This is a genomic window from Shinella sp. 838, from assembly GCF_029623935.1.
Classification (GTDB): domain Bacteria; phylum Pseudomonadota; class Alphaproteobacteria; order Rhizobiales; family Rhizobiaceae; genus Shinella.
The window spans coordinates 112399-558335 of sequence record NZ_JARSBQ010000002.1; the positions used below are offsets into that span (position 1 = coordinate 112399).

Annotated in this window: 445 protein-coding genes, 3 tRNA genes, 2 pseudogenes and 2 riboswitches (1 of these 452 running past the window's edge); of the genes and pseudogenes, 235 read left to right on the top strand and 215 right to left on the bottom strand. The window is 65.5% G+C overall.

Annotated features, from left to right (window positions below; translation table 11 throughout):
* Nucleotides 1-22: the 5' portion of a PA0069 family radical SAM protein gene (locus tag P9A16_RS08110; RefSeq protein ID WP_037405793.1), read on the bottom strand. 1136 nt of this gene lie to the left of the window's left edge; the window shows 22 of its 1158 coding nt (coding positions 1-22); its start codon is at nt 20-22; the stop codon falls past the left edge of the window.
* Nucleotides 23-193: 171 nt separating this feature from the next.
* Here P9A16_RS08110 and P9A16_RS08115 point away from each other — a divergent pair, with 171 nt between their 5' ends.
* A complete protein-coding gene (locus P9A16_RS08115) occupies nt 194-724 on the top strand; it encodes a glycosyl transferase (RefSeq protein WP_037405789.1) in 531 nt (176 codons plus the stop codon).
* A gap of 36 nt (nt 725-760) precedes the next feature.
* On the opposite strand, the gene P9A16_RS08120 is transcribed toward P9A16_RS08115, so the two are convergent.
* From P9A16_RS08120 to P9A16_RS08140, 5 genes are all read right to left on the bottom strand, one after another.
* On the bottom strand, nt 761-1753 hold the full coding sequence (locus P9A16_RS08120) for a calcium-binding protein (RefSeq protein WP_023515117.1): 993 nt from the start codon (nt 1751-1753) through the stop codon (nt 761-763).
* Nucleotides 1754-1830: 77 nt separating this feature from the next.
* Nucleotides 1831-2379 (bottom strand): molybdenum cofactor biosynthesis protein B, encoded by a 549-nt coding sequence (gene moaB, locus P9A16_RS08125; RefSeq protein ID WP_023515118.1) that lies wholly within the window; start codon nt 2377-2379, stop codon nt 1831-1833.
* A complete protein-coding gene (locus P9A16_RS08130; RefSeq protein ID WP_023515119.1) occupies nt 2366-3277 on the bottom strand; it encodes a 4-(cytidine 5'-diphospho)-2-C-methyl-D-erythritol kinase in 912 nt (303 codons plus the stop codon). The genes moaB and P9A16_RS08130 overlap by 14 nt, the downstream gene beginning before the upstream one ends.
* Before the next feature lie 6 nt (nt 3278-3283).
* Nucleotides 3284-5125, bottom strand: a complete 1842-nt coding sequence (locus tag P9A16_RS08135) for a tetratricopeptide repeat protein (RefSeq protein ID WP_023515120.1) — start codon at nt 5123-5125, stop codon at nt 3284-3286.
* A gap of 311 nt (nt 5126-5436) precedes the next feature.
* Nucleotides 5437-6453, bottom strand: coding sequence for a polyprenyl synthetase family protein (locus tag P9A16_RS08140; RefSeq protein WP_023515121.1), 1017 nt, complete (start codon nt 6451-6453; stop codon nt 5437-5439).
* A 108-nt stretch (nt 6454-6561) separates the two neighbouring features.
* Here P9A16_RS08140 and P9A16_RS08145 point away from each other — a divergent pair, with 108 nt between their 5' ends.
* The 6 genes from P9A16_RS08145 (at nt 6562) to P9A16_RS08170 (ending at nt 11153) form a co-directional block, all read left to right on the top strand.
* Entirely contained in the window at nt 6562-6783 is a 222-nt protein-coding gene (locus tag P9A16_RS08145; protein ID WP_037405787.1) for a putative signal transducing protein, read from the top strand.
* Nucleotides 6780-7586 (top strand): tRNA1(Val) (adenine(37)-N6)-methyltransferase, encoded by an 807-nt coding sequence (locus tag P9A16_RS08150; protein WP_023515123.1) that lies wholly within the window; start codon nt 6780-6782, stop codon nt 7584-7586. Before P9A16_RS08145 ends, P9A16_RS08150 begins: the two co-directional genes overlap by 4 nt.
* Before the next feature lie 78 nt (nt 7587-7664).
* Complete coding sequence (locus P9A16_RS08155) at nt 7665-8540, top strand: S49 family peptidase (RefSeq protein ID WP_023515124.1); 876 nt, start codon at nt 7665-7667, stop codon at nt 8538-8540.
* A 27-nt stretch (nt 8541-8567) separates the two neighbouring features.
* Nucleotides 8568-8759: a hypothetical protein gene (locus P9A16_RS08160; RefSeq protein WP_023515125.1), complete on the top strand. Its 192-nt coding sequence runs from the start codon at nt 8568-8570 to the stop codon at nt 8757-8759.
* Between the two features lie 268 nt (nt 8760-9027).
* The gene (locus P9A16_RS08165; protein ID WP_023515126.1) at nt 9028-10098 is read left to right on the top strand and encodes a dTDP-glucose 4,6-dehydratase; all 1071 of its coding nucleotides are present in this window, start codon (nt 9028-9030) and stop codon (nt 10096-10098) included.
* 92 nt (nt 10099-10190) lie between these two features.
* Nucleotides 10191-11153, top strand: a complete 963-nt coding sequence (locus P9A16_RS08170) for a glycine--tRNA ligase subunit alpha (protein ID WP_037405784.1) — start codon at nt 10191-10193, stop codon at nt 11151-11153.
* A gap of 27 nt (nt 11154-11180) precedes the next feature.
* Here the strand turns inward: P9A16_RS08170 and gcvA are convergent, their stop codons facing one another.
* Entirely contained in the window at nt 11181-12095 is a 915-nt protein-coding gene (gcvA, locus tag P9A16_RS08175) for a transcriptional regulator GcvA (RefSeq protein WP_023515128.1), read from the bottom strand.
* A gap of 128 nt (nt 12096-12223) precedes the next feature.
* Between gcvA and P9A16_RS08180 the strand changes: the two genes are divergently transcribed.
* Nucleotides 12224-12928 carry an SDR family oxidoreductase gene (locus tag P9A16_RS08180; protein WP_023515129.1) on the top strand — a complete coding sequence of 235 codons (705 nt, stop codon included), beginning with the start codon at nt 12224-12226 and terminating at the stop codon, nt 12926-12928.
* A 57-nt stretch (nt 12929-12985) separates the two neighbouring features.
* On the opposite strand, the gene P9A16_RS08185 is transcribed toward P9A16_RS08180, so the two are convergent.
* On the bottom strand, nt 12986-13183 hold the full coding sequence (locus P9A16_RS08185) for a hypothetical protein (protein ID WP_023515130.1): 198 nt from the start codon (nt 13181-13183) through the stop codon (nt 12986-12988).
* A 202-nt stretch (nt 13184-13385) separates the two neighbouring features.
* Between P9A16_RS08185 and P9A16_RS08190 the strand changes: the two genes are divergently transcribed.
* The 6 genes from P9A16_RS08190 to P9A16_RS08215 all read left to right on the top strand — a co-directional run bounded on the left by P9A16_RS08190 (nt 13386) and on the right by P9A16_RS08215 (nt 19649).
* Entirely contained in the window at nt 13386-13934 is a 549-nt protein-coding gene (locus P9A16_RS08190; protein WP_023515131.1) for a LemA family protein, read from the top strand.
* 14 nt (nt 13935-13948) lie between these two features.
* The gene (locus P9A16_RS08195; RefSeq protein WP_278025640.1) at nt 13949-15892 is read left to right on the top strand and encodes a DUF2207 domain-containing protein; all 1944 of its coding nucleotides are present in this window, start codon (nt 13949-13951) and stop codon (nt 15890-15892) included.
* A 52-nt stretch (nt 15893-15944) separates the two neighbouring features.
* Nucleotides 15945-16367, top strand: a complete 423-nt coding sequence (locus tag P9A16_RS08200; protein WP_278025641.1) for an ArsR/SmtB family transcription factor — start codon at nt 15945-15947, stop codon at nt 16365-16367.
* Nucleotides 16364-16843 carry an SRPBCC domain-containing protein gene (locus tag P9A16_RS08205; protein WP_023516160.1) on the top strand — a complete coding sequence of 160 codons (480 nt, stop codon included), beginning with the start codon at nt 16364-16366 and terminating at the stop codon, nt 16841-16843. Before P9A16_RS08200 ends, P9A16_RS08205 begins: the two co-directional genes overlap by 4 nt.
* Nucleotides 16844-17026: 183 nt before the next feature.
* On the top strand, nt 17027-19141 hold the full coding sequence (glyS, locus tag P9A16_RS08210; RefSeq protein ID WP_023516159.1) for a glycine--tRNA ligase subunit beta: 2115 nt from the start codon (nt 17027-17029) through the stop codon (nt 19139-19141).
* A 13-nt stretch (nt 19142-19154) separates the two neighbouring features.
* A complete protein-coding gene (locus P9A16_RS08215) occupies nt 19155-19649 on the top strand; it encodes a DUF523 domain-containing protein (protein ID WP_023516158.1) in 495 nt (164 codons plus the stop codon).
* Between the two features lie 102 nt (nt 19650-19751).
* On the opposite strand, the gene P9A16_RS08220 is transcribed toward P9A16_RS08215, so the two are convergent.
* The 3 genes from P9A16_RS08220 to P9A16_RS08230 all read right to left on the bottom strand — a co-directional run bounded on the left by P9A16_RS08220 (nt 19752) and on the right by P9A16_RS08230 (nt 21992).
* The gene (locus tag P9A16_RS08220; protein WP_023516157.1) at nt 19752-20228 is read right to left on the bottom strand and encodes a plant virulence effector HPE1-like domain-containing protein; all 477 of its coding nucleotides are present in this window, start codon (nt 20226-20228) and stop codon (nt 19752-19754) included.
* Nucleotides 20229-20333: 105 nt separating this feature from the next.
* Nucleotides 20334-21605 (bottom strand): phosphoribosylamine--glycine ligase, encoded by a 1272-nt coding sequence (purD, locus tag P9A16_RS08225; protein ID WP_278025642.1) that lies wholly within the window; start codon nt 21603-21605, stop codon nt 20334-20336.
* Nucleotides 21606-21752: 147 nt separating this feature from the next.
* Nucleotides 21753-21992 (bottom strand): hypothetical protein, encoded by a 240-nt coding sequence (locus tag P9A16_RS08230; RefSeq protein WP_023515262.1) that lies wholly within the window; start codon nt 21990-21992, stop codon nt 21753-21755.
* 192 nt (nt 21993-22184) lie between these two features.
* Between P9A16_RS08230 and P9A16_RS08235 the strand changes: the two genes are divergently transcribed.
* Entirely contained in the window at nt 22185-22970 is a 786-nt protein-coding gene (locus tag P9A16_RS08235) for a MipA/OmpV family protein (RefSeq protein ID WP_023515263.1), read from the top strand.
* A 76-nt stretch (nt 22971-23046) separates the two neighbouring features.
* A complete protein-coding gene (ubiA, locus tag P9A16_RS08240; RefSeq protein WP_023515264.1) occupies nt 23047-24000 on the top strand; it encodes a 4-hydroxybenzoate octaprenyltransferase in 954 nt (317 codons plus the stop codon).
* Here ubiA and P9A16_RS08245 read toward each other — a convergent pair whose 3' ends face one another.
* Together P9A16_RS08245 and P9A16_RS08250 are read right to left on the bottom strand one after the other, a co-directional pair.
* Nucleotides 24001-24171 (bottom strand): hypothetical protein, encoded by a 171-nt coding sequence (locus P9A16_RS08245; RefSeq protein ID WP_024271035.1) that lies wholly within the window; start codon nt 24169-24171, stop codon nt 24001-24003.
* A 169-nt stretch (nt 24172-24340) separates the two neighbouring features.
* Entirely contained in the window at nt 24341-24904 is a 564-nt protein-coding gene (locus P9A16_RS08250) for a DUF6101 family protein (RefSeq protein WP_023515266.1), read from the bottom strand.
* 262 nt (nt 24905-25166) lie between these two features.
* On the opposite strand from P9A16_RS08250, the gene P9A16_RS08255 reads away from it, so the two are divergent.
* Complete coding sequence (locus tag P9A16_RS08255; protein WP_278025643.1) at nt 25167-27488, top strand: DUF1217 domain-containing protein; 2322 nt, start codon at nt 25167-25169, stop codon at nt 27486-27488.
* A gap of 105 nt (nt 27489-27593) precedes the next feature.
* Here P9A16_RS08255 and P9A16_RS08260 read toward each other — a convergent pair whose 3' ends face one another.
* Together P9A16_RS08260 and P9A16_RS08265 are read right to left on the bottom strand one after the other, a co-directional pair.
* Entirely contained in the window at nt 27594-29024 is a 1431-nt protein-coding gene (locus P9A16_RS08260; protein ID WP_023515268.1) for an FAD-binding oxidoreductase, read from the bottom strand.
* Nucleotides 29025-29086: 62 nt separating this feature from the next.
* On the bottom strand, nt 29087-30061 hold the full coding sequence (locus P9A16_RS08265; RefSeq protein ID WP_023515269.1) for an L-threonylcarbamoyladenylate synthase: 975 nt from the start codon (nt 30059-30061) through the stop codon (nt 29087-29089).
* Nucleotides 30062-30212: 151 nt separating this feature from the next.
* Between P9A16_RS08265 and P9A16_RS08270 the strand changes: the two genes are divergently transcribed.
* Nucleotides 30213-31286: a diguanylate cyclase domain-containing protein gene (locus tag P9A16_RS08270; protein WP_023515270.1), complete on the top strand. Its 1074-nt coding sequence runs from the start codon at nt 30213-30215 to the stop codon at nt 31284-31286.
* A gap of 16 nt (nt 31287-31302) precedes the next feature.
* Here P9A16_RS08270 and P9A16_RS08275 read toward each other — a convergent pair whose 3' ends face one another.
* Complete coding sequence (locus tag P9A16_RS08275; RefSeq protein ID WP_023515271.1) at nt 31303-31908, bottom strand: DUF6656 family protein; 606 nt, start codon at nt 31906-31908, stop codon at nt 31303-31305.
* Nucleotides 31909-32206: 298 nt separating this feature from the next.
* Nucleotides 32207-32402, top strand: a riboswitch (cobalamin riboswitch).
* Nucleotides 32403-32505: 103 nt separating this feature from the next.
* On the opposite strand from P9A16_RS08275, the gene P9A16_RS08280 reads away from it, so the two are divergent.
* Together P9A16_RS08280 and P9A16_RS08285 are read left to right on the top strand one after the other, a co-directional pair.
* Nucleotides 32506-33750 (top strand): aromatic ring-hydroxylating oxygenase subunit alpha, encoded by a 1245-nt coding sequence (locus P9A16_RS08280; protein WP_278025644.1) that lies wholly within the window; start codon nt 32506-32508, stop codon nt 33748-33750.
* A 1-nt stretch (nt 33751) separates the two neighbouring features.
* Entirely contained in the window at nt 33752-34855 is a 1104-nt protein-coding gene (locus P9A16_RS08285) for a hybrid-cluster NAD(P)-dependent oxidoreductase (RefSeq protein WP_023515273.1), read from the top strand.
* Between the two features lie 28 nt (nt 34856-34883).
* Here the strand turns inward: P9A16_RS08285 and P9A16_RS08290 are convergent, their stop codons facing one another.
* On the bottom strand, nt 34884-35978 hold the full coding sequence (locus tag P9A16_RS08290; RefSeq protein ID WP_023515274.1) for a glycoside hydrolase family 25 protein: 1095 nt from the start codon (nt 35976-35978) through the stop codon (nt 34884-34886).
* A gap of 206 nt (nt 35979-36184) precedes the next feature.
* On the opposite strand from P9A16_RS08290, the gene P9A16_RS08295 reads away from it, so the two are divergent.
* The 5 genes from P9A16_RS08295 to P9A16_RS08315 all read left to right on the top strand — a co-directional run bounded on the left by P9A16_RS08295 (nt 36185) and on the right by P9A16_RS08315 (nt 42887).
* Nucleotides 36185-36784 (top strand): BA14K family protein, encoded by a 600-nt coding sequence (locus P9A16_RS08295; RefSeq protein WP_023515275.1) that lies wholly within the window; start codon nt 36185-36187, stop codon nt 36782-36784.
* A gap of 185 nt (nt 36785-36969) precedes the next feature.
* Nucleotides 36970-38766, top strand: coding sequence for an acyl-CoA dehydrogenase (locus tag P9A16_RS08300; RefSeq protein WP_023515276.1), 1797 nt, complete (start codon nt 36970-36972; stop codon nt 38764-38766).
* Nucleotides 38767-38847: 81 nt separating this feature from the next.
* Nucleotides 38848-39603 (top strand): crotonase/enoyl-CoA hydratase family protein, encoded by a 756-nt coding sequence (locus tag P9A16_RS08305; protein WP_024271034.1) that lies wholly within the window; start codon nt 38848-38850, stop codon nt 39601-39603.
* 300 nt (nt 39604-39903) lie between these two features.
* The gene (mcpU, locus tag P9A16_RS08310; protein ID WP_024271033.1) at nt 39904-41997 is read left to right on the top strand and encodes a methyl-accepting chemotaxis protein McpU; all 2094 of its coding nucleotides are present in this window, start codon (nt 39904-39906) and stop codon (nt 41995-41997) included.
* Nucleotides 41998-42128: 131 nt separating this feature from the next.
* The gene (locus tag P9A16_RS08315) at nt 42129-42887 is read left to right on the top strand and encodes an SDR family oxidoreductase (RefSeq protein ID WP_023514305.1); all 759 of its coding nucleotides are present in this window, start codon (nt 42129-42131) and stop codon (nt 42885-42887) included.
* A gap of 7 nt (nt 42888-42894) precedes the next feature.
* Here the strand turns inward: P9A16_RS08315 and P9A16_RS08320 are convergent, their stop codons facing one another.
* Together P9A16_RS08320 and P9A16_RS08325 are read right to left on the bottom strand one after the other, a co-directional pair.
* The gene (locus tag P9A16_RS08320; protein WP_023514304.1) at nt 42895-44145 is read right to left on the bottom strand and encodes a class I SAM-dependent RNA methyltransferase; all 1251 of its coding nucleotides are present in this window, start codon (nt 44143-44145) and stop codon (nt 42895-42897) included.
* A complete protein-coding gene (locus P9A16_RS08325; RefSeq protein ID WP_278025645.1) occupies nt 44142-44894 on the bottom strand; it encodes a TlyA family RNA methyltransferase in 753 nt (250 codons plus the stop codon). Before P9A16_RS08325 ends, P9A16_RS08320 begins: the two co-directional genes overlap by 4 nt.
* 252 nt (nt 44895-45146) lie before the next feature.
* Between P9A16_RS08325 and P9A16_RS08330 the strand changes: the two genes are divergently transcribed.
* From P9A16_RS08330 to P9A16_RS08340, 3 genes are all read left to right on the top strand, one after another.
* Entirely contained in the window at nt 45147-47321 is a 2175-nt protein-coding gene (locus P9A16_RS08330) for a methyl-accepting chemotaxis protein (protein WP_023514302.1), read from the top strand.
* A gap of 255 nt (nt 47322-47576) precedes the next feature.
* The gene (locus tag P9A16_RS08335) at nt 47577-47798 is read left to right on the top strand and encodes a hypothetical protein (protein ID WP_023514301.1); all 222 of its coding nucleotides are present in this window, start codon (nt 47577-47579) and stop codon (nt 47796-47798) included.
* 8 nt (nt 47799-47806) lie between these two features.
* Complete coding sequence (locus P9A16_RS08340) at nt 47807-48313, top strand: Clp protease N-terminal domain-containing protein (RefSeq protein WP_023514300.1); 507 nt, start codon at nt 47807-47809, stop codon at nt 48311-48313.
* Between the two features lie 102 nt (nt 48314-48415).
* Here P9A16_RS08340 and dxs read toward each other — a convergent pair whose 3' ends face one another.
* The 10 genes from dxs to P9A16_RS08390 all read right to left on the bottom strand — a co-directional run bounded on the left by dxs (nt 48416) and on the right by P9A16_RS08390 (nt 55848).
* Nucleotides 48416-50335, bottom strand: a complete 1920-nt coding sequence (dxs, locus tag P9A16_RS08345) for a 1-deoxy-D-xylulose-5-phosphate synthase (RefSeq protein ID WP_037408303.1) — start codon at nt 50333-50335, stop codon at nt 48416-48418.
* Between the two features lie 245 nt (nt 50336-50580).
* Nucleotides 50581-50994, bottom strand: coding sequence for a DUF1801 domain-containing protein (locus P9A16_RS08350; protein ID WP_023514298.1), 414 nt, complete (start codon nt 50992-50994; stop codon nt 50581-50583).
* A gap of 17 nt (nt 50995-51011) precedes the next feature.
* The gene (locus P9A16_RS08355) at nt 51012-51422 is read right to left on the bottom strand and encodes a DUF1801 domain-containing protein (protein ID WP_023514297.1); all 411 of its coding nucleotides are present in this window, start codon (nt 51420-51422) and stop codon (nt 51012-51014) included.
* Complete coding sequence (locus P9A16_RS08360; RefSeq protein ID WP_023514296.1) at nt 51419-51637, bottom strand: hypothetical protein; 219 nt, start codon at nt 51635-51637, stop codon at nt 51419-51421. The genes P9A16_RS08355 and P9A16_RS08360 overlap by 4 nt, the downstream gene beginning before the upstream one ends.
* A gap of 38 nt (nt 51638-51675) precedes the next feature.
* Nucleotides 51676-52074: an SRPBCC family protein gene (locus P9A16_RS08365; protein WP_023514295.1), complete on the bottom strand. Its 399-nt coding sequence runs from the start codon at nt 52072-52074 to the stop codon at nt 51676-51678.
* A complete protein-coding gene (locus tag P9A16_RS08370) occupies nt 52071-52394 on the bottom strand; it encodes an ArsR/SmtB family transcription factor (RefSeq protein WP_023514294.1) in 324 nt (107 codons plus the stop codon). Before P9A16_RS08370 ends, P9A16_RS08365 begins: the two co-directional genes overlap by 4 nt.
* A 126-nt stretch (nt 52395-52520) precedes the next feature.
* Entirely contained in the window at nt 52521-53444 is a 924-nt protein-coding gene (locus tag P9A16_RS08375; protein ID WP_023514293.1) for a pirin family protein, read from the bottom strand.
* A gap of 202 nt (nt 53445-53646) precedes the next feature.
* Nucleotides 53647-53898, bottom strand: a complete 252-nt coding sequence (locus P9A16_RS08380) for an exodeoxyribonuclease VII small subunit (RefSeq protein WP_024271032.1) — start codon at nt 53896-53898, stop codon at nt 53647-53649.
* A gap of 2 nt (nt 53899-53900) precedes the next feature.
* Nucleotides 53901-54827, bottom strand: a complete 927-nt coding sequence (locus tag P9A16_RS08385) for a histone deacetylase family protein (RefSeq protein WP_023517337.1) — start codon at nt 54825-54827, stop codon at nt 53901-53903.
* A 70-nt stretch (nt 54828-54897) separates the two neighbouring features.
* On the bottom strand, nt 54898-55848 hold the full coding sequence (locus P9A16_RS08390; RefSeq protein ID WP_023517338.1) for a zinc-dependent alcohol dehydrogenase family protein: 951 nt from the start codon (nt 55846-55848) through the stop codon (nt 54898-54900).
* A gap of 20 nt (nt 55849-55868) precedes the next feature.
* Between P9A16_RS08390 and P9A16_RS08395 the strand changes: the two genes are divergently transcribed.
* The gene (locus P9A16_RS08395) at nt 55869-56270 is read left to right on the top strand and encodes an acyl-CoA thioesterase (protein WP_023517339.1); all 402 of its coding nucleotides are present in this window, start codon (nt 55869-55871) and stop codon (nt 56268-56270) included.
* Here the strand turns inward: P9A16_RS08395 and P9A16_RS08400 are convergent.
* Genes P9A16_RS08400 through P9A16_RS08425 form a run of 6 tightly spaced genes read right to left on the bottom strand, consistent with a single transcriptional unit; the run spans nt 56256 to nt 61184 of the window.
* Nucleotides 56256-56651, bottom strand: a complete 396-nt coding sequence (locus P9A16_RS08400) for a GFA family protein (protein WP_023517340.1) — start codon at nt 56649-56651, stop codon at nt 56256-56258. The genes P9A16_RS08395 and P9A16_RS08400 overlap by 15 nt on opposite strands.
* A gap of 8 nt (nt 56652-56659) precedes the next feature.
* Nucleotides 56660-57835 (bottom strand): thiolase family protein, encoded by a 1176-nt coding sequence (locus P9A16_RS08405; protein WP_278025646.1) that lies wholly within the window; start codon nt 57833-57835, stop codon nt 56660-56662.
* The gene (locus P9A16_RS08410; protein WP_023517391.1) at nt 57813-59300 is read right to left on the bottom strand and encodes a class I adenylate-forming enzyme family protein; all 1488 of its coding nucleotides are present in this window, start codon (nt 59298-59300) and stop codon (nt 57813-57815) included. Before P9A16_RS08410 ends, P9A16_RS08405 begins: the two co-directional genes overlap by 23 nt.
* A 4-nt stretch (nt 59301-59304) precedes the next feature.
* Nucleotides 59305-59868: a biotin transporter BioY gene (locus P9A16_RS08415; protein WP_023514775.1), complete on the bottom strand. Its 564-nt coding sequence runs from the start codon at nt 59866-59868 to the stop codon at nt 59305-59307.
* 36 nt (nt 59869-59904) lie between these two features.
* Entirely contained in the window at nt 59905-60510 is a 606-nt protein-coding gene (locus P9A16_RS08420; protein WP_023514774.1) for an energy-coupling factor transporter transmembrane component T family protein, read from the bottom strand.
* Nucleotides 60504-61184 (bottom strand): energy-coupling factor ABC transporter ATP-binding protein, encoded by a 681-nt coding sequence (locus tag P9A16_RS08425; RefSeq protein ID WP_023514773.1) that lies wholly within the window; start codon nt 61182-61184, stop codon nt 60504-60506. Before P9A16_RS08425 ends, P9A16_RS08420 begins: the two co-directional genes overlap by 7 nt.
* A gap of 181 nt (nt 61185-61365) precedes the next feature.
* On the opposite strand from P9A16_RS08425, the gene P9A16_RS08430 reads away from it, so the two are divergent.
* Entirely contained in the window at nt 61366-62565 is a 1200-nt protein-coding gene (locus tag P9A16_RS08430; protein ID WP_023514772.1) for a winged helix-turn-helix domain-containing protein, read from the top strand.
* Here P9A16_RS08430 and P9A16_RS08435 read toward each other — a convergent pair.
* The 4 genes from P9A16_RS08435 to P9A16_RS08450 all read right to left on the bottom strand — a co-directional run bounded on the left by P9A16_RS08435 (nt 62562) and on the right by P9A16_RS08450 (nt 69649).
* Complete coding sequence (locus P9A16_RS08435) at nt 62562-63521, bottom strand: hypothetical protein (protein WP_023514771.1); 960 nt, start codon at nt 63519-63521, stop codon at nt 62562-62564. The genes P9A16_RS08430 and P9A16_RS08435 overlap by 4 nt on opposite strands.
* An 83-nt stretch (nt 63522-63604) precedes the next feature.
* The gene (gene ribB / locus P9A16_RS08440) at nt 63605-64705 is read right to left on the bottom strand and encodes a 3,4-dihydroxy-2-butanone-4-phosphate synthase (RefSeq protein WP_023514770.1); all 1101 of its coding nucleotides are present in this window, start codon (nt 64703-64705) and stop codon (nt 63605-63607) included.
* A gap of 21 nt (nt 64706-64726) precedes the next feature.
* Nucleotides 64727-65824, bottom strand: coding sequence for a chorismate synthase (gene aroC, locus P9A16_RS08445; protein ID WP_037406046.1), 1098 nt, complete (start codon nt 65822-65824; stop codon nt 64727-64729).
* Between the two features lie 270 nt (nt 65825-66094).
* Complete coding sequence (locus tag P9A16_RS08450) at nt 66095-69649, bottom strand: bifunctional diguanylate cyclase/phosphodiesterase (protein ID WP_023511841.1); 3555 nt, start codon at nt 69647-69649, stop codon at nt 66095-66097.
* A 300-nt stretch (nt 69650-69949) separates the two neighbouring features.
* Here P9A16_RS08450 and P9A16_RS08455 point away from each other — a divergent pair, with 300 nt between their 5' ends.
* Nucleotides 69950-70210 carry a DUF1344 domain-containing protein gene (locus P9A16_RS08455; RefSeq protein ID WP_023511842.1) on the top strand — a complete coding sequence of 87 codons (261 nt, stop codon included), beginning with the start codon at nt 69950-69952 and terminating at the stop codon, nt 70208-70210.
* A gap of 57 nt (nt 70211-70267) precedes the next feature.
* On the opposite strand, the gene P9A16_RS08460 is transcribed toward P9A16_RS08455, so the two are convergent.
* The 4 genes from P9A16_RS08460 to P9A16_RS08475 all read right to left on the bottom strand — a co-directional run bounded on the left by P9A16_RS08460 (nt 70268) and on the right by P9A16_RS08475 (nt 73435).
* Entirely contained in the window at nt 70268-70849 is a 582-nt protein-coding gene (locus tag P9A16_RS08460) for a histidine phosphatase family protein (RefSeq protein WP_037408577.1), read from the bottom strand.
* A gap of 28 nt (nt 70850-70877) precedes the next feature.
* On the bottom strand, nt 70878-71696 hold the full coding sequence (gene fabI / locus P9A16_RS08465; protein ID WP_023511844.1) for an enoyl-ACP reductase FabI: 819 nt from the start codon (nt 71694-71696) through the stop codon (nt 70878-70880).
* Nucleotides 71697-71828: 132 nt separating this feature from the next.
* Nucleotides 71829-72890, bottom strand: a complete 1062-nt coding sequence (locus P9A16_RS08470; protein WP_024271148.1) for a DnaJ domain-containing protein — start codon at nt 72888-72890, stop codon at nt 71829-71831.
* A 98-nt stretch (nt 72891-72988) separates the two neighbouring features.
* Complete coding sequence (locus P9A16_RS08475; RefSeq protein ID WP_023512260.1) at nt 72989-73435, bottom strand: RT0821/Lpp0805 family surface protein; 447 nt, start codon at nt 73433-73435, stop codon at nt 72989-72991.
* A gap of 44 nt (nt 73436-73479) precedes the next feature.
* Between P9A16_RS08475 and pdxH the strand changes: the two genes are divergently transcribed.
* Nucleotides 73480-74100 (top strand): pyridoxamine 5'-phosphate oxidase, encoded by a 621-nt coding sequence (pdxH, locus tag P9A16_RS08480; protein ID WP_023512261.1) that lies wholly within the window; start codon nt 73480-73482, stop codon nt 74098-74100.
* 4 nt (nt 74101-74104) lie between these two features.
* Here pdxH and P9A16_RS08485 read toward each other — a convergent pair whose 3' ends face one another.
* Genes P9A16_RS08485 through P9A16_RS08500 form a run of 4 tightly spaced genes read right to left on the bottom strand, consistent with a single transcriptional unit; the run spans nt 74105 to nt 75857 of the window.
* Nucleotides 74105-74374, bottom strand: a complete 270-nt coding sequence (locus tag P9A16_RS08485; protein WP_023512262.1) for a type II toxin-antitoxin system RelE family toxin — start codon at nt 74372-74374, stop codon at nt 74105-74107.
* Nucleotides 74358-74582 carry a type II toxin-antitoxin system RelB family antitoxin gene (gene relB, locus P9A16_RS08490; RefSeq protein WP_023512263.1) on the bottom strand — a complete coding sequence of 75 codons (225 nt, stop codon included), beginning with the start codon at nt 74580-74582 and terminating at the stop codon, nt 74358-74360. The genes P9A16_RS08485 and relB overlap by 17 nt, the downstream gene beginning before the upstream one ends.
* Before the next feature lie 54 nt (nt 74583-74636).
* Nucleotides 74637-75692 (bottom strand): polysaccharide deacetylase family protein, encoded by a 1056-nt coding sequence (locus P9A16_RS08495; protein ID WP_037408578.1) that lies wholly within the window; start codon nt 75690-75692, stop codon nt 74637-74639.
* A gap of 36 nt (nt 75693-75728) precedes the next feature.
* Nucleotides 75729-75857 carry a hypothetical protein gene (locus tag P9A16_RS08500; RefSeq protein WP_023512265.1) on the bottom strand — a complete coding sequence of 43 codons (129 nt, stop codon included), beginning with the start codon at nt 75855-75857 and terminating at the stop codon, nt 75729-75731.
* Between the two features lie 99 nt (nt 75858-75956).
* Here P9A16_RS08500 and P9A16_RS08505 point away from each other — a divergent pair, with 99 nt between their 5' ends.
* Nucleotides 75957-76853 (top strand): LysR substrate-binding domain-containing protein, encoded by an 897-nt coding sequence (locus P9A16_RS08505; protein ID WP_278025647.1) that lies wholly within the window; start codon nt 75957-75959, stop codon nt 76851-76853.
* Nucleotides 76854-76882: 29 nt separating this feature from the next.
* On the opposite strand, the gene tldD is transcribed toward P9A16_RS08505, so the two are convergent.
* Both tldD and P9A16_RS08515 read right to left on the bottom strand, forming a co-directional pair.
* Entirely contained in the window at nt 76883-78298 is a 1416-nt protein-coding gene (gene tldD, locus P9A16_RS08510; RefSeq protein ID WP_023512267.1) for a metalloprotease TldD, read from the bottom strand.
* An 80-nt stretch (nt 78299-78378) separates the two neighbouring features.
* A complete protein-coding gene (locus tag P9A16_RS08515) occupies nt 78379-78909 on the bottom strand; it encodes an invasion associated locus B family protein (RefSeq protein WP_023512268.1) in 531 nt (176 codons plus the stop codon).
* A 405-nt stretch (nt 78910-79314) separates the two neighbouring features.
* On the opposite strand from P9A16_RS08515, the gene coxB reads away from it, so the two are divergent.
* The 11 genes from coxB to rnhA all read left to right on the top strand — a co-directional run bounded on the left by coxB (nt 79315) and on the right by rnhA (nt 88678).
* Entirely contained in the window at nt 79315-80199 is an 885-nt protein-coding gene (gene coxB, locus P9A16_RS08520; protein ID WP_023512269.1) for a cytochrome c oxidase subunit II, read from the top strand.
* Between the two features lie 18 nt (nt 80200-80217).
* A complete protein-coding gene (gene ctaD / locus P9A16_RS08525) occupies nt 80218-81885 on the top strand; it encodes a cytochrome c oxidase subunit I (RefSeq protein ID WP_023512270.1) in 1668 nt (555 codons plus the stop codon).
* 84 nt (nt 81886-81969) lie between these two features.
* A complete protein-coding gene (locus tag P9A16_RS08530; RefSeq protein ID WP_023512271.1) occupies nt 81970-82914 on the top strand; it encodes a heme o synthase in 945 nt (314 codons plus the stop codon).
* Entirely contained in the window at nt 82914-83054 is a 141-nt protein-coding gene (locus tag P9A16_RS08535) for a hypothetical protein (protein ID WP_023512272.1), read from the top strand. Before P9A16_RS08530 ends, P9A16_RS08535 begins: the two co-directional genes overlap by 1 nt.
* A 2-nt stretch (nt 83055-83056) precedes the next feature.
* Nucleotides 83057-83662 (top strand): cytochrome c oxidase assembly protein, encoded by a 606-nt coding sequence (locus P9A16_RS08540; RefSeq protein ID WP_023512273.1) that lies wholly within the window; start codon nt 83057-83059, stop codon nt 83660-83662.
* 58 nt (nt 83663-83720) lie between these two features.
* Entirely contained in the window at nt 83721-84599 is an 879-nt protein-coding gene (locus tag P9A16_RS08545; protein WP_024271149.1) for a cytochrome c oxidase subunit 3, read from the top strand.
* 239 nt (nt 84600-84838) lie between these two features.
* Entirely contained in the window at nt 84839-85222 is a 384-nt protein-coding gene (locus tag P9A16_RS08550; protein ID WP_023514562.1) for a DUF983 domain-containing protein, read from the top strand.
* Complete coding sequence (locus tag P9A16_RS08555; RefSeq protein ID WP_023514563.1) at nt 85215-85979, top strand: SURF1 family protein; 765 nt, start codon at nt 85215-85217, stop codon at nt 85977-85979. The genes P9A16_RS08550 and P9A16_RS08555 overlap by 8 nt, the downstream gene beginning before the upstream one ends.
* A 93-nt stretch (nt 85980-86072) precedes the next feature.
* On the top strand, nt 86073-87074 hold the full coding sequence (gene ispH / locus P9A16_RS08560; RefSeq protein WP_023514564.1) for a 4-hydroxy-3-methylbut-2-enyl diphosphate reductase: 1002 nt from the start codon (nt 86073-86075) through the stop codon (nt 87072-87074).
* Nucleotides 87075-87275: 201 nt separating this feature from the next.
* Nucleotides 87276-88241 carry a homoserine kinase gene (locus P9A16_RS08565; RefSeq protein ID WP_023512605.1) on the top strand — a complete coding sequence of 322 codons (966 nt, stop codon included), beginning with the start codon at nt 87276-87278 and terminating at the stop codon, nt 88239-88241.
* Nucleotides 88238-88678 carry a ribonuclease HI gene (gene rnhA, locus P9A16_RS08570; RefSeq protein WP_023512604.1) on the top strand — a complete coding sequence of 147 codons (441 nt, stop codon included), beginning with the start codon at nt 88238-88240 and terminating at the stop codon, nt 88676-88678. The genes P9A16_RS08565 and rnhA overlap by 4 nt, the downstream gene beginning before the upstream one ends.
* A gap of 102 nt (nt 88679-88780) precedes the next feature.
* On the opposite strand, the gene P9A16_RS08575 is transcribed toward rnhA, so the two are convergent.
* Complete coding sequence (locus P9A16_RS08575; protein ID WP_023512603.1) at nt 88781-89266, bottom strand: peroxiredoxin; 486 nt, start codon at nt 89264-89266, stop codon at nt 88781-88783.
* 113 nt (nt 89267-89379) lie between these two features.
* The gene (locus P9A16_RS08580) at nt 89380-90168 is read right to left on the bottom strand and encodes a protein-disulfide reductase DsbD domain-containing protein (RefSeq protein WP_023512602.1); all 789 of its coding nucleotides are present in this window, start codon (nt 90166-90168) and stop codon (nt 89380-89382) included.
* A gap of 172 nt (nt 90169-90340) precedes the next feature.
* Here P9A16_RS08580 and P9A16_RS08585 point away from each other — a divergent pair, with 172 nt between their 5' ends.
* The 3 genes from P9A16_RS08585 (at nt 90341) to P9A16_RS08595 (ending at nt 92410) form a co-directional block, all read left to right on the top strand.
* Entirely contained in the window at nt 90341-90946 is a 606-nt protein-coding gene (locus P9A16_RS08585) for a YqgE/AlgH family protein (protein WP_023512601.1), read from the top strand.
* 99 nt (nt 90947-91045) lie between these two features.
* Entirely contained in the window at nt 91046-91237 is a 192-nt protein-coding gene (locus P9A16_RS08590) for a CsbD family protein (protein WP_037408677.1), read from the top strand.
* 117 nt (nt 91238-91354) lie between these two features.
* On the top strand, nt 91355-92410 hold the full coding sequence (locus tag P9A16_RS08595) for a zinc-binding metallopeptidase family protein (protein ID WP_023512599.1): 1056 nt from the start codon (nt 91355-91357) through the stop codon (nt 92408-92410).
* A gap of 7 nt (nt 92411-92417) precedes the next feature.
* Here P9A16_RS08595 and P9A16_RS08600 read toward each other — a convergent pair whose 3' ends face one another.
* From P9A16_RS08600 to thrC, 8 genes are all read right to left on the bottom strand, one after another.
* Nucleotides 92418-95261, bottom strand: a complete 2844-nt coding sequence (locus P9A16_RS08600; protein WP_371260047.1) for an EAL domain-containing protein — start codon at nt 95259-95261, stop codon at nt 92418-92420.
* Nucleotides 95262-95383: 122 nt separating this feature from the next.
* Nucleotides 95384-95977: a GNAT family N-acetyltransferase gene (locus tag P9A16_RS08605; RefSeq protein WP_023512597.1), complete on the bottom strand. Its 594-nt coding sequence runs from the start codon at nt 95975-95977 to the stop codon at nt 95384-95386.
* Between the two features lie 263 nt (nt 95978-96240).
* Nucleotides 96241-96390, bottom strand: coding sequence for a DUF1127 domain-containing protein (locus P9A16_RS08610; protein ID WP_023512596.1), 150 nt, complete (start codon nt 96388-96390; stop codon nt 96241-96243).
* Nucleotides 96391-96498: 108 nt separating this feature from the next.
* Nucleotides 96499-96852 carry a cupin domain-containing protein gene (locus P9A16_RS08615; RefSeq protein ID WP_023512595.1) on the bottom strand — a complete coding sequence of 118 codons (354 nt, stop codon included), beginning with the start codon at nt 96850-96852 and terminating at the stop codon, nt 96499-96501.
* Nucleotides 96853-96873: 21 nt separating this feature from the next.
* Nucleotides 96874-97170 carry a putative quinol monooxygenase gene (locus P9A16_RS08620; RefSeq protein ID WP_023512594.1) on the bottom strand — a complete coding sequence of 99 codons (297 nt, stop codon included), beginning with the start codon at nt 97168-97170 and terminating at the stop codon, nt 96874-96876.
* Nucleotides 97171-97202: 32 nt separating this feature from the next.
* Nucleotides 97203-97841 carry a glutathione S-transferase family protein gene (locus P9A16_RS08625; RefSeq protein WP_023512593.1) on the bottom strand — a complete coding sequence of 213 codons (639 nt, stop codon included), beginning with the start codon at nt 97839-97841 and terminating at the stop codon, nt 97203-97205.
* Between the two features lie 99 nt (nt 97842-97940).
* Nucleotides 97941-99236 carry a M16 family metallopeptidase gene (locus P9A16_RS08630; protein WP_023512592.1) on the bottom strand — a complete coding sequence of 432 codons (1296 nt, stop codon included), beginning with the start codon at nt 99234-99236 and terminating at the stop codon, nt 97941-97943.
* A 20-nt stretch (nt 99237-99256) separates the two neighbouring features.
* Nucleotides 99257-100660 carry a threonine synthase gene (gene thrC / locus P9A16_RS08635; RefSeq protein WP_197032944.1) on the bottom strand — a complete coding sequence of 468 codons (1404 nt, stop codon included), beginning with the start codon at nt 100658-100660 and terminating at the stop codon, nt 99257-99259.
* Nucleotides 100661-100987: 327 nt separating this feature from the next.
* Between thrC and P9A16_RS08640 the strand changes: the two genes are divergently transcribed.
* Nucleotides 100988-101545, top strand: coding sequence for a hypothetical protein (locus tag P9A16_RS08640; RefSeq protein WP_371260045.1), 558 nt, complete (start codon nt 100988-100990; stop codon nt 101543-101545).
* Nucleotides 101546-101621: 76 nt separating this feature from the next.
* On the opposite strand, the gene P9A16_RS08645 is transcribed toward P9A16_RS08640, so the two are convergent.
* Together P9A16_RS08645 and P9A16_RS08650 are read right to left on the bottom strand one after the other, a co-directional pair.
* Nucleotides 101622-102311, bottom strand: coding sequence for an HAD family hydrolase (locus P9A16_RS08645; protein ID WP_023512589.1), 690 nt, complete (start codon nt 102309-102311; stop codon nt 101622-101624).
* A gap of 167 nt (nt 102312-102478) precedes the next feature.
* Nucleotides 102479-103159 carry an ArsR/SmtB family transcription factor gene (locus P9A16_RS08650; RefSeq protein ID WP_037408675.1) on the bottom strand — a complete coding sequence of 227 codons (681 nt, stop codon included), beginning with the start codon at nt 103157-103159 and terminating at the stop codon, nt 102479-102481.
* Nucleotides 103160-103284: 125 nt separating this feature from the next.
* Here P9A16_RS08650 and P9A16_RS08655 point away from each other — a divergent pair, with 125 nt between their 5' ends.
* On the top strand, nt 103285-103614 hold the full coding sequence (locus P9A16_RS08655) for an NIPSNAP family protein (protein ID WP_023512587.1): 330 nt from the start codon (nt 103285-103287) through the stop codon (nt 103612-103614).
* Nucleotides 103611-103958 carry an antibiotic biosynthesis monooxygenase family protein gene (locus P9A16_RS08660; protein ID WP_023512586.1) on the top strand — a complete coding sequence of 116 codons (348 nt, stop codon included), beginning with the start codon at nt 103611-103613 and terminating at the stop codon, nt 103956-103958. Before P9A16_RS08655 ends, P9A16_RS08660 begins: the two co-directional genes overlap by 4 nt.
* A gap of 89 nt (nt 103959-104047) precedes the next feature.
* On the opposite strand, the gene P9A16_RS08665 is transcribed toward P9A16_RS08660, so the two are convergent.
* Nucleotides 104048-105718: a vWA domain-containing protein gene (locus P9A16_RS08665; RefSeq protein ID WP_023512585.1), complete on the bottom strand. Its 1671-nt coding sequence runs from the start codon at nt 105716-105718 to the stop codon at nt 104048-104050.
* Between the two features lie 234 nt (nt 105719-105952).
* Here P9A16_RS08665 and P9A16_RS08670 point away from each other — a divergent pair, with 234 nt between their 5' ends.
* On the top strand, nt 105953-107083 hold the full coding sequence (locus P9A16_RS08670) for a site-specific DNA-methyltransferase (RefSeq protein WP_023512584.1): 1131 nt from the start codon (nt 105953-105955) through the stop codon (nt 107081-107083).
* Between the two features lie 325 nt (nt 107084-107408).
* Here the strand turns inward: P9A16_RS08670 and P9A16_RS08675 are convergent, their stop codons facing one another.
* Both P9A16_RS08675 and mutY read right to left on the bottom strand, forming a co-directional pair.
* The gene (locus P9A16_RS08675) at nt 107409-108026 is read right to left on the bottom strand and encodes an HAD family hydrolase (RefSeq protein ID WP_023516538.1); all 618 of its coding nucleotides are present in this window, start codon (nt 108024-108026) and stop codon (nt 107409-107411) included.
* Nucleotides 108023-109120 carry an A/G-specific adenine glycosylase gene (gene mutY, locus P9A16_RS08680; protein WP_023516537.1) on the bottom strand — a complete coding sequence of 366 codons (1098 nt, stop codon included), beginning with the start codon at nt 109118-109120 and terminating at the stop codon, nt 108023-108025. The genes P9A16_RS08675 and mutY overlap by 4 nt, the downstream gene beginning before the upstream one ends.
* Before the next feature lie 166 nt (nt 109121-109286).
* On the opposite strand from mutY, the gene P9A16_RS08685 reads away from it, so the two are divergent.
* The 5 genes from P9A16_RS08685 to ppdK all read left to right on the top strand — a co-directional run bounded on the left by P9A16_RS08685 (nt 109287) and on the right by ppdK (nt 117698).
* Entirely contained in the window at nt 109287-109808 is a 522-nt protein-coding gene (locus P9A16_RS08685; protein ID WP_023516536.1) for a DUF721 domain-containing protein, read from the top strand.
* 193 nt (nt 109809-110001) lie between these two features.
* Nucleotides 110002-110832 (top strand): DsbA family protein, encoded by an 831-nt coding sequence (locus tag P9A16_RS08690; protein WP_023516535.1) that lies wholly within the window; start codon nt 110002-110004, stop codon nt 110830-110832.
* A 216-nt stretch (nt 110833-111048) separates the two neighbouring features.
* Entirely contained in the window at nt 111049-114513 is a 3465-nt protein-coding gene (locus P9A16_RS08695; protein ID WP_024271222.1) for a chromosome segregation SMC family protein, read from the top strand.
* Nucleotides 114514-114616: 103 nt separating this feature from the next.
* A complete protein-coding gene (locus P9A16_RS08700; protein ID WP_037408656.1) occupies nt 114617-114763 on the top strand; it encodes a hypothetical protein in 147 nt (48 codons plus the stop codon).
* Between the two features lie 268 nt (nt 114764-115031).
* The gene (gene ppdK / locus P9A16_RS08705) at nt 115032-117698 is read left to right on the top strand and encodes a pyruvate, phosphate dikinase (protein WP_023516955.1); all 2667 of its coding nucleotides are present in this window, start codon (nt 115032-115034) and stop codon (nt 117696-117698) included.
* Between the two features lie 38 nt (nt 117699-117736).
* Here ppdK and P9A16_RS08710 read toward each other — a convergent pair whose 3' ends face one another.
* On the bottom strand, nt 117737-117994 hold the full coding sequence (locus P9A16_RS08710) for a hypothetical protein (protein ID WP_443021637.1): 258 nt from the start codon (nt 117992-117994) through the stop codon (nt 117737-117739).
* Nucleotides 117995-118196: 202 nt separating this feature from the next.
* On the bottom strand, nt 118197-118580 hold the full coding sequence (locus P9A16_RS08715; RefSeq protein WP_088016479.1) for a hypothetical protein: 384 nt from the start codon (nt 118578-118580) through the stop codon (nt 118197-118199).
* 258 nt (nt 118581-118838) lie between these two features.
* Between P9A16_RS08715 and P9A16_RS08720 the strand changes: the two genes are divergently transcribed.
* A complete protein-coding gene (locus P9A16_RS08720) occupies nt 118839-119744 on the top strand; it encodes a DUF1499 domain-containing protein (protein ID WP_037408671.1) in 906 nt (301 codons plus the stop codon).
* A gap of 31 nt (nt 119745-119775) precedes the next feature.
* Here the strand turns inward: P9A16_RS08720 and P9A16_RS08725 are convergent, their stop codons facing one another.
* Nucleotides 119776-120720 carry an MBL fold metallo-hydrolase gene (locus P9A16_RS08725; protein WP_023517388.1) on the bottom strand — a complete coding sequence of 315 codons (945 nt, stop codon included), beginning with the start codon at nt 120718-120720 and terminating at the stop codon, nt 119776-119778.
* A complete protein-coding gene (locus tag P9A16_RS08730; protein ID WP_023517389.1) occupies nt 120717-121013 on the bottom strand; it encodes a cupin domain-containing protein in 297 nt (98 codons plus the stop codon). The genes P9A16_RS08725 and P9A16_RS08730 overlap by 4 nt, the downstream gene beginning before the upstream one ends.
* A gap of 227 nt (nt 121014-121240) precedes the next feature.
* Between P9A16_RS08730 and P9A16_RS08735 the strand changes: the two genes are divergently transcribed.
* Nucleotides 121241-121315 (top strand) — tRNA-Gln (locus tag P9A16_RS08735).
* Nucleotides 121316-121480: 165 nt separating this feature from the next.
* The gene (locus tag P9A16_RS08740; RefSeq protein WP_024271220.1) at nt 121481-121921 is read left to right on the top strand and encodes a DUF3597 domain-containing protein; all 441 of its coding nucleotides are present in this window, start codon (nt 121481-121483) and stop codon (nt 121919-121921) included.
* A gap of 186 nt (nt 121922-122107) precedes the next feature.
* On the opposite strand, the gene P9A16_RS08745 is transcribed toward P9A16_RS08740, so the two are convergent.
* The 5 genes from P9A16_RS08745 to P9A16_RS08765 form a co-directional block, all read right to left on the bottom strand.
* Nucleotides 122108-122854: a class I SAM-dependent methyltransferase gene (locus P9A16_RS08745; RefSeq protein ID WP_278025648.1), complete on the bottom strand. Its 747-nt coding sequence runs from the start codon at nt 122852-122854 to the stop codon at nt 122108-122110.
* Nucleotides 122855-122918: 64 nt separating this feature from the next.
* A complete protein-coding gene (locus P9A16_RS08750; RefSeq protein ID WP_023514764.1) occupies nt 122919-123254 on the bottom strand; it encodes a hypothetical protein in 336 nt (111 codons plus the stop codon).
* A 218-nt stretch (nt 123255-123472) separates the two neighbouring features.
* Nucleotides 123473-124849, bottom strand: a complete 1377-nt coding sequence (locus P9A16_RS08755) for a M10 family metallopeptidase (protein WP_023514765.1) — start codon at nt 124847-124849, stop codon at nt 123473-123475.
* Between the two features lie 284 nt (nt 124850-125133).
* Complete coding sequence (locus P9A16_RS08760) at nt 125134-125397, bottom strand: hypothetical protein (RefSeq protein WP_023514766.1); 264 nt, start codon at nt 125395-125397, stop codon at nt 125134-125136.
* A gap of 172 nt (nt 125398-125569) precedes the next feature.
* Nucleotides 125570-125646: transfer RNA gene (locus P9A16_RS08765), tRNA-Pro, on the bottom strand.
* A 157-nt stretch (nt 125647-125803) separates the two neighbouring features.
* On the opposite strand from P9A16_RS08765, the gene P9A16_RS08770 reads away from it, so the two are divergent.
* The 4 genes from P9A16_RS08770 (at nt 125804) to P9A16_RS08785 (ending at nt 130653) form a co-directional block, all read left to right on the top strand.
* Nucleotides 125804-126307 carry an MgtC/SapB family protein gene (locus tag P9A16_RS08770; RefSeq protein ID WP_037408655.1) on the top strand — a complete coding sequence of 168 codons (504 nt, stop codon included), beginning with the start codon at nt 125804-125806 and terminating at the stop codon, nt 126305-126307.
* Between the two features lie 214 nt (nt 126308-126521).
* Nucleotides 126522-128252, top strand: coding sequence for a type I secretion system permease/ATPase (locus P9A16_RS08775; RefSeq protein ID WP_023517089.1), 1731 nt, complete (start codon nt 126522-126524; stop codon nt 128250-128252).
* A 13-nt stretch (nt 128253-128265) separates the two neighbouring features.
* Nucleotides 128266-129582, top strand: coding sequence for an HlyD family type I secretion periplasmic adaptor subunit (locus P9A16_RS08780; RefSeq protein ID WP_023517090.1), 1317 nt, complete (start codon nt 128266-128268; stop codon nt 129580-129582).
* Nucleotides 129583-129690: 108 nt separating this feature from the next.
* The gene (locus tag P9A16_RS08785) at nt 129691-130653 is read left to right on the top strand and encodes a bile acid:sodium symporter family protein (RefSeq protein ID WP_024271218.1); all 963 of its coding nucleotides are present in this window, start codon (nt 129691-129693) and stop codon (nt 130651-130653) included.
* A 395-nt stretch (nt 130654-131048) separates the two neighbouring features.
* Here P9A16_RS08785 and cysN read toward each other — a convergent pair whose 3' ends face one another.
* The 3 genes from cysN to P9A16_RS08800 are packed head-to-tail and all read right to left on the bottom strand — an operon-like array spanning nt 131049 to nt 134294.
* Entirely contained in the window at nt 131049-132542 is a 1494-nt protein-coding gene (gene cysN, locus P9A16_RS08790) for a sulfate adenylyltransferase subunit CysN (RefSeq protein WP_023514417.1), read from the bottom strand.
* Nucleotide 132543: 1 nt separating this feature from the next.
* Nucleotides 132544-133497, bottom strand: a complete 954-nt coding sequence (gene cysD / locus P9A16_RS08795; RefSeq protein ID WP_023514418.1) for a sulfate adenylyltransferase subunit CysD — start codon at nt 133495-133497, stop codon at nt 132544-132546.
* 47 nt (nt 133498-133544) lie between these two features.
* Nucleotides 133545-134294, bottom strand: coding sequence for a phosphoadenylyl-sulfate reductase (locus P9A16_RS08800; RefSeq protein ID WP_023514419.1), 750 nt, complete (start codon nt 134292-134294; stop codon nt 133545-133547).
* Nucleotides 134295-134545: 251 nt separating this feature from the next.
* Here P9A16_RS08800 and P9A16_RS08805 point away from each other — a divergent pair, with 251 nt between their 5' ends.
* From P9A16_RS08805 to P9A16_RS08815, 3 genes are all read left to right on the top strand, one after another.
* Complete coding sequence (locus P9A16_RS08805) at nt 134546-135466, top strand: calcium-binding protein (protein ID WP_023514420.1); 921 nt, start codon at nt 134546-134548, stop codon at nt 135464-135466.
* 165 nt (nt 135467-135631) lie between these two features.
* The gene (locus P9A16_RS08810) at nt 135632-135994 is read left to right on the top strand and encodes a DUF6152 family protein (protein WP_081870711.1); all 363 of its coding nucleotides are present in this window, start codon (nt 135632-135634) and stop codon (nt 135992-135994) included.
* 10 nt (nt 135995-136004) lie between these two features.
* Nucleotides 136005-136475, top strand: a complete 471-nt coding sequence (locus tag P9A16_RS08815; protein ID WP_023514422.1) for a DUF6644 family protein — start codon at nt 136005-136007, stop codon at nt 136473-136475.
* On the opposite strand, the gene P9A16_RS08820 is transcribed toward P9A16_RS08815, so the two are convergent.
* The 5 genes from P9A16_RS08820 to betI form a co-directional block, all read right to left on the bottom strand.
* The gene (locus P9A16_RS08820; RefSeq protein ID WP_023514423.1) at nt 136468-136746 is read right to left on the bottom strand and encodes a hypothetical protein; all 279 of its coding nucleotides are present in this window, start codon (nt 136744-136746) and stop codon (nt 136468-136470) included. The genes P9A16_RS08815 and P9A16_RS08820 overlap by 8 nt on opposite strands.
* A 63-nt stretch (nt 136747-136809) precedes the next feature.
* On the bottom strand, nt 136810-138462 hold the full coding sequence (gene betA, locus P9A16_RS08825; protein WP_023514424.1) for a choline dehydrogenase: 1653 nt from the start codon (nt 138460-138462) through the stop codon (nt 136810-136812).
* Nucleotides 138463-138628: 166 nt separating this feature from the next.
* On the bottom strand, nt 138629-140092 hold the full coding sequence (betB, locus tag P9A16_RS08830) for a betaine-aldehyde dehydrogenase (RefSeq protein WP_023514425.1): 1464 nt from the start codon (nt 140090-140092) through the stop codon (nt 138629-138631).
* A gap of 1 nt (nt 140093) precedes the next feature.
* The gene (betC, locus tag P9A16_RS08835) at nt 140094-141623 is read right to left on the bottom strand and encodes a choline-sulfatase (RefSeq protein ID WP_023514426.1); all 1530 of its coding nucleotides are present in this window, start codon (nt 141621-141623) and stop codon (nt 140094-140096) included.
* A 38-nt stretch (nt 141624-141661) separates the two neighbouring features.
* On the bottom strand, nt 141662-142315 hold the full coding sequence (betI, locus tag P9A16_RS08840) for a transcriptional regulator BetI (protein WP_023514427.1): 654 nt from the start codon (nt 142313-142315) through the stop codon (nt 141662-141664).
* Nucleotides 142316-142466: 151 nt separating this feature from the next.
* Here betI and P9A16_RS08845 point away from each other — a divergent pair, with 151 nt between their 5' ends.
* The 4 genes from P9A16_RS08845 (at nt 142467) to P9A16_RS08860 (ending at nt 146022) form a co-directional block, all read left to right on the top strand.
* Complete coding sequence (locus tag P9A16_RS08845) at nt 142467-143015, top strand: HdeD family acid-resistance protein (protein ID WP_023514428.1); 549 nt, start codon at nt 142467-142469, stop codon at nt 143013-143015.
* A 75-nt stretch (nt 143016-143090) separates the two neighbouring features.
* A riboswitch (Fluoride riboswitch) is annotated at nt 143091-143155 on the top strand.
* A 103-nt stretch (nt 143156-143258) separates the two neighbouring features.
* Nucleotides 143259-143648, top strand: a complete 390-nt coding sequence (gene crcB, locus P9A16_RS08850) for a fluoride efflux transporter CrcB (RefSeq protein WP_023514429.1) — start codon at nt 143259-143261, stop codon at nt 143646-143648.
* Nucleotides 143645-144082, top strand: a complete 438-nt coding sequence (locus P9A16_RS08855) for an EamA family transporter (RefSeq protein ID WP_023514430.1) — start codon at nt 143645-143647, stop codon at nt 144080-144082. Before crcB ends, P9A16_RS08855 begins: the two co-directional genes overlap by 4 nt.
* A 122-nt stretch (nt 144083-144204) precedes the next feature.
* Nucleotides 144205-146022, top strand: a complete 1818-nt coding sequence (locus P9A16_RS08860; protein ID WP_023514431.1) for a GGDEF domain-containing protein — start codon at nt 144205-144207, stop codon at nt 146020-146022.
* 39 nt (nt 146023-146061) lie between these two features.
* On the opposite strand, the gene P9A16_RS08865 is transcribed toward P9A16_RS08860, so the two are convergent.
* The gene (locus P9A16_RS08865) at nt 146062-146319 is read right to left on the bottom strand and encodes a DUF1344 domain-containing protein (RefSeq protein WP_023514432.1); all 258 of its coding nucleotides are present in this window, start codon (nt 146317-146319) and stop codon (nt 146062-146064) included.
* 324 nt (nt 146320-146643) lie between these two features.
* Here P9A16_RS08865 and P9A16_RS08870 point away from each other — a divergent pair, with 324 nt between their 5' ends.
* Nucleotides 146644-147645: an NAD(P)H-quinone oxidoreductase gene (locus P9A16_RS08870; protein ID WP_023514433.1), complete on the top strand. Its 1002-nt coding sequence runs from the start codon at nt 146644-146646 to the stop codon at nt 147643-147645.
* A 42-nt stretch (nt 147646-147687) separates the two neighbouring features.
* Here P9A16_RS08870 and P9A16_RS08875 read toward each other — a convergent pair whose 3' ends face one another.
* The 4 genes from P9A16_RS08875 to P9A16_RS08890 all read right to left on the bottom strand — a co-directional run bounded on the left by P9A16_RS08875 (nt 147688) and on the right by P9A16_RS08890 (nt 151281).
* Nucleotides 147688-148620: a sensor domain-containing diguanylate cyclase gene (locus P9A16_RS08875; RefSeq protein WP_050743492.1), complete on the bottom strand. Its 933-nt coding sequence runs from the start codon at nt 148618-148620 to the stop codon at nt 147688-147690.
* Between the two features lie 157 nt (nt 148621-148777).
* Nucleotides 148778-150214 carry an MFS transporter gene (locus P9A16_RS08880; protein ID WP_278025649.1) on the bottom strand — a complete coding sequence of 479 codons (1437 nt, stop codon included), beginning with the start codon at nt 150212-150214 and terminating at the stop codon, nt 148778-148780.
* A gap of 145 nt (nt 150215-150359) precedes the next feature.
* On the bottom strand, nt 150360-150686 hold the full coding sequence (locus P9A16_RS08885; RefSeq protein WP_023515726.1) for a hypothetical protein: 327 nt from the start codon (nt 150684-150686) through the stop codon (nt 150360-150362).
* Between the two features lie 136 nt (nt 150687-150822).
* Nucleotides 150823-151281, bottom strand: a complete 459-nt coding sequence (locus P9A16_RS08890) for a carboxymuconolactone decarboxylase family protein (protein ID WP_023515725.1) — start codon at nt 151279-151281, stop codon at nt 150823-150825.
* 108 nt (nt 151282-151389) lie between these two features.
* On the opposite strand from P9A16_RS08890, the gene P9A16_RS08895 reads away from it, so the two are divergent.
* Entirely contained in the window at nt 151390-152256 is an 867-nt protein-coding gene (locus tag P9A16_RS08895) for a sigma-70 family RNA polymerase sigma factor (RefSeq protein ID WP_024271216.1), read from the top strand.
* A 23-nt stretch (nt 152257-152279) separates the two neighbouring features.
* On the opposite strand, the gene P9A16_RS08900 is transcribed toward P9A16_RS08895, so the two are convergent.
* Nucleotides 152280-153017, bottom strand: a complete 738-nt coding sequence (locus tag P9A16_RS08900) for a DUF3750 domain-containing protein (protein ID WP_023514997.1) — start codon at nt 153015-153017, stop codon at nt 152280-152282.
* 83 nt (nt 153018-153100) lie between these two features.
* On the opposite strand from P9A16_RS08900, the gene P9A16_RS08905 reads away from it, so the two are divergent.
* Nucleotides 153101-154108, top strand: coding sequence for an asparaginase (locus tag P9A16_RS08905; RefSeq protein WP_024271215.1), 1008 nt, complete (start codon nt 153101-153103; stop codon nt 154106-154108).
* Here the strand turns inward: P9A16_RS08905 and P9A16_RS08910 are convergent, their stop codons facing one another.
* Complete coding sequence (locus tag P9A16_RS08910) at nt 154109-154864, bottom strand: DeoR/GlpR family DNA-binding transcription regulator (protein WP_023514999.1); 756 nt, start codon at nt 154862-154864, stop codon at nt 154109-154111.
* Nucleotides 154865-154963: 99 nt separating this feature from the next.
* Between P9A16_RS08910 and P9A16_RS08915 the strand changes: the two genes are divergently transcribed.
* A complete protein-coding gene (locus P9A16_RS08915) occupies nt 154964-155329 on the top strand; it encodes a hypothetical protein (protein ID WP_023515000.1) in 366 nt (121 codons plus the stop codon).
* A gap of 107 nt (nt 155330-155436) precedes the next feature.
* The gene (locus P9A16_RS08920; protein ID WP_023515001.1) at nt 155437-155832 is read left to right on the top strand and encodes a VOC family protein; all 396 of its coding nucleotides are present in this window, start codon (nt 155437-155439) and stop codon (nt 155830-155832) included.
* A 237-nt stretch (nt 155833-156069) separates the two neighbouring features.
* Here P9A16_RS08920 and P9A16_RS08925 read toward each other — a convergent pair whose 3' ends face one another.
* Nucleotides 156070-156417: an MmcQ/YjbR family DNA-binding protein gene (locus P9A16_RS08925; RefSeq protein ID WP_023515002.1), complete on the bottom strand. Its 348-nt coding sequence runs from the start codon at nt 156415-156417 to the stop codon at nt 156070-156072.
* A 55-nt stretch (nt 156418-156472) separates the two neighbouring features.
* The gene (locus P9A16_RS08930) at nt 156473-156667 is read right to left on the bottom strand and encodes a hypothetical protein (protein WP_023515003.1); all 195 of its coding nucleotides are present in this window, start codon (nt 156665-156667) and stop codon (nt 156473-156475) included.
* A 103-nt stretch (nt 156668-156770) separates the two neighbouring features.
* On the opposite strand from P9A16_RS08930, the gene P9A16_RS08935 reads away from it, so the two are divergent.
* Nucleotides 156771-157712: a LysR substrate-binding domain-containing protein gene (locus tag P9A16_RS08935; protein ID WP_024271214.1), complete on the top strand. Its 942-nt coding sequence runs from the start codon at nt 156771-156773 to the stop codon at nt 157710-157712.
* Here the strand turns inward: P9A16_RS08935 and P9A16_RS08940 are convergent.
* On the bottom strand, nt 157672-158331 hold the full coding sequence (locus P9A16_RS08940; protein ID WP_023511891.1) for a glutathione S-transferase family protein: 660 nt from the start codon (nt 158329-158331) through the stop codon (nt 157672-157674). The genes P9A16_RS08935 and P9A16_RS08940 overlap by 41 nt on opposite strands.
* 270 nt (nt 158332-158601) lie before the next feature.
* Between P9A16_RS08940 and P9A16_RS08945 the strand changes: the two genes are divergently transcribed.
* The 4 genes from P9A16_RS08945 (at nt 158602) to P9A16_RS08960 (ending at nt 161203) form a co-directional block, all read left to right on the top strand.
* Nucleotides 158602-158973 (top strand): hypothetical protein, encoded by a 372-nt coding sequence (locus P9A16_RS08945; RefSeq protein WP_051758763.1) that lies wholly within the window; start codon nt 158602-158604, stop codon nt 158971-158973.
* A 72-nt stretch (nt 158974-159045) separates the two neighbouring features.
* A complete protein-coding gene (locus tag P9A16_RS08950) occupies nt 159046-160425 on the top strand; it encodes a PepSY-associated TM helix domain-containing protein (RefSeq protein WP_037408663.1) in 1380 nt (459 codons plus the stop codon).
* A 26-nt stretch (nt 160426-160451) separates the two neighbouring features.
* The gene (locus P9A16_RS08955; protein WP_023511888.1) at nt 160452-160949 is read left to right on the top strand and encodes a copper chaperone PCu(A)C; all 498 of its coding nucleotides are present in this window, start codon (nt 160452-160454) and stop codon (nt 160947-160949) included.
* Complete coding sequence (locus P9A16_RS08960; protein ID WP_023515331.1) at nt 160949-161203, top strand: hypothetical protein; 255 nt, start codon at nt 160949-160951, stop codon at nt 161201-161203. The genes P9A16_RS08955 and P9A16_RS08960 overlap by 1 nt, the downstream gene beginning before the upstream one ends.
* A gap of 110 nt (nt 161204-161313) precedes the next feature.
* On the opposite strand, the gene P9A16_RS08965 is transcribed toward P9A16_RS08960, so the two are convergent.
* Nucleotides 161314-162681, bottom strand: coding sequence for a TIGR03808 family TAT-translocated repetitive protein (locus P9A16_RS08965; RefSeq protein ID WP_023515330.1), 1368 nt, complete (start codon nt 162679-162681; stop codon nt 161314-161316).
* A 234-nt stretch (nt 162682-162915) separates the two neighbouring features.
* Here P9A16_RS08965 and P9A16_RS08970 point away from each other — a divergent pair, with 234 nt between their 5' ends.
* Nucleotides 162916-165216, top strand: a complete 2301-nt coding sequence (locus P9A16_RS08970; protein ID WP_278025650.1) for an EAL domain-containing protein — start codon at nt 162916-162918, stop codon at nt 165214-165216.
* 105 nt (nt 165217-165321) lie between these two features.
* Here the strand turns inward: P9A16_RS08970 and P9A16_RS08975 are convergent, their stop codons facing one another.
* Entirely contained in the window at nt 165322-166419 is a 1098-nt protein-coding gene (locus tag P9A16_RS08975) for a GGDEF domain-containing protein (RefSeq protein ID WP_024271213.1), read from the bottom strand.
* 158 nt (nt 166420-166577) lie between these two features.
* On the opposite strand from P9A16_RS08975, the gene P9A16_RS08980 reads away from it, so the two are divergent.
* The 3 genes from P9A16_RS08980 (at nt 166578) to P9A16_RS08990 (ending at nt 169790) form a co-directional block, all read left to right on the top strand.
* Nucleotides 166578-167024: a MarR family winged helix-turn-helix transcriptional regulator gene (locus P9A16_RS08980; RefSeq protein ID WP_024271212.1), complete on the top strand. Its 447-nt coding sequence runs from the start codon at nt 166578-166580 to the stop codon at nt 167022-167024.
* A gap of 89 nt (nt 167025-167113) precedes the next feature.
* A complete protein-coding gene (locus tag P9A16_RS08985) occupies nt 167114-168124 on the top strand; it encodes a ligase-associated DNA damage response exonuclease (protein WP_037407979.1) in 1011 nt (336 codons plus the stop codon).
* 40 nt (nt 168125-168164) lie between these two features.
* Entirely contained in the window at nt 168165-169790 is a 1626-nt protein-coding gene (locus P9A16_RS08990; RefSeq protein WP_023515074.1) for a cisplatin damage response ATP-dependent DNA ligase, read from the top strand.
* Here P9A16_RS08990 and P9A16_RS08995 read toward each other — a convergent pair.
* Nucleotides 169787-170746, bottom strand: coding sequence for a glutathione S-transferase family protein (locus P9A16_RS08995; protein WP_023515073.1), 960 nt, complete (start codon nt 170744-170746; stop codon nt 169787-169789). The two genes, P9A16_RS08990 and P9A16_RS08995, sit on opposite strands and share 4 nt — an antisense overlap.
* A gap of 270 nt (nt 170747-171016) precedes the next feature.
* Between P9A16_RS08995 and P9A16_RS09000 the strand changes: the two genes are divergently transcribed.
* The gene (locus P9A16_RS09000; RefSeq protein WP_023515072.1) at nt 171017-171793 is read left to right on the top strand and encodes a L,D-transpeptidase; all 777 of its coding nucleotides are present in this window, start codon (nt 171017-171019) and stop codon (nt 171791-171793) included.
* Nucleotides 171794-171958: 165 nt separating this feature from the next.
* Here the strand turns inward: P9A16_RS09000 and purN are convergent, their stop codons facing one another.
* Nucleotides 171959-172624, bottom strand: coding sequence for a phosphoribosylglycinamide formyltransferase (gene purN / locus P9A16_RS09005; protein WP_023515071.1), 666 nt, complete (start codon nt 172622-172624; stop codon nt 171959-171961).
* Complete coding sequence (gene purM, locus P9A16_RS09010) at nt 172621-173694, bottom strand: phosphoribosylformylglycinamidine cyclo-ligase (RefSeq protein ID WP_024270863.1); 1074 nt, start codon at nt 173692-173694, stop codon at nt 172621-172623. The genes purN and purM overlap by 4 nt, the downstream gene beginning before the upstream one ends.
* A 378-nt stretch (nt 173695-174072) precedes the next feature.
* Between purM and P9A16_RS09015 the strand changes: the two genes are divergently transcribed.
* The 5 genes from P9A16_RS09015 to P9A16_RS09035 all read left to right on the top strand — a co-directional run bounded on the left by P9A16_RS09015 (nt 174073) and on the right by P9A16_RS09035 (nt 180447).
* Nucleotides 174073-175191 carry an AI-2E family transporter gene (locus P9A16_RS09015; RefSeq protein ID WP_023515515.1) on the top strand — a complete coding sequence of 373 codons (1119 nt, stop codon included), beginning with the start codon at nt 174073-174075 and terminating at the stop codon, nt 175189-175191.
* Between the two features lie 78 nt (nt 175192-175269).
* On the top strand, nt 175270-175965 hold the full coding sequence (gene hdaA, locus P9A16_RS09020; protein ID WP_037407974.1) for a DnaA regulatory inactivator HdaA: 696 nt from the start codon (nt 175270-175272) through the stop codon (nt 175963-175965).
* Between the two features lie 140 nt (nt 175966-176105).
* Nucleotides 176106-178322: an RNA degradosome polyphosphate kinase gene (locus P9A16_RS09025; protein ID WP_024270861.1), complete on the top strand. Its 2217-nt coding sequence runs from the start codon at nt 176106-176108 to the stop codon at nt 178320-178322.
* An 11-nt stretch (nt 178323-178333) separates the two neighbouring features.
* Entirely contained in the window at nt 178334-179854 is a 1521-nt protein-coding gene (locus P9A16_RS09030; protein WP_023515251.1) for a Ppx/GppA family phosphatase, read from the top strand.
* Nucleotides 179855-179862: 8 nt separating this feature from the next.
* A complete protein-coding gene (locus P9A16_RS09035) occupies nt 179863-180447 on the top strand; it encodes a DUF922 domain-containing Zn-dependent protease (RefSeq protein ID WP_023515250.1) in 585 nt (194 codons plus the stop codon).
* A 44-nt stretch (nt 180448-180491) separates the two neighbouring features.
* Here the strand turns inward: P9A16_RS09035 and P9A16_RS09040 are convergent, their stop codons facing one another.
* Together P9A16_RS09040 and P9A16_RS09045 are read right to left on the bottom strand one after the other, a co-directional pair.
* Nucleotides 180492-181850: an esterase-like activity of phytase family protein gene (locus P9A16_RS09040; RefSeq protein ID WP_023515249.1), complete on the bottom strand. Its 1359-nt coding sequence runs from the start codon at nt 181848-181850 to the stop codon at nt 180492-180494.
* A gap of 107 nt (nt 181851-181957) precedes the next feature.
* Complete coding sequence (locus P9A16_RS09045) at nt 181958-182848, bottom strand: AraC family transcriptional regulator (protein WP_081870646.1); 891 nt, start codon at nt 182846-182848, stop codon at nt 181958-181960.
* Here P9A16_RS09045 and P9A16_RS09050 point away from each other — a divergent pair.
* Nucleotides 182847-183254 carry a DUF2000 family protein gene (locus tag P9A16_RS09050; protein WP_023515247.1) on the top strand — a complete coding sequence of 136 codons (408 nt, stop codon included), beginning with the start codon at nt 182847-182849 and terminating at the stop codon, nt 183252-183254. The genes P9A16_RS09045 and P9A16_RS09050 overlap by 2 nt on opposite strands.
* Nucleotides 183255-183357: 103 nt before the next feature.
* Here P9A16_RS09050 and rnd read toward each other — a convergent pair whose 3' ends face one another.
* The 6 genes from rnd to P9A16_RS09080 all read right to left on the bottom strand — a co-directional run bounded on the left by rnd (nt 183358) and on the right by P9A16_RS09080 (nt 190294).
* Complete coding sequence (gene rnd / locus P9A16_RS09055; protein ID WP_037407995.1) at nt 183358-184503, bottom strand: ribonuclease D; 1146 nt, start codon at nt 184501-184503, stop codon at nt 183358-183360.
* 96 nt (nt 184504-184599) lie between these two features.
* Nucleotides 184600-185985, bottom strand: coding sequence for a multicopper oxidase family protein (locus P9A16_RS09060; protein ID WP_023515245.1), 1386 nt, complete (start codon nt 185983-185985; stop codon nt 184600-184602).
* A gap of 84 nt (nt 185986-186069) precedes the next feature.
* Nucleotides 186070-187305 (bottom strand): MFS transporter, encoded by a 1236-nt coding sequence (locus tag P9A16_RS09065; RefSeq protein WP_023515244.1) that lies wholly within the window; start codon nt 187303-187305, stop codon nt 186070-186072.
* A gap of 97 nt (nt 187306-187402) precedes the next feature.
* Nucleotides 187403-187780: a response regulator gene (locus P9A16_RS09070; RefSeq protein ID WP_023515243.1), complete on the bottom strand. Its 378-nt coding sequence runs from the start codon at nt 187778-187780 to the stop codon at nt 187403-187405.
* A gap of 2 nt (nt 187781-187782) precedes the next feature.
* Nucleotides 187783-189702: a sensor histidine kinase gene (locus P9A16_RS09075; protein ID WP_197032922.1), complete on the bottom strand. Its 1920-nt coding sequence runs from the start codon at nt 189700-189702 to the stop codon at nt 187783-187785.
* A gap of 100 nt (nt 189703-189802) precedes the next feature.
* On the bottom strand, nt 189803-190294 hold the full coding sequence (locus P9A16_RS09080) for a MarR family winged helix-turn-helix transcriptional regulator (RefSeq protein ID WP_023515241.1): 492 nt from the start codon (nt 190292-190294) through the stop codon (nt 189803-189805).
* A gap of 114 nt (nt 190295-190408) precedes the next feature.
* Here P9A16_RS09080 and P9A16_RS09085 point away from each other — a divergent pair, with 114 nt between their 5' ends.
* Nucleotides 190409-190831 (top strand): organic hydroperoxide resistance protein, encoded by a 423-nt coding sequence (locus tag P9A16_RS09085; RefSeq protein ID WP_024270860.1) that lies wholly within the window; start codon nt 190409-190411, stop codon nt 190829-190831.
* A 73-nt stretch (nt 190832-190904) separates the two neighbouring features.
* On the opposite strand, the gene P9A16_RS09090 is transcribed toward P9A16_RS09085, so the two are convergent.
* Nucleotides 190905-192779, bottom strand: coding sequence for a methyl-accepting chemotaxis protein (locus P9A16_RS09090; RefSeq protein ID WP_023517003.1), 1875 nt, complete (start codon nt 192777-192779; stop codon nt 190905-190907).
* Nucleotides 192780-193020: 241 nt separating this feature from the next.
* Here P9A16_RS09090 and P9A16_RS09095 point away from each other — a divergent pair, with 241 nt between their 5' ends.
* The 3 genes from P9A16_RS09095 (at nt 193021) to P9A16_RS09105 (ending at nt 194431) form a co-directional block, all read left to right on the top strand.
* Entirely contained in the window at nt 193021-193197 is a 177-nt protein-coding gene (locus P9A16_RS09095) for a hypothetical protein (RefSeq protein WP_023517002.1), read from the top strand.
* A 138-nt stretch (nt 193198-193335) separates the two neighbouring features.
* A complete protein-coding gene (locus tag P9A16_RS09100) occupies nt 193336-193713 on the top strand; it encodes an MbcA/ParS/Xre antitoxin family protein (protein ID WP_023517001.1) in 378 nt (125 codons plus the stop codon).
* A complete protein-coding gene (locus P9A16_RS09105; RefSeq protein ID WP_023517000.1) occupies nt 193673-194431 on the top strand; it encodes an RES family NAD+ phosphorylase in 759 nt (252 codons plus the stop codon). Before P9A16_RS09100 ends, P9A16_RS09105 begins: the two co-directional genes overlap by 41 nt.
* Here P9A16_RS09105 and P9A16_RS09110 read toward each other — a convergent pair.
* Both P9A16_RS09110 and P9A16_RS09115 read right to left on the bottom strand, forming a co-directional pair.
* On the bottom strand, nt 194420-195946 hold the full coding sequence (locus tag P9A16_RS09110; RefSeq protein WP_024270859.1) for an ABC-F family ATP-binding cassette domain-containing protein: 1527 nt from the start codon (nt 195944-195946) through the stop codon (nt 194420-194422). The two genes, P9A16_RS09105 and P9A16_RS09110, sit on opposite strands and share 12 nt — an antisense overlap.
* A gap of 464 nt (nt 195947-196410) precedes the next feature.
* Nucleotides 196411-197976 carry a helicase HerA-like C-terminal domain-containing protein gene (locus P9A16_RS09115; protein ID WP_037407989.1) on the bottom strand — a complete coding sequence of 522 codons (1566 nt, stop codon included), beginning with the start codon at nt 197974-197976 and terminating at the stop codon, nt 196411-196413.
* A gap of 247 nt (nt 197977-198223) precedes the next feature.
* Here P9A16_RS09115 and P9A16_RS09120 point away from each other — a divergent pair, with 247 nt between their 5' ends.
* Nucleotides 198224-198616 (top strand): hypothetical protein, encoded by a 393-nt coding sequence (locus P9A16_RS09120; RefSeq protein WP_023515240.1) that lies wholly within the window; start codon nt 198224-198226, stop codon nt 198614-198616.
* Between the two features lie 42 nt (nt 198617-198658).
* On the opposite strand, the gene P9A16_RS09125 is transcribed toward P9A16_RS09120, so the two are convergent.
* The 4 genes from P9A16_RS09125 to P9A16_RS09140 all read right to left on the bottom strand — a co-directional run bounded on the left by P9A16_RS09125 (nt 198659) and on the right by P9A16_RS09140 (nt 201879).
* The gene (locus P9A16_RS09125; protein ID WP_023515239.1) at nt 198659-199171 is read right to left on the bottom strand and encodes a ClbS/DfsB family four-helix bundle protein; all 513 of its coding nucleotides are present in this window, start codon (nt 199169-199171) and stop codon (nt 198659-198661) included.
* A gap of 88 nt (nt 199172-199259) precedes the next feature.
* Nucleotides 199260-200414, bottom strand: coding sequence for an MFS transporter (locus tag P9A16_RS09130; RefSeq protein ID WP_023515238.1), 1155 nt, complete (start codon nt 200412-200414; stop codon nt 199260-199262).
* Between the two features lie 72 nt (nt 200415-200486).
* Nucleotides 200487-201374, bottom strand: a complete 888-nt coding sequence (locus P9A16_RS09135; protein ID WP_023515237.1) for a serine hydrolase domain-containing protein — start codon at nt 201372-201374, stop codon at nt 200487-200489.
* A 112-nt stretch (nt 201375-201486) separates the two neighbouring features.
* Nucleotides 201487-201879 (bottom strand): hypothetical protein, encoded by a 393-nt coding sequence (locus P9A16_RS09140; RefSeq protein WP_023515236.1) that lies wholly within the window; start codon nt 201877-201879, stop codon nt 201487-201489.
* Between the two features lie 208 nt (nt 201880-202087).
* On the opposite strand from P9A16_RS09140, the gene P9A16_RS09145 reads away from it, so the two are divergent.
* From P9A16_RS09145 to P9A16_RS09155, 3 genes are all read left to right on the top strand, one after another.
* Nucleotides 202088-202690, top strand: coding sequence for a superoxide dismutase (locus P9A16_RS09145; RefSeq protein WP_024270857.1), 603 nt, complete (start codon nt 202088-202090; stop codon nt 202688-202690).
* A gap of 119 nt (nt 202691-202809) precedes the next feature.
* Nucleotides 202810-203067 carry a CopG family ribbon-helix-helix protein gene (locus P9A16_RS09150; protein ID WP_023514994.1) on the top strand — a complete coding sequence of 86 codons (258 nt, stop codon included), beginning with the start codon at nt 202810-202812 and terminating at the stop codon, nt 203065-203067.
* On the top strand, nt 203064-203372 hold the full coding sequence (locus tag P9A16_RS09155; protein ID WP_023514993.1) for a type II toxin-antitoxin system RelE/ParE family toxin: 309 nt from the start codon (nt 203064-203066) through the stop codon (nt 203370-203372). Before P9A16_RS09150 ends, P9A16_RS09155 begins: the two co-directional genes overlap by 4 nt.
* A 3-nt stretch (nt 203373-203375) precedes the next feature.
* Here P9A16_RS09155 and P9A16_RS09160 read toward each other — a convergent pair whose 3' ends face one another.
* On the bottom strand, nt 203376-204077 hold the full coding sequence (locus tag P9A16_RS09160; protein WP_024270856.1) for a helix-turn-helix transcriptional regulator: 702 nt from the start codon (nt 204075-204077) through the stop codon (nt 203376-203378).
* Between the two features lie 121 nt (nt 204078-204198).
* Here P9A16_RS09160 and P9A16_RS09165 point away from each other — a divergent pair, with 121 nt between their 5' ends.
* From P9A16_RS09165 to P9A16_RS09175, 3 genes are all read left to right on the top strand, one after another.
* Entirely contained in the window at nt 204199-204834 is a 636-nt protein-coding gene (locus P9A16_RS09165) for a LysE family translocator (RefSeq protein ID WP_023516103.1), read from the top strand.
* A gap of 131 nt (nt 204835-204965) precedes the next feature.
* Nucleotides 204966-205412 (top strand): c-type cytochrome, encoded by a 447-nt coding sequence (locus P9A16_RS09170; RefSeq protein ID WP_023516104.1) that lies wholly within the window; start codon nt 204966-204968, stop codon nt 205410-205412.
* Between the two features lie 161 nt (nt 205413-205573).
* Complete coding sequence (locus tag P9A16_RS09175; protein WP_023516105.1) at nt 205574-206482, top strand: cytochrome c; 909 nt, start codon at nt 205574-205576, stop codon at nt 206480-206482.
* 210 nt (nt 206483-206692) lie between these two features.
* Here the strand turns inward: P9A16_RS09175 and P9A16_RS09180 are convergent, their stop codons facing one another.
* From P9A16_RS09180 to P9A16_RS09205, 6 genes are all read right to left on the bottom strand, one after another.
* Nucleotides 206693-207277: a DJ-1/PfpI family protein gene (locus P9A16_RS09180; protein WP_023516106.1), complete on the bottom strand. Its 585-nt coding sequence runs from the start codon at nt 207275-207277 to the stop codon at nt 206693-206695.
* Between the two features lie 25 nt (nt 207278-207302).
* Nucleotides 207303-207803, bottom strand: coding sequence for a GNAT family N-acetyltransferase (locus P9A16_RS09185; RefSeq protein WP_023516107.1), 501 nt, complete (start codon nt 207801-207803; stop codon nt 207303-207305).
* 223 nt (nt 207804-208026) lie between these two features.
* Complete coding sequence (locus P9A16_RS09190; RefSeq protein WP_023516108.1) at nt 208027-208476, bottom strand: hypothetical protein; 450 nt, start codon at nt 208474-208476, stop codon at nt 208027-208029.
* A 69-nt stretch (nt 208477-208545) separates the two neighbouring features.
* Nucleotides 208546-210222 (bottom strand): ABC transporter ATP-binding protein, encoded by a 1677-nt coding sequence (locus P9A16_RS09195; protein ID WP_023516109.1) that lies wholly within the window; start codon nt 210220-210222, stop codon nt 208546-208548.
* 95 nt (nt 210223-210317) lie between these two features.
* Complete coding sequence (locus tag P9A16_RS09200) at nt 210318-212651, bottom strand: glucose/quinate/shikimate family membrane-bound PQQ-dependent dehydrogenase (RefSeq protein ID WP_278025651.1); 2334 nt, start codon at nt 212649-212651, stop codon at nt 210318-210320.
* Between the two features lie 372 nt (nt 212652-213023).
* Nucleotides 213024-214535 (bottom strand): protein adenylyltransferase SelO, encoded by a 1512-nt coding sequence (locus P9A16_RS09205; protein WP_024270265.1) that lies wholly within the window; start codon nt 214533-214535, stop codon nt 213024-213026.
* Nucleotides 214536-214694: 159 nt separating this feature from the next.
* Here P9A16_RS09205 and P9A16_RS09210 point away from each other — a divergent pair, with 159 nt between their 5' ends.
* Together P9A16_RS09210 and P9A16_RS09215 are read left to right on the top strand one after the other, a co-directional pair.
* Nucleotides 214695-215174 carry a hypothetical protein gene (locus P9A16_RS09210; protein ID WP_037406075.1) on the top strand — a complete coding sequence of 160 codons (480 nt, stop codon included), beginning with the start codon at nt 214695-214697 and terminating at the stop codon, nt 215172-215174.
* Between the two features lie 147 nt (nt 215175-215321).
* Nucleotides 215322-217391: a caspase family protein gene (locus P9A16_RS09215; protein WP_023516330.1), complete on the top strand. Its 2070-nt coding sequence runs from the start codon at nt 215322-215324 to the stop codon at nt 217389-217391.
* Between the two features lie 201 nt (nt 217392-217592).
* Here P9A16_RS09215 and P9A16_RS09220 read toward each other — a convergent pair whose 3' ends face one another.
* The 5 genes from P9A16_RS09220 to P9A16_RS09240 form a co-directional block, all read right to left on the bottom strand.
* A complete protein-coding gene (locus tag P9A16_RS09220) occupies nt 217593-219686 on the bottom strand; it encodes a S9 family peptidase (RefSeq protein WP_023516331.1) in 2094 nt (697 codons plus the stop codon).
* Between the two features lie 68 nt (nt 219687-219754).
* On the bottom strand, nt 219755-220189 hold the full coding sequence (locus tag P9A16_RS09225; RefSeq protein ID WP_024270264.1) for a DUF6691 family protein: 435 nt from the start codon (nt 220187-220189) through the stop codon (nt 219755-219757).
* Nucleotides 220186-220596 (bottom strand): YeeE/YedE family protein, encoded by a 411-nt coding sequence (locus tag P9A16_RS09230; protein ID WP_024270263.1) that lies wholly within the window; start codon nt 220594-220596, stop codon nt 220186-220188. Before P9A16_RS09230 ends, P9A16_RS09225 begins: the two co-directional genes overlap by 4 nt.
* Nucleotides 220593-220901, bottom strand: a complete 309-nt coding sequence (bigR, locus tag P9A16_RS09235; protein ID WP_051758608.1) for a sulfite-sensing transcriptional repressor BigR — start codon at nt 220899-220901, stop codon at nt 220593-220595. The genes P9A16_RS09230 and bigR overlap by 4 nt, the downstream gene beginning before the upstream one ends.
* 133 nt (nt 220902-221034) lie before the next feature.
* Nucleotides 221035-222162 carry an AI-2E family transporter gene (locus tag P9A16_RS09240; RefSeq protein ID WP_023516335.1) on the bottom strand — a complete coding sequence of 376 codons (1128 nt, stop codon included), beginning with the start codon at nt 222160-222162 and terminating at the stop codon, nt 221035-221037.
* Nucleotides 222163-222325: 163 nt separating this feature from the next.
* On the opposite strand from P9A16_RS09240, the gene P9A16_RS09245 reads away from it, so the two are divergent.
* On the top strand, nt 222326-222736 hold the full coding sequence (locus P9A16_RS09245) for a DUF930 domain-containing protein (protein WP_023516334.1): 411 nt from the start codon (nt 222326-222328) through the stop codon (nt 222734-222736).
* 95 nt (nt 222737-222831) lie between these two features.
* Here P9A16_RS09245 and P9A16_RS09250 read toward each other — a convergent pair whose 3' ends face one another.
* The gene (locus tag P9A16_RS09250; RefSeq protein ID WP_278025693.1) at nt 222832-223692 is read right to left on the bottom strand and encodes a VOC family protein; all 861 of its coding nucleotides are present in this window, start codon (nt 223690-223692) and stop codon (nt 222832-222834) included.
* Between the two features lie 304 nt (nt 223693-223996).
* Between P9A16_RS09250 and P9A16_RS09255 the strand changes: the two genes are divergently transcribed.
* Nucleotides 223997-224320 (top strand): TraR/DksA family transcriptional regulator, encoded by a 324-nt coding sequence (locus P9A16_RS09255; RefSeq protein ID WP_023516332.1) that lies wholly within the window; start codon nt 223997-223999, stop codon nt 224318-224320.
* A gap of 134 nt (nt 224321-224454) precedes the next feature.
* Nucleotides 224455-225114: a PAQR family membrane homeostasis protein TrhA gene (gene trhA, locus P9A16_RS09260; RefSeq protein WP_024270262.1), complete on the top strand. Its 660-nt coding sequence runs from the start codon at nt 224455-224457 to the stop codon at nt 225112-225114.
* A 15-nt stretch (nt 225115-225129) separates the two neighbouring features.
* On the opposite strand, the gene P9A16_RS09265 is transcribed toward trhA, so the two are convergent.
* Nucleotides 225130-225630 (bottom strand): hypothetical protein, encoded by a 501-nt coding sequence (locus P9A16_RS09265; RefSeq protein ID WP_050743535.1) that lies wholly within the window; start codon nt 225628-225630, stop codon nt 225130-225132.
* Nucleotides 225631-225860: 230 nt separating this feature from the next.
* Between P9A16_RS09265 and P9A16_RS09270 the strand changes: the two genes are divergently transcribed.
* Nucleotides 225861-226364, top strand: a complete 504-nt coding sequence (locus P9A16_RS09270) for a GNAT family N-acetyltransferase (RefSeq protein WP_023512958.1) — start codon at nt 225861-225863, stop codon at nt 226362-226364.
* 30 nt (nt 226365-226394) lie between these two features.
* Here the strand turns inward: P9A16_RS09270 and msrB are convergent, their stop codons facing one another.
* Nucleotides 226395-226802, bottom strand: a complete 408-nt coding sequence (gene msrB, locus P9A16_RS09275; RefSeq protein ID WP_023512957.1) for a peptide-methionine (R)-S-oxide reductase MsrB — start codon at nt 226800-226802, stop codon at nt 226395-226397.
* Nucleotides 226803-226942: 140 nt separating this feature from the next.
* Here msrB and P9A16_RS09280 point away from each other — a divergent pair, with 140 nt between their 5' ends.
* The 12 genes from P9A16_RS09280 (at nt 226943) to P9A16_RS09335 (ending at nt 235889) form a co-directional block, all read left to right on the top strand.
* On the top strand, nt 226943-227176 hold the full coding sequence (locus P9A16_RS09280; protein WP_023512956.1) for an AbrB/MazE/SpoVT family DNA-binding domain-containing protein: 234 nt from the start codon (nt 226943-226945) through the stop codon (nt 227174-227176).
* A 2-nt stretch (nt 227177-227178) separates the two neighbouring features.
* A complete protein-coding gene (locus P9A16_RS09285) occupies nt 227179-227595 on the top strand; it encodes a type II toxin-antitoxin system VapC family toxin (RefSeq protein ID WP_023512955.1) in 417 nt (138 codons plus the stop codon).
* A gap of 110 nt (nt 227596-227705) precedes the next feature.
* Complete coding sequence (locus tag P9A16_RS09290) at nt 227706-230045, top strand: putative monovalent cation/H+ antiporter subunit A (protein ID WP_024270261.1); 2340 nt, start codon at nt 227706-227708, stop codon at nt 230043-230045.
* Nucleotides 230042-230458 carry a Na(+)/H(+) antiporter subunit B gene (locus P9A16_RS09295; RefSeq protein ID WP_023516525.1) on the top strand — a complete coding sequence of 139 codons (417 nt, stop codon included), beginning with the start codon at nt 230042-230044 and terminating at the stop codon, nt 230456-230458. Before P9A16_RS09290 ends, P9A16_RS09295 begins: the two co-directional genes overlap by 4 nt.
* A complete protein-coding gene (locus tag P9A16_RS09300) occupies nt 230458-230835 on the top strand; it encodes a Na+/H+ antiporter subunit C (protein ID WP_023516526.1) in 378 nt (125 codons plus the stop codon). Before P9A16_RS09295 ends, P9A16_RS09300 begins: the two co-directional genes overlap by 1 nt.
* A 17-nt stretch (nt 230836-230852) precedes the next feature.
* The gene (locus P9A16_RS09305) at nt 230853-232394 is read left to right on the top strand and encodes a Na+/H+ antiporter subunit D (protein WP_023516527.1); all 1542 of its coding nucleotides are present in this window, start codon (nt 230853-230855) and stop codon (nt 232392-232394) included.
* Between the two features lies 1 nt (nt 232395).
* Nucleotides 232396-232869, top strand: a complete 474-nt coding sequence (locus P9A16_RS09310; protein ID WP_023516528.1) for a Na+/H+ antiporter subunit E — start codon at nt 232396-232398, stop codon at nt 232867-232869.
* Nucleotides 232869-233234, top strand: a complete 366-nt coding sequence (locus P9A16_RS09315; RefSeq protein ID WP_023516529.1) for a cation:proton antiporter — start codon at nt 232869-232871, stop codon at nt 233232-233234. The genes P9A16_RS09310 and P9A16_RS09315 overlap by 1 nt, the downstream gene beginning before the upstream one ends.
* Nucleotides 233234-233590, top strand: coding sequence for a monovalent cation/H(+) antiporter subunit G (gene mnhG / locus P9A16_RS09320; protein ID WP_023516530.1), 357 nt, complete (start codon nt 233234-233236; stop codon nt 233588-233590). Before P9A16_RS09315 ends, mnhG begins: the two co-directional genes overlap by 1 nt.
* A gap of 413 nt (nt 233591-234003) precedes the next feature.
* Nucleotides 234004-234438 carry a MucR family transcriptional regulator gene (locus P9A16_RS09325; protein WP_024270260.1) on the top strand — a complete coding sequence of 145 codons (435 nt, stop codon included), beginning with the start codon at nt 234004-234006 and terminating at the stop codon, nt 234436-234438.
* A 235-nt stretch (nt 234439-234673) separates the two neighbouring features.
* On the top strand, nt 234674-235102 hold the full coding sequence (locus P9A16_RS09330; protein ID WP_024270259.1) for a helix-turn-helix domain-containing protein: 429 nt from the start codon (nt 234674-234676) through the stop codon (nt 235100-235102).
* Entirely contained in the window at nt 235095-235889 is a 795-nt protein-coding gene (locus P9A16_RS09335; RefSeq protein WP_024270258.1) for a DUF6456 domain-containing protein, read from the top strand. The genes P9A16_RS09330 and P9A16_RS09335 overlap by 8 nt, the downstream gene beginning before the upstream one ends.
* A gap of 133 nt (nt 235890-236022) precedes the next feature.
* Here the strand turns inward: P9A16_RS09335 and P9A16_RS09340 are convergent, their stop codons facing one another.
* Both P9A16_RS09340 and P9A16_RS09345 read right to left on the bottom strand, forming a co-directional pair.
* A complete protein-coding gene (locus P9A16_RS09340) occupies nt 236023-236442 on the bottom strand; it encodes a SufE family protein (RefSeq protein ID WP_023516683.1) in 420 nt (139 codons plus the stop codon).
* 208 nt (nt 236443-236650) lie between these two features.
* Nucleotides 236651-237076, bottom strand: a complete 426-nt coding sequence (locus tag P9A16_RS09345; protein WP_024270257.1) for a DUF5330 domain-containing protein — start codon at nt 237074-237076, stop codon at nt 236651-236653.
* A 512-nt stretch (nt 237077-237588) separates the two neighbouring features.
* Here P9A16_RS09345 and P9A16_RS09350 point away from each other — a divergent pair.
* The 6 genes and pseudogenes from P9A16_RS09350 to P9A16_RS09375 all read left to right on the top strand — a co-directional run bounded on the left by P9A16_RS09350 (nt 237589) and on the right by P9A16_RS09375 (nt 243917).
* On the top strand, nt 237589-239118 hold the full coding sequence (locus tag P9A16_RS09350; protein WP_023515333.1) for a sensor histidine kinase: 1530 nt from the start codon (nt 237589-237591) through the stop codon (nt 239116-239118).
* On the top strand, nt 239090-239815 hold the full coding sequence (locus tag P9A16_RS09355; RefSeq protein WP_023515332.1) for a peptidoglycan-binding domain-containing protein: 726 nt from the start codon (nt 239090-239092) through the stop codon (nt 239813-239815). The genes P9A16_RS09350 and P9A16_RS09355 overlap by 29 nt, the downstream gene beginning before the upstream one ends.
* Nucleotides 239816-239937: 122 nt before the next feature.
* Nucleotides 239938-241388: pseudogene (locus P9A16_RS09360) on the top strand (methyl-accepting chemotaxis protein).
* Between the two features lie 85 nt (nt 241389-241473).
* Nucleotides 241474-241845, top strand: a complete 372-nt coding sequence (locus P9A16_RS09365; RefSeq protein ID WP_037406084.1) for a DUF1491 family protein — start codon at nt 241474-241476, stop codon at nt 241843-241845.
* A gap of 193 nt (nt 241846-242038) precedes the next feature.
* On the top strand, nt 242039-243691 hold the full coding sequence (locus P9A16_RS09370; protein ID WP_050743545.1) for a hypothetical protein: 1653 nt from the start codon (nt 242039-242041) through the stop codon (nt 243689-243691).
* A gap of 94 nt (nt 243692-243785) precedes the next feature.
* Nucleotides 243786-243917: a hypothetical protein gene (locus P9A16_RS09375; protein WP_023514001.1), complete on the top strand. Its 132-nt coding sequence runs from the start codon at nt 243786-243788 to the stop codon at nt 243915-243917.
* Between the two features lie 9 nt (nt 243918-243926).
* On the opposite strand, the gene P9A16_RS09380 is transcribed toward P9A16_RS09375, so the two are convergent.
* The gene (locus tag P9A16_RS09380) at nt 243927-244904 is read right to left on the bottom strand and encodes a DUF2336 domain-containing protein (protein WP_050743546.1); all 978 of its coding nucleotides are present in this window, start codon (nt 244902-244904) and stop codon (nt 243927-243929) included.
* A 594-nt stretch (nt 244905-245498) separates the two neighbouring features.
* On the opposite strand from P9A16_RS09380, the gene P9A16_RS09385 reads away from it, so the two are divergent.
* Nucleotides 245499-245687: a hypothetical protein gene (locus tag P9A16_RS09385; protein WP_023514003.1), complete on the top strand. Its 189-nt coding sequence runs from the start codon at nt 245499-245501 to the stop codon at nt 245685-245687.
* 131 nt (nt 245688-245818) lie between these two features.
* Here P9A16_RS09385 and P9A16_RS09390 read toward each other — a convergent pair whose 3' ends face one another.
* From P9A16_RS09390 to P9A16_RS09400, 3 genes are read right to left on the bottom strand one after another with little or no spacing between them, the layout of a single operon-like run.
* The gene (locus P9A16_RS09390) at nt 245819-246370 is read right to left on the bottom strand and encodes a DUF1254 domain-containing protein (RefSeq protein ID WP_023514004.1); all 552 of its coding nucleotides are present in this window, start codon (nt 246368-246370) and stop codon (nt 245819-245821) included.
* A complete protein-coding gene (locus P9A16_RS09395; RefSeq protein WP_023514005.1) occupies nt 246363-246956 on the bottom strand; it encodes a DUF1214 domain-containing protein in 594 nt (197 codons plus the stop codon). The genes P9A16_RS09390 and P9A16_RS09395 overlap by 8 nt, the downstream gene beginning before the upstream one ends.
* Before the next feature lie 29 nt (nt 246957-246985).
* On the bottom strand, nt 246986-249169 hold the full coding sequence (locus P9A16_RS09400; RefSeq protein ID WP_024270253.1) for a transglycosylase domain-containing protein: 2184 nt from the start codon (nt 249167-249169) through the stop codon (nt 246986-246988).
* A 322-nt stretch (nt 249170-249491) separates the two neighbouring features.
* Here P9A16_RS09400 and P9A16_RS09405 point away from each other — a divergent pair, with 322 nt between their 5' ends.
* Nucleotides 249492-249977, top strand: coding sequence for a YcgN family cysteine cluster protein (locus P9A16_RS09405; RefSeq protein ID WP_023514007.1), 486 nt, complete (start codon nt 249492-249494; stop codon nt 249975-249977).
* Between the two features lie 7 nt (nt 249978-249984).
* On the opposite strand, the gene P9A16_RS09410 is transcribed toward P9A16_RS09405, so the two are convergent.
* Nucleotides 249985-250317, bottom strand: coding sequence for an MmcQ/YjbR family DNA-binding protein (locus P9A16_RS09410; protein WP_023514008.1), 333 nt, complete (start codon nt 250315-250317; stop codon nt 249985-249987).
* Between the two features lie 260 nt (nt 250318-250577).
* On the opposite strand from P9A16_RS09410, the gene P9A16_RS09415 reads away from it, so the two are divergent.
* The 31 genes from P9A16_RS09415 (at nt 250578) to P9A16_RS09565 (ending at nt 280831) form a co-directional block, all read left to right on the top strand.
* Nucleotides 250578-251141, top strand: a complete 564-nt coding sequence (locus tag P9A16_RS09415; protein ID WP_024270252.1) for a hypothetical protein — start codon at nt 250578-250580, stop codon at nt 251139-251141.
* Nucleotides 251142-251496: 355 nt separating this feature from the next.
* Nucleotides 251497-252747, top strand: a complete 1251-nt coding sequence (locus P9A16_RS09420; RefSeq protein WP_081870689.1) for a terminase large subunit domain-containing protein — start codon at nt 251497-251499, stop codon at nt 252745-252747.
* Between the two features lies 1 nt (nt 252748).
* Entirely contained in the window at nt 252749-253360 is a 612-nt protein-coding gene (locus P9A16_RS09425; RefSeq protein WP_024271088.1) for a chitinase, read from the top strand.
* A 208-nt stretch (nt 253361-253568) separates the two neighbouring features.
* The gene (locus P9A16_RS09430; protein WP_037408480.1) at nt 253569-254702 is read left to right on the top strand and encodes a phage portal protein; all 1134 of its coding nucleotides are present in this window, start codon (nt 253569-253571) and stop codon (nt 254700-254702) included.
* 388 nt (nt 254703-255090) lie between these two features.
* Nucleotides 255091-255399 carry a DUF6107 family protein gene (locus P9A16_RS09435; RefSeq protein WP_023517457.1) on the top strand — a complete coding sequence of 103 codons (309 nt, stop codon included), beginning with the start codon at nt 255091-255093 and terminating at the stop codon, nt 255397-255399.
* A gap of 125 nt (nt 255400-255524) precedes the next feature.
* Nucleotides 255525-256082, top strand: a complete 558-nt coding sequence (locus tag P9A16_RS09440) for an HK97 family phage prohead protease (protein WP_023517458.1) — start codon at nt 255525-255527, stop codon at nt 256080-256082.
* Between the two features lie 77 nt (nt 256083-256159).
* Nucleotides 256160-257401, top strand: coding sequence for a phage major capsid protein (locus P9A16_RS09445; RefSeq protein ID WP_024270095.1), 1242 nt, complete (start codon nt 256160-256162; stop codon nt 257399-257401).
* Between the two features lie 243 nt (nt 257402-257644).
* The gene (locus P9A16_RS09450) at nt 257645-258214 is read left to right on the top strand and encodes a head-tail connector protein (RefSeq protein WP_024270722.1); all 570 of its coding nucleotides are present in this window, start codon (nt 257645-257647) and stop codon (nt 258212-258214) included.
* Nucleotides 258214-258552 carry a phage head closure protein gene (locus P9A16_RS09455; protein WP_024270723.1) on the top strand — a complete coding sequence of 113 codons (339 nt, stop codon included), beginning with the start codon at nt 258214-258216 and terminating at the stop codon, nt 258550-258552. The genes P9A16_RS09450 and P9A16_RS09455 overlap by 1 nt, the downstream gene beginning before the upstream one ends.
* Nucleotides 258549-258956, top strand: coding sequence for a DUF3168 domain-containing protein (locus P9A16_RS09460; RefSeq protein ID WP_023517495.1), 408 nt, complete (start codon nt 258549-258551; stop codon nt 258954-258956). Before P9A16_RS09455 ends, P9A16_RS09460 begins: the two co-directional genes overlap by 4 nt.
* A gap of 27 nt (nt 258957-258983) precedes the next feature.
* Entirely contained in the window at nt 258984-259391 is a 408-nt protein-coding gene (locus P9A16_RS09465) for a phage major tail protein, TP901-1 family (RefSeq protein WP_023517496.1), read from the top strand.
* Nucleotides 259391-259753, top strand: a complete 363-nt coding sequence (locus tag P9A16_RS09470; RefSeq protein WP_024270724.1) for a gene transfer agent family protein — start codon at nt 259391-259393, stop codon at nt 259751-259753. The genes P9A16_RS09465 and P9A16_RS09470 overlap by 1 nt, the downstream gene beginning before the upstream one ends.
* Complete coding sequence (locus tag P9A16_RS09475; protein WP_037407745.1) at nt 259750-259953, top strand: rcc01693 family protein; 204 nt, start codon at nt 259750-259752, stop codon at nt 259951-259953. The genes P9A16_RS09470 and P9A16_RS09475 overlap by 4 nt, the downstream gene beginning before the upstream one ends.
* A gap of 3 nt (nt 259954-259956) precedes the next feature.
* Entirely contained in the window at nt 259957-260490 is a 534-nt protein-coding gene (locus tag P9A16_RS09480) for a phage tail tape measure protein (protein WP_023517234.1), read from the top strand.
* Nucleotides 260491-260524: 34 nt separating this feature from the next.
* The gene (locus tag P9A16_RS09485) at nt 260525-261160 is read left to right on the top strand and encodes a DUF2460 domain-containing protein (RefSeq protein ID WP_023517235.1); all 636 of its coding nucleotides are present in this window, start codon (nt 260525-260527) and stop codon (nt 261158-261160) included.
* Nucleotides 261157-262047 (top strand): DUF2163 domain-containing protein, encoded by an 891-nt coding sequence (locus P9A16_RS09490; RefSeq protein ID WP_023517236.1) that lies wholly within the window; start codon nt 261157-261159, stop codon nt 262045-262047. The genes P9A16_RS09485 and P9A16_RS09490 overlap by 4 nt, the downstream gene beginning before the upstream one ends.
* Before the next feature lies 1 nt (nt 262048).
* Nucleotides 262049-262501: an NlpC/P60 family protein gene (locus P9A16_RS09495; RefSeq protein WP_037407746.1), complete on the top strand. Its 453-nt coding sequence runs from the start codon at nt 262049-262051 to the stop codon at nt 262499-262501.
* A gap of 3 nt (nt 262502-262504) precedes the next feature.
* Nucleotides 262505-266350, top strand: a complete 3846-nt coding sequence (locus tag P9A16_RS09500; RefSeq protein ID WP_024270726.1) for a baseplate multidomain protein megatron — start codon at nt 262505-262507, stop codon at nt 266348-266350.
* A gap of 15 nt (nt 266351-266365) precedes the next feature.
* Nucleotides 266366-266575 (top strand): hypothetical protein, encoded by a 210-nt coding sequence (locus P9A16_RS09505; protein WP_023514098.1) that lies wholly within the window; start codon nt 266366-266368, stop codon nt 266573-266575.
* Between the two features lie 92 nt (nt 266576-266667).
* Entirely contained in the window at nt 266668-266919 is a 252-nt protein-coding gene (locus P9A16_RS09510; protein WP_023514097.1) for a hypothetical protein, read from the top strand.
* Nucleotides 266920-266966: 47 nt separating this feature from the next.
* Entirely contained in the window at nt 266967-267638 is a 672-nt protein-coding gene (locus P9A16_RS09515; protein WP_023514096.1) for a response regulator transcription factor, read from the top strand.
* Nucleotides 267628-269046, top strand: coding sequence for an ATP-binding protein (locus tag P9A16_RS09520; RefSeq protein WP_023514095.1), 1419 nt, complete (start codon nt 267628-267630; stop codon nt 269044-269046). Before P9A16_RS09515 ends, P9A16_RS09520 begins: the two co-directional genes overlap by 11 nt.
* A gap of 205 nt (nt 269047-269251) precedes the next feature.
* Nucleotides 269252-269683, top strand: a complete 432-nt coding sequence (locus P9A16_RS09525; RefSeq protein WP_023514094.1) for a putative outer-membrane lipoprotein — start codon at nt 269252-269254, stop codon at nt 269681-269683.
* Nucleotides 269684-269871: 188 nt separating this feature from the next.
* Nucleotides 269872-271011: a c-type cytochrome biogenesis protein CcmI gene (gene ccmI, locus P9A16_RS09530; RefSeq protein ID WP_278025652.1), complete on the top strand. Its 1140-nt coding sequence runs from the start codon at nt 269872-269874 to the stop codon at nt 271009-271011.
* Nucleotides 271008-271457, top strand: a complete 450-nt coding sequence (gene ccmE, locus P9A16_RS09535; RefSeq protein ID WP_023514092.1) for a cytochrome c maturation protein CcmE — start codon at nt 271008-271010, stop codon at nt 271455-271457. The genes ccmI and ccmE overlap by 4 nt, the downstream gene beginning before the upstream one ends.
* Nucleotides 271454-273439, top strand: coding sequence for a heme lyase CcmF/NrfE family subunit (locus P9A16_RS09540; RefSeq protein ID WP_023514091.1), 1986 nt, complete (start codon nt 271454-271456; stop codon nt 273437-273439). The genes ccmE and P9A16_RS09540 overlap by 4 nt, the downstream gene beginning before the upstream one ends.
* Nucleotides 273436-273894: a cytochrome c-type biogenesis protein gene (locus P9A16_RS09545; protein ID WP_023514090.1), complete on the top strand. Its 459-nt coding sequence runs from the start codon at nt 273436-273438 to the stop codon at nt 273892-273894. The genes P9A16_RS09540 and P9A16_RS09545 overlap by 4 nt, the downstream gene beginning before the upstream one ends.
* 132 nt (nt 273895-274026) lie before the next feature.
* Nucleotides 274027-275601 (top strand): Do family serine endopeptidase, encoded by a 1575-nt coding sequence (locus P9A16_RS09550; protein WP_023514089.1) that lies wholly within the window; start codon nt 274027-274029, stop codon nt 275599-275601.
* A gap of 116 nt (nt 275602-275717) precedes the next feature.
* Nucleotides 275718-276401 (top strand): response regulator transcription factor, encoded by a 684-nt coding sequence (locus P9A16_RS09555; RefSeq protein ID WP_023514088.1) that lies wholly within the window; start codon nt 275718-275720, stop codon nt 276399-276401.
* Between the two features lie 4 nt (nt 276402-276405).
* Nucleotides 276406-277830: an ATP-binding protein gene (locus tag P9A16_RS09560; RefSeq protein WP_023514087.1), complete on the top strand. Its 1425-nt coding sequence runs from the start codon at nt 276406-276408 to the stop codon at nt 277828-277830.
* A gap of 49 nt (nt 277831-277879) precedes the next feature.
* Nucleotides 277880-280831, top strand: coding sequence for a bifunctional [glutamine synthetase] adenylyltransferase/[glutamine synthetase]-adenylyl-L-tyrosine phosphorylase (locus P9A16_RS09565; protein WP_023514086.1), 2952 nt, complete (start codon nt 277880-277882; stop codon nt 280829-280831).
* Between the two features lie 19 nt (nt 280832-280850).
* Here the strand turns inward: P9A16_RS09565 and P9A16_RS09570 are convergent, their stop codons facing one another.
* Both P9A16_RS09570 and pepN read right to left on the bottom strand, forming a co-directional pair.
* On the bottom strand, nt 280851-283199 hold the full coding sequence (locus P9A16_RS09570) for a PAS domain-containing sensor histidine kinase (protein WP_023514085.1): 2349 nt from the start codon (nt 283197-283199) through the stop codon (nt 280851-280853).
* A 213-nt stretch (nt 283200-283412) separates the two neighbouring features.
* On the bottom strand, nt 283413-286061 hold the full coding sequence (gene pepN / locus P9A16_RS09575; protein WP_024270727.1) for an aminopeptidase N: 2649 nt from the start codon (nt 286059-286061) through the stop codon (nt 283413-283415).
* A gap of 322 nt (nt 286062-286383) precedes the next feature.
* On the opposite strand from pepN, the gene P9A16_RS09580 reads away from it, so the two are divergent.
* Complete coding sequence (locus P9A16_RS09580; protein WP_024270728.1) at nt 286384-287322, top strand: DMT family transporter; 939 nt, start codon at nt 286384-286386, stop codon at nt 287320-287322.
* Nucleotides 287323-287387: 65 nt separating this feature from the next.
* Here the strand turns inward: P9A16_RS09580 and P9A16_RS09585 are convergent, their stop codons facing one another.
* The 7 genes from P9A16_RS09585 to P9A16_RS09615 all read right to left on the bottom strand — a co-directional run bounded on the left by P9A16_RS09585 (nt 287388) and on the right by P9A16_RS09615 (nt 294358).
* Nucleotides 287388-288668, bottom strand: a complete 1281-nt coding sequence (locus P9A16_RS09585; RefSeq protein WP_023517157.1) for an MFS transporter — start codon at nt 288666-288668, stop codon at nt 287388-287390.
* A 376-nt stretch (nt 288669-289044) separates the two neighbouring features.
* Entirely contained in the window at nt 289045-289188 is a 144-nt protein-coding gene (locus tag P9A16_RS09590; RefSeq protein WP_023517455.1) for a hypothetical protein, read from the bottom strand.
* Between the two features lie 58 nt (nt 289189-289246).
* Nucleotides 289247-289423 carry a hypothetical protein gene (locus P9A16_RS09595; RefSeq protein ID WP_023517454.1) on the bottom strand — a complete coding sequence of 59 codons (177 nt, stop codon included), beginning with the start codon at nt 289421-289423 and terminating at the stop codon, nt 289247-289249.
* A gap of 213 nt (nt 289424-289636) precedes the next feature.
* Nucleotides 289637-290509: a uracil-DNA glycosylase gene (locus P9A16_RS09600; protein WP_024270729.1), complete on the bottom strand. Its 873-nt coding sequence runs from the start codon at nt 290507-290509 to the stop codon at nt 289637-289639.
* 50 nt (nt 290510-290559) lie between these two features.
* Nucleotides 290560-291852 carry an Hsp70 family protein gene (locus P9A16_RS09605; protein ID WP_023513476.1) on the bottom strand — a complete coding sequence of 431 codons (1293 nt, stop codon included), beginning with the start codon at nt 291850-291852 and terminating at the stop codon, nt 290560-290562.
* A 290-nt stretch (nt 291853-292142) separates the two neighbouring features.
* Nucleotides 292143-292931: an SDR family oxidoreductase gene (locus tag P9A16_RS09610; RefSeq protein WP_023513477.1), complete on the bottom strand. Its 789-nt coding sequence runs from the start codon at nt 292929-292931 to the stop codon at nt 292143-292145.
* 11 nt (nt 292932-292942) lie between these two features.
* Entirely contained in the window at nt 292943-294358 is a 1416-nt protein-coding gene (locus tag P9A16_RS09615) for an FAD-binding oxidoreductase (protein ID WP_023513478.1), read from the bottom strand.
* 263 nt (nt 294359-294621) lie between these two features.
* Between P9A16_RS09615 and P9A16_RS09620 the strand changes: the two genes are divergently transcribed.
* The 4 genes from P9A16_RS09620 to P9A16_RS09635 all read left to right on the top strand — a co-directional run bounded on the left by P9A16_RS09620 (nt 294622) and on the right by P9A16_RS09635 (nt 299573).
* Nucleotides 294622-296286 carry an electron transfer flavoprotein-ubiquinone oxidoreductase gene (locus P9A16_RS09620; protein WP_024270730.1) on the top strand — a complete coding sequence of 555 codons (1665 nt, stop codon included), beginning with the start codon at nt 294622-294624 and terminating at the stop codon, nt 296284-296286.
* 239 nt (nt 296287-296525) lie between these two features.
* Nucleotides 296526-297155: a L,D-transpeptidase gene (locus P9A16_RS09625; RefSeq protein ID WP_023512015.1), complete on the top strand. Its 630-nt coding sequence runs from the start codon at nt 296526-296528 to the stop codon at nt 297153-297155.
* 374 nt (nt 297156-297529) lie between these two features.
* Nucleotides 297530-298528 carry an ABC transporter substrate-binding protein gene (locus P9A16_RS09630; RefSeq protein WP_023512014.1) on the top strand — a complete coding sequence of 333 codons (999 nt, stop codon included), beginning with the start codon at nt 297530-297532 and terminating at the stop codon, nt 298526-298528.
* A gap of 157 nt (nt 298529-298685) precedes the next feature.
* Entirely contained in the window at nt 298686-299573 is an 888-nt protein-coding gene (locus P9A16_RS09635) for an ABC transporter permease (protein ID WP_024270731.1), read from the top strand.
* Between the two features lie 63 nt (nt 299574-299636).
* Here P9A16_RS09635 and P9A16_RS09640 read toward each other — a convergent pair whose 3' ends face one another.
* Nucleotides 299637-300545, bottom strand: coding sequence for a DMT family transporter (locus P9A16_RS09640; protein ID WP_023517248.1), 909 nt, complete (start codon nt 300543-300545; stop codon nt 299637-299639).
* A 140-nt stretch (nt 300546-300685) separates the two neighbouring features.
* Here P9A16_RS09640 and P9A16_RS09645 point away from each other — a divergent pair, with 140 nt between their 5' ends.
* A complete protein-coding gene (locus P9A16_RS09645; RefSeq protein WP_023517247.1) occupies nt 300686-301156 on the top strand; it encodes an Lrp/AsnC family transcriptional regulator in 471 nt (156 codons plus the stop codon).
* Between the two features lie 108 nt (nt 301157-301264).
* On the opposite strand, the gene P9A16_RS09650 is transcribed toward P9A16_RS09645, so the two are convergent.
* Nucleotides 301265-301681: a DoxX family protein gene (locus tag P9A16_RS09650; protein WP_023511898.1), complete on the bottom strand. Its 417-nt coding sequence runs from the start codon at nt 301679-301681 to the stop codon at nt 301265-301267.
* A 194-nt stretch (nt 301682-301875) separates the two neighbouring features.
* Complete coding sequence (locus P9A16_RS09655; RefSeq protein WP_023511897.1) at nt 301876-302889, bottom strand: zinc-binding alcohol dehydrogenase family protein; 1014 nt, start codon at nt 302887-302889, stop codon at nt 301876-301878.
* Between the two features lie 101 nt (nt 302890-302990).
* On the opposite strand from P9A16_RS09655, the gene P9A16_RS09660 reads away from it, so the two are divergent.
* On the top strand, nt 302991-303395 hold the full coding sequence (locus P9A16_RS09660; RefSeq protein WP_023511896.1) for a winged helix-turn-helix transcriptional regulator: 405 nt from the start codon (nt 302991-302993) through the stop codon (nt 303393-303395).
* 20 nt (nt 303396-303415) lie between these two features.
* Here the strand turns inward: P9A16_RS09660 and P9A16_RS09665 are convergent, their stop codons facing one another.
* Nucleotides 303416-304654: an MFS transporter gene (locus P9A16_RS09665; RefSeq protein ID WP_023511895.1), complete on the bottom strand. Its 1239-nt coding sequence runs from the start codon at nt 304652-304654 to the stop codon at nt 303416-303418.
* Nucleotides 304655-305007: 353 nt separating this feature from the next.
* On the opposite strand from P9A16_RS09665, the gene P9A16_RS09670 reads away from it, so the two are divergent.
* On the top strand, nt 305008-305946 hold the full coding sequence (locus P9A16_RS09670) for a diacylglycerol/lipid kinase family protein (protein WP_023511894.1): 939 nt from the start codon (nt 305008-305010) through the stop codon (nt 305944-305946).
* 165 nt (nt 305947-306111) lie between these two features.
* Here P9A16_RS09670 and P9A16_RS09675 read toward each other — a convergent pair whose 3' ends face one another.
* The gene (locus tag P9A16_RS09675) at nt 306112-307470 is read right to left on the bottom strand and encodes a glutamine synthetase family protein (protein WP_023511893.1); all 1359 of its coding nucleotides are present in this window, start codon (nt 307468-307470) and stop codon (nt 306112-306114) included.
* Nucleotides 307471-307619: 149 nt separating this feature from the next.
* Between P9A16_RS09675 and P9A16_RS09680 the strand changes: the two genes are divergently transcribed.
* Nucleotides 307620-308993: an aspartate aminotransferase family protein gene (locus tag P9A16_RS09680; protein ID WP_023511892.1), complete on the top strand. Its 1374-nt coding sequence runs from the start codon at nt 307620-307622 to the stop codon at nt 308991-308993.
* 9 nt (nt 308994-309002) lie between these two features.
* Here P9A16_RS09680 and vapC read toward each other — a convergent pair whose 3' ends face one another.
* The 7 genes from vapC to P9A16_RS09715 all read right to left on the bottom strand — a co-directional run bounded on the left by vapC (nt 309003) and on the right by P9A16_RS09715 (nt 312818).
* Nucleotides 309003-309392: a type II toxin-antitoxin system VapC family toxin gene (vapC, locus tag P9A16_RS09685; RefSeq protein ID WP_024270732.1), complete on the bottom strand. Its 390-nt coding sequence runs from the start codon at nt 309390-309392 to the stop codon at nt 309003-309005.
* Nucleotides 309389-309619: a type II toxin-antitoxin system VapB family antitoxin gene (locus tag P9A16_RS09690; RefSeq protein WP_024270733.1), complete on the bottom strand. Its 231-nt coding sequence runs from the start codon at nt 309617-309619 to the stop codon at nt 309389-309391. Before P9A16_RS09690 ends, vapC begins: the two co-directional genes overlap by 4 nt.
* 62 nt (nt 309620-309681) lie before the next feature.
* Nucleotides 309682-311184 (bottom strand): AMP nucleosidase, encoded by a 1503-nt coding sequence (locus P9A16_RS09695; RefSeq protein ID WP_023516597.1) that lies wholly within the window; start codon nt 311182-311184, stop codon nt 309682-309684.
* A 125-nt stretch (nt 311185-311309) separates the two neighbouring features.
* A complete protein-coding gene (locus P9A16_RS09700) occupies nt 311310-311630 on the bottom strand; it encodes a YnfA family protein (RefSeq protein ID WP_023516588.1) in 321 nt (106 codons plus the stop codon).
* A gap of 116 nt (nt 311631-311746) precedes the next feature.
* Nucleotides 311747-311923 (bottom strand): hypothetical protein, encoded by a 177-nt coding sequence (locus P9A16_RS09705; protein ID WP_023516589.1) that lies wholly within the window; start codon nt 311921-311923, stop codon nt 311747-311749.
* A 31-nt stretch (nt 311924-311954) separates the two neighbouring features.
* The gene (locus P9A16_RS09710; RefSeq protein WP_023516590.1) at nt 311955-312119 is read right to left on the bottom strand and encodes a hypothetical protein; all 165 of its coding nucleotides are present in this window, start codon (nt 312117-312119) and stop codon (nt 311955-311957) included.
* A 360-nt stretch (nt 312120-312479) separates the two neighbouring features.
* Complete coding sequence (locus P9A16_RS09715; protein WP_023516591.1) at nt 312480-312818, bottom strand: DUF2147 domain-containing protein; 339 nt, start codon at nt 312816-312818, stop codon at nt 312480-312482.
* A 466-nt stretch (nt 312819-313284) separates the two neighbouring features.
* Between P9A16_RS09715 and P9A16_RS09720 the strand changes: the two genes are divergently transcribed.
* Nucleotides 313285-313554: an SEL1-like repeat protein gene (locus tag P9A16_RS09720; protein ID WP_024270734.1), complete on the top strand. Its 270-nt coding sequence runs from the start codon at nt 313285-313287 to the stop codon at nt 313552-313554.
* A gap of 75 nt (nt 313555-313629) precedes the next feature.
* On the opposite strand, the gene P9A16_RS09725 is transcribed toward P9A16_RS09720, so the two are convergent.
* From P9A16_RS09725 to P9A16_RS09740, 4 genes are all read right to left on the bottom strand, one after another.
* Nucleotides 313630-314751: a pyridoxal phosphate-dependent aminotransferase gene (locus P9A16_RS09725; RefSeq protein WP_023512393.1), complete on the bottom strand. Its 1122-nt coding sequence runs from the start codon at nt 314749-314751 to the stop codon at nt 313630-313632.
* Nucleotides 314752-314872: 121 nt separating this feature from the next.
* Nucleotides 314873-315304 (bottom strand): PilZ domain-containing protein, encoded by a 432-nt coding sequence (locus P9A16_RS09730; protein ID WP_023512392.1) that lies wholly within the window; start codon nt 315302-315304, stop codon nt 314873-314875.
* A 127-nt stretch (nt 315305-315431) separates the two neighbouring features.
* Complete coding sequence (locus P9A16_RS09735) at nt 315432-315788, bottom strand: hypothetical protein (RefSeq protein ID WP_024270735.1); 357 nt, start codon at nt 315786-315788, stop codon at nt 315432-315434.
* 118 nt (nt 315789-315906) lie between these two features.
* Complete coding sequence (locus tag P9A16_RS09740) at nt 315907-317130, bottom strand: acyl-CoA dehydrogenase (RefSeq protein WP_023513777.1); 1224 nt, start codon at nt 317128-317130, stop codon at nt 315907-315909.
* 229 nt (nt 317131-317359) lie between these two features.
* On the opposite strand from P9A16_RS09740, the gene P9A16_RS09745 reads away from it, so the two are divergent.
* A complete protein-coding gene (locus tag P9A16_RS09745) occupies nt 317360-318388 on the top strand; it encodes an extracellular catalytic domain type 1 short-chain-length polyhydroxyalkanoate depolymerase (protein ID WP_023513776.1) in 1029 nt (342 codons plus the stop codon).
* 7 nt (nt 318389-318395) lie between these two features.
* Here P9A16_RS09745 and iolB read toward each other — a convergent pair whose 3' ends face one another.
* The 5 genes from iolB to P9A16_RS09770 all read right to left on the bottom strand — a co-directional run bounded on the left by iolB (nt 318396) and on the right by P9A16_RS09770 (nt 325104).
* Nucleotides 318396-319190 carry a 5-deoxy-glucuronate isomerase gene (gene iolB / locus P9A16_RS09750; protein ID WP_023513775.1) on the bottom strand — a complete coding sequence of 265 codons (795 nt, stop codon included), beginning with the start codon at nt 319188-319190 and terminating at the stop codon, nt 318396-318398.
* Between the two features lie 35 nt (nt 319191-319225).
* Nucleotides 319226-320143 (bottom strand): myo-inosose-2 dehydratase, encoded by a 918-nt coding sequence (gene iolE / locus P9A16_RS09755; protein ID WP_023513774.1) that lies wholly within the window; start codon nt 320141-320143, stop codon nt 319226-319228.
* 116 nt (nt 320144-320259) lie between these two features.
* Nucleotides 320260-322110, bottom strand: a complete 1851-nt coding sequence (iolD, locus tag P9A16_RS09760; protein ID WP_023513773.1) for a 3D-(3,5/4)-trihydroxycyclohexane-1,2-dione acylhydrolase (decyclizing) — start codon at nt 322108-322110, stop codon at nt 320260-320262.
* A gap of 80 nt (nt 322111-322190) precedes the next feature.
* Nucleotides 322191-324125 carry a bifunctional 5-dehydro-2-deoxygluconokinase/5-dehydro-2-deoxyphosphogluconate aldolase gene (locus tag P9A16_RS09765; RefSeq protein ID WP_023513772.1) on the bottom strand — a complete coding sequence of 645 codons (1935 nt, stop codon included), beginning with the start codon at nt 324123-324125 and terminating at the stop codon, nt 322191-322193.
* Between the two features lie 121 nt (nt 324126-324246).
* Nucleotides 324247-325104 (bottom strand): MurR/RpiR family transcriptional regulator, encoded by an 858-nt coding sequence (locus P9A16_RS09770; RefSeq protein ID WP_023513771.1) that lies wholly within the window; start codon nt 325102-325104, stop codon nt 324247-324249.
* Between the two features lie 212 nt (nt 325105-325316).
* Between P9A16_RS09770 and P9A16_RS09775 the strand changes: the two genes are divergently transcribed.
* From P9A16_RS09775 to P9A16_RS09785, 3 genes are all read left to right on the top strand, one after another.
* Nucleotides 325317-326438, top strand: coding sequence for a Gfo/Idh/MocA family protein (locus P9A16_RS09775; protein WP_278025653.1), 1122 nt, complete (start codon nt 325317-325319; stop codon nt 326436-326438).
* A gap of 97 nt (nt 326439-326535) precedes the next feature.
* On the top strand, nt 326536-329883 hold the full coding sequence (locus tag P9A16_RS09780; protein ID WP_023514735.1) for a caspase family protein: 3348 nt from the start codon (nt 326536-326538) through the stop codon (nt 329881-329883).
* A gap of 136 nt (nt 329884-330019) precedes the next feature.
* Nucleotides 330020-330955 (top strand): MerR family transcriptional regulator, encoded by a 936-nt coding sequence (locus P9A16_RS09785; protein WP_023515467.1) that lies wholly within the window; start codon nt 330020-330022, stop codon nt 330953-330955.
* Between the two features lie 76 nt (nt 330956-331031).
* Here P9A16_RS09785 and P9A16_RS09790 read toward each other — a convergent pair whose 3' ends face one another.
* Complete coding sequence (locus tag P9A16_RS09790) at nt 331032-332144, bottom strand: calcium-binding protein (RefSeq protein WP_023515466.1); 1113 nt, start codon at nt 332142-332144, stop codon at nt 331032-331034.
* Between the two features lie 311 nt (nt 332145-332455).
* Nucleotides 332456-332545 (bottom strand) — tRNA-Ser (locus tag P9A16_RS09795).
* 781 nt (nt 332546-333326) lie between these two features.
* On the opposite strand from P9A16_RS09795, the gene P9A16_RS09800 reads away from it, so the two are divergent.
* Nucleotides 333327-334382 carry a porin gene (locus P9A16_RS09800; protein ID WP_024269985.1) on the top strand — a complete coding sequence of 352 codons (1056 nt, stop codon included), beginning with the start codon at nt 333327-333329 and terminating at the stop codon, nt 334380-334382.
* Between the two features lie 139 nt (nt 334383-334521).
* Here the strand turns inward: P9A16_RS09800 and P9A16_RS09805 are convergent, their stop codons facing one another.
* Complete coding sequence (locus tag P9A16_RS09805; RefSeq protein ID WP_023515709.1) at nt 334522-335397, bottom strand: alpha/beta fold hydrolase; 876 nt, start codon at nt 335395-335397, stop codon at nt 334522-334524.
* A gap of 375 nt (nt 335398-335772) precedes the next feature.
* Nucleotides 335773-337842: a lytic transglycosylase domain-containing protein gene (locus P9A16_RS09810; RefSeq protein WP_024269986.1), complete on the bottom strand. Its 2070-nt coding sequence runs from the start codon at nt 337840-337842 to the stop codon at nt 335773-335775.
* A 324-nt stretch (nt 337843-338166) separates the two neighbouring features.
* Here P9A16_RS09810 and dapA point away from each other — a divergent pair, with 324 nt between their 5' ends.
* Both dapA and smpB read left to right on the top strand, forming a co-directional pair.
* On the top strand, nt 338167-339051 hold the full coding sequence (gene dapA / locus P9A16_RS09815) for a 4-hydroxy-tetrahydrodipicolinate synthase (protein WP_023515411.1): 885 nt from the start codon (nt 338167-338169) through the stop codon (nt 339049-339051).
* 1 nt (nt 339052) lies between these two features.
* A complete protein-coding gene (gene smpB, locus P9A16_RS09820) occupies nt 339053-339532 on the top strand; it encodes an SsrA-binding protein SmpB (RefSeq protein ID WP_023515412.1) in 480 nt (159 codons plus the stop codon).
* Nucleotides 339533-339561: 29 nt separating this feature from the next.
* On the opposite strand, the gene P9A16_RS09825 is transcribed toward smpB, so the two are convergent.
* Together P9A16_RS09825 and P9A16_RS09830 are read right to left on the bottom strand one after the other, a co-directional pair.
* Nucleotides 339562-340038: a hypothetical protein gene (locus P9A16_RS09825; RefSeq protein WP_023515413.1), complete on the bottom strand. Its 477-nt coding sequence runs from the start codon at nt 340036-340038 to the stop codon at nt 339562-339564.
* Between the two features lie 255 nt (nt 340039-340293).
* The gene (locus tag P9A16_RS09830) at nt 340294-340869 is read right to left on the bottom strand and encodes a LabA-like NYN domain-containing protein (RefSeq protein WP_024269987.1); all 576 of its coding nucleotides are present in this window, start codon (nt 340867-340869) and stop codon (nt 340294-340296) included.
* Nucleotides 340870-341280: 411 nt separating this feature from the next.
* On the opposite strand from P9A16_RS09830, the gene rpoZ reads away from it, so the two are divergent.
* The 8 genes from rpoZ to era all read left to right on the top strand — a co-directional run bounded on the left by rpoZ (nt 341281) and on the right by era (nt 347961).
* Nucleotides 341281-341685, top strand: coding sequence for a DNA-directed RNA polymerase subunit omega (rpoZ, locus tag P9A16_RS09835; protein ID WP_024269988.1), 405 nt, complete (start codon nt 341281-341283; stop codon nt 341683-341685).
* Between the two features lie 110 nt (nt 341686-341795).
* On the top strand, nt 341796-344024 hold the full coding sequence (locus P9A16_RS09840) for a RelA/SpoT family protein (protein WP_023514974.1): 2229 nt from the start codon (nt 341796-341798) through the stop codon (nt 344022-344024).
* A gap of 170 nt (nt 344025-344194) precedes the next feature.
* Complete coding sequence (locus P9A16_RS09845) at nt 344195-344347, top strand: DUF3563 family protein (RefSeq protein ID WP_023513882.1); 153 nt, start codon at nt 344195-344197, stop codon at nt 344345-344347.
* 106 nt (nt 344348-344453) lie between these two features.
* On the top strand, nt 344454-345047 hold the full coding sequence (locus tag P9A16_RS09850) for a DUF2062 domain-containing protein (RefSeq protein ID WP_023513881.1): 594 nt from the start codon (nt 344454-344456) through the stop codon (nt 345045-345047).
* Entirely contained in the window at nt 345044-345454 is a 411-nt protein-coding gene (gene acpS, locus P9A16_RS09855; RefSeq protein ID WP_023513880.1) for a holo-ACP synthase, read from the top strand. The genes P9A16_RS09850 and acpS overlap by 4 nt, the downstream gene beginning before the upstream one ends.
* 67 nt (nt 345455-345521) lie before the next feature.
* On the top strand, nt 345522-346292 hold the full coding sequence (lepB, locus tag P9A16_RS09860) for a signal peptidase I (RefSeq protein WP_023513879.1): 771 nt from the start codon (nt 345522-345524) through the stop codon (nt 346290-346292).
* Nucleotides 346289-347008: a ribonuclease III gene (rnc, locus tag P9A16_RS09865; RefSeq protein WP_023513878.1), complete on the top strand. Its 720-nt coding sequence runs from the start codon at nt 346289-346291 to the stop codon at nt 347006-347008. Before lepB ends, rnc begins: the two co-directional genes overlap by 4 nt.
* 8 nt (nt 347009-347016) lie before the next feature.
* Nucleotides 347017-347961 carry a GTPase Era gene (gene era, locus P9A16_RS09870; RefSeq protein WP_023513877.1) on the top strand — a complete coding sequence of 315 codons (945 nt, stop codon included), beginning with the start codon at nt 347017-347019 and terminating at the stop codon, nt 347959-347961.
* Nucleotides 347962-347965: 4 nt separating this feature from the next.
* Here era and P9A16_RS09875 read toward each other — a convergent pair whose 3' ends face one another.
* From P9A16_RS09875 to P9A16_RS09885, 3 genes are all read right to left on the bottom strand, one after another.
* Nucleotides 347966-348931, bottom strand: a complete 966-nt coding sequence (locus tag P9A16_RS09875) for a glycerophosphodiester phosphodiesterase family protein (protein WP_023513876.1) — start codon at nt 348929-348931, stop codon at nt 347966-347968.
* Between the two features lie 69 nt (nt 348932-349000).
* Complete coding sequence (locus tag P9A16_RS09880; RefSeq protein ID WP_023513875.1) at nt 349001-351364, bottom strand: putative bifunctional diguanylate cyclase/phosphodiesterase; 2364 nt, start codon at nt 351362-351364, stop codon at nt 349001-349003.
* Complete coding sequence (locus P9A16_RS09885) at nt 351351-352400, bottom strand: polyamine ABC transporter substrate-binding protein (protein WP_023513874.1); 1050 nt, start codon at nt 352398-352400, stop codon at nt 351351-351353. Before P9A16_RS09885 ends, P9A16_RS09880 begins: the two co-directional genes overlap by 14 nt.
* 231 nt (nt 352401-352631) lie before the next feature.
* Between P9A16_RS09885 and P9A16_RS09890 the strand changes: the two genes are divergently transcribed.
* Together P9A16_RS09890 and bla are read left to right on the top strand one after the other, a co-directional pair.
* Entirely contained in the window at nt 352632-354941 is a 2310-nt protein-coding gene (locus P9A16_RS09890; protein ID WP_023512986.1) for a Tex family protein, read from the top strand.
* A 147-nt stretch (nt 354942-355088) separates the two neighbouring features.
* Nucleotides 355089-355982 carry a BKC/GPC family carbapenem-hydrolyzing class A beta-lactamase gene (gene bla / locus P9A16_RS09895; protein WP_023512987.1) on the top strand — a complete coding sequence of 298 codons (894 nt, stop codon included), beginning with the start codon at nt 355089-355091 and terminating at the stop codon, nt 355980-355982.
* 43 nt (nt 355983-356025) lie between these two features.
* On the opposite strand, the gene P9A16_RS09900 is transcribed toward bla, so the two are convergent.
* Nucleotides 356026-356349, bottom strand: coding sequence for an ArsR/SmtB family transcription factor (locus P9A16_RS09900; RefSeq protein ID WP_023512988.1), 324 nt, complete (start codon nt 356347-356349; stop codon nt 356026-356028).
* Nucleotides 356350-356422: 73 nt separating this feature from the next.
* Here P9A16_RS09900 and P9A16_RS09905 point away from each other — a divergent pair, with 73 nt between their 5' ends.
* Both P9A16_RS09905 and P9A16_RS09910 read left to right on the top strand, forming a co-directional pair.
* Nucleotides 356423-356911 carry an SRPBCC domain-containing protein gene (locus P9A16_RS09905; RefSeq protein ID WP_023512989.1) on the top strand — a complete coding sequence of 163 codons (489 nt, stop codon included), beginning with the start codon at nt 356423-356425 and terminating at the stop codon, nt 356909-356911.
* A gap of 15 nt (nt 356912-356926) precedes the next feature.
* Nucleotides 356927-357289, top strand: a complete 363-nt coding sequence (locus tag P9A16_RS09910; RefSeq protein ID WP_278025654.1) for a hypothetical protein — start codon at nt 356927-356929, stop codon at nt 357287-357289.
* 45 nt (nt 357290-357334) lie between these two features.
* On the opposite strand, the gene P9A16_RS09915 is transcribed toward P9A16_RS09910, so the two are convergent.
* A complete protein-coding gene (locus P9A16_RS09915) occupies nt 357335-358045 on the bottom strand; it encodes a L,D-transpeptidase (RefSeq protein ID WP_023512991.1) in 711 nt (236 codons plus the stop codon).
* A gap of 204 nt (nt 358046-358249) precedes the next feature.
* On the opposite strand from P9A16_RS09915, the gene recO reads away from it, so the two are divergent.
* Together recO and P9A16_RS09925 are read left to right on the top strand one after the other, a co-directional pair.
* Nucleotides 358250-359014, top strand: coding sequence for a DNA repair protein RecO (gene recO, locus P9A16_RS09920; RefSeq protein WP_023512992.1), 765 nt, complete (start codon nt 358250-358252; stop codon nt 359012-359014).
* Nucleotides 359011-359520: a PaaI family thioesterase gene (locus P9A16_RS09925; protein ID WP_023512993.1), complete on the top strand. Its 510-nt coding sequence runs from the start codon at nt 359011-359013 to the stop codon at nt 359518-359520. The genes recO and P9A16_RS09925 overlap by 4 nt, the downstream gene beginning before the upstream one ends.
* A gap of 121 nt (nt 359521-359641) precedes the next feature.
* On the opposite strand, the gene P9A16_RS09930 is transcribed toward P9A16_RS09925, so the two are convergent.
* Nucleotides 359642-360580: a PhoX family protein gene (locus P9A16_RS09930; RefSeq protein WP_197032863.1), complete on the bottom strand. Its 939-nt coding sequence runs from the start codon at nt 360578-360580 to the stop codon at nt 359642-359644.
* A gap of 161 nt (nt 360581-360741) precedes the next feature.
* Here P9A16_RS09930 and P9A16_RS09935 point away from each other — a divergent pair, with 161 nt between their 5' ends.
* The 3 genes from P9A16_RS09935 (at nt 360742) to P9A16_RS09945 (ending at nt 365216) form a co-directional block, all read left to right on the top strand.
* Complete coding sequence (locus P9A16_RS09935; protein ID WP_023512995.1) at nt 360742-363603, top strand: DUF2339 domain-containing protein; 2862 nt, start codon at nt 360742-360744, stop codon at nt 363601-363603.
* A gap of 34 nt (nt 363604-363637) precedes the next feature.
* Entirely contained in the window at nt 363638-364291 is a 654-nt protein-coding gene (locus tag P9A16_RS09940; RefSeq protein WP_023512996.1) for an HD domain-containing protein, read from the top strand.
* Nucleotides 364292-364370: 79 nt separating this feature from the next.
* Entirely contained in the window at nt 364371-365216 is an 846-nt protein-coding gene (locus P9A16_RS09945) for an MOSC domain-containing protein (protein ID WP_023512997.1), read from the top strand.
* A gap of 2 nt (nt 365217-365218) precedes the next feature.
* Here P9A16_RS09945 and P9A16_RS09950 read toward each other — a convergent pair whose 3' ends face one another.
* Nucleotides 365219-365980, bottom strand: coding sequence for a Stf0 family sulfotransferase (locus P9A16_RS09950; protein ID WP_023512998.1), 762 nt, complete (start codon nt 365978-365980; stop codon nt 365219-365221).
* Nucleotides 365981-366043: 63 nt separating this feature from the next.
* The gene (locus P9A16_RS09955; RefSeq protein WP_023512999.1) at nt 366044-367036 is read right to left on the bottom strand and encodes a magnesium transporter CorA family protein; all 993 of its coding nucleotides are present in this window, start codon (nt 367034-367036) and stop codon (nt 366044-366046) included.
* 304 nt (nt 367037-367340) lie between these two features.
* On the opposite strand from P9A16_RS09955, the gene P9A16_RS09960 reads away from it, so the two are divergent.
* The 7 genes from P9A16_RS09960 to P9A16_RS09990 all read left to right on the top strand — a co-directional run bounded on the left by P9A16_RS09960 (nt 367341) and on the right by P9A16_RS09990 (nt 373767).
* Nucleotides 367341-368576, top strand: coding sequence for an MFS transporter (locus P9A16_RS09960; protein ID WP_023513000.1), 1236 nt, complete (start codon nt 367341-367343; stop codon nt 368574-368576).
* 171 nt (nt 368577-368747) lie between these two features.
* On the top strand, nt 368748-369827 hold the full coding sequence (gene nadA / locus P9A16_RS09965) for a quinolinate synthase NadA (RefSeq protein WP_130514910.1): 1080 nt from the start codon (nt 368748-368750) through the stop codon (nt 369825-369827).
* Nucleotides 369828-369994: 167 nt separating this feature from the next.
* Nucleotides 369995-371593, top strand: a complete 1599-nt coding sequence (locus P9A16_RS09970) for an L-aspartate oxidase (RefSeq protein ID WP_024271433.1) — start codon at nt 369995-369997, stop codon at nt 371591-371593.
* Between the two features lie 60 nt (nt 371594-371653).
* Nucleotides 371654-371911, top strand: coding sequence for a type II toxin-antitoxin system ParD family antitoxin (locus tag P9A16_RS09975; RefSeq protein WP_023512278.1), 258 nt, complete (start codon nt 371654-371656; stop codon nt 371909-371911).
* Complete coding sequence (locus P9A16_RS09980; RefSeq protein WP_023512279.1) at nt 371908-372279, top strand: type II toxin-antitoxin system RelE/ParE family toxin; 372 nt, start codon at nt 371908-371910, stop codon at nt 372277-372279. Before P9A16_RS09975 ends, P9A16_RS09980 begins: the two co-directional genes overlap by 4 nt.
* On the top strand, nt 372276-373181 hold the full coding sequence (gene nadC, locus P9A16_RS09985; RefSeq protein WP_023512280.1) for a carboxylating nicotinate-nucleotide diphosphorylase: 906 nt from the start codon (nt 372276-372278) through the stop codon (nt 373179-373181). The genes P9A16_RS09980 and nadC overlap by 4 nt, the downstream gene beginning before the upstream one ends.
* Before the next feature lie 70 nt (nt 373182-373251).
* A complete protein-coding gene (locus tag P9A16_RS09990; RefSeq protein ID WP_023512281.1) occupies nt 373252-373767 on the top strand; it encodes a superoxide dismutase family protein in 516 nt (171 codons plus the stop codon).
* Nucleotides 373768-373769: 2 nt separating this feature from the next.
* Here the strand turns inward: P9A16_RS09990 and P9A16_RS09995 are convergent, their stop codons facing one another.
* The 5 genes from P9A16_RS09995 to ygfZ all read right to left on the bottom strand — a co-directional run bounded on the left by P9A16_RS09995 (nt 373770) and on the right by ygfZ (nt 377701).
* Nucleotides 373770-374600, bottom strand: a complete 831-nt coding sequence (locus P9A16_RS09995) for a mechanosensitive ion channel family protein (RefSeq protein ID WP_023512282.1) — start codon at nt 374598-374600, stop codon at nt 373770-373772.
* A 122-nt stretch (nt 374601-374722) separates the two neighbouring features.
* Nucleotides 374723-375697 carry an NUDIX hydrolase gene (locus tag P9A16_RS10000; protein ID WP_024271434.1) on the bottom strand — a complete coding sequence of 325 codons (975 nt, stop codon included), beginning with the start codon at nt 375695-375697 and terminating at the stop codon, nt 374723-374725.
* The gene (locus tag P9A16_RS10005) at nt 375694-376227 is read right to left on the bottom strand and encodes a tyrosine phosphatase family protein (protein WP_023517447.1); all 534 of its coding nucleotides are present in this window, start codon (nt 376225-376227) and stop codon (nt 375694-375696) included. The genes P9A16_RS10000 and P9A16_RS10005 overlap by 4 nt, the downstream gene beginning before the upstream one ends.
* A gap of 2 nt (nt 376228-376229) precedes the next feature.
* Nucleotides 376230-376859 (bottom strand): YfbR-like 5'-deoxynucleotidase, encoded by a 630-nt coding sequence (locus P9A16_RS10010; RefSeq protein WP_024271435.1) that lies wholly within the window; start codon nt 376857-376859, stop codon nt 376230-376232.
* Nucleotides 376856-377701: a CAF17-like 4Fe-4S cluster assembly/insertion protein YgfZ gene (gene ygfZ, locus P9A16_RS10015; protein WP_023517137.1), complete on the bottom strand. Its 846-nt coding sequence runs from the start codon at nt 377699-377701 to the stop codon at nt 376856-376858. The genes P9A16_RS10010 and ygfZ overlap by 4 nt, the downstream gene beginning before the upstream one ends.
* 167 nt (nt 377702-377868) lie before the next feature.
* Between ygfZ and P9A16_RS10020 the strand changes: the two genes are divergently transcribed.
* A complete protein-coding gene (locus tag P9A16_RS10020; RefSeq protein ID WP_292067527.1) occupies nt 377869-378477 on the top strand; it encodes a nucleotidyltransferase domain-containing protein in 609 nt (202 codons plus the stop codon).
* 3 nt (nt 378478-378480) lie between these two features.
* Here the strand turns inward: P9A16_RS10020 and P9A16_RS10025 are convergent, their stop codons facing one another.
* The 4 genes from P9A16_RS10025 to P9A16_RS10040 all read right to left on the bottom strand — a co-directional run bounded on the left by P9A16_RS10025 (nt 378481) and on the right by P9A16_RS10040 (nt 380495).
* Nucleotides 378481-379263: a hypothetical protein gene (locus P9A16_RS10025; RefSeq protein WP_023517134.1), complete on the bottom strand. Its 783-nt coding sequence runs from the start codon at nt 379261-379263 to the stop codon at nt 378481-378483.
* A 16-nt stretch (nt 379264-379279) separates the two neighbouring features.
* Nucleotides 379280-379549, bottom strand: coding sequence for a hypothetical protein (locus P9A16_RS10030; protein ID WP_037409294.1), 270 nt, complete (start codon nt 379547-379549; stop codon nt 379280-379282).
* 92 nt (nt 379550-379641) lie between these two features.
* Nucleotides 379642-380064 carry a TIGR02301 family protein gene (locus P9A16_RS10035; protein WP_023513234.1) on the bottom strand — a complete coding sequence of 141 codons (423 nt, stop codon included), beginning with the start codon at nt 380062-380064 and terminating at the stop codon, nt 379642-379644.
* Nucleotides 380061-380495 (bottom strand): NUDIX hydrolase, encoded by a 435-nt coding sequence (locus tag P9A16_RS10040; protein ID WP_023513235.1) that lies wholly within the window; start codon nt 380493-380495, stop codon nt 380061-380063. Before P9A16_RS10040 ends, P9A16_RS10035 begins: the two co-directional genes overlap by 4 nt.
* Nucleotides 380496-380555: 60 nt before the next feature.
* On the opposite strand from P9A16_RS10040, the gene P9A16_RS10045 reads away from it, so the two are divergent.
* Nucleotides 380556-381335, top strand: a complete 780-nt coding sequence (locus P9A16_RS10045; protein ID WP_023513236.1) for an SOS response-associated peptidase — start codon at nt 380556-380558, stop codon at nt 381333-381335.
* Between the two features lie 31 nt (nt 381336-381366).
* Here the strand turns inward: P9A16_RS10045 and P9A16_RS10050 are convergent, their stop codons facing one another.
* Together P9A16_RS10050 and P9A16_RS10055 are read right to left on the bottom strand one after the other, a co-directional pair.
* Complete coding sequence (locus tag P9A16_RS10050) at nt 381367-381549, bottom strand: hypothetical protein (protein ID WP_023513237.1); 183 nt, start codon at nt 381547-381549, stop codon at nt 381367-381369.
* 175 nt (nt 381550-381724) lie between these two features.
* Nucleotides 381725-381850, bottom strand: coding sequence for a hypothetical protein (locus P9A16_RS10055; RefSeq protein WP_023513238.1), 126 nt, complete (start codon nt 381848-381850; stop codon nt 381725-381727).
* A gap of 304 nt (nt 381851-382154) precedes the next feature.
* On the opposite strand from P9A16_RS10055, the gene cysS reads away from it, so the two are divergent.
* The 8 genes from cysS to P9A16_RS10095 all read left to right on the top strand — a co-directional run bounded on the left by cysS (nt 382155) and on the right by P9A16_RS10095 (nt 389501).
* On the top strand, nt 382155-383588 hold the full coding sequence (gene cysS, locus P9A16_RS10060; protein ID WP_023513239.1) for a cysteine--tRNA ligase: 1434 nt from the start codon (nt 382155-382157) through the stop codon (nt 383586-383588).
* Nucleotides 383570-384067, top strand: a complete 498-nt coding sequence (locus P9A16_RS10065; protein ID WP_037409296.1) for a GFA family protein — start codon at nt 383570-383572, stop codon at nt 384065-384067. The genes cysS and P9A16_RS10065 overlap by 19 nt, the downstream gene beginning before the upstream one ends.
* Nucleotides 384064-384561 (top strand): GFA family protein, encoded by a 498-nt coding sequence (locus P9A16_RS10070; RefSeq protein WP_023513241.1) that lies wholly within the window; start codon nt 384064-384066, stop codon nt 384559-384561. The genes P9A16_RS10065 and P9A16_RS10070 overlap by 4 nt, the downstream gene beginning before the upstream one ends.
* A 126-nt stretch (nt 384562-384687) precedes the next feature.
* Nucleotides 384688-385170: a GFA family protein gene (locus P9A16_RS10075; protein WP_023513243.1), complete on the top strand. Its 483-nt coding sequence runs from the start codon at nt 384688-384690 to the stop codon at nt 385168-385170.
* A complete protein-coding gene (pip, locus tag P9A16_RS10080; protein WP_023513244.1) occupies nt 385167-386126 on the top strand; it encodes a prolyl aminopeptidase in 960 nt (319 codons plus the stop codon). The genes P9A16_RS10075 and pip overlap by 4 nt, the downstream gene beginning before the upstream one ends.
* A gap of 181 nt (nt 386127-386307) precedes the next feature.
* Complete coding sequence (gene cimA / locus P9A16_RS10085) at nt 386308-387924, top strand: citramalate synthase (protein ID WP_278025655.1); 1617 nt, start codon at nt 386308-386310, stop codon at nt 387922-387924.
* A 110-nt stretch (nt 387925-388034) separates the two neighbouring features.
* Nucleotides 388035-388979, top strand: coding sequence for an EamA family transporter RarD (gene rarD / locus P9A16_RS10090; RefSeq protein ID WP_023513246.1), 945 nt, complete (start codon nt 388035-388037; stop codon nt 388977-388979).
* Nucleotides 388980-388982: 3 nt separating this feature from the next.
* Nucleotides 388983-389501: a GNAT family N-acetyltransferase gene (locus tag P9A16_RS10095; protein ID WP_023513247.1), complete on the top strand. Its 519-nt coding sequence runs from the start codon at nt 388983-388985 to the stop codon at nt 389499-389501.
* A 27-nt stretch (nt 389502-389528) separates the two neighbouring features.
* Here P9A16_RS10095 and P9A16_RS10100 read toward each other — a convergent pair whose 3' ends face one another.
* Complete coding sequence (locus P9A16_RS10100; protein ID WP_037409306.1) at nt 389529-390149, bottom strand: TIGR00730 family Rossman fold protein; 621 nt, start codon at nt 390147-390149, stop codon at nt 389529-389531.
* Between the two features lie 159 nt (nt 390150-390308).
* Between P9A16_RS10100 and P9A16_RS35775 the strand changes: the two are divergent.
* A pseudogene (locus P9A16_RS35775) lies at nt 390309-391478 on the top strand (peptidoglycan-binding protein LysM); the annotation flags it as partial.
* A gap of 1383 nt (nt 391479-392861) precedes the next feature.
* Entirely contained in the window at nt 392862-394757 is a 1896-nt protein-coding gene (locus P9A16_RS10110) for an ABCB family ABC transporter ATP-binding protein/permease (protein WP_037409308.1), read from the top strand.
* On the opposite strand, the gene P9A16_RS10115 is transcribed toward P9A16_RS10110, so the two are convergent.
* Nucleotides 394758-395405, bottom strand: coding sequence for a VOC family protein (locus P9A16_RS10115; protein ID WP_023512607.1), 648 nt, complete (start codon nt 395403-395405; stop codon nt 394758-394760).
* Nucleotides 395406-395680: 275 nt separating this feature from the next.
* Between P9A16_RS10115 and P9A16_RS10120 the strand changes: the two genes are divergently transcribed.
* The 5 genes from P9A16_RS10120 to P9A16_RS10140 all read left to right on the top strand — a co-directional run bounded on the left by P9A16_RS10120 (nt 395681) and on the right by P9A16_RS10140 (nt 400639).
* The gene (locus P9A16_RS10120) at nt 395681-396379 is read left to right on the top strand and encodes a phosphatidylserine decarboxylase (protein ID WP_023512608.1); all 699 of its coding nucleotides are present in this window, start codon (nt 395681-395683) and stop codon (nt 396377-396379) included.
* Nucleotides 396380-396473: 94 nt separating this feature from the next.
* Nucleotides 396474-397325, top strand: a complete 852-nt coding sequence (pssA, locus tag P9A16_RS10125) for a CDP-diacylglycerol--serine O-phosphatidyltransferase (protein WP_023512609.1) — start codon at nt 396474-396476, stop codon at nt 397323-397325.
* A 133-nt stretch (nt 397326-397458) separates the two neighbouring features.
* A complete protein-coding gene (locus tag P9A16_RS10130) occupies nt 397459-397914 on the top strand; it encodes a MarR family winged helix-turn-helix transcriptional regulator (RefSeq protein WP_023512610.1) in 456 nt (151 codons plus the stop codon).
* Nucleotides 397915-398021: 107 nt separating this feature from the next.
* Nucleotides 398022-399596: an MFS transporter gene (locus P9A16_RS10135; RefSeq protein ID WP_037409299.1), complete on the top strand. Its 1575-nt coding sequence runs from the start codon at nt 398022-398024 to the stop codon at nt 399594-399596.
* Nucleotides 399597-399601: 5 nt separating this feature from the next.
* Nucleotides 399602-400639: an HlyD family secretion protein gene (locus P9A16_RS10140; RefSeq protein WP_023512612.1), complete on the top strand. Its 1038-nt coding sequence runs from the start codon at nt 399602-399604 to the stop codon at nt 400637-400639.
* 69 nt (nt 400640-400708) lie between these two features.
* Here P9A16_RS10140 and P9A16_RS10145 read toward each other — a convergent pair whose 3' ends face one another.
* The 5 genes from P9A16_RS10145 to alr all read right to left on the bottom strand — a co-directional run bounded on the left by P9A16_RS10145 (nt 400709) and on the right by alr (nt 406539).
* Nucleotides 400709-401449, bottom strand: coding sequence for an SDR family NAD(P)-dependent oxidoreductase (locus P9A16_RS10145; protein ID WP_023516730.1), 741 nt, complete (start codon nt 401447-401449; stop codon nt 400709-400711).
* A gap of 11 nt (nt 401450-401460) precedes the next feature.
* Nucleotides 401461-402954, bottom strand: coding sequence for an amidophosphoribosyltransferase (gene purF / locus P9A16_RS10150; RefSeq protein ID WP_023516731.1), 1494 nt, complete (start codon nt 402952-402954; stop codon nt 401461-401463).
* Nucleotides 402955-403146: 192 nt separating this feature from the next.
* On the bottom strand, nt 403147-403764 hold the full coding sequence (locus P9A16_RS10155; protein WP_023516732.1) for a CvpA family protein: 618 nt from the start codon (nt 403762-403764) through the stop codon (nt 403147-403149).
* A 144-nt stretch (nt 403765-403908) separates the two neighbouring features.
* The gene (gene radA / locus P9A16_RS10160) at nt 403909-405312 is read right to left on the bottom strand and encodes a DNA repair protein RadA (protein ID WP_023516733.1); all 1404 of its coding nucleotides are present in this window, start codon (nt 405310-405312) and stop codon (nt 403909-403911) included.
* Between the two features lie 57 nt (nt 405313-405369).
* On the bottom strand, nt 405370-406539 hold the full coding sequence (alr, locus tag P9A16_RS10165) for an alanine racemase (protein ID WP_050743152.1): 1170 nt from the start codon (nt 406537-406539) through the stop codon (nt 405370-405372).
* Between the two features lie 115 nt (nt 406540-406654).
* On the opposite strand from alr, the gene P9A16_RS10170 reads away from it, so the two are divergent.
* Nucleotides 406655-407242 carry a hypothetical protein gene (locus tag P9A16_RS10170; protein ID WP_272789104.1) on the top strand — a complete coding sequence of 196 codons (588 nt, stop codon included), beginning with the start codon at nt 406655-406657 and terminating at the stop codon, nt 407240-407242.
* Nucleotides 407243-407409: 167 nt separating this feature from the next.
* Here the strand turns inward: P9A16_RS10170 and P9A16_RS10175 are convergent, their stop codons facing one another.
* The 6 genes from P9A16_RS10175 to rpsF form a co-directional block, all read right to left on the bottom strand.
* Nucleotides 407410-408909, bottom strand: coding sequence for a replicative DNA helicase (locus tag P9A16_RS10175; RefSeq protein WP_023515061.1), 1500 nt, complete (start codon nt 408907-408909; stop codon nt 407410-407412).
* 187 nt (nt 408910-409096) lie between these two features.
* Complete coding sequence (locus P9A16_RS10180; protein WP_024271294.1) at nt 409097-410383, bottom strand: SAM-dependent methyltransferase; 1287 nt, start codon at nt 410381-410383, stop codon at nt 409097-409099.
* Nucleotides 410384-410603: 220 nt separating this feature from the next.
* Nucleotides 410604-411182 carry a 50S ribosomal protein L9 gene (gene rplI / locus P9A16_RS10185; protein ID WP_023515799.1) on the bottom strand — a complete coding sequence of 193 codons (579 nt, stop codon included), beginning with the start codon at nt 411180-411182 and terminating at the stop codon, nt 410604-410606.
* Nucleotides 411183-411203: 21 nt separating this feature from the next.
* Nucleotides 411204-412178 carry a DUF2232 domain-containing protein gene (locus P9A16_RS10190; RefSeq protein WP_023515800.1) on the bottom strand — a complete coding sequence of 325 codons (975 nt, stop codon included), beginning with the start codon at nt 412176-412178 and terminating at the stop codon, nt 411204-411206.
* Nucleotides 412179-412443: 265 nt separating this feature from the next.
* Nucleotides 412444-412692, bottom strand: a complete 249-nt coding sequence (gene rpsR / locus P9A16_RS10195) for a 30S ribosomal protein S18 (RefSeq protein ID WP_023515801.1) — start codon at nt 412690-412692, stop codon at nt 412444-412446.
* A 24-nt stretch (nt 412693-412716) separates the two neighbouring features.
* Nucleotides 412717-413169, bottom strand: a complete 453-nt coding sequence (gene rpsF, locus P9A16_RS10200; RefSeq protein WP_023515802.1) for a 30S ribosomal protein S6 — start codon at nt 413167-413169, stop codon at nt 412717-412719.
* A gap of 348 nt (nt 413170-413517) precedes the next feature.
* Between rpsF and P9A16_RS10205 the strand changes: the two genes are divergently transcribed.
* Both P9A16_RS10205 and P9A16_RS10210 read left to right on the top strand, forming a co-directional pair.
* A complete protein-coding gene (locus P9A16_RS10205; protein WP_023515803.1) occupies nt 413518-413883 on the top strand; it encodes a hypothetical protein in 366 nt (121 codons plus the stop codon).
* A 164-nt stretch (nt 413884-414047) separates the two neighbouring features.
* On the top strand, nt 414048-414521 hold the full coding sequence (locus tag P9A16_RS10210; RefSeq protein ID WP_023515804.1) for a VOC family protein: 474 nt from the start codon (nt 414048-414050) through the stop codon (nt 414519-414521).
* Nucleotides 414522-414577: 56 nt separating this feature from the next.
* Here the strand turns inward: P9A16_RS10210 and P9A16_RS10215 are convergent, their stop codons facing one another.
* Nucleotides 414578-415621, bottom strand: coding sequence for an aldo/keto reductase (locus tag P9A16_RS10215; protein ID WP_023513141.1), 1044 nt, complete (start codon nt 415619-415621; stop codon nt 414578-414580).
* Between the two features lie 193 nt (nt 415622-415814).
* Between P9A16_RS10215 and fabD the strand changes: the two genes are divergently transcribed.
* The 7 genes from fabD (at nt 415815) to gmk (ending at nt 422494) form a co-directional block, all read left to right on the top strand.
* Nucleotides 415815-416759 (top strand): ACP S-malonyltransferase, encoded by a 945-nt coding sequence (gene fabD, locus P9A16_RS10220; RefSeq protein WP_023513140.1) that lies wholly within the window; start codon nt 415815-415817, stop codon nt 416757-416759.
* Between the two features lie 23 nt (nt 416760-416782).
* Nucleotides 416783-417520, top strand: a complete 738-nt coding sequence (gene fabG, locus P9A16_RS10225) for a 3-oxoacyl-[acyl-carrier-protein] reductase (protein ID WP_023513139.1) — start codon at nt 416783-416785, stop codon at nt 417518-417520.
* Between the two features lie 283 nt (nt 417521-417803).
* Nucleotides 417804-418040 (top strand): acyl carrier protein, encoded by a 237-nt coding sequence (locus P9A16_RS10230; protein WP_018327362.1) that lies wholly within the window; start codon nt 417804-417806, stop codon nt 418038-418040.
* Nucleotides 418041-418146: 106 nt separating this feature from the next.
* Nucleotides 418147-419406, top strand: a complete 1260-nt coding sequence (fabF, locus tag P9A16_RS10235) for a beta-ketoacyl-ACP synthase II (RefSeq protein ID WP_023513998.1) — start codon at nt 418147-418149, stop codon at nt 419404-419406.
* Between the two features lie 118 nt (nt 419407-419524).
* Nucleotides 419525-420706, top strand: a complete 1182-nt coding sequence (gene mltG, locus P9A16_RS10240) for an endolytic transglycosylase MltG (protein ID WP_023513997.1) — start codon at nt 419525-419527, stop codon at nt 420704-420706.
* 237 nt (nt 420707-420943) lie between these two features.
* Nucleotides 420944-421831: a YicC/YloC family endoribonuclease gene (locus P9A16_RS10245; RefSeq protein ID WP_023513996.1), complete on the top strand. Its 888-nt coding sequence runs from the start codon at nt 420944-420946 to the stop codon at nt 421829-421831.
* A 3-nt stretch (nt 421832-421834) separates the two neighbouring features.
* Complete coding sequence (gene gmk, locus P9A16_RS10250) at nt 421835-422494, top strand: guanylate kinase (protein ID WP_023513995.1); 660 nt, start codon at nt 421835-421837, stop codon at nt 422492-422494.
* Between the two features lie 180 nt (nt 422495-422674).
* Here the strand turns inward: gmk and rsmA are convergent, their stop codons facing one another.
* From rsmA to lptF, 6 genes are all read right to left on the bottom strand, one after another.
* Complete coding sequence (gene rsmA, locus P9A16_RS10255) at nt 422675-423502, bottom strand: 16S rRNA (adenine(1518)-N(6)/adenine(1519)-N(6))-dimethyltransferase RsmA (RefSeq protein ID WP_023513994.1); 828 nt, start codon at nt 423500-423502, stop codon at nt 422675-422677.
* Nucleotides 423502-424536, bottom strand: coding sequence for a 4-hydroxythreonine-4-phosphate dehydrogenase PdxA (pdxA, locus tag P9A16_RS10260; protein WP_023513993.1), 1035 nt, complete (start codon nt 424534-424536; stop codon nt 423502-423504). The genes rsmA and pdxA overlap by 1 nt, the downstream gene beginning before the upstream one ends.
* A gap of 83 nt (nt 424537-424619) precedes the next feature.
* On the bottom strand, nt 424620-425558 hold the full coding sequence (locus P9A16_RS10265; RefSeq protein WP_023513992.1) for a SurA N-terminal domain-containing protein: 939 nt from the start codon (nt 425556-425558) through the stop codon (nt 424620-424622).
* A gap of 145 nt (nt 425559-425703) precedes the next feature.
* Nucleotides 425704-428034 (bottom strand): LPS-assembly protein LptD, encoded by a 2331-nt coding sequence (locus P9A16_RS10270; protein ID WP_023513991.1) that lies wholly within the window; start codon nt 428032-428034, stop codon nt 425704-425706.
* The gene (lptG, locus tag P9A16_RS10275; RefSeq protein ID WP_024271293.1) at nt 428034-429116 is read right to left on the bottom strand and encodes an LPS export ABC transporter permease LptG; all 1083 of its coding nucleotides are present in this window, start codon (nt 429114-429116) and stop codon (nt 428034-428036) included. The genes P9A16_RS10270 and lptG overlap by 1 nt, the downstream gene beginning before the upstream one ends.
* Nucleotides 429113-430297, bottom strand: a complete 1185-nt coding sequence (gene lptF / locus P9A16_RS10280) for an LPS export ABC transporter permease LptF (protein ID WP_023512335.1) — start codon at nt 430295-430297, stop codon at nt 429113-429115. The genes lptG and lptF overlap by 4 nt, the downstream gene beginning before the upstream one ends.
* Before the next feature lie 267 nt (nt 430298-430564).
* Here lptF and P9A16_RS10285 point away from each other — a divergent pair, with 267 nt between their 5' ends.
* The 4 genes from P9A16_RS10285 to P9A16_RS10300 all read left to right on the top strand — a co-directional run bounded on the left by P9A16_RS10285 (nt 430565) and on the right by P9A16_RS10300 (nt 434352).
* Complete coding sequence (locus P9A16_RS10285) at nt 430565-432055, top strand: leucyl aminopeptidase (RefSeq protein ID WP_023512334.1); 1491 nt, start codon at nt 430565-430567, stop codon at nt 432053-432055.
* Between the two features lie 7 nt (nt 432056-432062).
* A complete protein-coding gene (locus P9A16_RS10290; protein ID WP_023512333.1) occupies nt 432063-432512 on the top strand; it encodes a DNA polymerase III subunit chi in 450 nt (149 codons plus the stop codon).
* 53 nt (nt 432513-432565) lie between these two features.
* Complete coding sequence (locus P9A16_RS10295) at nt 432566-432967, top strand: MarR family winged helix-turn-helix transcriptional regulator (RefSeq protein WP_023512332.1); 402 nt, start codon at nt 432566-432568, stop codon at nt 432965-432967.
* 89 nt (nt 432968-433056) lie between these two features.
* Nucleotides 433057-434352 carry an MFS transporter gene (locus tag P9A16_RS10300; protein WP_023512331.1) on the top strand — a complete coding sequence of 432 codons (1296 nt, stop codon included), beginning with the start codon at nt 433057-433059 and terminating at the stop codon, nt 434350-434352.
* A 51-nt stretch (nt 434353-434403) separates the two neighbouring features.
* Here P9A16_RS10300 and P9A16_RS10305 read toward each other — a convergent pair whose 3' ends face one another.
* Nucleotides 434404-435330 (bottom strand): Gfo/Idh/MocA family protein, encoded by a 927-nt coding sequence (locus P9A16_RS10305; protein ID WP_023512330.1) that lies wholly within the window; start codon nt 435328-435330, stop codon nt 434404-434406.
* A gap of 247 nt (nt 435331-435577) precedes the next feature.
* On the opposite strand from P9A16_RS10305, the gene P9A16_RS10310 reads away from it, so the two are divergent.
* The 3 genes from P9A16_RS10310 to P9A16_RS10320 all read left to right on the top strand — a co-directional run bounded on the left by P9A16_RS10310 (nt 435578) and on the right by P9A16_RS10320 (nt 438424).
* The gene (locus P9A16_RS10310; protein WP_024271291.1) at nt 435578-436153 is read left to right on the top strand and encodes a TRAP transporter small permease subunit; all 576 of its coding nucleotides are present in this window, start codon (nt 435578-435580) and stop codon (nt 436151-436153) included.
* Entirely contained in the window at nt 436150-437943 is a 1794-nt protein-coding gene (locus P9A16_RS10315; protein WP_023516230.1) for a TRAP transporter large permease, read from the top strand. The genes P9A16_RS10310 and P9A16_RS10315 overlap by 4 nt, the downstream gene beginning before the upstream one ends.
* A 106-nt stretch (nt 437944-438049) precedes the next feature.
* The gene (locus tag P9A16_RS10320; protein ID WP_023516231.1) at nt 438050-438424 is read left to right on the top strand and encodes a VOC family protein; all 375 of its coding nucleotides are present in this window, start codon (nt 438050-438052) and stop codon (nt 438422-438424) included.
* Between the two features lie 81 nt (nt 438425-438505).
* Here the strand turns inward: P9A16_RS10320 and P9A16_RS10325 are convergent, their stop codons facing one another.
* Nucleotides 438506-439612, bottom strand: coding sequence for a TRAP transporter substrate-binding protein (locus tag P9A16_RS10325; RefSeq protein WP_023516232.1), 1107 nt, complete (start codon nt 439610-439612; stop codon nt 438506-438508).
* A gap of 249 nt (nt 439613-439861) precedes the next feature.
* On the opposite strand from P9A16_RS10325, the gene P9A16_RS10330 reads away from it, so the two are divergent.
* Nucleotides 439862-440704 carry a GNAT family N-acetyltransferase gene (locus P9A16_RS10330; protein WP_023516342.1) on the top strand — a complete coding sequence of 281 codons (843 nt, stop codon included), beginning with the start codon at nt 439862-439864 and terminating at the stop codon, nt 440702-440704.
* Between the two features lie 6 nt (nt 440705-440710).
* Here P9A16_RS10330 and P9A16_RS10335 read toward each other — a convergent pair whose 3' ends face one another.
* The 5 genes from P9A16_RS10335 to P9A16_RS10355 all read right to left on the bottom strand — a co-directional run bounded on the left by P9A16_RS10335 (nt 440711) and on the right by P9A16_RS10355 (nt 445883).
* Nucleotides 440711-441538: a polysaccharide deacetylase family protein gene (locus P9A16_RS10335; RefSeq protein WP_023516343.1), complete on the bottom strand. Its 828-nt coding sequence runs from the start codon at nt 441536-441538 to the stop codon at nt 440711-440713.
* 86 nt (nt 441539-441624) lie between these two features.
* Nucleotides 441625-443511, bottom strand: coding sequence for an ABC-F family ATP-binding cassette domain-containing protein (locus P9A16_RS10340; RefSeq protein ID WP_278025656.1), 1887 nt, complete (start codon nt 443509-443511; stop codon nt 441625-441627).
* A gap of 106 nt (nt 443512-443617) precedes the next feature.
* Complete coding sequence (locus P9A16_RS10345; protein ID WP_023516345.1) at nt 443618-444697, bottom strand: GGDEF domain-containing protein; 1080 nt, start codon at nt 444695-444697, stop codon at nt 443618-443620.
* Nucleotides 444698-444890: 193 nt separating this feature from the next.
* A complete protein-coding gene (locus P9A16_RS10350) occupies nt 444891-445175 on the bottom strand; it encodes a hypothetical protein (RefSeq protein WP_023515476.1) in 285 nt (94 codons plus the stop codon).
* 198 nt (nt 445176-445373) lie between these two features.
* Nucleotides 445374-445883, bottom strand: a complete 510-nt coding sequence (locus P9A16_RS10355; protein WP_023515477.1) for a DinB family protein — start codon at nt 445881-445883, stop codon at nt 445374-445376.
* Nucleotides 445884-445937 lie beyond the last annotated feature (54 nt).

Sequence of the window (445937 nt, forward strand, 5' to 3'; positions counted from 1 at the left end):
TGAGGCTGGCCAGATCGTTCATGGGTGTCTCCGCCGGGGACAGGCCCCGATTCAATGACTATATTCCTATCGCGCGAATGAGAACAATGCAAGAACAAATTTCAGGGTGCCGCTAACCATGCTGCCTAACCATGCAGGAAACATCACGGAAGCCTGCGGTGGAAATCGATGCTGCAATGCGGTATGGGAGGACATGCTGACCATCATCATGGAATGCCGGGACAATGAGGCCGAGCTTGCGCAGACGCTGTCGGCGCTGGTTTCCGGCGCCGTCGAGGGGGTCGTTCGCGACGTGATCGTGCTCGATCACGGCTCGCGCGACGGTTCCTCTGAGGTGGCGGACGCCGCGGGTTGCCGCTTCCTGACAAGCTGGGACATGAAGGACGTGGTGGGCTCGGCCCGTGGCGACTGGCTGCTGCTGCTGGAGCCGGGTGCCCGGCCGATGTCGGGCTGGGTGGACGCCGTCGTCGACCATGTGGCGATCAACCGCAATCCGGCGCAGTTCCTGGGCTCGCGCAGCCATCGCCGGCCGTTCTTCCAGCGCCTTGCGCGCCGCCGCGCGCCGCTGGAGCAGGGGTATCTCGTCAGCAAGCGCCAGGCCTCGGCCGCCGTGCGCACCGGCATGACGCTCGCCGACATCGCCACGGGCGCCGGCGTTCGCCGCCTCGCCGTGGAACTGGTGCCGGCCTGGGTCGCAAAGGCCATGCGGGCGGAGATCGGTTGAGCAACCCCGGCTGACGGCGGCCGTGCCGTGCCTTTCTCAGAGCAGGAAATCACCGCGGAAGACGCTGCCGACGCCGGAAAGCTCGATTTCGAAATCGGCCGCGCCGTCGCCATTGGTGTCGCCGGCAACGATCCCGCCGGAAAAGCGCAGCTCTCCGGCCGTTCCGGAAAAGCTGTTCCCCCCGATGAAATCGAAGGCCTGGTTGCCGCCGCGGCCGGCATCGGCATCGATGTCGCGCAGGTCGATGCGGTCGCCTTCGCCGCTGTTGAAATCGAGGATGACGTCGCGTCGCGCGCCGGACGCCGTATCGAGCACGCCGTTGAAGTCGAACCGGTCGGCACCGCTGTCGCCTTGCAGCAGGTCCCGGCCTCGGCCGCCGACGAGCACGTCGTTGCCGCCGCGCCCGGCAATCTCGTCGTCGCCACCAAGCCCCCTCAGGACGTTTCCGACGCTGGAGCCGGCGATGGCGTCGGCGACGCCCGTGCCGGCGGCATTCTCGATGCTGATGAGGCGTTCGAAGCGATTGGCGCCGGTCTGCGCCAGGCCTGCGCCGAGATCGATGGCGACGCCGGAACCGCCGAGCACGGTGTCGTCGTCGCGCGCGATGTAGCTGATCGAATCGGTGCCCGAGCCGCCGTGGAAGGTGTTCTGCTGGCCGACGGAGAAGAAACTGTCCTTGCCGCTCTCGCCGAAATAGCTGCTCTTGAAGGTGCTGACGACGATCTTGTCGTTGCCGGAGCCGCCCTTGACGATATCGGCACGCTCGTTGACGAAGGAGCCGAAGCCGGTGCCCACATAGGTGTCGTTGCCGGCGCCGAGCAGGATGACGTTGCCGTCTTCCTTCATGTTGACGACGCTGTCGTTGCCCTTGCCGGCATCGACCTGGTTGCGGCCGCCGAAATCGTCGGTGCGGTTGAGGATGATGGTGTCCGCGCCGCCGCGGGCGAAGATCGTCAGTTCGGTGTTGTTGATGTTGCCGCCCTGGACGATGCGGTCTGCGCCGTTGGTTCCGGTGATCGTGCGTGCCATTTGTCTCTCCTCAGCTCCGTGATGCCGGGAAAGTCATAGGGGTGCGGCGGGAGGCGCGCAGTCCCCCGGGGAACAGGTCAGCCGGCCGTGCGCTTCAGGTGCTCGTCGAGCCGCGGCATGATTTCCACGAAGTTGCAGGGCATGTGGCGATAGTCGAGCTGCGCCTTCAGGATGCCGTCCCAGGCGTCCTTGCAGGCGCCGGGCGAGCCCGGCAGCGCGAAGATGAAGGTGGCGTTGAGAACGCCGCCGGTCGCGCGCGACTGGATCGTCGAGGTGCCGATCTTGTCGTAGGAGATACGGTGGAAGACTTCGGAAAATCCGTCCATGCGCTTTTCGAACAACGGTTCCAGTGCCTCCGGCGTCACGTCGCGGCCGGTAAAGCCCGTGCCGCCCGTGGTGATGACCACGTCCACCGCGTCGTCGCGCGTCCAGGCTTCCACCTTGGCGCGGATCGCGGCCACGTCGTCCGTCACGATGGCGCGGTCGGCAAGGCGGTGCCCGGCCTCGGTGATGCGTGCGACCAGCGTGTCGCCGGAACGGTCCGTGTCGAGCGTGCGCGTGTCGGAGACGGTGAGCACGGCGATGCCGACGGGAATGAAGGGTCTCGTCTCGTCAACATGCGCCATCGTCGGCTCCTTTGCCTTTCGCTTCAAGCGTGCGCGTGGCGGTGAAAAACCAGTGCGGATGCCGGCGCGCGAGTGCCGCTGCTGCGCCTCTTGCGGCCGTGTCCGTATCGTATAGCGCAAAGCAGGTCGCGCCGGAACCGGACATGCGCACCAGGCCGGGACCTGTTGTCGCAAGGCTTTCGGAGAGCGCGACGATCTCCGGGCAGAGCGTGCGGGCAGGGGGCTCCAGGTCGTTGCGCAGGCCCGCAAGCGCCTCCGCCCAGCCAGCGGCGCCCGCAAGGGCAAGTGGCGGGTTGTTCCGCGAGGCGAGTGCCTTGAAGACGGCAGGCGTCGAAACGCCGACGAGCGGATTGGCCAGCACCATGGGAAGGGCCGGCAGGGCGACGGGGGTGATTGCCTCGCCGATGCCGCGCGCGAGCAGCGGACGGCTGGCAAGGCACATCGGCACGTCGGCGCCAAGGCCGAGGGCAAGCGCCTCCAGCGTGTCGCCAGGCAGAACCGCCCGCCACAGCGAGAGGAGGCCGCGCAGCGTCGCGGCCGCGTCCGCCGAGCCGCCGCCGATGCCCGACGCGATGGGCAGGTTCTTCTCGAGATGAATGTGCACGGGCGGGGTCGCCTGGCCTATCGGGGCGAGAGCTGCACGCAGCCGGTCGCGGGCGCGGGTCACGAGGTTGTCGGCGTCGGCCGAAAGCGCTTCGCCAAAACGGCCGGACAGGGTGAAGCGGTCCTCGGCGGCAGGCGCAAGGCCGATGCGGTCGCCGAAGGCGGTGAAGGTCACGAGACTGTCGAGGAGGTGGTAGCCATCCTCGCGCCGGCCGGTGACGGCAAGCGCGAGGTTGATCTTGGCCGGGGCCGGCTCGACCACCGCAAACCCCGACAAGGCGTCGGCGTCAGCCATAGGGCGTCAGGACTTGCGGTCGGCCGCCGTGCCCTCGGGCGAGGGGTTCTGCACCGGCTTTTCGTCCTTGGCTTCGGCGGAGGCCGGCTCGGTCTTCTTCAGCTCCGGCAGGCCGTTCTCGATCTTCAGCTTGATCTTCGGGATTTCCGCCTCTTCCGGCTTCAGGCCGAGTGCGCGGTTCCACTGGAAGGTGGCTTCCAGCTTGCGGCCGACGCGCCAGTAGGCGTCACCCAGATGGTCGTTGATCGTCGGGTCGCCGGCCTTCAGTTCCGCCGCCCGCTCCAGCTCCGCCACGGCGTCGGAGAAGCGGTCGAGGCGGTAGTAGGCCCAACCGAGCGAATCGACGATATAGCCGTCATCCGGCTTGATGCTGACGGCCCGTCGGATCATGTCCAGGCCTTCGTCGAGGTTCATGTTCATGTCGACCCAGGAATAGCCGAGATAGTTCAGCACCTGCGGCTGCTCCGGGTTCAGCTCCAGCGCCTTGCGGAAGCTCGGCTCGGCCTTCTCCCATTCCTTCAGGCGCTCATAGGCGATGCCGCGCTGGAAGAAGATGCTCCAGTGGTTGCGCGTCGGAACGGGGCCGATGGCGGCGACAGCGCGATCGTAAAGCGCGGCCATGTCCTTGTAGTCCTTGGCATCCGACAGCACGCTGCCGAGCGCGAGGTAGGAACGAAGGTCCGACGGATCGGCCTCGATCAGTGCCTGAAGGTGCTTCTTCGCCTCGGGAACCTTGCCGGTATCGGCGAGGTTGAGGCCGAGCTGCAGCTCGGAAATGCGCCGCATCGGCGATTTTTCCGGCACGGCGCGGTAATACTCGATCGCCCGCTCCGGCTTCTTCTGGTTCTCGGCCAGCCCGCCGAGCAGCACCAGCATGTCGTCGCTGTCGGGGTCGAGCGCGCGGGCGGCCTGGAGATAGAGCGAAACGATGTCTTCCGCGCCGTCGCGGTTGAGCGCGCCGCCGATGGAGAAGAGCACGGCGGCAGCGCCCTGTGCAGCGTTGCGGACCTGCTGTTCCTGCTTTTCGCCGGCTTCGATGCTCTGGCGCAGCGCCTTCAGCGGCGCATAACTGGTGATGAAGTTGTCGCCGACCGAGATGGCATCGAGCGCCTTCTGCTTGTTGCCCTCATGAGCCTCGAGACGGGCAAGCGCCATCACGGCGCGGATGAAGGTGTCCGGCGCGGCGCTGGCGCCGTTGCGGTCGAGAATGGCGTCGTTGAGGCGCGCACGCGCCGTCGCCTTGTCGCCGGCCGCGGCGGCCAGCGCCCCGGCATGGTAGTTCTTGAAGATGGCCAGCCAGTCCGGTCCCTCCATGCCGCCGATCAGCTTGATTGCTTCCTTCGACTTGCCGTCGCCGAACTTGGCCCAGGCGAGCAGGAGGTCGTTCATCATGCGGTCGAGGTCGTTCGGTCCCTTGTAGACGAGGATCTTTTCGGCGCTCTTGTATTCGCGCTTGCGGATCGCCTCCATGCCGCGCACCACGGCGGTGATGCGCTCGACGGCCGGGTCGTTGCGCAGCGCGTCGGCCAGCTTGACGCCCTCTTCGAACTCGCCGTTCATCAGCTGCGTCACCATCAGGCGCTGCTTGACGTCCTTGTTGGTGGGGTCGAACTGCAGGGCGATCTTGTAGAGCGCGACGGCGGTTTCGTATTCCTTGTCATAGTCGGCCGTGCGGGCGGCAAGGAAGGCGCCGGAGAACGTATTGACGCTCAAGGGGTCGAACGGCGTTTCCTCTGCGGCCGCGGCTGCGGGCTTTTCCTCCGCGTATGCCGCCAGAGGACCGGTGAACGCTATGCTGGCCGCAAGCGCCACGCCGGAGAAAAGCCGAAGGAAAAGGGAATGCCGCATCAAAATGCCTTTCGCCAGAATCTATGGAGTCCGCCCCGTACGGCATCCTCGCAAGGACGCCGCAACCCTCATATAGGACCTGCCGCGGCAAATTCAGCCACGATGGCGCCCAAATCAGTCACGGACTCATGACGGTAGAGAATGGCTTTTTTGGCGCGGTGCGGCAAGAAAATCCTGCTGGATCGTTTTCGTCTTGCGCGAGATGGAACGGCGCGCTTCGGGCACCGACGTTGCCACTATGAAAGCGTCACAAGAGGGCGGCCGTTCCGCCACGGCCGCCTCTGATGGCAACAGGCCTGGGTGGCCGCCGATCAGCTCACGCGGGCGATGGAGAAGTCGATGACTTCGAGCAGGGCGTTCTTCCACGGCGAGGCCGGCAGAGGCGCCAGCGCATCGCGGGCGATCATGCCGTAGTGCTGCGCACGGGCGATGGTGTCCGTCAGCCCGCCATAACGGGTGATGAGGCCGAAGGCGCGCTCGAGGTTCGCCTCGTCGCTCTTTCCGCCCTCGATGGCCTCGCGCCAGAAGGCGCGGTCTTCCGCCGTGCCACGCCGCCAGGCGAGGATGACCGGCAGGGTGATCTTGCCCTCGCGGAAATCGTCGCCGGTGTTCTTGCCAAGATCGGCTGCCTTGCCGCCGTAGTCGAGCGCATCGTCGACGAGCTGGAAGGCAAGGCCGAGATTCATGCCGTAGGATTTCAGCGCATTGCGCTCGGCCCGGCTGGTATTGGCGATGATGGGGCCCACTTCCGCGGCCGCGGCGAAGAGCGCCGCCGTCTTGGCGCGGATGACCTGGAGGTAGTCGTCCTCGGTCGTCTCCATGTTCTTGGCGACGGAGAGCTGCAGCACCTCGCCTTCCGCAATCACGGTGGCGGCTGTGGAGAGCACATCGAGCGCCTCCAGCGAACCCACTTCCACCATCATCTTGAAGGCCTGGCCGAGCAGGAAGTCGCCGACGAGCACGCTCGCCTGGTTGCCCCAGATCATGCGGGCGGTAGATTTGCCGCGGCGCATGTCGCTCTCGTCCACCACGTCGTCATGCAGCAGCGTCGCCGTGTGCATGAACTCGACGCTGGTCGCGAGTTTGATATGCTGGTCGCCGTCGTAGCCGAACATTGCGGCGGAGGCGAGGGTCAGCATCGGGCGCAGACGCTTGCCGCCGGACGAAATCAGGTGATTGGCGACCTCCGGGATCATCGCGACGTCGGAGCCGGCTTTCGACAGGATGAGCTGGTTCACCCGCTCCATGTCGGCCTTTGTCAGATCGACGAGCGGCTTCACCGATGCCTGTTTGTTTTTGCCTTCTTCAAGCGGTATCACGACGCCCAAATGCCCGGACTCCTGTTCATTTTTGTTGAAAGACAATAGAAAGCGGGGCTTCCTGCGGCAAGAGGCGAATTGTCCCGCCTCCCCAATTATGGCTGGAAAACGACCGGAATGATCGAATTGATCCGCACCAACGACGCCGTTCTGCTCTCCTTTGCGGAAAGCCTGATGAAGGAGGCCGGAATCCATTGCCTGATCGCCGATCAGGCGATGAGCATCCTCGAAGGTTCGCTCGGGATGTTGCCGCGCCGCTTCCTGGTCGAAAGCGACCGGGAGGACGAGGCCCGGCAGATCCTGACGGATGCGGGTCTGGTGGCGGAGCTGCGGGCGTGAGCGAAGCCGACCCGGCGCCGGAAAAACCGGTCACCGAGACCATCGACGCCTTCCATCGTGGCCGCTTCCACGTCGTCCAGCCGAAGGGTATCGGCCATCGCTCCGGCATGGATGCCATGCTGCTCGCCGCGCTGGTGGACGGCGAGGGGCCGACGCGTGTCGCCGATCTCGGTGCGGGGGCGGGGGCTGCCGGCCTTGCCGTTGCCGCCTGCAACGAAAAGGCGGAGGTGCTGCTTGTCGAGCGCTCGCCGCTGATGGCAGGTTTTGCCCGCAAGTCGATAGCGCTTGCGGCAAACGCCGCGTTTTCCGCCCGTGTCGGCGTGCTGGAGGCCGATGTCGGGCTCGCGGGCACGGCGCGTGTCGCGGCGGGCCTTGCCGACGAGGCCTTCGATCAGGTCATCATGAACCCGCCCTTCAACGACCGCATCGGCAGCCGCACGCCGGATGCGCTGAAGGCCGAGGCCCATGCCATGGAGCAGAACCTCTTCGAACGCTGGATCCGGACGGCGGGCGCGATCCTGAAGCCGGGCGGCCAGCTTTCCCTCATCGCCCGGCCGGAATCGATCGCCGATATTGTCGCCGCCTGTGGCCGTCGCTTCGGCGGCATCGAGATCACGGCGCTCCATCCCCGCCCCGGCGAGCCGGCCCTGCGCATCCTCGTCACCGCCATCAAGGGCTCGCGCGCCAGACTGACGCTGCGCATGCCGTTCGTCATGCACGAGCCCGGTCGGCACGCCTTCACCCCCTTCATCGACGATCTCAACAACGGTCGAACAAGCTATCCACGCCTGTCGAAGCCCTGAATATTCCGTGATTGTCTTGCGTTTTCGCTCGTCGTGCATACATCAGCCGGGCAAACGAACAGGAGACAGGATCGCGCGATGGCCGGATTTTTGAAGACGCTGGTGCCGAAGAGGTTCCGCAAGGAGGGTGTCGCGATCCCGGTCGTCCGGTTGCACGGGGCGATCATGGCGTCGGGCAGCCAGTTCCGGCCGCCGCTCAATCTGGCCACCGCCGCGCCGGCGCTCGAAAAGGCCTTCGCCTACAAGGACGCGCCCGCCGTCGCGATCTCCATCAATTCGCCGGGCGGTTCGCCCGTGCAGTCGCGACTGATCTTCCAGCGCATCCGCGAGCTCGCGGCGGAGAAGAACAAGCGTGTGCTCGTCTTCGTCGAGGACGTGGCGGCCTCCGGCGGCTACATGATCGCGCTCGCTGGCGACGAGATCTATGCCGACCCGACCTCCATCGTTGGTTCGATCGGCGTCGTCTCGGGTGGTTTCGGCTTTCCGGAAATGCTGAAGAAGATCGGCGTCGAGCGCCGCGTCTATACGGCCGGCACGAACAAGGCGATCCTCGATCCGTTCCAGCCCGAGCGTGAAAACGAGATCGAATATCTCAAATCCCTGCAGCTTGAGATCCATCAGGTGTTCATCGACATGGTGAAGGAGCGCCGCGGTGCGAAACTCGCCGACGATCCCGATCTCTTCTCCGGCCTGTTCTGGACCGGTGGCCGCGGCGTGACGCTCGGCCTCGTCGACGGCCTTGCCGACATGCGTTCGGAATTGAAGAAGCGGTATGGCGACAAGACGCGGCTGGAGCTGGTCTCCGCGCCCAAGGGGCTGTTTGGTCGCAAGGCGCCGGGCATCGGGGGGCTTTCATCGGATGTGGCGGAGCGTATAGGCTCTGCGGGCGTGGCCGCCGTGGCGGGCCTCGCGGAAGAAAAGGCGCTGTGGGGCCGCTTCGGCCTTTCCGGATAAGGTGCCGGGAAAACGAGGGGAGGGGCGATGGCCCAGATCATCTTTCTGCTGCTGGTCGTCGGCCTTGCCTGGTTCGGCTATCGCAAGTTCGTGGCCGATGCCGAGCGCCTCAGCAAGGCACGCAAGCGTTCCGAGGAGGAGCGCCGCACCGGCGCCAACGGCACGCTCGTCAAGGATCCGGAAACCGGCGAATACCGCCTGCGCCGTGACGACGACTAGGGCTGTGTCAGCCCGGCTTGCAAGCATTTTACACCTTCGGTACGCGGGCACGTTGAAAAAACCGGTCGTCGCGATACGACTGTGTGCCAGCGCGGGACTGGAGGAGAAGGCCTGCCGTGCGGCCCCGGCACATTAACCACGCTCCGTAAGGTTAACGCGGGATTTATGCTTTTGCGTCTGCCGGCCGGCGTTGCCCCCGCGCGCAGGAAGGCCGATCTAGCGGTCAGGGCCGCCATGAGGGAGGCCCGGCAGTGAACGGAGAATGCGCATGGCCTCGCTCGACCTCGATTGGATTCGCACCATCGTTGTAACGGGCGGTGCCGGCTTCGTCGGCTCGCACATCGTTGATGATCTGCTCGCCCATTGCCCGAATGCGCGCATCCGCGTGCTCGATGCCTTTACCTATGCCGCCGACATGTCGCATCTCGATGCCGCCTTCCGCACCGGCCGCGTGACGCTGCAGGATGGCGATGTCGGCAATCTCGATCTCGTCACCGAAATGCTGAAGGATGCCGACCTCGTCGTGCATGCGGCGGGCGAAAGCCATGTCGAGCGCGCCTTCTCGGTGCCGGAGCGGTTCACGCTGGCCAATGCGCTCGGCACGCAGGTGCTGGTCGAGGCGATGGGGCGCCGCCGCGTGCCGCTGATGATCCATGTCAGCTCCGCCGAGGTCTACGGCGCCGGCAATGGCCAGCCGATGGGCGAGCTTGCGCCGCTCCTGCCGGACAACCCGCACGGCGCCTCCAAGGCCGCCGCCGAAATGCTGATCGCCGGCCTGCGCCGCTCGTTCGATCTCGATATCCGCGTGCTGCGCCCCGTCAACATCGTCGGCACGCGCCAGAACACGGAAAAACTGCTGCCGCGCTTCCTCGAGCTTGCCGCCGTCGGCCGTCCGCTTCCGGTGCATGGCGACGGCCTGCAGACGCGCGGCTTCGTCACCATGGCGGATTTCTGTTCGGCGCTGCGGGCAGTGGTGACGCGCGGGGCGGAGAACGCCACCTACAATGTCGCCGGCGACGATTTCCTCGACATTCTTGCAATCACCCGCCTTGTCCTCGATGCCGTGCAGGACCCCGTTTCCGGCGTCAGCTTCACGGCTGGCCGGCCGGACAATGTCAGCCGTCCGCCGCTCGACACGCGGGCGCTGAAGGCGCTCGGCTGGCAGGCGAAGGGCACGCTGCGCCGCGAGCTGCCCATGCTTGCCGCCTGGTATGGCGCACGCATCCCGGTCGGCCTGCGCCGTCAGGTGCGGCATGTGCCGGATCTCGCCCCGCAGCGCGTGCAGGCCGTCACCCAGGCGGCCGGCTCCGGGCTCTTCCGTTCGCTAGAACGGCATTGATGCATGCGGGGGCGGGGGCCGAAACCCTTGACCCCCAAGGCGCATCGTGGCACCAGTCCGGCACCTTTTTCCAGAATGCCCGGACGAAACCGATGACCCCTGCCGCCCTGCCTGACCACATGAACCCGACGCGCTCCTTCCAGGGGCTGATCCTGACGCTGCACAACTACTGGGCGGACAAGGGCTGTGCGGTGCTTCAGCCCTATGACATGGAAGTGGGCGCCGGCACGTTCCACCCGGCAACGACGCTGCGTGCGCTCGGTCCGCGCCCGTGGCGCGCCGCCTATGTGCAGCCCTCGCGCCGCCCGTCCGACGGCCGTTACGGCGAGAATCCGAACCGCCTGCAGCACTATTACCAGTACCAGGTCATCCTGAAGCCGAACCCGTCGAACCTGCAGGAGCTCTATCTCGGCTCGCTGGCCGCCATCGGCCTCGATCCGCTGCTGCACGATGTGCGCTTCGTCGAGGACGACTGGGAAAGCCCGACGCTCGGCGCCTGGGGCCTCGGCTGGGAATGCTGGTGCGACGGCATGGAAGTCTCGCAGTTCACCTATTTCCAGCAGGTCTGCGGCATCGAGTGCTCCCCCGTTGCGGGCGAACTGACCTACGGTCTCGAGCGCCTCGCCATGTATGTTCAGGGCGTCGACAATGTCTACGACCTCAATTTCAACGGCCGCGAGGGCGCTGAAAAGATCACCTATGGCGACGTCTTCCTGCAGGCCGAGCAGGAATATTCCCGCCACAATTTCGAATTCGCCGATACGGCCATGCTGCACCGCCATTTCATCGATGCGGAGAAGGAATGCCAGGCGCTGCTCGCGGCCGGCGCGCCGGGCGATGCGGAAAACCAGCGCCTGCACAAATGCGTGCTGCCGGCCTATGACCAGTGCATCAAGGCCAGCCACGTCTTTAACCTGCTCGATGCGCGCGGCGTGATCTCCGTCACCGAACGCCAGAGCTATATCCTGCGCGTGCGCACGCTGGCAAAGGCCTGCGGCGAGGCCTTCCTGCTGACGGATGCCGGCGGCGTGAACTGGACGAAGGACGCGGCCTGAGCCTGTTTTTCCGCGCGTTTCCGTCTTTCAGCGGAAACGCGGGCTCCGAAAGGCTTGGCCGCCGGTGGTGGCCAGCCAGGCGCGAACCGCTGCGACGGATGCGGCGTGGCGCGGCTTGCGGGGCGAGACGGCATAGAAGTCCGCCCCCGCACGCATGTCGCCTGCAAACAGGCGAACCAGCCGCCCGGTGCGGATATCCTCCTCGACGAAGAACTGGCTCGCCAGCACCATGCCCTGGCCGGCGATCGCGGCCTCGATGGCATGGGCGGTCTGGTTGAAGCGGATGTTCTTCGCTGCCGCGGGCGTGCCATCCGGAAAGACCGTTTCGAGATATTGCGGCCAGAAGTCATGCGCATCGTGCAGCAGCGCGTAGCGGGCGAAGGTCTCCGGGTGTGTCGGGTTCCCCAGCTTCTCGATGAGCAGCGGGCTGGCGACGGCCACCAGCACCTGCTCGAACAGGAGGTCCACATCGAGCCCCGGGCCGAAGGGCGGGCGGCCGTAACGCACGGCGAGATCCACCGCATCCGTCTGGAAATTGGAGATCCGGTCCGTCGCCAGGATGCGCAGGTCGATGTCCGGATGGGCTGCGGTGAATTCGGGCAGGCGCGGGATCAGCCATTTCGAGGCGAAGGTCGGCGTCACGCTGATCGTCAGGTGCTGCGGCTCCGGTCGCAGGGCCTCCGTCGCCTCGGCGATCAGCTCGAAGGCGCGGCGGACGTTGGCGACATAGCTGCGCCCGGCCTCGGTGAGCGCGAGCATGCGCGGCTGGCGGTCGAACAGTTTTAGCCCCAGTTCGGCCTCCAGCCCGCGGATCTGCTGGGCCACCGCGCCCTGGGTGACGCCGAGCTCCTCCGCAGCCAGCCGGAAATTGAGATGCCGTGTCACCACCTCGAAAACACGCAGGCCGTTGAGTGGGGGGAGGCGTCGTATGGCGTCTGTCATGGAGTAGATTTTCTACTGGATGATGAGAGTGGAACTGGCTCGCACTCCTGCTGGAGCAATGATATCACTTGGCGGAAAATGAAGAAAGGCGGCTTGCCCGCAACTGGTTCTCAAGAGGGAGACAAGCGATGGCAGTAGAAAAAGTGGCAATCATCACGGCTGGCGGCAGCGGCATGGGTGCGGCGGCGGCAAAGCGGCTGGCGGCGGATGGCTTCAAGATCGCAGTCCTCTCCTCCTCCGGCAAGGGCGAGGCGCTGGCCGCCGAGACCGGTGGCTTCGGCGTCACCGGCTCGAACCAGTCGACTGACGACCTGAAGCGGCTCGTCGATGGGGCGCTGGAACGCTGGGGCCGTATCGACGTCCTCGTCAACAGCGCCGGCCACGGCCCGCGCAAGCCGATCCTCGATCTGACGGACGAGGACTGGCACGCTGGCATCGACGTCTATTTCCTCAACGCCGTGCGCCCGACGCGCCTCGTCACCCCGGTCATGCAGAAGCAGAAGTCCGGCGTGATCATCAACATCTCCACCGCCTGGGCCTTCGAGCCGAGCGCGATGTTCCCGACATCGGCCGTCGCCCGCGCGGGTCTTGCCTCCTTCACCAAGATCTTCGCCGATACCTATGCGGCCGACAACATCCGCATGAACAACGTGCTGCCCGGCTGGATCGACAGCCTGCCGGCGACCGAGGAGCGGCGCGCCGGTGTGCCGATGAAGCGTTACGGCACGAGCGAGGAGATCGCCGCGACGGTGGCCTTCCTCGCCTCCGATGGCGCCGCCTACATCACCGGCCAGAACATCCGCGTCGATGGCGGCATCACGCGCGCGATCTGAGGCGGAAAGCGGGATGCCTTGTTGTGCCTCTCCGGTCCGGCCGGGGAGGCATTTTCTTCAGGCGAGGGTCGAAACCTTCACGCCGAGTTCCCAGACGGGCTTCAGCGTCGGCATTGCGCCGGTGGGAAGCTGGCCGGCATAGGTCTGGAGCGCCCGGCGTACACCCTTCGGACGGTCGACCGCAGCGCCCATCGTGTAGGCGAGGAAGAGGGCGGTGAAACCGAGAACGTTGATGGTGAGGACGAGGGCTTTCATGGCGGTTGCTTCAGGGTTCGTGTGGTTGGTGAAGCGACTATCGGCCAAAGCGCGCCGTGGCGCGGTTCCCGGGGTGACAGGGTTTGCGGGCGCTCGCCTGCTTTGAGGAAGAGGAGACGGCGCCAGGCCCCTTGGGGGGGCTTTTCTGCGGCGATGCGGATGCTAAGGTCGTGCCCGAGACAAAGAACGAGCGGAGACTTTCATGATCGGTCTGGCAATCGCGGCGGTGGTCGTCCTCTACGCCATCATTCTCTACAACGGCCTCGTCAAAGCCCGTCAGGTGAAGGAGGAGGCCTGGTCCGGCATCGACGTGCAGCTGAAGCGCCGCGCCGACCTCATCCCCAACCTGATCGAAACCGTGAAAGGCTACGCCGCGCACGAGAAGGACACGCTGGAAAAGGTGGTGGAGCTGCGCAACCGGGCGCAGGCCGTGCCGGCCGGGGACGTCGCGGGCAGGGCGCAGGCGGAAGGCCTGCTCAGCCAGGCGCTGGGCCGCATCTTCGCGCTGGCCGAAGCCTATCCGGACCTCAAGGCCAACCAGAACTTCGCCGAGCTGCAGGAGACGCTGGAGACACTGGAAAACGAGATCCAGATGTCCCGCCGCTACTACAACGGCGCCGCCCGCGATCTCAACGTCAAGGTCGAAAGCTTTCCCTCGAACCTCGTCGCCAGCCTCTTCAAATTCCTGAAGGCGCCCTATTTCGAGATCGAGAACCCGGCCGACCGGGCCGTGCCGACCGTCAAGTTCTAATACCGGAGCCCTTCATGATGCGGATTGCCGTTGTCCTGACGCTGTGGCTCTGCCTTCTGGCTGGCAACGCGGCGCGGGCGGAGGAGTATTTCGACCGCTATCATTCCGACATCGCTGTCGCGAAAAACGGCACCTTGACCGTGACGGAAACGATCCGCGTCTACGCCGAGGGCAACCAGATCCGCCGCGGCATCTATCGCGATTTTCCGCTGACCTTCGTCGACGCCGGCGGGCGGGAGCGGGAGGTGGGCTTCAAGATCCTCAGCGTCGAGCGGGACGGCCGGCCGGAGCCCTATCGCACGGAAACCATCCGCCGCGGCATCCGCATCTATTTCGGCTCGGCCGACGTGCTCCTCGATCCCGGCTTCCACCAGTATCGCCTGACCTACGAGACGACGCGGCAGATCCGTTTCTTCGACACGCATGACGAACTCTTCTGGAACGTCACCGGCACCGAATGGGCCTTTCCGATAGACAAGGCCACGGCGACGGTGACCCTGCCCGAGGGGGTGCGGGCGGAGGAACTGACCGTCTTCACCGGACCGCTCGGTGCCACGGGCAAGGACGCGCGCGGCGAAAACCAGGGCAACCGGGCAACGTTCGAGACCACGCGCGAACTCGGCCCGAACGAGGGGCTGACGATCGGTGTGAAAATGCCGGCCGGCAGCATCGACCGCCCGACGGCGGCGGAAGAGCGGACCCTGTTCCTCAAGGACAACCGCAACCTTTTCCTCGCCTTCGGCGGGCTCGTGCTGGTCGTCGGCTATTACCTTTGGGCCTGGCTTTCCGTGGGCCGCGATCCGGCGCGTGGCGTCATCGTGCCGCGCTGGGATGCGCCGGAGGGCCTGTCGCCGGCGCTCGTCAACTATATCGACGAGAAAGGCTTCGGCGGGCAGGGCTGGACGGCGATTTCCGCCGCCTTCCTCAACCTTGCGGTCAAGGGGCTCGTCGAACTGAAGGACCTGAAGACCTCGATCACCGTCACCCGGACGGAAAAGCCGGTCGAAGGCGCGCTGCCGACCGGCGAGGCGACCCTGCTGAAGACCGTCGGCTCGGCGGGCAGCACCTTCATCATCGACAAGTCGAACGGCAAGCGGGTGCAGACGCTCGGCCTGGACTTCAGCGAGGCGATGGAGAAGGAGCACCGCTACAAATATTACCTTGCCAACTGGCCGCAGGTGATCTGCGGCATTCTCCTGTCGCTCGTCTGCCTTGCGGCTCTCCTCATCTTCGGCTCGCTGCCGGAGGAGGGCATCGCGCTCGTCATCCTGCCGGTCTTCGCCTCGGTCTTCATCTCCATCTTCGCGCTGGCGCTCGGGCAGAATTTCCGGCGGGCGAAGTCGCTCGGCGCGCGCATCCTCGCCGTCGTTATGATCGCCTTCGTCGGCTTCGTCTTCCTCACGGTCTTCGGCAGCATCATCCTCGCGCTGTTCGTCACCAGCGCCGCCGCCGGCCAGATGCCGCTCTTTGCCGCCGTCGGCGGCATCGTCGTCACCAATCTCGTCTTCTTCTTCCTGATGGGCGCGCCGACGCCGCTCGGCCGCAGGATGATGGACGGCATCGAGGGCCTGCGCCAGTATCTGACGCTTGCCGAGAAGGACCGCATGAACATGGCCGGCGCGCCGGACATGTCGCCGCGCCACTACGAGACCCTCTTGCCCTATGCCGTGGCGCTGGGCGTCGAGAAACCCTGGTCTGAAACCTTCGACCGCTGGCTCGTCGCCGCCGCGGCAGCCGGTGCCGCCGCTGCCGCCTACCAGCCCGTCTGGTACCGCGGCGACGGCTTTTCCTCCGGCCGGTTTTCCGATCGCATGGGCGGCTTTGCCGGCTCCATGGCGAGCACCATGACCTCCTCCCTGCCGGATCCGCCGAAAAGCTCCTCTTCCGGCTTCTCCTCGGGTGGCGGTGGCGGCTCGTCCGGGGGCGGCGGCGGTGGCGGTGGCGGCGGCGGCTGGTAGCCGGCCGGCTCAGGCAGAATCATTTGCAGCTGGCTTGCTCCGTCGATGGCACATGCCGCAGGAGCGCGTTTCTCAAACACTTAAGTCGCGGCTGAAGTTTTTTGTTGACAGGGAGGGTTGCCTTCCAATACTTAAGCGTATGCCTAACTATCCAGACCCGATAGACATCCTGCTCAACGCCCTTTCCGAGCCCGTGCGCCGACGTATCGTCGAGCGGCTGGCCAAGGGGCCGTGCTCCGTCAGCGGCCTTACGCAGGTCGCGCCGATCTCGCTGCCCGCGGTGATGCAGCATCTCGGCGTGCTCGAAGAGGCGAAGCTGATCGTGTCGGAAAAGGTCGGCCGCGTGCGGACCGTGTCGTTGAAGCCGGGGGCCTTGAAGGATCTGGAACGCTGGGCTGCCGCGCAAAGCCGGCTGTGGGAGCGCAAGCTCGACCATCTCGATGCCTATCTGAAAGAAACCAAGGAAGAGAAATGAACATGACCGATCCGAAGATCATTCACGGCAGCTTCACGCTCGACCGTCTCTACGATGCGCCCGTGGCAAAGGTCTTTGCCGCCTATGTGGAAGCCGAGGCGCGTTACCGCTGGCTCATCAGCTCTGACGGCTGGACGGTGCACGAATATCGGCCCGCCGGGAGCGTCACTGCCGGCGCGCAGGAATTCAGCAAGTTCAGCCCGCCCGGCGCGGATGTCGTGCTGACCAACGAGACGACCTTCCTGGAGGTGCGCGAGGGGGAATGCGTCATCCTCGCCTATGCGATGACGCTGAACGGGGCACCGCTCTCCGCCTCGCTGCTGACGGCCGAGTTTCAGGCTGAGGGTGGTGGAACGCGTCTTCTCCTCACCGAGCAGGGCGCCTATCGCGACGGTAACATCGACGGCCGCAAGGAGGGAACGCGGGGGCTGCTCGAGCAGCTGGCGAGGGAAGTGGCGGCCAGCGTCGCCGCCTGAACGGCAAGCGCGGGCCGGCGGGAACGCCGTCCGGCCCGCCTATTCGGCGCGATTGGGCGGCGGGGCGCACATTTGCCGTTGAACAGCACCGCCGAACTTTGCTAGCAGAGGCGCACGATTTTGACCCCACTCCGGCCGCTGCGCCGGCCCTCTCCGGCGAAGGGGAGGGCGAGGAAAGCTGACATGCCCGATCTTCTGCTTGAACTCCGCTCCGAGGAAATCCCAGCCCGCATGCAGCGGAAGGCCGCGGGCGATCTGAAGAAGCTTGTCACGGACGCGCTGGTGGATGCGGGCCTGACCTATGAGGGTGCGCGCGAATACTGGACGCCGCGCCGCCTGACGCTCGATATCCGCGGCCTCAATGCCCGCTCGAGCGACGTGCGCGAGGACATCAAGGGCCCGACGACCTCCGCCCCCGAACAGGCGATCCAGGGCTTCCTGCGCAAGGCGGGCCTCGCCTCGGTTTCCGAAGCCCATGTCCATTCGGACCCGAAGAAGGGCGATTTCTACGTCGCCCACATCGTCAAGCCGGGTCGCCCGGCTGACGAGATCATCGCCGAGGTGATGCCGGGCATCATCCGCAACTTCCCCTGGCCGAAATCGATGCGCTCCGGCGCCGCCTCGGCCAAGCCCGGTGCGCTGCGCTGGGTGCGCCCGCTGCAGTCGATCGTCTGCACCTTCGGCTCGGAGACGGAGGAAACCCGCATCGTGCCCTTCGAGGTCGACGGGCTCGTCGCCGGCAATGTCACCTATGGCCACCGGTTCCATGCGCCGGGCGCGATCACCGTGCGGCGCTTCGAGGATTATGTCGCCAATCTGGAGAAGGCGAAGGTCGTGCTCGATGCCGAACGCCGCAAGCAGATCATCGCGACGGATGCGGGTAACATCGCCTTTGCGAATGGCCTCGAACTGGTCGAGGACGAGGGCCTGCTGGAGGAGGTCTCCGGCCTCGTCGAATGGCCGCAGGTGCTGATGGGCACCTTCGAGGAGGAGTTCCTGGCGATCCCCTCGGAAATCATCCGCCTCACCATCAAGACGAACCAGAAATGCTTCGTTACCCGCAAGCCGGGCGCCGAAACACTTTCCAACCATTTCATCCTCATCTCGAACATCGAGGCGAAGGACGGCGGCAAGGAGATCGTGCACGGCAACGGCAAGGTCGTTCGGGCCCGTCTTTCCGATGCAAAACACTTCTGGCTGCGCGACCAGCGCGACCTGCCGGACCTCGACACGCTGAAGGCCTCGGCAGAAAAGTTCGGCCTCGACCTGAAGAAGCCGCTCGACCAGCGCATGGCCAAGCTCGACGCGCTGAACGTCACCTTCCATGCCAAGCTGGGCACCCAGGGCGCCCGCGTCGAGCGCATCCGCACGCTTGCAGGCGAACTTGCCCCCGTCATCGGCGCCGATGCGGCGCTCGTCGACCGGGCCGTGGTGCTCGCCAAGGCGGACCTGCGCACCGAGGCCGTCGGCGAGTTTCCGGAGCTGCAGGGCATCATGGGCCGGAAATACGCCGCGCTCCAGGGCGAGGACGCCGCGGTGGCCGAGGCGATCGAGGATCACTACAAGCCGCAGGGCCCCTCGGACCGCGTACCGGCCGGCAAGGTCGGTCTTACCGTCGCGCTCGCCGACAAGCTCGACACGCTGATCGGCTTCTGGGCGATCGACGAGAAGCCGACCGGCTCGAAGGACCCCTACGCGCTGCGCCGCGCCGCCCTCGGCGTCATCCGCATGCTGCTCGAAAAGAACATCCGCCTGCCGCTCGCCTCCGTCGCGAAGGATCCGGACCTCGTTGCCTTCTTCCACGATCGCCTCAAGGTCTATCTCCGCGACATGGGCGCGCGCCACGATCTCATCGATGCCGTGCTGACGCCCGAAGCCGATGATCTCTTGATGGTCGCCCGCCGCGTCGAGGCGCTGACGGCCTTCATCACCTCGGAAGAGGGGCAGAACCTGCTCGCCGGCACCAAACGCGCCACGCAGCTTCTCGCCGCCGAAGAGAAGAAGGGCACCGTCGTCGAAGGCGCCGTCTCGGCCGACCTTCTCCTGCTCGATGCCGAAAAGGCCCTCCACGCCGCCGTCGAGACCGCGACGAAGGACGCCGCTGCCGCCGTTTCGAAGGAAGATTTCCGTTCCGCCATGGAAGCTCTTTCGGCGCTGCGTGCCCCGGTCGACCAGTTCTTCAACGACGTGCTCGTCAACGACGAGGACCCCGCCATCCGCGCCAACCGCCTCGCCTTGCTCTCCGCCATCCGCGCCGCAACCGGCACGGTCGCGGATTTCTCCAAGATCGCGGGATGAGGGAAGGGCGCTGATGTCGGCGAAGATCCTCATCAGCGCCTGTCTTGCCGGTCTGCCGGTGCGGTACAACGGGTCGGCCAAGCCGCTTGTCCATGGCGCGGTCGAGCGCTGGCGAGTGGAGGGGCGGCTGGTGACGCTCTGTCCGGAGCTTTCCGGCGGCTTCCAGGTGCCGCGGCCGCCAGCGGAGATCGAGAACGGGCTTGACGGCGAGGATGTGCTCGACGGCCGGGCGCGGGTATTGGAAGTGTCCGGTGGGGATGTTTCCGCCGCCTACATCGCGGGCGCGCGCATTGCGCTCGACGTGGCGCGGGAGAATGGCTGCCGGCATGCGCTGCTCATCGACGGCAGCCCGTCCTGCGGGTCCGGCTTCGTCTATGACGGCACGTTTTCAGGTATCCGGCATGCGGGGCAGGGAGTGACGGCGGCGCTGCTGCGGCGCGGCGGCATCGCGGTCTATTCCGACCGGGAGGTCGATCGGCTGGTCGGCGATCTCGGAGAGAGGGGCTGATACGCCTGCGCCCCCGCTTGAGGTCAGGGGCGCAAAACGTCCGCTTCCGCGGATTCCTGTCAGCCTGGAGGGACTGAGAGGCAGGGCGCGCCCACTATGGGGTCAGTTGACCCGAAGTTCAAACCCTGACGGATCAAACTCCTGTGAAGTTGCCATGCCGGCCGCCGCCGTCTTGCGGGCTGCGGTCTCGTCGAGCGCGCTGGTATGGGCGCCGGCATCGACGGTTTCCACGGCCGTGGCCTTCTCGTCCACCGTCGTTTCGACAGCGGCCGCCTGCCGGACTTCCGCCGGGGCCTTGCTGACGAAGAGCACGGGCGAGCCGCCCATCCAGGCTTCGGTGCGGAAGATCTTGCGCTCGCCGTTCTCCTCGCGGATCTCCACCTTCTGCGTGCCGGGGTCGATGGCATCGACCTGATAGGTGGCGTGTTTGGGCTTCGGCTTCAGCGCCGGGCAGTCGCCGCAGCGGACCGCCGAAATGCTCGAACCCTCGGACGATGCGCCGGCAACGGGCTCGATCGAACCCGCAAGGGCGGGGGCGGCGAGAAGCATGAAAGCAAAGGTCGGCAGCAGGGTACGCATCAACGGTTCTCCCTTATGGTTGTAGGGAGAATAGCGCCCGCCGGTTACGGTCCCGTCAGGGGAAATGGTAAAATTTGAGCGATCCGGCGTTTTTCGTGCCGGACCTCACGCCTTTTCGCGCGCGACGGCGCGCCAGCCGATGTCGCGGCGGGAGAAGCCGTTGTCCCATTCCACCTGGTCGAGCGCCTGATAGGCGGCCTTTTGCGCCTCCGCGACAGTCGCGGCGACGGCCGTGACGTTGAGCACGCGCCCGCCGGTCGCCACCAGCTGGCCGTCCTTCAGGGCTGTGCCGGCATGAAACACCTTGCTGGCTGCGTCGTCGGTCGGCAGCGCGCGGATCGGCGTGTTCTTCTCGTAGGCGCCGGGATAACCCTTCGAGGCCATGACGACGGTGAGCGCCGGGGCATCGCGCCAGCTGGCGGAAACCGTGTCGAGCCGGCCGGTCGCGGCCGCATGCAGGATCGGGAGCAGGTCGCTTTCGAGCCGCATCATCAGCACCTGGCATTCCGGGTCGCCGAACCGCACATTGTACTCGATGAGCTCAGGGCCCTTGGCGGTGATCATCAGCCCGGCGAAGAGCACGCCCTGGAAGGGATGGCCGTCTGCCGCCATGCCGCGGATCGTCGGCTCGATGATCTCCTTCATGGTGCGCGCGACCATGTCGGGCGTCATGACGGGGGCGGGCGAGTAGGCGCCCATGCCGCCGGTGTTGGGGCCGGTGTCGCCGTCGCCGACGCGCTTGTGGTCCTGCGCCGAAGCAAGCGGCAGGGCGTTCACGCCGTCGCACAGGCAGAAGAAGCTCGCCTCCTCGCCATCGAGGAAGGCCTCCACCACGACTTCCGCGCCCGCCGCACCGAAGGCGCCGTCGAAGCAGTCGTCCACGGCGGCCAGCGCTTCGTCGAGCGTCATGGCGACGCTCACGCCCTTGCCGGCGGCAAGCCCGTCCGCCTTGATGACGATCGGCGCGCCTTCGCGCTCCACATAGGCCCTGGCGGCCGCGGCGTCGGTGAAGCGCTGGTAGGCGCCGGTGGGAATGTCGTATTTCGCGCAGAGATCCTTGGTGAAGCCCTTGGATCCCTCGAGCTGCGCGGCGGCGGCCGAGGGGCCGAAGACGTCGATGCCGGCGGTGCGCAGCACGTCGGCCATGCCCGCGACCAGCGGGGCTTCCGGTCCGACCACCACGAAGGTCACACCGTTCTCCTTGCAGAAGGCCGCGACGGTCGCATGATCCTCGATGTCGAGCGCGACGAGCGTGGCGCAGCCGGCGATGCCGGGATTGCCGGGGGCGGCGTAGAGCGTTTCGAGGAGGGGAGATTGCGCCAGCTTCCAGGCAAGGGCGTGTTCGCGTCCGCCCGATCCGATCAACAGAACCTTCATGCCCATATCCTCGATCCGTCCTTCGTTGCTGGCGGGTTAAGGGGATGGGGCTGAAAGGTCAAGGGCTGCCGGGACCGGGAGCGCGCGCGGGCAGGAGAATGTCAGGTTTGCCCCTCATCTCGCTGCCGCGACTGCACGGTACCGCCCCTATAGGGTCGCCGCACCCTTTTCCTCCACGGTACGGCCGAGCGCCTCCAGCTCCGTGTCGATCAGGTGCACGTCCTCGTACCAGCCGTCATCCTCCACCATGGCGCTTTCGGTGGCGGCGCGCTGGAGAGCGCGGGCTTCGGTGCGCAGCTTTTCCAGCCTGGCGATCTTCTCCTTGCGGGAAAGGCCGCTGTCGTTGCGGATCGCCTGCAGCTTCAGTTCCATCGTGCTGACGGTCATCGGGAAACTCCTTGTTCGTTCCCCGTAAAAACATCGGTGCGGCCGAATCGTTCCGCGCGCCGCCGGGCCGGATGGTTAGCAAAGCGGTAATGAAACGCAGCTAATGTTCACGCAATCAAAGGTTTCGGCAGCCCGCGGCGGGTCTGCCGGTGAAGCGAGGATTGTGTCTTGAGTATCCGTGTTTCGACCGCAATGACTGCGGCCGCTCTCCTTTTTGTGCCCGTTTCCGCCCTTGCCGGCGAAGGCGGCTATTTCTGGTCCGGCGACTGGTATCTGAAGGTCGGCGCCGCCGGCTTTGCCGCGCCGCGCTACGAGGGGGCGAAAAAATACCTGTTCCAGGTCACGCCGATGATCTCGCTCGGCAAGGCGGGCAGCACCGTCCGCTTCTCCTCGCGCAATGACAACCCGTCCTTCGCGCTGATCGACAATGGCGGCTTTCGTGCCGGTGCGACGGGTAAACTCGTGATGCCGCGTGACGACGACGATTCGAAGGATCTGCGCGGCCTGACCCCGGTGAAGTTCGGCGGCGAACTCGGCGCCTTCGCCGAAGCCTATCCGACGGACTGGCTGCGCGTGCGCGGCGAGGTGCGCCACGGCATCCGCAGCCATGACGGTATCGTTGCCGATATCGCGGCCGACGCCTTCGTCGACGTGCGCCCTGATGTGCGCATCTCGGCCGGCCCGCGTGTGACGCTCGCCTCGAACGATTATATGGACACCTATTATGGCGTGAAGCCGAACCAGGTCGCCAAGTCCGGTCTTTCCGCCTACGATCCCGACGGCGGCATCCACTCGGTGGGCGCGGGCGCGGCGATCACCTGGCAGGTCAACGAGAAGATCGAGACGAGCGCCTTTGCCGAATACAAGCGCCTCGTTGGCGACGCGGCCAAGTCGAGCCTCGTCAAGGAGCGCGGCAGCCGCGATCAGGTGCTGATCGGCCTTTCCGCCACCTACCGGTTCGATTTCACGCTGCCGTAACCTTTTCGGCGCGCGCGACCTACCCTGCGGCGCGGTGCCGGCTTGACCGGCGCCGGGCGGCTTGCGATCTAGGGGAATGATCAGCTCTCCCTCCGATTCCGGCCGCGTCGCCGATGCGCCGTCCCGAAACTGGGTCTACCGCGTGCTGCCGCGCGCGGCCTGGCCTTATGCGCAGCTCGCCCGCTGGGACCGGCCGATCGGCTGGCAGCTTCTCCTCCTGCCGTGCCTCTGGTCGGCGGCGCTGGCGGCCAATGTCTCGGCGGCGATCGGCACCTTCGATCTTGCGCGCTTCGTCACACAGCTCTTCCTCTTCTTCGTCGGGGCCGTCGCGATGCGCGGCGCCGGCTGCACCTACAACGACCTCGTCGACCACGAGATCGACCAGGCGGTGGCCCGCACCCGCTCGCGTCCGCTGCCCTCCGGCCGCGTCACGCGCCGGCAGGCGAAGATCTTCATGGCATTGCAGGCGCTTGTCGGCCTCGTCGTGCTGTTGCAGTTCAATCTTTTCACCATCGTGCTCGGCATCGCCTCGCTGGCGATCGTCGCCATCTACCCCTTCGCGAAGCGCTTCACCGACTGGCCGCAATTCTTCCTCGGCATGGCCTTCTCCTGGGGGGCGCTGATGGGCTGGGCGGCGGAATTTTCCGAAGTGTCGGCCGCCTCGCTGGCGCTCTACGTCGCCGCCATCGCCTGGACCATCGGCTACGACACGATCTACGCCCACCAGGACAAGGAAGACGATGCATTGATCGGCGTGCGTTCCACCGCGCGCCTCTTCGGCGAGAAGACCGCGGGATGGCTCATCGGCCTCTACGGCCTGACGGTCGTGCTGGTCGCGCTTTCCTTCTGGCTTGCCGGCATCGGCATCGTGGCCTGGCTCGGCCTCGGCGTGGCTGCCGCCATGCTCGCCTGGCAGATCGCCACGCTCGACATCGACGACCCGGAACAGTGCCTCGCACTCTTCAAGTTCAACGGCGTCGTCGGCCTCTGCCTCTTCCTTGCGCTCACCGTCGCCATCCCGTTCGCCTGATCAGCGGTGCCGCGGCCCGCGCGAGCCGGTCTGCGGGCGGTCTTCGCCGCGCCGCAGCGTTGTCGGATGAAGGGCGATCTCGAAACCGCGGCGTGGCGGGCGAACCCGATCGACGGTCGCGCTGTCGACGGTGCGGATGCGGCCGAGGAGGGTGGTGAAGAACTTTGCCATCGTGATCTGTCCCTTGCTTCGCGTTCCCCGGTACGAACCCGGTGTGTTGAACGCTGTTTCCCACGCCGGGCACGGGAAAAGTGTTCCGGAGGGAACAGGCAAGGGCGCACGAAAAAGCCGGCCGCAGGGAACGGCCGGCTTTTCTGGAGGTCATGCGGCTGTCTCAGGCTCAACGCCGGGCAATGATTTCCCGGCCGTCGATCTTCATCTGCACGCCGAGCTTGCCGGTGGTGCGACGCACCAGGAAGCGGGGGCGGCGGTCGGCGAAGTAGGAGTGGCGGCGGCGCTGCTTGGCGGGGCGGCTGCCGACCGTCAGGTTGTCGTCGAGCGGCCGGGCGATGCCGTCGGCCTCGACCATCAGCATGGGGATGCGGTAGGCCTCGGCCCAGCTGCGCCAGTCGGCGGCGATGTCGCACAGGTCGTGCGCCACCAGGAGCGGGATGCAGAGGTCCGGATCGTCGTGGTGCAGTTCGAGGGTGACGGTCACGTCGCCGTTGCCGTGGTCGATGGCGCGGGCGGCGACGCCCTTGAAGGCGCGGGCCGGCAGGGCGATCGAGAGCGGCAGGCCGCTGGACGGCAGAACCTTGCGCAGCACGGCGCCGCGTTCGTCGAGCGTGATGGTGGCGTCGGTTCCCTCGGCGCGCAGCTCGAAGGTCACCTGCTGCGGAAAGCGCTTGGGATCGAGCCGGAGCGTGGTGCCGGCCCAGGCCGGCTTGGAAACGGTATTCAGCATGTCTTTCGCCCTTGTTTTCCTTGAGAGCCGGTGTCCGGTCTTCTCATCGGGACTTTTCGTCCTCTGAGGGCGAGAATAGGCGCACCCCCTTCCGAGCCGCTTAAAAATCGCGGTTAAGAAAACTTTGCAGTTCCTGATGGTTAGCAAAACCGCACGGGCTAGGGTTTAGGAGAGGTGAACGCGTGCGACAGGTCGGGACAAGCCTCGCGCGCGAGAGTGGCCCCCGATCGGCCCGCCCGCATTGTCGAAAGAGACCCCTCCGATGCTGTCCACCTATACGAGCTACAACCTCATCGCGCGTGACATGCTGGTGTCGCTGGACCGCACGGCGAGCGAGACGGTCACCGCGCGCGAGGCCGAGTACTACAAGGAAAACATCGGCAAGGTGACCAGCGTCGACGCGTTCCTCGACGACTACCAGCTCTATTCCTATGCCATGAAAGCCTATGGCCTGGAGGAGATGACCTATGCCACCGCCTTCATGCGCAAGGTGCTGGAAAGCGATACGTCGGATGCGAACAGCTTCGTCAACCTCCTGACGGATTCGCGCTACCGGGAATTCGCCACCGCCTTCAGCTTCGAGGCATCGACCGCCTCGGCGCAGACCGAGGTGCAGCTCGACGAGATCATCGGCCTCTATTCGGCGACGGCGGCCAATGCCGGCGCGGCGATCAAGGAGGAGACGCGCTACTACAATGCCGTCATCGACACGATCACGAGCGTCGACCAGCTGCTCAACAACGACCGGCTGCGCAGCTACGTCTTCACGGCCTTCGGCATCGATCCGTCGACCTGGTCGCGCCAGACGATCCGCGGGGTGCTGACCAGCGACCTTGACGATCCCGCCAGCTATTTCAACACGGAGTTCGGCGCCAAGGCGACCGCCGCGCAGACAGCCATGCAGGCGGCCAATGACGAGCTGGCGACACTCCAACCCAACGACGCCAACGCGGCCCGCATCGCCCAGCTCAGGGCCGAGATCGTCCGCCAGAGCGCCATCATCGCCAATGCCGAGAAATACGGCACGCTCGCCAGCGCCTTCAATTTTGCCGCCGATGGCACGGCGGTCGCCGGCACGGTGCAGAACGCCAGCCAGAAGACGAGCACAACCGAGCTCTACACGCTCTCCAATCCGCGCGCGACATCGGCCGCCGCGCTGATCCACAAGGAGTATTTCGAAAGCCGGATCGGCAGCGTCACGACGGCAAGCGAGGTTGCCGGCAATCCGCGCATGGTCAATTATCTCAAGGTGGCCTTAGGCCTCGACAAGCTGTCGATCGACAGCTCGACCATCGCCAACATCCTGACCAGCGATCCCGACCCGAACAACGCCAACAGCTACATCAACAAGTTCGGCGGATCGGACAAGGAAGCCTATTTCGCCCTGCGCGCCGCCTTCAATTTCCAGGAGGACGGCACGCTGGCCGCCGGCGATGCGGCGCAGACCGCGACCCAGACCGCAACGGTCGCCTCCGGTTACATGAGCCGCTACAACGACAAGGACGAGGAGGCGGACGAGCTGGCCATCCGGCGGTTCAAGAGCCAGATCGGCGCGGTGAAGACCGTCAACGAGTTCGTCGGCGAGGCGAGCCTCTACGACTTCGCGTTGAAGGCCTTCGGTTTCGATCCGGCCAAGGTCTCGGCCCTGACGGTCAAGAACGTGCTGAAGAGCGATCTCAACGATCCGAAGAGCTACGTGTACCAGCTCGGCGACCCGCGCTTCGTCGAATTCGCCAAGGCGTTCAATTTCGGGTCGGACGGCAATATCACGGCGCCGAAGCTGGCACAGTCCGAATCCGAGATCCTCGTCATGTCGCGCGCCTATGTGACGGCCAAATCCCGTTTCGGAACGGAAGATGACAAGAAACTGGCGGAGGAGGAGGCGAAATATTACTCCCTCCAGATGCAGAAGATCGACAGCGTCAAGGAATTCCTGTCCGATCCGCGCCTCGTCGCCTTCGTGCTGACGGCCAACGGCATCGATACGAAGAGCGTCGATGCCGAGTTCATGGCGAAGATCTTCACCTCCGACCTCGACGACCCCGACAGTTTCGCCAACCAGCAGCCCGACCGCGCCTATCGCCAGATCGTGGCCTCGTTCAACTTCAATGCCGAGGGCCAGGTCGAGCGGCAGGACGATGCCGAGATCCAGTCTCGCCGCGGCATCTACCAGACGATCGACGGCTACGTGCGCCAGAAGCTGGAGGCGGATGCGGGCAACGACAATGCCGGCGTGCGCCTCGCGCTCTATTTCGAGCGCAAGGCGGAAACGGTTTCGAGCCCCTACGACCTGCTGGCCGACGACGCGCTCTTCGAAGTCTTCAAGGTGCTCTACCAGCTGCCCGACGAGATCGCGAGCGCGGATGTCGACGCCCAGGCCGACATGGTCGAGCGCTATCTCGAGCTGAAGGACCTGCAGGATCCGGAAAAGGTCTCCAAGATGATCGTGAAGTTCTCCGTGCTCTACGATCTCGAGAACCAGAGCACGACGGATCCGGCGCTCTCCGTGCTCACCAGTTCGGGTTCGGCCGGCATCAGTGCCGATCTCATGATGTCGCTGGCGCAGCTGCGCACCGGCGGCTGATCGCCTGGCGCAATTCCAGCAGAAGCGCGGCGCGGTTTTACGCCCGGAACTGCATCAAACAGATAGAGAGAGCGTTTTTGCTGTTCGAAGAAAAGCGGAAATAGGCTAGCCCCTGACGACCTTGCCGGGGTTCATGATGCCGGCGGGGTCGAAGGCGTGCTTGATCCTTGCCATCAGGTCCATCTCGATCGGCGCGCGCACCGCCGCGAGCTCGTCGCGCTTCAGCTGGCCGATGCCGTGCTCGGCGGAAATCGACCCGCCATAGCTCAGCACGATGGCGTGCACGAGGTCGTTGATCTCGCGCCAGCGGCCGAGGAAGGCGTCCCTGTCGGCGCCGACGGGCTGCGAAATGTTGTAGTGGATGTTGCCGTCGCCCATATGGCCGAAGGAGCAGATGCGCGCGCCGCCGATGGCTTTCATGACCGCCGCATCCGCTTCCGCCATGAAGGCCGGGATGGCCGAGACCGGCACGGAGACGTCGTGCTTGATCGAGCCGCCCTCCGGCTTCTGCGCCGGCGACATGCTCTCGCGCATGTGCCACAGCGCCCGGCGCTGCTCCTCGCTGGCGGCGATCACCGCATCCTCGACGAGCCCGGTCTCGATGCCCTCGGCCAGCAGGGCCTCCATCATGCGCGCGGCGGTCTCCGCCGCGTCGGATGTCGAGATATCGACGAGCACGTACCAGTCATGCCGGCTGGCGAGCGGGTCGCGCACGCCCGGAATGTGCCGCGTGGTGAAATCGACGCCGAGACGCGGCATCAGCTCGAAGCCGGTCAGCGCGGTGCCGCAGCGGCTGGAGGCGCGTTCGAAGAGGGCGAGCGCATCCGCGACGGATTTCAGCCCGGCAAAGGCCACCTCGTGGCCGAGCGGCCGCGGGAAGAGTTTCAGCACCGCGCCGGTGATGACGCCGAGCGTGCCCTCCGCGCCGATGAAGAGGTCGCGCAGGTCGTAGCCCGTATTGTCCTTCTTCAGCCGGCGCAGGCCGTTCCAGACCTCGCCGGTCGGCAGAACGACTTCGAGGCCGAGGCAGAGCTGGCGCATGTTGCCATAGGCGAGCACCGCGGTGCCGCCGGCATTGGTGGAGAGGTTGCCGCCGATCTGGCAGGAGCCTTCCGAGCCGAGCGACAGCGGAAACAACCGGTCCGCGGCCTCGGCCGCCTTCTGGATCTCCGCGAGGACGCAGCCGCCGTCGGCGACGACGACATTGCCGACCGGATCGACATCGCGGATGCGGTTGAGCCGGGAGAGCGACAGCACGACATCCGTCGCCCCTTCACGCGGCGCCGCGCCCCCGACATGGCCGGTATTGCCGCCCTGCGGGACGATGGCCGTGCGCGTTTCCGTGGCAAGCGCGAGGATTTTCGAGACCTCCTCGACGGAGCCCGGCCGCAGCACGAGCGGCGAGGTGCCGTGATAGAGCCCCCGGCTTTCGACGAGATAGGGCGCGATGTCGCGCTCCGCCGTCAGGGCGTGGGCCGGGCCGGTGATGGTGACGAAGCGGTCGATGAGATCTGGGGCAAGCGTCGCCTGGGTCATGGCTCTGTCCTCGTTGGCGCCGCCTCGCACAGGGCTGGTGCGCTTGGATCGGTTCGCAGCGGTCAGCCGCGCGGGGCAGCCGCGCGTTGCAGTCGGTCGTTGATCGCCTCGCCGAGGCCGCGGGAGGGGATCGGCGCGAAGGCGATCGCGCGCGCGCCGGCCGCATCCGCCCGTTTCATGTAGCCGAAGAGATTGGCGGCGGCCTCCGCAAGGTCGCCGCTGGGGCTGAGGTCCAGCACCAGTGCGGCATCGGCCTCGCCGGGCAATGCCGCGCCGCCGAAGCGGATCAGCACCTCGCCGGGCGCCACGTCGTGTGCATTGAGCCGCACCGGTGCATCGGGCGCGTAATGCGAGGCAAGCATGCCCGGCGCCTCGATCGCGGCCCCCGCCTTTTCGTTGCGCACCACCTTCAGGCCGGTGACGCGCTCGACCTCGGCGGCATCCAGCCCGCCCGGCCTCAACAGCCGGATCGTGTCACCCTCGACCTTGAGGATGGTGGATTCCAGCCCCACGACGGCCGGCCCGGCATCCAGAACCAGCTCGAGCTTTGCGCCAAAATCCTCGGCGACATGCCGGGCGGTGGTCGGGCTGATGCGGCCGGACGTGTTGGCGCTCGGCGCTGCAAGAGGTCGGCCGAAGGCCGACAGCAGGCGGCTGGCAAAGCCCTTGGGCACGCGGATGCCGATCGTGTCGAGCCCGGCGCGGGCGAGCGGATGGATGGCGCTTTCCGGGCGGATCGGCAACACGAGCGTCAGCGGCCCCGGCCAGAAGGCCTCGGCGATCGCGCGCGACAGCGGATCGAAGACCGCATGCTCCTCTGCCATGGCGAGGTCGGCCATGTGGCAGATCAGCGGATTGAAGCGTGGCCGTCCCTTCATCTCGTAGATGCGCGTGATGGCCAGCGGGTTGGTGGCGTCGGCGGCAAGGCCGTAGACCGTCTCGGTGGGAATGGCGACCGGCACGCCCCGGCCGAGCGCTTCGCAGGCCCGGGCCAGCGCCGTCTCCGCATCCGTCCGCGTATCCACGATATCAGCCATGTCGCCCTTCCTTGTCCGGGCTTCCTTTACAGGGCTTTTCCCGCAAAAGCCAAGGGTTACCCATTGCCTAAAATGCGAGCGACCGGATTAGATCGGCCGAAAGTGGTGGCTGCTATGGAGGGTTGAAAAATCAAGCAGCAGGTCCGCATTGATGGCGCATAAGAAATCCTCGACGACCGATATCGCCCTGCGCGTCGCAACGGCGATGAAGCAGATGGGCATCGACGGCCTGCCGCGCAATTATGAACTGGTCTACGAGGCCTATGCGGGGTGCAATCCCGATCTGGTGCGCGATTTCATCGCGCTCGGCAAATACAAGACGCAGGGCGCGCTCGACGAACTCGGCCGCAAGTATCTGCCGCACCAGCATGAGGCGGGCGTGCTGCAGCGCTCGGCCGGCGCCATCAGCAACGAGATGGCAAATTTCATGGATCTGCTGAGCCAGGAACGCACCTCGCTGTCGGATTACGGCCGCCTGATCGGCGAGGCCTCGCAGGTCATCCGTGATGCCGGCAGCCTCGGAGAGGGCGCACTCGGCTCCTCGCTCGAGGCGCTGCAGCGCGCGACCGAACTGCGCGTCACCCATACGGCGGAGATGGCGGAGAAGGTTGCCGCGCAATCGGTCGTCATGGACGGCATCCAGAAGGAGATGGCGGAATTCGAGGCGATGAAGTTCGTCGATCCGCCGACGAAGCTCGGCAACCGCCGTGCCTTTAACAAGGCGCTCGCCCGGGTCTATGCCAATCCGGACCTGCCGATGCTCTGCGGCGTCGCGATCGCCGAGGTGGATGCCGAGCAGCGGTTCTCCGCCGGCCAGATCGAGGCCCTGTCCGATCATCTCGTCACCTTCTACGGCGGCCTTATCCGCCAGGCTTTTCCCGCCGGCGAGCTGGCCGTGCGTTTCGACGGCCTGCGCTTCGGCTTCCTGTTTCGCACCGCTGACGAAGGGGAGGTGACGCGGCTGATCGACCTGCTGCGCGCCGCCTTCCAGACGGTGGCGCTGCGCGATCCGCGTACCGGGCGCAATCTGGGTCACCTCACCTTGTCTGCCGGCGTGTGCATGGCGGACCGCGCCGACAGCGCGCTCGACCTTTCGGCGGCCTGCGAGCGGGCATTGGCGGAGGCGCGGGGCGCGGGCGGCGACCAGATCGTCGTCTACGGTCGCGGCGACGAGGTGCCGGCCGGCAAGGAATGGCTGATCTACCGGCCGTCCGGGGTGGCCTGACGCAGCGGGGTAGGGGTTAGAGCGCCCGGATGATCTTGCGCAGCGCCTCGTTGTGCGCGCCGAGCATCAGCACGTTCTTCATGGCAAGCTTCGGATCGTCGGTGCGGAAGAGCACGCCGTTGCCGCGCACCTTGCGGTCGATCTGCAGGCGGCCTTCCTCTTCGGCCGGCGTGATGGCGACGGCGAAATACATCCGCCCGGCCTTCTTCGAGATGTCGGCGAAGAACTGCTCCTCCTCACCGATCTCGGCGAAGAAATTGGCCATGTAGAAGGCCCATTGCACATTCTCGAATTCCGCGAAGCGGGAATTGGCGACGGTGATGTGGCAATAGCCGAGATGCGGCGTCTGGGCGAGCGTGCGGTGGAAGATCAGCTTGGGAAAGCGGATCGACTGGTGAAAGCCGTTGATGCGGTCATGCGTGACGCTGCCGGCATTTTCCAGCTTGCGGCCGGTACGCTCGGCCACTTCCTGGTAGCTGAGGTAGCGCTTCTCGTTCGGGCTCCAGCTGACATTCCGGTCGATGCGGCCGGTGCGCAGGAACTCGGTATGGGCGGCCGATTTCGGCTGGTTCGCGCGCTTGTAGGCGACTGCGTCGTAGTAACGGAACTTGGTTTGCTGCACGCGTCGGCACTCCATCCTCGCGCCCCGATGCGATGAAGTTTAAGGAAACGGCGTTAAGCATTCCTTGCCAATCCGCCCCCGCTTTTTCCAAAGGTTCCGGAGGGGTCGCAATATGACAATTGTGTCACCGGGCATGTCAGGTGGCCCAAAGGGTATTCATGTTGCTCGTTTCCTTTGCATAATTGATTGAAATATATGCAATTAGGCCTGAGGTTGGCTTGCCTCGGCCCATTTTCTCTCTGTCGCCAAATCGGAATGGCATGTCGCTAACTGACATGTCGTTTGCCGGGCCTTGCGTTTAGATAAGAACACTCGAGGTGCCGTTCTGACGAAGAGCGGAGAATTGGGAAGCCGGTTGAAATCCGGCGCTGCCCCCGCAACGGTGTAGGAGAAACGCGCGGCGAGACGCCACTGGACAGAAGTCCGGGAAGGCGCCGCGACGGTCCTGACGGACGCTCCTGAGCCCGGAAACCAGCCTTGGGAATGATCGTGACTGGCTGCGGCGGGCGGCCGGGAAGCGTGCAGTCCGGCGCCCCCGCGCCCGGATGCCGTCTCCTTCCGTGCGCCTCATCCCCAACAGGATATCGAGGATCCGGCATGGACATCAGCAGCGACGTGCTCCGCAAGCTCAAGAACCGGCGCGAGGGCCACAGCCTCGAGCAGGCCTTCTACATCGACCCCGATCACTACAGGCTCGATCTCGAGACGATCTGGTATCGCGACTGGCTGTTCATCGGCCATGACTGCGAGATCCCGAAGGCCGGCAACTATTTTACCGTGCAGGTCGGCGACTATCCCGTGGTCATCACCCGCGACCGCACGGGGACCGTGCGCGCCCTGCACAATTCCTGCCGTCACCGCGGCTCGCGCGTCTGCACGCAGCACAGGGGGTCCTCGGCCAAGCTCGTCTGTCCCTACCACCAGTGGACCTACGAGCTGGATGGCTCGCTGCTCTTCGCCCGCCACATGGCCGAGGATTTCGACAAGAGCCAGCACGGTTTGAAGCGCGTGCACTGCGAGACCGTCGGCGGATACATCTTCATCTGCCTTGCAAACGAGGCGCCGGACTTTTCCGCCTTCCGCAGCCTGGTCGAGCCCTATCTTGCCCGTCACCGCCTCGGCGAGACCAAGGTCGCCTTCGAAAGCACGATCGTCGAGAAGGGCAACTGGAAGCTCGTCTGGGAAAACAACCGCGAGTGCTATCATTGCGCCGCCAACCATCCCGAGCTTTGCCGCACCTATCCCGAAGCGCCGAGCGCCACCGGCGTGCAGGGCGCCAAGGACGATCCCGTCATCACCGCGCACTGGGAAAAATGCGAGGCGGCGGGCCTACCGAGCGAATTCCGCATGTCGTCGACCGGCCAGTTCCGCGCGGCCCGCATGCCGCTCATCCAGGATGCCGAGAGCTACACGATGTCCGGCGCCCGCGCCGTCAACCGCCCGCTGTCGAACGATGTGCTGGAAAACCACATCGGCACGCTGCTGCTCTTCCACTATCCGACGACCTGGAACCATGTGCTCGCCGACCATGCCATCACCTTCCGCGTTCTGCCGCTTGGGCCGGAGCTGACGCAGGTCACGACGAAATGGCTGGTCAGCAAGGACGCGGTCGAGGGCGTCGATTACCGCCTTGACGAGCTCACCCATGTCTGGACCGAGACCAACGACCAGGACCGCCGCATCGTCGAGGAAAACGCCTTCGGCATCCGCTCGCCGGCCTACCAGCCCGGCCCCTATTCGCCGGAAGACGAGGGGGGCGTCATGCAGTTCGTCGAATGGTACGTGAACTTTATGGTCGACCGGCTCGACGGCGCCAAGAAGCCGCTCTCGCGGGTGGCATGACATGACGATCGCAAGCCATTTCCGTCATTTCGACGAGCTTCATCCGTGGAACGATCGCCAGCACATGCTGGAATGCATTGCCGTAACGGTGGAGACATCAGACGTGATGACCTTCACCTTCCGGTCCGACCGCGACAACTGGTTCCGATACCTGCCCGGCCAGTTCGTCACGCTGGAAATTCCGGTTGCGCAGGACGATCCCGTCCTGCGCACCTATACGCTCTCCTCGACGCCCTCGCGCCCCTTCTCCGTTTCCGTGACGGTGAAGGCGCAGAAGAGCTCGATCGGCACGCGCTGGATGTTCGACAACCTGAAGCCCGGCATGAAGCTGAAGGCCTTCGGCCCGCTCGGCGACTTCTCCCTCGTGCGCTATCCCGCCGAAAAGTATCTCTTCATCTCGGCCGGCTCCGGCGTCACGCCGATGATGTCGATGACGCGCTGGATGTCGGATTGCGCGCCGCAGTCCGACGTCGCCTTCGTCACCTGCGCGCGCAAGCCGGAGGATCTGCTGTTCAAGGCGGAGCTTGAATGTCTTGCCGCGCAGATGCCGAACCTGACGCTCGGCTTCGTCGTCGAGGGGCACAATCCGCGCGACGGCTGGCACGGATTGCGCGGCCGCATCGATGCCGCCCGTCTCTCGCTGCTCGCGCCGGATTTTCGCGAGCGCACCGTCTTCTGCTGCGGCCCGGAACCTTTCATGCGCGGCGTCAGAGACCTTCTCAAGGTTTGCGGCTTCAACATGGAGCGCTACCACGAGGAGAGCTTCCAGCCGGCCGCAGCGCCTGCCCCGGAGGAGATCGCCATCCGCGCCGGCGCCGGTGAGCACGACGTCGATGCCAATGCCGTTGCGACCGTCACCTTCACCATGGCCGGCAAGGATGCGAAATGCCCGCCCGGCCAGACGATCCTCCAGACCGCCCGGGCGGCCGGCGTGCGCATCGGCGCGGCCTGCGAAGGCGGCCTGTGCGGCACCTGCCGGGTGATGAAGCTCTCTGGCGAGGTGGACATGCGCCACAACGGCGGCATCCTCGACGACGAGATCGAGGAAGGCTACATCCTTGCCTGCTGCTCGCGGCCGGTCGGCGACGTGCAGATCGAGGCGTAGGGGCGGGCCTGCGCCCGCCGCAAGCGTTTCAGAAATCCTGATAGTTCAGCGGCGTCACCTCGACCAGGCGGCGGCCGACCGTGGTGGTCGCGGTGCCCTTGGCCATGATGCCGGCGCGGACTTCGGCCGTCACGGCGACGGGGAAGGATGCTGTCGCGCCCGAGGCGAGCGTGACGGCGCCGGCCGTCTGCGCGCCGGTGCCGGCTTCGGCCTCGGCCCTTACCGTTGCCTTGAAGCTGCCGCCCGACGGGATGGAGGCGGTGAGCATGGTGTCGACGGGCTCGAAGGGCTTTTCCGGCAGGAGTTCGCCGAAGGCCCAGGCCTTGCCGAGCGCCGCCTTGGTCATCGGTGCGACGTTGACGTCGATATCGGTCAGCGCGCCCTTCACCCGGTAGGGGCAGCGCCGTTTCGAGCAGTTGACGCCGGCGGAGAACTGCCAGAGCGCGTAATTGTCCCAGTTGCCCATCGGGAAGGCGTCCTCGATGCCCGGCTTGTAGCGGGCATACCAGAGCGGCAGGCGCGAGAGGATGCGGTACCTGTCACGGTTGAGGGCGATGAACCGGGCGGTCGAATGGTTGGTGTAAAGCACGGGATAGCGGCCCGTGCGCGTCTTGATGTGTCCGGCAAAGACCTGCGCATCCTCCAGCGACATGTAGTTGTCGGGATCGATGCCTTCGATATCGAGCACCATCATCTCGTCGTGCTGGGGATTGGCATAGTCGAGGAAATGGTTGGCCTGATCGACCGGATTGCCCGGCCGGGCGAGGTGATAGGCGCCCCAGAGCAGCCCTTTCGAGCGGGCGAGCAGCCGGCGGGTCTCGTAGAGTTCGCGGCTCACCGCATATTTGCGCCACATGGTCTTGCAATGCGCCACCGTGTCGCCGCTGTGCTCGCCCTTGCAGCTGAAGCTTTCCGGCAGGCCGTCGGACGCCTTGGAAATGAAGCCGGCAATGCGCGTGTCGGACAGCATTTCCGACCAGTCGATCTCGTTCAGCTCATAGGCATCGATGACGATGGCGTTTTCCGGCTTCTTCCACGGTTCGACGTTCGCGGCGCTTGCTGAAAAGGGCAGGGCGGCCAGCAGGAGAAGGGCGGCCAGGCCGGAAAGATGCTTCGGGTTCATGGACGCTCCTGTTCGATATCGCGCCGGCGCAAGTGCGCATGGTGCGCGAAACATGGTTAACGGATGGCTAACATGCACAAAACCCGGCGTTGAACATTGAATCGCGCGCGAGAAGATCGCATATGGAACGAAAGGGACTTTGGTGCGTTTCGCGTTCAAATTGCCGTTCGAGCAACAGTCGAAAGGCCCTCTCAGGGAGAAGTGTCATGAGATTTCTCAACAAATGCCTGGCGGTCGCCATGTCGGCGCTCTTTGCCGCCACCCCGGTCGTGCCGGCCAGCGCCATGCCGCTTGGGGTTCCGAAGGTGCAGACGACCGCGGCCGGCGGCAACGATGTGCAGCTCGTTCGCGACCATGACCGCCGTATCTGGGTGCGCCGGAATTCCGATCGTGGCTGGCGCGCTGACCGCGGGCGGGGCGACGACGGCTGGCGCCGCGGGCGCAGCTGGAACGACGATCGGGGCTGGCGCGATATCCGTCGCTACCGTGGTCCCGACTACCGTTATCGCGACCGGGATGTGGGCTGGCGTGACCGCGGCGACCGCTACGGCTGGTACCGCGGCCATCGCGGCTACCGCTATCAGCGCCCGGGCTATCGTTATTATGACGGTTACTGGTTCCCGCTTGCCGCCTTCGGCATCGGCACCATCATCGGCGGCGCGATTGCCAACGACCGGACCTATGTCGGCGGTGGTGGTTCGCATGTGAACTGGTGCGCAAACCGCTATCGTTCGTACAGGGCCTACGACAACACGTTCCAGCCCTACAACGGTCCGCGCCGCCAGTGCATCTCGCCCTATAGCTGATAGGGCAATCCTCTCCGAGCCGGCGGTCCCCCGGCTCCTGGAATGGGCTGACCGGTCGTTGAGACCGGCCGGCCCGTTTCCGTTTCTGGGGTATCAACGCAAGTTGACGTTTACGTAAAAATCAATAATCTGTGCGCCAGCGGATCGCCCCGCCGAAGCGGGCAGGCGGCCGGAGGAGGATAGAGATGTACAAGGCGCCGGTCGAGGAGATTGCGTTCACGCTGAAGCATGTGGCGGGCCTTGCGCCCGCGCTCGAAGGCGGCCATCTCGGCGATCTCTCGGACGACCTCGTCGATGCCATCCTCTCAGAAGCCGGCCGGTTCGCCACGGAAGCCGTGGCGCCGCTTGCCGAGATCGGCGACAGACAGGGTGCCCGCCTCGCCGATGGCGCGGTGACGATGCCCGACGGCTGGCCGGCGCTCTACAAGGCCTGGGCGGAAGGCGGCTGGAATTCGCTGACGGCTTCGCCCGATTTCGGCGGGCAGGGCCTGCCGCACATGCTGCACGTCGCCGCGCTCGAAATGTGGAACAGCGGCTCCATGGCCTTTGCGATCGGCCCGACGCTGACGATCGGCGCCATCGAGGCGCTCACGGCGCACGGCTCGGACCACCTGAAATCCACCTATCTGCCGAAGATGGTGTCGGGCGAATGGATGGGCTCGATGAACCTCACCGAGCCTCATGCCGGCTCGGATCTCGGCGTGATGAAGACCCGCGCGGAACGCCGTGACGACGGCACCTATCGCCTCTTCGGCCAGAAGATCTTCATCACCTATGGCGAGCATGATTTCACCGACAACATCGTGCATCTGGTGCTTGCCCGCCTGCCCGATGCGCCGGCCGGCACGCGCGGCATTTCGCTCTTCCTCGTGCCGAAGTTCCTGGTCGGCGTGGATGGATCGCTCGGCGCCCGCAACGATGCCTATTGCCATTCTATCGAGCACAAGCTCGGCATCCATGCGTCGCCCACCTGCACGATGATCTACGGCGACGGCCGCTTCGGTGACGAGCCGGGCGCCATCGGCTGGCTGGTTGGCGAGGAGAACCGGGGTCTCGCCTGCATGTTCACCATGATGAACAACGCACGCCTCGCCGTCGGCATGCAGGGCGTGGCGATCGCGGAGGCCGCGACGCAGAAGGCGATCGCCTATGCGAAGGAGCGCACGCAGGGCAAGGCGCCGGGCTGGCACGGTGGCGACCAGGGTTCGGGCATGAGTCCGATCATCGAGCATCCCGATGTCGCCCGCATGCTCCTGACCATGAAGGTGCTGACCCAGGGCGCCCGCGCCATCACCTATGCCTGCGCCCACGCGGTGGACATGAGTCATGGCGCGGAGGCACGGCACTGGGCCGAGCGCGCCAGCCTGCTCACCCCCATCGCCAAGAGCTTCGCCACCGATGCCGGCGTCGACGTCGCCTCGCTCGGCGTGCAGGTGCATGGCGGCATGGGCTTCATCGAGGAGACGGGCGCCGCCCGCCTCTATCGCGACGCCCGCATCGCGCCGATCTACGAGGGCACCAACGGCATTCAGGCCATCGACCTCGTCACGCGCAAGCTGCCGCTGTCGGACGGCGGCCATGTGCGGGGTTTTGTCGGCGAACTGCGCGAGATCGCCGAAAAGGCCCGTCTTCGTGCGGGCACGACAAATACGCCGGATCTCGGCGAAACCGGCGAGCGCCTCGATATTGCCATCGCTGATCTCGAAGCCGCCACCGAATGGTTGCTTGCCACGCTCGCCGCGGGCAGGCAGGCCGAAGCGCTTGCCGGTGCCACGCCCTACCAGCGCCTCTTCGGCCTGGTGCTGACGGGGGCCTATCTCGCCAAGGGCGCGCTTGCCGATGGCGGTGACGGCCGCAACGGCGAACGGGCCGCGCTGTGCCGCTTCGCCGCGGAAAACATCATCGGCGAGACGGCGGCGCTGCGCGACCGGGTGATCTCCGGTGCCGGGAGCCTTGAAGCCGCACGTGTGGTGCTGGGATAGGATGCCGCGATCGAACTGATAGGACTACGGCAGAGGGGGCGGCCCCGTACGATTGCCATCCGGCGAAGGAAACCGATACCCATGACCGACCATATCCTGATCGAGCACCCGGAAAACGCGCCGGGCGTCCAGGTGATCCGCCTCAACCGCCCCGACAAGAAGAACGCCATCACCCGCGCCATGTACCAGGCGATGACCGACGCGCTGAAGGCCGGCGATGCGGATGACAGCGTGCGCGCCACCGTCTTCCTCGGCTCGGAAGGCTGCTTTTCCGCCGGCAACGATCTCAACGATTTCCTCGCCTTCGCAATGGGCGGCACGATGGGGCGCGAGGTGGTCGATTTTCTCCATGCGCTCGCTGCGCACGGCAAGCCGCTGGTCTCCGGCGTCGACGGTCTGGCGATCGGCATCGGCACTACGATCCATCTGCACTGCGACCTCACCTATGCCTCGATCCGTACCGAGTTCCGCACGCCGTTCGTCGATCTGGCGCTGGTGCCGGAGGCGGCGTCCAGCCTTCTCGCCCCCCGCCTGATGGGCCACCAGCGGGCCTTCGCGCTGCTGGCTGCGGGGGAGGGCTTCTCCGCCACCGCAGCGCGGGAGGCGGGCCTCGTCTATGCCGTCGTCGAGCCCGCCGCGGTGGAGCGCGACACGCTCGCCGCCGCCGTGCGTCTTGCCGCCAAGCCGCCGAAGGCGCTGGCCATCGCCCGCACCCTTATCCGGGGCGACGGCGCGGATGTGGCAAGGCGGATCGACGAGGAGGCCGAACATTTCGCGGCGCAGTTGAAGAGCCCGGAAGCCCGCGCCGCCTTCGAAGCCTTCATGGCCCGTCGCTAGAACCGGTCCTGAAAGCGGGAACCGCTCTTCCACCTGGAAAACGGGCAGATTGGTGGGTTGGAGCGCCTTTCGGCGCCTCCCGATCCGGTCGATTTTCCGCACCCCGTTCCGCAGGCACCGGTTGCACCCCATTTGTGGTCTGTCAATTTTAACGGCGCCTTAAACACGTTTTCCTATTGTGCGGCATTCTCCGGCGTCCAGCCGGCGGCCGCATGATGCGCCCGATTTTCCGCCTTCCGGCATGCCGTTCAGCATCGCGTCCCCGCCGTTTCCGGCGCGGCGCCCCAGAGAACATCGCCCATGGCCAAGCGCTCCAATCTGATGACGCGCATTCTCGTTGTCGCGTCCCTCGTCGTCGTTGCCGCCTTCACCGGCTTTTCCCTCTATATCGACAGCCTGCAGCGCAGCGTCCTGACGAATTCCGTCGAGGAAAGCATCGACAGTTCCGGCAAGCAGGCCGCCCAGAGCATCGCCAACTGGCTGAATGCTCGCGTCTCGCTGACCGAGATGGCCGGCAATGCCGCCGGCAAGGCCGTGGATGCGACGGGCATCGAAGCCGTGTTGCAGAATGACGTTCTCGTCAGCCAGTTCATGACCACCTATGTCGGCGACGAGACGGGCCTCTTCACCCAGTGGCCGAAATCGGAGATGCCCGAGGGGTACGATCCGCGCAAGCGCCCGTGGTATCAGGATGCCGTCAAGGCAAACGGCAGCGTGCTGACCGAGCCCTATATCGACGCTTCCACCAACGACCTGATCATCAGCGCCGCGACACCCGTCAAGCACGACGGCAAGCTGCTGGGCGTCGCCGGCAGCGACTTCTCGCTGAAGTCCCTCGTCGACATGGTCAATTCGGTCGATCTCGGCGGCACGGGCTTCGCCTTCCTCGTCAGCAAGAACGGCCAGATCCTCGTGCACCAGGACAAGGCGCTCGTCACCAAGACGCTCACCGATGCTTTCCCCGAGACAACGCCGGCCATCGGCGGCGGCATCACGCACACGACCTATGCCGGCAAGCCGGTGCTCGTCTCCTTCGTGCCGGTCACCGGTCTGCCGTCGGTCGAATGGTATCTTGGTTTCACCATTGACAGCGGCATGGCCTATGCGGCGATCGACCAGTTCCGCATCGCCGCGACGATCGCCACGATCCTTGCCGTCGTCGTCATGATGGGCTTCCTTGCCACCGTGCTCTCCCGCCTCGTCGTGCGCCCGGTCAAGGATATGACATCGGCCATGGACAAGCTCGCCGCGGGTGACGTCCGCACGGACATTCCCGGCGAGAACCGCACCGACGAGATCGGCCGCATGGCTGCTGCCGTCGCGGTCTTCCGCGACAATGCCATCGAGCGCACCCGTCTTGAAAACGCCGCGGAAGAAGGCCGCGTGCTCTCCGAAAGCGAGCGCCGCGAGCGCGAAGCCGTCAAGGCGCGCGAAGCCGGCGAGATCCAGCACGCCGTCGAGGCGCTTGCGGACGGCCTCGGCCGTCTTGCCGAGGGCGATCTTGCCCACCGTATCGAAAAGCCCTTCGTCGGCCATCTCGATCGCCTGCGCACCGACTTCAACCACTCGCTCACCAAGCTCCACACGGCAATGACGACGGTCGGCCAGAACGCCCGCGCCATCGATGCCGGCGCCACGGAAATCCGCTCGGCCGCCGACGATCTCGCCCGGCGGACCGAACAGCAGGCCGCCTCCGTGGAGGAAACCGCTGCCGCGCTGGAAGAGATCACCACGACGGTGAAGGATTCCACCCGCCGCGCGGAAGAAGTCGGCTCGCTCGTCTCGCGCACCCGCCAGGGCGCGGAAAAGTCGGGCGACGTCGTCCGCCGCGCCGTCTCGGCCATGCAGGGCATCGAAAAGTCCTCGCACGAGATTTCCAACATCATCGGCGTCATCGACGACATCGCCTTCCAGACCAACCTTCTCGCGCTCAATGCCGGCGTGGAAGCAGCCCGGGCAGGCGAGGCGGGCAAGGGCTTTGCCGTCGTCGCACAGGAGGTGCGCGAGCTTGCCCAGCGCTCGGCCAACGCGGCCAAGGAGATCAAGGCGCTGATCACCGCCTCCGGCGAGCAGGTCCGCTCCGGCGTTTCCCTCGTCGACGAGACGGGCGCCGCGCTGGAAGCCATCGTGCGCGAGGTGCAGGAGATCAACGGCCATGTGAACGCCATCGTGCTTGCCGCGCGCGAACAGTCGACGGGCCTGCAGGAGATCAACACTGCGGTCAACACGATGGACCAGGGCACGCAGCAGAATGCCGCCATGGTGGAGGAACAGACCGCCGCCAGCCACGGCCTTGCCGGCGAGGCAGCCGCACTCTCCGCGCTGCTCGCTCAGTTCAAGCTTGGCTCGGGCGGTGCCGGCTACGCCGCAACGCCGGCACGCCGCGCGGCTTGAGGCATAGGGAACCATGGAAAGGCCCGGGAGCGATCCCGGGCCTTTCTCTTTTCTGTCCACTTCTTGCCGTGCGGCCGATGGCGCTCCATCTATAGGCGACCCGAACGCAGTTCAGATAGCAGAGGCAGAAAATGGTTGAATTACAGGGACGTACGGCCGTCATCACCGGCGCGGGCCGCGGCTTGGGAGCGGCGCTTGCAATGTCCCTTGCGCAAGCGGGGTGCGAGCTCATCCTGTGCGGTCGCACCCTGGCGGCGGTTGAGCGCGTCGCGGAGACCGTCTGGCAGGCAACGGGCGCCCGTCCGACCTGCATCGAGGTCGACCTTGCCAGCAGCGAAAGCGTGCAGCGCGGCGTCGAGGCGATCAACCGGTTGCAGCGTGGTATCGATCTCCTCGTGAACAACGGTGCGATGTGGCTGGGGGCGAGCGACGAACCGCACAGGGCGGAAGACGTGCTGAGCACCGTCAATTCCGCCGTTACCGGTACGTTTCTGTTCACGCAGGGCCTCTTGCCGCTGCTGCGGCAGTCCAGCCATCCCGATATCGTGACGATCGGCTCGATCAGTGGCTTGCCGAATGCGCTCATGCGGGATGTGTCCGTGCCCTTCTACGCCGCAAAGCGCGCCCAGGCTGCCATCGCGGAGGGGCTGCAGCAGATGCTGGCGGGAACGCCCCTGCGCTCCATCGTGGTGCACCCGCCCTATCTCGATGACGTTCAGCCGGGTTCGCCGGAATGGGCTGCGGTGGCCGAGCGGGCGAAGGGCTCGCGCGGCACCACGCGGGATGTGGTCGAAGCCGTGCTCTTCGCCGTCACGCGCCCGCGCCACGTTTCCCTCTCCATCGTGCTGGACGCGGACGATGGCGGGGTGTTCGCCACGCAGGTCGATTGAACGAGGCCTACTTCTCCAGCACCGCCACCGCCTCGACATGGGCCGACCAGAGGAACTGGTCGATCGGTGTCACGAGGCGGATGCGGTAGCCGGCGGCGGTGAGGATCGCGAGGTCACGGGCAAGGCTCACGGGATTGCACGAGACGGCGACGATGGTCTTGACGCCGGAGCGGGCAAGCTCCTTGCACTGGTCCTCCGCCCCGGCGCGCGGCGGATCGAAGACCACGGCGTCGAACACCTTCAGCTCGGAGGCCATCAGCGGGCGGCGGAAGAGATCGCGCCGCTCCACCGTCACCGGCTTCAGGCCCTGCGTGTTGCGTGCGGCCTGGTCGAGCGCCTTCAGCGCCTTTTCCTCGCCTTCCACCGCATGCACCTTGGCCTGCCGGGCGATACGCAGCGCGAAGGTGCCGGAGCCGGCGAAGAGATCGGCGACGCGCTTGGCCTTGCCGAGCGCGTCCAGCACCAGCTCGGCCATGGCGTCCTCGGCCGGCTTCGTCGCCTGGGTGAAGCCGCCGGCGGGCGGGAAGACGCGCACGCCGGAGAAATCGATCACCGGCTTCTGCGGCTCGATGAGGATTTCGCCGTCGCTGGAAACCCGGGCAATGCCGCGCAGTGACAGGACGCATTGGGTAACGGCGCGCCGCTCCTTGTCGCCCACCTTCTTCACGCCCTCGAAGGCAAGGTCGAGGCCGGAAAGGGTTTCGAGCACGGTTACGCGGAAGGGCTCGGCCGAGGTGGCGATGGCGGCGGCCACCCGGCGGATCGCCTCCAGCATGGACATGATGCCGTCGCTCGAAATCGGACAGTGGTCAATGGAGACGATGTGGTGGCTGCCGGCCTGGTTGAAGCCGAGCAGCATCTCCTTTTCCGTCCGGCGTGCGGTGAAGACGACGCGGCGGCGTTCACCCGGCCGGGCGATGACGAGCGGGGCGACCTCGGGCGTCAGGCCCTTGCTCTTCAAAGCATGAACGACGAGGTCGCGCTTGAAGTCGTGGTAGAGCGCATCGGAGGCGTGTTGCAGCGTGCAGCCGCCGCAGGTGCCGTTCTTGCCGTCGGGGCCAAAATGTGCGCAGGCCGGTTCCACCCGTTCGGGCGAGGCGACCGACATGGACATGACCGTGCCGTGGTTCTTGACGCGCGCGACGGCGACCGTCTCGCCCGGCAGGGTGAAGGGCACGTAGACCGGGCCACCGGCTGCCTCCGCAATGCCGTCGCCGCCGCTGCCGAGCCGGGCGATGGTGAGCGTTTCCGTCGTCATGGCTTGCGGCCTCCCAGAAGAAACTCCACATTTCCGTCGCCGCCGGCGATCGGTGAGGGAATGAGGCCGAGGCTCTGCCAGCCCATGTCCTCGACGAGCCAGCGCTCCAGTTCGGCCGCAACGGCCGGCGCGCTGTCCGGGTCTTTCAGCAGGCCTGCCTTGCTGATCGCCTCGCGCCCGGCCTCGAACTGCGGCTTGACGAGCAGCACGCAGAAGGCGCCGGGCTCGGCGAGCGAGAGGGCCGGCGGCAGCGCCAGTTTCAGCGAGATGAAGGAAACGTCGGAGACGACGCCGCCGATGGTACGATCGTCGAGATGGTCCGCATCGAGCACGCGGGCGTTGAGGCCCTCGTGGCTGGTGACGCGGGCATCCGCCATGAGCCGCGGGTGAAGCTGGTCGTGACCCACATCGACCGCGACGACGTGGCTTGCGCCGCGCTCCAGCAGGATCTCGGTGAAGCCGCCGGTGGAGGCGCCGACGTCGAGGCAGTCAAGGCCCGCGGGATCGAACCCGAAGGTCTCCAGCGCGGCCTTCAGTTTCAGCGCCGCGCGCGAGACATAGGCCTGGGCGGGATCGTCGATCTCGATAGCGACGGAGGGGGAAAAGCTCGAACTCGGCTTGGTGACGACGCGGCCGTTGACGCGCACGGTGCCGCGCGTGATGGCGTCGCGCGCCCGCGAGCGGCTGGCGACAAGGCCGGCATTCAGCAGGAGCTGGTCGAGGCGGATGGTTTCTGTAGTTTGGGACATCGCCTCTCATGACGCCTCACGCCCCGGGTGGCAAGCCCCATACGGTGTGTTGCGCCCGGCAAGGCTCGCTGGAACAGATGAAAACCCTAAAACGGTTGATCTATATTCATCGCTCCTTAAATTATGACAATTAGCATTTGTTAAGCATAAGCCGGCATGACGACGGCGCCTTGTCCTATGGCCCCCGAGCAGGGGGCATCCACAAAATCCCATGAACGAGCGGCCCGCCCGGTGCGGGCGCAAGGAGCATGCATGACCCTTCGTCTGTCACACCGCATCGGCCTGATGGCGCCGATTGCTGTCGCGGGCATCCTTCTCATCGTCGGCATTTTCGAAGTCGAAAAGCGCATCTCTGACGACTACCGCGTTACCGTCGAGCGCCATCGCAGCGCCGACGCGCAGCTGCGGGTGCTGGAGACCGAGTTCCTGCAGAACCGGCGGGCGGAGAAGGATTTCCTGCTGCGACGGGACGAGAAATACACCGCCGCCCACAAGGAGATTTCCGCGCGGGCGGAGAAGACGCTTGCCACGCTCGACGGCCTCATCGAAGCGCCGGCGACCCGTGCGGACCTCCAGGCGATCTCGGAAGGGTATGCGGCCTACCGCAAGAGTTTCGCAACGCTCGCCGATGCGAGCATTGCGCTCGGGCTTGATCCGTCGTCCGGGCGGGAAGGCGCCATGCGGTCGGCCGTGCATTCGATCGAGGAGCTGCTGAAGACCGTCGACGACAAGGGCCTCCAGGTCAGCATGCTGATGATGCGCCGCCACGAGAAGGACTTCATCATGCGCCGCGACGCGAAGTACGTCGCCAGGCATGCCGAGGAGCGCGCGGCTTTTGCCAGCGCGCCGGTGGACAGGTTCGGTGGTGCCGCAAACCAGGCGACCATCCTCAAGGCGCTGGACACCTACGGCAAGGCTTTCGAGGACTATGCGGCGATTGCCGAGACCGAGGCTGCAGCCAGCGCCGGTGTCTCCGGGGCCTTTGCCGCCGTCGAGCCGTTCTTCGACCGGGTATCGGCCGCCATCGCCTCGGACAAGGCGAAGGCCGAGTCGGAAAGCGCAAGCGCCCTGGAGACGACGCACAGGATCGCGATCGTCGCGATCCTTGCGGCCATCGCGGCGATCGCCGCCACGGTCCTTCTCATCGGCCGTTCGATTTCCCGCCCGATCGTCGCCACCACAAAGGCGATGACGCAGCTTGCCGGCGGTGACACCGCCTCGGCCATCCCCTTCGCCAGCCGCCGGGATGAAATCGGCCAGATGGCCAGCGCGGTCGAGGTTTTCCGTCAGGCGGCCATCGCCAATCGCCGTCTGGAAGCGGAAGCCGCGGAGAACCGTTCTCGTGCCGAGGCCGAGCGTGTCCGCCTGCAGGACGAGGCCGAAGCTTCGGCGCAGGCGCGTCTGCAGCAGGCCACCTCGGGGCTTGCCGGCGGCCTGCGCCGCCTTGCGTCCGGCGATCTCAGCTTCCAGCTGACCGAACCCTTCGCGCCCGATTTCGAACAGCTACGCCATGACCTGAACTCGGCCGTCGCGCAGCTTGGCGAAACGCTCGGCTCCGTCGCGCTCTCCAGCACCTCCATCGACGACGGTTCGCGCGAGATCAGCGAGAGCGCTGACGATCTCTCCAAGCGTACGGAGCAGCAGGCCGCCTCGCTGGAGGAAACGGCCGCAGCACTCGACGAGATCACGGCCAATGTCGCGAGTTCGACGAAGCGGGCGGAAGAGGCGCGCAGCGTCGCCAGCGAGGCGAACCGCAGCGCTCTGAAATCCGGCGAGATCGTTGCCGGCGCGGTCGAGGCGATGAAGCGCATCGAGACGTCGTCCAGCAGGATTTCCAACATTCTCGGCGTCATCGACGAGATCGCCTTCCAGACCAACCTGCTTGCCCTCAATGCGGGTGTCGAGGCGGCGCGCGCGGGCGAGGCCGGTAAGGGTTTCGCCGTCGTGGCGCAGGAGGTGCGGGAACTTGCACAGCGCTCGGCGCAGGCCGCACGCGAGATCAAGGAGCTGATCCGCAATTCGGCCGCCGAAGTGGAGGGCGGCGTGCGGCTGGTGCAGGATACGGGTGCTTCGCTGGAGGCGATCGGCATGCATGTCGCCACCATCAACCAGCACATGGATGCCATCGCGATTTCCGCCCGCGAGCAGTCCGTCGGCCTCAGCGAGGTGAACACGGCCGTCAACCAGATGGACCAGGTCACGCAGCGCAACGCCGCCATGGTCGAGGAGGCGAATGCTGCCAGCGCATCGCTTGCCAACGAGGCGGTGCGCCTGCGCGATCAGATTTCCCGCTTCGTCCTGCCTGGCGCGGCGCGCGAACTCCGGGCCGTGCACCGCACGATGGAGACGGCCGCGCGCCCAGGTCACCGGCCGGTGGCGGTCTCCCGCGGCAACACGGCCCTCGCGCAGGAATGGACCGAATTCTGATCTCTGCCTGAACGACAGGAAAGCGCCCCGGCCCATCCGCCGGGGCGTTTTGTTTTCAGCGGGAGACTGAGGGCGGAGATGCGACTATTCGCGGCGCCCACCCTGACAGCCGTCCGGCGGAGGGTCTGAAAGATGGTGGAGGCAATGCCGGAAGCGGGGGCCGGTATCCTGCTCCTGAAGCCAAGCCGCACATAGTCGGCATCCTCTGCGTCAACCTTGGTTGACGGAAATCGAATCGTCAACTAATGTTGACGCATGGTCGATCTCAAAAAGCTGCCCGATCCCGAAGATCCGGAAAACGCCTTTGCGGCGGTGATTGCGCTTCGTCGCCTCGCGGACGGGCTGGAGCGGCGGACGGTGCGATCGGCCTTGAAGCAGGGCTGGTCGTGGGCGCGGATCGCGCAGGCGCTCGGCGTCACCAAACAGGCCGCCCACAAGCGGCTTTCGGATATCGCCGCGGGCGACGATCCCGCATAGGAGGTTTTGTGTTCGACCGGATCAAGGAACGCTTTCAAAGCATGGGCACGATCAAGGCCCTTTGTGAACAGGCGGAACAGCATGCAAGGCAGGACCAGCAGAAGGAGCCCGGCGCGGAGCATTTCCTGCTCGCGGCGCTCGATCTGCCGGATGGCTCCGCCCGCCGCGCCTTCGAGGCGATCGGCGCCGATCCCGATGCGTTTCGTCCCGCCATCGCGCGCCAATATGCGGATGCGCTGAAAATGCTGGGGCTTCCCGCCGGGCTTGCCGCGGGCCTGACGGAACCCGAGCCGGCACCCGCGCAGCATGCCGTCTTCGACGCCGCGCCCTCCGGCAAGGCGGTCATGCAGACGCTGGCGGAAGGGCGGGGCAGCCACAACCCGCTGCTTGGCGCCCATGTCGTTGCGATCGTTGCCGCCATGCCGCATGGCGTTGCGGCCCGTGCCTTGCGGGCGATGGACATCGACGCCAAGGCCCTTCAGGCTGCGGCGGACCGCATCCTGGGCAGCCAATAGGGCAATCCCCGCAAACGCGCGGCGCAGATTGCGCCGCACTGTCTTTAAAACAGTGAGGGAGAGCGTTTTGCGCTGCCGGAAACAGCGGAAAAGCCGCGGAGATCAGCCGGCGACGCCCACGCCGACAGCCTTCTGGCCGAGGGCCTGGAAGACCGTGGAGACGATGCCGGCACGGTCGAGGCCCGCCTTGGCATACATCGCCTCGGGCTTGGCCTGTTCCATCCAGATATCCGGCAGCACCATCGGGCGCACCTTCAGGCCATGGTCGAGCAGGCCTTCGAGCGCCAGGAACTGCAACACATGGCTGCCGAAACCGCCGATGGCGCCTTCCTCGATGGTGATCAGCACCTCGTGGTGGCGGGCAAGCTGGCGGATCAGGTCGTGGTCGAGCGGCTTGGCGAAGCGCGCATCGGCGACCGTCGTGGACAGGCCGGCCGCATCGAGGTCCTCGGCGGCGAGCAAACAGTCGGCCAGTCGCGTGCCGAAGGAGAGGAGAGCCACCTTGGAGCCCTGCTTGACGACGCGGCCCTTGCCGATCTGAAGAATCTCGCCGCGAACAGGCATGTCGACGCCGACGCCCTCGCCGCGCGGATAGCGGAAGGAGAGCGGGCCCTCGTCATAGGCGGCGGCGGTGCGCACCATATGCTTCAGTTCCGCCTCGTCGGCGGCTGCCATCACCACGAAGCCGGGCAGGGTGGCGAGATAGGTCGTGTCGAACGAGCCGGCATGGGTCGGCCCGTCGGCGCCGACGAAACCGGCGCGGTCGATCGGGAAGCGCACGGGCAGGCCCTGGATGGCGACGTCATGCACCACCTGGTCGTAGCCGCGCTGCAGGAAGGTGGAATAGAGCGCGCAGAACGGCTTGTAGCCTTCGGAGGCAAGGCCGGCCGCAAAGGTCACGGCATGCTGCTCGGCAATGCCGACATCGAAGATGCGGGCCGGATAGGCCTTGGCGAACTTGTCGAGCCCGGTGCCGGACGGCATGGCGGCGGTGATGGCGAGGATCTTCTCGTCGAAGCCCGCCTCCTGCACCAGCGCCTCGGCGAAGACGGAGGTATAGGCGGGGGCGTTCGGCTTTGCCTTCGCCTGCGTGCCGGTGATGACGTCGAAGGTGTTGACGCCGTGATACTTGTCGGCGGCAGCTTCCGCCGGCGGATAGCCCTTGCCCTTCTGGGTAACGACGTGGATCAGCACCGGGCCCTTGGAATTGTCGCGCACATTGCGCAGCACGGGCAGGAGATGCTCGAAGGAATGGCCGTCGATCGGGCCGATATGGTAGAAACCCATCTCCTCGAACAGCGTGCCGCCGGTGACATAACCGCGCGCGTGCTCCACGGCGCGGGTGATCGCCCGGTCGACCTTCTTGCCGAGATAGGCCGTCAGTTTCTTGCCGAGATCGCGGAAGCCCATATAGGTGCGCCCGGAGGCGAGGCGCGCGAGATAGGCGCTCATCGCGCCGGTGGGCGGGGCGATCGACATGTCGTTGTCGTTGAGGATGACGATGAGGCGGGCATCGAGCGCACCGGCATTGTTCAGCGCTTCATAGGCCATGCCGGCGGACATCGCGCCGTCGCCGATGACGGCGATGACGTTGCGGTGCTCGCCGGAAAGGTCGGCCGCGACGGCCATGCCGAGGCCGGCGGAAATCGACGTCGAGGAATGCGCCGCGCCGAAGGGGTCGTATTCGCTCTCTGCGCGTCGGGTGAAGCCGGACAGGCCGTCCTCCTGGCGCAGCGTGCGGATGCGCTCGCGCCGGCCGGTAAGGATCTTGTGCGGATAGCACTGGTGGCCGACGTCGAAGATCAGCCGGTCCTTCGGCGTGTCGAAGACCTTGTGGATGGCGATGGTCAGCTCCACCACGCCAAGGCCAGCACCCAGATGTCCACCGGTGCGCGAGACGGCATCGACCATTTCGGCGCGCAGTTCGCTGGCAAGCTGCGGCAGGTCACGGTCGTCCACGGCCTTCAGGTCCGCGGGAATGCGAACCTTGTCGAGCAGGGGGGTGGCGGGTGCTTGGGTCACTCTCATGCCTCGTGTTCTCGCCCGTGTGCCCTGGCTCCGTTGCGGAACCCGGCCCGGACATGCGGTCTCATGCCGCGCTCACCTGTCACATGCAGAATGCGGCGCGCGATTTCAACCGTTTCAGCAAGTCTAGAGCGTATTTCGCCGGATTGATACCGCGCAAACCGACGCATTCCCGCGTTCTCCCGGGCAATTGGGGCATTTTGCGGACACGAGGTGCCCGCAGTCACGCTGTCGTGATTCCCCTAGGCCCTTTTCGCCCGCGGCTTGGCGCGGGAAGCCTGGTTCAGCGCCACCGCGGCGCGGATGAGCGCCTTCAGGGCGTCCTCGCGGATGGCCTCGCCTTCGCGGAAGTCGATGGCGCGACGGGTATTGCCCTCCAGGCTGGAATTGAAGAGGCCTGCCGGGTCCTCCAGTGCGGCGCCCTTGGCAAAGGTCATCTTCACGACGGCCTTGTAGGTCTCCCCGGTGCAGACGATGCCGTCATGCTCCCAGACCGGCACGCCGCGCCATTTCCATTCCTCGACGATATCGGGGTCGGCCGCCTTGACCAGCGCGCGCAGCCGGGCGAGCGTTTCGCCCCGCCAGTCGGCAAGTTCGGCAATGCGCGCGTCGATCAGCGCGGAAGGGGTGGCCGTCTCGCTTTTCGTCTCGTCCATGGTCGTCGTCTCCTTCGTCACAGGCGCTCGCCCGGCAGCCGGCTCGCCTGCGCGATCCAGTCGGCAAGCGGCGTCTTGTCGAGATCGTCGCCCTCCTGGATATGGAAATAGCGCGTTTCAGGGGTTTTCGAGGCGACCGGCGGCACCGGATCGAGTGACGTGCCGCGAAAGAAGGTCAGCTTGATGTATTTCGCAAAGCAATGGTAGCTGAGAAACCAGCCGTCTCCCTCGATGCCATAGAACGGCGAGTTCCATTTCACGGCCTTGTGGACGTCGGGCACTGCCTTCGCGATCAGCGCGTCGAGCTTGCGGCCGACATCGCTCTTCCAGCCCGGCATCGCCGCGATATAGGCCTGGATCGGGCCGTCGCCATAACCTTTGGCGATCTGCGGATTGCCACCGGAAAGGAGTTTGGGGTCCCCGGTCATCGCAGGCCCTCCGGGCTGCGTCGCCGCGCCAGATAGGGCAGGGCGAAGAGATAGAGCCCGCTTGCGAGCAGCAGGATGAGCGGAAAGAGCGCGAGAAGGCCGATCCAGAGGGCCGGGTTCTCCTGCGTCATGGCCGCGATGTTGATCAGCACGGCGACGGTGAAGACGATCGAGAGCCAGCGGTGTATCTGCCGGATCCGTATGTTCCAGTTCATGGTTGCCTCCTCGCAACGGTGAAGGGGGTGCCCGCCGATCAGTCCAGATCGCTCAGGACGCGGTCGAGATTGTCGAGGAACCGCGGCCAGCCGGCCTGCGCGCCCTGGAAGTAACGTGGCTGGTCCGGCTTGAAGCCGGTCTGTTCCATGCGCAGGGTCGTGCCTGCGCCGACCGGCGTCAGCGTCCAGGTGACGACGCTCTTCAGGCGCGAATCGCCCCAGGTGTAGGAAAGGCTGCGGTGCGGCTCGACCTCCAGCACCTCGCAGTTCACCGAGCCCCATTCCGCCCGGAAATCGAAGCGGTGACCGACACTGGCCGCAAAATCGGTCTCCATCAGCCATTCGGCGATGAGATGGGGCTGGGTCAGCGCGCGCCAGATCTTTTCCGGCGGATGGGGAATTTGCCGTTCCAGGACGACGGAAAGCGTTTCTGTCATTGATCCATTCTCTTCAGGAGGTCTTCCAGGCGATCGAACCGGCTCTGCCAGAAGCCGGCCATCTGGCTCGTCCAGTCGACGAGCGGGGCGAGCGCATCGAGCTGTGCGCTGTAATGCGTCTGCCGGCCCTCGTGCCGGTCGCGCACCAGGCCCGCCTGCTTGAGCAAAGCGAGATGTTTGGAAACGACCGGCTGGGAAACGCCGGCCTGCGCCGTCAGCGCCCCCACCGTCTTCTCCCCCTCGCGGCACAGCCGCTCGAACAGCGCCCGGCGGGTGGGATCCGCAAGCGTGCGGAAGAGCGCGTCGTGTACTTCGGCCACGTTGATCCATACCTCGATAGCTATGGATTTTCTATAGCCATATGGCTATGAATAAGTCAAGATGGGCAGGAGGAGCCGAAAACCATCGGCTCGGCTCACTCGAACATATGCCCGCTCATCTATGGGTCAGCCGGCCGGCAGCGGTGTGAACTCCTCCTCGTCACCGGGTACTATGTCGAAGCGGCCGGTGCGCCATTCCTCCTTGGCCTGCTCGATTCGCTCCTTGGAGGAAGAGACGAAGTTCCACCAGATAAAGCGTTTCGAGCCGAGCGCCGCGCCGCCGAAGAGCATGATGTGACAGCCCTGCGGGCCGGCCTTCAGCGTGATCGCATCGCCGGGACGGAAGACGAGCAGTTGGTCGGGTGCAAAGACGTCGCCGGCGACATCCAGCGTGCCGGACAGTACGTAGACCGCCCGCTCCTCCCAGTCTGCCGCAAGCGGTGCGGCGGCGCCGCGCGCCAGCGTCAGGTCGGTGTAGAGCGTCTGCGTCGGCACGGCGACCGGCGATGCATAGCCCTCGTAGGAGCCGATGATGGTGCGTCCGGTGATGCCGTCCGCCGAAAAGGCCGGAAGCTCCGCCTTGGTCGTGTGGGCGAAGACGGGGGCGATCTCCTCGTGGCTGTCCGGCAGCGCAAGCCAGGTCTGCAGGCCGGAGATCGACTGCGGCTTGCCGCGCAGGTTCTCCGGCGAGCGCTCCGAATGCACGATGCCGCGCCCTGCCGTCATCAGGTTCACGTCGCCGGGCGCGATGACCATTTCGGTGCCGAGGCTGTCGCGGTGCTTGATCTCGCCGTCGAAGAGATAGGTGACGGTGGACAGCCCGATATGCGGATGCGGCTTGACGTCGATGGCCTCACCCGCGCGCAGCAGCGCCGGGCCCATGCGGTCGAAGAAAATGAACGGCCCGACGAGCCGGCGCTTGGCCGTCGGCAACGCCCGCCGCACTTCCAGCCCGCCGATATCGCTCGTACGCGGAATGATCAGATGCTCCAGCGCATCGCACGCCGCCGCATCGCCGGCCTCCGGGTCCTTTCCGGGAAAGAAACTCATGGCGCCCTCCTGTCGTTGCCGTGTGACCCGCATGCTAGCGGGCGGGGAGGGGCGTGGATAGGGCGGCGGGCGTTGACGGTGTGTCGCCGGGTTCGGCTGCTTGCCGATGTCGGGGAGCACCGCCCCGCCTCGCGAGCGGCGCAATGCGCCTCCTTGCTCACGGGGATTTTTCCAGAGGCAGGGACGGCGCCGGACTAGAGGCTCATGCCCCGTCGAGCGGCTCGGTGCCCTGCGGTTTGCCGGCGCGGTCGAGGCGGATCTTTTCGATGCGGTTCTCGGCGGCCGAGAGGAGCGTCTCGCAATGCTTCTTCAGCGCCTCGCCGCGCTCGTAAATCTCGATGGAGCGGTCGAGCGGCACGTCGCCGCGCTCGAGGGCGGCGACGATCTTTTCCAGCTCCTCCACGGCCTGTTCGAAGGAGAGGGCGGAAACATCGGGGGTGGTGGCGTTGGTCATGGTCAGCCTCTCATCAGGCGGTAGATATGGGTGGCGGCGGACTCGGCGAGGCCCGTGAGGTCGTAGCCGCCTTCCAGCAGGCTGACCACCCGGTTGTTCGCCGATTTTTCGGAAAGTTCCATCAGCTTGGCGGTCGCCCAGTCGAAATCGTCGGCAACGAGGTTGATCTGGGCCAGGGGGTCACGGTGGTGGGCGTCGAAGCCGGCGGAGATGATGATGACATCCGGCCGGAAATCGGCGACGCGCGGCAGGACGCGCGACCTGAAGGCATCGCGGAAATGGTCGCTGCCATCGTTCATCGAAAGGGGCGCGTTGACGATGTTGCCGGCGCCCGTCTCGTCCTTCGCGCCGCTGCCGGGATAGAGCGGCATCTGGTGCGTCGAGCAGAACAGCACGGACGGATCGTCGAAGAAGATGTCCTGCGTGCCGTTGCCGTGATGCACGTCCCAGTCGACGATGGCGACGCGCTCGGCGCCGTGCGCCTTCTGGGCATGGCGGGCGGCGATGGCGGCGTTGTTGAAGAAACAGAAGCCCATCGCCTTGTCGCGTTCGGCGTGGTGGCCGGGCGGGCGGGCGGCGACGAAGGCGTTGTCGGCCTTGCCGGTGAAGACGGCGTCGACCGCCGCGATGGCGCCGCCGATGCCGGTCAGTGCCGCCTGCAGCGTCGCGGGGCTCGCATAGGTATCGGCCTCGACCTGGGCGATGTCCTCCTCGGGCATGGCGGACATGACGGCGGTGAGGTGCCGCTCGGGATGGGCGAGCAGGACGAAATCCTCGTTCGCCTGCGGCGCCTTCTCGCGCAGGAGCGGCGAAAAGCGCTCGTGCTCCAGCGCAAGATTGATCGCCCGGATGCGGTCCGACCGCTCCGGGTGGCCCTCCGGCGTATGGTGCTCGAGGAAGATCGGGTTCTCGAAGAGACACGTCGTCATGGCCGGAAGCTACCCATTGCGGTTCGCGAGGTCCACGGGAAATGGGCCGGTGTCCACGGCTTTTCAACCGTCAGGGCGCAAGAAGCAGTTTTCCGGCGCGCGCGGGATCGTCCTGCCGGGCGAGTGCGGCGGAAAGGTCGGAAAGCGCGAAGACGCGGTCGACGGCCGAGCCGAGAAAGCCGGCGCGGATACCCGCAAAGCTGCGTTCGAAGGCTGCTTCGATCGCCGCGCGCGGCGCCGAATGCACCCAGCCGCGCAGCCAGAGGAAGGAGAAGGCCACCGCCTCGCGCCGGTTCGCCACCAGCGCCGGGTCGAGCTGTGCGCCGCTCAGCGCGCCATACTGGATGAAGGCGCCGCCGTCGCGGATCTGCCGGAACAGCGCATTGCCGGGCTCTCCGCCGACTGCGTCGAGCACCGCATCGAGCGGCGGGGCGGCATGGGGAACGATCTCGCCGGCAAACGTCTCCGCCAGCCGCGTCGCGCTCGCCGGGCTGCGCACGAGGGCGACAGGCCGGAAGCCGGCCTCGGCCAGCAGCACCAGCAGCATGCGCCCGATGGCGGAGGCGGCGGCCGTCACGCCGACGCGCTGGCCCTCCACCGCGCCGAAATGCGTCCTGGCGGCCTCGACCAGCTGGAAGGCGGTGAGCGGGTTCACATAGGCCATCGCGGCGGCCTCGTCGGAAAGGTCGTCCGGCACGGCAAAACACCAGTCGGCCGGGCGCAGCAGGAAGGGTTGCCACAACCCGCTCGCGCCGATCGGCAGCACGCGCTGGCCGATGGAAAACCCGGTGACGCCCGCGCCGAGGGCGGCGACTTCCCCGACGCCCTCGAAGCCGGGCACGAAGGGCAGCGTCGTGCGGCTGCGATAGGCGCCGGTGACGGGAATGAGGTCGGACGGGTTGATCGCCGCGCGGCGGATGCGGATCTCCACGTCGCCGGGACCGGGTGACGTGCGCTCGGCCTCCTCGAGGCGGATCACTTGCCGGGGATCGCCGAACGCTCTAACAACGGCACGAAGCATGGTTTACCCCGGGACAAGACGTGGAACAGGCGGCAGACATCACGGTCAGCGAAGTCCGGATACCCTTCCGCGATATAGACATGCACGGCCACATGCACAATGCCGCATACTATGCCCATGCCGAGGCGGCCGTCGCCGGGCTCTGGCGGCACCGGCCGGAAGGCGCCGGTGATCCGGTCTATTTCGTGCGCAAGTCCGGCTGCACCTTCCACCGCGGCCTGAGGCTTGACGACCGCGCCCGCTTCAAGGTGTCCGTCACGCGCATCGGCGCGACCTCGCTGAGCTTTGCCGTGGCGATCTCCGCGGAGGGCGCACCGGTCGCCGACCTGGAGGTCGTCTGGGTCGCCGTCGATCCCGCAAGCCGCCAGCCCGTCAACGTGCCGCAGCCGGTGCGCGACTGGCTGAAGTCATTCCTCGCCTGACGCGGTCTCGACCTTCAGCCAGCCGGGCCGGCAATCCTCGAAGGAATGGTATTGCGGCATGAGCGCGGGATCGGCCGGATCGTCGAAGCCGCCGATCAGCAGCGCCACGACAGGCTCGTCGTCGATCGCCCCGATGGAGCTGCCGCAGGCCGGGCAGAAGGCGCGGCTGGAATAGTCGGAGGAGCGCCAGGTGGCAGGCTTGCCGCCGCTGCCGGTCCAGGCGAGGCGCCCGGCGGGAAACTCCACCCAGGCGGCGGTCGGGGCCCCCGTGTGCTGCTGGCAGAAGCGGCAGGAGCAGGTATGCGGCTTTTCCGCCACGCCCGTCGCCTCGAAACGGATGGCGCCGCACAGGCAGCCGCCGGAATAGATCTTCTCACCCATGATCCCCCTCACAATTTCCGGAAAAGTGTCACGATTCCCATGCCGCCGCCAATGCCCATCATGGCAAGCCCCTCCGTGCCCGCTTCCGCCGTCCGCATCTGCGCGAACAGCCGCGTGGCGAGGATGGCGCCGGAGGCTCCATAGGGGTGGCCGAGCGCCAGCGCCCCGCCCTCGCGGTTGACGGCGGTAGGATCGATGCCCAGCGCATCGAGGCTGGCAAGTACCTGGGAGGCGAAGGCCTCGTTGAATTCGATGAAGGGGACCCGCGCTGCGTCAAGGCCGGGATGGCGCGCGGCGAGCTTCTGCATCGCCGGCACGGGGCCAAGGCCGAGCAGGTTCGGATCGACGCCGGCGACCGCGCTGTCGACGATCTCCAGCAGCACCGTCAGGCCCAGCCTTTGCGCCTCGGCGCGTGACGTGACGAGCACGACGGCGGCCCCGTCATTGACCGGGCACGCATTGCCCGCCGTCACCGTTCCGTCGGGACGGAAGACGGGTTTCAGGGCGGCGAGTTTTTCCAGCGAGGTATTTTTGCGCGGGCATTCATCGTCAGGGACCGGGCCGGTGGGTGTGACGATCGGCACGATCTCGCCGGCAAAGCGCCCGGCCTTGCGCGCCGCCACGGCGCGGCGGTGGCTTTCGAGCGCGAAGCGATCCTGCCGCTCCCGGCTGATGCCGGCATGGGCGGCGACGTTTTCGGCGGCGATGCCCATGTCCGGATCGCCCACCGTATCCGGCGCCATGCGGGCGCGGCGGAGAGGCTCGGGCGCGCCGCCCGGCGTTGAGGGTGGACGGAAGCGCAGATGCGCGCGGCTGGTGCTCTCGGTGCCGCCGGCAAGATAGATGCGCCCGGCGCCCGCCTGCACCAGCCGCGCTGCCAGCGTAATCGCCTCCAGCCCGGAGCCGCATTGCCGGTCGATCGTCATGCCGGGCACGCAAACCGGAAGGCCCGCCTCCAGCGCGGCAAGGCGCGCGAGATTGCCGGCGCTGTTGGCGGCATTGCCGAGGATGACGTCGTCAACGGCATCCGGCGGCAGTCCCGTCTCCTCGAGGATTTTTCGGATGAGCGGCGCGGCGAGGCTGGCCGGCTCGATGGCCGAAAGCCACCCGCCGATGCGGCCGATCGGCGTGCGGAAGGCCGCGGCGACGACGGGAATGCGGTCAGAGGAAACGGTCGAGTGCATCGCTCTCCTCCGCCACCCATTGCCGGACGGTCTTCGCGGCGACCTTGCCGGAGGGCGTCATGGGCATGGCACGGCACAGCCAGATGCGGCGCGGCTGCTTGTAGCGCGGCAGAAGCGCCGAGAGCGCCGCCGTCAGTGCCTTTGGTGTCAGGCCCGGCTGTTCCGGTTCGATCACGGCAACGAGCTCGCTGCCGAGATCGGCATGCTCGATGCCGAAGACATGGGCGGCACGCACCAGGGCCGTATCGCGCAGCGCCGTCTCCACTTCGGAAGGATAGATGTTGTTGCCGCCCGACAGCACCATGCCGCCGGAGCGGCCGAGGAGGTGCAGCGTGCCGTCCGCCTCCAGGAAGCCGAGGTCGCCGACCGTCGCCAATGTGCCGAAGCGGGAGAGTCCCGCCCCGTCGCCCTGTCCGAGATAGCCGGTGGCGACCAGCGGGCTTTCGACGAAGACCGTGCCCGTCTCTCCCGCCGGCAGCGGGTTACCGGCATCGTCCAGCACGGCAATGTTCACGCCCGGAAAGGCCTTGCCGACCGCGGTGGAGGAGACGGCATCGCCCGGTGCGGCGACGGTGACGAAGCCGAGTTCGGAGGCGCCGTAATATTCGCGCAGCGCCGCGGCGGGAAAGTGCGCCGCGCACAGGGCGTGGTCCGCCGCCGTCAGCTTCGCGCCGGCAATCGTGATGGCGGCAACGCCGGTTGCCGGGGGCTCTGCGGCGAGCCGGCGCAGCATGGTGGGCACCAGGACGAGGCGGCGGATGGCGTTGGCCCGGATCGTTGCCAGCGCCGCATCCGGATCGAAATGCGCGGCGGAATGAAAGGCGCCGCCGGCAAGCAGCGTCTCGGTCATCGCATAGAGCGCAAGGCCATGGGCGAGGGGGCCGGGGGCATAGGTATCCAGCGCCCGGTCGATGCCGAAGAAGGGCGCGCCCGTGGCAAGGCTGACGCGCCAGGAGCGCCGGTCGCGGATGATCGGCTTCGGATCGGCCGTCGTGCCCGAGGTGAAGACGATGAGGAACGGGTCGTCGTCGGCCCCTTCCGGCAGCACGGGCGTGTCCAGCGCGGCACTTTCGGCGATGACCCGCCGCGCACCGTCGCGCCGGCTCTCGACGGTAAGATCGGCGCCGTGGGCGGTGACGACGAGGTCGGGGTCGATCTTGCCGATCAGGCGTGTACGCTGGGCTTCCGGCAGGTGCGGGTCGATCAGGGCGGCGCAATGGATGCCGGCCGTTGCAGCCGCAAAGGCGGCGGGAAAGAGCGCGTGGTTGCCGGTCATGATCGCGACCAGCCGGGTTTTCGGCCCGATGGTGCTGCGGCCTTCGGGCGCGAGATCGCAGAAGGCTGCAAGGAACTGCCGGGCCGTTGCCGCCAGTGCACCATAGGAAAGAACCCGGTCCTCCAGGTGGAAGGCCGGGTTCGAGGGGCTTTCGGCGGCGTGCCGTTCGAGGGCGCCGGAAAGCGGCATCGGCTCAGGCGCGCTGCGGCAGCAGCGGATAGCCGGCAAGCACCGCGCGGCCGGCCAGCATGGCGACGCCGGCCTTGATGATGTCGCCGGGCACGAAGACCATCGAGGCGAGGGCCGTCTCGAAGAAGGCCTTGCCGCTCATATAGGCCAGCCACGGAATGCCGAAGAGGTAGACGACCGCGATGCCGCCGACGATCGAGGCGCCGAGGAAGGCGGCGAACTGCGTCAGCTCCGGCTGGTCTTCCTTCACGAAGCGCTCGGCGATGAGGCCGCAGACATAGGCGCCGAAGAACCAGCCGACGAGGTAGCCGGCGGTCGGGCCGGCAAAGACGGCTAGGCCGCCGCGCCCGCCCGACAGGACCGGCAGGCCGATGGCCACGAGCAGCAGCACGAGCAGCACGGCGGCCGCGCCGCGCTTTGCGCCGAGAATGCAGCCGGCGAGCATGACGCCGAGCGTCTGCGCGGTGATCGGCACCGGAATGAAGCCGAGCGTGATCGGCGGCAGCAGGCCCAGCACCACGATGATCGCGGCGAAGAGGGCGACGAGGACGATGTCTCTGGTGGTCATGTCAGGTTCCCCGGTGGACAAAATTGGGTCGAATGCTTAGTGCCGCCGAAAGCCGCGCGCGTCAATCGCCATGGCGATCGTATCGGCGTCCTTCAGCGTCAGGATGATGAGCGGCACGAGAGTGGTCAAGGGCCGGACCGGCAGGCCGCGCGCCCGGTGGGCGTCGGTGATCTCGCCGTAGCGCGCGAAGATCTCCGGCACGAAGCGGATGACGAGGCCGACCGCGAGGCTCACATCGGCCGCGCGCACGAAGCCGAAGCGTTCGAGCGGTGTCAGGAGCCGGGTGATCTCGTCCATGAAGGCGGAAATCGAGGTCGTGGCGGTGACGGCGGCAGCCAGCAGAACCAGTGCGCTCAGCCGGGAGAAGACAACCAGCGCCTCGTGCAGCGAATGGAAGGCATAGTTCGCGATTGCGACGAGGAGCACCGTGAAGAGCACGAAGCGCACGCGCCGGAAGGCCTCGCGAAGACCAATGCCGGTCGAAAGGTAGAGGACGGCCGAAAGCCCGAGCGCCGGCACGAGGATGCGCAGGTCGGCAACGATAAAGAGCCCGATCGCGGCGGCGAAGAGCATGAGCAGCTTGCCGCGCACCGGCATGCGGTGCAGCAGCGAGTCGCCCTCGATGTCGAGCCCGTTCAGCATGCCGCGATCCCCCGATAGGCGCGGATCGCCTCGGCCGGCCGGTCGTCGGCCGCAAGCCGGCCCTCGTGGAACACCAGCACCCGGTCGAACCCCTCCAGCAGGGCGAGATCGTGCGTGATGACGAGCACCTGTTCCGGCAGGCCCGCAACGGTGCGCTCGATGAGCGCGCGGTTCTTCAGGTCGAGCTGGTTGGTCGGCTCGTCGAGGATCAGGAGGTCCGGGCCGGTGACGAGCACGCTGGCGATGGCGCCGAGCTGCGTCTCGCCGCCGGAAAGCTCGTGCACGCGCCGCCGTGCGAGGTGGGATATGCCGAAACGCGCGAGCACCGCCTCCGTCCGCGCCGCGATCTCCGCCTTGTCGAAGCCGCGGTTCTTGAGGCCGAAGGCGATGTCTTCGGCCAGGATCGGCAGGATCATCTGGTGCTGCGGGTTCTGGAAGATGAACCCGGTTTTCCCGCGCGCAGCCGCTTCGTCGGCCACCGTGTCCAGCCCGGCGACCGTCACCGTGCCGCCCGTCGGCTTGACGAGGCCGTTGATCAGCCGCGCCATGGTGGTCTTGCCCGAACCGTTGAGCCCGACGACGCCGATGCGCGGCTCGCTCAGCGCAAGCGTCAGCGGGTGCAGCGCGGTGCGTCCGGCATAGGTCACCGTTGCGGCGGAAAAGACGATATCCAAAAGCGGGGTCCCGTTTCGTGGATGGTGGGGGAGCTATAGGCAATTCCACCGCATGTGCGAAGAGGGTTTCCACGCCGGTCTGTTCGAAAAGCGACACTCGTGTGACGGGCACAGCGGTCCGATCCCGCTTGGCCGTCGAAAATGTGTAGAACAAACCAAGAATATGTGTCTATCATCCTCCATGACGATTCTTCTCTCCAATGCCGAGGCCCGGCGCATCTTTCTCGCCCGCCAGGGTCTGAGCGCTCCGCCCGGCCGCCTGCTCGGCAAGGCGGACCTGCTGAACCTCATCCACGATATCGGCTTCGTGCAGGTCGACAGCATCGCCACCGTGGAGCGGGCGCATCACCAGATCCTGTTCTCGCGCAACCAGACCTATCGCCGCGAGCATCTGACGGCGCTGCTGGAGAAGGACGGCGACCTCTTCGAACACTGGACCCATGATGCCTCGGTCATCCCGAGCAGCTTCTTCCGCTACTGGAAACACCGGTTCCGCCGCAAGGAGGCCTCGATGGCCGAGCGGTGGCGCCGATGGCAGGGCGAGGGCTTCGACAAGGCGTTCGGCGAGACCTACGAGCGCATCGCCTCCGGCGGCGCGGTCCTCTCGCGGGACCTCAAGGCCGACGACCACAAATCCGGCGGCTGGTGGAACTGGCATCCGAACAAGACGGCGCTGGAATATCTCTGGCACACGGGCAAGCTGGCGATCGCCCGGCGCGAGAACTTCCAGAAGGTCTACGATCTCGTCGAGCGCGTGGTGCCGGCCCATCACCATGCGCCGGACGTCGAGCACGATGCCTTTGTCGACTGGGCCTGCCGCAGCGCGCTGGAGCGGTTGGGTTTTGCCACCCATGGCGAGATCGCCGCCTTCTGGGACCTCATCTCGCCGGAGGAGGCGAAGGCCTGGGTGGAGGACCATCGCGAGGAGCTGCGCCCGGTCTCGATCGAGCCGGCGGACGGCGGCAAGCCGCGCGCCTCGCACGCCTTTGCCGATTTCCCGGCCTGCCTTGGCAATGTGCCCGAACCGCCCGCCCGCCTGCGTGTGCTCTCGCCCTTCGATCCGCTGATCCGCGACCGAAACCGCACCGAACGGCTGTTCGGCTATTTCTACCGCATCGAGATCTTCGTGCCGGAGCCCAAGCGGCAATATGGCTACTACGTCTTCCCGCTGCTCGAGGGCGACCGCCTCGTCGGCCGCATCGACATGAAGGCCGACCGCAAGGCCGGTACGCTCGACGTCAAGCGGCTGTGGTGGGAGCCGAAGGTCCGCGCCTCTGCCGGCAGGCAGGAGAAGCTTGAGGCAGAGCTGGCCCGCATTGCGAAGTTCGCGGGCGTGGAGACGGTGCGGTATCTGGACGGCTGGCGCGGGGACGCGGGTTAGGCCGTCACCGGCCGCCCGCCGAAGGCGGCTTTGCCCTTTTCCGTAAGCGCACGGAATTTTTCGGAGGCGCCCGTCAGCTTGGCGTCCCATTCCGGGTCGGGCACCTGGCCGCGGATCGTGTCGAAATACACGGCCATCAGCGCGGCGATCGCGAAGGGCTCCAGCACGGCGGCCTTGAAGGCCCAGGCGAAGACGATGGCGACGACGAAGCTGTAGCCCGCGATCTCGCCTGGAAAGGCGTAGAGAATCGCGCCGGCGGGGGCGAGGGCGAGGAGGAAGACGACGATCGACAGCACCCAGAGGAAGACGGCGAGCCAGACGGCGTTCTTCACCATCTTCAGGCCGTTCTGCGCGTAGAGCACGAGGCCGCGGCGGGCGCCGTCCCAGGCATTGTCGCTGTTCGTGCGGATGTTGTAGCCGAGGATGATCTCGTCGACATAGGTCAGCGACAGGCGGATGACCGTGTTGGCGAAGCGGGCGATGGCGTCGAGCCCGGGGATCGGCAGGAAGGCGGCGACGCCGCCGATCAGCCCAGTAATGGCGGCGATGGCGCCCTTGACGAGCTGGTCGAGTGCAAAGAGCACGTTGGCCTCGCCGAAACGGGCCGTGACGACCTCGCGGCCATAGGTAACCTGGCCCTTGCCGTCCGGCAGCGCCTCGCCGTCGATCAGTTTAACGATGATGGCGATATGGGCGGCCTTGACCATGTAGAGCAGCCATTCGCGCGCCCAGTAGACGGCGGCGGCAATGAAGCCCATGCCGATGAAGCCGCCCCAGGCGGCGTAGGATTCCGGGCTTTCGCTGAGTGAGCCGACGACGTAGCCGATGCCGGCTCCCGCACCCGTCGCGAGGATGAAGGCGAGCGTGATGACGAAGTAGATCACCATCCGCAGGAGGATGAACGGCATGGTCCTGGCGAGGATACCGATGGTCCTGCCGATGCTGAAATCCCACATGCCCCGCCATCCCCCGAGAAAATCCCGCGATCCCCGATTGCCGCGTGAAACTCAGACGTTTCGGGGAGGCGGGATATTCGGTTTCAGCAGAGGTCGGTGGCGCTGATCTGGATGCCAAACCCTTCGAGGCCGACATAGTGGCGCTCGCGCGAGGCCATCAGGCGGATCGACGTGATGCCGAGATCCTTCAGGATCTGCGCACCGAGGCCGATTTCCAGCCATTCGCTTTCGCGTGCCTGCGCCTCGTCGTGGCCCTCGCGATCGTGTTTGCCCTTGCGCGCGGTGGAGGACTGGCCGACGCCGACGGACCCCTCGCGCAGATAGACGATCACGCCGCGGCCCTGTTCGGCGATGCGCTTCATGATCGCGTCGATCTGGCGGCTCGCACCAAAGACGTCACCGCCGACATTTTCGAGATGCAGGCGCACCGGAATGTCGACGCCGTCCCTGATGTCGCCGAAAACGACGGCAAGATGCTGCATCGGGTCCCAGGGCAGGGTGTAGGTCAGGGCTTTCGCCTTGCCGTAGGGCGTATCGATGTCGAAACCGTCGACCTGCTCGATCAGTGTTTCCTTGCGCTGGCGATAGGCGATGAGGTCGGCGACGGAGACCTGCTTGAGGCCGTGCTGCTCGGCAAAGCCTGCCACCTGCGGCCCGCGCATGACGGTGCCGTCGTCGTTGACGAGCTCGCTGATCACGCCGATCGGCGGCAGGCTTGCGAGCTTGCAGAGGTCGACCGCGGCTTCCGTGTGGCCGGAGCGCATGAGGACGCCGCCTTCACGGGCGACGAGCGGGAAGATGTGGCCGGGGCGCACGAAGTCGGCGGCGCCGACATTGGGGTTGGCGAGGTTGCGCACCGTCAGCGTGCGGTCGTCGGCCGAAATGCCCGTCGTCGTGCCGTGCTTGAAATCGACCGAGACGGTGAAGGCGGTGGTGTGCGCCGAATCGTTCTCCGCCACCATGGCGTTGAGGTTGAGGCGCTTGGCCTCCTCGCGCGGCATGGGGGTGCAGACGATGCCGGAGGTGTGGCGCACGATGAAGGCCATCTTTTCGGGCGTGCAGTGCACGGCGGCGACGATGAGGTCGCCCTCGTTCTCGCGGCCGTCGTCATCCATGACGACGACGATCTCGCCGGCCTCGAAGGCGCGGATGGCATCGACGACACGCTTCTGATCGTAGCTCATGGCAGGCTCCTATTCAGCCGATTATTTCAGGCGGCCGGTCTGGCCGCGATCGCGCAGGTAGTGGTCGGCAACGGCGCAGGCGACCATTGCCTCGCCGATCGGCACGGCACGGATGCCGACGCAGGGATCGTGCCGGCCTTTGGTGCGCACGTCGACATTGTTGCCGTCCGAATCGATCGAGCGGCGCTCGGTGAGGATCGAGGAGGTCGGCTTGATGGCGAAGCGGGCGACGACCGGCTGGCCGGTGGAAATGCCGCCGAGAATACCGCCGGCGTGGTTGGACAGGAAGATCGGATTGCCGTCATTGCCCATGCGCATCTCGTCGGCATTGTCCTCGCCGGTGAGTTCGGCAGACGCAAATCCTTCGCCGATCTCCACGCCCTTGACGGCGTTGATCGACATGAGGAGGGAGGCGATGTCCTGGTCGAGCTTGCCGTAGATCGGTGCGCCGATGCCGGCGGGAACGCCCTCGGCGATCACTTCGACGACCGCGCCGATCGAGGAGCCCGCCTTGCGGATGCCGTCGAGATAGTCCTCCCACACGGGCACGATGGCAGGGTCGGGCGCGAAGAACGGGTTGTTGTTCACCTCGTTCCAGTCCCAGTTGCTGCGGTCGATCTTGTGTTTGCCGATCTGCACCAGCGCGGCGCGGACGGTGAGCCCCGGCACGACCTTGCGGGCAAGGCCGCCGGCGGCGACGCGGGCCGCCGTCTCGCGGGCGGAGGAGCGCCCGCCGCCGCGATAGTCGCGGATGCCGTATTTGACGTCATAGGTGTAGTCGGCATGGCCGGGGCGGTAGCGTTTCGCGATCTCGCCGTAGTCCTTGGAGCGCTGGTCGGTGTTCTCGATCAGCATGGAGACGGGCGTGCCCGTCGTGATCATCGTCTCGCCGTCGTCGTCCAGCATCACGCCGGAGAGCACCTTGACGAGGTCGTCCTCGCGGCGCTGCGTCACGAAGCGCGACTGGCCCGGCTTTCGCTTGTCGAGCCAGGCCTGCAGTTCGGCCAGCGTGAAACGGATGCCGGGCGGGCAGCCATCCACCACGCAGCCAAGCGCCGGCCCGTGGCTTTCGCCCCAGGTGGTGACGCGGAAGAGATGACCGAAGGTATTGTGCGACATGAGCGGAACCGGACCCCACAGGAAAGTGCGACCTCTCTTAGTGGAAAAGGCGGGGTAGGGACAAGGGTTTCGCGCTTTTACCGTCAGCATGCCCGGTGATTGCCCCTCATCCCGCTGCCGCGACCTTCTCCCCGCAGGCGGGGAGAAGGGGCAAGGGGCGATGTTCTCCCCAACAACGATGCCGCTGTCTGGGGAAACGGGCGCGACACCCCCTTCGCCCCGCTTGCGGGGAGAAGGTGCCGGCAGGCGGATGAGGGGCGATCCAGGCCCTTACGACGCCAGCTTCCACCGCATCTCGCTGCCGAAGGCGAGGAAGGCGTCGCGGGAGAGCGGCTTGGCGAAGGCGTAGCCCTGCAGGAGATCGCAGCCGAGCAGGCCCAGCATCTCGGCATGCTCCATCGTCTCCACGCCTTCGGCGACGATCTCGATGCCGAGCGAGCGGCCGATCTCGATGATCGAGCGCACCAGCGCCTGTTCGTTGCGGGCGGTGAGGATGGGGGCGACGAGCTGGCGGTCGATCTTCAGCCGCTTCGGCTTCAGCTTCAGGAGGCTGACGATGGAGGTGTGGCCGGTGCCGAAATCGTCGATCTCGATGTCGATGCCGAGTGCCTTGATGCGTTCCAGGTTGGTGAGAACGACGTCGTCGCTCTCGTCGAGGAAGATCGATTCGACCAGTTCGAAGGCGATCTGGCCGGGCTGGATGGAGAGGCCGGTGAGGCTGTCGATCAGGCTCTCGTCCCGGAGGCGCCGGGCCGACACGTTGACCGAGATCTTCGGCATGATCAGGCCCTGCGCCGCCCAGCGGGCGCAGTCGAGCAGCGCCTTTTCCAGGACGATGCGGTCGAGCGTGGCCATGACGTTGAGGTCTTCGGCGATCTTCAGGAAGTGGTCGGGCGTCAGCAGGCCTTCGCGCGGATGGTTCCAGCGGATCAGCGCTTCGGCGCCGGCGAGCTTCAGTGTGCCTGCGTCGATCTGCGGCTGGTAGTAGGGCACGAATTCGTTGTTCTCGATGCCGGCCAGGATATCGTCGGCGATGCGTTTGTTCGAGATGATCTCGGCCTGCAGCGCCTCGGTGAAGAATTCATGCCGGTTCCGCCCGAGCGCCTTGGCCCGGTAGAGCGCGATATCGGCATTGACGAGCAGCCTGGCCGTGTCGATCGACCGGCCCTCGGCAAGGGCGATGCCGATGCTGACGCCGAAGCGGCAGAGATGGCCCTCATATTCGACGGGCTGCTGCATCAGGCTGATGATGCGCCGCGACAGCGCGCTGAGATAGACCTGATCGGTCGTGTTGGTCACCACCACGACGAATTCGTCGCCGCCGATGCGTGCCACGAGGTCGCCGGTGTGCACGCAGGCGCGCAGCACCTGCGAGGCATGCACGAGAAGCGCATCGCCCGCGGCATGACCGAGCGTGTCGTTGATCTGCTTGAAGCGGTCGAGGTCGATATGCAGGATGCCGACGCGCGCATCCTTCGTCTCGCTGCGCGTGGCGATGTCCGTCAGCTCGTCGTCGAGCTTGCGGCGGTTGCCGAGCCCGGTCAGCGGGTCGTGCAGCGCGTTGTGCTCGATGCGGACCTTGGCCTGTTCCAGCTCGATGTTCTTGGCGTCCGCCTGTTCCTTGGCCGCCTTCAGGTTTTCCTTCAGGATCACGTCTTCCGTGACGTCGAAGGCAAGGCCGATCAGCTTGCGGCCGCCGTCCTGAGCGTGGTGGACCTTGCCGACGGAGCGCACATGGCGGATCTCGCCGTCCGGCATCAGGATGCGGGCCTCGCGCACATAGGGCAAATCGTGTTCGACGCAGTGATTGACGGTCTGGACCGTTTCTTCCCGGTCGTCCGGGTGCATTGCGGCGAGCCATTCCTCGTGCGTCACGGTGCCGTCGGTGAAGACCAGGCCGTAAAGCTGGTGCATGCGCTCGTCCCAGTAGGTCCGGCCGAGGTCGAGATCGGCTTCCCAGAGGCCGCACTGGTAGGAATCGAGTGCGAGGTCGAGGCGGCGGCTGGTCTGTTCCAGTTCGGTATTCTGCCGTTCGGACTGTTCCTTGGCCTGGCGCAGGCGGGCGGTCATCTGCATGTCGTCGGTGACGTCGAAGGCGAGCCCGACCAGCTTGCGGCGGCCGTCCTGCCCGGTATGCAGCTTGCCGACCGACTGGATATGGCGAATGGATCCGTCCGGATGCACGACGCGCGAGGTGCGCGAATAGGGCACGTTCTCGTCGATGGTCCGGCTGGCCTTGCCTTCCGCCTCGGCACGGTCGTCGGGATGGATGGCGTTGATCCAGATGTCGTGGGTGATGCGCTTGCCGGTGTTGGTGATCCCGTAGAGCTGGTGCATGCGGTCGTCCCACAGCGTCAGCCCATCCTCCAGATCGGCCTCCCACAGGCCGCATTCGTAGGAATCGAGCGCGAGGTCGAGGCGCTGCGTCAGCTTGGCGAGCTCGGCGTTCTGCACCTCGGCATGGTCCTTGGCACTCTTCAGCGCCTCGTTCAGCAGCACGTCCTCGGTCACGTCCCAGCTGATGCCGGTCAGCTTGTCCTCGCCGTTGGGACCGGTGAGGCGTGAACCGACATTGCGGATATGGTGCCAGTTGCCGTCGGGCATGAGGATGCGGTACTGCGACTTGTAGTCGTTGCCGCCGGCGCGGATCCGGTCCATCTCGCCCCTGGCGATGGCGACGTCGTCGGGGTGGAGAACGGAACGCCATTCGTGGTCGTTCGGCGTCTCGTTTTCCGGGAAGCCGTGCAGACGGTGCATCTGTTCGTCCCAGTTGCGCGCGCCGGTCGACAGCTCGACTTCCCAGATGCCGATCTTGGAGGCGTCGAGCGCGATGTCGAGGCGCTGGGAGAGTGACTGCACCTGCCGCTCGCGCGCCCGCAGCCGGGCGATGTTGCGCTGGCGTTCGCTGACGAGGCCGCCGGTCAGAAAGATCGGCACGATGATGACGAGTGCCGCAGCGGCGATGATCAGCCGGATCTGGGTGAGGTTTTCAGGCGGGTGCTGCCAGCCTTTGGAGGGGATGGCCGCCAGTTGCCAGCGCCCGCCGGGAAAATCCAGCGCCTGGAGGACGGGTTCCTTCTCGAAGACCTCCGCATCGCCGAAGAACGGATCGACGATATTGTCGGGCACGCTGACGTCGCGGATGGCGAGCTGGATATCGGTTTCGTGCCGTTGCGCGCTGTGCCGCGTGGGCTGGTCGGCATCGAACAGGCCGGCGTCGGTAAAGAGCTTGCGCTCGTCGATCAGCCCGTCGATGTAGCCCCAGAAATAGTGCCGCGCCTCCACATTGGTGAAGACCGGTATGAAGAGGTTGAAGCCGCGGCCGCCCTTGGCGAACTGCACCGGCCCGAACATCAGCGGGCGCCCGCGCGAACGGTCCATCTGGGCGGCCCGGCGGAAGGAGGGGAAGCGGTTGAAATTGGTACCGAGGTAATGCTGGTTGCCGTCGAGCGGGAAGGCCTGCCGGACCGTGCCCTCCGGCGCGACGCCGACCCGGCGGAAATGGGTGTTCTGCAGCATCAGCTTGCGGGCGAAGACGTTGAACTGCAGCGTCGCCTGCTCCGGCGCCACCGCGAACATGTTGGCGACGCTGCGCAGGGCCGCGACATTGCCGTTCACCTGGCTCTGCAGCCGGGCTGCGACCAGCGCGAGGTCGCCCGCCACATGGTTCTGCAGCTCGTTGCGGTAGATATGCTCGTTCTGCCGCTCGTAGACGATGCCCGCCGTCAGGATGACGCAACCGGCGATCGCCGCCGGAATGAGCGACGGTTTCGCCCATTCTGCTATGGACGCCAGAGCGTGGCGAAAGGCGGCTGGAACGCGCAAAAAGAGAATCCCCGGTGGTCGCAAAACGGTAAGGGAGGCTTCCTTAAGATTGCATTTATAAACAGCTGAAATACTTGCATTTCCGTCCCGATACGGGAGAGTGTTGCCAAGCCGCTTTCCGGGCCCTCCGCCGCCCTTGTCCGACAATTCCGGGGATGAGCGGGCAGCCTGCCTTGCTTCGTATGATCTTTCCGGCCATCCATTTCACCAGCGCACGCGGGGGCGGGCGAATTTCGCCATATTTGGGGGGCATCTGACATGGCCAGCAAAAAGACTGATTCATTCCCAGGGGTTCGCAAGATGCGCTTTCTGATCGCCGCGCTGATGGCCACGGCCGTTTTCCTTTCGCCGCTCGCGGCTTCTGCCGAAAGCGCCGACGTGGAGGCCGTGATCACGAATGTCGACACGACGAACCTCAGCCTCTCGCTCGATGACGGCAAGAAGTACCAGGCGCCGGAAGAGTTCAATTTCGAGGGGCTGGAACCGGGCGTGAAGGTGCTGGTGTTCTACACCGAAGTCGACGGCAAGCGCGTCATCAACGATCTCGAGATCATCCAGTAAGGCTTTGCCTTTCATTCCGCCACGGCCGTCCGGCTTTTCCAGGCGGGCTCTTGTCCCTTAGAGCCAGTGCATGCCCGTCGCATCGATGCGCAGCAGGCGATCCTGGTGGATCGGCGTGTTGGCCGCTTCTTCCTCGTCCATGCCGTTCAGCCGGAAGGCCGCGCGGAAAACACCGCCATGGCTGACGCAGACGGTCGGACCACGGACATCGGCAAGCCAGGACGCGATGCGCCAGGAGAGAATCTCGTAGCTTTCCGCCGCATCGCCGGGCGGAATGAAGTTCCATTTCGCGTGGCTGCGCTCTTCGACCCGTGCCGGCGCTTCGGCCATCAGTTCGGGCAGGGTATGGCCTTCCCAGTCGCCGAAGGACAATTCGACGAGACGGTCGTCGGTGCGGTAGGCGAGGGGATCGAGCCCCATGGCGCGGCGAAGGGTTTCCATCGTCTCGCGCGTGCGGCCCAGCGGGCTTGCGACGAAATCGAAATCGGCGGCCGCGGCGCCGAGAATGCCTTTGAGGGCGGCGCCGTTGCCGGCCGCCTGGCGGCGGCCGGTCTCGTTCAGCGGAATGTCCTTCTGCCCCTGCAGCCTGCCCTCTGCATTCCACGCGGTCTGGCCGTGACGGATCATGTAGATGAGCAAGGCGAAAACCCCGGGGCGGACGTTCGTATCAGTCCTTGATGACGGAGATGTCGGGCGCGTCGACGGCCTTCATGCCGACGACGTGGTAGCCACTGTCCGCATGATGGGTTTCGCCGGTCACCGAGCGCGACAGATCGGACAGCATGTAGAGGCCGACATCGCCGACTTCCTCGATCGTGACGGTCCGGCGCAGCGGCGCATTGTACTCGTTCCACTTGAGAATATAGCGGAAGTCACCGATGCCGGAGGCTGCGAGCGTCTTGATCGGGCCGGCGGAAATCGCGTTGACGCGGATGTTCTTCGGGCCGAGGTCGACGGCGAGATACTTCACGCTCGCCTCGAGCGCGGCCTTGGCGACGCCCATGACGTTGTAGTTCGGCATGACCTTCTCTGCGCCGTAATAGGTCAGCGTCAGCATCGAGCCGCCGTCGGTCATCAGCTTTTCCGCGCGACGGGCGACCGACGTGAAGGAATAGACCGAGATCTGCATGGTCTTGGCGAAATTCGCCGGTGTGGTGTCCACGTAGCGGCCGGTCAGCTCGTCCTTGTCGGAAAAGCCAATCGCATGCACGAGGAAGTCGATCTTGCCCCAGGTCTTCTCGATATTCTCGAAGACGGCGTCGATCGATGCCTCGTCGGAAACGTCGCAATCGCCGGCCAGCACGGCGCCGATTTCGACGGCCAGCGGCTCCACACGCTTCTTCAGCGCATCGCCCTGATAGGTCAGGGCAATCTCGCCGCCCTGTGCGTGGATAGCCTTGGCGATGCCCCAGGCGATGGAACGGTTGTTGGCGACGCCCATGATGACGCCGCGCTTGCCCTTCATCAGACCAGATGCCTGAACCATGGTTTGCCCCCTGATACTTAAGTCAGATTTGCCTATGGCATAGGCGGCATTGGGGTTCAAGCGCGGGAGGGTTCAGGAACTGTTAGCACTCGTAACAATGGGTGCATGTTTTATGAAAGCGTCACAAAGGGCTCAAAGATAAAGCCCTTCGCGCAGGCTGCGCATCAGGTCGATCATCTTGTCATCCGGTTTTTCCCACAGGAGAAGGCGGATTTCGGCGACGAGATCGCCCCGTTCGCCGTTTTCCATGAGCAGACCTTCACCGGGAATACGGATCTGGTGGTCGGAGCCCGACCAGGCCGGAACCGTTACCGGCAGCGGTCCGAGCGGGCCGTCGATGGTCGTCTCGCAGCCGAGCACGGCATTCTCGATCGTCACCGGCAGGTCGACCTTCAGGTCGAAACCATCGACCCGGAAGCGACCGGGGGCAACGCGCAAGGTGATGACGGCATCGCCGCGCTTCAGGTTCTCGATGCGGTGACCGGCCTCCTTGAGGCGGATCACCTGGCCATCCGTCGAGCCGGCGCCGACAGGCACGCGCAGCGTCTGCCCGTCCGGGGTCTCGATCGTCGGGCGCACCTTGTTGAGGATGTCCTCGACGCTGACGGTGACGTCGGCAACGAAGTCCGGTGCCGTCTCCACCTTGACGCGGCTTCCGCGGATGCGGCGGATGATGGCGGAGATGAGGCTGCTTGCCGGGGCGACGCCGCGGCCCGGCGGCGCCTCTTCGATCTCAGGCTCGTCGGCCGCCTTGCGGGCGTCCTGTGCGGCGGCGCCGGCGGCCTGTGCCTGCTGCTGGGCGCGCGGCTGGGACTGCGCTTGCCCCTGGACCTTGGCTTCTGCCGGCTGTCCGCGCGAATCGACGCCGAAGATGCGGGCGATCATGTCCTCGGCATCCTCGTTCGACACGCGCGGCGGGGCTTCGCTCCTTGCCTTGCGCTCGGCCTGCTGGCGGCGCATCTGCTCCATGCGGCGCAGTTCGGCCTCGCGCTGCTGGCGGTCGTAGCGGCTGCGTTTGTCGGGGTCGCGCAGGATGTCGTAGGCGCGGCCGGCCTCCGTGAAGCGCACGGTGGCATTTGGGTCGTCATGGTTCTGGTCGGGATGCACGGCCTTCGCCAGCGAGCGCCAGGCTGCCTTGATTTCCTCCTGCCCGGCGTTTCGCTTCACGCCGAGCACCGAATAGGGGTCACGCATAACTTCCACCCGTTGCCGTTTTGCCGGCCATGATAGCGATGAACGTCCTAATCACTGGTTACGGGCCAGAGTTGAAAAAGTGCAAAGATCGCGTGTCCTCAACCTTGCAGGTCAAAGGCGAGCAGCAGCCATTCGCCGGAATTGCCAAGGCAGGTGCGGCCGGAATAGTTGGCGATGCCCTGGTAGGAATGGCGTGTCGTCACGAAGTCGCGGCACGGCCGCCCGGTCGTGTCGCGATTTTCCGCAATGCTGCTGATGACGCCGGCGCTGCCCGAGGCGGAGTTCGCCCACGGAATGGCGCTGCCGCCGGTGCGGGCAAGATCGGCGGAGGAGACGGCGTTGCGCACGGTGATCTCGTCGGTCAGGCGTTCGGTGCCCGAGGGCACGGAACTGGTGCGCAGGGTATCGACCTTGCTGCCGTCGAAGATGTCGAGACCGCCCATGCAGCCGGAGAGAGAGGCGCCGCACAGGGTCACGACAACAACCGCAAGGCAATGTGCCCTGTATGGCTTTGTCTGCGCGCGCGACTTTGCTATGACGTCCACTCCAACCTGCCTCATGCAGTTAATAGATCGGCATTGAATCGAATATGAGCGAAAATGCGTTAACAAGCGGTGACTTCACCGAGGAAAACGAACCCTACGCCCTCTTCGGCACATGGCTGGAGGAGGCGGCGAAGACCGAGCCGAACGACCCGAACGCGGTGGCGCTCGCCACCGTCGACGAGGCGGGTCTGCCGAATGTGCGCATGGTCCTGCTCAAGGGGTTCGATGCACGCGGCTTCGTCTTCTATACGAATTTCGAGAGCCAGAAGGGTGTGGAAATCCTTGGCGCGCTGAAGGCCGCCATGTGCTTCCACTGGAAGTCGCTGCGCCGTCAGGTGCGCATCCGCGGCGAGGTGGAGATCGTCACCGATGCCGAGGCGGACGAATACTACGCCTCGCGCCCACGGGGCAGCCGCATCGGCGCCTGGGCATCGAAGCAGTCGCGCCCGCTGGAAGGCCGTTTCGCGCTGGAGAAGGCGGTTGCCGAATACACGGCCCGCTACGCCATCGGCGAGATTCCTCGCCCGCCGCACTGGTCCGGCTTCCGCATCAAGCCCGTCTCGATCGAGTTCTGGCACGACCGCCCCTTCCGCCTGCACGACCGCATGGAATTCCGCCGCACGGCGGACGGTGCCGGCTGGACGAAGGTCAGGATGTATCCGTGAATGGTCAGCGGTAGACGGATTTCCGGTCGCCGATGCGAATGATGAAGATCGTGACGACCGAATCCTCGATCCGCGCAATGATGCGATAGTCGCCGACGCGGTACTTCCAGAAGGCGCCGAGTTCGGATCCTTTCAGCGCCTGCCCGATCGCACGAGGATCCTCGAGCGGGGCGATGCGATCACTGAGGAAGCGGAGGATACGCCGGGCGGCCGCGGTGCCGAGTTTTTCGAGCTCCTTGTCCGCGCCGGGGTGAAATTCAATTTTCCACGCCATGGGCCTTCATCATCTCGGCAAGAGAGATGGTGCCTGCCTGCCCCTTTTTCAGTTCGGCAAGCCGCTGCTCGGCAAGGTGGAGATCTTCTAGGTCGTCCAGATGCTCGACGATGGCCTCGAGTGCGTGTTCGCTCGGGCTGCGCCCGGTTTTCCGGGCAAGCTCTTCAAGGCGCTTTTCGATATCGGCAGGCAGGCGCAGGGCTAGCATGGAACGGTCTCCGAGTGTGCGCCAGCATATCACGGAGAAGGCGCATGCCCAAGCTCAGCGCCGCATCAGCCGGAAGGGAATGCCTGAAGCCAGTGCCCCGACATATTTGGCTTTCTGGTAGTGCCCGTTCAGCGAGATGCGCGGGAGCGTCGTCGGCGCGTCGAAGGAGCGGGCCGAGATCGTGCCCGGATCCGTCGTGACGGCGACGCGGAAGCCGAGGTCCCTGGCAAGTCGATGCTCGCGGGGCGAGACGGAGGCGCGGCCGCCATAGGGATAGGCGAGCGTGTCCGGCCGGTGGCCGATGATGGCGGCGATGCGCTCGGCCGACTGCTCCATCTCCTGGCATGCTTCCGCGTCGCCAAGGCGGGCGAGGGCCCGGTGGCTCACGGTATGCGCGCCGATCGACGCGAGGGGGTTGACGACGAGGCTTTTCAGCTCCGGCTCGCGCATGACGAGCCGTTCGGTGATCATCAGAGGGTCGATGCCATGGGCTCTTGCGGCGGCATCGAGCCGCTCGATTGCCATAGCCTCATCCATCTCCGCCTGGATGAAATGGGCGAGCCGGACATAGGCGGTCTGCTTCTGGAAGAGGGTTGCGAGCGGAAGGGCGATCGCGCCGGAGCCGAAATCGAACTCCAGATGCGGCGCGACGCGCAAAAGCTCCGTCAGCGTCTCCCACCAGATGCCGTGCGTCTTGCAGGCAAAGCCCGGCGAGACGAAGACGGTGAAGGGCACCTTGTGCCGTGTGAAGACCGGCTGGGCATGAACCGCATTGTTGCGATAGCCGTCGTCCAGCGTGAAGGCTGCGAAACGCTCGCCACCGCGTGCGATGGCCAGTCGTGCCGGCATGTCGGCCAGCGCCACGAACTGGTAGCCTTCTTCCGTCAGGTGTTCGATCGCCGCGTCGAGAAAGTCCGGCGTGATCTCCAGATGCGCATTCGGATCGAAGGTCTGCGGCGTCTTCGGCCGCACATGATGCAGCGTGAAGATCGCACCCATGCCGCGCGCGGACGCCATCAGCCCGACGCGCTCGGCCAGATGCGCGAACTCCAGCCCGCCGGTGATCATGGCGCGCCTCAGCCCCTGTCGCATGACGCTGCGAATCGGCATGTCGTCTTCGTCGTCCCTTTTCGTCTCTCGCGGCCGTTATCGCACCCGGTCGGTATCCGAGTGGTTAACAACGGCTTTCCTGTGGCGCGGCGGCGCCGGCCGCCCGGCCTGGAAGGTGAGGATGCGGATCACATCCATGAAGATGCGCGTGATGGGGTCGAACATCGTGGTTCTCCGTGTTTTCTGTCTGACGGATTGTCCGCCTGCTTGCCCTTTTTGCTCAAACGAGTTTATCGTCGATTTCGAATGACTTGAGGTTATGCGATGAAACGCGGACGGTTGCCGCTCACGGCGCTCAGGAGTTTCGAGGCGGCGGGCCGGCTTGGCAGCTTCACGCTGGCGGCCGAGGAGCTGCTCGTCTCGCAGGCCGCCGTCAGCCGGCAGGTCAAGGAGCTGGAGGCCGAGCTTGGCAAACCGCTCTTCGAGCGCCGTCACCGCAGCGTCCGCCTCACCTCCGCCGGCGAAGCGCTGCTCGACGTCCTGTCGCGCGCCTTCGATGCGATGGATGCAAGCCTGTCGGAGATTCGCGGCCGGCGTGGCGGCGGGCTGCTGGAGATCAGCTCCGAACCCTCCTTCGCGGCGAGCTGGCTCGTGCCGCATCTCGACGATTTCCACGCCGACCATCCCGAGATCGACGTCGTGGTCGAATCCGACATGCGGCTCATCGAGTTTCGCGCGCAGGAGCCGGAAATCGCCATCCGGCATGGCATGGACGCCAGAGCCTGGCCGCGCGTTGCAGCCGAGCACCTGGCGGATGTGGAGCTGGTGCCCGTCGTCATGCCCTGCCTGATGGAGGAGGGGGCGCCGCTGCGCACGCCGGCCGACATCCTCGCCTACACGCTGCTGCACGAGGAGAACCGCAGCGCCTGGCAGCGCTGGTTTGCCGCCGCGGGCCTGGCGGATGTGCCGCCCGGGCGCGCGCAGATCTTTACCGAAGGCAATCTCGTCTTGCAGGCGGCGCTGCGCGGCCACGGCGTCGCGCTGGTCGACCGCGCCTTCGCGGCCGAGGACATCGCCGAAGGGCGCCTTGTGCAGCTCTTCGACATATCCATTCAGTATGGCGCCTACTGGCTCGTCGCCCGCGACTTCAAGCGCCTCTCCCCGGAAGCGCGCGCCTTCCGGGAATGGCTGTTGCTGCGCTTTGCGGTCTCTGGTTCTTGAAGTCGAGGCTCGGTAGAGCGATTTCGGGATCAGGCCTTGGTGCCGCCGACCGTCACCTGGTCCATGCGCAGATGCGGCTGGCCGACGCCGACCGGGACCCATTGGCCGGCCTTGCCGCAATTGCCGATACCGGTGTCGAGCTTCGTGTCGTTGCCGACCATCGAGACGCGGCGCATGGCGTCCGGCCCGTTGCCGATCAGCATGGCGCCCTTGACGGGGGCCGTCACCTTGCCGTTCTCGATGAGGTAGGCCTCGGTGCAGCCGAAGACGAACTTGCCCGAGGTGATGTCCACCTGTCCGCCGCCGAAGGAGACGGCGTAGAGGCCGTTCTTCACCGAGGCGATGATTTCGTCCGGCGTCCTGTCGCCGGAGAGCATGTAGGTGTTGGTCATCCGCGGCATGGGGCGATAGGCATAACCCTGCCGGCGGCCGTTGCCGGTCGCCTTCATGCCCATCAGGCGCGCGTTCTGCCGGTCCTGCATGTAGCCGACCAGCTTGCCGTCCTCGATCAACACATTGTAGGCGGACGGCGTGCCCTCGTCGTCGACCGTGATCGAGCCGCGGCGGTCGTCGATCGTGCCGTCGTCGACGACGGTGACGCCCTTGGCCGCGACCTGCTCGCCGAGCAGACCGGCGAAGGCCGACGTCTTCTTGCGGTTGAAGTCGCCTTCCAGCCCGTGGCCGACCGCTTCATGCAGCATGACGCCCGGCCAGCCGGAGGAGAGCACGATGTCCATCGTCCCGGCCGGTGCCTCGACGGCCTCGAGATTGACCAGCGCCTGCCGCAGCGCCTCGTCGGCGCCGAAACGCCAGCTTTCCTCGGTGAGGAATGCGTCGAAGGTGGTGCGACCGCCGACGCCGTAGCTGCCGGTCTCCTGCCGGTCGCCTTCACCGGCGACGACGGAGATGTTGACGCGCGTCATCGGGCGGATGTCGGTAACGCGGTGCCCGTCGGCGCGCAGGATGTTGACGACCTGCCAGCTTGCGGCGATCGAGGCGGTCACCTGCCGCACCTTGGGATCCTTGGCGCGGAGATACGCGTCGATCTCGGTTAGGAGGGCGACCTTCTGCTCGAAGCTCGGTGTGCCGATCGGGTTGTCCGGCGTATAGAGCTGCCGGTTTGTGCCCTGCGGGGCGGCGGCGTAGTCGCCGGAAAAGCCGCGCGTGACGGCGCCTGCAGCGTCGGCCGCGCGCTTCAGCGCCGACAGGGTCATCTCGCCGGAATGCGCATAGCCGACGGCTTCGCCGGCAACGGCGCGGAGGCCGAAACCCTGGTCGGTGTTGAAGCTGCCGCCCTTGAGGCGGCCATTGTCGAAGGAAAGGGATTCGGCCTGGGCGTGTTCGAGGAAGAGCTCGCCGTCGTCGGCGTTCTTCAACGTCTCCTTGAGCACCGCCTGTACGGACGCCTCGTCGGCATCGAAGAGGGAGAGAAGGTCGGTGTTCATGGGAGGCTCCGCAAGCATTGGACTTGGGGCCTCATGTAAGTCCCCGGAAGGCGGGCGGCAAGCCCGCCCGGGGGCGGGGCTTACGGCAGTGCGTCGTAGCCTTCGCCGAAACCCTTGAGATCGACGGGAATGCCGATGCCTTCCTCGGGCGACTGGAAGACGATGAAGGTTGCCGTCGCGCCGGAGCGGAAGGTCTTCAGGAGTTCGTCCTCGAGCACGACCTCGGCATAGCAGCCGTCCGAGAAGCAACGCACGAAATAGGCGCGGCCGATATCCTTGCCGTCGACATTGAGGCCGAGCCCGTTCGGCAGGAGCACGCCGAGCGGCGCGAGCACGCGAAGGATCTTCGCCTTGCGGTCGGCGGTCTTCAGCACGACGACGGACAGGCCGAGCTCGGGCCGGTCCTCGGCGAGCACGTTCTGCATCAGCGCGCACTGTTCGCCGGAGGCGCCGGCCGGCTGGTCGCAGACGATCGACCAGGCGCCGTGGTTCGACTTCACCGTGCCGGGCTGCTGGGCTGCCGAAAGGGAAGGAAGCGCGAGAGCGCCGAACCCGAGCGCGGCAAGGCCAAGTGCCGTGCGGGACAGCCGGGAAAGGGGAGCAAAACCCATGAAAACCTCGGAATCTCGAATCAGTCGGGCTATCTTTGAAGGGGCAGGGGTGAAATGAAAAGCCCCGGGCGCTCATTTCCAATTGATTGAAGGCGGAAATTGGACCGGTTCTTTACTCATTATAATAGGGGCCTTGCCCGGGGCCGGATCGCCGGTGCAGACGGTGGATGAGGGGAAGCAAGGGGGCTTTACGCAGGATCGCCGCGGCCAAACCTTTCATGCTATAGGGAATTATGAAGAAACTGTGGGGAGCGGGCCCATGCTTTTGCTTTTGCGCAAAAATGCCGCACGGGGTGTCCCCCATGGCTGTTGCGGCGAGCATGAAACTGTGGTTTTAAGCACTCAGTATAGCAGGGATTCTGCGCGTCTGTTTGATCCCGATCAAACGCCTTGGGGAGATACGTTGTGAAAAACAAAGCTTTTGCAGTTCTGGCCGCGATCGGCTGTCTGCTCTTTGCTTCGACCGCCTTCGCTGATCAGCCGTTCGACTGGCAGAAGGGCCTTCAGCCCGCCGCGACCTCGATCATGGAAGAGATCCGCTGGTTCGAGCAGTACACTCTGTGGTTCATCGTCCCGATCACCCTGTTCGTTCTCGTCCTGCTCATCGTCGTCGTCGTGAAGTTCCGCGAGAGCAAGAACCCGGTTCCGTCCAAGACCAGCCACAACACGGCGATCGAAGTCGTCTGGACGCTCGGCCCGGTCATCGTTCTCCTGTTCCTCGCCGTTCCCTCCTTCCAGCTTCTGACCAGGCAGCTCGCCCCGACGGAAGAGCCGGAGCTGACGATCAAGGCCACCGGTTACCAGTGGTACTGGGGTTATGAGTATCAGGTCGGCGAGAGCCCGCTCTCCTTCGACAGCATCCTGCTGCAGGACGGCGATCGCGCTGCTGCCGGCAAGGAAGACAGGGGCGTCTATCCGCGCCTTCTGGCTGTCGACAACGAAGTCGTCGTCCCCGTCGGCAAGCATGTCCGTCTCCTCGTCACCGCTGCCGACGTGATCCACGCCTTCGCGATGCCCTCCTTCGGCGTGAAGATCGATGCCGTCCCGGGCCGCCTCAACGAAACCTGGTTCAAGGCTGACCGTGAAGGCCTGTTCTACGGCCAGTGTTCCGAGCTGTGCGGCAAGGACCACGCGTTCATGCCGATCGCCATCCGCGTCGTCTCGCAGGAGAAGTACGATACGTGGCTCGCAGCCGCCGCGACGAACCTCGGCGATGCAAACAAAGCCCTGATGGCGTCGGTCGACGGTGCGGCAAAGTCCGTCAACGTCGCCGCAAACGCCGCGCAGTAATTCCAAGGGAGAGAGACCATGGCCGGAACATCCGCTGCCCACGGCGATCACCACGATCACCACGAACACAAGCCGCTCACATTCTTCCAGCGTTGGTTCCTGTCGACCAACCACAAGGACATCGGCACCCTCTACCTGATCTTCGCGATCTGTGCGGGCATCATCGGCGGCACGCTGTCGGTGGTGATGCGCATGGAGCTGCAGGAGCCGGGCATCCAGATCTTCCACGGTCTTGCCTCGATGGTCTACGGTTTCGAGGGTGATGCTGCCATCGACGGCGGCAAGCACATGTTCAACGTCTTCACGACGGCGCATGCGCTCATCATGATCTTTTTCATGGTCATGCCCGCGCTCATCGGCGGTTTTGCCAACTGGATGGTGCCGATCATGATCGGCGCGCCGGATATGGCCTTCCCGCGCATGAACAACATCTCGTTCTGGCTGATCATTCCGGCCTTCCTGCTCGTCCTGCTCTCGATGTTCGTCGAAGGCCCCGCGGGCGGCTACGGCGCGGGCGGCGGCTGGACGATCTATCCGCCGTTCTCGACGTCGGGTCAGCCGGGTCCTGCCATGGACTTCGTGATCCTCGGCCTGCACATCGCCGGCGCCTCCTCGATCCTCGGCGCGATCAACTTCATCACGACGATCCTCAACATGCGCGCTCCGGGCATGACGCTGCACAAGATGCCGCTCTTTGCCTGGTCGGTGCTGATCACCGCCTTCCTGCTTCTGCTCTCGCTGCCGGTTCTGGCAGGCGGCATCACCATGCTGCTGACCGACCGCAACTTTGGCACGGCCTTCTTCGCGCCGGAAAACGGCGGTGACCCGATCCTCTTCCAGCACCTGTTCTGGTTCTTCGGTCACCCGGAAGTGTACATCCTGATCCTGCCCGGTTTCGGCATCGTCAGCCACATCGTCTCGACCTTCTCGCGCAAGCCGATCTTCGGCTACCTCGGCATGGCCTACGCCATGGTCGCGATCGGCGCCGTCGGCTTCATCGTGTGGGCGCACCACATGTACACGGTCGGCATGTCGCTCCAGACCCAGCGCTACTTCGTCTTCGCCACGATGGTCATCGCGGTTCCGACGGGCGTGAAGATCTTCTCGTGGATCGCGACGATGTGGGGTGGTTCGATCCGCTTCACGACGCCGATGATCTGGGCGATCGGCTTCATCTTCCTGTTCACCGTCGGCGGCGTTACGGGCGTTCAGCTCGCCAATGCCGGCCTCGACCGCGCCATGCACGACACCTACTACGTGGTCGCCCACTTCCACTACGTTCTGTCGCTCGGCGCCGTCTTCGCGATCTTCGCGGCCTGGTACTACTGGTTCCCGAAGATGACCGGCTACATGTACTCGGAATTCCTCGGCAAGCTGCACTTCTGGGTCATGTTCGTCGGCGTGAACCTGATCTTCTTCCCGCAGCACTTCCTCGGCCTTGCCGGCATGCCGCGCCGTTACATCGACTACCCGGACGCCTTTGCCGGCTGGAACGCGGTGTCGTCCTACGGTTCGTACATCTCGGCCTTCGCCGTCCTGATCTTCCTCTTCGGCGTCTTTGAAGCCTTCGCCAAGAAGCGCGTCGCCGGCGACAACCCGTGGGGTGAAGGTGCGAACACGCTGGAATGGCAGCTCTCTTCGCCGCCGCCGTTCCACCAGTGGGAACAGCTCCCGAAGGTCAAGTAAGACCCTTGAGATCGGAGCCGCCGGAAACGGCGGCTCCGCCAGTAGAAAAGGCCGAATGAATCGGCCGAACGCGACGGAAAGAACATGGCGGTCATCGAGCATCACGAAACGGTTCCGGGCGGCGGCGAGGTCTACCTCTCCGAAGCGTCGCCGCGTGATTTCTTCGAGCTCCTGAAGCCGCGGGTCATGTCGCTGGTCGTCTTTACGGCCTTCGCCGGCCTCATTCTTGCTCCGGGCGAGATCAACCCGTTCATCGCCGCCATCGCGATCCTCTGTATCGCCGTGGGCGCGGGAGCATCCGGCGCCCTCAACATGTGGTACGACGCCGACATCGATGCGGTCATGACCCGCACCGCCAAGCGTCCCATTCCCTCCGGCCGCATCCGCCCGGAAGAAGCGCTCGCCTTCGGCCTGACGCTCTCCGCCTTCTCGGTCGCGATCCTCGGCCTTGCGGTCAACTGGCTTTCGGCCGGTCTGCTTGCCTTCACCATCTTCTTCTACGCCGTCATCTACACGATGTGGCTCAAGCGCTCGACGCCGCAGAACATCGTCATCGGTGGCGCGGCCGGCGCCTTTCCGCCGATGATCGGCTGGGCCTGCGTCACCGGCGGCGTTTCCATCGAGAGCGTCGTGCTCTTCCTCATCACCTTCCTGTGGACCCCGGCGCACTTCTGGGCGCTCGCGCTGTTCAAGATGCGCGACTACGGCGCCGTCGGCGTGCCGATGCTGCCGAATGTCGCCGGTGAGCGGACCACCAAGGTGCAGATCCTCATCTATGCGGTGCTGACCGCCGTGATCGCCGTCGTGCCGACCCTTCTCGGCTTCGCCAGCCTCGGCTACGGTCTCTTTGCCGCAGCCCTCGGCCTCGGCTTCGTGTGGTACTCTGTCGGCGTGTTGCGCATGCCGGAGGGCGACGTCGCGATGGTGCCGGCCAAGAAGCTCTTCGCCTTCTCCATCGTCTATCTGTTCGCGGTCTTCTCCGGCCTGATGGTCGACCACATGATCGCGTCATTCGGATGGGTGCTGTAATGGAAACCGTAAATCTCACGGAAAATCAGAAGAAGGCGCGCCGCGGCCGCAACATCGCGCTCGGCGCGGTGCTTCTGGGCCTCGTCGTGCTGTTCTACATCGTCACGCTCGTGAAGTTCTCCGGCGGAATGGCGGGCTGACGATGAGCGAGATGCAAAAGACCGAAAAGAGCAGGATGGGCAATGGCACGATCGTCGCCATCTGCTGCTCCTTCGTCATCGGTATGGTCGGCATGGCCTATGCGGCCGTGCCGCTCTACGAGATGTTCTGCAAGGTGACGGGGTACGGCGGCACGACGCAGCGCGTCGAGCAGGCCTCCGACGTCATCCTCGACAAGACGATCAAGGTGCGCTTCGACGCCAATGTCGGCCCGGGCCTTGCCTGGAGCTTCGAGCCGGTGCAGCGCGAGGTCGAGCTGAAGATCGGCGAGACCGTGCAGATCATGTACAAGGCGCGCAATCTCGCCTCCACGCCGACGACCGGCCAGGCGACGTTCAACGTCACGCCGCAGGCGGCCGGCGCCTATTTCAACAAGGTCCAGTGCTTCTGCTTCACCGAAACGACGCTGAAGCCCGGCGAGGAACTGATCATGCCCGTCGTCTTCTTCGTCGATCCCGCGATCGTCGAGCCGGTCGAGACGAAGGGCATCCACACGCTCACGCTGTCCTATACCTTCTATCCGCATGAGGCGTCGAAGCCGGTGGCTTCGGCTGCGGAGGTGAAGGCGGACGACGCGAACAAGCTTTGAATACCAAGCGTTTCCGGCTATGCCGGGAACGGAACGCGATACATTGGGGATAAGTCAGATGGCCGATGCGCATCAGAAGAAACACGACTACCACATCATCGACCCCAGCCCGTGGCCGCTGCTTGCCTCCATCGGCGCCTTCGTCCTGGCGCTCGGCGGCATCGGCTACATGCGCTACCTGTCGGGCGGTACCTTCCACCTGTTCGGCCTGAACCTGGCCAATCCGTGGATCTTCTACATCGGCCTGCTGATCACGCTCTATACCATGTATGCCTGGTGGGCGGACACGGTGAAGGAAGCGCATGAGGGCCACCATACCCGCGTCGTCTCGCTGCACCTGCGCTACGGCATGATCATGTTCATCGCCTCCGAGGTGATGTTCTTCGTCGCCTGGTTCTGGGCCTTCTTCGATGCCAGCCTCTTCCCGGCCGAAGCCATCCAGGCCGCGCGCGTCGAGCACACCGGTGGCGTCTGGCCGCCGAAGGGCATCGAGGTTCTCGACCCCTGGCACCTGCCGCTCTACAACACCGTCATCCTGCTGCTTTCGGGCACCTGCGTGACCTGGGCGCACCATGCGCTGCTGCACAACGACCGCAAGGGCCTCGTCAACGGCCTCGCCCTGACGGTCGTCCTCGGCGTGCTGTTCTCCTTCGTCCAGGGCTATGAATATGCTCATGCACCGTTCGCCTTCAAGGAATCCATCTACGGCGCGACCTTCTTCATGGCGACCGGTTTCCACGGCTTCCACGTTCTGGTCGGCACGATCTTCCTGATCGTCTGCCTCATCCGCGCCATGCGCGGCGACTTCACTCCGAAGCAGCATTTCGGCTTCGAGGCGGCCGCCTGGTACTGGCACTTCGTCGACGTCGTCTGGCTCTTCCTGTTCTTCTCCATCTACATCTGGGGTGGCTGGGGCGCGCCGATCGCGCACATGTAAGCGAGCCTTGCTCGATTTGTCGAAACGGCCGCAGCGATGCGGCCGTTTCCCGTTTCGGGCCCCTTTGTCGCGGCCTTTCGGTTGGACGGGCGGCGGGCAGGACGGTATAGGAACATATGCGCCGCTTTGGCCCCTCATCCCCTTGCGGGGAGAGGATGCCGGCAGGCAGGTGAGGGGCCTTGCCGCCTGAAGCAAGAGCCCGCGGCAGCCCACCCGGGCGTGAACATACGGATACGAGCATGGACGAGGACAAGGCACTTTATCCCCCCGTCGACCCTTTCAGCACCGGGCTGCGTGGCTGTTGCCCACGCTGTGGCCAGGGCAAGCTGTTCGACGGCCTGCTCAAGGTGAAGCCGTCCTGCGCAAGCTGCGGGCTCGACTATGCCTTCGCCGATTCGGGCGATGGCCCGGTCGTCTTCGTGCTGCTCATCGTCGGCTTCATCGTCGTCGGTGCAGCGCTGTGGATGGAGGTCAACGTCAACCCGCCGCTCTGGGTGCATTTCCTTCTGTGGATCCCGCTCGTCATCATTCTCGGCCTCGGGCTGACGCGCGTGCTCAAGGGCCTGCTGATCACGCTGCAATACCGCAACAACGCCCGGCCGGGCGAGATCGACCGTGGCTGAGGTCCCGGCCGGCGCGATGCCGCGAAAGAGCAGGGGCGTGGCGATCCTCATGGGGACCGCCTTCGTCGTCGCTCTCGCCATCCTCCTGTCGCTCGGCACCTGGCAGCTGCAGCGCCTCTACTGGAAGGAGCAGCTTCTTTCCGACATGGCGGCGCGCCGCATCGCCGCGCCGGTGTCGTTGGCCGATATCGAGGCGATGGCGGCGCGGGGCGAGGATATCGAATACAGCCCCGTGACGGTCTCGGGCGTTTTCGCCAACAACAAGGAGCGGCACTTCTTTGCCACCTGGCGCGGCCAGACCGGCTATCACGTCTATACGCCGCTCCAGCTGGCCGACGGGCGCTTCCTCTTCGTCAACCGGGGCTTTACACCCTTCGAGGCGAAGGAGCCGGAAATGCGCAAGCAGGGCCAGCTCACTGGCCTGCAGAGCGTGACCGGTCTTGCCCGTGCCCGCCTTGCCGAAAAACCGTCCTCCATCGTGCCAGACAACGACCTGTCGAAGAACATCTTCTACTGGAAGGACCTCGACGCGATGGCGGCGACGACCGGTATTCCCGCAGACAGGCTCGTGCCTTTCTTCGTCGATGCCGGGGATGCGCCGAACCCCAAGGGGCTGCCGATCGGCGCCGTTACCCAGTTCGACCTGCCCAACAACCATCTGCAATATGCCGTCACCTGGTATGGCCTGGCGGCCGCACTGGTCGGCGTCGGCCTCTTTGCCGTGCTGCGGCGGAGGACCGCTCGTCCAGGGGCCTGAAAGCGGGCGATCAAGTTGTTTTTTCTTGGCGCGGCGGCGCTTGCCGGCCTATATGGGGCGCAAGGCCCCGACCATTGCCGGATACAGTGAAGCATGATTGATACCCGACCGGACTTGACCATCAGGCTGTGTGGCCCGCGCGGCTTCTGCGCCGGCGTCGATCGCGCCATCCAGATCGTCGTGCTGGCGCTGAAGGCCTATGGTGCGCCGGTCTATGTGCGCCACGAGATCGTGCACAACCGCTATGTCGTCGAGGGGCTGGAGGCCAAGGGCGCGATCTTCGTCGAAGAGCTCGACGAGATCCCGGAAGAGCACCGCCAGCAGCCTGTCGTCTTCTCCGCCCATGGCGTGCCGAAATCCGTGCCCGCCGATGCCGAGGCGCGCAATCTCTTCTATCTCGATGCGACCTGCCCGCTCGTCTCCAAGGTCCACAAGCAGGCGATGCGCCACCAGCGCCTTGGCCGCCACGTCGTTCTGATCGGCCATGCCGGGCATCCCGAGGTGATCGGCACCATGGGCCAGCTGCCGGAAGGCTCCGTCTCGCTGGTCGAGACCGTCGAGGACGCGGACAGATACGTTCCGCCGGACGAAAACAATCTCGGCTTCGTCACCCAGACGACGCTCTCGGTGGACGACACGGCCGGCGTCATCAAGCGCCTGCACGAGCGCTTCCCGAACCTGACGGCCCCGGCCGCCGATTCCATCTGCTACGCCACCACCAACCGGCAGGAAGCGGTCAAGCAGGCCGCGCCGGGCTGCGATCTCTTCCTCGTCGTCGGCGCGCCGAACTCCTCCAATTCCAAGCGCCTCGTCGAAGTGGCGCTGCGGGCCGGGGCGACGAAATCCGTGCTCGTGCAACGCGCCGCCGAGATCGACTGGGAAACCATCGGCGATATCAGGACCGTCGGTCTCTCGGCCGGCGCATCGGCGCCCGAGGTCATCGTCAACGAGATCATCGAGGCTTTCCGCGCGCGCTACAACGCCGTCGTGGAGCTCGCCGACACGGTCGAGGAAAACGAGCACTTCCTCGTCAACCGCGAGCTTCGCACCATCGAACTCACCTCTGCCGACATGGCCTTCGTCAATGGGGAATAAAATCCTGCAGGCCCTGCCGTCTATTGCCCCTCATCCCCCTGCCGGGACCTTCTCCCCGCAAGCGGGGCGAAGGAGCAGAGCGGTGCGCCCATCGCTCCTCGCCCCGCTTGCGGGGAGAGGATGCCGGCAGGCAGGTGAGGGGCGGCCGTCCATGCCATACCGTCCCGTCGATCCTACCACCCCACAAGCCTGAGACCCGCCGTGGCCGTTTATACCGATATCACCGAAGACGATCTCGCCCGCTTCCTCACTGCCTATGACGCGGGCACGCTGCTGTCCTACAAGGGCATTGCCGAGGGCGTGGAGAATTCCAATTTCCTGCTGCACACGACGGCAGGCGCCTTCATCCTGACGCTCTACGAGAAGCGCGTCGACCGAAACGACCTGCCGTTCTTCCTCGGTCTGATGCATCACCTGGCCGAGCGGGGTCTTTCCTGCCCGCTGCCACTGCCGCGCAACGACGGTGCGCTGCTTGGCGAGCTTTCGGGCCGCCCTGCCGCGATGATCTCCTTCCTCGAGGGCATGTGGCTGCGCAAGCCTGCGGCGAAACATTGCCGCGAGGTCGGCCGCGCGCTGGCCGAAATGCATCTGGCCGGCGAAGGGTTCGACATCACCCGCGCCAACGCGCTCTCTGTCGGTGGCTGGCGGCCGCTGTGGGAAAAGTCGGCGGACCGCGCCGACGAGGTGGAAACCGGCCTGCAGGATGAGATCGCCGGCGAACTCGCCTTCCTGGAGACGAACTGGCCGAAGGGCCTGCCGTCGGGCGTCATCCATGCCGATCTCTTCCAGGACAATGTGTTCTTCATCGGCGACGCCCTGTCGGGTCTCATCGATTTCTATTTCGCCTGCAACGACCTGCTCGCCTACGACGTCTCCATCTGCCTCAACGCGTGGTGCTTCGAGAAGGACGGTGCGTTCAACCTGACCAAGGGCATGGCGCTGCTGGAAGGCTACGAAAGCGTGCGCCCGCTTTCGCAGGAGGAGGCCGCGGCCCTGCCGCTGCTGGCGCGCGGCTCGGCGCTGCGCTTCTTCCTGACGCGGCTCTACGACTGGCTGATGACGCCGCCCGGCGCGCTTGTCGTCAAGAAGGATCCGCTGGAATATCTGCGCAAGCTGCGCTTCCACCGTCAGATTCAAAACCCTGCGGAATACGGTCTGTCGCGATGAAGCATGTCGATATTTTCACGGATGGCGCCTGCTCGGGCAATCCCGGTCCCGGCGGCTGGGGCGCAGTGCTGCGTTACGGTACGGTCGAGAAGGACCTGTGCGGCGGCGAGGCCGAGACCACCAACAACCGCATGGAGCTGACGGCGGCGATGAGTGCGCTTGCCGCGCTCAAGACGCCCTGCGAGGTCGATCTCTACACGGATTCGAAATACGTCATGGACGGCATTTCGAAATGGATCTTCGGTTGGAAGAAGAACGGCTGGAAGACCGCCGACAAGAAGCCCGTGAAGAACGGCGACCTCTGGCAGGCGCTGGATGCCGAACGCCTGCGCCACAAGGTGGAATGGCACTGGGTCAAGGGCCATGCCGGCCACCCGGAAAACGAACGTGCCGACGAGCTCGCCCGCAAGGGCATGGCGCCGTTCAAGAAGGGGTAGGGGGCTCCGGCTGATTGCCCCTCATTCCCCTGCCGGGACCTTCTCCCCGCGCGCGGGGAGAAGGGGCGGTAGCCGGATGAGGGGCCTAGCCCCCCTTTGATCTCAAAGCTGCTCGATCATCGCCGCCGCGCCGGAAACGGTCGCCTGGCCGGGGCTTTCCTCGATGTTCAGCGCCTTCACCACGCCGTCCTCGACCAGCATGGAATAGCGCTTGGAGCGCACGCCGAGCGTGCCGGCGGAGAGATCGATGTCCATGCCGAGCGCCTTGGTGAAGCCGGCATCCCAGTCGGCGAGGAAGCGCAGCTTGCCGGCGCCGCCCGTGGAGGTCGCCCAGGCGCCCATCACATGGTGGTCGTTGACTGCGACGACGGCGATGTCGTCCACGCCCTTGGCGAGGATCGCGTCGCGGTTTTCGAGATAGCCCGGAAGATGGTTCAGCGAGCAGGTCGGCGTGAAGGCACCCGGCACGGCAAAGAGCACGACGCGCTTGCCCGCGAAAAGGTCTGCGGTCGAGATGTCGGCGGGACCGTCCGGCGTGCGCTCCTTGATCTTGAGCTCGGGCAGCTTGTCTCCAACGGAAATGGTCACGGCGTCTCTCCTGTCTGATAGGGAATGGCGAAGGCCGGAAGGGGCCTGCCGGCGGCACTATAAGCAGCGCCGGTAAAAGTGCGAAGCGGTTTTCCGCCCGAAACGCCGCGGGTTCACTCGACGGCGAGCGGGGCTTCCATCGTCTTCTCGCCGGAGCGGAGCGTCAGCTGGATCGGGTTCTTCGCAAGGTCGAACACCTTCGGCCGGTGCAGCACCGGAATGTCGGCGACGAAGGCATTGCCTTCCCGCCGCACGGGGCCGGCCGCGCCGAATTCGAACGGGGCGCCCGAGAGGAAGACATCCGTGGGTGCCGCGTCCGCCGGTGCCTCGAAACGCACGGAAATCGTCTTGCCGTCCGCCGACCAATGGCCGTCGAGTGGCCGGAAGCCGTCGCCCGCCATCCCGGGAAGGGTCGCCTCGGCGGCGGCGATCGCCGTCTCCTCCAGCGGGTTGGTGAAGCCTTCGCCGCCCGGCTCGACCGTCAGCTCGGCCTGCACGGGGATACAGATATCCTTGCACACGCCGAGGAAAACCGTGGCGGTGACAGTGCCGCGTGCCGCCGTAGCGAGTTTCATCGGCAGGCGCACCGGCGCGTCATAGCCGATATAGTGGTTCGCCTCGTCGCCGAGCCGGCGCGGCGCAGGAAAGCCGATCGAGGTCAGCGTTGCGCCGGAGACGGTGATGGACGGCGGAATGCCGCTGCCGCCGGGGTCGCGCCAGTAGGTCTTCCAGCCGTCATGCAGGCGGATGTCCAGCATGGCGCGCGCCGAACCGTCGGTTTCCGCCGGAAGCACCACGAGGCGTACGTCGCCGCCCGGCGTCTCCACCCAGGGCGAGGTTGCCGCCGAGGCGGCGGAGGACAGGAAAAGCAGCGCGATTGCAGCAGTTTGCAGGCGTTTCATGGGTCAACATCTAGCGCTGCGGCGGAATGCTTTCCAGCAACAAAAACGCACGGACCGATCATAAAAGCTTGATCGCCTGCCGGGACACCATACCTTTCTTGCAGGGCTGGCGTTCTGCGCCGGCGAAAAGAACGCTTTTCATTTGATGGCGAATTGGTAGGCTACATCCATTATGGCTATGTCGGTTCTGAAAAACAGGCGAGAACGCGGCTTCCTTGACGGTCAGTTCCTGATCGCCATGCCGGGCATGGCCGACGCCAATTTTACCCGCACCGTCGTCTATATCTGCGCCCATTCGGACGATGGCGCGATGGGCTTCGTCATCAACCGCCCGCAGCAGCTGAACTTCTCCGATGTGCTGCTGCATCTCGACCTGCTCGGCGAGGACGAGGTGATCCGCCTGCCCGGCGCGACGCTGGATTTTCCCATCCGCTGCGGCGGGCCGGTGGAGAGCGGGCGCGGTTTCGTGCTGCATTCGGACGACTACATGTCCGAATCCTCCATTCCCGTCAGCGACGACATCTGCCTCACGGCGACGCTGGATATCGTGCGTGCCATTTCCCGCGGCCGCGGGCCGGAGAAGGGCCTGATGATGCTCGGCTATGCCGGCTGGGGCGCAGGCCAGATCGAAAACGAGATCGGCGCCAATGGCTGGCTGTCCTGCCCGGCCCAGGAGGAGCTGATCTTCGACACCAATCTTGACAGCAAATACGAGCGGGCGCTCGCCCTGATGGGCATCTCGCCCGCCATGCTCTCCGCCGAGGCCGGCCACGCCTGAGCGGCGCGGCAAATTTTCTCCAATGCTGCCGGAACCTGTCGCAACGCCTGCCGTTTATGGAGCGCGTCAACAATTGCGCCTCTAACAAGGAGTACGATGGTGGGTAGCACGAGCGACAAGATCAAGGGCACGGCCAACGAGCTGGCCGGCAAGGCAAAGCAGGCCGCAGGCGAGGCCGCCGGCAGCCCGAAACTGCGCGTTGAAGGCGCCGTCCAGGAAGCCAAGGGCAAGACCCAGAAAGCGGTCGGCAAGGCAAAGGATGCAGTCAAGGGCGCCGTCGATCGCCTCTGACCGACGACTTGCGGGACGGCGCGCCGCGTCATCCCGCCACCGCAAAGCCTAAATACCCGTATCGCCAACGGCCGATGCGGGTATTTTGTCGAAGGGCCATCGCCGGATCGAGGCATCATGAAACTTTTCACCTGTGCGACATGCGGCCAGACCACCTATTTCGACAACCGCGTCTGCGTGCGTTGCGGCTCCACGCTCGGGTTTCTTGCCGAGGACATGACATTGCATGCCCTGGTGCCGGAGGGCGAGGGGTTCTGGAAGATCGCGCCGGGCGAGGGCGTCTACCGCTTCTGCGACAACGCCGCGCAGGATATCTGCAACTGGCTGCTGCCGGCTGACAGCGCGCACGCCTTCTGCGAGGCCTGCCGCCACAACCGCATCGTGCCCACCACGGACCCGAAGGGGCTGGAGCGCTGGCGGCGCATCGGCGCGGCCCAGCGCCATCTCTTCTATTCCATCCTGCGCTGGAAGCTGCCGCACCCGACGCGCGAGGACGACCCTGCCGGCGGCCTCGTCTTCGATTTTCTGGCCGACGAGCTGGATGCCGGCGGCAATGTCGTCCAGGCCGCCATGACCGGTCACGAGGACGGCCTCGTCAGTCTGCGCGCGGCCGAGGCCGACGATGAGGTGCGCGAGGGCGTGCGCGTGTCGATGGACGAACCTTACCGCACGCTGCTCGGCCATTTCCGCCATGAGATCGGCCACTTCTACTGGACCCGGCTCATCCGCGAGGAGGCGACGCTGGAAGAGGCTCGCCGCCTCTTCGGCGACGAGCGCGCGGACTACGCCGCCGCCCTCCGGCGCAACTACGAACAGGGGCCGCCCGCCGACTGGCCGCAATATTTCATCAGCGCCTATGCCAGCTGCCACCCGGCGGAGGATTTCGCCGAGTGCTGGGCACATTTCTTCCACATCGTCGATACGCTGGAAACCGCCCGCGCCTTCGGCCTCAACACCGATCCGAAGGGCCACGAGGAGCTGGAGGCCGAGGTCACCTTCGATCCCTACCGTGCCCCCGATGCCGGTCGCCTCGTCGAAGCCTGGATCCCGCTCAGCGTCGCCATGAACGCCATCCAGCGTTCGATGGGCCAGCCCGACAGCTACCCCTTCGTCCTGCCGCCACCGGTCGTGCAGAAGCTGGATTTCATCAACAGGCTGGTGAGGCGTTCGTAGCGGGCGTCTATGCCCGCTTCATCAGCGGAAAGCGCTCCTTCAGCAGCCGCAGCACGGAATCGTAGCCGATCGGCGGGCCGAAGAGATAGCTCTGGCCGAATTCGCAGCCCATATTGCCGAGTTCGATCGCGTCCTCTTCGGACTCGATGCCTTCGGCGACGACCTGCATTTCCAGTTCCCGCGCCATGGAGATGACGGAGCGGAGCAGCACGGTGCGCTTGTCGGAACCGTCGCGCACCAGCGCCTTGTCGATCTTGATCGTGTCGAAGGGGAAGCGGGTGAGATAGGAGAGCGAGGAATGGCCCGTGCCGAAATCGTCGAGCGCGAGGCCGAGGCCGACGTCCTTCAACTTGGTGAGGATCAGGCGGGCCTGCTCGGGATTCTCCATCACGACGGATTCGGTGAGTTCCAGCTTGAGCTTTTCCGGCGCACAGCGCGTCTTGGCGAGCGCGGCGCGCACGTCGTTGTAGAGTTCGTTGTTGAGGAGCTGGGCGCTGGAGAGGTTGACCGAGACGAAGACGGGCAGGTCGCCGGTCTGGAGCTGCCAGTCCATCAGGTCGCTCGCCGCCTTGTCGAAGGCGAAGAGGCCGAGCTGGTTGATAAGGTCGGAGCTTTCCGCGATCGGGATGAATTCCGTCGGCGAGATGTTGCCGCGTTTGGGGTGGTCCCAGCGCATCAGCGCCTCGAAGCCGGCGATCTCGGCATCGGAAAGGCGGACGATCGGCTGATAGACGAGCGAGAGTTCCTTGCGCTCGATGGCGCGGCGCAGGTCCGTCTCGATCTGCAGGCGATCCGCGCCGAAGGTGCGGAAGGCGGGACGGAAGGGTTCGACGCGGTTGCCGCCGCCCTTCTTGGCCCGGTACATGGCCAGTTCCGCATCGTTGAGCAGGCCCGGCGCGTCTTCCTGCTGGTCGACCCAGGAGACGAGGCCGATCGAGGCGGTCAGGATGATCTCGCGGCCGCCGAAATTGATCGGCACCATGATCGCCTTGCTGACCGCATCGGCGAAATCCGCGACCTTGGCAGGGTCGCGCTCCGACATCAGGATAAGGCCGAACTGGTCGCCGGCAAGCCGTGCCAGCGTGTCCTGCGGCTTCAGGAGGCGGCGCAGACGCCGGGTGAGGGCGATGAGGATGTTGTCGCCGGCGGCGATGCCGAGCGCGTCGTTGACCTGCTTGTAGCGGTCGATGTCGATGGTCAGCACCGTCGGGCGCACAGTGTCCGAGCTTGCGGTGAGTGACAGGATCGATTGCAGCCGGTCGAGGAAGACTTGGCGGTTCGGCAGGCCCGTCAGGTTGTCGTGCAGGGCGTCCTGCAGCAGGCGGTCGACGGAGTTCTTCTGTTCGGTGATATCGATGATCGTGCCGACGCAGCGGATGATCTCGCCGTTCGCGCCGAGCACCGGCCGGGCGCGGATGGCGAGCCAGTGATAGTGGCCGTCCTCGGCGCGCACGCGGAACTGATGGTTGAGCCGGCCCTTGCGGTGCTCCAGGAGCACGTCCAGCGTCGCGCGAAAACGGTCGCGGTCGTCCGGATGCAGACGCGGCAGCCAGTTGCGCGCCGGGCCGTGCATGACGCCGGGCGCGAGGCCGAGCTGGATGGAGATGTCGGGGATGGTGACGACGCGGTCGCGTGCCACGTCCCAGTCCCAGACCGTGTCGCCGGAGCCCGTCAGCGCCAGCGACTGGCGCTCGAGATCGGAGAACAGCCCCTGGCTGTAGGCGCCGCCGGCAAAGGCGTGCTGCATCACCGTGAAGCCGATGAGCAGCACGATCAGCACGAGGCCGCCGCCGAGCGCCGGCTGGATGATGTCGTTGTTGAGCTGTCCCGTCACCGTCAGCCAGGCGCCGAACAGCCAGACGAGGATGAGGGCCCAGGCGGGCACGAGCAGGATGGCGCGGTCGTAGCGGTTGAAGCCGAGATAGGCGATCAGCACGATGCCGACCGTGCCGGTCAGGGCGAAGGAGAGACGGGCGATGCCGGAAGCGATCGGCGGATCGTAGATCGCGACGCCGAAGAGCAGGCCGAGGCCAAGAATCCAGGCGAGCGTCGCATAGGAAAGATGCGCGTGCCAGCGGTTGAGGTTCAGGTATGTGAAGAGGAAGACGACGAGGCCTGCGGCGAGGAACACCTCCGTGCCGGCGCGCCAGATGCGCTCGTCCCCCGCGGTGATGCTGATGAGCTTGGACAGAAAGCCGAAGTCGACGCAGATATAGCCGAGCACGGCCCAGGCGAGCGCGGCCGTCGCCGGCAGCATGGAGGTGCCCTTCACCACGAAGAGGATGGTGAGGAAGACGGCGAGCAGGCCCGCAATGCCGAGCACGATGCCGCGATAGAGCGTGAAGGCGTTGACCGTGTCCTTGTAGGAATCCGGCGCCCAGAGATAGATCTGCGGCAGATCGGGCGTCGCCAGCTCCGCGACGAAGGTGACGACCGTGCCGGGGTTGAGCGTGATGCGGAAGACGTCCGCCTCGTCGCTCGGCTGGCGGTCGAGCGCGAAGCCTTCGCTCGGGGTGATCGAGATGATGCGCTTTGCCCCAAGGTCCGGCCAGAAGAGTTTCGACTGCACGAGGCGGAAATGCGGGGCGACGATCAGGCGGTCGATCTGCTCTTCAGAGACGTTGGCGAGCGCGAAGACGGCCCAGTCGCCCTGATGGTCCTGCGAGGTGGCGCGCACCTCGATGCGGCGCACGATGCCGTCCGTTCCGGGTGCCGTGGAGACCTGGAAGGCCTCGCCCCGGCCGGTATAGATTTCCGTGGTGGCGGTGAGGTCGAGCGCGGTGTCGTCACGGGAGATCTTGACGGGTTCGACGGCAAAGGCGCGTCCCGTCATCATGCCGGAAAGGAGCATCGTGGCCAGAAGGATGAGAGCGAGCAACCGGCTGGCATGCAGCGTTTGCGGCACGGATAGAGGCTTCATTGAAACTGCATGGTCCTTAGGTCTGCCCAGTCCTGTCGCGCCCCGGGTGCCGCCTACGGCCGCCTGTCGGCCGCCAGAAGCGAAAACATCACGTGGTCGCGCCACTCCCCGTTTATCTTCAGATACTCCCGAAGGTAGCCTTCCTGCCGAAAGCCGGCCTTTTCAAGGAGACGGATGCTTCTCTGATTGTCTGGAATACAGGCTGCCTCGATACGGTGCAACTGAAGGCTCGAAAAGATATACGGTATGACCAGTTTCAGGGCACCATGCATATGGCCCTGGCCGGCATGCCGCTCGCCCATCCAGTAGCCGATCATGCAGCATTGTGCAGCGCCGCGCCTGATATAGCCGATGGTCAGCCCGCCGAGCAGCGCCTTTTCCTCGCGCGCGAACACGAAGAGCGGCACGGCCTGGCCGGAGGAAAATTCCTGTTCATTTCTGAGAACACGGGCGCGAAACGCGCTCTCCGTCAACTCGTCGTTGCGCCAGGTCGGCTCCCACGGCTCAAGGAAGCGGCGGCTTTCCGAGCGCAGCTGATACCATTGCCGGTAGTCCTGGAAGCGGGGCAGGCGCAGGAGGTGCCGATCGTCGGCAAGTTCCACGGTGTCGGACTGCCGGGACAGAAACCGAAAAACCGACCGTGCCATTCGCCCTCCGCGCGCGCCGATGCGTGGCGTGCCTTGTCGGACAAGATTATGCCGAGAGGCTCACCGGCGTCAAATGGTCCGGGGGGACTGGGGCCTCGGCGTGGCGGGAAAAGTCCCGAAAAAACAAAACCCGCCTTGCGGCGGGTTGCGTCTTCAAAGCCATCGGCGCTCCACCTTCCGGTGAGGGCGGGACGACCGGTTCGAGCGCTTCATCAAGCGCGCCCCGTCATCAGGCCTGGCGCCCGGCTTTCCTGCCGGATGGCTCAGCCGAAAACAACGAGGCCCTTGACGGCGGACTGGATGTTCGAGCGCGAGATGCCGAGGTCCTGGAGGGCGCGGTCGTCGAGGGCGTTGAGTTCACGGACGGCACGGCGGTCGGCAGCGTTCTTCTTGAGCTTTGCGAAGATGTTCATTGGTCAACTCCTTTGTGTTGCCAATGATATAAACAATCGCGTGCCCGGAAAAAATGCATATGCTTGCAGCGTAGGCATGCATTTTTTGCATGGTCCCGTGAATGCCTGCTACTCGAGATCCTCCTGGGCGAACACCGCTGTCACATGCAGGTCCGTCGTCTCCAGCCGGCCGGGGCCGAGATTGACGAACTTGTGCGGCACATTGGCCGGCCCGAAGACGATCTGCCCGGCGCTTGCCTCAAGCTGCCGGTCGCCCACCGTGAAGAGCGCACGGCCCTGGCGCACGATGAAGATCTCGTCATAGGGATGCCGGTGGAGCGGCGGGCCGCGCCCGATCTCGTCCGTGGTGTAGAACACGACGGAGACGTCGGTGCCGAAGGTCTGGCCTTCGAACTCGCCCTGCCAGACGTCGGGCTTTTCCGCCCATTGGGCGCGTTCGAGCATCGCGGCGATTTTCTGCATGGTTTTCCCGTCTTTCCGATTTCAGCCGGCCGGATCGAAGCCGTCCATCAAGATATAGGTACCCTTTTCCCGCTGGTGGGCGTCGATCTGCGGGACGAGGCGGCGGAAGTGTTCGGTGGCGCAGTGCACATCCAGCGCCGCGCGGTCCGGCCAGGTTTCGATGAAGACGAAGTGGCCGGGATCCTTCTGGTCCGTGAAGAGATCGTAGCTGATGCACAGCGGCTCCCGGCGGGTGAGCTCGGCGAGCTCCCGGTAGAGCGGCCGGACGATATCGACTGCCTCGGGGCGAATGAAATCCTGTGCGATGACCTTAAGCATGCTGATCCCTGTATCCTGACGTGCCCCGCCACTCAGTCCGCCGCCGCGAAATGCGCCATCTGGTCGGCATGGGCCTTGGCAAAGGCAGGACGAGCGGTGGCGCGGGTCATGTAGGTATGGCAGGCCGGATACTCCACCAGCCCGCCGAAGCGTTCGACGAGGCGAAGCACGTCCGCCATCACGATGTCGGCGATGGAGAAGCGGCCGGCCAGCCACTCACGTTCCGAAAGGACCGCTTCCATGCGCTGCAGCCGCAGCGTGAGAAAGCTGTCGAGCGGCTTGCGCGAGGGTGAACCTGTGGGAACGTTCGCGAACATCAGCAGGGCCCAAGGCAGGCTCGCCATCTCGACGGAATTGAGTGCCGCGAAAAGCCACTTGATGGCGTCGCTCCGGCCGCGCGGATCGGTGGGCATCAGGGCCGCGTTGCGTTCGCCGAGATGGAGCAGGATCGCACCGGTCTCGAAGATCGAGATGTCGCCATCCACGAGCCAGGGCACCTGGCCGAAGGGCTGGTGCGCGAGGTGCCCGGCCTTGCGGTCGCCAAAGGGCACGCTCTCGACACGGTAGGGCAATCCGGCCTCCTCCAGTGCCCAGCGCACGCGCAGGTCGCGCACGAAGCCGCGCGGCATTTCGGGCACCCAGTCGAAGGTCGTGAGAACGAGGTCGGCCATGGTCCATCTCCTTTCCGTTTCAGGACAAGGACGGACACGCCATCTCCGTTCCGACACCGCTGCCGGAAGTTTTCCCGGCAGTTGTGGGAGATGGTCTCCTCAGCTCGCCGCGCGGTCTGGAAGGGCCTGGCGCGACAGCGAACGCGTGATGTCGCCGGTCGAGACGAGATGCTCCAGCGGGCCGATGGCCGAGATGGTCGGCACGGTATCGAAGAACAGGCGGCCGGCAAGGTCCGTCAGGCGCTCGATGGTGATGCCGGCAAGGCGCTCCATCAGCTCCTCGTTGGGGATCGGGCGGCCGTAGAGCATCATCTGGCGGGCGATCTGGCCGGCGCGGGCTGCAGGGCTTTCCTGACCCATCAGAAGCTGGGCGCGGATCTGCGCGCGGGCGCGCTCGATTTCCTGCTGGTGGATCGTCTCGGAGGACTTCTTCAGCTCGTCAAAGATGACGGGCATCAGTTCCGGCAGGTTCTCGCCGCCGGTCGCGGCATGGATGCCGAAGATGCCGGTGTCCGAAAAGCCCCAGTGGAAGGCGTAGATCGAGTAACACAGGCCCCGGTGCTCGCGCACCTCCTGGAAGAGGCGCGAGGACATGCCCCCGCCGAGGATGTTGGCGAGGATCTGCGAACAGTAGAAGTCGCGGGCATGGTAGGCCTTGCCCTCGAAGCCGAGCAGCACCTGCGCATCCATCAGGTCGCGCGTCTCGCGGATGTCGCCGCCGGTATAGCGGGCCGGTTCGAAGACAGGCGAGATTTTCGGTGCGGTCGGAAGTGAGGAAAAGCGGTCCTCGACCTGGCGCACGAAGTCTTCGTGGTTAACGGCACCGGCCGCCACGACGAACATGCGGTCCGTCGTATAGTTGCGGTCGAGATAGGAGCGGATCTCGCCGGGCGAGAAGGACAGCACCGAGTCCGGCGTGCCGAGAATGGCGCGGCCGATGATCTGGTCGCGATAGGCGACCTCGGAGAACTTGTCGAAGACCACGTCGTCGGGCGTGTCGTTCGCCGCGCCGATTTCCTGCAGGATGACGTGTTTCTCGCGGCGGAGCTCTTCCTCGTCGAAAACGGATTCCGTCAGGATGTCGGCAAGGATGTCGACCGCGAGCGGGACGTGGTCCTTCAGCACGCGGGCGTAGTAGGAGGTGGTTTCCGTCGAGGTGGCGGCGTTGACCTCGCCGCCGACATTCTCGATTTCCTCGGCGATCTGGCGGGCGGAGCGACGCTCCGTCCCCTTGAAGGCCATGTGTTCCAGAAGATGGGCGATGCCGTGCTCGTCCGTGGTTTCGTTGCGTGACCCCGACTTGATCCACACGCCGAGAGCGACACTCTCGAGATGCGGCATGTTTTCGGTCACCACGGTCAACCCGGATTGAAGCCGGGTGCACTCAACTTTCATCCTGCGCACTTTCTGCGTTTCTAGCCTCGAACCCGCGTGTGTTTCCCGATGAAGTCTTCCACCGCATCGAGCTCCGCATCGAGGACGTCGAACCGCTCCTCCCTTTGCATGAGGTCAGCAAGCCACGTCGGAAGCGCCGGGTCAATACCGCTGGCCGATTTTACTGCGGCGGGGAATTTCGCGGGATGGGCGGTGGCGAGCGTCACCATGGGTGCGCCGGGCTTCTCGTGCTTGGCGGCGACGAAGACGCCGATCGCCGAATGCGGATCGAGCAGATAGCCGGTCTCGGCAAGCGTATCCTTGATCGTCGCAGCCACCTGCTTTTCGGACGCGCGGCCGGCGCGGAAATCCTTGCGGATCGCCTTCAGCGCCTTTTCCCCGATGTCGAAGGCGCTGGATTGCTTGAGGCTTTCCATGGCGCGGCGTACCGCGCCGGCATCCCGGCCATGGGTCTCGAACAAGAGGCGCTCGAAGTTGGACGAGATCTGGATGTCCATCGATGGCGAGGTGGTGGCCTTCACCTCCTTCATCTCGTAGCGCCCGGTCTTCAGCGTGCGCGCGAGGATGTCGTTCTCGTTGGTGGCGATGATCAGCTTGTCGATCGGCAGGCCCATGCGCTTGGCGGCATAGCCGGCAAAGATGTCGCCGAAATTGCCTGTCGGTACGGTGTAGGAGATCTTCCGGTCCGGGCCGCCCAGCGCCACGGCGCTGGTGAAGTAGTAGACGATCTGGGCCATGATGCGCGCCCAGTTGATCGAGTTGACACCCGAGAGCTGTACCCGGTCGCGGAATTTCACGTCGTTGAACATCGCCTTGACGAGGTTCTGGCAGTCGTCGAAATTGCCCTTGATGGCAAGCGCGTGGACGTTCTTTTCCTTGGAGGTCGTCATCTGGCGCTGCTGCACCGGCGAGACCTTGCCCTCGGGGAAGAGGATGAAGATGTCGGTACGCTCGCGGCCGGCAAAGGCGTCGATCGCCGCCCCGCCGGTATCGCCCGAGGTGGCGCCGACGATGGTGGCGCGCGCGCCGCGGGTCGCCAGCGCGTGGTCCATCAGCCGGGCGAGCAGCTGCATCGCCACGTCCTTGAAGGCGAGCGTCGTGCCGTGGAAGAGCTCCATGATGAAGGAGTTCGGCCCGGTCTGCACCAGCGGCGCGATCGCCGGATGGCGGAAGGTCGCATAGGCCTCGTCGATCATCGTGCGGAACGTGTCTGCGGGGATGTCGCCCTTGACGAAGGGCGAGAGCACCGTGAAGGCGATCTCCTGGTAGGACTTGCCGCGCAGCGCCCGGATCTCCTTCTTGGAGAAGCTCGGCCATTCACGCGGCACATAGAGGCCACCGTCGCGGGCTAGACCCGCCAGAAGCGCATCGGAGAAGCCGAGGGAAGGGGCCTCGCCCCGCGTCGAAACATAGTCCACGTTCATACGTCCTTGGGAAGGTTGATGATTTCGAGCGACAAAAATCGCAGGAACCGACTGTCGCTTCGTACCAATGCTCTGTCGCCCAGTCTAGCGAAAGGCCACGCAAGGCCGCGGGTCACTTTGCGGCAGATCGTGGCAATGCCGTTGCATTCTGCCCGCTCCGGCGTGAAACGGGCCGTGTCGAAATTCTGCGGGCGGTTTCAATCGACAATCGATTTTTCGCCACGTCGCTGCTATAGACCATCGCCTAGGGTCGTGAAAAGGCCCGTAAAAGAGTTCCGAAAGGCTTGCACGCCGGGGGCGGGGCCTGATCGCAGGGGTTACAGTATCGTGTTTGGAATGAATATCCGCCGCTTTCTCGGCATATCCCTTCTCGCCGTCGTCGCCGGTTGCAATCAGACCGACAAGCCCGCCGATCTCGGCGTGACGAGCGATCCGTCTGGCGTACAGACGGCCACCCAGCAGCAGACGGGCACCGCCGTCGTGCAGGGCTCGTGCCCGCAGGTCTATCTGCGCGACGGCACGGCTGTGATGCGCCGCTACGCCAAGGGCGCCAAGGACGATCCGCAGAAGCTGCTCTACCAGGTGACGCTCGCCGACTCGACCCGCCAGTGCGTGCTGAACCAGAACCAGCTCGTCATGACCGTGATGGTGCAGGGGCGCGTCGTGTCCGGCCCTGCCGGCAGCGGGGGAACGGTCAATGTGCCGATCCGCGTCGCCGCCACGGACGGCAAGACGACGCTCTATTCCGAACTCGTCCAGTATGCCGTGAACACGGACGCCGGCCAGTTCATCTTCACCAAGGGTGACGTGGCGCTGCCCGGTGGTTCCGGCGGCTTCACCAAGGTCTATGTCGGCTTCGACGAAGGCCCGTACAACACGAAATGACGGCTCCGGCCGGAGGGAATGAAAAAGGCCGCGGGAGCATGCTTCCGCGGCCTTTTTGTTCCTGGATGCAATCGGCTCAGATCGCTTCCTGCCATTCGGCAAGCGCCGCGATGACGTCCGGCAGTTCGCTCATGCGCGAGATCACGGTCTCGGCGCCGGCTTCGGTGAGGCGATCGGCGTGCGAGGGGTAGGTGTGCGAGGCGCCGGTGAAGCCGACGACGCGCATGCCGGCGGCGCGCGCACCGGCGATGCCATGCACGGAATCCTCGATGACCAGCGTGTTGGCCGGGTTCGCGCCGAACTGCTTGGCGCCGTGCAGGAAAATGTCCGGCTTCGGCTTGACGCGGTCGGCGCCGAGGTCCTTGGCCGAATAGACATAGGGGCCGAAGACCTCCCGCAGACCGACCTTCGAGAGCATCATGTCGAGGCGGGGTGCAGAGGAGTTCGAGCAGATGCAATAGGGCTTGCGGATGCGGGAGAGCATCAGCTTGACGCCGTCGATGACCTTCACCTCCTGGGCGAGGCGGGCATCAAGCAGCTTTTCCGACTTGTCGAGCAGCGAGGCGGAGAGCGGGATGTCGGCCTCGCGTTCGACGGCAAGCAGGATGTTCTGCCAGGTCATGCCGGCAAAGCGCTCGCCCATCTCCTCGACGCTGATCGGATAGCCCGCATCGGTCAGAAGCGCCGATTCAACCTCGGCAGCGATAATTTCCGAATCGACCAGAACGCCGTCGCAGTCGAAGATGATGAGGTCGAAACCGTCCATGACAAACCGTCTTTCAATGGCGCAATTGCCCGCAAGGGGCGGGACGCGGATGGGCGTCGGGAATTGCGGTAGAACGAAGGGGCGGGATCGCCCGTGAAGCCGCGGTCTCCCTACACGAAAGGGCGCGCGGCGACAATTGCCGATTCCGGAGACGAGCTATGCGGCGGCTAGTCCGGAAACAGTGCCAGGAAGCGTCGCTCGCCGTCCGGCGTGAAACGGATGGCGCGGCTGTCCTTTTCGCGCTTCGCCCAGCCGTCGGCGATGAAGCGGGCGAGCAGCGCCTCGCCGAGCGAGCCGGCAAGGTGCGAGCGCCGCTCGCTCCAGTCGAGGCAGGTGCGGCAGACGGGGCGGCGCTGGGTCCTCAGCGCGGCGACGTCGATGCCCATGGCGGTGATGCGTGCCTCGCCGGTGGGCGTCAGCGCCGCGTCCTCGCCGTCAAGCGCCACATCCCCGTCGGCCACCAGCCGGTCGAGCATGCGCACGCCGAAATCGCCGGCAAGGTGGTTGTAGCAGACGCGCGCCTTGCGCAGTGCCGGGTCCTTCGGGCCGGGCCGGGTGCGCATCAGCCCGCGGTTCGCCGCAAAACCCATGATGTTTTCGAGCAGCAGCCCCACCTCGTCGTCGCCGAGCGCGAAATAGCGGTGCCGGCCCTGCTTGCGCTGGGTGACCAGCCCGCCGCCCTCCAGCTTCGAAAGATGGGCGCTGGCGGTCTGCAGCGTGACGCCGGCCGCGCCTGCAAGCTCGGTCGCCGTCAGCGCCTGCCCGCCCATCAGCGCGGTCAGCATGTTGGCGCGCGCGGGATCGCCGATCAGCGCGCCGATCTGGGAAATGTCGGGGCCTTCTTTCATACTTCGATGATAGACGAAGCATTCGCGTTCGGCAATGTGGGAAAAGGGCAGCGTAAACACAGGCAATTCCAGCAGGCGCGTGAGCGCTCTTGCATCCGGGACGAGGCCAGAACGAGGAGACGACCATGATCACCTGTTTCATCCGCTACCAGATCGATCCGTTCCGCAAGGACGCCTTCGCCGCCTATGCCCGCAACTGGGGCGAGGCGATCCCGCGGTGCGGCGCCGATCTCATCGGCTATTTCGCCCCGCACGAGGGCTCCGCCACCACCGCCTACGGTGTCTACAACATTGAAAGCCTAGCCGCCTACGAGGCCTATCGCGCCCGGCTTGCTGCCGACCCGCTCGGCCGCGAGAACTACGATTTCGCCCGCAGCGAGCGTTTCATCCTGAAGGAGGACCGGATCTTCCTGAAGAACGTCTCGCTGCCGCATGCACCGCGGGTGACGCCATGATCGCCGTCATCTTCGAGGTGGTGCCGGCGCCCGGCCGCATCGACCTCTATCTCGATACCGCGCGGGACCTCCGCCCGTTGCTGGAAAGCAGCGAAGGTTTCATCTCGATCGAGCGCTTTCGCAGCCTCACCGACCCGACGCGCCTCCTGTCGCTTTCCTTCTGGCGCGACGAGGCGGCGGTGAAGGCCTGGCGCAACAGCGAGCAGCACCGTGCCGCCCAATCCCTCGGCCGCAACGGCGCCTTCGACAACTATCGGCTGCGCATCGCCAGCGTCGTCAGGGACTATGGCCTCAACGACCGCAACGAGGCCCCGGACGACAGCCGGGCCTTTCACGCGGCGTAGCGCGGCTGGTACGATCACGGATGCGGCGCCCGTCTCGCCCGAAAAGGGGGAGGCGGGCGCCGCTGTTTTCCCGGCAGGTTGCTTTCCGCCTACTGTACCGCTACTTCCGAGCGCTCGCCGGCCTTGACGGTCGCCTTGGCCTGCTTCGGCGCGACGTCGCCCTCGTATTTTACGGCCACGATGTAGTCCCCCGGCGGCAGCGTGTCCTGCCATTCGGCGCCGTAATTGTAGGACATGGATTTCTGGTTGCCCTGGATGTCCTTCGCGGCGCTGAGGATCTCGATGAAGCTCGCCCCGGGCGCGGTGATCGCCAGCACGCCGGCATTGATGTTGACGGTGACCTCCTTCATCTCCCCTGCCTTGATCGTGAAGGGGATCTCGCCCGTCGCCGAGCCGAGCTTTGCCGTCAGAACGTGCTCGCCCGGCGGGACGTCCAGCTTCGTGCCGGTGCCGTAATTGTAGGCGATGCTCTTGCGGGTGCCGTCGATGTTCTTGTTGGCCGCCACCACCTCGAAGAAGACGTTGCCGGAATCCACCGCCGTCCCGCCTTCCGCATAGATCGCCTTGTTGAGCACGACGCCCGAACCGATGACGAGGTCGCGCTCGATGGTCTCGCCCGCCTTGACGGAAACCGTCTCCTCCACGATGGACGGGCCGATCTTGCCGATCAGCTTCACGTCTCCGGCCGAGGCATAGAACTTGGCCGTGCCGTAATAGGTGGTGGAGTAGCCGCCGAAGGCAATCTCCACGGCCGCGTCCGCATCGTCCTCGGCAGCCTCGGGCGTACGCTTCGGGTGGATCGTCAGGTGGCCGGCGTCGAAGTTGATGAAGGGCTTGGCGACCGCGCCGTCCTTCACCTCGAACGGCACCTCACGCTTGACCGCGCTTTGCAGCGTTGCCACGGCGATATACTTGCCCGGCGGATAGTTGCCGGAAAACTTGCCCTTGTACTGGCTCTCCAGGTAGTCGCCCGCCGGCTTGCCGTCCGCATCCGCCTTGTAGATTTCCCAGAACACATTGTCGTTGTCGCCGAGCGAGGGGCCGCCCTCGGAAAGGACGCTGTCGAACTCCGTGTTGAACGTGACGGCGGGCTCCGGCTCGGGTTCGGCTTCCGCCACTTCCTCGGCCGGCTTCGACATCGGCGCTTCTGCCACCGTCGCCGTCAGCGCGGCAACGAGTTGGGAAGCGTCGGATGCCTGGAAGTACTTGCCGCCGGTGTTTTCGGCAAGGCAGGCGACCTGCTTGCCTTCTTCTTCCGTCAGGCCGAAGCCGACGACATGGGTGGTAAAGTCGACGCCCTTGCTTTCGAGCGCGGAGGCGAGCGCACAGGGATCCGCCTCGCAGGTCTCCAGCCCGTCCGTCACCAGCACCACGGTCGCCTTGTCCTCGGTGTATTTGAGAATGTCGGCGGCCTGCTCGACGGATTGCGTCAGCGGCGTCTTGCCCTTGGGGTTGAGCCCCGAGACGAAGGATGTGATCGCCTCCCCGGTGCCCGCGCCCGGCGGCACGGCCAGCTCGATGTCGCTGCACGAGCCCTTTTCGCGGTGGCCATAGACCATCAGGCCGAGTTCGGTGCCCGCGGGTACCGATTTCAGCACCGTGCCCAGCGTCTCGCGGGCGATCTCGATCTTGCTGCGTCCGCCGATCTGGCCCCACATGGAGCCGGACGCGTCGAGCACGATCATCGTCTTGTCGGCGGCAATCGTCTCTGTGGCGGCAAGAAGCCCCGCCAGAAGCATGAAGGCGGCTTTCAAACGCACGTCTTTCCTCCCCGTTTTCCCTGGAAACGCCAGCCGTCCACGCCGGCAAGGCTCAGCGATGCTGTTTCATGACGGGCGAGGCGGGGCGTCTATTCGCGGTTCCTTGAATGAAGCGCGCAAATCCCGTTGCGAAACGTATTTGGCTTTTTCTCCAGGCCCTTCAGCCTTTGGTAACCATCTTCGGTAACCATAAGCCCCAGTTCAGTTCCGAGTCAGCGTATCAGCGAGTATTCAATGCCATCTGTCCTTTCGCTTGCAGACGTCTCCCGTTCGCCCCGCAAGAGCGGCTGGCTCGACACGATCATCAAGGGGGACTGCGTCGCCGCGCTCGAGGCGCTTCCGGACCAGTCCGTCGACGTCATCTTTGCCGACCCGCCGTACAACCTGCAGCTTGGCGGTGCGCTGCACCGTCCCGACCAGAGCCTGGTCGATGCCTGCGACGACGAGTGGGACCAGTTCGCGTCCTTCGAGGCCTATGACGCCTTCACCCGCGCCTGGCTGCTCGCCTGCCGGCGCGTGCTGAAACCCGCCGGCACGATCTGGGTCATCGGCTCCTACCACAACATCTTCCGCGTCGGCGCGACCTTGCAGGATCTCAACTTCTGGATCCTCAACGACATCGTCTGGCGCAAGACCAACCCGATGCCGAACTTCAAGGGCCGCCGCTTCCAGAACGCGCACGAGACGATGATCTGGGCGACGCGCGATCCGAAGGCCAAGGGCTACACCTTCAATTACGACGCCATGAAGGCCGCCAACGACGACGTGCAGATGCGCTCGGACTGGCTGTTCCCGATCTGCAGCGGCGGTGAGCGCCTGAAGGGTGAAGACGGCAAGAAGGTGCATCCGACGCAGAAGCCGGAAGCATTGCTCGCCCGCATCCTGATGGCTTCCTCCAAGCCCGGCGACGTGGTGCTCGACCCGTTCTTCGGCTCCGGTACGACCGGCGCCGTCGCCAAGCGCCTCGGCCGCCACTTCGTCGGCATCGAGCGCGAGCAGGCTTATATCGACGCGGCCCGCGAGCGCATCGAGGCAGTCGAGCCGCTCGGCAGCGGAACCCTGTCGGTGATGAGCGGCAAGAAGGCCGAACCGCGCGTTGCCTTCAACACGCTGATCGAAAGCGGGCTGATCGCACCCGGCACGGTGCTCACCGATGCCCGTCGCCGCCACAGCGCCATCGTGCGCGCCGATGGTACGCTCGCCTCGGGCAACGACGCCGGCTCCATTCACCGCGTCGGCGCCAGGGTGCAGGGGCTCGATGCCTGCAACGGCTGGACGTTCTGGCACTATGCCGATGGCGCCGAGCTGAAGCCGATCGATGCGCTGCGTGCCGTCGTGCGCTCCGGCATGGCCGGCTTGGAATAGGCCGGCACCGAACTACCGTTTCTCCAGCTGCGGCCTCCGGTGTTCCCTGCACCGGGGGCTGTGGCTTTTTTGGGGGAGGGCCGTTCGGGTCGCGCCTCCCGATTTTCCACTGGCGCGATTCAGCGGATGTTAACCATCAATGGCTTAGTGTGATTTCGAAAGCACATCAGGCCAAGCAACGGAAATCGTTGCGGAAAGCCAGGGCCGATCAACCGGCCGGGCAGGCCGGATATCGCTTTTCCGGTTTTCGTACCTTCAGTCCCGGAAATGCGAAAACGCCCGGAGCCTTCTGGCTCCGGGCGTTTCGGTTTCTACCCTCTGCTGCTCAGAGCGCGATGCCATGCGCGGCAAGGTCTGCCTTCAGTTTTTCGGGGTCGGTGAACTGCACCGCGTTCCATCCGGCAAGGCGCGCGCCCTCGACATTGACCGGGGCGTCGTCGATGAAGAGCGTGTGGCCCGGCGAAAGACCGAAATCGCGCCTGTGTTTCTCGTAGATCGCAAGGTCGGGCTTGATGAGGCCGATTTCGCCGGAAACGGTCACGCCGCGCGGCATGTCGAGGAAGGGGAAGAGCTTGCGCGCCTCCTTGAACGTATCGGCGGCGAAATTGGTGAGCATGGTCACGTCGCGACCTTCGGCAATCAGCGTCTCCATGATCGCGACGCTCTCGACATAGGCATGCGAGACCATCTCGTGCCAGTGCTTGCGGAACGCCCGGATATGCTCTGCCCGGTCGGGATGCGCGTCGATCAGCAGGGCCTCGGCATCGCCCCAGGCGCGGCCGCGGTCCTGTTCGAGATTCCAGTCATGGGTGCAGACATTGCTGAAGAACCAGTTGCGTTCGGCATCGTCGGGAATGAGGCGGGCATAGGGAATGTGCGGGTCGTAGTGGATCAGCACCCGGCCGATGTCGAAGACGATGTGTCGGATCTCGATGCTGCTCATGCTTTCCTCGCTGTTCGTCCAAACGCGTCGGGTATGGCCTGTTTTATTGCCTTCTTCATGACGGTCGGCAGCGCCTCGCCGTCAAGCGTTTCCCTGGCCTGCCACCATCCGTCGCCGCTCTGCGTCTGGCGCGGCAGCCTGGAGCGGTAGATGGAGAGGCGCAACTCGAAATGCGTAAAGACATGGGTGACGGTGCCGCAGGCCTGCCAGTCGGCCGCAAAGGGTGCGGCGGCAAGGCCGGTCTCGCCGTCGATCCGTGCCGTCCAGCCGCTGCCCGGCACCTCCGTCATGCCGCCGAGAAGGCCGGTTTCCCCGCGCTTGCGCAGGAAGACCGCGCCCGTCTCGTCCTCGGCGACGAAGGCCGCACCGAGCCGCACGGGCTTTGCCTTCTTCGCCGCCTTGCGCGGATAGAGCTCCGGGTCGGCGTGCCCGAGCACGCGACAGCGGGCATTCAGGGGACAGAGCGCGCAGGCCGGCCGGCGCGGGGTGCAGATCGTCGCGCCGAGGTCCATCATCGCCTGCGCGAAGTCGCCCGGCCGGTCCGCCGGCGTCATGGCGGCGACCAGCGCCCGCATCTCGGGTTTTGCCGCGGGCAGGGGCGTTTCGATGGCGTGGAGGCGGGAGATGACGCGCTCGACATTGCCGTCCAGCACCGCGCTCTTCCGGTTGAAGGCGATGGCGGCGATCGCTGCGGCCGTATAGTCGCCGATGCCGGGCAGCGCCTTCAGCCCGTCCTCGCTGTCGGGGAAGATCCCGCCATGCTGGAAGGCCACGGCTTCGGCGCATTTCTTGAGATTGCGGGCGCGGGCGTAGTAGCCGAGGCCCGCCCAGGATTTCATCACGTCCTCCGTCTCGGCCTCGGCGAGGTCCGTGACCGTCGGCCAGCGGGTGGTGAAGAGCGCGAAATAGGCCTTGACCGCCTGCACCGTCGTCTGCTGCAGCATCACTTCGGAAAGCCAGATGCGGTAGGGGTCGGGACGTTCGCCGCGCGCCGCCATCGGCGGGCTCACCCGCCAGGGCAAATCGCGGTGATGCCTGTCATACCAGGCAAGAACGAGATCGGCAGGCGCCGTGATGCGGGGAGCTTGGGTCATGATTGGCCTGAACGGGGTCGAAGCGACCCATGATGCGAACACAGCTCCGGACGCAAAACGCTCGCACACTTTTGCTGGAATTGCTCTATAACTGGCGAAGCAGGCGGCGATCTTCAAGTCGATTTTTCGCTGTAACAGGAATATTTTCCCGATCGGGAGCAGGCAAGTGAACACCAGCAAGGCGCCCCGGCGCGGCTATCGGCGAGGCGTCGTCCAGATCAGTGAAGTGGCCAACGGCCTCATCGACCCGGTGCTGGCAAAACGCGCCGGCATCAACACCATGCTGCTCGGCTCGTGGGACGAGATCGCGGGCGCGGAATTTGCCGAATGCACGCGACCGGAGCGTATCACCTGGCCGCGCCGCGCCTCCGAAATGGCGGGCGAGGGCGGCGGCCACCAGCCGGGCGTGCTGACGATCGCCTGCGAGGGCGCCCGCGCGCTCTTCCTCAGCCACCAGCAGGGCGAAATCATCCAGCGCATCAACGGCTTCTTCGGCTTTCCGGCCGTGAACCAGATGAAGATCGTGCAGAAGCCGGTCAGCCCCCATGCCAACCGCCGGCCGAAGCCGCGCCCTTTGACCGGCGCGGCCGCCCGCCATCTCGACGACCTCGTCGACGGCATCGAGGGCGATGCCCTGAAGGCGGCGCTGAAACGGCTCGGCACGGCCGTGCTCGGCCGGCGCCGCTAGTGCGGCCGAAAGCCTCGCTTTCGACCATCGAACGGTCACAATTCTTTGAAGTTACTTGCCTTAACTCCGCTTGTTCCCGCCCCAAAGCAGGTATAACGGGAGTGCCCATAGCAATTCCGGGGAATGCGCGAAGCAGCCTCCTTGGGACTTGCGTCAATGGATCCGAGAATTCCCATCCCCGACAGGAGAGACCATGTCCCTTTCCGAAATGAGCCTGATGAAGCGCCTCGCGACCGGCGTTGCCGTTGCGGCGCTCGCCGTGACGCTGGCTGCCTGCTCCGACGAGAAGAAGGAGGAGACCGCCAAGGCTCCTGAAACCAGCCAGACGACGACGGGCGAAAGCGCAAGTTCGACGTCGGCCACCTCCTCCGGAACGACGACGACCACGACGACCGAGACCGCCCAGGCGCCGGCCGCCGAGGCGAAGTCCGTCGAGGTGCCCACCGCCGATGGCGACGTGGACATGGCGGAAGTGATGAAGGCCGGCGCGCTGCCGGAAATGGCGCTCGGCGAAGCCAATGCCCCGGTCACCATCGTCGAATACATGTCGACGACCTGCCCGCATTGCGCTGCCTTCCACAACAACACCTTCGACGCGATCAAGACGAAGTATGTCGACAGCGGCAAGGTCCGCTTCGTCATGCGCGAGTTCCCGTTCGACCCGCGCGCGGCCGCCGCCTTCATGCTGGCGCGCTGCAAGCCGCAGAACCCGGCCGAGCTTTCGGACGCCTCGCAGTACTTCCCGATGATCTCCATGCTGATGAAGCAGCAGGAAACCTGGGCCGCAGCGCAGGATGGCCGCGAGGCGCTGCTGCAGATGTCGAAACTCGCCGGTTTTACACAGGAGAGCTTCCAGGCCTGCTTGACGAACCAGAAGCTTCTGGATGATGTGAATGCGGTGCGCGAACGCGGCGCCAAGGAATTCGGCATCGCGGCGACGCCGACCTTCCTGATCAACGGCAAGCGCTATTCGGGGGACATGTCGGTTGACACCATGTCGGCCCTCATCGACAGCATGCTCTGACCCTTCGACCGGATTTCTGGCGGGCGACGGCGGAAGCCGTGCGCCCGCTTTTTGCATTGTGATTGATCAGACTGCGTTGCCCCTCATCCCCCTGCCGGGACCTTCTCCCCGCAGGCGGGGAGAAGGAGGGATACGGCGAGCCCATCGTTCCTCGCCCCGCTTGCGGGGAGAGGATGCCGGCAGGCAGGTGAGGGGCATCCCGCGCAGGTGCGCCGCATGAAATTCACCAAACTCCGCCTGCTCGGCTTCAAATCCTTCGTAGAACCCACCGAATTCATCATCGAGCGGGGCCTGACCGGCGTCGTCGGGCCGAACGGCTGCGGCAAGTCGAACCTCGTCGAGGCGCTGCGCTGGGTGATGGGGGAGAATTCCTACAAGAACATGCGCGCGTCCGGCATGGACGACGTCATCTTCTCCGGCTCCGGCAACCGCCCGGCGCGCAACACCGCCGAAGTCGGCCTCTATCTCGACAATTCCGACCGCACGGCCCCCGCCGCCTTCAACGGCGAGGACGAGATCCAGGTGTCCCGCCGTATCGAGCGCGAGAACGGCTCGATCTACCGCATCAACGGCAAGGAAGCGCGCGCCAAGGATGTGCAGCTGCTCTTTGCCGACGCCTCCACCGGTGCCCGCTCGCCCTCCATGGTCGGGCAGGGCCGCATCGGCGAACTCATCCAGGCCAAGCCCCAGGCACGCCGCCAGCTGCTCGAAGAAGCGGCCGGCATTTCGGGCCTGCATTCGCGCCGCCACGAAGCGGAGCTGCGCCTGCGCGCCGCCGAAACCAACCTCGAACGGCTCGACGACGTCACCTCGCAGCTCGAAAGCCAGATCGAGAGCCTGAAGCGCCAGTCGCGCCAGGCGAACCGCTTCAAGGCGCTTTCCGCCGATATCCGCCGCCATGAGGCGATGTTGCTGCACATCCGCTGGGCGCAGGCGAAAGAAGCCGAGGCCGAGGCCGACAGCCAGCTCAACCAGGCGACCTCGCTCGTTGCCGAGCGCGCCAATGCCCAGATGCAGGCGGCCAAGGAGCAGGCTGTTGCCAGCCTCAAATTGCCGGAGCTGCGCGAGAACGAGGCAAAACTCGCCGCCGCGCTGCAGCGCCTGCAGATCGCCCGCGCGCAGCTCGAAGAAGATTCCGCCCGGCTGTTGCGCCGGCGTGACGAGCTGACACGCCGGCTTGCCCAGCTTGCCGAGGACATCATCCGCGAGGAACGCATGGTGGCCGACAATGCCGCTGTGCTGGAACGCCTGACCGCCGAGGAAGACGAGATCGCCGAGATCCTCGCCGAGGCCGACGAGCGCACCGTCGGCGCCCGCGAGACGATGGACGCTGCGGCCGCAAAACTTTCCGACAGCGAGGCCGCGCTTGCCTCTGTCACCGCCGAGCGCGCCGAAGCGCAGGCCTCGCGCAACCAGCTTGAAAAGGCGATTCGCGACCTTGCCGAACGTCATCTGCGCCTCGGCCAGCAGCACGCCGCCCAGGCGCGTGAACTCGAGGAGATGGACGCCCGCATCGCCGCGCTGCCCGACCCGGAAGAACGCCGCGCGGCCGTGCAGTCCGCCGAGGAGGTGCTCGAGGCGGCCGGCGAAATGCTCGTCGCCGTCGAAGAGGCACTGGAGGAGGCGCGTTTTGCCGAATCCGCCCTGCGCGGTCCGGTCGATACCGCCCGCGCCCGGCTTGCCGGCATCGAGACGGAAGCCCGCACGATCCGGCGCATGCTGGAGGCCGGCAGCACCGGTGGCTCCTTCCCGCCGGTCGTCGAGGCGGTCGACGTCGACCGCGGCTATGAGACGGCGCTCGGCGCGGCGCTTGGCGACGACCTCGATTCGCCCGCTGACAACTCGGCCCCCGTTCATTGGCGCCTGTCCGGCGACGCATCCGGCGACGCACCCCTGCCGAAGGGCGTGCCGGCGCTGATCGATCATGTCCGTGCGCCCGACGTGCTGGGCCGCCGCCTTTCCCAGATCGGTATTGCCGGCAGCGCGGAGGAGGGGTTGTCCCTGTTGCCGCAGCTCAAGGCCGGCCAGCGGCTCGTCACCCGCGAGGGCGCGGTCTTCCGCTGGGACGGCCATGTCACCGGTGCCGATGCGCCGAGCGCCGCCGCGCTCCGCCTCGAACAGAAGAACCGCCTTGCCGAGCTCGAAGCCGAGATGGAAGACGCGCGCGCCGCGCTCGGCGGTGCGGAAGCCGACCTTTCGCGTGCCGGCGAGACCATCCGTGCCGAAACGCAGCGCCAGCAGCAGGCGCGCGAGGCCCAGCGCACCGCCACCCGCGCCCTTGCCGAGGCACGCGAGGGGCTGGAGGCGGCCGAACGGGCCTCCGGTGATCTCATCCGCCGCAGGGCGGTGCTCTTCGAAACCGGCGCGCAGATCGAGGCACAGGTGGAAGAGGCCGCCGTCTCGCTGGAGGATGCCCGTGCGGCGCTGGAGGAGGCGCCCGATCTTGCCGATCTCGACCTGCGCCTTCGCGCCCACACGATGGATGTCGCGACCGACCGGGCGACGCTGGCCGAAGCGCGCGCCGGCCATGACGGGCTTGCCCGCGAAATGGCCGATCGCCGCCGGCGCCTGATGTCGATCTCTGCCGAGCGCGAGACATGGCGGAGCCGCGCCGCCAATGCCGAGAACCATATCGCGACCCTGCGCGAGCGCGAAGCCGAGGCGCATGAGGAGATGGAGGAGCTGGCCGAGGCGCCCGACGAGATCGAGGACAAGCGCCGCGAACTCCTGACCGGCCTCAGCAATGCCGAGGCTGCCCGCCGCGAGGCCGCCGATGCCCTGCAGGAGGCGGAGAACCGCCAGCGCGAGGCCGACCGCACGGCCGCCACCGCGCTCTCGCAGCTTGCCGAATCCCGCGAGACCCGGGGCCGTGCGGAAGAACGCCTCGTCTCCGCCCGCGAGCGCCGCGTCGAGGGCGAGGCGCGCATCCGCGAGGCGCTGAACTGCGCCCCGCACGAAGCCCTGCGGCTGACCGGCCATCCCGCCGGCAGCCCGCTGCCCGATCCGCGCGAGCGCGAACGGGATCTCGATCGCCTGAAGATGGAGCGCGAACGGCTCGGCGCGGTGAACCTGCGCGCCGAGGAGGAGCAGCGGGAGCTGACTGAAAAGCTCGAGGCGCTCGTCGCCGAACGCGAGGACATCATCGAGGCGATCCGCAAGCTGCGCTCGGCGATCCAGAGCCTCAACCGCGAAGGCCGCGAGCGGCTTTTGGCCGCCTTCGACGTGGTCAACGTGCAGTTCCAGCGCCTCTTCACTCATCTCTTCGGCGGCGGCACGGCCGAGCTTCAGCTCATCGAGAGCGACGATCCGCTCGATGCCGGCCTCGAAATCCTCGCCCGCCCGCCGGGCAAGAAGCCGCAGACCATGACGCTGCTCTCCGGCGGTGAGCAGGCGCTGACGGCCATGGCCCTGATCTTCGCCGTCTTCCTCACCAATCCGGCGCCGATCTGCGTGCTCGACGAGGTGGACGCCCCGCTCGACGACCACAATGTCGAGCGCTACTGCAACCTCATGGACGAGATGGCGGCCTCCACCGAGACCCGTTTCGTCATCATCACGCACAATCCCATCACCATGGCCCGCATGAACCGCCTCTTCGGCGTCACCATGGCCGAACAGGGCGTCTCCCAGCTCGTCTCCGTCGACCTGCAGACGGCCGAGCAGCTGCGCGAGGCGTCGTAGCCGTTCCTCTTTTTGGACGGTGACGCAGCGGAACAAACACCCCTCTCATGCATTGAACAGCGCCTGCCGTTCCCGCAGGATCTTGTGCAATTGGGGATCAAACGTGAGCAGAGACGCACTTTACATGATCATCGGCGCCCTCGTCGTCGTGGTGGCCGGGTTTTCCTATTATGCCTGGCAGCAGGAGAAGAAGCCTGACGGCGTCGAGATCCGTCTGGACCAGCAGGGGCTTTCCATCGAGGGGAATTGAAGCCGTTTTTTCACCGGGGCTTGTCCGCCGTCTTCGAGATGCGAAAACACTCCCGCAGTTCTTTCGCCGCAGTTCCGGCAAAGGCGCCCCGGTTCTTTGTTGGAATTGCTCAAGGCCGTGTTCCCGCTGGGGCACGGCTTTTATTTGGCTCTCGTAATGTTGCATTGCCGTCGCAAATTTGATGCGTTGCAACAAAAAACGCGTCATGCCGCGTTTTCAACAAGATGCAGTTCATGTAGATTGTCAGGACGCATATGGGGAGGCGTGCATGAACAAGTGGGTCTATACCTTTGGGGGAGGCCGCGCCGAAGGCAGCGCGGGCGATCGCAACACGCTCGGTGGCAAGGGCGCGAACCTCGCCGAAATGTGCAATCTCGGCCTGCCGGTGCCGCCCGGGCTCACCATCGTCACCTCCGCCTGCAACCACTACTACGACAACGGCCGCCGGCTGCCGGACGATCTGAAGGACCAGGTCCGCACCGCGCTTCGCCAGATGGAGGGCATCACCGGCCGCCTCTTCGGCGACATGACGAAGCCGTTGCTGCTTTCCGTGCGCTCCGGTGCGCGCGCCTCCATGCCGGGCATGATGGACACGGTCCTCAACCTCGGTCTCAACGACCGCACGGTGGAGGCGCTTGGCCATGATGCCGGCGATGCGCGTTTTGCCTGGGACAGCTACCGCCGGTTCATCCAGATGTATGGCGACGTTGTCATGGGGCTCGACCACGAGGTCTTCGAGGAGATCCTGGAGGACGAGAAGGGCCGGCTCGGGCACGAACAGGATACCGAGCTCTCGGCCGTCGAATGGCAGCACGTTATCGCCCGCTACAAGGAGACGATCGAGGAGGAGCTGGGCGAAGCGTTCCCGCAGGATCCGGAAGTCCAGCTTTGGGGCGCGATCGGCGCCGTCTTCGCGAGCTGGATGAACGCGCGCGCGGTGACCTATCGCACACTGCACAACATTCCCGCCGTCTGGGGCACGGCCGTGAATGTTCAGGCCATGGTCTTCGGCAATCTCGGCAATTCCTCCGCCACGGGCGTCGCCTTCACGCGCAACCCCTCGACGGGCGAGAACAAGCTCTACGGCGAATTCCTCGTCAATGCCCAGGGCGAGGATGTCGTCGCCGGCATCCGCACGCCGCAGAACATCACCGAGGAGGCGCGCATCGCCTCCGGCTCCGACCGTCCGTCGCTTGAAAAGCTGATGCCGGAGGCTTTTGCCGAGTTCCGCGGCATCTGCGACCGGCTGGAGCGGCATTACCGCGACATGCAGGACCTCGAATTCACCATCGAGCGCGGCAAGCTCTGGATGCTGCAGACCCGCTCGGGCAAGCGCACGGCAAAGGCCGCGCTGAAGATCGCCGTCGACATGGCGACGGAAGGCCTGATCAGCGAGGGCGAAGCCGTCGCGCGCATCGATCCCGCCTCGCTCGACCAGCTTCTGCACCCGACCATCGATCCGCGCGCACGGCGCGACGTCATCGGCTCCGGCCTGCCGGCTTCGCCGGGCGCGGCGACCGGCGCGATCGTCTTCACCTCGGAAGACGCCGTCGCGGCGCAGGAGGAGGGCCGCAGGGTCATTCTCGTGCGCATCGAGACGAGCCCGGAAGACATTCACGGCATGCATGCCGCCGAAGGCATCCTGACCACCCGCGGCGGCATGACCAGCCATGCAGCCGTCGTCGCCCGCGGCATGGGCACGCCGTGCGTGTCCGGCGCGGGCACGCTGCGCGTCGATCTGCGCAACGAGCTTCTCGTCGCCCATGGCGTGACGCTGAAGAAGGGCGACGTCATCACCATCGATGGCTCCTCCGGCCAGGTGCTGAAGGGCGAGATCCCCATGCTCCAGCCGGAACTGTCGGGCGATTTCGGCCGCATTATGGAGTGGGCCGACCGCACACGCCGCATGAAGGTGCGCACCAATGCCGAGACGCCGGCGGATGCCCGCGCGGCGCGCTCCTTCGGCGCGGAGGGCATCGGCCTCTGCCGCACCGAGCACATGTTCTTCGAAGGCAGCCGCATCAATGTGATGCGCGAGATGATTCTCGCCGAGGATGAAGCCGGTCGCCGCGCCTCGCTGGCGAAACTCCTGCCCATGCAGCGCTCCGATTTCGCTGAACTGTTCGAGATCATGCACGGTCTGCCGGTGACGATCCGCCTGCTCGATCCGCCGTTGCACGAGTTCCTGCCGAAGAGCGACGAGGAGATCGCCGAAGTGGCGACCGCCCTTGCCATCGAGGAGGCGGCGCTGCGCCGGCGCGTCGATACGCTGCACGAGTTCAATCCCATGCTCGGCCATCGCGGCTGCCGCCTTGCCATCTCCTATCCGGAGATTGCCGAGATGCAGGCGCGCGCCATCTTCGAGGCCGCCGCGGAGGCGGCCAAGACGACCGGTGCGGCCGTCGAGCCGGAGATCATGGTGCCGCTCGTCGGCCTCAAGGCGGAGCTGGATTACGTCAAGGCCCGCATCGAGGCGGTCGCCAAGGCGGTGATCGCGGAAACCGGCGTCGCCATCGACTATCTCGTCGGGACGATGATCGAGCTGCCGCGCGCCGCCCTTCGCGCCCATGTCATCGCCGAATCGGCCGAGTTCTTCTCCTTCGGCACCAACGACCTGACGCAGACGACCTTCGGCATTTCACGCGACGACGCCTCGGCGTTCCTGTCGACCTATATCCAGAAGGGCATCGTCGAGCAGGACCCGTTCGTGCAGCTTGATTTCGACGGGGTGGGCGAACTCATCCGCATCGCCGCCGAGCGCGGCCGGAGCACGCGCAACGACCTGAAGCTCGGCATCTGCGGTGAGCATGGCGGCGACCCGGCCTCGATCCATTTCTGCGAGGAGGCCGGGCTCGACTATGTCTCCTGTTCGCCCTTCCGCGTGCCGATCGCCCGGCTTGCCGCAGCGCAGGCGGCGTTCAACGGCAAGGCCTGACGACCGCTGTGCTGTGTCTCGCTTCGGCTGGAAAGGCTCTAGCGCCGCCGAACGGGCACATAGATATAGGTCGGCCGGTCCCACATCGGCGATTGCAGGCGCGCCGCGCGGAAGTCCGCGCGACGGTCGAGTTCGATACGCTGCAGGCATTCGGCAAAGGCGTCCGTGCCCGGGCGAAAACCGTAGGACCGGCACTTGGCCTCGTCATTGGCGCGCACTTCGGCAGCCGTCTGGCAGCCGGCGAGGAAAAGGGCGGTGGCGGCGAGGGCGGCGAAACTAAGAAGCATCTTGGGCATGCGGGCTCCGGCGAACTGTTGCGCGCCATGGATAGGCCCGTCGGCGCGCCGCGGCAAGGGCTTCCGGCAATCTCCACCCGGGCGGAGGGCGCCGGGGCCGTCCCAAAGCCGGCCGTGCACGAGGGTGCAGCCGCCTTGCGGCAATGGCAGTCGTGCAATCAGGATCCCGAAGCGCAGTGGCGACCCGGTCGCGGCCTTGTACCTAGATGCGTTGCAGCACATCCACGAAGGCATCGGCGAATCGCTTGAGGTCCTTCGTCGTCTCGTCGGGCGCCTCCACGCGAATGGCGGTCCCCTCCGCATCGAGCAGCGCGAAGACCACGGCGAGCGCGCCACCCTCGCCCTGCGGCACGCGCAGCGCGGCGATGCGCCGGCAATCCTCGGCAAGGCCGGAGGCGGGCAGGTCGAAAAGGAAGTCACCGCCCAGTTGGCCGGCGGCGGTGCGCACGGCCTCGGCAAAGCCAGCCTCGTCGCCGGAAAAGCCGTCGAGCGAGAGTTCGAGCTCCAGAAGCTCCAGGGGGAGGGCGGGTTCGCCCGTGGGCGCGGTGATAGCGGTGTCGGCGGCCGTCTGCGTCGGCAACATCATCTTGCTCCTTGGTCTACCCCCGTTCGTAAACCGTCGTTAACGAGCGTGGCGAATTTGCGGCACGCAAGGATTTTTGCCGCTCTGCCGCATGTTGTCCCCGGCCAGGAGGTCGCATGGCGCTGTGGGCGGCGCTTCAGGTTTCCGTAGAACCTGAACGGTACGCCGCAATGTCTTAAATCGATTCCGGTTTCGGCAAATTTGCAGTAGGAAAAGGACGCGGCAGCGAGCGCCGCGCGCGCATCCGGTGAGGCCATGGCAATCACGATCCAGTACGAACGGCCCGTTTCGCATGCGGCGCACTGGGCGCGGCGCATGGCGCTGTTTTCCTGTCTGCTGTTCGTCGCCGTCGTGCTGTCGCATCGTTTCGGCCCGCTCACCACGCCGCACTTCCTGGCGCTGGCCGGCTTTTCCGCCGCCATGGCCGTCCTTGCCATGCTGCTGGCGGCGATCGGTCTCGCGCAGCTCTGGCATGTCGGCGCGCGCGGCGGCAAGGCGGCGCTGATGGCGCTGCTGCTCTGCCTGCTGCCGCTCGGTTTCACCGGTGCTGCCGCCTATGCCTATTTCTACAAGCCGGCGCTCTACGACGTGACGACGGATACGGCCACCGCCCCGCCCTGGCTTGCCGAGCCCGCCGCCGAGCAGGACTGGCTGCCGCGCATCGGCCCGGTCGGCCCGCGCGACCGCGCGGTGCAGCTCGAGGCCTATCCCGGCCTTTCGGGCCGCCGTTACGACGGCGCGCTCGACCGTGTCTACCAGGGGGTGCGCAAGGTCGCCGCCGCCTATGGCATCACCATCACCGCCGAGGACGGGCTCGACAACATCCTCGCCGACCTCGAAGACCTCGTCGTCGATCCGGCCAAGGTGGTCAAGAGCCAGGAAGCGCTGGGTGACGTGCCGATCCCCGAGGCGCGCCCGCTGGATACGCCGCTTCTTCCCCGCATCGGCGGTCCCGGCGACGTTCTCCTGCAGGGGGAGTGGCGCTCGCCGGTCTTCGGCTTCCGCTTCGATCTTGTCATCCGCCTGCGCGAGGAGGCGGAGACGACGCTCGTCGACATGCGCGCCGCCTCGCGTTACGGCCCGCACGATCTCGGCATTGGCGCGGAACTGGTCGAAGGCTACCTGAAGGCGCTCGACGCCGAACTCCTGGGCATTGCCGGCGACTGAGGCCCTTCGATCCGCCGCTGTGTCGAAAACCTCAGAGGCCGGGGGCGGGGAAATAGAGCCCCTTCAGCGCGGGCGGGCGTTCCGTTACCACCTCGCCGCGCGCGACGAGGTCCTCCAAGTGCGCCAGCACGGAAAGTGCCGCCGCGCCATGCAGGCGCGGATCCGTTTCGCGGTAGATCACCTTCACCATGTCCGCAATCAGCCGGTCTCCGGCGCGCACACGCTCGCGCACGGCCCGCTCGCGCATGCGCCGGTGGGTCCTCAGCCCACGCAGAAAGGCCGCCGGCTCGGTGACGGGGCCGCCATGGCCGGGCAGGTAGAGCCGGTCGTCGCGCTCCAGAAGCCGTTCGAGCGAGGCCATGTAGTCCGCCATGGCGCCATCCGGCGGCGCCACGATGGTGGTCGCCCAGGCCATGACATGGTCGGCGGAAAAGACGATGCCATCGGGCCCGTCGAGCGCGAAGGCGGCATGGTTGGCGGTATGGCCGGGGGTGAGCAGTGCCGTCAGCGCCCAGCCGTCGCCCGCCACGCTCTCGCCATGGCCAAGCGCGATATCGGGCACGAAGTCCACGTCCGCGCTTTCCGCAAAGGGATTGCTCTCGCCGGCATGCAGCGGCCGTGCGGCGCGGTGCGGCCCTTCCGCGACGATGATCGCGCCCGTCTCCGCCTTCAGCCGGCGGGCGAGCGGCGAGTGGTCGCGGTGCGTATGGCTGACGGCGATGTGGGTCACGTCGCGCCCGGCGAGTGCCCGCATCAGCGCCGCAAAATGCGCTTCGTCCTCGGGGCCGGGGTCGATCACCGCCACCGAGCGGTCGCCGACGATGTAGCTGTTGGTGCCGTGGAAGGTGAAGGGGCCCGGATTGTTGACGGTGATGCGCTGCACGCGCGGCGCCACGGGCACGGCCTCGCCATGGGCGGGCTTGAATTCGAGGTCGAACCGCGGCGCTTCCCGGCCGGTGTCGCTTGCCGTCGTCACTTGTATTCGATCTCGATGAAGCTCATCGGCGCGTCGCCGCCATTGACGACATTGTGTGCCACGCCCGCCTCGCGCCGGTAGACGGCGCCCGTCTTGGTGTGCACCCGCCGGTCGCCGGTCTCCTCCTCGATCAGGAAGTCGCAATCGGTCATCGGCACGACGACATAACCGAGCCCGTGCACATGATGGCCGGTATCGGCGCCCGGTTCGAAATCCCAGCGCGTGACACGCACGACGGCATCGTCGAGGAGAACGGTGGGTACGGCCGGCGGACGGGCGCGGAACTGGGGCATGGCGGGCTCCTCACGGGAAAGGGCAGGGCGGGGAAAGCCCGGCCGGTGCCGGACGCCCGCCGGAAAGGCGATCGTTCGACCGGACCCTATCGCCGCCTCGCGCCCCTGCCAAGCACCAAGCGGCAGTTCGTCGCCATTCGCACGTACCGCCCGGAGAATAATCACCCCGAACCGGAAGTTAAGCATTGTCCATGCCGCCCGCCTTTGCTATCAGGCTTGCGCCGTGTTGGGGCGTCGCCAAGCGGTAAGGCACCGGTTTTTGGTACCGGCATTCCCAGGTTCGAATCCTGGCGCCCCAGCCACGGCTTTCCCCGTGGATTCATCTGCGCTGCAGGACTGGTGATGGCCAGGCCGGCGACCCGCATCGTTTCTCCCTCTCCATGCGCAGCTTTCATTGAAATGAAGAGCGGCGCCTCTATGTTGGTCTTGCCGAGTCAGAGCCGGTAGAGATCAACAGGGAGCAAGACATGGGTATCTTCAGTTCCATCAAGGAAAAGCTTTTCGGCAAGGCAGAGGAAAAGCCGGCGGAAACCATCACGGCCGAAGCCGTGAAGCCGGCAACCGCGGATGTTTCCGCCACGCCGGCGGCCGGCAGCGAAACGGTGGCGAAAACGACCGGAAGCCAGCCCGCCGTCGCCACGCCGAGCCAGCCGGTGGACGTCGCCGCGGTCCTCGACGCGGCCGTTGCCAAGAATGGCCAGAAGCTCGACTGGCGCCGCTCCATCGTTGATATGATGAAGGCCCTCGGCATGGATGCCAGCCTCAAGGAGCGCAAGGAGCTGGCCGACGAGCTCGGCTATACCGGCGACAAGAACGATTCCGCCAGCATGAACATCTGGCTGCACAAGGCCTTGCTGAAGGCCCTCGCCGAAAACGGCGGCAAGGTGCCTGCCGATCTGCTGGACTGATCGAAAGCAGACACCCGCCGGCAAAGCCCGGCGGGCGTCTGGAACAGGCCGCCTGCATCGCATGTCCCACGCAGGGCGTCGTCGTTGTCAGGCACGCGCGTAGGCCTTCCGAACGCCCACAGCCCGTCATCCCGTCCTGAACGGTGGCTAGAGCGTTGCCGGTGAACCCATGTTCACCGAAGATGCCTAGGCAAGCCCGCCCAGCGGGATCAGTTCCGGTGCGCCCGGCTGCCAGTCGTTTCCTTCCCAGTCCCCGAGCCAGCGGTCCACGCGAAGGCCTGCCCCGGCGATGAGCGTCTCCAGCTCCGCCTTTTCGGGAAAGGCGATGCGGGAGGCGGCGGAGAGGCGTTTTCCGGTGGCGCGGATCTCGTAGTGGGTGCCGTAGGTGACGATGCCCGTCGCGGCATCGTGGGTGACTTCGTTCCAGGCGGCGACGGGGCCGAAGCGGGGATGATCGACGAGGCGCATCGACGCCTCCGGCCCCCACTCCTCCCATTCCCGGCAGGCGGGGTTGCGGCTGTCGAAGACGAAGCGGCCGTCGGGCGCTAGATGCGCGGCGATGGTCGCGAGGACCGCGGCGCGATCTTCCCGCGTCAGGAAGACCTGGAAGGCATGGCCGGTCAGCACGACCAGCGCGAAGCGGCGGCCGAGCCGCAGCGTACGCGCATCGCCCTCGACGAAGTCGACGCCTTCGGCACCCGGCTTGCCGCGGGCGATGGCGAGCATGGCCGGGGCCGGATCGACACCGACCACCGTGCGGCCGCCGGCGAGTGCAACGGCAAGCGCGCCCGTGCCGCAGCCAAGATCCAGCACGCTCGCCGCCCCTTCCGCCAGTGTTTTGCAACAGGCGAAATCCGGCGAACGCTCCCAGCCGTTTTCCAGGTCGTAGAAATCGGCAAGCTCCGGGTCGTGGTAGAGGCGGTCTTCGTCCATGGTGTGCTCCAAGAAAAAGGCCGCGTTTTCGCGCGGCCTTGGAGAGGGTCGGTCGGGCTGCCGCTTACGACGCCGCGTCGAGAACCTTCTCGCAATGGGTCGGGCCGCCCTTCGGATCGACGCGGTCGCCGACGGCGCGGATGGTGTTGATCCGGTAGGCCTCGCTCACCGCCAGCTCCACGGTGCAGGACTTGCCCTTCACGAAGCCGCCGCGCCACTTGTAGAGCGTCGTGCCGCCCGCGCCGGCCGTGTCGGAGATCGGCGGGCCATAGGCCGCGAAGAAGCTGCCGGCGGTCTTGCCGTTCCAGCGGGCCTGCAACGGGTTGGACGCGACTGAGACGGTGGTGCATCCGGCGAGGGCAAGCGCGACGCCTGCCAGAATTGCAATGCGGGAGTTCATGGGTGCCATTTCCTTGGGGCTTTGGTGCGGCCGTGAATGTGAGCCTGGCACCGCCATAGCGCAGCGCGCCGAAAAGGGGAATCGCCGCCGCGCCAACTTTGCCGTCGTCCCCAGCGAAGACGTCTCAAACGTGCGGATTTGCAACAGTTTGCGGTGCAGCGGGAACCGCCTGCGGAGAGGACCCGGCGGTTTCGCACCGGGCCCCCGCGCAGCGGGTGTCACAGAAGGAAGTCGCCCTTGTCGAGATTGCTGAGGCTGAACTTCTTGAGGATCAGGACGTCGTTGCCGCCGAGCTCGATATGCACGTCGCTGCCGACCTGATCGGCCTTGGCCAGCACCTTGTTGACGCTGGAGAAATTGTAGGAGCGCAGGTCGATATCATCGACATTGTTCTTGAAGTCGGTGATCGTGTCGCGGCCGTAACCCTTCTTGAAGATGAAGATGTCCGAGCCCTTGCCGCCGGTCAGCGTGTCGTTGCCCGTGCCGCCGGCAAGCTTGTCATTGCCGGCCGCGCCCTTGAGCGTGTCGCTGCCGCCATTGCCGATCAGGTAGTTCTTGCCCTGGTTGCCGAGGATCGTGTCGTTGCCCGAGCCGCCCTTGGCGTTCTCGATGAGCGAACGCAGGTCGCCGTTGAAGAGCAGCGCGTTGAAGATGTTGCCGCGGGCATAGCCGTCGTTCGGCCCGCCGCCGAGATAGCCGAGCTGGGTCTTGCTGAACATGGAATAGGCGCCAGGACGCAGATCGATCTCGACGCCCGTCTTGTAGGCGCTGAGGTCGTAGGTGTCGGTGCCGCCGCCATCCCAGACCGTGGCGAAGATGCGGTCGCCACCGGCATCGATGGCGACCTTGCCGTTGACGAAGGTATCGCCGCTGCCCGGCTTCCACTTGTAGACGGTTGCGCCCTTGTTCGTCGTGTAGTCCGCGCCATACATGTGCTGCAGCGCGTAGATATCGGCCATCATGAAGGTCTGCGGACCGCCGAACTCTTCGTACTGATAGCCGCTGGCATTGTCGCCGACGAAGGAGTTGTAGGTCATCACCGAGTATTCGGGACTGTTCCATTCGCTCTGGATCGCACCGAACGTATCGGTTTCATGGGCATGCTTCAGGCCGAGCGCATGGCCGAGTTCGTGGACGAGCGTGTGCCAGGCGTAGTTGCCGGCCTTCGGCGTGCGGTAATCGTTGATGGTGCCGGCATATTCCGTGCTGAACCAGATGTCGCCGCCGGTGGCGCCGGTGTCCGGGTAGTAGGCGTGGGCGGTCGGTTTGGCATCGTCCGACTGGGCGAAGCGCAAGATCGCGGTGCTGGTCGTGCCGGCAGAAAAATTCAGGTTGGTGAACCCTTCGACGGAGAAACCGTCATTCGCACCGCCCCCGAAGCTCTTCTCCATGATGAAGAGTGCGGCGTTCTTCTGCATGGCCGAGACGGCCCCGAAATTGTTGTCGGGCTCGCCGCTGTAGGAGTAGCTGCTCGTCGATGTGGGGAAGGCATAGGTGACGCCGGTGCCGCCCCAGGCGAAGCCGCTGAGAACGGAATCGACGAACTGTGATCCCGTCGCGGTGACTGTCTTGGTGAGTTTGCCCGTTCCCGTCATTGCTGTACCCCTTCAAGCAGAGTTCGTGTGTTGTCGTTTTCGGGCGCGTATCGTCACCGCCGGCGTGCATCGTTGCAGCTTCGGATCGGCCCCCGCCGTGAGTCCATGGCATCTTATGGCGGCAAGACGTTCATGCAAGAAGCCTTATTCACGAGCGGAAGAACAAATTTGGTCGTATGTGCGCTTTTCGTGCCCGCCTTGCCTGCCCGTCGCCGGAAAAGCCCCGCCCGCAATCGCGGTGGGGTGTTTTCGGCGCTGGGGAGGGTGCGATTGGCCGGTCGCCGTCAATGCGTCGTCGGCACGTCGTCGTCTTCGAGGAACGACTGGATGCCGTCGCGGGCGACGGTCGCGAGAAATTCGTCGAAGGCTTCCCGGTCCGTGGCAAAGGGCTCGTCCCATTCGAAGAGATCTTCCTTCTCCGTGACGACCTCCAGCTTCCAGTCCTCTTGCGTTCCGGCCGGGCGGAAGATGTCGACGAGGACCGTGACGCCGTCCTCGGTATATTCGCCGGACAGTTCGGAATGCTCGAGCTTGGGTTTCTTGGCCATGGTCTTCCTCGAAGGTGAATCCGGGCAATGTTCGCAAAGCCGGACCGTTATCCTATCTTGATGAAGATCGCAAAGCCGCGCGGGATGCTTCGAGCTGTCTGCTGGGCTTAGGAAGGATTTTTTTGGGATTCGGGAAAATGTCAGAACCGCCTGAATTTCAGGGGGTTCGAGCTGGTCGGAGTGGAGTGATTCGAACACTCGACCCCCACGTCCCGAACGTGGTGCGCTACCAGACTGCGCTACACTCCGTGACCAGCGGCGCCTCTATAGAACAGGCTTTTCGTTTCGACAAGCGCAAAATATCAAAAAAATTCGCACTGTTGGGGAAAGTGCCGGAAGGCCGGGGAATTTTGTTCCGGGCATGTGGATGGTGGGAACCGGCGCTCGGTTTTTGCGTTTGCGCGCCATGGAACAGATCATCGCCGACCTCTTTCCGCGCACAGCGGTGCCCTATCCCGTGCTCCTCGCCCGCCTGACGGGGGCGATCCTGCTCGGTGCGGTGATCGGGGCGGAGCGGGAATACCGCGCCCACGCCGCGGGGCTGCGCACCCATATCCTCGTGGCGCTGGCCGCGTGCGTCTTCGCCATCCTCTCCATCGAAAGCGTGCACATGGCGGGTTTTTCCGATGATCAGGTGCGCATCGATCCGCTGCGCGTCATCGAGGCCGTCACCTCGGGCGTCGCCTTCCTGGCCGCGGGCATGATCGTGTTTTCGCGGGGCGAGGTGAGGGGGCTGACGACGGGGGCGGGCATGTGGCTTGCCGGTGCCGTCGGGCTTTCGGTTGGCCTCGGCTACTGGTTCGTGGCGGTCGTTGCGACCGTTGCGTGTTTCGTCGTTCTCTTCATTCTCGCCAAGATCGAGATTGGCAGCGATGCGCAGGACGAGCCGACACGGAACAAGGAAACGTGACCGTTCAGGTTATGTTTTGATCATTTCATCGGAATTCTGTTGATTTGCGAATAAATCGGGCCCTATACCGTCTTCAAACGAGGACGCGCGCAAGGATGCGGGCGGCCCCCGCATCCGGCCTGTCGCGGCGGAGCGGTCGAGTGGCCCTTCGCCGCCCGGATGATGGTCGTCCCATCGGCCAGCCTCCGGCGTCGATCTTTAAAGAGACATTGTCATGCGTCCATCGGGCAAGGCCGGTGTAGAGGAACTCAGAGCCGCGCTGAAGTCGAGCGCTGCGGGCTTCCTTGCCATAGGGCTCTTCAGCTTCTTCGTGAACCTGCTCGTGCTGACCGGGCCGCTCTTCATGCTGCAGATCTACGACCGGGTGCTCTCCTCCCGCTCGGAAGCGACGCTGGTGGCGCTGACGGGGCTGATCATCGGCCTCTATCTCGTCATGGGCGTGCTGGACCATATCCGCAGCCGCGTCGCCGCGCGCATCGGCGCCCGCTTCCAGGCCCGCTTCGACAAGCGCGTCTTCAACGCCGTGCTCGACCGCACGAACCTGCACGCCCAGGGCATTTCCACCGTCACCGGCATGCGCGATCTCGATTCGATCCAGAAGGTGCTGTCCTCGCCCGCGCTCTTTACGGTCTTCGACATTCCGTGGACGCCTTTCTTCCTCTTCGTCATCTTCACCTTCCATCCCTGGATGGGCATGCTCGGCGTCGTCGGCGGCCTCATTCTCGTCGGGCTCACCTGGCTCAACCAGAACGGCACGAAGGAAGACCAGGAGCGGGCGATGATCGCCGGCCGGCTCAGCGACGAGATGACCCAGACGCTGCAGAAAGAGAGCGACACGGTGCGCGCCCTCGGCATGCGCCGCGCGGTGGCCGGCCGCTGGCAGCTCCTGCGCGACAAGGCGCTCGAGGCCAACATCCGCTATTCGGACAGCAACGGCTTCTATTCCATCAGCTCGAAGACCTTCCGCGTCTTCCTGCAGTCGGCGATCCTCGCGCTCGGCGCCTATCTGGTGCTGCAGAACGAGATCACTGCCGGCGCGATGATCGCAAGTTCCATCATCATCGGGCGGGCACTGGCACCCATCGAGGGCGCGATTGGCCAGTGGTCGCTCATCCAGCGTGCCATGCAGGGCTGGCGCAACCTTTCCCAGCTGCTCGCGCGCGTGCCGGAGGAAGACGCGCGCACCGCGCTGCCGAAGCCGCGCGCCGTCCTCGAGGTCGAGCAGGTCACGGTCGTGCCGCCCGGCGAGCAGGTCGCAACGCTCCGCATGCTGAACCTGGAGCTGCATCCGGGCCAGGCGCTCGGCGTCATCGGCCAGAGCGCCTCCGGCAAGTCGACGCTCGCCCGCGTGCTGACCGGCATCTGGCCGCCGGCCGCCGGCAAGGTGCGCCTCGACGGCGCCTCGCTGGAACAGTACGGCACGGATGGCCTTGCCGACCATGTCGGCTACCTGCCGCAGGATGTCGTGCTGTTCGAAGGGACGGTGGCGGAAAACATCGCGCGCATGGCGCTCGATCCCGATCCGGTCAAGGTGGTGGAGGCGGCCAGGAAGGCCGGTGCGCACGACATGATCCTGCGCCTGCCCGACGGCTACGATACCAAGCTGCCGGCTATGGGCGGACGTCTCTCCGGCGGCCAGAAGCAGCGCGTCGGCCTCGCCCGCGCGCTCTATGGCGATCCGGTGCTGGTCGTGCTCGACGAGCCGAATTCCAATCTCGATGCCGAGGGCTCGATGGCGCTCAACCTTGCCATCCGCAACATGAAGGCGGAGGGCAAGTCCGTCGTCATCATGGCGCATCGCCCGGCGGCGATCGAGGAGTGCGAGCTCATCCTCATCATGGAAAACGGCCAGCGCCTGGCTTTCGGCCCGCGCGACGACGTGTTGCGGGCGCATCTGCGCAACCACACGCAGGTCGTCGCCGGCACCGGCGGCAGCAACAAGTAAGGGTTTTGAAGCCATGGTTCGGGAAACGGGCGCCAAGGACAAGAAGTGGACCAGCCGCGGTTACGCGATCGCCGGCTATGCGACGGTCTTCGTGCTGCTCGGCGGCATGGGCGCCTGGGCCGCGCTGACGCGCATCAACGGCGCGGTCGTCGCCGGCGGCATCATCGAGGTCGCCAGCAACCGCCAGATCGTGCAGCACCTGACGGGCGGTGTGGTTGGCGATATCCGCGTCAAGGAAGGCGATGCCGTGAAGGCGGGCGACGTGCTGATGCGCCTCGACGACACCTTCGACCGCTCCGAGCTTGCCGTCATCGAAGGCCAGCTCTTCAGCCTGCTCGGCACGGCGGCGCGCCTGCAGGCGGAGCAGGACGAGAAGACCGAGATCAGCTTCGATCCCGAACTGCTCAAGGCCGTTGCCACCGATCCGGAGGCGGCTGAAATCGTCGCCGGCCAGAAGCGGCTGATGGCTGCCCGCGCCGAAACGCGCGGCAAGCAGGCCGGCCAGCTTCAGGAGAAGAAGGCGCAGATCGCCAAGCAGAACGAGGGCCTGGAAAGCCGCATCAAGGCGCTGGAAACCCAGCTCGGCCTGATCGGCAAGGAGCTGGAGGCCCAGAACAAGCTGCTCGCCCAGTCGCTGACCAATGCCAGCCGCGTGCTGGCGCTGCAGCGGGAAGAGGCGGAAATCCTCGGCACGATCAGCCAGGCCCGCGCCAATATCGCGGAAAATGCCGGCCGCGTTGCCGAGATCGAGATCGCCATCCTCAACATCCATTCGACGGTGCGCGAGGAAGCGACGACAGCGCTGCGCGAGATCGAGGCGAAGGTCGCCGAGCTCAAGGAAAACCGCAACGCCAAGCTGGAGACGCTGAGCCGCATGGACATCACCGCGCCGATGGCCGGCGTCGTGCTCGGCATGCAGGTCCACGCGCTGCGCTCGGTCATCCGCCCGGCCGACCCGCTGCTCTACATCATCCCGCAGGAGCAGGACCTCATCATCACCACGCAGATCTCGCCGACGCAGATCGATCAGGTCCATATCGGCCAGAAGGCGCATATCCGCTTTGCCGCCTTCGATCACCGCTCGACGCCGGAAATCTTCGGCCATGTGACGAAGGTCGCCGCCGACGTGCTCGCCGACCAGCGCACCGGCGCCACCTACTACAAGGCGGAGATCAAGCCGGACAGCGGCGAGATGGCCAAGCTCGGCGACAAGCACGTCATGCCGGGCATGCCGGTGGAAACCTTCATCCAGACCTCCGAGCGCTCGCCGCTGGAATATCTGGTAAAGCCGCTCGCCGATTATTTCGCCAAGGCATTCCGGGAAAGATGAATCGGTCGGGAAGAGGAGAGAAGGCGTAATTTTCGGTAAATTTAGCGGGTTGAAACATTCGTCCCCGAGGCGTAGGGCGGACGGAAGAACAATTCGTGGAGTAAAACCGTGAAAGCCATCGCCTCTCTTTCCGCCTTTGTCGGAAAGACCTTTGCCCTCTGGGTCATTCTTTTCGCCGTGCTCGGCTTCGTCCTTCCCGATACGTTCAAGCAACTGACGCCCTATATCGTCACCCTGCTTGGAATCATCATGTTCGGCATGGGCCTGACGCTGTCGCTGGATGACTTCAAGGAAGTCGCCAGGCGCCCGGTGGATGTCGGCATCGGCGTGGCCGCGCAGTTCCTCATCATGCCGATCGTCGCCGTGATCCTGACAATGATCATCCCCATGTCGCCGGAAGTCGCCGCGGGCGTCATCCTCGTCGGCTGCTGCCCGGGCGGCACGTCCAGCAATGTCATGACCTATCTGTCGAAGGGCGATGTCGCGCTCAGCGTCGCCTGCACCAGCGTGACGACGCTGGCGGCGCCGATCGTCACGCCTTTCCTCGTCTGGCTCTTCGCCAGCCAGTTCCTGCCGGTCGATGCCATGGCCATGTTCATCAGCATCGTGAAGGTCATTCTCCTGCCGCTCGCGCTCGGCTTCCTGCTGCAGAAGCTGCTGCCCGGCATGGTAAAGGCGGCGGTTCCGGCCCTGCCGCTCGTCAGCGTCGTCGGCATCGTGCTCATCGTCGCTGCCGTCGTCGGCGCCAGCAAGGCGGCAATCGCCTCGTCGGGCCTGATGATCTTCGCCGTCGTCGTGCTGCACAACGGGATCGGCTATCTGCTCGGCTACCTAGCCGCGCGCGCGTCCGGGCTTTCGGTCGCCAAGCGCAAGGCGATCGCCATCGAGGTCGGCATGCAGAACAGCGGCCTTGGCGCAGCGCTTGCCAACGCGCATTTTTCGCCGGTCGCTGCCGTTCCGAGCGCGATCTTCAGCGTCTGGCACAATATTTCCGGCGCGCTGATCGCGAACTACTTTTCGCAGGTACCGAACGACGAGGATGCCGGCCGGCTCGAGACGCAGACGCGCTGAACGCCGAAGGAGAGAGGGCGTCCCTGACCAACCGCTGATGGAACAATTCGCAGCCTCGGCCATTTCCCGGTCAACACAACGGTTTGGGAAAGGAAACTTCGATGGCTCGGGCTTTGATCCTCTGGTTGATGGGCGTTCCGCTCTTCGTCGTGCTCCTGCTCTGGTACTTCTTCTTCTGAGCGCACGACACAGGAAAAAGGGGCCGTAGCGGCCCCTTTTTTGTTCTCGAAGCTGACGCGGCCCCTCATCCGCCTGCCGGCACCTTCTCCCCGCAAGCGGGAAGAAGGGATATGCCGCGCCGTCATGGATGTCCGGGAAACCCTTGCCTCCCTTTCCTTCTCCCCGCTTGCGGGGAGAAGGTCGCGGCAGCGGGATGAGGGGCCTAGCGCTAAACCCTATTCGTCGAGATCCGCCAGGATTTCCGCCGCCCGGCCGACACTGGTGTGGCGCACGTCCACGTCCTGACGGCGGCCCGCGAAGAGTTCTGTCGCCATGATCTTTTCGGCCAGATCGGCCGGCAGGGAGAGCAGCACGCGCTGGTCGTCCTTGTGGATGCCGCCGAGTTCCGAGCGGCGGCCGGTGATCATGCCGCCGGCCACCGTGTTGTTGGTGTCGGGGTCGATCAGGATGAAGGCGCCGGTCGTGCGGTTCTGCTCGTAGGTGTCGAAGATCGCCTGTTCGTCGAAGGTGAGATGCACCTTGCCGATGGCGTTCATGCCAAGCTTTTCGGCCGAACTCCACTTCGAGGTTTTGAGGTCGAGCTGGCTTATCGGATCGACGCTGACGCGCTGGCGGCGCGAGCCGCTCTTCAGCCAGTAGCGTTTTCCCGGCTCGATGCCCTCGGGCTGGAGCGCGACGAGCTGCGCGTCAAAACCGCGGCCGGTCATCGGCTGGCTGTCGATGGCGACGATCATGTCGCCGCGCGAAACGTCCACCTGGCGGTCGAGCACCAGCGTGATGGCATCGCCCGCGACGGCGGCGTTGCGCACGAGGTCGAAGGTGACGATCTTGGTGACGTTCGCCACCATGCCGGAGGGCAGGATGACCACGCTGTCGCCCGGCTTCACCGAGCCGCCGGCAACCGTGCCCTGATAGCCACGAAAGCTTTCGCCGGGGCGGGAGACGCGCTGCACCGGCAGGCGGAAGCCGACCGTCTGGTTCGAGCGGGTGGTGGCCTTCTCCAGCGTCTCGACCAGCGTCGGGCCGTCATACCAGGGCATGGCGGCGCTGCCGTCATAGACGACGTTCTCGCCCTTCAGCGCCGACATCGGAATGGCGGTGATCTGCTTGACACCGAGCGTCAGCGCGAATTCCTTGAAATCGTGCGTGATCTGCTCGAAACGGGCGCGCTCGTAGTTGGTCAGGTCGATCTTGTTGACGGCGAGCACGAACTGCCGGATGCCCATCAGCGAGGCGATGGTCGCGTGGCGGCGCGTCTGTTCGAGGATGCCGGCACGGGCGTCGACCAGCAGAACGGCAAGGTCGGCCGTCGAAGCGCCGGTCGCCATGTTGCGGGTGTACTGCTCGTGGCCGGGCGTGTCGGCGACGATGAACGAGCGGCGGTCCGTCGAGAAGTAGCGATAGGCGACGTCGATGGTGATGCCCTGTTCGCGCTCGGCCTGGAGGCCGTCGAGCAGCAGAGCGAAATCGGGCAGGCCGAGGTCGTTCTGCTTGCCGGAACTATCACGCTCCAGCGTCGCGGCCTGGTCTTCCTTGACGGCCTTGGTGTCCCAGAGCAGGCGGCCGATCAGCGTCGACTTGCCGTCGTCGACCGAGCCGCAGGTGATGAGGCGAAGCGGGCGGGAATCGCGGATCGCCCGAACCTGATCAATGGCCGGCTCTTCTACGGGGAGAAGCACTTCGGCGGTTGCAGTGGCGGAAACGGTCATCTCAGAAATACCCTTCGCGTTTCTTCTTTTCCATGGAGCCGGACTGGTCGCGGTCGATCGCGCGGCCCTGACGTTCGGAGACGGTGGCGGTCTCCAGTTCAGTGATGATGTCGTCGAGCGTCGTGGCTTGCGAGCGGATCGCCCCGGTCAGCGGGAAGCAGCCGAGCGTGCGGAAGCGGATGACGCCTTCCTGCTTGACTTCGCCGGGCAAGAGTTCGAGGCGCGGATCCTCGGCGAGGATCATCATGCCGTCGCGCTCCACGTAGGGGCGCTTTTCCGCGAAATAGAGCGGTACGATCGGGATGTCTTCGGCCTGGATGTAGCGCCAGATGTCGACCTCGGTCCAGTTGGACAGCGGGAAGGCGCGCACGCTTTCGCCCTGGCGGATCATGCCGTTGTAGACGTTCCACAGTTCCGGGCGCTGGTTGCGCGGATCCCAGCGGTGATCCGGCGTGCGGAAGGAGTAGATGCGCTCCTTGGCGCGCGAGGCTTCCTCGTCGCGCCGCGCGCCGCCGAAGGCCGCGTCGAACTTGCCGGCGTCGAGCGCATGGCGCAGCGCCTCGGTCTTCATGATGTCCGTATAGAGCGCGGAACCATGGGTGAAGGGTGTGACGTTCTCAGCCGCGCCGCGCGGATTGACATGCTCGATCAGGTCGAGGTCGTAGTCCTTCACGATCTTGTCGCGGAAGGTGATCATCTCGGCGAATTTCCAGCCCGTGTTGACGTGCAGCAGCGGGAAGGGCACGCGGCCGGGATAGAAGGCCTTGCGCGCCAGATGCAGGAGAACCGAGGAATCCTTGCCGATCGAGTAGAGCATCACCGGCCGTTCGAACTCGGCGGCGACTTCGCGGAAGATGTGGATCGCTTCGTTTTCCAGCGCCTTCAGATGCGGATCGAGCGGGGGCTTGGGCGTTGCGTTGTGCTTCGCTTCCGCTTCGTGACGGGTATCGGACATGAAAGGGGTAACTCCGGATAACTGTGCCTGTCGAGGCGAATGGTTTTTTAAAGGGCGCTCGATTCGAGGGAGGGGAGTGCCGATTCGGGAACGTGCAGGCCGCATTCGCGCTTTTCGTCGTTTTCCCACCACCAGCGGCCGGCCCGTTCGGGTTCGCCCGGCTTGATGGCGCGCGTACAGGGCTCGCAGCCGATCGAGGGATAACCGCGCTTGTGCATCGGGTTCACCGGAACGGCATTGTCGGCCACATAGGCGTTGATGCGCTCGATATCCCAATCCGCCAGCGGGTTGATCTTGATCAGACCCCGTTCCGCGTCGAACTCCGCGAACGGCGTGTCGGCGCGGTTGCCGGACTGGCCGCGGCGCAGGCCGGTAATCCAGAAGGATGCCCCTTCGAGTGCGCGCGCAAGCGGCTTCAGCTTGCGCACGCCACAACAGGCGTGGCGGGCTTCGACGCTCTCGTAGAAGCCGTTGAGGCCGTATTGCGCGGCATAGGCGTCGATATCCTCCTTACGGGGATGATAGCGCGTGATGGTGATGCCGTACTGGTCCTCGGTCTCGCTGATGAGATCGACGGTCTCCTTGAAGAGCCGGCCGGTCTCCAGCGTCGAAACGTCGATCGGCAGGCGTTCGGTGCCGATGGCGGCGGTGATCACCTGGTCCTCGATGCCGAGGCTGGTGGTGAACACGGCGCGCCCGCCCAGCCCGGCCACCAGCGCAAGACGGCCGGCAAGGTCGAGTTCGGCGAGTTTGTCATTCAGGGCCTGCGCGGTCCCGTTTCCGGTAAGAGCAGTCATTCGTTCGGTGCCTTTATGAGAAGTTGCCGGATTATCGCAGCCTTGTCCCCGGCGAGACAGCAAAACGGATTTCTGAAACACCGGCGCGGGAGCAAATATCTCTCCATCTCGCGCCACGGGCAGAAATCCTGCCGCCTTGGATCGACGCCGAGGGGGGCTTTAAAAAACTTGACATAAAAAATCAGATTTAATAGCTGAGTATCAAATTCAGGTATTATGCGCGCGTGCGCCCGACAGGAAGGAACGAGCAAATGGCGATCAAGATTTCGGTCAAGGATGCGAACAAGGATGGCAAGGGCATCAATTTCGGCTCTTACCTCACCAACTTCGACAAGACCTACCTCCGCGATGGCTACGGCTCCTTCAACAGCACGGACCCGATGGCCATGAGCGGCACGCAATACGCCAGCACCAATGCCAAGGACTATGGCGTCGTGCTCACCTCCGGCAAGGCGAAGTGGGACTACGATCTGGCGACCCACAAGATCTCCGGCTCGCTGAACGCAATCACCTTCGGCAATAAGGTCGAGCTCGTCGGTTCCCGCTTCAAGTCGGTCTCCGATATCGAGATCACCGGCCTCAACGTGACGGACAAGACCCTCAGCGGCAAGATCCTGAGCGACATCATGGGCGGCAAGAACACCGATGGCGGCGCGACGACCAGCCTCGAAAAGATCCTCAAGGCAAATGCCATCGAGTTCTCCGGCAGCACCGGCAGCGATACCTTCACCGGTTTCGGCAAGGCCGACAAGATCTCCGGCAACAACGGCAACGACACGCTGAAAGGCGGCGGCGGCAACGACACGATTTCCGGCGGCTCGGGCAATGACAAGCTCTATGGCGATTCCGGCAACGACAAGCTTTCGGGCGGGACCGGCAACGACACGCTCGACGGCGGTACGGGCAATGACAGGTTGACCGGCGGCTCCGGCAACGATGTCTTCATCTTCAAGAAGGGCCAGGGCAACGACACGATCACCGACTTCCAGGGCGGCAGCGCCAAGGGTGACGTGATCCGCCTCGACAAGTCGGTCCTGTCGAACTTCAACGACGTGCTTTCGCACGCCACCGAAAAGTCAGGCGATCTCGTCATCGAATACGGCAAGAACAGCATCAAGCTCGAAGGCATCGACAAGGCAGACCTTCACGCCAACGATTTCTTCTTCTTCTGAGCCTCCGGTCGGAAGCGGACAGGAAGGGCCGGGCGATTGCCCGGCCTTTTCATTTGGGTAAGGCCGTTCAACCATCCTTGAACAGCCTTACCCGGTGAGGCGTGTATCCTGTCTGTCGGGGCAGAACCGACAGAGGAAAATGCCATGCAAGCTGCAACAACCAGAATGGTCGTCCTTGCCGCTGCCGCGTCGATGACCGCTTTCGCCGCCTTCGCCCATCACGGCTGGGGTTGGGCCGAAGAGGCGCAGAGCGACCTCACCGGCACGATCCGCACCGTGTCGATCGCGCCGCCGCACCCCTCGCTGGACGTCGAAACGGCCTCGGACGGGGTGTGGAAGATCGAACTCGGCAATCCGCGCCAGACGCAGCGGTCCGGCTTTGCCCAAGACTCGGCAAAGCCCGGCGATACGATCGTCGTCCTGGGCAACCGTTCGCTCGACCAGGCGGAAAAGCGGATGAAGGCCGTGCGCATCACCGTTGCCGGAAAAGTCTTCGACATCTATCCCGAGCGCATTCAAACGAACTGACGAGGCGGGCATGGAGGCGCTCGCCTGGCTCTCGACGACGCCGGTCGCCGCCGCGCTGAAGGCGTCCGGCACGTTCTATCTCCTCGTTAACGCCGCTCACATCCTGGCGATCGGCCTCATCGTCGGCGCCATCCTGCCGCTCGATCTGCGCCTTATCGGTGCCCTCAAGGCACCGCCGGTCGCGACCATCGGCCCGCTGTTGTCACGCACGGCAGGGATCGGCGTTGCCGCGGCGGTCGCGACCGGCCTCTCTCTCTTCTCCGTGCGTCCGCAGGAATACGCCGAAAACCCCGCCTTCCTCGCCAAGGTCGCGCTCATCGCCCTCGGCGTCCTTAATGCGGTTGTTCTGCACGCCCGCGGCGCGTGGCGCGGGGTGATCGCGACGGACAGCGTGCCGCCTCTCGTGCGCGCGCAGGCGCTGTTGTCGCTGGCCGTCTGGATCGGCGCGGTGTTGGCAGGGCGCTGGATCGCCTTCATCTGATCGTGCGCTCGGGGTCAGGCGTCAGGGTGCCCCAGCGCTCGTCCCAGAGATCCTCCTCGTCGACGACGACCAGCTCGCGCGGTGCCGGCGCGCCGGCGATCACCTGCTCTGCGCCGGCGAGCGCCTCCTCGACGGGAATGGGGATCGTGTCGCGGCCCTGTGCCGGGTCGGTGAGGAAAGCGCAGGGACCGCCAAGGCCCTCGATCAGCGTGACGACGAGGTCGGTCTCCTTGCGGATATGACGATGCGAAACCTTTTTGTAGATTGCCACAGGGTCCCCCTTTGAGGCGATTGCCCGCCTCAACCCCTTGCAACCATTAAGGTTCCGAACTTTTTACCGGTCGCTCACCGCCGCGCGCGGGTTCGTCCAAGGCTCCTGGTTGGAGCGGGCGAGCGGCTGCCTGCCAAGGATGTGGTCGGCTGCCTTCTCGCCGGTCATGATCGACGGCGCGTTGAGGTTGCCGTAGGTGACATGCGGGAAGATCGAACTGTCCGCGACGCGAAGACCCTCGACGCCGATGACGCGCGTTTCCGGATCGACCACCGCCATCGGGTCGCTCGCCGCGCCCATGCGGCAGGTGCCGCAGGGGTGATAGGCGCTCTCCAAGTGCTCGCGCAGGAAGGCGTCGATCTCCGCGTCCGTCTCGACCTTCGCGCCCGGCTGGATTTCCGGCCCGCGGAATTCGTCGAACGCCTGCTGGCCGAAAATTTCGCGGGTGAGGCGCACGCAATGGCGGAACTTGATCCAGTCTTCCTCGTGGCTCATGTAGTTGAAGCGGATGACCGGATCGGCCATCGGATCGGACGAGCGCAGCGTCACGCTGCCCCGCGATTTCGAAAGGTTGTAACCGACATGGGCCTGGAAACCGTGACTCTTGGCCGCCGCCTTGCCGTCGTAGGAAATCGCGACGGGCAGGAAGTGATACTGGATATCCGGCTGCTTCAGCCCCGGCGCGGAGCGCAGGAAGGCGCAGGCCTCGAACTGGTTGGACGCGCCAAGGCCCCCCTTGGAGAGAAGCCACTGCGCCCCCGCCACGCCCTGCCAGAACCAGGGCAGCCAGGAATAGAGCGAGACCGGCTTGGTCGAGACCTGCTGGAAATAGAATTCCATATGGTCCTGCAGGTTGGCGCCGACGCCCGGCCGGTCGACCTTTACATCGATCCCCATGTCCTTGAGGTGCTGGCCGGGGCCGATGCCCGACAGCATCAGCAGTTTCGGCGAATTGAAGGAGGAGGCGGAGACGATCACCTCGCGGTTCGCCTTCACCACCTCGATCTTGCCGTTCCGCTCGATCTCGACGCCGACGGCCCGGCCGTTCTCGATGACGATCTTTCGGGCAAAGCAGCGGACCAGCGAGACGTTCGGCCGCTTCATGGCGGGGCGCAGATACGCGTTCGCCGCCGACCAGCGACGGCCGTCATGGATCGTCTGCTCCATGAGGCCGAAACCTTCCTGCTTGGAGCCGTTGTAGTCCTCCGTCAGCTCGAAGCCCGCCTGGCTGCCGGCCTGGATGAAGGCGTGGAAGAGCGGGTTCGTCACCGGCCCGCGCCGCACATGCAGCGGCCCGTCGGTGCCGCGCCAGCCGGCCTCGCCGCCGCTGGAGGTCTCCATGCGCTTGTAATAGGGCAACACGTCCGCATAGGCCCAGCCCTGCGCGCCGAGCGCCTCCCAGCGATTGAAGTCTTCCGCATGGCCGCGCACATAGACAAGGCCGTTGATCGACGACGAGCCGCCGATCACTTTGCCGCGCGGCGCGGTGATCCTGCGGTTGTTGAGGTGCGGCTCTGGCTCGGAAAGGTAGCCCCAGTTATAGCGCTTCATGCTCATCGGCCAGGCAAGTGCTGCCGGCATCTGGATGAACGGCCCGATATCCGAGCCGCCATATTCCAGCACCATGACCGTATGCTTGCCGTCCTCCGAGAGCCGGTAGGCAATCGCCGAGCCGGCGGAGCCGGAGCCGATGATGATGTAGTCTGCGTTCTGCATGGTGAACTTCGCTTTCCCCTAAAATGCCCCTCATCCGGCTGCCGCCACCTTCTCCCCGCAGGCGGGGAGAAGGGATGTGCCGCGCCGTTTTCCGTTCTCTGGACGTGCGTAAGGCACGTTCCCTCTCCCCGCTTGCGGGGAGAGGGCTAGGGTGAGGGGCAACCCCTCAATACGGTGCCTCGACCTTGCCCATCGACACGTACACCGTCTTCAGCTCGGAATAGTGCTCCAGCGCCGCCAGCGAGTTCTCGCGGCCGAAGCCGGATTGTTTGGAGCCGCCGAAGGGGATTTCCACGGGGGCGAGGTTGTAGGTGTTGATCCAGAGCGTGCCGGCTTCGAGCTGGTCGACGACGCGGTGGGCGCGGGTGATATCCGTCGTGAAGACGCCGCCGGAGAGACCGAATTCCGTGGCGTTGCCGCGCGCGATCACCTCGTCCTCGCTGTCGAAATCGAGCACGCACATGACGGGGCCGAAGATTTCCTCGCGGGCGATGGTCATCTCGTCGGTGACGTCGGCGAAAACGGTCGGCTGGATATAGGTGCCTTCGCCCGACACGTCGTTCGGAATGCCGCCGCCGGTCAGCAGCGTCGCGCCTTCGGCCTTGCCTTTTTCGATATAGTCCAGAACCTTGTCGCGCTGGGCTTTCGAGACCATCGGGCCGAGCTGCGTCGCCTCGTCCATGGGGTCGCCGATAACGATCTTTTCCGTGCGCTCTTTCAAGCGGGACAGGAACCTGTCCTTGATGCCCTTCTGCACGAAGACGCGGGTGCCGTTCGAGCAGACCTGGCCGGTCGAATAGAAATTGCCGAGCATCGCGCCGCCGATGGCGCTTTCGAGATCGGCATCGTCGAAGACGATGAGCGGCGACTTGCCGCCGAGTTCCATCGTGACGTGCTTGAGGTCGGAGGCGGCTGCCCCCGCCACCTTCTTGCCCGTCGGCACGGAGCCGGTCAGCGAGACCTTGGCGACGTCAGGATGGTTGACGAGCAGCGGGCCGGTGGATCGGTCGCCCTGGATGACGTTGTAGAGACCCTTCGGCAGGCCGGCCTCGATGAGGATTTCTGCGATCTTCAGAGCGCCGAGCGGTGTGTTTTCCGAAGGCTTGAAGACCATGGCATTGCCGCAGACGAGCGCCGGCGCGCCCTTCCAGCAGGCGATCTGCTGCGGATAGTTCCAGGCGCCGATGCCGACGCACACGCCGAGCGGCACGCGCTTGGTGAAGGCGAAATCCTGGCCGAGCGGGATATAGTCGCCGTTGAGGCCGGCGGCCGCGATGCCGCCGAAGAATTCGAAGGCGTCGGCGCCCGAAGTCGGATCGGCGATGATCGTCTCCTGGATCGGCTTGCCCGTGTCGAGCGTTTCGAGTTCGGAAAGCGCGCGGTTGCGTTCGCGCATGATCTCGGCGGCGCGCTTCAGGATGCGGCCGCGCGCGGTCGGGCTCATCGCAGCCCATTCCTTCTGCGCGCGCTTGGCGGACGCGATCGCCTTTTCGACGATGGCCGGCGTTGCGGCGTGGAGGCGGGCGATCACCTCGCCGGTGGCGGGGTAGATGCTGTCGAAGGGCGTGCCGGCGGTGTCTTCCACATAGTCGCCGTCGATGAAGTGCGAGGCTTTCGGTTGGGCTTTCATCTCATTCTCCCCGCGGGTAGCGTTTGGATTCCTCGAGATTGTCGAGGTTCATGTGGTTGCGCATGTAACGTTCGGATGCCTTCTGCAGCGGCTGGTGATCCCAGGGATAATAGGCCCCGTTCCTCAGCGCTTCGTAGACCACCCAGCGCCGCGCCTGGCTTTCGCGCACGCTCGCGTCGAAGGCCTCCATGTCCCAGCGCGCTTCGCGCATCTGCCTAAAGGCGGCGAGCGTCGCCCTGATGACGGGATCGTCGGAGGCCGCAAGGTTCGTCAGCTCCAGCGGATCGGCGTCGAGGTCGTAAAGCTGCTCCGGATCGAGTTCGCAGTGGATGTATTTCCACTTGCCCTCGCGGATGCCGACGACGGGTGCATAGGAGGCCTCGGCCGCATATTCCATCAGCACGGGCGTGGTCCGCTCGGCGCCGTTGATGATCGGCAAGAGGCTCTCGCCGTCCGTCCAGGGCATGACCTCTTCCATGGAAATGCCGGCGAGGTCGCAGAGCGTCGGCGTGACATCGAGGTTCGACGTCGGCGCAAGGTGCAGGCCGGGCGCAACACCCGGGCCTGCAATCATCAGCGGCACGCGGGCCGAACCCTCGAAAAAGTTCATCTTGAACCACAGGCCGCGCTCGCCGAGCATGTCGCCGTGATCCGAGCAGAAGAGGATCAGCGTTTTTTCCAGCATGCGCGTGCGCGTCAGCGTATCGACGAGTTCGCCGACCTTTTCGTCGAGATAGGAGATGTTGGCGAAATAGGCCTGGCGCGAGCGGCGCACGTCCTCGCCGCTGATGGCGAATTTGGCATAGTCGCAGGAATGCAGGATGCGGGCGGAATGCGGGTCCTGGCTCTCGAGCATGCCGACCTCGGGCAGAAGGTGCGCGCAGTCCTCGTAGAGATCCCAGAATTTTCTCCGCGCCACGTAGGGGTCATGCGGATGGGTGAAGGAGACGGTGAGGCACCAGGGGCGGCGCGCGTCGTCGTCGTTTTCGCGGGAGAGATGATAGAGCTTCTGGTTGGCGAGGAAGGCGACCTCGTCGTCATACTCCATCTGGTTCGTGATCTCGGCAACACCGGCGCCCGTCACCGACCCCATATTGTGATACCACCAGTCGATGCGTTCGCCCGGCTTGCGGTAATCCGGCGTCCAGCCGAAATCGGCGGGGTAGATGTCCGTCGTCAGCCGCTCCTCGAAGCCGTGCAGCTGGTCCGGCCCGACGAAGTGCATTTTGCCCGACAGCGCCGTGTAGTAGCCGGCGCGGCGCAGGTGATGGGCGAAGGTCGGGATCGAGGAGATGTATTCGGCGGCGTTGTCATAGACCTGCGTGCGGCTCGGAAGCTGGCCGGCCATGAAGGAGGCGCGGGCCGGCGCGCAGAGCGGGGAAGAGGTGTAGTTGTTGCGGAAGCGCGCCGAGCGCGCCGCGAGCGCCTTCATGTGCGGCGCATGCAGGAAATCCGCCGGCCCGTCCGGGAAGAACTTTCCGTTGAGCTGATCGACCATGATGATCAGGATGTTCGGCTTGCTGGCGGTCACGGGCGGATCCTTGAAGGGGAAGCGAGGTTTTGACAGTTCTATCGCTGCGCGGCGACGGAAGGCCGCCGCCCTGCGGCGGGCGGGGGCGATCCTGCGACAACCCCGGCCGCATCTGATGCCGCCAGCTGCGCCTGCACATAACTCTCCGTCAGCGCGATCGAGGATTCGATGCTGACCGGCGCGGATCTCAGGCCCTGCCGCAGGTAGAGCCCGTCGATCATTGCTGCCGCCCCGTCGGCGATCTCCCCCGCGGTCCCGGCCGGGCAGAGTTGCTTGAGGCTCGACAGGAGATTGGAGTTCAGCCGCCGTGCATAGACGACGAGGAGACGGCGCACCGCTTCCGAACGCTGGGCCTCGGTATAGAAGGCAAGCCAGGCGGCGACCGTTTCCGGCGCAAACTGGTGCGCCTGGAAGTTCACGCGGATGATCGCCGAGAGCCGTTCCCGTGGCGTTTCCGCCGCCCCGAGCGCCGCCACCGCATCGGTGCGCAGCTGGCGCAGCAGGCTGCGGATCGTCTCGATGACGAGCTGTTCCTTGGAGCCGAAATAGTGATGGGCAAGGGCGGGGGACACGCCGGCATGGCGGGCGATTTCCGACATGGTGACAGCCAGCGAGCCATGATCGCCGACCGCCCTCAGCGTCGCGTCCACCAGCGCCTTGCGGCGCACCGGCTCCATTCCAACTTTCGGCATGGCGTTTTCCTGATTTTCTGCAAGGGTATTTTTAATTGATCGATCAATCAATAAAAATCTTTGCGCTTCACGCTGCGTCAATTCGCTGTCGCGAAGAGGGAGCGTTCCGTGTTAGCCTGCCTTTGTTTTCATTCTTCTTTCGAGGTGCAACATGGTCCTCTCTCCCGGAATGAACCCCCTCTCGGACGTGCGCGCAAAATGGGGCTGGTTCGTCGCGCTCGGCGTCGTCCTGCTCGTCTTCGGCGGCATCGCCGCGGCCAATCTCTTCTGGGCGACGGTCGCCTCGGTCTATTATGTCGGCATGCTGATGATCGTCGGCGGCGCGGTGCATCTCGCCCATGCCTTCCAGGTCAAGGCCTGGCGGGAGACGATCGCCTGGGCGCTGAGTGCGCTGCTCTATCTTGCCGCCGGCGTGCTCGCCTTCGTCAATCCGGTGCTGACCTCGGCCGTGCTGACCCTGCTGATGGCGGCCGCGCTCCTCGTCGCGGGGCTGTTCCGCATCTTCGCGGCCCTGCGGGTCCGGCCGGAAAAGGGCTGGGGCTGGCTGCTTGCCGGCGGCATCGTCACGGCGCTCGCAGGCCTCGTCTTCCTCATCGGCTGGCCGGTCAACAGCCTCTGGCTGCTCGGCCTGTTCCTCGCTTTCGACCTTGCCATGCAGGGCTGGGCGCTGATCGCCTTCGGCCTGGCGCTGCGGAAGTAGCCACCCGTTCAGCCGCCCCGCCGGGTGCCGGTGGGGTGGCGTTTGACAGGCGGGACGGCAAGGCCTAGAAAAATCGCGTGGGATGGGGATGGAGCTCCCCGACAACCGCCGTTTGACCGGCTGATAGCTCCTGCCAAGACCGGCCAGCGATGGCCGTCGGCGGCGGGAGCATGTTCTGCGACCGCCCGAGGGCGGTTTTTTGTTGTCCGGATGTCGCATCAACGGACTGTGAGGGCAACGCACATGAGCTATCTGATCGTCTTTCTCGGCGCGGGCATCGGCGGGGCCGGGCGCCATGGGGTGAATGTGCTGGCCGCCCGGCTGTTCGGCACGGCCTTTCCCGCCGGCACGCTCGCCATCAACGTGCTCGGTTGCCTTCTGATGGGGCTGATCGCCGGTGTCTTCGCCTTCCGCGGTCACCTGCCGCAGGAGATGCGGCTGTTCCTGACGACGGGTATCCTCGGCGGCTTCACCACTTTTTCCGCCTTCTCGCTCGATGCGGCGCTGCTCTGGGAGCGCGGCGAAGCGGGGCTGGCGGCGCTTTATGTCGGCGCATCGGTAATTTTTTCGCTGCTCGCCGTGGCGGTGGGACTTGCAGTTTCACGTCTTATGCTCGCAGGAGGTGCAATGTGAAGGCGTTCCTGACGTCCTGGCAGGTCTGGGCGCTCGGCTCGGCGGTCTTTGCCGCGCTGACGGCAGTTTTCGCCAAGATCGGCATCTCCGAGGTCAATTCCGACTTCGCGACCTTCGTGCGCACCGTCGTCATCCTCCTGGTGCTCGCCCTCATGCTGACGCTGGCCGGGAACTGGCAGGCGCCGGGCTCGGTGCCGGCAAGGAGCTGGATTTTCCTCATTCTCTCGGGCCTTGCGACCGGAGCCTCCTGGCTTTGTTACTTCCGCGCGCTGCAGATCGGCAAGGCCGCCCAGGTCGCGCCGGTCGACAAGCTTTCCGTCGTTCTGGTCGCCATCTTCGCCGTTCTGTTCCTCGGCGAACAGCTTTCCACGGCCCATTGGATCGCCGTCCTGATGATCGGTGGCGGCGCCTTGCTGCTGGCTCTGCCTATATGAGGGAGTTCTTTTTCAACTCCTTGTAGTCATTGAGATTTCACCGAACTGTCACAGTACGGAAACGATTTTTTCAGGTCTCGGCGGAGAAACTTCGCGGCAACGTCCACGTCTCGGAGCCGCGCATGTCCGCCGCCGAACTGCTTGCCCTTCGCCGCTTCGGGGATGGCGAGATCGTCACGCTCGCCAAGCTGGTCATCGAAACGGCCTTCCAGCCGATCGTCGAGGCTGCGACAGGGGCGGTCTTCGGCTACGAATCGCTGATGCGCGGCTTCGATCGCCTCGGCTTCCGCTCGCCGCTCGACCTGATCGACCGGGCGCACGAGGCGGGACAGCTCCTGGCGCTGGAGCACATGGTCAACAGCCGCGCCATCGCTGCCTTCGCCGCGCTGCCGGACTTCCGCTCGCGTACACTCTTCGTCAATCTCGATTCCCGTCTGGTGCCTGACGGCGCCGATCTCGTCGACCGGCTCTCCGGGCATCTCGCTCGCGCCGGCATTCCGGCTTCCTCGATCTGCTTCGAGATCTCCGAGCGCTTCGATAACGACACGCTGCCGGAATTCGCCGTGCTCGTCCGCAAGCTGCGCCTTGCCGGTTTCAAGCTTGCCATCGACGATTTCGGCGTCGGCCACAACGGCCTGAAGCTGCTCTGCGACCACCCGGTCGATTACCTGAAGATCGACCGTCATTTCATCTCCGGCATGGAGAGCGACGCGCGCCGGCGCCATCTCGTGCGCAACACCGTCAATGCCGCCCACGTGCTCGGCATCCGCGTCATCGCCGAGGGGGTGGAGAGCGAGGCGGAGTTCATCGCCTGCCGCGATGCCGGCTGCGATCTCGTGCAGGGCTGGTTCGTGTCGCGTCCGGTCACGGATTTTTCGGCGCTGAGCCCGGTCTATGCGCAGGTCGCGCGGGCCGGCGGGCGGCGCCGCTCCTCCCGCACGCTCGACAGCATCCTCATTCGCCGCGAGATCGAGCAGGTCGCGGTGCTGCGTGAGAACGAGAGCCTGGAATCGGTCTTCGAATTCTTCCGGCGCGATCCGAAACGCACCTTCTTTCCGGTGCTCAACGCCAATGACGAGCCGCGCGGCATCCTGCACGAATACCACGTCAAGGAGCTCTCCTATCACCCCTTCGGCCGCGATCTCCTGAAGAACAAACTCTACCAGAAGAGCCTGTCGCATTTCGTCACCATGGCGCCGATCGCCGATCTCGACACGCCCGCCGAACAGCTGCTCGACGTCTTCACCGGCATGGGCGGCAACGAATGCGTGATCCTGACGGAGAACCTGCGGTATGCCGGCATCCTCTCGGCCTCCTCGCTCCTGAAGATCATCAACGAGAAGCGCCTGAAGACGGCGGAGGACCAGAACCCGCTGACCGGCCTTCCCGGCAACCGCTCGATCCGCGACTACCTGCAGGACAAGGCGCTCGACGGCGATCAGACCCGATGCCTGTGTTATTTCGATTTCGACAATTTCAAGCCGTTCAACGATCACTACGGCTTCCACAAGGGGGACCTTGCGCTCTCGCTCTTCGCCTCGCTGATGCGCCGCGATTTCGTCGGCGAGGACGTCTTCATCGGCCATGTCGGGGGGGACGATTTCTTCGCGGGCGTTTCCGGACGTTCCGTCGAGGCGGTGCGGGAGGTATTGGAGCGGCTGCTGGCCGATTTCACCCGCGAGGTGCGCTCGCTCTATTCGCCGGAGGATCGGCTGGCCGGAGAGATCCGCGGCCGCGACCGCGCCGGCCAGGAGACGACCTTTCCGCTGATGCGCTGCTCGGCCGTCGTTCTCGTGTTGCCGGAGGGGGAGGTGATCGGCGAGGCGGGGCTGATCAGCAGCCGCATCGCCGGCCTGAAGGCGGATGCCAAGGGCAGCGACGGGGGGCTCGTGCTGTCCTCGGCATCCGCGAACGCAGGGCAGGGGGCCGCCCTCCGTTGATACAGGAGGGCAGGCCCCTTCGAGCCTGCCCCTGCCACGTTAGCGAAGGATCTTCACCGTCTTCGCCTCGTGGTTCTTGCCGGACATGTCGAAGGAGACGGACACCTTCTCGCCAGCCTTCAGCCCGGGATCGTGGAACCCTTTGGGAAGCTGGTAGACGGTGCCATCGGAAAGCGTCAGAGACATCGACGCCTTGTTGTAGTCCTTGACCGTGCCGGTCGCCGTCTGGGCGGCGAGGGCAAGCGCCGGGGTGGCGAGAACCGTGACGATGGCGAGATTGGAAAGAAGAACACGCATCTGTGTCGTCCTGAATTGGCCCCGGGCGGGGCGCTGTGAAACCGTCCGGAAGCGTCGTGTCGCGGCCCCCTGGGGGTGGAGCCGCCGGCGCTCCCCGGCTTCGAGATGGACGGTAGGCCCGGAAAAATCCGTTTTCAAATTAACAAGATTTAATTCTGACTGTCGCGAAACGGCCGGAATTTCAGGGCTTTGCGGCCGAAACTTGGCATATCCGCCGGTAACGTTTCTGTCGCACAAACCCTCGCAAGCGATTCAAAAGATTCGCGCTTTCGGCTAGAATCGCCGCAAGAGAGCGCCACCTCATGCCTGCCTGGAGATAAGCCCATGTCACTTCCCTCATCCATGACCCATGTCGGGCTCAGCGAACATGGCGGCCCCGACAATCTCGTGGTGATGGAGGGCCGCACGCCGCAGCCGAAGCGCGGCGAGATTCTCGTGCGCGTCGCGGCCGCCGGCATCAACCGGCCGGACGTGCTTCAGCGCAAGGGCGATTATCCGCCACCGCCCGATGCCAGCCCCATTCTCGGCCTCGAAATCGCCGGCGAAGTGGTGGCGCTCGGCGAGGACGTCACCGGCTACACGCTCGGCGACAGGGTCTGCGCGCTGGCCAATGGCGGCGGTTATGCGCAATATTGCGCGGTGCCGGCCGGCCAGGCGCTGCCGTTCCCGAAGGGTTTTGACGCGGTGCAGGCCGCGGCCCTGCCGGAAACCTTCTTCACCGTCTGGGCCAATCTCTTCATGATGGCGGGCCTGAAGCCCGGCGAGAGCGTGCTGATCCACGGCGGTTCGAGCGGCATCGGCACGACGGCGATCCAGCTCGCCAGCGCGCTCGGTTCACGCGTCTTCACGACGGCCGGCACGGCGGAGAAGTGTGCCGCCTGCGTCGATCTCGGCGCCAGCCGGGCGATCAACTACCGCAGCGAGGATTTCTGCGCCGTCATTGCCGAGGAGACCGGCCGGGCCGGCGTCGACGTCATCCTCGACATGATCGGCGCGGCCTATTTCGAGCGGAACCTGAAGTCGCTCGCCCGCGACGGGCGCCTGTCGATCATCGCCTTCCTCGGCGGCACCTTCGCGGAGAAGGTGAGCCTTGCGCCCATCCTGCAGAAGCGCCTGCACCTGATGGGCTCGGCCATGCGCCCGCGCACAGCGGCGGAAAAGCAGGAGATCCGCGACGCGCTTCTGGAGAAGGCCTGGCCGCTCTTGGAGGGGGGGCGCATCGCCCCCGTCATCCACGCCGTCATGCCGTTCAGCGAGGCGGCCGCCGGCCACCGCATGATGGAGCATGGCGATCATATCGGAAAGATCATGCTGACCTTCGAGTAGCGCGTTTCCGGCCGAAGCGGCGCCGCCTCGGCGCGGGGCGGCTCAAGGCGCCTGCTCGATGCGGTCGCGGCCGAGGCGCTTGGCGCTGTAGAGTGCGCGGTCGGCCCGCTCGAACAGGTCCTCCACCGCATTGCCGCAGAATTCCGCGACGCCCGCCGACATGGTGTAGGCGCAGCCGGGGCCGGCACGGTCTTCTGCCCGCGCCACATGGCAGCGAAGGCGCTCCATGGCGTGCATCGCCTCGCCAAGACCGGCGCCCGGCATCAGCATGAGGAATTCCTCCCCGCCGATCCGGGCGAAGAGATCGCCGGCGCGCGATTGCTGCCGTCCCGCCGCGGCAAAATGCCGGAGCACCTCGTCACCCCGGGCATGGCCATAGCGGTCGTTGATCGCCTTGAAATGATCGAGGTCGATAAGCGCGAGCGAGAGCCGCGCACCGTCGCGAAAGGCGATCCGCATTTCCGCGTCCAGCCTAGCCATCGCCGCGCGGCGGTTGAGGAGGCCCGTCAGCGGGTCCGTGTCGGCGGCAAGCTGCGCCGCGTCGCGGGCGATCTGCAGCATGCGCTCGTTGGATTTGAGCATGGTGATGTCGGTGAAGACGCTCCACAGCCAGCCGTCGCCCAAAAGCGTCTCGTTCACCAGGAACCAGCGGTCGTCACCGATGTCGATCTCGAAGGCGCGCTGCGGGCGGCTGCGCCGCTTGGCATGGGCCATGTCCAGGAAGGCATCGATCGGTCCGCTCATCCGTGGGCCGACACCGTTGGCATGGCAGTGGCGCATGATGTCGGCAAAGGTGCGGGCGCCCGGCTGTACGTCGAAAAGCGCGCGAAAGACCATCGAGGCATAGGAAAGCTCGTCCTCCGGTGAAAACAGCGCGAAGGCGACGCCGGACGCGTCGAGCCCGGACAGTATGAGATCCGTTGTGGCCCGGTCCCGGATGAGGGCGAGCGGCAGGATCGCATCGACATGCGTCATGCCGCTCCCGCCCGGCCACCTGTGCCCGTCGTTGCGTTTCACCCGCCGTTTCCTTCTCGTGACCGAATCGTCGGGTGTCACACCGGACGATCGCCATTGTTTGTGGCAGAAGGTGGCGGGGTCGCAACGAAGACCCTCGGTTTCCGTTAACAAATCCTCAACCCGCCGCCGTGCCCTTTGCGGCGGGAAGGCGGAGGGCGAGGAGGATGCCCACGGCAGCCGGCAGGGCGAGCAGCGCATAGAGCCAGCGCGCCGCCGTCAACGCCCCGTCCACGCCGCCGGGGTGCACGAGGCCCGTGGAATTGACGATGACGCCGGCAAGCGCCGCGCCGAAGGCGGCCCCCAGCGCCTGCATGGTGGTGATCGCCGCCGAGGCCATGTCCGTCTCGCCGGGCGGCGCAAGATGCAGAACGAGGGTGACGAGATGCGCCCAGCCCATGCCGATGCCGAACCCCATGAGGAAGATGAAGACGGTGGCGATCGTGAGCAGCACGAGACCGCTTGCCGGATTGTGCCGGGCGAGCGCGACGACGAGGAGGACGGTCGCCAGCGTCTCGATCAGCGCGCCCGCGACGATCACCCGGTTGGCGCGGCGCCCCTTGAGGCCGGCGGTGGCGAAGGCTGCGATGGTCCAGCCCAGCGCCAGCAGCGCCACGAGATAGCCGGAGACGAGCGGGCTCACGCCATGCAGCACCTGCAGGAAGTAGGGAATGTAGATATCCGAGCAGATCGTCACCAGCAGCAAGAGCATGATGAGGTAGACGCGGGCGAGCGGCGAGCCGAGGCTGATCGTGCCCGCCGGCAGCAGCCGTCCCTCGGCCCGGCGCTCGATCGCGACCGTCGCCAGCACCGCAAGCACGGCGGCCGCCGCAAAGGCGCCGCGCAGCACCGGCGCCGCCACGGAACTGGCGAAGGACAGCACCACCACGGCGGCAACGAGCAGTGCGATCTGCAGGAACGGCGTCTTCGTCGTTACGCGCTCGCCTTCGCCCGACGGCAGCAGCCGCGGCGCGGCGACGGTCATCAGCACCGAGAGCGGCACGAGCAGCGCGAAGGCCTCGCGCCAGGCGCTGCCGGCGGCGAAGATGCCGCCGATCGTCGGGCCGAGGAAGGTGGCGATGCCCCAGGCCGCGGCATAGAGCGTCGAAGCCGTGCTCCACAGCGGTTCGGGATAGACATGGCGGATGAAGGCATAGCCGAGCGCCACGAGGAAGCCCGCGCCGAGCCCCTGGACCGCCCGGCCGGCAAGCACCGTCTCCATGGTCGGCGCGACGGCGCAGACGAGGCTGCCGATGCCGAAGAGCAGCGCGCCGGCCCTGTAGCAATGGTTGAGCGTCACCCTTTCCGGCCGCACGGCGACGAAGGTGGAGCCGAGCACGGAAGCCGCCACATAGATCGTCGTCGCCCAGGCGAAGAGCGAAAGGCCGCCGATATCGCGCACGATCGAGGGCATCAGCGTGGCGGTGATATAGGTCTCCACCGCATGCAGCATGATGCCGCCGCCGAGCATCAGCGTGCTGAACAGATAGGCGCGGGAGAACAGGCTGGAAAGCCGCGGTGCGGCATCCTTCGGGATCGTGACACTGTCGGACATGGATAGGCCTTGCGAATTCGAGGCCGAAGACCTCGCATGGGGCACACGGCAGTTCAAGCCGTGACTTTTGGGTGAAAGAGGAGCGGTCAGGCGCGGGGCGTGGCCGATGCCGATGAAAAGCTGCTCGGTAGAAGCGGAGGCAGACCTACATCAGATGCCCGGTCCACCAGCCGCGATCACTGGACACCCTGATCAGCACCATGATCACGGTCGCGATGATGCCGCCGATGAACAGCGCCGTCGCGTGCCGGACATAGGCCGGAGACCCCGCCGTGGCGGCCGGCACCATGGGCTTCAGGATGAAAAGCGCGATCATCACGAGAATGTCGAAGATGACCGAGACGAGGGGCCATGGCGGCAGGGCAAATTCGGTGCCCGGGATGAACACCCTCCACAGGCAGCGCAGGATCAGGAAGCCGGCAACAACCGCAAGAGCGATCGCTGCTCTGGATTGGGAACCTTGCTCGGCCATGCGTCGCTCGCCCCTGAAAGATTGGCGGGTATGAAAGCATGGCCTTGCAGAAACGGCAATCGCGGCGGTGGCCTTCGTCGGCCCTTCCCGGGTCGGGGAAGGGCCGACGCGCAGGTGAGGCAGGCTTCGCCGGGGCTTACGGGTTCCATTCCCCTGCCACCTGCCGCGTCGCGACATTGAAGCGGTTCCACACGTTGATCGCCGCGATCTCGACGACCAGCGCGGCGAGCATCTTTTCGTCATAGTGCCGGGCAGCCTCGTTCCAGATCGTATCCGGCACCGGCTCCTCGCGGTCGGCGATGCGCGTCAGAGCCTCGGTCAGCGCCAGAGCGGCCCGTTCCGCGTCCGTGTAGAACGGCGCCTCGCGCCAGGCGGCGACGGAGAGGATGCGCCGGTCGCTCTCGCCGGCCTTCTTCATGATGCGCGGGTGCAGATCGACGCAGAAGCCGCAGCCGTTGATCTGGCTGGCGCGCAGATGCACGAGATGGGCGGTCTTTTCCGGCAGTTCCGTCTTCTGGGCAGCGCCCTGCAGCGCCTGCATGGCCTTCATGACGTCGGGCAGCACGGTAACGATATTGGTCATACGGGATTGCATTTCATCACTCCTTGATTTGTTTTCAGCATCGACGGCAGCGAGCCCTGTCACACCGGTGCGGCTTCGTTCGTCATGGCCATGACGCCGCTGGACGAAGGAGTGTGACCGATGCGCGAAAAAAGTTTCTGGACCGACCGTTTCGAGGCCGAGCGCGGGCGCCTGCGCGCCGTTGCGCTGCGCATGCTGGGCTCGCAGGGCGAGGCCGAGGATGCGGTGCAGGAGGCCTGGCTGCGGCTGGAGCGGGCGGGCGGCGGCGAGATCGACAATCTCGGCGGCTGGCTGACCACCGTCGTCGGCCGCATCTGCCTCGACATGCTGCGCGCCCGCGCCCGGCGGCGCGAGGAGCCGATCGACGGCAAGGACGGCGCGGTCCAGCACGCAGATCCCGGCGCGGCGGCCGACGAGCAGGCGGCGCTTGCCGATTCGGTCGGCCTTGCGCTCCTCGTCGTGCTGGAGCGCCTTGCGCCGGCCGAACGCCTCGCCTTCGTGCTGCACGACATGTTCGACGTGCCCTTCGAGGAGATCGGCCGCATCGTCGACCGCTCGCCCGTCGCCGCCCGCCAGCTCGCCAGCCGCGCCCGCCGCCGCGTGCAGGGCCTGCCGGAAACCCCGTCCGCCGATTACGACCGTCGGAAAAACGTCGTCGCGGCCTTCCTCGCCGCCTCGCGCGACGGTGATTTTTCCGGCCTGCTCGCCGTGCTCGATCCCGACGTCGTCTTCCATGCGGACGCCGATGCCGTCCGGCTCGGCTCGCTTGCGGAAATGCACGGCGCCCAGGCCGTGGCGACCAACTTCAAGGGCAAGGCGAAGGCGGCAAGGCTCGCGCTCATCGACGGCCAGCTCGGCCTCGCCGTCATTCTCGGCGGCGCGCTCAAGCTCGTCGTGCTCATGAAGGTGGAGGGCGATCACATCATCGCAATCGATTCCATTGCCGATCCCGCGCGCGTTGCGGCTTGCGAGGTGGCGTATCTGTAAAGGGGGGATTCGGGCGGACGGCGCTACACGCCGATGCGTCCGATCGCCGGGATCTTGATCGCCGGGCGGTAGAAATCCACGCCGGCGACGAGGCCCATGATGTGCAGCTCCAGCCCGGAGCGCAGGCCGGCGGAGATGCCGACGAGGCCGTAGAGCGTCGCATGCACGTCCTTGCCGTCGGGATCGATCGCGAAGATCCTGCCCTCCGGCAGGTAGTCGCGCCCGACCGCGTCCGGCGGCAGCACCACGCCGAGTTCCGGCACCGAGCGCAGCACATGCGCGACGAAGGTGTTGGAGTTCGGCCCCGGCCAGATGCGATAGCCACCGGGTTTGGAGTAGGGGTAGGCCGCGATGGCCTTCTCGATCTTCGGGATCAGCCGCGCCGCCTCCTCGCCGCTGACGCTGACCACCACGCGGGGCGTGTTGGAGTACCAGAAGGCGTCCGGCGCATAGCCGTTCTTGCGCACCGGCGTGCCCCAGCCGACCTTGTCGTAGCGGTTGTAGCTTCCGGCGTTCGCCTCCTTGGTGACGATCCAGGCGTGGCTCGCCACCGCGCCCTTGAGGCCGCCCGTCGCGGCGGAGAAGATGTGGATCGTCGCCTGTGGCGTGTCTTCGGCCCCGGGCAGGATGCCGGCGGATTTCCAGTTCGCCTCCCGCCAGTTCTGCGGCCGGTCCTTGATGTACCAGTAGCCCGCCGAGGCGAGCGCCGGCATGAGGTAGATCACGAGGAAGAGGACAAGGACATTCCTCAACAGTTTCATGCGCGGCACCTCCGAAATCGCGTGTGCGGACCCAGGTTTTCGGATAATACCGCACCGGAAACCGGAAATTTGAGGGCATGAACATGGCAAACCCCGTCCTTGTCGAAGTCACCCGCGGCAATCTCGTCGAAAGCCGCCATCGCGGCATGGTCGTCGCGGTCGACGGCGATGGCAAGGTGGTGTTTTCGCAGGGCGATATCGAGGCCGGCGTCTTCCCGCGTTCGGCCTGCAAGGCCATGCAAGGGCTGCCGCTCGTCGAAAGCGGCGCGGCGGACGCCTACGGCTTCGGCAACAGGGAACTGGCGCTCGCCTGTTCCTCGCACAGCGGCGAGCCGGAGCATGCAAGCCTTGCCGGTGCCATGCTGGCCGCCGCTGGCGTCGACGAGAGCGTCCTGGAATGCGGCGCCCACTGGTCCTTCGAGCAGCCGGTGCTGATCGGCCAGGCGCGCGGCCTCGAGCGGCCGAGTGCGCTCCACAACAACTGCTCTGGTAAACATGCCGGCTTCGTCTGCGCCGCCTGCCACACCGGCAAGGACCTCAAGGGCTATGTGCGCTACGAGCACCCGGTCCAGGCGGAGATCCGCGGCGTCATGGAAAGCCTGACGGGCGCTGCGCTCGCGACCGACAATTGCGGCGTCGACGGCTGCTCCATCCCCACCTATGCCATGCCGCTGAAGAGCCTCGCGCACGGTTTTGCCAAGATGGCGACCGGCACCGGCCTTGCCCCTGAGCGCGCGAAGGCCGCGCGCCGGCTGATGGAGGCGTGTATGGCCGAGCCCTTCTACGTCGCCGGCACCAAGCGGGCCTGCACGCGGCTGATGAAGACGGCTCCCGGCCGCATCTTCGCCAAGACCGGCGCCGAGGGCGTCTTCTGCGCGGCCATCCCGGAAAAGGGCATCGCCATCGCCCTCAAATGTGAGGACGGCACGACCCGCGCCGCCGAAAGCATGGTCGCCGCCACGCTCGCCCGCTTCTTCGCCGACGAGCCCGCCCTCCACGCCGCTCTGATGGCCGAAGCCAACCGCTCCATGTCGAACTGGAACGGCGTTCATGTCGGCGACGTCCGCGTCACGGACGCTTTCGCGGCCTGATCAGGCGTCGATGATCTCCATCCCCGCTTCCCGGTAGGGGGCAAGCGTCTCCGGCGGCAGGCCGGGTGGGAGGAGGAGGCCGGTGGCGGCGGCGAGCGGCAGGATCTTCCAGGGCGAGGCGCAGCCGAGTTTTTCGCGCGTCAGCAGGACCCAGGTCGCTGCGGCGTTCTCGGCGATGGTGCGTTTGGTGGCGGCTTCCTCCATGTCGCCGGTGGTGAAGCCGTGCGTCGGATGGGCGGCCGTCACGCCCATGAAGTAGAGATCCGCCTTCAGGCCGCGTATCGCCTCCAGCGCCATGGCGCCGGTCGACACCATCGAATGTCTGTAGAGCCTGCCGCCGATCAGCACGATCTCGGCGGTCGGGTGGCGCTCGAGCTCGCAGGCGATCGTCGGACTGTGCGTCACCACCGTGAAGGCGAAATTGCGCGGCAGCAGGCGGGCAAGCGCCGCCGTCGTCGTGCCGCCATCGAGGAAGATCACCTGGCCGGGCTCGATCATCGCCGCCGCGCGCGCGCCGAGCGCGGTCTTCTCGTCCGTCGCCACCGCCTGTCGCGCCGAAAAATCCGGCAGCGGTGGAGCGAGCGGCAGCGCGCCGCCATGCACGCGCTTGAGTAGGCCGTCCGCCGCCATTTCCCGAAGATCCCGCCGGATCGTGTCCTCCGACAGGTCGAGTTCCGCGGCGAGCGTCTTTGCGACGATCTCGCCGTCGCGGTCGAGACGCTGGGCGATCAGCGTCTTTCTCTGGCTGGTCAGCATATCTGTGCTCCATCTTGACTCTGCACGAAATTACACGAATAATCATGAAATATCCAGAAAATTCCGGATATTTCATGCATCAATGGTAAGGAGTAAGACATGCTGATCCTGATTGCCGGCCCCTATCGTTCGGGCACCGGAGACGATCCCGTGAAGATGACGGAGAACCTGAAGCGGCTGGAGGCGCCGTCCTATGCGCTGTTCAAGGCGGGCCATGTGCCGATGATCGGCGAATGGGTGGCGCTGCCCGTCTGGCATGCGGCCGGGGGCGAGACGGTGGGCGACGCATTGCACGAGGAGATTTTCTACCCGACGGCGCACCGCCTGCTCGAACTCTGCGAGGGCGTGCTGCGCCTTCCGGGGGACTCCAAGGGGGCGGACAACGACGTGCGCATCGCCCGCGAGCGCGGCATTCCGGTCTGGCACCGGCTGGAGGACGTGCCGGGCTGCGCGGCGGCTGCATAATTTTTGCAGGTCCCTGTCGGGAAGGGGCGCGGTGATCCGTCCTTGTGGCATAACGGGCGATCCGCCGCCGGCGGCGCCCGCGACATGGCAAACCAAGGAGAACGTTCATGCGCATGATCTTCGTCAACCTGCTCGTCAAGGACCTGCCCGCGACCCGCCGTTTCTTCGGCGCCCTCGGCTTTTCCTTCAATGAGGCCTACAGCGACGAAACCGCCGCCTGCATGGTGGTGGACGACAACATCTTTGTCATGCACCTGACGGAGCCGAAGTTCGCCCAGTTCGTCACGGGCAAGGTCGGCGATCCCGAGGAGGCGACGCAGGTGCTGACCTGCCTTTCCGCCGCGAGCCGTCAGGAGGTCGACGACATCAAGGCGAAAGCGCTCGCCGCTGGCGGGCGCGAATGGAAGCCGAACATCGAGTTCGGCCCGATGTACGGCTGCTCCTTCCAGGATCCGAACGGCAATGTCTGGGAGTTCATGCACATGGACCAGTCGGGCGGCTGAGGGCGGGCGAGGGACTGCGCGGAGACTGGCGTCCCGCACCTCATCCGCCTGCCGGCACCTTCTCCCCACAAGCGGGGAGAAGGAACGGGCGGAAATGTCTGGGAAATTGGCGCCGTTTCGGGAAAGCGGTGCGGCAACTCCTTCTCCCCGCCTGCGGGGAGAAGGTCGCGGCAGCGGGATGAGGGGCCTTTTTCACTCGATGAGACCGCGCATCCCCGGCGATTGCTCCGTAAGATCCTACGCCAACAGCTTGCGCAGCCGCGCAGGCGCCTTGAGGCGCCAGGCCTCGGTCATCCGCTGCCGCAGTTCCGCATCGTCGATCGCGGCGGCGTGCAGGAGGAGGGCCGGCCAACCATTGTAGTGGTCCGTTTCATAGTAGATTTCGGGCGCCATCTCGATCAGGCGCTCCTTCTCGTCCATCGGCGCCATCAAGACCAAGGTCTCGGCATCCTTGATGCGCAGGAAGAGTTTTCCCGCCACCTTGAGTGCGGGCGTGCCGTAGGATGTGCCCGTCTCGGCGCCCGGCAGGCCTGTTGCGAGGCGCTGGAGCCGCGCCAGGAGCGCTTCGATCGTGTCTTCAGGCATGTGCCATCCTCCCCGGCCAGGATAGACCGGACCGGGGGGAACGGCGAGGGGAGGATCAGAGTGGCCGGGTGCAGGCCTCGGCCCGCAGGGCCGGGGTACGGAAGAGCCCGAAGGGCAGGTCGCCGAGCGCGCGCGAATCCATCGCCTCGATCTCGGGATGGGACAGCGGGTCGCGCAGCCAGACGGGCGCCTCCGCAGCATCGGCCTCGGCACGCAGTGCTTCTGCGGCTCTGGAGAAAATCTTGAACATTGCCTTCTCCTTGTGGTTCGTTACCATGGATGATGGCTGACAATCGCGCTGAAAGGCCGTTCCCGCAATCGAGCAGTTCAGGATGAGGATATAGAAAAGCTATATGAGAAACCTCAATCGCGTGCATCTCAACGGCCTGCGGGCGCTGGAAGCGGTGGGTCGGCTCGGCTCGCTGCAGGCGGCGGCGGAAGAGCTCGGCGTAACGGTGGGCGCGGTGAGCCAGCAGATCATCAAGGCGGAGGACCAGCTCGGCCGGGCGATCTTCGACCGCACCGCGCGCGGCCTGCAGCAGACCGCCTTCGGCACGCCGTTCCTCGCGCGGCTTTCGGCAGGTTTCGGCCAGCTTTCCGAGGCGGTCGCCACCACCCAGCGCCGCGACGATGCGATCCTGACGATTTCGGTCGCGCCGATCTTCGCCTCGCGCTGGCTCATCCACCGCATCGACCGTTTCGCCGCCGCCCATCCCGATATCAGCCTGCGCATCGAGGCCTCGACGACGCTGGTCGATCTGGCGCGCTCCGATGTCGACCTCTGCATCCGTGTCGGCCCGGGCACCTGGCCGGATGTGGCGGCGGAATTCCTGGTGCCGCAGGTCGTCTTCCCGGTCTGCGCGCCGGCGCTGGCGGAGGGGATCCGGACGCCACAGGACCTGTCGGAGCAACCGGCCGTGGTCGACGGCAACGACGCCTTCACCTGGGAGCGCTGGCTGGCGCTTGCCGGGTTCGCCGTGCCGCCGCCCAAGGCGCGGCATGTCTTTTCCGATGCCTCGCTCTGCCTCGATGCGGCGCTGGCAGGGCAGGGCGTGCTGCTGGCCTATCCGGTACTGGCCTCCTGGGCACTGAAGGAGGGGCGGCTCGTCGCACCGTTCCCCATCCGGGTGGAAACCGGCATGGGCTATTATTTCGTGACGGCGCCGGGCGTGCCGGAGCCGCGCAAGGTTTCGCTGTTCAAGCGCTGGCTGCGCGCGGCGCTCGCCGAGGACGAGGACGGCTTTGCCGGCGCGGTCATTCCGGCTCGGCGAGCCGCGTCGCTATCATCGCCTTGAAGGCCGGGCGCGCCTGGCAGGCCGCAAGCCAGGCCTTGACGTTCGGTGCCGCGTCGAAGAGCTGCTCCTGGCTCATCGCATAGCGGAAGACCTCCGCAAGGTTGAGGTCGGCGACGGTGAAGCGGTCTCCGACGACATGGCCGGTGGCGGCAAGATGGGCATTCAGCCGCCTGAAACAGGTTCTCAGCGCCCGCGCGGCGCCGCGGATGGCAAGACGGCCTTCCTCGCTCTCGGCGGACTTGCTGTTGTTCAGCATGATGATCTTCACGGCATGTGGCTCGACCTCGGTTGCCGCCCACATCGTCCATTGCAGCATGTCCGCCTCTTCGGTGATCGTCTGGCCGGAGAGCGGGCCGCCATGCTTGCGGGCGAGGTAGAGGTTGATCGCTAGCGATTCCATCATGACGAAGCCATCGTCGTCGATGCAGGGAATGAGGCCGGTCGGATTGACGGTGAGAAACGCCGGCGACTGGGTGTTGAGCGGGGCGTCGGCCGCCTGCGGGTCGTCGAGCCGGTAGGCCTGGATGACCGGCACGCTTTCGAAGGGAAGGCCGAGTTCGCCGGCAAGCCAGTAGTTGCGCGAGGCGCGCGAGCGGTAGACGCCGTAGATGGTGAGCATGGATCCTCCCTGGGATGCCCGGCTTGGTGCGGGCTTGCGTCAGAACAAAGAACCCGGACGATCTCTCGCGCTAGATGAAAGACGAAACGGCCCGGGCCGTGCCGCACCATAGGCGGCGGTTCGGGGAAGCGGTAGAGCGCCGGCCTGATCGATCCATGAATTGTCGTGATGGTGCCGGGCCTGCTTTGTCGCATTGACCTTCCGCCGGCCTGGGGCTAAGGGCGAAGGGTCCGTGCGGATCGCGGATGGGGACGACCGATGACACGATGCATGACACGCTGGGCCGCTTGCCTGCGCATTCTCTGCGCAGTTGCCCTGCTGTTCGTCGGTTTCGCCCACCAGCCGGCCTCGGCCACCCAGCCGAGCGCGCTGGAGCTCACCCAGTACGTTCTTCCCGACGGCACCCTGCCGGACATCTGCCTCAACGACATGGTCGACGGCAAGGTCAAGCATGTGACGCCGGTGAAGTGCGAGGCCTGCCGCATCGGCAGTGCCATGCTGATACCGGCGCCGGCCGATCTTGACGGCGCCGTGTTTGTCTTCCGCCGTGTCGCGGCGCTCCCCCTCATCGAGGAGGCGTTGCGCCCGCGGCGCGAGCGTCCCGGCGCGCCGCCCCGTGCGCCTCCCTTCCTGTCCGCCTGATCGTTGCGCCCGCACGCCGGTTTACCGCCGTGTGCCGAAACTCCAGCCTGACAGGACCCTTGCATGTCCGTGATTTCCGATGCGCCGGCCGTTGCCGCCGCTGAACCCTCCGCGCTCGCGCAGCGCCTCTACCGCGCCATCTGGCGATGGCACTTCTTCGCCGGCCTTCTCGCCGTGCCCTTCATGATCAGCCTTGCCATCACCGGCGGGCTCTACCTCTTCAACGACGAGATCGACGCCAGCCTGTTCCGCTACCGCAATTATGTCGCGGTCGGCGGCACGGAGCTGCCGCCCTCGGCCATCGTGGAAAAGGCCGTCACCGCCGTGCCCGGCGCGGCGCTCTCCTCCTACCGCACGCCGGCCGGCACGGACCGCTCGGCCCGCGTGACCGTCTCCACCGAGGCCGGCAAGGTGCTGGTCTTCGTCAATCCCTATGACGGTGCCGTTCTGGATACGGTCGGCGCCAAGGAGGAGTTCAACCAGGTCGTCGAGGACCTGCACAGCCTCGATTACTTCGGCACCTCCTGGGAACGCATCATCGAGGTCGTCGCCGGGTTTGCCGTGGTGCTCGTCCTGACCGGGGTCTATCTCTGGTGGCCGCGCAACCAGACGGGCGGCGTGCTCAGCGTGCGCGGCACGCCGGCCCGGCGCGTCTTCTGGCGCGACCTGCATGCCGTCACCGGCATCTTCGCCGCCGTGCTCATCCTGTTCCTGGCCTTCAGCGGCCTGCTGTGGACCGGTTTCTGGGGCAGTAAGGTCAACGGTTATCTCACGGCGAACGGCATGGGCTATCCGGTCGAGCTGTGGGACCGGGTGCCGCATTCCATGCTGGTCACCACGGATGTGCTGCCGAAGACCGCCTGGCTCCTGGAAAACGCGCCGGTGCCGACTTCCACGCCGCCGGGCGAGGGGCAGGTGGCACTGCCCGCCATCGGCCTCGACAATGCTGTATCGATCGCCAACGCCGCCGGCATGCTGCCCGGCTACGACCTCTCGCCGCCCTCGGGCGAGACCGGTGTCTACACTGCGGCGATCTATCCGGCCGACCTGCAATACGAGCGTACGCTGCACATCGACCAGTATACCGGCGAACGCCTCGTCGATACCGCCTATGCCGACTATCCGGCGACCGGCAAGCTGATCGAATGGGGCATCAACGTGCACAAGGGGCAGGAGTGGGGGCTGTTCAACCAGCTTCTCATGCTCTCCACCTGCCTCGTCGTCATCGCGATGAGCCTGTCGGGTGTCGTCATGTGGTGGAAGCGCCGGCCGAAGGGCCGCATCGGCGTGCCGCCCGGCCCGCGCGAGGGGCGCATCTATGCCGGCCTGTGGGCCATCGCCGCCGTCTTCGGCGTGCTCTTCCCGCTGACCGGCCTCACCATCCTCGCCATGATCCTCCTCGACCAGGTCGTCATCCGCTTCGTGCCGCCGCTGCGGCGCTTCTTTTCCTGAACCGAAAGCCAGAAAGGATTTTCTCCATGAAACGTATTTTTGCCTCCGTCGTCGCCCTGGCGCTCTCCGCCTCGGCCGTCTTCGCCCACGAGTTCACCCTCGGCAACCTGGAGATTGGCCATCCCGCCTCCAAGGCGACGCTGCCGGGCCAGCCCGTCGGCGGCGGTTTCATGACCATCACCAACAAGGGCACCGAGGCCGACCGCCTCGTCTCCGTCACCGCGCCTGACGTCTCCGACGACGTGCAGATCCACGAAATGGCCGTGGAGAACGACGTGATGAAGATGCGCCAGCTGCCCGACGGCATCGAGATCCCGGCCGGCGCCAAGGTCGAGCTGAAGTCCGGCGGCCTGCACGTCATGTTCATGCGCATCAAGCATCCCTTCAAGGAAGGCGAGACATTCAAGGCGACGCTGAATTTCGAGAAGGCCGGCAAGATCGACGTGGATTTCAAGATCGAGGCCGCCAAGCCGGGTGCCAAGCCGGCTGACGGCGCCGCTGCCAGCCATGAAGGCCACCAATAGTGGCTGCGGGTGAAGAGACGCGAGCGAGCGGGCGGCCGCTCGTCCTGCGGCTTGCCTATGCCTTCCCCGTTTTCGGGTGGATGCTGCGGGAAGCCGCCGAGGGCCCGGCGGTCGCCAAGACGCTGTTCGTCGTCAATTGCCTGCTGATCTGGATCCTCACGATCGCGATCTTCGGCTACCCCGCGATCATCCTGCCGGCGCTCGCCATGGTGCCGGTGATCTTCACGGTGTTGATCCTGATCACCAAGGGGTGACGGTGGCCACCAGGGGATGAGAGCGGATGAGGGGGCGATGCGGGTGCCCCCTCATCCACCATGGCGCCTCTCCGTTCGGGCAGGAAGGAGAGACGCGTTGCGGGACGGGGTCAGCCCGTCCGGTTCCGTTCGATCGTCAGATGCGCGAAGGTCGAGCCCTCGCTTGCAAGGTCTCCGGTGGTGCGCTCGTTCCAGCGGTAGCCGGCAATGGCGCCGTTCGGGGTATCCTCGAAGATGTTGCCGGAGATGAGGGCCGAGCCCGCTTCCTCCACGACCGTCACCGCGCAGCCGACCGGGCTCTGGCGCACCAGATTGCCGCTGACGACGAGGCCGCGCATATAGGGGCCCCAGCCGAGCATCAGCCCCCATTTCGGGGCATTCTCCACCGTGTTGCCGGAGACGACCGTATCGGCCTCCACGGCAATGCCGAAGCCGAAGCCGGCGCCGTCGTGGACATAGGGGCCTTCGAGCTTCAGGTTGCGCACCACGTTGCCGCTGACGGTGGCCAGCCGCCCGCCCTCGTCGAAATTGACGATGAGGATGCCGTTGGCGGCGCCGTCGATGAGGTTGCTGTTGACCAGTGCGCCCTCGAAGCCGAATTCGGAGTAGATCGCCGTCTCGCCGCTGTCGAGGCAGGTGTTGCCCGCTATCTGCACGTTGGAGCCGGCATTGGCGCGGATGGCGGAAAAGGCGCAGCCGGAAATGTGGTTGTTGCTGATCATCACCGCGTCGGCGCGGAAGATGTTGATGCCGTTGCCATATTGGCCGGTGCCGCCATGGGTGGCGGAGATCCGGGCGATGCGGTTGCCCGAGACGATCGTGCCGTCGCGGCCCTTCTCCCAGCGGTGGATGAGGATGCCGCCGTTGCCGCAGTCGAAGACGTGGTTGCCGGTGACCGAGAGGTCGCGGCTCTCGACGGCATAGAGCGCGTATTCGGCCGCGCCCGAAAGCCGGCTGCGCTCGACGCGCCCGCCGCAGCGCTGCAGGCTGACGGCGGTCTTGGAGGAGCCTTGGATCTCGCAGTTCTCGATGATCACATTGGCGACGTTGCTGAAATGCACGAGACCGTCCACCGTGTCGCCGAGCCAGCGGTTCGCCCCGTCGATAACGAGATTGGCAAGCTCGATCCGACCCGCGCCATCGGCCGCGAAGAGGTGGCCGTCGCCACCATAGACGATGCGGGTGGCGCCCGGTACGCCGGTGAGGCGGGTGTTGTCGGGCAGCGTGATGTTGGAGACGACATAGTCGCCCGGCGGCAGGAAGACCGGCGTGTTCTTCGCCGCCGCGTCCTTCAGCAGCCTGGCGAAGGCCTTGCTCTTGCGGTCGTCCGCCCCGGGACGGATGCCGTGCGCCGACGCATCGATGCTGCCCCTGAGGTCGACGTCGACGACCGGCAGCTGCGTGCGGGCGTGTGCCGGGGCGGCGATGCCTGCCGCGCCGAGACCGAGACCCGAGAGGAATAACCGTCTGCTAACCATGAAAGCTCCTTGCCGGCAAAGGAGCAGGAACCGTGCCAGGTGGTGTTGTGCCGAAACGGCACGGTAAGGATGCTGCGCGCCAGGGTTGCCGAAATGGGGCGGAAGGCCCCGGATTGGCAGCATTTCGCCGGTTTCCTTTAGGGTTGGATAACGACTCTAGGTGTACCGTCGGGCATTCCGAAAGGAGAGGCGGCCGGCAATGTCTTTCCTCGCGTTTGGGACTTGCAGGGATTCATGTCGACAAAACTGTCTCACCTTGGCAACGACGAGGCCGACCCGACGGTGCGGTTGATGTCCGCCAGCCAGCGTCTCATCAGCGAGGCGGCCCGGCTCTTCCCGCTCGCCTCCGCGCAGAGCGAGCGCACGATGTGGCTCGAGGCCATGATCGACGAGGTGCCCGACTACCTCTACTTCAAGGACAGAAACAGCCGCTTCGTCGTCGCCAACCGCGCGATCGTCATCGACAACCGGCGCGAGGGGCTGGAGAGCCTCGAAGGCCTCTCCGACTTCGATATCCATCCGGAACATGTCGCGCGCGGCTTCTTCGAGACCGAACAGGAGATCATCCGTTCCGGCCGGCCGATGCTCGACATGGAGGAGCTGATCCGCGATTCCACGGGCCGGCTCAAATGGCTGCTCACCTCGAAACTGCCCGTGCGCAACGGCGAGGGCGAGGTGATCGGCCTTGTCGGCGTCGCGCGGGACATCACCGAGCGCAAGCGCTCCGAGAGCCTGCATGTCGGTCAGGCACATCTTCTGAAGATGATCGCGCTCGGCGCGCCGCTGACCGAGGTCTTCTCTTCGCTCATCCTCCTCATCGAGGCGCATGTGCCCGATGTCCTCGGCTCCGTCCTGATGCTTGCGCATGACGGCAAGCGCATGCTGAGCGGCGCCGCGCCCAATCTCGATCCCGGCTATTGCAAGCTGATCGACGGCCTGGAGATCGGCCCGAAGGTCGGCTCCTGCGGCACGGCCATGTGGCGGGGCGAACCCGTCATCGTCTCCGACATCCAGACCGACCCGCTCTGGGAGGATTTCAAGGCGCTCGTTGCGCCCTACGGCTTCCGCGCCTGCTGGTCCTCGCCGATCCGCTCCTACCAGGGCAAGGTGCTCGGCTCCTTCGCGCTCTATTCGCGCAGCAGCGGCGAGCCCACTGCCGAATGCATGAAGCTCGTCGGCATGGCGACGCACATTGCCGGCATCGCCATCGAGCGCAAGGAAGCGGAAGACAGCATCCAGTTCATGGCCCATCACGACACGCTGACGGGCCTGCCGAACCGCAGCATGCTCGACGAGCGCGTCGCCTCGGCCATCGAGGCGGCGGACGAGCGCGGTGGCTCGATGACGCTCGCCTTCCTCGATCTCGACAATTTCAAGCTGGTCAATGACAGCCTCGGCCACCATGCCGGCGACGCGCTGCTGAAGATCGTCGCCGCGCGCATGCAGCAGTGCGTGCGGGCGAGCGACAGCATCGTGCGTCTCGGCGGCGACGAGTTCGTCGTGCTGATCAACGGTGCGATGCGCAAGGGCGAGCGCGTGGAGGACCGGCTGCGCGCCGTGCGCGAGGCGGTCGCCGAGCCCGTTCTCATCGAGGGCCGTTCCTTCAAGATCACCTGCAGCATGGGCGTTGCCGCCTATCCGGAGCACGGACGCAACGCGACCGAGCTGATGGCCCGCGCGGATGCCGCCATGTACCGCGCCAAGGAGATCGGCCGCGATGCCATGCAGGTCTTCACCGCCGAGCTTGCCAACCGGGCGCACGAGAAGCTGGAGCGCCAGGAGGAACTGCGCCACGCACTCGCCCAGGGCGAGCTCTTCCTGCAATACCAGCCGCAGATGGATCTTGCGACCGGGCGCATCTTCGCCGTCGAGGCGCTGATCCGCTGGCGCCATCCCGAGCGCGGGCTGATCGGCCCAGGTGATTTCATTCCGCTGGCCGAGGAGACCGGGCTGATCGGCCCGATCGGCGACTGGACCTTGCGCGCCGCCTGCCGGCAGAACAAGGCGTGGCAGGAAAGCGGCCTGCCGCCCATCGTCGTCAGCGTCAACGTCTCGGCCCGCCAGTTCCAGGAGAAGGACTGGGTCGAGCGCGTTGCCGCAGCCCTCGCCGAAAGCGGGCTGGAGGCGCGCTATCTGGAGCTGGAGCTCACCGAAAGCCTGATCATGCAGGATGTCCAGCAGGCGGTAGAGACCATGCACCGTCTCGAAAAGCTCGGCGTGCACCTGGCCATCGACGATTTCGGCACCGGCTATTCCAGCCTTTCCTCGCTGAAGCGCTTTCCCGTCGGCCGCCTGAAGATCGACCGCTCCTTCGTGCAGGACCTGCCCGACGACGGTGACGATGCCGCCATCGCCCGCGCCGTCATCTCGCTCGCCCATACGCTGCAGCTGCGGGTGATCGCCGAAGGCGTCGAGACGCGCGAACAGGTGGACTTCCTGCGCGACGCCGGCTGCGACGAGATCCAGGGCTATTACCTTTCCCGCCCCATCGACGCCCGCGCCCTCCAGGCGATCCTCTGTATTCCCAGTCTCTAGGGCAATTCCAGCAAAAGTGCGCAGCGGTTTTGCGCCCGGAATTGCGTTAAAACAAGGAGTTGGAGCGCCTTCGCGATTCAAGGAAAGGCGGCAACGCTCTCGCCTTCAGCCGGCGGCCTTGTAGCGCTCCTGCGCGGTCCGTTCCGGCGCTGCGCCCGCGCGCAGGTTCGCACCGGTCTTGTGCAGGTACATGCGCTGGTCGGCGTCCTTGATGAGCGCGTCCTCGCTCATATATTCCTGCGTGCCGGTTTCCGACACGCCGATGCTGATCGAGAAATCCGGGTTTTCCAGCGAGAACTCGCTGGCGATGCGCTGGGCGATCTGCTGAGCGCCGGCATGGTCGCAATCGGGCAGGATCACGCAGAATTCGTCGCCGCCGACCCGGCAGGCGAAATCCGCCGAGCGCACCTGGTTGCTCATGCAGTGGCCGAGCGAGATGAGGATCTCGTCGCCCTTGGCATGGCCGTAGGTATCGTTGATGTGCTTGAACTTGTTGACGTCGATATAGATGAGGCTGAGCAGCGTGTGGCGGCGCTGGGCCATGCGCAGCTCGCTCTTCATGATCTTCATCATGCCGCGCTTGTTGTAGAGGCCGGTCAGCGAGTCCCGTTCGGCGTGGTTGCCGAGCGTCTTGGCCTTTTCTTCCAGCGCATAGGCATAGGCCTCGGTGCGCTTCTTGGCGCTTTCGACCTCGCTTACCAGCGTGTCGATATAGGTGTCGAAGACGAGCGTGATGTCGAAGAAGAACAACTTGTCGATCGCGACCATGATCGGGCGCAGGATCGCCGGATCGGCGAAATGCCGTTCGAGGGTGGAGAACAGGATGTGCTTGAGCGTGCGCACGCCGGACAGGAAAAGTTTCGGCTCGACGCCGATGCGCTTGTGCACCAGGCCGATGCGCAGGCGGCTGTTGACATATTCGCCGTCGTAGTAACCGGAGAACATCTCGATGATGTATTTGCGCTGGGCCGCGCGCAGCCGGCGCATCGTCTCGGAATCGCCGATGACGATGGAGATCTCGTCAAATTCCGTCTGGTGCCGGTAGAAGGCCTCGACGATGTCCTCGATCTCGCTTTCGATCAGTTTCTTCAGGCTGGCGATGAGGTCCAGCTCGTCCTGGCTGAGGTCGAGCAGCTGCATGCGATGAAAGATTTCGATCTCGTTGATGCGCATCTGCTCGAGAAGCGTCTTGTCTGTCATCATGGGGGCGGAATCCTCGCTGCCGGCGACTGGTGCACGAAGTATGAATTTTCTTGTTAAACAAAGTCTAAAAATGACGATTGTCAGGCTTTCGCAGGCGGGATTTCTTCGTTGGCCGAATGGGCCTTGACATTGTTATGTTGACATCAACAGTAAGGGGCATGTCCGACGATGTCCTGATTCCCTATGAGACAACCCTTTTCGTGCGCGACAATTGCCTGTGCCTGCATGCCCAGCGCGCGGCGCGGGCGCTGGCCCGGCGGTTCGACGACGCCCTGCGCCCCTATGGTCTTACCAACGGCCAGTTCTCGCTGCTGATGGCGCTGAACCGGCCGGAACCGCCGCCGATGGGCCCGGTCGCCGCCGTGCTGGCCATGGACCGCACGACGCTGACGGCCGCGCTGAAGCCGCTCGAGCGTCGCGGCCTCGTCGTCATCGAGGCCGATCCGCGCGACCGGCGCGGTCGGCTGCTGCGCCTGACGGGTGAGGGGCGCCGGCTGCTGACGAAGGCCTTCCCGGTCTGGAAGGAAACGCACGAGAAGATCGACCGCCAGCTTTCGGACGTCGACATGGCGGTGCTGCGCGCCGGCATGCTGGCGATCGCCTGAGCGGACGCACAGGGCGAGAGCCTCGGTTTGCGGCCCGCCGCGCGCGCCTGCCACTGGCGGCGCGCGCGAAACCCACTATCTTCTCCCAGATGAAGCCCGACCAGCTCCTCCATCCGGCGCCCGCCGGCCTCTATTGCCCTGCCGGCGATTTCTACATCGATCCCGTCCGCCCCGTGGCGAGGGCGCTGATCACGCATGGCCATTCCGACCATGCCCGCGCCGGCCATGGCGCGGTGCTGGCGACGCGCGAGACGCTCGACATCATGGAAATCCGTTACGGCGCGGATTTCTGCGGCACGAGGCAGGCGGCGGCCTTCGGCGAGCGCATCGACCTTTCCGGCGTCACCGTCTCCTTCCATCCTGCCGGCCATGTGCTCGGCTCGGCGCAGATTGCCGTCGAACGGAACGGGCTGCGCATCGTCGCGTCGGGCGATTACAAACGCGGCGCCGACCCGACCTCGACCCCTTACGAGCCGGTGCCTTGCGATGTCTTCATCACCGAGGCGACCTTCGGCCTGCCGGTCTTCCACCATCCCGAGCCGAAGGGCGAGATGGGCAAGCTGCTGTCCTCGCTGCGGCAGTTCCCCGAGCGCAGCCATCTCCTCGGCGCTTATTCGCTGGGCAAGGCGCAGCGCGTCATTCGCCTGCTGCGTGATTGTGGCTATGACGCACCGATCTACATCCACGGTTCGCTCGCCCGCCTTTGCGATTATTATGTCAGCTGCGGCATCGCGCTCGGCGATCTGCGTCCCGCCACGACGGAGGGCAGCAGCCCCGCCGATTTCCGCGGCGCCGTCGTCGTCGGCCCGCCTTCCGCCTTCGCCGACCGCTGGGCGCGGCGCTTCAACGAGCCGCTCGTCGCCTTCGCCTCCGGCTGGATGATGGTGCGCCAGCGGGCAAAACAGGGCGGCGTCGAGCTGCCGCTCGTCATCTCCGACCATTGCGACTGGCCTGAATTGACCGAGACGATCCGCGAGCTTGCGCCGCGCGAGGTCTGGGTGACGCATGGCCGTGAGGAGGCACTGGTGCGCTGGTGCGAACTCGCTGGCGTCCCGGCCCGGCCGCTGCATCTCGTCGGCTATGAGGATGAGGGGGATTGAGGCTGAAACGCACCCGCTGCCATCGCGCGAAAGGTCATCCATGAGAGCCTTCGCCACACTCCTCGACCGCCTCGTTCTCACCCCGTCGCGGGGCGGCAAGCTCACGCTGCTTGCCGACTACTTCCGCGATACGCCCGATCCCGATCGCGGCTACGGCCTTGCCGCCCTTGCCGGCACGCTGGACCTGAAAAGCGTCAAGCCGGCGCTCCTGCGCGAACTCGTGCTGGAGCGGATGGATGAGGTGCTCTTCCGCTATTCCTACGACTATGTCGGCGACCTCGCGGAAACCATCGCGCTCGTCTGGGACCAGGAGCGCAAGGAGCGGGTGCCGGACGAAACACAGCCCCGGCTCGGTACGGTCGTCGCGCGCATGAACGGGCTCGGCCGCACGGAGGTACGCGGCGCCGTGCGCGATCTTCTCGATCGGCTCGATCCCTCCGCCCGCTTCGCCTTCCTGAAGCTGGCGACCGGCGGCCTGCGCATCGGCGTCTCCGCCCGCCTCGCCAAGCAGGCGCTCGCCGATTTCTCGGGCAAGGATGTCGCCGAGATCGAGACGCTGTGGCACGGGCTTGCGCCGCCCTATGAGCCGCTCTTCGCCTGGCTGGAGGGAAGGGCGGAGCGCCCGGTGCTCGCAACGCCCGCCATCTTCCATTCCGTCATGCTCGCCAATCCCGTGGGCGAGGGGGACCTCGACACGCTCGATCCCGCGGATTTTGCCGCCGAGTGGAAATGGGACGGCATTCGCGTGCAACTCTCCGCGGCCGGCAGCACGCGCCGCCTCTATTCCCGCTCCGGCGACGATATCTCCGCCGCCTTTCCCGATGTGCTCGACGCGATCAACTTCGAGGGCGTGGTGGATGGCGAGCTGCTGGTCGGCGGCACGGCGCGCACGAACAGCCCGACGCGCACCTTTTCCGACCTCCAGCAGCGCCTCAACCGGAAAACCGTCACCGCGCGCATGCTGGAAGACTATCCCGCCTTCGTGCGGGCCTATGACGTGCTCTTCGACGGCGACGGGGATGTGCGTCCCGAAGGCTTTTCCGCTCGCCGCGCCCGCCTCGGCGCGATCATCGAAAGGGCGCCGCACGACCGGTTCGACCTCTCGCCGCTGGTCCCGTTCACCTCCTGGGAGGAACTGGAGAAAATCCGCCGCGATCCGCCCGATCCGGTCATCGAAGGGGTGATGCTCAAGCGGCTCGACAGCGCCTATCAGGCCGGCCGCATGAAGGGTCCGTGGTTCAAGTGGAAGCGCGATCCCTTCAACATCGACGCCGTCATGATGTATGCCCAGCGCGGCCACGGCAAACGGTCGAGCTACTATTCCGATTTCACCTTCGGCGTCTGGACCGATGGTCCGGAAGGCCCCATGCTGGTTCCCGTCGGCAAGGCCTATTTCGGCTTCACCGATGCCGAGCTCGACGTGCTCGACCGTTATGTGCGCAACAACACGACAGACCGCTTCGGCCCCGTGCGCGCCGTCCGGGCCGAGCCCGGCTACGGCTTCGTGCTGGAGGTCGCCTTCGAAGGCATCAACCGTTCCACCCGCCACAAATCCGGCGTCGCCATGCGCTTCCCCCGCATCGCCCGCCTGCGACAGGACAAGCTGCCCGCCGACGCCGACCGGCTGGAGACGCTGATGGCGATGGTGGAGGCGAAGGAGGCTTAAAGCCCCAGTGCCGAAAGATCCGGTCCGAGCGGCACGATGCCGCTCGGGTTCAGCGTCTTGATCGAATAATAGCCGTGCTTGATGTGGTCGATGCTGACCGTCTCGCGCACGCCGGGGAGGTCGAGCACGCGCTTCGTATAGGCCGAGAGCGCCGGATAGTCGGCAAGCTGCCGGCGGTTGCACTTGAAGAGGCCGAAATAGGCGGCGTCGAAGCGGATGAGGGTGACGAAGAGGCGGGTGTCGGCCTCGGTGAAGGTCGTGCCGGTGAGGAACGGCCCGCCGGCGGCAAGGCGTGCCTCCAATTCGTCCAGCATCGAAAAGACGCCGTCGAAGGCCTCCTCGTAGGCGGCCTGCGTGGTGGCGAAGCCGGCGCGGTAGACGCCGTTGTTGAGCGCGGGATAGATGCGTTCGTTGAGCGTGTCGATCTCGCCGCGCAGGGCTTCGGGATAAAGGTCGACGCTTTCGTCCGCCAGCGCGCCGAAACCGCTGTTCAGCATGCGTATGATGTCGGCGGATTCGTTGTTGACGATCGTTTTCGATGCCTTGTCCCAGAGCACCGGCACGGTGGCGCGGCCGGTAAAGGTCGGCGCGGCGCGGGTGTAGAGCTCGTGCATGTAGGTCGCGCCGTTGAGGTCGTCGCGGTTCGCGCCGGGATAGTCGCCGAAGCGCCAGCCCTGGGCGGACAGCGCCGGCTCGACGACCGAGACGGAAATCACGTCGTCGAGCTTCTTCAGCTTGCGGGTGATCAGCGTGCGCGAGGCCCACGGGCAGATCAGCGCGACATAGAGCTGGTAGCGCCCGGCCTCGGCCGCAAAGCCGCCGTCGCCCGTCGGGCCGGCGCTGCCGTCGGGCGTCACCCAGTTGCGGAAGCTTGAAACCTGCCGCACGAAGCCGCCCTTGGCGTCCTTTGCCTGGACGGGTTGCCAGTCTTCCGTCCATTTGCCGTTGACAAGCATCGTGCCACCCTCGTTTCGGTTGAAGTTGCCATCCGGGATAGTCCGCGCGCGCGAAAACGGCAATTCGTCCGGTGATTGACACAGCGTTCACAAACCGGGTCCGCCGTGGCCGGGCGGCGACAGCGCGGCGAAAAGCGGGCGCGCAAGCCTGAGGTCAGCCGCAACTGCCACAATTGCGGCAGGGTTATGGACCTAATTTGCCGCTTGTTAGTTAGTGATTCAGCCTCTCGCCCCATTCTACGTTTCCGCACAACGGATTTGACGATCTCCATGACCGACACCGCGCTCTCCCGCCGCCGTTTTCTGCAGTTCTCCGGCCTTGCCATGGCGACGGGGCTTGCGGGCTGCACATCCTCGATGAACACCGACCGGTTCCGCGAGGAGACACGGCCCTATTTCCGCAATCCCGCGCTCGAAGGCCGGCCGGAATATATCGACGGCAGGCAGCCGACCAGCATCTACGGCCAGACGCCGCCATCGGGCCTGTTGCCCGAATCCTCCCGGTACGCCGCGATCTACGCCCCGGTCTCCGACGGGGGTTATCAGGTGCCGGCGGTGCCCTACCAGCAGATCGACGCGCGTTATTACCGCCAGGAGGTCGAGAGCCCGTTCGGCGAGCGGCCGGGCACGATCATCGTCGATACGGGCAACCGCTTCCTCTACCTCATCCAGCCGAACGGCCGCGCCATGCGCTACGGCGTCGGCATCGGCCGGCAGGGTTTTTCCTGGTCGGGCCGCGGCGTTATCCAGTGGAAGCAGGCCTGGCCGAAATGGACGCCGCCGGACGAGATGGTCGCGCGCCAGCCGGAACTCGTCAAATACTCCGCCGCCAATGGCGGTATGCCCGGCGGCCTCAACAACCCGCTCGGCGCGCGCGCCCTCTACATCTTCCAGAACGGTGAGGACACGCTCTATCGCCTGCACGGTTCGCCGGAATGGAAATCCATCGGCAAGGCCGTGTCCTCCGGCTGCGTACGCATGCTCAACCAGGATGTGATGGATCTCTACGATCGCGTGAAGGGCAAGGCGCCGATCCTGGTGATCTGAGCGCAAACCGTTCCCCGCCAACCTCCTTCGTCATGGTCGGGCCTGACCCGACCATCCACACTCCGGTGCGGTGATGGATCTACGGGGCGAGCCCGAGGATGGCGCTGGTGGGTAGGGCAAGCCCGCCCGAATGAACGGGCAGGAGAAAGCAACCGCAGGACGGCGTTAAACCGCCGCCGGCGAGATCAGGTGCGCGCCGTCGATCTGCGGCAGGTCACCGGCGGAAACGGCCTTGCCGCCCTCCATGCGTACCTTGCCCTCGGCAACGAGCCGCAGCGCGAGCGGATAGCTGCGGTGCTCCACCGTCAGCACCCGTGCGGCGAGCGTGTCGGACGTGTCGCCCGGCAGCACCGGCACGGCGGCCTGTACGACGACCGGGCCTTCATCCATGCCTTCGGTCACGAAATGCACCGTGCAGCCGGCGACGCGCATGCCGGCGTCGATGGCGCGCTGGTGCGTGTGGAGGCCGGGGAAGAGCGGCAGCAGGGATGGGTGGATGTTGAGGATACGGCCTTCATACCGGTTGACGAAGGCGCCGGAGATGAGGCGCATGTAGCCGGCAAGGCAGATGAGATCGGGCGAGAGCGTCTCGAGCGCTTCCAGAATGGCGGCCTCGTGCGCGTCCTTGCTGGCATAGTCCTTGCGCAGGAAGGTGCGGGTCGCGATGCCCAGCGCCTCGGCCTTGGCCAGGCCGCCGGCCTCCGCCTTGTCGGAGAAGACGGCGACGATCTCGGCCGGGAAATCCGGGGCCTCCGCGGCCTTCGCCAGAGCCAGCATGTTGGAGCCGCCGCCCGAAATGAAGGCGACGACGCGCTTGCGGGATCCGCTCATAGGGCGAGCGTGCCCTTGTAGATCGTGCCGGCGGCGCCCTCGTCGCGCGCGACCATGCGGCCGAGACGGAAGGCGGTTTCACCCTCGCGGGCGAGGACAGCGATAACCGCGTCGGCCTTGTCGGCCGGAACGACGGCGATCATGCCGACGCCGCAGTTGAAGGTGCGCAGCATTTCCGTGGCCGCCACGCCGCCGGTTTTCGCCAGCCACGAGAACACGGCCGGCGCCTTGACGGCGGCAAGGTCGATCTCGGCGGCAAGGTGCTTCGGCAGCACGCGCGGAATGTTCTCCGGAAAACCGCCGCCGGTGATATGCGCCAGCGCCTTGATGGATCCGGTCTCGCGGATCGCTTTCAGGAGCGGCTTCACATAGATCTTCGTCGGCGTCAGCAGCGCCTCGCCGAGGCTCTTTGCGGTGTCGAACGGGGCGGGCGCATCCCAGGCGAGGCCCGAGAGCGTCACGATCTTGCGCACCAGCGAATAGCCGTTGGAATGCACGCCCGAGGAGGCGAGACCGAGGATGACGTCGCCTTCGGCGATGTCGCCCGAGGGCAGCAGCTCGCCACGCTCGGCCGCGCCGACGGCGAAGCCCGCGAGGTCATAGTCGCCATGCGAATACATGCCCGGCATTTCCGCCGTCTCGCCGCCGATGAGCGCGCAGCCGGCCTGCCGGCAGCCTTCGGCGATGCCTTCGACGATTGCGGCGCCCTGGTCGGGGTCGAGCTTGCCGGTGGCGAAATAGTCGAGGAAGAAGAGGGGTTCGGCGCCCTGGACGACAAGATCGTTGACGCACATGGCGACGAGGTCGATGCCGACCGTGTCGTGCCTGTCGGCGTCGATGGCGATCTTCAGCTTGGTGCCGACGCCGTCATTGGCGGCAACGAGGACCGGATCCTTGAACCCGGCGGCCTTGAGGTCGAACAGGCCGCCGAAGCCGCCGATCTCGCCATCCGCGCCCGGGCGGCGCGTCGAGCGCACGGCCGGCTTGATCTTCTCGACCATCAGGTTGCCCGCGTCGATGTCGACGCCCGCGTCGCTATAGGTCAGACCGTTCTTTTCCGACTGGCTCATGCTCACGTCTCCGGCTTGAGGCCCGCTTGAGGCTTGTCGCGCCCGATTGGCATGACGGGGGATGAAGTGCAAGCAGAATGCCGGGAATGCAGGGATTTTTTCACCGGTTTGCAGGGATGGCGGCGCTGCTTGCCCCTCACCCTAGCCCTCTCCCCGCAGGCGGGGAGAGCGGACCTGCCCCGCATGATGTGGAAATAGGGGAAAACGGCGCGGCACATTTCCTTCGCCCCGCTTGCGGGGAGAAGGCGGCCGGCAGGCCGGATGAAGGGAAAATTGAGGACAAACGCCATTCCCCCATCACCCCACCGAGCCTTGACCTTTCTCATGCCCGCATCCTATCTCCTCATGCATTGCGGCAAAACACGAGGAAGAAACGCGATGGCAGCCCATATCAGCGGTGCGGGACTGAAGCGGCAGGTGGTCTTCTGGCTCATCGCGCTCGCCTTCTTCCTCCTCTTCCTCCTCGTGTTCAGCGATATCCTGCTGCCCTTCATCGCCGGCATGGCGCTCGCCTATTTCCTCGATCCGGTCGCCGACCGGCTGGAGCGCTGGGGCCTCAGCCGGCTGATGGCGACGGTGGTCATCCTCGTCGCCTTCGTCATCCTCTTCGCGCTGTCGCTGATGATCGTCATCCCGCTGCTGGCCACGCAGGCGGCGGATTTCCTGGAGAAGCTGCCGGGCTACGTCACGCAGTTGCAGGAGCTGGTGGCGAGCTTCAATCCCGACCTGTTGCCCACCTGGATCAGCAGCCAGATGGGCACGATCAAGCAGAGCTTTTCCTCCATCCTCGCCGAAGGCGCGGGTTTCCTCGGCACGGTGTTCAAGCAGGTCTGGAACTCCGGCATGGCACTGGTCAACATCGTCTCGCTTCTGGTCATCACGCCCGTCGTTGCCTTCTATCTCCTGCTCGACTGGGACCGCATGATCGCCAAGGTGGACAGCTGGGTACCGCGCGACCACGTCGCCAACGTGCGTCAGATCGCGACCGAAATGGACGCGGCGATTGCCGGCTTCGTGCGCGGGCAGGGTTCTATCTGCATCATCCTTGGCCTGTTCTACGGCATTGGCCTGTCCTTTGCCGGCCTCAATTTCGGCCTGCTGATCGGCCTCTTCGCCGGCCTCATCAGCTTCATTCCCTATGTCGGCTCGCTGGTCGGCCTGGTGCTGGCGGTGGGGGTCGCCGTCGTGCAGTTCTGGCCGGACTACTGGATGGTGGTGCTCATCGCCGTCATCTTCTTCGCCGGCCAGTTCATCGAGGGCAACATCCTGCAGCCCAAGCTCGTCGGTTCACGCGTCGGCCTGCATCCGGTCTGGCTGATGTTCGCGCTGGTCGCCTTCGGCGCGCTCTTCGGCTTCGTCGGACTGATGATCGCGGTGCCGGCAGCTGCGGCCGTCGGCGTGCTTGTCCGCTTCGGCCTGCAGCGTTACCTTGACAGCGACCTTTACTACGGCGCGAGCAAACCCGTCCTGCTCGAAGAGAGCACGCCCGAGGGTTGACCGATGGCGCGGCTGCCCCAAGGGGAGCAGTCTTGCCCGGACTTGCGCCAGAACGAAGAGTTAGTACCGAGTAGCACCATGACATCGCGCAAGACCGCCGAACAATTGCCGCTGGCCTTCGGGCACGACCCCGCGACGGGGCGCGACGACCTTTTGCTCGCCGAGCCGGTCAACGCCGCCGTGGCGATGATCGACGCCTGGCCGCACTGGCCCTCGCCGGTCGTCGTCATCGCCGGCCCCGTCGGCTCGGGAAAATCGCATCTCGCGGCCATCTGGCGTGAGAAGGCGGGGGCCGAGATCATCGAGGCGAAGGCGGGCAGGGGCGCCGAGGCGGCGGCCGAGCGCGGGCCGGTGCTGATCGAGGACGCCGACCGGGCCGGTTTCGACGACCGCACGCTCTTCCACATCATCAACAATGTGCGCCAGAACGGCCATACGCTGATGATCACCAGCCGGCTCTGGCCGATGTCCTGGCCGGTCGAGCTGGCGGACCTGCGCTCGCGCCTGAAGGCCGCCACGGTGGTCGAGATCGGCGAGCCGGACGACGAACTGCTCTCGCAGGTCATCATAAAGCTCTTCGCCGACCGTCAGCTCTTCGTCGATGAAAGGCTTGTGGCCTATATCGTCGCCCGCATGGAACGCTCGCTGGAGGCCGCCCAGACGCTCGTCGAGCGCCTCGACCGGCTGGCGCTTGCCCGCGGCAGCCGGATCACCCGCACGCTGGCGCAGGAGGTGCTCGGCGACATGACCGGGGGCGAGGATTTCGCCGGCTAAACCGGCCTGCCGGATTGACTGTCACAGTTCCGTCGTCAAACTACGCTAAGCGGTTCGGGGAAAAGTGGAAATCGGTTTCCGTCCGAACCCGCGTGGCAAGCATGCGGCCGATCCGGCGGCAAAGTGGGGCGGACTCTCCAATGGATACAGCGACTTCGGAACATGCGCAGGAAAAGCCCGTCGAGCAGGTGCCGCCGCCGGAAGGCGCGACCGTCGATGTCGAAGCCTTGATGGCAAGCCCCGAACGCTTCATCAACCGTGAATTCTCCTGGCTGCAGTTCAATCGCCGCGTCCTCGAGGAAACGCTGAACACCGCCCATCCGCTGCTGGAGCGCGTGCGTTTCCTGTCGATCTCGGCGGGCAACCTCGACGAATTCTTCATGGTGCGTGTCGCCGGCCTCGAGGGCCAGGTGCGCCAGGGCGTCGGCATCCGCAGCCCCGACGGCAAGACTTCGGCCGAACAGCTCGATGACATCCTCAAGGAGATCGACAATCTCCAGATGGAGCAGCAGGCCTCGCTTGCCGTGCTCCAGCAGTATCTCGCCAAGGAAGACATCCTGATCGTGCGCCCGACCGGGCTGTCGAGCGACGACAAGGTCTGGCTGCAGCAGGAATTCACCCAGTCGATCTTCCCGGTTCTGACGCCGCTGTCGATCGACCCGGCCCATCCGTTCCCCTTCATCCCCAATCTGGGCTTCTCGATCGGCCTGCAGCTGGAAAGCACGACGGGCAAGGAGCCGATGACGGCGCTCCTGCGCCTGCCGGTCGCGCTCGACCGCTTCATCCGCCTGCCCGACGCCAAGGGCGCGATCCGCTACATCACGCTGGAGGACGCGGTCGGCCTCTTTATCGGAAGGCTCTTCCCCGGCTACATCGTGCGCGGCTCGGGCACCTTCCGCATCATCCGGGACAGCGATATCGAAGTGGAGGAAGAGGCCGAAGATCTCGTGCGCTTCTTCGAGACGGCGCTGAAGCGCCGCCGTCGCGGCTCGGTGATCCGCATCGAGACCGATTCGGAAATGCCCGAATCGCTGCGCCGCTTCGTCGTCGGCGAACTCAACGTGCCGGACAACCGTGTCGCCGTTCTGCCCGGCCTTCTTGCCCTCAACACGCTGTCGGAAATCGCCAAGGCGCCGCGCAACGACCTTCGGTTCGAGCCCTACAATGCCCGATTTCCCGAACGCGTCCGAGAGCACGCCGGAGACTGCTTCGCCGCCATCCGCGAAAAGGACATGGTCGTCCACCACCCCTACGAAAGCTTCGACGTGGTGGTCCAGTTCCTTCTCCAGGCTGCGCGCGATCCTGACGTTCTGGCGATAAAGCAGACGCTCTACCGCACCTCCAACGACAGCCCGATCGTGCGCGCGCTGATCGATGCCGCCGAGGCCGGCAAGTCGGTGACGGCGCTGGTGGAACTGAAGGCCCGCTTCGACGAGGAAGCCAACATCCGCTGGGCGCGCGATCTCGAACGCGCCGGCGTGCAGGTCGTCTTCGGTTTCATCGAACTGAAGACCCATTCCAAGATGTCGATGGTCGTGCGCCGCGAGGAGGGCAAGCTTCGTACCTATTGCCACCTCGGCACCGGCAACTACCATCCGATCACCGCGAAGATCTATACGGATCTTTCCTTCTTCACCTGTAACCCGACGATCGCCAACGACATGGCGAACATCTTCAACTTCATCACCGGCTACGGCGAGCCCGAAGCCGGCATGAAGCTCGCTTTCTCGCCCTATACGCTGCGCCCGCGCATTCTCCGCCATATCGAGGAGGAGATTGCGCATGCCAGGAACGGCGCTCCGGCGGCCATCTGGATGAAGATGAATTCACTGGTCGACCCCGACATCATCGACGCGCTCTATCGCGCGAGCCAGGCGGGCGTGGAGGTGGATCTCGTCGTGCGCGGCATCTGCTGCCTGCGCCCGCAGGTTCCCGGCCTTTCCGACAACATCCATGTCAAATCCATCGTCGGCCGCTTCCTCGAACATTCCCGCATCTTCTGCTTCGGCAACGGCCACGGGCTTCCCTCGGACAAGGCGCTGGTCTATATAAGCTCCGCGGACATGATGCCGCGAAACCTGGACCGGCGAGTCGAGACACTCGTGCCTTTGATCAACCGGACGGTGCATGAGCAGGTTCTCTCGCAGATCATGTTGGGCAATCTCATCGATAACCAGCAGAGCTACGAGATTCTTGCGGACGGAACGTCCCGGCGCATGGAAGTGCAGCCCGGTGCCGAGCCGTTCAACGCTCAGCACTACTTCATGACCAACCCCAGCCTGTCCGGCCGGGGTGAAGCTCTGAAGTCCTCGGCACCGAAGGCGATCGCGGGCTGGAAAGGCCGCCGTAAGAAGTAAACTGGATATGCATGGTTGAGTCTGAAGCCCAGGGGCGTTTGCCTGGAATTGCCCCGGTGTCAGTCGTGGATATCGGTTCGAACTCGATTCGCCTCGTGATCTACGAGGGCATGAGCCGTTCGCCGGCCATCCTGTTCAACGAGAAGGTGATGTGCGGCCTCGGCAAGGGTCTTGCCAAGACCGGCCGCATGGATCCGGCCAGCGTCGAGCGGGCGCTTGCCGCCCTTCATCGCTTCAAGGCGCTCTCCTGGCAGGCGCGCGCCTCCACCATGTTCGCGCTGGCGACCGCCGCGGCGCGCGAGGCGGAAAACGGTCCGGATTTCATCCACCAGGCGCAGCTCATCCTCGGCCAGAAGATCCGCGTCCTCACCGGCGAGGAAGAGGCCTATTTCTCCGCGCTCGGCATCGTCAGCGGTTTTCACGATCCCGACGGCATCGTCGGCGACCTTGGCGGCGGCTCGCTGGAGCTGGTCGACGTGGCGGGCGCCATGATCGGCCGCGGAATCACGCTGCCGCTTGGCGGCATCCGCCTCTCGGAAGCCTCCGGCGGCTCGACCGCCCAGGCCCGTATCGTCGCGCGCAAGTACCTGCGCACCGCCAACCTCCTGAAGAACGGCACCGGCCGCGCCTTCTATGCCGTCGGCGGCACCTGGCGCGCCATCGGCGCCCTGCACATGGAGGTGCAGAACTATCCGCTGCACATGATCCAGGGCTATGAGCTCGGCTTTGCCGATGCCATGGATTTCCTGACGGACATCGTGACGGCCAAGGATCAGAAGGACGCCGCCTATGCGGCGATCTCCAAGGGCCGCCGCAACCTGCTTCCCTTCGGCGCCGTCGCCCTGCAGGAGACGATCGCGCTGATGAAGCCCTCCCGGGTCTTCTTCTCCGCGCAGGGCGTGCGCGAAGGTTTTCTCTATTCGCTCTTGCCCGACCGGGAAAAGGGGCGCGATCCGCTGCTTGCCGCCGCCGGCGAGCTTGCCATCCTGCGCGCCCGCTCGCCGGAACATGCCCGCGAGCTTGCCGAATGGACCGGCCGCATGATGCCGTTCTTCGGCATCACCGAAACGGAGGAGGAGCGCCGCTACCGCGAGGCTGCCTGCCTGCTTGCCGATATCAGCTGGCGCGCCCATCCCGATTATCGCGGCCTGCAGGCGCTGAACCTCATCGCACACGGCACCTTCATCGGCATCACCCATCCGGGTCGCGCCTTCATCGCACTCACCAACTACTACCGCTTCGAAGGCCTGAACGACGATGCCGTCAGCAGTTCGCTGGCCGCGATCGCCACGCCCCGGCTGCGTGAGCTGGCGAAACTCGTCGGTGCCCTGCTGCGGATCGTTTACCCGTTCTCGGCCTCCATGCCCGGCGTCGTGCCGCACCTTTCCATCCGCAAGTCGAGCGCGCCGGATACCGACCTCGAATTCGTCGTGCCCGCCGATTTTTCCGAGCTTGCCGGCGAACGGCTCGACGGCCGCCTCCAGCAGCTTGCCAAGCTGACGGGCAGGAAGCTCGCCTTCCGGTTCCTGTGAGGCCTGCGATGAGAGCCCTGACCCTTCTTTCAGCCCTGTTCTTTGCCGCAAGCGCGGCTGCGCAGGAATGGCAGGCGGTCGAGCGCGTCGAGCCCTACAGCGTCGCGGGTTCGACGGGGCTCGAGATCTACCAGTCGATCGGCGCGCGCGGCCCGAAGCTCGGCGTTGCCCGCGTCATCGCCCATACCGGCTTCAAGCTTACCTGGACGCGCAAGTACGAGCGCCAGGGCAATGCCTGCACCATCACGGTCAACAAGCCGAAGCTTATTATCACCTATACGCTGCCCAAGCTGAAGACGAAGCTCTCCGAGCCGCTGAAGAGCCGCTGGGATACTTTCATTGCCGGCGTGACCGCCCATGAGAAGGTGCATGGGGATTTCATCAGGGACATGGTGAAGGAGATCGAGGCGGCGAGTGTCGGCATGACGGTCGAAAACGATCCCAATTGCCAGAAGATCCGCCCGCAGCTTCAGGCAAAGCTCGGCGAACTCTCCCAGGCCCAGCGCACCCGCAGCCGCGACTTCGACCAGGTCGAACTCAACGACGGTGGCAACGTCCACCAGCTCATCCTGCAACTGGTCGATCCGCGCTAGACATCAAGGGGAGCAGCGGCGCCCGGAGGCGCCGCCGCAGATGTTCACTCGGCCTTCAGCAGGTCGCCCGCTTCGATGAGCACGAACTCGTTGTCGTCGGCCTTGTCGAGGGCGCGGCCGGCGGAGAAGGGCAGGTTGTTGTCGTTGCCGACGATGATGTGGGTCTCGTCGATGCGGTCGACATTCTCGATCGTCAGGAACGGCATGTCGTAGAAGCCTTCGCCGCCGCCCTGGCGCTTCCTGTTGTCGGGGTCGGCGATCTTCAGGAGGTCGATATAGCCGATCTTGCGCACGGCCTTGCCGGCATTCTCGTCGGTCATGGCGATCTTGTAGATGCGCTTGACCTTCGAGGCGGTGGCAAAGCAGCCGGGCTTGGGGTCCTTGGCGTCGGCGCAGGCCTTGTCCGCAGTGCCGACGCCGTTGTCGCGTTCGATCACCAGCGCGGTCGTTTCGTCCAGCATGTTGAAGTCGCCGATCGCCTCGCCGCCCTCGGCGAGCGGATAGAGCCAGCTGCGGCCCGTCCACGCCCGGGAGGCGACGTCGAGCTCGATGATGCGCAGCGCAGGCCGTCCGTCTGCCTGCTCGACGCTCTCGCTGTCCACCCAGATCGGGCCTTCCAGGAGGCCGTAGAGCTTCGTGCCGTCCTTGGAGAGCGCCAGGCCCTCATAGCCGCCGGAACGCTTCAGGTTGAAGGCCGGCATCTTCTTGGTGGGATCGGCCTGCACGGCGAGCGTTGCATTGTCCGGCGAGGTGACCGGCTTGCCGTCCACTTCGGTGGCGATCACGTCAGTGAGCTTGCCGTCGAGGTCGAATTTCAGGATGTAGGGGCCGAATTCCTCGCCGACCCAGAAGCCGTCGGCAACCGGCTGGATGGATTCGACGTCGAAGTCGCCGCCAGTCAGATAGCGCTTTTCCGCGCCTTCCATGACGATCGGGAACGGCGCTTTTTTATCCGGGTCCGAGAGGAAGACGGTCTTGACCGGCTCCATCGTGCCCTTGTCCCAGTCGAAGCGCACATTGTGCAGCATCAGCATGGCGTCGGTGGAGTTCAGCTTGTTGCCGAAACCGTTGTCGGAAAGCGTCCAGAACGAGCCGTCCTCCATGGCCTTGATGCCGGAGAAACCCTGCATCGGCTGGCCGTCGAAGGGCAGCGACAGGCCGGTCTCGCGCACGCCGTCCTTGCCCATGACGGTGTCGAGCGCCTCGGTGCGCTTGCGGTCGGCGGTGGTGAACTTGCCCGAGGTCTTCAGATAGGTGGCGGCATCGGCCGGGGCGGCGATGATCGTGTTGGCCGGCAGGATCGCATGGGCCTTCAGCGTGGCCGGAAATTCCTTGTCGCTGGCCCCGGCGGCGGTTGCCATCAGGAGTGCGAGCGCGGCGGTCGAAAAAAGATGTCTGGTCATGAATATCCCCATCGGGTTGGCAAAACGAGGCCGTTGATAGGGGGCGCACATGACTGCTGCTTGACAGTTGCTTGTCGCTTTCGTGACGGTCCGGGGGATTTCTGGGATCAGATAGCGAGCGCCGCAAAGCGGCCGGGCGTCATGCCGAGCGCCTTCTTGAAGTGGCGGTTGAGATGCGCCTGGTCGGCAAAGCCGCTGGCAAAGGCGGCTTCGGCGATGCTTTCCCCCGCAGCGATCAGGGTTTTTGCCCGCTCCAGCCGGCGCATGACGAGATAACGGTGCGGGCTGGTGCCGAGCAGCTGGCGGAACTGCCGGGACAGCGCGAAGCGGTCCAGTCCGGTCACCTGTTCGAGCTCCCCGGAGTTCACCTGCCGGGAAAGGTTTTCCCTGAGGAAATCGCAGGCCCGGCGCACCTCCGGATGGGCGAGCCGGCCCATCTTCGCCTGCGGCGCGCCGGCATGGTCGAGCAGAAGGCCGGCGATTTCTCCCAGCAGCTCGTCGAGCTTCAGCGGTTCGATTGCCGCATCCATGCTGCCGATGGCGTCCAGCAGCAGGCCCGCCAGCTTCGGATCGTCAATGACGGGCGCGGCGACGAAGGGCAGCGTACGCCCGCGTGCGGCGGTCGCAGGCAGGAAACGCTCCGGCGGGATGTAGATCATGCGGTAGGTGAGGCCGTCCTCGGTGGCCGCGCCCCCGTCATGCATCTCGTCGGGATGCAGCACGATCACGTTGCCGGGCGGACTGAAGCGGGCCTCGCCGCGGTAGGAGAAGGTCTGGACGCCGGCCATGGTGACGCCGAGCGCATAGGTGTCGTGCCGGTGCGGCTCGAAGCCCTTGCCGTGGAAGCGCGCCTCGATGCGTTCGATGCCGGCGAGTTCCGGCGCCACGAGGATGCGGTCCCTTTCCGTGCACGAACGTTCAAGCGGGCCTTCGACCGCGCCTGCTATCGCATTGGCCGCGGAATGGTCCGCAGCCTCTTCCCGGGAGTATACCTGCATGTTCGATACCAAGTTCGCCATTGTCCTGCGCGAGGACCTGGAGGTCTGGCAGAAGCTGAACGTGACCGCCTTCCTGTCCGGCGGCGTCATCGGCCGGAAACCGGAGCTGATCGGCGAAGCTTATCGCGATGCGGCCGGCAATGTCTACAATGCGCTGAGCGTGCAGCCGGTCATCGTGTTGTCGGGGGACGGAACGACGCTGTCGAAGATCCATGCCCGGGCGCTGGAACGCGACGTCCCGGCCTCCGTCTATATCGAGGAAATGTTTGCGACCGGCCACGACGCCGCCAACCGCGCCGTCTTTTCAGAATTTGGGCCCGCCGACGCCAAGGTCGTCGGCATCGCGGTGCACGCCGACAAGAAGACGGTCGACCGCATCACCAAGGGAGCGAAGCTGCACGCCTGACTGGGGCATTTCCGGCGAACTCCGGTTCACCGGAAATGTCCTGGATTCTTGTTTTTACCGCATTGTCCGACGCCGAAGCGATCTCGCTTCGGCTGGAAATGCGCTAAAGCGCGACCGCCTCGATCTTCTTGTCGACGAAGCGCAGTGCCACCTTGCCGGTGATGAGGTTGAGGGCTGTTTCGCCGAAGAGCTCGCGGCGCCAGCCGGAGAGGGCGGCGACCTCGGCCTTCTCGCCGTCGACGGCGATCTTTTCCAGATCGTCGCTGTTGGCGATGATCTTGGCGGCGACGCCTTCCTTCTCCGAGACGATCTTCAGGAGCACCTTCAGCATTTCGCTGGCCGCGGCAGCCCCCTCCGGCACGTGGGCCTGTCGGGGCAGGCGCGGCAGGTCGGTCTTCGGAATGGCGAGCGCCTCGTTGATGGCCTCCAGCAGGGCGGCACCCGATTGCGAGCGCTCCCAGCCCTTGGGAATGGTGCGCAGGCGCGCCAGCGCCTCGGCATCGGCCGGCTGCTGCTGGGCGATCTCGTAGATCGTGTCGTCCTTCAGGATGCGCGACCGCGGCACGTTGCGGCCGCGCGCCTCGCGCTCGCGCCAGGCGGCGACCTTCTGCAGCACGGCCAGCTCGATCGGCTTCTTGACGCGCATCTTCAGCCGCTTCCAGGCGTCGTCCGGATGCAGGTCGTAGGTCTCGCGCGATTCCAGGACCGCCATTTCCTCGGTCAGCCACAGCGAGCGGCCGGCGGCCTCCAGCTTCTCCTTGAGCGCGAGATAGACGTCGCGCAGGTGCGTCACGTCGGCCAGCGCATATTCGAGCTGCTTTTCGGTGAGCGGCCGGCGGCTCCAGTCGGTGAAGCGCGAGGACTTGTCGATATGCACGCTTTTGATCTTCTGGACGAGCTGGTCGTAGGACACGCTGTCGCCGAAGCCGCAGACCATGGCGGCAACCTGCGTGTCGAAGATCGGGTGCGGAATGAGGTCGCCGCGGTTGACGATGATCTCGATGTCCTGCCGGGCGGCATGGAACACCTTCAGCACCGCCGGGTTCGCCATCAGGGCGAAGAAGGGGGCGAGGTCGAGACCCTTGGCCAGCGGATCGACGATCACCTCGATCTCGGGTCCCGCCAGCTGGATCAGGCAGAGTTCCGGCCAGAAGGTGGTTTCCCGCAGGAACTCCGTGTCGATGGTCAGATACTCGGACCGGGCGAGTGTCTCACAGGCTTCGGCAAGGGCTGCGGTGGTCTCGATGATCTGCATAGCGGCTCGGGCGGACTTTCTCGTTCTTGGATCGGGCAGCTTTAGACGTTCCACGGTTTTGCCACAATCGAAAACTTGGCCCTCCGGATGTCAGGTCACCCGCACATAGCTCGTCATGCCGGTCTTCTGGTGCTCGATGATGTGGCAATGAAACACCCAGTCGCCCGGATTGTCGGCGACGAGGGCGAGCTGCACCTTCTCGTCCGGCAGGATAAGGTAGGTGTCGGAAAAATGCGGGCGGATCGCCTGCTTGTTGGAATTCATCGGCCGGAAGACGAGGCCGTGCAGGTGGAGGGGATGGACCTGCGGCGTCGGGTTCTCGACATTGAAGATATAGGTCCGGCCCGCCTTCATCTCGGCGAGCGGGGCGGTCGGGTCGCCCGTGTCGTCCGCCCACGGCACCTTGTTGATGGCCCAGAAATTGTAGCCGAGCGAGCCGCAGATGCCGTCCTTCGGCCGCTCCTCCGCCGAGGCGCTGAGGATGAAGGGGATTTCGGTGGCGGCGGAAAGGTCCGGCTCGGGCAGCGGATTTTGCGAAAGCAACGGCAGGTCGCGTGCGTCGCGCTTCAGCGAGGCGCCGGTGGCGCGGAAGGTGGCGAGCGTCGCCGGCTTCGTGCCGCGCAGGTCCTTCAGCGCCGCGACGGCGCCTTCCATGTCGGGCATGCGCAGCGCGAGATCGAGCCGCTGGCCGGGGCCGATCAGCAGATGGTCGAGCGCAAAGCGCGTCGCCGCCGGATTGCCGTCGAGGGCGATGACCGTGGCCTCCGCGCCTTCCACCTGCAGCGCAAGGATGCGGGTGACGTCGGTCGCGGCAAGGCGCAGGCGCACGAGGCCGCCGGCCGGCGCGTCATATTGCGGCGACTGCCGCCAGTTGGCGGTGCGCACCGTGCCGAAGGTGCCGGCCCGGGCGGCATCGCGCGGCTTGAACTGGGCGATGAACTGGCCGTCGCCGCCGAGCCGCCAGTCGCGCAGGTTGAGCACGATCTCGGCGTCGAAGAGCGGATCTGCCGGGTCCTCCACCACGATGAGCCCGGCAAGGCCGCGGCCCATCTGTTCCAGCGTGTTGCAGTGGGGATGGTACCAGAAGGTGCCGGCATCGGGCGGGGTGAAGGCATAGTCGAACCCGTCGCCGCCATAGACATAGGGCTGGGTCAGGAAGGGCACGCCGTCCATCTTGTTGTCGATGCGAAGCCCGTGCCAGTGGATCGTCGTCGGCTCGTCGAGCCTGTTGTCGAGGCGCAGCGCAAAGGCTTCGCCGCGCCGCATGCGCAGCACCGGTGGAATCTCGGCATCGCCATAGGTCATGACGCCCCTGGTCGGGCCCTTGCCGGTGAGCATCGCCTCGCCGGGACGGGCGACGAGCGTTGTCGACGCCGCCGCCTTCGCCAGCCCGCCATAGCGGCCGGCCAGCCCGACGCCGCTGGCATAGGCCCCGGCGACGAGTGCGCCCTTCATCAGCGTGCGGCGTGTCAGCATGGCAGTCCCTCCGGTGCGTCCCTTGCTTCTAAACCTGAGGGCATGGCTCAGCAATAAGTGCCGCTCGACCACATTGCCGCAGGCTCAGGGCTCGCCGTTGCGGTCCTTGTCGGCGAGCTTGTTGAAGAAGAAGGAGGTGCGCAGGAGGTTGCGGAAGCGGCTGCGCCGCGCGCCGGCGGGCACGGCCGGGCGGGCGCTCATGCGCAGCGCCGTATAGGCCATGAAGGCGACGAGGACGACGGCGGTGTAGAGGAACAGCGCCTGCGGGCCGAAGAACTGCAGCAGAACCGAGGCGAAGAGCGGGCCGATGATCGCCCCGCAGGACCAGAAGAACAGCATGCCGGCGGAAACCAGCGCATGTTCGCCTTCGCCCGCATGATCGTTGGCATGGGCGGAGCAGAGCGAATAGAGCGGCATGGCGAAGGCGCCGAAGACGAAGATGCCGACAAGGTTCTTCAGTTCGTCGCCGCCGGCGAAGATGGCGAGGTAGAGCGCGGCAAGCGCCGAGCCGAAGGTGGCGATGAGGATGATCAGGCGCCGGTCGAGCCGGTCGGAATAGAGGCCGAGCGGATATTGCAGCACCACGCCGCCGACGATGCCGGCGCTCATGAAGCTGGCGATCGCCGTCACCGTCAGGCCGATGTCGTGGGCGTAGATCGGCCCGAGATTGCGGAAGGCCGCATTGGTGAGGCCGACGACGATGCAGCCGACGGTCGCCAGCGGCGAGATGTTCCAGAGCTTCTTGACGTCGAAGCGGATCGCCTCGGGCACCGTCGGGCTGGAGCGGTCGGCAAGCGAGATCGGCACCAGCGACAGCGACAGCGACATGGCGACGATGGCGAAGAGCTCGAAGCCGCCGATGCCGATGCCCGGGATGAGATACTGTGCCGCCGTCACGGAGCCGAGGTCGACGAGGCGGTAGATCGAGAGGGTGCGCGCCCGGTTGGCATTGGTGACGGCGGCGTTCAGCCAGCTCTCAACGGTGGCGAAGAGGCTGGCGAAACAGATGCCGGCGACGAGCCGCATGGCGAACCAGAAGATCGGGTCGACGACCAGGAGCATGGCGATCGCCGAGGCAGAGGCGATGGCCGCCATGGCGGAGAAGGTGCGGATATGGCCGATGGCGCGCAGGACGCGCGTCACATAGATGCAGCCGATGGCAAACCCGATGGAATAGCCTGCGCCGACGAAGCCGATGACCGAGGTGGAAAAGCCTTCCTGCGAGGCGCGCAGCGCGATGAACGTACCCTGCAGCCCGTTCCCTCCGATCAGGATGCCTGCGGTGACGAGAAGGGGAATCAGGGGGCGAATCGTGGACATGCGGCCACTATGGCGAAGGATTTCCTGAATGGGAGAGGGAAAGCGGGGCGGGCGCGGAAATTGTATGCAATCCGGACCGGCGCCCCTCCCGCCGGCGCTATTCGTCGAGCAGTTCCGCCATGATGCGCAGGTGATCGGCCTGCAGGGGTTTTTCGAAATAGCTTTTCACGAAGCTGTATTGCATCGCCCGTTCGCGGTCCTTGCCGAGATGGGAGCTCGTCAGCATGGCGACGACGGGGGCGTGCACCTCGAATTCCTCGGCATAGCGATCGAGGAATTCGAAGCCGTTCATGACGGGCATGTTGATGTCGAGGATGATGGCGTTGGGCGTCTCGCGGTGCAGGATGTCGAGCGCCTCCGCACCGTCGAACGCCTTCAGGATGCGGATCGACGGATCGTATTTGCGGATGGTGTATTCACAGATGAACTGGTCGTTCTCATCGTCATCGACGATCAGGATCGATTGGATATTCATGCTCAGTCCCCGTCGGGCAGTTCTATGATGAACCGGCTGCCCTTATCTCTAGCTTCATAGAGCGCCGTGCCGCCGAGGGCTTCCGTGCTCTTTCTCAATATGTAGAGGCCGAGCCCGCTGCCGAAGGATCGGTTCGGGTGTAGCCGTTTGAACATCTTGAACAACAAATGGCGGCTTGCGGGCGGAACGCCCAGGCCGTTGTCTTCCACCGACAGCCGCAGCTTGCCGGCATAGCGGAAGGCGCGGATGTCGATCGCCGGCTCGGCTTCCTTCGGGTCGTGATACTTGACCGCGTTGGAGAGCATGTTGCCGACGATGACCTGGAATTTCGACGGCTTGCTTAGGATTGTCAATTCCGCCGGCACATGATTTTCGATGCGGATCCGCTTGGAATCCTCAAGATGCGACAGCGCGTCGATCGCCTCGGACACGAGCGCCCGCAGCGCGATGGGCCGCTCTTCCTCCTCCATCAGCCGGTTGCGGGTGATGGTGATGATGTTCTGGATCAGGTGGTCGAGCCGGCGGAAATTCTTCTCCATGCGCTGCAACGTCTGGCCGAGCGCCGTGATCTCGCCTTCCGCCAGCATGTCCCTGGAAATGGTGAGCAGGCCGAGCGAGGAGGCGATCGGCGAGCGCAGGTCGTGCGAGGTACGGTAGGCGAACTCCTCCAGTTCGGCATTGGCCTCGATCAGCGCCTGCTCGCTCGCCTTGCGCTCGGAAATGTCGCGCACGATGCCGCTGTAGATGACCGCGCCGTCGAGCTCCAGCTTGGCGACGGCAAGGTCGAGCGGGAAAATGCTGCCGTCCTTGCGCCGGCCCTCCACCTCGCGGCCGATGCCGATGATCTTCGCCTCGCCGCTGTGGTTGTAGTTGGAAATGTAGCGGTCGTGCTCGCCGTGATAGGGCTCGGGCATCAGCATCTTGACGTTGCGCCCCATCATCTCCTCCGGCGAAAAGCCGAAGATGCGCGTGCAGGCCGGGTTGGCCGAGAGGATGAGGCCGCGGTCGTCGATGGTGATGATGCCGTCCACCGCGTTGTCGATGATGGCCGTGAGCCGGGCGCGGCTTTCTGCGAGATCCGCTGCCATGCGCCGCGCACGGCGGGACGAGAAATAGAGGTGCGCGACGAGGGCGCCGTAGAGAAGGCCGGAGATCAGCACCAGCGAGGAGAGCGTCGCGCGGGCATTCGTGCCGTCGCCCGAGAAGGTGATGCCGAACGAGGCCTCGTAGCGCTCCAGCTCGTAATAGGCCATGCCGAGCAGGAGAAGGTAGGTGGCAAGGCCGAGCACGCCGGCAAGCGTCAACCGGTCCTGGCCGGTCTCTTCCGTGCCCACGAAGATGAGCGCGACGCTGACGGCGACGAAGCAGCTCCCGCTCTGGAAGGACATGCGCGTGAAGCGCACCCAGTCATGGGCGAAGTCCAGCGAGATCGCGTAGCCGATCAGGGCGGCCGCCGCGATGATGAAGGTGACGAAGCCGAGCGCTATCTGCATCAAGCTGTTGCGGCCGGACAGGGCCCGCAGCGCCAGAGCCAGGCTGACCAGCATCAGGCAGAGCGCCGTGTTGGGGGCGATCCGCCCCGGCAGGCTGGTGCCGATATCGACGAACGGCGTGTGCAGCAGCGTGTCGATGCCCGCATCGATGCCGAAGACATGCTGGGAGAGGGCCAGTGCGCCGTAGAGGAAGACCGGCAGCATCATCAGTGCCGGCAGGCGCGCGAGGCCGCGTGTGGAAAGAAGGAGCGCGAGCCCGACGATGGCGAAGGCGAGGGCCGCATTGAACTTCATGCCGAACAGGTAGGGATGGCGCTTCGCCAGGTCGATGGGCTCCACAAGCCAGATCGCCACCATGACGGTGCCCACGACGATGCACCAAAGGCCCGCCGCGACGTTCGCCCTTTGCCAGGACCATGCAGAATTCAAGAGTGCCCCCATCGCGGTTCGACCGCCGCGCGCACTCTAGCGTGAAGGTTGCATCGCGAACAGGTGCCGTAGGGGAAGGATACGGTAAAATCTCCGCCGGTCAGGCGGCATCGTCCCGCGTCGTGCCGGTGTCGAGCTGCCCGGTGAGGGTTTGCAGATCCGCGGTCAGGGCCTGCAGGGCCTCGACCGAACAGCCCGTCGCCTTGCCGATCTGCATGCGGATCGCCACGGCCTCGCGCTTCATCGCATGGCCCTTGTCGGTGAGGGTGATGAGGACCTGACGCTCGTCGCTCCGGTCGCGGGCACGGTGGATGTAGCCGGCTGCCTCCAGCCGCTTGAGGAGAGGGGAAAGCGTGCCGGAATCAAGGCCGAGTGTCGTGCCCAGCGCCTTCACCGTGCGCCCGTCCTCCTCCCACAGCGTCATCAGCACGATATATTGCGGATAGGTGAGGCCATAGGGATCGAGCAGCGGCTTGTAGGTGCGGTTCAGCGCATGGGCGGCCGAATAGACGGCGAAACAGAGCTGCTGGTCGAGGGCCAGCATACCCGCGGGGATATCGTCCGTCTCAGCTTCGTCACGTTTGTCGGTCATGGTGCCATTGTCGCACAAACGGCCAAAATTGCAATTTGCAAAATCATATTGCGCGCAATCTAATTTTGCGCTATCTAGATTTCATCAGCAACGAAACCCGGAAGGAGACATCCCATGCCCATTCTCTACAGAACCAAGGCTTCTGCAACCGGCGGCCGCGCCGGCCATGGCGCAACCGAAGACGGCACCGTCGACGTCACGCTCACCCTGCCGAAGGAACTCGGTGGTGACGGCGCGGCCGGCGCCAACCCGGAAAAGCTCTTCGCTGTCGGTTATTCCGCCTGCTTCCTCGGCGCGCTGAAGTTCGTCGCCGGCAAGGAAAAGGTAAAGATCCCCGATGACGCCAAGGTCACGGCGACTGTCGGCATCGGCCCGCGCGAAGATGGCGGCGGTTTCGGCCTCGAAGCTGCGCTCGAAGTCTCCGTGCCCGGCGTCGACAAGGCCGTGGTCGAGGACCTCGCCAAGAAGGCCCATGTCGTGTGCCCCTACAGCCACGCCACCCGCGGCAATCTGGACGTCAAGACCACCGTCGTCTGATCGGCTTGTGAGCCAAACGAAAAAGGCCGCCCGGAACATGTCCCGGGCGGCCTTTTTGTGTCCTTGGGGCAGATCAGAACTCTTCCCAGCTCTCCGCCTTCAGGGCCGTGTTGCCGGCAAGGCGGGGCCGGGCCTGCGCGATGCGCTGCGGTACGGCCTGCGCCACGCGGGCCGGCTGCGCGAGCGTGAAGCGGCCGATCAGCTGCCGCAGCTTTTCGGCCTGCGCCACCAGCGTTGCGGAGGCGGCGTTGGTTTCCTCCACCATGGCGGCATTCTGCTGCGTCGTCTGGTCCATCTGGTTGACGGCCGTGTTGATCTCCGAGAGCCCGACGGACTGTTCGCGGGCGGAGACGGCGATCGCCTCCATGTGCTGGTTGATCGTCGCGACATGGCCGCCGATCGCCTGCAGGGCCTCGCCGGTGTCGCTGACCAGCTTCACGCCGTTGCGCACCTCGGTTTCGGAGTTGCGGATGAGCTCCTTGATCTCCCTTGCCGCCTGGGCGGAGCGCTGGGCAAGCTCGCGCACCTCCTGGGCGACGACGGCAAAGCCCTTGCCGGCTTCCCCGGCGCGCGCGGCCTCGACGCCGGCATTCAGCGCCAGAAGGTTGGTCTGGAAGGCGATTTCGTCGATCACGCCGATGATGCTGGAGATCTGGCCCGAAGACTGCTCGATGCGCTGCATGGCGTTGACGGCCCTCGCGACGATCTCGCCGGAGTGGCTGGCCGAGCCGTTGGCTTCCACCGCCACCGTGCGGGCCTCTTCCGCCCGCCGCGTCGAATTGCCGACATTGGCGGTGATCTCGTCGAGCGCGGCGGCGGTTTCCTCGAGCGAGGCGGCCTGCTGCTCGGTGCGCCGGGAGAGCGCGTCGGCACCGTGGCTGATCTCGCGGGTGCCCGTATCCATCTCCTCGACCGACTGCGCGACGGCGCCGAGCGCTTCACCGAGCTGGCCCACGGCGGCATTGAGGTCGCTGCGCAGCTGCTCGAAATCCGGCGCGAAGGCATCGTTCAGCCGGAAGGAGAGGTCGCCGGCGGCAAGGCGGCGCAGGCCGGTGGCAAGACCGGCGGTCGCCTCCTGCAGGCGTTTCTGCGCGGCCGCCTCCGCCTCGTCCTGCAGGCGCACCCGGTCGGCCTCCGCCTGCAGGCGGTTTGCCTCGGCCGCGCGCTCCAGCCGGTGCTTGTCGATCGCCGACTGGCGAAAGATCTCGACCGCGCCGGCAATGCTGCCGATCTCGTCCTTGCGGCCGCGGAAGGGCACCTCGAAATCGGTGACGTCGCGGGCGAGCGTCTGCATGATCGCGGTGATCGTCTTCAGCGGGCGCGAGACGCCGGCGATGATGATCCAGAAGGCGAGGGCGGAGACGGCGAGCGCCACCGCGCCGAAGATCGACAGCAGGACGAGGTTGAAGGTCTTGGTGGCGCTGGCCTTGGCGAATTCCTCCTCGCCGACGCGGATCTGCAGGTCGACCAGGGCCGCGACATAGGTGCCGATCGGGTCGATCGTCGGGTAGAGCCGCGTTTCCACATAGGCATCGAGCGCCGCCTTGTCCCTGGCCTTCAGGATCGCGATGAGGTCCTGGATGCTGCCGGCCTGCTTCTGCATTTCGGCGCTCATCTGGCCGACGAGGCCGCGCTCCTCATTGGTGAGGTAGGAGGCGGCATAGCTGTCCCAGATCGTCTGGATGGTCGCCAGCGCCTCCGTGTTCAGCCGCTGTCCTTCCTCCCAGCCGAGCGCGCCGCTGCGCACCTTGTGGGCGGTGTCGACGATGTTGACGGCATAGAGGTCGCCGACCTTCTTCAGGCTTGCAGCGGGCTGCAGCCGGTCGACGACGATGGTGCTCATCGAGGCCGACATGGCATTGAGAACGAGATAGGTGGAAAGCGTGGCGCCGGCGAGCAGCAGCGTCAGGACGAGCGTCACCGCACTGAGTTTCGTGGAGATCTGCATGGGAAGGCCTTACCGTTCTGAACCGTGGAGATGGTAAACGGTAGAGAAATTTTATTTAGCATATATTAAATTTAGAAATATCTAATTATGGTTGTATTTACCTTTCGGTAATCGCTCAGTCGCTGTGGCGTGGCCGGCCCGCGGGCCCTGTTCCATGCGAAACAGCGGCGGGCGCGGCGATGTGCGACCTTCTGGTCACCGGATGAGAGAGGCTCATCCAAGAGAGATCAGGAGAGACCCCATGCGCAAGATCATCGTTTCCGCCACCGTTGCCCTCGTTGCCGCCGTCTCCTTCGCGGCCCCCTCGCAGGCCGGATATTACAGCTATGGCTACAAGCCGCATTGCTTCATCAAGAAGGTAAAGTCCTACGACTATTACGGCAACGTCATCATCAAGAAGATCAAGGTCTGCAAGTAAGCGTCCCCGGCACAGACCTTTGAGCGAAAGGCCCGGAGCCCCAGCCTCCGGGCCTTTTGTCGTGCGGGGAGGGCGCTCGATCAGCTTGTCATGAGAAAAATAATTGCTATATTGTTTCTCATGAAAGGAAATCGCGCCATGCAACGCAAGCCCATCGCAAAGGCCAATGCCGAAGGCGTCGTGCTCACCAAGGCGGCCGTCAATGCGGCGGAGCGGCTGGGGTTGACGGCGCGCATCCTCTCGGCGGTCATCGGCGTCTCGGAGGCGACGGTCTCCCGGCTGAAGCGGCAGGACGTGCTTCTGGAGCGCGGCACCAAGCCGTTCGAGCTGGCGGTGCTGCTCGTGCGCCTCTTCCGCTCGCTCGATGCCGTCACCGGTGGCGACGAGGCTGTCGCCCGCGCCTGGATGACGGCGGACAACACCGTGCTCGGCGAACGCCCTGTCGATCGCATCGTTTCCATTTCCGGCCTCGTCGATGTCCTCGCCTATCTGGACGCCCGCCGCGCTCTCGTCTGAGGCGCGGCCCTTTGCGGGGCCCGTCTGGCGTTTCGTCGAGGCGCAGCACCGCGTCTCGACGCTGAAACTCGTCGATACGCTGGACGAGCAGGCGCTGCTGGAGGACCTTCTGGAGGAGAGCAAGCCGGTGCTGCCGCCGGAATGCGCCGGTCTCGACTATCTGCTCGCGACCCCGTTCCGCTACGGTGCCGTCTATCCGCACGGCTCGCGTTTCCGCCGCGCCGGGCGCACGCTCGGCGTCTACTATGCCGGGCTTTCCGTCGAGACGGCGCTTTCCGAAATGGCCTTCTACCGGCTGCTGTTCTTCGCCGAGTCGCCCGCAACGCCGCTGCCGGCCAACGCAGCCGACTACACCGCGTTTTCCGCCCTGGTCGAGACCGGCGGGGCGCTCGACCTTACCGCCCCACCGCTCGACCGCGATGCGGCCGTGTGGACGCACCCGACCGACTACGCCGCCTGCCAGTCGCTGGCCGACGGCGCGCGGGCGGCCGGCCTTGCCGCCATCCTCTATCGCTCGGTGCGCGATCCGGCCGGCGGCACCAACATGGCACTTCTCACCGCCTCTGCCTTCGCTGCGCCAAAGCCGGTGGAGCGCCAGACCTGGCGCATCCGGCTTTCGCGGCTTGGCGTGCAGGCGCTGTGCGACCACCCGCCGCGCCGCATCGGCTTCTCCCGCGAGGATTTTCGTGGCGACCCGCGCATCGTTTCAGGCGGATAGGGCCGCCTCGGCGAAGAAGTCCTCGGGTCCGTCCACCTCGATGAGCCGCCGCTTCTCGATCACCCAGAAGCGGTTGGCCACCGACCGCACGAAGGCGCGGTCGTGCGAGACGATGAGGCAGCTCGCCTCGTTTGCCGTCAGCTCCCGCTCCAGCGCCTCCTGGCCCTCGATGTCGAGATGGTTGGTCGGCTCGTCGAGCAGATAGAAGTTCGGGTTGGTCAGCCGCAGCACCAGCATGCCGAGCCGCGCCTTCTGCCCGCCGGAGAGCTGGCCGACCGGCCGCCCCTGCTGTTCGATGGAGAGCCCGGCGCCGGCCAGAAGGCTGCGCGCCCGCTGGTCGCCGATGTCGAAGCGATGGATGATCGTGCCGTGCGGCGTCTCGGCGTCCGAAAGGTCCGAAAGCGCCTGGTCGCCATAACCGAGCACCAGCGAGGGCGTCGCCTTGATACCCTGCTGACCGGCGCCCGCTGCCGCGATCGCCGCGCGCAGCCGCTGGACGAGCCGCGTCTTGCCGGCCCCGTTGAGACCGAGCAGCACGATGCGGTCGCCCTGGCAGATGAACTTCTGGTCCGTGCGGAAGAGGAGGGTGCCATCCGGCGTCTCCACGGCGGCGTCCTCCAGCGTCACCAGCACCTTGGCATGGGTGCCGCGGTTGGCGAGGCGGATGGCGCCGGCCGGGCGCTCCTGGTGGGCGGGGCGCGCGGCATCCTCGATCCGCTCGGCCCGTTCCTTCAGCTGTTTGGTCTTGACCACCAGGAGGTCACTGCCGGAGTTGATGCCGATATTGTTGAGCTTGGCGGCCTGCTGGCGCAGCTGCTGGGCAACCTTCATGTCCTTCTCGAAGCGCCGCTCCTCGGCCGCGTCCGCCTCGTCGAGCGCCGCCCGGGCGCGCGAATAGGGCAACGTGAAGAGTTGCGAGCGCTCGGGCCTCAGGAACAGCGTGCGGTTGGTCACGGCGTCGAGGAAGGCGCGGTCGTGGCTGGAGATGACGACCGGCATGTCGCGCGGCAGGCTGGCGAGCCACCCCTCCAGCCGGGCGATCTTCGAGAGGTCGAGATGGTTGGTCGGCTCGTCGAGGAGCAGCACGTCCGGCTCGCCGACGCGCACGCGGGCGATCAGCGCGATGCGCTGCCAGCCGCCACTGAGCTGGCGGAGCGGCCGCTCGCGCAGCGTCTCGGGCACCTCCAGCTCCTCCAGCGTGACATCGGCCCGCCAGCTTTCGCTCTCCTGCTGTTCGGCAGAAAGCGCGCCAAGCACGGCCTCGCGGAAGGTCAGCGCGTCGAGGCCGGTCGGAAGGTTCTGCTCCATATGCCCGACGGTGAGGCCGCGCGCGCGGGTGATCTCGCCTGTCGTCGGTTCGAATGCGCCGGTGATGCATTTGAGCAGGGTGGATTTTCCCCGCCCGTTGGCCGCCACGAGGCCGATCCGGTCGCCGGCGGCGACGGCGAGGTTGAGATTGGCGAAAAGCGGGGTGGAGACGGTGACGCCGAGGGCGCGGATATTGATGAGCGACATGGAACGATCTCTGGTCTTCGGAGCCCCGCGGCGCGGCATCGGCCGTCGATCACGCGAAAAGGCTCAGGGGACACGGATGCGGAGTGAGCGCATCCGCCGGGTAAGGCGGACCAGAAGAAGAGTGTGTTCGTTCCGATCAGCCCTGCAAACGCATCTGCAGGGCAAGATCAGGGCCGTGCGTACGGTGTGGCAGAAATTCGTATTTCACGCGCAGCCCTCTTTTACGTGTTGCGAACGGGGAAGGGATAGCATTGGCTTGCGGGGTTTGGCAAGCGCGGGGAGGCGCCCCTCATCCGGCTGCCGCCACCTTCTCCCCGCAAGCGGGGCGAAGGGATTTGTGGCAAGGTCCCGTCCTATTTCCGCCGGCCTCTCTTGCGGGAAACCGGATCGGCATCCCCTTCTCCCCGCCTGCGGGGAGAAGGTGGCGGCAGCCGGATGAGGGGCCGCGCCGTTCGGAGGGCGGCTTACCGCCGCAGGCTGCCGAGGATGCCGCGCACCAGCGCCCGGCCGAGCGAGGAGGCGACGGTGCGCGCCACGGACTTCATCGCCGCTTCCGCCACCGTCTCGCGCTGGTAGCCGGAGCGGGCCTTCGGCTGCTTGGGGGCGGGCTGGGCGGCGGGCTCGTCGTCGCCGAAACCGGGCAGGGTCCAGCGGCTGCCGCCGGAGGACGGGGTGTCTGCCTGCTGCTCTTCCGCCTGCTCCTGCGCGGCGGCGGCTTCGGCGGCCTTCTTGGCGCGGGCGGTGAGGATCTCGTAGGCGGATTCGCGGTCGAAATCCTCGTCATAGAGGCCCGCGACGGGGCTGACGCCCATGATCTCCTTGCGCTCGGCCTCGGTAACCGGGCCGAGGCGCGAGGCCGGCGGGCGGATCAGCGTGCGCTCCACCATGGAAGGCGCACCCTTGCCTTCGAGCGTCGAGACGAGCGCCTCGCCGGTGCCGAGATTGGTGATGACCTCGGCGCAATTGAAATCCGGGTTGGGGCGGAAGGTGTCGGCCGCGGTCTTCACCGCCTTCTGCTCGCGCGGCGTATAGGCGCGCAGCGCATGCTGCACGCGGTTGCCGAGCTGGGCGAGCACGGTTTCCGGCACGTCGAGCGGGTTCTGCGTGACGAAGTAGACGCCGACGCCCTTGGAGCGGATGAGGCGCACGACCTGTTCGACGCGCTCGGTGAGCACCTTCGGCGCGTCGTTGAACAGAAGATGCGCCTCGTCGAAGAAGAAGACGAGCTTCGGCTTGTCGGGATCGCCCACTTCCGGCAGCACCTCGAACAGTTCCGAGAGCATCCAGAGCAGGAACGTGCCGTAGAGGCGCGGGTTCATCATCAGCTTGTCGGCCGCCAGGACCGAGATCGCGCCGCGTCCGTCATTGGTGGTGCGCATGATGTCGGAGATCTTCAGCGCCGGCTCGCCGAAGAATTGCTCGGCGCCCTGCTGTTCGAGGATCAGCAATTCGCGCTGGATCGAGCCGACGGAGGCCTTGGAGATGAAACCGAACTGGCTGGAGAGCGTCGAGGCGTTCTCGCCCATATAGTTGAGCAGCGCCTGGAAATCCTTCAGGTCGAGCAGCGGCAGGCCGCCCTGGTCTGCGATCTTGAAGGCGATGTTGATGACGCCTTCCTGCGCGTCCGTCGCGTTCATCAGGCGCGAGAGCAGCAGCGGGCCCATCTCGGAAATGGTGGTGCGGACGCGGTGGCCCTTCTCACCGTAGAGGTCCCAGAAGATCACCGGGAACTGCTGGAATTCGTAGGGCGAAAGGCCGATCTGGTCGGCGCGCTTCTGCAAAAAGTCCTTGGCCTCGCCGATGGCGCCGATGCCCGAGAGGTCGCCCTTCACGTCGGCGCAGAACACCGGCACGCCCGCATTGGAAAAGCCTTCGGCGAGGATCTGCAGCGTCACCGTCTTGCCGGTGCCCGTCGCGCCCGTCACGAGGCCGTGGCGGTTGCCGAACTTCAGCTCCAGATATTCCGGCTTGTTGTTCGTATCGTCAGGCTTGCGGCTGGTGCCGATATAGAGTTTTCCGTCCTGAAGAATGGATTCCGTCACGTTGAAACTCCTTCGAAAGCCGTTCTGACCCGATCGCTGCCCACGGGCGGATCGCCGCGCCGGGCAGGTTTTCATTGAATCGTCTCAGGCAGGTTATAAGGATAGTCCCGCACGGGAACAACACGCTTTCAAAGGGCGCCCGCCCGGTCGTGGACGCCCCGTGCAGCCGGCTTGAGTTTGCCGGGGAATTCATTTACCTTGACGTCAACGTCAATTCCCTTTCGGAGGATTTTCCATGAACGAACTCGTCACCCGCGTTGCCGATGCCGTCGGTATCGATGCCGCCCTGGCGGAAAAGGCCATCGGCATGATGCTCGGCTTCCTGCAGCGCGAGGCCGCCGACGGCCCGGTCGCCCGCATGATCGAGGCCATTCCGGGCGCCTCCGAGCTGGTCGCCCAGTATAACGGCGAAGGCACGGGCGGCGGCGGTCTGCTTGGCGGCCTGATGAGCGCCATCGGCGGCGGCGGCGTCATGGGGCTCGGTCAGCAGCTCATGAGCGAAGGCCTCGGCATGGGCGAGATCACCGGCCTTGCCAAGGAAACCATGGCGGTCGCCCGCGAGCATGCCGGCGCCGACGTTGTCGACGAGGTCGTCGCCTCCGTACCGGGCCTCAGCCAGTTCGTCTGATCCGGCCTTCGCCATCCCGCACCGGCGGGATGGCCTCCCGCCTCAGCCGGGTGGCGGGGATTTCAGCCAGTTGCGCAGACGGCCGCGCGCATTGGCATAGGGGGATGCGGTGTTGAGCTGGATCATCCTGCCCATAGGCCATTTTTCGTACCAGGAGCGTCCGTAGAGCGCCGCGTCGTTCTTCCGCTCCACCGCGGCGAGAATTGCCTGCTTGGCGGTTTGCAGCCGGTCCAGCAGGTGCGGATAGGGCAGGCCCTCGTAGTCGCGGTAGAATTTTCCGGCGAGCCTGCCAAGCTCGTTCCATTTGAAGCCGGTTTCCGGAAAGTCGATGGGCGCACCGGCGTCGTCCCGCGCCAGCCATTTTAGCACCAGCTCGTTCCAGCCCGTCAGATAGGCGACGAGGTCGAAGGGGCTCATCTGCGTGCCCTTGGCATGGCCCTCCATCGTGCGCTCGTGCACACGCGTCTCCGGAACCTCCGCCAGCGTTTTCAGAAGCTTGCCGAATTCGGTGTCGATGGCCGCGATCAGCGCGGCCCTGTCCTGCGGAACGGCCATGATACCCCTGAAATCTGTCGTTCAGGAGCCTACAGCGGTTTTTCGCCGGCGACATGCGTCAAATCGCGGCGGCCGGATCGGGAGGGGCTCAGCGCCGGCGTGCCAGCATCAGGGCGGCGGTGAAGAGCGTCAGCCCGATACCGACGGAGAGTGGCCCGGCCTTCGGCCCGCCGGCCTCCATGATTGCGCCGGTCAGTGCCGAGCCTGCCCCGCTGCCCGCCGCATAGGCGAGGGCGAAGGCGGCGGCGCCGGCCACCAGCATGGCGCTGCTGTAGCGTTCGCCCAGCATGGTGAGCGCGCAGGTGTAGAGCGAGAAGGTGGCCGTGCCCATCAGCGCGAAGACCGAGAGGATGGCGATTTCCGACTGCATCGACGGCAGGATGAGATAGCTCGCCGCCGCGGTGCTGACGGCCGCCATGGCGACGCGTTCGCGCGGCAGCTTGTCGAGCAGCAGGCCGATGAAGGGCTGGGCGATCGCCGTCGGCAGCGCCAGCACCGTCACGCTGATCGCCGCAAAGGCCTCCGTATGCCCCATCTTCACGAAATAGACCGGCATGGCCGAGATGGCGGCGATGTCGGCGAAGCCGAAGACGAAGACCATGCCGACGAGCAGCGGTGCCGCCCTGAAGAAGCGGAAGACGTCGCCCGTCGAGGAAGGCTCCGGCACGGTCCTGGTCGAGAACATCAGCATGGCGGTCGCAAAAGCGACGATGGCGAGATAGACGGCGGTCAGCGCGAAGCCGAGCCCGCCCTCGCTGCCGAGCAGCGGAATGGCGAGCGGGCCGGCGGCAAAACCGGCGCACATGCCGGCACCGTAGATGCCGGAGACCCGGCCGCGCAGCCGGTCCGGGCAGGCGGCGCTGAGCCAGGCTTCGCCGAGCATGAAGATGAGGCTGGCGAAGAAGCCGAGCAGGAAGCGGGCGACGAACCAGACCACAAACGAGGAGGAGGCCGCGAAGGTGGCAAGGCAGAGCGAGCAGCCGACGAGGCTGGCGATGATCAGCCGGTCGGCCCGCCAGCGCGCCGTCAGGCTGCCGAGGAGCAGCGTCGAGGCGGCAAGGCCGGTGGCGAAGGCGAGCGCGTTGACGCCGATCAGCGCCGGCGAGAAACCGCGCGCCTCCAGCGTCAGCGAGATCAGCGGATAGGTGAGCCCCTGCGCCACGGAAAAGGCGGTGACGCCGAGAATGACGGCGGCAATGGCCGGCCAGTCCGGCGAGAAGACGGTTGACGACGAGGACTGCATGAAGGGCTCCCGGCGCCGCACCGGCGCGCGCTTCTCCATACCGGATCGGGCCCCTGTTTGGGAAGGGGCGGGTCAGACGATGGTGCGCAGCAGGGCGCGGAGGATCTGTCCCATCCGTGCATGGCTGATGCCGTTGTCGACATCCGCCGCCCGGTGCACCACGACGAGGTCGAGCGCCGCAATGACGATGATATATTGCCCGCCGGCGCCACTGGCATAGACGATGGGCCAGTCCGTCGCGAGGTCGTCGCCCGGCGCGTTCGCTTCCGCCGACCACCAGAGATAGCCATAGCCGCGCCCGCCGCCGAGATCGGTCAGCGGCCGCGTGCTCTCCGCCACCCACGCCTCCGGCACGACCTGCCGGCCTTCCCAGCGGCCGCCTTCGAGGACCAGCCTACCGATGCGCGCCAGATCCCGGCCGGAAAGACGCATCTTGTAGACGGGGTGACGCGATTGCGGGCCGAAGACATCGGAAACATCCTCGGCCGCAAAATCCTGCATCTGAAGCGGTTCGGCGACCTGCTCCCGGAAGGCGGCTGCGAGCGTGCGTCCGGTCTCCTGCCGGTAGATCGTGCCGAGGGCGTTGAAATCCCAGTTGTTGTAGTACCAGAAGGTCCCCGGCGCGTGGCTGCCGCGCACCGGGCGGCCCGGCTCCATGCCGTAGACACAGGGATGGTAGACGCCGGAGCGCGATTTCATGAGGTCGGCGACGGTCGCCTGCTTCTCCTGCGCCGTCAGCGGCGAGAGATCGTCGATGCCGAGCGCGTCGAGCGTGGCGTGGATGTCGATTTCACCGGCCGCAACGGCGATGCCGTAGAGGATGCCGATCAGGGACTTGCGCACCGAGGCGACGCTTGAGCGATGGGCATGGAAGCCGCGGGCAAAAACCACCTCGCGGCCCCTGATGGCGAGCAGCGCCGTCGAGCCGCCGGAAGAAAGCAGGGCGTTGAGATCGTCCAACAGCGCCTCCCGGCGGATGGGGAATCAGTGGCCAAGTCTTGCACGACGGCGCTTCCGGCGGGAGGTGCGGATAGAAACACTGCTGCCGCAGCGGGGCGGCGGTCGCGCGGCGCTATTCCTGGCCGGCCTCGTCCACCGTCTTGTTGTCGCCCGTCTTGGCCTTTTCTGCCGCTGCCGCCTCGCGCTCGCTTTCGCGCACCACATGCAGAAACTCGGCCGCGATGGGCGGGGAGACCTCCACCGTCTTCTTTTCCTTGTCGTAGATGCAGAGATAGGTGATCTGGCTCTTCGATTCCGGCGAAAGCCCCTCGATTGCCGCAAGTCCGAAGGATTGCGTGCCTGTCGGCTCGACGAAGACGTTCGGCGTGCCGAGCGCTTCCGGCAGGCTCGCCATGCAGCTCTTCTCCACGTCGGCGCGGAATTCCTCCCAGGCATCGGGCGAGGAGGCATGGGCGAGCGGGGCGGCGAGGAGAAGCGGAAGGGCGGAAAGCAGGCGAAGATGCATGGGCAGGCTCCGTGTCAGGGGTGTCGGACAAAATGTCCGGAATCGCTTCCGGTTCCATTCGTCATTGATCTGACACGGGAAACGGGAAGGATTTTGTCGCATGTCAGGAAAAATTGGAACCCGGGCGGTTGCCACTTCCGGTCGCCGCTCCTATGTTCCGCTCACGGATTTCATTGAAAAAATTCCGTCGCCAAGAGGAGACACCACGATGGCTTTCGAACTTCCGCCGCTTCCCTACGATTACGACGCGCTCGCGCCCTTCATGTCGCGCGAAACGCTCGAATATCACCATGACAAGCACCACAAGGCCTATGTCGACAACGGCAACAAGCTGGCCGAGGAAGCGGGCCTTCAGGACCTCTCGCTGGAAGAGATCGTCAAGAAGTCCTACGGCACCAACCAGGGCCTCTTCAACAATGCCGGCCAGCACTACAACCACGTCCATTTCTGGAAGTGGATGAAGAAGGGCGGCGGCGGCAAGAGCCTGCCGGGCGCCCTGCAGAAGGCGATCGACAGCGACCTCGGCGGCTATGACAAGTTCAAGGCCGATTTCGTCGCCGCCGGCACCACGCAGTTCGGCTCCGGCTGGGCCTGGCTCTCCGTCAAGGACGGCAAGCTCGCCATCTCCAAGACCCCGAACGGCGAAAACCCGCTCGTGCACGGCGCCAACCCGATCCTCGGCGTCGACGTCTGGGAGCATTCCTATTACATCGACTACCGCAACGCCCGCCCGAAGTACCTCGAGGCCTTCGTCGACAGCCTGATCAACTGGGACTACGTCCTGGAGCGCTACGAAGCCGCTACGAAGTAAGGCGTTCTTCGCTTTCGAATTCAGGAAACCCCGGCCGGAAACGGCCGGGGTTTTTCCTTGCCTTGGAGGTGTCCTGCCATTTGTGTTAGAATGTAAATAAGCGAACGCAGGTAACGAATATGCCTAGCACGACGATGACGATCCGCGTCAGTGCGGACCTCAAGGAAAAACTCGACCGGTTGGCCGCCGAGACTCGGCGCAGCCGCTCCTTTCTCGCGGAGGAGGCGGTCTCCACCTATGTCGCCCGGGAGCTTGCGATCGTCGAGGGCGTCAACCAGGGCCTGGAAGACGTTCGCCAGGGACGCACGGTTTCCCATGAGGAGGCCCTGTCCGAACTCGCGTCTATCATAGACGCGGCTGAGCGCGATTGCCCGTGAGGCGGCCCGTCCGCTGGTCGCTTTCCGCTCTCGAAGATCTCAAACGGCAGATAAGTCATATCGCGCGCGACGATCCCGCAGCCGCCCGTTCGGTCGCCGGCCGCATCGATGCTGCCGCGCTCCTGCTCGGCGAGCGGCCGATCGGTCGACCGGGGCGTGTCGGCGGAACCTATGAGAAATCCGTGCGCGGATTGCCCTACATCATCGCCTACAGCCTCGATATGAAAGATGGTCAGGAAACCCTTTTCATCCTTCGCGTCATTCACACCGCACGCAACTGGCGGGCGAAGGAATGGCCGGAATAGCGTTCACCCCGCCTCCTGCCGCCGGCTCTCCACCCAGCCGGCAATCCACAGCTGCCGCAGCCTGTCGCCCTCGCCGCGAAAATGCAGGCCAGTCGCTTCACAGGCCTCCACCCGGTCGGCGCGGAAGTTGCGGATGGCTTCGCGCAGCTCGCACCAGGCGACGATGTTGGCGGTCTCGGAATAGTAGATGAGGGCGATGGGGCGGACGGTGCGTTCGCTGGCGCGGCCATATTCGTCGCGGTAGTCGATGCGCAGCGTCTCCTCGTCGCGGATCGCCCGGCGCACCGCGGCAAGGTCGATGCCCTCGGGCTGGCGCGGCGTGGTGCCCCAGGCGTGCAGGGCGCGGGCCGAGAACGTCTGGCGCAGCGGCGGCGGCACCGCGCCGGCGATCTTGTCGCCCACCCGCCGGGCGGCCGCCTTCAGCTCCGCATCGCCGGTGCGCTCCAGAAGCGCCAGCGCCAGCACCACGGCCTCGGTCTCCTCGATGGAGAACATCAGCGGCGGCAGGTCGAAGCCGGGGCGCAGGATATAGCCGATGCCCCGCTCGCCTTCCACCGGCACGCGCATCGCCTGCAGGGCGGCGATGTCGCGGTAGATCGAGCGCACCGTCACCTCCAGCCGCGCGGCGATCTCGGCCGCCGTCACCGGATGGCGGGCAAGGCGCAGGATCTGGATGATCTCGAAGAGCCGGGAGGCCTTGCGCATGGTTGTTCCCTTCACAACTGACACATCCCTGTCAGTTGGCCTTCGCTATAGCACGCTTCAAGCGCTTGAAACACAAGGGAGCAATGGGCTTCCGGGCGTGCACCGGCAATGGACAACTGACATGACCTACAGCGAAAACCTCTGGCTCTTCTTCCTGCTCGTCTCCGGCATCATCATCGTGCCCGGCATGGACATGGTCTTCGTGCTGGCGAGCTCCCTTTCCGGCGGGCGCAAGGCGGGGCTCTCGGCGACCTTCGGCATCATGGCGGGCGGCCTCGTGCATACGCTCTATGCGGCGCTCGGCGTCGGCATGCTCCTGCATTTCGCGCCGGGCCTGTTCAACGGCCTGCTGCTTCTCGGCGCCGCCTATGTCGCCTTCATCGGCTGGCAGCTCTTCCGCTCCTCGATCGTGGTGGACGCTGTCGGCAGTCTCGACCGGCGCGGCCTTGCGACCCGCTTTCGCCAGGGCGCGCTGACGAGCCTGATGAACCCGAAGGCCTATCTCTTCATGCTCGCGGTCTTCCCGCAGTTCCTGCGCCCGGAGTTCGGCCCGCTGTGGCGTCAGGCGCTGGTCATGCTGCTGATGATCTGGGCCACGCAGCTTGCCGTCTATGGCGGCCTCGCGCTCGCCGCCGCCCGCAGCCGCGATGCCCTGACCGGCAATCCTGCCGCCACCCGCCTCGTCGGCCGCGCCGCGGGCGTGCTGCTCGTGGCGATCGCGGTGGCTACGGTGTGGCGGGGCTGGGGGACGGTGTGAGTGTGTGAACACCCATCATTTTGGTTTTCAAAAATATTTTACTTTCCTCGACTTCCTAAAATGCAAAGATGCCCACGCATCGTAAACCGGCGGCGCGGAGGAAACCGCCCGCCAGCAACCGGGAGAACCCGATGAAGTTCAGGACTTTGGCAGCCGCGGCCGCGCTTGCGGTCATCGGCGCGGGGGCCGTCGTGGCGGCGGATGAGCCGCAGGTCGTCCGTCAGGAGATGATGAAGAAGGTCGGCGGGGCCATGGGCGCGCTTGCCGGCATCGGCAAGGGCGAGAAGCCCTACGATGCGGAGGTCGTCAAGGCGTCGCTGACCACCATGAGCGAAGTGGCCAAGGCCTTCCCGGACCAGTTCCCGGCCGGTTCCGAGGCGGGCAACGAAACCGAAGCGAGCCCCAAGATCTTCGAAGCGATGGACGACTTCAAGGCGAAGTCCGCCAAGCTTGCCGCCGATGCCGATGCGATCCTTGCTGCCGGCATACCGGCGGACCAGGCGGCCGTCGGTGCCGCGCTCGGCACGATCGGCCCCAACTGTGCGGGCTGTCATGAGGTCTACCGCATCAAGAAGTGATTGCGGTAGGCCATTCCACCTGAAGCGAACAGCGACCACCCCGGCAGAGTGCCGGGGCGGGCGTTGCTGAACATTCCCCGCGGCGAGATCCAATCGGCACCGGGTTGTGTGAAAACGGGCGTTCCGGATGCTGCGGTGACTGGGGACGATAGGGGATTTTCATGGCACTCAAGAAATTTCTCGGCGGGATCGTCGTGCTCGGTGCGATCGGCGCCGGCGCCTTCCTGTTTCTCACCGCGCCGGAGCGGCTGCCGGCGGAGGCCTGGGCCGCGGCGGGCGCGCCGGATCTTGCGAATGGTGAGCGCATCTTCCATGCGGGCGGCTGTGCGAGCTGTCACGCCGCGCCGGGCGCGGCGGATGACCAGAAGCTGGTCCTGGCGGGCGGCCTTGCGCTGAAGAGCCCGTTCGGCACCTTCCACGCGCCGAACATTTCACCCGACGAGACGGCCGGCATCGGTGCCTGGACGCTGGCGGAGTTCGGCGACGCCATGAAGCGCGGCACCGGCCGCGACGGCGAGCATCTCTACCCGTCCTTCCCCTATGCCTCCTATGCGCGCATGACCGTCAAGGACATCGCCGATCTCTACGGCTACCTGAAGACCCTGCCGAAGAGCGGCAATGTCGCGCCCGGCCACGACCTGCCGTTCCCCTTCAACATACGCCTTGCGCTCGGCGGCTGGAAATTCCTCTATCTCAACGAGGCGCCGCGGGTGGCGCTGGCGAATGCCGACGAGACCGTCAGGCGCGGCCAGTACCTCGTGGAAGGGCCGGGCCATTGCGGCGAATGCCATACGCCGCGCGATGTCATCGGCGGGCTTGAGACGGGCCTGTGGCTGGCCGGCGGGCCGAACCCGGAAGGCGAGGGGCGGGTGCCCAACATCACGCCGGCCGAGGGCGGCTTCGGCAGCTGGAGCGCGGGCGACATCGTCAGCTATCTCGAAACGGGATTCACCCCGGAATTCGACAGCGTCGGCGGCGCCATGGTGTCGGTGCAGAAGAACATGGCGCTGCTGCCCAAGGAAGACCGCGAGGCGATCGCGGCCTATCTGAAGGCGATTCCGGCGCATTGAGGCGGGGCGGTCTCCGGCTCGGCAGCGTCAGCCCATCTCACTCCACCCCATTTCACTGTGGTCATCCTCGGCCTTGAGCCGAGGATTCAGGGCTCGCCCGGCGCGTGGATGCTTGGCTCGCGGCCGAGCATAACCGAGGAGAGGGGGCAGTGACGCCTCCGCGCCCAAAGCGGAGGGTAACCGGCACGGCAAAGGAGGGCGATCATGCCATCACACCGGCGCCTTGCGATGCTCGTCACCATACATTGCCAGATAGTCGAACAGCTCGGTGGAGCCGAGGCCGATGGCGTCGAGAATTTCGCGCGCGAAGGAGACCGGGGCCGCGCCCGAGGCGGTGATGACGGCGCGGTCGCGGACGGCCTGCGGCTGGTCGCGGTAGAGCGCCGCGCCGCGATAGGCCGGCACGACGTCCGGCAGCTGGCCGCGATAGTTGCCGGTGTGCGCCCGGTCGTCGAGCAGGCCGAGGCGGCCAAGCGCCAGGGTCGCATCGCAGATGCCGGCGACCGGTTTTCCGGCCGAAACGAAGCGCGCGACCGGAGCCGAAAGGTCGGGCGCCTCGCCGGATTGCCAGATCGTGCCGCCGCACAGCACGAGCACGTCGAAATCGGCGGGCGCGGCATCCTCCGCCCTGCCGGCGGATTTTATGGAGACGCCGCCGAGGGAGGTCACGTCCGCGCCGCCGGGCGTCAGGATGACGGTCTCGGCGCCGCAGTCGCCGCGCGCCGTCGCCATCAGCAGCCCGCATTCCCAGTCGGCATATCCCTCGGTCAGCACGATCGCCAGTCTCTTCGCCATGTCGGTGTCCTCCTCTTCGAATCGATCAGCCCAGGGACTGAACGTAACGCATACCGGTCACCGGGCCGGCGCGGAAATTCATCTGCTCGTAGAAGCGGTGCGCACCGAAATTGCCGGTCGCCGCGCTCACCGAAAGGTAGCCGCAGCCGGCGATGCGGGCGTGTTCGCGGGCGCGCGAGACGAGGTGGCGGCCGATGCCGTGGCCGCGATGGTCCTTGCGCACGAAGATCTGGTGCAGCTCCATGCCGCGCTGGCCTTCGAGCGCGCGGTACATCGGCACGAGCAGGGCGTACCCGATCAGGCGGCCGCCGGCTTCGGCGACGAGCGCGGTGATCCAGGGATGGGCGCCGAAGAGATCGCGGTCGAGGTCGACGGCCGAGACCTTCGCCGTGTCGCCGTGGCATTCGGCATGCAGGGCGATCATGTCGAGAATCTGCTGCAGGTCGCCCGGGCGCGCGGCGCGGATGGTCAGCATCGGCGGGCGATCGAGGGCGGCGGGGTCGAGTTTGATGACGGTATTCTGCATTTCGGGCTCCTAGGGTTTTGTGCCATCAGGTGCCCAGAAACAACAAAGCCGCCTGATGGCGGCTTGTTGACATGATCGAACAGCCGCTCCTTATCGGAACAGCCAAAAATACGTCGCGGCGATGTGCGTGCTCTTGATCATGGACGCGATATTCTCGAAATCGCGCCGTTTGTCAATCGGGTTTCGTCGCCGCCTGCAAAAAGCGGGATGAAAGCGGAGGCGGTCAGACCCCCGCTTCCTCCGTGCCGGCGACGGATTGCCCTTCCGCCGTGCCTGCCTGCTGGGTATCGTCGATGCCGAGCTGCTGCTTGATGGCGCGGCGGATGTCTTCCTCGATCGCCGATCGCTCTTCCTCGGGAAGCTGCGCCAGGCTCTCCTCGGTCAGGCCGAGGGCCTCCAGCATTTCCTTGCGCAGCCGCTCGGCCGGCGTCATCTTGGAAAGCTCCAGGAACTCGGACATCAGGCTGGCGCTCTCGTCCTCGGCCTTGTCGAGCTTGGCCTGGGTCAGCCACAGCGCGTTGGCAAGACCGGAGGGGATCGGGGCCGTGGGGCTGACGGTCGGGACGTTGCGCCCCGAGCCGCCGCCGCCCGTGCCGTCGTAAAGGCTTTCCCCGCTCGTCGCGCGCGGCTTGCCGTAGGTGTAGGCGGAAAGCATGCTGCCGTCGATCTTCATGGAAGGGCTCCCGGAACCTTGATTGCGGGAACCATTACAGGTTGCAGCTTTTGCGAGCCTTGCCGCCCTTTACACGTCGCTCTCGATGCGGCCCGAACCGAGCCGCACGACATGGTCCTGCGGGGCGATGACGCTCTTGCGATGGGTGACGGCAAGGATGGTCACGTCGCCCGCAAGCCCGCGGATATGCTGCATGATGCCCGCTTCCGTCGCCTCGTCCAGTGCCGAGCTCGCCTCGTCGAGGAAGAGGAACTGCGGGTCGGCATAGAGCGCGCGGGCGATGGCGATGCGCTGCCGTTCTCCGCCGGAAAGCTTCATGCCGCGCTCGCCGACCATGGTCTCGAATCCCTCCGGCAGGCCTTCGATGAAGGCTAGGATCGCCGCCTTTTCCGCCGCGCGCCGCAGCCGCTGCGGGTCGAGGACGCGGCCGAGCACGATGTTGACGGCGAGCGTGTCGTTGAGCAGCACCGCCTCCTGCGGCACGATGCCGACGGCGGCATACCAGTCGCGCTGGGAAACGCCATCGAGGTCGATGCCGTCGACGGTGATGCGGCCCGCCTGCGGGCGGATGGATTTCAGCGCGAGGCGCAGCAGGGTCGATTTGCCGGAGCCGGTTTCGCCGACGAGATAGGTGATGCGCCCGCGCGTCGCGGCAAAGCCGATCCTCTCGACGCCGCGGCCGTTCTCGTGGGCATAGGAGACATTTTCGAAGGCGAGGCGCCCGTCGTCGGGCGAAAAACCGCCCGACGTGCCCGTATCCGGCTCTTCGGGCGCGGCCCAGATGCGGGCGAGCGGCAGCAGCGAGGCGCGGGCGCGCACCACGTCGTCGAGCGCATGGCCGATCATCTCGAAGGGCTGGTTGAGCTGCAGCAGCAGCGTGTTGAACAGCACGATGTCGCCGACGCTGAGATCGCCCGCCCGGTAGCGCGGCAGGAGGAGCAGGAAGGTGATGACGAACTGCAAAGCGAGCCCGGCGCCCATCAGCGACGAATAGCCGATGCGTCGGCGGCAGAAGGCCGCCCAGTTGTCGCGCTCCTCTCCGGCCTTTCCGGCAAAACGCGCCTGCATCCAGCCATGGCTGCCGAAATGGCGCAGCGTCTCCATGGCCGTCATGGCATTGCCGATGAACTTGGCGTTCTCCCGCCCGGCTTCGATCGCCGCGTCGAGATATTGCCGTGTGCGATGGTTGGCGATGGCCGTCAGCGTGATGAAGACGCCGCCATAGGCGACGACGATCAAGACGACCTCGAGATTGATCGTCGCCCCGAGCATGACGAGCGCCAGCGTGATCTGGGTGATGCCGGGAATGAAGACGATGAGCGCGAGCTGCACCAGCGTCATCATCGCGCCCTGGCCGCGCTGGCCGGCGCTTTCGATCTCGGCCGGGTTGTGCTCGGTGAAGAAGGCGGCCTGTTTCTTCAGCAGCCGCTCGAACAGGCTGGTGCTGGCGATGAAGCTGAGGTTCTCCGCGCTCATGTAGGAGAGATACTGCACCATGTGCTGGAGGGCTGCCGCGATGCCGATGAGCAACGCATAGACGACAAGACCGGCCGCCAGCATCTCCGCCATCCGGTCGGCGGCCATGGCGTCGATGAGGCGCGAGAAGAGGTAGGGCGCGGCGATGGAGGCGATCGCCGAAAGGAAGACGATGATCGCGACGAGCGCCAGCAGGCCACGCGAGGAGCGCCAGTAGTTGGCAAGGATGATCTTCACCGGCGCGGCAATGAGCCGCCAGTCGTCTTGCATGGCGAATCTCCGGGAGGAGAGGAGGAGGCGGCATAGTGAAAAGGCCGGCGCGCGGTGGCAATCGCGCGCCGGCCGGATGGCGGATCACGTCTTCGTTACGGCAGCGTATAGGCGATGACGTAGTCGCCGGGCTTGGTGCCGACGGAGCCGTGTCCGCCGGCGACGATCAGCACATATTGCCTGTCGCCGGCCGTGTAGGTCATCGGCGTGGCCTGTCCGCCCGCGGGAAGCCGGGCCTCCCAGAGCTGGCGGCCGCTCGTCAGGTCGTAGGCGCGCAGGTAGTCGTCCACTGCGGCTCCGAGGAAGGCAACGCCGCCCTTGGTGATCATCGGACCGCCGATGCCGGGCACGCCGACCTTGAAGGGCAGCGGCAGCGGCGTCATGTCCATGACCGTGCCGTTCTTGTGCTTCCAGGCGATCTCGCCGGTGGCAAGGTTCGCTCCGGCGACATAGCCCCATGGCGGCGCCTGGCAGGGAATGCCGAGCGGGCCGAGGAACGGGCCCATGAAGACGCCGTAGGGCGCGCCCTCGTTGCGGTTGAGGCCCTGTTCTGAGCCCTTCTCGCCCTGGCCCTTCGGCGGGATTTGGTCACGCGGCACGAGGCGGGAGGTGAAGGCGAGGTAGGTCGGCATGCCGAACATCACCTGCCGCTCCGGATCGACCGCCACGGAGCCCCAGTTGAACGTGCCGAAATTACCGGGATAGACGATCGTGCCTTCCAGCGAAGGCGGTGTGTAGCGGCCTTCGTACTTCATCGACAGGAAGTCGATGCGGCAGGCGAGCTGGTCGAACATGCTGATGCCCCACATGTCCCTTTCCCTGAGCGGCGGCGGCATGAAGGTGAGGCCGGAGACCGGCTGGGTCGGCGCGGTGAAGTCCTCGGGGATGGCGCCGGTCGGTGCCGGCACTTCCTTGACCTCGATGATCGGCTCGCCGGTGCGCCGGTCGAGCACGTAGATGTCGCCCTGCTTGGTGGGGCCCACGAGGGCGGGGATGGTGGCGCCGTCCCTGGTGATGTCGATCAGCGCCGGCTGGGCCGGCACGTCCATGTCCCAGAGGTCGTGGTGGACCGTCTGGCGCACCCAGCGCACCGCGCCCGTCTTGATGTCGAGCGCGACGATGGAGGAGGCGTATTTCTCGACATGCTCGCTGCGGCCCATGCCGAGCTGGTCGGGCACGCGGTTGCCGAGCGGGATATAGACGAGGCCGAGGGCGTCGTCATAGCTGAAGACCGACCAGGAATTCGGCGAATTGACCGTATAGACCTGGCCCTCGGGCAGCGGCGTCGTGACGTCCGGATTGCCGGAATCCCAGTTCCAGACGAGCGCGCCGGTGTTGACGTCGAAGGCGCGGATGACGCCCGACTGCGACTGGGTGGAGTAGTTGTCGTTCACCGCGCCGCCGATGATGATCTTGCCGTCGGTGATGACGGGCGGCGAGGTGGAATAGTAGTAGCCGGCCGGATTGTAGGGCATGCCCTGTTCGAGCTGCAGCACGCCGTTTTCGGCGAAGCTCGTGCAGACGTCGCCCGTCGCCGCGTCGAGCGCGATCAGCCGGGCGTCCGAGGTCGGCAGGTAGACGCGCGTGGCGCAGGTCGTGCCGGCGGCCACGGCCGGATCGGCATAATACGTCACGCCGCGGCAGGTCTGGTGCTGGCGGTCCGGGTTCATGCCGGAGTTGGAATCGTATTTCCATTTCTCCTTGCCCGAGGCCGCATCGAGCGCGATTGCCCAGTTGTGCGGCGTGCACATGTAGAGCGTGTCGCCGATCTTCAGCGGTGTCACCTGATAGGTGGTCTCGCCGACATCGTCGGGCAGCTTCACGTCGCCGGTCTGGTACTGCCAGGCGACTTTCAGCGTGCCGACATTTTCCGTGTTGATCTGGTCGAGCGGCGAATAGCGCTGGCCGTATTGCGTGCGGCCATATTGGTGCCATTCACCGGATGGCACATTGCCGCCGAGGGCGGGCGTGGCGTTGACGACGTCGGTCGGCAGGCTGCCGGCCACGTCGTGCGGGTCCTGCGTCATCGCAAAGCCGGCAACGCCGACGGAGACGAGCACGGCAACGGCGAGCGGCAGGGCCGAGGCCGGGTAGGGCGTGCCGGTGGGGCTGGCAAAACCGAGCGGGCGGCGGATGGCCGGCAGCATCAGCCACAGGCCGAGCAGCACGATGACGCCGCCGCGCGGGCCGAGCTGCCACCAGTCGAAACCGACTTCCCAGATCGCCCAGCCGAGCGAACCGAGGATGACGAGGGCGTAAAGCCAGAGCGCCGCGCCGGAGCGGCGCAGCAGAAGCACGGCGGTGACGAGGAAGGCAAGGCCGGTGACGAGATAATAGGGGCTGCCGCCGAGCGACAGCAGCCACCCGCCTCCGCCCGTCAGCACCAATCCGATGATGGCGAAGAGGGCGGCGGTCAGTGTGAGCAACATGGGGATCTCCGTTGGTGCTGCCGACCGGGGAGGAGGCCGACAAGACGTCCGGCTCAAGGAGGGACACGGGAGAAATTAGGGCGGAATCGTGGCGCTTCAATCCCGGAGAAGGGGAGAAGAGAAAATTATACTTTTAGACTCATGTTTTGAGGGCGAAACCATCACACGGGGAACTTGCCCTTCACCCTAACCTTCTCCCTTCAAGCGGGGAGAGGGGACGTGCCCCACGAACGGGTGTTGCTTGGGGAAAACGGCGCGGCATATCCCTTCGCCCCGCTTGCGGGGAGAAGGTGGCCGGCAGGCCGGATGAGGGGCAAGCTCCCCGGGTGATGGGCGCCTACAAGGAAGGGGCGGCCTTCAACCCCATTTCGGTCACGTCCCGCAGAAGGTTGCGGTGATCTCCTCGCCGGGCTTGGGCGGCAGGGCATAGGCGGCGAAGGCGGGCTGGTCCTCGTAGGGCCGCGCCAGCACGTCGTTCAGCGCCGAAAACAGCGAGAAGTCGCCGTGGTCGACCGCCGCCGCCAGCGCCTCCTCGACCTTGTGGTTGCGCGGGATGAAGGCGGGGTTGGCGTTGCGCATCGCCGCAGCGCGCGCCTGCGGGGTCCCGGCCTCCCGCGCCAGCCGCGCGCGCCAGAGGGCAAGCCAGGGCGCAAGCGTGCCGGGCGTTTCGAGAAGGTCTTCCAGGGCTGCGTCCGCTGCCTCGCTTTCGGCCGCGTCGGCAAGGCGCCGGAAGGCGAGCGTATAATCCGCCTTCTGCTCGTAGAGCGTGACCATGAGGTCGCGGATCAGGCCCTGGTCGTCGTCGTCTTCCTCGGCGCCAAGGCCGATCTTCGCCCGGATCACCACCTTCCAGTGATCCTGGAAGCGATCCATGAAGCGGGCGACGGCTGCGTTCGCCATCGCCACCGCCTTGTCCTGGTCGTCGTCGAGAAGGGCAAGCAGCGCCTCGGCAAGCCGGGCGATGTTCCACTGGCCGATGGCGGGCTGGTTGCCGAAGGCATAGCGCCCGTTGCGGTCGATGGAGGAATAGACGGTGCGCGGATCGTAGTGATCCATGAAGGCGCAGGGACCGAAATCGATCGTCTCGCCCGATACCGTCATGTTGTCGGTGTTCATCACGCCGTGGATGAAGCCGACGCCGAGCCATTTCGCGATCAGCGACGCCTGCCGGTCGGCGACGGCGTCGAGCAGCGCGAGATAGGGGTTTTGCGCGCCCTTCAGCGCCGGATAGTGCCTGTCGATGACATGGTCGGCGAGCACGCGCACATTCTCCGTGTCGCCGCGGGCGGCGAAGAACTGGAAGGTGCCGACGCGGATATGGCTTGCGGCGACGCGGGTGAAGACCGCGCCGGGCAGCACCCGGTCGCGATAGACCGGCTGGCCAGTGGCGACCGCCGCCAGCGCCCGCGTCGTCGGTATGCCGAGTGCATGCATGGCCTCGCTGACGATATATTCGCGCAGCACCGGTCCGAGCGCCGCCCGCCCGTCGCCGCGGCGCGAATAGGGCGTCTGGCCGGCGCCCTTCAACTGGATGTCGCGCCGACGGCCGTCGCGGTCGATCACCTCGCCGAGGAGGATCGCCCGTCCGTCGCCGAGCTGCGGCACGAACTGGCCGAACTGGTGGCCGGCATAGGCCATGGCAAGCGGCAGCGAGCCGGGCAGCGGCACGTTGCCGGAAAAATAGCCCGCGCCGTGCCGCTCCAGCGCATCCGCATCAAGGCCGAGTTCCCCGGCAAGCGTGCGGTTGAACGCGATCAGCCGCGGCGCTTCCACCGGGCTCGGATCGACCGGCGCGAAGAAGAGGTCCGGCAGGCGCGCATAGCTGTTGTCGAAGGCGACGGGGCGGCCGTCGTCGCTGCGCTGCGGGTTGGTGGCGTTGCTCATGGCGTCCTCTTGCGGCGTTCTCGTCTCGTTTGCCTATAGGTAGCGATGCGCGGCCGGAATGAAAGGGCCGGTGCAAGGAGGCTCGCTTGCCGTCCCTCAGGCGCGGTGCTAGCGTTCGGTGACAAGCCATGCCGGTTCAACATGTCGGGGTCCTGCCAGATGCGTGCGCTCGCGGTCTTTTTGCTATTCCCGTCCATCGCCTTCGCGCAAACCTGCGGCGCCTGGAGCGCCGCCGTCTCCGAGGAGGAGGAGGGGCCTGTCATGCTGGCCGCAGTCTGTGTCGGCGCCGGGACGACGGAAAGCAACCTCTTCCTGAAATGCGGCCCGGAAGGTCAGTTGAACCTGCGGTTCCTTCCCGCTGCGGCGCTGGATTTTCCGCCGGGCGACGGCGGGGATTTTTCCAGCCCGCTGCGTCTTTCCGTCGACGGCGAAGCATTCGACCGGCCGGCGCATTACGAGGCGATGGACGGCGCGATGGTCAGCGAGGTCCCGCTCGCGGGCCCGCTGGTCGATCGGCTGAAGGCGGGCAAGGCGCTCACCGTCGCCTATCCCGAAACGGCATTCAAGCCGCTCGCCCTTCCGCTGACGGGCTCGAAGGCGGCGATCGACAAGCTGGCGGCCGCCTGCACCGGCTCCTGACGCCGCGCCGTGCCGCCGTGTGGAATTTCATGACCTTCTGAATAAGCGGGCGGCGCCGTCCGTCCCCTTTTCAAGCATGCATTGGGTGAGCGAATGTCCGGTTGCCGGCGTGCCGGCGGACCGCGATCATGCCTCGGGGAGGGTATCGTGCAGCGGAATGTCCATCGGTGGGTCGCGGCGCTTGCCGCCTGTCTTGTTCTTCTCGTCGCGCCTGCGGCCTTTGCCGCCGAACGCTACGCGCTCCTCATTGGCAATGCCGAATACGAGGATGCCGAGCCGCTGGAAAATCCGCTGAACGACATCGACCTCGTCGGCGAGGCGCTGGAGCGGGTGGAGTTCGACGTGACGCGTGTCACCGATGCCGACCATCTCGGCATGCTTTCGGCGCTCAACAACTTCACGCGGCTGGCGGAGAAGGCTGAGGACCCGGTGCTCTTCGTCTATTTTTCCGGCTACGCGGTGCAGATCGACGGCGACAATTTCCTGCTGCCGGTCGATGCCTCCGGCCGCACCGTCACGGGCCTGCGCAACCGTTCGCTGCCCGTCTCGGAAATCACGAAGACGCTGCGCGGGCTCGGCAAGGGCCTGAAGGTCGTGCTGTTCGACGCCGCACACGAAAACCCGTTCCTGACGCTGCGCGACATCCCGGAAGGGCTCGCCGAGCCGAAGGACGCCGCGGGCGTGCACTATGCCTATGCCGCCACGCCCGGCACCGCCTATGACTACGAGGGAACGCCGATCAGCGCCTTCGCTTCGGCCTTCGTCGATGCAATCAGCATTCCCGGCATCGTGCTGGAGGATGCCTTCCGCAAGACCGGCGAGATCGTCAAGGAGCGCAGCAAGGGCAAGCAGGAGACCTGGCAGAGCGATGCAGACTACGGAAAGTTCGCCCTGAGCCCGAAGGACGACAAGGTCGACGAGGCCGAGATCGCCTTCTACGAATTCGCCGCGCTCGCCGACAACCGCGAGGCCTATGACCGCTATCTCGGCCGCTATCCCGAGGGCATCTTCGCTTCTGTGGCCAAGCGCAAGATCGACCTTCTCGCCCGGCGCTTTTCCGGCGACCGCGAGGTGAGCGACGAGATGCCCTATCTCACGGTATCCAACGACCGGGGCGATCCCTGCGGGCGCATCACCTTCGGCGACTATGCGCAGGATCGTCGTCTTTCCGATGTCTACAAGGACGGCCAGCTGGTGCTGATCGACGTCCGCTTCTGGTATCCGCCGGAAGGCTGCGACTATCTCTCCTACTTCACCACGGTCTATTCGCATGAGCGGCTGCGCAACGTCATCACCGCGGCCAGCATTCCCGAGCGGCGCATCTATGTCGCGAGCCGGGACGATCTCAGCCCCAGCGAGGAGCGCGCGATCTACGACTATTTCGACGAGGACCGCCGTGGTTACGCGCAGTCCCTGATGTTCCGCGCGATCAACGAGGAGCGCCGCCACAGCCTCGGCGTCGCCCTCAAGACGCCTGATGACAATGCCCGCGAGTATGTCGACGAGGTGGATTGCGGCGACGGGTGCCTGCGCGTGCGCGGCCTCGTGCGTTTCCGCGACAACAGCGTGCGCGCGCTGGAGGACTACGAGTTCGACTTCGTCGACGTGCGCCGCCTCGGGCTCTACGACAAGTACCGCGCCGCGCTGCGCGATTTCCCGGACGAGCAGCACGCGTCAAGCGACACGGCCGGCCACGACACGAAGACGGACGGCTATGCCGCGGAGGCCAGCCAAGAGAAGAAGACGGATGCCTATGGCGAAACCGCTGCCGCCGGCCACGACGACGGCTACGGCAAGGACGCCGATCCCTACCGCGCCGCGCGCACGGTCGGCGGTTGGGAGATCGCCGCGGATTTCTCCGGCGACCGCCGCTTCCTGAACTGCCGCGCCACCCGCAGCGGCGAGGGCGGCCGCCACGCCGCCTTCCGTTGGTACGACGACGGCCATGTCACCTTCGGCTTCCAGGACACGGCCTACGACTACCGCGACGACTACACGAACCACGCGACATACTGGATCGACGACGGTGCTGGCTACGACGTCAAGGGCAAGGCCTATGGCGGCCAGGAGATCGCCTACGACCTCGGTCGCGACGGCGGGGTGATCGACGCACTGAAGCGGGGGAACACCATCCGTATCGGCGAGGTGCGGACGAGCCTGAAAGGCTCGAGCGCGATGCTGGACGACCTCAAGGCATGTGTGGCGGCGTTCCGGTAGGGCGCCGCAGTGGCTGCCTCTCATCCGCCTGCCGGCCCCTTATCCCCACAAGCGGGGAGAAGGGATTTGCTGCACTGGTTTCCCACCAGGAGGAGATGGTCGAATGCAGGAAAGCCTCACGGCTTGCTTCCTTCTCCCCGCCTGCGGGGAGAAGGTCGCGGCAGCGGGATGAGGGGCTAAACCTCCGCCTGCGGGTCGCCGTCACATCTTCCCCGCCACCTTGATCGCGAAGGCATATTCGAAGGCGATTTCCTCCAGGCGCTGGAAGCGGCCCGAGGCGCCGCCGTGGCCGGCGCCCATGTTGGTCTTGAGGAGGATCGGTTCGCCGCCGGTGGTCCTTTCGCGCAGCCGGGCGACCCATTTGGTCGGCTCCCAATAGGTGACGCGCGGGTCGGTGAGGCCGGAGAGCGCGAGGATGGCAGGGTAGGCCTTGGCCTCCACGTTGTCGTAGGGCGAGTAGCTGGCCATCAACTGGTAGAAGTCCTTGCTCTCGATCGGGTTGCCCCATTCGGGCCATTCCGGCGGGGTGAGCGGCAAGGTGTCGTCCAGCATGGTGTTGAGCACGTCGACGAAGGGCACGGCGGCGATGATGCCGCCGAACTTTTCCGGCGCCATGTTGGCGATCGCGCCCATCAGCATGCCGCCGGCCGAGCCACCCTCGGCGACGATGTTCGCGTAGGACGTGAACTTCTCCTGATTCAGATAGTCGGCTGCGGCGACGAAGTCCTTGAAGGTGTTGGTCTTCTTGTCCATCTTGCCGTTTTCGTACCAAACGAAACCCTTGTCCTTGCCGCCGCGGATATGGGCGATGGCGTAGACGAAGCCACGATCGACCAGCGACAGGCAATTGGTGTTGAAGGACGCCGGGATGGTGATGCCGTAGGCGCCGTAGCCGTAGAGCAGGCAGGGCGCAGAACCGTCGAGGGGCGTGTCCTTGCGGTAGAGCAGGGTGACCGGCACCGTCTCGCCATCCCAGGCGGGGGCGAAGACGCGGCGGGTGACATAGTCGTCGATCGTGTGGCCGGAGGGCACTTCCTGCGTCTTCAGAAGCGTGCGCTCGCGCGTCGCCATGTTGTAGTCGAAGAGCTGCGAGGGCGTCGTCATCGAGGAATAGGAGAAGCGGATGACGTCGGTGTCGTATTCCGCCGCGCCCGAAAGGCCGAGCGAATAGGCTTCTTCCGCGAAGGCGATGGCGTGTTCCTCGCCGCTTTCCCGGTCGCGCACGACGATGCGCGGCAGGCCTTCATGGCGCTCCAGCCAGACGAGGTGGCGGGCAAAGGCCATGTGGTTGAGGATCAGCGTGCCCGGGCGATGCGGCACGACCTCCGTCCAGTTCTCGCGGCCCGGCGCCGTCACCGGCGTTTGGCAGATCTTGAAGTCCTTGGCGCCGTCGGCATTGGTAAGGATGTAGAAGACGTCGCCGCCTTCCGTCATCGAATATTCAAGGCCCACTTGGCGCGGAGCGACGAGGACCGGGGTCGCAAGTAGGTCCTTGGTGGAGAGCAGGCGGTATTCGCTCGTCTCGTGGTCGTGGATGTCGATATAGATGAAGTCGTCGATCAGCGAGCCGCCGACCGACATGAAGAAGCCGGCATCCTTCTCCTCATAGACGAGGCGGTCGTTTTCCTGCCGCTCCCCGAGGATGTGGTGGAAGATTTTCGACGGACGGTGGTTCTCGTCGAGCGCGGTGTAGAAGAAGCTCTTCGCATCCGGCGCCCAGACGCCGTCGCCGCCGGTATTGACGAGGTCGTCGCCGCGGTCCTCGCCGGTCGCAAGGTCGCGCACCTTTAGCGTGAAGTATTCCGAGCCCTTGTCGTCATAGCCCCAGATGCCGAGCGAGTGGTCGGTGGAATGGCCGATGCCGGCAAGGCGGAAGTACTGCTTGCCTGCCGCCTCCTTGTCACCGTCGAGCAGGATGGTGCGTTCGCCGCCGTCGCGCGGTTCGCGGAAGTAACGCGGCTGCTCGCCGCCGGTGACATAGGCGGTGCCATAGGCGAAGGGACCGTCCTTGACGGGCACCGAGCTGTCGTCCTCCTTGATGCGGCCGCGCATCTCGGCAAACAGGGTCTTCTGCAGCGCCTCGGTGTCGGCCATCGCGGCCGTCATATAGGCGTTCTCCGCCTCCAGATGCGTGCGGATCTCCGGCTGGAGAATCGAGGGATCCTTGAACATCGCCTGCCAGTTCTCGTCGCGGAACCAGGCGTAGTCGTCGGTGCGGGTGATGCCGTGGCGGGTATCGGAGACCGGCTTCTTGGCGGCGACGGGGGCGGCGGGCAGATTTTTGAAGACGGGCAAGATTTCACTCCGGCAAATCGGTAGGCGGGATCAGAGAGATAGAGAGCCCTGCGGCCTGCATCAAGCGTTCAGCCCGCCCGACGGGCGAAAAGCCGGTCGTGCAACACCATGCCGGCCACCATGCAGGCGACGAAGAGGAGGGGTTCGGGCCGGCCGAGCGAAAGGGCGGCCAGCGCCGGGCCGGGGCAGAAGCCGCCGAGCCCCCAGCCGAGGCCGAACAGCGCCGAGCCGAGGATGAGCCTCCGATCGACGGGGCGGGTATCGGGCAGGTGGAAGCCGTCCGAGAAGGCCGGGCGCGGCAGGCGACGGATGAGGGCGAGGCCGAGCGCCATGACGGCGACGGCGCCGCCGAGCACGAAGGCAAGGCTCGGATCCCAGTCGCCAGCAAGGTCGAGGAAGCCCTGCACGCGCGCCGGGTCCAGCATGCCGGACAGGGCAAGGCCGAGGCCGAAGAGCGCGCCGCAGGCGAGCGCCGACAGGATTTGCGGGACGGGGCGGGTCACAGGCCGAAACTCCGCAGGATCGCGACGGCGAAAACACCGGCAACGAGGAAGCTGGCGACGGCGGCGAAGGAGCGTGGCGAAAGCCGGGCAAGGCCGACGACGCCATGACCGCTGGTGCAGCCGGAGCCCATGCGCGTGCCGAAGCCGACAAGGAGGCCCGCCGCGGCGATGAGCGGCAACGGGGCGGCGATGGTAACGGCCGGCCAGCCGCCGGCAAAGCCGCGATAGAGGATGGGGCCGAGGAGGAGGCCGGCGACGAAGGCGGTGTTGACCGCGACGTTGCTCCCCTGGGTGAGCCGGCCGAGGATGCCGCTGATGCCGGCGACCCGGCCGTTGAGGGCGAGCAGCAGCGCGGCGGCAAGGCCGATCAGCATGCCGCCGAGAAGGGAGGGGAGGTAGTCGATCATGGATTGTCCTCGTCCGTACAGAAGATCGTGTAGAGCGCGCCGACGAGCCTTGCGGCCTTTTCGGCGGTGAGGCGGTAGAAGATCTGCTTGCCTTCCCGGCGGGTCTCGACGATGCCGGCCTCACGCAGGACGTTGAGCTGTTGGGAGAGCGTCGGCTGGTGGATGCCGAGCCGGCGTTCGAGGTCGCCGACGGAGAACTCGCCCTCGGCGAGGGTGCAGACCAGCATCAGCCGGGCCGGATGGGCGAGCGTCTTCAGGAGGCCGGCGACCTCGGCCGCCCGCGCCTCCATGGCCTGCGGCGGCATTGTCGCCTTGCCGCCGGGCGGTGTCGTCACGCTCAAGGGGCACGTCCTTCCAGCCGTTGCTTTCAACAATATACACTTTCATATAATGTATAATGTTTATTGGCAAGCGGGACTGTGACGGTGCGACGGTTTGTCAGCCGGGCAGGCTGCGCCGGGCCTTGCGCTTGGCGGGGCGCAGCTCGTCGGCGATGGTCATGCCGATGATGGACAGAGGCAGCGCCAGCATGGCGCCGGCCGCGCCCCACATCCAGGTCCAGAAGATGATGGCGGTGAAGATGATGAAAGCGTTGACCTCCAGCCGCTTGCCCATCACGGCCGGCATGATGAGGTTTTCCATGGCAAGGTGCACGACGAAGAAGGCGAGCGCCGGCAGGAGGCCCATCATCAGCGTCTCGTGGGTGAGGAGGCCGGCGGTGGCGAGCGCGATGGTCATCAGCGTCACGCCGAGGAAGGGCACGAAGGAGGAGAGGAAGGCGAAGAGCCCCCAGAGCACGGGCATGGCGAGCCCGCCGCCCCAGGTGATGAGCGCGGTGACGACGCCGAGCGCGCCGTAGACCAGCGCGGCGGTGGCGAAATAATAGCCGAGCGCGCTGTCGATGGCGTTCATTACGCGGATGGCGGCAAGCCGCTGGCCGCGCCGCGGGAAGGCCATGATCAGCATCTGGCGCAGTTTCAGCCGGGCCGAGAGGAAAAGCACCAGCGCGGCGAAGAAGATCATGCCCTGCAGGAGGGCGGGGGTGAGGCTGGCCGAGAGGATGCCGAGGATGCTGCCGGTGTTTTCCAGCACCTTTTCCATCGACATCTGGCCGCTCTCGAAGGTCTGCGGGCTGATGTTCAGCCAGCCGAGGCGGGAGAACAGCGGTGTGATGCGGTCATAGGCCCCGCGCACCAGATCGGGGGCGTTTGCGGCAAGCTGCGTGATCGGATCGGCAAGCATGCCGGCGATGAAGAAGACGCCCACCCCGAAGGCGCCGGCCAGCAGCAGCGCGGTCGGGAGCGGCGGAATGCCGAGATCGGTCAGCTTTTCCGCGGCCACGCCGAAGATCAGGCCGGTGACGACCGCCAGCGACAGCGGAATGAGGATCGGCGCCATGAGATAGACGACGGCCATGGCCATGATGACGAAGATGCCGATGGCGGCCCAGGCCGCGGCGATGTCCAGCCCGTAGCGGCGTGGCGCGTCCTGCGAAAGGTCCTTTTCCATGTCGAGGCTGCCCCGCAAGAGCCGCCGTTCCGCCGGTTTTCCCGAAATGTCGTGCATGGCATAGCCCTTCTTTGGCGCCAAAAACGCGCGAAGCGTGCGGAAGTTCCGCCGCTTGTGGCCTGAAACCTGCGGTGGGTTGCCAGCGCCGCGAAATCGACATATTGCCCGTTAACCCCGAATTAAGGTGTCGGTAATGACGCCACGAAGAGGAGGCCGACAGTTGAAACGGCAGGCAGGCGGGCTTTTTATCGCCCTTTGCACTCTGGCGCTCGCGCCGCTCTGTTCATCCCCCGCGCTGGCGATCGATGCCCGCGTGCGCAGCCAGCTTCAGAAGCTGACGCCGGAAGAGCGGCTGGAGCAGCGCTGCGACATCGAGGCGATGGACAAGATCAGCGGCGACAAGGGCGGCTTTCGCCCGGACAAGGTGATCGCCTATGCCTTCGGCGATCCCAAGCTCGACGGTACCACGATCAAGACGAAGGGCGCCGTCTTCCGCAGCGGCGGCGAATGGTATCGCCTGTCCTACAAATGCGAGGCGAGCGCCGACCGGCTGGAGGTCAATGCCTTCAAGTACCGCATCGGCGACGTGGTGCCGCACGAGGACTGGGCCGCGCATTATCTCTACGATTGAGGCCGTGGGGCGTCTTATAGCGACGCCCGATACCACCCTCTGCCCAGCAGGGCAGAGGGTGGATGCTCCAACCCTCCACCTTGGCGCGCGTCGGCTCAGGCCGAGAGCTTGAGGCCAATGCCCCAGGGATCGTCGAGCGAGACTGTGTCGCCCTCGCGCGTCGTCGCGATCGACAATTCATCCAGCTTTTTCAGTGCCGTTTCCAGCTTCGCCGGATCGTTGAAGCGGATCGTGTAGTCGGAAAGGCCCGTCATGCCCGTCTGGCGCTTCGGCTGGCCACGGGAGTTCCACACATTGGCGGCGACATGGTGGTGGTACTTGCCCGTCGCGAAGAAGCTGGCGCCGGGATAGCTCGCCATGATGTCGAGGCCGAGCACATCGCGGAAGAAGGCGTCCGCCTCCGGGATGTCGGAGACCTGGAGATGGATGTGGCCGATCGCCGTGCCGTTTTCCTGGCCCTTCCAGCCGTCCTTCGGCGCTTCGTCATAAAGAGCCTGCAGGTCGAGCCGGTTCGTCGCCATCTTGACCTTGCCGTCGGGCACATAGGTCCATTCGGTGCGGTCGCGGTCGCGATAGATCTCGATGCCGTTGCCTTCCGGATCGTCGAGATAGATCGCCTCGCTGACGAGATGGTCGGAAGCGCCGGTGAGCGGCACGTTGTTGTGCGCCGCATGGGCGAGCCAGCGGCCGAGTTCCCGGCGGTTGGGCACCAGGAAGGCGGTGTGGAAGAGGCCCGGCGCATTGCGCGGCGCGCGCGCGGCATTGCTGCCCGTCGTCAGCGTCAGGAGCGGCCGGCCGGCAACGCCGAGCGTTTCGCCAGAAGCCGATGTGTCCAGCACCGAAAGCCCCATCACCTTCTGGTAGAAGGCCGAGAGCATCGGCAGGTCGATCACCGTCAGGTGCGAATGATCGACGAAGGCAGGCATGTCGATGGCGTGGCTGTTCGTATCGTTCATCGGGGCGGTCTCCGCGCGGCTGGGGCCGGCCCTGGTGGCGGCGATGCCCGCGGCGGCGGCGCCGAGGAATGTCCGTCTGTCGAGGTCCGTCATGGTTCTATCCCTGTTTCGGTTTCCCCTGGAAACCGTTCTGTCGTGGGGGAATATGGCGGAGCGGCGGCGTTCACGAAAGGTGGTGTTTCGGCGATTTACTGTCAATGCAGCGTTGACGGTACCGGTTCGGGAACTTGATTCCGATCAATGTCGTTTCTCAGGCGCGATGCCATTTTCGGTGCATGATCGCAGATGAAAGGAGATCGGTACCGTGACGGACCTGGCGCAGTACAAGGACATTCTGGAGGCCCGCAAGCGCGAGCTCTACAGCCGCCTGAACAGGATCGAGAAGGATCTCGACACGCTAAAGAGCGGCGACAGCGCCGACCGCGCCATCGAGCGGGAGAACGACGAGGTGCTGGAGGAATTCGGCACGACCGGTCTCAAGGAACTGGGCGCCATCGACGCCGCGCTCGACCGCATCGCCGCCGGCACCTTCGGACTGTGTGCCAAGTGCGGCGCGCCGATCTCCGCAGCCCGCCTCGCCGCCGTGCCCCATGCCGCGCTCTGCGAGGAGTGCATCGCGCAGCAATAGCGCCTGCCGCGGTAGGGGTCTCGGGTTTGGGTCGAGCATTCGTCTCACGCGGCAAACTTTTGTGATCCGGCCACACTCTTGCCCCTGGCTTCCAAACGCGCCACCTTGTCTTCACAGACAAGGCAGGATCGGCCGTGACGGAGATCAAGGGCGTTAAATGGAACTATGATCGGGGCGAGGTGATCGCCGACGGCATCGTGCATGGTGTCGGCGTCGTGCTCGCGCTGATCGGCGTGACGGCGCTGATCTTCTATGCCACCGTCTGGGCGACGAGCGGGCAACTGGCGGCCGCCTGGGTTTACGGCGTCGGGCTCGTCGCTGCGCTCGCCACCTCCTTCGCCTACAATCTCTGGCCGGTCTCGACGGTCAAATGGCATCTGCGCCGCTTCGACCATGCCGCGATCTTCGTGCTGATCGCCGCCACCTATACGCCCTTCCTGCAGCGCGGCATCGACGAGCCGCTGCTCGCCGGCATGCTCGTCGGTATCTGGCTGATGGCGGCGGCGGGCGTGGCGCTGAAATTCCTCCTGCCCGGCCGCTACGACCGGCTGGCGATCCTCATCTATCTCGCCATGGGCTGGAGCGGTGTGCTTGCCGCCGGGCCGCTGACGACACACCTTCCCACCGCCACGCTGACGCTCATCGTCGCCGGCGGCGTGCTCTATTCGGTGGGTGTCATCTTCCATGTCTGGGAGAAGCTGCGCTTCCAGAACGCCATCTGGCACGGCTTCGTCGTCGCCGCTGCCGCCGTGCATTATTCGGCAGTGCTGACCAGCGTCGTTTCGGGTGTCTGACGGCGTGTTTCGCCGCTATTGCGCCGGCGGGGCGGTGCCCTGTGCGCTCGTGCAGCCCTCGGCCGGCCGCAGCGATTTCACCAGCTTGCCGATGAGCGGCGACATCTCCGCCTTCATCGATTGCGGATATTCCAGCACGAAGGAGGCGGCCGCCTCGTCGCACAGCGCGATGATGCGGTGATAGAGGATGGAATCGACAAGCGTGCCGGAAAGGCTTGCCCAGCCGGCCGCCTGCCGTTCGTAGCTGAGATCCCAGCCCTCCCGCAGATAGGCCATGCGCCGGCTGGCGACCTCGTCCGCGAACGACCCGATCACCAGATGGTTCGCCCAGACGGAGAGCTTGGCCTCGCCATTGGCATAGGTCCGCCCGTCGCCATTGTCGGCCTCCTGCACGAGCGTGAAGCCGGGCGGGACGTCCACCGCAAAACCGAAGCGGGCGTTGGCATAGGGCTCCCAGCCCTGGGCGAAGGCGGCGGCGGGGAGGGTGAAGAAAAGAAGGAAGAGAAAACGTTGCACGATGGGCTACTCGTTGATGGCGTCCCCTGGGGAACGGACAAAGGCGGGCGTTTCTTCACCCTTCAAGCGCTGCTGAAATCCGCGAAGCGATTCCGTTTCAAGGAATTGTGCAGCGCTTTTAAACTGTTACAGCATCCTTCGCGCGTCAAGTTTGCGGCGCCGCGCCACAAAGCAGGCTGGACAGCTTTCCCGCTCCTCCTGTATGGCAGGAGGCAAAACCGGGGGGAACCATGGACATCACGATACGCGACGCCGTGGAGGCGGATCTTCCCGGCATCATGGACATCTACAACGATGCCGTCGCCAACACGACGGCGATCTGGAACGAGGCCACCGTTGACCTCGAAAACCGCAAGGCCTGGTTCTCCGCTCGCCGCGAGCGCGGGTTCCCGGTGCTCGTCGCCATGCGGGGCAAGCAGGTGATCGGTTACGCCTCCTATGGCGACTGGCGGGCCTTCGACGGTTATCGCCACACGGTCGAGCATTCCGTCTATGTGCGCGGCGATTCCCGCGGCACCGGCACGGGCAAGCGCCTGCTCAAGGCGCTGATCGACCGGGCGAGTTTCAACGGCATCCATGTGATGATCGCCGGCATCGAGGCGGAGAATGCCGCCTCGATCAAGCTGCACGAAAAGCTCGGCTTCCGCGTGGTCGGCCGGTTCAGCGAGGTCGGCATCAAGTTCGGCCGCTGGCTGGACCTGACCTGCATGGAACTCAAGGTTCCCAAGCGGTAGGCCCGGCCCGCGGCCGCCTTTCCATGTGCCTCAGTCCGGATCGAAGCTGAGGGCCACGCCGTTCATGCAGAAGCGCAGGCCCGTCGGCGGCGGACCGTCCGGGAAGACGTGGCCGAGATGCGCGTCGCAGTCCGAACACCGGATTTCCGTGCGCGTCATGCCGTAGGAATAGTCGGAATGGTCCGCCACGGCGCCGGGCTCGATCGGCTGGTAGAAGCTCGGCCAGCCGGTGCCGGAATTGAACTTCGCCTCCGAGCGGTAGAGTGGCCTGTCGCAGCAGATGCAGTGATAGGTGCCTTTCTTGGAAAGGTCGAAATCGGGGCTGGAAAAGGCACGCTCCGTGCCGTGTTCGCGCGTGATGCGGAACTGTTCCGGCGTCAGGATCTCCCGCCACTCGTCCTTCGTCTTGTTGACCTTCAGTGTCTTCGTGTCGCTCATCGCGTCCTCCTGTCGGAGCCATAGATAGGGTGCCGGGGGCGGCAAGACAATCTTTGGCGGTATCCTGATGGAGGGCTGGCAAACACAGCGTTTGCGGCGTAAAGTAATACGCACTTTCACGACGGTATTACCGAGGGTTCATGAGCACGACGGTGACGAGCAAGGGGCAGGTGACGATCCCGAAGGCCGTGCGGGACTTCCTTGGCATCGGCCCCGGCAGCCGGGTCGAGTTCCGCCGGGTCGGGGATGGCAGCATCGTCGTCGTGCCCCTGGACGATGCCCGGCCGAAAAGCCGGTTTGCGCGCCTGCGCGGCCAGGCCGGTCAGGGAATGACGACGGACGAGATCATGGCACTGACGCGCGGCGACGATTGAGCATGTTCCTGGTCGACACGAATGTCCTGCTCGACCTCGTGACGGAAGATCCGGTCTGGGCTGCGTGGTCGCAGGCCGAGCTTGAGGCCGCCGCATTGCTTGGTCCCCTCGCGATCAACGATGTCGTCTATGCCGAGCTTTCCGTGCGCTACCGGGATATTGCCGATCTCGATGCGATGGTCGCGCTGGCGGAGCTGGAGCCCTTGCCCATGCCGCGGCAGGCCCTTTTCCTTGCGGGAAAGGCCTTCCAGGCCTATCGCCGGACCGGCGGCAACCGCGTGAGCGTGCTGCCGGACTTCTTCATCGGCGCCCATGCCGCGGTTGCCGGCCTGACCTTGATCACACGGGACGCCGGGCGATACCGGACTTACTTCCCGAGCCTTGCCTTGCATACGCCTGATCCGCCTGAAGGTGGGTAAAACGTCGCAGGTTTGCCGTTCAAGGGTGGTGATTTTCGTCATACCGACGTAGAACCGGCGATCTGAAAAACACGGCAAGACGGGTGGAGCCCGCGGATGAGGGAGACGGAATGATTCCAGACACGATGGGCTTGACCTTCCTCGCCTTCTGTCTGCCGTTTCTCGGCGCGCTCATCGCGCCGGCGCTCACGCGGCTTCTCGGACACCATGCCGCCTGGCCCCTGGCGCTGGTGCCGGCCGCCGTCTTCCTCCATTTTCTCGGCTTCAACGCGGAAGTGTCGCGCGGCGAGATCGTCACGGGCGGCTATGCCTGGGTGCCGTCCTACAATGTCAGCTTCTCCTGGCTGATCGACGGCCTGTCGCTCGCCTTCCTGCTGCTGATTTCCGGCATCGGCACGCTGATCGTGCTCTATGCGGGCGGTTACCTGAAGGGACATCCGCATCAGGGGCGATTCTTCTCCTTCATCCTGATGTTCATGGGTGCGATGCTCGGCCTCGTCGCCTCCGACAGCTTCCTGATGCTCTTCGTCTTCTGGGAGCTGACCTCGATCACCTCCTTCCTCCTGATCGGCTTCGACCATGCGCGGGAAGCCTCGCGCCGCGCCGCGCTGCAGGCGCTGGTCGTCACCGGCGGGGGCGGGCTTTTCCTTCTGGCGGGACTGCTGCTCCTGTGGAACGTCACGGAGGTCACGCAGCTGTCGCTGCTGATGTCCTTCGGCGCGGAGGTGCGGACGAGCCCGTTCTACCTGCCGCTGCTTTTCCTCATTCTCGGCGGCGCATTCACCAAGTCGGCGCAGTTCCCGTTCCATTTCTGGCTGCCGAACGCCATGGAAGCGCCGACGCCCGTCTCGGCCTATCTGCATTCCGCGACCATGGTGAAGGCCGGCGTCTATCTCCTGATGCGGCTCAATCCCGTGATGGGCGACACGGTCGCCTGGGAGACGATCCTGCCGGCCTTCGGCGGGCTGACGCTGCTCGTCGGCGCGGTGCTCGCCATCCGCCAGACGGATCTCAAGCTGATGCTGGCCTATACGACGGTCGCCTCGCTTGGCCTTCTCGTGATGCTGACCGGCTTCGGCTCGGACCATGCGGTGGCCGCCGCTGCGCTTTATCTCGTCGCCCATTCGCTCTTCAAGGGCGCGCTCTTCATGGTCGCCGGGCTCGTCGACCACGAGACGGGCACGCGCGACATCACGAAACTGGGCGGGCTCAAGCGGGCGATGCCCGTCACTTTCCTCGCCGCGCTGCTTGCCGCGCTCTCCATGGCCGGCCTGCCGCCCTTCTTCGGTTTCCTTGCCAAGGAAGAGATCTATGTGGCGCTCGCCGGCGGCAACCTGCGCCAGATCGCCTTCACCGCCGCGGCCATCATCGGCAACGGCCTGATGTTCGCCGTCGCCTTCGCCGTGGCGCTGAAGCCGTTCCTCGGCGCGCCGGTCGAGACGCCGAAACATGCGCATGAAGGACCGGCCCTCCTTTGGATCGGTCCCATGCTGCTCGCCGTCATGGGGCTGGTCGTCGGCGTCTTCTCCGCGATCACCCATGCCGTGCTGACCTCGCCGCTTGCCTCCGCCATTGCCGGAAAGCAGGAGACGGTCACCATCTCGGCCGTGCCGCATCTCAGCCTCGCACTGGCGCTGTCCGCCGTCACCGTTGCCTTCGGCATTGCCGTCTTCCTCTTCCTCGACAAGGCGCGCGCGATGGCGAACCGGCTGGTCGAGGACATCGGCTGGGGACCGGACCGCGGCTTCGACCAGGCGATGACCGGCCTCGTGCGCGCCGCCACGACGGTCACCCGGCTCGTCCAGCCCGGCCGCATGGAAATCTACATGACGGCGACCTTCGCCGTGATCGCGCTCGCGCTGCTCGTGCCGCCGGCGGTCTATGGTGAATGGCCGCGCCTGCCGGTCTGGCCGGCCGACATGCCGTTCCACGAACTGGCGGTCATGGTGCTCGCCGTCGTCGGCCTCTGCGCCGTCTTGACGGCGAGCAATCGCCTGACGGCCATCGTCGCGCTCGGCATCCAGGGCTTTTGCGTCGCCATGCTCTTCCTGCTCTTCGGCGCGCCGGATCTCGCCTTCGTGCAGTTCATGATCGAGACGCTGTCGGTCGTCATCCTCGCCCTTGTCATGACACGATTGAAGCTGACACCGCGCGACCACCGGCCGCTGAGGGAGAAGATCCCGGATGCCGTGATCGCCATCGCCTGCGGGCTCGGCTTCTCGCTCTATCTCCTCAAGGTCACGCAGGGCCGCTTCGACACGGCGCTCACCGATTTCTTCAACCTCTATTCCAAGACGATCGCCCACGGTGCCAATGTGGTGAACGTCATCATCGTCGATTTCCGCGGCACGGACACGCTGGGCGAGATCGCCGTCGTCATGGTGACGGGCCTGGCGATCCTGTCGATCATCCGCATCCGCAAGGGTGGCAAGGCGGGAGGCAAGGCATGAACACGCTCATCTTCCGCACCGTCGCGCCGTTCCTCACCGCGCTGATGGTGCTGTTCTCGATCTTCGTCTTGCTGCGCGGCCACAACGAACCTGGCGGCGGCTTCACGGGCGGGCTGATCGCGGTCTCCGCGCTTGCGATCTTCGGCATCGCCAACGGCATTGCCGCCGTGCGCAAGGCCCTGTGGTTCCACCCGATGGCGATCTCGGCCTTCGGCCTCTTCATCGCGGCGGTCGCCGGCCTTATGTCGATCTTCTTTGCCGTGCCCTTCATGACCGGGCTCTGGGTCTATCCCGTCATCCTCGGCGTCGAGATCCCGCTCTCCAGCGTCATGCTGTTCGATACCGGCGTCTATCTCGTGGTGGTGGGGGCAATCACCTCCATCGCGCTGGCGCTCGAGACGGAGGACGTCTGATGGAAGTGCCCTTCGTCTTCCTCATCGGCCTGTTCTTCGCCGCCGCCGTCTATCTGATGCTGTCGAAGTTCCTGGTGCGCGTGCTGCTCGGCGTCGTGTTGCTCGGCAATGCGGTGAACCTGCTGCTCTTCACCAATGGCCGCATTCTGCGCGAGGTGCCGCCGATTATCCCCGCCGGCCACGACGTGCCGCAGACGCTCACCGCCAATCCGCTGCCGCAGGCCCTCATCCTGACGGCGATCGTCATTTCCTTTTCCTTCTTCGCCTTCCTGCTGGTGCTCGTCTACCGCGCCTACCAGGACCTCGGCACCGACAACGGTAACGAGATGCGCCTGGCGGAGCCGGAGAACGATCCCCTCCCGCCGACCGGCTACTGACAGGAACCGCCCCGCCAATGGCCGCTACGCCTACCGATCTCTCCGCAGCCCTCGTCATGACCCCGGTCGCAACCCTCGACTGGCTGGTCGTCCTGCCGCCCGTCTGGTGCATTCTGGCCGGCGCGGTGCTGCTGATGGCCCGCAAGTCGCTGCACCTGCAGGGCTTCCTTGCCGTTCCCGCACTGGCCGTGCTGGTGCTGCTCGATGCGCTGCTGCTCGGCCATGTCCTGGCGAACGGCCCCGTGACGATGGTGATGGGCCGTTGGCTGCCGCCGTTCGGCATCGCGTTCACGGCGGACCTGACGGGCGTGCTCTTTGCCCTCGTGGGCGCCGTCGTGGCGCTTGCGGGCGCCGTGCACGCACTCGGCGATATCGACGGCAGCGGCCTGCGCTACGGCTTCTATCCCTTCCTGCTCCTGCTGATGGCCGGCGTTTCCGGCGCGTTTCTGACCGGCGACATCTTCAACCTCTATGTCTGGTTCGAGGTGCTGCTGATCTCGTCCTTCGGTCTCCTCACGCTCGGCTCGGAGCCGCGGCAGATCGACGGCGCGATCAAATACGCCTTCCTGAACCTCATCGCGACGACGCTGTTCCTCGTCACCACGGGCTATCTCTATGGTATCTTCGGCACGCTCAACATGGCCGACATTGCCACGAAGGCGGCGGCGGGCCGCGCCGAGCTGCCGCTGATGACGCTCGCCATGCTCTATCTCACGGCCTTCGGCATGAAGGCCGCGGCCTTTCCGGTGAATTTCTGGCTGCCGGCCTCCTACCACACGCCGCGCGTCGTGGTGTCGGCGCTGTTCGCCGGCCTGCTCACCAAGGTCGGCATCTATGCGCTGCTGCGCACGCTGATCATGCTCTTTCCCGTCGAGCGGGAGGAACTGAGCTTCGTCATCGCGCTGGCGGGCGCCGCCACCATGATCCTCGGGGCGCTCGGCGCGCTCGGGCAGAGCGACATCCGCCGGCTGCTCGGCTATCTCGTCATCTCGGGCATCGGCGTCATGCTGGCCGGCCTGTCGCTCGGCAGCCCCGGCGGCACGGGCGGGGCGATCTTCTATGCGCTGCACTCCATGGTCGTGATGACGGCGCTCTACATGGCTGCGGGCCTTGCCGGGCGGCTTGCCGGCTCGTTCGATCTCGCCCGTCTCGGCGGGCTCTACACGCGCTCGGCGCTGTTTGCCGCCCTGTCGCTGGTGCTGTTCTTCGCGGTGTCCGGCCTGCCGCCGTTCTCCGGCTTCTGGCCGAAGGTCATGGTGGCGAAGGCGGCGATGGATATCGGCGCCTGGTGGCTGGCGGCGGTGGTCTTCCTCACCGGTTTCCTGACGACCATCGCAGTCGGCCGCGTCTTCCTTCTGGCCTACTGGCGGCCGGCGGGCGGCGCGCTGGCGGATGAGGCCATTCCGGCAAGCGCGCTGCTGCCGCTTGCCGCGCTCACCGCGCTGACGGTGGTCTTCGGCCTCTTTCCCGAGGCGCTGCTCTCCACCATCCAGCTGGCCGCGCAGGGGCTGGCCGATCCGCGGGCCTATATCGGCTCGGTCTTTCCGGGGGGGAACTGACATGCGGCCCGCCTTCACCATCGCCCTCCTGGCGCTGTTATGGCTCGCCGTCTCCGGCAGCTTCACCCTTCCCAATCTCCTGCTCGGCCTTGTCGCCGGTGCGCTGTCGCTCGCGCTGATCCGCGATCATATCCAGCCGGACGGACGGCGCATCCGGCCGCTCAAGCTGCTGTCGCTCGTCCTCCTGTTCATCAAGGAGCTGGCGCTCTCCGCCTGGAAGGTGGCGGTGCTGGTGGCGAGCCCGAAAATGGCGTTGAAACCCGGCATCTTCGCCTTTCCGCTGACAGTCGACCGGGATTTCGAGATCACGCTGCTTGCCAACCTCATCACGCTGACGCCGGGCACGCTTTCCGTCGACGTTTCCGCCGACCGCAAGGTGCTCTATGTGCACGCGCTCGACTGCTCCGATCCCGTCGGCACCCGGCGGGACATCGCCGATGGTTTTGAGAAGAAGATCCTGGAGGCCTTCCGCTGATGGGCGCCGAAACCGTCATCTCCGCCGCCGCGACCATCGCGCTCTTCCTGATGTGCGCGGCCTTCTTCCTGACGGCCTACCGGGTCGTCAAGGGACCGACATTGCCGGACCGCATCGTCGCGCTCGACATGCTGGTGGCCATCGCCATCGGCTTCATCGCCGTCCTCGCCATCAAGACCGGCTTCAACCTCTATATCGACATCGCCATCGCGCTTGGCCTCGTCGGGTTTCTTGCCACCGTGGCCTTCGCGCGCTTCGTGCTGCGCCAGGGCATGGAGGCGGACGAACCGGCGGCGGGCGGCGAGAGCCCCGCCCGCAAGGGCGTACGGCAGGGCAAGGCAACCAGGGCAAGGAGGCGGCGCTGATGCTGGATCTCGTTCTTTCCATCGTCGTCGCCGTCATGCTGGTCGCCGGCGGCATCTTCACCTTCCTGGCGGCCCTCGGCATCGTGCGCCTGCCGGATGTTTATACCCGCATGCACGCCGCCTCGAAGGCGGGCACGGTGGGCTCCGGCCTGATGCTCTTTGCCGCCGGCATCCATTCCCTCGACGCGGCGATCTTCACGCGCGCGCTCGCCGGCTTCATCTTCTTCGTGCTGACCGCGCCGATCGCCGCCCACCTCATCGCCAGGGCGGCGCACGAGGCGGGATATCGCTTCTCGCGCCATGCGGTGCTCGACGAGATGCGCGATGCGCGCGAACGCGGCAACAAGAAGCGTTGATAAAGGGTTGAGAAGCAAACCCTGAGAAATTGTACTATCCACCAATTTTTAGTGGTTTCTATTTCACCTCAAAGATTCCAATGTTATTTCTCTAAAATAATACTGGACAACGAATTGCGGAATGATATTCCAAGTGAAGTAAAGCATTCGGGTTGATTTAGCTTGCGTGCGGTTTTCCTGTTTAAGTTGAGTTCGGACCGTATTTATGCCCGCGGGGTATATGTCTCGGAAAGAGCCGGCATGTGACGCGGCGACCGCTGTAGTGGAAGTTATATCGACAGAAATGTCTGCATTTCCGCCGGCGAGCATTATTCTGCCACAGGATCGCCCGACAAAGACGCTTTACGCCGAATTCATTGTCCAGGCCGGTGGATAGGGCCATCGACCTTCGTGTTGTCCGACAGGAGAAAGAAATGACCGAAACAACCCTTGGCGCCGGCTCCAATCTGCTTGTGGAACTGACTGCCGATATCGTCGCTGCCTATGTCGGCAACCATGTCGTTCCGGTTGCAGAACTGCCGGGTCTGATCGCCGACGTGCATGCCGCACTCAACAACACGACGCAGCCCGCTGCCGCCGTGGAAGTGCCCGTTGTCGCCGAAAAGCCGAAGCCGCCGGTTCCGGTGAAGAAGTCCGTGCAGAACGACTACATCATCTGCCTGGAGGACGGCCAGAAGTTCAAGTCGCTGAAGCGCCACCTGATGACCCATTACGGCATGACCCCGGAAGAGTACCGCGAGAAGTGGGACCTGCCGGCAGATTACCCGATGGTCGCGCCCGCCTATGCCGAGGCCCGTTCGCGCCTCGCCAAGGAAATGGGCCTCGGCCAGCGCCGCAAGGGCAAGTAAGTCTCGCATCCATCCATGCGAATCGAAGGCCGGTCCCGAAAGGGGCCGGCCTTCTGCGTTTATGGCCTGTCTGGCTACGCATCGGAACCAGATGTGAAGGAAAAAATGCCTAGGTGGGGACATCAGGCATAAATTTGCAAAGAAATTCAATGAGTGGTTGCGCGATTGTGCTTCATTCATCCCCGGTCATCCTCTAGGGTGTATGAATAAATTCCTATAAACGGAGTGGCCAGTCATGCACCAGTTCATCGTTCCCCACCGGCGGGCATCCCTCAAGACCGCATCCGGTCCTGCGCCGGAGATCAAATGCGTCGTGCCCGACGCGCCAGCACCGGTCGTGCCGGCCGGTATCGCCTGCCGCATCGTGCGCCAGCTCGTCCTGGAAATGATGGCCATGGCGGGCGACCGGGCGCTCTGGCGGCGGGACAGCCGGCGCTCCGCCTGCCATGTGCGCCAGATCGCCATGTATGTCTGCCACGTCGTGCTGCGGCTGCCCCAGGCCGATATCGGCGCCGCCTTCGGGCGCGACCGGACGACGGTCGGCCATGCCTGCAATGTGGTGGAAGACCGCCGCGACAATGCCACCTTCGATGCCTTCGTCTCGGCGGTCGAGCGCGTCGTGCAGTCGGTCTTCGGCCCGGCGGGGATCGGCAGCCATGGGTGAGGGGGCGGTGGTGGACGATGCCGCGCTTGCAAGGCTCCTGCGCTTTCTGCTGGTGGCCGATGGGGCAAAGGTGACGGAGGACGAAGCGCTTGCCGCCGACGGGCGCCGGCAGCGGCTTGCCCCGACGCTTCTGGCCGAGGCGGTGCGCCGCGGGCTGGTGCGGCGCGAGGGCGACCGTGCCTTTGCGGCGGGGGAGGCGCGCGCCTATCTCAGGCGCCGGCTCTGCACGGCCGGAACGCCCTTTGCCGAACAGCACCGCGACATGACCGAGGTGACGGTGGTGCGTGACGGGATGCGGGAGCGGGCGCGCGCCAACCGGCTGGAATCGCCGCTTGCGAGCCTGACACGGCTGAAGGAGAAGACGGGCGAGGCCTTCCTGCCGGAGACGGCCTTTGCCGCCGGGGAAAGGCTGCATGCGGATTTCACCCGCGGCGGCCTGCAGCCGCGGTTGACCATGGCGTGGGAGCCGCGCATCGCGGGCCGCCAGAAAGGCGAGGCGGGCACGGCGCGCGCGCTCACCGATACCGCGCTTGCCGCGCGCCTGCGGGTCGCGCACGCCATTGCGGCGATCGGCCCGGAGCTGTCCGGCGTCGCGCTCGATGTCTGCTGCTTCATGAAGGGACTGGAGACCGTGGAGCGCGAGCGGCAATGGCCCGCCCGCTCCGCCAAACTCATGCTGCGCGCCGCCCTGATGGCGCTCGCCCGCCACTATGCCCCGCCGGTCCCGGCCGGGCGGCGGTCGCATGCCTGGGGTGCGCAAGGCTATCGGCCGGAACTGCCGGGATGAGGAGCCGTACGCCGCGGCGTGTTGGCGCGCCGCGCGGTGCCTAGAGCATTTCCAGCCGAAGCGAAATCGCTTCGGCGTCGGATAATGCGGTAAAAACAAGAATCCAAAGCTTTTCCTGTGAGCCGGAAATGCCCTAGGCCGCCACCCGTACGGCGGCTTCTTCCCGTATGCGCCGCACCATCGAGCGCAGACCGTTGGCGCGCTGGGAGGAAAGGTGCTCGACGAGGCCGATGGCGTTGAAGGTGTCGATCGCATCGAGCGCGGCGATCTCGGAGGCGCGCTTGCCGGAATAGATGGCAAGCACGATGGCGACGAGGCCGCGCACGATGTGGGCGTCCGAATCGCCTTCGAAGGTCATCATAGGATCGGCGCCCGCATCGGCCTTGCTGACGAGCCAGACCTGGCTGGCGCAGCCCTGCACCTTGTTGGCGGCGGTGCGCTGTTCCTCCGGCAGGTCCGGCAGCGCCTTGCCCAGCTCGATCACATAGCGGTAGCGGTCCTCCCACTCCTCGAGGAAGGCGAAGTCGTCGATGATCTCTTGCAGCGTGGCCATGGTTCTTCCGTATGCGGGGACTGCCTTCATATAGGCGAGCCGGCCCGGAATTTGAACCGGAAAGCGTGCGGACAAAAAGAAACGCCGTAGGGAACGGGTCCATACGGCGGTTGCAGGGCAACGAGTGAGGCAGGCAGAAAAACGGTCACGCGAGGTCCGGGCGGGAAAAGACGGCCTGTTCCGGACATGCGGGAAATGGGTGGCGGTATCAGCCCTTGTGGTCGGGGCGGCGGGTCGGGATGGCAACGGTGCCGGTGATGACCTCGTCGTCGGCATCGATCGTGGCAACGGCCGGAAGCGGCTGGTCGAGCGCTTCTTCGGCGGCCGGATCGGCCTTGGCGACGGCGGTGCCTTCTTCGGCGAACTGGGTATCGAGGAACTGATAGGCGATGCGGGCGCCTTCACGGGCCCGGTGGCCGAGGGCGACGAAGGTCTCGGCGCCCTTTTCGCAGACGTCCGGCTTTTCGAGGCACATCGCCGTTACATAATGCAGCGCTTCGCTGGCGGCAGTGAACGTGTCGCCGATCTCGACCGTCGGGCCCTTTTCCAGCTTGGCGGAGGATTCCGCGTCCAGGAAGGGGAGCAGGACGAGAACCATTGAGAACCAGAACGTTCCCTTGATCAGAAACCACATCGCTTGCCATCCTCGTTATCGCCTCGGCTCTTTGCGGCCTTCGGCTTGTTTGGTCCTTGGCGAACCGTTGATGCGAGAATAGGGGCGGGAAGGAAATTCCCCTTTGAAAGAATCATTCGGGTTTTGCCCAGTTTTGATTAAAATGCGATCTATCTCGCCTTTCCCGGCACTTTAAACGCATTTGAGGCAGATTTTAGCGATCGCCGTTAAGGATCGTGGCGGGCAGCGCGGCAGCAAGGCGCCGGAATGCCGGGAGGGGCCTTTCCCGCCCTTTGCCCCAGAAGTTAATATGAACAGAAAAATGCCGCAAAATGAGGCGCTTACGCCCCGTTAACCACGCCGGACGAATGGCCGTTGGATTGCCCCGAAATGGGACTTTTGGGCCTTTTTGCCCCGCTTTCCGGCCCCGTCGTTTATTCTTTCCTTAAGTCGCCGATGCGATTTTGGGCTCACCAAAAGAACATAAACGGCAGGGTTTTGCGTTGCGCCAATTGACCACCATCGCTGACAGAATGGCAGCCCGCCTGGGCGCCGTTGCTGGCGTTGCTGGCGCACCTGCTGCCGGTCAGCGTCCGTCCGCGTCGCTGCGCGCCACCACGCTGGCGCTGCTGGCGGCCGTTCCCGGCCTGCCGCTTGCCCTCTCCGCCGTCATGCCCGCCTCCGCCGCGCTGCCCGCCGGTGTGGCGCTGGCCGGTGCCGGCGCGCTGCTGACGGCCGCGGCCGCCTCGACCTTCAAGGAAAAGCCGGCACTGCAGAAAACCTTCGCCGAGGAGCTGGCCGCCGCCGCGCCGCCGGCCGCCTCTCCTTATGATCTCTTCGCCGGCCTCGTGACGCTGCACGATGCGCGTGGCTTTGTCACGGCGGTGCATGGCCGCGACCGCGCCGACATGCTCGCCTGGATGCGCGACCCTGCCGGCCGCGGCTATCTCGACCAGATCCATGTCTCCGACCGGATCGGCTTCCTCGCGGCGATCGACCGTCTGCGCCAGGGCGGCACGCGCGAAACGGTGGACGTGCGCATCGACCGCGCGCGCATCGAGGCCGATGCCGAGCAGTTCACCCATATGCGCGTGGAAATGACGGCGCTTGCCGGCGCGGACGGCGCGCTTGCCGCCGTCGTCGCCCAGTCGCGCGACATTTCCGACGAGGCGAAGCTTCGCGGCGAGAGCGCCCGCAAGGCCGCCGAGGCCGAATCGGCCAACGATGCCAAGACGCGGTTCCTTGCGGCCGTCAGCCACGAGCTGCGTACGCCGCTGAACGCCATCCTCGGCTTTTCCGACATCCTCGCCGGCGAATATTTCGGCAAGCTGCAGAACGACCGGCAGCGCGAGTACGTCACGCTGATCCATCAGTCGGGCTCGCATCTCCTGTCGGTCGTCAACACGATGCTCGACGTCTCGAAGATCGAGGCGGGCCGCTACGAGCTCCTGACCGAGCCCTTCCTCGTCGCCGACAGCGTCCGGGCCTGCGAGCAGATGCTCGGCCTCCAGGCGCGCGAGAAGGGCATCAAGCTGACGAGCCGGGTGCCGCGCGCCATCGGCGAGGCCATCGCCGACCAGCGGGCGATCCAGCAGGTGCTCATCAACCTCGTCGGCAACGCGATCAAGTTCACCGACCGCGGCGGCATCGTCACCATCGATGCAGCACGCGAGGGCAGGGACCTCGTCCTGACCGTCAGCGATACCGGCATTGGCATTCCCGCCGACAAGCTGGCGCTGATCGGCCAGCCCTTCATGCAGGTGCAGAACGAATATACCCGCAAATACGAAGGCACCGGCCTCGGCCTGTCGCTGGTCAAGGGTCTCGTGGCGCTGCATGGCGGCAGCTTCGTCATCCAGAGCCGGCCGGGCGAGGGCACGGTCATCACCGTACGCGTGCCGGCGGACGGCTCGGGCGTCGCGCCGGATGGCGAGCCGCGCACCGGAACTGCATCCACCGTCGAATTTCCGCCGCGCCTTGCGGCTGTAATCGAGACGGTTTACGAGCCGTCGCGAGATGGCAAGGACACGAACGATGAACGCGCACGTCAGAAGACAGCCTGAGCGGCGGCCCCAGGGCCAGGCCCGCAAGGGCCGGTCCGGCACACGCGTGGAGCCGCGCCGGCCGAATATCGTCATCACCGGGCTCGTGGCGCTCGGCGGCCTTGCCGCGCGCCACCCGACCGTGGTCGGCGGCACCTGCGCCTTCGTCGTGGTCTTCTCCTTCGTTGCCGCCAACGCGCTGTGGTATCAGCCGGGCGGGCACCCGGCGCCGTTCCTCAAGATGCGCTCGGCCGACAATTCCCTCGGCTTCACCGCCACGCAGCCGGAGCCGCTGGACGTGACGACCTTCGTCATCGAGCGCGCCGAGGAGGGCCAGCCCTTGCCCGAGGTCACCGACGTGACCCCGGCCGAGCGGCCCTTCGACGAGGTGGCCAAGGTCATCGAGAGCAAACCCGCCAGGACGCAGACGCAGGCGGAAGTCGAGGAGGACCCGGTCGCGGCGGCCATCATGCGGGCCGAGGCCGAAGCCGATCCGGCCGTGACCTCCGCCGTCGCACGGCCTGCGCCGAGCGATCTGGTGATGAAGATCCAGAAGGGCCTCAGCAACATCGCCTATACGGATATCGCCGTGGACGGGCTGATCGGCGAGAAGACCCGCACCGCGATCCGCCACTTCGAAAAGCACTACCGCCTGCCGGTCACCGGCGAACCGAACGAGCAGGTTCTGGCCAAGCTGAAGGACATCGGTGCGCTCTGAGCCGCGTCGTGCATGCGACCAAAGTCGTATGCCTTGACTGATACATCTACCGGTTGTTTTTAAAGGATGCGTTAACCATGTCCGCCCGATGATCCGTCGATCACCGGGAGGATTGTCGAACCATGTCCAACGCTGCCTTGCGTGAGACTGCGCATATCTGGGAAGAGGACGAGAAGCCGGCGCCAGCCGATGGGGCTGCGCTGCGGCGGGTCGTCGGGTCGCTGGCCGCCGAAGCCTCGGACCTCGGCCTGCATCTCGTCGATATCGCCGGCTCCATCCAGGACACCGCCGCCCAGTCGCGCGAGCACGCGGCACTCTTCACCCGGCTGACCCAGTCGGCGACGGCGATCGCCAGCGCCAATGGCGACATTGCCCGCTCGCTCGGCGAGACGGACCAGCTGGCCGCGAGCGCCCGCCGCGTGCTGGGCGAGCAGGCGGTGCAGCTCGACGGCTCGATCGCCGCCATCGACCACATGGTGACGGCCTCCAACGAGATCGGCACGGAAATCTCGGCCTTTTCCGGCGCGCTTGCCGATGTCGGCCGGCTGGCCGACGCCATCGGCACCATCGCCCGGCAGACGAACCTCCTGGCGCTGAACGCGGCCATCGAGGCGGCGCGTGCGGGTGAGGCGGGCAAGGGTTTTGCGGTCGTGGCGGCGGAGGTGCGGGCGCTGTCGCTCGAGACCTCCAGCACGACGGCCTCCATCCAGAAGACGCTGCAGGAACTGCGCGCCCGCATCGACCGGCTGGAGGCGGCGGGCGAGGGCGCGCGTGTTTCCGCCGAGGGCGTCAAGGTGACGGCGTCCGAGGTCCAGGGTTCCTTTGCCGGCGTCGAACAGGTCATGTCGAAGATCCTCGACAGCGCCTCGGCGCTTGCCGCGACGACGGGTGCGGTGGACCGGGAATGCAGCGATTTCGCCCGCTCGATCGGTGCGGCCTCGGCCGAGATCATCCGCTCCAACGGGACGCTGCAGGGCGCGTCCGGCAAGGTCGGCGAGGTGGTGGCGATTTCCGAGCGCATCATCCAGGCGACGGCGAGCGCGGGATCGAGACGCCGGACAGCCCCTACATCCGCCTCGTGCAGCAACTGGCCGACAAGGTCTCGGCGCGCTTTTCGGCCGCCATCCGCAGCGGCGAGATGGGCATTGAGGCCCTGTTCGACCGGCAGTACCGGCCGATCCCTGGCACCGACCCGGTGCAGATGACGACGCGCTTCACCGATTTCACCGACCGCGTTCTGCCCGATATCCAGGAGCCGGCGGTGGCCGCGGACGGCCGCATCGCCTTCTGCGCGGCGATCGACGACCAGGGATACCTGCCGACGCACAACCGAAAATTCTCCGAAGCGCAACGGCCGGGCGATCCGGCCTGGAACACCGCCAACTGCCGCAATCGCCGGATCTTCAACGACCGGGTGGGGCTCGCCGCCGGGCGCAGCACCGAACCCTTCCTCGTGCAGACCTATCGCCGCGACATGGGCGGCGGCCAGTTCGTGCTGATGAAGGACATCTCCGCCCCCATAACCGTCAACGGTCGCCACTGGGGCGGGCTGCGGCTGGCGATCCGCGTGTGAGGCGGGGCTTTTCCCGGCGGCCCTGATGCGGGGCTCGCCAGCCTTCGCCATTGCCCCGCCGCGCCGTGCCGTGTATGCCGCGGCCATGCGCCTTCGCTCCGATATCTTCGTGTCCGCCCTGATGCGCCGCGTCTTCGCCCGCGGCGATTTTGCGGCTGTCGAGGTGAAGGGCGCGGAGGAGGCGGGGGCGGTGTTCGTGCGGCAGGTGTTCCGCGACGGGACGGAGAGCCTGTATGGGCCGGCGCCGCAGAGTGTCTTCGAGGCCGAGGAGAGCGGGCTCCGGCGCTTCGAGGCGCGGTTGGAGCGGGTCGAGGCGGCGGCCGTTGCCGATGCGCTGGCGCGGGAGCGGCGCTTTGACGGCGATCTCTGGGTCGTGTCGATCGAGGCGGACGCGCTCGATGACCTCATCGAATTCGCAGGAGCCGAGCCGAAGGACGACGGGTTCTTCCGACGTTAAGCCTGCGGGCGGAAACCGGCCGTGCCGATCCGGGTGAAACGGATTTTTTGCAGGAAGTGCGGTATGGCGGTTCCGGCGGGCAGGCCCCTCGCATGCGTTGGAACCCTCCCGAAAACGAGACGCATCCCGCCGTTCGACAGGCGGCGGGGCTGCCGCAGGACGTGGCCATGCCGATGACGGGCGCCGGAAAGACATGAGCAAATACGACATTCTCGAGGATCGGACATCGACCCTCGTCGCACGCGAGGCGGGCAGCCAGTGGATCGTCGCGCCCGGCATTTCCATAACCACGGCCGGCCTTGCCGTCGACGCGGGCGGGGCTTTCGCCGGACGCATGCTCGTCGTCGACGGAACGGTCCGCTCCACGGCGGGACATGCCGTCGTGCTCGGGGCTGGCACGCTGGGGAGCGACGCCGGGACCGTCGCGATCAAGGCGAACGGGGTGGTTTCCGCGGCGCTGACCGGCCTTTCCGCGAGCGGCGGCGGGCTTGTCTTTTCCAACCAGGGCACGCTTTCAGGCGATGCGGCGGCCGGCCATTTCAGCGGAGCGGGCGCCAGCATCACCAATCGGGGCTCCGTGCTGTCCTCCGGTGGGACCGGGCTGAAGGTGGCGGGCGGCGAGGCGCTGGTCACCAACCACGGCACCGTGAAAAGCGCAGGCGATGCCGTCACGGTCTCGGGCGCCAAGGCGATCATCACCAATTACGGGTTCATCCAGTCGACGGCCGATGACGGCATTCGCAGCGCCGGCCTTGCGGCGATCGTGACCAACAGCGGCACGCTGGACGCCTACCGCGACGGGCTGACGGTGTCGGGCGCGGGCGCCGTCGTCACCAACAACGGCAAGGTCCTTTCGCGTGCCGACGAGGGCGTGGTGATCACTGGCGCCAATGCGGTGGTGGCGAACAACGGTACGATTTCCGCGGCGAAGGGCGGCATCCGGCTCGACGGGGCAAAGGTCAATTTCGCCAATCACAAGGCGATAACGACAACGGCCGGCGAGGCTGTCGATATCGGCGGCGCGCACGCGCAGGTGATGAACAACGGCACGCTGAAGGGCGCAGCCGGCATCTTCAGCGACGGGGCCGGCGCGACGGTGGCGAACAACGGCGCGATCACGGCGACGAAGGGCATTGCGGTCGCCCTCCTCGGCAAGGGGCTCAACACCTTCGCCAACAATGGATCGCTGAAGGCGGAGGGCCTGGCGCTGAAGGGCGGCAACGGCAGCGAGATCGTCACCAATAACGGTACGATCCGCGGTTCGGTGGATCTCGGGGCGGGCAACGACACGTTCGACACGCGCGGCGGCAAGGTGACCGGCACGGTGGCGGGCGGCAAGGGGAACGACACCTATATCGTCGGGGATGCCCGGCTGAAGCTCGTCGAGAAGGCGGGCGGTGGCACCGATACGGTGCAGTCCACCGTCAGCTACACGCTCGGTGCCAATCTCGAAAAGCTCATCCTGCTCGGCAAGGCCGGCATGAGCGGCACGGGCAACGGGCTTGCCAATGTGCTCATCGGCAACAGCGGCGCAAACACGCTCTCGGGTGGCGGCGGAAACGACATTCTCGACGGCGGCAAGGGCAACGACACGCTCATCGGCGGCAGCGGGAAGGATGTCTTCCTGTTCGCCAAGGGGACCGGGCGTGACAGGGTGGCGGATTTCACGCCGGGCACGGACCGGGTGGATTTTTCCGGCCATGCCGAAATCACCGGCTTTGACGACCTGATGACGAACCATGCCGTTCAGCGCGGCGACGACGTGGTGATCCGCGCCGGCAACGACATGCTGACTCTGGAGCACGTTGCGCTGCGCGCGCTCGACAAGGGCGACTTCCTGTTCTGAGGGCCTGTTCCCGCGGGAACATCGCAGCGGCGCGGCGCGTGGGAAAAGGGAGCCACACAGGCGATGGCCTGTGTCGAACCCTCGGAGAAACGCCATGTTTATCGTGCTGCCCGCTCTTGCACTGCTGATTTCGGGAATGTTCGTCGTCACCATGCTGGCCGCGCTCTCGGCCGAGCGCAACGAAGGCGCGACGATTCGCGTACCGGCGCGGCGCCGGATTTTCTAATAGAGGAAATTAGCCGGCGGCGCGGTGCCGTGCGGCTTCGGAGGACCTGTCGTGGTTATCCTGCCCATTCGACTTCGCGTCGCCGCCGTTGGCCGCCTTCGGCAGGCCATTGCCATTCGTGTAGCTGTCCGCCCGCTGCCAGCTTTCGACACGGTCGATCGCCTCGGCCGGGTCTAGCGCCGAAAGCAGGGCCGCCGCACCGCCTTCGGCGAGGTGAGGGTAGATTTTCGCCAGCACGTACAGGCTGTCTTCCTCCGGCACGTCGAGCGCCAGCAGCGTCTCGGCGAGCTGCCTTCCGGACACATCGAGAAGGATACGCTCGGACAGCCACTGGCTGGCGCCGAGCGCGTCGGCGAGCGTGACGGCCAGCATGCCGGCCTCGCCCGCGCGGGCAAACCGCACGAACAGCGCGTGATGGACCTCCGTCGCCGGCTCTAGCGTCGGCGGTGCTTCGACCGCAGGCGTCGCGGCGCGCACCAGGGCCCGCAACTCCTCGCGGATCTGTTCTTCCCGCTCCAGCCTTGCCGCTTCCTTCAGCGACGCCTCGCGATCCTCGCCGGCCCTGCGGCTGGCATGATCCTGGTGGCTTGCGACCAGCGCCTCGACCATGGCGGGGGAAAGGTCGTCCCGCCGGCCGATGGCGCGGGCATGTTCGGGGCTGGCGGCGCGCAGCACATGCATCAGCGTGCGATCGGCGATGGCCTTTGAGCCCATGAGGAAAATGGCGGCGACGCCGATCGGCTGCGTGGCGATGAAGAGGGCGGTTTCGTCCGGCACCTGCGGGCAGCGGGAGAGCGCGGCGACGGATTGCCGGCGGGCTTCCTCGCTGGAGGCGCTGTAGAGCGGTTCGAAGAGTTCACCGAACTGGCGCAGGTCCGAGCGGGATGGAAAACGCAGGCTCTCGAAGCTGGAGACCGTGGCCATCAGCACGATGTCCTTCGGCCGCCCCGCCTGCGGTCTCTCCAGTTCGCGAAACCTGTCCGCCACGAAACACCCGTTATTCCCCGGAACGGCAGCCCCTTGCCGCTTCTCAATCGTTCATGAAAAGTAGAGGAAAAGCGTTAGCAAGGCGTTAACCTTGCTCGCGCGGAAACCGCAATGTTTACAAGGTGGTGCCGCCGGGGTTGCAGACCGGCCGCGTGCCGCATCGGGACAGGCCCCGCTTTCCTCGTCCGCAGGCCTGCCCTGTGCCGCAGGGAACAGCGAACACGCCCGCTTCACGCTAGTGTTAACAGCATGTTAACCCGATAGTCGCTAGTTTTAGGGACATGGATCGGCTCGTCTATTGCGATGGACGTGTTATGATTCGATCATGTGAACGGTGGATCCGCCGGCAGGCGCCCGCCGTTCCGCGAGGGAAAGGTGCGATGTTCCGGATACCGGACGGTCGCCAGACACATTCCCGTGAATGGGAAACTTCTGGTCCCGTATCGCCGTTTTCCACCCGTATGCGACTGGGGAGACATCGATCTCATGTCGCGTCCGGGGGTGACGGAACCGGATGCACCGGCCCGTTGAAACGGGCAGGGTGAGATTTGTAGGAGTGCTTCATCCGTCTCGATTCTTCTTTTGGAGGCGAGAATGGCAGACGTGGTACGATTGAAGGAATGGCTCGCGCGAACGCCGCGTCGCGACACCATTCGCCGTGCGGCTCCGGCCCAGGTTCTTCTCTTCACCGGCGTAAGATACGAACGCCTGACGCCCGCCATGCTGGCGGCCCGCGGCAAGGCGGCAAAGCAGGGTGTTCAGGACACCGCCCGCCGGCCCTGATCCTCTTCCGGTCGCTGCCCGGTGCAGCGCTGGAGCTGCGCGTGCGGCCGCCGCGCATGGCTTGAACGGGCCTGAACGGCCTTCGCGGGCAAAGGCCCCGCGTCACAAGGCTCCCTTCGGAGCGATCCTTCCTATTGTTCCGCTGCAAACGGCTCGCAGCTGGCATCCGCCAGGAAGGCGGTCGCCGCTTCCTCGCGGCTTTGTGTCGGCACGAAGGTGCGCAGCACGGCATAGCCTTCCTCGCCGCGCATCTCGACGAGGATAGACTGCTCCAGCTCGGCCGGCACGGCCTTGCGGATGCCGATGAGCTGGATGGGCGTTGCGATCAGCGTATCGAGTGCGCCGCTGACCGAGGTGCGGTCGTTCATGCTGAACACCTCGTTGGAGGCGCTGTCATAGACGGCGAGCGACCAGAAGGGCACATCGCCCTCGGCAAACAGCCGGATCGGCCCGGTCTCCACGGAAAAGGCGCAGACCGCCGTCTTCATCGCCGGGTCGTCGTTGATCGGGGCGAGGGAATCGCTGCTTCCCGCCAGCGGGAAAAAGCGGTTCGCCTCGCCGAAGGCCTGCACGCGGGTATAGGCGTCGCGGCCGGTGAAGCTCGGCAGCGAGAGGATGATGACGATGTGCAGCAGCGCCGCGCCGACGAGGCCGACGGCGATGGCATAGAGGAAGCTACGCATCGGCGCAGTCCAGCCGTGTTATGCCGGGCATGGCAAGGTCGATGACCCCGGAACTGCCGGCGGTCGGCGTGTCGAGCAGCGTCATGACCAGCAGGAACGGCGCCTTGCCCTGCGGCACGGCCAGCCAGTTGCCCGGCGTTGCCGAGGAGGCGATGCGGATGGAGAAATTGCTGTCGGCGGCGCGCAGCACCGACCAGGCGTTGAGGCCGGTTGGCAGGCCGGGCCGGGCGTCCTCAAGCGGGTTGCCGTTGCGGTCCGCCGCATGCAGCGTCCAGAGGCGCGCCGGCGGGGTGATGCCGCGGATCTCGTAACGGCAGTTTTCCACCAGCGTGCGGCTCTCGCTGTCGGTGGCGGCGGTGAAGGTCAGGCCTTCGGCACCGCCGAGCAGCAGCTTGCCGTCGCGCGCCCGGTGGGCTTTTGCATAGGGGTCGGCATCGACCGTCTGGGCGGCGGGGAAGGCGGTCCAGGGCCCGAGCGCGATGGCACCGAAGCCGACCGTGGCGCGCAGCGCGTAGATCGAGCTCAATATGCCGAGGCCGAAGGCGACGGCGAGCGCTGTGGCGATGACGAGGGGCGTGCGGAACAAGGCGATCGACCGTTGGAATCAGGTTGCCGTCACTCTGTGCGGTTCGCCGGAGCAAGGTCAAGCGCTCCGTCGAGCGCGGCGACCCGGCCATCGGCCTTCAGCGCCTTCGCCGCACCGAGTTCGCGGGCGACGTCTTTCAGCAGCTTCGTCACGTCGGTGGAGAGCGAACGCGGGCGCACGAGCGCGGGCAGCGCGTTCTCGTCGCTCGATGTCGCCGCCACCTCGCTTGCCGCCTTGCCGTCCGGCAGGGGGTTCTCGATGCCCGGAATGGGACGCAGCTCGATGCCCTGGTGGGCATAATCCATCAGGCGCTTGAAGGTCATGGCGGGCAGCGAGCCGCCGGTCATGTTGTTCGTCGAGGTATAGTCGTCGTTGCCGAACCAGACGGCGGTCGTGTAGTTGCCGGTGAAGCCGACATACCAGGCGTCGCGATAGGCCTGGGTGGTGCCCGTCTTGCCGCCCGAGACGATGCCGCGGTCGAGCGCGCCGCGCCGCGCCGTGCCGCTCACCGGGATGGTGACGAGGATGCGGTTCATCGACGACACGGCCTGTTCGGACAAGACTTCCTTTGCCGCTGGCTCGTCGCGGCCGAAATCGTAGAGGATGTCGCCGTCGTAGTTGAGGATCTGGCTGATGCCGTGGCGGCGCGACTGGAAACCGCCGGCGGGGAAGACCGCATAGCCGGTCGCCTGGTCGAGCACGGTGACCTCGGAGGTGCCGAGCGGCATGGTCTTGTCGGTGCGGATCGGCGTCTCGACGCCCATGGCTTTTGCCATTTCGGCGATACGCTTGGTGCCGAGCTTGTCCTTGGCAAGGCGCACGGGCACGGTGTTGATGGATTTGGCGAGCGCCGTCATCAGCGTCATGCGGCCGGCATAGCTGCGGCCGTAGTTCTGCGGCGACCAGCCGCCCCAGCTGATCGGCGCATCGACGATGGTCGTCTCCGGCGTCATGCCCGATTCCATGGCGGCAGCGTAGGTATAGGCCTTGAAGGACGAGCCCGGCTGGCGCAGCGCCCGTGTGGCGCGATTGAACTGGCTTTCGCCGTAGTCGCGCCCGCCGACCATGGCGCGCACCGCGCCGCCGTTTTCCACCATGACCAGCGCACCCTGCTTGACGCGGTAGCTCTCGCCATACTGGCGAAGGCCGCTTTCCACCGCCTCATCGGCGGCGGCCTGCAGGCCCATGTCGATGGTCGTGCGCACGACAAGGGAATGCTGTGCGAAGGGTTTGGCGATGCGCTGCACCTCGTCGAAGGCCCAGTCGAGGAAGAAGTCCGGCGCCGTCTTCTCGTTGCGGTCGATGACGGTGGCGGGGTTGCGTCGTGCGGCGATGACCTGGCCCTCGGTCATCAGGCCGCCCTGCACGAGATTGGTCAAAACCTCGTTGGCGCGGGCGCGGGCGGCGGGCAGGTTGACATGCGGGGCGTAGCGGGCGGGGGCCTTGAAGAGGCCAGCGAGCATGGCGGATTCGGCAAGGTTCACGTCGGTGACGTTCTTGCCGAAGTAGAATTGTGCCGCCGCGGCCGCGCCAAAGGTGCCGCCGCCCATATAGGCGCGGTCGAGATAGAGGCGCAGGATCTCCTTCTTCGAAAGGTTGGCCTCCAGCCAGAGGGCGAGGAAGGCCTCCTTGATCTTGCGTTCGATGGTGCGCTCGTTGGAAAGGAACAGGTTTTTGGCGAGCTGCTGGGTGAGCGTCGAGCCGCCCTGCACGACGCCGCCGGCGCGCGCATTCTCGTTCATGGCGCGGGCAAGGCCGAGGAAATCGATGCCGAAATGGCTGAAGAAGCGGCGGTCCTCCGTCGCCAGCACCGCCTTGATCAGGTGGTCGGGCAGTTCGTCGATCGGCACGGAATCTTCATGGATGATGCCGCGGTGGCCGATCTCGTTGCCGTAGCGATCGAGGAATGTGACGGCGAAGTCGCTCTGGGCGCGCCAGTTGCCCTTGGTTTCCTCGAAGGCGGGAAGGGCAAGCGCGAGCAGCAGGATGAAGCCGGCCGTGCCGAGATTCATCCCTTCGCCGGCAACCTCGAAGACGGCCTTCTTCCAGCCTTTGACGTGGAAGCGGCGGGAGAAGATGGTGATCTCCTCCCAGATCTCGCCCAAGCGAAAGCCGGCATTCCAGACCGTGGAATCGATCCAGGAATCGATGCGCAGGAAGATATGCCGCTTGCGGCGGCGGGGTCTTTTCGGCGTCTGGCTGTCGTCTTCCACGGTTCGCATACCTTTGGCGGGGGCGGGTCGCAGCCTGCCTGCGTTGGGTTAACGTCCTCTCACCACGGGTTTATTCGGTGAGGATATCAGTCTTTTGAAGGCAACAGAACGGATTTCGCGCGGAACGGTTAGGACCAATCGCCCTTCAGCCCAAGCCGGCCTGCAAATGGCGCTTTTCCAGCTTTCGGTGCTCACCTACCGAAAGTACGCTGCGCTCCGGGTCTTGGAAAAGCACCATTTTCGGCGCGGCCTGAACTGAATGTCGATTGGTCCTGGCGGCGGGGCCCTTGACCTTTGCCGCCAAGGGGTTCAGGGGTCGGGCATGACGATCACCAGTGCCGAAAAGCCGGACGGTCAGCCGTTCTGGAAGACAAAGACCCTTGCCGAGATGACCGATCCGGAATGGGAAAGCCTGTGCGACGGCTGCGGGCTCTGTTGCCTCAACAAGCTGGAGGACTGGGATACGGGCGAGATCGCCTGGACCTCAATCCGCTGCGTGCTGCTCGACGGGGAAAGCTGTCGATGCTCGGACTACGAGAACCGGCAGGCGACCGTGCCCGACTGCATCCGGCTGACGGTGGAGAGCGTGGCGAAGATCTCCTGGCTTCCGCCGACCTGCGGCTATCGGCTCATCCGCGACGGCGAGGACCTCTACTGGTGGCACCCGCTGGTTTCCGGCGATCCCGACACCGTGCACCAGGCCGGCATTTCCGCCCGCGGGCGCACGGTGAGCGAGGAGGGCATCGATGTCGACGACTACGAGGACTACCTCGTGACCTGGCCGCTGGAAGTGGGCGAGGGGAAGTAACGACGGTTCAGTGCAGCCGGGCCGCCACGAGCTTCTTCGGCGCCACGTTGCGCCAGGCGGTGTCGATCAGTTCACGCACCCGCGCGCCGTCCGCGCCGTCGAAATAGAGCGAGGTCCAGCCCTTGAGGCCCCAGCCGCCCGGCACCGGCGCGCAGAGGCCGGGATCCGTCTCCATGACCAGCGCCTGCTGGTCCGGCGTGAACTTCAGAACCGCCCGGCCGGCCTCCGGCAGGGTCATGAACACCTTCTCGCCCACCCGGAAGTCGCGCTTGCCGAAATGAGCACTTTCGCGCGCCCCCGGCATGCCGAGGGCCATGACCACGAGATCGTCGGATATCATGGTGGAAGGGTACCACCCTTTCGGCTGGCCGAAAAGATTTTGCCGGAAATAGGAAAATAGTCCTTGACGGCGTCACGGTCGTCTGGTAGGGTTGTGGCATAGTCGGAAAGGTGCGGGCGGAGAGATCCGGCCCGGTTTTCCCGGAGGCTGGGAGAGCGGCGATCTTCGCCCGCGGCCGGCTTGCTGCATCCGGACACAGGAATTTATTGACAGGCGCTCGTTCCCTTCGGACCGGGCGCCTTTTCATTTGGGGGATGGGCATGGAAACGGATCTGGCGATCGATCTCGATCTCTTCGGCGTCTCTCCGGTGCCGGCGGTCTATGACGGGCTGGTGGAGCAACGGGCCGGCCTCGAGGGCGGGGCGGCACTGATGCTCGACATCAAGGCCGAGGCGCCGCTCGATCCGTTTCTCGACATGCAGGCCATGCTCTTCGAGATGACCAAGGAGCTGCGCGAGCGTTTCCAGCGCTTCCAGAGCCAGAAGGTGCTGGCCGAGGCGGATGCGGATGCGCCGCAGGACGAGGCGTTCCGCAAGCAAGCGCAGGCGGACGCCAAGGCCGCGATCGAGGCGGTCTCGCTGATCGTGCGCACGCTGGAGAAGATCGACAGCCTGCAGCGCACGCTGCTCACGGCGCGGGCGGAGGCGGACGCTGCCACCGACGGTGACGAGGACGCGGCGGCGCTGGCGGCGGAGTTCGACCGGCTTGTCGAAGACCGCGTGAAGGAACGGTTGAATGCGGCGAAGGAAGACTGGATGCGTGGGCTCGGGCCAAAGCCCGGGATTGGCGGCGATGCTGCCGCGCTTGCGGAAAGCGAACCGTAGGGCACGGCGCGCCTGCCGGAGTATCGGGAAAAAATTCGACGCGGATATGCGGACGGCGGCGGCGGGTTTGAGGATGATCGAGGACAAGCGCGGGCGGACGGCGTTTTCGATCGAGGCCGATGCGCTGGAGGCGGGGATTTTGGGGCGGACGGGCGGCGAGGCTTGCCCCCCATCTGAGGCCTGCCCCTCATCCCCCTGCCGGGACCTTCTCCCCGCAGGCGGGGAGAAGGGGGAACAGGCGCTCGATTGTTCCATTCCTCTTGCTCCTGATGGGGAGGAAACCCTGGCCCCATCCCCTTCTCCCCGCCTGCGGGGAGAAGGTCCCGGCAGGGGGATGAGGGGCAAGGCCAAAGGAATGGAGCCTGTCCGCGGGGCGGCGATCGTGCCGACCAGCCTGCACCAGTTGCAGGCCTGGCACCTTCGCTACCGCCTCGCCCAGATGCCACCGGACGGCGACTGGCGGGTGTGGCTGCTGATGGGCGGGCGCGGATCGGGCAAGACGCGGGCGGGCGCCGAATGGGTGCAGGCGATCGCCAGCGGGACGGCGGACCTGCGCATCGCGCTGGTGGCCGAGACGCTGGGCGACGCGCGCGAGGTGATGATCGACGGGGTATCGGGCATCTGCCGGATCGCCGGGCGGGCGCGACCGGAATTCGAGGCCTCGCGGCGGCGGCTCGTCTGGCCGAACGGCTCGATCGCGCAGATCTTCTCCTCCGAGGATCCGGAGAGCCTGCGCGGGCCGCAGTTCCACTTCGCCTGGTGCGACGAGCTCGGCAAATGGAAACATGCGCAGGAGACCTGGGACATGCTGCAATTCGGCCTGCGCCTCGGGGACGATCCGCGCGTGCTGGTGACGACGACACCGCGACCGGTGCCGCTGCTGCGGGCGCTGGCGGGCGATCCGAAGACCGCGGTGCGGCGCATCCGCACCGACGACAATGCCGGCAATCTCTCGCCAGGCTTTCTTGTTGCGATGGCCGAGCGCTATGGCGGCACGCGGCTGGGGCGGCAGGAGCTGGACGGCGAGCTGATTGCCGACCGCGAGGACGCGCTGTGGAACCGGGCGCGGCTGGAGGCACTCCGCCAGCGCAATCCCGGGCCACTGTCGCGCATCGTCGTGGCGGTCGACCCGCCGGCGACGGCCTCGGCGGCCTCCGTCTGCGGCATCGTCGTTGCGGGGCTGGACGAGGCAGGACGGGCCGTGGTGCTCGCCGACTGCTCGGTGACGGGCGCGAGCCCGGCCGGCTGGGCGGGCGCCGTGGTGCGTGCCTTCCGCCGCTTCGACGCGGACCGGGTGGTCGCCGAGGTGAACCAGGGCGGCGACATGGTGAGCGCGATGCTGAGAAGCATCGATGTCAACCTGCCGGTGACGAGCGTGCGGGCGACGCGCGGAAAATTCCTGCGCGCCGAGCCGGTGGCGGCGCTCTACGAGCAGGGGCGGGTGGTCCATGCGGCCGCCTTTGCCGAGCTGGAGGACCAGATGTGCGATTTCGGGCCGGACGGGCTGTCCTCCGGGCGCTCGCCGGACCGGCTCGACGCGCTGGTCTGGGCGCTGACGGCGCTGGTGCTGGAGCGGGCAGGCGAGCCGCGGGTGCGGGGGATTTGAGATGGCGATCGATCGCAAGGCCTTTTTCGATGCGGTGCGCGGGACGCTGTACGGCGGCCGGCTGGCAAGGACGCAGGTGGCGGGGCTGACGGCCCTGCTCGACCGGTTCGAGCAGGGCGGCGAGACGGAGGACCTGCGCTTCCTCGCCTATATGCTGGCGACGGCCCATCACGAGACGGGCGGGCGCCTGCAGCCGGTGCGCGAGACCTTCGCGGCGACGGACGGGGAGGCGATCGACAGGCTGGACCGGGCCTTTGCCGCCGGGCGGCTGCCGCAGGTTTCCGCGCCCTACTGGCGGCGCGATGCTTTGGGGAGGAGCTGGCTCGGGCGCGGGCTCGTGCAGATCACCCACCGGCGCAACTATGCGCGGCTGGCGGAACTGACCGGCATCGATCTTCTTGCGCGGCCGGAACGGGCGATGGAGATGGCGGTCTCCGTCGAGATCCTCTTCGTCGGCATGCTGCGCGGGGTGTTTACCGGGCAGCGGCTCGACGATCATTTTACCGGTGCGCGGGCCGACTGGACCGGCGCGCGGCGGATCGTCAACGGGCGCGACCGGGCGGAGAAGGTGGCGGGCTACGGGCGGGCGTTTTTTTCGGCGCTGGGCGGGTAGATCTCAGCGGCTGGTCCCTCATCCGGCTGCCGCCCCTTCTCCCCGCAAGCGGGGCGAAGGGGGTGAGGCAAGCTTTTCTTCGACGATTGGTCTTTCAGGGGCAACGGACCTTTCCACATGGCCCTTCTTCCCACTTGCGGGGAAAAGGTGACGGCGGCCGGATGAAGGGGCGGCCGTTCACTGGGCCTCGCAAACAACCGAGGACATCATGAAGCTACCATCCTTTTTTTCGCGGCGACGGACAGGGCCGGCCGAGACCAAGGCGTCGGGCTTTTTCGCGCTGACGGCCGAAGGCCGGGCGCACTGGTCGTCCCGCTCCTATGCCTCGCTGTCGCGCGAGGGGTTCATGAAGAACCCGGTGGCGCACCGTGCCGTGCGCATGATCGCGGAGGCGGCGGCCTCGGTGCCCTGGCTTGCCTATCAGGGCGAGGCGGAGCGGCCGGACGAGCCCTTGCTCTTGCTGTTGTCGCGGCCGAACGGGCGCCAGGCGGGTGCGGATTTCTTCGAGACGCTCTACGGCCACCTTCTGCTGTCCGGCAATGCCTTCGTGGAGGGCGTTCGGGTGGGCGAGGGCCTGCGCGAACTTCATTTGCTGAGGCCCGACAGAGTGCGCATCATCGAGGGGCGGGACGGCTGGGCGGAGGCCTATGAGTACCGCGCAGGCGGGCATGTGCGCCGCCACCCTGCGGGCGAGGGGCAGGCGATCCTGCATCTGCGCCTGTTCCATCCGCTCGACGACCAGCTCGGCTTTGCGCCGCTCGAGGCGGCGTCCATGGCGCTCGACCTCTCCAATGCCGCGGCCATCTGGAACAAGGCGCTGCTCGACAATTCGGCGCGGCCTTCCGGCGCGCTGGTCTATCAGCCGAAGGAGGGCGGCAACCTGACGCCCGACCAGTATGGCCGGCTGAAGTCGGAGCTGGAGGAGGGCTATTCCGGGCCGGCGCGGGCCGGACGGCCGATGTTGCTGGAAGGCGGGCTCGACTGGAAGGCGATGGGGCTTTCCCCGCGCGAGATGGATTTCGTCGCGGCGAAGAACGGCGCGGCGCGCGACATCGCGCTCGCCTTCGGCGTGCCGCCCATGCTGATCGGTATTCCCGGCGATGCGACCTATGCCAATTACCAGGAGGCCAACCGCGCCTTCTGGCGGCTCACCGTGCTGCCGCTGGTGCAGCGCACGGCGGCGGCTTTTGCGGGGTGGTTTGCCGAGCGCGACGCATTGCGGCTGGTGCCGGATCTCGATCAGGTGAGCGGGCTGGCGGACGAGCGCTCGGAACTCTGGGCCCGGGTGGGCGCGGCGGGGTTTTTGACGGACGAGGAGAAGCGGGGGGCGGTGGGGTATTGAGGGGGGCGGGGATGCCTGCCCCTCATCCGGCCTGCCGGCCACCTTCTCCCCGCAAGCGGGGCGAAGGGGATATGCCGCGCCGGCTTCCCCGGTCAATGACCGTTCGTGAGGCAAGTCCCCTCTCCCCGCTTGCGGGGAGAGGGTTGGGGTGAGGGGCCGGGATAGCTGCTTTCTCCAGGAAAATTAATTGGTTGCACTGCGCATGTGAATCACTTTGCGGAGTGCCGCACCCGACTTGTGAAAACCTTGAATCGGTTTTCCAGCAAAGCGCGGCAAGGGATTCAAAAGACCCACTGATCGGCCCGGCCTTCCTTCTCGGAAAGCCGGCGGTTTTGGCGGCGTGCGGTCTGATGGCTCGGATTTCGATAATAATCTGAAAGGCTTAACAATGGCTGACTTCGGAAACGACGGCGGGCTTTGGACGGCCCGGCTGATCGGCGCGTCCGCGGGCGCGGCCGTTTCGCTCATCTATCTCCTGCCCAAGAGCCGCCGCGAGGCGGCGTGCCGGTTCTTCACCGGGCTTGCCTGCGGCCTCGTCTTCGGCGGGCCCACCGGGCTGTGGATCGCCGTGCGGCTCGGCATTGCCGGCTATCTCGGGCCGGTGGAGGTGCTGCTGACCGGCTCGGCGGCGGCCAGCCTTTCGGCCTGGTGGGGGCTGGGCGTGCTGGCGCGGCTGGCGGAGCGGATGCGGCGTTAGCGAGCCGCGAACAGCGAGTAGGGAATTTGGAATAGCGAATGGAGGTCGATGTGGGCCGGGAATTCATTTTCCCGCGCGCTGTTCCCAATTCGCCATTCGCCCCCTTCACATCATCGGAGACGACCATGATCACCGACGACCTGCCGGTCTGGCGGACGAAGAAATATGCCGATCTGACGCTTGCCGGCGTTTCCGGCGACGGGGTGTTTTCCGGCTATGCGAGCCTCTTCGGCGAGGTGGACCTCAGCAAGGATGCGATCGCGCCGGGTGCCTTTGCCCGTTCGCTGGAAAAGCGCGGGCCATCGGGCGTGCGCATGCTGTTCCAGCACGACCCGGCCGAACCGCTCGGGCGTTGGCGGACGATCCGCGAGGACGGCCGCGGGCTCTATGTCGAGGGCGTGCTTTCGCCCGGCGTGGCGCGGGCCCGCGAGGTGCTGAACCTCATGAAGTCGGGCGCGCTCGACGGGCTTTCCATCGGTTTCCAGACCGTGCGCTCGAAGACCGACCGGGCGAGCGGCGTGCGCCGCATCCTGGAGGCCGACCTCTGGGAGATCTCGATCGTCACCTTTCCCATGCTGCCCTCGGCGCGGGTGTCGAACGTGAAGAACGCGCGGTGGTTCCGCGACCGGGAGACCGAGCTGGTGCGCATCATGCGCCGGGCGGCCCGGATGATGAAACGCTAGGCGTTTGTTTTACCGCAGTGTCCGACGCCGAAGCGGTTTCGCGTCGGCTGGAAATGCCAACCCGAAAGGAAGACAGCATGGAGACCCAGAAGACCGCGCCGGAAATCAAGGCCGTGCCGGAAACGATGACCGCCGCCTTCGACGACTTCATGGAGGCCTTCGAGGCCTTCAAGGCGACGAACGACCGCCGGCTCGGCGAGATCGAGCAGAAACTGACCGCCGACGTGGTGACGCGCGACAAGGTGGATCGCATCAACCGCGCGATGGACGAGCACAAGCGCGTCATCGACCAGCTGGCGCTGAAGAAGGCGCGCCCGGCGCTCGGCGGCGAGGGCAGCCTGGAGGCGAGCGAGCACAAGGCGGCCTTTTCCGCCTATATGCGGCGCGGCGACGAGAGCGCGCTCAGGGCGCTGGAGGGCAAGGCCATGTCGGTCGGCTCGGCGGCGGACGGCGGGTATCTCGTGCCACCGGAGACCGACACGGAGATCGGCCGCCGGCTTTCCGCCGTCTCGCCGATCCGGTCGCTCGCGACCGTGCGCCAGGTCTCCGGCACGGTACTGAAGAAGCCGTTTGCGACGGGCGGCATGGCGGCGGGCTGGGTGGCGGAAACCGCCGCGCGGCCGCAGACGGGCAATGCGCAGCTTGCCGAACTCTCCTTCCCGACCATGGAGCTCTACGCCATGCCGGCGGCGACCGCCGCGCTGCTCGACGATGCGGCGGTGGACGTCGAGGGGTGGATCGCCTCGGAGATCGACATGGTCTTCGCCGAGCAGGAGGGCACCGCCTTCGTTTCCGGCGACGGCACCAACAAGCCGAAGGGGTTCCTCGGCTACACGGCTGTCGCCGACGCGGGCTGGAGCTGGGGCAATATCGGCTATATCGCGACGGGCGCGGCCGGGGCCTTCAAGGCCTCGAACCCCTCCGACACGCTGTTCGACACGGTCTATTCGCTGAAGGCGGGGCACCGGCAGAACGGCACCTTCGTAATGAACCGCAAGACGCAGGGCCAGATCCGCAAGTTCAAGGATGCGGACGGCAACTATCTCTGGCGTCCGCCGGCTTCGGCGGGGCAGGCGGCCTCGCTGCTCGGCTTTGCCATCGCCGAGGCCGAGGACATGCCTGACATCGCGGCCGACAGCCTCTCCATCGCCTTCGGCGATTTCCGCGCCGGTTACCTCGTCGTCGACCGCACCGGTGTGCGCGTGCTGCGCGATCCCTACTCGGCCAAGCCCTATGTGCTGTTCTACACGACCAAGCGCGTCGGCGGCGGGGTGCAGAATTTCGAGGCGATCAAGCTGGTGAAGTTCGCGGCGAGCTGACGGTCTCCTCTCTCCTCGCTTGCGGGAGGGGGGCGGGGTGAGCGGTGATCGCACGAACCGATGCCGCGGTGCGGCCGCCCCTTATCCGCCTGCCGGCACCTTCTCCCCGCAGGCGGGGCGAAGGGTGGTGCCGCACTGTTTTCCTCTTTCTCGCACCGGCGGGCGTTTCCTGCTGCCGGTGCCGGCGGGCGCGGTTTCCTCCCGGCCGCGCCCGCATCCCTTTCTCCATCGCGAAGGACGATCATGACCATTGCCGAACTGCTGCCGCCGGCCGTGGAGCCGGTGACGCTTGCCGAGGCGAAGGCGCATCTGCGCCTCGACGCCGCCGACGAGGATGCGCTCGTATCCGCGCTGATCCGCGCGGCACGCGAATATCTGGAGGCCACGACGGGGCTTTGCCTGATTGCGCGACCCTTGCGGCTCTATCTCGACGACTGGCCCGAGACGCGGGTGATTCAGATTGCCAGAGGGCCGGTGCAAACCATTGAGATGGTGACGGTTTATGATGCGACCGGGCTGCCGGTCGCTGCCGATGTGACCGGCTACCGGCTCGACGGCGCGGCGCGCCCGGCGCGGCTGCTACTGCCGGCGCGCCCGGATACGGACCGCGCGCTCAACGGCATCGAGATCGATTTCACCGCCGGCTTTGGCGAAAGCGGCGCGAACGTACCGGACGGGCTGAAGCGGGCGCTGCTCATGCATGTGGCGGCGATGTTCGAGCTGCGCGGCGTGCTTTCGCCGGTGGACCAGCCGGGCACGGTGCCGGCGGGTTACGACCGGCTGGTGGCGCCCTACCGGCTGCGGAGGCTGTGATGGCGAAGGTAAGGATCATCGATCCCGGCGCGCTCTCGGCGCGGCTGACGCTGGAGGGGCCGGTCGAGACGCCGGACGGGCAGGGCGGCGCCGAACGCGGCTTTGCGGCGCTGGCGACGCTCTGGGCGGCGATCGAGCCGGTGGCGGCACGGGCGGACGAGGCGGCGGGCACGCTGCCGGTGACGGTGACGCACCGCATCTGGCTGCGGCACCGGGGCGACCTTGCCGGCGGCATGCGGCTGCGGAAGGGGGCGCGGATCTTCGCCATCCATGCGTTCCGCGATCCGGACGAGACGGGGCGTTACATGCTCTGCGACTGCGAGGAGATCCGGCCATGAGCGCGGCATCGGCCCTGCAGAGGGCGATCTTCGCCAGGCTCTCCGGCGATGCGGCGCTGACGGCGCTGGTCGGGGCGAACGGCATCACCGACCGCAGGCCCGACGGGCCGGCGACGCCGCTCCTTGTCATCGCGGGCATCGACAGCACCGACCATTCGACGGCGAGCGAGGCGGGCGAGGAACATATCGTGACGCTGGAGGCCTGGTCCGAGGCGGCGGGGCACCGGCAGGCGCAGGCGATTGCCGCGGCGGTGCGCGCGGCGCTCGACGACGCGGTGCTGGTCATCGCCGGGCACCATCTCGTCCTGCTCTTCCACCGCGATACGCGGCTGCGCCGTGACGGCAAGTCCCGCTTCCACCGCGCGGAAATGCGCTTCCGGGCGGTGACGGAGCCGCATGCCTGACACCTCATTTTCGGAAAGGACCTTGCCATGGTGGCACAGAAGGGGCGCGAGCTCCTCATCAAGATCGACAACGGGGCGGGTTTCGTCACCGTTGCGGGGCTGCGCTCGAAGCGGCTGTCGTTCAATGCGCAGCTTGTCGATGTGACGGATGCGGAATCGGCGGGGCGCTGGCGCGAACTGCTGGGTGGGGCGGGCGTGCAGCGCGCGGCCCTGTCCGGCGCCGGTATCTTCAAGGACCAGGCTTCGGACGCGCTGGTGCGCGCGCTGTTCTTTGCCGGCACGATCGTCGCCTGGCAGATCGTGATCCCGGATTTCGGCACGGTCGCGGGGCCGTTCCAGATCGCCGCGCTGGACTATTCCGGCGCGCATGACGGCGAAGTGGTCTTCGAGATCGCGCTGGAATCGGCCGGGCTCCTCACCTTCGGGGCGCTCTGATGGGCGCGCGGGCGAACCGGCACCGCGGCGAGATCGAGGCCGTCTTCGACGGCGAGCGGCGCGTGCTGTGCCTGACGCTCGGTGCGCTGGCGGAGCTGGAGACGGCCTTTGCCGCCGACAGCCTAATGGGGCTGGCGGAACGCTTCTCCTCCGGGCGGCTGAAGGCCGACGATCTCATCCGCATTCTTGGCGCGGGGCTGCGGGGTGGGGGCAATCTTTATTCCGACGAGGAGGTTTCCGCGATGGCGGTGGCGGACGGGCTCTCCGGTTTTGCGCGTATCGCGGCCGAACTGCTGCAGGCGACATTCGGGCCGGGCGTGGAGGCGCGGCCGGAAAACCCTCCGGGGCCGCATCCGGGCTGAACGGCGAGAGGGCGGCCTTTCCCTGGGAGGCGGTGCTCCATGCCGGGCTCTGCCGGATGCGGCTTTCTGCAAAGGATTTCTGGGCGATGACGCCGCGCGAGCTGGCCTTCGCGCTCGGTGTGCTGCGGCCTGTGCCGTCGGCGCCCGGACGCAATGCGCTAGCCGCGCTGATGCGCGCCTTTCCCGACCACAAGGAGTGAACCATGGCGGATGCGGATGACAGACCTCTTTCCGGCACGCTCGACGATGCCGGACAGCTTTCGGCGGTCTTCGACGACCTGGAGGCGCGTTCACGCTCCTTCGGCTCGGCGCTGACCAATGCGCTGAAGGGTGCGGTCGTCGACGGCAAGGGGCTAGAGGGCGTGCTGCGCGGGCTGGCGCTGCGCATGAGCGACATTGCGCTTTCGGTGGGGCTGAAGCCGCTGGAAGGGTTTTTGTCGTCGGGTCTTTCCGGGCTGCTCGACGGCGCCACGCCCTTCGCCAAGGGTGGGGTCGTCGCCTCGCCGACCTATTTCGGAACGGGCGGCGGGCTCGGACTGATGGGCGAGGCGGGGGCGGAGGCGATCCTGCCCTTGAAGCGCGGGCCGGACGGGGCGCTGGGCGTCGCGAGCGATGGTGGCGGGGCGCGCATCGTCTTCAACGTGACGGCGCAGGATGCGGCGAGTTTCCGCAAATCCGAGGGGCAGATCTCGGCCATGCTGACACGCGCCGTGGGGCGCGGGCAGCGCAGTTTGTGAGGGCGAGGGGCTAGGGAATTTACGGAGAGAAGGCATGGCGGGGTTTCATGAGGTGCGGTTTCCGCTGCGTGTCGCGCTCGGCACCAGCGGCGGGCCGGTGCGGCGTACGGATATCGTCAGCCTTTCCAACGGGCGCGAGAACCGCAACCGCCGCTGGCACGATGCGCGGCGGCGTTACGATGCGGGCTCGGGCGTGCGCTCGGTCGCGGATCTCTATGCGGTGCTCGCCTTCTTCGAGGCACGGGCGGGGCAGTTCAACGGTTTCCGCTTCCATGACCCGGTGGACCACAAATCCTGTGCGCCGGGCGGGACGGTGAGCGCCATGGACCAGCAGATCGGCACGGGGGACGGCGCGACGGCGGCCTTCCAGCTCGTCAAGCGCTATGCGGATGCCGGCGGGGAGACGGTGCGGACCATCGACAAGCCGGTCATGGGCACGGTGGTCGTCTCCGTGGCGGGCAGCCTGCGGCCGGCGGCGGACTATACGGTGAACCACGCAACGGGTGTCGTCACCTTCAAGCCGGGCAAGATACCGGCCTCGGGCGCCATCCGGGCCGGCTACGCGTTCGACGTGCCGGTGCGTTTCGACACGGACCGCATCGATATCGATCTCGCGCAGTTCGATGCGGGGCGCATCCCGTCGATTCCGCTGGTGGAGATAAGGCCATGAGGACGATCCCGGACGGGTTGCAGGCGCATCTCGACGGTGAGGCGACGACGCTTTGTCATGCCTGGCGGGTGACGCGGCGCGACGGCGTGGTGATGGGCTTTACCGATCATGACCGCGACCTCTCCTTCGGCGGGCTTTCCTATCTCGCTGCGAGCGGCTTCGAGGCGAGCGAGGCGGAGGACGGCAACGGGCTTTCGGCCGAGGGCGGCGATCTCTCAGGCGGCTTTTCGGCGGAGGCGATCCGCGCCGAGGACCTTTCGGCCGGGCGTTATGACGGGGCGAAGGTCGAGGTCTATATGGTCAACTGGCAGGACCCGGCCCAAAGGCTGCTGTTGCGTACCGCCGAACTCGGCGAGGTGCGGCGCGAGGGCGGGCTTTTTCGTGCGGAGCTGCGGCGGCTGACGCACCGGCTGGACCAGGTGCGCGGGCGCATCTACGGGCATCGCTGCGACGCGGTGCTGGGTGACGGCCGGTGCTGTGTGAACGTGGCGGCGCCGGCCTTCCGGGCGACGGCGACAGTGGGCACGGTGCTCGACGACATGCGGCTGCGGGTGAGCGGGCTGTCCGGCTTTGCCGAGCGGTTCTTCCGCTACGGCGTGCTCACCTTCACGAGCGGCGCTGCGGCGGGGCTGACGGCGGATATCGAGGACCAGCGCAAGGTTTCGGGCGGTGACGAACTGACCTTCTGGTTACCGGTGCCGGCCGGGGTGGTCGCGGGCGACGCGATGCAGGTGACGGCGGGATGCGACAAGCGCTTTGCCACCTGCAAGGCGAAATTCTCCAACGGGCTGAATTTTAGCGGTTTTCCGCACATGCCGGGTAGTGATTTCACCTATGGCTATGCCGATGGCGAGACGGTGCATGACGGGAGGCCGCTCTATGCGTGAGATGCTGCGGGATGAGGGGCAGGATACCGGCGCGCGCGTCGTCACCATCGCCCGCAGCTTCATCGGCACGCCCTACCGGCATCAGGGCGCGCTGAAGGGGGTCGGTTGCGATTGCCTCGGGCTGGTACGCGGGGTCTGGCGGGAGCTTTACGGGGCGGAGCCGGAAATGCCAGGCGCCTATGCCGCGGACTGGGCGGAGCGGGCGGGCGCGGAGCGGCTGCTGGAAGCGGCGGCACGGCATTGCGGGGCGGCGCTGCCTGCGGCGGCGCTGCGGCCGGGCGATATCCTGATCTTTCGCTGGCGGGCAGGGGTGGCGGCCAAACATGCCGGCATCGCGGCGCCCGACGCGCATTTCATCCATGCCTATGAGCAGGCGGCGGTGATCGAATCGCCGCTCGTGCCCGCATGGCGGCGGCGGATCGCCGGCGTCTTCCGCTTTCCGGAGATTTCCTGATCCATGGCGACACTTCTCTTCCAGGCCGCGGGCGCGACGCTCGGCGGCTTTTTCGGGCCGTTCGGCGCCGTGCTCGGCCGGGCCGTCGGGGCGCTGGCGGGCTCGGCGGTCGACCGCTCGCTGCTGGGCGGCATGACGAAGATCCCGGGCGCGCGGCTGAACGACGGGCGCGTTCCGGGGGCCGAGGAAGGCACGGCGATGAGCCGCGTCTACGGCACGGCGCGTGTCGGCGGCACGCTGATCTGGGCGACGCGCTTCGAGGAGGACGTCTCCGTCGAGCGCGCGGGCGGCAAGGCGAGCGGGCCGCGGGTCGAGACCTTCAGCTACTTCGCCAATTTCGCCGTCGGCGTGTGCGAGGGGCCGATCGCCGGCATAAGGCGCGTCTTCGCGGATGGGCGGGAGATCGACCTGACAGGCATCGAGATGCGCGTCCATCGCGGCACCGCCGACCAGGCGCCCGATCCGCTGATTCTCGCCAAGCAGGGGGCGGGCAATGCGCCGGCCTATCGCGGACTTGCCTATGTCGTCTTCGAGCGGCTGCCGCTCGACACGTTCGGCAACCGTATCCCCATCCTGCAGTTCGAGGTGCTGAGGCCGGTCGGCTCGCTGGAGGGCAAGGTGCGGGCGGTGACGCTCATTCCGGGTTCGAGCGAACACGGCTACGACCCGCAACTGGTGACGGAGAAGATCGCGGCCGGCAAGGCGCGCAACATGAACCGCAACACGCTGGTGGCGGCGACGGACTGGGTGGCCTCGATCGACGAGTTGCAGGCGCTGTGCCCCGGCCTCGAACGGGTCGGTCTGGTGGTTGCCTGGTTCGGCACGGACCTTCGGGCCGGCCAGTGCCGCATCCTGCCGGGGGTGGAGGCATCCGCCCGGCAGGAGGAGAGCAAGCCATGGACGGTTTCCGGCATCGCACGCGAAGACGCCTATGTGGTGAGCCGGGTCGAGGGTCGGCCGGCCTATGGCGGCACGCCCTCGGATGCGAGCGTGATCGCGGCCATCCGCGACCTGAAGGCGCGGGGGATCGAGGTCTATCTCTACCCGTTCCTGATGATGGACGTGCCGATCGACAACACGCTGCCGGATCCCTATGGCGGCGCGCGGCAGGCGCCCTATCCCTGGCGCGGGCGCGTCACCTGCCATCCGCCATCGGCCGACGGGACAGTTTTGGCGCGCGACCAGGTGAACGCATTCGTCGGCGCGGCCGGGGCGGGGAGTTTTGCCGTTTCCGGCGAGACGATCACCGGGCCGACCGGCGACGAGGGGTTCCGGCGGCTGATCCTGCACTATGCGCTGCTGGCGGAGGCCGCCGGCGGGGTGGACGGGTTCCTGATCGGCTCGGAAATGCGCGGGCTGACATGGCTGCGCGACGGGAGCGGGGCCTTTCCCTTCGTCGACGCGCTTGGCACACTTGCGGGCGACGTGCGGGCGATCCTCCGGCCGGGTACGAAGATCACCTACGGCGCGGACTGGAGCGAATATTTCGGCTACCAGCCGCCGGACGGCAGCGGCGAGGTGCGCTACCATCTCGACCCGCTCTGGGCGTCCCCGGCGATCGATGCCGTCGGCATCGACAACTACATGCCGCTGTCCGACTGGCAGAATGCCGACACGCTGGCCGGCAATCCGGACGGGTTCCGCCACTGCGAGGACATGGCAGCCATGCGCGCCATGATCGCGGGCGGGGAAGGTTTCGACTGGTATTACCCCGACGCGGCGGCGCGGGTGGCGCGCGAGCGTGTGCTTATCACCGACGGCATGGCGGGAAAGCCCTGGGTGTTCCGCTACAAGGACCTCGAGAGCTGGTGGGGCAACCGCCACTACGAGCGGGGACCGGGCGGAGCGGAACTCTCTGGCCACACGGCCTGGGTGCCGCGTTCCAAGCCGATCTGGTTCACCGAACTCGGCTGCCCGGCGGTCGACAAGGGGCCGAACCAGCCGAACGTTTTCGTCGATCCGAAGAGTTCGGAAAACGCGCTGCCCTATCATTCCGGTGGCGCGCGCAATGACAGCATTCAGCGGCGCTTTCTCGATGTGCATCACGGCTGGTGGCAGGGCGGCGGGCCGGAGGCGGGCATGGTCGATCCGGGCCATGTCTTCGTCTGGACCTGGGATGCGCGGCCCTATCCGGCCTTTCCCGAGGACACGGCGCTCTGGTCGGACGGGCTCAACTGGCAGCGCGGGCACTGGCTGAACGCGCGGCTCGGGGCCGGGACGGTGGCGGATGTGATCGCGGCCATCCTGAAGGATCACGGTTTTCACGATTTCGACGTCTCGGGCGTCGCGGGGGATCTTTCCGGTTTCGTACAGGCCGACCAGACCTCGGCGCGCGCCCTGATCGAGCCGCTGATGGAGGCGTTCCAGATCGATGCGCTGGAGGCGAACGGCAGGCTTGTCTTCCGCTCGCGGCTGAAATCTGCATTGCCACCGGCGCAGATCAGCGTGCTTGCCGAACGGCCGGAGGAGGCGCTGTTCGAGGAGAGCCGCGGGCATCTCAGCGATTTTGCGGGCGAGGCGATCCTCGATCATTTCGACGATTCGGGCACCTATGCGCGTGTGACGGCGCGCTCGCGCCGCATGGCGGGGGAGAACGATCGCGTGTTGCGGCTGGCGCTGCCGGCGGTGCTGCATGCGGGGGCGGCCGCGGCAAGCGTCGAGGCGGCGCTCCGCGACCAGCGGGCCGGGCAGCGGCGGCTCACCTTCCGCCTGCCGCCGACGGCGATGGGCGTGACGCCGGGCGACATCGTGCGGCTGGCCGACGGGCCGGAAGGGCGCTTCCTCGTCACCGGCATCACCGACGGGCTGGTGCGTGAGGTGGAGGCGCGGGCGATCGCGGCCGGGGAAAGCCCGGCGCCATTGCTGCTGGACGGCCGCGGGCGGGCGGTCGGCGGCGCGGGACCGGGGCCGGGCGATGGCTTCGCGCCGGACGTCGTTTTTCTCGATCTGCCGGTCCTCGGGTCGGGCGGGGCGCAGGACTTTGCGCGTGTCGCAGCCTATGCGCAGCCGTGGCGATCGATGATCGTGTCGAGTTCCGGAGGCAGCGAGGGCTACCGCAGCCGCGTGCGGCTGGACCGGCCGGCGCGGATCGGCACGTTGGTCGCACCGCTGGCGGCGGGCGTCGTCGGGCGGTTCGATCCGGGGCGGGCGGTCGTGCTCGACCTGCCCTCCGGCGGGCTTTCCGCGGTCGAGACGCTTGCCATGCTGAACGGTGCCAACCGGCTTGCGATCAGGGCCGGCAACGGGGCCTGGGAAATCATCGGCTTTGCCGGGGCGAGCGAGATCGCGCCGGGGCGGTGGCGGCTCACCGGGCTGCTGCGTGCCCTCAATGGCACGGAGGACGCCATGGCGTCCGGCCATGCAGCGGGCGCGCGGGCGGTGGTGCTGGACGATGCCGTCGTGCCGCTCGGCCTCGACGTGGAGGAGGTGGGGCGGCCATCGAACTGGCTGGTCGAGCCTGTCGGCATGACGCCGGGGCAGGCGGGACCGTTCGTCTTTGCCGGCGGGGACCGGGCGCTGACGCCCCTGGCGCCGGTGCATCTGCGCGGCCAGCGGAACCTCGACGGTGCCGTGCGCCTCTCGTGGATCCGGCGCGGGCGGATCGATTCGGACAGCTGGCTGGCTGCCGAGATCCCGCTCGACGAGCCGGTGGAGGCCTACCGTCTCGATATCCTCTCGGGCGAGACAGCGGTGCGCAGCGTCGAGACCCCCGCGCCGGTCTTCACCTATCCCGTTGTCCAGGAGCTTGCCGATTTCGGGGCGCCGCAGGCGGCGCTCTCCATCCGCGTGCGCCAGCTCGGCCGGGCCATCCCGCTCGGCCTGCCGGCACGCGCGACGATCACCCTTTGACGGAAAGGAACTCCGATGAATGACGACGCGAAAGCCTGGTATCAGTCGCGCACCGTCTGGGGGGCGCTGGTCGCGATCCTCGCTTCGCTTGCCAATGCGGCGGGTGTCGAGGTGACGGCCGGGGACGAGGGGGAACTGGCCGATCTCCTCGTGGCGGCGGTGGGCACGCTGGGCGGGCTTGTGGCGCTCTACGGGCGGATTTTGGCGCGCCGGCGCGTGCGGTGAGGCGGCTTGACGATCCACAAGGCATTCATTTGCCATTCAGCGTGGATCGTTTATTGCTTGCATCACACTGATCCACACCCGAAAGTACATTCATGGCCTCGCCACTTCTCATAACCGCCCTTGCGGCCAGCATGATCCTCCCGGGTCCCGTCGAGACGGGCACTGCACGGGGCGTCGTCGAGGTCGCCGGCGATTGCAGCGACGCGGCTGCGCAGGTGGTTTCCCAGACGGGGGGCGAACTGCTCTCGGCGCAGCCGAAGGGCGATACCTGCGTGGTGACGGTGCTCGTGCCCGGCAAGGGCAATGCCCGGCCGCGCAAGGTGACCGTGCGCGTGCCGATGTAAGGCCTTCGGCCTTCGTGATGGAATGAGTGAGATAGGAAAGAGGGCGAATGCGCATCCTGGTGGTCGAGGACGATGTCAACCTGAGCCGGCAGCTCAGCGAGGCCTTGAAGGAATCAGGCTATGTGGTGGACCAGGCCTTCGATGGCGAGGAAGGCCACTATCTCGGCGATACCGAACCCTATGATGCCATCATCCTCGATATCGGCCTGCCGGAAATGGACGGGATCACCGTTCTTGAAAAGTGGCGTGCCGACGGCAAGACGATGCCTGTCCTCATCCTCACCGCCCGCGACCGCTGGAGCGACAAGGTGGCCGGTATCGATGCCGGCGCCGACGACTATGTCGCCAAGCCCTTCCATGTCGAGGAGGTGCTGGCCCGCATCCGCGCGCTGATCCGCCGCGCGGCGGGCCATGCGAGCCCTGACATCGTCTGCGGGCCGGTGCGGCTCGACACGAAGGGCTCCAAGGCGACCGTCAACGGCGAGACGCTGAAGCTGACCTCGCATGAATACCGGCTGCTTTCCTACCTCATGCATCATATGGGCGAGGTGGTGTCGCGCACGGAACTGGTCGAGCACATGTACGATCAGGATTTCGACCGTGATTCCAATACGATCGAGGTTTTCGTCGGGCGCCTGCGCAAGAAGATCGGCGTCGACCTGATCGAGACTGTGCGCGGCCTCGGCTACCGGATGCAAGCCCCCGCCAATGGCAAATAAGGCCAGGCGCTCCCGCTCGCTCACTTTCCGCGTTCTTCTTCTCGCCTCGCTCTGGGCAGCGGTCGCGCTCATCGTCATCGCCGTCGTCATCTCGACGCTCTACCGCCAGAGCGCGGAGAAGAGTTTTCGCGATCTTTTGCGCGCGCAGCTCTACAACGTCATCAATTCCGTTTCGGCGGACGAGGAGACGCGGCTGACCGGCACGCCGCAGCTCGGGGACCTGCGCTTCTTCCAGCCGCAATCGGGCTGGTACTGGGTGGTCGAGCCGATCGGCGGGGCATTGGCGAGCGAGACGCTGACCTCTTCCTCGCTCGGAACGGGGAGCATCCCCATTCCCGATACCGACAGCATCCCCTTCGATACGCGCTACGAGCGCTTCTACACGACCATCGACTCCTTCGGTAACGAGGTGGAGGTGGGCGAGACGGAAGTGGTGCTCGACGATGAGGGGCGCACGGCGCGCTTCCGCGTCATCGGCAACCGCGATGTGCTGGAGGGCGATATCGATGACTTCTCCGGGAGCCTCTATCTGGCGCTGGCCGGCTTCGGCGTGGGCAGCCTGCTTCTCAACGCGGCGGCGATCCTTATCGGCCTGAAGCCGCTCGACCGGGCGCGCAAGGCGCTGGAGAAGATCCGCGCGGGGGAGAGCGAGCAGCTCGACGGCGATTTCCCGCGGGAGATCCTGCCGCTCGCGAGCGAGGTGAATGCGCTGATCGACAGCAACCGGCGCATCGTCGAGCGGGCGCGCATGCAGGTCGGCAACCTTGCGCACTCCCTGAAGACGCCGATTGCGGTTCTCCTCAATGAAGCGCGGCTGCTCGCCGCCCCGCAGGGCGATCTCGTCCGCACGCAGGCCGAAGCCATGCAGAGCCAGGTGCAATCCTATCTCAACCGCGCCCGCATCGCCGCCCAGCGCGAATCCGTGCTGGCACGCACCGAGACGCAGGCCGTTCTGGAGCGGCTGGTGCGCGTGATGCGGCGGCTCAATGCCGAGCGGCAGTTTCCGCTGACCGTCGACCCGCCCGGGCTGGTTCTGGCGATGGAACAGCAGGATGTCGAGGAAACCGTCGGCAACCTCCTGGAGAATGCCGCGCGGTACGCCCGCACGACGGTGGCCGTGCGCGCCTCCATGGCGCCTGCCGAGGTGCGCGGCAACGACGATGCGCGCAAGAACTGGATCGTCATCGAGGTGGAGGACGACGGGCCGGGGCTGGAGCCGGACGAGATTCGCGAGGCGATGAAACGCGGCAAGCGGCTCGACGAGAGCAAGCCGGGCACAGGGCTCGGCCTCTCCATCGTCAGCGAGATCGCCTCGGAGTACCAGGGAACCTTCGGGCTTTCGCGCGGACCGCGCGGCGGGTTGCTGGCGCGGCTCGTGCTGCCGGCCGTCACAAAGGATGTTGCCTGAGGCGGCGGACAATGCAACAAGGGAGGGGCTCGCGAATATGAGGATCGCGACGTGGACGAAGTGCCGGGAGGGCGTGTCGCTTCCGGGACCAGGCCAACAGGAGCGCGCGGCGGTTTTGCAACCGCATTTGCGTGGAAACGGAAAGCTAGAGCGTTTTCGCCGGCGGGTGAAGGCGCTCTCTCATGAAGAGAGACGGTCCCAGCGGATGAAGACGGGTTTGCGCGGCGCCTTTTTCCCCTTCCTTCTGGCAACAGCGACGGTTTCGGGATGCACGACCACATCGGGCGGCGCGGCCGGCACCGGTGGTAAGCCTGTTGCAGCCGGTGCGGGTGTTTACATCACGGCGCTGCAGGGTGGGCTCGTCAGCCGCAATGCCGGTGGCGCCCAGCTCTCCAAGGCGGATATGCAGCGGGCGCTGGAAGCCGAATACCGCGCGCTGGAAGCGGCGCCCGGCGGCCAGCCCGTCGTCTGGCAGGGCAAGGGCGTCGGCGGATCGGTGGTCGCGGCTGCGCCCTATCAGGTCGGCTCGCAGAACTGCCGGCAGTACAGCCATACGGTGACCGTAGAGGGCCGGGACACCGCGACACGCGGCGCGGCCTGCCGCAATGCGGACGGAGCCTGGGCACCGCTGTCATAGCCTCTTGTTTCCGGCGGCCTCCCGTTGCCGGAAGGATGCGAGGCCTTTCGCCCTGATCGGCGCCGTTTCGGCTGGAAATGCGCAAACGCAAGCCTGATCGTTCGACGGTTGCGGCGAAACGCCTCAAATTCACGTCATCGTTCCCTGGGGAATTGGAAACGTTCGCGCGTTCCAGTATTTGAACGGTCATGTTTTTCTGGATTCTCGTCGCCATCATGACGGCCGCTGTGGCCGCCGTCCTCCTTCTCCCCTTGCTGCGCCGCCCCGTGGTGGCCGCGGACGATGCCGGCCATGACGTCGAGGTCTATCGCGACCAGCTTGAAGAACTGAGGCGCGACGAGGCGACCGGGCTTATCGGCGCGACCGAGGCCGAGCTTGCCCGTGCGGAGGTCGCGCGCCGGCTGATCGCCGCCAGCAAGGCCGAGGCGAAGGGTAGGGCAAGCCCCGCCGAGCGCAGAAACCGGCTGGCGCAGGCTTTCGTGATCCTCCTTCTGCCCGCCATCGGGCTCTATCTTTACATCGCGACCGGCCGGCCGGATCTTCCGGCCCAGCCGCTCGCAGAGCGCCTTGCCAATCCCGGCAACGACATTTCCGTCCTGATCGCCAAGGCGGAGAACCACCTGGCGCGCAATCCGGACGACGGCGCGGGCTGGGATCTTCTGGCGCCGATCTACTATCGCAGCGGCCGGGTGGAGGATGCGGCGAACGCCTTCTCCCAGGCGATCCGCCTGCTCGGGCCGACGCCGGAACGGCTGGACGGCTATGCGGAAACGCTGATCGCCCAGTCGAACGGCATCGTGACCGCCGAGGCGCGTGCCCGGCTGGAGCAGTCGCTGGCGCTGAAGGCGGACAATCCGCGTGCCGAATATTATCTGGCGCTGGCGCTGGAGCAGGAGGGCAAGCGCGCCGAGGCGCGCGCCGCCTTCGAGGCAATGGTGAAGGAAGCGCCGGCCGATGCGCCCTGGCTGCCGCTCGTCAACCGGCATATAGCCGGGCTTGCCGGGGGAGAGGGCGGGGCGGTTGCCGGCACCCTCGGCAATCCGACCGCCGACGACGTGGCGGCGGCGCAGGATCTGTCGGCGGGCGACCGCCAGCAGATGATCGCCGGCATGGTGGAGAGCCTTGCGGCGAAACTTCAGGAGAACCCTGATAATATCGAAGGATGGACGCGCATCATCCGTTCCTATGTTGTGCTGGATCAAAGGCCGAAGGCCGAAGCCGCGTTACAGACGGCACTGAAGACCTTCCCGGCCGACAGCGACAACGGCAAAGAGCTTCTGGCGCTTGCCCGGGACCTATCGATTTCGGCTGAGGGCAGCGGACCATGACTCGCAAGCAGAAACGTCTGGCAGTGATAAGCGGCGGTATCGCCTTCCTGGTGGCGGCGGTGCTGCTCGTCATGTTCGCCTTCAGCCAGTCCATCGCCTACTTCTATGTGCCCGGCGACCTTGCCAAGGCCAATGTCCCGCCGGGAACGCGCATCCGCCTCGGCGGGCTCGTGGAGGCCGGCACGGTCAAGCGCGGCGAGGGCTCCACCATCACCTTTACGGTGACGGATACGCTCTCGACGGTGCCGGTGACCTATACGGGCATCCTGCCGGACCTCTTCCGGGAGGGGCAGGGCGTGGTGGCGGAAGGCGCCTTCGGTACGGACGGGCTCTTTATCGCCGACACGGTGCTCGCCAAGCATGACGAGACCTACATGCCCAAGGACGTCGCGGACCGCCTGAAGGCGCAGGGCGTCGAACTTTCCGGCAAGGAAACGATCAAATGATCATCGAGCTTGGACACTATGCCCTGATCCTCGCGCTGGCGACCGTCATCGTCCAGTCGATCCTGCCGCTGGTCGGCACGATCCGCAACGACCGCGCGCTGATGGCCGTGGCGCCCGCCGCGGCCATGGCCGGCTTCCTCCTCGTGCTCTTCTCCTTCTCGGTGCTGACCTTCGCCTATGTCGTCTCGGATTTCTCGGTCGGCAATGTCTGGGAGAATTCGCACTCGCTGAAGCCGATGATCTACAAGATCACCGGGGTCTGGGGGAACCATGAGGGCTCGATGCTGCTCTGGCTCCTCATCCTGGTCTTCTTCAGCGCGCTCGTCGCCACCTTCGGCGCCAATCTGCCGGAGCGACTGCGCGCCAACGTGCTGGCCGTACAGGGCCTCATCTCGACCGCCTTCGCGCTGTTCATCCTGCTTACCTCCAACCCGTTCCTGCGGCTTCAGCCGGCGCCCGCCGAGGGGCAGGACCTCAATCCGGTGCTGCAGGATATCGGCCTCGCCATCCACCCGCCGCTGCTCTATCTCGGTTACGTCGGCTTCTCCGTCAGCTTCTCCTTCGCCATCGCAGCGCTGATCGACGGACGGATCGATGCCGCCTGGGCGCGCTGGGTGCGGCCGTGGACGCTGGCGGCCTGGAGCTTCCTCACCGCCGGCATCGCGATGGGCTCCTACTGGGCCTATTACGAACTCGGCTGGGGCGGCTGGTGGTTCTGGGACCCGGTGGAGAACGCCTCCTTCATTCCCTGGCTCGCCGGCACGGCGCTGCTGCATTCGGCTCTCGTCATGGAAAAGCGCGAGGCGCTGAAGATCTGGACGGTGCTGCTGGCGATCCTCACCTTCTCCATGTCGCTGCTCGGCACCTTCCTGGTGCGATCCGGCGTGCTCACCTCGGTGCATGCCTTCGCGACCGATCCGACGCGCGGCGTCTTCATCCTCGCCATCCTCGTCTTCTTCATCGGGGGCGCGCTGTCGCTCTTCGCCTTCCGGGCGGCGACGCTGAAGGCCGGCGGACTTTTTGCGCCGATCTCGCGCGAAGGCGCGCTCGTTCTCAACAACCTGATCCTGACGACCGCGGCGGCGACGGTGCTGACCGGCACGCTCTATCCGCTGGTGCTTGAGGCGCTGACGGGCGAAAAAATCTCCGTCGGCCCGCCCTTCTTCAACCTCACCTTCGGCCTCCTTATGCTGCCGCTGTTGCTGGCGGTACCGTTCGGTCCGCTGCTTGCCTGGAAGCGGGGCGACGTGTTCGCCGCCGGCCAGCGCCTCTTTGCGGCGGCGGGAATCGGCCTCGTCCTCGCGGCGGTGGTCCTCTACATCCAGAACGGCGGGCCGGTGCTTGCCTATTTCGGCCTTGCCATCGGCTTTTACATGATCGCCGGTGCGATTACCGACCTGTGGCTGCGCGCCGGCGTCGGCAAGGTGGCGCGCAATGTCGCCTTCCGCCGCTTCATCGGCCTGCCGGGCTCGGCCTTCGGCACGGCGCTCGCGCATATCGGTGTCGGCGTGACGGTCGTCGGCGTCATCGCGGTGACGGCCTTCGAGACGGAGCATGTCGTCGAGATGAAACCCGGCATGCAGATCGAGGCTGGCGGTTATACGCTGACTTTCGACGGCATGCGCCGCGGGCAGGGGCCGAACTATTCCGAGGAATCGGGCCATTTCACGGTGGCGCGCGGCGGTGTCGTCGTTACCGACGTCTGGTCGTCCAAGCGGCTCTATACCGCTCGCCGCATGCCGACGACGGAAGCGGGCATCCGCACCTTCGGGCTCAGCCAGCTCTATGTTTCGCTCGGCGATGCGATGGCCGACGGCGGCATCGTCGTGCGCGTCTGGTGGAAGCCGATGATCCTCTGCATCTGGATCGGCACGCTGATCATGATGGCGGGTGGCATTGTCTCCCTGTGCGACCGGCGACTGCGCGTCGGCGCGCCGCAGAAGGTGCGCAAGGTCAAGCCCGTGCTGGAGGCGGCGCAATGATGCGCCGCCTGCTCCTCGCCTCGGCCTTCCTGCTCGCCTCGGCTCCCGCCTTTGCGGTCAATCCGGACGAGGTGCTGGCCGATCCGGCGCTGGAGGCGCGCGCGCGGGCGCTTTCGGCCGAACTGCGGTGCATGGTCTGCCAGAACCAGTCGATCGATGATTCCAATGCGGAGCTTGCCCGCGACCTAAGGCTTCTCGTGCGCGAGCGGCTGAAGAACGGCGACAGCGACGAGGCGGTGATCGAATACGTCGTCTCGCGCTATGGCGAGTTCGTACTGCTGAACCCGCGGCTGCGCGGCGAGACGCTGCTCCTGTGGGGCGCGCCGATCGTACTCTTCCTCGCGGGCGCGGCAGCGATGGTGCTCTTCGTGCGCAAGCGCGGCGGAAAGCCGACGGGAACGCCGCTTTCCGAGGCGGAAAAAGCAGAACTGGAACGCGCCCTCAAGGGGGAATAGGCGTCCGCGCCCGGAATTGTCCAACATTACCAAAAATTCATGCGGCGGATAGTGTGCTGTAATGTGCAGGCGCCTATCTCTTGCTCATCCGCTGCCAAACGCAGCCATGAAGTGAGAGAAAAGGTGCAAAGAATGTCCAAGATTTCCGCATTCCGTCCGGGTCTCAAGACCGTCCTGAGGACGACCACCGTCGCCGGGCTTGCGGCCGTCATGCTTGCCACCGGCATTCCCGCGCGCGTCACCGAGAGTTTTGCACAAGCCGTGTCGGTGCAGGGTCCGCAGGTTGCGAGCTTCGCCGATGTCGTGGAGGCCGTCTCGCCGGCCGTCGTTTCCGTTCGCGTCCAGTCCGACATCAAGCCGGCCAATGACGAGAGCAATTTCAGCTTCAACTTCGGTGGCCGGGGCCTCGACGAGCTTCCCGACGATCACCCGCTGAAGCGTTTCTTCCGTGAATTCGGCGGCCCCGACCAGTTCCAGGGCGACCGTGGGCCGGATCGTCGCTTCGGAGAACGCGGCGACCGTCGCGGCCGTGACCGCAAGCCACACCTGCGCCCGACCTCGCAGGGTTCCGGCTTCTTCATCTCCGAAGACGGCTACATCGTCACCAACAACCATGTCGTCAATGACGGCAGCGCTTTCACCGTCGTGATGAACGACGGCACGGAGCTCAATGCCAAGCTCGTCGGCAAGGACAGCCGTACGGACCTTGCCGTGCTGAAGGTCGAGGAGAAGGACAAGCGCAAGTTCACCTATGTGAGCTTCGCCGATGACAGCCAGATCCGTGTCGGCGACTGGGTCGTTGCCGTCGGCAACCCGTTCGGCCTCGGCGGCACGGTAACGGCCGGCATCATCTCGGCCCGCGGCCGCGACATCGGCTCCGGCCCCTATGACGACTACCTGCAGGTGGACGCCGCCGTGAACCGCGGCAATTCAGGCGGCCCGACCTTCAACCTCAACGGCCAGGTCGTCGGTATCAACACCGCGATCTTCTCGCCGTCGGGCGGCAATGTCGGCATCGCCTTCGCCATTCCGGCATCCGTCGCCAAGGGCGTCGTCGCCGACCTGATGAAGGACGGCAAGGTCGACCGCGGCTGGCTCGGCGTGCAGATCCAGCCGGTGAGCCGCGACATTGCCGACTCGCTCGGCCTTGCGGACGCCGCCGGAGCGCTGGTCGTCGAGCCGCAGGCCGATTCGCCCGGCGCCAAGGCCGGCATCAAGAAGGGTGACGTGATCACGGCGCTCGACGGCGAGCCGATCAAGGATCCGCGTGACCTTGCCCGTCGCATCGCCGACATCGCGCCCGGCAAGAAGGTCGACCTTTCGGTCTGGCGTGACGGCAAGTCTGAGACGATCCCGGTCGAGATCGGCACGCTGGCCGGCGAACAGATCCAGGCAGCGACGGGCGCCGAGGAAGCCGAACCGGAAGCCCCGGCTGCCGAGCAGGCGCTTGCCGATCTCGGCATTTCGGTCACCCCTGACGACAAGGGCCTGACGGTTTCCTCCGTCGATCCGGACTCCGACGCCAGCGACCGCGGCCTGAAGCAGGGCGACCGCATCACCTCGGTCAACAACCAGCCGGTCAAATCGGCCGACGACGTGGTGAAGGTTCTCGATGGCGCCCGCAAGGACGGCCGCTCCAAGGCGCTGTTCCAGATCGAAACCAATGACGGCAGCCGCTTCCTGGCCCTGCCGATCGACCAGGGCTGAGCGGTTCCGCAATCCCGCTTGACGGCGCCGCGAAATCGCAAGGTTTCGCGGCGCTGCCGTATCCGGACGATGGCGCTCTGGCCAAGTCCTGCCGAACATGCTGTAAGGTCCTGACGATGAAGATATTGATTGTGGAAGACGATCTGGAGGCGGCCGCCTATCTCTCGAAGGCCTTTCGCGAGGCGGGCATCGTGCTCGACCACGCGAGCGACGGTGAAAGCGGTCTCTTCCTCGCCACCGAGAACAGCTATGACGTCCTTGTCATCGACCGCATGCTGCCGCGCCGCGACGGCCTGTCGCTGATCTCGGAGCTGCGCCGCCGCAACATCCATACGCCCGTGCTCATCCTCTCCGCACTCGGCCAGGTCGACGACCGTGTGACGGGGCTGCGTGCCGGCGGCGACGACTATCTGCCGAAACCCTATGCCTTCAGCGAGCTCCTGGCCCGTGTGGAAGTGCTCGGGCGCCGCAAGGGTACGCCGGAGCAGGACATGGTCTACCGCGTCGGCGATCTGGAACTCGACCGACTGTCCCACACGGTCAAGCGTGGCGGCAAGGAGATCCTACTCCAGCCGCGCGAGTTCCGCCTGCTCGAGTATCTGATGAAGAATGCCGGTCAGGTCGTAACGCGCACCATGCTGCTGGAAAATGTCTGGGACTACCATTTCGACCCGCAGACCAACGTCATCGACGTCCATGTCTCGCGGTTGCGCTCGAAGATCGAGAAGGACTTCGACCAGCCGCTGCTGCGCACCGTGCGCGGCGCGGGATACATGATGAAGGACGAGGCGGCGGGCTGACCCCATGCATCGACTGCTCGGCAGGCTGACCGCCCTTTATCGCACGACCGCGGTCCGGCTTTCCGCGGTCTATCTGCTGCTGTTCGCCATCTGTGCGGCCTTTCTCGTCTTCTACGTCTCCTCCATGTCGGAACGGCTGCTGCGCCAGCAGATGCGCGAGGCGGTGGCACAGGAGGTCGAGCAGATCGAGCGTATCTTCGACAGCAACGGCATGAACGGCCTGTTGCGCACGCTCGAGCGGCGGGCCCGCCAGCCGGGCGCCAACCTCTATATCATCGCGAGCCCGACGGGCGAGGTTCTGGCTGGCAACGTCGCCTCGCTCCAGCCCGGCGTGCTCGACACGGAGGGCTGGACGGAGACGCCCTTCCGCTACCAGCGCTACCAGGAAGAGGCGCGCGGCAGCAACCGGCCGATGGCCTATGCGCAGGTCATCGTACTCTCCAACGGCCTGCGTGTGCTCGTCGGCCGCGACCTCGGCGAGCCGGAGAATTTCCGCTATCTCGTGCGCCAGGCGCTGATGGTGGCGCTCGGCGTCATGGGCTTCGGGGCGCTCGCCATCTGGTACCTGATCGGGCGCAATGCGCTGAAGCGCATGGACCGCATGTCCGGCGCGAGCCAGCGCATCATGGCGGGCGACCTCTCTCAGCGGCTGCCGACCAGCGGCTCGGGCGACGAGTTCGACCGCCTGTCGGAATCGCTCAACACCATGCTCGGCCGTATCGAGAAACTCGGCGAAGGCCTCAAGCAGGTCTCCGACAACATCGCGCACGACCTGAAGACGCCGCTGACCCGGCTGCGCAACAAGGCGGAGGCGGCGCTTGCCGGCGGTGAGCAGGCCGACTACCGCGTGGCGCTGGAGGAAATGATCGGGGAGTCCGATCAGCTCATCCGCACCTTCAACGCGCTCCTGATGATTTCCCGCGTCGAGGCGGGCCAGGCGCCGGCGGAGATGAGCGTGATCGACATCAGCGGCATCGCCCAGGACAGCGCGGAACTCTACGAGCCGGTGGCCGAGGACAGCGGCCTGAAGCTGGTGACGGACATTGCCGACGGTATCGAGGTCAAGGGCAATCGGGAGCTCGTCGGCCAGGCGCTCGGCAATCTCATCGACAATGCGATCAAATATGCCGAGGGCAGCGGCGGCGAGCCCGAGATCCGCATTTTCCTCGAGCGGCGGCAGGGCGATGTCGTGCTCTCGGTCGCCGACAGCGGCCCGGGCGTGCCTGACGACAAGCGCGAGGATGTCGTGAAGCGTTTCGTGCGGCTCGATGCCAGCCGCTCCAAGCCCGGCACGGGCCTTGGCCTTTCGCTGGCCGGCGCGGTCATGGAAATGCACCATGGCCGCCTTGAACTCGACGCGACCCATCCGGAACGGGAAAACAATCGGGGGCTGACGGTCAGGATGGTTTTCCCCGTCGTTGCGGACTGATACACCTCTTCGCGCCGGCCTTTCCGGTCGGATGCGGTGAGGAGGCATCATGAGCGCAGCGGAAACGACGCGGTTTTCCGATCTTTCGGCCAGCCCCGTGCGGGCTCTCAGCCAGACGGAGGTCAAGTCGGTCCTGTCCGATCTCAGGGACTGGGGCAAGGAGCACGCAGCCATCGCACGGCTTCTCGGCGAAGAGGGGCCGCTCAAGGACTTCATCGTTGCGACCCTGTCACTGTCGCCCTATCTGCGCGACACGGCCCGCATCGATCCCGGCCTGCTCGCCCGCGCGCTCGAAGAGCCGATCCTGCCTGCCGTCAACGCTGCCATCGACCGCGCCCGCGGGGCCTGGCAGGCCGAGGGCGGCGAGGTGACGGAGGCGGTGCTGATGACGCGGCTGCGCCGCGCCAAGCGCGAGGTCGCCTTCTTCACCGCCCTTGCCGATCTTGCCCGCATTTTCGACGCGCGGCGCACCACGGCGCTGCTGACGGAGCTTGCCGAGGCGACGACGTCAGCCGCCATCGACTACCTTCTGCTTTCGGCGCATGAGAGCGGCAAGCTGAAGCTGCCCGATCCCGCCCGACCGAGCGAAGGATCGGGCCTCATCGTGCTCGGCATGGGCAAGCTGGGTGCAGCGGAGCTCAACTATTCCTCCGACATCGACCTCGTCGTCTTCTTCGATCCGATGGCCGGGATCGCGGTCGATCCGAGCGAGGCCGTCGAGACTTTTTCCCGCCTCGTTCGCCGCCTGATCCGCATCATGCAGGAGCGCACGGCGGACGGTTATGTCTTCCGCACGGATCTGCGCCTGCGGCCGGATCCGGGCGCGACGCCGCTCGCCATTTCTGTCGATTCGGCGATGCTCTACTACGAGGGCAGGGGGCAGAACTGGGAGCGCGCCGCCTTCATCAAGGCAAAGCCGATTGCCGGCGACCTCAAGGCAGGCGAGGTCTTCCTCAAGGAGCTCACCCCCTTCGTCTTCCGCAAGTATCTCGACTATGCGGCGATCGCCGACATCCATTCGATCAAGCGGCAGATCCATGTGCACAAGGGGCATGGCGAGATCGCGGTGAAGGGCCACAACGTCAAGCTCGGCCGCGGCGGCATTCGCGAGATCGAATTCTTCGTGCAGACCCAGCAGCTGATCGCCGGGGGGCGCGTTCCGGCGCTGCGCCTGCGCGCCACCGAACCGATGCTGGCGGAACTTGCGAGGGCGAGCTGGATCGACGACGCGACGGCGGCGGAGCTGACGGAGGCCTACTGGTTCCTTCGCGATGTCGAGCACCGCATCCAGATGGTGCGTGACGAGCAGACCCATGTGCTGCCGGAAACCGAGGCCGAACTGAAGCGCATCGCCTATATGCTGGGCTTTGCGGATACGGCGGCGTTTTCCGCGCGGCTGGTCGAGGTGCTGAAGACCGTGGAACGGCGGTATGCGGCGCTCTTCGAGCAGGAGGCAAAACTCTCCTCGGAGACCGGCAACCTCGTCTTCACCGGCCAGAAGGACGATCCGGACACGCTGGAGACGCTGAAGCGCCTCGGCTTCGAGCGCCCCGCCGATATTTCCCGCACCATCCGCACGTGGCACTATGGTCGCTACCGCGCCACGCAGTCCGTCGAGGCGCGCGAGCGGCTGACGGAACTGACGCCGGAGCTGCTGCGCGTCTTCGGCGAGAGCAAACGGGCGGACGAGGCGCTGCTGCGCTTCGACAATTTCATTTCCGGCCTGCCTGCGGGTATCCAGCTCTTCTCGCTGCTCGGCAACAACCCGGCACTGCTCTCCCTCATCGTCAACATCATGTCGTCGGCGCCGCGGCTTGCCGAAGTGATTGCGGCAAAGCCCCATGTCTTCGACGGCATGCTCGATCCGGGGCTTCTCGCCGAACTGCCGACCCGCACCTATCTTTCCGAGCGCATCGACGGCTTCGTCTCCGGCGCGCGGCACTACGAGGAAATCCTCGACCGCCTGCGCATCATCGCCGCCGAGCAGCGCTTCCTTATCGGCATCCGCCTTCTAACCGGCGCGATCACGGGAAAGCAGGCCGCCCGTGCCTTCACCCATGTCGCCGATCTCATCGTCCAGGCGGCCTTCAAGGCGGTGCTGGAGGAAGTGGAGACGGCGCACGGCAAGTTCCCGGGCGGGCGCGTCGCGCTGGTCGGCATGGGCAAGCTCGGCAGTTTCGAGCTGACGGCAGGCTCGGATATCGACCTGATCCTGCTTTACGACCATGACAGCGACGCCTTCGAATCGGACGGTGCCAAGCCGCTCGACAACATGAAGTATTTCACCCGCATCACGCAGCGTTTGATCGCGGCGCTCTCCGCGCCGACCGCCGAAGGCGTGCTCTACGAGGTCGACATGCGGCTGCGCCCTTCCGGCAACAAGGGGCCGGTCGCCACCCGTATCACCTCCTTCGCAAAGTATCAGGCGGAGGAGGCCTGGACCTGGGAGCACATGGCTTTGACCCGTGCCCGCGTGCTGTGCGGCGACGAGAGCCTGATGCGGCAGGCGGAAGAGATCTTCCGCACCGTGCTCGGCCGCAAGCGCGATACCGGCAAGGTCGCCAAGGATGTGGTCGAGATGCGAACGCTGATCGATCAGGAGAAGCCGCCGAAGGACATCTGGGACCTGAAGCTCATCGCCGGGGGGCTGATCGATATCGAGTTCATCGCGCAGTTCCTCGCGCTCGTGGCGCCAGTGCGGGGCGCGGCATCGCCGGAAGGGGCGCTGCCGACCGGCGATGCGCTGGCTCTGCTCGGACAGAGCATGATGGACCCCAACGACCTCGACACGGTGCAGCGGGCGCTCACCCTCTACACCGAGATCTCCCAGATCGTGCGTCTCTGCGTCGATGGCGGCTTCGACCCGAAGGAGGCGCCCGCCGGCCTCGTCGACCTCGTTTGCCGCGCCGGCGACTGCCCCGATATGCGCACGCTGGAGGCGGATATCCGCCGGGTCTCCAAGGCGGTGCGAAAGATCTTTCAGGCGACGGTCAAGGGGTAGCCACCCCCTGACCTTACCCTCAGGCCGCTGCGAGATGCAGTGCCGCCAGCCGTTCCCGGTCGGGGATGCGCACGGAGATGATCGTGCCCTTGCCCTCGACGGAATAGATGCGCATGGCGCCGCCATGCAGGTGGGCGAGCGAGCGGGAGATGGCAAGGCCAAGGCCCGATCCGCCCTTGCTCTTGGCATACTGGCTCTGCACCTGCTCGAAAGGCTGGCCGATCTTCTGCAGCGCGGATTTCGGGATGCCGATGCCGGTATCGGCGATCGTCAGCGTGACGGCCCCGTCCACCCGGCGCGCCCGCACCTTCACCTTACCGTCTGCATTGGTGAACTTCATGGCGTTCGACAGGAGGTTCAGCAGGATCTGCTTCATCGCGCGGCGGTCGGCGACGGTCAGGAGATGGCCGGGGCAGGTTTGCTGGACTTCGATATGCTTCTTCTCCGCCTGCAGCATGGTGAGGCGCAGCGTCTCCTCGATCAGCGGCGACAGGTCGACCGTCTCGCAGCTGATGCGCATATGGCCGGCCTCGATCTTCGACATGTCGAGAATGTCGCTGATGACGTTGAGCAGGTGCTTGCCGCTTTCGTGGATGTCGCGGGAATACTCGCGGTACTTGTCCGAGCCGAGCGGACCGAACATCTGGTTCTGCAGGATCTCGGAGAAACCGAGGATGGCGTTGAGCGGCGTGCGCAGCTCGTGCGACATGTTGGCAAGGAATTCGGACTTGGCCCGGTTGGCAGCCTCCGCGCGGTCCTTTTCCGCTTGGTAATTGGCATTGGCGACGGAAAGCTCGGCCTTCTGCCGCTCCAGCTTGGCGCGGGAGGCCGAGAGGTCGCCGATGGTCGCCATCAGGCGGCGTTCGGATTCGCGCAGCCGCACCTGGTGGCGCTTCATCATGGTGATGTCGGTGCCGACCGAGACGAGGCCGCCGTCGCGGGTGCGCCGCTCGTTGATCTGCAGCCAGCGCTCGTCGGCAAGCTGCACTTCGCTGGTCTGCGATGCACCCGTGCCGTCGGCATCGGCGATACGCCGCTCGATGACCGGGCGGGCCGCGGCGGCGTGCACCGTCGCCCGCTCCGTACCGGGAACGAGCACGTCGTCCGGAAGGCCGTAGGCCTGCTGGTAGTGCGCATTGCACATGACGAGCCGGTCGCTCTTGTCCCAGAGGACGAAGGCTTCGGACGTGCATTCGATGGCGTCGGCAAGCCGCTGGTCGGCCTCCTGATAGCGCTGGGCAAGCCGGTGCTGCTCGGTGACATCCATGGCGATGCCGATCATGTGCATGCGGCCGGAGGCCATGCGGATGAGCTGGGCGCGGGCACGCAGCCACACATAGTGGCCTTCGGCGTGGCGCATGCGGAACACCTGGTCCACCTGCTTGGCCTCGCCGCGCGCCACAGCGCGCGCCACCTGGTAGATGCCGTCGTCGTCGGGATGCATCAGGCGCGCCGCATCGCCGAAGGACAGCACGCTGTCCCGCGCCGGCATGCCGAGCATTTCGTACATGGAGCGCGACCAGAACAGCCGCCGGCTCGACAGGTCGAAATCCCAGAGGCCGCAGCGACCGCGGGCGAGCGCCGTCTCGACGCGCAGGTTCGATTCCGCGAAAATCGCATCCGCATCGCGCGCGCGCTTCGCCTGGATGTAATAGGCATAGAGGATGACGAGCAGGATCGCCGAAATGCCGGCGAAGAGCGTGACGTTCAACGCCACCTCGTCGCGCCAGAACGTTGCGAGCTGCCCGAGCGGATTGGCGACGATGATGAAGCCGCCCTTCTTGGGCATCTGCACGAGCGAGGCGTAATAGTCCTCATCGCCGATGCGGGCGCGGAAGACGCCGGCCGGATCGCCGAAATACTGGGTTGCCGCGAGCTCCGGCGCAAAGCGCGCCAGCGACAGGCCGACATAGCGGGCCGCGCCCAGCGAGGCGCCGAAGACCTGGCCCTTTTCCGCGACGAAGAGGACAAGGCCGCCCGCCTGCATGCGGTCCTGCGGCAGATGCAGGGACAGTGCCGCCTCGACCGCCATGCGGTCGGACTTTGCAAGGCTTTCCGCCATCGGACCGGAAAACGCCGCCTCGACGGCCATCGCCGTCAGCGAGGTCGTGTCCTTGACGCTGGTTTCCATCCGGTCGTGCTCGACCAGGATGCCGGCCATACGCGAGATGGCCACCACGAACAGGAAGGCGATAATCAGGATCGGTATCGACCGCTTCAGCACGGGCTCGGCCCGTGTCAAATGCCGTGCGGCAGGCCCGGCGAAAATCTTCGCCTGTCCCGTCAACTCATCTTCCCAGGCCGCCATTCCCGGAAATTTGAGGTGAGTCCACCCGCCGGCTGCGCGTCCTCGTTGCGCGTCCGTCATAGTCTTAAACCTTGTACCCTCTCGTGATTCGGCGCGCCGCTCGCCCGAATCTGCCCTAATGAATCAATTGTGATTCGGCTTGTCCAGAGGAAAAGGTAACGGACTGTTAACCAATTATTACGGTTGGGAAATTGGGGTTGCGGTGGCCAGAGAGGCGCTTCGCGGGATGCGCGTCCCCTCCGGCCCGCCGGCCGGAGAGGAAACGCTATCTACTCAACCCTTCAGCATGCGCTCCACGATGTCCGAAACGTCTGAGGAGAGCTTTTCGCCCGCCGCAATCGTACGCAGCGCGTTGCGCGCATGGTCCGAGCGGCCGTCCTCAAGCGCTCGCCAGGAGCGCATCGAGGTAAGGATGCGGGCGGCGAGCTGCGGGTTCTTCGGGTCGATCTCAAGGATCTGCTCTGCGAGGAAGCGGTAGCCCGCGCCGTCCGCCCGGTTGAAGCCGGTCGGGTTCGAGAAGGCGAAGGTGCCGACGAGCGCGCGCACGCGGTTCGGGTTCGCCTTGTTGAAGTGCGGGCTTTCCATCAGCGCCTTGACGCGTTCGAGTGCACCGTCGCCGGGGATGGTGGACTGGATGGAGAACCACTTGTCGATGACGAGGGCATTGTCGGCAAAGCGGGCGCGGAAGGTTTCGAGTGCCGCCGTCGTCTCCGGCGCGTCCGGGAAGCGGTGGGCGAGCACGGTGAGCGCGGCGCTGAGGTCGGTCATGTTGTCGGCCGCGGCGAAGGCTTCCGCGGCACGGGCCGGTGTGCCGTCGGAGACGGCGAGATAGGCGAGTGCGGCATTGCGCAGCGCCCGCTGGCCGGCGCTTGCCGCATCCGGTGTGAAGGCGCCGCTGGTGCGGTGGCTTTCGAAGAGCGTCGTGAAGACGGCGGGATCGTGGTTTGCCACGAAGGCGAGCACCGCCTCGCGGCCGGCGCGGATGGCGTCCGGATCGTTGTTGCTGCCGAGTTCGCGGGCAATGTCGGATTCGGAGGGAAGCGCCAGCGCCTGCGCCCGGAAGGCCGGCTCCAGCGCCGCGTCGCCTGCGATGGCGATCAGCGTATCGGTGAGGACCGGGTTCGTTTCGATGGCTTCGCCGGCCCGTGCCTTGCGGGCGGCCTCGACGAGGTTCGGCAGCGCAAGGTCGTTCAACGCCTGCCAGCGGGCAAAGAGATCGCTGTCGTGGCGTGCGATATGGGCGAGATCGGCGGGGGCCTGCTCGAAATGCAGGTTGATCGGTGCGGAGAAGCTGCGGTTGAGCGAGACGACCGGGCGTGAGGCGATGCCGGAGAAGCTCACCGTCTGGCGGCGTTCCTTCAGGTGCAGTACGTCACCGGTCACCTCGGCGCCGCTGACGGCGCTGGGGAGCGCCTCTGAGCCATCGGCGGAGAGGAGGCCGAAGCGCAGCGGAATGTGCATCGGCTCCTTGGTGCCCTGGCCGGGCGTCGGGGGGATCATCTGCTCCAGTGACAGCGTGAACTCGCCCTTCGCCTGGTCGTAGCTCGACGAGACGCTGACGAGCGGGGTGCCGGCCTGATGATACCAGAGCGAGAACTGCGTGAGATCGACGCCGTTCGCCTCCTCGAAGCATTTGACGAAGTCCTCGATCGTCGCGGCATCGCCGTCATGACGCTCGAAATAGAGATCCATGCCTTTCTTGAAGCCGTCGCGCCCAACGATGGTCGCGATCATGCGCGTCACCTCGGAGCCCTTTTCGTAGACGGTCGTCGTGTAGAAGTTGTTGATCTCGCGGTATTTCGTCGGGCGCACCGGATGGGCGAGGGGACCGGCATCCTCCGGGAACTGTTCCGACTTCAGGTGCCGCACCTCGGCGATGCGCTTGACGGCGCGCGAGCGCTGGTCGGCGGAGAATTCGTGGTCGCGGTAGACCGTCAGACCTTCCTTGAGGCAGAGCTGGAACCAGTCGCGGCAGGTGACGCGGTTGCCGGTCCAGTTGTGGAAATATTCGTGGGCGATGATCGCCTCGATATTCGCATAATCCTGGTCGGTGGCGATCTCGGGATCGGCGAGCACGTATTTGTCGTTGAAGACGTTGAGCCCCTTGTTCTCCATGGCGCCCATGTTGAAGTCGGAGACGGCGACGATCATGAAGATGTCGAGGTCGTATTCGCGGCCGAATACCTCTTCGTCCCATTTCATCGAGCGCTTCAGCGCGTCCATGGCATAGGCCGCGCGCGGCTCCTTGCCGTGCTCGACATAGATCTTCAGCGTCACCTCGCGGCCGGACATCGTGGTGAACGTGTCCTCGACGACGCCGAGATCGCCGGCGACCAGCGCGAAGAGATAGGAGGGCTTGGGGTGCGGGTCGAACCAGGCGGCGAAATGCTTGCCTTCGCCGTAGCCGGCGCCGCCGAGGAAATTGCCGTTGGACAAGAGCAGCGGGCAGCTCGCCTTGTCGGCGATGATGTTGACCGTATAGACGGCCAGCACATCCGGCCGGTCGGGGAAATAGGTGATGCGGCGGAAGCCTTCGGCCTCGCACTGGGTGCAATAGACGCCGTTCGTGCGGTAGAGGCCCATCAGCTGGGTGTTGGCCTCCGGATTGATCATCGTGGTGACGGTGATTTCGAAGGGTTCCGTCGCCGGCAGGTCGCGGATCGTCAGGCTGTCGGGCGTGGCGTCGTAGCGTGCGGCATCCAGCTCCATCTGGTCGAACAGCAGGCCGGTCATCACCAGCTCGTCGCCGTCAAGGACCAGTGGTGCCGCGGGATCGGCGCCTTCGCGGCGATGGAAGATCAGCCTTGCCTCGACCTTGGTCTCCGTCGGATCCAGTTCGAAGGTCAAATCGACGCGCTCGAGAACAAAGTCGGTCTGGCGATAATCTGCCAGATGAATGATCCGGCCGTTCTCTGTCCGCATGGATATGTCCTGCTCGTTGCCGTCCGGGCCGTATCGTTTTCGTACAACGCTACGGGAAGCGCGGACAGTCTGCCCCCAAATTCCATGGATTGATAAGCTTATTGGCTTAACATCTCATTTCCACGGGACCCCCAATTGCGATTTTGTGCTTTCCCGGCACAGTCTATCCCATCGCGGATCCGATCAAAATTATCCGTGACGCATCACCAGAATTGATCCCATCCGGCAACCGATCCGGGTAAACTCGGCACCAGCCTGAATCGGTTCTCCGGTCTCTCTTCAACGCCTGATGCCATGGCCCGCCGGCCGTGCAGAGTTCTCCATGGACATGACGTACCCCAACCCCATGCGGGGCATTTCGCTCAAGGTCATTTCCGTGGTGATCTTCCTGTGCATGTCCGCTCTTATCAAGGCGGCGGGCAAAGAAATTCCGGCAGGGCAGATCACCTTCCTGCGGTCCGCTTTCGCCATGGTGCCGATCATCGTTTTCCTTGCCGTGCAGGGCCAGCTGCGCGATGCCTTCCGCACCAATGACATCTTCGGTCATTTCAAGCGCGGCTTCGTCGGCATCCTGTCGATGGGCTTCGGCTTCTACGGCCTCGTGCACCTGCCATTGCCGGAAACGATCGCGCTCGGTTATGCGCTGCCGCTCGTCACCGTGGTCGTCGCCGCGGTCTTCCTAAAGGAGAAGGTCGGCATCTATCGCTGGACGGCGGTGCTGGTGGGGCTTCTCGGTGTCGCCATCATCAGCTGGCCGCGGCTGACCCTGTTCCGCGAAGGCGGTTTCGGCTCGTCGGAAGCAAAAGGGGCGCTTGCCATGCTGGCCTTTGCCGTGCTCGGCTCCGTTGCCATGGTGCTGGTGCGCAAGCTGGTGCAGACCGAGCGCACGCCGACCATCGTGCTCTATTTCTCGCTGTTCGCCTCGGTCTTCTCGCTGGGCACGCTGCCCTTCGGCTGGATCGAGCTTGGCTGGCGGTCGCTCGGCCTGATGGCGCTTGCCGGCTTCTGCGGCGGCATCGCGCAGCTGCTGCTGACGGCGAGCTATCGGTATGCCGACGTCTCCACCATCGCGCCGTTCGAATATATCTCGATCGTGCTCGGCCTCATCATCGGCTATTTCGTGTTCGGCGAGGTGCCGACGGAGACCATGCTCGTCGGAACGGCCATTGTCGTCGCCGCGGGCATCTTCGTCATCCTGCGCGAGCATCAGCTCGAATTGAAACGTCGGGCGGCCCTGCGCCACCAGGCCCTTCAGGGGTAGGCCGGCACCAGCAGGCATGCGGAGCGACTTTGTGCCGCAAGCAGTGCGGACGGGCAGGGCCGGCGCTACCGCCATTCCGGTGTCGTCGTATCCTCGATGCGGTCATCGGTCGCCATGTCCGGTTGAAGCGCAGCCGCGGCAACATCCGCGCCCAGCGGCTGCACCGCCATCGCCTGATAGTCGGTCTTGACCACGAGGCCGTCATTTTCCTCGCGCCGGCTGATGCGCCAGGCGGCATAGGCGCCGTAGAGCACGAAATAGGCGGCCAGCACGACGAAGAGCGAACCCGGCCCGAACCGGTCCATGATGGGGCCGACCACGATGGGGCCGGAAATGGTGCCGACGCCGTAGACGATCATCATGCCGGAGGAGACCTCGACATATTCGTCGGGCTGCGCCCGGTCGTTGGCATGGGCGACGTTCAGCGCATAGATCGGGAAGATGACCGAGCCGACGAAGGCGGCGGCGATATAGAGCAGCACCGGCGGCCCGCCGGCGACTGCCGCCATGGCAAGGCAGGAGATCGTGCCGACGATACCGCAGGCCACCATGACGAGGCGGCGGTCCATCCGGTCGGAGGCGCGGCCGATTGGAATCTGCGAGAGCGCACTGCCGAGGAGCACGCAGGCCAGCAGCGTCGCGCCTTCCGCCGTGGAAAGCCCGCTGCGCTGCGTGAACACGCCGCCGAGATTGAGCCAGGCGCCGGACATCGCCCCGGCGAGGAAGGCGCCAACGACGGCGACCGGCGAGCGGCGGTAGAGTTTGGCGACATCGAAGCGCGCCTGCGTCGGCGGAGCCGGCAGCGGCGAGGAGGTGAGGGCCGTCGGCAGGAGGGCGACGGAGAAGATGATGCCGCAGAGAATGAAGAGCGATGTATTGGACGGGTCGCCGAGCGGTACGAGATATTGCCCGCCGATCGTGCCCACCATGGTGGTGATCAGGTAGACGGAGAAGATCGAGCCGCGGTTCTCGTTGGTCACGCGCTCGTTCAGCCAGCTTTCGATGATGAGGTAGCTGCCGGAAATGGCAAAACCGGACATCGCGCGAAACAGCATCCAGGCGCGCCAGTCGACGACGAGCGCGCAGAGCAGGATGCCGATGGCGAGCAGCGTGATCAGCGCCACGAAAACGCGCACATGCCCGACCAGCAGCACGAATTTCGGCGTGACGATGCAGGAGAGCGTGAAACCGATCGTATAGCCCGTCGCGATCATCGAGATCGTCTGCGTCGACCAGCCTTCTGCCACCGCCCGCACCGGCACGACATAACTCTGCAGCCCGAAGGCCACCATCATCAGGAGGGTGGACAGCATCAGGCTGAGAATGGAGACGAGGCTCGCCAGCATGGGGGCTCCGGGAGAAGGCATGTTCTGTTTCGGAGTGTCGCTCTATTGCGACGATCGCGCGCTGTCCACTGCGACAGTGGCTGGCGTAAAGCAATCCGATTTCCGAAGCGCTCCCGGTGAACGGAAGGAATTCCCGGATAGGTTGTGTTGTGGTTGCGTGCCGGGCGAATGACCGGCAAAACGAAAGGAGGTGAGACGTTTGAAATTCCGGCTTACGCTGACGATCAGGTTCAGGACTTGGCGGTTCACCCTGACGATCAGCTAAGAAAACGGGGATCGGGCTTCGGCCCGGTCTCCACCGGAGGAAACGGCGTCTCACCTCCTCACGATGAAGACAATAGCACAGCGCCGGCCGGCTTCAAAGCCGCGGCCGGGCTCAGTTCGGCAGGAAGGCCTTGAGCGGGTCGCGGCGCTGCGCGGCATCGCGCGGCAGAGAGGCCAGCACGGAATATTCCCGGGCAGCGTTCACGGCGGCGCGGATATCGGCGATATCGGACATCAGCTTGCGAAGGGCGGCCATGGCGTGCTCCTGGGGTCGGGTCTGTATCGGAAGGCGTCGGTCGGCGCCTTGCATCGGCTTAGCGCTGGATGAACTCGGCGAAGAGCTGGACCGGGCGGTTGATGCGGGCAAAGCCGGAGGCGGTGAGCTGCTCGTTGGCCGGGGCAGCGATGCCGCCGAAGCCGCGACCGGTGCGCAGACCGGAATGGCGGAGCGTCTCGAAGCTCGAATGGATGGGCCGAAAGCGGGCGGTCATGGGTCGATTCCTTAAATCCTGTCCCTCCCGTGGTGATATATTGCGCCGCAGCATCGATTTTGCAATGCGACATTCTGCCCGGCAGGTATGTGCAAATCGCATGACTGGCGAAACATTTTGTTCATGCTTGCGGCAGATTTTCGGCGGCCTCTGCAGACGAGCCACAGGCCTCCAACGGCAAGTCATTGAAAAATATGAAAGTGGCCCTGCCGATCAGCCTTTGAGCCCTGCACGAAAGGCAAGCAGATCCTGCCAGGCGAGACGCTTGCTGACCGGCGCCGTTACCAGATCCTGCGGATGAAGCGTCGCAAAAGTCGGGATGGTGCGGCCGGAAATCGCAATATCCCGCCATTCTCCTCGCAACTGGTGGATCGTGTCGTTGGAGCGCAGCAGGAATCGGGCGGCAAAATTGCCGAGAATCAGCAGGTGGCCCGGCTCGGCAAGCGCGATCTGCCGCTCGATGAAGGGGCGGCAGATATCGGCTTCGCGCTGTGAGGGCGGGCGGTTGCCCGGCGGACGCCAGGGCACGACATTGCTCAAGAGGATGCCGGCCCGGTCGAGCCCGATGCCGGCGAGCATGCGATCGAGCATCGCGCCCTGCCGGCCGGAAAAGGGCTGGCCGTCCCGATCGTCGTCGGCATTCGGCATAGCGCCGATCACCATGACGTCGGGCTTCGCATTGCCTTCGGCAAAGACGAGGCAGCGGGCGCTGGTCTTCAGGTTGCAGCCGTTGAAGGCCTCCATCGCCGTGCGCAGTTCGTCCAGCGTGCGGGCGCTGATTGCCGCAAGCTCGGCTTCCGCAACCGCCTGGCTGTCCGGTATCGCGACATTGGGCAGGATGTTCTGCTGGGGCGCAGGGGTCGCAGCGCGCGACGGCTCCTGCCGGGCCGGCGCCGGCCGGGCGGCCTGCTGCGGGGAGGGGGCAGTCTCCCGCGGCGCCTGCACGCCGCGCGCCGCGCGCATCGCCTCGAATTCGGCGATGCGGTCGACGGCCTCCTCCTCCAGCAGCCATTCGACGCCGGCATCCGCATAGAAATGCAGAAGCGATCGAAGCTGTGCGGGGTCGAGGTCGTTCGCGGCGTTCATGGCTGCACCTTAGCGAAGCGGCTTCCCGGAGGAAAGCGCCGCCACCATCTTCATGCCGCCCATTGCGCGACGTCGTCGCTTTCGCCGATCAGCGCGAGGCCGTGGGCGATCGAGAGCAGTTCGCCGCCGCTCTCGATGCGGTCGGCGTCGAAGCGACGGGTGAAGATGCGCCGGACGGCCGGCACGAAGGAGGTGCCGCCGGTCAGGAACACCTTGTCGATGGCGCCAGGCGCGGTGCCGGTCTTCTCCAGCACCTCGTCCAGCGCGCCCTCGATGCGGGCGAGGTCCGGCGCGATCCAGTCCTCGAAATCACTGCGCTTGACCGTCTTGCGGCCGGCCGCGCCCAGCGGGGCGAAATGGAACTCCGCCTCGTCTGCCGCCGACAGCGCCATCTTGGTGGCCGAAATCGCCTGGTAGAGCGGGTAACCCTCGTCGTGCTCGACGAGATCGATGAAGAGCTCGAGCTTTTCCGGCTCGAGCGAGGCACGCACCAGCGACTTGAGGTCGGAAAATTCGCGCGTCGTCTTGAAGATCGACAGCTGGTTCCAGCGGGCGAAGTTCGCATAGTAGCCCGACGGCACCTCCAGGACCTTGTCGAAGCTCTTGAAGAAGCTGCCCTTGCCGATTTCCGGCGCGACGAGGCGCTCGATCATGCGGGAATCGAAATGGTCGCCCGCGATGCCGACACCCGAATGGCCGATCGGCTTTGCGGTCAGCCGGCCGGCCTGTCGTTCGAAGCGGATCAGCGAATAGTCCGTCGTGCCGCCGCCGAAATCGGCGACCAGCACGGTGGCGTCGCTCTTCAGCGTCTGAGCGAAGTAGTAGGCCGCCGCAACGGGCTCGTAGACATAGTGGATTTCCGGGAAACCGAGCCGCGTCAGCGCCGCGTTGTAGCGTTCGAGGGCGAGCGCCGGGTCGGGGCTTGCACCGGCGAACTGCACCGGCCGGCCGGTGATGACGCGTGAGACGTCCGTCGGCCACCCATCGCCCGCATAGGCCTTCAGCCGGCGCAGGAACACCTCCATCAGGTCGTCGAAGGCATGGCGGCGGGCAAAGACCAGAGTACCCTGGAAAAGGGCGCTCGCAGCAAAGGTCTTGATCGACTGCAGGAAACGGCAGTCGCCGGGATTGTCGATGAACTGGCGGATCGCCGCCTGTCCGGCCTCCACCTTCAGCGCCTGCGCGCCGACGACCGGATCCTTCATGAAGGAGAGCGCCGTGCGCATCGTGTCGGTGACGCCGACGCTGCTGGTGAAGGTCATGGACTGTGTCGCCCCGGCGTCTTCGGAAAGCGCCAGAACCGTGTTCGTCGTGCCAAAATCAAGCCCGAGTGCCCGTGCCATCGCCGTGCCCCTTCGATCGTCAAAAATGTGTTGAAGCGGAGCGAAAGCCCCGCGCGAAAGGCGCATCGGCGCGCCCGGAAATTGGAGAGCGCGCCAGATCGCACAGGCGGGCGGGGAAGGCAAGGGGGAAGGTATGATTGCCCCTCACCCTAACCCTCTCCCCGCAGGCAGGGAGAGGGGGCTTGCCACACGAACGGGTGTTGGTTGGAGAAATTGGCGCGGCATATTTCCTTCTCCCCGTTTACGGGGAAAAGGTGCCGGCAGGCGGATGAGGGGCTATCCCCTGTGCCTCAGACCGACCGCGCCGCCCCGCCGTCGCAGCGGATGAGGCTGCCGGTAACGTAGCTTGCCGGCGCGCTGCACAGGAAGGCGGCGGTCGCAGCGAACTCCTCCACGGCGCCGTAGCGCCGGGCCGGGATGGCCCGTTCCGAGGCGGCGCGCACCTCGGCGACGCTCTTGCCGCTGCGCTCGGCGGCAGCGGTGTCGAGGCTCTTCAGCCGGTCCGTCATGATGCTGCCGGGCAGCAGCATGTTGCTGGTCACGCCGTACTCGGCGACCTCGCTTGCCAGCGTCTTCGACCAGCCGGCCAGTGCCGGGCGCAGCGTGTTGGACAGCGCCAGGCCGGGAATCGGCTCGATGACGCCGGAGGATGCGACCGTCAGGATGCGGCCCCAGCGCTGCTCCTTCATGACCGGCAGCAGCTGGTTGGTCAGGGTGATGATCCGCAGCACCATGGACTGGAAGTAGGTCGCCAGCTTTTCCGCGCTCATATCCTCGGTGGAGCCGGGCGTCGGCCCGCCGGAATTGTTGACGAGAATATCCACGCCGCCGAGCTTTTCCCGCGTCGCCTTCACGAGCGTCTCGACGACGTCCTCGTCGCCGAGATCCGCCTGCACCCAGTCGGCCCGGCCGGGGCCTTCCGCATTGATGGCCTCGCAATTGGCCGCCAGTGTCTCGGCGCTGCGCCCACACAGGAGGACATGCGCGCCCTCGCGGGCGAGCGCTTCGGCAATGCCCTTGCCGAGGCCGCGGGAGGAGGCGAGGACGAGGGCGCGTTTGCCGGCAATTCCGAGATCCATCGTGATGTGTCCTATGCGCGGGGCGTGTCGGTGCGGTAGGGCACCTTGCCCGGATTGAAGAGGTTTTTCGGGTCGAGCGCGGCCTTGATCGCCTGCGCCACAGCGCGGCGCGATGCATTGCCATAGCTGAGATAGGCGCGGCGCTTCTCCGTTCCCACCCCGTGCTCGGCGGAAAAGCTGCCGCCGAGTTCGGCGACGCCGGTATAGACGGCATCCTCGATCGGCTCTTTCGCGCCCGGGGCCGCTACGCCGTTGCCGATGACGGAGATATGCAGGTTGCCGTCCGCGATGTGGCCGTAGACATAGGCGTCGAAACCCGGATCGATCGCCCTCAGCCGCTGCCGCAGACCATCGACATATCCGTCGAGCGCGCCCGGCGGCACGGAGACGTCGAAGGAGGGGGCGGCCGGGAAATGTCGGTACATGAAGTCGCCGTCCTCGCGCAGCGCCCAGAAACGGCGGGCCTGGTCGAGCGAGGCGGCGACGATGCCGCTGGTCAGCCCGTGTTCCTCCCAGAGGGCGGCTAGACCCTCTTCCAGCGCCTCGCGGGCCTCCGCCTCGCTGCCGGCGGACACCTCCATCAGGAGGATCGCGGGAGTATCGGTCTCCAGCCAGCCGAGGTCGAAGCCCTTGTCCGCAGCGCTGTCGCGCAGATAACGCTGCCACATCAGTTCCGCGCCTTCCAGCTGCAGGGCCGGCTGGCTGCGGAAATGGGCGATCAGCGAGAGGGCGGCCGTGGCGTCGGGCACGCCGACAAGCGCGGTGGCGCGCATGGGGTTGAAGCTTCCGAGCTTCAGCACGGCGCGGGTGACGAAGCCGTAGGCGCCTTCCGAGCCGATGAGAAGCTGCTTGATGTCGGGCCCGGCGCTGACCTTCAGCACACGCGTCAGGTCGCTGACGAGGCTGCCGTCCGGCATCACCGCCTCGATGCCGAGTACCTGGTGGCGCATCACGCCGTTGCGGAAGGCGAGGATGCCGCCGGCATTGGTCGCGATCATGCCGCCGATGGTGGCGCTGCCGCGGGCGGCAAGGTCGATGCCGGGAATGAGGCCGACTTCGGCGGTTGCCTCCTGCAGGGCCTGCAGCGTGACGCCGGCGCCGACGGTGACGGTGCGGGCGAGGGGATCGATCGCCTCGATCCGGTTGAGACGGGCGGTGGAAAGGATGAGCTCGCCCGGCCGGCTGATGCCGCCGCCGACAAGGCCGGTGCGTCCGCCCTGCGGCACGACGGGCACGTCGTTTTCGGAGCACCAGCGCACCACGGCGGCCGCGGCCTCGGGCGTCGCCGGCTCGGCCATGGCGCCCGCGCCGAAATTGCCGGCATGTTCACCGGGGTGCCGGTTCGCCAGCCGGTCGCTTCCGACAAGGTGGAGATCATCGCCGAAATCGTTCAAGTCGCGTTCGAGCGATCGGATAATCTCGGACATGTTCCCGTTTCCTCTGCCGATGGGCCGGCTGGAATGCGTAGTGCGGCGGAGAGGCGGAATCAAGCGGACAACGGATGATACGGGCAGCATTCGATTGACGTTTACGTGAAAGTCAATAAACTTTCGACCCTGTCATGATGTCATGCGCAAATGCAGGGAAAGTCTGTCGCAGAACGGCTCGACAAGGCTTTCGGCATTTGTCATGACAGGCCGACCCGAGGGAATTGCCGCGGCTTTTGAGGGGTTGCGGGGTGGAGAGACGAATGAGCGAAGAAATGGAACTCCCCGAACGCGAGAGCATGGAATTCGACGTCGTGATCGTGGGGGCTGGTCCTGCGGGGCTGTCTGCGGCGATCCGGCTGAAGCAGGTCAATCCGGATCTCACCGTCGTCGTGCTCGAAAAGGGCTCGGAAGTCGGCGCGCATATCCTCTCCGGCGCCGTCGTCGATCCCATCGGCATCGACCGCCTCCTGCCCGACTGGCGCGAGGACGCCGACCATCCCTTCAAGACCGCGGTGACGGACGACCATTTCCTGCTGCTCGGCCCGGCCGGCTCGGTGCGCCTGCCGAACTTTGCCATGCCGCCCCTGATGAACAACCACGGCAACTACATCGTCTCGCTCGGCAATGTCTGTCGCTGGCTGGCGACCAAGGCGGAAGAGCTCGGCGTCGAGATCTATCCCGGCTTTGCCGCGACGGAAGTGCTCTACAATGACGAGGGCGCCGTCATCGGCGTCGCCACCGGCGACATGGGCATCGAGCGCACCGGCGAGCCCGGCCCGAACTACACCCGCGGCATGGCCCTTCTCGGCAAGTACACGCTCATTTCCGAGGGCGTGCGCGGCTCGCTCGCCAAGCAGCTGATTTCGAAGTTTGACCTCCAGAAGGATCGCGAGCCCCAGAAATTCGGCATCGGCCTGAAGGAACTCTGGCAGGTCAGGCCGGAGAACCACAGGCCTGGTCTCGTGCAGCACTCCTTCGGCTGGCCGCTCGGCATGAAGACCGGCGGCGGTTCGTTCCTCTATCATCTGGAGGACAACATGGTCGCCGTCGGCTTCGTGGTGCACCTCAACTACAAGAACCCCTATCTCTTCCCCTTCGAGGAGTTCCAGCGCTTCAAGACGCATCCGGCGATCCGCGGCACCTTCGAGGGCGGCAAGCGGCTTTCCTATGGCGCGCGCGCCATCACCGAGGGCGGCTACCAGTCGGTGCCGAAGCTGTCCTTCCCGGGCGGCGCGCTGATCGGCTGCTCGGCCGGCCTGGTCAACGTTCCCCGCATCAAGGGCAGCCACAATGCGGTGCTCTCGGGCATCCTCGCGGCCGAAAAGCTGGCGGATGCGATTGCCGCCGGCCGGGCCAATGACGAGCCGATCGAGATCGAGCAGGGCTGGCGCGACAGCGCGATCGGCTCGGACCTCAGGAAGGTGCGCAACGTCAAGCCGCTGTGGTCGAAGTTCGGCACGGCCATCGGCGTGGCGCTCGGCGGGCTCGACATGTGGACGAACACGCTGTTCGGCGTCTCCTTCTTCGGCACGCTGAAACATGGCAAGACGGATGCGCAGTCGCTCGAACCGGCGGCAAAGCACAGCCGCATCGACTATCCGAAGCCGGACGGCGTCCTGACCTTCGACCGTCTCTCCTCGGTGTTCCTGTCGAACACCAACCACGAGGAGGACCAGCCGATCCATCTGCAGGTGAAGAACCCGGAGCTGCAGAAGACGTCCGAGCTCGACATCTATGCCGGCCCGTCCACCCGCTACTGTCCCGCCGGCGTCTACGAATGGGTGGAGAAGGACGGCAAGGACGTGTTCGTCATCAACGCGCAAAACTGCGTGCACTGCAAGACCTGCGACATCAAGGACCCCAACCAGAACATCAACTGGGTGCCCCCGCAGGGCGGCGAAGGGCCCGTCTATCCCAATATGTGAGGTTCGTAGAGGCCGGATCGCACGGACCCCCGCAGGAACAAGCGCGGTGAGGGGCCGTTTATCCCACTACGGGATGCGGATCGCATCGAGATGAACGAGAAGGCCGGGCGGATTGCCCGGCCTTTTTTCTGCCACGCACCTTAACCGTGCCCGCAACCCCAGCGCGCCGCTTAACCCTCGATTAACCATAACCGCATAATTTCCCGCCCCGAGGACGAAAAATTCAAGGGGCTTTAACCATGTCGATTTCCCGCCGCGGATTCTTGCTCGGCGCATCCGCACTGCTCGCCGGCTGTGCGACGAACGGCACCAGCGACCGCGCCAACTACGGCGACCGGCTGGACGAGAAATTCCCGCTGAAGGCGATCCCGATTGACAAGATCAAGCCCGACCTGCGCCGCCAGGAAGTCGCCTATGACACCGGCCATGCGGCCGGCACCGTCGTCGTCGACACGCCGGCCCGCAGGCTCTACTACGTGCTCGGCAACGGCCGGGCGATGCGCTACGGCATCGGTGTCGGCCGTCAGGGCTATTCGCTGGCCGGCAGCGCCACCATCGGCCGTAAGGCGGAGTGGCCGACCTGGACGCCGACGCCGAACATGATCCGCCGCGACCCGAAGAAGAACCTGAAATATGCCGGCGGCGTGCCCGGCGGGCTCAACAACCCGCTCGGCGCCCGCGCCATCTATCTCTACCAGAACGGCAACGACACCATGTTCCGCATCCACGGCACCAACCAGCCGTGGTCGATCGGCGAGGCCATGTCGAGCGGCTGCGTGCGCATGCTCAACCAGGACGTGATCGACCTTTACGCTCGGGTGCAGCCCGGCGGCCGCGTCCACGTCATCCAGGGGCGCCGTCAAGCCTGACGGGCGGTGCGGATGCGACATCGCGCCGGGCCGGTGCGGGAAGAGGGGTCGGCTTTCGCCGGCCCTTTCGGCGTTTTCATTCTTTGAAAAAGCTGAACTGTATCATAACATTGTCGTCGCGACCCCAAGTTTGGACAAAGTCGGGGCCGTCTTGCGGATTTGGCCGTTCCATGACGCATAGGGGTCAATGGCAGACGCATTCGTACCGGCATTCGACTCCGTAGCTGCAAAAGTCGAGGCTGCGGTATCGTGGAAAGAGAAGGCCCTCGACTGGCCCTGTCCAAGATTGGATCCGCATGGGATCACGGGCCCGGCGCCGGCGGTGCAGCGGGCCCTTGTCGGCACAATGACACCGCCGAAATGAGGGAACGGATATGAAACATCTTCTTGCTTCCACCTGCCTCGTCGCCGGCCTTCTGGCCATGACGGGTGCGGCGCGCGCCGAATGTGGCGACGTGACCATTGCCAGCATGAACTGGCAGAGCGCCGAGGTCCTGGCTGCGCTCGACAAGTTCATCCTCACCGAAGGTTACGGCTGCAATGCCGAAGTCATCGTCGGTGACACGGTTCCGACCATCACCTCGATGATCGAGAAGGGTGAGCCGGATCTGGCGCCGGAAGGCTGGGTTGACCTGCTGCCGGACGTCGTCAACCGGGGCATCGAGGAAGGCAAGCTGATCGGTGCTGCCGTTGCCCTTTCCGACGCCGCCGTGCAGGGCTGGTGGATCCCGAAATACATCGCCGACGCCAATCCGGACATCAAGACGATCGACGACGCGCTGAAGCATCCGGAACTGTTCCCGGATCCGGAAGACAAGTCGAAGGGCGCCGTGCACAACGGCCCGCAGGGCTGGGGCGGCACGGTCGTGACCGGCCAGCTCTACAAGGCCTATGGCGGCGAAGCGGCGAACTTCACGCTGGTCGACACCGGCTCGGCCGCCGGCCTCGACGGCTCGATCGCCAAGGCCTACGAGCGCAAGGAAGGCTGGGTCGGCTACTACTGGGCGCCGACGGCCCTTCTCGGCAAGTACGAGATGGTGAAGCTCGAGCACGGCGTTCCCTATGACGCCGCCGAATGGAAGCGCTGCAACACGGTTGCCGACTGCCCGGATCCGAAGAAGAACGACTGGCCGAAGGACAAGGTCCAGACGCTGGTGACCAAGACCTTCTCCGAGCGCGCCGGTGCCGATGTCATGGGCTACCTGAACAAGCGTTCGTGGAGCAACGACACGGTCAACAAGCTGATGGCATGGATGACCGACAACCAGGCGAGCGGCGACGATGGCGCCAAGCACTTCCTGGAGGAGAACGAAGCCCTCTGGAAGGACTGGGTCTCGCCGGAAGCAGCCGAAAAGATCAAGGCTGCGCTCTGAGCGGCTGATCGAAACGGGCGGCGTGTCTTCGGGCGCGCCGTCCTGCATTCGTTTTATCGCATGTCGCTGGCGCAAATCGCTGCGCATATCAGCGCAACATCTATCAGGGTTGGCTTGAAGACCGGCGCAGATTGGTCAGAGCCGGAAGGGGATCGATATGGAATGGTTCACGAAATTTCCGACGATGGACGCGGATACCCTGCGCGATCTCAAGAAGACGATCGATGAGGGCTTCCGCACCTTCACCCGCGCCTATGGTGATGGCATCGAATCGATCTTCGAGCCGCTGCAGCACTTTCTCATCTGGTCCGAGCGCTTCATGACGAAGACGCCCTGGCCCATCATTCTTGTGTTGATCGCGCTCGTCGCCTGGTTCGCCAGCCGCAACTGGAAGATCGTCGCCGGTGCCGTCGGCACGCTGCTGGTCATCGGCTATTTCGACATGTGGGACGACACGATGAAGACGGTCTCGATGATCTTCGTCTGTACCGTCCTGTCCATCGTCATCGGCATTCCGATCGGCATTCTCATGTCGCGCTCGGACCGGGTGCAGAACGTCATCAACCCGGTTCTCGACGTCATGCAGACCATGCCGAGCTTCGTCTACCTCATCCCCGTCGTCATGCTGCTCGGCATCGGCAAGGTGCCGGGGCTCATCGCCGTCGTCATCTATGCCATCCCGCCGATGATCCGCCTCACCAATCTCGGTATCCGCCTCGTCGACAAGGACGTGCTGGAAGCGGCGGACGCCTTCGGCTCTTCGAGCTGGCAGAAGCTGAAGAACGTGCAGATGCCGCTGGCACTGCCCACCATCATGGCGGGCATCAACCAGACCATCATGATGGCGCTCGCCATGGTCGTCATCGCTTCGATGATCGGCGTGCAAGGTCTCGGCCAGCCGGTGCTGAAGGCCATCTCCAACCAGTATTTCACGCTCGGCATCTTCAACGGCCTCGCCATCGTCGGCATCGCGATCATCTTCGACCGCGTCAGCCAGGCTTTCGGCAAGCGCCTGCAGAAACACCGCGAGATCATTCACGGTTGATTCGCGCGGACGTGAAAAAGGGCGCCCCGGCGACAAGCCGCGGGCGCCCCTTTTGTTTGGATCTTAGTGCTTGCGCGAGAACAATCCGGTCGAAAGCACCACGCCCGCGCCGACGACCAGCGCCGCGGTGATTTCCGCCGCACCAAAGCTTTCACCGAGAAAAACCGCGCCGCCGAGTGTCGCCAGCACCGGCGTGATGGCGGTGAAGGCGGCGGCCTGACTGCCGCCGAGCGCGCGGATGGCGGTGCCATAGGCGAAGGTAGCGATGAGGCCGGAGAGGATGCCCTGGCTGGTGACCTGAAGGGCGAGGTCGGACAGCGAGGCCTGGCCGAGATGCGTGCCATAGATGGCGGCGAGCACGAGATGGATCAGGAACGACCAGACGGCGATGAGGGCAGCCCCTTCCAGCGCGCTCAGCCCCGAGCGGCGGAAGGCATGGGTGAAGCCGGCCCACAGCACGGCACCGAGCGGCAGGAGCAGGAAGCCGGTCATCGTCATGCCGCTCTTCTGCAGGCTGGCGGCGAGCAGGATGACGACGCCCGCGACGATGGCTGCAAGGCCGGCAAGGCGCATGCGATCCGGCCGCTCGCCGAACAGCACGATGCCGATGACAGCGGTGGCCAGCGGCATGGAGCCGCCGAGCAGGATGCCGCCGGGTGCGGCGGGCGTCACATGCAGGGCCGCGGCCGTGACCTGGAAGAACAGCGCGCCGGCCCCCGCCACCATGACGACGACGAGTTTCAGCGGCACGCCCTTCGGCAAGAGCCCGGTCTTCAGCCAGATCGGCGCCAGCAGGATGGCCGGCACGCCGTAGCGAATGAGGCCGATATCGATGGTGCCGAGCGGCGTTGCCGCGGTGTGGCGCGTCGCCAGCACCCAGGTCGCCCAGATCAGCACCGTGACGACCGCGCCGGCATAACCGGCGACCTGCGGATTGGATTTCCCTTCGGACGAAAGCGAGATCATGGCCATGGCGACGTTCCTTCCCGGCGTTGGCGCAATTCATGGTGAGACTCTAGCGCCGGAGGCCGAGGCATGTCCTTGCGAGTTATGCCTCTTGGAATGTAGAATGCGCAGGATCATGCCAAAATTGGCGGGGAAAGTTTCGGAAAATGCCAAATCTCGATAAATTCGATATCGCCATCCTGAAGGTGCTTCAGGAGGATGCGCGCGCGACGAATGTGGAGATCGCCGAGCGTGTGAACCTCTCGCCGTCGCCATGCCTGCGCCGCATCCGCAACCTGGAAAAATCCGGCGTGCTGCGCGGCTACCGCGCCGATATCGACCGCAAGGAGGTCGGCCTCGGCCTCACCGTCTTCGTCGAGATCAAGGTGGGGCGGCACAGCAAGGAAAACGCCATGGCCCAGCAGGAGGCGCTGCTCGCCATTCCGGAAGTGGTGTCCTGCTTCCTGATTTCCGGCAATGCCGATTTCCTGGCGGAGGTGGTGGTCGAGGACCTCTCGGCCTACGAGCGGCTCCTGACCGAGACGCTGCTCGCCATGCCCGGCGTCACCGACATCCGCTCCAATTTCGCGATCCGCAGCATCAAGACCGGCGGCCCCCTGAAGCTCCCGTCGCTCTGACGCGGAAAACCGCCCCGACGAGAGGCGTCGGGGCGGTTGGGACGGCCGGAGAGGCGGGGCCGTCCGGGGACGCCACCCCCGGAGAGAGGGGCGACGTCCGACCTGTCGTCAATGCGCAGAGGCGACAGGCGCTTTCGCGGATTTCCAGGCGACGACCATGAGCGCGCCGATGACGGTGATGTGCTCCATCACCACGTAGAATTCGATCGTGCGGATCGGCTCCTGCATGGTCCAGAAATTATGCGCGATCGGGATGGTCAGCGCCGTGAAGACGGCAAGCATGCCGGCGCCGAGCCAGGTCCAGCGGTTGGCGATGATCAGCGCCGAGCCGACAAGCTGGGTGATGGCGACGGCGATGTTGAAACCCGTCGCCGGCTCCAGGCCGAAATGCGCCATCTCGGCGACGCCGGCGTTGAAATCCGCCAGTTTCGCGATGCCGGAGAGCCAGAACATCGAGGTGAGGATCGTGCGGGCGAGGAAGCCGAAGACGCGGCTGCCTGTGATGTTTTCGACGAGGGCGGACATGGATAGTCTCCGATAGATGACATGGACCCGCGGGGCGTCTTTCAGGCTGTCCCCGCCTGCCGCCCGCCGGTTGTTCTGTCCGTGTCCGGCGTGCTGCGATGGCCTATGTCTATCAGAGTTCGGGTGCGGTCGTGTCACCCCGGTAACACCCTTCGCCGCCCATTTTTTGGGGGCGACGAAGGGCGCGCGCAGGCTCAAAAGCCGTCGAGCACCAGCTTGCCGCGCGTGCGCCCGCTTTCGATCATCGCATGGGCCTTCCTGAGGTTTTCGGCATTGATCGGACCGACGACCTCGGCCAGCGTCGTGCGGATTTTTCCGTCGTCAACAAGACGGGCGACCGCGTTCAGCAGCTCGTGCTGTTCGATCATGTCCGACGTCTGGAGGAGCGAGCGGGTGAACATCATCTCCCAATGCGTCGAAACGGACTTGCGCTTGAGGGGCAGCACATCCAGCGCCTTCGGATCGTCGATGAGGCCGAAGCGGCCCTGCGGCGCGATGGCCTCGGCGATCTCCGCCAGATGGTCCACCGAATTGGTCGTCGAGAAGATGAAGGCCGGTGCGCCGATGCCCAGCGCCGCGACCTCGGCCGCGAGCGGCTTGCTGTGGTCGACGATATGGTGCGCGCCGAGGCTCTTGACCCAATCCGCCGTTTCGGGCCGCGAGGCCGTTGCGATGACGGTAAGGTCCGTCAGGGTTCGGGCGAGCTGCACGGCGATCGAGCCGACGCCGCCGGCACCGCCGATGATGAGGATGGCGTTTGCCGCACCCGGCACGGCATCGCGAACCTTCAGCCGGTCGAACAGCATTTCCCAGGCGGTGATCGCCGTCAGCGGCAGCGCGGCTGTGGCGGCGAAATCGAGCGAGGCGGGCTTGCTGCCGACGATGCGCTCGTCCACCAGGTGAAACTCCGAATTCGTGCCGGGCCGGTCGATGGCGCCGGCATAGAAGACGGCGTCGCCCGCCTTGAACAGCGTGACCTCCGGCCCGACGGCCCTGACGATGCCGGCCGCATCGAAGCCGAGCACGCGCCATGCGCCGCCGGCCGGCGCGGCGTTGCGGCGAAGCTTGGTGTCGACCGGGTTGACGGAGACGGCCTTGATCTCGACCAGCAGGTCGCGGCCTTTCGGCTCGGGCACGGGTTGCTCGATATCGACGAGGGCCGTTTCGGAGGTGATTTCCTGCGAGGTCTGGTAGGCGATGGCGCGCATCTGGGTCTCCTTTCGCGTTGAATGGAGCCTAGATGCAGAGTAATCTCACCATCCGCAAGAATGCACATTTAATGCCCATAGTGTCGAAAAGGATACCGTGAATGTCTCGCCCGCGCGCCAAGCTCACGAAGGATTTCCCGGGCTGCCCGGTGGAATCGACGCTGTGTTTCCTCGACGGCAAATGGAAGGGCGTGATCCTGTTTCATCTGCTGGAGGGAAAGCTGCGCTTCAACGAACTGCGCCGCAAATTGCCGAGCGTCACGCAGCGCATGCTGACGAAGCAGCTGCGCGAGCTGGAGGATGCGGGCATCCTGTCGCGCACCGTGTTTCCCGTCGTGCCGCCCCGTGTCGATTATGAGCTGACGGCCGCGGGCCGCAGCCTGGAGCCGGTGATCAGCGCGCTCGCCGCCTGGGGGTCGAAAAACGTCACCCGTGAAGATGGACAGACGGTCATCCGCCTGTCCCATGAAACGAAAACGGCGCCCCCCGAAGAGGACGCCGTCTGATCGGTTGAGCCTTAGGCGGATCACTCGGCCGGGCAGGCCGGCGTTGTCGCGCGCTCGGTCTTTTCGAGCGTCAGGGAGACGAGGAAGACACCGAAGCCGACGACGGCGGTTGCCGCCCCCACAAAGCCCATCGAGCCGTAGCCGTAGCCGGCGCTGATCGCCATGCCGCCGAAGAGTGCGCCCAGCGCGTTGGCGACGTTGAAGGCCGAGTGGTTGAGGGCGGCGGCGAGCGTCTGCGCATCGCCGGCCACGTCCATCAGCCGCGTCTGGAGCGCCGGGCCGACGACGAAGCTGCAGCCGATGAGGAAACAGCAGATACCGAGCAGGATCGGGTTTGCCGCCGTCAGCGACAGGCTGATCAGCACGAAGAAATAGAGCACCAGCGACCAGCCGATGGTGCGCATCAGCGAGAGGTCGGCGAGCTTGGCGCCGAAGATGTTGCCGACGATCATGCCGCAGCCGAAGATCGCCATGATGACCGGTACCATGCCGACATGGAGCCCGGCGACCTCGGTAACGATCGGCGAGATATAGGAGAAGACGGCGAACATGCCGCAGAAGCCGCTGGCGGCGATGCCGAGCGTCAGCCAGACCTGCTTGCGTTTCAGCGCGCCGAGTTCGGTGAGGGCATTGATGCCCTTCGGCACGCTGTCGCGCGGCAGGAAGACGGCGATGAGTGCGACCGTCAGCAGGCCGGTGATGCCGACAGCGACGAACATGAACTGCCAGTCGAACAGCTGGCCGAAGAAGGCGGCGAGCGGCGTGCCGATCAGCGTGGCGACGGTGAGGCCCAGCATGACCTTGCCGACCGCCTGCGTGCGCTTGTTGACCGGCACCATGGAGGCGGCGACGAGCGCGGCGACACCGAAGTAAGCGCCGTGCGGCAGGCCGGAGAGGAACCGGAAGAGGATGAAGCTTTCGAAGGTGGGCGCGACCGCGCTGGCGAGGTTGCCGGCGGCAAAGAGGCCCATCAGCACGAGGAGCAGGTCGCGCCGGCGGAACCGGGCGCCGACGACCGCGATGATCGGGGCACCGACCACCACACCGAGGGCATAGGCGCTGATGACATAGCCGGCCTCGGCCGTCGTCACGCCGAAAGTGGTGCCGACGTCCGGCAAGAGGCCCATGATGGCGAATTCGCCGGTGCCGATGCCAAAACTGCCGACGGCGAGCGCCAGGATGATCAGGGTGACGGTGAGCGCCGAAAGCGGCGGCTGCCCGGAGGAGAGGGCGGCATGGGGCAAGGCATGTTCGGACACGGGATGGCTCCGCAGGAATGGTCCACACGCGGACAATCGGCGACAGACCCTGCACGGGCGGCCACTCCTCCTGGCTGCTGATGCGGTATGGTCCGGCCGGAAAGGCCACGATGGGGAAGGTACAATGCGGCCAGCATGCGTACTCCCGACGCAGGCGACCGGGCGGCAATATATCAAAGAAGGGCGCTCTGCCTACTGCGATTTTTCACCCATCCCGCATTTGGCCGCGGGGCCGGCGCGCACGAATTCTTGCGCCGTATTTCATGGGCGCCTGTTAATCGCCGCTTTCTCTCTTATCTAATGGATCGATCATCACCCTTCAGGCGTTCTCGGCCTAGACGCGGAGTATGCGAATGAGAGTACAGGCGATATTCAACAGGGACGGGGGGACGTTCCGCACCACCGACATGGAGGCCTTTGCCCGCCACGCGGAGAGGGTTTTCTACGAGGCAGGGCACCACCTCGACTGCGATATCGTCGAAGGGGCCGATATCGAAATGGCGCTGCGTCGTTGTTCCGACCGGACGGATCTCGACGCCATGCTGGCCGGCGGCGGCGATGGCACGGTCTCAGCCGCGGCCGGGCTTGCCTGGCAGAGCAGGATGCCGCTCGGCATCGTCCCTGCCGGCACCATGAACCTCTTTGCCCGCTCGCTGAACATTCCGCTCGACATCTGGCAGGCGATCGACGCGCTGGCGGACGGCGACATCGCGGCGGCCGACATCGGCACGGCGGACGACCGGGCCTTCGTGCACCAGTTTTCCGCCGGCCTGCACGCCCGCATGGTGCGCCTGCGCAATGCCATGACCTACCGCTCGCGCATGGGCAAGATCGCGGCCAACACCCGGGCGGCCGTCGGCGTCATCTTCGATCCGCCGGAATTCGAGGTAGAGTTCAATGTCGACGGCGTCGAGGAGCATCGCATGGTCTCCGCCATCAATGTGTCGAACAACCGGTTTGGCGAAAACGGCCTGCTCTATGCCGAGGACCTCACCGGCGGCCATCTCGGTTTCTACACGACGAAGCCGCTGAAGCCGGCGGGCGTGGCCAAGCTCGCCCTCGATATCCTGCGCGGAAAACTGCGGGAAAATGCCGACGTTACCGAAATGACCGGCACGGCCGTCGACCTGCATTTTCCGAAGGTCGACCGGGCGATCAACTGCGTCATCGACGGCGAGCTGCTGCCGATGGACCGCGACGTCTCGATCCGGCTGCATCCGGGCGAGTTGAAGGTGATGGTGCCGAAAATCCAGGCGAAGGCCATGGCCACGACGGAGCCGGCGGCGGCCTGAGCGCGGGATGCGCGGCGTTTGCCCTTCACCCTAACCCTCTCCCCGCAGGCGGGGAGAGGGGACTTGCCCCACGGGCGGGCTGCTGGTTGAGGAAAGCGGATCGGCCTATCCCTTGCCCCGCTTGCTGGGGGAAGGTGGCCGGCAGGCCGGATGAGGGGTGGATCGCTAAATCCGCGGCAGATAGGTCTGGTAGTCGAAATCCGACACCGTGCGCAGGTAGACGATCGCCTCCTTGCGCTTCGTGTCGCCGTAGAGCTTCTGGTACTCCGCCCCGAACGCGTCCTTGATGAAGGGCGAAGCGGAGAACTCCTCGACCGCCGTCAGGAAGTCGTGCGTCAGGCGCTTGGCGTCCGGCGCGTCCTTGCCCGGCTCGGTTACCGGACCCGGATCGAGCGTCTCGTCGAGCCCGAGCAGGATGCCGCCGAGGATCGCGGTCAGCAGCAGGTAGGGGTTCACATCCGCGCCCGCCACGCGATGCTCGACGCGCGCCGCCGGACCATCCTTGTCCGGAATGCGGATGGCGGTGCCGCGGTGGCCGAAACCCCAGGTCAGATCGACCGGTGCGAACGAACCCGGCTGGAAGCGGCGGTAGGAATTGGCGAAGGGCGCGAAGACGAGCTGCGCATCGCGCATCGTCTGCAACATGCCGGCGCAAACCGATTTCAGCTTCACCGGATCGCCGCCCTTGGCATCCAGAATGTTCTTGCCGTCCTTGTCGATGACGCTGCAATGCACATGCAGGCCCGAGCCTGCCTGGTCGGCATAGGGTTTTGCCATGCAGGTGGACTTGAGACCGAAGCGGCGTGCAGCCTGTTCGGCAATGCGCTTCAAGTAGATGCAGTCGTCGGCGGCGGCGAGCGCGTCCGGCCGGTGCAGGAGATTGATCTCGAACTGGCCGGGGCCGAACTCCGCCGTCGTCGCATCCGCCGGCAGGTCCATTTCCTTCGCCCAGGCCCGCACGGTCTGGAGATAGTCGTCGAGCGCGTCCGTCGCCCGCATGTCGTAGAGCTGGAAACCGTTCGGCTCGTCGCGGTACATCAACGCCGCCGGCGGACGCGGCTTGCCGGTCACGCGAAAATCGTCCTCGACCAGGTAGAACTCCAGTTCCGTCGCGACGACGGGCGTCAACCCCCTGTCTTCGAACCGCTTCAGCATGCGGGCGAGAATGGCGCGCGGGTCCATGAAGGTGGGCGTGCCGTCGAATTCGTGCATGGTGGCGAGCACCTGGCGCGATCCCTCGGGCGCCCAGGGCATGGCGGTCAGCGAACGGCGGTCGGGAATGCACACGCCATCGGGATCGCCGACGGAAAGCGAGAGGCCCGTGATGTCGTCATTGTCGTCGCCCCAGATGTCGAGCGACTGGGTGGAGGAGGGCAGGCGCACCGAACCATCCCAGATTTTCTTCTCGCCTTCGGGCGGAACCTGCTTGCCGCGGAGGTCCCCGTTCATGCCGACGAGGAGGATTTCGATACGGGGCGGGGCATTGGCGGGCGGCGAACCGGCTGCCGTCTTGTGGTTTGTCATGGTGCCTGCTTTTGGTTTGGCGGGAAGCATGGACAAGAAAATTTGCTTTCGCTCGATCTCTTGCCAAATGCCTGTTGTATGGGCATTTTCGTAACCCATTCTGTCCCGCCGTTCAATAAGGCGGGATCTACCCCCAAGGATGTAGTCAAATGTCGAACAGCAGTGCAGCAGCCGTTTCCAACCTCGGAGCCCTCGACGCCGCCCATCATCTTCACCCCTTCTCGGACATGAAGAAGCTGAACGCGACCGGCACCCGCATCATCGAACGAGGCGAGGGCTGCTACATCTTCGACAACCACGGCAAGCGCTATCTCGACGGCTTTGCCGGCCTCTGGTGCGTCAACATCGGCTATGGCCGCAAGGAAATCGCGGACGCCGTCGTGCGCCAGATGAACGAGCTGCCCTATTACAACACCTTCTTCGGCACCACGACGCCGCCGGCCGTGCTGCTCGCCCAGAAGATCACGTCGCATGCCGGCCCGAACATCAACCGTGTCTTCTTCACCGGCTCCGGTTCGGAGGCCAACGATACGTGGTTCCGCATGGCCCGCGTCTACTGGGGCGCCATGGGCAAGCCGACCAAGAAGGCGATCATCGCCCGCAAGAACGGCTATCACGGCTCGACGGTTGCCGGCGCGTCGCTCGGCGGCATGAAATGGATGCATGAGCAGGGTGACCTGCCGATCGAGGGCATCCACCATATCGACCAGCCTTTCTGGTATGCCGAGGGTGGCGATCTCACCTCGGACGAGTTCGGCCTGAAGGTAGCCCGCCAGCTCGAAGAGAAGATCGACGAGCTCGGTGAGGACAACGTTGCCGCCTTTATCGCCGAGCCGATCCAGGGCGCGGGTGGCGTCATCGTGCCGCCGGCCACCTACTGGCCGGAAATCGCTCGCATCTGCAAGGCGCGCAACATCCTTCTCGTGACCGACGAAGTGATCTGCGGCTTCGGCCGCACCGGCCACTGGTTCGGCCATCAGCATTTCGGCGTCGAGCCTGACCTTGCGCCCATCGCCAAGGGCCTGTCCTCCGGCTACCTGCCGATCGGCGGCGTCATGGTGTCCGACCGCGTCGGCAACGTGCTGGTCGAAGAAGTCGGCGATTTCAACCACGGCTTCACCTATTCCGGCCACCCTGTCTGTGCGGCCGCGGCGCTGGAAAACCTGCGCATCATCGAGGATGAGAAGCTCGTCGAGCGCGTTCACGACGACATCGGCCCCTATCTCGCTGCGGGTCTCAAGTCGCTCGAAGACCTGCCGATTGTCGGCCAGGTCCAGCAGGTCGGCCTGATGGCCGCCGTCCAGCTTGCCGAGGATAAATCGAGCCGCAAGCGCTTCGAGGACAAGGAAAAGGCCGGCGTCACCGTGCGCAACCATTGCCTGGAAAACGGCCTGGTGCTGCGCGCCACCGGCGACCGCATGCTCTTCTCCCCGCCGCTCGTCATCACCCATGCGGAAGTCGACCAGATGATCGACATCACCCGCAAGGGACTGGAGCACGCCTGGAAGGTGATGACGGCCTGATCGGCCTCATCACGCGGTCCGAAGGCCGAGATGCTCGGCCATCGGATTAAAATCCCTGTCGGCATGGAGCAGGCTGTGGCCATGCTCCATGCAATAGGTGCCGATGATGAGATCGGCGGTCTTGCGGATGGTGATGCCTTTTGAGCGCAGTTTGCGGTAATTGCGCGCGGCTTTGACCGCTATCTCCGGAGAGAGCATCGGTACGACCGTGAACCGCGCCAGTCTCTTCTGAATGTTTGCGGCATGTCGGTCGTTCTCTGCTCCTCGGAGAACCTCCAGAAGAATGACGTCACCCATGATGATATCGGAACCGGCAGACAAGATTTTTAGCCGCGCGGTTTCGGGCGTCAGGATTCCACGGATAGCCGCAATCCAGACCGAACTATCGGCAATGATCATTGCGCCGCGTCTTTACCGAAGTCCTCAGAAGGATCGATATCGGTTCGCATCGCGTCGAGGTCGCCTTCCCACCCGATTCCCCACAGCTCATCCAATGCTTGCCTTCGGTAGCCGTTTTCAACGAACTGGCGAAGCGCCAGCTCGACGGTCGCCTTTTTCGTCGGCAAACCAGAGAGCTCCATCGCCTTGGCGATCAAGTCGTCATCAAGTTCGATGTTCGTGCGCATGCTGACCTCGTGTGCATGAGGAGGGGTGATTCTACACCAAGGCGCGACTGCTCACAACAACGTCACTGAAACGCCGTCTCGAAGAAGCTCCTGAGCTTGCGTGAATGCAGCTTCTCCGTCGGCATGCCTGCGAGCTTCTCCAGCGCCCGGATGCCGATCCGCAGATGCTGGTTCACCTGCGTCCGGTAAAATGCCGTCGCCATGCCGGGCAACTTCAGTTCGCCGTGCAGCGGCTTGTCGGACACGCAGAGCAGGGTGCCGTAGGGCACGCGGAAGCGGAAGCCGTTGGCGGCGATGGTCGCGGATTCCATGTCGAGCGCGATGGCGCGGGACTGGGAGAGGCGTTTGACGGGGCCGCGCTGGTCGCGCAGTTCCCAGTTGCGGTTGTCGATCGTCGCCACGGTGCCGGTGCGCATGATGCGCTTGAGGTCATAGCCCTCAAGGCCCGTCACCTCTTCCACGGCGCTTTCCAGCGCAACCTGCACCTCCGCCAGCGCCGGGATCGGCACCCAGACCGGCAGGTCGTCGTCGAGAACGTGGTCCTCGCGCACATAGGCATGGGCGAGCACGTAGTCGCCGAGCGTTTGGCTGTTCCTGAGGCCTGCGCAATGGCCGAGCATCAGCCAGGCATGCGGACGCAGCACGGCGATGTGATCTGTGATCGTCTTGGCATTGGAGGGGCCGACGCCGATATTGACGAGCGTGATGCCGCCATGGCCCTTCTTCTTGATATGGTAGGCCGGCATCTGCGGCAGGCGGGCGAGCGTCAGATCGGTCTCCGGCTTGTCGGCGCCGGCGGGCGTGACGATGTTGCCGGGCTCGACGAAGGCCGTGTAGCCGTTGCCACCTTCGGCCATCTGCAGGCGTGCCCAGGCGCAGAACTCGTCGACATAGAACTGGTAGTTCGTGAAGAGCACGAAGTTCTGGAAATGGTTGGCGCTCGTCGCCGTATAGTGGCTGAGACGGGCGAGCGAATAATCGATGCGCTGCGCGGTGAACGGCCCGAGCGGCGAGGGCTCGCCGGGACCGGGCTCATAGGCGCCGTTGGCGATTTCGTCGTCGGTGGTGGTGAGGTCCGGCGCGTCGAAGAGATCACGCAATGGCAGCTCGATGCCCTCGGCGATCTCCGCCTCGACATAGGCACCTTCGCCGAAGGCGAAATGCAGCGGGATCGGCGTCGTCGATTCCGATACCACGACGCGAACGCCGTGGTTGCGCATCAGGAGGCCGAGCTGTTCCTTGAGATAGTGCCGGAAGAGCTTCGGACGGGTGATGGTGGTCGTGTAGACGCCGGGCGAGGCGACATAGCCGTATGAGAGCCGGGAATCGACATGGCCGAAGCTGGTCGTCTCGATGGAGACCTGCGGGTAGCAGGCGCGGAACCGCTTGTCGGGCGTACCGTTCTTGCCGAGCGAGACGAAGGCATTCGTCAGAAAGGTCGTGTTGCGGTCGTAAAGGGCCTGAAGGGCATCGACCGCGGCCACCGGATCCTCGAAGGAACGGGGCTCATAGGGCTCGGGCGTTGCGAAGGAAAGGGGCCTGGGGGAGAAGATTCGTTTGCTCATGAATCACTATAAGTGTTGTTGTTTGACAAGCAAACGACAACTTCAGCGCGCCCGCAAGCCTCAGGACCGATCGACATTCAACCCGTGCCGTTTGCAGGCCGGTACGGGCTGAATGTCGATCGGTCCTAGCGCGGGGCTGCCAGAATGATGCCGGCACCGACCAGCGCCAGCGCCGCGCCCGCCGCATCGAAGCGGTCGGGGCGAAGCCCCTCGGCAAGCCAGAGCCAGAGGAGCGAGGCGGCGATATAGACGCCGCCATAGGCCGCATAGGCGCGGCCGGCAAAGGCGCTGTCGACCTGCGTCAGCAGCCAGCCGAAAAGCGCGAGCGAGACCATACCGGGCACGAGCCACAGAATGGACTTGTCGAGCCGCCACCACGCCCAGAAGGCGAAACATCCGGCGATCTCGGCAAGGGCCGCAAGGGAAAAGACGAGAAGGGATTTCATCCGGGCTCCAGGGGCAGGCGTTCGATCTGCGCTCGGCCCGCTCCCGGATTTTTACCGAAGGGCTATGCGCTGGCCTGACCGGTTTAGCACGGACGGCAGAAGGGGAAAGCGTATTCTCAGCTCATCGACTGGCGCTGGAGCGTGACGAAGAGCACGAGGCCTGCGCCCTGTTTTTCGATGCCGAGGCCGCCGGCATTGCTCCAGGCGAGCGCGCCGACCGGGGTGATCAGCATCGCCGAGAGGGCGAGAATGCGCAGGGCCGTGGCGCAGGTATGGGTCAGGGCGGTCGTCATCGCGGCGTGTTCCGGCGTCTTGGGGAAAGGATCAGAGCGAGGCGCGGCACATGTCCGGCGCCATGCAGGCGACGAGCTTGCCCGTGGTGTTGTGCGTGCTGCGGCGGTAGTCGGTTTCGACAGCGGCGGCGAGCATGATCGCGAAAATGGCCATCAGCAGGGTGATGATCGTCAGGCGGCGTGCGAGGATGTCCATGGTGTCGTCCCTCAGTGAAATGTTTCAGTGTGGCCCTTGTCGCATTGCGGGACTGAACGCTCCCTGAGAGGTCGGTTCATCTCCCGTTCAGGAAAGCTGTGATCGCGCCAAAAGGGGGGAGGGAGCAGGCCGCGCGGAGCGGCGGCAGGCGCGGCGCATGTCCAGAATGCCGTCGCCCATCACGCGAGGCGATTGGCATACACCGAGCGGTTCTGAAGCCCGTGTTCGGCCTGAAAGGCCGCTGTTTTCATCTGGGAATGCAAATCGGCAGCGGCAAGGGCGGAGGGCCTCTGCACAGAGCCGCAGTCGGGCGGGTACACCGGCGCCGGGGCGCCGGCCGGTTTCTTCACCCCTGTCCGTTCAAAGCCGCGACCAGGTCTGCGACTTGCAGAGCACCTTCAGGACGCAGCCCTTCATCTTCAGCGAATTGCCGCTGACCGCGCCGGAGCCGCTATAGGTCTTGTCCGCGGCCGGGTCGGTGATCGAACCGGAATAGTCCACGCCGGCGCCGTCCAGCTTGCCAATGCGCTTGCCGGCGAATTTCCCGGTTTTCAATGTGATGCAGAAACTGCCGCCGCATCTGGCAATTGCCGCGGTCTCGCCGCTGGCGGTCTTCCAGTTGCCCTCGATCGGCTCGGCGGCGAGGGCCGTGCCGGGAACGGCGAGCAATGCCGCGGCCATCCATGTCTTCAGGTTCATGTGCTTCCTCCTCCAGAATGCGGTGGAAATAGTGTCTTACGCGAACGTAAAAGTAAACATGCTGGAAAGGCGGATTCGTGCGCGGTCTTTGATGCTGGCGGTGTGGAAAAATGCGCCCTGGAAAAACCCGACCGGTTTGCGTGGTTAGCGAAAGGTTGAAATCGGCGGTTGAACAATCGGTAAATTTTGAAGCAAATGCCGTGGTTTCCAGCGCTTTCGATGTTTAACGAAAACCCAATTTTACCAAGCGTTTGGACTTTGTTTGTCTCAAATTAAGCATGCATTTTAAGCGCATTTTGAAAGGCCCGCGGCATAGTGGAGCCATAAGACGAGCAGGGAAAACCCGCCGGCAAAACTCTGACGGAAGACCAAGGCCGCACAAGACGGCAGGCGCCGGAAGAGGCCCGAAAGGGCAGGTAAAACAGGACAATACGAGCAGAAAACCAGGTAGACAGGGACAATCGAAATGGCACGCTTTGACTTTCAGAACACCGAAACGGCCGCCATGACGGGCGGCGAGAACCGAGCCGAAATCTTCTGCGACATGGGCCTCATGTATGCCACCGGCCGCGGCTGCGCCGTCGATGTGGTACAGGCACACAAATGGCTCAACATCGCCGCTATCAAGGGTTGCGAACGCGCCGCGGAGCTGCGCGCCGACCTTGCCGCGACGATGACGAAGACCGACCTCGCCCTGGCGCTGCGCGCCGCCCGCGAGTGGATGACGGTTCATTGACAGGCGACTGGCGAACAGGGAGCAGCGAATAGGCAAGCGTCAAGAAGACCGTGGAAACGGCAACGCCCCAATTTGCTATTCACTGTTCGCTATTTGCTTCAAAACCTGTGGCAACGCTTCCTCAAGCAACGCCATATCGTTTTCCGGCCCGACGCTGATGCGGATGCATCGGTTGAGGGGGGCAACGCCCGGCATGCGGATGAAGACGCCATGTTCCATCAGACCATCGACAATGGCCCGGGCGTGGGTGCCGTCCCGGCCGCAATCGATGGTGACGAAATTGGTGGCGGAGGCGAGGGGAGCGAGGCCGCTGGACCGCGCGATCTGCGAGATGCGTTCGCGGGACGCGGCGATACGGGCGATGACGTCCGCAAGGTAGGCCTGATCCTTCAGCGCGGCGAGTGCCGCCTCGATCGAAATCCGGGCCATGCCGAAATGATTTCGGATCTTGTCGAAGGCCTGCGCATTGCCGAGCGTGCCGATCGCGTAGCCGATCCGCGCGCCGGCAAGGCCGTAGGCCTTCGAGAACGTGCGCATGCGCAAGATGTTCGGCTGGCCGATCAGTGCACTGATCGCCGGAATGGTGCCCATCGGTGCCGTCTCGCCATAGGCTTCGTCGAGAATGAGCAGCGTCGTTTCCGGCAGCGCCCGCGCGAAGGAGACGACGCTGTCGGCGTCCCACCAGCTTCCCATCGGATTGTCCGGATTGGCGAAATAGACCAGCGGCGCGTTTTCCCGCCGCACGGCTTCGAGCAGGCCGTCGAGGTCCTCCCGGTCGTTGACATAGGGCACGGTGACGAGCCGTCCGCCGAACCCGTTCACATGATAGTTGAAGGTGGGATAGCCGCCGAGCGAGGTGACGACCGGCGTGCCCGGCTCGATGACCAGCCGTGCGATCTCGCCGAGCAGCCCGTCGATGCCGCCGCCGATGGCGATGTTGTCGCGCGAAATGCCGTGATGCAGGGCAAGCGCCTCCCGTAGCTCGAAATTCTCCGGGTCGGCATACATCCAGGTGGTGCCGGCGGCGGCGCTCATCGCCTCCAGCACGGACGGTGCCGGGCCGAAGCCGCTCTCGTTGGCGCCGATGCGGGCGCGCACGGCCAGGCCGCGGTTGCGCTCGATGGCTTCCGGCCCGACGAAGGGCACCGTTGCGGGCAGGGACTGGGCGAGGGCGGTGAAGCGGGAGAATGCGGACATGGGACCTGCTGGGATCGATCGACACGGATGCGGGAGGCCGCTGCCGATGCGCCGCAAGACCACGCCGCCGGAATCGGTTTCCCGGCGGCAGCCTAGCCAATAATGCGGGGCGGGGAAACGCTCAGTTGGCTGCCGAGCCGATGCCGGCCTTCTTCTCCACGCCCGTCATGTAACGCCGCTCCGGCTGCTTGAGGCGGCCGGTAATGCCGCCGGTGAAGTAATCCGACCGCACGATCATGCGCAGGAGTTCTTCGTCGATCTCCTTGATGAACTGCACGCCGATGCGGTTGTCGTTGCGGTAGACTTCCGCGCAGCCGATGCGTGAGGTGACACCGACGATGGAAAGGTAATAGTGCAGCGGCAGACCGATCGTCGTGTTGACGATAAAACTCGCGCCGCCGAGCGATATGTCGATCAGCTTGCATGTGCGTGTCTTGGGCGCCATCAGGTCGAAACCGACCGTCATCAGCATGCCTTGCCGGTTGACCGCGAACCGTTCCCATTTCCGTTCGTAGAGGCCTGCGCCTATGCGCTGCTTTGCGTCGTCACTCATTGCCGCTTTCTCCCAAAGAGGACGTCATGTCCGACAGAGACGGGCAGAGTGTCGCAGGCGATTATTTTGTTTCGTTAAAACAAATGCTTAAAAGTTTAAGTGTTCCGCTTTTCGGCACAGCCGCCGCTCAGGCGTCGTGGTCCTGGGGCGTCCGGCCGAGCACGAGGTCGAGAAAATCCGCATCGAGAAACATGTTGAAGCGCACCACCAGCTCCTCGCCGTCGCGCTTGAACTCCGTGCAGGGGATCTCGTCGCGGATGCCGTGGATCTCCAGATAGAAGTTCTCCGGCAGGGTCAGCGCTTTGTTGATCGAAAGCACCGCGCCGGCGCTGGAAATGCTGCGGATGAGGCAGGTGTAGCGCATCGCCGTGCTGAGGTGATGGCCGATCGGCGTGACGAAGCCCGGCCTGTCGATGCGATACTGGACGAAGCTGCGCTTGGGGTGGCGCAGGCGAAGCTGGTCGTGGATGTGTTCGAGGGGCATGGCTCCCTCCCGCTCCTGTGGCTCGTGACCGAGTGTACCGAAACGGGATGGACAAAACGTGAAGACGGCCGCTTGCATTCGAGCAAGCGGCCGTCGGAGCCGGAAAAGCCGGAATGGCTTACTGGAAGGCCTGGAGACCCGTCTGGGCACGGCCGAGGATAAGGGCGTGGATGTCGTGAGTGCCCTCGTAGGTGTTGACCGCCTCGAGGTTCATGACGTGGCGGATGACGCCGTATTCGTCCGAAACGCCGTTGCCGCCGTGCATGTCGCGCGCGACGCGGGCGATGTCGAGCGCCTTGCCGCAATTGTTGCGTTTCATCAGCGAGATGAGTTCGGCCGGGGCGCGGTGCTCGTCGAAGAGGCGGCCGAGGCGAAGCGCGCCCTGCAGGCCGAGAGCGATCTCGGTCTCCATGTCGGCGAGCTTCTTCTGGATGAGCTGGGTGGCGGCGAGCGGCTTGCCGAACTGCTTGCGGTCGAGCGTGTACTGGCGCGCGGCATGCCAGCAGAATTCGGCGGCGCCCATGGCGCCCCAGGCGATACCGTAGCGGGCACGGTTGAGGCAACCGAAGGGACCGGCAAGGCCGGCGACCTCGGGCAGCAGGTTTTCCTCGGGCACGAAGACGTCCTGCATCATGATCATGCCCGTCGCCGAGGCGCGCAGCGAGAACTTGCCCTCGATCTTCGGCGTCTCGAAGCCCTTCATGCCGCGCTCCAGTACGAAGCCCTTGATCTTGTTGTCATGCGCGTCGGACTTCGCCCAGACGACGGCGACATCGGCGATCGGCGAATTGGTGATCCAGTTCTTGGCGCCGGAGATGAGGTAACCGCCATCGACCTTCTTGGCGCGGGTGATCATGGAGGAGGGGTCCGAGCCGTGGTCGGGCTCGGTGAGACCAAAGCAGCCGACCCATTCGCCGGAGGCGAGCTTCGGCAGGTACTTCTTGCGGGTCTCTTCCGTGCCAAAGGCGAAGATCGGATGCATGACGAGCGAGGACTGCACGGACATGGCCGAGCGGTAGCCCGAATCGACGCGTTCGACTTCGCGCGCGACGAGGCCGTAGGAGACGTAGTTGGCGCCGACGCCGCCATATTCTTCCGGAACCGTCGGGCCGAGCAGGCCGAGTTCGCCCATCTCGCTCATGATCTCGCGGTGGAAGATCTCGTGGCGGTTGGCTTCGGTGACGCGCGAAGCGAGCTTGTCCTGGCAATAGGCGCGGGCCGTGTCGCGGATCATGCGCTCTTCGTCGGTGAGTTGGTCCTCCAGGAGGAAGGGGTCTGCCCAGTCGAAGGGCGCCATCTTGGCGCGGGCCTGCTGTGGGGTGGCGCTGTGATGCTCGCTCATGGATGTCCTCCTGTCGCGGTTTTGTCGTTGCAGAAGTGCTACATCAGCTTGCCCCTCTCCGAAAGGCCGGGAACGAACCGGATCGGCAAACGCTTTGGCTATTTATGAATGCCCTCATGAGCCTGGAGAATGAGCCGTCCCCCGCATTTTTCCCGTTTTGCCTTGATCCTGCCGCGCCGGATGAGCAAGTAACCTGACGATGAGCAATTCCACGAAAGAGAGGCCAAGCATGCGGGACCGCTTCAAGCGATCGGTCGAACGGCTGCTGCCGACCGAAGCGCGGCTGGGTGACCTGTTCTGGCCGTTCCAGCGCAGTCCGGAGCGCAAGGCGCCCGCCACCCGTCGCCGTCCGGCCGGCTCCTCCGGGCTCGTTGAAGTCACCGGCTTCGGCAGCAATCCGGGCTGCCTTCTGATGTTCGAGCATATTCCGGAGGGGCTTCCGGCCGGCCGACCGCTGGTTCTGGTGCTGCACGGCTGCCGGCAGGATGCCGAAAGTTATGATCGGGCAGCCGGCTGGGCGTCGCTTGCCGAAGAGCGCGGCTTTTCGGTCGTCTATGCCCAGCAGCGCGAGGCGAACAATCCGCGGCTCTGTTTCACCTGGTTCCGGCCGAGCGAGGTGACGCGCGACCGCGGCGAGCTGATGTCGATCCGCCAGATGGTGGCCCATACGGCCGAACGCGCGACAAGCGATCCGGAGCGCATCTTCATCACCGGTCTTTCCGCCGGCGGCGCGATGACGGCGGCGATGCTCGCCAACTATCCCGAGCTCTTTGCCGGCGGTGCGATCATCGCCGGGCTGCCCTTCGGTGCCGCGCGCGACGCCACCCGCGCCTTCGATGCCATGGGCGATGCGCCGGAAAGGAGCCCGCGCGAATGGAGCGATCTGGTGCGCGCCGTCTCCCCGCGCATGGCGCGCAAGCCGGCCATCTCGATCTGGCACGGCACGGCGGACGAAACCGTTGCGCTGTCGAACGGCCTCGCGCTGGTCGAACAATGGCGCGACCTCTACCGCCTGCCGAAGGAGGCCTTCGTGGAAAAGCGCATGAAGGGCCGTCGCACGCGCATCTGGCCCGACAAGGAGGGCAAGCCGCTCGTCACCTTCCACGAGATCGACGGCATGGGTCACGGCACGCCGGTGGAGCGCGGCGAGGGCGGCGGTTACGCCGCTGCCATCGAACCCTTCATGCTGGAAACCGGCTTTTCCTCGACGCTGGAGATTGCGAAAGCCTGGGGCCTGACGCGCAAGTGGAAGCGGTAGGCGGCGCCTATGCCAGCAGCCACTCGTGCTCCTTGGCGTTGTGGAACTTCCACACGCGCTTCGGCCCGGCCATCACGTTGAGATAATAGAGGTCATAGCCGTGGATGGTGGCGCAGGGATGGTAGCCCTTCGGCACCAGCGTCACGTCGCCATCCTCCACCGCCATCGCCACGTCGAGCGAACGGTCGTCCGTATAGACGCGCTGGAACGCGAAACCCTGCGGCGGGTTGAGGCGGTGGTAATAGGTTTCCTCCAGGAAGCTTTCGTGCGGAAGATTGTCCTGGTCGTGCTTGTGCGAGGGGTAGGACGAGGTGTTGCCGCTCGGCGTGACCACCTCCACGACGAGCAGCGAATGGGCGGAATTGTCGTCTTCCGGCATGATGTTGTGGACATGCCTGACATTCGAGCCCTTGCCGCGGCTGACCTTTGGATGCGTGCCCGGCGGAATGGCCTTGGCCTTGTGGTTGCCGCCGCCCGGGGCCGAGCAGACGGCAAGTTCGAGATCCGTTTCCGCCGTCACCGACCAGTTGGAATCGGCCGGGATGTAGAGTGCATGCGGCGCGCCCTCGAACGGGCTCATGCGTTCGCCGAGGATGCCGAAATCCTGGCCCGCCGCCGTCGCCTTGCCCTTGCCGGAGATCCACACGAGGCAGACCTCGCGGCTTCCCGTCTCGGCGGCCAGGATTTCACCCGGCTTCATGCGGTGCACGTCGAAGCCGACATAGGTCCAGCCGGCGCTTTCGGGTGTCACATGGCTGACGCGGCCATGGTAGCCTTCGGGTTTGATGAGCAGGGTCGACATGGGCTTCTTCCTTTCAGTCGGCATCGGGGGAAGGGTTATCCTTTCGGAAACCCTTCCGTCTCCACGGTATAACCCGCCGCCGTCATGACGCGCATCAATTCCGCATACCCGACCTCGGCCATCTTCTGCGGCGGTGCCGTGCGCGGGTCCTGCTCGGCCTCGACGACGAACCAGCCTTCATAGCCATAGTCGGCGAAACGCTGCACGATGGCGCCGAAATCGAGCGAGCCGTCGCCCGGAACGGTGAAGGCGCCCAGCGCCACAGCATCGAGGAAGGACTGTTTCGTGCGGTCGAGCCCGTCGACGACGGAACGGCGGATGTCCTTGACATGCACATGGTTGATGCGGGCATGGTGGTTGTCGATGGCGCGCAGCACATCGCCGCCGGCAAAGGCGAGATGGCCGGCATCGAGTAGCAGCGGAATGCCTTCGCCCGAATTCTTCATGAAGGCGTCGAGTTCCGGTTCGGTCTCGACGACGGCGGCCATGTGGTGGTGATAGGACAGCGGCATGCCCTGGTCAGCGCACCATTCGCCGAATTCGGTGAGGCGGCGGCCATAGGCCTTCATCTCGTCGTCGGAGAGTTTTGGCTTGGTGGCGAGCGGCTTGGAGCGGTCGCCCTGGATGGAGCGGCCGACTTCGCCATAGACGATGCAGGGCGCATTGACCGCCTTGAACAGGTCGATCATCGGCAGGATGCGATCCTTGTTGGCCGAAAGCGCCTCGTCGACCAGCGTGCCGGAGAACCAGCCGCCGCACAGCGTCACGTCGGCCGCACGCAGGATGGGCAGCATGACGGCCGGGTCCTCGGGAAAGCGGCGGCCCTTCTCCATGCCCGTGAAGCCGGCGCTGCGCGACTGCCGCAGGCATTCTTCCAGGGATACGTCGTCGCTGAGCTCCGGAAGGTCGTCGTTCCACCAGGCGATGGGCGACATGCCGAGTTTGGCTTTCATTATCGTCTCCTTGCGGGAGGCAACGGCCTCCCTTGTCCTTGTTGCTCCCTCCCTCGCTTCGGTCATCCCCGGATTTGACCCGAGGATGACCGAAGCGAGGGAGAGCGTTGTCTGTCCTAGCCGATCCGCTGGGCTTCGAGCGCCTTCACATAGGCCTCGCGCGCGGTGTTGACCTCGTCGCGCGCGCTCACTTCGGGAACCGCGACATCCCACCAGTGGCCGCCGTCCTTTGTGGTGATCAGCGGGTCGGTGTCGATGACGATGACGGAGGTGCGGTCGTTGCCCTTGCTTTGCTGGATGGCCGTCTCGAGATCGGCGATGGAGGAGACCTTGACGGCGACCGCGCCCATGCTTTCGGCATGCGCCCGGAAGTCGATATCCGGCATCATCTCGATCATCGAGTCCTTCAGGAGGTTGTTGAAGTTCGCGCCGCCGGTCGCCATCTGCAGCCGGTTGATGCAGCCATAGCCGCGGTTGTCGAGTACGACGATCGTCAGTTTCTGGCCGAGCATGATGGAGGTCGACAGCTCGGAGTTCATCATCATGTAGGAGCCGTCGCCGACCATGACGACGACATCGGCCTCCGGCCGCGCCAGCTTGACGCCGAGGCCGCCGGCAATCTCGTAGCCCATGCAGGAGAAGCCGTATTCCATGTGGTAGCCGCCCGGCTTCACGGCCTGCCACAGCTTGTGCAATTCGCCCGGCAGGCCGCCGGCCGCGCAGACGAGAACCGAATTCTCTCCGCCGATCGACCGCTGCACCGCGCCGATGACCTGCGCATCGGAGGGCAGGGCCGCATTGGTGGCGGCGGTTGCCCGGTTGGCGGCGGCCATCCATTCCGCCTTGCGGGATTTTGCGGCCGCCTCCACCGCTGCCGGGGCCTTCCAGCCGCCGAGCGCCTCGGAGAGCAACGTCAGGCCCTCGCGCGCATCGGCGACGAGCGGCTGGCTGTTGTGCTTGGCGGCGTCGAAGGCGGTGGTGTTGAGGCCGATCATCGTCACGGCATCGTTCTTGAACAGCGCCCAGGAGCCGGTGGTGAAGTCCTGCATGCGGGTGCCGACGGCGAGGATGACGTCCGCCTCCTCGGCAAAGGCATTGGCGGCCGAGGTGCCGGTGACGCCGACCGAACCCATGCAGAGCGGATGGTCGTCCGGCAGCGCCGACTTGCCAGCCTGGGTGACGGCGACCGGAATGCCGTGCATGCCGGCAAAGGCCTTCAGCTCGGCGGTCGCCTGCGAATAGAGCACACCGCCCCCGGCGATGATCAGCGGCTTTTCCGCCTTGCGCAGCGTGGCGATGGCGGCGGCTAGCTCGTCGCTGTCCGGGCGCGGCCGGCGCTGCGTCCAGACCTTCTGCGCAAAGAGGCTTGTCGGATAGTCATAGGCTTCGGCCTGCACGTCCTGGCAGAGCGAAAGCGTCACCGGGCCGCAATCGACCGGATCGGTGAGGACCTGCATGGTGCGCTTCAGCGCGGGGATGATCTGCTCCGGCCGGGTGATGCGGTCGAAATAGCGCGAGACGCAGCGGAAGGCGTCGTTGACGGAGACGGTGCCGTCGCCGAAGTTCTCGATCTGCTGGAGTACGGGATCGGGAATGCGGTTGGCGAAGACATCGCCGGGCAGGAACAGAACCGGCAGGCGGTTGACATGGGCGACGCCGGCAGCGGTGATCATGTTCAGGGCGCCGGGACCGATCGAGGTCGTGCAGGCCATGAAGCGCTGGCGGAAGCTCGCCTTGGCGAAGGCGACCGCGGCATGCGCCATGCCCTGTTCGTTGTGGGCGCGCAGCGTCGGCAGGTCTTCGCGCACCTGGTACAGCGCCTCGCCCATGCCGGCGACGTTGCCGTGGCCGAAAATGCCCCAGACGCCGGCGAAGATCGGTACCGTCTTGCCGTCCACGACCGTCATCTGCGCCTTCAGGAAATGTGCGATGGCCTGCGCCATCGTCAGCCGGATCGTCTTTGCCATGGTGTTCCTCCCGAATTCTCTTGCTTGCCGCAATCCCTGACCGGGCGAACCGCCTCGGGTCTTCCGGGATTGCCCTGTCTTTAAAGGCCGCGGGTCCGCAGCCAGGCGTCGGTCAGCGCGCGGAAGCGGTCGGCCATATCCGACACCGCCGCCTCGTCGTCGATCTTTCCCGCCATCCAGGCGCGGGCGGCATCGACGAAGATCGTGCGGCCGACGGCAAAACCCTTGACGGCCGGCGCCACCTTGGTCGCCTCGAAGGCCTTCACCAGCTCTTCCGTCGGCGCCTCGAGACCGAGCAGCACGATGCCGCGGCAATAGCTGTCGTTTTCGGCGATGACGGTCTCGATGTTCTCCCAGGCGCGGCTGGACGCCTGCGGCTCCAGCTTCCACCAGTCCGGCTTGATGCCGAGATCGTAGAGCTCCTGCATCGCCCTCGACACCGTATCATCCTTGAGCGGCCCGTTCTTGCCCGCGATGATCTCGATCAACAGTTCACGCCCGACGCGGCGCGCGGCTTCGAAAAGCGTGCGCAGCTTCTCCTGCTGTTCCGTCTTGAGCGCGGCCGGATCGTCGGGATGATAGAAGCACAGGCACTTGATGCAATGGTCGAGCGGCCATTCGACGAGCTGCGAGCCGATATCCTGGCTGAACTCGAAGCGCAGCGGCTTGGAGCCCGGCAGTTCCACCGGCCGGCCGAGCCACGAGAAGTTCTGGGTCGCCGCGTCGAAGAAGGCGTCGCGGCCGAAGCGCTCGTCGATCAGCATGCCGTAGCCGGGGCGGCCGTCGGCGACCCGTGCGGCGGCATGGACGGTCAGGCGCTTGAATTCGGAAATCTTCTCGTGCGGCACGCCGAGTTCGTCGGCGACGTCGACGAGCTGCATGCGATGGTCGCAGGCAAGCGCCATCAGCAGCGGTATGTCGTCCTGCTTGCGGTTGGTCGCCCAGTGGATGTGGTTGATCGCCTCGTCCTTGCGCAGCGCCCGGTGTTTGCTGCCGTTTTCCAGGAAGTAGGTCAGCTCATCCCAGCTTGGATATTCCGGCGAGCAGAGCAGGCGCGAGACGGCAAAGGCACCGCAGGCATTGGCCCAGGTGGCGGAGGTCTTGTGATCCTCGCCCTTCAGCCAGCCGCGCAGGAAGCCCGACATGAAGGCATCGCCCGCGCCGAGCACGTTGTAGACCTCGATGGGAAAACCCTGGCCGACGACGCCGTCCTCCAGATCGTCGGAGATCGGGCCGTCATAGACGATGCAGCCCATGGCGCCGCGCTTCAGCACGATCGTCGCGGCCGAGACGGCACGGATGGCTTTCAGTGACGAAAGCACGTCGTCGGCGCCCGACGCGATCATGATCTCTTCCTCGGTGCCGACGATGAGGTCGCAATCCGGCAGCACGGATTTCATGATGGCGGAGACACGATCGGACTTCACATAGCGCTCGAAGCCTTCTGCATGGCCGGCAAGGCCCCAGAGGTTCGGGCGGTAGTCGATGTCGAAGATGACCTTGCCGCCACTCGCCTTGGCAATGCGGATCGCCTTGCGCTGGGCAGCCTCGGTGTTGGGGCGGGAAAAATGCGTGCCGGAAACGAGAACCGCGCGGGAGGAGCGTACGAAGGCTTCGTCGACGTCGCCCTCGTCGAGGGCCATGTCGGCACAGTCGGTGCGCACGAAGATCATCGGCGAGATGCCTTCGGCCTCGATGGCGAGCAGCACGAGCGCCGTCAGCCGCGCCTTGTCGGTCTTGATGCCATCGACATCGACGCCTTCGCGGGCGGACTGTTCGCGGATGAAGCGGCCCATCTGCTCGTCGCCGACGCGGGTGATGAGTGCAGACTTTAGGCCGAGGCGGGCAGTGCCGATGGCGATGTTGGCAGGGCAGCCGCCGACGGATTTGGCGAAGGAGGCGGTATCCTCCAGGCGCGTGCCGAGCTGCTGGCCGTAGAGATCGACGGACGAGCGGCCGATCGTGATGACGTCGAGCGTCTTGTCCTGGCCCTGGTCGCGGTCAGTGTGCGGCATGTCTTCCTCCCGGTCTCGCGGCGCCGTCATTCGGAGTGCGGCGGTCCGTGAAGAAAATGAAACATGAATTCCATTATTATGTCAATTCGGAATATTCATTCCGTTTCCATTCTGCAGCATTTCACTTCGAGGATCGCATGAGGCTGCGCCGCTTCTCGGCAATGGCGACCGGCAGCGCCATGGCAAGCGCCATGGAGGCCGAGAGCGAACGGAAGCCGGCATAGTCTGCCTCGGAAACCTCGAACCAGTGGGTGGCCGACGCGGCGAGGGGGGAGAAGACCGAGTCGGTGATGGCGACGATCGGCACGCCACGGGCGGCCAGTTCCTGTGCCTGCGTCAGGCTTTCGGCGGCATAGGGGGCGAAGCTCGCGGCGATCACCGCATCCTTGCCGGTAGCGAACTGCGCCATCTCGGCATCGATGCCGTTCGGCGAGGCGATGATCTGATGGCGGATGCCGAGCTTGCCGAGAGCATAGGCGATATGCGCCGTCAGCGGATAGGAGCGGCGCTTGGCAACGAGATAGATCGTCTCGGCCCGCGCCAGGAGATCGACCGATCTCGAAAAGGTTTCGCCGTCGATGGTGCTGGCAAGCCGCGCGACGGACTGGCTGGCGGCGGTCAGGAAGCCGGAAAGCAGCTCCGTGTCGCTGTTGGATGCCGGCCCCGCCTCGAGGGAGAGCAGGCGCTCCTCGTAGGAGAGCGTACGGTCGCGCAGCCGGGCGCGAAAGACGTTCTGCAGATCGGAAAAGCCTTCATAGCCGAGATGGTGGGCAAGGCGCACCAGCGTGGAAGGTTGCACGTCTGCTGCCGTCGCGATGCTCGCCGCGGTGCCGAAGGCCATCTCGTCCGGGTTGGAAAGCGCATAGGCCGCCACCTGCGCCAGGCGCTTGGGCATGCTCACCTTGCGCTCGATGATGACGCTGCGCAGGCTGTCGAAATCGCGCGGTACACGCGCAAGGGCCGCTTCGGTGCTGTTCATGGTTCTATCCTCCCTCGTGCGGCCATTCTGCGACAAACGAAATAAATATTCCATATTTCCGGAAAAGATAGTTTTCGTTCCAAATCTTTCCCGCTATGCATGGAGCCGAAGACGCCATGCGGCGAGATATAGAGCAAATCCGGCGCGAATGCGTAACGGTTTTGCGGCCGCATTCGCGTGGAAAGGCAACCCCGGCAGGTGGAGGAGACGGCATGAAGGCCTTGGGAATAGGACTGATCGGTACCGGCTACATGGGCAAGTGCCATGCGCTCGCTTGGAACAATGTCAGCGCGGTCTTCGGCGATGTTGAGCGCCCGCGTCTCGTGCATCTGGCGGAAGCCAATGCGGAGCTTGCCGCCAGCCGCGCCCGCGAATTCGGCTTTGCGAAATCCACTGCCGACTGGCGCGCGCTGCTTGCCGATCCCGACGTCGACGTGATCTCGGTGACGACGCCGAACCAGTTCCACGCAGAGATGGCGATCGCCGCGCTGGAAGCGGGAAAACACGTCTGGTGCGAAAAGCCGATGGCGCCGGCGCTGGCCGATGCCGAGCGCATGCTTGCCGCCCAGCGTTCTTCCGGCAAGGTCGCGGTCATGGGCTACAACTATATCCAGAACCCGGTCCTGCGGCACATCCGCTCGCTCATCGACGAAGGTGTGATCGGCACGGTGAACCATGTCCGCGTCGAGATGGACGAGGATTTCATGGCGGATCCCGAGGCGCCGTTCTACTGGAAAAGCGAGGCTTCGTCCGGGTATGGCGCGCTCGACGATTTTTCCGTGCACCCGCTTTCGCTGCTCTGGAGCCTGTTCGGCCATGTCGAGGCGGTGATCGCCTCGCTGGCAAGGCCCTATGCCGACCGTCCGCTCAAGGAGGGCGGCCGCCGCGCCGTGGAGAACCACGATATCGCCAGCGTGCTGATGCGCCTTCCCGGCGGCATTTCCGGCGTGCTGATGGCCAACCGCTCTGCCTGGGGACGCAAGGGCCGCATTGCGCTGCAGATCTACGGTTCGAAGGGGTCGATCCTTTTCGACCAGGAGCGCATGAACGAGTTCCAGCTCTATACGGTGGACGGTCGCGCGACCGAGCAGGGCTTTTCCACAATCCTGACGGCCCCGCACCACAAGCCCTATGACCGGTTCATTCCGGCCCCCGGCCATGGCCTTGGCTTCAACGATCTCAAGATCATCGAGTGCCGCGAGCTGATTGCCGCCATCGCGGGCATGGCCTCGCATTCCATCGACTTCAATCACGGCCTGCGCATCGAGAAGTCGGTGCATGCCATGGCGCAATCTTTCCGCGAAAGCCGCTGGGTCGAGATCGCCGCAGCGTGACCTTTCGGCGGCCGGACCAAAAAAATCCGGCCGCCCGCACATTGAAACGGTGGGGGCCATACGTAATACTCTCGGCAATAATGCCGGAGGGAAGGGCATGAGAAAGCAGATACAGAGACGCTGGGCGCCGGTCCTCTTCGTCTCGATTGCTGTCGTCGTGTTCAACGCGAACGCCGCAGAGGCGAAGCGCGTTGCACTGCTGATAGGCAATCAGAAATACGAAGAGACCGCCCAGCTCAACAATCCTGCGAACGATGTGGAGCTGATGCGCGCCTCGTTCGAGAGCGCAGGCTTCGATTCCGTCAAGACCGTTCTGGATCTCGACCGCTCCGCCATGGTGAAGGCGCTGCGCGAGTTCGAGGACGAGTCCGTCGATGCGGACATGGCCGTGGTCTACTACTCCGGCCACGCCATGGAGATGAACGGGATCAACTACCTGATCCCCGTCGATGCAGCGCTGAAGAGCGACCGCGACGTCGAGGACGAGAGCGTCGCCATCGACCGCGTGCAGCGCTCGCTGGAGGGCGCCAAGAAGCTCAAGCTCTTCATCCTCGATGCTTGCCGCAACAACCCGTTCTCCGCCTCGATGACACGCTCGATCGGCACCCGCGCCGTCACGCGCGGCCTTGCCCGGGTCGAGCCCGAATCGGCCGACACGCTGATCGCCTTCGCCTCCAAGGCCGGCACGGTGGCGCTGGACGGCGAGGGCAAGAACAGCCCGTTTGCCACCGCGCTTTCGAAATACCTGACGGAACCGGGCCTCGACGTGCGCATCGCGCTCGGCAAGGTGCGCGACGAGGTGGTGGAAGCCACCAACCGCGAGCAGGAACCCTTCGTCTATGGTTCGCTCGGCGGCGCGCAGATCTTCCTGAACATCAAGGAAGTGAACATCAACGTCACCAACAGCGGCAACACGCAGGAGATCTCGCCCAACGGCCAGTCCGAAGCGGCTGCCGACTGGCAGAACATCCGCGACCTCGCCGACGAAGACCTGATCAACGCCTTCATCGAAAAGCACGGCAAGGATCCGGTCTACAAGATGCTGGCGGAAAAGAAGCTCGCCAGCCTCAAGGAGGCCACCCAGAACGATGGGCAGGATGCGGCCGGCATCGCATGGGAGGCCCTGAAGGAATCAACGGACGCGGCCGCCCTGCAGCGCTTCATCGAGCGTTATCCCGATAGCCGCCATCGCAGCGACGCCGAAACGCTGATTGCCGCGCTGGAGCCCAAAAAAGGCCTGAGCGTCAACGTGGCCGGCAAGGAAACACCCGCCTCGCGCGACTGTTTCCTTCTTGCCGGCGAGCCGCAGTCGCTGCCCGGCTTCATGGGCGTCAACTTCCTCAAGATCGATGCCAAGCGGGCACTCGCCGCCTGCGCGCAGGCCGTCAACGAGAACCCGTCCGACGGCATGCTCGTCAACCTGCTCGGCCGCGCGCATGACGCCGACCGCAACTATGTCGAAGCCCGCCGCAACTACGAGAAGGCGATCGAGCTCGGCAACATGTATGCCCTGACGAACCTCGCCTGGTTCTCGGTCTACGGCACGGATGGCCCGGTCGATGTCGCCAAGGGCCTGTCGATGTTCGAAAAGGCTTCGACGGCCGGCAATTCCTACGCCCAGGCCTCGCTCGGCTGGCTCTACCGCGAAGGTTATGGCGGCACCCGCCAGGACTATAACGAGGCGGTGAAGTGGTATCAGCAGTCGGCCAACCAGGGCTATGCCAACGCCATGGCCACCATGGGCTGGTTCTACCGCGAGGGCCTCGGCGTCTCGCAGGATTACGTCCAGTCGCTCAACTGGTATCGCAAGGCGGCGGACGCCGGCGACGCCAACGCCATGTCCTCGCTCGGCTGGGCCTACCAGAACGGCCTCGGCACGTCGCAGAACTATGCCGAAGCCAAGGTCTGGTACGAGAAGGCCGCCAATATCGGCGATTCCTACTCGATGGCCTCGCTCGCCTGGCTCTATGACGTCGGCAACGGCGTGAAGCAGGACTATGTCGAAGCCCGCTACTGGTATGAAAAGGCCGCCAATGCCGGCAGCGCCTATGCCATGGGCAACCTGTCTCGCCTCTACGACCAGGGCCTCGGCACACCGGCCGATGCCAAGGAGGCCGTCCGCTGGGCCGCTGCCTCGGTCGAAAGCGGCGACGCCAACAAGCTGAAGGAGCTGAAGGACAACCCGGGCAACTTCACGGTCGCCTTCCGCAAGGAAATGCAGAACCTCCTGAAGGAGCGCGGCTACTACAGCGGTTCCTCCGATGGTGAGTTCGGCGCCGCGACGCTCGCTGCCATCGACAAGCTGGCCACCGGCCGCAACGACAGCAGCTCGCTGACGAACACCAACACGACCACCACCGACAACAGCCAGTCGACGGTGACCCTCAGCGGTTCGGATGCCGACCAGTGCTATGAACTTGCCGGCGAACCGAACCTGCGCCCGGGCTTCCTCGGAAAGCTCTTCGCGCAGATCGACTACGGCCGTGCGATCCCGGTCTGCGAGGCGGCGCTCAATGCCTCCCCGTCGGACAACTCGATCCGCAACATGCTGGGTCGTGCCCACGACGCGGCAAAGAACTTCCCGAAGGCGCGCGAGCACTACCAGAAGGCTGCCGACGAGGGGAACCTCTATGCGCTGACCAACCTTGCCTGGTATTCGATCTACGGCACGGACGGCCCGGTCGACATGGCCAAGGGCACGCGCATGTTCGAGCAGGCCTCGAATGCCGGCAACCCCTATGCCCAGGCCTCGCTCGGCTGGCTCTACCGCGAAGGCTACAACGGCACGCGCAAGGACTATGAAGAGGCCATCAAGTGGTATCGCAAGGCGGCCGAACAGGGTTATGCCAATGCACAGGCCACCATGGGCTGGTTCTACCGCGAAGGCCTCGGTACGGCGCGCGACTACAACGCCTCGCTCGACTGGTACGTGAAGGGTGCCGAGGGCGGTGACGTCAACGCGATGTCTTCTGTCGGCTATGCCTACCAGTCCGGCCTCGGCGTCGCGGTCGACTATGCCGAGGCGCGCAAGTGGTACGAGAAGGCCGCGGCCTTCAACGACTACTATTCGATGGCCTCGATCGGCTGGCTCTACGACGTCGGCAACGGCGTGAAGCAGGACTACGCCCAGGCACGCGACTGGTACGAGAAGGCGGCCAATGGCGGCAACACCTATGCCATGGGCAATCTCTCCCGCCTCTACGACCAGGGCCTCGGCACCCGCGCCAACGCCAAGGAGGCCGCCCGCTGGGCCGCCGCCAGCGTCGAGGGCGGCGACCAGGGCAAGCTGCAGGAACTCAAGGGCTCGCCGGCGAACTTCACGCCGCAGTTCCGCAAGGAGTTCCAGCAGATCCTCAGGGATCGCGGCTACTATAGCGGCCCGATCGACGGCGACTTCGGCACCTCGACGCAGAACGCGATCGACCGCCTGGCCGCCCGCACGTAAACACAGCGCCGGCCCAGCATCCGGAAAGAAAGCCGCCAGTGCCCGAAAGGGCGCTGGCGGTTTTCGTTTGGCGGGAAAAATCATTTAAGGAAACGCCGTTGACCCTCCACCGGGTGGAGACCGCAATAGGACTGCCATGGGAACGAAGTTCTACACGATCGGTGAACTGGCGCGGCTTTCGGGGCAATCCGTCCGCCGCATCCGCTACTATTCCGACAAGGGTCTCCTGCCGCCAAGCGATCGCTCGGCCGGCAATTACCGGATCTACAGCGAGGCGGATGTCGCCCGGCTCGACCTCATTCGCGCCCTGCGCGAAGCGGGCGTCGGCCTCGCCGCCATTGCGCGGTTGCTTGCCCGCCGGCTGACCCTGTCGGATGTGCTGAGCGCCCGGCTCGATGTTCTCGAGGCGGAGATATCAGCCAAACGGCGCATGGCCGCCGTGCTTCGTGCAACACTTCGTCTGCCCAATCCCGCCGATGATGACCTGAGGAGGCTTTGGACCATGGCGAATGTGAGCAACAGACAGATGCAGGCCCTTGTCGAGCGATTCGTCGATCGAATCGCCGACGGCGCGAAGATGGATGCGCAATGGCGCCAGCGCATGATCGAAACGAGCGTTCCGGAACTGCCCGACGATCCGACGCCGGAGCAGGTCGTGGCCTGGACGGATCTTGCGGGCATGCTCGAAGACGAGGATTTCGGTCGCCAGTTGCAGGCGCAGATGGCTGCGTTCTGGAACGGCGCCCTTGATTCGGATGCGTATCGGGAGGCTTCGCTGCGCGCCTATGAGGCCATCCAGGCGGCGATCGCCGCGAATCAGTCGCCAACCGGCAGGGAAGGGCAGGCGATTGCGTCCGCCTGGCTCATCGAATCGGCGCGGGCAATGGGCCGCGTACCCGACGGGGCGTTTCTCGACTGGCACTTTGCCCAGTATGACAACCAGTCTGGCCGCATGGGCCGCTACCGGCAGCTGCTCGCCGTCCTGCGCGGGGACGTCGATACGGCTGCATCGGACAGGGCATGGAGCTGGTTGAACGCGGCGCTGCATGCGCTGCCGTCCGCGCGGCCCTGAAACAGAAATGCCGCACGCGTTGCTGGCGCGTGCGGCATGACAAGCTCGGGAGCGCCCCCTGTGCCAGGGGCGGAGCTTAGAGCAGGAAGTCGCTCGAATAGTAGCGTGTGAGGCCGGCGTCAATCTCGAAATCAGCCCGCCCGTCGCCATTGACGTCACCGGAGATGATCGTGCCCGAATAACGCAGCTCGCCCGCTTCACCGGAAAACGCACTCTTTCCGATGAAGTGGAAGGCGTTGTTGCCGCTTCGGCCGGTGTCGGCGTCGATGCTCTTGAGGTCGATGACGTCGTCTTCGCTCTCCGGCTTGAAGTCGTCGATCACGTCGCGCTGCGAGCCGACCTTGCTGTCGGATGTCTTGATGAAGCGGAACGTATCGGCGCCGGTGCCGCCGACGAGGAAGTCGTTGCCGCTGTCGCCGACGAGCAGGTCATTGCCCGAACCGCCCAGAAGGTCGTCATTGCCCGAACCGCCGTAGAGCCGGTCATTGCCGCTGTCGCCGTAAAGGTCATCATTGCCGCTGTCGCCGTAGAGGATGTCCTTGCCGGAGCCGCCATAGAGCCGGTCGTTGCCGCCGAGGCCTTCCAGCTGGTCGTTGCCGTTGCCGCCGCGCAGCGTGTTGTTGCCGCCGGTGCCGATCAGCGTGTCATTGGAGCGGGTGCCCGTGGCGTTTTCGATGCTCGTCAGTTCCTCGTTGCGTCCGTCGACGGCCTTCGCGAAGCCCTTGTCGAGATCGACATAGATGCCACGGCCCTTCTCGCTGGAGGAATCCTGCAGCGAATAGTTGACCGTGTCGGTGCCGGAACCGCCGTTGAACGCGTTGCGATAGCCGACCGAGTAGAAGGTGTCGTTGCCGCTATCGCCCCAGTAGTCGCTGGACAGGGTCTTCACTTCGAATCGATCGTTGCCGTCGCCGCCGCTGACCTTGTCATACTCACCGCTGGCCTTGGCCGCGCCGCTGTGCTTGTAGACGTCGTCGCCCGAGCCGAGGAAGATATCGTTGCCGCCTTCGAAGCTGTTGCGCACGAGATCGTTGCCGCTGCCGGCTTCCACATAGTTGAGGCCGCCCCGGCTGTCGGTACGGTTCAGAACGATTTCGTCATCGCCGCCATAGGTGTAGATTTCCACCTCGGTGCGGGAGTTCTGGACGACGTAATCATCTCCATTCGTGCCCTTGTATACATAGGCCATGTCCTCGTTCCTTTCTGTACCACGTGCTGTTGTCCGACTTTTAGCGCCGGCAAGCTGAACCGCCGTTGAACAAAGTGGGGAGGCAGAAGGCATTTTCGAGGCCGGCCGAAAAAAAATTTGAGGGCGCAAGCCGACAAAGGCCCATCAAACGGCGTGCGAATCGGCAAAATCCCGGGGAATCAGGGCAACCGGCATGTTCAGGGAATTTCGCTTCTTGGGAGGCCGCTGGTGTGGCGCGGCTTCCGGGAAGAGGCGCGGGCACACCGTCTGGTGCGTCTCGTGCCGCAAGGTCTTATTCCTGTGGGGGAAACTGGCGGAGAAGAAGGGATTCGAACCCTCGATACCGTTTCCGGTATACTCCCTTAGCAGGGGAGCGCCTTCGACCACTCGGCCACCTCTCCGCTCGCGGTTTCACTATGCGGCAGAGCTTGCGATTGCAAGGGCTTTTTGTTTTTCGCCCACATTTTGATGACAGGACCGGGCCTTCGGCTTGAAAGCCGTGTGATGCTGCAGCCGAATTCGAGCTTCTCCTCGTGATGCCGTTTGTAAAAACGGTGCAAGGCGGATCGATGGTGGCGGTCGCGAGCGCGTGATTCCCGATGAGAGCAAGGCCGGCAGATTGCGTTTTCCAACTCGGTGGGGACGTGGCTGGCGTACTCTATATATAGGGCCTTGCAGAGGAGGACTTGTTTTGGGCTCGCGGCCGTGGCCGGAAAACCCGTCGCGTGATTCCCCGAATCGACGTGGGAAAAGCGAGCGCCTCGCCCTCCGGTTCGGGCTGCCGCCGCGTCCCCGGCAGGGAAGGGACGGGGCGGAAACCGCCCCAATGCCATGCGAAAGAGCGGTCCTTGCCCCTGTTTTGCCCGGTCTGTGGCAGGGCAATTGCAGGGTGTCTCTTTGCTAAGTGCCCGCTTCATAAGGCCTTTTGTTAATGATCCATAAACTTTTAGCGATCTGCCCCGCCATTTTGTGTCCTTTCCGCAACAGCGCTGGGCGAAGGCTGACACAAACCCTGCCTCCTTTCAGTTTGGAGATTGCTTACGGAAGCGCGTCTTGTATTTTCACTTTCGGAAGCAGGGGCGGTTGATCGTCCGCTTCCTGAACTTGGGGATGGGGCAGGGAACGCTGTCCTTCAGCAAAAAACCCAGACCCGTTTGAAACTTTTTGACTGGAGGTCAGAAAATGAACATCAAGAGCCTTCTCATCGGCTCCGCTGCTGCTCTCGCAGCAGTCTCCGGCGCTCAGGCCGCCGACGCTATCGTTGCCGCCGAGCCGGAGCCGATGGAATACGTTCGCGTTTGCGACGCATTCGGCACGGGTTACTTCTACATTCCGGGCACCGAAACCTGCCTGCAGATCAGCGGCTACGTCCGTTTCCAGGTTAACTTCGAAGAAGACTCGGCCGGCACGCGTGGCGACGACTGGGGCTACCGCGCTCGTACCCGTGGTTACCTCTCGCTTGACGCCAAGAGCGACACCGAGCTCGGCACGCTGACCGGTCACATCGACCTCCAGGCTGACTCCCACCAGGACGTCTTCCTCGACGGCGCATGGATCCAGCTCGGCGGCTTCAAGGCTGGTTACTTCTACACCGAGTGGGATAAGGGCATCAACGGCGAAACCGACGCTCTCGACAGCGGTTTCCTGAATGTCATCGGCGGCGAAAGCCTCCTGAACGCTGTATCGTACAAGTATGAAGGCGGCGCCTTCTCCGCTACGGTCGCTCTCGAGTCCTTCACCAACGCCAACGCTGGCTTCGTTCGCTTCGAAGACGGCCTCGGCATCTCGGGTGTTGTCACCGGCTCGTTCGGCGCTGTCAGCGTTGACCTGCTCGGCTCCTACGACTTCGACAACGAAAACGGCGCGATCCGCGGTCTCGTTTCCGCTGACGTCGGCCCGGGCACCCTGCAGGGCGCAGTTGTTTGGTCGTCGGGCGCAAGCCGTTACTGGGACGCTTCCGAGTGGTCGGTTGCTGCCTCGTACAAGGCTAACCTGACCGACAAGCTGGCAATCACCCCCGGCTTCCAGTACTGGGGCACGATCGACTATGACGCAGCTGGCGACTACCGCGGCAGCCGCGATGCATGGCGCGCTGGCCTGACGCTCGACTACACGATCGTTACGGACCTGACCACCAAGGTCAGCCTGCAGTACACGGACATCGACAACGGCGCTGGCAACAAGGGCGCTGGCGACGACAACTGGGGCGGCTTCGTCCGTCTGCAGCGTTCGTTCTAATCTGATCTGACCTCTGTCAGTGACGGGAGACCCGGCTTTCGAGCCGGGTCTTTTTCGTTTTGGAATACGTGATTGAAAAATGTGCACAGCTCTTCTGCGCCTTGCGTAAGGTGGATGGATCCGGGAAATCGGGAAGGGGTCAGCCGATGCCGGCGAGGAATGCCCTGACCGATGGGAAGACATCGGCGTGATGCAGCAGCGGGGCATGGCCCTGACCGGGCGCGGTGATCGTCTGCACGGTCGTCGCGTGGGCAGCCATGCGGGCAAGCGTCTCGCGGGAGAACAGGCGGGAATGCTCGCCGCGCACCACGAGCAGCGGTGTCTTCGCCAGAAGCTCGAATTGCGGCCAGAGCGTCGGCAGCGGCTTGGAAAAGTCGATCGCCTGCAACTGTTCGGTCAGCCTGGGGTCGAAGTCTGCAACGACCCGCCCCTCGCGCTCGGCATAGATCGCGTCGGCCATGTCGCGCCAGTCGCCATCGGACAGGGCGGGGAAAGTGGAGCCGTGAATCGCCTTCAGGTCCATGGCCGCCGCGTCGAAGCTGGCTGGAGCCGTCGCGCGCACGAGATAGTCGCGAATGTCCCTTAGTCCATCGGCCTCGATTTCCGGCCCGATATCGTTGAGAACAGCACCCGCAATGCGATCGGGCTGCGCGGCCGCCATGACATGCAGGATGAGGCCGCCGCGCGAGGTCCCGGCAAAGAGTGCGCGGGGGAGATCGAGAGCGTGGAGGACCGCCAGGACGTCCCGGCACTCCATCACCACGTTGTAGTTGGCAGGATCGCTGTCACGGCCGGACTGGCCACGCCCGCGATAGTCGAGCGTGATGACCCGGCGGGGCCGCTCGGCATCCCGCGCAAGGCGCAGGGCGAGCGGATGGAAGTCGCGCCCGTTGCGGCTGAGGCCGGGCAGGCAGACGAGCGGCAGTCGGTCGCCCGCCTCTACCGGTGCATAGTCGCGCGCATGCAGCCACAGTCCGTCTTCAGCTGAAAAGAAGCGGCTCTCAAATCCATCCATCGCTATGCACTCGCCTTGCGGTCAGGGAGGGGCGTTCGAGCGTGGTGCGCGTCGAACGGGTGAGGGAAGGGAAGCCTAGAGTTTGTCAAGGAAAAGTGAAACCCGGTTCTCCTGAAAAACAAACGAAAACAAAGAACCCTAGAGTCTGCCAGATTGAGTATGAAGCTGACAGACCCTAGTTCCAGGCGAAACGGTATCGCCGTGGCTTTGGACAATCTGGGAAAAGATGCGTTGCGGCGGCAACTCTGGCCGATGCGGGGGCATGAACCGCGTCTGAGCCATGCGCAAACAGGCAAGACGCTTTAACGATCTGAACGGCAGCGCACGCATGCCGGAGCGCACCGACAAAGGCAGGTGCGCGATCGGCCGGCCGCCTCAGCGACCGACACTGAGATCGTGGACGATATCGGCCTTTTGGCCGAGCCGGGTCTTGTAGACTTGGTAGTTTTCCATCACGCGCTGCACATAGCCGCGGGTTTCGGAGAAGGGGATGCGCTCGATCCAGTCGACGACCTCGTCGATCGGCTTGCCGCGCGGATCGCCGTAGCGGGCGATCCACTGCGGCACGCGGCGGGGACCGGCATTGTAGGCGATGAAGGTCAGCACGTAGGAGCCGCCGAAATCGCTGATCTGCTCACCGAGATAGTGAGCGCCGAGCGTGGCGTTGTAGGCGGCATCCGTCGTCAGCCGCTCCTTGGAATAGGCAAGGCCATAGCGTTTCGCCACGCCCTGCGCCGTGCCGGGCATCAGCTGCAGCAGGCCCTGGGCATTGGCGGGAGAAACGGCCGCCGGGTTGAAGGCGCTCTCCTGCCGGGCGATGGCGTAGGCCAGCGCCTTGCCGGAGCCGGCAATGTTGGCGCTGTCGGGGATGACGCCGATCGGGAAGGCGAGCGCGGCCACATCGATGCCGCGCCCGAAGGCAATCTTGCCGATCTGCAGGGAAAGCTGATGATTGCTGCCCTTCTCCGCCTGCGCCGCAAGCAGGGCGAGTTCGCCCGGGCTCATCAGCTCGCCGGCGAGCGCCCGATAGAGGCTGTCGCCGCGCCAACCGTGGCCGGCGGCCTGCAGGCGGGCGATCGCCTGCACCGCCTCGCGCTGGTTGAAGCGGGTGCGCTCCTCGGCGCTCGGCTTCGGATAGGCGACGTTCAGTGCCGTGCGGCCGAGCCGTGCGGCGGCAAGCTGGCCATAGAAGGTGCCGGGGAAATTTGCCGCCTTGGCGAAATAGTCCTTCGCCGCCTTCGCATCGCCCTTCTCCGCCGTCCGCCCCAGCCAGTACCAGGCGCGGGAGACGGAGAGCGGCCGGTCGGAGACCTGCAGGATGCGCTGGAAATGGCCGGCCGCGGTCTTGGGATCGTCGAGGTCGCGCAGCGCATACCAGCCGGCATGGAATTCCGCCTCGACGATATCGGCCGGATCGTCCGCACCGTGTCGTGCCGCGACGCGATAGGCATCGCGGGCGTCGCCGAGATCGGCGAGGCCGCGGCTGACGATGCGCTGCTCGTTCCACCAGGCGCCGGGATTGACCAGTCGTGCCGGGTCCTCCGGCATGGCGGAAAAGAGCTTGCCGGCCGCGCGGTATTCTTCGTTGTTGCGCAGGTGGCGGATGCGCAGGAACGTGTAGGCCGGGTCCTTATGCCAGCTCGCATCGACGGCCTTGATCAGCGTGCCCGCCGTCTTGTTCTTGCGGATGACCGCCGCCCAGGCGCGGTAGAGCGACTGCGCCTTGCCGAGATCGCCGAAACGCTGCGCCTGGTCGGCGCGGTCGCGATAGAGCAGCATCTCCATGCGCATCTTGTGATCGCCCGCCGTCAGGAGCGTGCCGAACTCGTCGAGGATCTTCGTCTCGACATCCTTGGAAAGTGTCTCCTTCTGCCAGAAGGAACGCAGCACCTCGCCGGCGCGCGCGGCGTTGCCGCTCGCGACGAGCGCGCGGCTGAGCACGATGGCGCCGTCCACCGTTTCCGGGCGTGTCGTGCCGAAGGCGGCGATGACATCGGCGGTCGGCGGGTTCTCGCGGGAAAGCGCCCGCTCGGAGTTGGCGCGCAGCGCCTTCAGGCCCGGCCAGCCTTTCAGTTCGTTCTGGGCGGCGGCTATTTCCCAGGAGGGGACGCCGCGCTGGCCGGAAACGGCGATCGCCCAGGTCAGGATATGCCGGTCGAGGTTGTCCTTCGGCAGGCGGTTGCGGGCGGCAATGGCGGTGGCCGCGTCACGGTTGGAGAGCGCATCGAGCCCTTCGCGCAGTTCCATGCTTGCCGGCTGCACGCTGTCGGTGCGCGGAATGGCATTGGTGATGATGTCCTTCGAGGGCATATCCGCAGCAAAGCCGAGCGGCTTCACCGCCGGCACGCCGGCGTTGTCGGCCTCGACAGGCGAAGAGCGCAGTGCAAAGCCGGCCACACCGGCTAGGAGCAAGGCGCAAAGGGCAAAACTGTTTCGCGAGATCATGTCACATCCCGGGTGCCTGACCGGCGGTGCATTTCGACCGTCATTTTCCGCCAGATCCTTGACAATCAGTTAACCCTTTGTTGCCTTAACGAAACCTTAAGCGCCGCGCTCACTAAGCCGTGAAGGCGTCCGCTTTCCAGGCGACGGATCAGGGGACGCGAATATTCGCGCATCCGCCGCCCTTCCGCCTTGATCATGCATGAAAAACGCCCCTCGCGCCGCTTGCCGCATGACTGTCACATGATTATTGTGCGGGCGTTTTTAACCACGGAATACGGCCAAAGCATGTAAGCCCACGGGCGGCTCTGGCCTCAGGAGTTCTCGATGCTCAAGGGATCCTTTCCCGCTCTCGTCACCCCGTTCACCGATGCCGGCGCCGTCGATGAAGACGCCTTTGCCGCGCATGTCGAATGGCAGATCGGCGAAGGCAGCCATGGCCTCGTCCCGGTCGGCACGACCGGCGAATCGCCGACGCTGTCGCATGACGAGCACAAACGGGTGGTGGAACTCTGCATCAAGGTCTCGGCCGGCCGCGTGCCCGTGATCGCCGGCGCAGGCTCGAACAACACGAAGGAAGCGGTCGACCTCGCCCAGCACGCCGAAAAGGCCGGCGCGAATGCGATTCTCGTCGTCACGCCCTATTACAACAAGCCGACGCAGAAGGGGCTCTTCGCGCATTTCGCGGCGATTGCCGAAAGCGTGAAGCTGCCGATCGTCATCTACAACATACCCGGCCGCTCGGTGGTCGATATGTCGCCGGAGACGATGGGCGCGCTGCACAAGGCCTATCCCTCGATCGTCGGCGTCAAGGACGCGACCGGCAAGATCGAGCGTGTGTCCGAACAGCGCATCACCTGCGGCAAGGATTTTATCCAGTTCTCCGGTGAGGACGCGACCGCGCTCGGCTTCAACGCCCATGGCGGGACGGGATGCATCTCGGTGACGGCCAATGTCGCTCCGCGCCTGTGCGCGGAGTTCCAGCAGGCGACGCTTGCCGGCGACTATGCAGCGGCGCTGGAATACCAGGACAAGCTGATGCCGCTGCACAAGGCGATCTTCCTCGAGCCCGGCCTTTGCGGTGCGAAATATGCGCTGAACCGCACGCGCGGCATGAACCGGTTCGTCCGTTCGCCGCTGCTGTCCTCGCTGGAGCCGGCGACGGAGGCGGCCATCGACGCGGCGCTTCGCCACGCCGGCCTCTTGAACTGACATGGCGACGAAAGCCCGCCCGACGACGGTCAAGAAGATTGTAGCGGAGAACCGAAAGGCCCGCTTCAACTACGAGATCATCGACACCTACGAGGCCGGTCTTGTCCTGACCGGCACGGAGGTCAAGTCGCTGCGCGAAGGCAAGGCGAACATCGCGGAATCCTATGCTTCGGACGAGGGCGGCGAGATCTGGCTGATCAATTCCTATCTGCCGGAATATCTGCAGGCCAATCGCTTCAACCACGAGACCCGCCGGCGGCGCAAGCTGCTGCTTTCGAAGCGTGAGATCCATCGCCTGCGCATCGCGATCAACCGAGAGGGCATGACGCTGGTGCCGTTGAAGGTCTACTTCAACGATGTCGGCCGGGCCAAGCTCGAACTCGCGCTTGCCAAGGGCAAGAAGCTGCACGACAAGCGCGAGACCGAGAAGGAACGCGACTGGAATCGCCAGAAGGGCCGCCTGCTGCGCGAACGCGGCTGAGGCGACCCTTCTTCTTCGACGTCTTTTCCTTAGAACTGGCTGTAGAGCTGTGCGATGACCGACTGGTGCGCGCTGCGGGCGGCCTGCTGGTTGCCGGTATCCGCAGGCACGTCCGGCGACGCGGCCGGGTTGGCGCTCGGCGTGCGGGCGGTCAGGAAGCTTGCCATCAGGCTGTTGAGATCGTTGCTCTCGATGGCAAGGCGTGCGGTCGGGTTGCGGCCGTTGGCAACACGCTCATCCGCCGCCCCCTGCGACGGTGGGACGGCGTAGGAGGGCAGGGCGGAGATGCCCGGCAGCCCGTTCGACGTATAGAGGAAGCTGAGATCGCCAATCTCCTCGGCGATGTCGGACGGGGTCGATACCTGGGTGACCGGCTGCGGCGCTGCAAGCGCGGCAAGGGCCGAGACCGCCGGGCGGGTTTCCGCCGCCATGGCCGGTGCGCGCACGTCCAGCGTGCTCGATGCTCCCCGGTAGCTGTTTGCCGAAAGCGATACTGCGTCCACCATCGTCCCGATGTCCCAATGCGAAATGACTGTCCGATATCGGGAATAGCAGGGGAGTCTTGAAGAACCTTAAGACCCGGCAAGGGTATTTGATTCAATGTTTAAGGAAAGCTTGAAAAGGCCGGATTTCGGCACTTCTCCCTCGTGCGGCCACACACGAAATCCTTGTCAGGTGAGCATCGCCCCGCTCATTGCCGTCATCCCCGGCCCTGTGCCGAGGATCGACATCTGCACCTGGAACATGGGCGGAGGGCTGCCTTATTCGCCAACGGTTTCCACTGGCTCGACGACGCGCTGCGGGCGTTCCGAAGGATCGCGGCCGATTTCGGCCTTCAGCGAGCCGAGGTCGATGAAGTAATCGGCCTGGCGGCGCAGGTCGTCGGCAATCATCGGGGGTTGTGTCTGCATGGTCGAGACGACGGAAACCTTGCGGCCACGGCGCTGCAGCGCCTCGACGAGCGTGGTGAAATCGCCGTCGCCTGAGAAGATGACAAGGTGGTCCACGGTCTCGGACTGCTCCATCGCGTCGATGGCGAGTTCGATGTCCATGTTGCCCTTGATCTTGCGGCGGCCGAGCGAGTCGGTGAATTCCTTGGCAGGCTTCGTGACGACCTTGTAGCCGTTGTAGTCGAGCCAGTCGATCAGCGGGCGGATCGAAGAGTATTCCTGGTCTTCGATCAGAGCTGTGTAGTAATAGGCGCGCAGCAGATAACCACGCTTCTGGAAGGCCTTCAGGAGCTTTCTGTAGTCGATGTCGAACCCGAGTGTCCTGGAAGCCGCATAGAGATTTGCACCGTCGATGAAGAGGGCGATTTTCTCGCGGGGGTCGAACATACTGTGCAATCCTTTTAAATAGAAGTGGATACAAACGGTTGAGTTTTGGCCGAGTGCCGAGGTGGCCGGATGCACTATCCGGTTGAATTAACTCTTTTTCATATAATCTTCATTTAGGGCAGAGGGCCCGGCTTTCCAAGCAAACCTAGGTTGCGAAGGCCATTTTTCCCCCCGGCATCGTTTCAGAAAAATCAAGGGCGTCGGAATTGGGGAATAGTTCCCGCGCTTTACCCTATTTGTCCGATCTTTCGGCTTTTTACTTTCCGTAACGTGAGGGCTAAATCAGAAGTTACATGGGCAGCCTTACGACACGCGCCACAGCGCCTTGGGGAAGGAAAAACTTGAATTTGCCGTCCATTGCCTGTATCGGGCATGCAAACTCATGAAATTCTCGATCACAAAGGACAGGCAATGGCCCGTGTCACCGTTGAAGATTGCATTGACAAGGTAGACAACCGCTTCGAGCTGGTTCTTCTTGCAAGCCATCGTGCCCGCCTCATCTCGCAGGGCGCCGCCATCACCATCGACCGCGACAACGACAAGAACCCCGTCGTCGCGCTGCGCGAGATCGCCGATGAAACCCTTTCGCCTGATGACCTCAAGGAAGACCTGATCCATTCGCTGCAGAAGCATGTTGAAGTGGACGAGCCCGAGCCCGATCCGGCCAGCATGGTCGTCGATGCCGCCACCGGTACGGTTGCGATCGAAGAGGACGAGGACCAGCCGGAAACCATCGCCTTCGACCGCATGTCGGAAGAAGAGCTGCTGGCCGGCATCGAAGGCCTCGTGCCGCCGGAAAAGAGCGACGATTACTGATTTCGGTTACTTTACCGAAGCCTTTGATATTGCGAATGTCGGTGCGCCCCTCTTAAGGTCGGGGCGCACTTTTTTTTGCCCCGCCGTGCCGGGGAGGGAGCCGATCGAGAATGATGCGTCAATATGAACTCGTCGAACGGGTTCAGAAGTACAAGCCCGACGTCAACGAGGCCTTGCTGAACAAGGCCTATGTCTATGCCATGCAGAAACATGGCCAGCAGAAGCGGGCGAGCGGCGATCCCTATATTTCGCATCCCCTCGAAGTGGCCGCCATTCTCACCGAGATGCGGCTCGACGAATCGACCATCGCCGTCGCCCTGCTGCATGACACGATCGAGGACACCAGCGCGACGCGCGCGGAAATCGACGAACTGTTCGGCGAGGATATCGGCGCTCTGGTCGAGGGCCTGACCAAGATCAAGAAGCTCGATCTCGTCTCGAAGAAAGCCAAGCAGGCGGAAAACCTGCGAAAGCTGCTGCTCGCCATTTCCGACGACGTGCGCGTGCTCCTCGTCAAGCTCGCCGACCGGCTGCACAACATGCGCACGCTGGACCACATGACACCGGAAAAGCGCGCCCGCATCTCCGAGGAGACGATGGACATCTATGCGCCGCTCGCCGGCCGCATGGGCATGCAGGACATGCGTGAAGAGCTGGAAAACCTCTCCTTCCGCCATATCAACCCGGAAGCCTTCGACACCGTCACGCGCAAGCTGGAAGACCTGTCCCAGCGCAACGAGGGCCTGATCCGCAAGATCGAGGACGAACTGCGCGAGTTGCTTGTTGTCAACGGCCTGCCGGACGCGCTCGTCAAGGGCCGGCAGAAGACGCCCTATTCGGTCTTCCGGAAGATGCAGTCGAAGTCGCTCTCCTTCGAGCAGCTTTCCGACGTCTACGCCTTCCGCATCCTCGTCGACGACATTCCCGCCTGCTACGCGGCGCTCGGTATCGTGCACACCCGCTGGCGTGTCGTGCCGGGCCGGTTCAAGGACTACATCTCGACGCCCAAGCAGAACGACTACCAGTCGATCCACACGACGATCGTCGGCCCGTCGCGCCAGCGCATCGAACTGCAGATCCGCACCAAGCGCATGCACGAGATCGCCGAATACGGTATCGCCGCCCATTCGCTCTACAAGGACAAGGAAGTGGCGAACGGCGAGGTTGCCCGCTCGCCGGGCTCCAACGCTTATGCCAGGTTGCGCCGCACGATCGAATCGCTGGCGGAAGGCGACAATCCGGAAGAGTTCCTCGAGCACACCAAGCTCGAGCTCTTCCAGGATCAGGTCTTCACCTTCACCCCGAAGGGCCAGCTCATCACCCTGCCGCGCGGCGCGACGCCGATCGATTTCGCCTATGCGGTGCACACCAATATCGGTGATACCTGCGTCGGCGCGAAGATCAACGGGCGCATCATGCCGCTCGTCACCCGCCTCAGCAACGGCGACGAGGTGGAGATCATCCGCTCGGGCATCCAGGTGCCGCCGCCGGCCTGGGAGGAGATCGTCGTCACCGGCAAGGCGCGCGCCGCGATCCGCCGCGCCACCCGCGCCGCCGTGCGCAAACAATATTCCGGCCTCGGCTACCGCATTCTGGAGCGCACCTTCGATCGCGCCGGCAAGTCCTTCTCGCGCGACGGCCTGAAGCCTGTCCTGCACCGGCTGGGCCAGAAGGAAGTGGAGGACGCCATTGCCGCCGTCGGTCGCGGCGAGCTTTCCTCGCTCGACGTGCTGCGCGCCGTCTTCCCGGACTACCAGGACGAGCGTGTCACGGTGAAGCCGAGCTCGGACGACGGCTGGTTCAACATGCGCAGCGCGGCAGGCATGGTGTTCAAGCTGCCGGGCAAGGCGAAGACGGCGCTGGAGGAGGGGGCGAGCGAAACCGGCCCTGAAGCCCTGCCGATCCGCGGCCTCTCCGGCAATGCCGAGGTGCATTTCTCCGTCGGCGGTGCCGTGCCGGGCGATCGCATCGTCGGCATCATGGAGAAGGACAAGGGAATCACCATCTACCCGATCCAGTCGCCGGCACTACAGAAGTTCGACGACGAGCCGGAACGCTGGATCGACGTGCGCTGGGACCTCGACGAGGCGAACAACACCCGCTTCATGGCGCGCATCATGATCAATGCGCTGAACGAGCCGGGCACGCTCGCCGAAGTCACCCAGACGATTGCCACCAGCGACGTCAACATCCGCTCGATGTCGATGACGCGCGTGGCGGCCGACTTCACCGAGGTGCATATCGATCTGGAGGTCTGGGACCTGCGCCAGCTCAACCAGCTGATGAGCCAGTTGAAGGAACTTCAGTCCGTCTCGACGATCCATCGCGTCTTTACATGACAGTTTCTATGCAAAAATGTGGCATCCTGCCTTGAATAAGGCAGGTTTGCCCAAGATTTGACCAGTCATTATGCGCCTGTTGCATGGCTGTATTGGCATAGTGTCGCTGGTGTCTTTGGGGTGAAATCCCTATCTTCTGCATCGGGAGGTCAACCGAAAGAGGTTTACCAATGTTGAAGCAGATCAAGAATTTCACCCGCGCCCTGCGCATCCCGACTCCTGAAGACCGCGAAATGGCCTATCTCAACGGCGCCATCGACCGGATCGACCTGGAATACCGCCAGCGTCAGATCGACCGCGGCCTCTTCCGCAAGTCCTACTAAGCTCCGCGGATCCGTGTGGCGCCCCTCCGGCGCCACGGCGACCGTCTTGTCTGGCGCCATGAGGGCGCCATTGAAATGCCACCAACGGATCGGCTATGTCTGAGCCATGTTGTTCCGACGCCGAAAGAAGACAAGCTGGCCTGGCCGATTGCGCGAATTCTTCTGGCCGCGCAAAGGCTTCACGCGTCCGGCGCGCTACCTCGCCAAGCGAATCCTGCGCCTGTCCGCCTCGCCGCATGCGGTGGCCGCGGGCGTTGCAGCCGGTGCCTTTTCGGCCTTCACGCCGCTCATCGGTTTTCACGTCATCCTGGCGCTTGCGCTCGCCTATCTGATGGCCGGCAATCTGCTGGCCGCCGCGCTTGCCACCACCATCGCCAATCCGCTGACCATTCCGCTCATCGCGCTTGCGACCTTTCGCGTCGGCGAGGCGCTGCTCGGCATCAAATCCGCCGAGGCGGTGACGGCGGCCGAGCTGTTTCACCGGCTGGAGCATCTGCAACTGTCCGAGCTCTGGCAGCCCGTGCTGAAGCCCATGCTTGCCGGCGCCGGCGTTCTCGGCATCGTGGCCGCCGTGTTTGCCTATGGCGTCACGCGTTTCGCCGTGCGCTCCTTCAAGGCCCGCCGCCATGCCCGTCTTCTCGAGCGCGCCGGCCTTGCAGCGGCTCATCCTGCCCTTTCCCGCGGAGACAAATCCCTATGATCATCGGCATCGGCAGCGACCTCATCGACATCCGCCGGGTGGAGAAGTCGCTGGAACGCTTCGGCGAGCGCTTTACCCGGCGCTGCTTCACCGAGATCGAGCAGGCGAAGTCCGACGGACGCAAGAACCGCGCGGCCTCCTATGCCAAGCGTTTCGCTGCCAAGGAGGCCTGTTCCAAGGCGCTCGGTACAGGCCTCGCACAGGGTGTGTTCTGGAGGGACATGGGCGTCGTCAACCTGCCGGGCGGAAAGCCCACCATGAAGCTGACGGGCGGCGCGCTGGAGCGGTTGACGCAGATGCTTCCCGCGGGCCACGAAGCGCGCATCCACATCACCATCACGGACGATTTTCCGCTGGCTCAAGCTTTCGTGATCATCGAGGCGCTGCCGGCCGGAACGCCCGGATAACAGGCGCCCAGCGTCTTTTTGACCGACACGATTTCCAACAGGCAACCTTTCCTCTATAGAGGGCCCCATGTTTGCAGATAAGGACAGACCCGGCGTGGCAGAGAAGACTGAAAAGGCCGAAGGCGGCCTGTGGGAAAACGTCAAGGTGATCATCCAGGCGCTGCTGCTCGCCGTCGTGATCCGCACCGTGCTTTTCCAGCCCTTCACCATTCCCTCCGGGTCGATGATGCCGACGCTGCTCGTCGGCGATTATCTCTTCGTCAACAAGTTCTCCTACGGCTATTCGAAATATTCGCTGCCGTTCTCGCCGAACCTGTTCTCCGGCCGTATTTTTGCAAGTGAACCCGAGCGCGGCGACATCGTCGTCTTCCGCTTCCCGCCTAACCCCGACATCGACTATATCAAGCGTCTCGTCGGCCTGCCGGGCGACCGCATCCAGGTGCGTGACAGCGAGCTGTTCGTGAACGGCGTTGCCGTGAAGCGCGAACACAACGGTTTCTTCCGTGCCGACGACCAGTACGACACCGGCGAGGATGTTCCGGTCTTCCGCGAAACCATGGACAACGGCGTCGCCTACGACACGCTGGACACCCGTCCGGGCACCGTCGGCGACAACACGCGAGAATTCATCGTGCCGGAAGGCCACTATTTCATGATGGGCGACAACCGCGACAACTCGGCCGACAGCCGCTTCGATGTCGGTTTCGTACCTGCGGAAAACCTGATCGGCCGCGCAAGCCTCATCTTCTTCTCGCTCGGCAACGACACGTCCTTCTCCGAGATCTGGAAGTGGCCGACGAACCTTCGCTGGGACCGCCTGTTCAAGGTTGTTGAATGAAGGGCGCCATTCCGCTGAACGACGTCAACCGCAAGGCCCTCGAGGACCTGATCGGCTACGCCTTCACCGACAAGGACCGTCTCGACCGGGCGATCACCCATGCCAGCGCCCGGCCCGGCAAGGGCAGCAATTACGAGCGGCTGGAATTTCTGGGCGACCGCGTGCTTGGCCTGTGCGTCGCCGAGATGCTGTTCCGCACCTTCCGCGAGGCGAAGGAGGGCGAGCTTTCGGTTCGCCTGAACCAGCTTGTCAGCGCGGAAAGCTGTGCGGCGGTCTCCGATGATCTTGGTCTGCACCGCTTCATCCGCACCGGCGCGGACGTCAAGAAACTCACCGGAAAAGCCATGCTGAATGTGCGGGCCGATGTGGTAGAGTCGCTGATCGCCGCGATCTATCTCGATGGCGGGCTGGAAGCGGCGCGCGGCTTCATCCTCGCCAACTGGCAGGGCAGGGCGGCGCGTGCGGAAGGCGCGCGGCGCGACGCCAAGACCGAACTGCAGGAATGGGCGCATGCCAGGTTCGGCCTGACGCCGAACTATAGGGTGGACGAGCGTTCGGGACCGGACCACGACCCCCGCTTCACCGTGACGGTGGAGATCAGGGGCGTCGCACCGGAAACCGGCATCGACCGCTCGAAACGGGCCGCCGAACAGGTGGCCGCGACGAAGATTTTGGAACGCGAAGGCGTCTGGCCCAAGGGTCAAACCGCGGATTGACGGATATCATGAACGAAGAAAACACAAACCCCGCCGAAGGCAGCACGAACGGCGAGGGCCCGACCCATTCGGGCTTCGTCGCGCTCATCGGCGCGACCAATGCCGGCAAGTCGACGCTGGTCAACCGCCTCGTCGGTGCCAAGGTGTCGATCGTCAGCCACAAGGTCCAGACGACGCGTGCCATCGTGCGCGGCATCGCCATCCACAACAACGCCCAGATCGTCTTCATGGACACGCCCGGCATCTTCAAGCCGCGCCGCCGGCTCGACCGCGCCATGGTGACGACCGCCTGGGGTGGGGCGAAGGATGCCGATTTCATCATGTTCCTGATCGACAGCGAGCGGGGCCTCAAGGGCGATGCCGAGACGATCCTGGAGGGCCTGAAAGAGGTTCATCAGCCGAAGATCCTTGTCCTCAACAAGGTCGACCGGGTCAATCCGGAGGACCTTCTGAAGCTGACGGCAGCGGTGAACGCCGTGGTTCCGTTCGAACGCACCTTCATGATCTCGGCGCTGAACGGTTCGGGCTGCGACGACGTGATGAACTATCTCGCGGGCGCTTTGCCGGAAGGCCCCTGGTACTATCCGGAGGACCAGATTTCCGACCTGCCGATGCGCCAGCTCGCCGCCGAAATCACCCGCGAAAAACTCTTCCTGCGCCTGCACCAGGAGCTTCCCTATTCCTCGCATGTCGAGACGGAGAAGTGGGAGGAGCGCAAGGACGGCTCGGTGCGCATCGAGCAGGTCATCTATGTCGAGCGCGACAGCCAGAAGAAGATCGCGCTCGGCAAGAACGGCGACGCCATCAAGGCGATCTCCATGGCCTCGCGCAAGGAGCTGTCGGAAATCCTCGAACAGCCCGTGCATCTCTTCCTCTTCGTGAAGGTGCGCGAGAACTGGGGCGACGACCCGGCCCGCTTCCGCGAAATGGGCCTCGACTTCCCGACCTCGTAAGGGCCTACGGCCGCGCCTTGATGGCGGGGCCGACCTCCAGGATGCGGTTGGTCCAGACATAGCCGGGGAAGGGCTCCGGCAGGTCTTCCACCTGTTCGGCCGTATCGATGCCGACCGTACCGCCGCCGGAATAGGGGCCGATGAGGACCACATCGCTGCCGGCATCCTCCATGCGCGTCAGGAAGCGGTTCGGCCAGCCCCAGAGCAGGAACGCATAGTTGCTCGGTACCGGCACCAGCGTGTTTCGGCAGGCCTCCGGCACATAGCCGATCCAGCCTGTGCCGAGATAACGCAGCAGGCAGCTCTTCACCGAGGTCTTTGTGTAACCCTTGAGGCCGGGTATGGCGGCAAGCGCCGCATCCGTCGGCTCCGCGCCGCCGTAGATACCGAAGATCTTGTCCTTCCAGGCTGGATTTGCCGCCAGCAGCGTGGCAAACGCCGCGCCTTCCTCCGCCCGCCGGCTCTTGAAGTTGATCAGCAGCTTGCCCGCCGGGTTGGCGGCGAAGATCTCTTCCAGCATCGGCATCTGCCCGACACCCTTGCCGCGGAACGGATAGGTCTTGCCGCCATCGGGCGTATAGCCGTAGCCGATGTCGAGCGTCTTCAGCGTGGCGCTGTCCGTCTCCTCGGTCACGCCCTTGCCGTCCGTCCGGCAGTCGAGCGTCCAGTCGTGGAAGACGGCGAACTTCTTGTCGGGCGTCAGGTGCACGTCGATCTCGACGACCTCGGCGCCCGCCGCAAAGGCTGCCTGCATACCGGCGACCGTGTTTTCCAGGAAATCGTGTTTGGGCGGGTCGATGAGGCTTGCCGTGCAGGTGTCGTCGTCGACCGCCTCATGGCTGAAGGTCTGGTGGGCGCCGCGATGGGCCATCAGCTTCGTCGCGCCATCCGGCGTGCTCGCGATCAGCGAGCTGTTGAACGACCAGATGAGCAGGGCGAGGCCCAGCGTGAAGATCGGCGCGTTTCGCATAAAAGTCCTCCTGCGGCCCCGGGCATAGGGATAGGGGCTCGCCGGAGAGACGGCAAGTCGTGGAAAGTATCAGGCGCGGGCGCGGCGGTCGGGGCTCTGGGCGGCCTCGCGGGCCTTTTCGACAAGCCGCTGCATCGCCCAGATGCCGATCTCCTCGAGGGTGAGGGGGCGGCTGATCAGATAACCCTGATAGAGGTCGCAGCCGGCCGCGGCGAGCAGCGCCATCTTCTCGGTCGTGTCGACGCCTTCCGCGATCACCGACATGTCCTGTGCATGGCAAAGCGCGACGAGAGCCCGCAGCGTCGGCAGCGCCGCCGAACGGGTGAGGCTCTCGACCAGCTCGCGGTCGAGCTTGATGGTCTCGGCCGGGTACTCGATGATCTGCTGCACGGACGTGTAGCCTGCGCCGAAATCGTCGATGGAAATGCGGAAGCCGCGGGCGCGCAGGATCTCGATGTTGCGGCGGGACTGCTCGCCGAGCTTGACGGCGAAGGTCTCGGTCAGCTCGATCTCGATCAGGCGGGCATCGATGCCGTGCCGGTCGGCGCTGTCGCAGAAATGGTCGCTGATCGACTTCGTGTAGAGCTCGGCGGACGAGATGTTGATGCACAGGATCGTCTCGGTGCCGAACAGCTTGCGGATCTGGCCGTATTCGGCCATCGCCCGGTCGATCACCCACCAGTCGATCTTGCTGAAGAGGCCGGTCGTCTCGGCGATCGGGATGAATTCGTCGGGCGTCACGCGGCCAAGCACCGGCGAGGTCCAGCGCAACAGCGCCTCGCAACCCGTCACCTTGCCGTGGCCATCGACGATCGGCATGTAGACGAGGTGGAATTCGCGGTCCGGGTCGAGGACGCGCAACTCCTCTTCGATGCGGCGCTGGCGGTTGCGTTTTTCGTGCAGCGAGCGGGAATAGCGGGCCGAGCCGTTCTTGCCCTGGGATTTCGCCTGGTACATGGCGGCATCGGCATTGGCGACGAGTTCGGGCAGCGTGCGGGCATCCTCCGGATAGACGGCGATGCCGATACTGGCGGTGACCGGATAGGCCTTGTCGAGCACCTCGAACCCCTCGGCAAAGAGGGCGAGGATCTTTTCGGAGATCTCCGTGATCGTGCCGCTGCCCGGCTGGCAGCGCAGCATGATGGCGAATTCGTCACCGGAAAGGCGGGCGAACAGGCCGTCTGGCAGGCCGCGCTCGGAAACGACGCAGGCGACGATGGTCGAGATGCGGTCGGCCAGCGTCTTCAGCAACTCGTCGCCGATCTTGTGGCCGTGCTTGTCGTTGACGAACTTGAAGTTGTCGACGTCGATGAAGAGCAGCGTGCAGCCGATATCCTCGGCCTCCGCCTCCTGCAGGATCTGCGTGGAGCGGATATTGAAATATTCGCGGTTCGAAATGCCCGTCAGCGTGTCCGTCCACGAGGCGTTCTGAACGAGGTCGAAGGACTGCATGGAGTGGTCGTGCAGCCGCTTGACGTTGGCCGACAGGCGGCCGATCTCGCCGATCTCGTTCATTTCGGGCAGGGCACTGCGGTTGCCGGTCATCACGTCGGTGAGCTGGCGGTCGAGCTTGGCGATCGGGTTGGTGATGTAGCGGCGCACCAGGCCGAGTACGAGGACGATCGTGCACAGGCTGAGCGCAATGGCGCCGAGCGCGAGCAGCGATTTCAGCGTCGAAAGCCGGTTGTCGAGGAAGGTGGGTTCCGGCGTCAGCCGCGCAAAGAGCGATGGGCTGAGCGTCGCGGTCGCGGAAAGCCCGCCCTGCGCCAGAAGCTGGTGCTGGCCGATCTCGATCGTCGTGCCATATTCCTTTTCCAGCGCCCGCTTCATGTCGAGGAAGAGTTTGGGCCGAACCGCGGTCTGCACCAGGATCGCGCCGTTCTTGGCGCTGGCGACTGGGCGGTTGAAGGTCAAGGGATCGATGAACTCCGAATGCACGATCAGCGGCTCGATGCCGGCCGTGTTGAGATAGCTCCAGGAGGAGAGCCGCGGGCTCTCGATCACCTGCCTTGCATGCTGGATCTGCTGCGGCGTGATCTCCGCGAACGGATCGTCGCTGTCCTCGAAGTAATAATCGACGGTCAGCGGCGGGCGGATGATCGCCACGGAGATGAAGCGCTTGCGGTCGTCGGAGAGCGAGGTGATGCTCTGCTGCAGGCGCACGCCGAGCGCGGTGTTGCGATAGGCGGCATCGGGCTCGTTGACGAAGAGGCGAACCGCGCCGCCCTCGACGAGCGAGTAGATGAAGCTGCGGTTCTGCGTCACCTCGTTCTGGAAGACGGCGGTGAGCAGGCCCATCTGCTGCCACAGGCGGGCGCGTTCCAGCGCGAGGATGGACGAGCTCTGCACGTAGTAGATCAGCGAGGCGGCAAGTACATAGCCTGCGAGCACGACCGGGAAGATGAGGGAAAGGGCGCGTTTACCGAGCGTCACTGATCTGGGCCAGACTGCTGATGATGCGGCGGCGGGCCTGGACCGATTGCACGGTCAGTTCCTCCTGAAACTGGCTTTTGGCCAGGATTTCCGGTGCTGCATAGATTTCGGGATTGGAGCGTATGTCTTCCGGAAGCAGCGCCAGTGCGGCGGTGCTTGCGGTGGGCATGTTGAGCTTGACGGCGTTGCGGGCGCCGTTCCTGGCGTTGCTGATATAGTCGATCAGCTTCAGCGCCAGGGCCTTGTTGTTCGAGCGTTCGCTGACGGAGACGCAGTCGAGCCAGGAAAGCGTGCCTTCCTTCGGCACGACGTAGCGCCAGAGGCCCGGTGAGGAGACCTTGTCGTTCAGCGTGTACTGGTCGCCGCTGTAACCGAGCGCCATGTAGATGTTCGGACCCTTGTCCGGGCTCTGCACCGAGGTGACGACATAGTCGTAGGTGAGCACATAGGGCGCCTGTGCCTTCATCAGCTCGTAGGCCGCCTTCAGCGTCTCGTTGTCATTGGCGTTGACCGATTTGCCGAGCAGGGCGAGCGGCGCGACGAAGGCTTCGGCGTGGTCGCCGTACATGGCGATATGGCCGCGTAGGCTTTCGGCCGGCTTCATCATGTCCGCCCAGGAGGTCGGCGGCGTCGTGATCTTGTCGGAGCGGTAGAGGATGCCCATCGTGCCCCACAGATAGGGCACGCCGTAGCCGCCGCAGCGGCCCGACCAGCTTTCCGCATAGTCCTTCAGCGATGGGACGTTGTCGGCACTCAGCGTGGCGATGACGCCGCGTTTGCCGTAGAGCCGTGCGCCGTTCTCATTGGTCACGACGACGTCGACATTGGCGTTCGGATCGGCAAGGATCTTGTCCCGCACGTCGCCGCTGTCATAGAAGGTCTGGCGCACCTCGATGCCGGTTTCGGCAGTCCAGTCGGCAAGGATCTGCTCGTCGATATAGGCTTCCCAGATCAACAGGTTAAGCGTGGTCGCATGCGCCGGGCACGTGGTGCCGAAGGCCGCCAGTGAGACTGCTGCAAGAAAAGCGCCGCGCATGCCGAAGGCCCCGTTGCCGTTACGTGCGGTGAGGATAGTCGGCAAGACTTTATGAAGCGTTACAACCTCTAAGCCTGTATTCGCTGGTGTTCAACCGTGGCGCAGTCCTGCCGCTTTTGCCGGTCGTGATATATATATTGTGGACGTGGCCGCGGGCTGCCGGGCCTGTGGTTGGCCTATAGCCGGCCGCACACTATGGTCGCCGACCGCGCCAACCCAGAGGAATTCGACATGGCCCCGACACCGCTCAAGATCGCGAACCTGATCGCCGCCGAGATCAAGGCGACCTCCGCGCAGGTTTCCGCCGCCGTGGCGCTCATCGACGAGGGGGCGACGGTGCCCTTCATCGCGCGCTACCGCAAGGAAGTGACCGGCGGTCTCGACGATACGCAGCTGCGCACGCTGTCCGAACGGTTGACCTATCTGCGCGAGCTGGAGGCGCGCCGTGCCTCGATCCTCGAATCGATTGCGGGGCAGGGCAAGCTGACGGACGAGCTTGCGGCGAAGATCGCCACGGTTGCGACCAAGGCGGAGCTCGAGGACATCTATCTGCCCTACAAGCCCAAGCGCCGCACCAAGGCGGAGATCGCCCGCGAGCGCGGCCTCGGGCCGCTTGCCGAACAGATCCTCACGGACCGTGCACTGGTGCCGGCGGAGCTTGCCGAAAAATTCCTGTCGGCCGAGGTGCCCGACGTCAAGACGGCGCTGGAAGGCGCGCGTGACATCGTCGCCGAGCAGTTCACGGAAAATGCCGATCTCCTGAAGCGCCTGCGCGAATACATGAAGGACAACGCCTTCCTGCGCTCGCGGGTCGTTGAGGGGAAAAAGGAGGCCGGGGCGAAGTTCTCCGACTACTTCGACCATACCGAACGCTGGGCGGCGGTGCCGGGGCACCGGGCGCTCGCCATGCTGCGCGGCTGGAACGAGGAGTTCCTGTCGGTCGACATCGTCGTCGACCAGGACAGCACCGAGGCCGTCAAGCCGGTGGAACGCATCATCGCTTCCTTCTATGCCATCGGCACGAAGCCGGGCGACAAGTGGCTGGCCGAGGTGATCGGCTGGACCTGGCGGGTGAAACTCTCCATGTCGCTGTCGCTCGACCTGATGCGCGAGATGCGCGAACGCTCCGAGGAGGAAGCGATCCGCGTCTTTGCCCGCAATCTCAAGGACCTGTTGCTCGCCGCTCCTGCCGGCACGCGCGCCACGATGGGCCTCGACCCGGGCATCCGCACCGGCGTCAAGGTCGCCATCATCGACAACACCGGCAAGGTGCTCGAGACGACGACCGTCTACCCGTTCCCGCCGAGGAACGATGTGCGCGGCACACAGGCTGAGCTAGCGTCGCTCATCCGCAAGCACAAGATCGAGCTGATCGCCATCGGCAATGGCACCGGCAGCCGCGAGACGGAAAAGCTCGTCGCCGATCTGCTCGACCAGCTGCCGGCACCCAAGCCCACCAAGGTCATCGTCTCGGAAGCCGGTGCCTCCGTCTATTCCGCCTCGGAAACGGCGGCCGCCGAATTTCCGAACCTCGACGTCTCGCTGCGCGGCGCCGTTTCCATCGCCCGCCGTCTGCAGGATCCGCTTGCCGAACTGGTGAAGATCGAGCCGAAGTCGATCGGCGTCGGCCAGTACCAGCACGATGTCGACCAGGGAAAGCTCTCCCGCTCGCTGGATGCGGTTGTGGAAGACGCGGTGAACGCCGTCGGCGTCGATCTCAACACCGCCTCCGCGCCGCTTCTCGCGCGCGTCTCCGGCCTCGGCAAATCCTCCGCCGAAGCGATCGTCGCGCATCGCGATGCCAATGGCCCGTTCGAAAGCCGCAAGGAGCTGATGAAGGTCTCGCGCCTTGGTGCGCGCACCTTCGAGCAATGCGCCGGGTTCCTGCGCATTCCGAACGGCAAGGAGCCGCTTGACGCGTCCTCGGTGCATCCCGAAGCCTATGGCGTCGCCAAGAAGATCGTCGCGGCCTGCGGGCGGGACGTGCGCGCGCTGATGGGCGACAGCGCGGCGCTGAAGCAACTTGACCCGAAGGTGTTCGTCGACGAGCGCTTCGGCCTGCCGACGGTCAAGGACATCCTTGCTGAACTGGAAAAACCCGGCCGCGACCCGCGTCCGGAATTCCGGACCGCGACCTTTGCCGACGGCATCGATGACATCAAGGACCTCAAGGTCGGCATGCTCCTGGAGGGCACGGTGACGAACGTCGCCGCCTTCGGCGCCTTCGTCGACATCGGTGTGCATCAGGACGGCCTCGTGCATGTGTCCCAGCTCGCCGACCGCTTCGTCAAGGACCCGCACGAGGTGGTCAAGGCCGGCGACGTGGTGAAGGTGCGCGTCACCGAGGTGGATGTGCCGCGCAAGCGCATCGGTCTCACCATGCGCAAGGACGGCGGCGCGCCAGCTGCCCGCGACAATGCTCCGCGGGGCGACAAGAATGCCCAGATGCAGCCGAAGTTCAGCCAGGCGGCCCCCAAGCAGCAGGCGCCCTCGCAAGGCGCTTTCGGTGCAGCGCTCGCCGAGGCGATGAAGCGAAAATAAGGCAAAGCCCTAGTTTTCCTAATGGCTGTCGGCAGAAATCGTCGTTTGTCTTGAATCGCCTCACCGCCCATAGTCGCGGTGTGGGCGGGCTCAAGCGGGCCGGGTGTTGCAAAGCGCGCCCGGTGTCCGGCAAACAGGAAACAAGACATGACGATGACGATTTCACGCCGCCAGGCCATGGCCGGCGCTCTCCTTGCTATTCCCGCGGTTTCCGCGCTGACGGCCGGCACCAGCCGCGCCGCCGGCGAGGATCTCGCGCAACGGCTTGCCGCGCTGGAGGCGCGTCACGGCGGGCGCATCGGCGTTGCCATACATAATCTTTCGACGGGCGCGCGGCTCGGCCACAACACGGATGAACGCTTCCTGATGTGCAGCACCTTCAAGGCGCTGCTGGCGGGCCATATCCTCGCCCGGGTGGATCGGGGCGAAGAGACGCTGGACCGGCGCATCGTCGTGAAGAAGGCGGACCTCGTGGACTGGTCGCCGGTGGTGGAAACGCGTGTCGGCGGGAAGGGCATCTCGATCGCCGAACTCTGCGAGGCGACCATCACGTTCAGCGACAATGCCGCCGCCAACCTGCTGCTTGCCGCATCGGGCGGGCCGGAGGCCGTCACGGCGTTCCTGCGCGGCCTTGGCGATGCGGTAACGCGGCTCGACCGCACGGAGCCGACGCTCAACTACCATGAGACGCCGGACGACGTGCGCGACACGACGACGCCGACCGCCATGGTGGAGACGCTGCGCAGGCTGGTTTTTGCCGACGTGCTGTCGGCGCGTTCGAAGGCGCAGCTTGCCGCCTGGCTGGTGATGAACAAGACGGGCGATGCGCGGCTGCGCGCGGGTTTTCCGGCGGACTGGATGACCGGCGACAAGACCGGCACCAACGGTGACAAGGCTGGCAATGCCAACGACGTCGCCATCGCCTGGTCGCCGGACCGCGGCGCCATCATCGTTGCAGCCTTCTGCGAAATCCCCGGCATTTCCGGCGACGAGCGCAATGCCGTCATTGCCGAGATCGGGCGCATCGCGGCCGAGGTCTGAGACGTTACGGTTCAAGCCGAGGCGCCGCCCTTGCGACGGTGCCTCAGTCCTCCAGGTCGCCCTTGAGCGCTGAAAGAACGTTCATCGCATGGCCGGCATACTGGCTGATCCAGCGGTCATGGATTGCCTGGATCGGCAGGGCATTGAGGTGGTTCCAGCGTTCGCGGCCCTCACGGCGGGCGACGATCAGCTCCGCCTCTTCCAGCACCTTGAGGTGCTGCATGACCGTGCAGCGATCCATTTCCCCGAAACGCTCGCACAGTGCGCCCGTCGTCAGCGGCGCATCCTTGATTGCATCCAGCATCTGCCGCCGTTTGCCATTGGCCAGCGCCTTGAAAACGGCGTCCTGTTTCGATTCGCTTGACATGTTATATTTTTATAACATATTTTGACGGCAGACAAGATCGAAAGGGGCGCTTCTGCCCCGGAAGGAGGACGGCATGACGCTGGAATTTCGTGTGAACGGGCGTATCGGCAAGCCGGTTGCCGAGGTGTTCGATGCGGTGGTCAATCCGAAGAAGCTCAGCGGCTACTTCACCACCATCGGCGGGGCGAGCGCCCCGCTGGTCGAGGGCACGACGGTCACCTGGTGGGGCATGGCCCCGGTCGTCGTCGACGAGGTGGAGGAGAACGCCCTGATCGTCTTCCGCTGGGATGCCATGGTGGACGAGGGGGAGGCGCCCTACAGGACGCGCGTCGAGATGCGCTTCAAGCCGCTGGAGGACGGCGGCACGATGGTGACCATCGCCGAGACCGGCTGGCGCGACAACGCCCGCGGCCAGAAAGCATCCTACATGAACTGCGAGGGCTGGTCGCAGATGCTGGCCTGCATGAAGGCCTATGTCGAATACGGCATCAACCTGCGCGAGGGCTATTACCCGAGCGAGCTCAAGGGCGTCGTCGCCTCCGAGCAGCAGGATTTCACTTGAAACGGGAGGTTTGCAATGACAGCTGACATCAAGGGCGGCATCAACATCGCCATGAAGGTTCCCTCGCACCAGTACGAGGCGACACTCGCCTTCTACCGCGACGTCGTCGGGCTTGAGCCCTTCGACGACAAAGCCCCGGCAAGGGGGTTCCTGCTCGGCCCGAACCGGTTGTGGATCGACGAGGCGCCGGGCTACAGCCAGGCGGAGGTCTGGCTCGAACTTTCCACGCCCGACCACACGGTCGCTCTCGGCCATCTCGAGCAGAACGGCGTCGTGCGCTGCGATCCGATCGAGGATCTGGGCGCAGGCTTTCGCGGCGGCTGGGTGATGAACCCGGCCAATATCGTGCACATGGTGCGCGAGCCCGACGCCTGGTGATGAAACGGTTCGGGGACGGGCGCAAGGCCGTCCCCGAACGAGGCCTCAGATGGCGGCGGCCGCCATCGGCACCGGCTGGTCGACCGGTGCCTGGTGCTGCAGCACGACGACGCGGCTGCCGGTCGGCACGCGGCCGTAGAGGTCGATGATGTCCTGGTTGAAGAGGCGGATGCAGCCGCTCGATACCGCCTTGCCGATCGACCAGGGCTCGGACGTGCCGTGGATGCGGAAGAGCGTGTCCTTGCCGTCCTTGTGCAGATAGAGCGCGCGGGGCCCCAGCGGGTTGGTAAGGCCCGGCTCCATGCCGCCGGCCCATTTCAGGTTCCGTTCCGGCTCGCGCTCGATCATGTTCTGGGTGGGCGTCCAGCGCGGCCATTCCGCCTTGCGGCCGATGCGTGCGCCGCCCTCGAATTCCAGCCCCGCCTTGCCGACGCCAATGCCGTAGCGCATTGCCATGCCTTCGCCCTGCACGAGGTAGAGGAAGCGGTTCTGCGTGTCGATGACGATGGTGCCGGCCGGCTCGGCCGTCTGGTAGGCGACCAACTGGCGGAAATATTTCGGGTTCACCTTGCTGATGTCCATCGCCGGCAGGGGAAAACGCTCTTCCGGATGCGGTCCGTACATGGCGACATGTATCGGGTCCGGTCCCTTCTTCACCGGCTTTGCGGTGGTGGCGCAGCTTGCGAGCGTTGCCGCAAGGGCGAGGAGGGCGAGGGGGCGGAGAGCCGCGAAAGCGCGGGCACGGGACACACACATGAGGGGGGCACCTGTCGTTTTTCAATTCCGAAATCTGGCTTGAAAGCCTTGCGCGGGTTCTTTGTCGGCAAAGCGGGCATCGGCGCGGCGAGAAAAAAGCGAAACTGTGGCAAGGGCTTGGGTGTGTCCTTGCGGCCACGCGTCGTTCCGTCGCACATGCCGTGCCGCTTGCTCCCGCGCGGGCGAGGGCGTAAGGCTTTTGCCATGCAATGGAGTGAGGAAGCCATCGTTCTCGGCGTGCGGCGCCACGGCGAAAGCTCTGTCATCGTCGAGGTGATGACGCGCAGCCGTGGCCGGCACCTCGGCATGGTGCGCGGCGGGCGCTCGCGGGCCATGCAGCCGGTGCTCCAGCCCGGCAATTCCGTCGATGTCACCTGGCGGGCGCGGCTCGACGAGCATCTCGGCGAGTTCCGCATCGAGCCGCTGGAGCTGCGCGCCGGGCGGCTGATGGAGACGGCGACCGCCGTCTACGGCGTGCAGGCCATGGCGGCGCTGCTGCGCTTCCTGCCGGAGCGCGACCCGCATCCCCATCTCTACGAGGCGCTTTCCGTCATCCTCGATCACCTGCACGAGCCGGCCGATGCCGGCGAACTCTTCGTGCGCTTCGAACTCGCCGTGCTCAACGATCTCGGCTTCGGCCTCGATCTTTTCGAATGTGTCGCAACGGGCAGCCGCGAAAACCTCTGTTACGTGTCGCCGAAATCCGGCCGTGCCGTTTCGCGCGAAGCCGGCGCACCCTGGGCGGACAAGATGCTGGCACTGCCGGCCTTTCTTGGCGACGAGCGCCGGCACGCCGCCGATGCCGCCGCCCTCGCGGACGGCTTCCGGCTGACCGCCTTCTTCCTCAACCGGCATGTCTGCGAACCGCGCGGGCTGGAACTCGCCAGCGCCCGCGACGGCTTCATCCAGGCGGCCCTGAAGGCGCTCGGCACGCCGAGGCACGATCAACCCCGAGAGGCGCATGCATGACGGTCGAAATCTACCCCGGGCTGACGGTTTCTGGCGTCGGTACGCTGCCGCTCGACGTGGTGAAGCGCGACGGCGGGCTGAAGGTACTGCAGGCGATGCTGGTCGGCGACCTGCCGGCCCCGCCGATGGCGAAGACGCTCGCCTTCAGCATGACGGAGGTGGAGGACGGCCGCGTCGTCTTTGCCGGCCTGCCGTCTGTCGACCATCTCAATCCGCTCGGCACGGTGCACGGCGGCTGGACGGCAACGGTGATGGATTCGGCGCTCGGCTGCGCCGTTTTCTCCGTCATCAAGCCGGGCGAAGCCTATACGACGATCGAGTTCAAGCTGAATCTCGTGCGCCCCGTCCTGCCCGGCATGGGTGAGGTGTTCTGCGAAGGCAGGATCGTGCATCGCGGCCGTACCATTGCGACATCCGAAGCCTGGCTGCGCGACGGAAACGGCAAGCTGCTCGCCCATGGCACTGAAACCTGCGCCATCTTCCCGATCGAAAACCTGATGCGTTAGTGTCTCCAGCCGAAGCGGCGCCGGATGCGGCGGCCAGAAGGCATATGGGGCAATTCCACTGAACCGGGGGCTGCGAAGTTGCTCCAGACAGGCCGCAGGCATCGGTCCTGCTGCCGATGGCTCAATGGCCGTTACAGGTCGAAAGCACTTCCCAGTGCGCGTGCAGCGCAGCGAAATCGCCACCGGCTTCGATGATCTCGACGATATGGCTGAACCGGTCGCGGGCGCCGGTCTTTTCGCCAGCCAGCCGGAGGCGGGCCGTGCCGGCCGCAGGATCCCCGGTCACATCCGCAATTCCATCGAGGCGGGTGGCGCGCAGGAGGGCGGCGGCGCGGCGCGTTTCGTTCTGCACGTTGATCGGTGTGGCATAGCCATAAGCGGTGGTCAGCGGGCTCTTTCCGGCAGCGACCGGCATCCATGTCAGCGTGCCGTTTTCCATCACCAGCGGCGCCGCGTCGAAGGTGACCGGCATCCAGTCCTCTTCCGCGTCGGCGGAAAAATGCGCGACATGGAGCGTGCCGTCGTCGAGGAGGTCCGGGCCGTCGGCGCGGCTACCGGACTGCCAGGTGCGGTTTGTGACGAACTTGTAGAGATGCCCGGATTCGCCGGCATCGCCGCAATAGACGACCACGCGGCCATCCCGGTTGACGAGGCAGGCGAGGGCGCCATGCCGCAAGCGGCCGAGGGCGGGCCGTTTTTTCGGGGCGGCGTCCGGATTCCGCGGATCGACCTCGACGACCCAGCCCGCAGGGGCGCCGGATCCCTCATCGAAGCAACGGGCGTCGCCATGAAAATCCGCCTCCGCCATCAGCCGCGTGCCCCAGGGGGTAAGGCAGCCGGCGGTGGCGATGCGCTGGCTTGAAGCCAAGCGGAGCGCGGCGGGGGCCAGGCGTTTTGCCGGGGCCTCGCCGGCGGCTGGCGTTATAGGCTGCCCGTCCGTGCGGGCGGCGGTGCATCGACCGAGAAGATTGCCGAGGCTGCGAACGATGGCATGCGCATAGCCGTCCCGGGGCTGCCGGCCCGCCTGCGTGGCGGTGGCATTGCGAAGGGTCTGGGTCATGGCGGGCTCCGGTTGCTCCTGGAAATAGGTCATTGTGCCCGCCTTGCATGAAAACCATGCGACAGCTCGAAGAGAATACCGGCTTCAAACGTAACCCCGTTTAGTCTTTGGAAAAAACCGGGTAGTCTCCGCGCCCGGACAATGCCCGCGTTGGAGTCGCAATGCTCGAAATCCTCTCCCTGGTCGCGATCGGCCTGGCGCTCTATACCCTCAATGCATCGCGAAACAGCGCGCAGAAACTCGGCGAGGAGGTGATGCGGCTGAAGCGCGAAGTCGAGGCGCTGAAGGCCGGAGATTTGACGGCGCCAGTGGAGACAGTGGCTGTGGAAGCGACCGAGGCCATCTCCGAAGAGGCGGCCGAGGAGCCGGTGCCGGCCGATTTCGCAAGCCCCTGGGCTGCGTTGCAGGCGGCGGGGGTGGACGAGGCCGAGAAGGGCCGGGCGATCTTTGGCGGCACGCCCGCCGGTCCCGCCGAAACGGTTGCTGCGAGCGAGGGGCTGGACGAAGCCGTTGCGGCGGCCTCTGCCACTCCCGCGGCCGCGGCAAAGCCGAAGGAAAGCTTCGAAAGCCGCATCGGCGCGCGCTGGGCCGTCTGGGTGGGCGGCATCGCGCTCGCGCTCGGCGGCATCTTCATGGTCAAGTATTCCATCGAGGCAGGGCTGCTCAGCCCGGCGGTGCGGCTGTCGCTGGCCGCCGTCTTCGGCCTCGTGCTCATGGCCGTCGGCGAGTTCGTGCGCCGCCGCACGCTGCCGGTCATCGCGAATGCCTTCCAGAACGCGATGATCCCCGGCGTGCTGACCGCTGCCGGCGCCATAACACTGTTTGCCGTCACCTATGTCTCCTACGAATTCTACGGCTATTTCGGCCCGCTGACGGCCTTCGTGCTGCTCGCCGCCGTGGCCTTCGCGACGATCGGCCTGTCGCTCCTGCACGGGCAGGCGCTGGCCGGCCTCGGCCTGCTGGCCTCTCTCGTGACGCCTGCGCTGGTCGCGACCGAGGAGCCGAGTGCCTGGGGCCTTTTCGGTTTCCTCTCCGTCGCCTGGCTTGCCACCTTCGCCGCCGCGCGCATCCGTCGCTGGCTGGTCGTGCCGGCGCTGGCCAGTGCCGGCATGGCGCTCTGGGCGGTGCTCTATCTTTCGGAGGCGAGCACGGTCGAGGTCGTGCCGATGCTTCTCGCCCTGCTCGTGATGGCGCTTGGCCTGGGGCTGATCTGGCCGGGCAACATTACGGCGGACGACCTGCCGCCCGCAACGGGCGCCGCCGCCGCCGATCCGCTGGACCGCCTGCTTGCCCCGCCCGCGGTCGCCGTATCGCTGACCGGCGCGCTGGCCTTGACCTTCCCGGCGCTGATCCTCGCCAATGCCGTCCCGGCGCTCGCCCGGGCGGACTATGGCTTTGCGGCGATCGTGATGGCGCTTGCCCTGCTCGGCGCGCTGCGCGGCTGGGCGATCTATCCCGCGCTCTTTTCCGCCATCACGGCCGTGGTCGGCGTCGGGGCGATGGTGATCCGGCCCGGCGGCCTGCTGTTCGACGATTTCTCCTCGCTGGCCCCGCCGATACTGGACAACGCCTCGGTGCTGCCGCCGCCAGCATCGTTGCCGGTACCGATGATCGCCGTCGTGCCGGTCAATCTGCTGCTGCTCCTTGCCGTGGCCTATGCGGCGGTCGGTCTTGCGGCGGTGCGCCTGCGCATGACGGGGTCCTCCGCCTTTTCCGCGCTCTGGAGCCTCATCGCTCCGGCCGTGCCCTTCGTTGTTGTCGCTCTGAGCTTCCTCCATTTCGGCAACCTCTCCTTTGACCTCAAGCACGGTCTTCTCGCCGTGGCGCTCGGTCTCGCCTTCTTCGCTGCGGCAGAGGTCTTTTCGCGCGGACGGGCGGAGGAGGGTCTGTTCATTCCGCAATGGACGCTCGTTGCCGGCGGCTTTGCTTTCCTCGTGCTGGCGCTGCACGCCATGACGGACGGCCTTGCCACCACGCTCGGCATCGCGATCCTCGGCGCTGCCGCCGTCTTCGCGACGCGCCTTCGCCGCTGGCCGGTCCTGCCCTGGCTGATGGCAGGGGCGGCGGCCGTGGTTGCCGGCCGCATCGGCTGGGAGCCGACCATCGTCGGCGCGGCCAACCTTTCGAAGACGCCGGTCTTCAACCAGCTGCTTGCCGGCTACGGCATTCCGGCTGCTCTTCTCGCGCTCTCGGCCTTCGAACTGCGCCGCTGGCCGGGCGAGAAAATCCGCAACCTGCTGCAGGCGCTGGCCAGCCTGTTCGTGCTGCTGACGGCGGCGATCCTCGTGCGCCACGGCATGAATGGCGGGGTGCTGGACAGCTCCGTGCCGACGCTCGGCGAGCAGTCGATCTACACGCTGCTGGTCATCGGCGCCGCGGGTATCCTGATGTCGCTCGACCTGAAATCGCCGAGCCCGGTCTTCCGCTACGGTTCCATGGTGGTCGGCGGGCTCTCGGTCCTGTCCATCCTCAGCGCCCATTTCGTTGGCCTCAACCCCTATTTCACCGGCGAACTGCTCGGTAAATGGCCGTTCCTGGATCTGCTTTTCGTCGGCTATCTCCTGCCTGGCATCGCCTATGGCGGGCTTGCCCTCTATGCGCGCGGCCGGCGGCCGATGCCCTATGTGATCATGCTGGCGCTGACCGGCGTGGCGCTCGCCTTCGCCTGGGTCACGCTCAGCGTGCGTCGCTACTGGCATGGCGAGGGCATTGCCGACTGGAAGGGGTTCCTCCAGCCGGAGACCTACACCTATTCGGTCGTCTGGCTGCTGCTCGGCGTTCTGCTGCTGGTGGTCGGCTCGAAGTTCGATTCCAAGAGCATCCGCCTTGCCTCCGCCGGTCTCGTGCTGATCGCGGTGGTCAAGGTCTTCCTGATCGACATGGCCAATCTCGAAGGCATCCTCAGGGCGCTCTCCTTCATCGGGCTCGGCGCGGTGCTGATCGGTATCGGGCTGTTCTACCAGAAGATCCTGTCGGGAAAGTCCGGGACCGGCGAAAAGGCGGAATTGAACGCCGAGGCGTGACAGGATAGTCAGGGCAACCAATGATGGATTGCCCATGACCTTCGCCTGTCTCGCCGCCGCCTTCTCGCCCCTCGGGGCCCTTGCCGAACGCCTGCTGCCGCAGGCCTTCTCTGCCGATGACGGCTCGCACGATGCCGCGCATCTCATCCGTGTGTGGAAGAGCGCGCGCCGCATCCAGGCGGAGGAGGGCGGTGACATACGGTTGCTGGCCGCCGCCGTGCTGCTGCATGATTGCGTGGCGGTGGAAAAGAACTCGCCGCTGCGCGCCGAAGCGTCACGCCTTGCAGCCGAAAAGGCGGCCGACCTGCTTGCCGCCGAAGGCTGGAGCGAAGCGGACGTGGCCTCCGTCGCCCATGCCATCCTGACGCACAGTTTCTCCGCCAATCTCGCTCCCAAGACACTGGAGGCGAAGATCCTGCAGGACGCCGACCGGCTCGACGCGATCGGTATGATCGGTGCTGCGCGCTGCTTCTACATTGCCGGCCGCATGGGCAGCGGCCTCTACGATCCGCTGGACCCGCTCGGCGAAAACCGCCCGCTCGACGACAAGGCCTTCGCCATCGACCATTTCGAGGTCAAGCTCTTCAAACTGGCTGACGGGTTCCAGACGGCGGCGGGTGCGCGCATGGCCGGCGAGCGGACGGAGCGCCTGCGGGCGATCCGCGCCATGCTGCTGGATGAAATCTGAAGAAAAACATGCTTTTGTGCCGCCGCATTGAATCCGATCGGCAGGCCGTTGAATCAAAGTTTTAGGAAAGGTCGCCCGCATGAAGGTCGAAGGTCTCAACATCCACCCGCTGAAGAGCGGCCGGGCCATTCCCGTCGAAAGCGCTGCCGTGCGTCTCGACGGCCTTGCCGGCGACCGGCGTTTCATGGTCGTCGAGCCGGACGGCCGCTTCATCACCCAGCGCGAGCTGCAGGCGCTGGCCCGCGTCGAGGCGACGGCCGTCGGCGACAGCCTGCATCTCGAAATGGAAGGCCGCCAGCTTTTTGCGAGCTTCGATCCGGAGGACCGCCTCGACGTGACCGTCTGGGACAGCCCGGTCAACGCTGCCGTCGCTGACGAGGCCGTCAACGAGGTCCTGTCGGACTGGCTCGCCCGTCCGGTCAGGCTCGTGCACATGGACGCGCGGGCCGAGCGACTGGAGGGCGAGGAGTGGGCCGGCAGCCCGGCGCCTGTGGGTTTTGCCGACGGCTTCCCCGTTCTCGTGACGACCACCGGCTCGCTTTCCGACCTCAACCGTACCCTCGTCGCCAAGGGCCAGGAGCCTGTCGGCATGGAGCGCTTCCGCACCAACATCCTCGTCTCCTGTGACGATCCCTGGGTGGAGGACCTGTGGGAAGTGATCGAGATCAACGGCATCACCTTCGATTTCGTCAAACCCTGCGCCCGCTGCATCATGACCACGCAGGACCAGAGGACCGGCGAGCGCATCGGCGGCAACCCGATCCAGGGCCTTGCCGAAAAGCGCATGTCCGCCGACCGCCGCGTGCCCGGCGTGCTCTTCGGCTGGAACGCCGTGCCCCGCAGCGAGGGCGAGATCCGCCTCGGCGATACGGTGCGCGTGACGAAGACGCGCACCGAGCGCTGGCCGATGAAGGTGCGGGCTTGAAGTCAGGCTAACGTGTTTTCCGCGCGAAACCGCGCCCCCCATTCCCGGCTGGTTTCGTCGGCCAACTTCCTCACGCCGGGAGCAACGCGATCGGCGGCTGCCGGATCCAGCCCCAGGTGGAGGAGGACGGTCCGTAAGGTGGCGCGCGGATCGTCGGATAGATCGTTATAAGAAAGGCGAAGCGGTGCTATCGCCTCGCGTTCGAACCACGTCTCCCACGCGCGGTCATAGGCCGTCATCGTCTCGACGTGGGCTCGGATGGCGTCTCGGTCGTAGACGGGCGCGCGATTCGGCGCGGTCCGCTCCAGTTCCGTGCCGTCCGGGGCGAGATGCCACAATCCGGTCTGTTCTGCTTTAAGGTAGGAAACCGCCTGCGCGAGCTTGTCGGTGCGCGTCAGGTGAATGAAGAGCGTCGTGCCGAAGATCCGTTGGATGCGTTCGCAATCGCTGAGATTGCCGGGGTGGAGGATCGCGAGCTTCTCGCAGAGGAAATCGAAGCCGTGCCTCTGCTGGCGAAGTCCGAAAATTGCTGTATCCCCGCGTCCCTTGCGGTTCGCAGCCTCGAAGATCGTTTCGAGCAATTCGCGCTCCGCCACTGTTTCCACCAGTATGAGACCAAGCCTCGTCAGCCAGTCGGGCAAGGTCGGACGGTAGAAGAGTGAGGCCGGGTTTCCGGCGATGCCAGTCGCCGCCAGGAGTTTGCACAGCAGGGTGCTTCCGCTGCGCGGAGAGGTGCAGATGATATACGAGTTGTATCGTGCCATGTCGGCCCGACTATCGTCGGCGTGTGACAGCCTGATGTCGGGCCGGCGTGCTCATGCTGCCTTTCAAACCCAGCCGCGTCGCTTGAAATAGAGGAACGGCATCAAAGCCGAGATGATCATCAGGCCGACCGCATAGGGATAGCCGAAGCGCCATTGGAGCTCCGGCATCAGCTCGAAGTTCATGCCGTATGCCGAGGCGACCAGCGTCGGGGGCAGGAAGACGACCGAGGCGACGGTGAAGATCTTGATGATCTGGTTCTGCTCTAGATTGATCAGGCCGAGCGTCGCGTCGAGCAGGAAATTGATCTTGCCCGAGAGGAACGCCGCATGGTCGCCGAGCGATGCTGCATCGCGCTGCACGAGCTTGACGAGCTGGCGGATGTCCTTCGACGGCCGTCGCGCCGGGCTCTCCACCGCCGCGTGATAGGCGACGAGACGCGAGATGCTGACGAGGCTTTCGCGCACGCCGGAGAGGAAATCGCCCTTGCGGCCGAGCTGCTCGATCAGTGCCTCGAGGTCGCGCGTCTTCTTGGTGGACGAGCCCTTCTTGCTGCGGAAGACCTCGCGGGAGATGCCGTCGATCTCGTTGCCGAGCCGCTCCAGCACGTCCGCCATGCGGTCGATGACCGCCTCGATGACGCCGAGCATCACGTCCTCGCCGGTCTCGTAGCTGTGGCCGTTGCCGCGCAGCGCCCGATTGCAGAAGGTCACGAAGGGCTTTGCATCCGCATGGCGCACCGTCACCAGCGTCGGGCCGGTGAGGATGAAGGTTACCGGCATCTTCATCGGTTCGTCGCCGTCGAGATTGGTGAGCGCCGTCATCGTCATGAATTCCGCGCCGTCCTCCTGGTAGAGGCGGGCCGACAGCTCGATATCCTCCATTTCCTCCCGCGTCGGGATCGAAATGCGGAGCGCCGCCTCCACGTCCGCCACCTCTTCGGGTGTCGGGCTCAGGAGATCGTACCAGAGGGCAGGGGCGATCGCCTGCTCGATGGCCGGGTTGGAAATTTCGCGCAGGCAGAAGCGGTCCGCCCTGCGGGCATAGATTTGCAGCATGCTTTACTCCTTGGAGGCATTCTCGCCGTCCGGAGCAAAGCCTTTTCGGGGGCTCTTACCGGATCGGTCGCTCGATTGCTCTCGATAGTCGACTGTCGGGGTCCATGATCTTATCCGGGTTCGGTTGGCGCCGTGTGACGCCTGGAGGGGACATGCGCTCAAAATACCGTGGCGTCAAGCACATCCGGCGCCATGCCCGGTGCCGGGATTTCATCAATCCGGCTGATCGTCCGGTCAATTAAATTCGCTTTTGTTAATGCATGGCGCCGCGTAGTGTCCGGCCACACACTCCCGGAGACCCACCATGTCCACCCCATCCGTCGTTGCGGCGCCTGCCGCGAGCCGGCCCATGCCGTGGCTCATCATTCTTGCCGGCTCGCTGATCGCCGTGCTCACCTTCGGCCCGCGCTCGGCGATGGGCTTTTTCCAGCTGCCCATGCTGCAGGATACCGGCTGGGACCGCACCACGTTCGGCCTCGCCATGGCGCTGCAAAACCTTGCCTGGGGCGTCAGCCAGCCGTTCTTCGGCGCGATTGCCGACAAGTTCGGCACCTGGCGGGTCTTGCTTGTCTCGGGTCTCGTCTATGCGCTTGGCCTGGTCCTCATGTCGTTCGGCACGTCGCCGCTCTGGCTGCATGTCGGCGGCGGCGTGCTGGTTGGGCTTGGTGTCGGGGCCGGCTCCTTCGGCATCCTGCTGTCGGCCTTCGCGCGCAATGTGACGCCGGACCAGCGCTCCATGGCCTTCGGCATCTGCACGGCCGCAGGCTCTGCCGGCATGTTCCTCTTCGCGCCGCTGTCGCAGGGCCTCATCAGCGCCTATGGCTGGTCGGACAGTCTCGTCTATCTCGGCATGCTGATGCTCATCGTGCCGTTGCTCGGTATTCCGCTGCGCGGCAATTCCTCCTCCGGCATCACGTCGGCAAACGAATACAAGCAGACCATCGGCGAGGCGCTGCGCGAGGCACTCGGCCATCGCAGCTACCTGCTGCTGGTCGCCGGCTTCTTCGTCTGCGGCTATCAGGTCGCCTTCATCACCGCGCATTTCCCGGCCTATCTCGGCGATATCGGCATCGATGCGCGTTATGCGGTCATCGCACTGGCGCTGATCGGCTTCTTCAACATCATCGGTTCGCTCGCCGCCGGCTTCATCGGTCAGCGTTACTCGAAGCCTTATTTCCTCGCCTATATCTATCTCGCACGCTCGGTCGCGGTGGCGGCCTTCATCCTTCTGCCCAAGTCGCCGGCCTCGGTCATCGTCTTCGCCATCGTCATGGGCCTGCTTTGGCTCTCCACCGTGCCGCCGACCAACGGTCTCGTCGCCATCATGTTCGGCACGAAACATCTCGGCCTGCTCGGCGGCATCGTCTTTCTCTCGCACCAGGTCGGCTCGTTCCTCGGCGTGTGGATGGGCGGCTATCTCTACGATCATTTCGGCACCTACGATCCGGTCTGGTGGCTCGGCGCGGCGCTCGGTGTCTTCGCGGCGATCGTGCACTGGCCGATCGAGGAAAGGGGCGTCGTACGCCCGGCCGTCGCCTGACCTAAAACGGTACCGCCGCCCGAAGGAATTCGGGCGGCGGTTCTTGCAAACCGTCACAAAAGTTTCTAGATCTGAACCACCGGCAATGCCGGTTTTGTTTTGGAGCTATTATGCTCAAACTGAGCAAAATAGCCTTTCCGCCGGAGGATGGCGGGAGAAAGGGAGGGTTCCATGACCGTTCTGGCCCAGCATGCGGGGATGGCCGAAGCCGCTCGTCCGCTGACTGCCGCGGAGCGCTTCGGCGTCGTCGAGAAACCGGATCTGACCTTCACGCCCGAGATCGCCCGCGAGACGGAACACCTCTACGAGAAGGTGAAACAGTTCATTCCCGCCTTCGAATGGCCGGTCTACGCGCCCTATGTCGCCGCCATCAACCGGTTGAAGAAGGAGCGCGGCGCGGTCATCCTCGCGCACAATTACCAGACGCCGGAAATCTTCCACTGCGTCGCCGATATCGTCGGCGATTCGCTGCAGCTCGCCCGTGACGCCACGAAGGTGGATGCCGAGATCATCATCCAGTGCGGCGTGCATTTCATGGCCGAGACCTCGAAGCTGCTGAACCCGGAAAAGACGGTGCTCATCCCCGATGCCCGGGCCGGCTGCTCGCTGTCGGATTCGATCACCGGGGAAGATGTACGCCTGCTCAAGCAGCGTTATCCCGGCGTGCCGGTCGTCACCTATGTCAACACCTCGGCCGATGTGAAGGCGGAGACGGACATCTGCTGCACCTCTTCCAACGTGCTTGCCGTGATCGAGAGCCTGGAGAGCGACACCGTGCTCTGCATCCCGGATGAGTACCTGGCGATGAACGTCGCCAAGCAGACGAACAAGAAGATCCTGACCTGGAAAGGGCACTGCGAGGTGCACGAGCGCTTCACGGCGGCTGAGCTGCTTTCCTACAAGGAGGCCCATCCCGGTATCGAGATCATCGGCCATCCGGAGTGCCATCCCGACGTCATCGCCGTCTGCGATTTCGCCGGCTCCACCTCCGGCATGATCAACTACGTGAAGGACAATCGTCCCTCGCGCGTGCTGCTCGTCACCGAATGCTCCATGGCCTCCAACATCCAGGCCGAGCTGCCGGGCGTCGATTTCGTCAAGCCGTGCAATCTCTGTCCGCACATGAAGCGTATCACGCTGCCGAAGATCCTCGACAGCCTGGTCAACATGACGGAAGAGGTCGTGGTCGATCCGGCGATCGCCGATCGCGCCCGCCTTGCCGTCGAGCGGATGGTGAACCTGAAGCAGTAGAGGCGCAGGAGGCCCTGCGGCCCCTCATCCCCCTGCCGGGACCTTCTCCCCGTAAACGGGGAGAAGGGGAAAACGGCGAGCCCAGCGCTCCTCGCCCCGCTCGCGGGGAGAGGATGCCGGCAGGCAGGTGAGGGGCGCAGTTCGGCGGCGCGTCGGAGGAGTAAGACATGCCCATTGATAGTTTTCGTCCGCAATCCTGGAACGGCATCGACGATATCGTCATCGTCGGCGGCGGGCTTGCCGGCCTGTTCTGCGCGCTGAAACTCGCGCCGCGTCCCGTCACCATTCTCGCGGCTGCGCCGATCGGCCAGGGTGCGTCCTCCGCTTGGGCGCAGGGCGGCATCGCGGCGGCGATGAGCCCCGGCGATACGTTCGAAAAGCACGTCGCCGACACGCTCGAAGCCGGTGCCGGCATCGTCGATGAGAAGATGGCGCGCTTCATGGTTTCCGAAGGCCCGGCGCGCATCCACGACCTGCTCGAATACGGCGTGCCCTTCGATCGCGATCTCGAGGGCAAGCTGCTGCTCTCCCGGGAGGCTGCCCATTCGGAACGCCGCATCGTGCGCGTCAAGGGCGACATGGCCGGCAAGGCGATCATGGAGGCGCTGATTGCTGCGGTTCGCAAGACGCCGTCGATCCGGGTGCTCGAAGGCTATGTCGTCGAGGAGCTGGTGCGCGAGGGCCGCTTCATCTCGGGCGTCGTTGCCCGCCCCGATGCCGGCCAGTCGAAGAACCGCGTTCATTTCCCGGCCCGCGCCGTCGTGCTCTGCTCGGGTGGCGTCGGACATCTCTATGCCGTCACCACCAATCCGTGGGAGGCCTGCGGTCAGGGGGTCGGCATGGCCGCGCGCGCCGGGGCGATCATCGCCGATCCGGAGTTCGTGCAGTTCCACCCGACCGCCATCAATATCGGCCGCGATCCTGCACCGCTCGCCACCGAGGCGCTGCGCGGCGACGGTGCGCACCTCATTAATTCCGCCGGCCACCGCTTCATGCTCGATATCCACGCGGACGGCGAACTCGCCCCGCGTGATATCGTTTCGCGCGGCGTCTTTGCGGAGGTGCAGGCCGGCCGCGGCGCCTTCCTCGATTGCACCAAGGCGGTCGGTGCGCATTTCCCGGAAATGTTCCCGACGGTCTATGCCTCCTGCATCGCCGCCGGCATCGACCCCGTCACCCAGCCGATCCCCGTCGTGCCCGCCGTGCACTACCACATGGGCGGCGTCTTGACGGATGCGGAAGGCCGCACCTCGATCGACGGCCTGTGGGCCGCCGGCGAAGTCACCTCCACCGGCGTGCACGGTGCAAACCGCCTTGCCTCGAATTCGCTGCTTGAAGCGGTGGTCTTCGCCGCCCGCATCGCGGAAAACATCAAGGGCATGCTGCCGGAGCCGAAGATCAACGACTGGGGCAAGAATGCCGGCGAGAGCGACGACCTCGTCACCATCGAGGACAGCCCGGCGCTGAAGCGCCTGCGCCGCATCATGAGCGACCATGTCGGCGTCATCCGCAGCCGCGACGGCCTGAAGACGGCAATCCGCGAGATCGCTGCGCTGGAGCGCGAAAACAGCCGCATGCGCTTCCACAACATCGTCACCACGGCAAAGCTCATCGCGACGGGTGCGTATCTGCGCGAGGAAAGCCGCGGCGGCCACTTCCGCTCCGATTTCTCCGAGCAGAAGGCCGGCTGGAAGCACCGTACCTTCCTTACCCTTGCCGATGCCGAGAAGGTGGTTGCGGACCTTGCGGAAACGGCGGCGGCGTGAAGTTTGGCAAAAATTGACAATCGCTCTTTGCGCACTAGAATCGGGCGAAAGGATCGCGCCATGCCGACGCTGAATGTCAGTCTCACCCCGGAGTTCACCGACTTTATCGAGGACGCCGTCGCAAGCGGCTCCTACGTCTCTGCAAGCGAGGTCGTTCGTGATGCGTTGCGTTTGATGCGTCAGGAACAGGAAAACGAGGCGGCCAAACTCGCGCTCCTGCGCAAGGCGGTCGATGCCGGGCTGGCGCAGTCGGAGCGGGGCGAGTTTTCCCGGCGCTCCGTCACGGACATTTTTACGGCTTCAATCGGCGAAAAATGATCGTTCGGCTGACGGTTGAGGCCGAACGGGATCTTACCGAGATCGCGCGCTACACGGCGACGGCCTTCGGCGTTGTCCAGGCCATGCACTATGCCGCGTTGATCGGGCATGCCATGAGCCTTCTCGCCGAAAACCCGCTCCGACCGGCGTCGCGGGCACGCGACGAGCTCCGCCCCGGCGTGCGCTCCATGCATTTTTCCCGTGCGGCAGCCCGGCGCCATGCTGCTGCGCACGTTCTTTACTATCACCTCGTAGCAGGCGCGGACGAGGCACAGGAAATCGTCATTCTCCGCGTTCTGCATGAACGCATGGAGCCGTTGAAGCGGCTCGTCGATGCCAACAGTCCAGAGAAGGATTCTCCGCCATGACCACCCCCCATCTCCCCGTCCTCTCCCCGCTGATGGTCGAGGATCAGGTGCGCGCCGCGCTGTCGGAAGATCTCGGGCGCGCCGGCGACATCACCAGTCAGGCGACGATCGCACCGGGCAGTCTGGCGCGGGCGGAGCTGAATGCGCGGGAGGAGGGGGTTGTCGCCGGCCTCGATCTCGCCCGCGCGGCCTTCCGGCTGATGGATCCTGCGATCCGCTTCGAGGCCTTCGTGAAGGATGGCGACCGGCTTTCGCCGGGTATGGTGATCGCGCAGGTTTCCGGCCCCGCCCGCGCCGTGCTGTCGGCCGAACGCGTGGCACTGAATTTTCTCATGCACCTTTGCGGCGTGGCGAGCTACACGGCGCGGTTCGCCGCCGAGATCGCCCACACGCAGGCGAGGGTCTGCTGCACGCGGAAAACCATCCCGGGCCTGCGGGCGCTGGAAAAATATGCCGTGCGCATGGGCGGCGGCTCGTCGCACCGCTACGGCCTCGATGATGCGATCCTCATCAAGGACAACCATATCGCCGTGTCCCGCGGTGTTGCGGGCGCCATTGCGGCCGCCCGCGCCTTTGCCGGACATCTCGTCAAGGTGGAGGTCGAGGTGACGACGCTGGAGGAGCTGGAGGAGGCGCTGGAGGCGCAGCCCGACGTCATCCTGCTCGACAATATGGGGCTGGAGCTCCTGCGCCGCGCCGTCGAGATCAACCGCGACTGTGCGGGGTTGACCGAGGCGACCTACGCCGCCGACCCGCGCCGCGTGAAGCTGGAAGCCTCCGGCAACGTGAATCTGAAGACGATCCGCGCCATTGCCGAAACCGGTGTCGACTATATTTCGACCTCCAAGATCACCATGGCTGCGCCGACGCTCGACATCGGCCTCGACGTGGTTGTGAGCTGATCGGGCCGGAACACCCCGGCGGACGATGCGTTCCGGTTCCATGGACAATGGCAATCGGAAGGACGCATCCATGTGGAAGATCGTTGCACGCGCCGTGCTGGCCGCCCCGCTCATCAGCCTGCCCGCCGCCGCCCAGCAGGCGGCGGATACGGCCCGGGCGGATTTCGTCGATCGCGCAGGCAAGGAAACCGGCCGTGCACAGGTGACCGCAGGGCGCGACGGCGTGCTGTTCGAAGTGGAGATCTCCGGCCTCGAGCCGCGCAAATGGGTGGCGCTGCACATCCACGAAAGCGGGAGCTGCGATCCGGCTGGCGGCCACGCATCGGCGGGCGGGCATTTCAACCCGGATGAAAAGAGCCACGGCTTCATCTCGGCGGACGGTCCCCATGCCGGCGACCTGCCGAACCAGTATATCGCCGAGGACGGCGTGCTGCGCGCGCAGGTCTATTCGACGCTGGTCCGTCTCGACGATGCCGAGCGCGGTATCCGCGGCCGGGCGCTCATCGTCCATGCCGGTTCGGACGACTACCGCACCGATCCGACGGGCGGCGCGGGCGACCGGCTCGCCTGCGCCGTGATCGAATAGGCCTATTCGGCCGGGGCCGCATCCGGCTCCGGTGCGGCGAGCTTCTGCCCGAAGGCGACGCGCACACGCCGGTTCATCTCCCGCGTCGTTCTGAACCATTGCGGCGTCGCCACCCAGTAGCGCAGCGTCAGGGTGGCGGCGCTTTCCTCCAGGCTGTCGACGAAGACCTGCGGCGGCGGCACGGATTCGATCGTGGGATCGGTCCGCGCAATCGACAGCAAGCGGTCGATCTCGTCGTCGATGTCGCGATCGTCGGGCACCTTCACCTGGAGATCGTGCTTGCGGGTGCGCTCGCGGCTGTAGTTGGTGACGGGCGTGTTCCAGAGAGTCGCGTTCGGTGCCAGGCGATAGAGCCCGTCGCTGGTCTTGAGTTCGGTGGCAAACAGCCCGACCTCGGTGATCTCGCCGGAAACGTCCTTCGTCTCGATGTACTCGCCGACCCGGAAGGGCCGCAGCACCAGAAGCATGATGCCGGCCGCGATGTTCTGCAACGTGCCCTGCAGGGCGAGGCCGATGGCAAGGCCTGCGGCACCGAGGGCGGCGATGATCGAGGCGGTCTGCACGCCGAACTGGCCGAGCACCGTGACGAAGACCAGCACGAGGACCGCATAGCGCAGGATGTTCGCGAAGAAATGCGCGAGCGTCGCATCAATGCCGCGCACACGCGAAAGCCCCGTCAGCGCCCAGCGGTGCAGCAGCCGTGAGAGAAACCAGCCGAGCACGAGCAGCACGAGCGCGCCGAGGATCGAGAAGGAATATTGCACGGCAAGCGCGCTCGCCTGAGCCAGCGCCGCCCGTGTTGCGACGATGATGTCGGTTGCCTGTTGTTCCATGAAAGCTTTCCCCATTGATATCAAAGGGGGAATGGCAGGATGCAGGATAAGTTCCGGCGAGAGCATTTCCAGCCGAAGCGGGGCCGCTTCGGCGTCGGGCAATGCGGAAGAAACAAAATGCTTTAGCGCATGCCCACCTTGAGCCCCGGGGCCGGGCGCTCCTCGAGAATGCGGCGGCGGAAGCGGAAGAGCGCGGCGGGGCGCCCGCCGGTGGCGGCGGTGGAGCCGCCGGTCGCCTCGACCAGCTCGGCACCTTCGACCAGGCGGCGGAAGTTCTGCTTGTGCAGGTGTCGTCCGGAGATCGCCTCCACCGTCGCCTGCAATTCGGTGAGCGTGAATTCCGGCGCCATCAGCTCGAAGATCACCGGACGGTATTTTATCTTGCCGCGCAGCCGCGCCATCGCGGTCGCAAGAATCCGGCGGTGGTCGTGGCGCATGGCGATGCCGGGCACGGGATGGCACGATCCGGTGCGCCCGTCCGTCACCGCCTCCTCGGCAAGGCCCGCTTCATAGAGCAGCTCGTAGCGCTCCAGCACGCGCTCCTCGTCCCAGGGAAAATCGTCGAGGCCGAAGGCGAGGCGCAGGCGCGTGCGCATCGAAGGCAGGGCGCTTACCCGCTCCTCGCGCGTGGTATCGGCAGCGAAGGCCTTCAGGGCGGGGAGAATGATCTGGTCGATGAGGGCCGGCCGGCCCTGCCGCCAATCCTCCCAGGGAAGGTAGGTGTACCAGTCGCGCCAGGCGGCGCCGGCTTCCGCCAGCCGCTCGTTCGCCTCCGCATCTGTACGGGTGAGCGCGATATAGCCGACGGAGACCATGTGCGTGCCGGCCTCGTCCGGCAGCTTCTGGCGGCCGCGGTCGCCGAAGGTGTAGAGCTGTTCGATATAGCCGAGCTTCAGCGCGGTCTGCGCCTCGACGCTGGCGCGCAGGCTCGTCTCGAAGGTGCGGTGCTGGTGGGGATCGAAGGGGCCGAAGGGCAGGGCATCCCGGCCGCCCGCGCCGCCGCCGATGGCGAGGATACAGGGGGTGCGGCCGGAAATCGCGACGACCGCCGCGTTGAGGCCGATCTCGACGGGCGGACGGACGCGGCTCTCCGTCATGGCTGAACCGTCTCCGGCGCTGCGGAAAAGGCGAAGGGGCTGTCGCCGACATAGTCCGCCCCGCGGCCGATGGCCTTGACGGCGGCGACGAGCCGCCCGCCGCGCGACAGCACATGATCGCCGATTTCGACCAGCCGGGCGTTCGGCGTCGCCTGCACGGAGGCGTGGCGAAGGCGGGTGGTAAGCTCGTGTTCGTCCTGGTCCGGTTCCACGGCGAGCGCGGCGATCAGCGCGGCGGCGGGTGAGCGGGAAACGCCCATCATGCAATGGACAAGCAGCGGCGCCTGCCGGTCCCAGCCGCGGGCGAACCCGATGATCGCAGCCACATGCTCTTCGCCGGGCGCGACAAGGTTGCCGGTGCCGGCAAAGGCGATGTCGTTGACACCGAGGATCAGGTGGCGATCGGCGGCGATGACGGCCGGGCGGTGGAAACTCTGCTTCGGTGCGACGAGGCTCAGCATGTCGCGGCAACGGTGCCGCACGGCGAGCTCCGCGATCTTTCCGATGGGCGCGACGACGATCGTGCCCATCGTCAAACCGCCGCGGCGAGCGGGCCGCGCTCCCGTTCCAGCGCTTCGAAGCGATCCGCAAAGCGCTGCTGCGCAAGGGGCGCGGTGAGCGGGGCGATCTCGATTATGTCGAGTGTGATGCCGCGCGGCGCGCCGAAGAACTTGACCGCCTCGGCATGGGAGAAGCCGGCAAGCTCCGTCGCCTCGAAGAAGGCGGCGACCTGGTCGGCCTTCTTGATCTTCGCCTTCAGGCTCGCGGGCGTGGCGGACGGCAGGCCGAAGCGCAAATGCACGGCCGCCTCCAGCCGCTTCTCCACCGTCTTGTAGCCGCCGCCGACCACCGCCTTGAAGGGCGAGATCATGTCGCCGATCACATATTCCGGTGCATCGTGCAGCAATGCCATCAGGCACTCGTCGGCATTGCAACGGTTCTGCTGGCGGAAGATCGCCTCGACGACAAGCGAATGTTGCGCCACCGAAAAGGCGTGGTCGCCGTTGGTCTGGCCGTTCCAGCGCGCGACGCGGGCAAGCCCGTGTGCGATGTCGGACAGCTCGATGTCGAGCGGCGACGGATTGAGCAGGTCGAGGCGGCGGCCCGACAGCATGCGCTGCCAGGCGCGGGGTTCCGTCTTGGCGCGGGCGGCTCCGCTCATTGCGCCGGCACCTCGGCGGTTTCCTGCGGGAAGGCAAGGCCCGTCCATTGCGGCAGGGCGACGGTGACAGGCATGCCGTCGGCGGTGATCGGCGTGCCGCCATGCATGGCGTCGGCCGCGCGGTCGATGCGCACGATGGCAAGGCCGCGCGTGCCGGACACGCTGCCGAGCGTGCCGATCGGCTTGCCGCCGGCCAGAAGCTCGGTGCCGGTCGCGGGAAGGTCGGCCTCGGCGCTGACGATGACGGGACGGCGGCGCGCGGTGCCGCGGTGCTGCATGCGGGAGACGACTTCCTGCCCGACATAGCAGCCCTGGCGGAAGGAAAGGCCGCCGGTGAGGTCGAGCAGCACATCGTGCGGAAAGGCATCGCCGAGCGCATAGTCCTGGCCGGCTTCGACAAGGCCGGTGCCGATGCGCAGGGCGTCATAGAGCGCCGGGTCGTCGTCGCCGCCGGTGCCTGGGCGGCGCGAGAGGAGAAGGCCGGCCTTGGCGAAGCGGCCGTCCTGCGGCGCGCCGGCCTCGGGCGCGTCCCAGGCGATCGCCACCGTGTCGCCCTCGACGGTTGCAAGGTCGACCGCGGCGCGCAGCTTGTACATGGTCAGGCGCTTCAGGAGTGCATCGCGCTGTGCGTCCGTCGTCTCGATCAGGAAGGCGCCGTCGCCGTCGCGGCATATTAGAAAGTCGAACAGAATCTTGCCCTGCGGCGTCAGCAGGGCACCGGGACGAATCTCGCCGGTCGCAAGGTCGGGCAGGTTGGTGGTGATGAGCGATTGCAGGAAGGTCTCGGCATCGGCACCGGAAATGCGGAGGAAGGCGCGGCCGGAAAGTGTGACGGAAGGCATGATTCGATCCAGATTGTGCGCCCGCCGGCACCATGCGGCAGCGGGCGGTGCATGATCGCACCCGTTGAAACAGAGGTAGAACGGCCGGGCGCCTTTCGCAAGGTCGTGCCGCCTTGCGCTGTACGTCCGGATGGCGGAGAAGGACGCCGCGCGAAGAAAGGTGATCCATGATGACGGCAACGCCGACACTTCCCCACGATGCATGGGCCGCCTGGCACCCGCAGGAGCTCGCCCACCGGCTAGCCGGCGTCACACGGCCCTGGTGCATCGTCGGCGGCTGGGCGCTCGATCTCTGGCACGGGGAGCAGATGCGGCCGCACGACGACCTCGAATTCACCATTCTGCGCACCGATTTTGCGGATTTCCGCGCAGCCTTGCCGGGCCTGCGTCTCCATACGGTCGGCGACGGCCATGTCGAGCCGCTCGGCGCGGAGGACATGCTGCCTTCAGGCATCGCGCAGGTCTGGTGCGAGGATGTAGCGGCGGGCTGCTGGCGTGTCGACATGATGCTGGAGGACGGCACGCCCGAGACCTGGGTCTACAAGCGCGATCCGTCGATCCGCCTGCCGCGCGCCGATGCCGTGCGCAGGACGGGCGGTGGCATCGCCTATCTCGCGCCGGAGATCGTCCTGCTGTTCAAGGCAAAATACCGGCGCGACAAGGACGAGGCGGATTTCGCCAAGGCGTTGCCGCGGCTCGACGCAAAGCAAAGGTGCTGGTTGCAGGCGTGCCTCGCGCAGGCCTATCCGGATCATGCCTGGAGCGCGGTCTTGTAAGGCTCAGTCGCCGGTGACGAAGAATTTCCACTGGCCGTCCGGCGTGATGCCGACGCGATAGAAATTGTAGCTGCCGAATTCCTTCATGTCGGCGAAGTCGCCGGCGGTGACGATGCGCAGCAGCTCCACCTTTTCCGGCGGTGTCAGCGTGGCGAGCGACTTTTCGGCGAAATAGGGCCAGACATACATTTCGTCCGCGGTGCCCTTGCCGACATGCACGAAGCCGGTCGCCAGCACGTCGAGCAGGATCGCCAGAACCTCGATGCCTTCCTCGTCGCCCGACTGGCCCTTGAGGGTTTCGACGGGCCCTTCGTCGGTCTCGACGATGGAGACCTGCGTTTCCGTCATGCCCTTGCCGAGCAGGGGGCGCAGGCGCTCGATATCGCCGGAGGCGGCAGCCTCAACGATGAGTTCGCGCATGCGGCGCACGGGTTCCGGCGCCTTGGCGATGTCGGAGAAGAACTCGACCGGAACCTCCGGTTCGTCGTCAGCCTTGTCGTCGGTGGCGGGCGCGTCGTCGGAGGGTTCTGTCACCGCCTGGTTACGGCGAATCAGCGGATCGGGCAGCGGCAGTTCGAGAGGGCCGGTTTCTTCCTGCTCCTCCTCGACGGGCGGCGTCTGGCCGTCCTCGGCCGGCTTCTGCGGCACCTGACCCTGTTCGTTCTTCAACTCGCTGAGCGCAAAGGCGGGACGGACGGGTGCCACCAGTGCCGTCGTCGTGAAAAGCACGGACAAGACGATGAGGCTGCTGCGAAACAGCGTTTTGCCGTCAGGCGACGTCTGCATGACTTGTCTTTCCAGCCTATTGCAGGATGCGCTCGGGGGAGAATTCTCCAGCCAGCATGCGCTCGCGCAGCGATTCGAGCATCGCCTCCGCGCCACGTTCGCCGTGAATGCGAATCGTCTCGCGCATGGCGAGCGCGATGGCGGCATCGGCGATGATTTCCGGTTCGATGCCATCAGCCATGCCGTCGGCCCAGGCCTCGTTCTGGTATTCCAGAGCGGCCTGCATCTTCTCGTGCACGATCATCTCGTCGATATCGTTGAGAGTAGGTTCCATTGATCGGTCCATGCGGGGCATTCAGTTCTTACTTGACTGTTAACGACCTTAGCAGCCTTTTCCCAAAACGGCACTGGGTCCTGTAAAAAGAGGTTAATTAACCGCTAATTTCCGAAGCGTGCGGTAATTTCTGTGGCAAGTGTTGCACCTTCGTTACGGTATCTCTCTTCTGCGACAACAGCCGAGTCGGTGCAAGCGGTATAGATGGCGGCAAAGGAACGATATCCACGGTTGAATGCCGCGGTCAGTTTCTCCTGTCTTTTCGGCTCGTTAGCGGCTTCCAGCTCGATGAGGCGCTGCATCGAGGCCCGCCAGCCGTCCTCCGGCTTGTCCATGCAGAGATTGCGCAGGTAGTGCACGGCGCCGAGGATTTCCGAGAGCCGTTCCAGCCGTTCGTCATAGGGTGCGGGCTTTTCCTCGATGGCCGCCGCGGGCGGTGTTTCCTTCGCGTCACCTTTTGCCTTCTGGGCGAAGGCGGGCGCGGAAAGCGTCAGGGTGAGAAGGAGGGCGAGCCGAATCACCGTCATGCGGTCTGCCCCGTGCGTTCCGCCTCGAGGCGCCGGATGCATTCGCGCACGCTGTCCGGCGCCGGCAGCTTTTCGATCTCCCCGGCCGTGTACCAACCGACGGCCGCCGCATCGTCCGAGGCGACGGCGATGGCCGTGGCATCCGCCTTCACCTTGAAGACGGAGAGGCGGAACGACGGGCTGCCGGGGCCGTCTTCCCGGCCGGGCAGGTCGTAGGTCGCGAAAAGCAGTGGTTTTTCGGCGCTGATGCCGGTTTCCTCGAAGAGTTCGCGCAGCGCCGTCTCGGCCGGCGTCTCGCCCGGCTCGCCGCGCCCGCCGGGAAAGGCATACATGTCCGCCGAGGGCGGGTTGCTGCGCAGGACCAGGAGATAGCGCCCGTCGCGTTCGATGATGGCGGAGGAGGCGGGCTGGGGCGTCTTGGATTTCTTCATCGCGGTCCGGTTCGGTTGCGCTCGATTGACCCCTTATAGGCAAAGTGCGATGACGATGCCATGTGTGGACGATTTGCATTGCTGGCCAAGCGGGATCTTGCGCGCGACTATCTCGATCTCGCCGAGCTGGACGACCTGACCGAGCGCTACAACATCGCCCCGACGCAGCCGATCCTGGTCGTCGTCGCGGGGGAAAGGCAGGAGCCCGGCAGCAACCTGCCGGAGCGTAAGGCCATGCTGGTGCGCTGGGGTTTCATGCCCGGCTGGGTGAAGGACCCGCGCGACTTTCCGCTGCTCATCAATGCGCGCGCCGAGACGGCGATCGGCAAGGCCTCGTTCCGCGCCGCCATGCGCCATCGCCGCGTCCTCGTGCCGGCCTCCGGTTTTTTCGAATGGCGCCGGCCGGAAGGGAAGGGCGCCAAGGCGCAGGCCTACTGGATCCGCCCGAAGAAGGGCGAGATTCTCGCCTTTGCCGGACTGGTGGAGACGTGGTCTTCCGCCGACGGTTCGGAGGTCGACACCGGCGCGATCCTGACGACCGCGGCCAACAACGACATTGCCCGCATCCACGACCGCATGCCCGTCGTCATCCGCAGGCAGGACTTTTCGCGCTGGCTCGACTGCAAGACGCAGGAGCCGCGTGAGGTGGCTGATCTGATGAAGCCGATCGACGACGGTTTCTTCGAGGCGATCCCGGTCTCCGACAAGGTGGGCAAGGTCGCCAATATGGGGCCGGATATCCTGGAGCCGGTGGAAGAGCGGGCCGACGAAGCGCCGGCGGAAAAGAAAAAGGGCGCGGAAGCGCCCCCATCACCGTCCGACCAGCTGTCGCTGTTCTGAAATCGCGCCGGCGAGGCCGCCTTGGAGCGGCTCAATCGTAGAGCGGCTGGAGCACGGCCGGAATATCGCGCTTGGAGCGCTTGTCCTCTGTCTTCGCCTCGGGCTTGCAGCGCGTGGCGGCCACGACGGCGGGCAGGCCGAGCGGCTTGTAGCGCGCCTGGAGGTTTTCGTTTGCCGCATGGTTCTGCGGCGGCTGTTTTCGTGCGGTCGACATTGTCTTTCTCCTGAATTGTCAGGCAGCCCCGTTTCGATCCCCCGGTTGCTACCCCCGATGCGTTATGCATTTACGCGACCCATTCGGCCAAATTCTGCTCAAATTTTGATCGATCTGCGGCAAGCGACTGAAAACACAGGTTTTCGAGATCAACTATTGTGACGGCCGCAAACATTCATTTCCTCGGAACCTGCCGCACCTTGATCATCAGAAAGGCCGCGATGACGGCGCGGATGCCGATCGGATTGTAGCGGCTGGCAAGATCGGTCTCGGGGCGTGTCTCTGTCTTCCGGGTCGTCATGATGCTGTCCCTTCGGTTTGCCGGCGGGCACTGCCGGTCTCACCCCTTCTTTTTCCCATGCGGGCAGGGGCGGCCGTGTCACCGCGGGAACAGGAGGCCTGGCGAGAATTTCGTCCGGGAACGGGCCGCGCCCGCTTGACCGGACGCCCGCACGGCGCGATAAAGCAGGCCATGAAAACGGTACTCTGCATTCGCCGGAGCATTATTCGCTAGCGCACGCGCTGGCCCGGCCGTTTTCGTCCCTCAAAATCCCCGGATGACAACGACCCGGCCAGCCGGGTTTACGCCTTTTGGGGAGATTTCTATGGCCGAAAAGCCGGTCCTGACGCTGTACAACACGCTCACGCGCTCGAAGGAGCCCTTCGCTCCCATCGATCCCGACAATGTGCGCATGTATGTCTGCGGCCCGACGGTCTACGACTTCGCCCATATCGGCAATGCGCGGCCGGTCATCGTCTTTGATGTGCTGTACCGCCTGCTGCGCCATGTCTACGGCGAAGACCACGTCACCTATGCCCGCAACATCACCGACGTCGACGACAAGATCAACGCCCGGGCACTGCGCGATTTCGGAAAGGAGATCGGCGACGGCACGCTTTCGCTCAACGAGGCGATCCGCCGGGTGACGGAGAAGACGGCGAACCAGTTCCACGCGGATATCGCCGCGCTCGGCACCATGGAGCCGACGCACGAGCCCCGCGCCACGGAGTTCGTCCAGCCGCGCGGCGACGGCAAGGTCGACATGATCACGCTGATCGAACGCCTCATCGAGCGCGGCCATGCCTATCAGGCGGGCGGCGAGGTGCTGTTCGACACGCAGTCCATGGCCGACTACGGCCAGCTTTCCAAGCGCAACCTCGACGAACAGCAGGCCGGCGCCCGCGTCGCCGTCGACGTGCACAAGAAGAACCCCGGCGATTTCGTGCTCTGGAAGCTCTCCTCGCCGGAAGAGCCCGGCTGGGAAAGCCCCTGGGGCCGCGGTCGTCCGGGCTGGCACATCGAGTGCTCCGCCATGTCTGCCGCCTATCTCGGCGAGACCTTCGACATCCATGGCGGCGGCCTCGACCTCATCTTCCCGCACCACGAGAACGAGATCGCCCAGTCGCGCTGCGCGCATGGCACGCCGGTCATGTCGAATGTCTGGATGCACAACGGCTTCCTGCAGGTCGAAGGCCGCAAGATGTCGAAGTCCGAGGGCAATTTCTTCACGATCGCAGAACTCTTGCACGAGGAGAAGTTCGGCGGCCGCAAGTGGCCGGGCGAGGTGCTGCGCCTCGCCATGCTGATGACGCATTACCGCGAACCGATCGACTTCTCCGTCAAGCGGCTGGAAGAGGCGGAGCGCCTGCTTGCCAAATGGCCCGCCGGTGGCAATCCGGCCGAGGGCCGGGTGGATGAAAGCGTGCGTGCGCCGCTTTTCGACGATCTCAACACCGTCGCGGCCGTGCAGGCGCTGCATGCGCTCGCCCAGTGCGCCAATGCCGATCCGCTGATGCTGCCGGTCTTCGCTGCCAGCGCCGAACTTCTTGGCGTCCTGCCGAAGAAGGCCGAGATCTCCAAGGCGCTCGAGGATAGCATCGAAACGCTGATCCAACTTCGCCTGGAAATGCTCAAGGCGAAGAACTTCGCCGAAGCCGACAAGATTCGCGACGACCTCGCCGCCAGGGGAGTCCAGCTGAAGGACGGCAAGGACGCCCAGACGGGCGAGCGCGTGACGACATGGGAGGTGAAAAGGTGACCACCCCCTTCTACACCGGCGGGTGCCAGTGCGGTGCCGTGCGCTTTCATGTCGAAGGGGCGCTCGGCGATGCGTCGGTCTGTCATTGCCGCATGTGCCAGAAGGCGAGCGGCAATTTCTATCTGCCGCTGGTCTCCGTGCGGCAGGCCAAGCTGACCTGGACGCGGGGAGAGCCGAAGCGCTTCCAGTCGTCGAACCACGGCTATCGCGGCTTCTGTGCCGATTGCGGCACGCCGCTGACCTATGAAGCGCCGGACGGCGTGGCGCTGACCATCGCCGCTTTTGACGACCCGGCGGAGATCGCCCCGCGCATCCAGTGGGGCGTCGAGGCGAAGCTGCCCTATGTGGACGCGATTTGCGACCTGCCGGGGGAAGAGACAATGGCGGACCAGGAGGCGGCGTCCTTCCTCGCCGACCTTGTCTCCTACCAGCATCCGGACCACGACACGGACGCATGGCCGCCGGAGCGCAAGCCATGAGCATTTCCCGCATCTATACCGGCGGGTGCCAGTGCGGCGCGGTGCGCTATCGGGTGGAAGGGACACTCGGCGATCCGCATCTGTGTCATTGCCGCATGTGCCAGAAGGCGGCCGGCAACTATTTCCTGCCGCTTGCCAATGCGCCACGCGACCGTTTCACCATGACCCGCGGCGAGGCCGGCTGGTTCCAGTCCTCGGAGATCGTGCGCCGCGGTTTCTGCCGCGATTGCGGCACGCCGCTGTTCTACGACGCGCTCGCCGCCGACCATATCAATGTGACACTCGGCTCGCTCGACGATCCCGACGATGTCCGCCCGGTCGCTCAGGCGGGCGTCGAATCGCGGCTCGTCTGGTTCGCGCAGCTGGCGAAACTGCCGGAAAGCGAGAGCGAGGACGGCGAGTTCGGCGCGGCGCGGCACATCGTGGTCCGCGCCTCCAACCGCCAGCACCCGGACTATGACACGGACCATTGGCCGCCGGAGGACATTCCATGACCGAGACCCGGCCGGAGCTCGGTTTTCCGCGCAAGTGGCTCTATCTCATCGCCGGCAAGCTGATCCTGATCACCGCCGTGGTGGTCGCCGTCGTCGTCTATTCCGCCTATCGTTGAAGGAGCTGCCATGAGCGTCGAACAGGAAGAGACAAGAACCGGGGGCTGCCAGTGCGGCGCCGTGCGTTTCCGTATCAAGGGCGGGCTCGGCCGCCCGTCGATCTGCCATTGCCGCATGTGCCAGAAGCAGTTCGGCGGTTTTTTCGGCCCGCTCGTCACGGTCGAGGGCGAGGTGGAGTGGCCGCGCGGCGAGCCGGCCTATTTCCAGTCCTCGATCAACATCGCCCGCGGCTTCTGCCAGCAATGCGGCACGCCGCTGGCCTACAAGCATCCCGGCGGGCTGGAGATCGCCATCGGCGCCTTCGACAGGCGCGATGACCTCGCGCCGCAGATCCAGGTCAATTTCGACGCACGGCTTCCCTGGGTCGAGGCGATCTTTTCCGCGCCCGCCCACAAGGACCCCGATTATTACAGCCAGCAGGAGAAGATCATCTCCTTCCAGCACCCCGACCACGAAACCGAAAACTGGCCTGCCCACGGAATGAAATTATGAGCGAGACCCTGCGTACCCTCTATCCCGAAATCGAACCCTATGCCTCCGGCCATCTCGACGTCGGCGATGGGCATGTCATCTACTGGGAGCGCGCCGGAACGCCCGGTGCGAAGCCGGCGGTGTTCCTGCATGGCGGCCCCGGCGGCGGGTTCTCGCCCGCCCACCGCCGCCTGTTCGATCCCGCCCTCTACGACGTGACGCTGTTCGACCAGCGCGGTTGCGGCAAGTCCACGCCGCATGCGGAGCTGGAGGCCAACACGACCTGGCATCTCGTTGCCGACATCGAACGCCTGCGGAAAATGGCCGGCGCCGAAAAATGGCTGGTCTTCGGCGGCTCCTGGGGCTCGACGCTGGCGCTTGCCTATGCGGAAAAATATCCCGAGCGCGTCTCCGAGCTCGTGGTGCGCGGCATCTACATGCTCACCAAGGGCGAGCTCGACTGGTACTACCAGTTCGGCGTCTCGGAAATGTTCCCCGACAAGTGGGAGCGTTTCATCGCGCCCATTCCCCCGGAAGAGCGGCACGAGATGATGCATGCCTATCACCGCCGCCTGACGAGCGATGACAAGGCGACGCGTATCGCCGCGGCGCTTGCCTGGAGCCTGTGGGAAGGCGAGACGATCACGTTGCTGCCGGAGCCCTCGACGAGCGACAAGTTCGGCGAGGACGAGTTCGCCCACGCCTTTGCCCGCATCGAGAACCACTTCTTCGTCAATGCCGGCTGGCTGGACGAGGGGCAGCTCCTGCGCGACGCGCACAAGCTGCAGGGCATTCCCGGCCTCATCGTGCACGGGCGCTACGACATGCCGTGCCCGGCAAAACAGGCCTGGGCCCTGCACAAGGCGTGGCCTGAGGCGGAATTCTACCTCGTTGAGGGGGCGGGCCACGCCTATTCCGAGCCGGGCATTCTCGACCGGCTGATCTACGCGACGGACAAGTTCGCGGGGAAAGTTTGAGAGACTGCCCCTCACCCAAACCCTCTGCCCGCATGCGGGGAGAGGGGGCCCGTCGAATGCAGGATTCGGGTTCGAGGTTTTCGGCGCGGCATATTCCTTCTCCTCACCTGCGGGGAGAGGGTGGCGGCAGCCGGATGAGGGGCGGATTGAAGTGTTCAATGAGTTCCCAGGGAGGGAACAGATGAAAAAAGACCGTATCTACCTTTTCGACACCACGCTGCGTGACGGCCAGCAGACGCCCGGCATCGACTTTTCCGTCGAGGACAAGATCGCCATTGCCGGCATGCTGGACGCGTTCGGCCTGGACTATGTCGAGGGCGGCTATCCCGGGGCCAACCCGACGGATACGGCTTTCTTCTCGAAGAAGCGCACCGGCCGTGCGAAATTCGTCGCCTTCGGCATGACGAAACGCGCCGGCATTTCCGCCTCCAACGATCCGGGCCTTGCCGCGCTTCTCGACTCGAAGAGCGACGCGATCTGTCTTGTCGCCAAGAGCTGGGACTATCATGTGCGCGTGGCGCTCGGCTGTTCCAACGAGGAGAACCTCGAGAGCATTGCCGAATCGGTCAAGGCCGTCGCCGCCTCCGGTCGCGAAGCCATGGTCGACTGCGAGCATTTCTTCGACGGCTACAAGGCCAATCCGGCCTATGCGCTGGCCTGTGCCGCCACGGCCTATGCCTCCGGCGCCCGCTGGGTGGTGCTGTGCGACACCAATGGCGGCACGCAGCCGTCGGAGGTGCAGGCGATCGTCCGGGCGGTGATCGCCGCCGGTGTGCCCGGCGACAATCTCGGCATCCACGCCCACAACGACACGGGGCAGGCCGTCGCCAATTCGCTCGCCGCCATCGAGGCCGGCGTGCGCCAGATCCAGGGTACGCTGAACGGCATCGGCGAGCGCTGCGGCAATGCCAATCTGGTGACGCTCATCCCGACGCTGGCGCTGAAGGAGACCTATGCGACGCGCTTTTCGATCGGCATCGACACGGAGGACCTGACGGGCCTCACCAAGCTTGCCCATACCTTCGACGAATTGCTGAACCGTTCGCCGGACCATCAGGCGCCCTATGTCGGGGCTTCCGCCTTCGCCACCAAGGCCGGCATCCATGCCTCGGCGCTCCTGAAAGACCCGCGCACCTACGAACATGTGACGCCGGAAAGCGTCGGCAACCTGCGCAAGGTCATGGTGTCCGACCAGGGCGGCAAGGCGAACTTCATCAATGCGCTCAAGCTGCGCGGCATCACCGTCAGCAAGGATGACCCGAAGCTCGATCGTCTCATCCAGATCGTCAAGGAACGCGAGGCGACCGGGTATGCCTATGAGGGCGCGGATGCGAGCTTCGCGCTGCTGGCCTACCGCACGCTCGGCACGGTGCCGGAGTTTTTCCACGTCGAAAGCTTCCGCGTGATGGTGGAGCGCCGCTACGACGCCAACGGCCAGCTCAAGACCGTCTCGGAGGCCGTGGTGCGCGTCGTCGTTGATGGCGAGACGATGATGTCCGTTGCCGAAGGTCACGGCCCGGTCAACGCGCTCGATCTCGCGCTGCGCAAGGACCTTGGCAAGTATCAGGCCGAGATCGCCGACCTGGAGCTGGCGGATTACAAGGTGCGTATCCTCAACGGCGGCACCGAGGCCATCACCCGCGTCCTGATCGAATCCACCGATGCCAGCGGCGCGCGCTGGTGGACGGTCGGGGTTTCCGACAACATCATCGACGCGTCCTTCCAGGCCTTGATGGATTCCATCATCTACAAGCTCCTGAAGAACCGCGGGGAGGCGGGGCGGGTGGCCGCGGAGTAACGGGGCGAGGTTCAGCGCCGCTCATCGTCCCTTCACCGGAATGAATTGGTGCATAACCTTCCTTTGGAGTATCCCGTCGAAAAATCCATGAAATGACGGGATACCACGCCATGGCCGACGCTAAATCCACCAGCGGCCCCGAAACCGGCGATTCGCCGCGCGGTTTCGCCTTCGCCTTGACGGCCTACGTGTTCTGGGGGTTCCTGCCCTTCTTCATGAAGGCCGTCGCCCACATTCCCGCTGCCGAGGTGGTGGCGCACCGGATCGTCTGGTCGGTGCCGCTCGCCGGGCTGGTGCTGATCTGGCTCGGCCGCACCGCCGATATCAAGGTGGCGTTGCGCTCGCCGCGCATGCTCGCCATGGCGACGCTGACGGCGGTGCTGATCACCATCAACTGGGGCATCTATGTCTGGGCCATCGGCGCCGGCCGGGCCATCGAGACGGCCCTCGGTTATTACATCAACCCGCTTTTCTCGATCTTCCTCGGCGCCGTCCTCCTGAAGGAAAAACTCGACCGGACGCAGATTCTGGCGATCGGGCTTGCGGCCTTGGCGGTGGGGATCCTTGCCTTCGACGCCGGCGGGCTGCCGTGGGTGTCCATCAGCCTCTGCATCTCCTGGGGCTTCTATGCCTTCTTCCGCAAGACGCTGCCGATCGGTCCGAATCAGGGTTTCTTCCTGGAGGTTCTGCTGTTGAGCGTGCCGGCGCTCGGCTATATTTTCTGGCTCGAATCCTCGGGGCAGGGCCATTTCGGTGATACCGGTGCCGCCGATGTTCTCTGGCTGCTCGCCTGCGGCGTCGTCACTGCCATCCCGCTGATGATCTATGCCAATGGCGCCAAGCTGCTGCGCCTGTCCACCATCGGCATCATGCAGTACATCGCGCCGACGATGATCTTCTTCATCGCCGTCTTCGCCTTCAACGAACCTTTCGGCACGACGAAGCTCATCGCCTTCGCCTTCATCTGGGCCGCGCTTCTCCTCTATTCCAGCTCCATGCTACGGACGGCGCGGACAAAGCGTCTTGCGGCCATGGAGCTCAAGCCGGCGGAATAGACGATGGCCGTTTTGCAGACGGCGCGTCTGACGCTCAGCCCTTGCCGGCCAGGCGACCGTGCGGACTTCATCGATCTGGAGCGTGATCCGGAGGTGATGCGCTTTCTGAACGGGGGATATGCCGTCGATCGGGAGACGGTCGCGCCGAACGCGACCTTTCTGATGCCGACCGGCACGGAGCCCTATGTCTGGACAGCCCGTCGGACGGCCGATGGCGTCTTTGTCGGCTGGTTCTGCCTCTGGCCGGAAAGCGAGACGCTGGCTGAACTCGGCTATCGCCTGCATCGCGTGAACTGGGGCCAGGGGTTGGCCGCAGAGGGGGCGGAGGCTCTCGTCGACTGGGGTTTTGAAACCGCCGGATACGAAAAGATCGTGGCGACGACGATGACCGTGAACCAGGCTTCGCGCCGCGTCATGGAAAAGATCGGCATGAGGCATGCGCGGACGGTGTCCGGCGATTTTCCCGATCCGATCGCGGGCAGTGAGCACGGCGAAGTGTGGTACGAACTCGACCGCCTGTAAGGCGAGCTTCCGTTTCTCTTGAGAAGATCAGAGCCTGGCGATGATGTCGGCTTCGCCTTCGCGGTCGACCTGGCCGGCCCAATGGTCAACGAGCGCCGCGACGATCTCTTCCGGTTCGTCGATCACCATCGGCTGCACGAGATGGGCCGTGTGGATGAAGCCTTCGTCCGCCATGTGGCGGATGAGCTTGAGCATCGGGTCCCAGAAGCCGCCGATATTGGCGAAGACCATTGGCTTGCGGTGGCGGCCGAGTTGTGCCCAGGTCATCACCTCGACGATCTCCTCCAGCGTGCCGATGCCGCCCGGCAGCGCCACGAAAGCGTCGGCGCGCTCGAACATCTTGTGTTTGCGCTCGTGCATGTCGGGCGTGATGATCAGCTCGGAGAGCTGGCCGAGCGAATGGCGGGTGGCCTCCATATCCACGAGAAATTGCGGTATGATGCCGGTGACGCGGCCGCCATGCGAGAGCACGCCGCTGGCCACCGCCCCCATGATGCCTTTCGTGCCGCCGCCATAGACGAGGCGGAGATGGTTTTCGGCCATCGCCTTGCCGAGGCGTCGCCCGGCGGAGACATAGGTGGTTTCGCGGCCCGGCTGGGAGCCGCAGTAGACGCAGACGGATCGAATCGGCAGGGTTTGTTCGCTCATGACGGGATTCAGCCACCCGGCTGGCAGCCCGTCAAGGATAATGACGAAAAAGCGCGGGGCGGCGGCTCCGGAACGTCCCGGGAACCTTGTGCAAAACATTGGGAATCGATAGCAATTTCAGGAGGGGACCCCCGGGAAACCGGGACAGAGAGAGAGTTGATGATGAAGAACAAGACCGGTCTGGTGGCCTTGATCGTGCTGGCGGCGGCAACGCTGCTCATGGTTTTCTTCGTGCTGCCCAACATGAACAAGGACAAGCCGGCCGAAACCCCGGTCGCGAGCCTTACCAATACGACGACGCAAGGCGGCGGCGAGACCACGACGGCCGAGGGCAAGCAGGCCCGTCCGACGACGGGAACCGGCGAGGCAGCGACGGGTGGAGAAGCGACCGGCACGGGCTCTGCTGCCGGAAGCGAGAAGCCGGCCGATGCGACGATAGGCGAGGCTGCGACCGCGACCCAGGAGGTCGCCAAGGCGGAAACGACGCCGGCCGATCCGGCCGCCGGCTGGGTCACGCCTGCCTTCGATCTCCTGCGCGTCGAGCCCGATGGTTCGACGGTGATCGCCGGCCGCGGCCAGCCGAACACCAAGCTGGAGATCAAGAATGGCGAGACCGTCGTCGCGACGGCCGATATCGGCCCGTCCGGCGATTTCGCGGCCGTCTTCGATCAGCCGCTCTCGGCCGGCGACTATCAGCTCACCCTGAACACCAAGGACGACAAGGGCGTCTCGAAGACCTCGGACGAGGTGGCGACCGTCTCCGTGCCGAAGGATGCCGGCGGCGAGCTCCTGGCCATGGTCTCCAAGCCCGGCGAGGCGAGCCGCCTGATCACGGTGCCGGACACCGCGGACAAGGCCGCCGCTACCGCGGAAAAGACCATCGACCAGCCAGCCGGCGAAACCGCCGCTGCCACCGATGCAGGCGCAGCCGGCACCGCGGGCGAACAGCCTGCCGGGACGGAAACGGCCGGGACGAGCGGCGGCAATGCGGCAGCCACGGGCGAAACCGCCACGGCCGCTGCGACGGAGACGGCGGGTGCAGCCGGCAGCGCGGCGACGGAAACGGCGGCCAAGCCCCAGGCCCGTGTTTCGGCCGTCGAGCTGGAAGGCGAGCGCATGTTCATTGCCGGCACGGCCAAGCCGGGTGCGCTTGTGCGTATCTATGCCGACGACACGCTCGTCGGCGAGGCGAAGGCGGATGATCAGGGCCGCTACGTGGCCGATGGCACGATCGACCTGTCGGTCGGCCGCCACACCGTCCGCGCCGACGTGATGAGCCCGGATGGCAGCAAGGTCGAATTCCGCGCTTCCGTTCCGTTCGATCGGCCGGAAGGCGAACAGGTCGCCGTTGTCGCGCAGGAGAATGCCACCGGCGATACCGCCCCGGCGCTCGGCCTCATCGGCGGCGGCACGTTCGACAAGCTGCGCACCGAGGCCGACAAGGCGCTGGCGCTGCTCAAGGGCCTCTATGCCGATGGCCGCCTGCCGACCGTCGAGGAGCTGGCGGCTGCCCGGTCCGCGACGGAGATCGCGCTGAAGTCGCTATCGGAGTTCAAGCCCGGCCCGGAAGAGGGCGATGCGGCCCGCGACATGGCCGCCAAGGCCTCGGCCGCTGCGGCCACGGCGCTCGCCCGCCTCCAGGCCCTGCCGAAGGACGCTGCCGCTGTCGGCGGTGCTCTCGGCTCGATCGAGACGGCCGTTGCCGATGCGCTGGCTCCGGCCATCGAGAAGGCGGAGGCCGTGGTCGGCGCGGCGTCGGCCGCGGCGGACAGCTCCATCGAGGCGCTGGCCGGCCAGGCGACGGCGCTCCAGCAGCAGTTCGTTGCGCTGTTCTCCGACGGCCGCAATGCGACGTCGGCGGAAATCCAGACCGCCCGCACCGCGCTTGAAGGCGCCCTCAAGGGCATCACCGGCTTCACGCCCCCGGCGGGCACGGCCGCGGATGTGACGGCGGCCATCGAAAAGCTGAAGGGCTGGGCCTCGACCGCGCTCGACCGCTTCGCCGCGGTTCCGGCCGGCGCCGGCAAGGAGGCCTATCAGCAGGCGCTTGTGGCGCTGGAAGGCATGCCCTCGCTGACGGCCGCCGCCAACGCCGTTGCGTCGGGCAGCGAAGCGGTGGGCGGTGCGCCGGTTGCCGACGCTGCGAGCCCGGCGGAGGAAACCACGACGGCCGGCGGCACCGCGGCTGCGACCGGCAGCGAGAGCGGCACCGCCACCTCGGGCGAAGCCGCCGCAACGGGCAGCGGACAGGCGGTTGCCGAGGAGCCGGAAACGGTCGAGCAGGCGCCGCTGCAGCAGAGCAAGACCTCGGTCATCATCCGCCGCGGCGACACGCTCTGGCAGATCTCCCGCCGCATCTACGGCAAGGGTGTACGCTACACGACGATCTACCTCGCCAACGAGGACCAGATCGCCGATCCGGACCGCATCATCCCCGGCCAGGTCTTCGGCGTGCCGGACAAGACGGTGGAAAGCGATGCGGAGGCGGAAGAGCTGCACCGCAAGCGCGTTCGCGGCAATTGATCCCTCGCAGGTCCGGCAGTGCGGAGTTTGCCGGACTTGCACAAGGACAATTTCCCGCCGGCCGTTGCGAAGCGGCCGGCAAGGACCTATCTCCCCGATGCGGCGCCCCTACCGGGCGCCGCATTTTCATTCGGCAAGTCCGGCAAGAAACGAAGACCGGGGCGTGACGGCGACCCGGCGGAGGCCAGCGTGGCGAGAACGACGAAAAAGACGGTTTCGGCCGACAGCAGCAATCCCCTCCACACGCTGGTGAACCTCTGGCCCTATATGTGGCCTTCCGACCGGCCCGACCTGAAGATGCGCGTCGTCTGGGCGTCCGTCTTCCTGCTCGCCTCGAAAATCGTGCTGCTGCTGGTGCCCTATTTCTTCAAGTGGGCAACGGATGCGCTGAACGGCAAGGCGGATGCCGTCTCGCTTCTGCCGACCTTCCTGCTTGGCGCCGTCATGCTGGTGCTTGCCTACAACGGTGCGCGCATCCTGCAGGCCGGCCTCAACCAGCTGCGCGACGCGCTGTTTGCCAGCGTCGGGCAATATGCCGTGCGCCAGCTCGCCTACCGCACCTTCGTGCACCTGCACCGCCTGTCGCTGCGCTTCCATCTGGAGCGGCGCACCGGCGGCCTGTCGCGCGTCATCGAGCGCGGCACCAAGGGCATCGAGACGATCGTGCGCTTCACGATCCTCAACAGCGTGCCGACCTTCATCGAGTTCCTGCTCACCGCCGCCATCTTCTGGTGGGGTTACGGGCTGCAGTATCTTCTCGTCACGGCCGTCACTGTCTGTCTCTACATCTGGTTCACGGTGCGTGCGAGCGACTGGCGCATCTCGATCCGCCGCTCGATGAACGACAGCGACACCGAAGCCAACACCAAGGCGATCGACTCGCTGCTCAACTTCGAGACGGTCAAGTATTTCGGCAACGAGGAGATGGAGGCGCGCCGCTTCGACCAGTCCATGGCGCGCTACGAGAAGGCGGCGACCCAGGTCTGGACCTCGCTCGGCTGGCTCAACTTCGGTCAGGCGCTGATCTTCGGCGTCGGCATGGCGGTCATGATGGCGATGTCGGCGCTTGCCGTGCAGCGCGGCGAGCAGACGGTCGGCGATTTCGTCTTCATCAACGCCATGCTGATCCAGCTCGCCATCCCGCTCAACTTCATCGGCTTCGTCTACCGCGAAATCCGCCAGGGCCTGACGGATATCGAACAGATGTTCGATCTGCTCGAAGTGGAGGAAGAGGTACAGGACAAGCCCGGTGCCAAGGACCTCATCATCGCCGACGGCGCGATCTCCTTCAGGGACGTGCACTTTTCCTATGATCCGGCGCGGCCGATCCTCAAGGGCGTCTCCTTCGATGTTCCCGCCGGCAAGACCGTCGCCGTCGTCGGCCCGTCCGGCGCAGGGAAGTCGACGCTTTCGCGGCTGCTCTATCGTTTCTACGACGTGCAGGAGGGCGCGATCACCATCGACGGGCAGGATGTACGCGATGTCACGCAGAAGAGCCTGCGCTCGGTGATCGGCATGGTGCCGCAGGATACCGTGCTCTTTAATGACACGATCGCTTACAACATCCGCTACGGCCGACCTGGCGCCAGCGACGAGGAGGTCACCGCCGCCGCTGAGGCGGCGCAGATCGGCCCCTTCATCCGCCACTTGCCGGAAGGCTTCAAGGCGATGGTCGGTGAGCGTGGCCTGAAACTCTCCGGCGGTGAGAAGCAGCGCGTCGCCATCGCCCGCACCATCCTGAAGAGCCCGCCGATCCTCATTCTCGACGAGGCGACCTCGGCGCTCGACACCCGCACGGAGCAGGAAATCCAGGCGGCACTCGACGTCGTCTCGAAGAACCGCACCACGCTCGTCATCGCACACCGCCTCTCCACCGTCATCGCGGCGGACGAGATCATCGTGCTGAAGGACGGCGGCATTGCCGAGCGCGGCACGCATGGCGAATTGATGCAGCGCGACGACGGCCTCTACGCCTCCATGTGGAACCGCCAGCGCGAGGCCGTGCAGGCCGAGGAGCGCCTGAAGCAGGTGCGCGAAAGCGATGAGCTCGGTATTGTCGTGCGCGGTGCGCCCGCCGCGGAGTGATCACGCTCCCGGCGCGGCGAAGAGGATCAGGTTGCCGTCCGGATCGAGGAGGATGAAGGTCCGCGCCCCCCAGGGCTCCGTCCGGAGCGTTTTGTGGAACGCGACGCCGGCCGCCTGATAGCCGAGGAAAAGCGCCTTGATCTCCGCCGCGCTGTCGAGCGTGATCGAGGCCGAAAGCAGTTCTTCCCGTTGGCGGATGTCTCCGACGAAGACGGGCTCGTGCACCAGTCGCAGGCAGAGCCGTGCCCGGTCACGCACAACGACCCCGTAGAATGGCGGGTCGCCATAGGCGAAATCGACGGCAAAGCCGAGTTTTTCCGTGAAGAAGGCGAGGGAGGCGGCGAAATCGGCGACGTAGAGGATCGGCTCCGCTCCGCTGAGGATCGGGCCTTGCTGCATGCTTTCGGTCGTGCTGTTCATGATGGGGGCTCCTGTTCTGAGCGCCTGCCAGTCCGCAAACCCGTTCTGACGGGCGACGAGCGCCTGCGCATCGGCAAGCGAGAATGCGGCGTCGAGCACCTCCCGATCGGTCAGATCCCGGAAAGCGGGCAGACCGGCGCGGATGATCGCCGCCACCGGATGGTGTCGTTCACGATGCCAGCGCAGGAACTGCTTGGCCTGCTTGCGGAGGTTTTCGATGTTCGGCATGGGCGCTGCTACGGTTTCGGTCGTAGGTGGGCATTGCCCCTTCGGCTCCCGCCGATGCGCCCTACAGCAACACGGAAAGTGTGCCCGCACCGCTCGGCGGTTGTCAACCGCAGGGCGGGAAAGCACGGTATCGGACGGTTGAGAACCGCACTTGCACCTGGTGGGTCGGGCACCGGAGAGGGCCGTGCGCCTGGGGGCTAATCGCCACGCCGCATTGCCCCCATCGCCATTTCACGCTAGGTCGATGGCGTGAAATCATCAGGAGATGTCGGAAGATGAGTTTGGTCGATACGATACGCAGCACCCTGGTGCCGATTCATCGGGAGGGCTGGAAGTTCGTGGCCGGCTTCTTCGTCGCCTCGCTGCTCCTCGGCGCAGCCTGGGAACCGCTGATGTGGATCGGCTTCGTGCTCACGGCCTGGTGCGCCTACTTCTTCCGCGATCCCGAGCGCCTGACGCCGCAGGATGACGATCTTGTGATCAGCCCGGCCGATGGCCGCGTCTCGGCCGTCGCCATGGTGACGCCGCCGGCCGAACTGGAACTCGGTGACCAGCCGATGATGCGCATCTCGGTCTTCATGAACGTCTTCAATTGCCATGTGAACCGCGCGCCGATGCGTGGCCGCGTCACGCGCGTCGCCTATCGTGCGGGAAAATTCCTCAATGCCGATCTCGACAAGGCGAGCCAGGAGAACGAGCGCAACGGCCTCGTCATCGAGAGCGCGCACGGGCCGATCGGCGTCGTGCAGATCGCCGGCCTCGTCGCCCGCCGCATCCTGTGCTGGACCAACATGAACGACAGCCTGGAGGCCGGCGAACGCTTCGGCCTCATCCGCTTCGGCTCGCGCCTCGACGTCTTCCTTCCGGCAGGCGTGCAGCCGCGCGTCAGCGTTGGTCAGACGGCGATCGCCGGTGAGACGGTGCTGGCAGAATTCGGCTCGGCCAAGGGGCCGGTCATCAGCCGTCGCGGCTGAGGAAACGAGAAGAGAGGCAACAGGCAGTCGCCAACAGGGTTTCGCAACATCGACCCTTTCTGCCTGCCGCCCGAAAACAGCAAAGCGAAAAGCGATGGACACACCCTTTCCGCCCTATGAGCCGAATGGACCGAACGACGAAGCGCGCGGTCCGCGCCTGCGGGAAATCCCGCTGCGCATCATCATCCCGAACCTCATCACGGTGCTTGCCATCTGCGCGGGTCTCACCGGTATCAGGCTCGCCTTCGAAAACCGGTACGAGCTCGCCGTCGGCATGGTGCTGCTCGCCGCCTTCCTCGATGGCATCGATGGGCGTATCGCGCGCCTCCTGAAGGCCACCTCGAAGTTCGGCGGCCAGATGGATTCGCTCGCCGACATCGTCAATTTCGGCGTGGCGCCGGCACTCGTGCTCTACGTCTTCATCCTCGACCAGGCGCGCTCCTTCGGTTGGATCGCGGCGCTGATCTATGCTATCGCCGCCGGCCTCAGGCTGGCGCGTTTCAACGTCATGGCCGAGCGTGAGACCAAGGCGAAGTGGCAATCGGAATATTTTGTCGGGGTGCCGGCACCGGCCGGCGCCATGCTGGTGCTGTTGCCGGTCTATCTCGGTTTCCTTGGTCTCGCGCCGAGCCCGCTCTTTGCCTATCTCGCGTCCGGCTACACCGTGCTGATCGGCTTCCTGCTGGTCAGCCGCCTGCCGGTCTGGTCCGGCAAGTCGGAAGGCAGCCGCATCCGTCGTGACCTCGTGCTGCCGGGCATTCTGCTCGTCGTGCTCTATGTCGCAACGCTGATGAGCTTCACCTGGGAAACCATGGTGGTGACGGTCGTCGCCTATCTGGCGACCCTGCCGTTCGGCGCCCGCTCCTGGCAGCGTAAATATGGCGGCTGGACGGCGCCAGTGACACCGGGGGCCAGCGAGTTCCCCGAGGATCCCGACGGGCAGTAGCAACGCCCATCACATCCATGTGAATTTTCAGAAAGCCCTGTCCACATGCTGTGGGCAGGGCTTGATTTTTTATTGCAGGTCGATTAACTAGCAATCAAATAGATAGTAAGCTAATTGTATTTGGACTACTGAGATGAACACACCCGATCCGCGCGAGCGTATCCTGGACGACCTTTCCCGCGTGCAGCGCAAGATGCGCGCCTTGTTCGACGCCCGTGTGAAGGAGCGGGGGCTGACGCTGCCCCGCGCCCGCGCACTTCTGATCCTCGGCCGTGGCGTTAATCTCAACCAGCGTGAGCTCGCCGACGAACTCGACATCGAGACGCCGACGCTCGTGCGCCTGCTCGACGGCATGGAGAAGCAGGGTTTCATCCAGCGCCAGTCGGTGGAGGGCGACCGCCGCGCCAAGCAGATCGCCATGACGCCGCGCGGCGCCAAGGTCGCCGGAGAGGTGCTGGAGCTCGCCCGCTCGCTGCGCGCCGACGTGCTGAAGAGCATTTCGGCGCAGGACATGTCGACCACCGTCAAGGTGTTCGCCGCCATGTCCGACAATATCGCGCAGAGCTGTCGGGAGTGCGTCGAGGCATGAGCGCCGTTCCCGCTGCCGACGGGCGCGGAGGGGAGGGCGAGCCGCCGCGATCCGGGGCGCAGGAGCCGGCCGAGGAAAAACCCGCCGCCCCGCCACCGCCGCCGCCCATGGCGCCGCCAAGGGCTGCCGCCTACATGATCGCCTCCACCCTGCTCGCCATGACGCAGGGCTTCGGCCTGAACCTCGTCGCCGCCAACATCCCGCAGCTCCAGGGCCCATTCGGCGCCACCGCTGCCGAGGCGACCTGGCTGATGGCCGCCTACATGGCGCCGAACGCCTCGCTCTCGCTGGCGCTCATCAAGATCCGCAACCAGTTTGGCCTGCGCCCCTTCGCCGAACTCGGCATCGCCGCCTTTCTCCTCGTGTCGGTGGCGCATATCTTCATCACGGACCTGCAGTCCGCCCTCGTGCTGCGCTTCTTCGCCGGCATCGCGGCGGCACCGCTTTCCTCGCTCGGCTTCCTCTACATGCTGGAGGCCTTCAGCCCGGCGCGCAAGCTGACGATCGGCATCTCGCTCGCGCTGACCAATATCGGTCTTGCCGCCCCGCTCACCCGGTTCATCTCGCCGGCGCTCATCGATCTCGGCGGTGTGCGGGCGCTGCTGCGTTTCGAGCTGGCGCTTGCCATGCTCTCCTTCGCAGCGATCTATCTCCTGCCGCTGGCGCCGCCACCGCGGGCAAAGGTCATCGAGAAGCTCGATATCGTCAGCTACTTGTTCATCGCCGTCGGTTTCGGCTCGGGTGCCGTCGTGCTGGTGCTCGGCCGGCAATATTGGTGGCTGGAGGCCCCCTGGATCGGCACCCTGCTCGTTGTCATGGTCGGCGCGCTCACCATCGCCGCCGTCATCGAGCTTAACCGTGAAAGGCCGTTGATCGACCTGCGCTGGCTGTTCAGCCGCGAGATGCTGCACTTTGCCGCCGTGCTGGTGCTGTTCCGGCTGATGCTGGCCGAACAGACCGCCGTCGCCGGCAATTTCTTCCAGATCACCGGTCTGCAGAACGATCAGCTGGCCGGGCTCTACGGCATGGTGGCGCTCGCCACCGCCGCGGGCGGCCTTCTCTGTGCGGCCATCCTGAAGCCCGGCCGGGAGCCGGGTATCCATATGGTGGCGCTGCTTTTGATCGGCGCCGGCGCCTTTCTCGACAGCCGGGCGACGAACCTGACGCGGCCGGAGCAGATGTATGTCAGCCAGGCGATGATCGCCGCCGGCGGCAGCCTGTTCCTGCCGCCGGCCATTGCTTCCGGTTTCACGCTGGCGCTGCGCAAGGGGCCGCAATACATCCTTAGCTTCATCGTCGTCTTCCTGGTCACGCAGAGCCTCGGCGGCCTTGCCGGCTCGGCGCTGTTCGGCTCCTTCATCACGCTGCGCGAGAAGTTCCACTCGAACATCCTCGCCGAGGCGATGACGCTTGCCGATCCGCTCGTTGCCGGCCGTGTGGCGCAGCTTTCCGCCGCCTATGGCCGCACGATCATCGATCCGGCCGTGCTGAAGGCGGAGGGCGTCGCGCTGCTCGGCCAACAGGTGACGCGGGAGGCCAATGTGCTCGCCCACAACGATGCCTTCCTCGTCATCGCGCTGCTTGCCGTCGGCGCCGCCGCGGCGCTCGCCATCCACATGCTCTACATCCGCATCAGAGAGGCCAGCGCTCGCAATGGCGAGCCGGCGGCCGTTGAAGGTTGACCGAAATGAAGACTTACATCCGCAATACCGCCACGGCGCTCGCCCTCGTCCTCGGCGTGACCGGCATCGGCGCAGTGCTCTACGCCTGGCAGCTGCCGCCCTTTGCCAGCGACGTCCAGACGACGGACAATGCCTATGTGCGCGGCTACGTGACGCTGATCAGCCCGCAGCTCGCCGGCTACGTCACCGAGGTGTCCGTGAAGGACTACGAGACGGTCAAGGTCGGCGCGGTGCTCGCCCGGCTCGACGACCGCATCTTCCGCCAGAAGGTCGAGCAGGCCAATGCCACGCTCGCCAGCCAGAAGGCGGCGCTCGCCAATTCCGAGCAGCAGGAGAACGCCGCCAAGGCGCGCATCGGCGCCAGCGAGGCGGCGCTCGACAGCGCGACCTACGCCAAGCGCCGGGCGGAGGAGAACTGGAACCGCATCGAGGAGCTGTCGAACAAGGGCATCGCCACCCAGAGCGATCGCGAGCAGAGCCGCACCACGCTTGACCAGGCGGAAGCGTCCATTGCGCAGGCGCAGGCGAATCTTGAAGTCTCCCGGCAGGACCTGCAGACGATCATCGTCGGCCGTGATTCCCTGCGCGCCGCGGTGGCGGGTGCGGAGGCCTCGGTGGAGCTCGCCAGGATCGATCTTTCCAACACGGTCATCACCGCCCCGCGTGACGGTGCCGTGGGCGAGGTGGGCGTCAAGCTCGGCCAGTATGTCGCCGCCGGCACACAGCTGATGGCCGTCGTGCCGCATGACACCTGGGTCATCGCCAACTTCAAGGAAACCCAGCTCGCCTATATCCAGCCCGGCCAGAAGGTCGAGGTCAGCGTCGATGCGCTGAAGCACGCGACGCTGACCGGCCATGTCGAGCGCTTCTCGCCTGCCGCCGGCTCGGAGTTCAGCGTGATCAAGCCCGACAACGCCACCGGCAATTTTACAAAGATCGCCCAACGCGTGCCCGTGCGCATCAGCATCGACCAGGGGCAGGACATGGCGAAGCGCCTCGCACCGGGGCTTTCGGTGGTGGTGAAGACGGTGGTGGGGGAGTAGGGATGGGCTTGGCGGGCTGAACACCCCCTCTGCCCTGCCGGGCAGAGGGGGTGTTCAGCCCGAACCGGATCACTCCGGCAGGCGATAGTCCAGCAAACGCCCCTGGCGCATGTCGAAGAGCTTGCCCGTTTCGGCATAGTCGGGTGCGACGAGCGACAGGATGACCTTGGCGACCTCCGAGGGATGCTGCAGGGTCGAAGGGTCCTCGCCGGGGATGGCCTGTGCGCGCATGGCGGTGCGGGTGGCGCCGGGGTCGAGCGAGGTGATGCGCAGGGCGGTGCGCTGCGTCTCGCCGGCCCAGGTGCGCGCCAGCGCCTCCACAGCGGCCTTGGAGGCCGAGTAGGGGCCCCAGAAGGGCTTGCATTTGTGTGCGGCGCTGGACGAGAGGATGACGGCGCGGCCGGCATCCGATTTCAGGAGCAGCGGCTCAAGCGAGCGGATCAGCCGCCAGGTGGCGGTGACGTTGATCGCCATCACCTTGTCGAACACCTTCGCTTCGATATGGCCGATCGGCGAGATCGTGCCGAGCACGCCGGCGTTCGCGACGAGAATGTCCAGCTTGCCCCAGCGCTCGAAGATCGAGCCGCCGAGCTTGTCGATCGCCGGCATGTCGGCGAGGTCGAAGGGCACCAGCGTTGCCGCGCCGCCGGCGGCCTTGATGGCATCGTCCAGTTCTTCGAGGCCACCGATCGTGCGGGCGCAGGCGATGACATGCGCGCCGGCCTTTGCGAGTTCGAGGGCGGTGAAATAGCCGATACCGCGCGACGCGCCGGTGACCAGCGCGAGGCGGCCTTTCAGGTCGATGCTCATACTATCTTCGATTATCCGTTGCTTGCCATTACCGAGACCTTCCGTCCCATCGTCTCGCCTTCCTTGTCAAGGAGGCGCGTCGGATAGTCGCCGGTGAAGTAATGGTCGGTGAACTGCGGGCGGGCCGGGTTGCGGCCCTCGCCGCCGACGGCGCGGTAGAGCCCGTCGATGGAGAGGAACTCCAGCGAATCCGCCCCGATATACTTCGCCATCGCCTTGACGTCGTTGTACTGGTTGGCGAGCAGCTTGTCCCGGTCGGGCGTGTCGATGCCGTAGAAGTCGGGGTAGAAGATCATCGGGCTGGCGACGCGGATATGCACTTCCTTGGCGCCTGCATCGCGGATCATCTGCACGATCTTCAGCGACGTCGTGCCGCGCACGATCGAATCGTCGACGAGGATGACGCGCTTGCCGGCGATCATCGCGCGGTTGGCGGAATGCTTCAGCTTCACGCCGAAGGCACGGATCTGCTGTGTCGGCTCGATGAAGGTGCGGCCGACATAGTGGTTGCGGATGATGCCGTATTCGAACGGGATGCCGCTTTCCTGCGCGTAGCCGAGTGCCGCGGGCGTGCCGCCATCCGGGACGGGAACGACGACGTCGCCCTCGACCGGGTGTTCCTTGGCAAGGTTCATGCCCATGTTCTTGCGTGCGACATAGACCGAACGGCCACCGACAACGGAATCGGGGCGGGCGAAATAGACGTATTCAAAGAGGCAGAGGCGTTCCGGCTGCGGATTGCCCGATTTCTTCGCCTCGATGGTGATCGAGCCGTCCGGCTGGATTTCGCAAACGATGATCTCGCCGTTCTCGACGTCGCGGATGTACTTCGCGCCGATGATGTCGAGCGCGCAGGTTTCCGAGCAGAAGATCGGCTTGCCGTCGAGCTCGCCCATGACGAGCGGACGGATGCCCGTGGGGTCGCGCGCGGCGATCAGCTTGGTGCGGGTGATGCCGAGCATCGAGTAGCCGCCTTCCATCTGGCGGATCGCATCGATGAAGCGGTCGGTCGTGGAGGTGTAGCGCGAGCGGGCGATGAGGTGGAGCACCACTTCCGTGTCCGATGTCGACTGACAGATGGCGCCGCCCGCGATGATCTGCCGGCGCAGCGTCAGGCCGTTGGTGAAGTTGCCGTTATGGGCGACGGCGATGCCGCCGACTTCCAGTTCCGCAAAGAGCGGCTGTACATTGCGCAGCGCCACTTCTCCCGTCGTGGAGTAGCGCGTGTGTCCGATCGCCATGTTGCCGGGCAGCTTGGCGAGCGTCACCGGGTTCGTATAGTGGTCGCCGACGAGGCCCATATGCTTTTCCGTATGGAACTGCTTGCCGTCGAAGGAGACGATACCGGCGGCTTCCTGGCCGCGGTGCTGGAGCGCGTGCAGGCCGAGCGCCGTCAGCGTTGCGGCTTCCGGATGACCGAGAATGCCGAAGACGCCGCACTCTTCGTGAAGCGTGTCGCCATCGAGATCGTCGTCGTGGCGGCCGGGGAACTGGAAGTCGCTCATTGCTGCAAGCCTTTGCTCGGGACCGTAAGAGGTTGCACGGGGTTCTGGGTCATTCGGCAAGGCCCATATGGGTATTGCCTAAAGCATTTGCCACCGAGGCCCGGAAGCGTCAGTGGCTGATGGTCTATCCTACCAAAAAATCGGGGAGCCTGCCTTCGCCATTTCTCGCGAGTATCAGCTCCCCTGATCGATTTATCCGTTTGTGGCGGGCGTCTCTTCGGCGGGCGCCTGGTTCGTGCCGCCGGAGGCGCCATCCGGATCCTCCGTGCCGCCTTCGGTGGGCGCGCCTTCGGCGGATTTGCCGCGCAGGCGGTCGAGGATCGTCGCGTCGGCATCTTCCGGCAGGAGCGCCACGAGGCGCGAGCCGAGATTGTCGAGCAGCGGCTTGGATTTTGCCGTGGTGACCCAGGACGGCTGCTGCTGCGGCGCGACCAGCCAGTTGAAGAACAGCATGGCGACGACGACGAGCAGGATGCCGCGCGCTGCACCGAACAGGAAGCCAAGCGTACGGTCCAGCGCGCCGATGCGGCTGTCGATGATGAAATCGGCCATGCGCATGGTGATGAAGGAGATCACGATGAGCGCGACGAGGAAGACGGCAGCAGCCGAGCCGACCATGGCGACCGTATCGCTCGTCGTATAGTCCTTCGCATAGGGCACGAGGACCGGATAGAGGAAGTAGGCGGCTGCCGCGGCACCCACCCAGCTGGCGACGGAGAGCACCTCACGCGAAAAACCGCGCACCATCGCCAGTACGGCGGAGAACAGCGCGACGCCGATGACGATACCGTCGAGAATTGTGATGGGCATGTTCGTCCTACTCCAAACCCGAAATGTCGCCGGGCCCCGCCTCGTTCAAGCGGGGGCACCTTAGCGGAAGGCGTCTTCGCCGTCTCAGTTCGGCACGCCGGCGACCGATGTTTCCCACAGGCCATTGCCGTTTGCCGGAGGGCGTCAAACGTCCTCGTCTTCCCGCTTCAGGGCGCTCTTCGAACCGGCAATGCGCGCCACCAGATCCGGCAGGCTGTCGATCTCGCTCCAGCGGCCGCCATTGCCCTTGGGCAGATCGGCGGAACCGGCGGGCAGGACGGCCTGCGAAAAACCCAGCTTTTCCGCCTCCTTGAGGCGCTGGGCGGTGTGCGCCACCGGGCGGATTGCGCCCGACAGGCTGACTTCGCCGAAATAGACGCAATCGGCAGGAAGGGCAAGACCGGCAAGCGACGAAACGAGCGCCGAGGCGACCGCAAGGTCTGCAGCCGGTTCCGAGATACGGTAGCCGCCCGCCACATTGAGGTAGACGTCGTGTTGACCGAGGCGCACGCCGCAATGGGCCTCCAGCACGGCGAGGATCATCGAAAGCCGCGCCGAATCCCAGCCGACGACCGCACGGCGCGGCGTGCCGAGCGAGGTGGGGGCGACGAGGGCCTGCACCTCGACCAGCACTGGCCGCGTGCCCTCCATGCCGGCAAAGACCGCCGCGCCCGGCGATTTCGCATTGCGCTCGCCGAGGAAGAGTTCGGACGGGTTTGAGACTTCGCGAAGGCCCTTGTCGGACATCTCGAAGACACCGATCTCGTCCGTCGGGCCGAAACGGTTCTTGACGGTGCGCAGGATGCGGTAGTGGTGGCCGCGGTCGCCTTCGAAATAGAGCACGGCATCGACCATGTGCTCGACGACACGCGGGCCGGCGATCTGGCCTTCCTTGGTGACATGGCCGACGAGCACCATGGCGGCGCCCGTCTGCTTGGCGAAGCGGATCATCGCCTGCACGCCGGTGCGCACCTGCGTCACCGTCCCGGGCGCGGCCTCGGCGGTGTCGCTCCACAGGGTCTGGATCGAATCGATGATCACGAGATCGGGCCGCTTGCCTTCGCCGACGGTGGCGAGGATGTCCTCGACATTGGTCTCGGCGGCGAGCAGCACGTCGGTCTCGGCGGCCTGCAGGCGCTGGGCGCGCAGGCGCACCTGCGCCACGGCCTCTTCGCCCGAGACATAGATGATGCGGTGGCCGCGGCGGGAGAGGGCGGCGGCGGCCTGCATAAGAAGGGTGGATTTGCCGATGCCGGGATCGCCGCCGATCAGCACGGCCGAGCCCCGCACGAAGCCGCCACCTGTGGCACGGTCGAGCTCGCCGATGCCGGTGTGGATGCGCGGGGCTTCCTCGATCTCGCCGGAGAGAGCGGTCAGCGCAACGGGGCGGCCCTTCTTCGGTACCTTGCCGGGGCCGGAGCCGATGCCGCCCATCGGATCTTCCTCGACGACGGTGTTCCACTCGCCGCAGCCCTCGCATTTCCCGACCCAGCGGGAATGGGCGGTGCCGCAGTTCTGGCAGACGAATTGGGTGCGGGCTTTCGCCATAAAATCTCGCTTTCCGGAATCGTTCCGGAAGTCCCTAGCACAAAAGGGGAACGTGTCCTATTTTTTCGCCGCTTCGTAGCGTCGTTCGTAACGCCTTCCGAGGCTGGTCAGGAGCTCGTAGTCGATCGTGCCGCCGGCGCGGGCCACATCCTCGATGGGCATATTACGGCCGAAGAGCTCGATGAAGTCGCCGGGCCGGACGCTTCCCTCCGGCAGGTCCGTCACGTCGAAATGGGTGAGATCCATGGTGACGCGGCCGATCAGCGGTACCGCGCGGCCGTGCAGCACGCCGCTGGCACCCGGGACGTTCGTCTTGCGCAGCGGCACGCCTGAGCCAGAAAGGGCGCGCATGTAGCCATCCGCATAGCCGACCGCGGCGACGGCGATGCGCGTGTCGCGGGTGAAGACGGTGGTGGCGCCGTAGCTGACGCTTTCGCCGGCTTTCGCCTCGCGCACCTGGAGGATACGGGCTTCGGCGGTGACGACCGGCTTCATCGGGTTCGGCGCGTCGTTGACGGCCGCGCCGCCATAGAGCGAGATGCCCGGGCGGGTGAGGGTGAAGTGATACTCTTCGCCGAGGAAGATGCCGGCCGAATTGGCCAGCGTCGCATCGATGCCGTCGAAGGCATCGACGGCGGTGCGGAACCGCTGGAGCTGCTGGCGGTTGAGCGGGTGGTTCGGATCATCCGCGCAGGCGAGATGGCTGAGCAGCATGATCGGCGAGAAGCTCGCCGGCCGCGCCACGTCGCCGGCAAGCGCCAGGGCATCTTCGACGCGCAGGCCGAGCCGGCTCATACCCGTGTCGACATGCAGCACGCAGGGGTGGTCGCTTCCGTCGGAGACCGCGGCCATGAAGACGGCGAGCTGTTCCTCCGAGGCAATGACCGGCACGAGGTCGAACTCGAAGAACAGCCGCTCGGAGCCGGCCCACATGCCGGACAGAACGTAGATGCGGGCATCCGGCAGCGTCGCGCGCAACGCAGCGCCTTCCGCCGGGGTGGCGACGAAGAAATCGCGCGCACCTGCCAGATGAAAGGTCCTTGCCGCCGGTTCGAGGCCGATGCCGTAGGCGTCGGCCTTCAGCACCGCGGCGGTGCGCGCCGCGCCGGAGCGCCGCGCCATGGCGCGCCAGTTGTCGGCAAGCGCAGAAAGATCGATCGTCAGACGAGCATGGTCCTCGCCGGCGACGGGCAGGGTGGAGCGGGTGGGCGTGTGGTGCGTGCTCATTTCAGTGAGATACAGCCTGTGGACCATGGCGGCAATACGGCCGCCGGCTGCATTGCCGGTACGAAACGCGGCCTCTATGGTGCCGCGCCGAAAGGGAGAGACGATGCGGGCAGGAATGAGAACGGCCGTTGGGGCGATGGCCCTCGCCCTTTCGGGCGAGGCGGCGGTTGCGGAGAGCGTGCCGACGGATGCCGCGATGCGCGAGGCGCATGCGGTGCTGCTCGGCCTTGCCCAGGACGGTGCGGTGCCGGTGCGCGAGGCGGGCGCGGACATCTACTATTCCATCGTCGACAATCCCGAGGCGCCCCGGCTGGTGACCCGGCTGGAAGTCTCCGGAGCGCCCTGCCGTGCCCGCACGACCGCAGCCCTGCAGTTCCCGGAAAAGTGGGCGACGCTGACGCTCGGCCTGGTCGATCTCAGCCGCGTGACGGCGGTCACGGCCTATGCCTCTGCCGATGACATGATCGCGGAGGCAAAACCCATTCCGCTCGCCTCTCCCGACGTGGAGCAGATCGTTCTGACGGGCGAGGGGCTCTATTGTTCGAGCCGCATGGCGCTTTCAGGGGAGAGTGGGGCCTCTGACGGCACCTGCTCCGACAGGCTGGACCTGTCGATGATGGACGAGGAGCAAAAGGCGCGCGGCCGGCGGGCGCTTGCCATCGTGGGCGATTTCTGCAAGGCCCCGGCTTTCGGGAAGCGGTGAGCGTGCAAGAGGAGGATTGCCCCTCATCTGGCCTGCCGGCCACCTTCTCCCCGCAAGCGGGGCGAAGGGGATGTGCGGCACCGGCTTCCCCAACCAATGATGGTTCGTGACGCAAGTTCCCTCTCCTCGCTTGCGGAGAGAGGGTGAGGGGCGAATCCCGGCTCCCGTCAATGCTCGTACTGGGTGAACGACGGATCGGCGAGGTCGGTGAAGCGGGTGTATTCCGACTGGAAGGCCAGTTTCACCGTGCCGGTCGGTCCGTGGCGCTGCTTGGCGATGATGACGTCCGCCGTGCCCTTCACGGCCTCGAACTTCATCTTCCACTCTTCGTATTTCGGGTCGAACTCGTCGCGCGGCTCGAGGTTCTTCACGTAGTATTCCTCGCGGAACACGAAGAGCACCACGTCGGCGTCCTGTTCGATCGAGCCCGATTCGCGAAGGTCGGAAAGCTGCGGGCGCTTGTCCTCGCGGCTTTCCACCTGACGGGAGAGCTGGGAGAGCGCGATGATCGGCACGTTCAGCTCCTTGCCGAGCGCCTTGAGGCCGGTGGTGATCTGGGTGATTTCCTGCACGCGGTTGTCGCTGGATTTTCCCGAGCCGGTCATCAGCTGGATATAGTCCACCACGAGGCAATCGAGGCCGCGCTGGCGCTTGAGGCGGCGGGCGCGGGCGGAAAGCTGGGCGATCGAGATACCACCGGTCTGGTCGATATAGAGCGGCACCTTCTGCATCATCTGGCTGCAGGCGACCAGCTTTTCGAAATCGGCCTCGGAAATGTCACCACGACGGATTTTTGACGAGGAAACTTCCGTCTGCTCGGAAATGATACGCGTTGCGAGCTGTTCGGACGACATTTCGAGCGAATAGAAGCCGACGACGCCGCCGTTCTTCGCCTTGAAGGAACCGTCCGCCTGCACTTCCGGCTCGTAGGAGGCGGCGATGTTGTAGGCGATGTTGGTGGCAAGCGAGGTCTTGCCCATGCCGGGGCGCCCGGCGAGCACGATCAAGTCCGAGCGCTGCAGGCCGCCCATGCGGCCATCGAGCGAGTGGATGCCGGTGGAAATGCCCGATAGCGAGCCGTCGCGCTCGAAGGCGGCGCCGGCCATGTCAATCGCCAGCGCAACGGCATCGTTGAACGACTGGAAGCCGCCATCGTAGCGGCCGGTTTCGGCCAGTTCGAACAGGCGCCGTTCGGCATCCTCGATCTGGTTCTGCGGCGGCATATCGAGCGGCGCGTCATAGGCGATGTTGACCATGTCCTCGCCGATGGTGATCAGCGAGCGGCGCAGCGCCAGGTCATAGATGGCGCGGCCGTAATCCTCCGCGTTGATGATCGTCACGGCTTCGGCGGCAAGGCGCGCGAGGTACTGCGGGATCGTCAGGTCGCCGACCTTGCCGTCGGCGGGCAGGTGGGTCTTCAGCGTGATCGTCGTCGCGATCTTGCCCATGCGAATCGTGTCGCCGGCAAGCTCGTAGATCTTGCGGTGCAGCGGCTCGTTGAAGTGCATGGGCTTCAGGAAATCCGAGACGCGGTAATAGGCATCGTTGTTGACCAGGATCGCGCCGAGCAGCGCCTGTTCGGCCTCGACGTTGTTCGGTGCCTCGCGATGATGCAGCTCCGCATTGTCGCGGCCCGCCTGGCTGAGTTTGCGCACGGCGTCGTTCATCGTCCCGAATCTCCCCATCCCTTTTTGCGAAGGCCGCTGGTTTGGTTTCTTTGCTGTCGGGGGTCAAGCGCTTCCGACTCGGCCCGACCATTAAGCCCGTTGTTAGACTTTTCCACAGGCGTGCGGGACACAGCAAGCCCGGATTGCGCCGGGCCTGCTGGCTTTCGGTTGACACCGCTTTCGAATCTCAGAGCGAGGCTTCCTGCGGAAACTGCCGCGCACCGCGGCGTTCGCCCTTGGGATTGCCCTCGTGCGCCTTGAGACAATCCTCGCCCCGGCCGATATATTCGCGCGTCAGCGGCGCGGCCTTCTGGTCATGCGCCAGCTGAAGCTGGAAGACGACGAGGTTCTGCCAGCGAAAGGCACTCTCGGAGGCCGCGAGGTAGAACTCCCAGATCCGGCAGAATTTCTCGTCGTAGAGCGCCTTGGCCTCGTCGCGCCGGGCCATGAAGCGTTCCCGCCAGTGGCGCAACGTTTCGGCATAGTGCAGGCGCAGGATTTCCACATCCGTCACGGCAAGCCCGCTCTTCTCCACCGCCTGCATGACCTCCGAAAGGGCAGGGATATAGCCGCCCGGGAAGATGTACTTCTCGATGAACGGGTTGTTGGCGGAGGGACGGTCCGTGCGGCCGATCGTGTGCAGCAGCATCACCCCGTCCTGCTTCAGGAGCGACGCGCTCTTGCGGAAGAAGGTCAGGTAGTTCGGGCGGCCGACATGTTCGAACATGCCGACCGAGACGATGCGGTCGAACGGGCCGTCCGTGTTGCGATAGTCCTGCAGCAGGAACCTGACCTCTTCCGAGAGTCCGGCTTCGCTCGCCCGCGTCACGGAAAGGGCGTGCTGCTCGTCGGAGAGCGTCACGCCCGTGACCTTGGCGCCGAGCTGCCGGGCGAGGTAGAGCGCCATGCCGCCCCAGCCGCTGCCGATGTCGAGCACGCTCTGACCTGGCCGGATGATGTTGAGCTTTGCCGCGATGTGGCGCTTCTTGGCAAGCTGCGCGTCGTCGAGCGTCTGGTCCGGCCGTTCGAAATAGGCGCAGGAATATTGCCGGTCCTGGTCGAGGAAGAGATCGTAGAGCGCACCCGTCAGGTCATAGTGGTGCTGCACGTTCTTGCGCGAGCGTACGATGCTGTTCTTCTCCCGTATCCAGCGGAAGAGGTAGCGCGCCCGTTCGAGCAGGTGGTTCCAGCGACTGTCGTAATATTTGAAATCGGGATTGCCGGTAAAGATGGTCGTCAGGAGGTCGTAGATATCGCCCTCCACGATCTCGATATCCCCCGTGCCATAGTGATGCCCGAGATAGTAGGCAGGGTCGAGGGCGAGGCCCCAGACCGCTTTCTTCGTGTTGAGACGCATGTGGACGGGATTTCCGGTGCCGTCGCCGAAGCTCTGGCGGGTGCCGTCCGGGTAGGTGATCGTCAGATTTCCGGTCTCGACGAGGCGGGAAACGAGAGCCTGTACAATGAATTTCATTCGCTAAACTCCGTCGCGCTTAAAAAATCTGGCGGAACGGGTCTGGTCGCAAACCGGCCTAAAAAAAGCGGCCCGACCGCCAATCCAGTCTAACGACATATAAATATTGATGCGAAAATCCGGATTTCAAGCCGTGCCTTTCGGCTGCCGCAAAAGCAAAGGGCCGGCAAAGCCGGCCCCAAAAAGCAGATGAGCCGGCAAAGCCGGCTCACTGTTGTTCTCAGGCTTCGTCTTCGTCTACGCCGTCGGCTTCCGGATCGAAGAAGTCGGCTGCCGTCAGGGCGTCTTCGTCAACGCCGTAGATGGCGTCGGCAGAGGTCAGGCTTTCGCCCTTCGACTGACGTTCGGCTTCTTCGACGGAGCGGGCAACGTTGACTTCGACCGAGATCTCGACTTCGGCGTGCAGGTGCAGGACGACCTTGTGCAGGCCGATCGCCTTGATCGGGGTGTTGAGCTCGACCTGGTTGCGGCCGATGTTGAAGCCTTCGGCAGCCAGCGCCTCGATGACGTCGCGGGCAGCGACCGAGCCGTAGAGCTGGCCGGTTTCGCCGGCGGAGCGGACGATGATGAAGGACTTGCCGTCGAGCTTCTCGGCGACGGCCTGGGCTTCCGACTTGCGCTCGAGGTTGCGGGCTTCGAGCGTCGCACGCTCGGATTCGAAGCGCTTCTTGTTGGCTTCGTTGGCGCGCAGCGCCTTGCCGAGCGGCAGCAGGTAGTTACGGGCAAAGCCGTCGCGAACCTTTACGGTTTCGCCCATCTGGCCGAGCTTGGCGATGCGTTCGAGGAGAATGACGTCCATTTTAGAGTTCCTTTCTGAATGTCAGGTGTTCTGGTTTTTCTTCTCTGCCGGGCCGGCTGGCGTCAGCGCGATGGTGCGCCGCGTGTCCATCAGGCCCAGAATGAGGATGGCGAAGATCGGTATGGTGAAGAGCAGTACCGAGATATAGGCGAACCACAGGGCGAACAGCCGCCACGGCTTGCCGCGCGTCCTGAAATGCAGGCTCGCAAAGCCGGCAAGCACGAAACCGGCCCCGAAGGTGCCGCAGACGAGCGCGCCGATGATCGCCGGCACGCCGCCCATGAAGGCGAGAACGAGACCGGCGAGGAAGAAGAAGATCGCGTTGCGGTGCATGCGCAGCGTCGAGGGCATATCCTCGCGCGGGCGAAGGCCGCGGCCGGACAGGCGCACGATGAAGGTCGCAACGTAGTATGCGGCGAACAGCAGGAACACCCAGAGAGCGCCCTGCACCAGCGGCAGCGCCAGCGCGAAAACGGCCTTGAGCTGCGCGACGGCGGTCGCATCGGGATTGTAGAGCGGTTCCTGCGCTTTCAGCGTCGCGATGACGATATCGACGAGCTGGCTCGCCATGGCGCTGTCGTAGCCGACGATCGCGCCGACGGCGACCATGCCGAGCGTCACCATGACGGCGAGATGTGCGAGGATGTTGGACAGCGGATACCAGGCGAGTGCATTGTCCGGGCCGCCGAGTTCGGAGGCGGGGCGGGCAAGATTCGCGAGATTGGAGAGCCAGCCGGCCGGGATCAGCGTGATGATGACGATCAGCAGCGCGAAATGCGAGGAGACCAGCATGGAGGCGGTCGCGCCGCCGGCGACGACGGCGATCAGCGCGCTGGCATTGCCCCAGCCGAGGCCGGCAATCAGAATCGGAAGAGCGGACGCGGCGTAAAGCACGATCGCGAGAGTCGACTGCGCGTTCGCGCTCAGCGAAAGCAGAGCGGCGGTCACACCGGCAATCAGGCCGGTCGCAATCGAGGTCGGCGTCAAGGTCTTCAAAGGTTCGCTGTCCTGTCTCATCAGACAGTTAGAGGAGCTTCCTGACAAACTTGTTCAGGACTGTTTCCCCAACATGGGATTAGGCTTCAGATTTTTCGCAATCCCGGACGCAAAACCGTTTCACACTTTTGCTGGAATTTCTCTGAAAGCCGGCGGCTCCGATCCGCGCCCAACGCGGAAGGGAAAGGGGGAAGGCGGCAGAACCGTCTTCCCCGGAGTCATGCATCCCGGCCCGACGTCGAGTCAGGCCGCAGAGTCAGTATGCTTACGCTACGACGTAGGGCAGCAGGCCGAGGAAGCGGGCGCGCTTGATCGCCTTGGCGAGTTCGCGCTGCTTCTTCTGGGAAACGGCCGTGATGCGGGACGGAACGATCTTGCCACGCTCGGAAATGTAGCGCGACAGGAGACGGACGTCCTTGTAGTCGATCTTCGGTGCGTTTGCGCCCGAGAAGGGGCAGGTCTTGCGGCGGCGGTGGAACGGACGGCGTGCCGGAGCGGAAGAAACATCAGCCATAGTCAAAATCTCCTTCTGCTTCGATTACGCGCGGTCTTCACGGGCCGGACGGTCGCCACGCGGCGGGCGGTCGCCGAAGTCGCGGCGCGGACGGTCACCGAAATCGCGGCGCGGGCCACGATCGTCGCCATCACGGCGCGGACGGTCGTCGCGGTCACGCTTCTGCATCATGGCCGACGGGCCTTCTTCGTGGGCTTCCACGGCGATGGTCATGTAACGAAGAACGTCTTCGTTGATGCGCATCTGGCGTTCCATCTCGTGGATGGCGGCGGCCGGAGCGTCGATGTCCATCAGCGCGTAATGCGCCTTTCGGTTCTTCTTGATGCGGTAGGTGAGGGACTTGAGGCCCCAGTTCTCAACCCGGCCGACCTTGCCGCCGAGCGATTCGATCACACCCTTGTACTGTTCGACGAGAGCGTCGACCTGCTGGGCGGACACGTCCTGGCGGGCCAGGAATACATGTTCGTAAAGAGCCATGTGGCTTTGCCTTTCTTGCGTTTACACCCGAAACCGGCGCCAAGCCTCAACGACAGTTCTCAAGGGCGGAAAGCCCGAAGCAAGAAAAGCGTTAATCCAGACGGTCGAGAGCGGAGACACGGGAGGCCGGAGCCCTTGGCTCCAACGGCGGTCTTTTGGGATCGCCGGCCCTCCGTTCAGCCACCAGCCGATTGACCGGGTGTGTTGAACAGCGCGCCTTATACGGATTTTCCGGCGGAAAGCAAGTCTTGCACTCCAGAAGCGTGCTGACCCGTTTTGCAACAGGGCGGGAACCAAATGGAAGACGCCGCGTTGTTCATTCCGATCCAACCAGATGGAGTGACAGACATGCAAGACCCGAACCTTGTCAATCGTCCCCCGGAAGATCGCACGACGCGTCCGGTGGATGACCGCGGACCGACCGTCGTGAACCAGAGCAGCGGGAGTGGCACGGGCGGCTGGGCAGTGGCCGTGATTCTCGCAGTGCTCGTTGCCGTGGGCATCTTCTATTTCGTCGGCAGCGGAACGCCGGGTGACGGCGTCGACCCGAACGCCAACACCTCGGCCATCGGCACGACGGACACGGCGCCGGCCGGCGGCACGGCAACGGATGGCCAGACGGGCGGTGCTACCGGCACGCAGCCGCTGGAAGGCCAGCCGAGCGGCGGCCAGCAGCCCGCCGAAGGTGGTGGCGCGACCACGACCACGCCGTAACGTCACCCCGCAAAGAGCAGGGCGAAAGGAAACCCGTCGGCAACGGCGGGTTTCTTTCGTCGTCGCGGTTTTTTTGAAGCCCGGTGTCGGGTCGCGGCCGCGCCGAACGTCTACACTGCATGGGCCGCGATCGATGGCCTCGTAACCGGATGGAGGATGCACCAATGCCGAAGAACACGATCTGCCTGTGGTTTGACAAGGATGCCGAAGCGGCCGCCCGCTTTTATGCCGCGACGTTTCCCGACAGCGCCGTGGGCGATGTCACCCGCGCGCCGGGCGATTACCCCGATGGCAAGCAGGGAGAAGTGCTGGTCGTCGGCTTCACGGTCGCCGGCATTCCGTGCATCGGCCTGAACGGCGGGCCGACCTTCAAGCACAACGAAGCCTTCTCCTTCCAGATATCCACGGAGGATCAGGAAGAGACCGACCGTTACTGGAATGCGATCGTCGGCAATGGCGGGCAGGAAAGCGAGTGCGGCTGGTGCAAGGACAAATGGGGTATCTCTTGGCAGATCACGCCGCGCGTCCTCATGGATGCGCTTGCCGCCGGTGGCGACGAGGCGAAACGCGCCTTCAACGTGATGATGACGATGAAGAAGATCGACGTCGCCGCCATCGAGGCGGCCCGGCGCGGCTGAGTCGCGAACCCTTTCGGAAGATAAGAGACGGGCGGCCAATGGCCGCCCGCTTCTTGTCAGATCGGCGCGGGATAGAGCCGGTGGATGCGGCGGATGCCATTCGTCACGTCGGCCGAGAGAGTTACGTCGACGGCGCCGATATCCGTCTTCAGCTGCTCCATCGACGTCGCGCCGATGATGACGGAGGCCATGAAGGGCCGCGCCAGGCAGAAGGCGAGGGCCATCTGGCCGGCGTCCAGCCCGTGCTCCTTGGCAAGGTCCACATAGGCGCGCACGGCCGGCTCCTGAAGCGGCTGGTAGCGGCCGCCGAGGTCGCCGTTCTTCGTCAGGCGCGACCCCTCGGGGCGGGCGCCGTCGAGATACTTGCCCGTCAGAAGCCCGGCAGCGAGCGGCGAATAGGCGAGCAGGCCGATATCCTCGTGGTGCGAGACTTCGGCAAGATCGAGGTCATAGGCCCGGTAGAGCAGATTGTATTCGTTCTGGATCGAGGCGACGCGCGGCAGGCCCCTGGCCTCGGCGTGGCGCAGGAACTGCATTGTGCCCCAGGCCGTCTCGTTGGAAAGGCCGAGGGCCCGCACCTTGCCGGCCTTGACGAGTTCCCCGACGGTTTCGAGGGCTTCCGCCAGCTCGGCGGCAACCGCCTCGCGATCCTGCTTCGACGGGTCGTAGCTCCAGGCGTTGCGGAAGTGATAGTGCCCGCGGTTCGGCCAGTGCAGCTGGTAGAGGTCGACATAGTCGGTCTTAAGGCGCTGGAGACTGCCGTCGATGGCGTCAAGGATGCCGGCACGGTTCATCGGCGCGCCGCCGCGGATATAGGGGCGGCCGGGGCCGGCGACCTTGGTGGCGAGGATGACCTTCTCGCGGTTGCCGCGCGCCTGCATCCACGTGCCGATGAACCGTTCGGTGTCGCCGTAGGTTTCTGCGGAAAGCGGTGTCGTCGGATAGAGTTCGGCAGTATCGATAAAGTTCACACCGTGGGCGAACGCATAGTCGAGCTGGTCGTGCGCGTCCTTCTCGCTGTTCTGCGAGCCCCAGGTCATCGTGCCAAGGCAGATTTCCGACACGCTGATGCCGGTCCGGCCAAGCGGATTATACTTCATGGGAGGAGAAATCCTGTTGTGGAAACGGCGCGACTGTAGGCGGCTCCTCGTGAATCGCAAGACGGAAAGCGCCTTTTCCCTGTGTGAAGGCCTTGGAAATGCCGGCTTTGAGGTGCCGGAAGCCTGCCGCACGCCTTGACTCGCCGGGTCGGAATGTGAATGGAAAAGAAAACATGAGACGGGAGAGACCCCTATGAGCGTAGCATTCACCTTCCCCGGCCAGGGCAGCCAGGCCGTCGGCATGGGCAAGGATCTCGCGGAAGCCTTCCCGGAGGCGCGCGCCGTTTTCGCGGAAGTCGACGAGGCGCTCGGCCAGAACCTTTCCGCCATCATGTTCGAAGGACCGGAAGAAACGCTGACGCTGACGGCCAACGCCCAGCCGGCGCTGATGGCGGTGTCGATCGCCGTCATGCGCGTGCTCGAGGCGCGCGGCCTGTCGCTGAAGGATCAGGTCTCCTATGTCGCCGGACACTCGCTCGGCGAATATTCGGCGCTCTGTGCCGCCGGAACCTTCACGCTGGCCGATACGGCACGCCTTCTGCGCATCCGAGGCAATGCCATGCAGTCCGCGGTCCCGGTCGGCGAAGGCGCGATGGCTGCCATCATCGGCCTGGAACAGGCGGATGTCGAAGCCATCTGCAAGGAAGCCTCCACCGGCGGCAGCTGCCAGATCGCCAACGACAACGGCGGTGGCCAGCTCGTCATTTCCGGCTCCAAGCCGGCCGTCGAGGTCGCGGCCCGGCTTGCGACGGAAAAGGGTGCCAAGCGTGCGCTGATGCTGTCCGTCTCCGCCCCTTTCCATTCCGCCCTGATGGGCCCGGCCGCCGACGCCATGCGCGAGGCACTGGCAGGCGTTTCGGTCAAGGCGCCGGTCGTGCCCGTCATTGCCAATGTACGCGCGGCTCCGGTCAGTGAGCCGCAGGAGATCGCCCGCCTGCTCGTCGAGCAGGTCACCGGCCAGGTGCGCTGGCGCGAGACGGTCGAATGGTTCGCGGCAAACAATGTCACCACGCTTTATGAGGTCGGCTCCGGCAAGGTGCTGACGGGCCTTGCCCGCCGCATCGACAAGTCCGTCACCGGCATCGCCATCAACACGCCCGCCGATATCGACAGCGCGCTCGCAGCCCTCATCGGTTGATCTAATCTTAAAGGAACGGAACCATGTTTGATCTTTCCGGCCGCAAGGCTCTCGTTACCGGCGCTTCCGGTGGCATCGGCGAAGAGATCGCCCGCATCCTCCATGCCCAGGGCGCCATCGTCGGCCTGCATGGCACGCGCGTCGAAAAGCTCGAAACGCTTGCCAATGAGCTTGGCGAGCGCGTCCACATCTTCCCGGCAAACCTCTCCGACCGCGCCGAAGTCAAGGCGCTGGGCGAGAAGGCGGAAGCCGATCTCGGCGGCGTTGACATCCTCGTCAACAATGCCGGCATCACCAAGGACGGTCTCTTCGTGCGCATGAGCGACGACGACTGGGATGCGGTTCTGGAAGTCAACCTCACGGCCGTGTTCCGCCTGACGCGCGAGCTCACCCATCCGATGATGCGCCGCCGCTACGGCCGCATCATCAACATCACCTCCGTCGTCGGCGTCACCGGCAATCCGGGCCAGGCGAACTATTGCGCCTCCAAGGCCGGCATGATCGGCTTCACCAAGTCGCTCGCGCAGGAGATCGCCACCCGCAACGTCACGGTCAACTGCGTCGCGCCCGGCTTCATCGAAAGCGCGATGACCGGCAAGCTGAACGACAAGCAGAAGGAAGCCATCATGGGCGCCATTCCGATGAAGCGCATGGGCACCGGCGCGGAAGTTGCATCCGCCGTCGCCTATCTCGCCTCGTCGGAAGCGTCCTACATGACAGGCCAGACGCTGCATGTGAACGGCGGCATGGCGATGATCTGATACAGGGCCAAGTGCCCGGCGTTGCAGCACGAATAGCATGTTGACCGCTGGCGCGCCGGGCATTTTCGGACTTTGCGGCAGACTTAAACCGTGTTAATCGGGCCATGACTGTCAGCAGTCGATCGGCAAATGCCTCGCGCGTTCAGGCGGTACGCAACAGTATCGTCAATGCCGCATTGCCAGTTGAAGGGATTGCCGGATGTGTTCTTGAGGCACATCGGGCGTGTTGAGTGTCCGGTGCCGTGACAGGCGCCGATCAAAAACAAAGGTCGAGGAATCCGACATGAGCGACGTAGCAGAACGCGTAAAGAAAATTGTCATTGATCATCTGGGTGTTGACGCCGAAAAGGTCAGCGAAGGCGCAAGCTTCATCGATGATCTTGGCGCGGACTCGCTCGACACCGTCGAACTGGTCATGGCGTTCGAAGAAGAATTCGGCGTCGAGATCCCGGACGATGCGGCTGACTCGATCCTGACGGTCGGCGACGCCGTCAAGTTCATCGAGAAGGCCCAGGCCTGATCGAACATTCCGGCGGGCCTCCTTCGGGTGGCCCGTCCCGGCCTTCCCGGGCCGCACCTCCTCTTGGGGCAATAGACATAGAATACATAAGGGTGGATCACGGACGATGAGGCGTGTCGTTATCACGGGTACCGGCATGGTATCCCCGCTTGGCTGTGGCACCGAAGTTACCTGGAGCCGGCTTCTCGAAGGCCGCAGCGGCGCTGCCAGGGTAACCACCTTCGAGGTCGATGACCTCCCTGCAAAGATAGCCTGCTCCATTCCCCTCGGCGACGGTACCGGCGGTACCTACAATGCCGACCAGTGGATGGAACCGAAGGAGCAGCGCAAGGTCGATCCTTTCATCGTCTACGCCGTCGCTGCCGCCGACATGGCGCTGGCAGACGCCGGCTGGCATCCGAAGACCGACGAGGACCAGATCGCGACCGGTGTGCTCATCGGCTCGGGTATCGGCGGCCTCGATGGCATCGTCGAGGCCGGCTACACGCTGCGCGACAAGGGTCCGCGCCGCGTCTCGCCCTTCTTCATTCCCGGCCGCCTGATCAACCTCGCCTCCGGCCAGGTCTCCATCAAGCACAAGCTGCGCGGCCCGAACCATTCCGTCGTCACCGCCTGCTCGACCGGCGCGCACGCCATTGGCGATGCCAGCCGCCTGATCGCGCTGGGCGATGCTGACGTCATGGTGGCGGGCGGTGCCGAATCGCCGATCTGCCGCATCGCGCTCGCCGGCTTTGCCGCCTGCAAGGCGCTCTCCACCGACCGCAACGACGACCCGACCGCCGCCTCGCGGCCCTATGACCGCGACCGCGACGGCTTCGTCATGGGCGAGGGCGCCGGCGTCGTCATCTTGGAAGAGCTGGAGCACGCGAAGGCGCGCGGCGCGAAGATCTACGCCGAAGTCGTCGGTTACGGTCTTTCGGGCGATGCCTACCACATCACCGCGCCGTCGGAAGACGGCGATGGCGCCTATCGCTGCATGCAGATGGCGCTGAAGCGCGCTGGCATTCCGGCAAGCGAGCTCGACTATATCAACGCACACGGCACCTCCACCATGGCCGACACGATCGAGCTTGGTGCGGTGGAGCGTCTGGTCGGCGATGCCGCATCGCGCGTCTCCATGTCGTCCACCAAGTCGGCGATCGGCCATCTGCTCGGCGCCGCCGGCGCCGTCGAGGCGATCTTCACGGCGCTGGCGATCCGTGACAATATCGCTCCGCCGACGCTGAACCTCGACAATCCCGACGTCGAGACGGCGATCGACCTGGTGCCGCACAAGGCGCGCAAGCGCGAGATCAACGTGGCGCTGTCCAATTCGTTCGGCTTCGGCGGAACGAATGCGTCGCTGGTTCTCAAGCGCTACGCCTGAACCGGGACTTCTGCCCCGGCACGCTACACACCCGAATGCGCAGGGCAGGCCCATCCTGCTTTTGCCGTATTGCTCTGCTGGAAGACAGTCGAGCAATGCCCGAACATGAGGACAGTCCGTGAGCGACACGAACGAACCCGGCGAGACGCAGTTTGGCCGCGGCAAGGCCTCCGGCCAGTCGCGCATCATTCCCAAGTCCGCCAATGAGGCCCTCCGGCCGGAACAGGTGCCGCAGCCGCCGAGCAAGCGCCGCTCGCGCAAGGCGCGCAGCCAGATCGTCATCTTCCTGAATTTCGTCATGACCGTGGTTGTCTTCGCCACGATCATCGGCATCGGCATCTTCTATTACGGCGTGAAGAGCTACGAGGAACAGGGCCCGCTGACGGCCAACACGAACTTCATCGTGCGTGGCGGCGCCGGCACGAACGAGATCGCGGCCAATCTCGAGCGCAACAACATCATCACGGACAGCCGCGTCTTCCGTGTGCTTTCGCGCATCTATCTCGACGGCGAGACGCTGAAGGCCGGCGAATACGAGATCAAGTCCGGTGCGACGATGCGCGAGATCGTCGAACTCCTGAAGTCGGGCAAGTCGATCCTCTACAGCGTCTCCGTGCCGGAGGGGCTGACGGTCAAGCAGATCTTCAAGCGCCTGTCCGACGATCCGGTACTCGAAGGCGATCTGCCGGCCGACCTACCGGCCGAAGGCTCGCTGATGCCCGATACCTACAAGTTCTCCCGCGGTACGAAGCGTGGCGACATCCTGCACCAGATGCAGGATGCGCAGAAGGCGCTGATCGACCAGATCTGGGAGCGCCGCGACGACAACCTGCCGATCGCCACGCGCGAGGAGTTCGTCACGCTCGCCTCGATCGTCGAGAAGGAGACGGGCCGGGCCGACGAGCGGCCGCGCGTCGCCTCGGTCTTCCTCAACCGCCTGGACAAGGGCATGCGCCTGCAGTCCGATCCGACGATCATCTACGGCATCTTCGGTGGCGACGGTAAGCCGGCTGACCGCCCGATCTACCAGTCGGATCTTGAGAAGCAGACGCCGTTCAACACCTATATCATCAAGGGCCTGCCGCCGACGCCGATCGCCAATCCGGGCCGTGCCGCCCTCGAGGCGGTCGCCAATCCGTCGCGCACGCCGGATCTCTACTTCGTCGCCGACGGCACGGGCGGTCACGTCTTCGCCGAGACGCTGGACGAGCACAACCAGAATGTCCGCCGCTGGCGCAAGCTGGAAGCGGAAAAGGCGGCCGAAGCCGCCAAAGAGGCGGAAGCGGCAGGCTCGCAGTAAGAACGCCTTTTTTCATGCTGAAGGCCCCGGCAAATCCGGGGCCTTTTCGTATTCCGGGGCATGCTTTCCGGTTCATCCCCACCTTTGATGTGGATCGCGTATCGTTCCCGGCGCTCCCCCGTTTCCAACCCCGTGAAACTGCTCCACTTTGGGGGATGGTTTTCGCGCCTGCCGCGCGTTTCGGCTGCCCCGCCTTCCGGCTTGACCTGCCGTCGCCGGGCGCCACAGGAGGACGACATGACATTGCAATCGATGACCGGCTTTGCGCGGGTCGAGGGAACCAGCGGGCGCACGCGCTGGGTCTGGGAGCTTCGCTCGGTCAACGGCAAGGGTCTCGACATCAGGCTGCGCCTGCCACCCGGCTTCGAGGCGCTGGAGAGCGATGTGCGGCGCCTTGCAGGTGAGACCCTCGCGCGCGGCAATCTCCAGATCGGCCTCTCCGTCAGCGTCAGCGAAGCCCAGGTCGAGGCGGTGGTGAACCAGGGTGCGCTTGCGGCCGTGCTGGCGCTGCGCGAGCAGCTGGCCGGCATGATCGATCCGGCGCCGCTCAAGCTCGACACGCTGCTCGCCATGCGCGGCGTCGTCGATTTCCGCGAGGCTGACGAGAGCGAGGCCGAGCGCGTGGCGCGCGATGCCGATATCCGCACGGGGCTCCTGGAGGCGATCCGCTGTCTTGCCGAGATGCGCTGCAAGGAGGGCGTGGCGCTTGCCGGGGTGTTGCTCGGCCAGGTCGCCCGCGTCGAGACGTTGACGGCGACCGTCGAGGCCGATCCCTCACGCAGCGTTTCGGCCATTGCCGAGCGGCTTTCGGCCCAGGTCGCCGTGCTCCTGCAGGGAACGACGGCGCTCGACCGCGACCGCTTGCACCAGGAGGCGGCGCTGCTTGCCACCAAGGCGGACCTGCGCGAGGAGATCGACCGGCTGAAGGGACACGTCGCTGCGGCGCGGGAGCTGATCACCGAAGGCGGGCCGATCGGCCGCAAGCTCGATTTTCTCGCACAGGAATTTAACCGGGAATCGAATACGATCTGTTCCAAGTCGAACGCCGCTGCTGTAACGGCTGCGGGTATCGAACTGAAGGTCGTCATCGATCAGTTCAGGGAACAGGTCCAGAATCTGGAGTAGGCCATGGCCGAGCCGTCGAAGCATATCCAAATCGAACGCCGCGGGCTCATGCTCGTCATCTCCTCGCCGTCGGGCGCCGGCAAGTCGACCATCGCCCGCAATCTCCTGGAGGCCGATCCCGGACTCAGCCTGTCGGTCAGCGTCACGACCCGCCAGCGCCGGGCCAGCGAGATCGCCGGGCGCCACTACCATTTCATCAACCACAAGGAGTTCGAGCGGCTGCGCGACAGCGATGCGCTGCTCGAATGGGCCGAGGTGCACGGCAACTTCTACGGCACGCCGCGCGAGCCGGTGGAGGAGGCGATGTCCGCCGGCCGCGACATGCTGTTCGACATCGACTGGCAGGGCGCCCAGCAGCTGCAGGAGAAGATGCCGGCCGACGTGGTCTCGATCTTCATCCTGCCGCCCTCGATGACGGAGCTGCAATCGCGACTGCACCGGAGAGCCGAGGATACGGAAGAGGTCATCCAGACCCGTCTCGCCAATTCCCGTGCCGAGATCGAGCACTGGCGGGAATACGACTACGTCATCCTCAACGACGACCTCTCCGTCGCCTTCGACGCCGTGCAGAGCATCGTCAAGGCCGAACGCCTGCGCCGCGACCGGCGGCATGGCCTGTTCGAGTTCGTGACGAAGCTGGTGACGGAAAAGCCGGCTTTGTAGGCGTTCGTTCGCATCCTCTTTCCGTGGGATTGCCCCTCAGCCTAACTCTCTCCCCACAAGCCAGGAGAGGGGACCTGCCCTGCAAACGGGCCTTGGTTGAGGAAAACGGATCGGCCTATCCCTTCGCCCCGCTTGCGGGGAGAAGGTGGCCGGCAGGCCGGATGAGGGGCTGTTTAAAGCCTACAACGCGTTCGCCAGCCGTACGAACTCTTCCACGCTCAGCGTCTCGGCCCGTCGCTGCGGGTCTATCTCCGCGCGCGCCAAGAGGGCCTCGCCGCCGAGCGACTTGACGCTCTGGCGCAGCATCTTGCGGCGCTGGCCGAAAGCGGCATGGGTGGTGCGCTCCAGCGCGGCCACATCGCAGGGCAAGGGGTTGGGCACCGGTTCCAGATGCACGACCGACGAGGTGACCTTCGGTGGCGGGGTAAAAGCCTGGGGCGGAACGTCGAAGGCCATGTGGGCATGGGTGCGCCAGCCTGAGAGCACGCCGAGCCGACCGTAGTGGTCGTCGTTCTCTTCCGCCACGATGCGCAGGCCCACCTCACGCTGGAACATCAGCGTCAGCGATTCCCAGAAGGGCGGCCAGGCTTTCGGCAGCAGCCAGTTGACGAGGAGCTGCGTGCCGACATTGTAGGGCAGGTTCGCGATGATGCGCACCGGTTCGCCCGGCGCCAGCGCCTCGAAATCCGTCTTCAGCGCGTCCCCTTCGATGACCGTCAGACGGCCCGGATAGTGCTCCGAGATTTCAGCGAGCGCGGGCAGGCAGCGCGCGTCGCGCTCGATGGCGATCACGCGCTTTGCGCCGAGCGCCAGGATGGCGCGCGTCAGGCCGCCCGGGCCGGGACCGACCTCGATCACCGTATGGTTTTCGATCGGGCCGGCGGTGCGGGCGATTTTCTGGGTGAGGTTGAGGTCGAGCAGGAAGTTCTGGCCAAGCGCCTTCTTCGCATCCAGCCCGTGGCGCTGGATGACGTCGCGAAGCGGCGGCAGCCCGTCGAGTGCAGCCATCAGGCGGTCTCCTTTGCGGCCCGTTCATGTAGGGCGAGGTCGTGGGCGAGGCGAAGGGCGGCGAGCAGGCTGTCGGGCTTGGCGATGCCCTTGCCGGCCAGCGAAAAGGCCGTTCCATGATCCGGCGAGGTGCGGATGAAGGGCAGGCCAAGCGTAGCATTGACGGAATCGTCGAAGCCGAGCGCCTTGGCAGGGATCAGCGCCTGGTCGTGATACATGCAGAGCGCGACGTCATAGGTGGCGCGTGCGGCGTCGTGGAACATCGTGTCGGCCGGCAGCGGGCCGACCGCGTCGATGCCGGCTGCCTGCAGCCGCTCCACGGCCGGGCGCACGATGGCATCGTCTTCAAGGCCCAGCGCACCGCCTTCGCCGGCATGCGGGTTGAGCCCGGCAAGCGCTAGGCGCGGACGCGCGATGCCGAAGCGCTGACGCAGGTCGCGCTCGGTGATGGTCGCCGTCTCCACGATCAACTCTTCCGTCAGCATGTCCGGCACATCCTTCAGGGGAATGTGGATGGTGACGGGCACGCTGCGCAGCTTCGGCCCGGCCAGCAGCATGACGGGCAGGGCCTGTCGTCCCGTTTTCCGCGCAGCGAGGTCGGCGAGGAATTCCGTATGGCCGGGAAAGCCGAAGCCGGCATCGTAGAGCACGGCCTTGGCGATCGGGTTCGTCACCACGGCGGCGGTGCGGCCGGCGAATGTCAGCGTGACCGCGGTCTCGATCGCGCCGGTGATGGCGGCGGCGTTGCGGGAATCGGGCGAGCCGGCGACAGCCGGCACGGCGCAGTCGCAGGCAAGCACCGGCAGGGCGTCCGGGAAGAGGGCGGTTGCCGTTTCCGGCTCCGCCAGCGCGACGGTGACATCGATCCCGAGAGCTGCGGCGCGTGTGCGCAACACGGCGGCATCGCCGATGAAAAGGAAGGGCGGCAGGGAGAGCGCCCTGCGGGCCGACCACAAGGCGAGCGTGATATCCGGCCCGATCCCCGCCGGATCGCCCATGGTGAGCGCCAGCGGAGGAAAACTTGTCGTCGTCATGGGGACCCTGCCGGTCAGCGGGTTGAAAGGGGAACGCCTCTGCAGCAGCGCTTCATGGGAAGCGCCGGGCGGAGCTCCGGGTATCAACGTTCGGTGATCGTCGCCTTCTTGCGCAGTTCGGCGATGTACTTCTCGCTGTTCTCGTCGCCTTCGTTGCTCTTGGCCTTGCTGAGGTCCTCAGCGCGGAAGACCATTTCGGCCGCCACGTCGTCGTTGACCTCGCGCTTCTTGCAGATAGCGAGGTATTCGACGCCGCGCTCGGTGACGCGCGTGCCCGTCGTCATGCCGTTCGCCTTCTCGATGAACGGCTTCCAGTCTTCCGGCATCTCCGGCGCCAGGACACGGCCGAGATCGCGGATCGAGACGTCACGCATGGTTGCGGCGAAGACCTTGGCCTGTTCGCAGCCGGGGAATTTCGAACGCGAGGCTTCGGCTTCCTGCTTGCGCTTGCCGAGAATGGCGTTGCGGCGCTTTTCCGGCACGACGAAGATGACCTGCTTGAGGAAATATTCGGTGGTGACCGGCTTCTTGCCGCCGTTCTCCTGCATGCGCTGGACCAGGGTCTTGCTGTCCTTGGCGGCGCCATAGCGGGCATTGACGACGCGCGGCCAGCTCATCTGGATGGCGATATACTGCTTGAAGTGATCCGAACCGACGCCGGCGCGGTTCAGGATCTCGCCGAGCTGCTGTGTCGACATCTTGTTGGAGGCGGCAAAGCGGGCATAGGCGGCCTCCACCTCGGAACTGCTGACGGACATCTTGAGACGCAGGATCTCCGTGCGCTTGAGCACTTCGTCGATCATCTGCTCGCGAGCCTTGGCGCGCAGGTTCCCGCCGGCGCGCTGCAGGCGCAGGAAGGCGGCGCGGCGCTCGATCTCGCCCGAGGTGACCGGCGTGTTGTTGACGACGGCCACGATGCCGCTTGCGGCCTGGACCGTGCCGGCCGGAACCGCGATCGTCGCCGCAGCGGCAAGTGCCACGCCCATCATCATGGAGCGAACCAGAGAGTGTCTGCCCGTCATGCCAGTCCCTTTCCCAAACCCATTTCGCGCGCACCGGTGTCGTTCGTGCGGGAATGCCGTCCACGCAGGAGGCCTTCACCGGCGGGCGTTTCTCCCGGATGTGCATAATACATGCGGCCAAACGATGACAAGAGCGCGGCGACGCTTACTCGAAGCCGGTCAGCGTCGTGTCGCCGACATTGATGTCGCCGAGCGTGCGGAACATCAGCCGCGCACCGATCGACCAGTCGTTCGCCGTCGTGCCGGATTTGTCGCGCGTCTGCTCGTAGACGATCGAGAACACGGTGTCGCGATCGTCATAGGAGAAGCCGATGCCGTTGCGCGACAGGCTCTGGCGCTTGATGTCGTAGGTCAGCGACCCGAACACCGACCAGTAGTCCTGGAACTTGAAGGCCGCGGCGCTCTGGATTTCGCTGGAATCGTCCGCCAGACCATAGGCCGGTTGCGCGGCGATGCGCGTATAGGTGATTTCCGTCTCGAAGCGGGCACCGTCGAAGCGCACCGAGGTGTCGGCACGACGCATCGAGAAGTCATCCTTGTCGAGGCGCGCACTGTGGGCAATCGACAGGCCGTTCGGCAGATCGATGCCGGCCATGCCGACATAGTCGGACGAATCCGTCTCCAGGCCCGAATTGGCGCCGACATTGACGAGATCGGGCGTTGCGAAGGAGTTCACGCCGCCTAGATGGAAAGACTGGCCGATGATCGAGCGCAGGCGAAGGCCGTTGTCGAAGGTGCCGGTATAACGCAGGCCCAGATTGGCGCGCGAACCGCCCTCGATCCGGTCGAAGCCGGAAAACTTGTCGCGCTCGAAGAGGTTGGTGGCGTCGAAGACGAAGCTCTGGGCGTCCTCGTTCGGCAGGCCGCCGGCATGGTCTTCGTCCGGACGCAGGTAGATCTGTGCGATCGGCTCGAAGAGATGCGTGCTGTAGTCGGTCGTCGCCAGGATCGGATAACGGGCTTCGAGGCCGGCGGTCAGCATCGTGCGGGTCGTGCTGTTGTCGTCGACATAGTTGCCGGCATAGCCGAGGCCCGGGTCGGTCATGTCGAGGCGGTGGATATCGCCGCGCGCCGCGAGCAGGGGGGTCAGAACAAGGCCGCCCGGCACGACGAACTGGCGCCGCCATTCGACCTCGCTGGTCAGCCGCGTCGTGCCGCCGGCAAGGCCGCGGAAGCGGTCGTTGCCGCGCACGCTGTAGGCGTCGCGCAGGTCGCGTTCGACATTGGTGATGTTCGTGGTGATCGACAGCTCGCCGCCAAGCACCGGCTGCGGCACGATATATTCGTGGTCGAGCGTCTGGGCGATCGCCTGCTTGCGCTCCAGACGGTCCTGCGGATCGGCGTCCTGCACGTCGAAATAGAACGAGCGCAGGTCGAAGACGTTCCGGTCGCCAAGGCCGGTCAGGTAGATCTGGTTGACGTGGATACGGTCTTCCAGGCCATCGAGATCGTAGGTGCGCGAGAAGTTGTTGTCGGTCTGCGCCATGACATCCCAGCCGAAGGACCAGCGGGGATTGATCTTGAAGCGGCCTTCGGAGGCAACCATGCCGCGGAAGTCGTCGCGCCGGTCACTCGTGCCGGCGGTGAACACACCGGGGTTCCACTGGTCGATGCCGGCAGCACGCAGCGTGATCTGGCCGTTGTGGAAGCGCTTGCGGAATTCACCCTCGACGAGGAAGCCCTGACGGGTCAGGACGGTCGGCGAGAGGGTCGCGTCCATGTCCGGCGCGATGGCGAAATAATAGGGCGTCGTGATGCCGAGGCCGAGCTTCTGCTCGTAGCTGAATTGCGGGAAGAGGAAACCGCTCTTCCGCTTGACCGTATGGTCCGGCACTTCCAGCACGGGAATATAGGCGATCGGCTTGCCGAACATCTCGAAGCGCGCGCGCTCCATGCGGATGGTCTTGGTGCGGCCGTTCTGCACGACGCGCTCGGCCTTGACCTGCCAGAGCGAGCGGTGCGTGGGGTTGGTGGCACAGGGCGTGCAGGCGGTGTAGACGGCGTGGTTGAGGATCATCTCCTCGCCGTTGACGCGCTCGCCGCTGGTTGCCGCCAGCTTGGTAAGGTCCGTGGTCTCGATGCGCAGCGCATTGACGAAACCGTTGGCGAAATCGTCCGACAGGTCCATCTCGTCGCCATAGACGCGATTGCCGGTCGGCTCGATGAGCTCGATATTGCCATGCGCCGTCAGGCGGCCGGTCTGCTGGTTGTACTCGACTTGGCGCGCGACGAGCTTGTAGCCGCCATAGTTGATCTGCACCGCGCCGCGGGCGATCACCTTTTCCGTATCCTTGTTATAGACGAGCTCGTTGGCCGCCAGCAGCAGCTTGGCGTCGTCGGAAATCTTCGGTTCCATCGACTGGATGTCGGGTGCCTGCGCCCGGGCGGGGAGCGCGGACACGATGGCGCACATGGCCGCACCTGCAAGCAGGGCGGCTTTCAACCACCGATTCGTTTTGCGGTCGCCTGCCGCCACTAGCCATCCTCCTGATGGAGAAGAATCGTCGCGCCCAAGGACATTGCGACGACCACTGGGAGCCAGGCCGCAACGAACGGAGGTACAACACCGCTGCTTCCGAATGCTTTCACAAGCACGGTGACGACATAAAGCATGAAGCCCGACAGGATGCCACCCAGAATCACCGCACGCGATTGATTAAACCGGCTAAATTTCAATGATACACAGGCTGCGATCAGCGTCATGGCAACCAGAAGCAGCGGCAGGGACAGCATGGAATGGAACTGGGTTTCCATTGCATCCGTGGGGAAGCCGAAGGACTTGGCCGCCTCGATCTTGCGTCCAAGGCTCAAAAACGGAATGGATTCAGGCTTTTCGAGGCTCTCCTGAACGAATTCCCGTTTCAGGTTGGTACGAAGCTGTACCTCGTCGAGACGGACCGGCAATTCGCCGTTGCGCGTCTCGTGCACGTTCTTAAGCAACCAGTAACCATCTTCCAAGGTCGCCGAATCGGCGTCCTGCCGCAGGACGATGCGGCCGTCGGGATCGAAGTGGATAACGGTGACGTTCACAAGGCGCGTACCGCCGTCGAGAACGGCCTTGGCGCCGATGATCGCCTGGTCGTTGCCGTAGATCTGGCGCAGCCACGGTACGGAGGTCTCGGTGCGTGCAGCGTTGCTGGCGCCCCAGCCCGCTTCCAGCTCCGCGGCCTTCTTCGAGCCCCAGGCGGCGATCGGATTGATGGCGAGTACGGCGGTGATGCCGAACAGGAAGGCGCCGATGATGAAGGGGCGCAGGAACTGCCAGACCGAAATGCCCGCCGCGCGCGTGACGACGAGTTCGTAGCGCCGGTTGAGCGAGATCAGCGCTGCCATGCCGGCAAAGAGCGCGACGAAGGGCACGGTCTGCATCAGGATGGTCGGGATGCGCAGCGCCGTCACCAGGAGGCCGCTGGTGATGGTATAGCCCGGCAGCACGCCGACACGGTTCGACATCTCGCTGAAATCGATGATGAAGATCAGCGAGAAGATGCCGAGCAGGAACCAGACGGTGGTGATGATGTAGCGGCGGAAGAAATAGAAGCCGAGCGTCGGGATCATGGCGTGCCGCTCCCGCCGGCGGGGGTGGAGCCTGCCCGCGAAAAGCGGGTCATGAGCCGGTCGCGCAGGTCCGTCAGCCGCTCGCCCAGCGTCACGGGAATGTCGAGGCTCTTGTTGCGCCCGAGATAGCGGATCGCCAGCGCCGCGGTGATGGCCGGAATGAGATACATGATGGGAATATAAAAGGCGGAATCGTCCGCGTTGTTCGATGCGTAGAAGCTCGTCCAGCGCACGAAGAGGGCGGTCAGCAGCGCCGTGATCATCGGATGGACGCGCGCCTCGCGGTGCGAGCGGGCATCGCCGCTGACGACGAGCGCGATGAGGCCGAAGACCGCCGGGAAGAGCCATTCGGTGAAGCGGCGGTGGATCTCGGCGGTGAAGGCGCCGGGGTTCTTCTTGTATTGCGGATCGTTGGGATCCGGGTCGAAGAGATAGATGAGATCGCGATCCTTGGCCCTGATGTTGGATTTGCCGACGCTCTGGGTGAGGTCGGCAAGGTCGAAGGCATAGGAATCGAACTTGATGATCGAGACGTTGCCGTCCGGCAGCTTGCGGTGCACCTCGCCGTCCTTCATGACGAGCGCCGAGCTGTTCTCGTCCACCGCGCCCTCCCGGGCATAGTAGACGAGCTCGAAGCGCGGGTCGCGCGTATCGGCGACGAAGAGGCCGGAGAGCACGCCGCCATTGCGCCGCTCCGCCACCTGCACATAGAGGCCGTCGGTGATCTTGCGGAAGGTGTTTTCCTGCACGACGGCGGACAGCATGTCGGCGTGGGCCGTGGCGATCATCTTGCGCACGGCGGTGCGCGAATAGGGTTCGACGAAGTTGTCGACGGCGAAGGAGACGAAACTCATCGCCACGGCGAGGATCATCACGGGCCGGATGATCGTCATGCGCGAGGCGCCGGCCGAATTCAGCACGGTCAGCTCCGAATCGGAGTTCATTACGGTCAGCGTCTGCGACACGCCGATAACGAGTGCGAAGGGCAGGATGATCGGGATGACCGAAGGCAGGACCAGCGACGCCAGCTTCAGGAAGGCGAAGATCGACTGGCCGCTGTCGGTGACGAGATTGATGCTGCCGAGCGCCTGCGTGACCCAGACGATGCCGAGCAGGGGCACAAGCGTGGCGACGAACATGAGCGACGCCCGCCGCAGGATATAGCGCTCGATCAGTTTCATCGTTTCGTCCGCGTTTCCGACAAGCGGCTCCGGCCTCGTGCGGGGGCACCCATCGGAACAGCCATGGGCATATAAGCTTTCTTCAGGCTGATGCCATAGGCGGGAGTCTCTCCGGCCAAGGAAAATTTATGGCGAACAAGCATGCCTAACCATCTGTAAACAAGGTGTCGCATCTTGCCAAGCGCCGCAAAAGCGACAAGGAATTGATGAGATTGGCGGCCTCCCTGGCGGGATGACAGGCCTGCCGGCATTCATTCGGAGTAAGTCATGGCTTCCAGATTCGACATCGGTTTCGCAAAGACGGCACGCGCTTCGGGCGGCCTTGCGATCCTCCTGCAGATTGCGAACGAGACCCCGGCCGGTCTCGGCGAGGTCGATCCGGAAGGTGTCGTCACCCGCGCGGCGGGTGTTGCGAAATTTTCGGGCAAGGCGCTGAAGACGCTCGACGTTCTGGCGCCGCACGGCGCCCCTGTCGACCGCATCCTCGTGCTGGGCCTCGGCGAGGCGGAAAAGCTGGTGGCTCACGACTGGCTGAAGGCCGGCGGCGCCGCTGCCGGCAGGATTGGCCGCGCCGAGAAGGTGACGATCTATCTCGATGCGCCCGGCGCCACCGTGACGGCAAAGAACGCCGCCGATTTCGCCCTCGGCATGCAGCTCGGCGCCTACAGCTTCGACACCTACAAGACGAAGAAGAGCGACGACGACGAGGCGAAGAACGGCAAGGCCGTCAAGGTGACGGTCGTCACCGCCGTGGCGAGCGCAGCCAAGAAGGCGAACGAGGTGTCCGATGCCGTCGCCGAGGGCGTGATTCTCGCCCGCAACCTCGTCAACGAGCCGGCCAACGTGCTTGGCCCCGTCGAGTTCGCCGACAAGGCCAAGGCGCTCGAAAAACTCGGCGTCGAGGTGGATATTCTCACCGAGCGCGAGATGAAGAAGCTCGGCATGGCGGCGCTGCTCGGCGTCGCGCAGGGCTCCGTGCGCCCGCCGCGCCTTGCCGTCATGCAGTGGAAGGGCGGCAAGGACAAGGATCGGCCGATTGCCTTCATCGGCAAGGGCGTCGTCTTCGATACGGGCGGCATCTCGATCAAGCCGGCCGCCGGCATGGAGGACATGAAGGGCGACATGGGCGGCGCTGCCGCCGTCATCGGCCTGATGCACACGCTTGCCGCCCGCAAGGCGAAAGCGAACGTCGTCGGCATTCTGGGCCTTGTGGAAAACATGCCCGACGGCAACGCCCAGCGCCCGGGCGACATCGTCAAGTCGATGTCCGGCCAGACGATCGAGGTCATCAACACCGATGCCGAAGGCCGCCTCGTGCTGTGCGATGCGCTCTGGTACTGCAACGAGACCTTCAAGCCGCAGTTCATGGTGAACCTCGCAACGCTGACCGGCGCGGTCATGGTTGCGCTCGGCAGCCACCATGCCGGCCTGTTCTCCAACGACGACACGCTCTCCGCGCGCCTCACCGCCGCCGGCCTTTCGACGAATGAGCGCCTGTGGCGCATGCCGCTCGGCCGCGAATACGACAAGATGATCGACAGCAAGTTCGCCGACATGAAGAACACCGGCGGCCGCTATGCCGGCTCGATCACCGCCGCGCAGTTCCTGCACCGCTTCGTCAAGGACACGCCCTGGGCGCATCTCGACATCGCCGGCACCGCCATGGGCTCGCCGACCGACGAGATCAACCAGTCCTGGGGTTCGGGCTTCGGCGTGCGCCTGCTGGATGAGCTGGTGCGCGCGAACTACGAAGGGTGAGGAGAGGGTGAGCGAAGTCCTCTTCTACCACCTGACCGAATCGAAGCTCGAGGATGCGCTGCCGCCGCTCGTCGACAAGAGCCTCGAGCGCGGCTGGCGCGTCGTCGTGCAGACCGGCGACGCGGAGCGCCGCGATGCGCTCGACACGCATCTGTGGACCTTCCGCGAGGACAGTTTCCTGCCGCATGGCACCGACGAGCAGGCCTTTCCCGCCGAGCAGCCGGTGCTGCTGACCACCGCATTCGACAATGCGAACGGCGCGACGGTGCGCTTCCTCGTCGCCGGTGCCGCGCCGCCGCCGCTCGATGCCTATGAACGCGTCATCTTCATGTTCGACGGCTACGACCAGGCCGAGGTGGAAACGGCGCGCGAACACTGGAAACGCCTGAAAGGCGAGGGGCACCAGCTCACCTACTGGCAGCAGAACAGCGACGGCCGCTGGATGAAGAAGGCCTGACCGCGTTGCGGCAGGCCTTGCTTCCGGGAGTTTGTGGGTATATACCCGAAAAAATGTCCAGGGATCTCTGTCACTGCATCGTGCTGCGCAAGGCCTCGCGACGGGTCTCGTCCTACTATGACGAGGCGCTGGCGCCGCTGGGGGTGAACATCGCGCAGTTCAGCCTGCTCCGAAACATCCATCGCATGGCACCCGTCTCGCTGACGGATCTCGGCGCGCGCGTCGAGCTCGACCGGTCGACGGTCGGCCGCAACGCCAAGGTGCTGGAGCGCATGGGGCTGATTGCGATCCAGCCTGGCAAGGACCAGCGCGAGGCGGTTCTGACCATCGCAGAACCCGGCCACGCGGTGCTGCGTGAAGGCTCGCAGCTATGGGATGGCGTGCAGGACGCGATCGAAGCCCGCTTGGGTCCCGACGGTACGGAACGGCTGCGGGAACTGCTCGCGGCGCTCTGAGTTTTTGGCTTGAAAGGGGTATATGCCCGCTAATGCGGGCATATACCCGAAAATTGCGCTGCATAGCGCAGGTGGGAAGGGATTTACGGATGTTCTCGACAGGCGTCGCCCGCTGGATGGCCGGCCGCAATCTTCACTACGGCTGGATGGTGGCCGCGACCACCTTCCTCACCATGCTGGCCACCGCCGGCGCGATGGGCTCGGCCGGTGTCATGATCCAGCCTCTGCACGAGGAGTTCGGCTGGGATATTGCCGACATCTCCTCGGCCATGGCCGTGCGGCTGGTGCTCTTCGGCCTGCTCGGCCCGTTCGCCGCCGCCTTCATGAACCATTTCGGCATCCGCCAGGTGGTGTCGACGGCGCTCGCCCTCATCATGGGCGGCATCGTCGCCTCCTTCTTCATGACGGAGGTCTGGCAGCTACTGCTGCTCTGGGGCGTCGTCGTCGGGTTCGGCACTGGCATGACGGCGCTGGTGCTGGGAGCGACTGTCGCCGCGCGCTGGTTCGCGAAACGCCGCGGCCTCGTCGTCGGCCTGATGACGGCAAGCAGCGCCACCGGTCAGCTCGTTTTCCTGCCGCTGCTCGCGGCGCTTACGGACGCCTATGGCTGGCGCGCGGCCCTGACGCTCGCCGTCGCCGTCATCGCCGCGGCCATGGTGCTCGTCCTTCTCCTGATGCGCGATCATCCCGCCGATCTCGGCCTGCCCGCCTATGGCGAGACGGCGGTCGTCCGTCCGCCGAAGCAGGATCACAATCTTCGCGCCACGCTGCTTGCGCCGCTCGTCACGCTGAAGAGCGTTTCCGGCAACGCGGTGTTCTGGGTGCTGTTCGGCACGTTTTTCGTCTGCGGCCTCTCGACCAATGGCCTCATCCAGACGCACTGGATTTCGATCTGCGGCGATTTCGGCATGGCGGCGGTCACGGCGGCCGGCACGCTTGCTGTCATCGGCATCTTCGATTTCTTCGGCACCGTCTTTGCCGGCTGGCTCTCCGACCGCTACGACAACCGCCTTCTGCTCTTCTGGTTCTACGGGCTGCGCGGCCTCTCGCTGCTCTACCTGTCCTTTTCCGGTTTCAGTGTGGTGGAGCTGTCGGTCTTCGCCGTCTTCTACGGCCTCGACTGGGTTGCCACCGTGCCGCCGACCGTCAAGCTCGCCGCGGAGAATTTCGGCCGCGAAAAGGCCGGCCTCGTTTTCGGTTGGGTCTTTGCCGGCCACCAACTCGGTGCGGCAACGGCGGCTTTCGGTGCCGGCTATCTCAAGAGCGACTACGACACCTACATGCCCGCGCTGCAGATCGCCGGCCTGATGTGCCTTCTTGCGGCGCTTTCTGTCCTGTTCCTCAAGCGTCCCGATCCGGCCCCGCTCGCCACGCAGGCGGGGTGAACGAAGCCCTGACGGAGAAGGCCCGCCGGGAGGCGGGCCTTTGCATGCAGGCTAATCGTAGAACATGTCGACGAACTTGCGCCGCCCGAGCATGAAGGCGTCGGCGACGTGGCGCAGCGGCGCGAGATCGACGTCCGATTGCCCGGTCTTCACCAGGTCGGCGAAGCGCCTGTAGAGCGTCGGATATTCCTGTTCCGGCTCGTCATGCACCAGCTTGCCGTCGACGGAGAGCTTTGCGCCGCCCTCCGACAGGACCATCTCGCCCGCCTCGGTCTGCGCAATGATGTCCCAGCTCTGCTTGCCGGTCTGCCGCCAGTCGAACTCGGCGGCGAGGTCGAGACCCCTGGCGTCGGTGAAGGTCATCGCGGCGGCGATCGGCGCATCGCGATTCTCCGGGAACTCCAGCGTGGCCGCGGTGACGAAGACCGGGCGCGGCAGGATATGGGTGACGATGGAGAGCGCGTTGATGCCCGGATCGAAGACGCCGAGGCCGCCGGCCTGCCAGATCCATTCCTGGTTCGGATGCCAGTGGCGCACGTCCTCCTTCCAGATCACCCGCATGGAACGGATCGTCGTGCCGGCGAGGAAGGCCCTGGCCGCCTCGACGGCCGGTGCGTAACGCGAATGCCAGCTGGCAAAGAGTGACAGGCCCTTCGATGCCGCCAGTGCCTCAAGGTCGGCGACTTCGGAGAGCGTCGCGCCCGGCGGCTTTTCCAGGAAGACGTGTTTTCCGGCCGAAAGTGCCTTTTCCGCCGCCTCGTAGCGATATTGCGGCGGCATGCAAAGCGAGACGGCATCGATGGCGGGCACTTTGGCCAGCATCTCGTCGATCGACTTGAAATTGTCGATTCCATCGACCGTGCCGTGGCGGCTCGCCGCCGCGATCAGCTTGTAGTCGGCATTCTTCGCGACGGCCGGAAGATGCTGGTCGCGCACGATCTTGCCGACGCCGACGATTGCGAGATTGATCGGGGACATGGCTCCGCCCTCATTTGTATGATGATTTGGCGCTGTTGTAGCAGAACCGCCGAAGGGGGCAAGGGCGCGGTTGCGCCCATATCTGCCTATCGTTTGTGCAATGCGGCCGAAGCCGTATTCGCCTTTCGTCTAATGCAGGCCCTCAGGCCGGGAAAACCGGGCCGCGGACTTGAAACGAGCCTTGAAATCGGCACTCTGGCTGTGCTTGGCACCAAAGCAATAACATACCAAGCGGGGAGGAGTTCTCATGAAAGCGCTGCTGGCCTTCAGCCGGCTCATCGACGTGATCACGGAAAATATCGGGAAGGCCGTTGGCTGGCTAATCCTGATCGCCGTGCTCGTCAGTGCCGGAAATGCCATCGTTCGAAAGGTCTTCAACACATCGTCCAACGCCTGGCTCGAGGCGCAATGGTATCTGTTCGGCGGCGCCTTCATGCTCGCCGCCGCCTACACACTTTCCCAGAACGAGCACATCCGCATCGACGTGGTTTACGGCAAGTTCTCGCGCCGGGTGCAGCACTGGATCGACCTGCTCGGCCATTGCCTCTTCCTGATGCCCTTCGTGCTGCTGATGGTCTATTTCCTCGTGCCCTATGTGCTGATGTCCTATCGCTCTGGCGAGGGCTCTTCCAGCGCCGGCGGCCTCATCGTCTGGCCGGCGAAGGCGATTCTCCTCGGCGGCTTCCTGCTGCTGGCCTTCCAGGGTGTCTCCGAGATCATCAAGAAGATCGCCATCATGCGCGGCGACATGGAGGACCCGACGCCCTACGTGCCGACGCACGCGCCGCTCGATACGCCCGTCGCAGGGGAGAAGGGCGCATGATCGAGTTCATTGCGGAAAATCTCGCGCCGATCATGTTCATGTCGCTGATCGTGTTCCTGCTGCTTGGCTACCCGGTGGCATTCGCGCTCGCGGCGAACGGCCTGCTCTTCTTCGTCATCGGCGTGGAACTCGCGCCGTTTTCCGACACGATCAACCTCTCCTGGCCGCTTCTCAACGCGATGCCGGAGCGGCTCTGGGGGGTGATGTCGAACGACACGTTGCTCGCCATCCCCTTCTTCACCTTCATGGGGATCGTGCTGGAGAAATCCGGCATGGCCGAGGACCTGCTCGACACGATCGGCCAGCTCTTCGGGCCGATCCGCGGCGGTCTTGCCTATGCGGTCATCTTCGTGGGCGCGCTGCTTGCCGCCACCACCGGCGTCGTCGCCGCCTCGGTCATCGCGATGGGCCTCATCTCGCTGCCGATCATGCTGCGCTACGGCTATGACCGGTCCATCGCCTCGGGCGTCATCGCGGCCTCCGGCACGCTGGCGCAGATCATCCCGCCGTCGCTCGTCCTCATCGTGCTCGCCGACCAGCTCGGCCGCTCGGTCGGTGACATGTATGCCGGCGCGCTCATTCCGGGTCTGGTGCTGACAGGGCTCTATATGGGCTACATCCTGCTGATGACCTTCCTGAAGCGGGACTCGATGCCGGCGCTGCCGCTGGAGGCGCGTTCTCTCGGTTCGGGCGTGACGTCGCTCGCCATCGCGCTCGCCGTCGCGGCCGGTTTTGCCTATGCGGCGCATATCTATCTCTATCCGACGCAGGGCGAGAACGCGGACATTCTCGGCGGCACCGTCGGCGTCATCTTCATCTACATCGTGGCGGTGGCGGACAAGACGCTCAACATCAACATGATGTCGCGGCTGGCCCAGCAGGTCATCATCGTGCTGATCCCGCCGCTGGCGTTGATCTTCCTCGTGCTCGGCACGATCTTCCTCGGCATTGCGACGCCGACGGAAGGCGGCGCCATGGGCGCTGTCGGCGCCCTCGCCATGGCGGCGGCCAAGGGCCGGCTTTCCCTGGAGGTCATCCGCTCGGCGCTGACGGCCACAACCCGGCTTTCGGCCTTCGTCTTGTTCATCCTCATCGGTGCGCGCGTCTTCTCGCTCACCTTTTACGGCGTGAACGGGCACCTGTGGGTCGAGCACCTGCTGGTCTCGATGCCGGGCGGCGAGACGGGCTTCCTGATCGCGGTGAACGTGCTGGTCTTCTTCCTGGCGTTCTTCCTCGATTTCTTCGAGCTCGCCTTCATCATCGTGCCGCTGCTCGCGCCGGCCGCCGACAAGCTCGGCATCGACCTCATCTGGTTCGGCGTGCTGCTCGGCATCAACATGCAGACGAGCTTCATGCATCCGCCCTTCGGCTTTGCGCTGTTCTACCTGCGCTCGGTCGCGGCCAAGGTGCCCTATCTCGACAAGGTGACCGGCAAGGTGACCCAGCCGGTGACGACGGGGCAGATCTACTGGGGCGCCGTGCCCTTCGTCGGTATCCAGATCCTCATGGTGGCGCTCACCATCCTCTTCCCGGGCATGGTCATGCACTACAAGGGCGAGGGCAGCGGCGTCGATCCGGCGACCATCAAGATCGAGGTGCCCGGTTTCGGTGGCAGCGACGGCGGCCTGCCCGGCCTGACACTGCCCGACAATGGCGGCGGCCTCGGCCTGCCGGGCGGCCTGCAGCTTCCCGCCGGCAATCCGCTGGAAGGCGGCGAACAGAAGCCGGCCGAGCAGGGCGGAGAGCAGAAGCCCGCCACGGACCTGTCGAGCCCGCCGTCCTTCAACTGACGGGAACGACCGGGAGACGGACATGGGAACCGCCTGCAGCCGACGGGTTGCAGGCGGTTTTTCTTTTCCGCATTCTGCTACCGCGGATGCCACGGGAGGAGTGTCGATGCGCTTTGTGAACCCCATCCTCTTCGTCCGCGATATCGCGCGTTCGAAGGCGTTCTACCGGGACAAACTCGGGCTCGTGGTGCGGGAGGATTTCGGAAGCTTCGTGCTCTTCGAGACGGGGTTTTCCCTCCATGAGGGGCCGGCATTGGAAGAGACGATCTGGCAGGAGGCCTTGCCGGGAGACGAGCCCTACGGGCGACGGAACCTGCTGCTCTACTTCGAACACGAGGATGTCGACGCGGCCTTCGACGTCATCGCGCCGCATGTGGACCTGATCCATCCGGTCGAGCGGCAGGCCTGGGGACAGCGCGTCTTCCGCTTCTACGACCCCGACGGGCATGCGGTCGAGATCGGCGAGCCCCAGGCCCTGTGAGGTTATGGCCATGGTCTTGTGGCAAAGAAAAACCCCGGAGCATCGCTGCTCCGGGGTTTCTGCATCCCTATTCCGGCAGGCTTACAGCTTGTTGCTGCGCTGCTGGATCATCATGAAGGTGTCGTAGTTGTATTCGGCGATCTGGGCGTTGAGGTAGTACTCGCCGCGGAAGGCCTTGATCGATTCCCAGATCTTCTTGAAGGTCGGGTTCGAGGCTTCCATCTCGGCATAGACCTCGTTGGCGGCGTCGAAGCAGGCCGAGAGGATTTCCTGGCTGAACGGGCTGAGCTTCGCGCCGGCGGCGACGAGGCGCTTGATGGCCGAGGGGTTCAGGTAGTCGTATTTCTGCAGCATGTTCGCGTCAGTCGCCTGGCAGGCCGTGCGCAGCAGCGACTGGTAGGCCTTCGGCAGGCCGTCGAAGGCCGCCTTGTTGAACATGGCATGCACCGTCGGGCCACCTTCCCACCAGCCGGGATAGTAGTAGTAGGGCGCGACCTTGTAGAAGCCGAGCTTCTCGTCGTCATAGGGGCCGACCCATTCTGCGGCGTCGATCGTGCCCTTTTCGAGCGAGGGATAGATGTCGCCGCCAGCGATCTGCTGCGGCACGACGCCGAGCTTCTCGACGACCTTGCCGGCAAAACCGCCGATGCGCATCTTCAGGCCCTGCATGTCGGCGACAGTCTTGATTTCCTTGCGGAACCAGCCGCCCATCTGCACGCCGGTATTGCCGCCGGGGAAGCCGACGAGGCCCTGGGTGGCGAGGAATTCGTTGAAGAGGTCGATACCGCCGCCGTGGTACTGCCAGGCGTTCATGCCGCGGGCGTTGAGCGCGAAGGGCACGGCCGCGCCAAGCGCCCAGACCGGGTCCTTGCCCCAGTAATAGTAGGAAACGGTGTGTGCGGCCTCGACGGTGCCGGCGGACGCAGCATCGGCGGCCTGCAGGCCGGGCACGATTTCACCGGCGGCGAAAACCTGGATCTGGAAGTTGCCGTCCGTCGCTTCGGAGACGTATTTCGACAGCACTTCGGCGCCGCCATAGATCGTGTCGAGCGATTTGGGGAACGAGGAGGCGAGGCGCCAGTTGATCTTGGGATTGCTCTGCGCGATGGCCGGGGCCGCAAGCACGGTGGCGGCCGCACCGCCCACGCCGGCAACACCGGCCTTCTTCATGAATGAACGACGATCCATAGTTTTCCTCCCAATGGCGAGCGGTGGTTTTTCCGCCCTTTGTCATCGTCGGAAACCTAACCATGTCGGCAAGGGGGTTTCAAGCCGAGGTGGGGAAGAAGGTGAAAGCCTCTTCTACAACTTTCGTCTTAGACGGTGATTCTCCGCTATCTGCCTGTTTTTTGAGCTTTTCCGGCTGTTTTCCGCTAGGTTGACAGCCTCTCGCGCGGTTGAAAGATTGAGCGCGGAGTATGGGATGGAAGGCACGGCATGGATATCGAGATTCGCAGGGCCTATCGCGACGAGCTGGTCGACATCCTGGAGCGGGCTGCCGCAGAAGGGTGGAACCCGGGCCTTGGCGACGCAGCGCCGTTCTGGGCGGCGGACCCCGAAGGCTATCTCGTCGCCGAAGCGGACAAGTGCGTCGTGGGTACGATCTCGCTCGTGCGCTACGGTGCGGACTATGCCTTTCTCGGCTTTTACATCGTGGATCCGCAGGTGCGCGGGCAGGGCGTCGGCCTGCGCCTCTGGAATGCGGCGATGGATCTGGCCGGCGGCCGCCTGGTCGGCCTCGATGGGGTCGTCACCCAGCAGGAGAACTACCGCCGCTCCGGCTTTGCCTACGCCCACGCCAATATCCGCCACGGGGGCCGGGTGGAGAGCGCCATGCCGACGGATTCGCGGCTGACGCCGGTCTCGCCCGTCCATATGCCGCTGATCGTCGACTACGATGCGCGCTTTACTCCGGCGCGCCGCGAGGCATTCCTGCGCGAATGGCTGAAGGAGCAGGAGACGCGCCAGAGCGTGGCGCTGCTGCACGGCACTGGCATTTCCGGCTACGGCACGATCCGCGCCAGCCGGGAGGGCTTCAAGATCGGCCCGCTGTTCTCCGACACCGATGTTGGCGCCGAGGTGATCTTCCGGGCGCTGGTCGCAAGCGTCGGCGGCGGGGAGATTTTTCTCGACATCCCCGCGCCCAATGCCGAGGCCAAGGCGCTTTGCGTGCGCCATGGTCTTTCGCCGGTCTTCGAGACCGCGCGCATGTACCGGGGCGCGGCGCCGGACCTGCCGCTCGGACACATCTACGGGATCACGAGCTTCGAGCTCGGCTGAGCGGCCTTACCGGTCTGCCAGGGCGAGCAGTTGCGGTTCCGTGCCGCCCCTGTGGCGCAGCGTCACCACCGAATAGCCTTCCGCCTTCAGCTGCGCGAGCAGCGAGGGCAGCACGGCAGCGGTCCGCTTGTGGATGTCGTGCATCAGGATGATACCGCGGCCGCGCTTGCGCAGGCCCTGCATGGTGCGGCTGGCGACGGAGGCGGGCGTCACCTTGAAGTAGTCCTTCGAATCGACATCCATGTCCATGATGATGGTGCCGCGACGGGATACGGCGCTGCGCAGCGCGGACGTATCCGCGAGATAGGGGAAGCGGAAGAAATCCGGCTGGCGCGCGGTGGCGCGTTCCACGGCCTTCTCGCCCTTGCGGATTTCCGCCATGGCCGCCTCGAAGGCGAGATAGCGCAGATTGGCATGGCGATAGGTATGGCTGCCGACGGTATGGCCGCGCGCCACAACCTTGCGGGCGATTGCCGGATAGGCGTCGGCCATCTGGCCGACCATCAGGAAGGTCGCCTTCACACCGTAGCTGTCGAGCGTGTCGAGGATCGCTTCGGTGCGGCCGGGCACGGGGCCGTCGTCGAAGGTCAGCACGACCTCCTTGTGCTTCAGCTTCAGGTCGCCGAGCGAGGCGACAGCGAGCGTGCGACCGGCAAGGCCTGTTCGCCCGGCCCAGCGAGCCGGCGACATCGGCACGGGATCATCCGCGTCGAGCTTCTTCGCCGTCTCGGCCTCGGCAAAGGCGGTCTGGGTGGACGAGCGCGGCTTGGCCGTGTTGCAGCCGGCAAGAACGGAGAGGGCCGCCAGGGCGGCAAGAAGCAGGCGGCAACGCATCGGGAGCACTCGCAAGGCAATGATCTTGCGAGAACTTTTGTCAAATCATGGTTAATGAAGCGTTGCGCGGCCGGAAGGAAGACGCGTTACCCGGCCATCGCCTCCTCATATTCCGCCGAAAGTTCCAGCCACTGTTCCTCGGCATCGTTGAGCTTGTCGGCTGCCATCGAGCGCAGCTTGGCCTTCTCCGCGGCCTTGGCCGGGCTCTTCTCGTAGAGCGCGGGATCTGCAAGCTCCACGTCAAGAAGCTGAATCTGCTTCTGCAGCTTTGCCGTCAGCGATTCGATTTCATTGATCTTTTTCTTCAGCGGGGCGAACTGCGCGCGCCGGTCCGCATTCGCCTTGCGCAGATCCGCCTTGCTGGTCTCGCCGCCGTTCGGGGTGGACTTGTCCTTGTCGTCCCTCTTGCCGGACTGGACGATGAGGCTGCGATATTCCTCCATGTCGCCGTCGAAGGTTTTTACCGTGCCGTTGTTGACCAGCCAGAGCCGGTCGACGGTCGCCTCGATGAGATGCCGGTCATGCGAGATGAGGATGACGGCGCCCTCATAGCCGTTCAGCGCCTCGATCAGCGCGCGACGGCTGTCGATGTCGAGATGGTTGGTCGGCTCGTCGAGGATGAGCAGGTTCGGCGCGTCGAAGGCCGCAAGCCCCATCAGAAGGCGCGCCTTCTCGCCGCCCGAGAGATCCTTGGCGGCGGTCGACATCTTTTCCGTCGCAAGCCCCATCTGGGCAACGCGGGCGCGCACCTTCGCTTCCGGTGCCTCCGGCATCAGCCGGCGCACATGTTCGACCGGCGACTGGTCCGGAATGAGGTCGTCGAGCTGGTGCTGCGCGAAGAAGCCGATCTTCAGGCCCGGCGCGCGCTTCACCGCGCCCGATTCGGCCTCCAGCCGGCCGGAAATGAACTTGGCGAAGGTCGACTTGCCGTTGCCGTTCGAGCCGAGCAGGGCGATGCGATCGTCGTTGTCGATGCGAAGGTTGATCTGCTTGAGGATCGGCTTGCCCGGCACATAACCGACCGTGCCGCCCTCGATTGCGACGATCGGCGAGGCCGGCTGTTTCTCCGGCTCGGGGAAGGTGATCGGCTGTACATGCGTCTCGACGACGGCGGCGACCGTGCCCATGCGCTCCAGCGCCTTGACGCGGCTCTGCGCCTGCTTGGCCTTGGTCGCCTTGGCCTTGAAGCGGTCGATGAAACTCTGCAGGTGTTTGCGCGCGGCCTCGTTCTTGGTCTTGGCCTTCATCTGCAGTTCGTCGGCCTCGGCCTTCTGGCGCTCGAACTGGTCGTAGGAGCCGCGGTAGAAGGTCAGCTTCTGCTGGTCGAGATGCACGATGGCGTTGACGGCGGTGTTGAGCAGGTCCCGGTCGTGGCTGATGATGATGACCGTGTGCGGGTAACGCCGCACATAGTCCTCCAGCCAGAGCGTGCCTTCGAGGTCGAGATAGTTGGTCGGTTCGTCGAGCAGCAGGAGGTCCGGCTCGGAGAACAGCACAGCCGCCAGCGCCACGCGCATGCGCCAGCCGCCGGAAAAGCTCTTTGCCGGGCGCTGCTGCGCCTCATGGTCGAAGCCGAGGCCTGCGAGGATGCTCGCTGCGCGCGCTTCCGCCGAATGGGCGCCGATATCGCCGAGGCGCGTCTGGATTTCGGCGATGCGGTGCGGGTCGGTCGCGGTTTCCGCTTCCTTCAGGAGGCTCGCGCGCTCCTTGTCGGCGGCGAGCACGATTTCGATCAGCGAATCGTCCGTGCCCGGCGCCTCCTGGGCCACCTGGCCGATGCGCGCGTTCTTCGGCAGCGAAATGCTGCCGGCCTCGGAGGCGAGCTGGCCGGTGATGACGCGGAACAGCGTCGACTTGCCGGTGCCGTTGCGGCCGACAAGACCCACCTTCACCCCGCTCGGCAGCGAAAGGGAGGCGTTGTCGATGAGGAGACGCCCGGCAACGCGGGCGGTGAGGCCGGAAATCGTGATCATGCCGGGTCTATAGAGCAATTTCCGCAAAAGTGCGAAGCGGTTTTGTGCCCGGAATTGCACCAAAAGGGACAGGCTGTTGGGGAACGATGCTCGCGTGCCTTCGGTATCAGGCGGCCGCGCCGCCGCGATAGCCCCGGCCGGCCCGGTCGGAGACCTCCGCCGAGTAGATTCTCAGCGCAATGCCGGCGTCGCCCGCATAAGCGAGTGCCTGCTCCGCCTGATCGTAGAACACGGCTGGCGTCGCAGCCGCATCGCTCATCGAGACGCCGGCCGTCAGCGTCAGGAAGCCGGCGGGCAGTTCGCGGTCCATGAAGGGGAAGGGCTTTTCCGCGACGCGCACGGCAATGCGCCGGGCGATCGTCACGGCGATCTCGCGGCTGACATCCGGCAGCAGCAGGCAGAAGACATCCGGCCCGGTGCGCGCGACGAAATCACCCTTCTTGACCGAGCGGCGGAAGATGGCGGCAAGCCGCTTCAGCGTCTTTTCCGCAGCGCCCGCGGGATGGGTCTCGGCAAATTCCTTGAGCTGCTCGACGCGGAACATCAGCAGGCCGGCGGTCCCGCTCGCCGCCTCGGTCTGGTAGAAGACCTTCAGCCGGCCGAGCAGGGCGGCATGATTGCCAAGGCCGGTCACGGGATCGTGGGTCAGCGCCTCGCGGCTGACGGAAAGACCCGAGCGTAGTCCGTCGAGATGGGCCTGCAGGTCCTCTATGCGCGCGGTAGCCGAACGATCGGCGCCGAGGATGTCGCGCAGGATCGACAGGAGCCGGACCGTATCGCTGGAGAAATCGGAAATGCCGAGCACCGGGTCCTTGCGCATGCGGGCGGCGATTTCCTCCAGCTCCTGCAGGGCGACCGCGCGGTTGCGCCGGCTGGCTTCCGCCGCCGCCGAGATTTCGGTGAGCACCCGCACGGCCTCGCCTGCCGCCTGGCCAGCGGCGAGCACGTTGTGGCTGGGCAGGGAGTGGCGCAGCGCGATCGAATCGAGCGCCGCCTGTTCCGGTGCCTTGCCGAGCGCCGCGATCTCGCGCGCCACGCTCGCATTGCCGTTCAGCGCCTCGAACAGCAGCTCATAGTTCCGCGGCAGGCCGGCGATGCCGAGATTGGCCATCACATGTGCGATGCGCGCCGTGATCGGCGGAACGGCGGGCTGCGTGTTCGGGGTGGTGCTGTCTTTGCTGCTCATGAAACGCCGTCGGGTGCTGCGCGGGCGGGCGCCGGCGCGGGAAGGGATCGATCGGCGTAACTATCGGATTGCGCGGTTAATTTTGCGTGTGCTGAAAAAAGATTCAGGCCAAAGTTGATAATGCGCAAGACGGAAGGGGCGGTGTGCGGCGGCATCCTGTGGACGCCGCCGCACGAGGGTATGGTTCAGAACCTCATGCCGTTCGGCGGGTAAGCGGGATCACCCGCATCACCTGTCCGATCACGGTCGAGCGGGCCGGTTCCTTGGTGCGGGGCGCGCGATTTTGCTGGAGTTCGCGCATCGCCGCCGCATATCCCTCCGCGCGCGCTTCCTGCAGCGCCACGTCAAGGGTCTTCTCGATCACCGGATAGCACTCCTCCGGCAGATAGGCATTCGGGGCGTCCGTGCCGTAAACCCGTGCCATCTTGCAAAGCGTACTGCCGAGCAGGGCTGCCCACTCTTCGGTCGTTCTTGCCATTTTTCTTCCCTCTTTCAGGAGAGGCCTGTGCCGTCCCGCATCAGCCTCAATGGCAGCGACTATCCCATTACCGATCGCCCGTGCCTGTCACTTAGGTGACAGGACGAAGCAGCCCCCTTAATCGATGCCGAGCGCTCCCATACACCCCAAGTGTATCACCACTATTGCAGGAACAGGAAGGGTCACTCGCCCTAAAATTTATAGGAATTCCTTTCCTTCGGTGCGCGCGAAGTAGATGAGATCGAGCGTAATGCTCGGCCCGCCGACCGCTGTCAGCATGCCGTGGCACTGGCCACGGTGGTGGGTCTGGTGGTTGAACATGTGGGTGAGGGCGGGGCGAAGCGGATGGGTGATGACCGTCGGATTGGTGAGCGGGCTATAGGTGAAATCGGCGGCGATCGTCTCTTCCGAAAGCGAATCGGCATAGGCGACCAGCCGGGCGTCCTCCGCCTGTCGCGCCGCCCAGAGGCCGGAAAAATCCTCGTGGAGGATCGTATCGAGGCGCGTCGGGGCATCGCCTATGCCGGTGAAGCGTTTCATCCAGATGCGGTCGGCCGTGAGCAAATGGTTCAGCGTGCGGTGCAGCGAGCCGAAGAAAGTGCCGGTATCCCGACGAAACGCGTCGTCGTCGAGCTTGCCGACTTCGGTGTAGAGCGTACGGTTGGCCCAGGCATTGTAGGCGGCGAACATGCGGTAGTGGTCGAGCATTGCAGTCTCCATGATCTGACCGAACTATAACCGAAGCGCGGATGGGCCGCGTGA

Coding starts and splice junctions, on each gene's coding strand:
- P9A16_RS08115 (WP_037405789.1), top strand. CDS start 194: ATGCTGACCATCATCATGGAATGCCGGGACAATGAGGCCGAGCTTGCG.
- P9A16_RS08120 (WP_023515117.1), bottom strand. CDS start 1,753: ATGGCACGCACGATCACCGGAACCAACGGCGCAGACCGCATCGTCCAG.
- moaB (WP_023515118.1), bottom strand. CDS start 2,379: ATGGCGCATGTTGACGAGACGAGACCCTTCATTCCCGTCGGCATCGCC.
- P9A16_RS08130 (WP_023515119.1), bottom strand. CDS start 3,277: ATGGCTGACGCCGACGCCTTGTCGGGGTTTGCGGTGGTCGAGCCGGCC.
- P9A16_RS08135 (WP_023515120.1), bottom strand. CDS start 5,125: ATGCGGCATTCCCTTTTCCTTCGGCTTTTCTCCGGCGTGGCGCTTGCG.
- P9A16_RS08145 (WP_037405787.1), top strand. CDS start 6,562: ATGATCGAATTGATCCGCACCAACGACGCCGTTCTGCTCTCCTTTGCG.
- P9A16_RS08155 (WP_023515124.1), top strand. CDS start 7,665: ATGGCCGGATTTTTGAAGACGCTGGTGCCGAAGAGGTTCCGCAAGGAG.
- P9A16_RS08160 (WP_023515125.1), top strand. CDS start 8,568: ATGGCCCAGATCATCTTTCTGCTGCTGGTCGTCGGCCTTGCCTGGTTC.
- P9A16_RS08165 (WP_023515126.1), top strand. CDS start 9,028: ATGGCCTCGCTCGACCTCGATTGGATTCGCACCATCGTTGTAACGGGC.
- P9A16_RS08170 (WP_037405784.1), top strand. CDS start 10,191: ATGACCCCTGCCGCCCTGCCTGACCACATGAACCCGACGCGCTCCTTC.
- gcvA (WP_023515128.1), bottom strand. CDS start 12,095: ATGACAGACGCCATACGACGCCTCCCCCCACTCAACGGCCTGCGTGTT.
- P9A16_RS08180 (WP_023515129.1), top strand. CDS start 12,224: ATGGCAGTAGAAAAAGTGGCAATCATCACGGCTGGCGGCAGCGGCATG.
- P9A16_RS08185 (WP_023515130.1), bottom strand. CDS start 13,183: ATGAAAGCCCTCGTCCTCACCATCAACGTTCTCGGTTTCACCGCCCTC.
- P9A16_RS08190 (WP_023515131.1), top strand. CDS start 13,386: ATGATCGGTCTGGCAATCGCGGCGGTGGTCGTCCTCTACGCCATCATT.
- P9A16_RS08195 (WP_278025640.1), top strand. CDS start 13,949: ATGATGCGGATTGCCGTTGTCCTGACGCTGTGGCTCTGCCTTCTGGCT.
- P9A16_RS08200 (WP_278025641.1), top strand. CDS start 15,945: ATGCCGCAGGAGCGCGTTTCTCAAACACTTAAGTCGCGGCTGAAGTTT.
- P9A16_RS08205 (WP_023516160.1), top strand. CDS start 16,364: ATGAACATGACCGATCCGAAGATCATTCACGGCAGCTTCACGCTCGAC.
- glyS (WP_023516159.1), top strand. CDS start 17,027: ATGCCCGATCTTCTGCTTGAACTCCGCTCCGAGGAAATCCCAGCCCGC.
- P9A16_RS08215 (WP_023516158.1), top strand. CDS start 19,155: ATGTCGGCGAAGATCCTCATCAGCGCCTGTCTTGCCGGTCTGCCGGTG.
- P9A16_RS08220 (WP_023516157.1), bottom strand. CDS start 20,228: ATGCGTACCCTGCTGCCGACCTTTGCTTTCATGCTTCTCGCCGCCCCC.
- purD (WP_278025642.1), bottom strand. CDS start 21,605: ATGAAGGTTCTGTTGATCGGATCGGGCGGACGCGAACACGCCCTTGCC.
- P9A16_RS08230 (WP_023515262.1), bottom strand. CDS start 21,992: ATGACCGTCAGCACGATGGAACTGAAGCTGCAGGCGATCCGCAACGAC.
- P9A16_RS08235 (WP_023515263.1), top strand. CDS start 22,185: ATGACTGCGGCCGCTCTCCTTTTTGTGCCCGTTTCCGCCCTTGCCGGC.
- ubiA (WP_023515264.1), top strand. CDS start 23,047: ATGATCAGCTCTCCCTCCGATTCCGGCCGCGTCGCCGATGCGCCGTCC.
- P9A16_RS08245 (WP_024271035.1), bottom strand. CDS start 24,171: ATGGCAAAGTTCTTCACCACCCTCCTCGGCCGCATCCGCACCGTCGAC.
- P9A16_RS08250 (WP_023515266.1), bottom strand. CDS start 24,904: ATGCTGAATACCGTTTCCAAGCCGGCCTGGGCCGGCACCACGCTCCGG.
- P9A16_RS08255 (WP_278025643.1), top strand. CDS start 25,167: ATGCTGTCCACCTATACGAGCTACAACCTCATCGCGCGTGACATGCTG.
- P9A16_RS08260 (WP_023515268.1), bottom strand. CDS start 29,024: ATGACCCAGGCGACGCTTGCCCCAGATCTCATCGACCGCTTCGTCACC.
- P9A16_RS08265 (WP_023515269.1), bottom strand. CDS start 30,061: ATGGCTGATATCGTGGATACGCGGACGGATGCGGAGACGGCGCTGGCC.
- P9A16_RS08270 (WP_023515270.1), top strand. CDS start 30,213: ATGGCGCATAAGAAATCCTCGACGACCGATATCGCCCTGCGCGTCGCA.
- P9A16_RS08280 (WP_278025644.1), top strand. CDS start 32,506: ATGGACATCAGCAGCGACGTGCTCCGCAAGCTCAAGAACCGGCGCGAG.
- P9A16_RS08285 (WP_023515273.1), top strand. CDS start 33,752: ATGACGATCGCAAGCCATTTCCGTCATTTCGACGAGCTTCATCCGTGG.
- P9A16_RS08290 (WP_023515274.1), bottom strand. CDS start 35,978: ATGAACCCGAAGCATCTTTCCGGCCTGGCCGCCCTTCTCCTGCTGGCC.
- P9A16_RS08295 (WP_023515275.1), top strand. CDS start 36,185: ATGAGATTTCTCAACAAATGCCTGGCGGTCGCCATGTCGGCGCTCTTT.
- P9A16_RS08300 (WP_023515276.1), top strand. CDS start 36,970: ATGTACAAGGCGCCGGTCGAGGAGATTGCGTTCACGCTGAAGCATGTG.
- P9A16_RS08305 (WP_024271034.1), top strand. CDS start 38,848: ATGACCGACCATATCCTGATCGAGCACCCGGAAAACGCGCCGGGCGTC.
- mcpU (WP_024271033.1), top strand. CDS start 39,904: ATGGCCAAGCGCTCCAATCTGATGACGCGCATTCTCGTTGTCGCGTCC.
- P9A16_RS08315 (WP_023514305.1), top strand. CDS start 42,129: ATGGTTGAATTACAGGGACGTACGGCCGTCATCACCGGCGCGGGCCGC.
- P9A16_RS08320 (WP_023514304.1), bottom strand. CDS start 44,145: ATGACGACGGAAACGCTCACCATCGCCCGGCTCGGCAGCGGCGGCGAC.
- P9A16_RS08325 (WP_278025645.1), bottom strand. CDS start 44,894: ATGTCCCAAACTACAGAAACCATCCGCCTCGACCAGCTCCTGCTGAAT.
- P9A16_RS08330 (WP_023514302.1), top strand. CDS start 45,147: ATGACCCTTCGTCTGTCACACCGCATCGGCCTGATGGCGCCGATTGCT.
- P9A16_RS08335 (WP_023514301.1), top strand. CDS start 47,577: ATGGTCGATCTCAAAAAGCTGCCCGATCCCGAAGATCCGGAAAACGCC.
- P9A16_RS08350 (WP_023514298.1), bottom strand. CDS start 50,994: ATGGACGAGACGAAAAGCGAGACGGCCACCCCTTCCGCGCTGATCGAC.
- P9A16_RS08355 (WP_023514297.1), bottom strand. CDS start 51,422: ATGACCGGGGACCCCAAACTCCTTTCCGGTGGCAATCCGCAGATCGCC.
- P9A16_RS08360 (WP_023514296.1), bottom strand. CDS start 51,637: ATGAACTGGAACATACGGATCCGGCAGATACACCGCTGGCTCTCGATC.
- P9A16_RS08365 (WP_023514295.1), bottom strand. CDS start 52,074: ATGACAGAAACGCTTTCCGTCGTCCTGGAACGGCAAATTCCCCATCCG.
- P9A16_RS08375 (WP_023514293.1), bottom strand. CDS start 53,444: ATGAGTTTCTTTCCCGGAAAGGACCCGGAGGCCGGCGATGCGGCGGCG.
- P9A16_RS08380 (WP_024271032.1), bottom strand. CDS start 53,898: ATGACCAACGCCACCACCCCCGATGTTTCCGCCCTCTCCTTCGAACAG.
- P9A16_RS08385 (WP_023517337.1), bottom strand. CDS start 54,827: ATGACGACGTGTCTCTTCGAGAACCCGATCTTCCTCGAGCACCATACG.
- P9A16_RS08390 (WP_023517338.1), bottom strand. CDS start 55,848: ATGCTTCGTGCCGTTGTTAGAGCGTTCGGCGATCCCCGGCAAGTGATC.
- P9A16_RS08400 (WP_023517340.1), bottom strand. CDS start 56,651: ATGGGTGAGAAGATCTATTCCGGCGGCTGCCTGTGCGGCGCCATCCGT.
- P9A16_RS08405 (WP_278025646.1), bottom strand. CDS start 57,835: ATGCACTCGACCGTTTCCTCTGACCGCATTCCCGTCGTCGCCGCGGCC.
- P9A16_RS08410 (WP_023517391.1), bottom strand. CDS start 59,300: ATGCCGCTTTCCGGCGCCCTCGAACGGCACGCCGCCGAAAGCCCCTCG.
- P9A16_RS08415 (WP_023514775.1), bottom strand. CDS start 59,868: ATGACCACCAGAGACATCGTCCTCGTCGCCCTCTTCGCCGCGATCATC.
- P9A16_RS08420 (WP_023514774.1), bottom strand. CDS start 60,510: ATGCTGAACGGGCTCGACATCGAGGGCGACTCGCTGCTGCACCGCATG.
- P9A16_RS08430 (WP_023514772.1), top strand. CDS start 61,366: ATGACGATTCTTCTCTCCAATGCCGAGGCCCGGCGCATCTTTCTCGCC.
- P9A16_RS08435 (WP_023514771.1), bottom strand. CDS start 63,521: ATGTGGGATTTCAGCATCGGCAGGACCATCGGTATCCTCGCCAGGACC.
- ribB (WP_023514770.1), bottom strand. CDS start 64,705: ATGAGCTACGATCAGAAGCGTGTCGTCGATGCCATCCGCGCCTTCGAG.
- aroC (WP_037406046.1), bottom strand. CDS start 65,824: ATGTCGCACAATACCTTCGGTCATCTCTTCCGCGTCACCACCTGGGGC.
- P9A16_RS08455 (WP_023511842.1), top strand. CDS start 69,950: ATGCGCTTTCTGATCGCCGCGCTGATGGCCACGGCCGTTTTCCTTTCG.
- fabI (WP_023511844.1), bottom strand. CDS start 71,696: ATGGTTCAGGCATCTGGTCTGATGAAGGGCAAGCGCGGCGTCATCATG.
- P9A16_RS08470 (WP_024271148.1), bottom strand. CDS start 72,890: ATGCGTGACCCCTATTCGGTGCTCGGCGTGAAGCGAAACGCCGGGCAG.
- pdxH (WP_023512261.1), top strand. CDS start 73,480: ATGAGCGAAAATGCGTTAACAAGCGGTGACTTCACCGAGGAAAACGAA.
- P9A16_RS08485 (WP_023512262.1), bottom strand. CDS start 74,374: ATGGCGTGGAAAATTGAATTTCACCCCGGCGCGGACAAGGAGCTCGAA.
- relB (WP_023512263.1), bottom strand. CDS start 74,582: ATGCTAGCCCTGCGCCTGCCTGCCGATATCGAAAAGCGCCTTGAAGAG.
- P9A16_RS08495 (WP_037408578.1), bottom strand. CDS start 75,692: ATGCCGATTCGCAGCGTCATGCGACAGGGGCTGAGGCGCGCCATGATC.
- P9A16_RS08500 (WP_023512265.1), bottom strand. CDS start 75,857: ATGTTCGACCCCATCACGCGCATCTTCATGGATGTGATCCGCATCCTC.
- P9A16_RS08505 (WP_278025647.1), top strand. CDS start 75,957: ATGAAACGCGGACGGTTGCCGCTCACGGCGCTCAGGAGTTTCGAGGCG.
- tldD (WP_023512267.1), bottom strand. CDS start 78,298: ATGAACACCGACCTTCTCTCCCTCTTCGATGCCGACGAGGCGTCCGTA.
- P9A16_RS08515 (WP_023512268.1), bottom strand. CDS start 78,909: ATGGGTTTTGCTCCCCTTTCCCGGCTGTCCCGCACGGCACTTGGCCTT.
- ctaD (WP_023512270.1), top strand. CDS start 80,218: ATGGCCGGAACATCCGCTGCCCACGGCGATCACCACGATCACCACGAA.
- P9A16_RS08530 (WP_023512271.1), top strand. CDS start 81,970: ATGGCGGTCATCGAGCATCACGAAACGGTTCCGGGCGGCGGCGAGGTC.
- P9A16_RS08535 (WP_023512272.1), top strand. CDS start 82,914: ATGGAAACCGTAAATCTCACGGAAAATCAGAAGAAGGCGCGCCGCGGC.
- P9A16_RS08540 (WP_023512273.1), top strand. CDS start 83,057: ATGAGCGAGATGCAAAAGACCGAAAAGAGCAGGATGGGCAATGGCACG.
- P9A16_RS08545 (WP_024271149.1), top strand. CDS start 83,721: ATGGCCGATGCGCATCAGAAGAAACACGACTACCACATCATCGACCCC.
- P9A16_RS08550 (WP_023514562.1), top strand. CDS start 84,839: ATGGACGAGGACAAGGCACTTTATCCCCCCGTCGACCCTTTCAGCACC.
- ispH (WP_023514564.1), top strand. CDS start 86,073: ATGATTGATACCCGACCGGACTTGACCATCAGGCTGTGTGGCCCGCGC.
- rnhA (WP_023512604.1), top strand. CDS start 88,238: ATGAAGCATGTCGATATTTTCACGGATGGCGCCTGCTCGGGCAATCCC.
- P9A16_RS08580 (WP_023512602.1), bottom strand. CDS start 90,168: ATGAAACGCCTGCAAACTGCTGCAATCGCGCTGCTTTTCCTGTCCTCC.
- P9A16_RS08585 (WP_023512601.1), top strand. CDS start 90,341: ATGGCTATGTCGGTTCTGAAAAACAGGCGAGAACGCGGCTTCCTTGAC.
- P9A16_RS08595 (WP_023512599.1), top strand. CDS start 91,355: ATGAAACTTTTCACCTGTGCGACATGCGGCCAGACCACCTATTTCGAC.
- P9A16_RS08600 (WP_371260047.1), bottom strand. CDS start 95,261: ATGCTCCTTTCCGGCATGATGACGGGACGCGCCTTTGCCGTCGAACCC.
- P9A16_RS08605 (WP_023512597.1), bottom strand. CDS start 95,977: ATGGCACGGTCGGTTTTTCGGTTTCTGTCCCGGCAGTCCGACACCGTG.
- P9A16_RS08610 (WP_023512596.1), bottom strand. CDS start 96,390: ATGAACATCTTCGCAAAGCTCAAGAAGAACGCTGCCGACCGCCGTGCC.
- P9A16_RS08615 (WP_023512595.1), bottom strand. CDS start 96,852: ATGCAGAAAATCGCCGCGATGCTCGAACGCGCCCAATGGGCGGAAAAG.
- P9A16_RS08620 (WP_023512594.1), bottom strand. CDS start 97,170: ATGCTTAAGGTCATCGCACAGGATTTCATTCGCCCCGAGGCAGTCGAT.
- P9A16_RS08625 (WP_023512593.1), bottom strand. CDS start 97,841: ATGGCCGACCTCGTTCTCACGACCTTCGACTGGGTGCCCGAAATGCCG.
- P9A16_RS08630 (WP_023512592.1), bottom strand. CDS start 99,236: ATGAAAGTTGAGTGCACCCGGCTTCAATCCGGGTTGACCGTGGTGACC.
- thrC (WP_197032944.1), bottom strand. CDS start 100,660: ATGAACGTGGACTATGTTTCGACGCGGGGCGAGGCCCCTTCCCTCGGC.
- P9A16_RS08645 (WP_023512589.1), bottom strand. CDS start 102,311: ATGGACGGTTTCGACCTCATCATCTTCGACTGCGACGGCGTTCTGGTC.
- P9A16_RS08650 (WP_037408675.1), bottom strand. CDS start 103,159: ATGAAAGAAGGCCCCGACATTTCCCAGATCGGCGCGCTGATCGGCGAT.
- P9A16_RS08655 (WP_023512587.1), top strand. CDS start 103,285: ATGATCACCTGTTTCATCCGCTACCAGATCGATCCGTTCCGCAAGGAC.
- P9A16_RS08660 (WP_023512586.1), top strand. CDS start 103,611: ATGATCGCCGTCATCTTCGAGGTGGTGCCGGCGCCCGGCCGCATCGAC.
- P9A16_RS08670 (WP_023512584.1), top strand. CDS start 105,953: ATGCCATCTGTCCTTTCGCTTGCAGACGTCTCCCGTTCGCCCCGCAAG.
- P9A16_RS08675 (WP_023516538.1), bottom strand. CDS start 108,026: ATGAGCAGCATCGAGATCCGACACATCGTCTTCGACATCGGCCGGGTG.
- mutY (WP_023516537.1), bottom strand. CDS start 109,120: ATGACCCAAGCTCCCCGCATCACGGCGCCTGCCGATCTCGTTCTTGCC.
- P9A16_RS08690 (WP_023516535.1), top strand. CDS start 110,002: ATGTCCCTTTCCGAAATGAGCCTGATGAAGCGCCTCGCGACCGGCGTT.
- P9A16_RS08695 (WP_024271222.1), top strand. CDS start 111,049: ATGAAATTCACCAAACTCCGCCTGCTCGGCTTCAAATCCTTCGTAGAA.
- ppdK (WP_023516955.1), top strand. CDS start 115,032: ATGAACAAGTGGGTCTATACCTTTGGGGGAGGCCGCGCCGAAGGCAGC.
- P9A16_RS08710 (WP_443021637.1), bottom strand. CDS start 117,994: ATGCCCAAGATGCTTCTTAGTTTCGCCGCCCTCGCCGCCACCGCCCTT.
- P9A16_RS08715 (WP_088016479.1), bottom strand. CDS start 118,580: ATGATGTTGCCGACGCAGACGGCCGCCGACACCGCTATCACCGCGCCC.
- P9A16_RS08730 (WP_023517389.1), bottom strand. CDS start 121,013: ATGCCCCAGTTCCGCGCCCGTCCGCCGGCCGTACCCACCGTTCTCCTC.
- P9A16_RS08740 (WP_024271220.1), top strand. CDS start 121,481: ATGGGTATCTTCAGTTCCATCAAGGAAAAGCTTTTCGGCAAGGCAGAG.
- P9A16_RS08745 (WP_278025648.1), bottom strand. CDS start 122,854: ATGGACGAAGACCGCCTCTACCACGACCCGGAGCTTGCCGATTTCTAC.
- P9A16_RS08750 (WP_023514764.1), bottom strand. CDS start 123,254: ATGAACTCCCGCATTGCAATTCTGGCAGGCGTCGCGCTTGCCCTCGCC.
- P9A16_RS08755 (WP_023514765.1), bottom strand. CDS start 124,849: ATGACGGGAACGGGCAAACTCACCAAGACAGTCACCGCGACGGGATCA.
- P9A16_RS08760 (WP_023514766.1), bottom strand. CDS start 125,397: ATGGCCAAGAAACCCAAGCTCGAGCATTCCGAACTGTCCGGCGAATAT.
- P9A16_RS08770 (WP_037408655.1), top strand. CDS start 125,804: ATGGAACAGATCATCGCCGACCTCTTTCCGCGCACAGCGGTGCCCTAT.
- P9A16_RS08775 (WP_023517089.1), top strand. CDS start 126,522: ATGCGTCCATCGGGCAAGGCCGGTGTAGAGGAACTCAGAGCCGCGCTG.
- P9A16_RS08780 (WP_023517090.1), top strand. CDS start 128,266: ATGGTTCGGGAAACGGGCGCCAAGGACAAGAAGTGGACCAGCCGCGGT.
- cysN (WP_023514417.1), bottom strand. CDS start 132,542: ATGACCGTTTCCGCCACTGCAACCGCCGAAGTGCTTCTCCCCGTAGAA.
- cysD (WP_023514418.1), bottom strand. CDS start 133,497: ATGTCCGATACCCGTCACGAAGCGGAAGCGAAGCACAACGCAACGCCC.
- P9A16_RS08800 (WP_023514419.1), bottom strand. CDS start 134,294: ATGACTGCTCTTACCGGAAACGGGACCGCGCAGGCCCTGAATGACAAA.
- P9A16_RS08805 (WP_023514420.1), top strand. CDS start 134,546: ATGGCGATCAAGATTTCGGTCAAGGATGCGAACAAGGATGGCAAGGGC.
- P9A16_RS08810 (WP_081870711.1), top strand. CDS start 135,632: ATGGTCGTCCTTGCCGCTGCCGCGTCGATGACCGCTTTCGCCGCCTTC.
- P9A16_RS08815 (WP_023514422.1), top strand. CDS start 136,005: ATGGAGGCGCTCGCCTGGCTCTCGACGACGCCGGTCGCCGCCGCGCTG.
- betA (WP_023514424.1), bottom strand. CDS start 138,462: ATGCAGAACGCAGACTACATCATCATCGGCTCCGGCTCCGCCGGCTCG.
- betB (WP_023514425.1), bottom strand. CDS start 140,092: ATGAAAGCCCAACCGAAAGCCTCGCACTTCATCGACGGCGACTATGTG.
- betI (WP_023514427.1), bottom strand. CDS start 142,315: ATGCCGAAAGTTGGAATGGAGCCGGTGCGCCGCAAGGCGCTGGTGGAC.
- P9A16_RS08845 (WP_023514428.1), top strand. CDS start 142,467: ATGGTCCTCTCTCCCGGAATGAACCCCCTCTCGGACGTGCGCGCAAAA.
- crcB (WP_023514429.1), top strand. CDS start 143,259: ATGAGCTATCTGATCGTCTTTCTCGGCGCGGGCATCGGCGGGGCCGGG.
- P9A16_RS08860 (WP_023514431.1), top strand. CDS start 144,205: ATGTCCGCCGCCGAACTGCTTGCCCTTCGCCGCTTCGGGGATGGCGAG.
- P9A16_RS08865 (WP_023514432.1), bottom strand. CDS start 146,319: ATGCGTGTTCTTCTTTCCAATCTCGCCATCGTCACGGTTCTCGCCACC.
- P9A16_RS08870 (WP_023514433.1), top strand. CDS start 146,644: ATGTCACTTCCCTCATCCATGACCCATGTCGGGCTCAGCGAACATGGC.
- P9A16_RS08875 (WP_050743492.1), bottom strand. CDS start 148,620: ATGACGCATGTCGATGCGATCCTGCCGCTCGCCCTCATCCGGGACCGG.
- P9A16_RS08880 (WP_278025649.1), bottom strand. CDS start 150,214: ATGTCCGACAGTGTCACGATCCCGAAGGATGCCGCACCGCGGCTTTCC.
- P9A16_RS08885 (WP_023515726.1), bottom strand. CDS start 150,686: ATGGCCGAGCAAGGTTCCCAATCCAGAGCAGCGATCGCTCTTGCGGTT.
- P9A16_RS08890 (WP_023515725.1), bottom strand. CDS start 151,281: ATGCAATCCCGTATGACCAATATCGTTACCGTGCTGCCCGACGTCATG.
- P9A16_RS08895 (WP_024271216.1), top strand. CDS start 151,390: ATGCGCGAAAAAAGTTTCTGGACCGACCGTTTCGAGGCCGAGCGCGGG.
- P9A16_RS08900 (WP_023514997.1), bottom strand. CDS start 153,017: ATGAAACTGTTGAGGAATGTCCTTGTCCTCTTCCTCGTGATCTACCTC.
- P9A16_RS08905 (WP_024271215.1), top strand. CDS start 153,101: ATGGCAAACCCCGTCCTTGTCGAAGTCACCCGCGGCAATCTCGTCGAA.
- P9A16_RS08910 (WP_023514999.1), bottom strand. CDS start 154,864: ATGCTGACCAGCCAGAGAAAGACGCTGATCGCCCAGCGTCTCGACCGC.
- P9A16_RS08915 (WP_023515000.1), top strand. CDS start 154,964: ATGCTGATCCTGATTGCCGGCCCCTATCGTTCGGGCACCGGAGACGAT.
- P9A16_RS08920 (WP_023515001.1), top strand. CDS start 155,437: ATGCGCATGATCTTCGTCAACCTGCTCGTCAAGGACCTGCCCGCGACC.
- P9A16_RS08925 (WP_023515002.1), bottom strand. CDS start 156,417: ATGCCTGAAGACACGATCGAAGCGCTCCTGGCGCGGCTCCAGCGCCTC.
- P9A16_RS08930 (WP_023515003.1), bottom strand. CDS start 156,667: ATGTTCAAGATTTTCTCCAGAGCCGCAGAAGCACTGCGTGCCGAGGCC.
- P9A16_RS08935 (WP_024271214.1), top strand. CDS start 156,771: ATGAGAAACCTCAATCGCGTGCATCTCAACGGCCTGCGGGCGCTGGAA.
- P9A16_RS08940 (WP_023511891.1), bottom strand. CDS start 158,331: ATGCTCACCATCTACGGCGTCTACCGCTCGCGCGCCTCGCGCAACTAC.
- P9A16_RS08945 (WP_051758763.1), top strand. CDS start 158,602: ATGACACGCTGGGCCGCTTGCCTGCGCATTCTCTGCGCAGTTGCCCTG.
- P9A16_RS08955 (WP_023511888.1), top strand. CDS start 160,452: ATGAAACGTATTTTTGCCTCCGTCGTCGCCCTGGCGCTCTCCGCCTCG.
- P9A16_RS08965 (WP_023515330.1), bottom strand. CDS start 162,681: ATGGTTAGCAGACGGTTATTCCTCTCGGGTCTCGGTCTCGGCGCGGCA.
- P9A16_RS08970 (WP_278025650.1), top strand. CDS start 162,916: ATGTCGACAAAACTGTCTCACCTTGGCAACGACGAGGCCGACCCGACG.
- P9A16_RS08975 (WP_024271213.1), bottom strand. CDS start 166,419: ATGATGACAGACAAGACGCTTCTCGAGCAGATGCGCATCAACGAGATC.
- P9A16_RS08980 (WP_024271212.1), top strand. CDS start 166,578: ATGTCCGACGATGTCCTGATTCCCTATGAGACAACCCTTTTCGTGCGC.
- P9A16_RS08985 (WP_037407979.1), top strand. CDS start 167,114: ATGAAGCCCGACCAGCTCCTCCATCCGGCGCCCGCCGGCCTCTATTGC.
- P9A16_RS08990 (WP_023515074.1), top strand. CDS start 168,165: ATGAGAGCCTTCGCCACACTCCTCGACCGCCTCGTTCTCACCCCGTCG.
- P9A16_RS08995 (WP_023515073.1), bottom strand. CDS start 170,746: ATGCTTGTCAACGGCAAATGGACGGAAGACTGGCAACCCGTCCAGGCA.
- P9A16_RS09000 (WP_023515072.1), top strand. CDS start 171,017: ATGACCGACACCGCGCTCTCCCGCCGCCGTTTTCTGCAGTTCTCCGGC.
- purN (WP_023515071.1), bottom strand. CDS start 172,624: ATGAGCGGATCCCGCAAGCGCGTCGTCGCCTTCATTTCGGGCGGCGGC.
- purM (WP_024270863.1), bottom strand. CDS start 173,694: ATGAGCCAGTCGGAAAAGAACGGTCTGACCTATAGCGACGCGGGCGTC.
- P9A16_RS09015 (WP_023515515.1), top strand. CDS start 174,073: ATGGCAGCCCATATCAGCGGTGCGGGACTGAAGCGGCAGGTGGTCTTC.
- hdaA (WP_037407974.1), top strand. CDS start 175,270: ATGACATCGCGCAAGACCGCCGAACAATTGCCGCTGGCCTTCGGGCAC.
- P9A16_RS09025 (WP_024270861.1), top strand. CDS start 176,106: ATGGATACAGCGACTTCGGAACATGCGCAGGAAAAGCCCGTCGAGCAG.
- P9A16_RS09030 (WP_023515251.1), top strand. CDS start 178,334: ATGGTTGAGTCTGAAGCCCAGGGGCGTTTGCCTGGAATTGCCCCGGTG.
- P9A16_RS09035 (WP_023515250.1), top strand. CDS start 179,863: ATGAGAGCCCTGACCCTTCTTTCAGCCCTGTTCTTTGCCGCAAGCGCG.
- P9A16_RS09040 (WP_023515249.1), bottom strand. CDS start 181,850: ATGACCAGACATCTTTTTTCGACCGCCGCGCTCGCACTCCTGATGGCA.
- P9A16_RS09050 (WP_023515247.1), top strand. CDS start 182,847: ATGTTCGATACCAAGTTCGCCATTGTCCTGCGCGAGGACCTGGAGGTC.
- P9A16_RS09045 (WP_081870646.1), bottom strand. CDS start 182,848: ATGCAGGTATACTCCCGGGAAGAGGCTGCGGACCATTCCGCGGCCAAT.
- P9A16_RS09060 (WP_023515245.1), bottom strand. CDS start 185,985: ATGCTGACACGCCGCACGCTGATGAAGGGCGCACTCGTCGCCGGGGCC.
- P9A16_RS09065 (WP_023515244.1), bottom strand. CDS start 187,305: ATGTCCACGATTCGCCCCCTGATTCCCCTTCTCGTCACCGCAGGCATC.
- P9A16_RS09070 (WP_023515243.1), bottom strand. CDS start 187,780: ATGAATATCCAATCGATCCTGATCGTCGATGACGATGAGAACGACCAG.
- P9A16_RS09080 (WP_023515241.1), bottom strand. CDS start 190,294: ATGACCGACAAACGTGACGAAGCTGAGACGGACGATATCCCCGCGGGT.
- P9A16_RS09085 (WP_024270860.1), top strand. CDS start 190,409: ATGCCCATTCTCTACAGAACCAAGGCTTCTGCAACCGGCGGCCGCGCC.
- P9A16_RS09090 (WP_023517003.1), bottom strand. CDS start 192,779: ATGCAGATCTCCACGAAACTCAGTGCGGTGACGCTCGTCCTGACGCTG.
- P9A16_RS09095 (WP_023517002.1), top strand. CDS start 193,021: ATGCGCAAGATCATCGTTTCCGCCACCGTTGCCCTCGTTGCCGCCGTC.
- P9A16_RS09100 (WP_023517001.1), top strand. CDS start 193,336: ATGCAACGCAAGCCCATCGCAAAGGCCAATGCCGAAGGCGTCGTGCTC.
- P9A16_RS09105 (WP_023517000.1), top strand. CDS start 193,673: ATGTCCTCGCCTATCTGGACGCCCGCCGCGCTCTCGTCTGAGGCGCGG.
- P9A16_RS09110 (WP_024270859.1), bottom strand. CDS start 195,946: ATGTCGCTCATCAATATCCGCGCCCTCGGCGTCACCGTCTCCACCCCG.
- P9A16_RS09120 (WP_023515240.1), top strand. CDS start 198,224: ATGAACGAACTCGTCACCCGCGTTGCCGATGCCGTCGGTATCGATGCC.
- P9A16_RS09125 (WP_023515239.1), bottom strand. CDS start 199,171: ATGGCCGTTCCGCAGGACAGGGCCGCGCTGATCGCGGCCATCGACACC.
- P9A16_RS09130 (WP_023515238.1), bottom strand. CDS start 200,414: ATGCAGTCCTCGTCGTCAACCGTCTTCTCGCCGGACTGGCCGGCCATT.
- P9A16_RS09140 (WP_023515236.1), bottom strand. CDS start 201,879: ATGCATCTTCGCCTGCTTTCCGCCCTTCCGCTTCTCCTCGCCGCCCCG.
- P9A16_RS09145 (WP_024270857.1), top strand. CDS start 202,088: ATGGCTTTCGAACTTCCGCCGCTTCCCTACGATTACGACGCGCTCGCG.
- P9A16_RS09150 (WP_023514994.1), top strand. CDS start 202,810: ATGCCTAGCACGACGATGACGATCCGCGTCAGTGCGGACCTCAAGGAA.
- P9A16_RS09160 (WP_024270856.1), bottom strand. CDS start 204,077: ATGCGCAAGGCCTCCCGGCTCTTCGAGATCATCCAGATCCTGCGCCTT.
- P9A16_RS09165 (WP_023516103.1), top strand. CDS start 204,199: ATGACCTACAGCGAAAACCTCTGGCTCTTCTTCCTGCTCGTCTCCGGC.
- P9A16_RS09170 (WP_023516104.1), top strand. CDS start 204,966: ATGAAGTTCAGGACTTTGGCAGCCGCGGCCGCGCTTGCGGTCATCGGC.
- P9A16_RS09175 (WP_023516105.1), top strand. CDS start 205,574: ATGGCACTCAAGAAATTTCTCGGCGGGATCGTCGTGCTCGGTGCGATC.
- P9A16_RS09180 (WP_023516106.1), bottom strand. CDS start 207,277: ATGGCGAAGAGACTGGCGATCGTGCTGACCGAGGGATATGCCGACTGG.
- P9A16_RS09185 (WP_023516107.1), bottom strand. CDS start 207,803: ATGCAGAATACCGTCATCAAACTCGACCCCGCCGCCCTCGATCGCCCG.
- P9A16_RS09190 (WP_023516108.1), bottom strand. CDS start 208,476: ATGAAGATCGACGGCAGCATGCTTTCCGCCTACACCTACGGCAAGCCG.
- P9A16_RS09195 (WP_023516109.1), bottom strand. CDS start 210,222: ATGCAAGACGACTGGCGGCTCATTGCCGCGCCGGTGAAGATCATCCTT.
- P9A16_RS09200 (WP_278025651.1), bottom strand. CDS start 212,651: ATGTTGCTCACACTGACCGCCGCCCTCTTCGCCATCATCGGATTGGTG.
- P9A16_RS09205 (WP_024270265.1), bottom strand. CDS start 214,535: ATGAGCAACGCCACCAACCCGCAGCGCAGCGACGACGGCCGCCCCGTC.
- P9A16_RS09210 (WP_037406075.1), top strand. CDS start 214,695: ATGCGTGCGCTCGCGGTCTTTTTGCTATTCCCGTCCATCGCCTTCGCG.
- P9A16_RS09230 (WP_024270263.1), bottom strand. CDS start 220,596: ATGATCGACTACCTCCCCTCCCTTCTCGGCGGCATGCTGATCGGCCTT.
- bigR (WP_051758608.1), bottom strand. CDS start 220,901: ATGCCGCCGCAGGCCATGGAGGCGCGGGCGGCCGAGGTCGCCGGCCTC.
- P9A16_RS09240 (WP_023516335.1), bottom strand. CDS start 222,162: ATGCACGACATTTCGGGAAAACCGGCGGAACGGCGGCTCTTGCGGGGC.
- P9A16_RS09250 (WP_278025693.1), bottom strand. CDS start 223,692: ATGAACGATACGAACAGCCACGCCATCGACATGCCTGCCTTCGTCGAT.
- P9A16_RS09270 (WP_023512958.1), top strand. CDS start 225,861: ATGGACATCACGATACGCGACGCCGTGGAGGCGGATCTTCCCGGCATC.
- msrB (WP_023512957.1), bottom strand. CDS start 226,802: ATGAGCGACACGAAGACACTGAAGGTCAACAAGACGAAGGACGAGTGG.
- P9A16_RS09280 (WP_023512956.1), top strand. CDS start 226,943: ATGAGCACGACGGTGACGAGCAAGGGGCAGGTGACGATCCCGAAGGCC.
- P9A16_RS09285 (WP_023512955.1), top strand. CDS start 227,179: ATGTTCCTGGTCGACACGAATGTCCTGCTCGACCTCGTGACGGAAGAT.
- P9A16_RS09290 (WP_024270261.1), top strand. CDS start 227,706: ATGATTCCAGACACGATGGGCTTGACCTTCCTCGCCTTCTGTCTGCCG.
- P9A16_RS09295 (WP_023516525.1), top strand. CDS start 230,042: ATGAACACGCTCATCTTCCGCACCGTCGCGCCGTTCCTCACCGCGCTG.
- P9A16_RS09300 (WP_023516526.1), top strand. CDS start 230,458: ATGGAAGTGCCCTTCGTCTTCCTCATCGGCCTGTTCTTCGCCGCCGCC.
- P9A16_RS09305 (WP_023516527.1), top strand. CDS start 230,853: ATGGCCGCTACGCCTACCGATCTCTCCGCAGCCCTCGTCATGACCCCG.
- P9A16_RS09310 (WP_023516528.1), top strand. CDS start 232,396: ATGCGGCCCGCCTTCACCATCGCCCTCCTGGCGCTGTTATGGCTCGCC.
- P9A16_RS09315 (WP_023516529.1), top strand. CDS start 232,869: ATGGGCGCCGAAACCGTCATCTCCGCCGCCGCGACCATCGCGCTCTTC.
- mnhG (WP_023516530.1), top strand. CDS start 233,234: ATGCTGGATCTCGTTCTTTCCATCGTCGTCGCCGTCATGCTGGTCGCC.
- P9A16_RS09325 (WP_024270260.1), top strand. CDS start 234,004: ATGACCGAAACAACCCTTGGCGCCGGCTCCAATCTGCTTGTGGAACTG.
- P9A16_RS09330 (WP_024270259.1), top strand. CDS start 234,674: ATGCACCAGTTCATCGTTCCCCACCGGCGGGCATCCCTCAAGACCGCA.
- P9A16_RS09335 (WP_024270258.1), top strand. CDS start 235,095: ATGGGTGAGGGGGCGGTGGTGGACGATGCCGCGCTTGCAAGGCTCCTG.
- P9A16_RS09340 (WP_023516683.1), bottom strand. CDS start 236,442: ATGGCCACGCTGCAAGAGATCATCGACGACTTCGCCTTCCTCGAGGAG.
- P9A16_RS09345 (WP_024270257.1), bottom strand. CDS start 237,076: ATGTGGTTTCTGATCAAGGGAACGTTCTGGTTCTCAATGGTTCTCGTC.
- P9A16_RS09350 (WP_023515333.1), top strand. CDS start 237,589: ATGGCAGCCCGCCTGGGCGCCGTTGCTGGCGTTGCTGGCGCACCTGCT.
- P9A16_RS09355 (WP_023515332.1), top strand. CDS start 239,090: ATGAACGCGCACGTCAGAAGACAGCCTGAGCGGCGGCCCCAGGGCCAG.
- P9A16_RS09365 (WP_037406084.1), top strand. CDS start 241,474: ATGCGCCTTCGCTCCGATATCTTCGTGTCCGCCCTGATGCGCCGCGTC.
- P9A16_RS09370 (WP_050743545.1), top strand. CDS start 242,039: ATGAGCAAATACGACATTCTCGAGGATCGGACATCGACCCTCGTCGCA.
- P9A16_RS09375 (WP_023514001.1), top strand. CDS start 243,786: ATGTTTATCGTGCTGCCCGCTCTTGCACTGCTGATTTCGGGAATGTTC.
- P9A16_RS09385 (WP_023514003.1), top strand. CDS start 245,499: ATGGCAGACGTGGTACGATTGAAGGAATGGCTCGCGCGAACGCCGCGT.
- P9A16_RS09390 (WP_023514004.1), bottom strand. CDS start 246,370: ATGCGTAGCTTCCTCTATGCCATCGCCGTCGGCCTCGTCGGCGCGGCG.
- P9A16_RS09405 (WP_023514007.1), top strand. CDS start 249,492: ATGACGATCACCAGTGCCGAAAAGCCGGACGGTCAGCCGTTCTGGAAG.
- P9A16_RS09410 (WP_023514008.1), bottom strand. CDS start 250,317: ATGATATCCGACGATCTCGTGGTCATGGCCCTCGGCATGCCGGGGGCG.
- P9A16_RS09415 (WP_024270252.1), top strand. CDS start 250,578: ATGGAAACGGATCTGGCGATCGATCTCGATCTCTTCGGCGTCTCTCCG.
- P9A16_RS09420 (WP_081870689.1), top strand. CDS start 251,497: ATGGAGCCTGTCCGCGGGGCGGCGATCGTGCCGACCAGCCTGCACCAG.
- P9A16_RS09425 (WP_024271088.1), top strand. CDS start 252,749: ATGGCGATCGATCGCAAGGCCTTTTTCGATGCGGTGCGCGGGACGCTG.
- P9A16_RS09430 (WP_037408480.1), top strand. CDS start 253,569: ATGAAGCTACCATCCTTTTTTTCGCGGCGACGGACAGGGCCGGCCGAG.
- P9A16_RS09435 (WP_023517457.1), top strand. CDS start 255,091: ATGGCTGACTTCGGAAACGACGGCGGGCTTTGGACGGCCCGGCTGATC.
- P9A16_RS09440 (WP_023517458.1), top strand. CDS start 255,525: ATGATCACCGACGACCTGCCGGTCTGGCGGACGAAGAAATATGCCGAT.
- P9A16_RS09445 (WP_024270095.1), top strand. CDS start 256,160: ATGGAGACCCAGAAGACCGCGCCGGAAATCAAGGCCGTGCCGGAAACG.
- P9A16_RS09450 (WP_024270722.1), top strand. CDS start 257,645: ATGACCATTGCCGAACTGCTGCCGCCGGCCGTGGAGCCGGTGACGCTT.
- P9A16_RS09455 (WP_024270723.1), top strand. CDS start 258,214: ATGGCGAAGGTAAGGATCATCGATCCCGGCGCGCTCTCGGCGCGGCTG.
- P9A16_RS09460 (WP_023517495.1), top strand. CDS start 258,549: ATGAGCGCGGCATCGGCCCTGCAGAGGGCGATCTTCGCCAGGCTCTCC.
- P9A16_RS09465 (WP_023517496.1), top strand. CDS start 258,984: ATGGTGGCACAGAAGGGGCGCGAGCTCCTCATCAAGATCGACAACGGG.
- P9A16_RS09470 (WP_024270724.1), top strand. CDS start 259,391: ATGGGCGCGCGGGCGAACCGGCACCGCGGCGAGATCGAGGCCGTCTTC.
- P9A16_RS09480 (WP_023517234.1), top strand. CDS start 259,957: ATGGCGGATGCGGATGACAGACCTCTTTCCGGCACGCTCGACGATGCC.
- P9A16_RS09485 (WP_023517235.1), top strand. CDS start 260,525: ATGGCGGGGTTTCATGAGGTGCGGTTTCCGCTGCGTGTCGCGCTCGGC.
- P9A16_RS09490 (WP_023517236.1), top strand. CDS start 261,157: ATGAGGACGATCCCGGACGGGTTGCAGGCGCATCTCGACGGTGAGGCG.
- P9A16_RS09495 (WP_037407746.1), top strand. CDS start 262,049: ATGCTGCGGGATGAGGGGCAGGATACCGGCGCGCGCGTCGTCACCATC.
- P9A16_RS09500 (WP_024270726.1), top strand. CDS start 262,505: ATGGCGACACTTCTCTTCCAGGCCGCGGGCGCGACGCTCGGCGGCTTT.
- P9A16_RS09505 (WP_023514098.1), top strand. CDS start 266,366: ATGAATGACGACGCGAAAGCCTGGTATCAGTCGCGCACCGTCTGGGGG.
- P9A16_RS09510 (WP_023514097.1), top strand. CDS start 266,668: ATGGCCTCGCCACTTCTCATAACCGCCCTTGCGGCCAGCATGATCCTC.
- P9A16_RS09515 (WP_023514096.1), top strand. CDS start 266,967: ATGCGCATCCTGGTGGTCGAGGACGATGTCAACCTGAGCCGGCAGCTC.
- P9A16_RS09520 (WP_023514095.1), top strand. CDS start 267,628: ATGGCAAATAAGGCCAGGCGCTCCCGCTCGCTCACTTTCCGCGTTCTT.
- P9A16_RS09525 (WP_023514094.1), top strand. CDS start 269,252: ATGAAGACGGGTTTGCGCGGCGCCTTTTTCCCCTTCCTTCTGGCAACA.
- ccmI (WP_278025652.1), top strand. CDS start 269,872: ATGTTTTTCTGGATTCTCGTCGCCATCATGACGGCCGCTGTGGCCGCC.
- ccmE (WP_023514092.1), top strand. CDS start 271,008: ATGACTCGCAAGCAGAAACGTCTGGCAGTGATAAGCGGCGGTATCGCC.
- P9A16_RS09540 (WP_023514091.1), top strand. CDS start 271,454: ATGATCATCGAGCTTGGACACTATGCCCTGATCCTCGCGCTGGCGACC.
- P9A16_RS09545 (WP_023514090.1), top strand. CDS start 273,436: ATGATGCGCCGCCTGCTCCTCGCCTCGGCCTTCCTGCTCGCCTCGGCT.
- P9A16_RS09550 (WP_023514089.1), top strand. CDS start 274,027: ATGTCCAAGATTTCCGCATTCCGTCCGGGTCTCAAGACCGTCCTGAGG.
- P9A16_RS09555 (WP_023514088.1), top strand. CDS start 275,718: ATGAAGATATTGATTGTGGAAGACGATCTGGAGGCGGCCGCCTATCTC.
- P9A16_RS09560 (WP_023514087.1), top strand. CDS start 276,406: ATGCATCGACTGCTCGGCAGGCTGACCGCCCTTTATCGCACGACCGCG.
- P9A16_RS09565 (WP_023514086.1), top strand. CDS start 277,880: ATGAGCGCAGCGGAAACGACGCGGTTTTCCGATCTTTCGGCCAGCCCC.
- P9A16_RS09570 (WP_023514085.1), bottom strand. CDS start 283,199: ATGACGGACGCGCAACGAGGACGCGCAGCCGGCGGGTGGACTCACCTC.
- pepN (WP_024270727.1), bottom strand. CDS start 286,061: ATGCGGACAGAGAACGGCCGGATCATTCATCTGGCAGATTATCGCCAG.
- P9A16_RS09580 (WP_024270728.1), top strand. CDS start 286,384: ATGGACATGACGTACCCCAACCCCATGCGGGGCATTTCGCTCAAGGTC.
- P9A16_RS09585 (WP_023517157.1), bottom strand. CDS start 288,668: ATGCTGGCGAGCCTCGTCTCCATTCTCAGCCTGATGCTGTCCACCCTC.
- P9A16_RS09590 (WP_023517455.1), bottom strand. CDS start 289,188: ATGGCCGCCCTTCGCAAGCTGATGTCCGATATCGCCGATATCCGCGCC.
- P9A16_RS09595 (WP_023517454.1), bottom strand. CDS start 289,423: ATGACCGCCCGCTTTCGGCCCATCCATTCGAGCTTCGAGACGCTCCGC.
- P9A16_RS09600 (WP_024270729.1), bottom strand. CDS start 290,509: ATGAACGCCGCGAACGACCTCGACCCCGCACAGCTTCGATCGCTTCTG.
- P9A16_RS09605 (WP_023513476.1), bottom strand. CDS start 291,852: ATGGCACGGGCACTCGGGCTTGATTTTGGCACGACGAACACGGTTCTG.
- P9A16_RS09610 (WP_023513477.1), bottom strand. CDS start 292,931: ATGGATCTCGGAATTGCCGGCAAACGCGCCCTCGTCCTCGCCTCCTCC.
- P9A16_RS09615 (WP_023513478.1), bottom strand. CDS start 294,358: ATGTCCGAGATTATCCGATCGCTCGAACGCGACTTGAACGATTTCGGC.
- P9A16_RS09620 (WP_024270730.1), top strand. CDS start 294,622: ATGAGCGAAGAAATGGAACTCCCCGAACGCGAGAGCATGGAATTCGAC.
- P9A16_RS09625 (WP_023512015.1), top strand. CDS start 296,526: ATGTCGATTTCCCGCCGCGGATTCTTGCTCGGCGCATCCGCACTGCTC.
- P9A16_RS09630 (WP_023512014.1), top strand. CDS start 297,530: ATGAAACATCTTCTTGCTTCCACCTGCCTCGTCGCCGGCCTTCTGGCC.
- P9A16_RS09635 (WP_024270731.1), top strand. CDS start 298,686: ATGGAATGGTTCACGAAATTTCCGACGATGGACGCGGATACCCTGCGC.
- P9A16_RS09640 (WP_023517248.1), bottom strand. CDS start 300,545: ATGGCCATGATCTCGCTTTCGTCCGAAGGGAAATCCAATCCGCAGGTC.
- P9A16_RS09645 (WP_023517247.1), top strand. CDS start 300,686: ATGCCAAATCTCGATAAATTCGATATCGCCATCCTGAAGGTGCTTCAG.
- P9A16_RS09650 (WP_023511898.1), bottom strand. CDS start 301,681: ATGTCCGCCCTCGTCGAAAACATCACAGGCAGCCGCGTCTTCGGCTTC.
- P9A16_RS09655 (WP_023511897.1), bottom strand. CDS start 302,889: ATGCGCGCCATCGCCTACCAGACCTCGCAGGAAATCACCTCCGAAACG.
- P9A16_RS09660 (WP_023511896.1), top strand. CDS start 302,991: ATGTCTCGCCCGCGCGCCAAGCTCACGAAGGATTTCCCGGGCTGCCCG.
- P9A16_RS09670 (WP_023511894.1), top strand. CDS start 305,008: ATGAGAGTACAGGCGATATTCAACAGGGACGGGGGGACGTTCCGCACC.
- P9A16_RS09675 (WP_023511893.1), bottom strand. CDS start 307,470: ATGACAAACCACAAGACGGCAGCCGGTTCGCCGCCCGCCAATGCCCCG.
- P9A16_RS09680 (WP_023511892.1), top strand. CDS start 307,620: ATGTCGAACAGCAGTGCAGCAGCCGTTTCCAACCTCGGAGCCCTCGAC.
- vapC (WP_024270732.1), bottom strand. CDS start 309,392: ATGATCATTGCCGATAGTTCGGTCTGGATTGCGGCTATCCGTGGAATC.
- P9A16_RS09690 (WP_024270733.1), bottom strand. CDS start 309,619: ATGCGCACGAACATCGAACTTGATGACGACTTGATCGCCAAGGCGATG.
- P9A16_RS09695 (WP_023516597.1), bottom strand. CDS start 311,184: ATGAGCAAACGAATCTTCTCCCCCAGGCCCCTTTCCTTCGCAACGCCC.
- P9A16_RS09700 (WP_023516588.1), bottom strand. CDS start 311,630: ATGAAATCCCTTCTCGTCTTTTCCCTTGCGGCCCTTGCCGAGATCGCC.
- P9A16_RS09705 (WP_023516589.1), bottom strand. CDS start 311,923: ATGACGACCGCCCTGACCCATACCTGCGCCACGGCCCTGCGCATTCTC.
- P9A16_RS09710 (WP_023516590.1), bottom strand. CDS start 312,119: ATGGACATCCTCGCACGCCGCCTGACGATCATCACCCTGCTGATGGCC.
- P9A16_RS09715 (WP_023516591.1), bottom strand. CDS start 312,818: ATGAACCTGAAGACATGGATGGCCGCGGCATTGCTCGCCGTTCCCGGC.
- P9A16_RS09720 (WP_024270734.1), top strand. CDS start 313,285: ATGGCACGCTTTGACTTTCAGAACACCGAAACGGCCGCCATGACGGGC.
- P9A16_RS09725 (WP_023512393.1), bottom strand. CDS start 314,751: ATGTCCGCATTCTCCCGCTTCACCGCCCTCGCCCAGTCCCTGCCCGCA.
- P9A16_RS09730 (WP_023512392.1), bottom strand. CDS start 315,304: ATGAGTGACGACGCAAAGCAGCGCATAGGCGCAGGCCTCTACGAACGG.
- P9A16_RS09735 (WP_024270735.1), bottom strand. CDS start 315,788: ATGCCCCTCGAACACATCCACGACCAGCTTCGCCTGCGCCACCCCAAG.
- P9A16_RS09740 (WP_023513777.1), bottom strand. CDS start 317,130: ATGAGCGAGCATCACAGCGCCACCCCACAGCAGGCCCGCGCCAAGATG.
- P9A16_RS09745 (WP_023513776.1), top strand. CDS start 317,360: ATGCGGGACCGCTTCAAGCGATCGGTCGAACGGCTGCTGCCGACCGAA.
- iolB (WP_023513775.1), bottom strand. CDS start 319,190: ATGTCGACCCTGCTCATCAAACCCGAAGGCTACCATGGCCGCGTCAGC.
- iolE (WP_023513774.1), bottom strand. CDS start 320,143: ATGAAAGCCAAACTCGGCATGTCGCCCATCGCCTGGTGGAACGACGAC.
- iolD (WP_023513773.1), bottom strand. CDS start 322,110: ATGGCAAAGACGATCCGGCTGACGATGGCGCAGGCCATCGCACATTTC.
- P9A16_RS09765 (WP_023513772.1), bottom strand. CDS start 324,125: ATGCCGCACACTGACCGCGACCAGGGCCAGGACAAGACGCTCGACGTC.
- P9A16_RS09770 (WP_023513771.1), bottom strand. CDS start 325,104: ATGAACAGCACCGAAGCGGCCCTTGCGCGTGTACCGCGCGATTTCGAC.
- P9A16_RS09775 (WP_278025653.1), top strand. CDS start 325,317: ATGAAGGCCTTGGGAATAGGACTGATCGGTACCGGCTACATGGGCAAG.
- P9A16_RS09780 (WP_023514735.1), top strand. CDS start 326,536: ATGAGAAAGCAGATACAGAGACGCTGGGCGCCGGTCCTCTTCGTCTCG.
- P9A16_RS09785 (WP_023515467.1), top strand. CDS start 330,020: ATGGGAACGAAGTTCTACACGATCGGTGAACTGGCGCGGCTTTCGGGG.
- P9A16_RS09790 (WP_023515466.1), bottom strand. CDS start 332,144: ATGGCCTATGTATACAAGGGCACGAATGGAGATGATTACGTCGTCCAG.
- P9A16_RS09800 (WP_024269985.1), top strand. CDS start 333,327: ATGAACATCAAGAGCCTTCTCATCGGCTCCGCTGCTGCTCTCGCAGCA.
- P9A16_RS09805 (WP_023515709.1), bottom strand. CDS start 335,397: ATGGATGGATTTGAGAGCCGCTTCTTTTCAGCTGAAGACGGACTGTGG.
- P9A16_RS09810 (WP_024269986.1), bottom strand. CDS start 337,842: ATGATCTCGCGAAACAGTTTTGCCCTTTGCGCCTTGCTCCTAGCCGGT.
- dapA (WP_023515411.1), top strand. CDS start 338,167: ATGCTCAAGGGATCCTTTCCCGCTCTCGTCACCCCGTTCACCGATGCC.
- smpB (WP_023515412.1), top strand. CDS start 339,053: ATGGCGACGAAAGCCCGCCCGACGACGGTCAAGAAGATTGTAGCGGAG.
- P9A16_RS09825 (WP_023515413.1), bottom strand. CDS start 340,038: ATGGTGGACGCAGTATCGCTTTCGGCAAACAGCTACCGGGGAGCATCG.
- P9A16_RS09830 (WP_024269987.1), bottom strand. CDS start 340,869: ATGTTCGACCCCCGCGAGAAAATCGCCCTCTTCATCGACGGTGCAAAT.
- rpoZ (WP_024269988.1), top strand. CDS start 341,281: ATGGCCCGTGTCACCGTTGAAGATTGCATTGACAAGGTAGACAACCGC.
- P9A16_RS09840 (WP_023514974.1), top strand. CDS start 341,796: ATGATGCGTCAATATGAACTCGTCGAACGGGTTCAGAAGTACAAGCCC.
- P9A16_RS09845 (WP_023513882.1), top strand. CDS start 344,195: ATGTTGAAGCAGATCAAGAATTTCACCCGCGCCCTGCGCATCCCGACT.
- P9A16_RS09850 (WP_023513881.1), top strand. CDS start 344,454: ATGTTGTTCCGACGCCGAAAGAAGACAAGCTGGCCTGGCCGATTGCGC.
- acpS (WP_023513880.1), top strand. CDS start 345,044: ATGATCATCGGCATCGGCAGCGACCTCATCGACATCCGCCGGGTGGAG.
- lepB (WP_023513879.1), top strand. CDS start 345,522: ATGTTTGCAGATAAGGACAGACCCGGCGTGGCAGAGAAGACTGAAAAG.
- rnc (WP_023513878.1), top strand. CDS start 346,289: ATGAAGGGCGCCATTCCGCTGAACGACGTCAACCGCAAGGCCCTCGAG.
- era (WP_023513877.1), top strand. CDS start 347,017: ATGAACGAAGAAAACACAAACCCCGCCGAAGGCAGCACGAACGGCGAG.
- P9A16_RS09875 (WP_023513876.1), bottom strand. CDS start 348,931: ATGCGAAACGCGCCGATCTTCACGCTGGGCCTCGCCCTGCTCATCTGG.
- P9A16_RS09885 (WP_023513874.1), bottom strand. CDS start 352,400: ATGCGCGGCGCTTTTCTTGCAGCAGTCTCACTGGCGGCCTTCGGCACC.
- P9A16_RS09890 (WP_023512986.1), top strand. CDS start 352,632: ATGGCCCCGACACCGCTCAAGATCGCGAACCTGATCGCCGCCGAGATC.
- bla (WP_023512987.1), top strand. CDS start 355,089: ATGACGATGACGATTTCACGCCGCCAGGCCATGGCCGGCGCTCTCCTT.
- P9A16_RS09900 (WP_023512988.1), bottom strand. CDS start 356,349: ATGTCAAGCGAATCGAAACAGGACGCCGTTTTCAAGGCGCTGGCCAAT.
- P9A16_RS09905 (WP_023512989.1), top strand. CDS start 356,423: ATGACGCTGGAATTTCGTGTGAACGGGCGTATCGGCAAGCCGGTTGCC.
- P9A16_RS09910 (WP_278025654.1), top strand. CDS start 356,927: ATGACAGCTGACATCAAGGGCGGCATCAACATCGCCATGAAGGTTCCC.
- P9A16_RS09915 (WP_023512991.1), bottom strand. CDS start 358,045: ATGTGTGTGTCCCGTGCCCGCGCTTTCGCGGCTCTCCGCCCCCTCGCC.
- recO (WP_023512992.1), top strand. CDS start 358,250: ATGCAATGGAGTGAGGAAGCCATCGTTCTCGGCGTGCGGCGCCACGGC.
- P9A16_RS09925 (WP_023512993.1), top strand. CDS start 359,011: ATGACGGTCGAAATCTACCCCGGGCTGACGGTTTCTGGCGTCGGTACG.
- P9A16_RS09930 (WP_197032863.1), bottom strand. CDS start 360,580: ATGACCCAGACCCTTCGCAATGCCACCGCCACGCAGGCGGGCCGGCAG.
- P9A16_RS09935 (WP_023512995.1), top strand. CDS start 360,742: ATGCTCGAAATCCTCTCCCTGGTCGCGATCGGCCTGGCGCTCTATACC.
- P9A16_RS09940 (WP_023512996.1), top strand. CDS start 363,638: ATGACCTTCGCCTGTCTCGCCGCCGCCTTCTCGCCCCTCGGGGCCCTT.
- P9A16_RS09945 (WP_023512997.1), top strand. CDS start 364,371: ATGAAGGTCGAAGGTCTCAACATCCACCCGCTGAAGAGCGGCCGGGCC.
- P9A16_RS09950 (WP_023512998.1), bottom strand. CDS start 365,980: ATGGCACGATACAACTCGTATATCATCTGCACCTCTCCGCGCAGCGGA.
- P9A16_RS09955 (WP_023512999.1), bottom strand. CDS start 367,036: ATGCTGCAAATCTATGCCCGCAGGGCGGACCGCTTCTGCCTGCGCGAA.
- P9A16_RS09960 (WP_023513000.1), top strand. CDS start 367,341: ATGTCCACCCCATCCGTCGTTGCGGCGCCTGCCGCGAGCCGGCCCATG.
- nadA (WP_130514910.1), top strand. CDS start 368,748: ATGACCGTTCTGGCCCAGCATGCGGGGATGGCCGAAGCCGCTCGTCCG.
- P9A16_RS09970 (WP_024271433.1), top strand. CDS start 369,995: ATGCCCATTGATAGTTTTCGTCCGCAATCCTGGAACGGCATCGACGAT.
- P9A16_RS09975 (WP_023512278.1), top strand. CDS start 371,654: ATGCCGACGCTGAATGTCAGTCTCACCCCGGAGTTCACCGACTTTATC.
- P9A16_RS09980 (WP_023512279.1), top strand. CDS start 371,908: ATGATCGTTCGGCTGACGGTTGAGGCCGAACGGGATCTTACCGAGATC.
- nadC (WP_023512280.1), top strand. CDS start 372,276: ATGACCACCCCCCATCTCCCCGTCCTCTCCCCGCTGATGGTCGAGGAT.
- P9A16_RS09990 (WP_023512281.1), top strand. CDS start 373,252: ATGTGGAAGATCGTTGCACGCGCCGTGCTGGCCGCCCCGCTCATCAGC.
- P9A16_RS09995 (WP_023512282.1), bottom strand. CDS start 374,600: ATGGAACAACAGGCAACCGACATCATCGTCGCAACACGGGCGGCGCTG.
- P9A16_RS10000 (WP_024271434.1), bottom strand. CDS start 375,697: ATGACGGAGAGCCGCGTCCGTCCGCCCGTCGAGATCGGCCTCAACGCG.
- P9A16_RS10005 (WP_023517447.1), bottom strand. CDS start 376,227: ATGGGCACGATCGTCGTCGCGCCCATCGGAAAGATCGCGGAGCTCGCC.
- P9A16_RS10010 (WP_024271435.1), bottom strand. CDS start 376,859: ATGAGCGGAGCCGCCCGCGCCAAGACGGAACCCCGCGCCTGGCAGCGC.
- ygfZ (WP_023517137.1), bottom strand. CDS start 377,701: ATGCCTTCCGTCACACTTTCCGGCCGCGCCTTCCTCCGCATTTCCGGT.
- P9A16_RS10020 (WP_292067527.1), top strand. CDS start 377,869: ATGATGACGGCAACGCCGACACTTCCCCACGATGCATGGGCCGCCTGG.
- P9A16_RS10025 (WP_023517134.1), bottom strand. CDS start 379,263: ATGCAGACGTCGCCTGACGGCAAAACGCTGTTTCGCAGCAGCCTCATC.
- P9A16_RS10030 (WP_037409294.1), bottom strand. CDS start 379,549: ATGGACCGATCAATGGAACCTACTCTCAACGATATCGACGAGATGATC.
- P9A16_RS10035 (WP_023513234.1), bottom strand. CDS start 380,064: ATGACGGTGATTCGGCTCGCCCTCCTTCTCACCCTGACGCTTTCCGCG.
- P9A16_RS10040 (WP_023513235.1), bottom strand. CDS start 380,495: ATGAAGAAATCCAAGACGCCCCAGCCCGCCTCCTCCGCCATCATCGAA.
- P9A16_RS10045 (WP_023513236.1), top strand. CDS start 380,556: ATGTGTGGACGATTTGCATTGCTGGCCAAGCGGGATCTTGCGCGCGAC.
- P9A16_RS10050 (WP_023513237.1), bottom strand. CDS start 381,549: ATGTCGACCGCACGAAAACAGCCGCCGCAGAACCATGCGGCAAACGAA.
- P9A16_RS10055 (WP_023513238.1), bottom strand. CDS start 381,850: ATGACGACCCGGAAGACAGAGACACGCCCCGAGACCGATCTTGCCAGC.
- cysS (WP_023513239.1), top strand. CDS start 382,155: ATGGCCGAAAAGCCGGTCCTGACGCTGTACAACACGCTCACGCGCTCG.
- P9A16_RS10065 (WP_037409296.1), top strand. CDS start 383,570: ATGGGAGGTGAAAAGGTGACCACCCCCTTCTACACCGGCGGGTGCCAG.
- P9A16_RS10070 (WP_023513241.1), top strand. CDS start 384,064: ATGAGCATTTCCCGCATCTATACCGGCGGGTGCCAGTGCGGCGCGGTG.
- P9A16_RS10075 (WP_023513243.1), top strand. CDS start 384,688: ATGAGCGTCGAACAGGAAGAGACAAGAACCGGGGGCTGCCAGTGCGGC.
- pip (WP_023513244.1), top strand. CDS start 385,167: ATGAGCGAGACCCTGCGTACCCTCTATCCCGAAATCGAACCCTATGCC.
- cimA (WP_278025655.1), top strand. CDS start 386,308: ATGAAAAAAGACCGTATCTACCTTTTCGACACCACGCTGCGTGACGGC.
- rarD (WP_023513246.1), top strand. CDS start 388,035: ATGGCCGACGCTAAATCCACCAGCGGCCCCGAAACCGGCGATTCGCCG.
- P9A16_RS10095 (WP_023513247.1), top strand. CDS start 388,983: ATGGCCGTTTTGCAGACGGCGCGTCTGACGCTCAGCCCTTGCCGGCCA.
- P9A16_RS10100 (WP_037409306.1), bottom strand. CDS start 390,149: ATGAGCGAACAAACCCTGCCGATTCGATCCGTCTGCGTCTACTGCGGC.
- P9A16_RS10115 (WP_023512607.1), bottom strand. CDS start 395,405: ATGCCGAACATCGAAAACCTCCGCAAGCAGGCCAAGCAGTTCCTGCGC.
- P9A16_RS10120 (WP_023512608.1), top strand. CDS start 395,681: ATGAGTTTGGTCGATACGATACGCAGCACCCTGGTGCCGATTCATCGG.
- pssA (WP_023512609.1), top strand. CDS start 396,474: ATGGACACACCCTTTCCGCCCTATGAGCCGAATGGACCGAACGACGAA.
- P9A16_RS10130 (WP_023512610.1), top strand. CDS start 397,459: ATGAACACACCCGATCCGCGCGAGCGTATCCTGGACGACCTTTCCCGC.
- P9A16_RS10135 (WP_037409299.1), top strand. CDS start 398,022: ATGGCGCCGCCAAGGGCTGCCGCCTACATGATCGCCTCCACCCTGCTC.
- P9A16_RS10140 (WP_023512612.1), top strand. CDS start 399,602: ATGAAGACTTACATCCGCAATACCGCCACGGCGCTCGCCCTCGTCCTC.
- P9A16_RS10145 (WP_023516730.1), bottom strand. CDS start 401,449: ATGAGCATCGACCTGAAAGGCCGCCTCGCGCTGGTCACCGGCGCGTCG.
- purF (WP_023516731.1), bottom strand. CDS start 402,954: ATGAGCGACTTCCAGTTCCCCGGCCGCCACGACGACGATCTCGATGGC.
- P9A16_RS10155 (WP_023516732.1), bottom strand. CDS start 403,764: ATGCCCATCACAATTCTCGACGGTATCGTCATCGGCGTCGCGCTGTTC.
- radA (WP_023516733.1), bottom strand. CDS start 405,312: ATGGCGAAAGCCCGCACCCAATTCGTCTGCCAGAACTGCGGCACCGCC.
- alr (WP_050743152.1), bottom strand. CDS start 406,539: ATGAGCACGCACCACACGCCCACCCGCTCCACCCTGCCCGTCGCCGGC.
- P9A16_RS10170 (WP_272789104.1), top strand. CDS start 406,655: ATGAGAACGGCCGTTGGGGCGATGGCCCTCGCCCTTTCGGGCGAGGCG.
- P9A16_RS10175 (WP_023515061.1), bottom strand. CDS start 408,909: ATGAACGACGCCGTGCGCAAACTCAGCCAGGCGGGCCGCGACAATGCG.
- P9A16_RS10180 (WP_024271294.1), bottom strand. CDS start 410,383: ATGAAATTCATTGTACAGGCTCTCGTTTCCCGCCTCGTCGAGACCGGA.
- rplI (WP_023515799.1), bottom strand. CDS start 411,182: ATGGACGTCATTCTCCTCGAACGCATCGCCAAGCTCGGCCAGATGGGC.
- rpsR (WP_023515801.1), bottom strand. CDS start 412,692: ATGGCTGATGTTTCTTCCGCTCCGGCACGCCGTCCGTTCCACCGCCGC.
- rpsF (WP_023515802.1), bottom strand. CDS start 413,169: ATGGCTCTTTACGAACATGTATTCCTGGCCCGCCAGGACGTGTCCGCC.
- P9A16_RS10205 (WP_023515803.1), top strand. CDS start 413,518: ATGCAAGACCCGAACCTTGTCAATCGTCCCCCGGAAGATCGCACGACG.
- P9A16_RS10210 (WP_023515804.1), top strand. CDS start 414,048: ATGCCGAAGAACACGATCTGCCTGTGGTTTGACAAGGATGCCGAAGCG.
- P9A16_RS10215 (WP_023513141.1), bottom strand. CDS start 415,621: ATGAAGTATAATCCGCTTGGCCGGACCGGCATCAGCGTGTCGGAAATC.
- fabD (WP_023513140.1), top strand. CDS start 415,815: ATGAGCGTAGCATTCACCTTCCCCGGCCAGGGCAGCCAGGCCGTCGGC.
- fabG (WP_023513139.1), top strand. CDS start 416,783: ATGTTTGATCTTTCCGGCCGCAAGGCTCTCGTTACCGGCGCTTCCGGT.
- P9A16_RS10230 (WP_018327362.1), top strand. CDS start 417,804: ATGAGCGACGTAGCAGAACGCGTAAAGAAAATTGTCATTGATCATCTG.
- fabF (WP_023513998.1), top strand. CDS start 418,147: ATGAGGCGTGTCGTTATCACGGGTACCGGCATGGTATCCCCGCTTGGC.
- P9A16_RS10245 (WP_023513996.1), top strand. CDS start 420,944: ATGACATTGCAATCGATGACCGGCTTTGCGCGGGTCGAGGGAACCAGC.
- gmk (WP_023513995.1), top strand. CDS start 421,835: ATGGCCGAGCCGTCGAAGCATATCCAAATCGAACGCCGCGGGCTCATG.
- rsmA (WP_023513994.1), bottom strand. CDS start 423,502: ATGGCTGCACTCGACGGGCTGCCGCCGCTTCGCGACGTCATCCAGCGC.
- pdxA (WP_023513993.1), bottom strand. CDS start 424,536: ATGACGACGACAAGTTTTCCTCCGCTGGCGCTCACCATGGGCGATCCG.
- P9A16_RS10265 (WP_023513992.1), bottom strand. CDS start 425,558: ATGACGGGCAGACACTCTCTGGTTCGCTCCATGATGATGGGCGTGGCA.
- lptG (WP_024271293.1), bottom strand. CDS start 429,116: ATGATCCCGACGCTCGGCTTCTATTTCTTCCGCCGCTACATCATCACC.
- lptF (WP_023512335.1), bottom strand. CDS start 430,297: ATGAAACTGATCGAGCGCTATATCCTGCGGCGGGCGTCGCTCATGTTC.
- P9A16_RS10285 (WP_023512334.1), top strand. CDS start 430,565: ATGGCTTCCAGATTCGACATCGGTTTCGCAAAGACGGCACGCGCTTCG.
- P9A16_RS10295 (WP_023512332.1), top strand. CDS start 432,566: ATGTCCAGGGATCTCTGTCACTGCATCGTGCTGCGCAAGGCCTCGCGA.
- P9A16_RS10300 (WP_023512331.1), top strand. CDS start 433,057: ATGTTCTCGACAGGCGTCGCCCGCTGGATGGCCGGCCGCAATCTTCAC.
- P9A16_RS10305 (WP_023512330.1), bottom strand. CDS start 435,330: ATGTCCCCGATCAATCTCGCAATCGTCGGCGTCGGCAAGATCGTGCGC.
- P9A16_RS10310 (WP_024271291.1), top strand. CDS start 435,578: ATGAAAGCGCTGCTGGCCTTCAGCCGGCTCATCGACGTGATCACGGAA.
- P9A16_RS10315 (WP_023516230.1), top strand. CDS start 436,150: ATGATCGAGTTCATTGCGGAAAATCTCGCGCCGATCATGTTCATGTCG.
- P9A16_RS10320 (WP_023516231.1), top strand. CDS start 438,050: ATGCGCTTTGTGAACCCCATCCTCTTCGTCCGCGATATCGCGCGTTCG.
- P9A16_RS10325 (WP_023516232.1), bottom strand. CDS start 439,612: ATGGATCGTCGTTCATTCATGAAGAAGGCCGGTGTTGCCGGCGTGGGC.
- P9A16_RS10330 (WP_023516342.1), top strand. CDS start 439,862: ATGGATATCGAGATTCGCAGGGCCTATCGCGACGAGCTGGTCGACATC.
- P9A16_RS10335 (WP_023516343.1), bottom strand. CDS start 441,538: ATGCGTTGCCGCCTGCTTCTTGCCGCCCTGGCGGCCCTCTCCGTTCTT.
- P9A16_RS10340 (WP_278025656.1), bottom strand. CDS start 443,511: ATGATCACGATTTCCGGCCTCACCGCCCGCGTTGCCGGGCGTCTCCTC.
- P9A16_RS10345 (WP_023516345.1), bottom strand. CDS start 444,697: ATGAGCAGCAAAGACAGCACCACCCCGAACACGCAGCCCGCCGTTCCG.
- P9A16_RS10350 (WP_023515476.1), bottom strand. CDS start 445,175: ATGGCAAGAACGACCGAAGAGTGGGCAGCCCTGCTCGGCAGTACGCTT.
- P9A16_RS10355 (WP_023515477.1), bottom strand. CDS start 445,883: ATGCTCGACCACTACCGCATGTTCGCCGCCTACAATGCCTGGGCCAAC.